Below are 455,470 nucleotides of genomic sequence, written 5' to 3' on the forward strand. Positions count from 1 at the left end.
CGGTAGATCTGTCCAGGCTGCCAATTCTGTGCGGCCTGAGGAGCCCGCACGGTGATGCTGGTTACGTTGCCGCTCAGGTGTTCTACGTGGCTTACCACCGGGCGTAGCCATAAATCCAGATTGGCCGCGAAATCTTGCCAGGCAGCATTTGCTGCTCCTGTTGCATTGGCTGATGCGCCTAAGCGTTCCTGGAACAGCGTTACAATTTCACGCGCGCCACGTTTCCCGGAAGCCATGGCCTTGACTACGCTGCCCTGAAACTGCGGGTGATTGTCGCCGTAGATGCTGATGCGCAGATGATCCTTCTGATAGGAAGTCAGGAACCCGATATCCTCGCTTTTGCAGTTGCCCTGGGCGGCCGTTCTGCGCAAGCTCGTTGCGTTAGCGTCCTGTTGGTATGTCGCAAAATATTTGTCGTCCATCTCGAACACGCCAGGGTGTTCCCGATTGTAAACTGTGTTGGGGCTGCTGCCAGCGGCGATGAACACCGAGCGTGCGGGAAGGGTGATTTGTTCTTCACTGTGGGACCAGCTGCCTGTGGCGTCCTTGACCATGTGCTGAAACAGCATGCCGGTAACGTGGTCTGTGGCATCCAGTATGGCTTCCACAGGATCCAGTCCTTCCGCGTAAAAGATGCCTTCCTGCAAGGCTTTCTCGATTTCCTCGTGATTGCGCAGGTAAGCAGGCGATTCGTTCATCGCCCGGCGGTAAACGACGGTCACACCTCCCCACGCCTGCAGCAACGGTGCAAAATCCGGCACTTCACCAGCCAATGTTGCACGTGCACGCTCCGCTCGTACCAGGTTGCCGTGCGCCAGATATTCGGTGAGGATATCCTGTTCGACAGTGCTGAGGCTGAGTTCCCATTTTCCGGCTGCGGCCAGTAGTTCATAACGTTCCAGCAGTTTTTCAACTTGCATGATGTAGTACGCCTGCACTTCGGTTGCGGTATCGATTGCGCTGAGTCCGCCGCCTATGACCAGCGCCGGCAGCCGTACCTGAAGGTTGGCCAGACTGTCTTTCTTCGAGGCCCCGGTAAGTTGCAGACCCATCAGAAAATCGCTGGCCTGACGGATGCCGTGCGCCAGATTGTTCCTGATCGGAATCACGGTAGGTTTGCCAGCCCCTGTAGCTAGCGCAATGTGCTCGAATCCCAGTGCCCAGGCATCGTCTATGGTCATGGTGCCGCCGAAACGCACGCCGCCGTAAACGCGGAAATATTGATTGCGGGCCAGGGTCAGGTAAACCAGTTTGAGGAAATTCTTGTCCCAGCGTACGGTGATGCCATATTCGGCCACTCCGCCGAATCCGCTCATGACGCGCTCATCCAGCGCCTCATTCAATTCGCCGACATGTTCGATAGGGGTGGGGATTCTATCGCGCGATCCTGTCCAGGCCTCGTCCAGCGGTTCGATTTTCAGGCCGTCGATGGCGACGACGCCAAACCCGGCCTGTAACAGGTGGTATGACAGATTGAACCCTGCCGGCCCGGCACCGACGCACAGAATCCGGGTGCCGTGGTGCGGCAGCGCATATGGGCGGCTCCGGTTGAGCGGATTCCAGCGAGTCAGCAGATAGTATATTTCGAAACCCCAGCTCCAGTTCAGCACATCGGTGAGTATCCGCGTCTCGATTTGCGGGATATCGACCGCATCCTGCTTCTGGTAAATGCAGCCTTTCATGCAGTCGTTGCAGATGCGGTTGCCGGTAGCCGGTACCAGGGGGTTGTCTATCATGATGACTGCCAGTGCACCCAGCGTATAGGCGTCGAGTTTCAGCGTGTGCGCTTCCGAGATGCGTTCTTCCAGCGGACAACCGGTTAGCTCCACGCCCAGCGAATTGGTGCGGAATCCGCCATTTTCCTTGTCCGGGAAACCCTTGGAACAGAAATCGCCTTCGTGGCTATGACAGTAGACGCAGTAATGTACGTGATCCATCGCTTCGCGTAAATTGTAGCGCGGGTCGGTCAGGCCAAAGCCGTCGCGGCGCCTTTGCCGCTCCGGCAGACCGGCCACCCGCCCTGCCGTATCGTCAGCCATGGGCACGGTCGGCACCAGCTGCATATATTCGATTTTGTGCGGCAGCTTGAAACTGACCCAACCGGCGACATGTTGCCTGCCTTCCGCAGTGTTGTATGCGGCATAGGCCCATTCTTCCAGCAGCGCCAGTGTGTCGTCCGCGCCTGATTCAACCGCCAGTACCCAGAGCCGGGCGACGCCCAGCTCGCGGTCGAGTGGATGCTGTGCGCCCAACTTTTGTTCCAGCAGTTCGTTCAGCAGCGCGAAAGGGCGTGTGGGGGCGCGTTTGCGGCGAACACGCGATTTGATGAATTTTTCCTTGAATGCGTGAATCGGCTCATCGAGCAATTGCTGGTGTCTTAATTGATTGCGTGCTGTTTCGACATCGAAGGCGCTGACCAGAAAATCTTCCAGCTGGCGCGCCACTGCGATCAGCAAGTCGGATTCGGCGACGGCATGCAGTTCCGCGCCGTTTCGATAGTCCTGAAATTGTGTGGCCAACGCGGCATCATGGTTGTCCAGGAAACGCATGAACAGCGCATCCAGCACCGGCAAGCGTTCTGCTGCGTATATATCCCCATATTTGAATCCGGGTAATTTCAATTCGAATGCTGTCATCGCTGTCCTCACTTAAATCGATAGCTGTTTACTCGGCATGTCGGCTTATCATTGATTGGCAATCATGACAGGACATGTCATAACAAGTTGCGTATGGCTAAAGCCAGGCATGATGGCCTGGCTTTATATCGGCTCGGTTAGATCAGTTCCGCCACACCTTGCGGGCCTACTTCCATGCCAAATCCACCCATGCCTTCTTTCAGGTCGCCGCCCATGGCCTTGAAACTTTCTTCGCGGATAAGCGCATGCAGCTCTCGTTTCAGCAGAAGAAACTCGTGTGAAGTCATCATTTCCGGGACGCGTGGCCGCGGCAGCGGCACTTCTATCTCGGCCTTGATACGACCGGGTCTGGCCGTCATCACATAGACCTTGTCGGAGAGGAAGATGGATTCGTCGATATCGTGGGTGATGAACAGCACCGAGAGGCGGAAGCGTTGCCACATGTTGGTGAGGATTTGTTGCATGACGACGCGGGTCTGCGCATCCAGTGCGCCGAAAGGCTCGTCCATCAGCAGTACCTGCGGGCTGGTTGCCAGCGCACGCACAATGCCGACGCGCTGCTTCATGCCGCCGGACAGCTGCTCCGGATAGTGGTTTTCGAATGCGAGCAGTCCGGCCAGTCCGAGCAGAGTGCGTGCCGCCGTTTCGCGCTCGCTGCTGCTGCGGCCCTGCATCTTCAGGCCGAACTCCACGTTCTTGCGCACGGTCATCCAGGGAAACAGCGAGTACTGCTGAAAGACCATGCCGCGTTCGGCACCGGGCCCGGATACTTCCTTGCCATCGACCTGTACGCTGCCGCCGGAGCGTTTGACAAATCCGGCCAAGACATTCAGCAGCGTGGATTTGCCGCAGCCGGACGGGCCAAGTATGGAGACGAATTCGCCAGGTTTCACATCTATGCTGACGTCATTGACGGCATCGACCAGATTTGCGCCTTTGCCGAAACGGACGTCGAGATTGCGGATTTCTATGTTGCCCTTGTCTGCTTTCATGCCCTGTTGCTCCCGTTTTGGTTGGCCCATGGCATGATCAGGCGGCCCGCCCAGCGTATTGCCGTGCTGCAAGCCAGCCCGAGGAAACCGATGACGATCATGCCGATGACGATATCCGCATACTGAATCAGCGAATATGCTTCCCAGGTAAAATAGCCAATGCCGAATTGACCGGAAATCATTTCGGCGGCGATTAAGGAAACCCACGCTACGCCCATACCCACCGACAAGCCGTTGAAGATTTGCGGCAGCGTGGCAGGCAGTATTATTTGCCGTAACAGAGCCGGTTCTTTCGCCCCCAGACAGCGTGCGGCGCGTATCAGCACAGGATCGATGCTGGTGACGCCATGCACGGTGCTGAGCAGAATCGGGAAAAACGACCCGAGAAACGTGATGAAGACGATGCTGCCCTCGTTGGTTGGCCATAGCATGATCGCGATGGGTACCCACGCAATGGCCGGAATAGGCCGGAGGATTTCAAGCACGGGAAACATGAGCTGCCGGGCCAGACGATAGCGGCCGATAATCAGTCCTAATGCGATCCCCATTGCCATCGCGACGCTGAAGCCCAGCAGTATCCTGCGCAGACTGATCAGCATGTTGGAGTAGAAGCTGTCGCTTTTGCCTAATCTCAGCAGCTCGCTGAATACGTCCTGAGGGGCGGGAATATTGGTAAAGCGAATATAGAAATCCAGCCGGTATTTCACTGCCAGATACCAGGCTGCAATGAACAGGGCGATGGAAGCCAGCGCCAGCACCGCAGAGCCGAGATTGCGCCGGATAGTACCTGCCGTCTGTCGCCAGACGGCCTGGCCTGGTCCGGTCTGGGGGATTGGCATATCCGGCTGTGTGGCGATGACGCTACCCTGATCATTTGCCGGCATTAGTGCCGGCTCCAGCGTGTTGGCGGCATCATGCGGTGCTTTGCCGTAGTTGCTCAACTCTGCGGTTTGCATCATTATCTCCCTGCGTTAGCTGCCGCGAGTACTTCGGCGTAATCCGCTACCTTGCCGCCATGCGCGGCGGCATAGGCAGTGGCATCCTTTTTCAGCAGGAACGGTACGATGGAGGGATGCTTGGGCTGCTTGGCATCCAGCGCGTAGAACGCCTTGTCGGCAAACAGTTTGATGCCGTATGTTTTGTCGAACAGGTAGGCCACATCAATCTTCTTGCCTTCGGATGCCGCTTTCTTCACCGCAGCCAATGTGCAGTTCGGGGAGCTGTAAGCCGTAATCGCGCCGTTTTCTATCCACACCTCACCGCCTGCTCTGGGATCCTTGATCTGTGTCTTGCACAAGGGATCCATGCCGCCGATTTCATAGCCGGCAAAGCTCGCCTTCTGTTTGTCGTAATCCAGCCCCATCTCCTTGTAAGCTTCGCGGATATAAGTCTCGTTAACCCAGGCGTCAGCGTCAAATTGCTTGACCTTGCCCAGACGTTGCAGCACACCGGTGTCGTATTTGATGGTCTGTATCCATTTCGGCTTGATAGTGGGATCCAGCGTATGGATGCCGCTTGGTCCAAGAAAGATGTAGGCCACTTCTTTTTCTATCTTGGTCCAGTCCTGAATCTTCTCGGCGGCCAGTTTCGGATTGCTGCGTACCCAGTTGTTAGCTTCCAGCAAGGCTTTCAGATAAGCAACGACGACTTCAGGGTATTTGTCCGCAAAATCCTTGCGCACCACGATGCCGTGCATGGTGGGTACCCTGGTCTCGACGCCGTCGAAAATCTTGCGAGCGAAACCCCGATAGGGCAGCAGTTCGGCGAAAGGCACGAAATCCGCGTGTGCATCGATCTTGCCTTCCTGCAGGTTGGTCGTGCCGACTTCAGGACTCTGGCTGGACAGTTGCCAGAAGTCATCTTTCCAGCCGCGGTCTTCCATCGCTTTCAACAACATGCCATGTGCTGCGGAACCGAACGGCACCGATATGTTCTTGCCTTTCAGGTCCGAGAGCTGATAGTAAGGGGAATCCTTGCGCACGACGACGCCATTGCCGGCACCATCCTTGTTGTACGCAATAATGGCAATCAACTCGCTCTTGGTGTCGTTGCTGTTCTGGAAGGTGGCGCCATTCACCAGAAGCGGATAGTCGCCCATCATGCCGATCTGCAGCTTGTTGGCGATCATGCCGTTAGTGACGGGTGGGCCGGAGGTGAAATTCTGCCAATCGACCTGGAACTGTATATCCTTGTATTTACCGGTTTTCGGCAGGTATTTATCCAGCAGTTTCAGTTCCTTGATGACAATGCCGGCGGTGACCGTATTGGTCGTGGTGTTCTGGATGCCAATGCCGAGGTTTACCACTTCAGCATGAGCCTGCAAGCTCAGGAATGCAGATGACACCAATGCCGCAGATGCGAGCAGGGTTCTAAGAAGTGATACCGAAGTTTTGCTTGTTGATAGCCGCGTAGTCACAATTGGTACTCCTTTTAAAAGCATTAAGTGAGTTACAAGTTTTAAATAGTAATTTCCATCCCTGACGGGTATTGTTAATAACAACCTTCTTATTTAATCTTTATCCTCTTGTAACCGTCCATCTGCGTGACCGGTCGCTTCATCTTGCTGCTTATCAGGCTGTCTGCAAATACTGGAATTTTTCCTTCACACTCATCCATTCGTCGGCATCTGCAGGCGCGTCCGATCTGGCGTTGATAATTGGCCATGACTGGCATAGTTCCTGATTCAGGCTGATGTATTTCCCATACTCCGGCGGCAAATTTTCCACTGCGTAAATTGCACCGGCAGGACATTCGTCAACACACAGCGAACAGTCGATGCAGACGTCCGGGTCGATCACCAGGAAATTGGGCCCTTCATGAAAACAATCTACCGGGCACACTTCCACACAGTCGGTGTATTTGCAGCGTATGCAGGATTCAGTAACGATATAAGTCATGGCATTTTCCTTCTTGATAATCCGGGCCGGCGGCCTATTGTGTAATCTGGCTGATGGCCAGTTTGGTCAACTTGCGCACATCGGGATCGGGGTCTTCCAGTGCTTTTTCCAGCGCAGGCAGCGCACTCGGATCGCCGATTTCACCAAGCGCAACAGCGGCTTCCTTGCGCAGGTTGCTGACGCTGTGAAACAGCGCGTCAGCCAGTACCGGCACTGCTGTGCTGCTCTTGAGTTTGCCGAGGCTGCGTGCGGCCTTGATCCTGACCTGCCAGTAGTCGTCGCGCATGGCGTCGATCAGCTGGGGTATGGTCTCGGTTGCCCGCAGTTTGCCTAGCGTCATTACCGCTTCTTCCCTAACTTGCCAGGATGGATCGTTCAAGACTTTGATCAATGCCGGAAAGACTGCTGCAGGCTGCGGCGCAAATCCAAGCGCGCCTACGGCGATACGCCTGACTTCGGCATCGTGATCTTCTGTGGCAACCTGGGTCAGCGGCTCCAGCGCTTGCGGATCGCGCAAGTAGCCAAGCACGCCAACGGCGGCCTGACGCACTTCGGCGTGTGTGTCGGTGATGGCGGCCAGAGCCGGGGCGAGACTGCCTTGCACCCTGAGTTCCCGCAGTGCCCGGAAAATCGCCGCTTTGGCGTGACCGCTGGCGGCTGCAAGCGCGCCAAGCAAGGTTTGCCCAAGGTCGCGGTCTTTCAATTCGCCTAGCGATAATGCTGCAGCAGCGCAAACTTTGGGGTCGCTGTCGGCCAGAATACCGAGCAAAGCTGTCACCACTTCCTCGCTTTCGTATCCTTCCAGCGCGGCTGCAGCTTCGGCGCGTACATTGCCGTCGACATCCTTCAGCGCATCGATGAGCAACGGGACAGCCAGTGCTTCGTCTTCGCTGTCGACGAGATCCATCAGCGCTATGCGTCTGATTTCAGGATCGGTGTCGGTCAATCGCGCATTCAATTGCACGGCTATAGTGTCCTGAGCGGTTATGGTGGTCATGTCTGATTTCCCCGTTTAACGTAACAAATATGGAATGTCCACATGCACCGCGCCGGTCGGGCAGTCCTTTTCGCAGGGCATGCAATACCAGCATTCATCAAATTTCATGTATGCGCTGCCTTTGGCAAGATCAATTGCCAGCACATCGAGCGGACATACGTCCACGCATACCGTGCAGCCCTTATCGGCAATACATTTTTCTTCATCCACTGTGACGGGCACAGTCATACGATTCAGTGCATAGGTCATGACATCTCTCCTTGGATTAAGCAGCCACCGGTTCTTTTGCGATCCGCAGCTTCTGGTAAGCGGTTTTTTCCTCGTCATCCAGAGGCACGATGTAGGGGTCGATAGGCCGGGTGAAGCAGGACATGTTGCCGTTCGCATCCTTTTTGACCTGAACGTGGACGAACCAGTCGGCGTCGTTTTTCTCCGGGTAGTCGACGCGATAGTGGTACAGCCCCCATCGGCTTTCCTTGCGGAACAGCGAGGCTTGCGCAGCCATTTCGGCGCAATCCAGAATGGCGTGTATCTCCATGGCGCGCATTAGCTCGTGCGGATTGCTGGCGCTCAGTCTGGCCAGATCTTCGCGAATCTCTGCGAAACGCCGCAGGCCGAGTTCCATCTTGCGCGTGACTTTGGGTGGCTGCAGATAGTCGTTCACCATCCGCCGCAGCTTGTATTCGACCTGATTGGGCGGGAGTCCATCGGTAACATGCAAAGGCGCCCAGACCCGGTTCCGCTCCTGCTCGACTTGTGCGTTGTCAACTGGCGGCAATGCATGGCTGGCGCAGTATTCCGCCGCGCTTTCGCCAGCCAGTTTGCCATAGACGAATGCGCCCAACATGTAGTTATGCGGCACGCACGCCAGATCGCCGGCAGCGTATAACCCGGGCACGGTGGTTTCTGCGTGCTCATTGACCCAGACGCCGGATGCGCTGTGGCCGCTGCACAATCCGATTTCGGAAATGTGCATTTCCACCATGCCATCCCGATAGTTGAGTCCGCGGCCTTCGTGAAAGCGTCCGCGGCTTGGCCGTTCGTTGGTATGCAGAATTTCTTCGATAGTGGAAATGGTTTCTTCGGCCAGGTGATTCATTTTCAGGAATACCGGGCCATTGCCGCCCTCAAGCTCCTTGTAGAATTCCATCATCATCTGTCCGCTCCAGTAATCGCATTCGATGAAGCGATCGCCGTGCGCATTGGCGGTGTAGCCGCCAAACGGGCCGGTGACATAAGCACAGGATGGGCCGTTATAGTCCTTGATCAGCGGATTGATCTGATAGCACTCGATACCGGAGAGTTCGGCACCGGCGTGATATGCCAGACTGTAACCGTCACCGGCATTGGTGGGATTTTCATACGTGCCGAACAGATAACCGGAAGTTGGCATGCCCAGCCGTCCTGCTGCGCCGGTTGCCAGAATCACGGTCTTGGTGCGGATCACGTAGAAATCGGCAGTGCGGCTGTCCACGGCCATGGCCCCGGCGATGGCGCCGTTTTCATCGAGCAGGAGCCGGGTGGCCATCAGCCGGTTGGATATGTCGACCCGGCGTTTCTTCAGTTGCCGGTACAACACTTTCTTCATGTTGTGTCCTTCCGGCATCGGCAATACATAGGTGCCGATGTGATGGACTTTTTTGACGGCGTAGTCGCCCGTTTCGTCCTTCTCGAACTTCACTCCCCAGCTGTCCAGTTCCTGGATCATCGAAAAGCTGCTGGTGGCATATTGCATCACGGTTTTCTGGTTGACGATGCCATCGTTCGCGACTGTGATTTCCTTGACGTACTGCTCGGGCGTGGCGTGTCCGGGAATGACGGCATTGTTGAGGCCGTCCATGCCCATGGAAATTGCGCCGCTGCGTTTCACGTTGGCCTTTTCCAATACCAGTACACGCAGTGCAGGATTCTTTTCCTTGGCCTTGGCTGCGGCCATCGGCCCGGCGGTACCGCCGCCGATAACCAGTACATCTACTTCCATTTCGATGGTGTTCATCAAGTTTTCTCCTTGTCTCAAATGAATCGAGGTTAAATGCGGCCGCGCTCAACGCGAAGCCGATACTGGAAAGCATCCCCACGGTAGTACAGGTATTCGAAGTCGAGAGGCTGGTTGTCCGTGGTAAAGGTCAGGCGCTCAATGCGCAGAACGGGTGCTCCTTCTTCCAGCTGGATCAGCCTGCCCAGAGACTCGTCTGCTAGCATGGCTTCGATCTGCAGTTCGGCCTGTCCCAGTGAATAGCCGTAGTCATTTTCCAGAATCAGGAAAATGTCGCGATGTGCAAGATCTTCCTTGATCAGGCGTTCGCCTATGGTGCGCGGCAGATAACTGACATCCAGCGAAATTGGTGCGCGATTCAGGTAACGTACCCGGCGGATTTCGGACACCATATCGTTTTCTGCCAAATGCAGCTTCTTGGCCACTATTTTGTCGGCGGGCACGATCTTGAAGCTGACGACCTGAGAGAAGGTTTCGTAGCCCATGGACGCCATGGCCTCGCCAAATCCCTGCAACTTTCCTAGGTTCTGAAATGCCTTGGGTTGCGACACGTAAGTGCCTTTGCCATGAATTTTGAAGATCAGGCCTTCTTTCTGCAGATGTCCCAGCGCTTGCCTGACCGTAATCCGGCTGACGTCAAAGGAGCGTATCAGATCGCTTTCCGAAGGCATTTGCTCATGCGCCTTGTACGTGCCATCGAGAATGCGGGTTCTCAATATCTCCTTGATCTGCGTGTACAGCGGTACAGGTGAAAGAGGCAGTACGGTTTTCTTTTTGGATTCCATTTGGCGTAACTCCAATGCATATGCTTACTTGTTATGACAAGATGCAATAAGCAAGTCGTATGCCAGCAAATAAATCCCCCGGTGTTAATTTTTAACTAATTGATATTTAATAATATATTTAAATTTTTCGGGTATTTGAAAGGGGCGTTTTCAGGCACTGGAATTGTGCATGTCAGACCTGCGGTGCACAAAACAGGAGCTGCAAAACAAATCCGGCAGCAGTCTGAAACGTTACGAATGGATGCACTTCTACCGGTTCTGCAAGTGCATGGTTTTTTGCGGTTTTTTATCTTTGGCAGCCTCATGTCCTATGGCTTCGCTGCATCCAGGCTTGCAATGCTGTCAGGGTATTGTCATAAAAACTGCATTGACAGTAATTGCCTAGGCACCTATATTGTAAATAGTCATTTTATACAGCAAAGCGAATCCCATGAATGACGAACAACATGTGTTTTATTGCGAAGAAAGCTATACCCCCGGCGAGTCGGTAGGCTATTTGCTGCGCGGTGCATGGCAATCGCTGCTCAAGAATATCGATACCGAGATGCAGTTGCTGGATCTGACCGGAATGCAGTGGGGGCCGCTGTTGCTGATAGGCAAGGGCTGTTGCGACACGGTGGCGACGTGTGCACGGGCGAGTTACAGCGATAGCGGAGCGATGACGCGGATGCTGGATCGGCTGGAGGCCAAAGGTCTGCTGTGCCGGGTACGCAGCGTGGCCGACCGGCGCGTAGTGAATCTGGCGCTGACCGATGCCGGACGGGAAGTTACCCGGCAGATACCGGCGCATCTGATCAAGGTTCTCAATCAGCATCTGCAAGGTTTTAGCGAGGATGAATTTGAGCTGTTCAAGAACATGTTGCGGCGTTTTACCGAGAACGGAAATGCCCCTGCGAGTACATCATGAATTTATTGGCCAAGGTGCATAAGCTGTCTGTGATCGGCGTGCTGCTGACAGTGGCGGGCTGCGCGAATTTTTCCGGCATCGAATCGCAATCGACCATGCTGGTGCCGCAGTCGTTGCATGCGAATAACAGTCAGGCTGATGCTGCTGCATTCCCGCAACAGCAATGGTGGCAGACGTTCGGCGACCCGCAACTGAATGCGCTGATCGAACAGGCCATTGCACAGAATCCGAATCTGAAAATCGCGCAAAGCCGTATGCGCGAAGCGCAGGCTGCCATCGCCAGCGCGGACAGCGCGCGTTATCCGCAAGTGAATGCGTCAGCGCAATCGACGCGTGAGCGCTTGAGCGCGAACAGCATTTATCCGCCGCCGCTGGGCGGCAGCACGGTGTCGATGAATTCGGCTACCGTCTCGGCATCATGGCAATTCGACTGGTTCGGCAAGCAGCGCGCTGCATTGGACGCCGCAATCGGCCAGTCGCGCGCTGCACAGGCGGACAGGCAGGCGGCGCAGGTCATGCTGGCGGCCAACGTGGCACAGCAGTATTTCGGTTTGGCGCGTCTGCAGGCGCAGCAGGGTGTCAAGCTGAAATTATTGCAAAACGCTGAACAAAATGCGCAATTGGTTAATCAACGTGTATTGGCCGGACTGGATAGCGCATTGTCGTTGCATCAGGCGCAGGCCGAGGTGCCGCAGTTGCGTCGCGATCTGGCTGCGCTGGACGAGCAGATTGCGCTTGTGCGTTATGCGCTGGCGGTGCTGGTCGGCGCCGAACCGGACGCTGCCGCGCAAGTAACGGCGCATTTGCCGGCAGATATTCAGGTGCAGCCGCCTGAACGCATCCCTGCCGAATTGCTCGGACACCGCGCCGATGTGGTTGCGGCGCGCTGGCGGGTGGAGAGCGAGTTGCAGGGCGTACGCGAGGCGCGGGCGGATTTTTATCCCAATATCAATTTGAGCGCGTTCGCGGGCTTTGAAGCGATCGGTCTCGCGCAATGGTTGCAAGCGGATAGCCGCACGGTCGGTGCCGGACCAGCCATCAGTCTGCCGATATTCGATGCAGGGCGTTTGCGCGGGCAATTGCAGGGGCGCACCGCGCGGGCAGATGCGGCGATAGAAAGCTATAACGCGACGGTGTTGAGCGCGTTGCGCGAGACAGCGGATCAACTGTCGTCATGGAAAATGCTGCAAACCCAGCTGCAGGAACAGAGGGCGGCAATGGCGCAGGTGGATGCGGCCTATGAGCTCGCGCTGGCGCGGTATCGGGACGGATTGACCAATTATCTGACTGTGCTGATCGCGGCAAATGCCGTCATGCAGCAACACAGTACGCTGGTCGATCTGCAAACCCGGCTCTGTGACGTGGATGCAGGGCTGATGCTGGCGCTGGGCGGAGGTTATGTCCCATCGCCAGAGGATATGAAAATTTCGAAAACTGCGATTGAAAATGCAGCCAAGGTAGCGAAATGAGCGAACAAAAATCTCCCCAGTCAGGCGCATCTGCGCCTGCCACTAATTCCGTTGCACGCAAGAAATGGATGCTGGTGCTGACGATGCTGATTTTGGCAGCGGCAGTGGCTTATGCCATCCACTGGTACGTGCATGATCGTAATTTCGAATACAGCGACGATGCCTATGTCGCTGCCGATATCGTGCAGCTTACCCCTCAGGTGGCGGGCACCGTGGTGGCCATCGCAGTCAATGAGACCGACTCTGTGCGGGCCGGAGAAGTGCTGGTGCGGCTGGATGACACCAACGCGCAGGTGGCATTGCGTGAGGCGGAAGCGCAACTCGCGCAGACCGTACGCGAAGTGCGCACGACCTATGCGGCCAACAACAGCCTGACTGCAACGATCGCGCAACATCGGGCCGAGCTGGAACAGGCGCGCGCGGATATGGCGAATGCGCAGGCCGATCTGGCGCGCAGACAGCGTCTGGCCGGAACCGGCGCAGTGTCGCAGGAAGAGCTGCAGCACGCGCAAACCGCTGTCGAAGCCGCGCATAGCCGGGTCGCTGCCGATACTGCCGCAATGACTAACGCCAGGGAGCAGTTGCAGACCAATCAGGCACTGACCGGCGGCACTTCAGTGCGCAATCATCCCAAGGTGCTGGCAGCTGCGGTAAAGGTGCAGCAGGCCTATCTTGATCTGCAGCGCGTGTCGATCCTGGCGCCGGTGGATGGCTATATCGGCAAGCGCAGTGTGCAGCTTGGGCAGCGCGTGGCTATCGGTGCGCCGCTGATGACGATCGTGCCGCTGAATCAGGTCTGGGTCGATGCCAATTACAAGGAAGCGCAGTTGCGGCGTATCCGCATCGGCCAGCCGGTAGCGCTGACGGCGGACGTGTATGGCGACAAGGTCGAATATCATGGCCGTGTCGCAGGCATCGGTTCGGGTACGGGTGCGGCATTCGCATTGTTGCCGGCACAGAATGCGACCGGCAACTGGATCAAGGTGGTGCAGCGTGTGCCGGTGCGGATCGCGCTCGATGCCAAAGAAGTCGTGGTGCACCCGTTGCGTGTGGGCATGTCGATGGAAGCGAGCGTGGATTTATCCCGGCAGGGCGGCCCCGTACTGGCAAATCCTGCATCGCGCGGTATCGCATCGCAAACCGGCGTCTATGCAGGCAATAACCGCGCTGTGGATGTGCTGATTGACAAGATTATCAGCGCGAATCTGGGCGAGCATCCGCAAAAAGTGGTCAAACTCTAGCAGGAACGCGTATGGCTATTCCTCCCCAGTCCATGCCGGCTTCACCGCCGCCGTTGCACGGCTTCATGCTGGTGCTGGCCAGCATGGCGCTGGCACTGGCGACGTTCATGAACGTGCTGGACGTATCGATCGCCAATGTGTCGATACAGGCACTGTCCGGCGACCTCGGCGTGAGCACCAGTCAGGGCACCTGGGTGATTACTTCGTTTGCCGTAGCGAATGCGATCGCGGTACCGCTGACCGGATTTCTCACGCAGCGTTTTGGTGCAGTGCGGCTGTTCGTGTCCAGCATCATATTGTTTGTGATCGCATCCTGGCTGTGCGGCATGTCCACCAGCCTGGGCATGCTCATCGTGTTCCGGGTAATCCAGGGCGCAGTGGCGGGGCCGATGATCCCGTTGTCGCAGTCGTTGCTGCTGTCCAGTTATCCCAAGGAAAAAACCGGTCTGGCATTGACCATCTGGTCGATGACTACGCTGGTGGCGCCGGTAGCCGGGCCGCTGCTGGGCGGATGGATCACCGATAACATTTCCTGGCCGTGGATTTTCTATATCAACATCCCTATCGGTCTGCTCGCGGCAGGCGTTACTTGGGCGTTGTATCGCCATCGGGAGACGCCGCGACGCAAGGTGCCGATCGATTATGTCGGGCTGGGCTTGCTCATTGTCTGGGTAGGCGCGCTGCAAATCCTGCTGGATAAAGGTAATGAGCTGGACTGGTTTAACTCCAGCCAGATCATCGCGCTGGCTATCGTGTCAGCAGTCAGCTTCTGTTTCTTTCTGGTGTGGGAGTTGACTGATGCGCATCCGGTGGTGGATCTGAGTCTGTTCCGCCGGCGTAATTTCTGGTCGGGAACGCTGGCGCTGGCAATCGCTTACGGCGTATTTTTCGGTAATGTGGTGATGTTGCCGCTGTGGTTGCAGCAGGATATGGGCTATACCGCCACACTGGCGGGTGCGGTGCTGGCACCGGTTGGCCTGCTGGCGATCATGCTGTCGCCACTGGTGGGAAAGAATATCGGCAAGTACGATCCGCGCTGGTTCGCGACGCTGGCATTTGTGGTGTTTGCGCTGGTGGTGTGGATGCGTTCGCAGTTTACGGTGCAGACCGATCTCGCCACCATCATGATACCGTCGCTGATCCAGGGTATCGCCATGGCAACGTTCTTCGTGCCGCTGGTGACGCTGATTTTTTCCGGGCTAACGCCGGATAAAATCCCGGCTGCATCGGGTCTGTCGAATTTTGCACGCATCATGGCGGGCGGTTTTGGTGCTTCCATTTTTACCAGTGTCTGGGGTAACCGGACAGCCGCGCATCATGCCGTGCTGGCGGAGCATATCAATTACGCCAGCCCGGCGACCCAGGCCGCGATCAAAACGCTGACGGACACGGGTATGAGCGAACAACAGGCGTTAGCGCGGATTAACGGTCTGATCGAGCAGCAGGCGTCAACTATGGCGGCGGATGATCTGGCGTGGATCTCGGCAATATTGTTCATCGTGCTGATCGTGCTGATCTGGCTGGCACGTCCCATTAAAGCGGCACCCAAAGCGGCAGAATCTGCCGGTGCACATTGATTAAACGGAATATCAAACTAAACTGATCCAACCGGCCTTGTCGGCAATGCCCGGACGCAAATGCGGACGAAATTGCGGCATATTCAGCCAAAATTCATATGCTGTTCATTTATCTGTTTTATCGGATAGTAGAATACATTTTTTGAATTTACCGGAGTGAACTGATGAAAACTAAAGCCGCAATTGCATGGAAAGCCGGTGCGCCGCTGACGATAGAAGAAGTTGATCTCGAAGGACCGAAAGCCGGTGAAGTGCTGGTGGAAATCAAGGCTACCGGCATCTGTCACACTGATTATTACACCTTGTCCGGCGCTGATCCGGAAGGCCTGTTTCCGGCTATCCTCGGCCACGAAGGTGCGGGTGTCGTGGTCGAAGTCGGTCCGGGGGTAAAGTCGCTGAAAAAAGACGACCATGTTATTCCGCTGTATACCCCGGAATGCCGCGAGTGCAAATTCTGCCTGTCGCGCAAGACCAATCTGTGCCAGGCTATCCGCTCTACTCAGGGCCGCGGCCTGATGCCGGACGGCACTTCGCGCTTCTCTATCGACGGCAAGCCGATTTTCCATTACATGGGCACCTCGACCTTCTCCAATTACATCGTGGTACCGGAAATCGCGCTGGCCAAAATCCGCGAAGATGCGCCGTTTGACAAGGCCTGCTACATTGGTTGCGGCGTTACTACCGGTGTCGGCGCAGTGGTGTTCTCTGCCAAAGTGGAAGCCGGTGCTAATGTGGTGGTGTTCGGCCTGGGCGGCATTGGTCTCAACGTGATCCAGGCGGCGAAGATGGTCGGTGCCAACAAGATCATCGGTGTGGATATTAATCCGCGCCGCATCGAAATGGCACGCAAGTTCGGCATGACCGATTTCGTCAATCCGAATGAAATCGCCAATGTCGTTGATCATATCGTGCAGCTGACCGATGGCGGTGCCGATTATTCATTCGAGTGCATCGGCAATATCACTACCATGCGTCAGGCACTGGAATGCTGTCACAAGGGCTGGGGTCAATCGTTCATTATCGGCGTTGCCGCCGCCGGCGAAGAAATCAGCACCCGTCCATTCCAGCTGGTAACCGGTCGCGAATGGAAAGGCTCGGCCTTCGGCGGTGCACGCGGCCGTACCGATGTGCCCAAGATCGTCGACTGGTACATGGACGGCAAACTGAATATCGACGACCTGATCACGCATACCCTGCCGCTGGAGCGTATCAACGAGGGGTTCGACTTGATGAAGAGCGGTGAATCCATCCGTTCCGTGGTGCTGTATTGAGCGGGGGCGTCATGCTGGAACTGATCAGCGAGCATGCGTGTTTCGGCGGCGTACAACGCTTCTATCGCCACGATTCCGTAGCTGTCGGCTTGACGATGCGGTTTTCGGTATTCCTGCCGCCGCAGGCGCAGCAAGGCAAAGTGCCGGCGCTGTTTTATCTGGCGGGGCTGACCTGTAGCGAAGAAACCTTCATGATCAAGGCCGGCGCGCAGCGCGTTGCCGCGCAGCTGGGCATGATGCTGATCGCGCCGGATACCAGCCCGCGCGGTGCCAATGTGGCAGGCGAGACCGACAACTGGGATCTGGGTGTCGGCGCGGGTTTCTATGTCGATGCGACAGCAGCGCCGTGGAACCGGCATTACCGCATGTACAGTTACATACTGGAATTGCATGAGCTGATGGTGCGTGAATTTCCGGTACAGGCTGGCAGCATTGGCATTGCCGGGCATTCGATGGGCGGGCATGGTGCGCTGGTGCTGGCGTTGCGTAATCCGGCACTGTTCAAAACAGTATCGGCATTTGCGCCGGTGTGTGCGCCGAGCCGGTGCCCGTGGGGAGTAAAGGCTTTTTCCGCCTATCTGGGCAGTGAGCAGGCGGACTGGCTGCAGTATGATGCCAGTGCGCTGATGGCAAACAGCAAGACGCCATTTCCTGGTGGTATTCTGATCGATCAGGGTTTAAGCGACAAATTCCTGCTTGATCAGCTGTTCCCTGAAGCATTCGAAGCCGCCTGTCAGCAAGCACAACAACCGCTGGAACTGCGCAGGCACGCTGGTTACGATCACGGCTATTACTTCATTTCCACCTTTGTCGAAACGCATCTGCTGTTTCACTATCGAAAACTGAATGGTGAGGCGCGCTAACAGCCTGATTCTGTAGTTTATGTCGTTGTGGAGAAACGCTCACGGTATACCTTGGGCGTTACCCCTATCTTTTTCTGAAATACCCGCCGCATTTTTTCTTCGGTGCTAAAACCGGTCTGCACCGCGATCACTTTCAGCGGCGAGGTATTTTCCTCCAGCAACCGTCGGGCTGCTTCAAAACGTGCGCCTTCAATAAACTCTGCCGGGCTTTCGCCGGTTTCGCGATGAAACACGCGGGCAAAATTGCGTTCGCTCATCGCCAGGCGGGCTGCCAGTCTGGAGATACCCAGGTCCTCGGCCAGATGTGACATGATCCAGTTTTGCAATTCGCGGATGGTGGGATGGGTGGTCATCTGGCTGGCAAGATGGACGCTGAACTGGGATTGGCCACCCGGCCGTTTCAGATAGATCACCAGGTCGCGCGCCACTTCGAGCGCGATTTCGCGGCCAAAATCCTCTTCCACGATCGCCAGCGCCAGATCCATGCCGGCAGTGACGCCGGCGGAAGTCCAGATATTGCCTTCATGGATGAAGATGGCGTCAGCATCGACTTGTATCCTGGGGTATTTTTTGCGCAGGCGTTCCGCAAAACTCCAGTGGGTGGTGGCGCGGCGTCCATCGAGCGCGCCGCCTTCAGCCAGAAAGAAACTGCCGGTACATAAAGCCGCCAGCTGCTGCATTCTGGATGCTGCCTGTACGACCCAGGCGATGATTTCGGGCGAGTCCTGTAATGCCTGTTCAATATCAGGCGAACCGACGATCAGCGCGAGATCCGGTAATGCGTGCATGCTGATCGTTTTGGTTGCCTGTAACGACATCAGCGTATCGGACGGGATCATGCCGATGCGGGTCGAAGCGATGGTGACTGCATAACCGCCGTTCAGCTTGCGCTGCTGCAAACAGCTGTTGGCGTAGTCGAAAACCTTCAGCGGCCCTATGGCTTCCAGCGCTTTGAAGCCGGGATAGACGATGATGTCGACGGTGCGTAGTCGGCTGGACGGCATGGCGTTGCTCATAGGGCGATGACCGGCGTTGGCAGGGGTTAATCACAGGCAAGGAGTGGGTCGATGTTAGCATCGACAGCGATTTGCTGCCAGACATGCTGCAGCTCATTCGTTGCGACGGTCTCAATAATGAGTACATAAGATTTTTTAATTTGGTGCTTGCATTTAGTTCTTGTTAGAACTATATTTGTACTAACAAGAACTAAATAGGTGATATATGCCATGCCCAACACTCCGGTTTTATCCTTGATTCGCGAACTGGCCAGCTGCTATCAGGCGTTCGAAGCGTATTCATTGCAGCAGATTCGTGGCTTCGGCTTGACTGCATGTCAATTCGACATCATTGCCACACTGGGAAATACGTCTGGTCTGAGTTTCAGTGACCTTGGCAGCAGGACGCTGATTACCAAAGGCACGCTGACTGGCGTGGTGGACAGGCTGACAGAAAAGGATCTGGTGCGACGTATCGCCGACCCTGACGATGGTCGCCGGCAGATTGTGATGCTGACGGAAAAGGGGGAAGCCCTGTTTGCCGATATCTTTCCGCGGCACGTGCAATATCTGAAGGAGGCGCTTGCAACACTGAGCGCAGAAGAAATCAGGCAGACGCAGTTGATGCTGCAACGCCTGGGGGGTGTGTTTACTGATAAAAAGGAGACAGCATGAATACGCGTTATACACATACCGCAATCCTATTGCACTGGCTGATGGCGGCACTGATCGTGGTGAACTTTCCGTTGGGGGTGTACATGAGTGATTTGCCGCTGTCGCCGCATAAATTGCAGCTGTATGCCTATCACAAATGGACCGGAATCGTGGTCTTGACGTTGCTGCTGCTGCGCGTGTTGTGGCGCGTGACGCATCGGCCTCCGGCAATGGTAGCGGGTATGCCGCGCTGGCAGGAATTGAGTGCGCACTGGGTGCATCTGGGATTGTACGGTCTGCTGCTGGCAGTACCGCTGTCAGGCTGGCTGATGAGTTCGGCACTGGGTTTTCAGGTCATGCTGTTCGGCGTGTTGCCGCTGCCGGATCTGATTGCGGCGAACAAGGCGCTCGGCCAGCAGCTGAAAGAAGTGCATGAGATACTTAATTACACTTTGCTGGGATTTGTCATCCTGCATGCGGGTGCTGCGCTGCAACACCATTTTATTCTGCGCGACAGTACGTTGGGTCGCATGTTGCCCTGGATAGGAGAACGCAAATGAAAATAATCGCTGCATTGTTGCTTGCTGCGGCAGCCGGTCAAGTCTCGGCGGCTACTTTCAACACCCCGGTCGCCAATAAAAGCGCCGTGACGTTCGTTTCCAAACAGATGGGGGTCGCGGTCAATGGCGGTTTCGGCAAATTCACCAGCCAGATCAGTTTTGATCCGGCCCGGCCGGAAACAGGCAAGGCGCAGATTGATGTGGTGCTCGCCAGCATCGATACCGGCAGCGGCGAGGCTAATGACGAGATCAAGAGCAAATCCTGGTTCGACGTCAAGGATTATCCAGTAGCGACTTTCGTTTCCAGCAGCCTGAAGATAGTGGGTGGAAACCGTTATCAGGCGACCGGCAAGCTCACCATCAAGGGGCGGACGCGTGATGTGGTCGTGCCGTTCACCGCCACCCCGGCAGGCTTCAATCTGGTGCTGGATGGCGCTATCCCCATCTCGCGCGCGCAATACGGCATAGGCGAAGGTGCCTGGGCCGATCCGTCGGTGGTGGCCGATGAAGTGCAAGTCCGTTTCCATTTCACCCTCGGTGCAGGGAAGTAGCAAGCACTGCCAACTGTTCATTTTTTAATTCAAGGAGCATGACATGAAACACAGTCTCATCGTTTTATCTTTATCCGCAGTGATGGTGAGCAGCGCGTATGCCGCTGCTGACAGTTACACCATAGACCCGCATCATGCGTTTCCGATTTTTGAAGTGAGCCACCTGGGATTCACTACCCAGCGCGGGCGTTTTGACGAGACCAGCGGAAAAGTGACGCTGGATATGGCCGCCAAGACCGGCAGCGTGGATCTGACCATCAATACCAAATCGCTGGATATGGGCTTTCCGCAATGGAACGAGCATGTTTCCGAAGGTTTCTTCCATCCTGAAAAATTCCCTACCATGACCTACAAGTCCACCAAGCTGATCTTCAGCGGTGACAAGGTCGTGGGCGCAGATGGCGAATTTACCTTGCTGGGCGTGACCAAGCCGCTGCATGTCACGGTGAGCGGATTCCGCTGCGCGGTTAACCCGATGAACAAGAAACCGCTGTGCGCGGGCGATGTCAGCGCGATATTCAAGCGTTCCGACTACGGCATGATGACGTACCTGCCGGCTATCGGCGACGACATCAGGATCAATGTGCCGATTGAAGCCTACAAGGATTAATTGCGTCCGGCCTGATCCTTTTGCGCCAGGGGGCCTCATGCACTCTGGCGCAACTCCATGTTAGGATAGCTCATCCTGGTCTTGGGGTGTTCCTATGCGACATAAAAAGCACGCACATAAATCGGGCATGCCGCCTGGCACACTGATATATGCGGCGGATAAACCTGCGCTGCAGGATGCGAAAATCACGCTGTTCGATTTCGATGAGCAGCATGTGACCGAAAGCGTTGTCGACGATATTGCAGCATGCGTATCGTTTGCCAATGCGCAAACGGTGACCTGGATCAATGTCGATGATGTACAGGTACAAGGCGTGCTGGAAGCTTTCGGCAAGGCATTGGGCTTTCATCCGCTGATGCTGGAAGATATTCTGCATACCGATCAACGTCCCAAGTATGAGGATTACGGCGAATACATTTTCCTTGTGCTCAAAATGCTGGATTTTGACGCCGGTAAAAGCGAAATCGTCATCGAACAATTAAGTCTGGTACTGGGCGAAAATTACATCATCTCGTTTCAGGAACGGCCAGGCGACATGTTCGATTCCTTGCGCGAGCGCATACGCAAAAACGCGAGCCGCATCCGCAAATCAAAGGCGGATTACACCGCCTATGCGTTGATGGATTCCGTGGTGGACCGCTATTTCGATGTGCTGGACAAGATCGGCGACCGGATAGAATCGCTGGAATCGCTGCTGGCTAAAAACCCCAGGCCCGACACCTTGCGCAATATTCACAAATTGCGTCAGGAGCTGATCTTTCTGCGCAAATCCGTATGGCCGCTGCGCGACGTGGTCGCCTCCATGCAGCGCGCCGAATCGCCATTGATACATGAAAGCACCGAGCTGTATCTGCGCGACCTGCATGACCATGTGATCCGTGTGACGGACAGCATCGACACTTACCGGGATATGCTGTCGAGCATGCAGGATGTGTACCTGTCCAGTATCAGCAATCGCACCAATGAGATCATGAAAGTGCTCACGCTGTTTTCCAGTATCTTTTTACCGCTCACCTTCATTGTTGGCGTGTTCGGAATGAACTTTCGCAACTTTCCCGAGCTGGACTGGCCGTACGGTTTGCAAGGCACGATGCTGCTGATGGCGGTGATCGGAGTGGGTATGTATCTGTTCTTTAAATCCAGGAAATGGATATAGAAACAGAGAGTATTCGGGTTTATGAATTGGGATTCAAGCTCGAAAAACTGATTTCTATCCAAATATTGACAGTAAATACTGGTTCTTAATATTTTTCTGTTACAAATTGGCAAAAGATTGCTGTAGAATTCATGCCGATGTGTTGAACATCACATAATAAAGGCAAACCTGTGCGAAAGCCAGGGACGCAAAGTTTTCGGTCTAACGGGTATGACCCCAGGATAGCGAGACTGCTGAAGGTGTACCAAGGTACGCCACTTCCGCATTCCCCAATACCTGTTGCTCCCCCCAAAGACCTGATTCAAAGATGTATTGCCTCTGGCTCGCGAGGCGGACGTGCAGTTATTGCACGCTGTATTTTTTAAGAAAAATAATCATGGATGATTTCGCCCTGAATTTTGGGACTGGCATAGGAATCTTTAATAAGCAGAATAAATCGAACATTTAAAAATCGGTTTATTCAATCGATTGTGAAACATGATTTGCTGGATGTAAGGGGGTGACAATGCAAAACAATATATACGCCGATGGCGACTCACAGAATACCGCGGGCTACGAGTTTCTGGCATTTACGCTGAGCAACGAAGAATACGGTATCGATATCCTGAAAGTGCAGGAAATCCGCGGTTATGAAAACCCGACGAGAATTGCCAATGCGCCGGATTTTATCAAAGGTGTCATTAATCTGCGCGGCCTGATCGTCCCGATAGTGGATATGCGCATTAAATTTAATCTGGGTGAGGCCGAATATAATAATTTGACCGTCGTGATCATTTTGAATATCGGCGGCCGTGTTGTCGGGATGGTGGTAGACAGCGTGTCTGACGTCATTACACTCAGCCCCGAACAAATCAAGCCGGCGCCAGCGATGACCAGTGTCCTGGACACCGCCTACTTGACCGGTTTGGGGACGGTGGATGATCGCATGCTGATACTCGTCGACATCGATAAATTGATGTCTGGCAGTGAAATGGGATTGTTGGCCGAGATGGCCGCCGGATAGAAATCAGGTTCGAGCAATTCTGGCAGCTCGATGGTTCAGTGCGACGTGTATGCAAATGCAGCTAATGGTTAGCAAACAGGACGCCATCCTGTTGTATAACAGGTTTAAACAAGGAAGAAAATGTTAAAGAACATCAGAATTAAAACGCTGCTGATAAGCGTAATTGGTTTCCTGTCGCTGCTGCTGATCGCAATCGGCAGTTTTGGGCTATACAATCAGGCCTCTACCAATGAATCCCTGAGAACGGTATATGAAGACCGAACGGTTGCGCTCGGGCAACTGGATAAAGTGGTCAGGGGTCTGATAAGCAGTCGCTTGTCGATTGCCAATGCCATCATCGAACCGGACGAGGCCAATATCCGGAAACGGATTGCCGAGCTGGAGGGATTTATCAATCTGGTTGACAAGAACTGGAGCGCTTATCAGGCGACTTCTCAAACGCCTGACGAGAAGAAATTGGCAGACAAGCTGAATGAAGCGCGCAATAAATTTCTCAGTGAAGGGTTGCAGCCAGCATTGGCGGCTCTCAAGAATAATAATGTAGAAGAAGCAAAACGCCTTACGGTGACGGTATTGCGTCCTGATTTCGAGCCGGTAAGAGAGAACGTCAATAATCTGATCAAGCTCCAGCTCGACATTGCCAAAGCGGAATACGACAAATCGCAGCAGGCTTACAGCATGAGCAAATACATCGCCATCAGCGCCATCGCGCTGGGCGTATTGCTCGCAGCGTTCTTCGGCATGTTCCTGATCCGCGCCATCTCCCGTCCGCTGGAAGAAGCGATACAGGTCGCCAGTAACGTGGCTGCGGGTGACCTGACCCAGCAAATCGAAATTGACTCGGCCAATGAATTCGGCCGGTTATTGCAGGCATTGAAAAACATGAATGCGAGCCTGGTCGATATCGTCGGCGAAGTTCGTAACGGTACCGAATCCATCGCCTCGGCGTCAGGCCAGATCGCCGCCGGCAACCTTGACCTCTCCAATCGCACCGAATCCCAGGCCAGCTCGCTGGAGGAAACTGCCTCGGCGATGGAAGAGCTCACCAGTACCGTCAGACAGAATGCCGACAATGCCCGTCAGGCAAACCAGCTTGCTGAAACCGCTTCCGAAGTGGCCGGCAAGGGCGGTGCCGTAGTGTCCGATGTCGTTAACACCATGAGTGCGATCAACGACTCGGCACGCAAGATCGCCGACATAATCGGCGTTATCGACGGCATCGCCTTCCAGACCAACATCCTCGCGCTCAACGCCGCTGTCGAGGCGGCACGGGCAGGCGAACAGGGACGCGGTTTTGCGGTGGTGGCCACCGAAGTGCGCAGCCTGGCCCAGCGCAGTGCGGCGGCAGCCAAGGAGATCAAGCTGCTGATAGACGATTCGGTGGATAAGGTCGAGCAAGGCAACAAGCAGGCGGCGCAGGCCGGCACGACGATGAGCGAAGTGGTGTCCAGCGTACAGCGTGTGACCGACATCATGAGCGAGATCAGTGCTGCCAGCCGCGAGCAGAGTCAGGGTATCGAGGAAATCAACCAGGCCGTTACCCAGATGGATGAAGCTACCCAGCAGAATGCGGCGCTGGTCGAGGAAGCCGCCGCCGCTGCCAAATCCCTGCAGGATCAGGCAGGGCATCTGGAGGAACTGGTCAACCGGTTCAAATTAAATGATACACAGCACCGCGCTCAACCGCCGCGCGTGCCCATGAAAACGATAGCCGGCGGTCGGCCGGCGGCTTCTGCCCCCAGAACCTCCGGTAAATCGTTGCCCCAAACGCAAAAAATGATTGCAGCAAAAGCAGCCAGTGACGAGGAATGGGAAGAGTTCTAAGCAAAAATGGATTATGTCGATGAAGTGCAATGCCGCTATATGCTCGAAACGTGTCCCGTTTCGGTTCGAATTGTAGCGTATTCCAATCACCGGGTTTTATTTGCCAATCGGCGTTATGTCGAATCGATCAACTTGGCGCGCGACAAGGTGATTGGCATGGATTCAAAACAGTTTTACGTCAACCCGCAGGATTACGAAGATATCCTCCTGCAACTGGAGCAGGGGCTGCCGGTGATTGATCGGCTGGTCGAACTGAAGATTTTCCGTAATCGCCCGGTCTGGGTGCTGGCTTCCTATTTCAGGCTGGAATATCAGAATGAACCGGCGATTCTGGGCTGGTTCTATGAGGTGACCGATCTGAAGGATGCCGAGGATCAAATCCATCAGCTCACATTTTATGATGCGTTGACGCAACTGCCTAACCGTCGTCTGCTGACGGATCGCCTGAGCCAGGTACTTGTAGCGTGCTCGCGCACTGGATCGTATGGCGCAGTGCTGTTTGTCGATCTCGATCATTTTAAAATCTTTAACGATACCAAGGGGCATGTGGTTGGCGACTTGCTGCTTATCGAAGTGGCGAGAAGACTGCAGCTCTGCGTGCGCAAAGGCGATACCGTATCGCGTCTGGGGAGTGATGAGTTTCTGATCGTACTGGAGACGCTCGGCGCCGATGTCGAACAGGCGGCGACAATAGCCGAGATGGTCGCCGAGAAGATACGCTTCGCTCTGGGTGAGCCTTATGTGTTCGATGAGCGTTCATGCTATATCACGTCGAGTATCGGTATCGTCCTGTTTCTTGGGCAACAGGACACCTCCGAGGATTTGCTCAGCTACGCGCATACTGCGATGTATCAGGCCAAAACCTGCGGCCGCAATGCGATCCGTTTTTATGATTCGGCCATGCAGCTGGCTATCGAAGCGCGTGCCGAACTGGTCGATGAATTGCATCTTGCGCTCGAAAAGCAGCAATTCCGTCTGCATTACCAGATTCAGGTCGATAACTTGCGCCGCCCGCTGGGGGCGGAGGTATTGGTGCGGTGGGATCATCCGGAACACGGCCTGGTATCTCCTGCGCAATTCATTCCGCTCGCCGAAGAGACCGGTCTCATCCTGCCATTAGGGCTATGGGTGCTGCGAACAGCCTGCGTGCAACTTGCAGTCTGGCAACGTGGCGAGCTGGCCCGGGATCTGACACTGGCGGTCAATGTCAGCGCAAAGCAGTTTCGCGAGGCTGATTTTGTCGCCCAGGTAGAACGTGTGCTGCAGGAGACGGGTGCCCAACCCTCGCGCCTGAAGCTGGAATTGACCGAAAGTGCAATGCTGGAACAAATAGAAGATACCATCATTAAAATGCGGCAGATAGAAATGCTGGGCGTCAAATTCTCAATGGATGATTTCGGCACCGGTTATTCTTCGCTGCAATACCTGAAGCGTTTGCCGTTGAATCAGATCAAGATTGACCAATCATTTGTTCGCGACATAGTCAGCGATCCCAATGACGCCTCCATCGTGCGTACCATCATCGCAATGGCCAAGGTGCTCGGACTGGATGTGATCGCCGAAGGGGTGGAAAATGATGCGCAATGCAAATTCCTCGAGCTGTCCGGTTGCTATGCTTTCCAAGGATACCTGTTCAGCAAGCCCGTGCCTTTGGATGAGTTTATGCTATCCCTTGGTAATTAGCGCGCAAAACCGGACTGTGTCATTAATCTGTATTTTTTGGCCAGTCGTGGGAAAATAGGTGTTATCCCTTCACATTGAGTCGTCCATGCCGCTTGCCAAACTGCTACCGTCACAGCTCCGTCTGACACTCGATCCCGCATTTCTGGGGTTTGCCAATACCGTAGAGCTGGTTACCGAGGCTTTGCCGTGGATAGGCCAGGAGCGCGCCGAGAAGGCCGCGCATTTCGGGTTGTCACTGGATCAGCCGGGTTATAACTTATTCGTGCTGGGCGAGGTTGGCAGCGGGCGTTCCTCCTTGCTGGAGGCAGCCATGCGTGCGGCGGCGGCCAAGCGCTCGCCGCCGCCGGATTTATGTTATCTGCACCATTTCGATGTGCCGGAAAAACCTATCGCCTTGCGCCTGCCGGCCGGACAGGGGCGGGTGCTGCGCGACATGATGGCGGAGCTGGTAAAGGTGTTGCAGGCAGAGATCCCGCGCCGTCTCGCCGGCCCCGAATTCAAGGCCGAAAGCGAGCGTGTGCAGAAGTCATTCAAGGACGAGGAGGCCGTAGCCTACGCCGAGCTTTCGGCTTTTGCTGCCGCGCGCCGTTTCACGCTGCATCGCGAGGACGAGCGCATGATATTCACCTTGCTTAATGCCGAGGGACGGCCGGTGACCGAAGCGGAAATGCTGGCATTGCCGGCCGAGCGCAAAGCCGGGATCGACCGCGACGAGCAGGCGCTGCGCGTCGAGATTGCGCGCTTTCTGGACAAGGTGCGGCCCAAGGAACGCGCAGGCAAGGAAGCGCTGGGCCAGTTCAAGCGGCATCTGATCAAGCCTTTGCTGGAGCATGAGCTGCAGCAGATACGCGCTGCGATGAAGCAGCAGATCATGGATGCCGGAAAACTGGGGCGTTATCTCGATGCGTTGGCGCAAGATGTGCTCGATCAACTGGAGTTGTATGGATCGGAAGATGTGGCGGTGCAGATCGAGCTGGCTGAAGCGATGGCGGCCTATCGTGTCAATCTGGTGGTGGACAATAGCGAACTGAGTGGCGCGCCTGCTCTGGTGGAAGACAACCCGCTGTTTCGGTCGTTGTTCGGCAGCATTGAATATCAGGTCGAAAATGACGTGCTGATGACGGATTTTTCCCGTATCCGCGCCGGCAGCCTGTTGCGTGCGCACGGCGGATTCCTGTTGCTGCATCTACGCGACCTGTTCGGCGATCCGCTGGTATGGGAAAAACTGCGTCGCTTCCTGCGTAGCGGGCGCTTGCAGATCGAGGAACCGGGCACGCTGTATTCGCCGAATCCGGCAGTGTCGCTGGAGCCTGAGGCGGTCGATGTGGCGGTGAAAATCATCCTGATCGGTACGCGCGAGCATTATTACGAATTGCAGGAAGCCGACCCGGAATTCGGCCGCTATTTTCGCATCAAAGTCGATTTTGCCGAAAGCTTCAAGGCCGGGACGAATACCCATCGCGACAGCGCTATCTTCATCGCGCATGTCTGCCAGCGCTTGGGATTGTCGCACTTTACTGCCGACGCGGTAGCGCGTTTGCTGGAAGAGATGCACCGTGAGGCGGATGACCAGTTGCGGCTGTATGCGGTATTCGCCTATCTGGAACAGCTGGTGACCGAAAGCGCCGCGCTGGCTCAAGGCGACATCGTACAGCGCGCGGATGTGGAGGCGGCGCTGGCAGCGAAAACCTGGCGCCATGACTATCCCGATCAGCGCCTGCACGAATCCATTGCCGAAGGCGAACTGCTGATCGCTGTACAGGGCGAACGGGTCGGACACATCAACGGTCTGACCCAGATCGATCTCGGCGATCATCGTTTCGGTTTGCCTGTCGTCGTGTCTGCGCGGACTTTCCCGGGTGAGGATGGCGTGCTCAACATCGAGCGCGAGGTGGAAATGTCGGGCCCGATCCACGATAAGGGCGTCTTTATTCTGCAGACCTATTTCGCCAGCCTGTTCGCTCATCTCGGGCCGCTGTCGGTGGACGGCGCGCTGGTGTTCGAACAGGAATATCATGGCGTAGAGGGCGACTCCGCATCCTGCGCCGAGCTTTATGCACTGTTATCCAGCCTGTCAGGTTTGCCGGTGCGTCAGGGTATTGCCGTTACCGGCGCACTCAATCAGTTTGGCGAGGTGTTGCCCATAGGCGGCATCAATGAAAAGATCGAAGGCTTTTTCCGTGTCTGCCGCGAGGCCGGGCTGGACGGCAGTCAGGGTGTCATTCTGCCTGCGCGTAACCGTTCGCATCTGATGCTGGGCCAGGAAGTCATCGAAGCGGTTGCGCAGGGCCAGTTCCGTATTCATGTGATCGACCATGTGCTCGACGGGCTGGAGCTGCTAATGGACTGCCCGTCAGGCGAGCTCGATGAAACCGGTATCTACACTAAAAATAGCGTCCTCGGCCGTGCGCAGAAAACCCTGATGCGTTACCACCGCATCTGCAATCCGGAAGATCACCTCAAGACTGAAAGCAAACAGCGTCATGGCGTGCATTGATTGTGTTGGCAGAGTAGTGTTCGCATGAGTGATTTCGCTTTGCGCCTGATCGACTGGCAGCGTCGAGCCGGACGGCATGATTTGCCATGGCAGGACAGTCGTGACCCATACCGGGTATGGCTGTCCGAGATCATGTTGCAGCAGACTCAGGTGATGACGGTGATTCCGTATTACCAGCGTTTCGTCGCGCGTTTTGCCGATGTGGCGAGTCTGGCGGCAGCCGGGCTGGACGAGGTGCTGGCACACTGGAGCGGGCTTGGCTATTACTCGCGGGCGCGCAATCTGCACGCGGCAGCACAAAAGATAATGACGGATTTTGACGGGGATTTTCCGGAAAAAATTGACGAAATCGTGAGCTTGCCAGGTATCGGCCGTTCTACCGCGGCGGCGATCGCGGCATTCTGTTTCAATACCCGTGCGGCGATACTGGACGGCAATGTCAAGCGGGTGCTGGCGCGGCAATTCGGTATCGTGGGTTATCCGGGAGAAAAAGCGATAGAGACGCGTTTGTGGGCATTGGCCGAATCACTGCTGCCGCCCGTCGGTGTCGATATCTATACCCAGGCGCTGATGGACATGGGGGCGACGCTGTGCAGCCGCAGCCGTCCGCGCTGTACGGCTTGCCCGGTAGCGGAGAACTGCGTCGCGCTGGCAACGCGGCAGGTCGCCAGCCTGCCGACGCCCAAACCCAAAAAGACGGTGCCGCACAAAAGCACACGCTTCGTTATCCTGCATCACGCCGGCAGGATATGGCTGCAGCAGCGCCCGCCCAGCGGGCTCTGGGGCGGGTTGTGGAGCTTCCCGGAGCTGGCGATGGACGAAGACGTGCTGGTGGTATGCCGCGACCAGTGGCGCTTGCCGGTGGTGGCTACCCGCGAACTGCCCGGTTTCCGTCATGTGTTCTCCCATTTCAGTTTGCAGATCGCGCCGCAACTGGTGGAGGTAGTGAGCCTGCCATTATCGGTGAATGAAGCCGGCGGCTGCTGGATGCGGCCTGACGAAGCCTTGGCAGCAGGCATTCCCGCACCGGTGCGCAAGGTGCTGACTGCAGTGGGCATGGAGCCGATGTGACGATTCGTCAGGACGTGCGTTAACGGATTTGAAATGGTTTGTAACAGCTTGTAACAGCACTCGCGTCAACACACGCTATACTTCTGCGTTATATGCACTGTGGTTTACGTGCATGAACAGGTTAAAAATATCGAGTAAGCCTCTGTGCCGGCCTCGCCGGTCAGCCCATAATGTTGAGGAGAACTGAATTATGGATAAATCGTTGTTAATTGGACTGGTAACCGGAGCGGTAGCAGTGACTGCCATTGGTGGGGTTGCGGGCTATAAGGTAATGCATCCTGAACCTCAATATGCCGAGGTGATGAATGTGAAACCGGTGACCGAAACCATTCGCACTCCGCATCAGGTATGCAGGGATGAAGCTGTGACGCGGCAGGCCCCGGTGAAGGATGAAAACCGCTTGGCCGGAACCGCTATTGGCGCGGTGTTGGGTGGCGTGCTGGGTAACCAGATCGGTGCCGGTAACGGCAGAACTGTGGCGACCGTGGCAGGTGCGGCGGCCGGTGGTTATGCCGGTAACCGGGTGCAGCAGAACATGCAGGAATCCGACCGGCAGACGGTCATGAAGACGCGCTGCAAAACGGAATATGAAAAACATGAGAAAACCCTCGGTTATGACGTGACCTACCATCTTGGCGACAAGCAAGGCATGGTGCGTATGGATCATGACCCCGGTCAGCGTATTCCGGTAAAAAACGGCCAGCTGATACTGACAGCGCCTGGCCCTGACGCGGCGCCTGCCAATCCGGCCTGAGTCATGCAATCCCCGGCTGATGCGTACGCTGCATCAGCCGGTTCGCACCGCGGTCTGCGGCATTTCTGAATATCCCATCTTCGATATGCGGCTGCGCCGAGCCCGTATAAAATCCCGCAATGACGATGTCGGCTGGTTTTGCAATATACTGTCCTGATAGTTGCCGATTCATGGCTGTAACCGTCCTTTCCATCATTCTTGCGAATAAGTCATGCCTGATTCGATGCTGCCAGCGCTGATAGACACCCACTGCCATCTCGATGCCGGCGAATTCGATGCGGATCGCGACGAGGTCGTGGAAAGAACGGTTGCATCCGGGGTGACGCGGATCATCGTGCCAGCAGTCACTGCAGATAATTTTGCGGCGGTGAATGAGATCTGCGCACGCTACCCGCTGTGCCGTCCGGCATTGGGTTTGCATCCGATCTATGCGCAGCAGCATCAGCAGGATGATCTGTCGCGGCTGCGCGCAGCGGTGGCGGAGACTCATCCGGTCGCCATCGGTGAAATCGGTCTGGATCTGTTTGTTACCGATGTCGATGTGACACGGCAGACCTATTTCTTTGCGGAGCAACTGAAAATCGCGCGCGATTTCGATTTGCCGGTGTTGCTGCACACGCGTCATGCCAATGATGAAATCATGAAACAGTTACGCCGCTTCGATATCCGGCGCGGGATCGCTCATGCCTTCAACGGCAGCATGCAGCAGGCTGAGCGATTCATTCAACAGGGATTCAAGCTGGGTTTTGGCGGCGCGTTCACTTATACTCGCGCATCGAATTTGCGTCGCCTTGCAGCGCAATTGCCGCTGGAAGCGATCGTGCTGGAAACCGATGCGCCGGACATGTCGCCGGTATGGGCACATCGGCAGCGCAACAGCCCGGAATATCTGGCGCAGATCGCCGCTGAATTAGCCGCCTTGCGCGGCGTCGACGTGGCTACGATAGCGCAAGTGACCGGGAACAATGTCCGTGCGATTTTTGGGGAGAGAATATGACTGATTTGACGAGACGCCCGCGCACGCTGGTACCGCCGCCACTGGTTTATGCAGCTGGATTGGGCGCAGGATGGTGGTTGCAGCAAGTATGGCCGCTGGGTTTCGGTGCGTCCTATATGGTGCGGCAAATGGCCTGGGGGGCGCTGGGTTTCGGGCTTGCGCTGATGCTGTGGGCGGTGTGGGTGATATGGCGGCACCATACTACGGTGAATCCGTACAAGGCCGCTTCGACGCTGGTCACGCACGGACCGTTCGCCTATACGCGCAATCCGATCTATGTGGCGGATATGCTGGTGTATTTTGCGGTGACGGTACTGATGGGAAGTGCGTGGCCGCTCTTTCTGCTGCCGATGGTCTGGATAATCATGCGTTACGGAGTGATCGCTCATGAAGAAGCGCATTTGACGGCGAAGTTCGGTCAGGCCTATCTTGATTATTGCGCCCGGGTGCGGCGCTGGATTTAAAGCAAAAACAGGGAGGGGATGGACTCCCTCCCGTGAAGCTTATTTCATGTTTTCGGGACCTTTGGCTTTCAGGCATGAGCTCATGAATTTTTTACGCTCGTCGCCCTTTTTGCCGGTGGCGGCCTTGTTGCAGGCAGTCATCGCATTTTGCGGGGCAGGGACGGCAGGAGCGGCCGCCGCTGCAGCCTCAGGTGCTGCTGCCTCAGGTTTGGCGGACAGGCACGATTTCATAAAGGTTTTGCGTTCGTCGCCTTTCAGCGTTTTGCTGGCAGCTTCCTTGCTGCATGTGCTCATTTTTTCTTGCTGGGTCGTTTTGGCATGAGCGGCAAAGGACGTGACGGAAAACACTGCGGACATGAGTAATGCGGTCAGGATTTTATTCATGAAACCTCCGATTAGTTTAAGTAGTTATGCTGAAGCGGTTGTCCAGCATGCCAAGTATAACGGCTAAGCAAGTTGGTTGGTTGACGGCGAATTGAAAATTAGCAGCTCACAATTAAGGAGTTAAACATGAGTCTGGATGCCGATAAAGTCATCAGGGATACGCAGGACTGGCTGGAAAAGGCCGTGATCGGTTTGAATTTATGCCCTTTCGCCAAGGCGGTGCATGTCAAGCAGCAAATCCGTTATGCGGTCAGTAATGCGACCACAGCCGAAGCGCTGCTGGAAGACTTGCTGGAAGAGCTGTATGTGCTGCACGAGAGCGATCCTGAAGTGATCGACACCACATTGCTGATTCATCCGTACGTGCTGGATGATTTTCTCGATTACAACGATTTCCTGGATGTCGCAGATGCAGCGGCGGCCGAGCCGCAATTTAACGACGATCTGCAAATCGCCAGCTTCCATCCGCAGTTCCAATTCGCCGATACCGGAGCGGATGACATCGAGAACTACACCAACCGATCGCCGTACCCGATGCTGCATCTGTTGCGCGAAGACAGCGTGGAGCGCGCGGTTGCCGCTTTCCCCGAAGCTGAGCAGATCTATGAGAAAAATATGGCTACGCTGCGTGCACTAGGGCACGCAGGCTGGAAACGGCTGATGAGTTCATCCGATTAGTTCGCTCCCAGGATAAAATCGACGCGGCTGCGTTTCAGTTTCTTCTGTTCTTCGGTCTCGGTTTTGGCCGTGGTGATGAAGATGCGCGCGGCATCGATCGCGCCCTGCTGCACCAGATATTCCTTCGCGACCTGCGCGCGCCGCAAGGCGAGATCGCGTAAATCGTCAGGGCTGACCTTGATGTTGGCAAGCATCAGTTTTTCCATCTGCGCGGGCGGGATGTCCTTGTCGATCAGCCCCATCACTTTCGGTTTGTCGGGGATTTTCTCGGCTTTGTAGGCGAGTTTGAGGTAGTTCGCATATTCGTTGGGCTCGATCTTGATGTCATCGACTGACGAGACGGATAAGCCGCTGCGCACTATCTGTTTCAGTTTCTGTACTTTCAGCAGGCGTTCCAGTGCGAGCTGGCGCAAGCCGCTGGCGTCGATATCAGCATCGATCCTGCCTGCGATGTCGAGCTTGAGGCTGGGGCGGTCGGCTAATGCCTTGCCCAGATCCTTCAGTTTGGTCTCGCCGGCCTGGTCGATCACCGCACTACCCGGTGCAAATTCCAGATAGCTCAATTGCGAACTGTCGCCGCCAAAGATGCTGCCTATCAGCGCAAACGGCGAGGTGACGGCCTTGGACAGCAGATTGAGTATGACCTTGATAATCAGGCTGCCGATGCTGAATTGCGGGTCGTCCAGCGAGCCGGCGATAGGCAGGGTTATGTTGATATTGCCGTTGCGGTCCTTGAGCAGTGCCAATGCGAGCGTGACCGGCAATTTGGTCGCGCTGGGGCTTTCGACCCGGTCGCCCAGCGTCAGCTGGTTGAGGAACAGGTGATTTTCCGCGGACAATTTGCGGTTTTCGATGTGGTATTTCACATCAAAGCTCAGTTTGCCTTTCTGGATGCCGTAGCCCGCATATTTGGCGGAATAAGGGGTGAGCGGGGACAGCTCGAAGTCGCTGAGTTTGGCCAGCAAATCCAGATAGAGGTTGCCGGATAGCGGATTGATCTGGCCGTTGATATCCAGTTGCCCCTGATTCTCGACCTTGCCGTTCAGCAGAATGTCGGCCTTGCTGGCCGGGTCGGAAGACAATCCGGTAATGGCGCCATTAAGCCCGGTGAGGTTTGCAGAGTAATTGGGCTGGATGAAATGATCGGTAAAGTTGATGTGACCGTTCTTGAAAACGATCTTGCTGACGGTGACCGGGGATGGCGCCGGGGCATTCCCGGCCTTGGCCGGTGCGGGGATCGGCTGCTTGGGCGCCGGCGCAGCCGCTGCCACAGATGTCGTCGTCGGCGCGCTGTCCTTGAGGATGTTCTGCACATTCAGTCTGCCGTCGGGGTTGATGATCAGCCGCGAATACAACCCGGTCAATATGACATTGCCGATGTTCGCATGCTGCGGTGCTGTGGCCATCCGCAGGCTTTGCAATTCAAGGTTATCCCATTTGAGGAAGTCTTCCGAATCCTGATTGTCGACGCTGGCGAATCCGGTAACCCTGGCGTTGCCGATGTAAGTGACCTTGGCGGGCCGCTTGGGCGCAATGGCCAGTTGCAGTTTGCCCTTGGTCGAAATCGCGCCATCGGTGACAGTGATATTGATCAGATGGGCGAAATAAGGCTGCATCGGCACGATATCCACACCTCTGGCTTCTACGCTGAGCGCAGCGCTAAGCGGGTCCAGTGTCAGTACGCCCTTGCCGGCAAGGCGGCCAGTACGATTGATGAACAAATGCAGATCCACATTGGTTTTGTTGCCCGGACGCGTCGTGAAGTTGTCCGCCGTTAAATTGATGGCGCTGGTTTTGATGACGGCAGGATGCGGCAGACTGGCATCGGTGAAATTGACCGCGTAGTTCTGTAGCGCCAGTTTGTTGACGGCAATGTCCCACGCCAGCGTTTTTTCGGCCGCTTGCTTGCCCTTGGCTGGACCCGCGCTGCCATGGGCAGGCAGCAGTTGCGTGAGATCGATGATGCCATCGCGATTGCGTCTAATGTCCACACTGCCTTGATCGGTACTGATGCTGCCCAGCGTGACGCTGCGTTTGCCGAGGTCAAGCGCGCTGTTGTCGACAGCCAGGTGCGCTATTTTCAGGAAAGCGGATCGGGTTTTGCGCTGTAGCAGTTGCAGATCCGTCAGCTGAGCGCTGAGCTGACCGAGTTGTAACTGCGGTGTGCCGTTGGCAAGGCTGAAGCGGTAATGCGTTGCCGCATTCATGGTGCCCGTAGTGTCGAATAGCACGAGATTGGCGTAATAGGGCGCGTAGTACTGCAGCGGAATGCCATGGAGCGTCAGATCGCCCTCGGCGCTGAACGGCTGTACAGTGAGCTTGCCGCTGTTTTTGAGTGTTGCGTCATTGTCGGTGATCAGGCTGGCTGTTAGCGCAGCGGGATGGTTGGCTGCAGTCGAGAATTGCTTGAGGCTGATATTGATGTCGTGCAGCGTGGTGTCGAATGCCGTTTGCGGTACGGCGTCGCTGAAATGCACGACGCCCTTCGTCAGATTGATGCCATCGGCCTCAAATACGAATGGTTTGGCTGCTGCTTTAGTGACAGGCGGTTTCTTCGCTGGCGCTGCGGATGCCGGCAACAGCTCTGCCAGATTGAGCTTGCCGCTGTGATTGCGTGCCACATTGAGTTCCGGCGCATCGATGGTCAGGCTTTTGAGCTTGATGTGGCCGCCGAAGATGTCGGCGTTATCCACTATGGCGCTGAGCCGGTTCAGACTCAACAGCGTATTGCCGGCCTGCACTACGCGCAATTTGCTCAGACTGGCGCTGCCGCGGATGATGACCGTAGGCTGTTGTTGCGCAGTTTCTGCAAAGGAAACGGTGAGATTGGTATCGAGTTGCGCGCTGGGTACGGAAAAACTGAGTTTTTCCGGCACGTATTCCATGTATTTGGCCAGATCCACGCCGGACAGTTTAAGGTCGATTACGGTTTCGCGACTTGCGGAAAACGGCTGACTGCGCCCGCTCAGAGTTAGTGATGCGCCATTTACCTTGGCTGACAGCAGCGGGGTGACATAGGTATCCGATTTATAAGGCAGGTTGGAGATAAACGGCACGCGCACATTCAGCTCGCTGACGACATGATGGCTCTGTTCCGGCTGGTCGTCGAAATCGATGCGGCCGTTGCTTACCTCGATATTGTTGAGCGAAAACAGTGTCTTGGTATCCGTTGGCTTCAACATGTCAGCGACGATATCGGAAAGGTTGTAAGTGTTGGCCGCCGTTCGCACCATATGCAGGTAAGGCTGGACCAGCTTGAGTTCTTCGATGATGGGTGCGCCCTGGATGAGCGAACGGGCCTGCAGATTGACGTAGAGTTCTCTGGCGGTGAGAAAAGGGGTTTTGCCGTCGGGCTCCAGCATGGCGATCTGTTTGACTCGCGCGGCAAGGATGACCGGGTTGATGCTGATGTCGCCTATGCTGACCTGACGGTGGTATTTGTCTTGCAGCAGTTTTTCCAGCAATGGTTTGGCAGCATAGGGCAGGATGAAGAAGCCTGCCATCCAGAACAGCAGCGTAGCGATAACCAGCCGTAGCGACCACTTCTTTAAACGCGGAGATTGAAGAATAGTTGGTCTTTTCATCGCAATGCTCCAGAAAAAAAGTGGTTGCAACAGGCGGTTCAGGTCGTGGCGTTATCCGATTGGTATAAAAACGCGTCGGCGAAGAATTCGTCTTCCGGCAAACCGTGCGCGATGCATGCATTGCGGGCTGCCTCGACCATGCCCGGTGCGCCGCAGGCATAGACCTGATAGCCGGACAGATTCGGGAAGTCCTGAATTACCGCATCGACTACCAGTCCGCTGCGCCCCGGCCAAGCATCTTCGGCTGCGGGTTGGGAGAGCACCGGGATGAAGGTGAAATTGGGATTCTCCTGCTGCCATTGCGAGGCGAGGTGCGGCATGTACAGATCATGCAACTGGCGTGCACCCCAGTACAGCACCATTTCGCGGTTGGCGTGATGGTACAGCGCGTGTTCGACCATGGCCTTGATCGGCGCAAAACCGGTGCCGCCGGCGATGAAGATGATCGGCTTTTCATTGTCCTCACGCAGGAAGAAGCTGCCGAGCGGGCCTTCGATGCGCAGGATGTCCTTTTCCTTCATGGCGTTGAACACGTGCTCGGTATATTCGCCGCCGGGTACGTAGCGCACATGTAATTGCAGCAAGGCGTCGTCGTGCGGCGCATTGGCCAGCGAGAAGCTGCGGCGCTTGCCGTTTTTCAGCAAAATGTCGATGTACTGCCCGGCGAGAAATTGCATGCGTTCGTTGGCGGGAAGCTTGAGATGCATGCCCATTACGTCGTGGCCGAGCTTTTCCAGCTTGTGCACGCGGCAAGGCAGTGTCTTGATCTGGATATCCTTGGCGGCACCGACTTCGCGGCATTCTATGGTGACGTCGCTGGTAGCGCAGGCCACGCAAAACAGGGCCTTGCCGGCGGCGATGTCGGCATCGGTCAGCGCGCTGGACTGAAACTCGCCGTAGTCGATGTCGCCGCTTAATACCTTGCCTTTGCAACTGCCGCATGCGCCATTGCGGCAACCGTAAGGTAACATGAAGCCTTCGCGCAGGGCTGCGGCGAGTATGGTTTCATGATCTTCGGCAAGCAGGGTATGCCCACTGGGCTGGATGGTGATTTGATGCGACATAAATATCCTTTGAAAAAACGTGTACTGATCGTCGGCTGCGGCGATGTGGGGTTGCGCACGGCGCGTCGGCTATTACCGCATTATCGCGTATTTGGTCTGGTGCGTTCAACTGATGCGGCGGCGCAATTGCGTACCGAGGGCGTCACGCCGGTGCTGGCGGATCTGGACGATATGCGCAGTTTAACGCGAATTGCCGGCATTGCGGACGTCGTGTTGCATTTCGCGCCGACTTCGACCGCAGGCAGTACGGATTTGCGTACCGGTAATTTATTGGCGGCATTGGCTCAGCGGAGTTTGCCGCAGCGGTTGATCTACATCAGTACCAGCGGCGTATATGGCGACTGTGCAGGGGCGTGGATAGATGAAACCCGCTCGGCGAGTCCGGCCACCGAACGAGCCGTCCGACGTCTGGACGCCGAACGGCAGTTGCGCGATTTTGCTCGTCATACCGCTGTGAAAGTGAGCATTTTGCGGGTGCCGGGAATCTATGCCGCATCGCGTTTGCCGCTGGAGCGTATCAGGGCTGCTATGCCGATCTTATGCGCGGCAGACGATGTCTACAGCAATCATATCCATGCCGACGATCTGGCGCGTATCGCCGAACTCGCGATCTATCGCGGCCGCAATGCACGGATCTATCATGCCAGCGATGAAGGCGAGATGAAGATGGGCGCATATTTCCAGTTCATCGCTCAGGCATTCGATTTGCCTGCGCCACCGCAAATCCCGCTGGCGCAAGCTGTGCAAAGCATGAGCGCCGTGCGTTTGTCGTTCATGAATGAATCCCGGCGCTTGTCCAATGCACGCTTGAAGCGGGAGCTGCGCTTGCGCTTGATGTATCCGACAGTGGCTGAGGGTTATGGCGTTTAAAGGGGGCAGGTTATGCGATTATCGACTCGGGCGGGTTCGTGGGTGATTCTTTCGGCATGCATGATGCTGGCTAACGGGAGCTCGGCGGCGCAGTTCCATCAGGTCCAGGATGCGGCCGCGGCAAAGCAGGTGACCATGCTGGCCAATCAGGGCGATGCCGTTGCGCAGAACCGCCTCGGGGAAATGTATGCCAGCGGCCGGAATGTGCAACAGGACAGTGCGCAAGCTGTGGCCTGGTTCCGCAGGTCGGCTGAGCAAGGCAATGCAGATGGCGAATACAATCTCGGGGTGATGTATAAAACTGGCCAGGGCGTGCCGCAGGACTACGCACAGGCAATCATCTGGATTCGACAAGCCGCCGGGCAACGGCATGCTCTGGCGTTAAACAATCTGGGGTGGATGTACGCGCACGGGGAGGGGGTGTCGTATCAGCGCGTGGTGGCGTACGCCTTGTACAGTATTGCTGCCGAAGCGGATGCAGTCGGCGGCGTGTATGCAGTCAAGAACAGGAAAGCTTTGATGCATACCATGGGTAACGGGGAAGTCGCTGCGGCTCAGCGTCTGGTGCTTGAAATGCAAGTACCCGGCAACCTGCTCAAAGCGGTGGATCATTATCTTGCAGCCCAGTTGCCCTTGCCGTAATGCTGTAACCCGGTGGAACAGGATTAAATCGCAAAACACACCAGCCTTGATCAGGCTGATGTGCTTGAGGGCCGAGATAAACCGGAGGAATTAAAACGCGTAACCGATACCGACCTTGACGGTCGTGTATTTGGTCGTGCTGTCCGGCTCACCATAACCGCTGGGTTGCACAGCGCTGGCACCGTAGTCGAACGAAGTGTAATCAACTCTGACATTGCCGTGGATTTCTTTGGTGAACGCGTAATCAGCAGCGGCGCCAACGCGATAAAGCGCTGATGTCCCCAGACCTGCCGAGAACCCTGGAATAGGGCCGGTAGTCGTGACATCGATATTGGAGCCAAATGTATGGCCCAGCAAGACGTTGCCGGATACAACCAGTTTGCTGACCGGGGAATACTGGCCTAATACCCCTATGCCGTAGTAATTGTGTGTGTAGGTTTCGCCGGCGTTCACATCGCGATCCCATTTATGCCGACCTATTTCGCCGTAAGGCGTTACCATGAACTGGTCGTTGATAACGTAACCTTTGCCATAACGGAAGTGGTAATCGGTCAGCGTTGCGCCATCTTCTTGCACTACAGAACCATAAGTACCCCCGATCAGCGATCCGACGTAATTGGTGTGACCGCTGTTACGGCTATATTCAGCCTGGATGTAATCGTTACCCAGCCACAAATCCTGCATCGTCGAGACTGACAATGCAAAACCCGGAACAGATCCCGTTTCCGTATCCAGCGTTGCACCGGCAGCGCCCAATGTGCCATTTCCGGTTTCCGTGTAATCCACATGAGTGGAAATATACTGAACGCCGATCTGGTTATTCGATGCCTTGATATCAGCGGTGCCCGCAAACGCCGTAGTGGAGAGTACGGCACAAGCGAGAGAAAGCAAAGCTTTACTGGTATTCATAATAAATTCCTTTTTAGGCTGAAAATTTAGGCGGATCTTACTGGTAATTCAGTATAAATATATAATTACTTACTTCAATGCAAAAAGCACGGCCAATTCGCCCGCGACACTATAGCGACCGGTTGTGCTGGCGTATGTGCGCCGGCACACAAAGTATTTCGCGACCAGGATCAATCCGCTTCTTGCCAGCTGATTGATCAGTCTATCGCAACACCGCTCGCGCCACTACCCAGCACTGCACTTCAATCGCACCGGCAGCCATGATCGCCCGCGCCAGGCTATCCAGCGTGCCGCCGCTGGTCATGACGTCATCGACGATGGCGATGCGTTTGCCGGTGACGCTGCTGTCGCAGGTGAAGGCGTTGCGGATATTCCTCTGGCGCTCCTTCAGCGGTAATGCGGCTTGTGGCGGGGTGTCGCGGCTACGCTGGCAGGCATGGTCGAGCATGGGCAGTTGCAGTTTCCCGGCGATGGCGCGTGCCAGCTGCTGTGACTGGTTGAAACCGCGTTCCTTTAATCGGTTGCGGTGCAGCGGCATGGCGATGATAGCGTCGGGCAGCGGCTCGGCCGATGCGTCGATGCGCGCCAATAGTGGCGCGATGAGTGTGTCGATGACCGCAAACTGATGGTGGTATTTGAGCGCCCGGACTAACTGGTTCAGCGGAAATGCGTAAGTGTAAGCAGCGATGCTGCAGTGATATGCGGGCCGGTGGGCAAGGCAGGCACCGCATACTTCATCCGACAGGGTCGGGTAAGCGCAAATCGGGCATGCAGGGGCAGGATGCAAAGGCAATTCCGCGATGCATGACGGACACAACGCTGCATGCCCGGCTTCAGCCGTGCACAACAGGCAGTGTTGCGGTAGCAGATTTCGTGCAAAATTTAAGCAGATGTTTAATATTGGATTGTTCAAAATTGACTATCTGGTTAAAATCAAAGAAAATTCAGCCTATTATCAAATTCGGGAGTGGCTAATGGCAACCAAAACGATTACCGGCAAAAGCGCCCTGTTTGCTGCGCGTCTGTTCAATATCGCCAGCATCATCGCTACCTTGATCGCACCGTTACTGATGATCTGGATTGCGGCATCGATATTCGTGTATGCCTCCATTGCGCATCACCCCAATCCACGTACCGTATATTACAACCGTATCTCCGGCTACCGTTTTTACGGCGCTGCGGGGGCAATGGTGGTGTTCGGCCAACCGATTTACGGGTTATTCAATAACTGGCACGGGCTGGTGGCCGCTTGGGCGATCATCGCTGTCGTCGTCGTGCCATTTGGCTTGTGGGACATTATCCGCGCCGGACGTGAAGACTGGCAAGACTTAACCATAGAGGTAGAAAACCAATGAATGATATGACCCAACCTGCAGCGGAAGCGGCAAAATGGCGCGTGGCCGATGTAGAGGCGTTGTTTGCATTGCCGTTCAGCGACCTGATGTTCCGTGCGCAGAGTGTGCATCGCGAGTCGTTTGATCCTAATGTCATACAGTTGTCCACGCTGATGTCTATCAAGACCGGCGGCTGTTCCGAGGATTGCGGCTATTGCCCGCAGGCGGCGCGTTACAGCACCGACGTCGAGGCCGAGTTGCTGCTGGATATTGATACTGTGATGACCGCGGCGCGTGCGGCCAAAGAAGCCGGCGCTACCCGCTTCTGCATGGGTGCTGCCTGGCGCGGTCCCAAGCAGCGCGATCTGGAGCCGGTGCTGGAGATGGTGAAAGGCATCAAGGAATTGGGGCTGGAAGCCTGCGCCACGCTGGGTATGCTCAAGGATGGGCAGGCCGAGCAGCTCAAGGACGCCGGCCTGGATTACTACAATCACAACCTCGACACTGCGCCTGAATTCTACGGCGAGGTGATTACCACCCGTACCTATCAGGACCGGCTGGACACGCTGGAACGCGTGCGCGGTGCCGAGATCAACGTGTGCTGCGGCGGTATCGTCGGCATGGGCGAGTCGCGCACCCAGCGTGCGGGCCTGATCGCGCAGCTAGGCAATCTGAACCCGCAACCCGAGTCGGTGCCGATCAACATGCTGGTGCAGGTGGAAGGCACGCCGTTGCAGGATACCGAAGCGCTGGATCAGCTGGAGTTCGTGCGTACCATCGCGGTGGCGCGCATCGTGCTGGCCAAGAGCTATGTGCGCCTGTCGGCCGGGCGCAGCGCGATGTCTGAAGCCATCCAGGTGCTGTGCTTCCTTGCCGGGGCAAATTCGATATTCTACGGCGAGAAGCTGCTGACTACCGGTAACCCGGATGTGCAGCGTGACCGCGATTTGTTGAGCAAACTGGGCATACAGCCGCAAGGTGCTGCGGCTTGCAATACCTGCGGTTAAGGCAGGTCGATGACGTTTGCGGCACTCACTGAAATACGAGCCGGGCTGACCGCACTTAGCGAACAGGGCCTGTTGCGCCAGCGCCGCATGCTGCAAGGTGCGCAGGCTGTGCGGGTGCAGGTCGATGGCCGCGAGTTGCTATCGTTCTGCAGCAACGATTATCTGGGGCTGGCCAATCACCCTGCGCTGGCTGCTGCAGTGATGCAAGCTTTGCCGGATATGGGCGTCGGCGCCGGGGCTTCGCATCTGATCACCGGACATCATGCCGCGCATCATGCGTTCGAGGCGCGCTTTGCCGAATTCGTCGGCTTGCCCGAGGCATTGCTGTTTTCCACCGGCTATATGGCCAATCTCGCTGTGGTCACGGCGCTGATTGGAAGAGATGGCGAAGTGTTCGGCGACAAGCTCAATCATGCGTCGCTCAACGACGCGGCGTTGCTGTCGCGGGCGAAATTCAGCCGTTATGCCCACAATGATCTGGCGGCATTGGCGCGTCTTATGACAGCGAGTACTGCCCGCCACAAGATGGTGCTGGTCGATGCAGTGTTCAGCATGGACGGCGATGTGGCGGATCTGCCTGCGCTGCTGGCGCTATGCGAGGCACATGATGCCTGGCTGCTGGTCGATGATGCACATGGTTTCGGCGTGCTCGGCACGGGTGGTCGCGGCTCGCTGGCGCATTTCGGCCTGCACTCGCCGCGCATCATCTACATGGCGACGCTGGGCAAGGCGGCGGGCGTGGCTGGCGCAGTGGTCGCGGCGGAATACGACGTCATTATCTGGCTGCTGCAAAAAGCCCGTACTTATATCTACACCACGGCAACCCCGCCCATCCTGTCGGCAGCATTGCTGGCCAGTCTGGAGCTGATTGTCAGTGCCGACGACAGGCGCGCGCACCTGCAACGCCTGATTGCGCAATTGCGTAGTGGCTTGCAGGCGCAAGGCTGGGAATTGCTGGAGAGCGCGACGCCGATACAGCCGGTCATCATCGGCAGTAATGCAGCGACCTTAGCCATTAGCGCTGCTCTGCTGGAGCAGGGCATACTGGTGCCTGCAATCCGCCCCCCTACCGTGCCGGTTGGCAGTGCGCGTTTGCGCATCACCTTGTCGGCAGCGCATACCGACGCCGATGTGGCGCAGCTGTTGCACGCAATGGGTAACGCATGACGCCGCTGGTAATGCTGCACGGCTGGGGCATGCATGGCGGAGTATGGACGGCGACGGCGGAAACACTGGGTGCGCGGGCGCAGCTGGTGGATATGCCTGGCTACGGCGGGCACGCCACGGTAGCGCCGTATACCCTGGAAAATCTGGCTGTCGAGCTTGGGAAAGAATTGCCGCCAATGTTTGATTTGTGTGGCTGGTCGCTGGGCGGGCAAGTGGCAATGACGCTGGCGCGGCTGATGCCGCAGCGGGTGCGACGCCTGGTGCTGGTGGGGGTCAATCCCTGTTTCACCACGCGTCCGGACTGGCAATGCGCGATCGCGCCTGAGGTACTGACGCAATTTGCCGATGAGCTGAGCGTCAATTACGAGGTGACGCTGAAACGTTTTCTGGCGTTGCAGGCGCGCGGCGACGATGCGGCGCGGGCGGTATTGGCGCGTTTGCGCAGTTTATTGTTTGCCCGCGGCAGACCCGATAGCGCGGTATTGCAGGCGGGGCTGACAATTTTGTTGCAAGCCGATTTGCGTGAGCTGGTGCCGCAATTGGTCATGCCGACGCTGGTCGTGCACGGCAGTTTTGATCAGCTGGCGCCGATCTGCGCGGCTGAATGGTTGGCGCAAGCTTTGCCGAACGGCCGATTGCATGCGATCGCGGGTGCTTCGCATGCGCCGTTCCTGTCGCATCGTGCCGAATTCGAAGCGGCGTTAATTGAATTTTTAGATGAAAGATAATCCTGTTATGGCGAATGACGCTTTGGCTGTCGACAAGCATCTGGTGCGCGTTGCCTTTGACCGGGCAGCGCCCACCTATGACGCCCATGCGGTACTGCAACGCGAGATCGCCGACCGCATGCTGGAGCGGCTGGATTACATAAAGCATCAACCCAAGGTGCTGCTGGACGCCGGTGCCGGTACCGGTTACGGCACGCAGCACTTGCGCAGCCGTTATCCGGATGCCGAGGTGGTGGCGCTGGATCTGGCGGAATCCATGCTCAGGATCGCCTGTCCGCCGCAGAGCCTGTGGCAGAAACTGCGCCGCGGCGCCCCGCTGCATGCGGTGTGCGGCGATATCGACCATCTGCCGTTGAAGACTTCCAGCGTGGACATGGTGTGGTCGAGTCTGGCGCTGCAATGGTGCAACGACCTGAACGTGAGCTTTGCCGAACTGTACCGGGTACTGGCACCTGGCGGGCTGCTGATGTTCGCGACCTTCGGCCCGGATACCCTGAAAGAGCTGCGGGCGTCGTTTGCCGAGGTCGATGGCTATACCCATGTCAACCAGTTCGTGGACATGCATGACATCGGCGATGTGCTGGTGAGCGCCGGTTTCAACACCCCGGTGATGGACATGGAATATATCACGCTGACCTATGCCGATCTGAAGACCATGCTGCGCGAACTGAAAGCGATCGGCGCGCACAATGTCACTGCCGGGCGCAATCCGGGGCTGACCAGCCGCGTGCGCTGGCAAAAGCTGGAAGCTGCGTTCGAGCGCAGGCGCAAGGACGGCCGTTTGCCGGCAACGTATGAAGTGATTTACGGCCATGCCTGGGTCAATCAGAAAACCAGAACCGCAGACGGCTACCAGATCGTGCAGATGAATATCCAGCGCCGCCGCACGGAACAAGGGCTGCTGTGAGTCGCGGTTATTTCGTCACCGGCACCGATACCGGGGTGGGCAAGACCCTGGTATCGGCGGCGTTGCTGCATGCGTTTGCCGCACAGGATTTGCGCGTGGTCGGCATGAAGCCGGTGGCAGCCGGTTGCGAGTGGTGTGATGGCGAACCGTACTGGGAAGATGTGGCGCAGTTGCAGGCGGCGAGCAATGTGGATGTCCCGTTGTCGCTGCGCAATCCGTATCGCTTCGACCCGCCGATTGCGCCGCATATCGCTGCCGCGCAAGCCGGAACCGAAATAGAAATTGCCACTCTGCGGCAGGCTTATGCGGATCTGCAAAGCCATGCCGATATGGTGATTGTCGAGGGCGCGGGCGGTTTCTATGTACCGTTGAATGAATCCGAAACCATGGCCGATCTGGCCCGTCAGCTCAATCTGCCGGTGATACTTGTCATCGCCATGCGTCTGGGCTGCATCAATCATGCGTTGCTGACGGCACAGGCGATTGTCGGTCAGGGTTTGACTCTGGCGGGCTGGGTGGCCAATCAGCTCGATCCGCAAATGCAGGTGCTGGCAGACAATCTTTCCAGTCTGCAACAACGGATTTCTGCACCATTGTTGGGCATATTGCCATATCAACATCCTGTTTCTGCTCAACAGGTATCAATGCGTTTACAAATAGGTAAGCTGTCATTATGATGAGCTGACCAACACGCCGACTCGTCTGAAGTCGTTCCCTGATCAAGCCAATAACAGTGGGAGAGTGTCGCGCATCCGTCTTTAATTTCATGTTGTGCCGCATTAGCCGTATTAGCGAACGAATAATGGTTTTATGATCAAACTCTCTATGCGTTTCTGGCAACATCTGGGACTATTGTCACGATTGCTGTTGGCGATCACTTGCGTGATCATCATTACTTCAGTATTGATGGTGGCCGTGCAAATGGCGCAGGAACAGGCTGACGGCAACAGGCGTGCCCATCAGACCGTGCATGAATTGCGTGAGCTGATCGTGCCCGCAGTAGGGGGTCAGGCTATTGTCGGTGATTATTCCGGCATCAGACAGTTATTGCAGAACCAAGTCCGATTACGCCCTGATCTGCTGAAACTGGAATGGCGTTACCGTGGTATGGTGATCAGTGTCGTCGATCCTGCGCCTGTGGTTGCGCGCGCCCCTGACTGGTTCGTGCATTGGGCCAGCATTCCTGCGTTGCGCAGTATGCAGCCGATCACTATTTCCGGGCAGGAATATGGCAGTCTGCGGATCGTCCTTAATCCGGCGCATGAACTGAATTCGATATGGAAAGAGTTCGTGCGACTGGCGCAGTTCGCATTCGTCGCACTGCTATTGATCTGGTTATCCAGCTATTTTATTTTGCGGCGCAATCTGATTGTACTGGACCGTCTGGTGGTGGCGGTGGACGCGATGAAACGCGGCAAGCATGACGTGCAGGTGCGTGAACGCGGAGCCCCGGAATTGCGCGGGCTGGTGCGTGCTTTCAATGACGGCAACAAGCGTCTCGGTCTGTTAATTGCCGAGCTGCACCAGCGCGAGGCGGCACAAGCTGCGCAGTTGGAGCAGATCACCGCGCAAAATTTTGCGTATCAGGAACAGCGTCGCGCAATGGATGCCGCTGCGATCATCGCCGAAACCGATCTTGCCGGCAATATCATGTTTGTAAATGACAAATTTTGCATGGTATCCGGATATACGCCCGATGAGCTGTTCGGGCAGAATCACCGCATGCTGAATTCCGGTATGCATGCGCCGGATTTTTTCGACAAAATGTGGCAGGCCATCGGGCGGGGGAAAATCTGGCACGGAGAGATTTGTAATCGTGCCAGGGATGGGCGTCTGTATTGGGTGTATAGCACTATCGTACCCATTCTGGATGAAGGGACGCATCAGCCCAAGCGCTATCAGGCGATATATTTCGATATCACTGCACGCAAGCAGCTGGAAACCGCGCTGCAGCTGGAAAAGGAGCGTGCCGAAGTGACGCTGGCGTCGATAGGCGACGCGGTCATGACGACTGATATCGAGGGTAAGGTTACCTTCCTCAACGAGATCGCAGAGCGACTCACTGGCTGGTCGGCGAACGAGGCAATCGGCATGGCGATCGAGCAGATTTTCAATATCGTGAACGAGGTCACGCGTCAGCCGGCGGATAACCCGGTGAGAAAAGTGGTGCGGGAAAAACACGTGGTGGGTTTGATGGAGAATCTCGTGCTGATCTCGCGTACGGGAATTGAATACAATATCGAGGATTCTGCTGCGCCGATATGCATGAGTGACGGCAATATGGTGGGGTGCGTGCTGGTTTTCCATGACGTGACTGAAAAACACCGGCTGATGTCGGCCGTACATTGGCAGGCTGGTCATGATGCGTTAACCAATTTGCCCAACCGTACCCTGTTGAATGACCGTTTCGTCCGTGCGCTGGCTAATGCGCGCCGTAACAGTACGCTGACAGCCGTGTGCTTGCTGGACCTGGATGAATTCAAGCCGATTAACGATCTGTTCGGGCATGAAGCGGGCGACGCAGTGCTGGTCGAGGTGGCGCATAGGTTGACCGGCGTGGTACGCGGGGAGGATACCGTAGCCCGTTTGGGAGGTGATGAATTTGTATTGCTGCTGAACGAGTTCGGTGACATGGACGAAGTGGAACTGGCTGTCCACCGGATTTTGACCATGGTGGCTGCACCCTATCGTATCGGCAATGAAGACGTCAAAATCAATGCGAGTATCGGCATGACACTGTACCCGCTCGATGACGCCGATCCCGATACCCTGCTGCGGCACGCCGACCAGGCGATGTATCAGGCCAAGCAGGCCGGGCGCAACCGCTATTATCTGTTCGATCTTGCTTCCAATATGGAAGCGCAAACCAGTCTGCGCAAGATCGAGCGGGTGCGCCAGGCATTGCTCGACGACGAATTCTGTCTGTACTATCAGCCCAAGGTAAACATGCGCAGCGGCAAGGTGGTGGGCATGGAGGCGCTGATACGCTGGCATCATCCAGAACGCGGCATCGTGCCGCCGCTGGAATTTCTGCCTTTGATCGAACAAACCGATTTGATTGTCGAACTCGGCGAATGGGTCATCACCCATGCGCTGCAGCAAGTCGAGGCATGGATGGCGTTGGGCCAGGAATGGACGGTGAGTGTCAATATCGCCGGCTTGCATTTCCAGCGCAGCGATTTTTGCGAACGGCTGAGCGCATTGCTGGCGGCTTATCCGCATGTGCCGTCGAATTTGTTGCAGATAGAAATCCTGGAATCGGCAACGCTGGGCGATCTGGGCTATGCTCATGACATGGTCGTTCGTTGTCGGAAATTGGGCGTGAGTTTTGCTCTGGACGATTTCGGTACGGGTTATTCCTCGCTGACTTATCTCAAGCGCTTGCCCGCCAATGTGCTCAAAATCGATCAGTCTTTTGTGCGTGATATGCTGGTGGATAAAGAAGGCTTGGCGCTGGTCGAGGCGGTCATCAGCCTTGCCAGCGTATTCGGCAGCGAGGTCATTGCCGAGGGAGTGGAAACGGCCGAGCATGGCGTGTTGCTGATGCGCCTGGGGTGTGATCTGGCGCAAGGCTATGGCATCGCGCATCCGATGCCGGCAGCAAAGGTGATGGACTGGGTCCGGCAATACAAACCGGATCCCAGCTGGGCCGTGTGGTCTGATACACATTGGGATTTGTCGGATTTCCCTCTGCTGGTTGCGCAGCATGACCATTTATCCTGGGTGAAAAAGGTAGTGGCATCGGTATTCGATTCGCCGCTTACGCTGCCAAAATCCGAACTGGTCGATCATCACCAGTGTCGCTTTGGCCACTGGTATTATGGTGTAGGCAGGCAGCGCTACGGTCGGTTGCCTGAATTCGCGGCGCTGGAAAAAATACATGCCGAGGTGCATCAGGTCGGCATGGAAATCGTGAGCTTAAATGCGCGCGGTGAAAAAGAGGCCGCAAAGGCGATGAGTGAAAAATTGATGCTACTGAAAGACAAGGTGCTGATATCGCTGGGTAATTTGCAGCGGACGGTAGCGCTTAATCTGCATTGAAGCAGTTCTGTTGGTTTCTTGTTTTATGCGTGGGGCGGTTATTTTACCGGTGTCGGGAAATTGCGGATCAGATCCAGCCTGATGCGTACGCTTTCCCCGGTTTCATTGCGTGCCAGCAGGTATTCGGCCTGATCCTGATCCACAATTTCCAGCGGCCAGACAGACGCCATGTAATTCAACTGACTGGTTTCGTCATGCCAGTGTAAATCCATGGCTTCGTTGCACATTGCAGCAATGGTGAGCCGCTCCAGATAGAAACGCGGTACGGGTTGATAAACACTCGGCATGATTTTGCTATACTCTTGGGTAATTAACGTCTCTTTCGTATTTTCGCATGACTAATATAACTCGTGTCAATTTCATTGCTTTTGTGCTGCTGCTTGGCGGTTGCGCCACCGTGCCGCCCCCGGTGGCCGCTCCCGTGCCCTGTACGCCGGCCCCGCCTGCGCCGACTGCGCCGACTGCCGTTACGCCGCCTCCAGTTCCGGCGGTTACGCCAAATCTGCAGCCTGCGGACTGGAATGCGTTACCTGGCTGGAATGATGATCAGGTATTGGCGGCATGGGACAGCTGGCTGCAGTCCTGTGCAGCATTGAAAGCGAAGCCTGAGTGGCAGGCGGTATGTGCCGCCGCTCAGGATTCGAAACCCGCAACGAATGAAGCGGTGCGAGATTTCTTTCAGAACTGGTTCAATGTGTATCAGTCATTGCAGGCCGATGGCAGTACTGGCGGCCTGATGACGGGCTACTACGAGCCGCTGCTGCATGGCAGCCGTACGCCGTCGGCAGCTTATCCGATTCCGTTATACAAGGCGCCTGCAGACCTGTTAACCATAGACCTGTCTGGTGTATACCCTGAACTCAGAAATCTGCGGCTGCGCGGGCGGCTGGAGGGTAATAAAGTCGTGCCTTATCTGAGTCGTGCCGATATAGATGGCGCAAAAACGCCGCTGGCGGGCGACGAGCTGGTATGGGTGGACAATGCGGTGGAGGCGTTTTTCCTGCAAGTGCAAGGTTCGGGGCGCGTCCAGTTGCCGGATGGCAGCATGATGCGCGTGGGTTACGCTGACCAGAACGGTTATCCCTATCGTTCCATAGGGCGCGTGCTGGCGGATCGCGGTGAGTTGCGTCTGGATCAGACCTCGATGCAAAGTATCAAGGCCTGGGGCGGCAAACATCCGGATAAGCTGCCCGAACTGCTGGAGCAGAATCCCAGCTTCGTGTTTTTCAAGGAATTGCCGAATAGCAATGGCGGTCCCCTGGGAGCATTGGGTGTGCCGATTACTGCTGGCCGCAGTATCGCCGTGGATACTCGTGCCATTCCTTTGGGCGCGCCAGTCTGGCTGGCAACGACCGAGCCGTCGTCAAATGTGCCGATGAATCGTCTGGTATTGGCGCAAGATACGGGCGGCGCCATACGCGGCAATGTGCGCGCGGATTATTTCTGGGGATTTGGCGATGCAGCAGGCAAACAGGCAGGAATGATGAAGCAAAGCGGGCAGATGTGGGTGTTGTTGCCTAAGACGATGGCCGTGCCGGGAACCGTGGCAAGCCGTTGAAGCCGGATTAACCGCTGGGGACGCCAGCGGTTAATTCAACAAGTGCGCTGTTATCAGCGCCCGCCACGCATGGAGTCAAAGAACTCCGCGTTGTTTTTGGTGGCTTTGACTTTGTCGAGCAGGAATTCCATCGCTTCCAGATCATCCATCGGATAGAGTAATTTGCGCAGTACCCAGATTTTCTGCAGGATGTCGGCCTTGATCAGCAATTCTTCACGGCGGGTGCCGGAACGGTTGACGTTGATCGCAGGGTACAGGCGCTTCTCGGCCATGCGGCGATCCAGATGGATCTCCATGTTGCCGGTGCCCTTGAATTCTTCGAAAATCACGTCGTCCATACGGCTGCCGGTTTCTACCAGCGCGGTAGCGATGATGGTCAGCGAACCGCCTTCCTCGATATTGCGGGCGGCGCCGAAGAAGCGCTTGGGACGCTGCAATGCATTGGCATCCACACCGCCGGTCAGCACTTTGCCCGACGATGGGATCACCGTATTGTAGGCGCGTGCCAGACGGGTGATCGAATCCAGCAGAATCACCACGTCTTTCTTGTGTTCTACCAGACGCTTGGCTTTTTCGATGACCATTTCGGCGACCTGCACGTGGCGGGTGGCCGGTTCGTCAAAAGTTGAGGCCACGACTTCACCGCGTACGGAGCGCGTCATTTCGGTAACCTCCTCGGGACGCTCATCGATCAGCAAAACGATCATGATGACGTCGGGGTGGTTGCTGGTGATGGCGTGTGCGATATGCTGCAGCATCACAGTTTTGCCTGATTTCGGGCTGGCTACCAGCAAGCCGCGCTGACCTTTACCGATAGGTGCAATCATGTCGATGATGCGGCCAGTGATGTTTTCTTCAGCGCGGATGTCGCGCTCGAGGAGCAAGGGTTGGGTAGGGTGCAGCGGGGTGAGGTTTTCAAACAGGATCTTGTTTTTGGCATTTTCCGGAGGTTCGCTATTTACTTTATCGACCTTGACCAGAGCAAAGTAACGTTCGCCGTCTTTGGGGATGCGGATCTCACCTTCGATGGAGTCGCCGGTATGCAAGTTGAAACGGCGGATCTGCGAAGGCGAGATGTAAATATCATCCGGACTGGCGAGATAGGATGTGTCCGGTGAACGCAGGAAGCCGAAACCGTCCGGGAGTACCTCCAGCGTGCCTTCGCCATAAATGCTGACACCTTTTTTAGCCTGGTTTTTAAGCAGTGCGAAAATCAGCTCTTGCTTGCGTAATCGGTTGGCACCTTCAATCGAATTGGTCGTCGCCATTTCAACTAGCTGGGTGACGTGAAGTTGTTTCAGGTCAGATAAATGCATGTAGGAAAACTCTAAGCCTAATCACTAGGCAAGTTGAAAACAAATAGGGGAGAGATGCGCCTGATGTCCGAATTTAGATTTTTTGCTGCTATTCGGATAGGCTCAGGCGCAGGATAATGTAATTAAATGTTGCTGTCAACAAAAGCGGTGAGTTGTGATTTTGACAGGGCGCCAACTTTGGTTGCTTCGACGTTGCCGTTCTTGAAAATCATCAGGGTAGGGATGCCGCGGATGCCGAATTTGGGAGGGGTAGACTGGTTTTCATCGATATTGAGTTTGGCGATTTTCAGACGGCCTGCGTATTCTTTTGCAATTTCATCCAGTATCGGGGCAATCATTTTGCAAGGACCACACCAGTCAGCCCAGTAATCCACCAGTACGGGTAAGGTGGATTGCAGCACTTCCTGCTCAAAAGTGTCGTCAGTAACGTAATGAATATGCTCGCTCATGGAATCCTCGCTGAGTTTAATAGGTAAAATATCAGATAAGCACGCGAATGCGTTTTGAAGTATGCGTGTATGCTAACTAAAAAATGGCTAAATGTGAAGCGATGCGCCAAATTTCATTAAAATGTTCCAATGCGGGTTTTTAGGATTCAGTGTAATGGCACAATCTGATTTGATTCAACGTACCCAGGCTGCGGTATGGCACCCCTGTACCCAAATGAAGCAGCAAATCGCAACGCCGCCTCTGGCGATTGCACGGGGGCAGGGCGTGTGGTTATACGACGTGGACGGACATGCTTATATCGATGCGATTTCATCCTGGTGGGTCAATCTGTTCGGCCATGCCAATCCGCACATCAATGCCGCTATCTGCGATCAGCTGAATCAGATCGAACATGTGATGTTGGCTGGCTGCACGCATGCCCCGGTGGTGGCGTTGTCGGAACGGCTGGCGCAATTGACCGGTCTGGGGCATGCATTTTATGGATCGGACGGCGCATCGGCCACCGAAATTGCACTGAAAATGAGTTTCCATTACTGGCGCAATCATGGCCAAGGCGGGAAAACCGAATTCATCAGTCTGAAAAACAGTTATCACGGTGAAACTCTGGGGGCGCTGTCGGTAACGGATGTCGCGATTTTCAAGGATACCTACGCGCCCTTGTTAAGGCAGAGTGCTCAGGTGATGAGTCCCGACTGGCGGCTGGCGGAAGCGGGCGAATCGGCAGAGCGGTACGCTTTGCGTGCTGCTCAGGATCTTGCGGATTATCTGGCTCGACATCACCGGCAGGTGGCCGCGGTCATCGTCGAGCCGCTGGTGCAGGGTGCAGCGGGAATGGCGATGTACCATCCGGCGTATTTAACCCGGATGCGGCAACTGTGCGACGAATTCAAGGTGCATATGATCGCCGATGAAATTGCGGTCGGTTTCGGCCGTACCGGCACCATGTTCGCGTGCGAGCACGCCGCTGTCAGGCCGGATATGATGTGCTTGTCCAAGGGGATTACCGGCGGCTATCTGCCGTTGTCGGCGGTGCTGGTTACCGATGATATTTACAGCGCATTTTACGATGATTCCACCGCACGCGGTTTTTTGCATTCGCATTCCTATACCGGTAATCCGTTGGCATGCCGCGCTGCGCTGGCGACGCTGGATATTTTTGCGCAGGATCAGGTGCTGGCGGCTAATCGCAGCAAGGCAGATTACCTGGACCGGGCGGCGATGCCGCTACGCGAGCATCCGCTGGTAGCCAATTTCCGCCGTACCGGCATGATCTGGGCGTTTGATGTGGTTGGCGCGAAGCCGGATTTTGCTCGCGATTTCTATCTGGCGGCACTGGAGCAGGGATTGTTGCTGCGTCCGATTGGCAATACGGTGTATTTTATGCCGCCCTATGTGATCAGTGAAGCGGAAATCGACCAATTGGTCAACGGCAGCCTGATTGCACTGAACCAGACGACAGTCACAGCCTAGTTATCGCAATTCGGCGCATTCTCATTGCTGCCTCCGCATAAAGGTGGACTGGCAGAACCGGCGATGATGCCTAACCGTGCCTTGATCGAGATTTCAGGCTGATTAAAGCGTCGCGCATAGAATACCGCATTGGCGATGACCTTTTTAACATAGTCGCGGGTTTCGCTGAACGGGATGGTTTCGGCGTAAATCGCGCCTTCCATGGTTTTTTCACCGCGCCAGCGCCGCGCCCGTCCGGGTCCGGCATTATATGCAGCGGTTGCGAGCACGTCCGAGTTATCCAGGCTTTGCTCGATGGTCTTGAGATAGTACATGCCAAATTGCATATTGGTTTCCAGTTGATGCAGGTGTTCGGTCTGGAAATGATGGATGCCGAGCTTGTTGGCGATCCAGCGTGCGGTGGCGGGCATGATCTGCATGATGCCGGCAGCCCCTACCCCTGATCTGGCCTGGCTGACAAAGCGGCTTTCCTGACGCATGAGTCCGTACACCCAGGCTTCATCCAGTCCGTATTCTTTTGCATAGCGACGGGCGGTGTCGCGGTACGGCGCAAGAAAGCGCAGATCGAAGTTGTGCAATTGCTGGGTGCGGTCGGCGGTATTGATGGCGCGATCGAGCCAGTTCTGCTGGCGGGCGAATTCTGCCGCTGCCAGCAGGCGACGGTCGTCGAAGTTGCGGGTCGCCCAATTCCATTCGTTATTGGCTTCGGTGCGGTAGTCAAGCTGGTATAACAGCAGAGCACGCTGGATGGCGGAGATGCGGCCGATGGCGGCAACTTCATCGCCGGCTACGTTGAAATTAATGACAGGGTTGCCTGCTGCCGGACCGAGCTCTTCTTCGGCCAGCAAGCCGTAGAAATTATATTCCCGCGATAGCGGTGCGAGCAGTGTATTGGCCTGGTAGGTTTTGCCTTGGGACTTGTAGGCGCGCGCCAGCCAATAGCGCCAGGCAGCTTCACTGCGGACGTTGTCAGGCATGCCCAGAATGCTGCTCTGGACTTTTGTCCAGTTCCCGGCGAGCAGTGCGGTGCGTGTTTGCCATGCACGCTGTTCGTCATTGAGTTCCTTGTCGTCGGCCTTGTCAAACCAGGTCAGCGCTGCCGGAAGATGCTGGCGGGCGCCGTACAGGGCGATTTGTCCCCAGCCGTAGTGTTGATCGTCGACGGAGAAAGCGGCTTTGATTCTCTCCCATTGTTGGGCCGCAGTGTCGGCATTGTTGCGGGCCAGACGGTTGATGGCGTAGAGCGCCAGTTCGCGTTGCCCGCGCTGACGTAAATCCAGCCGATTGCCATTGAGCAGCGCTTCCGGCGCGGTGCTGGCGATACGCAGTAGCTTGGGATCCAGCTGGGCTGGCTTGGTCAGATAAGCCGAAATCGTCAGCGCCGTGTTGGTATTGTTATTCTCCAGCAACAAGCGGATACGCTGCCAAATGTCGTTCTCGCTGATGTATTGTCTGGCGATCAGTGTGCTGAACAGGTCGTCGCAACTGGTCGGCATTTCCTTGCCGGTGAACCATAATGTCACGCCGTCCTTGAGTGCGAGCAGCTGACCTTGTGCAATTCGCGCCTGCAGCGCATAACACTGCAGGCTCAAGTCCGGGTTGACCGCCAGCGGATATTCATCCAGATAGGTCGTCCAGTCCTGCTGTTGCCCGAGCAGGCGCAACCAGTCGCTACGCAGTTTGTTGGATAACGGGGTGTCGCTGTTACGAGCGATAAAATAGCGTATGTCATCCGGACGTGCGGTTTTGAGTTGTGAGCTGAGCAACCAGTATTGGACATACGGCAGCAATACCGAATTCTGCAAGCGCTGTGCGTAGTCCGGCAGGCGCTGGATCTGCCCGGTACGAAAAGCCTCGCGCGCGGCAACGAAATCATTGCCGTCGTCGGCGCGGGCAAATAAACTGACGGTCAGGATGAAGCAAACAAAAAGAAAACGCATCTAATTTAAAAACAGTCTGTAAGCTACGTTGTCGGTTTCATCCCAATATGGATAGCCGAGACGGTGCAGCGAAGCATGGAAATCGGGTTGTTCCTGCGGTGGCACCTGTATGCCCACCAGTACGCGTCCGTAGTCTGCGCCGTGATTGCGGTAGTGAAACAGGCTGATATTCCAGTTCTGGCTCAGCGCGTTCAGGAAGCGCATCAGTGCGCCCGGACGTTCGGGAAATTCAAAACGATAAATCAGCTCATGTTCGACTTGCGGTGCGTGACCGCCGACCAGATGGCGGACGTGCAGTTTGGCCATTTCATTGTCGGTCAGATCGACGGTGGTCAGCTGGTTGGCTTGCAGCATGGTTACCAGATCGTTTGCTGCCTGACGGTTAGGTACTTGTACGCCGACAAAGACATGAGCATCCTGGTTATCGGCGTAACGGTAGTTGAATTCGGTAATGTTGCGCGTGCCCAGCAGGGTGCAAAATGCCTTGAAACTGCCTGGCGTTTCCGGAATGGTGACCGCGAGTATGGCCTCGCGGCGCTCGCCAAGCTCGGCGCGCTCGGCAATGTAGCGCAGCCGGTCAAAATTCATGTTGGCGCCGCTGGCAATGGCGACGACAGTGCTGTTGGAAATTTGCTCACGCGCGCACCATATCTTGGCGCCGGCAACGGACAGGGCGCCGGACGGCTCCAGGATGGAACGTGTGTCTTCAAATACATCCTTGATTGCCGCGCAGATGGCATCATTGTCGACACGGATGATTTCGTCTACGTACAGGCTCGCCAGGCGGAAGGTCTCTTCGCCTACCTGTTTGACTGCAACGCCATCGGCAAAAATCCCGACTTGCGATAGCAGTACGCGTTGCTGTGCCGACAGCGAGCGCGCCATGGCGTCGGCGTCCTCGGGTTCGACGCCGATCACCTTGATGCCGGGTTTGAGACGCTTGATATATACCGCCATGCCAGCGATCAGGCCGCCGCCGCCAACCGGGATGAACACCGCGTCGATAGGTGCGCCGTGCTGGCGCAGGATTTCCATCGCGACGGTGCCCTGGCCGGCAATGACCGCCGGGTCGTCGTAGGGGTGGACGTAGGTTGCGCCCGATGTCTCCGCCAGATTTCTGGCGTAGGCGTAGGCGTCATCGTAGGTGTCGCCCACCAGGATGGCTTCGGCGCCGCGCGCCTTGACGGCATTGACCTTGATTTGCGGTGTAGGGGTGGGCATGACGATGGTCGCACGACAGCCCAGCTTCTGCGCAGCCAATGCTACACCCTGGGCATGGTTGCCGGCGGACGCGGTAATCACGCCTGCGGCCAATGCATCTGCGGATAGTCCTGCCATCTTGTTATAGGCGCCGCGCAATTTGAAGGAAAATACCGGTTGCAGATCCTCACGCTTCAGATAGATGTTGTTGCCAATACGTGCCGACAGGTTGGGCGCCAGTTCCAGAGGGGATTCAATGGCTACGTCGTAAACGCGTGCGGTCAGAATATCAGCCAGGTAGTCGTGAGAAAGATCGTTATTTGCCATGATGCGGTCTATGTCGAACAGAACCTCAAGATTAACAGACCTTGCGCCATTTGTGAAAATTCTAATTTATGGTTATCCTCTTTGTTTTTGTAATGTGTAAGCGAAGCGGGGATGACAATGACGCAAGATGAATTGAAACAGGCTGTGGCGCGGGCGGCAATCGATTACGTGCCGCAAGGGATTATCGGGGTAGGTACCGGTTCCACGGCTAATTTTTTTATTGATGAGCTGGCTAATGTAAAAGGCCGTTTTGATGGCGCTGTCGCCAGTTCCGAAGCCACCGCGCAACGTTTAAAAGGGCATGGCATTACCGTTTACGAGTTGAATGATGTCGGCGAACTGGAAATATATGTGGATGGCGCAGACGAAATCACCAGGCATATGCACATGATTAAAGGCGGCGGTGGTGCATTGACCCGTGAAAAGATCGTTGCGGCCTGCAGCAAAAAATTCATTTGTTTGGCCGATGCGTCCAAATTGGTCGATGTATTGGGGCGTTTCCCGTTGCCGGTGGAAGTGATACCGATGGCACGCAGCTATGTCGCACGCGAGTTGACCAAATTAGGCGGCCAACCTCGTTTGCGTGAAGGCTTCACGACAGATAACGGGAATGTGATTCTGGATGTGCATGGTCTGAGTATCATGAACCCGGTGGAGCTGGAAACGGCCCTGAATCAGATTGTGGGTGTGGTGACGAACGGACTGTTTGCGCAACGTCCGGCAGATGTGTTGTTGCTGGGTACGGCGGATGGTGTGAAAACCATGCAAGCAGGCGGCTGATTCAGCTGAGTGAGGAATCGGCGTCCTGATCCGGGGAACTGGTGACCGGTACGCTGTAAGCCTCGTTCGCCCATTGCCCTAAATCGATCAGACGGCAGCGTTCTGAACAGAACGGCCGATAGCTGTTGGCCGGTACCCACTCGACAGGGGCTTGGCAAGTCGGGCATTTGACAATGGCGGGCAGTTTCATAAATTGCAGAATGTCAGATTGAATTCAATGTTTTCGGTGCATTGGCTGGGGCGTTCCTGAGTGACGGCCATGAAGCGAATGCTAAGCGCATACTTGTTGGCGCTGGCTTCAGGTACGCAGGGCAGCGCCTGGTTAAGGCTGATTTTGAGCAATTGTGCATTGCGTCCGCCCAGCATCTGCTGATAGGCGCCTTTGATTGCCACGGCTGGCTGTGGCAGACCGCTCTCGCGTAGCAGTTTTAATACCACGCTCAACCCGTGATAGATGGGCAGCATGGGGGTAATCCATGCGTTCAGGTCATCACGGCGTTTTGCGGTCGTGCTGTGCAGCCAATAATGATAGGCGGGCAGGTCGAATCCGCAAGTGCCGCCGGGAATGCCGGCGCGCTGCTTGACGTTTAATAGCCATTCATATTCCTTGAGATGTTGTCCCAGTTTCCCGGCAAGACCGTGGATGGATTTCAAACAGTGATTAATCTCGGTCAGTATCTCACTTAGCTTGTCCTGATCTATTGCGGCATTGCGACGCAATGATTCCAAACTCTGGCGTTGCCGTTCCAGTTCTTGCAGAATGTCGGATTTCAGATCGGCGCGGGCGGCGACTTCGATAATCTCGAAAATGGCGAGCAGAGCGGTATGGTGAGGGAGCGGGTCATCAAGCGTAACGAAATAGAGCGCCTTATGAAACAAGCTCTCGAGTCGAAGTAAGGTGCGCACACGCTCACTGAGTGGGTATTCGTAGTGAATCACAAGTTAGGCTGATTAATTGCAAGCTGAAGATGCATATCGGATTCTGACATGATAAGGTTTAAGTTGGCAAATACTAATGCGTAGCATGAAAACTTTGCGCCTGGGCGAGATAAAGTCGATGTAATTCGGTGACTTGCTGCCGGGTAAATTCGAGCGAGTTTCGATTCAGAATGACATCGTCCGCGAATTGCAGTCTTTGCTGTCGTGTAGTCTGGTTCTGCATGATGCGCTGCACAGCGTCTTCGCTTAAACCGCTGCGCGCAATAGCGCGGCTGATTTGTTGCTGTTCGTCGCAATCCACTACCAGAATACGTTGCACCATATCCAGATAACGTCTGGTTTCGATGAGCAGCGGTACAACCAGCAGAATATAGGTGGCGTCGGGGTGCGATGCGACTGCTGCAGTGACGGCCTGATAGATCAGGGGGTGCAGGATGGCTTCCAGTTGGTGCTTGGCGTCGGTATCGTTAAACACAAGCTTGCGCATACGCGGTCGATCCAGGACGCCGTTCTGGGCAACGTAGTTTTCACCGAATGTCCGGGCGATTTCAGGCATGGCGAGGCCATCGGGCTGCGTGAGCGAGTGGGCTATTTCATCGGTATCGATGATGACAGCGCCGAGTTCGGCGAATATCCGGCTAACCGTGGTTTTGCCGCAGCCTATGCCACCGGTCAAGCCGACAATGAAGCTCATGTCAGCGTCGCTAAATAGCTATGCAGAATATCCTTGCCCCAAAACAAGGCGATGATCCCTCCTCCAGCAAGGTACGGGCCGAAGGGGATAGGTACCGAGCGTCCTTGTTTGGCAAGGATGATGAGGATGATGCCGATTATTGCGCCTACAGCAGAGGATAATAAAATCACCAGCGGTAACATGGCCCAGCCTAACCATGCACCGATTGCTGCCAGCAATTTAAAGTCACCATAACCCATGCCCTCTTTCCCGGTGGCGAGTTTGAATAGCCAATATATTCCCCACAAGCTCAGATAACCCGCGATTGCGCCGATGACGGCCGATTGGAGTGGCACGAACGTGGCTTGCAGGTTGAAAAACAGGCCTGACCATAATAATGGCAGGGTGATGCTGTCGGGCAGTAATTGAGTGTCGAAATCGATGAAGGTAAGTGCGATTAATGCCCAGATGAAAATAATCGCGGCCACGGCGGCGAGACCAAAACCGAAATAACCGGCGGCCGCCGCGGACAATATCCCGGTGATTGCTTCTACCACCGGGTAGCGCGGGCTGATGCGCATACCGCAACCCGCGCATTTGCCTCGCAACCACAGGTAGCTGAGTATCGGAACATTCTCTGTCGCGCTGATCTTGTGTCCGCACGATGTGCATGTGGAACGAGGGGCGGACAAGCTGTATGGGGTTTGCTCCGGCAGGTGTTGGCCGCTGAGTTCGGCGCATTGTTCACGCCACTCGCGCTCCATGATTTTGGGCAGGCGGTAAATGACCACATTGAGAAAACTGCCGACCAGCAGGCCCACTATCCCGCATGCGATAGTGAATAGCCGGGAGTCGGCTTGCATTAAAGCGAGCATATGCTGAAAACCTTTGTAATTAGCCGACCACACTGCCCATTTTGAAGATCGGCAGATACATGGCAATAACCATGCTGCCAATCAGGCCGCCCAGCACTACCATGATGACGGGTTCCATCAGGCTGGAGATTGATGCCACCGCATCATCTACTTCGGCTTCGTAAAAATCGGCAACTTTCCCCAGCATGGAGTCCAGTGCACCGGATTCTTCGCCGATGGCTACCATTTGCTGCACCATGTTGGGGAAAATACCGCTATTTTGCATGGCAATGGTGAGGCTGGTGCCTGTACTGACTTCCGAACGGATTTTTAGCGTGGCGTGGTAATAGACGATATTGCCTGCTGCGCCAGCGACTGAACTGAGCGCTTCTACCAGAGGAACGCCGGCGGCAAACATGGTAGACAAGGTGCGGGTCCAGCGGGCGATGGCTGCTTTTTCCAGGATTAATCCGAAAATCGGCAGTTTGAGCAGCGCGCGATCCATGACTTCCTGCATTTTCCTTGAGCGTTTCCAGGTGTAGAAAAAGAACCAGAACCCGCCACCGATAGAACCGAAGATCAGCCACCAGTAACGGACGAAAAAGTCGGAAATGCTCATCATGATCAGCGTTGGTGCTGGCAAGTCGGCACCAAAGCTGCTGAATAATTCCTTGAAGGCGGGAACTACGAACAGCATGATGATCGCAGTAATGACGAATGCCACAACAATGATGGATATTGGGTAGAACAAAGCCGATTTGATTTTGCCTTTGATAGCGAGGATCTTTTCCTGATAGGTCGCGAGACGATCCAGCACGCCGTCGAGAATACCCGCCTGTTCACCGGCATCGACCAGATTGACATATAAGGTGTCAAAATACAGCGGATATTTGGCAAAGGATTTGCTCAGGCTATTACCGCCTTCGATATTGCTTTTGATGTCGATGAGCAATTTTTGTACTGCCGGATTGGCATGGCCTTTGGCAACAATGTCGAACGCCTGCAATAGCGGTACGCCGGATTTCATCATGGTGGCGAGTTGCCGTGTGAACAGGGCGACATCTTTAGGGGTGATTTTTTTGCCGCCGCCGAATGAGCTCTTTTTCTTGATTTTTTTGACGTTGATGCCTTGGCGGCGTAGCGTGGAGCTGACCACGGCTTCGCCACCGGCGATCATTTCGCCTTGTACTTTTTTGCCGCTCTTGTCCGTGCCTTCCCAGCTAAATGCAATTTCTTTTTGTGCCTTAACGTTTTTTGCGACAGCCATGCTGAGTCTCCGAATTCTATTTCGTTATTGAGTTGCGGCGTGTAAGTACCGGGTTATTCGTTAGTCACCGATTCGACTTCTTCCAGCGAGGTTAGTCCTGAACGGACTTTATCCAGTCCCGAGCGCCTCAGATCCCTGACGCCTTCGCGTCGCGCCTGATCCGCAATGTCGATGGCGTTGCCGTTGCTCATGATGATGCGCGTCATTACGTCTGTGATCGGCATGACCTGATAAATGCCAACTCGCCCCTTGTATCCCGTCCCTTTGCAAATATCACAGCCTGCGGCACGGTATGGCAGCCAGCTGCCGTCCAGTTCCTCTTCACCAAATCCTGCACGCAGCAGCGCGGCTTTGGGGATGTCGGCTGGCTGTTTGCATTTGCATAATCTGCGCGCCAGTCGCTGGGCGGTAATCAGGATAACACTGGATGCTATGTTGAATGGTGCAATCCCCATGTTCATCAGACGCGTCAGCGTTGATGGGGCATCGTTGGTATGTAGCGTCGATAATACCATGTGGCCAGTTTGTGCCGCTTTGATGGCAATCTCGGCGGTTTCCAGATCGCGTATCTCGCCCACCATAATAATGTCCGGATCCTGGCGCAGGAAGGATTTCAGTGCGGCAGAGAACGTGAGTCCGGCTTTGTCGTTGACGTTGACCTGGTTGACGCCGGGCAGGTTGATTTCTGCCGGGTCTTCCGCGGTGGCAATATTGACACCCGGCTGATTAAGTATGTTCAGGCAGGTGTAGAGCGACACGGTTTTGCCGCTACCCGTGGGTCCGGTTACCAGTACCATGCCATAAGGACGCTGCACCGCATTCAGTAACAAGGCCTTCTGATCGGGATCATAGCCCAATGCGTCAATGCCCAGTGTGGCACTGGTGGGATCGAGAATCCGCATGACGATTTTTTCGCCGTACAGGGTGGGCAGGGTGCTTACACGGAAATCGATGGCACGGTTTTTGGACAGTACCAGTTTCATGCGGCCATCCTGCGGCACGCGTTTTTCCGAGATGTCGAGTTTGGAAATGACTTTGATGCGGGAGGATAATTTGTCTTTGATGGCTAACGGGGGTTGCGCAATTTCACGCAGGACGCCGTCCAGTCGATAGCGAATTCGGTAAAATTTTTCATAAGGCTCGAAGTGAATATCCGACACGCCGTCATTGATCGCATCCAGCAATATCTTCTGCAGATAGCGTACGACAGGGGCGTCATCGATGTCCGCCGTCTCGGCTTCATTGGCCTTGGCTTTGGCGATGGCTTCATCATCGGTAAAATCCAGATCAATATCTTCGGCATCCAGGCTGGCCAGCGTGTTGTTTTCGCTTTCGCCAATCTGGGCGACCAGTTTGCCGAGCTTATCATCCTCGACAACGATAATATCGACGGCCAGATTGGTTTGAAACTTGATTTCATCGATGGCTTGCAGATTGGTCGGGTCGGAGACCGCTACCGATAACCGGTTGCCGCGCTGGTACAGTGCCACGACACGCCGGTGCTGAATGAGCTTGGAATCGAGGACCTTTTTAGGGATGACCTCGGGGTCGATTGCATTCAGGTCGAAGTAGGGAAAGCCGAATTGGGTCGCGGCAAATTCCGCCAGTTTCAGCGACTTGATTTTTTTGGTGTTCAGTACCTGGGTAACAAAGCTCTCATTATTACTCTTGGCATGCTTCATCAGGGCCTCGGCTTCCTCCTCGGTAAGCCATTGCTGACTGACCAGAGCGCGTGCGAGACCTGTTAGTAGAATCGGAGATGAAGTGGCTGACATGTTTTAGAATAGTAATTAGGTGATTAAGCTGTGTGGTCACATTCCCATGAATAATGATGCGCTGAGATAAAGTGTTTGTAAACCCGTTACAGCGCTTTTTGTTGCGGGAAAATCCGGGCGGTTTTTACCGCGCGTTCTTGTACCTGAATGATTTCGATGGGGTAGTTTTCTATCTTGAGCGTGGTGCCGGGCTCAGGTATGTCTTCCAGATGTTCCAGTATCAGGCCGTTGATGGTTTTGGGTCCGGATTCGGGGAGGCGCAGCTTTAATTTGCGATTGATTTGACGAATAGGGCTGATGCCTTCTACCAGCCAGCTGCCGTCGGTCTGCGGAATGTAGCCGGTCAGTTGCGGATGGGCTGAATTCCCTAACTCGCCGACAATTTCTTCGAGGATGTCTTCCAGGGATAATAACCCCAGTAACTCGCCGTACTCATCAACGATCAGGCCGATGCTGCGCTGATTTTCCTGAAATTGACGCAGCTGGCTAAACAGTAATGTGCCGGATGGGATGAAATAGGGTGCTTGTGCATTGGCGAGGATGGTTTCGCTGGTTATGTCGTTGTTGCGCAAATCCCGAGCGATATCGCGTAGATGAATGATACCGATGATTTCGTTAAGCTGGTCGCGATATATTGGCAGGCGGGTATGGTGGCTGCTGGTAAGTTGGCGGGTAATGGTTTCTGCGGATTCATCCAGCGCGATGGCCTCGATTTGATGGCGTGGCATCATGACGTCATCTACGGTGATTTTTTCCAGATCCAGCAGATTCAGCAATATGCTTTTGTGGGTGGAGGGCAGCAGTTTCCCCGATTCCAGCACGAGTGAGCGCAGCTCTTCTATGCCCAGAATGTTTTCGGTGCTGTCGACATTGGGGCGCAAGCGCATCAGGCGCAATAATGCCTGTACAAATAAATTCACAAACCAGACCACTGGGTATGCCAATGTCAGTAACGGACGCAGAATGAAGCTGGCCGGAAGGGCGATTTTTTCCGGATAGGCGGCACCGATGACTTTCGGGGTGACTTCGCTGAATACCAGAATAGCAAAGGTAACGATTAGTGTGGCGATGCCGAGTACCCATTCGCTGTTGCCGAATAGCCGTATCGAAATATAGGTGACCAGTGTGGCCGATGCTGCGTTAATGAGATTGTTGCCGAGCAGGATGACACCAAGCAGTTTGTCAGTGCTGGCAAGTAATTCGGCGGTACGTTTCGCTCCGCGGTGTCCGTGGCGTGCCAGATGGCGTAGTCGATAGCGATTGATCGCCATCATGCTGGTTTCGGATGCGGAGAAGAAGGCGGATAGAAGCAGTAAAGCCAGCAGTGCCAACAGGAGCACGCCAATTGAAATATCGTTCAAGCTGGTGTTGAATCGGTAACGGAGAAGTGTCTAGTTTAGAGCTTGTATGCGGCTTGTCAAGCAATGAGCGACGGTGCCTGCACCGTCGCAAATGATGCTTACTTGCCCATGTGTGGCGAGGAAGAATAACGTTCCATCATGGTACGGTCTTTCCATACCTTTTCGTCCAGAACGGCAGATGGGATGCCGTACTGATCTTCTTGCGCAACTGCTTTTTCCATGACGATTTTTGTTACGTCATCATAAGCGATCTTGTACAGGAAACCGCTCTTGTCTGTCATGCGTGCAATCATGGCATTTTCAAACATCTTGTATACGTAGATGTTGGCGGGACGCAGTTTGCCATCCGGTGCGCGCCAAGTGATGGTGTAACGTGTGTTCTCTTTGAAGTTGCTCTTATCCACTGCCATACTCCTATTGTTGCTGAGCATCACGCTCGGTTTTTGAATTCGGGAACGTATCCACTGTATTTAAAGGAAATACAAACTCGCAAAACTTTATCATGGAAACACAGGGGCGTAAACAGCTGAGATGGAGTTGGCATTGGCTTTAATAATATTTATAACCCCATTAAAGATTATAGTTTGCGTTAAGTGGGGCGGTTGAGGGAAAATGCAACGCTCAGGTTATTGTCCACTTTTTAAAAAAGTCGCTATCCCAATGAATGCAATTGTAAAAATCGAAAATCACGACAAGCAGGAAATCAAATTTACTACTTGTTATATGTGCGCCTGCCGCTGTGGCATCAAAGTCACTTTGGAAGAGGATAAGGTCCGGTTTATTCAAGGCAACCGCAATCATCCGACTAATCAGGGGGTGCTATGCGCAAAAGGTTCCGCGGGCATCATGAAACAGTATTCGGCTGCCAAATTACGCAAGCCGCTGATGCGCAAGCCGGGTTCCGAGCGGGGTGATGGCGAATTCGTTGAGATCGAATGGGATCAGGCGCTGGATATGCTGACCGAGCGCTTGTCGGAAATTCGTGCGACCAACCCGTCCAAGCTGGCGTTCTTTACCGGGCGTGATCAGATGCAGGCGTTGACCGGTCTTTGGGCGCAGCAGTTCGGAACCTTGAACTGGGCGGCTCACGGCGGTTTCTGTTCAGTCAATATGGCTGCGGCCGGTCTGTATTCCATCGGTTTCTCGTTCTGGGAATTCGGTGCGCCGGATTGGGATTACGCCAAGTATTTTATTATGTGGGGTGTCGCGGAAGACCACTCATCCAACCCGATCAAGATCGGCCTGGAAAAGCTCAAGCGTCACGGCGGCAAATTCGTCTCGGTGAATCCGGTACGTACCGGCTATTCTGCGATTGCAGATGAATGGATTCCGATCAAGCCGGGCATGGATGGTTTGCTGGCGCTATCGGTTGTGCACGTTCTGCTGTCGCGCGAATTGTTCGACTGGGATTTCCTGATTCGTTATACCAATACAGCCTGGCTGGTGGTTGATACTCCGGGTCAGAAGGGGCATGGCTTGTTCCTGCGCGACGAACAGGGCAATCCGTTGGTGTGGGATATTGAAAAGGAAACGTTCGTCAATGCCTTGGCAAAAGATGTTGCGCCGGCCTTGTTTGGCGATTTCGTTGCGCCGGATGGTCGTCCGGTGAGGACGGTCATGAGCTTGACTGCCGAGCGTTATCTGGATGACTGTTATGCGCCAGAGAACGTGGCGCAGGAATGCGGCGTACCGGCCGAAACCATCGAGCGTATGGCGTTGGAGATGGCGCATGTGGCATTCAAGGAAACGGTCGAGCTGGATATCGAATGGACCGATAGCTGGGGGCGTAAGCACGATAAAGTGATAGGTCGTCCTGTGGCAATGTATGCGATGCGCGGCATTGCGGCGCACTCCAATGGCTTCCATGCCTGTCGTGCGGTGCATTTGATCCAGATGCTGCTGGGTGCGCTGGATGGCCCGGGCAATTTCCGTGCACGAGCGCCTTATCCCAAACCGATCCCGCCGCATCAGCTGCCGGAAAACAATATTGATGTGATTAATGCGCCGAATACGCCGTTATCGCGCACGCCGCTGGGTTTCCCGACGCGGCCTGAGGATTTGGTGATTGATGCCGATGGCAAGCCGTTGCGTATCGACAAGGCGTATTCCTGGGAAATCCCGATCGCTTCGCATGGTTTGATGCATATGGTGATTACCAATGCGACCAATCACGATCCTTACCCGATTGATACGCTGCTGCTGTTTATGTCCAACATGGCTTGGAATTCGACCATGAATACCAGGAATGTGCAGGATATGCTGCGCGAGAAAGATCCTGCCAAGCCTGACCAGCATAAGATCCCGTTCCTGGTGGTGGTGGATGCGTTCCATTCGGAGATGGTTAACTTTGCTGATCTGGTATTGCCTGATACCACTTATCTGGAACGCCACGACACGATTTCGTTGCTGGATCGGCCGATTTCCGAGCCGGATGCAGCGGCAGATGCAATTCGCTATCCGCTGGTCAAGCTGGATCGCGATGTGCGGCCTTGGCAAGAGGTGATGGTGGATCTGGCTTCGCGCCTTAAATTCCCGGCATTTACCAATGCCGATGGCACGCCAAAATTCAAGAACTATCCCGATTTTATCGTGAATTATGAACGCGCGCCAGGAATAGGCTTCCTGTCAGGCTGGCGTGGCAAAAACGGCGAGAAATCGCTAAAAGGCGAGCCGAATCCGAAGCAATGGGAAAAATATATCGAGAACGAGTCGTTCTTTGCGCACCATTGGCCGGATAGCCAGAAATACAACCGGTTCGCCAACAAGGAGTATCTGGATGTTGCGGCAGAGGTCGGTTTTGTCGGCAAATCCGAACCGATCATCATGCAGGTGTACTCCGAGCCTTTGCAAAAATTCCGTTTGGCCGGACAGGGTCTCTACGATGGTCCGCAGCCAACCAGTCCGGTAGATCGCGAACGCCTCGCTACATACTTCGATCCATTGCCAATGTGGTACAAGCCGCTGGAACAGGAAAGAGTTGACGAGAAGGAATATCCGTTCTTTGCGCTGACGCAGCGTCCGATGTTGATGTACCACTCGTGGGATTCGCAAAACGTATGGCTGCGGCAGATTCTGGCGCAAAACTATATGTACATGAATCGCGGCCAGGCTGGTCGTATGGGGCTGCAGGATAATGACTGGATATGGGTGGAATCGCATAACGGCAAGATCCGTTGTCAGTTGCGTACCATGGAAGGCACACAGGAAAATACCATCTGGACCTGGAATGCGATCGGCAAGCAGGGCGGTGCCTGGGGCTTGAAAGCGGATGCATCGGAAGCTAAAAAGGGATTCCTGCTGAATCACCTGATTTCGGAACTGCTGCCGGCCAGGCAGGGTGAGCGCCGCATTACCAACTCTGACCCCGTGACCGGACAGGCCGCCTGGTTCGACTTGCGGGTCAAGGTGTACAAAGCAGCTGAGGGCGAAGAAGGCAGCTGGCCGGAGTTTCCCGCATTGAAACCGCTGCCATGGGATGATGGCGAGCGTCCGGATGTGTTGCGCTACAGTACGCGCACTGACGACTAATGCTGCTTATCACATTGAATTAGGAAGAGATAAATGAGATTAGGTTTAGTGATCGATTTGGACGTATGCGTAGGTTGTCACGCCTGCGCCATTGCTTGCAAAGAGTGGAATGCATCGGGGGCAACAGCACCGCTGACCGACTATCAGCCATACGGTGCCGAGCCGTCGGGTGTGTGGTTTAACCGGATTCGTAGTTATGAAGTGGGCGAATACCCAAATAACAAAACGATAAATTTTCCGATGTCCTGCATGCATTGCGAGGATGCTGACTGTGTAACGGTATGTCCGACGGGTGCTTCCTACAAGCGTGCCGAAGACGGCATTGTGCTGGTTGATCAGACTAAGTGCATGGGTTGCAACTACTGCTCATGGGCATGTCCTTATGGCGCCCGTGAATTGGATCGCGAATCGGGCACGATGAAGAAATGCACGCTCTGCATAGACCGGATTTACGACACCATGATGCCGGTGGAAGAACGGCAGCCTGCCTGTGTGCTTACCTGTCCCGCTCATGCGCGGATGTTTGGCGACATGGATGACGCAAATTCTGCGGTGAGCGTGGTTATACGCGAACGCGGTGGATACCAGTTAATGCCTGAGCTGGGATATAACCCGACCAATCATTATTTGCCTGTGCGTAAAGCCACGCCAATCTCTACCGAAAATCTGGGTAAAGTGGGCTTCAAAGGCCGGCTCAAAGGCATTGTAAACAGAATCGTTAAACGCTAAGTCGTCTCGACTTGTGGGCTATTTAAATATTTAGGGAGTAAGAAATGCATCCCGCATTCTCGGTTATCTTTTTTACAGTAAGTTCTGGCGCGGGTTTCGGCTTGTTCGCATTGTTAGTGCTTGCGGATTTGTTGGGTTTGGGCGGTGGATTGTCGACCGACCAGAAATTGACGGCAGGTGTTATTGCGTTATTTTTGGTGTCGGCCGGGCTGTCGTCGTCCGTGTTTCACTTGGCCAACCCCAAGAATGCTTGGCGCGCTTTCAGTCGTTATCGCACATCCTGGCTGTCGCGGGAAGGCGTGTTTGCGGTCATCTTCTTTCCATTCGCAATAGCGTATCTGGGGCTGACCTGGCTGAACTGGGCGCAGTTCGATGTGTTGAAGATGGGGATGGGTATCATTGCGGCATTGCTTGCTTGGACCACGATATTCAGCACCGGCATGATTTACGCATGTCTGAAAACGATACGCCAGTGGAATTCGCCACTGGTGCCCGCAAATTATCTGGCATTGGGGCACTTCCTCGGGGCGCTGTTATTGCTGGCCGTGGCAAGCGGGGGTGGGGTTGAACTTGGTTCATATGTGTCACTTGCAATGGGGTTGCTGGTGGCCGCCGCCGCACTGAAAGCAATATATTATTTCTGGATCGCCAACCCGGGGGCAACTTCATCAATTCAAACCGCGACGGGTTTTACGCGCGGTACGGTGCGGCTGCTGGATACCGGACATACGCACGGTACGTTCCTTACCCAGGAATTCGGTTTTAAAATTGCACGTCAATTTTCCCTGTTATTGAAGGTTGTCGTATTTGTGGCGGCATTTGCTTTGCCGGCCGTATTGCTGCTTGCAACGCTGCCAACCCAGGATAACCTGTTTGTGGTCGCTGCAGTGGCTATAGTGGGCATAATTGCAGAGCGCTGGCTGTTCTTTGCAGAAGCTCGCCACGTAGTAAATTTGTATCATGGCGCTCAGCGCACTTAAATATATTAGAAAACTATTTGCATCGTTTCATCATTTTGGTATATTAGTAAACTTTGATAAATTTGAGGCAGTTATGTACGGTTTTAAAGAAGTTGATGTGCAGGGTTTGGAGCAGCTCGAAGCAAGCTCGGATTGCATGTTGATTGACGTGCGTACAGACGCAGAAGTGTCTCGGGGCGGTATAGAAGGCGCAGTACATATTCCATTGCATTTGCTGCCTCTTAAAGCTCAGGATTTACCCAATGATCGTCCGGTAGTGTTTTATTGCCAATCGGGCGGGCGTTCGGCGCAAGCTTGTGCATTTGTGGCCTCAAAGGGAATAAGCGAAGTCTATAATTTGCAAGGCGGGATTATGGGTTGGATTCGTGCAGGTAAGCCGTTATCATCCATTTAAAATTTTGACGCGTGCAAAATGAGTTAGGTTTGTTATTTTTTAAACTGAAGGAGACAGAGATGAATTTTGATAAAGAATTAGATGCAAAAGGTTTAAATTGCCCATTACCGATCTTGCGTTGCAAGAAGAGCTTGGCAGATATGGCCGCTGGCCAGGTTCTGAAAATTGTTGCAACAGATCCCGGTGCGATCAAGGATTTCGAAGCTTTTGCCAAACAAACTGGTAATGAATTATTGTCTTCCGCGCAGGCGGGTGGTGAATTCACCTTCTTCATGAAGAAGAAATAATAAAATTTATAGTGTCGCGGAACGCGATGGATGCGTTTGGCAACATGCAATAAGGTATGAGGAGTTAGGCATGGATCAAAAGAAGCTTGCAATCATAGCAACCAAGGGCACATTGGATTGGGCGTACCCACCGTTTATTTTGGCATCTACCGCAGCAGCGTTAGATTATGCGGTGGAGATATTTTTTACGTTCTATGGCTTGCAGTTGGTTCGCAAGGATCTGTCCGTGTTAAAGGTTAGTCCCTTGGGTAACCCCGGAATGCCGATGAAAATGCCGTTTGGTCCTAAATGGTTCCGTGGCATTAACTGGAATGTGCCAAACGCGATACAAGCTCTGGTGCCGGGATATGAGTCCGTGGCGACTGTTCTGATGAAGCAGACAATTGCTAACAATGGTGTGGCCACAATTGCAGACCTGCGCATGATGTGCCAAGAAGCCGATGTGAAATTTCTGGCTTGTCAAATGACGGTGGAGCTATTCGGCTTTGAGCACAGCGACTTTATTGACGGGTTGGAATACGTTGGTGCGGCTTCCTTCTTCTCGTTTGCTGGTGATTCGGATATTTGCTTGTATCTGTAAGATTTTGCAATAAACTGATTATTAGGTAGTGAAGCCGGGGACAAAATTCCCGGCTTGTTGCCGCAACGGTTTGGTAAATCCACCGAGCTGTCAAACAACTGGTTGTGCAGTAGTTGACCGGTTCCTAAATTTAGCCATTTCTAATTAGAAGTGGTATTATTTTCGTCTTGATATTTTAATTGTCTGGGCTACGCTGAATATTCCAGTCTTTAATGTTACGGCATGATTAATCGAGAGGTGCATAATGGCAACTTACGCTGAAATGCGCGAGATTTATGATGATATACGCAGCGATTTTCGTTACGATCATGAATTGAACGGGTGTTTGAATTGTGGTATCTGTACCGCGACCTGCCCGTCGGCGCAATTTTATGACTACAGCCCACGTGAAATTGTCCAGTTGTTATGGACGGAAAACGTTGAGCAAATTTATGATGCGATGCAGGAAAAAATCTGGGCATGCGCTCAGTGCATGACTTGCGCGGCACGCTGCCCGTTTAAGAATTCCCCTGGCGGTCTGGTTATGATCATGCGTGAAGTATCTATCAAGCATGGTATGCAATCGGCAAAGGATGTATTGCGTCCGTTCGGTCGTGTAATGCTGAAGCTGATTACGACCGGTAACCAGTTGTCACCAGACATGATTCAGCCGGATCACTTTCCGGATTGGGGTCCGAATATTCAGAAGGTCGAAGGCGATCTAAAAACTTTGCGTAAGGCAATTCCCGTTCGTACATTGCAAACGACTGACACTGCTTGGGAAGTTTCGTTAAAAACATCGGTAGAGATGTACACCATCTGGGAAATGACAGGTGTGTTGTCTTCTTTGGAAGCGATGGACGAAAACTTATTTGACGTAATCGAAGATTTTATCGACGAAAAGCGCGAAGAGTACGAAGAGTGGCTGGAAGAGCAAGAAGACGACTGATCATTTACGCCGATTCTGTAAGTTAATTTATCAGGAGATCCATCATGAGCAATACTGCCAATGGAAGTGAAAATCAAGGAATTGCTGGGCACGGTTCATTTTTCCAGCAAACCAATCTGTCAGGTGCGGAAGCTGCTAAAGCAACCGAATGGGTGCGTAAGCATGTGGATAAGCGCACGATAGACTTAGGCGAACGGATGGATGACATCCGTGATCATATGTGGGAATTGGAAAAAGATGGGCAAATCATTGTTCATCGTATTACCGACGATCATAAGCCGGTAGACGTACAAACCCTTTTTGGCTGGAACAAGCGCGTTCCAACCACGCAGTTGTGGCATCACAAATCATGCGGTCAGTGTGGAAATATTCCGGGTTATCCAACCTCGATTTTGTGGTTCATGAACAATTTCGGGTACGTGCCAGGTAAGGATTATCTGGATGAAACCGATCAGACGTCATGTACCGCATGGAATTACCATGGCTCTGGCATCGGTAACGTGGAGTCGTTGGCGGCTGTGTTTATGCGCAATTTCCACCAGGCATATATATCGGGTAAGCAGCATGGTTTTGAAGCCGGGCATTTCTATCCATTGGTGCATTGCGGAACTTCCTTCGGTAACTACAAGGAAATTCGCAAATACCTTGTTGAATCGGCCGAACTGCGTGAACGCGTGACCAAGATCCTGGGTAAATTAGGCCGTTTGGTTGATGGAAAGCTGGTGATTCCAGAAGAAATTATCCATTACTCGGAATGGGTGCATGTGGTGCGCAACCGGATTGCTTCCGAATTGCAGACCGTTGATGTGTCAAACATTCGTGTCACCATGCATGCTGCATGTCATTACTACAAAATGGTGCATGAAGATGCGATTTACGATCCGGAAATTCTGGGCGGTAACCGTACTGCAGTAGGTAGCTCGATGGCTTTGGCGCTCGGCGCTCAGGTGATTGATTACTCGACCTGGTACGATTGCTGTGGTTTCGGATTCCGCCATATCATTTCCGAGCGCGAGTTCACTCGTTCATTCACCATGGATCGCAAGATCCGCGTTGTGCGTGAAGAAGCAAATGCCGACGTGATGTTGGGAATTGATACCGGCTGTATTACCACCATGGACAAAAACCAGTGGATCGGTAAAGCGCATGATAATGATTTTGCAGTGCCTATCATGGCTGACGTGCAATTTGCCGCGCTAGCTTGCGGTGCAGATCCATTCAAGATTGTGCAATTGCAATGGCATGCTTCGCCATGTGAAGAATTGGTTGAAAAAATGGGTATTTCCTGGACAGAAGCCAAGAAAACCTTTGAGGCCTATTTGAAAGAAGTGGAAGCAGGTAACATCGAGTATTTATATAACCCTGAGCTGGCATTAGGAGGCCGTCAATAAAATGTCTGATACCGTTTTAGTAGTGGGCGCAGGCCCGACTGGTTTGTCTGCTGCGGCAGGTGTGGCTTCTATCGGCAAAAAAGTAATTTTGGTCGAAAAAGAAGCTGTTCTCGGCGGCGCGCCAATTTTGTCCGGATACGCTAAGTTAGTGCCGTCCGGTGAATGGGCGAAAGACGCGATTGGTCGTATGGTCAAACGTGTTGAAGATAATGCAAACGTGACAATCCATAAATCGACAAAAGTGGTCAAGGTTGAAGGCGAAGCTGGAAACTTTACCGTGACTTTGTCAAATGGACAGTCCGCAAATGTTGGCAGCATCATTCTTGGTACCGGTTTTACCCACTTTGACTCTATTAATAAGCCGGAATGGGGCTTTGGAACTCATGAAGACGTATTGACGACGACTCAAATGGAACAAATGGTGGCGAATGGCAAGATTGCATGCCCTTCTAACGGCCGTGTTCCAGAGCGCGTTGCAATCCTGTTATGTGTGGGTTCGCGTGATCGCCAAATCGGTCGTGAATGGTGTTCCAAGATTTGCTGCACCGTCTCAACCAACCTCGCGATGGAAATCAAAGAGATTTCTCCGACTACTGAAGTATTCATCTATTACATGGATATCCGCACATTCGGTCTTTATGAAGACAAGTTCTACTGGAAATCCCAGGAAGAATTCAAGACCAAATTTGTCAAGGCTCGTATTGCAGAAGTAACCAAATCTGCAGATGGTCGTTTGCTCGTCAAGGGCGAAGACACATTGGTTAAGCGTCCGATTGTTATTCCAATGGATATTGTTGTGCATGCTATTGGTATGGATCCAAGCGAAGAAAATCCAGAGCTTGCCAAGATATTTGGTATCGGACTGGAAAAACATGGCTTCGTAGACAAGGGCGAGCAATACACCAGCACCTTTAGCAGCACACGTCGCGGCATCTATGTCGGTGGCGCGGCACTGGGTCCGGAAGATATCGATACCAGCATTTCGCATGGTCTTGCAATGGCAATGCGCGCTGTGGGTGACATGAATGCTCTGGTTCAAAAAGCAGCCTAATAGTGCGATTACAGAAGGTGAGGCGGATTTAATCATTCCCGCCGAGCTTTCTGTGCCACTTGATGCAAGGCAATTTCAGCAACGATTCTCTGCATTAAGTCATATAGCAGAAGAAGATGCTGGAATTGACGCGTTTTTGGCCAGCTTGGAGGCTAAACATAAACTCTTTTCCAATCTGCTCAATCAGGATGTAATTGAGCAGTTGACCATGGATGGTGTAGAAGCATTGCTGGAAACGGTATTTTCAGCCAGGCGCAGGGTATATCCAGCGTTCAGCGCAATGGGAATTGCCGCAACAACTGATGCGATACGTGAATTGCTTTATGGGAAAAGTGCGTTGCTTGACCGTCTGAACCATTTTTCTGAGATTGTGCAGATAAATGATGCGGCGGATAAGGAAACGAGAAAAATAGCCGCCAAAAACCGTCGTGCTGCTTTTGATTTCGGTGCTGAATTATTGCACTTTAACGACCCGATTAAGTATCCGTTGATGACGCGCTGGGTATGGGATCAAAATACCGTTAGTGGCGCTCTGAGAGAGTTTATACGCGGTAATGATACGTTGCCGGACGTGCCCTTGGGTAACAGTCCGGAAATGTTTGAAGGAGCGCGTACCTGGCTGGCGGCGCAGCTGGCAGAGCAGGGTCTGTACAAGGATGTCCATTATTGGGTTGATTTGGTGCAGGCGCAAGCCTATGCGGAGTATTTTCGATCCATGGCAGAGGGTATGCTCAGTGCAGATTTCGGTCGCGCAAGTGGCCCGGCGGATCATATCAAGAAATTTCTGGGGATTGATTCCCCGGCTAAAGAGGGTTTGTCTAGAGTAAGGCGTGATGTGTCTGCTTGAAATGCGCCTCAGCTTACTAGTGACGGCAAGAATTATTTTGCTTGGTTTTGAAGGAATTTAGGAGAAGCTTCAATGGCAATTCATGAAAAAACACTGATTGACCCGGATCGGCTCATATCTAGCGATACCTTGGTTGTTGATGGCGTTGACGTGTCGGGTCACTGGAATACCATGATACTGCCACGCACACTGAAGGAATACGATGATGGTTTCGAGGCTCACATCAAGCAGTTTGATGGTGCAGAAAACGTTCATCGTTGCTGGCAATGTGGTTCATGCACCAACTCGTGCACCATGTACGCGCAGAATACGGATTTTAATCCACGTTACTGGATTTATCTGACACGCTTGGGTTTGAAGGATGAAATCCTGAAAGACAAGGACATTATCTGGCAATGTGTATCGTGTAATAAATGCACAAACATTTGCCCGAAAGACGTACGTCCTGAAGGTGTAATGAAGGCGCTGGCACACTGGATAGAAGCTGAAGGTTACGGCGAAAAATCGAAATCTTCGATTTTTGATGAGGAGTTCGCTCGCCAGTGTTTGGAGCGTGGTCGTATTGAAGATTCTGAAGTCATGACGAATTTCTATAAGAATACTAATCAGGATATCAAGGAAATGGCCTTGAACGGCTGGTTGGGCATCTTTGTGGCGCGGATGAATAAATGGACCGAATTGCGTAAGGGTAACGTATTCAAATTCCTGACGCGGACCCCGATTATGCATTCCCTACATATGGGTTGGTCGATGATATTTAAGCCAAAAACCAAATCCTGGGGCCGTACTGGTGAAGTCCTGAGTCAATATGTGAAAGAACAGAAGGAGTTAGCACATGGCTAAAGTAGCCTATTATCCAGGTTGCGCACTGGAAGGTTCTGGCGGTCCTTACGATCGTTCCACTCGTGCACTGGTAAAAAGCCTGGGTATGGAGATGGAGACCGTTCATGACTGGAATTGCTGCGGTGCGATGGAGGTGAAAAATATTCATCCAATGCTACAAACCTATATGTCTGCACGCGTGATGGCAATAGCCGGCGAGCAAATGGGTTATGACACCGTGATGGCACCATGCAATGGCTGTTACCACAACCTTAAAAAGACCGAATACGAATTGGCGACATCTAAGGATTCTTTGGATACGCTGCAAGGTTTGGCCAAGAAATCTGATGATCCTGTTTACAAAGGTGACGTGCGTACAGTGCATTTACTGGAGTGGCTCATGGAAGACTTGGGTGCAGACGGTATTAAGCAAAAGATTTCCAAGAGCTTGAACGGAATCAAGATTGCGAACTATTACGGCTGCATGTATACCCGTCCACGTCAAATTTTCCCTGAAAAAGACCAAGGGCCTGGTAGCGAATCAAGCTACAAGCCGCATTTCATGGATGACCTGCTGGGAGCTGCTGGCGCGATAAACGTTGATTTCCCTTTGAAAACGGCGTGTTGTGGTGGTGCTCATACCCTGTCTGACGCGGATACTTCTACTCAGCTAGTATTGAACATTATTCAGGCTGCAGAAGATGCTGGTGCTGAAGTAATCGCTACTGAATGCCCAACCTGCCATTCTGGTCTGGAAATGCATCAAGTGCGAGCTGAAACTGAATTTGGTATTAAAACCAACGTGAAAATCCTTTATTTCACGCAGTTGCTTGGTCTCGCAATGGGTTTGTCTGCTCGGAAACTTGGCGTTCATGAGAACGTTAGTGATTCCCTGGACTTCCTGCATGAAAAAGGCGTGGTTTAAACTTTGCCTGTAGGTGGCGGGCGCTCGAATGAGCGCCCGCTTAAAGGCCGACTAAATAATCTACTAAATTTATGGAATGCAACGGCTGCGAGTTTCGACCAGAGCTCTACTACGATGATCAATATCAAATCTGGGCACGCCGCGAAGAAGACGGAAGTCTTACGGTTGGCATGACGGATATTTCTCAAACTGTTGCAGGTAAAATACTGCATGTGCGTGTCCGCAGGCCAGGTACGCTGCGTCCAGTAGGCAAGCCGGTAGCAACTATCGAAAGCGGCAAATGGGCCGGGCCTGTGCCGAATGTTTTTGATTGTGAAATCGAAGAGGCAAACCATGACGTGCTGGACGATCCTAATTTATTGAATATCGAGCCATATGAAGCATGGATTGCTCGTGTGCGCCCCTCGGGTAGCGTGGAAGAAGCGCTGTCCTGCATGGTGACGGGTGATATTGCGCAGGCTGGTTATTGCGAGCGTACACGCAGGGAAGACATACACTGCGAACGGGGTGCAAGATAATGGCAGATCATCATTATCTGGATAATGAGGAAAAGTCTGTCATCATTGTGATGACTAGCGGGCCATCAACTCCGCATCGCTGCGCTACGCCATTCTACATAGGCGCAATATTGGCTTCCATGGAAGCGGATGTGAGTATATTCTTCACGATGGAAGCAGTGAAATTGGCGCAAAAAGGGATTGCAGAAAACCTTGCGGCGATGGATGGTGGTAAAACGATCATCGAATTCATTCGTGATGCTAAAGCGGCTGGTGTAAAATTATATTTGTGTAAGCCGGCTATGCCAGGCTACCAACTATCTGAATCAGACATTATTGACGAAGTTGATGAAATTGCCAATGCGAGCAAAATGGCTGATTTGATTTTGGCGTGCGATAAATCAATGTTTTTCTGATTTGTCGCACGAATTGTTTCGCATTCTTGCGGATTCCGTTTGCAACAGTTAATTGTTGTTGCAAGCATATGTTTAGTGAAAATTCTGAGGAGAAATGAGTATGGCAACAGTACGTGGTTGCAACCTTCCTGACGACTTGTATTACAACGTCGAAAATAACGTGTGGGCCCGTCGTGAAGCTGATGGTACGCTGACCATTGGCATGACCGCATATGCTTGCTCTTTGGCTGGCGAAATCGTTTCCTATACCCCTAAAAAAGTGGGTAAGGAAATCGAGCAAAATAAATCTGTTTGCACAGTAGAGTCCGGCAAATGGGTTGGTCCAGTCAAGGCACCTGTAACCGGTGAAATCCTTGCAACCAATCCGGATGTGGCTGCAAAGCCAGGTACTATCAATGCTGACTCCTACGGTAGCGGCTGGTTGGTTAAAATGAAGCCAACTAACTGGGACGGCGAATCCGGTTCTCTGATCACCGGCGGTGCAGTTGCTGGCGCATTCGAAACAAAAATGAATGCTGACGGCTTCGGTGGCTGCTAAGCTGTTCGTTTGAAATGATGCAACAGGGGCGATTTATCGCCCCTGTTGTTTTCTAAAAATGCAAAACCTTGTTTAGAATAGGGTTTCGGGTAAAAAGCATGAGTGATTGGTTGGAAGTCGTTGAACGAGTTGAACCGCTGGATGGCATCGAACTGGATGCTATTCTGGTCAACGAAATGCAGAGCAGATTTGCCGGATTGCAAGGCGAGCGTGTTGGTCGCGTGAATTTCTATACGCCTACATTTAAGGCTTTCGCCAGCTCGGAGATTACCGGTTGCGGCAAGAGTGCGTGGCCTGCAATATCGATTACGGGCGGCGATTGCAAATTGCAGTGTGACCACTGCAAGGCAAAAATACTGGAACCGATGATTGCAACGCGTACGCCGGAAGAGTTATGGCGCGTCGTGAACGAACAAATCCATGGCGGGGCGCAGGGTATGCTCCTGACCGGCGGTTCCAATCATCGCAATGAAGTCGAATACGACGACTACTACTCAACCATTCGTAAAATTAAGGATACATTCCCCGATTTTAAAATTGCCATGCACACCGCGCTTGTTGATATGGACATTGCGCGCCGCATGGAAGACAGTGGCATCGATGCCGCCATGATGGATGTGATCGGATCACAAGATACCATCACCCAGGTTTATCATTTGCGTCGCACTGTTGATGATTTTGAAAAAACCCTCGAATACCTCGTTTCGACTAAATTGAAGGTCGTGCCGCACATCGTGCTCGGCTTGCACTATGGCCATTTGCTGGGCGAATGGAATGCGCTTGAAATAATTCAGCGCCATAAGCCGCAAGCAGTCGTGCTCGTGGTGGTGATGCCGTTTTATGCGCCGGAGAACCGCCCGTTCGTCACCCCGGATAGTAAAGAGGTTGGTCGCTTTTTTATGGATGCCCGCGCAGCATTGCCCGACGTCCCTCTACTGCTGGGCTGCGCAAGACCGCCAGGCCGTGTCAAAATGGAAATAGACAGTTATGCAGTAATGGCAGGCTTGAATGGTCTTGCGCATCCGTCGGATGGAATGGTCGAACTGGCTGTACGACTGGAGCGCGATGTGCGCGTCACCCCGGCTTGTTGTTCGATAGCGATTGGCGATGAAGTCATGGCGATCGAAACGGATGAGTCGGGCCTGCAAGTTGATATTCAGCGTGTAATCGAGCATGAACGCACCAAACGCCCCGCTTTCGCAAGCAGCAGCTTGTCTGGAATAAAAGTGGTGACAGCTGGACAGCCGGAGACGGTTGGCGGATGCTGCAGCTAAATGAATCAAACGGCTAATACATGGCGTTTGCTGGATACGGGTATCCGTAGAGCTGCAGAGAATATTGCGATGAATCGTGCTCTGCTGGAGGCGCGTCAGCAAGAGATCGGCCCGAATACCCTGCGTTTTCTGGGTTTTGAACCGAGTGCCTTGCTGGGTTTTCATCAGAGTGCTGTGCAAGAGTTAAACCTTGACTACTGCGAGGCAAACGGTATTGCCATTCAACGGCGCATTACCGGCGGCGGTGCCATTTATTTCGATACGACCCAGTTAGGCTGGGAGCTGTATTTGCATAAACGCGATCTGGGTACTGCCGATATGACGGCGATATCCCGGCGTATTTGTGAAGCCGTGGCCCGCGGTATTTCAACATTGGGTATAACAGCTATGTTCCGCCCGCGAAACGATATCGAGGTTGACGGGCGCAAGATTTCCGGCACCGGCGGAGCGTTTGACGGCGATGCCTTGATGTACCAGGGAACGTTATTGATAGAATTCGATGTTGAGAAAATGTTGCGTGTACTTAATATCCCGGCTGAAAAATTATCGGATAAGGCGATTGCTTCCGCGCGCGACCGCGTAACGAACCTGGCCGACTTGCTGGGCCATATTCCTGCAAGAGAAGACGTGATAAATGCCATCAGTACAGCGCTGGCATGCGAATTTGAAGTGCAATTCGAGCCCGGTCAGCTCAATGCCGCGGAACAGCGTTTGTATAACGATGCGTTAAGCGAAATAGATCACCCGGACTGGGTAAATATGATTACGCATCCGGCACAGGATAGGCCGATTTTCTCGACGACGCGCAAATTTGCCGGAGGCATGTTGCAGGTCAATATTGCCTATGATCGTAATCACCACAGAATCAAGCAAATATGGTTTAGCGGTGATGTTTTTATTAGCCCACGCCGAACCTTGATAGATCTTGAAGCTGCCCTGCGTGATAGCCACGAGGATCATCTGATTAAAATTGTTTACGATTTTTTTCAGCAAAGAACGGTTGATATGCTCACGCTAACACCAGAAGATATCGTCACGGTAATTAAGGAAGCATTGGCTAACGCCGAGGTTGCAGCATGATACACAATGTTGATGTTTTGGTAATCGGACTGGGTCCGGCTGGTGCTGCAGCGGCGGCAGCAGCAGCCCAGGGCGGCCTATCCGTCATTGGTATCGACCGGCGTCATGAAATTGGCATGCCTGTGCAATGCGCTGAATTCATTCCGTTGCCAATGGGTAAATATGCCAAGGCGGACGGTGTGCTCTATCAGCACATCAGAGGCATGAAAAGTTTTTTGCCATCTGGTACTGTGGAGGAAACGGAATTCCCCGGCTTGATGATAAATCGTGCCGCATTTGATCAGGCGCTGGCTAATCAGGCGCGCGCGCACGGTGCCGAGTTGTGGCTGGATAGCCGTTTGGTAAGTCTGGATGCCGGAAACAACATCGTCAAAATCAAGACTGCAGCAGGCGAAGTGTCTGTAACATATAAATTGTTGGTCGCTGCCGATGGACCGCATTCGACAATCGCAGAAGCGCTCGGATTGCCAGACATGGAAGTCGTGACAACACGGCAATATACCGTACCGCTTAAGCGGGAATACGCAGATACAGATATCTGGTTGTCCGCCGATTATCCGGGCGGTTACGCATGGTTGTTCCCAAAGGGAAAGTGGGCCAATCTGGGTTTGGGATTGGATAAGCGTTTTACATCGGATATGAAGGTACCGCTGGATGCACTGCACAAGCAACTGGTAGAGCAAGGCCTGGTGGGTGAAGAAATCATCTACCGTACCGGGGGTGCAATCCCGGTAGGCGGGCTGCGCGAGCACCTTGTCGTCGGTAACGTCATGTTTACCGGAGATGCGGCCGGACTTACCCATCCAATTACCGGCGCGGGAATCGCTGCAGCGGTTATTTCAGGCGAGCGTGCTGGACAGGCGGCAGTGTCATTGCTGGCACAGCACGACGAAGATGCGCTGGCAGATTTCGAAGAAGATGTACGCGATCAATTTGAAGTGGCTGTAAGCCGGGCGGTAGAACGCCGTCGCTGGCTTGACCAGTACTGGAAAACCGAAGCTGCGCAAACGGACAGTTTGCACCGTAAAAGCTGGATAGCTTTCCCCGATTATTTTTTAGCATAACCCATTTTTTAAGGAGATACGCATGAGCGCAGTCTTAGATGAACCCCAAGTGATACAGTTTTACCGCCCTGACTATCATGTCAAAACGCCTGAGATGCGTTCGCCGGAATACGTGCAAATGAGTACTGCGGCTGCCATTACGCTGGGCCTGGTGCCAGGGAACATGCACCGTACCGCTTGCACCAACTGTTTGAACTTGTTGGTTACCTATCCCGAAGGCTGTCGTGCAAACTGTACTTACTGCGGTCTGGCGCGTCACCGTGAAGAAACCCGCGATTACGCCGACCGCAACTTCATTCGCGTAGAGTGGCCGACTGCACGCTTTGACGACGTTATCCAGCGCGTCAAGCTGGGCAACGACAAAGGCCAGTTTCAGCGCATGTGCATTTCCATGATTACCCATCCCAATTCGGATTCAGATACATTCGTGCTGCTGGATAAATGGATGAAAGAACTGTCGCATATCCCGGTGTCCATTCTTTCCAACCCGACCACCATGGAAAAAGAGGATCTGGCGCGCCTGAAACAGATGGGCGCCGACATTTTCACCGTGGCGCTGGATGCAGTGACCCCGGCAATTTTCGAACGCACCCGCGGCAAGACCGTGGATAGCCCGCACCGCTTTGAAAAATACTGGCAAGCCATTGAATGGGCATCCGAGATTTTCGGACCGGAGAAGTTTGGCGCACACCTGATTTGCGGCATGGGCGAAACCGAGCAGGAAATCCTCGAGGTATGCCAGAAGATCAAGGACATGGGCGGCCACAACCACATGTTTGCATTCTTCCCGGAACAAGGCTCAATGATGGAAGACTGGCCTGCATGTGATCGCGGTCAATGGCGTCGCGTGCAATTGGCACGTTTCATCATCGATTATGCCGGCGGTCATATCAGCAAGATGATGTTTGATGCCGAAGGCAAAGTCATCGATTTCGGCGTGGCGGAAGACGAATTGGCTGAACTGGTCAATTCCGGCAAGCCGTTCCAGACTTCCGGCTGCCCAGGCAAGGACGATGAAGAAGTCTCGGCCTGCAACCGTCCATACGGCGATTCCAGCCCAACCGACATCTTCTCCTTTCCGTTCGCCTTGGCTCGCAAGGATGTGGAAAACGTCAAGCGGCAGATGGCGGGTGAAGATATTGGCGCAGGTCTGATTTAAGCTGGAAAAATCTCCGGTCAAGATGGCTGAATACAAACGTAACCAGGCTGTATTCAGTCATTTTGGCTGTAGTGTTGCAGAAATGTAACATAATGTATGTACAGGCCAACAATGGCTTGTTCGTGCAAACGGTAATAATGTACTATTGGAACACAAAATAATGACAGTATTATTTTTGTTCGAAAATGGTTTATAAAAAATTTTTAACTTGGAGATAACACAATGAAATTGAAAAAATTAGTGACGGTTATGGCAGTAGCTGGTATCACTTTGCCAGGTGCTGCGATGGCAACTAACGGTATGTTCTCATCCGGTTACGGTATGGTAGCTAACGGTATGGGCGGCGCAGCCACAGCGATGTCTGAAGATGCCTTCGGCGGTGCTAACAACCCGGCATCCATGGTGTTTGTTGGTGATCGTATCGATTTCGGTGCTTCCTTGTTTAGTCCACGCCGTGAAGCATCAAACGCAGGCGGTGCTTTTGGTAATGTGGTGTCTGAGAGCGATAGTAATTATTTCGCGATACCAGAATTTGGCTACAACAAAATGATGAATCCTAATTTGTCATTGGGCGTTAGCGTATATGGCAATGGCGGTATGAATACAGATTATCCTGCATTAAGCGGGATGGGCACGACTAATATTCTGGGTGGTAGCGGCAGTTTAGGCGTGGATTTGATGCAATTGATAGTTGCACCAACAGCTGCTTTTAAAATTACACCGAACCATTCGATTGGTATTTCACCTCTGTTAGGTTATCAGCGTTTCAAGGCCCAAGGCTTACAAGGCTTTACAGCTATTAGTACAGACCCAACTCACGTAACCAATAATGGTTATGATGATGCATTCGGTGCAGGTGTACGCGTAGGTTACATGGGTAAAATCACTCCTCAATTAACCATTGGTCTGGCATATTCGAGCAAAGTCGATATGCAAAAGATGAAGAAATATGCTGGTCTGTTCGCTGAGCAGGGCAACCTGGATTTGCCAGAGAATTATGACGCTGGTGTAGCATATAAATTCACCCCTGATTTGACCGTTGCTTTGGATTATCAACGTATCAATTACAGCGGTGTTGCCGCAATTGGTAATGCAAGTATTGCGAATTTGGCTAATGGTTTAGGTAGCAATAATGGTTCAGGTTTCGGTTGGCACGATATTGATGTATGGAAACTGGGTGCTGAATACAAATATAACAAGAACTGGATTATGCGTGCAGGCTGGAACCATGGTGACAATCCCGTGCAGTCTGCTGACGTAACCTTTAATATTCTTGCTCCTGGCGTGATTAAAGACCATTTAACGATGGGTACGACTTATACCACTTCCACCGGGGGCGAACTGACTGTAGCTTATACTCACGGCTTTGAAAATTCCGTAAGTGGCCCACGCCCAGCTGCTTTTGGCGGTGGTACCGATACCATCCGCATGCATCAGGATATCCTGGGTATTGCTTACGGCTGGAAAATGTAATATTTGGCGAGAGCTGGCCACAAGCCAGCGCGTAGCTAAAAACCGAGGGTTAACCCCTCGGTTTTTTTATGATGTGGTGATTTTTGCTATACGCTGAGTGAACTGCATATAAAAATGATCCTGTAACAGGGTGATGAATAAATGTCGATGATGGGCAATGTTTGATTCATGGGAACAACTTCCCGACTGGTGGTTCTGGCGCAGACAGCTTATTTCAATGTGCATGCCGGAACCATTACATCACCTATTTAAAATAAGAACATTGTTACACAGCAAGCCTTTTTAAATTATTTTCACTCGGGTATATACAATGAAATTGAATAAATTAATGACTGCCATGGCAGTCACTGGTATGTCTTTGTCTGGTGTTGCGATGGCAACCAATGGCATGTTGGCTTCCGGCTACGGCATGGTGGCGAACGGGATGGGGGGAGCTGCGACTGCGATGTCCGAAGATGCCTTCGGTGGCGCGAATAATCCGGCGTCCATGGCGTTCGTTGGTAACCGTGTCGATTTTGGCGCATCTCTGTTCAGCCCGCGGCGCGAAGCGACTAGCGGCGCATTCCAGACTACCGAACAGAGCGATTCTAATTATTTTGTAGTACCGGAATTTGGCTACAACAGGATGCTCAATCCGGATTTATCATTAGGCGTGACGGTATACGGTAATGGTGGTATGAATGCCAATTATGCGCCGTTGGCCAACGGCTCCAACCTGCTGGGCGGCATAGGACGCTTGGGAGTCGATTTGATGCAACTGGTGATTGCGCCGACTGCAGCATATAAAATTACGCCTAATCACTCGTTCGGTGTCGCGCCCTTGCTGGGGTATCAGCGTTTCAAAGCTGAAGGCTTGCAGGCATTCGGCATCGATACCAATGGCAGCGCTCCGGGAGGCAGCAACCTGGGCTACGACGACGCGTTTGGCGCAGGTCTTCGTATCGGTTATATGGGAAAGATCACTCCCAACCTGACTGTGGGTGCTGCCTATTCGACCAAGGTCGATATGCAGAAATTCAAGAAGTACGCCGGGTTCTTTGCCGAACAGGGTAATCTTGATTTGCCGGAAAATTACGATATCGGACTGGCCTACAAATTTACGCTGGATTTGACTGTGGCGCTGGATTATCAGCGTATTAATTACAGCGGAGTCGCGGCGATAGGCAATCCAAGCAATGCGGGTAATTACGGTGCAAACAATGGTGCAGGCTTTGACTGGCACGATATCGATGTCTGGAAAATGGGCGCCGAGTACAAATACAACAAGAACTGGATCATGCGCGCGGGCTGGAATCACGGGGACAACCCGGTTCAGGCGGCTGATGTGACTTTTAACACAATTGCTCCCGGCGTCATCAAGGATCATCTGACCATGGGTACTACCTATCTGACGGCGACGGGCGGCGAACTCACCGTATCCTATGTGCATGGCTTTGAGAATTCCCTGACCGGCCAGTCGATGTTGAATCCCGGTACAACGGATACCATCCGCATGCATCAGGATATATTGGGCGTAGCCTACGGCTGGAAAATGTAATCGATACAAAGCCTGGGACAGGCATGTTTGCTATTTAAACCGAGGGCTAGCCCTCGGTTTTTTTATGAGCGTGGTAAACTTGTTTTTACGACTGTTAACTGAAACGCATATGAACGAGACCGTTAAAGAACATGTATTGATCGTGGATGACGACGATGGTCTGCGCAGCTTGCTGGAACAATATCTGACCGGCAACGGTTTTGCAGTGAGCCTCGCAGCCAACGGTGCGGTGATGGATGAGTTGTTGCAATCCATACAGCCTGACCTTGTGATCCTGGACTTGATGATGCCGGGCGAGGACGGCCTGTCCATCGCACGGCGTTTACGCGCCAGCACCCATCTGCCCATCATTATGCTTTCCGCTCGCGGCGAAGATATCGATCGCATTGTCGGACTGGAGGTGGGTGCGGATGACTATCTCGCCAAGCCGTTTAATCCGCGCGAATTGCTGGCCCGTATCCGAGCGGTATTAAGGCGCAAGCAGGACACGGCTGCAAGCGAGCAGGTGACTGCGGATAATGTCATGCGTTTTGGCGAATTCGAGCTGGACCTGGATGCGCAACGTCTGATCAAGGCCGGCGTGGAAATAAACCTGACTTCGGCCGAATTCAGTATTCTGCAGATATTTACCAGCCATCCAAATCGGGTGCTGTCCCGCGATCAGCTCATGGATATGCTGAAAGGCTATGATCGCGACCCGTTCGATCGCAGTATCGACGTAAGAGTGACGCGGCTGCGCCGCAAAATCGAGGCGAATCCGGCTGAGCCGGAATATATCCGCACTGTCTGGGGGCAAGGTTATCTGTTCGCGCCCAAAGGGTCGGCCAAGTGAGATTATGGCGGAGTCCGGTAAAGTTGTGGCCGGATTCGTTGTTCGGGCGTACCGCAGCTACGTTGGGGCTGGCATTTCTGCTGTTTCAGACCGCCGCCCTGGCGCTGGTCGCATTCTCGGTGCTTACACCCATGGCGCAACGCTCCGCCGACGATCTGGCAGCGTTGATTGTATTATCCGCGCAGACCTGGGTAGAGTTGCCGCCCGATACCCGGCCGGCATTCGAACGGGAATTGGCCGAACATCATCATCTGCGCATCAGCAAGATCGATAATCCGGCCGACGTGCCTGCAGAACGTTTCCTCAATAGCCGCAATATCGAGGCCGCATTGTCGAGGCGTACGGGCCAGCAGATAAGCCTGGAAGCCGGCGAAAATGGCTGGGTGTGGGCCGACTTGCGCATGGGCGGGCATTTTATCCATATCGGCTTCGAGAAGAACCGTTACAACATACGCTCGCCGTTAGCAGCGGTTGGCTTGGTCAGCCTGGGTGCCTTGCTGACCTGGCTCACTGCGATTATCACGGTGCGTCGCATAACCCGCACCCTCGCGCAGCTTGGCACTGCCGCCGGGCAGGTAGGGCAAGGGCAGATGCCGCAGCCGCTGGCGGAAACAGGCGCTACCGAGCTGGTGACGCTGGCCCGTGCATTTAATCAGATGGCGAATGAAGTGCAGGCGCTGCTGGCCAATCGCACTACCCTGCTGGCGGGTATTTCCCACGATCTGCGTACGCCGATTGCACGCATGCGTCTTGCTGTCGCCATGCTGCCGGCCGATGCCGACCCTGCGCTGATCGCGCAAATCGAACGCGATCTGGAGCAGATGAATCACCTGATAGCCAGTTTCCTGGACATGTCGCGGGGCTTGCAGAGCGAGGCGAAGCAGCGTGTGGATCTGCATGCGCTATTGCATCAGATCGCGGCAGACGCCAGCCGGGCAGGAACGCAAGTGGTTTGCCATCCGACAGGCGTATTTGAAATCGAGATAGCCGCCCAGGCACTGCAACGCATCGTGACCAATCTGGTTGAAAACGCATTGCGTTATGCGCCCGGCAGCCCGGTAGAGGTGACCTGTCAGCCCCGTGGGCAAGGTGCGCTGATACAGGTCATGGATCGCGGTCCGGGTATCCCGGCAGAACAGCTGGAGGCGGTGTTCCGGCCATTCTACCGGCTGGAAACTTCACGCAACCTCAATACGGGCGGCAGCGGCCTGGGGTTGGCCATAGCCCGGCAACTGGCCCAGGCCAATGGCTGGCAACTGAGCCTTGCCCCGAGAGAGGGTGGCGGTCTGATTGCGACGTTGCAGGTCTGATTCAACCCCTTTAACCGGCGTTTCTGGGTTAAAATTACGCTTTTACCGTTTAAGCGCGTGTCATGCTGACTTTTCAAGAGATTATATTAACGCTCCAGCAATTCTGGGCGAAACAGGGTTGCGTCTTGTTGCAGCCTTACGACATGGAAATGGGGGCCGGGACTTTCCATACGGCCACATTTTTGCGTGCACTCGGCCCCGAGCCATGGAAGGCCGCGTTCGTACAACCTTCGCGCCGTCCCAAAGACGGGCGCTACGGGGAAAACCCCAATCGCTTGCAGCATTATTATCAATTCCAAGTGGTATTAAAGCCCAGCCCGGACAATATTCAGGAGCTCTATCTGGACAGCTTGCGTGCTTTGGGCGTGGACCCTGGTGTACACGACATCCGCTTTGTCGAGGATGACTGGGAATCGCCAACGCTGGGTGCATGGGGGCTGGGCTGGGAAGTCTGGCTCAATGGCATGGAAGTCACCCAGTTCACCTATTTCCAGGAAGTCGGCGGCCTGAAATGCAAGCCGGTGTTGGGCGAGATTACCTACGGTCTCGAGCGTCTGGCGATGTATCTGCAAGGCGTGGAAAACGTCTATGATCTGGTATGGACGGAAGGTGTCAGCTACGGCGATGTTTATCACCAGAACGAAGTCGAGCAATCCAAGTACAACTTCGAACATTCCAACACGCACTGGCTGTTCCAGCAGTTCAACGATTACGAGCGCGAAGCGGCACGCCTGATGGATCTGGGGCTGCCATTGCCGGGGTTCGAAATGGTGATGAAATGCTCGCACACCTTTAACCTGCTCGATGCACGCGGTGCGATTTCGGTGACTGAACGCGCTGCCTATATCGCTCGCGTACGCACCTTGTCACGCAAAGTGGCGCAAGCCTATCATGATTCCCGCGAAGCGCTGGGATTCCCCATGCTTGCCAAATCGGGGGAGCCGGCATGAATGCAAACTTGTTGATCGAATTGCAGACCGAGGAATTGCCACCCAAATCCTTGCAGAAGTTATCGGATGCATTCAGCAATGGCATCGCCACCGCGCTCAAGGCCCAGGGTTTTGTCGATGACATCAGCGCCGTGGTTGCTTACGCGACGCCGCGCCGTCTTGCGGTGAGCATACCGCAGGTGGCTGCTATCCAGCCGCCCCGCCAGATCGAACGCAAAGGCCCCGCAGTCGCAGCCGGAATGAAAGACGGCCAGCCTACGCCTGCCCTGGCAGGTTTTGCGCGCTCGTGCGGTGTCGCAGTGAGCGAACTGGCAACGATGCATGATGGCAAGCAGGAATGTTATGTGTACCGCACTACCCAGGCGGGGGAGATGCTTGCGCAACATTTGTCCGGCATGGTTGCCGACGTGCTGAAGAAGCTTCCGGTCGCCAAACTGATGCGCTGGGGCGACAGCGATGTCGAATTCGTGCGTCCCGTGCATGGCCTGATCATGCTGCATGGTACGGATATTGTCGCTGGCGAGTTATTGGGGCTGGTCAGCAGCAACGTTACGCTGGGCCATCGCTTCCTGTCGCAGGGCGAGATTCGCGTTACCCGTGCAGAGGATTATGCGCGGATTTTGCTGCAGCAGGGCCGCATCATGGCAAGTTTCGCGGAACGACGCGAGAGCATACGCCAACAGCTCGCTGCCGCAGCAGGCGACGCGCAAGTGCTGTGGGATGGAGCCTTGCTGGACGAAGTCACTGGCCTGGTCGAGTTCCCCGTGGTGTATGCGGGCTCGTTCAGCGCGGATTTCCTGGCTGTGCCGCAGGCCTGCCTGATCCTGTCGATGAAGCAGCATCAGAAATACTTCCCGCTGGCGGATAAGGAAGGCAATTTGTTGCCGCGTTTCCTGGTCGTGTCCAACCTGCAAACCGATGATCCCGGCCATATTATCCAGGGCAATGAGCGTGTGTTGCGGGCACGGTTGTCGGATGCTCGCTTTTTCTTCGATCAGGATCGCAAAACGCGTCTGGACAGCCGTGTCGAAAAACTGGCGCAGGTGGTGTATCACAACAAGCTGGGTAGCCAGTTGCAGCGTGTGACCCGCATGCAGCATATGGCGGCCAGCATCGCCGCTTTGCTGCATGCGGATACTGCGGCCGCTGCGCGTGCCGCCCTGCTGGCCAAAGCCGATCTGTTGACCGACATGGTTGGTGAATTCCCGGAGCTGCAGGGCATGATGGGTACGCATTATGCATTGCATGACGGCGAGTCCGCCGATGTGGCCGCTGCGATCAGTGCACATTACCAGCCGCGTTTTGCCGGCGATGCCCTGCCGCAAGGCCCGATCGCTGTCAGCGTGGCTCTGGCAGACAAACTCGACACGCTCATCGGCATCTTCGGTATCGGCCTGATCCCGACCGGCGATAAGGATCCATTCGGCTTGCGCCGTGCGGCGCTGGGCGTATTGCGCATACTGACAGAAACCCCGCTGGCATTGTCGTTGCCGGCCTTGCTCGCGCATGCGCAGGCCGCGTTCCCGGCAGGCGTGGTCGCCGATAGCGTCAATCTCGATGTGTACGGCTTCATGCTGGATCGCATGCGGCATTATCTCAAGGAACAGGGTTTCGAACCGGGTGAAATCGAGGCCGTGCTGGCCAACCAGCCGGAACGCATGGATCTGGTGCTGACGCGAATTCATGCAGTGCGCGAATTCCGCAAGCTGCCTGAAGCGGCTGCGCTGGCTGCCGCCAATAAACGTGTGCGCAATATTTTGAAGAAGGTGAACGAATCGCCGGGGGCCGTGAATCCGCAACTGCTCGAAGCCGAGGCCGAACAGGAACTGTTCGAGCGCGTCACCCAGCTGGCACCGCAAGTTACGGCGTTTGTCGGTGCGGGTGATTATACTGCCGCGCTTACCGCGTTGGCCGGCGTGCGTAATGCCGTCGATGCGTTTTTCGATGGCGTGATGGTGATGGCGGACGACATGGCTGTACGCCAGAATCGACTGGCGTTGCTGCACGCACTGGGCGAGATGATGAACCAGGTGGCCGATATTTCCATGTTGTCGGCCTGATTCCGGCAAAAGCTACTGGTCCATGAAAAACACGAAGGCACGAAAAGTATATTGCATCTTTTCGTACCTTCGTGTTTTTGGTGGATGGCGCGTTGACTTAAAGTTTCACCAGCTCGCCCCGGCGCTTATGATGGCGCAATGGACGCTGTGTGCGGGGAAGCTGACACGCATCGCCGCCTGATACTCGGCTAATTGCGTGCGATGCCGCTGGATGAGCTGCTGTGGGTTCTCGGTCTGGTCGGTTTTGTAATCCAGTACCCAGACCTCGGTATCGAACTCGACCAAACGGTCTATGCGGTAGGTGCTGCCATCCTGCCGCAGGTAGCCGAGTTCATTGTACGCACGGCGATATTGTGCGGGGTCGAAAAAACGCTGCAGGTGAGGTTGGTTGACGATCGTCCGAGCGTGGCGGATGGCAGCCGCGAATTGCGCATGCGCGCCGAATTGTATGCGCAGCAGATTTTCGTCATGCATGGCGTCAGGCGGGGTGATGGCTTCCAGCAGCAGGTGCACCAACGTGCCGTAATCTGTAGCGGCGGTATTGCCGGAAGGCGCGTATTCACCCGTCGGGTAGGGCAGATTGATACCTTCAGGTAACGCGATTGTGCCGGTCATGGCGGGCGGGGCTGTATTGACGCTCACATGGCGCCCGGCCAGATCATCACCGTAAATCGCACATTCTTCGCCTTGCCCCAGCGCGGCAAGTATCGTCCGGTGCCAATCATGGGCACCGCCTTTGTTATTCGCCACCCCCGACACTATCAGTGCCTGGCGTGCGCGTGTCATCGCAACATACAGCAGGTTGAAATCTTCGCGTCCGGCGTGCTGCGCTTCCTTATCCAGATAGATTTGCTGATAATCCGCGGTGTGTTCCTGTGTCGTCACCAGGGAGAAATGCGTCGGACGCGGTGCGTCCGGTTCCCAGTCAAGCAGTACGCGATAATTGTCGGCCTTGGGTTTGCGCGCGCCGACATCCAGCAGCCAGACAATAGGTGCTTCCAGTCCTTTTGCGCCGTGTACGGTATGGATGGTCACGGTGTTGCCGGCCTCCAGCGTTTCACCCTCGTCGGGATTCTCTTCGCTGTCCTCGCGCAAGTCGGCTACTTCTTCAAGGAACCGCGGCAGGCTGGGGTAGCGTCCGCCGGAGAGGGTGAGTGTCAATTCGATGAAAACGGTCAGGTTGGCACTGACGTTGTTCTGCAAGGCTGTCGGTACCGCGGCGCGATAGCGGGCCATGAGGTTGGCTTCGAAATAGATGCGGTCCAGCAGGTCGTGTACCGGCAATTGGCCTGCCAGGCTGATCCACTGCTGTAACATGTCGATCGCACGCTGCAGGCTGGCGCCAGGCAGCTCGAGCATCTGCATGGCCGGCCACCAGTGCCTGTTCCCGGTTTGCAACTGCATTGCACGGATGGCTAACAGATCATCGTTACTGCAAGCAAAAATGGGAGCCCGCAAGACGCGGGCGAGCGCCAGATCGGCATTGGGGGTGACCAGGAATTGCAGCAGACTGAGCAAGTCGCCGATTTCCATGCTGTCCAGCAGGCCGCCGCGACGGGTGCTGGTATAGGGAATCTGCGCATGCTTCAACGCGCGTTCATATTTGGCGAGGTGGGTGCGGTTGCGCACCAGTATCATGATGTCGCTGAACTGGGCGGGGCGGGTGCCACCGCGGGCATCGTCAATCACCCAGTATGCGACGATCTCGTTAATACGGGCAGCGAGCTGCCCGGCCTCGATTTCACGGGCATTGTTTTCCGCGTCATCCATCCGTGCTTCGGTCAGCGGATTGCGGTAACCGGTATCTGCGGCCGGTTCGGCTTGAGGTGCCATGGCCAGGCCCAGTACTTCGACACGGCCGGGACGCTCGCGCTCATACACTTCATGCGCGGCGAATAACGGATAGGCATCGGCAAGCAGGGTGAAGGTCGCGTTGAGCGCGGCGATGATCGGCGCCGTACTGCGACGGGTGTGGTTCTGGCTGAGGCAGGCGGCCCCGCGTTCGCTCAAATAGCGTTTGGCGAGATCGAATAGCCGTGCCTCCGCTCCACGGAAGCGGTAAATCGACTGTTTGGGATCGCCCACCAGAAAGATCCGCGGCATCTGCCCGGCCTGATGCGCGGCTTCGAACCATGCCTGCAACACACGCCATTGCACAGGGTTGGTGTCCTGAAACTCATCGAGCAGAATGTGGCTATAGCGGGCATCCAGTTTGAACTGGATGTATTCGGCGTGCTCCGAATCGGATAATAACTGCGCGATCTGCCATTCCACATCGCCGAAGTCGAGGGCGCGCGCTTCGCGTTTGACTGCCTGATAATGTTCGAGTAAAGCGACGCCGAGGCTCAGGGCACGGGCATTGAGATGATAACTGGCTTGCGCCAGGCGCTGCTGGCGCGCGCGGATGAGGCGCTCGCCTACGCGCTGGTGCAGATCGATCAGGGTGTCCTGCGCGGCTGTGCCCAGACGTTTTTCCAGTGCGGTGCTGGCATTGAGGCTGTAAATCCCGCCATCGGCCTTGAGTATCGTCAGGGATAGCTGCTCGAAACGCTGTTCGTCGGACACATCAGCACTTAACGTGTCGATGATGCCGGCAGCGCGTTTCTGTGTGGTGGGTGTATTCAGTCCGAGCAGGCGTGCATATTCCTGCAGATCGGCGAGGAATCCGGCATCGGTGACGAGTTCGGCGGCGATGTCGGCATCGATGGCTACGCCGATTTCGCGTTGCAGATTGGCGAGCGCGTAATGCAGCGGGTCGGCCTGCGTTTCTGTATAAGCCCACCATTCGGTGCGCCTGTGCAGGAAATTCTGCAGCAGCTTGCGCGTGCTGGACAAGCCGAGCTCCGCCAGCAAGTCCTGCATGCCAAGCGCGAGTGGAGTATCCGGGTGCTGTATGATCTGCCGGGTGAGTTGCGCCCAGGCGTGCTGATGCAGCACCACGGTCTGTTCCGCCAGCCCGCGCCCAGCCAGTCCGGTCTCCAGCGGTGCACGCTGGATGACTTCGAGGAACCATGCGTGAAAGGTGCTGATGGTTACGCCGGGTTGTGCAGTCAATACGGTTTCAAACAGCCCGCGGGCCAGAGGCAGTTTGGTATCGAGCTCGTCTTCGGCTACCGCGCGTTCGCGCAGGAACTGGCGCACTGCATCGTCATCGGCGCTGGCGCAGAACCGCAGCCACTCATCCAGCCGGGCACGCATTTCGCGCGCCGCCTTGCGGGTGAAGGTAATGGCCAGAATCCCGGAAGGCGGCACGCCTGCCAATAACAGGCGGACGATACGCGCTACCAGCAGCCAGGTTTTGCCGCTGCCGGCGCAGGCTTCGACAACAACCGAGCGCTCGGGGTCAAGCGCGATCCGGTTGAAATCGTCAGTGGCCATTGGCCATCAATTGCCGGGCTTTGGCGCAGGCGGCACCCTGATCCAGGCGGCATACGGCTTGCAGTGCCGGCATGGCTTCGCTGCGGCGATTGAGGCCGGTAAGCAGCATGCCTTTGCTGAGCTGGGCTTTGACATTATCAGGCGCCAGTTGGACTGCGCGGTCATAATCCTGCAATGCGGCATCGTTATGCGTCAATGCGACCTGGATGGCGCCGCGGGCGACATACAACGGTGCAGCTTGCGGTTGCAGGGCGATGGCGCGGTTCATCAGGGCTAATGCGCTATCGTATTGCGCATCGAGCATCTGCAGCGTGGCAAGCTGCACCAGCGCTTCGACATAATTGGGATTGTAGGTGAGTGCGGTTTGCAGATCGCGCGCCGCTTCGCTGCGCTGACCGTTAATCAGGGATAGATAACCGCGATTGTAATAGGCCGGCGCGAAGCCGGGCGCGAGCTTGATGGCGGCGTTCATGTCCGCCAGCGCCAATTGCGGCTGATGCTGCTGGGCATACAGAATGCCGCGATTGAGCCATGCCTGCGCGTTGCCGGGCGCAAGGCTGATCGCGTAATTGCTGTCCGCCAGTGCGGCGTCGAATTGCCCCAGTGCCGCGTAGCTCAGGCTGCGGTTGAGATAGGTGCTCGCGTTTTCGGGTTGCAGCCGGATGGCCTGATTGTAATCGGCGATGCTGTCCGGAATACGGCCCAGCCTGTAGAACAGGTAACCCCGGTTGAGATAGGCGTCGGCATAATCGGGTTTCAGCGCGATGGTTTTGGCGTACAGGGCCAGTGCCGCATCGGCTTTGCCTTCGTTCATCTCCAGCACTGCCATGTTGAAATTGGCTTCATGCTGGTTCGGGTTGATTGCCAGCGCGGCCAGCAGGTCGCGTTTGGCGGCAGCGAGCTGACCCGTCTGCATCAGTGCATAACCGCGGTTGGTCAGGGGGCGCTCGGCCCAGATCAGCGAGGTGTCGGTGTTCTTGTTGACGGCATCGGTCCACAGTGTCACCGGGTCGGCGAACGTGGCGATACGGCCCCAGGCAAGGAATGCCAGCAAGGCGCATGCCGCGAGCATGGCGAGCTGCTTGCGGTAATTGTCGAGGCTGCCGAATACGCCCGCGATGAGTAGCGGCAAAGTAGCCATCCACAGGTAACTGCGGTACAGCACGAACGGTTCCTGCAGGCGCACGCTGACGAGTTCGGTGAAAAACAGCAGCCACGGCGCGAGCAACGCGAAGCCGATCAGGCCGCGACGGCCGCCCTGACGCAGCAGCCGGAAACCGGCAATCGGATAAATGATGAAGCCGATGAAACCGGCAAACTCCGGCCAGCTCAGAATATGCACGGGAAAATGCTGGCGCAGATCTATTGCCATCCAGCCCGGATTGGGAAGCAGCCATAACAGCAGGTATTTGAAAAACAGGTAGCTTTGCGAGATGACGCTGTACAGATAGACATGCTCGGGCATGACGCCGCCATTGTTTTCCGACATTTGCGCCAGCATGCTTTGGGCATAGATCTCATAAGGAGATCCCAGTACACCTTTGGTGCGCAGCACGATGAATATCCCGACGGCGGCATATCCCAGATACGCGCCCCAGGTCTTGCGGGCGATGTCGCGCAGCGGGGTGCGCAGCAACAGCGAAATCAGCGCGGCGACGGCAGGCAGCATGACGCTGTGTTCCTTGGAAAACACGGCGAGGAAATAGAATGCGACGGCGGTGCCCAGCCATGCCTTGCCGCGTTCGCGGCTGATGCCTTCCAGATAACACAGCAGTGATGCTATACCGAACAGCGTTGCCATGATGATGCTGCGTTCGACCAGATAGGCTACGCCGTACACGGCGACCGGGTGCACGGCAAATGCCAGGGCCAGCAGGAATGCGGTGTAGCCGGCTGATTTGCTATCGGCGGCAACAGATGTGAGCTGAAGCAGGCGCGCAAAAAAGACGAACAGCACCCCGGCTGTGAGTCCGTGCAGCAGGATGTTGCCCCAGCGCAATGCAGGAATATCCATGCCGAATAGCTGGTAAGTCCAGCCGAAACTGGCGTAGGCAAACCAGCGCAGGTCAAAATGGAACAGGGATTCGCCATAATGGCGCAGGTTGATTTCGGTGAAGAACGGACGATCGTCAAACACGAACGGGTAATGCAAGCTGTGCCCGTAGAGCAAAGCGACGGCGCCGCAGAGCAGGAGTATCGACAGGATGCCGAGTCGTACTTGCGGTTTTCCCAGCCAGGCAAAAGCAGATTCGACGGGGCTGGTGGTTTGGTAGGCCGCGAGCGGGTCGTAATGGTCTTGCATCGGGTTCACCTGCTGGTTGTCGGTGCTGTTATTTGATCACGACTTTGGTCGGGCCGTCGATGGCTTCGATCGCAGCTTTGGGGTCGGTACCGCCAACGACTTCACGGATGCCGGGCAGATAACGGTTCAGACATTCGAGTGAAAACACGATCAGCGTCTGTACCATTTTGATGGTGAGTACGCCGTCGCCGATGTCCAGGCTGTTTTTGAAATTCATTTCGCCATCGTTCATGTCGATTTCGAAATTGCCCAGCGGCAATCCGTAATTGGCGCGGGTGAGGAATTCCGTCAGTGCACCGATGCGTTCGATCGGCACCAGCAAATCCTGCGGACGGGTATAGACGAAAATGCGATGCGCTTCTTCGTGGCTGTGAACGAACATGTTGAGCTTGCCGTTTTCGCTGTCGATCGGCAGATTGATGACGGGCAGGTTGGGTACGCGCGTAGCGGGCAGCTGCATGTCATCCAGACAGGCCTGTGCGATGTCGATTAAACTCATTTGTTTTCCTTGGGTTGAATATGGTTGGCGATGCGGACAAAGTCGGCAACGCTCACGGTTTCTGCGCGGCGTTGCGGGTCAATATCCAGGTGTACGAAATCATCGGGCTTTAACACGCCGGCGAGGGTGTTGCGCAATGTCTTGCGGCGTTGCGCAAATGCGGTGGAAACCACATGTGCAAGGGTATCGACGTTGATGGCCTGCATGTCTTCCGGCGGTCGCGGCAGCATGCGCACGATCGCGGAATCCACCTTGGGCGGCGGATCGAATGCAGTGGGTGGCACGTCAAACAGCGATTCCATGTCAAAGCGATACTGCAGCATCACCGACAAACGACCGTAATCGTGGGTATTGGGGTGTGCAGTCATGCGCTCCACGACTTCCTTCTGCAGCATGAAGTGCATGTCGAGGATATTGGGGGCAAATTCGGCAAGATGGAATAGCAACGGCGTTGAAATGTTGTACGGCAGGTTGCCGACGATGCGTAATCGGGTGCCGAGGCTGGCAAAATCGAATGCCAGGGCGTCGCCGGCATGAATGGTGAGTTTGTCGGCAGGGTAGGTGCGTTGCAGCCGCGCAATGATGTCGCGATCCAGTTCCACCACATGAAAGTGGGTTAAATTCGCCATCAGCGGCGTCGTCAGTGCGCCGAGACCGGGGCCGATTTCAACCAGATTGTCGCCGGCCTGCGGGCGGATGGCGCTGACGATCGCGGCAATAATATCGTGGTCGCATAAAAAATGCTGGCCGAAGCGCTTGCGGGGGATATGTTTAGACATGGCTGCGGTTTTGGCTCATTTGTGCGGCCAGTGCAATTGCGGCAGCCAGGCTGCCAGCATGTGCCTTGCCGGTACCGGCGAGATCGAGCGCGGTACCGTGGTCGACGGAAGTGCGGATGATGGGCAGGCCCAGCGTGACGTTGATGCCTTCGCCGAAGCTCGCGTACTTGAGCACCGGCAGACCCTGATCGTGATACATCGTCAGCACGCAATCCGCTTCCGCCAGTCGCGCCGGATTGAATAGCGTATCGGCCGGGAGCGGACCGCTGAGGCGCATGCCCTCGGCTCGCAGCGCGGTTAATACCGGCTCGATGATGCGGATTTCCTCATCGCCGAAATGGCCGGATTCACCGGCATGCGGATTGAGTCCGGCGACCAGGATATGTGGCTGGGCAATATGAAAATGCTGCACCAGATCCCGATGCAGTATGCGCAGTGTCGTGGTCAGGGATTCGGTTGTAATCGCATCGGCGACGGCACGCAATGCCAGGTGCGTGGTGGCGAGTGCGACGCGCATGCCGCCGCCGACCAGCATCATCACTACGTGTGGTGTATGGGTGGCTTCAGCGAGATATTCGGTATGGCCGGTGAAATCGACACCTGCCTGATTGATGACCGCCTTGTGTACCGGAGCGGTGACCATCGCGGCGAATTCGCCGTCGACGCAGCCGGACACAGCGCGGCTGAGCGTGTTCAGCACATAAGCGCCATTGGCTGGATTGAGCACACCCGCCTGCGCAGGCTGGGCCAGCGGCACATGCAGCAGGCTCAGTTCGCCGGCCTCGGTCACGACCCGGTCATTGCCGTAATCGCGGATGCGCAGCGGCAAACCCAGTTGCCGGGCGCGTTCCGTGATCAGGTCGCGATCGGCTATCACCACGATGTGCTGCTGTCGTGGCGCTTGTGCCAGCATTACGCAGAGATCGGGGCCGATGCCGGCCGGTTCGCCGGCAGTGAGACACAGGGTGGAAGTCATGCCTGTCTGGCCCTGCTTATTCTTTGTCGCGATATTCAACGTAGGCGCTGTCGCGGAGCTGGCGCAGCCATTCTTCCTGGGCTTCCTCGATTTTGCGTTCGCGGATGGCCTGGCGGGCAACCAGACGCTGACGTTCCTTGGTGACGTCCTGATCGCGGCGTTCCAGTACCTGAATCAGGTGATAGCCGAATGGCGTATGGATCGGCTGGCTGATTTCGCCTGGCTTGAGCGCGTTCATCGCGCGCTCGAATTCGGGCACGGTTTCACCGGGTGAGAGCCAGCCCAGATCGCCGCCCTTGCTGGCGCTGCCGTCATCGGAATACTGGCGTGCCATGTCTTCAAATTTGGCGCTGCCGTTTTCGATGCGCTCGCGGATCTGGGCAAGACGGTTTTTGGCATCTGCTTCGGACACGATCTCATTGGTTTTGATGAGAATGTGGCGTGCGTGGGTCTGACTGATGATCATGGCTTTGTTCTGCCCGCGTTTATCAATCAGTTTGAGCAGGTGAAAACCGTTATTGCTACGGAGGATATCACTGGTCTCGCCTGGCTTGAGCGTCTGGATCGCCTGGCTGAACAGGGATGGGATCTGCGAACCGCGCCGCCAGCCCATTGCGCCGCCTTCCAGCGCATTGGGAGAATCCGAGTAGCTGGCGGAAACCTGGGCAAAATCAGCGCCGCTGCGGATTTCGTCGAGTGCCTTCTGGGCCTTGGCATGTGCCGCCTGAATCTGTTCGGTAGTGGCGTTCTCAGGGATGCGGATCAGGATGTGGGCGGTATTGTATTCTTCGTCCGCACCCTGTTTGGCCTGAGCCTCGAGATAGGCGTCGATCTCGGCTTCGGTGACGTTGATCTTGTTATCCACTTCGCGCTCGCGCAGGCGGCTGAGGATGATTTCGTTGCGGATGTCGTCGCGGAATTTATCGAAAGCGATACCTTCCTTGCTGATGGCGTCGCGGAATTGTTCCACTGACATCTGATTTTGCGCGGCGATACGTTCGATGGCGCGATCCAGCATCGCAGCATCGACCCGGATGCCGGTCTGTGCCGCAAATTGCAGCTGAATGCGATCGTTGATCATGCGCTCGAGTATCTGTTTTTCCAGAATCTTGCGCGGCGGCAACGGTGTCTTGCGGCTTTCCAGCTGCTGCACGGCGCGTGCGTAACGCTCATCCAGATCATGGCGGGTGATGACATCGTCATTGACTACCGCAACGATATGGTCGAGAGGCTGGATTTGCGACGCAGATGCTGCGGGTGGATTGCTGTTCGTGGGCGACGGCTTGCCCTCCGCTGCAAACAGCAGGTTGGGTAACAGCGCAAATATAACCAGGCAGGATTTAAGGGTTTGTGAGTTCATTGGAGTTGGTGTATCCAGGTACGCTAAGTTTAAGAACATCGAGCGGGTTAGAGCCTAAGCGCCCTAGACCGTTCAATTCCAGTTGGATAAAGAAGGATGTGCTGGTGGTGCTGGCAGCGGTCGCAATGGTCTGGAATACGCCGCGGAGGGCCCAGCATCCGCCGTTATATTCGAGTCCGGCCAGACCTTCCACGATCCGCTTGTCGCGGATCGAGTAGTTATATCGCATCATGCCATACCAGCGTGGTGCGATGGGCCATTGGGTAGAAAGATCGACCTGGTTGATTTGACCAGTGATGGTACGGTAGCTGAAATTAATGACCTTGCCGGGGGCAGGGCGATAGCTGGCGGTATAACTGTTGCGCACCGTCTGATTAAGCTGGGTGTTGTACTGTACGGCAGCCTCGGCGCGCCAGGCCTGATTGATCTGCCCGCCTATCGACGCCAGAATGTCGCTGGAATTGTTGTTGGTCACCGTACCGCCGGGCAGCGTGACCTTCTGCGGAGAGAAATATAATCGTTGTCCGACCGCAACACGCAAGCGCTCCAGGCCGGTTTCGGTGTCCAGCAGGCGCGACGTCATCGCCATGGTCAATTGATTGGCGTCATTGATGCGGTCACTGCCGACAAAGCGATTTTCGGTAAACAGCTGCGCATAGTTCAAATCCATCTCGCCGCTGTCGAAATTGGGCAGCGTGCTCTGGTCCTGATACGGGATGTAAACGTAATACAGCCGCGGTTCCAGGCTTTGCTGGTAGCTGCGGCCAAACGCAGTGATATTGCGGTCGAAATACATGCCGCTGTCCAGGCTCATGATCGGCAGCGTGCGCGAGACGTTGGTGGCCGGCGCGGTCGTCGTCGAGTCCAGCAGATACTGCGTGTAATGCACGCCGATCTTGGGGGTGATGAAACCGAAGTCGTTCAGCAGCGGGATGCTGACGCTCGGATAGGCGACCATGCGGGTGCCGTTGATCAGGGTCGGATGGGAAAAACGTGTGAGTTCGCTGCTGAAGCTGAATTCTGCGCCGTAATCATTGGTGCGTGCGGCTTGCCAGGTGAGTTGTGGCAGGCGGCTGTAAGGCGGCACGATGGGGGCATTCGGATCCTGCAGGGTCTGGTATTGCTGCACCCGTGCCGTTGCCTGCCACCAATCAGCCTGGTAGGTCAGCGCGGCTTCCTGATTCAGGATGGTCAGTGAGGTGGCGCTGATCTGGTTGGACAGTTCGCGGAAATAATTATTGTCCGACACCCCTTGATAGACGAAATGACCGGACCAGCCTGGTGCAAAGCTTTGATCGTGCTGGGCGAAAACACTCCAGCGGTTGGTGTTGGTGAGGCGGTCGGGCAAGAATTCGCCGTTCACGATGCCGCGATAGGTGTCCGACAGGTAACGGAACTCGCCGCCCATTTGCAGTCCGCGCTTGGTCATCAGGCGCGGGGTAATGGTGGCATCGTAGTTGGGCGCGAGATTCCAGTACCATGGCAGCGAGATTTCCGCACCGCTTTTGCTCGTGGTTCCGAATGTGGGCGCCAGCAGCCCGCTTTTACGGCGGTTATCCAGCGGAAAATTTATCCATGGCGTGTATAAGATCGGCGTGCCCTTGAATTCGATGTAGGCACTATGCGCCGTACCTACTTGGCGCGTATTATCTATCTGCAAATCCTTGACGCGCAGATACCAGTCATTATCACCGGCCGGACAAGTGGTGTAACTGGCATGTTTCAGCCGATACTGGTCTTCCCCTTCGAAATCAAGCACGGATGCGTCGCCGCGCGGAGTGAGGCCGCTGCGGCCGAATTTGGTGTCGGCTTCGGCACTGTCGAGGGAAAATACGGGGCTTTCCATGGAGCCGACCTGCGAGCTCATTTGGATGTCGAGCTTGGGGCCGGTAAGGGTCAGGCCTTGCTGCTTCAGGCATACGTTGCCGGTAGCTTCGACCTTGTCGGTCGCTACGGTATAGTGCAGCAGGTCGGCAGTGACGACGCCGGTATTGCGCCGCAACTCGACATTGCCGCTGGCATGCACTTGCTGACTTTGCACCCCGTACATCTGGTCGGCACGGATGAATACTGATGAATCCTGCTCCGATTTGGTCGGCGGTGCGAGATTGGTGGTGCTTTGCAGCAGGATCGCATCATCGCCCACGGCAACGCCGCTGAGTAGCAACAAGGGAGCGGCGAGGTGGCAGGTAAAACGGTGTTTAGGCATTATGTAGGCGGTAAACGAATGATGCTAAAATGGGTTAGTCAAATTGAGTCGTCTTTTAGGAATGTCATGCAGCGTCAACAGCTTATCCAATCTTGGTTAGAAACACTATTTCCCAATTTATCACCCATGCTGACATCGGCTTCGGCGGATGCCAGTTTTCGGCGGTATTTTCGTGCAACCTTGTCCAACGGTGATCATTATATCGTGATGGACGCGCCACCGCAGTATGAAGATTGCCATCCTTTTATTCTTGTCGCGGAATTATTTGCCGCCGCTGGCGTTAATGTACCACGGGTATTGCAACAAGACCTGGCGCAAGGCTTTTTGCTGCTTACCGATCTGGGCGACACCACTTATCTTTCCGCACTCAATACCGTCAATGCGCATCCATTATATATGGATGCGATTGATGCGTTAATTCAAATTCAATCGGCCAGCCGGGCCGGGGTTCTGCCCGAGTATGATGCGACCCTGCTGTCGCGCGAATTGCAGCTGTTTCCGGACTGGTATGTGGTCAGACATCTGGGCGCGACGCTGAGCGACGAGCAGTCAAGACGCTTGCAGACAATATTTACCAGACTGCTGGATAACAATCTGGCGCAGAGCCGCGTGTTCGTGCATCGCGATTATCACAGCCGCAATCTGATGGTGACCGAGCCTAATCCCGGCGTGCTGGATTTTCAGGATGCGGTGTTCGGGCCGATTACCTACGATCTGGTGTCGTTGTTCAGGGACGCGTATATCGAGTGGGACGAGGAAATCGTCATCGACTGGCTGATCCGCTACTGGGAAAAGGCGCGGCGTGCGAATCTGCCGGTCCCTGCCGATTTCGGCGAGTTCTACCGCGATTTCGAGTGGATGGGCATGCAGCGCCATCTCAAGGTGCTCGGCATTTTTGCGCGCCTGTGCCATCGCGATGGCAAGGAGGCCTATCTCGACAACTTGCCGCTGGTGATGAGATATGTACGGCGCACTGCCGAGCGCTATCGCGAATTCGGACCGTTGCTGCAGCTGCTGGATGAACTGCACGGCACCCAAATCGATACGGGATATACGTTTTGAGCATGGAGACTGCCATGATCCTGGCAGCGGGGCGCGGCGAACGCATGCGCCCGCTTACCGATCATATTCCCAAGCCATTGCTGGTGGTCGGCGGCCAGCCGCTGATCGTCTGGCATATCCAGCGCCTGGCCGCGGCAGGATACCGTCGAGTGGTGATCAACCATGCCTATCTGGGCGCGCAGATCGAAGCGTATCTGGGAAATGGCGCTGGATTGGGAGTGGCCATCGCGTATTCGCATGAAGCCGCCGCGCTGGAAACCGCAGGCGGCATTGCCCATGCGTTGCCCCTGCTCGGTGAGGCGCCATTTCTGGTAGTCAATGGCGATATCTGGACGGATTATGATTTCGCCCATTTACGCAGCCGCGGACTGGCGGCCGGGCAAGTGGCGCATCTGGTACTGGTGGATAATCCTGAGCACAACTCGCGTGGCGATTTTGTACTGGCAGATGGACAAGTGCAGAGCGAAGGCTCGCCGCGGCTGACATTCAGCGGCATCGGCTGCTATCATCCGGCGATGTTCGCCGCGTTGCCTGATTCGCAGCCGGCCAAACTGGCGCCGTTGCTGCGCAGCGCCATGCAGCACGGCCAGGTAAGCGGGGAATACCATGCCGGACGCTGGTATGACATCGGCACGCCGGTGCGTCTGCAGGAGCTGGATGCGATGTTGATGGACGATATGCGGGGCGGGATTTGATGGATGCAAATGAGGTACGGCTGGCGGTAACGATAGTCCCGGGCTGGTGAACGAGCTGCGGCAACGCTGGCTGACACTGATGGAGCTTGCAGTATGGGGTGAAGTGAAATCGACGCGCATGGGTGCGACCGCGCGCATGCGCAAGCGCCTGCTGGAAGTAGGCGAAAAATTGCGCTCGCTGGTGGCAGACCGGGCATGGATACCGCATCCGCGCGAGCAGGTGAAGAATGCGCTGGGCTCGGCGTACAGCCTGAAAGACGCGCTGCTGCAGTTCGAGCGCGCCGCGCAGGATGTGGATGGCGGTGCTGATTATGATGACTTTGCAGCGGCGGTGATCGCGCTGCATCAATGCCTGCTGGATCGTTTGCCCGATCTGGAGAATCAATGGGCCGGCTTGCTGGATTCCCAGTATGACGAAGACGAGGACGAACTTGATGATTGATTGCATCCCTTTTGTGCAGCGGCGCGAGCGCCTGATGCAGCAGATCGGTAGCGGGATTGCCGTGCTGGCGACTGCGCCGGAACGGGTGCGCAACAGGGATTCGCATTTCCCTTACCGCTTCGATAGCCACTTCTATTACCTGAGCGGATTCACCGAGCCGGAGGCAGTCATCGTGCTGCTGGCGGCGACCAATCGTGCCATCCTGTTTTGCCGCGACAAGGATATGGAACGCGAAATCTGGGACGGCTTCCGTTACGGGCCGGCCGCGGCAGCGGAGACGTTCGGCTTCGATGAAGCGTATTCCATCAGCGAGCTGGACGAACGCCTGCCGAAACTGATGGCGAACCAGCCCGTCCTGCATTATGCGCTGGGTGCTGACAGCGGCTGGGATCAGCGCGTGCTGGGCTGGTTGAATAGTGTCCGCGAGCAGGCACGCAGCGGCGTCGCGGCACCCGCCGAAATTCGCGATGTGCGCGTGCTGGTTGACGCGATGCGCCTGATCAAGGATGACTTCGAAATCGACCTGATGCGGCGTTCGGCAGCGATTGCCTGCGGTGCTCATCGCCGCGCGATGCTGGCGACCCGGCCGGGCGGTTACGAGTATCAGGTGGAAGCCGAGATACTGCATGAATTTCGCAGTCACGGTGCGCAATCCCCCGCTTACACCTCGATCGTCGCGGCCGGCGCCAATGCCTGCGTGCTGCACTATGTCGACAACAGCGCCAGCCTGCATGGCGGTGACTTGCTGTTGATCGATGCCGGTTGCGAGCTGGACGGCTATGCCTCCGATATCACCCGCACGTTCCCGGTCAATGGCCGGTTCAGCGGCGCACAGCGCGATATCTACGAACTGGTGCTGGCGGCACAGGCGGCCGCGATTGCGACCATCAATCCGCAGTCGCACTGGAACAGCGCGCATGAGGCGGCTTTGCGGGTGCTGGCGCAGGGTATGATCGATTTCGGCTTGTGCCACGGCAGCGTGGACGGCGTACTTGAATCCGGCGATTATCGCCGTTTCTACATGCACCGCACCGGGCACTGGCTGGGGCTGGATGTGCATGATGTCGGCGATTACAAGCAGCACGGCGAATGGCGCGACCTGCAGCCCGGCATGGTGCTGACGGTAGAGCCGGGCTGCTATATCCGCCCGGCCGACGACGTCCCCGAAGCCTACTGGAATATCGGCATCCGCATCGAGGACGACGTGCTGGTGACCGCAGGCGGCGCCGAAGTGCTGACGGCGGCGGCGGCGAAGACCGTGGCAGAGATCGAGACGCTGATGCAACAGCGGCAGACGCCGGAATGGCCGGGCGCACTTTAGGAGCGAATATGCGTGAACACAGTGATATCATAATCGTGGGCGGCGGGCCGGTTGGCGCAACACTGGCGCTCGCGCTGGCCGACAGCCCCTGGCAGGTGCAGGTGCTGGAGGCACGGGCGGATCTGAGCCGGGCGGCGTATAGGCGCACACTGGCATTATCCTACGGCAGTCGCCTGATTCTGGAGCGTCTGGGCATCTGGTCCGGATTGCAGGACGTCACCCCGATCAAGGATATACATGTATCGCAGCGCGGCACTCTGGGCGTGAGCCGGATCCGTGCCAACGAAGAAGGCCTGCCGGCGCTGGGCTATGTGGTGGATTATGCGGAACTCGACAGCGTCTTGCACGAAGCGCTGCGGGCAACCGCCGTAGAGGTAAGTGCCGGTTCGCGGGTTACCGCGATCGCGCATAACACCGGCTATGCGCGAATAGAGCTCGAGCAGGCCGGGGTGAAGCGGCAGCTCACCACGCGACTGGCCGTAGTGGCCGACGGTGGCGGCAACGGTGCCGAGCGGGTGACGCGGGAATACGGCCAGCATGCGTTACTGGCCTCGGTGACGACAGAATTGCCGAATCAGGGTTGCGCCTATGAGCGCTTTACTGCCGATGGCCCTGTCGCGCTGTTGCCGCAAGGTGACGGTTTTGCGCTGGTCTGGACGGCAACGCCGGAGCGCGTTGCCGAGCTGCTGGCGATGCCGGACGACGAATTTCTGCAGGCTTTGTATGCGCATTTCGGCGATCGTGTCGGCCGCTTCCTGACGGTGGCCGGGCGCTCCAGCTTTCCGCTGATACTGCGTTACGCCAAAAAGCTGGTGACAGCCCATCAGGTGATGATCGGCAACGCCGCGCAGACGCTGCATCCGGTAGCGGGGCAGGGATTCAATCTGGGCCTGCGCGATGCGTGGGAGCTGGCGGAGATGGTGCGCGACTGCGGGCGCGAAACGCTGGGCAGCCTCGACATGCTCAAGCGTTATCAGGCCAGCCGCCGGGTGGATACCTCGGCCAGCATCTTTTTCACCGATCTGCTGGTGCGGCTGTTTTCCAATGCGCATCCGGTATTGCAGCATGGGCGCAGCCTGGGGCTGATGGCCCTGCAGTTATTGCCGCCGGCGAAACACATGGTGGCACGACGCATGATATTTGGAGCACGAGGATGACAGCGCAAACTTATGATGTGGTCATCGTCGGTGCAGGCATCGTCGGCGCAGCCTTCGCCGCCGCACTGCGCGACAGCGGGCTGAAACTGGCGCTGGTCGAAGCGCACCCGCCTGCGCCGCCGACCGACGACTGGGATGCGCGGATCTATGCGATCAGCCCCGGCAGCGCAGCGTTCCTGGAAAGCATGGGCGTGTGGCAGACTCTGGATCAGAGCCGCATCGGTCCGGTGTACGGCATGAGCATACGCGGCGATAGCGGGGCCGAACTGGAGTTCGATGCCTATCGTACCGGCGTGCCGCAGCTGGCATGGATTATGGAGAGCGGACGCATCCAGCATGGTTTATGGGCGGCATTGCAGGATCAGGCCAATTTGACCTTGTTCGCCGGCGCATCCTGCGCGGAGCTGGCCTGGTCGGCAAGCGGCGCGCGGCTGGCGCTGGCTGACGGCACGGTACTGCACAGCAAGCTGGTCGTGGCCGCTGATGGCGGTAAATCGTGGGTGCGCGCGCAAGCCGGCATCGACAGCCGCCGCGAGGATTATCTGCAGTCGGGCGTGGTGGCGAATTTTGTAGCCGAGAAAGCGCATCGCGGCATTGCCCGGCAGTGGTTTCGCGAAGAGAACGTACTGGCCTGGTTGCCGCTGCCGCAAAATCACGTTTCCATGGTGTGGTCTACCGATGCCGCGCATACCGAGGCGTTGCTGGCGGCGAGTCCTGAGCAGCTGGCCGACGAGGTGGCGCGCGCAGGCGGGCACGCTTTGGGCAAGCTGCGACAGGTGGGGCGTACCGCGGCTTTCCCGTTGAGCATTAACCGTGTATCGTCGCTGGTACAGCACGGCTTGGCGCTGATCGGCGATGCGGCGCATGGCGTGCACCCGCTGGCGGGGCAGGGCGTGAATCTGGGTTTGCGCGATGCGCGTGAACTGGCGCAGGTGTTGCAGCACCGGGGTGCGGCTGATTGCGGCGATCTGGCCTTGTTGCGGCGCTATGAGCGTGCCCGGCGCGGTGACATCGTTGCGATGCAAACCGTTACCGACAGCTTGCATCATTTGTTCCGTAGCAAGAATCCGCTGTTGATGAAATTGCGTAACGTCGGCATGGACTTTACCAATCAGCTTAACCCGATTAAAGCCTGGCTGATACGTCAGGCGCTGGGATAATTTCTTTTCATTTTTTAAGGATCGAACATGTTTAAACGTAGCATGCTGTCGTTGTTGCTGGTATCCAGTTTATTGGCGTGCAGCGCCAATGCCGATCAGGCAGCGATCAAGAAAAACCTGACAGCGCAGTTTCCCGGCGCGGCGATCACCAGCATAACCAAAACTCCTTATGCCGGTTTGTACGAAGTGCTGATCGATGGACAGATCATCTATACCGATGAAACCGCCGCCTATGTGTTTCTGGGCAGCGTGATCGATACCAAGGCCAGGAAAAACATCACCAATGAGCGTATGGCCAAGCTCAATGAAGTGAAGTTCGACAACCTGCCGTTCGAGAACGCCATCAAATTCGTCAAAGGCAACGGCAGCCGCAAACTGGCGGTGTTCTCCGACCCGGAATGCCCGTTCTGCAAGAAGTTCGAGCAGGAGTTGACCAAGGTCGACAACATCACCGTTTACATTTTCCCGTACCCGATCGCCGGCCTGCATCCGCAGGCAACAGCCGCAGCCAAGGCGATCTGGTGCGCGCCTGATCGTAATGCCGCCTGGCAGGATGCGCTGCTAAAAGGTGTGCTGCCGAAGAATGACGGCAATTGCAAGAATCCGGTGGAAGCCAACGTCGAGCTGGGCAACAAGCTGCACGTTTCCGGCACGCCTACCCTGATTTTTGCCAATGGCCAGCGTGTCCCCGGCATGGTGCCGGCAGACAAGCTGGAAAAAATGTTCAACAGCGTTAAATGATGCCGAGGTGATGATGTGGGATGAGCGTTATGACGTGCCGGAGTTCATCTTCGGCACCGAACCCAATGTGTTCCTGACCCAGCAGGCGTACCGGCTGACGCCGGGGCAGCGCGTACTGGCGGTGGCTGATGGCGAAGGCCGCAATGGGGTCTGGCTGGCGCAGCAGGGTTTGTCGGTATTGTCGGTCGAAGGCTCCGGCGTAGCGCAGGCTAAAGCGAAGAAGCTGGCGCAGGAACGCGGCGTCAGCCTTGATTTTGAGTGCGCCGACTTGCTGCAATGGCAATGGGACGAAGCTCGCTTCGATGCCGTGGTCGCCATCTTTATCCAGTTTGCCGCTCCGGCCGGCCGCAAAATACTGTTTGATGGCATGAAAGCCGCGCTCAAGCCCGGCGGTTTGCTGTTGCTCCAAGGTTATACCCCGCGCCAGCTGGAATTCAAGACTGGAGGACCATCCTCCGCGGAAAACATGTATACCGAAGCCATGCTCAGGGAACTGCTGGCGGGCTGGGAGATAGTGCAGTTGCACGAGCACGACGAGCATATCAGCGAAGGCGCGCACCACCACGGCATGTCAGCCCTGATTGACGTGGTGGCACGCAAACCGGGGTAGCTTTGGTTATCCCTCATAACGACAACGGACGGAGGAGGGAATATGCAGACAGCATCACGTTTAATGGCAGCCATGATGATGGGCGGCTTGCTGGCCAGTCAGGCCGTGTTTGCCCAGCCGCTGCTGGAGGTGCTGGTTCCTGCCTATTTTGATCCGTCCAGCAACCCGGCGGGCTGGAATACGCTGACCACGACCGCGCAGAAAATCCCGTTATCCGTCATCATGAATCCCGCTTCCGGGCCGGGCAGTGCGCAGGATGCGAGCTATGTAACCGCAGTACAGAATATCCGCCTGGCAGGCGGCCACGTGCTCGGTTATGTCGCCACCGGCTACGGCACACGCCCGATGGCAGACGTGATAAACGATATCAATCTGTATATCGCCTGGTATCCGGTCGATGGCATTTTTATCGACGAAATGAGCAGCGATGCCAACACCAGCCATTATTCATATTATCAGTCCATTTATAACCAGATCAAGACCATCAGCTATAGCTATCGGGTGATTGGCAACCCCGGCACCAATACGCAGGAAGCTTACCTCATGCTGCCCACGGCGGATGCGCTGGTGGTGTTTGAAAGCACGGCCAAGAATTACGGCAAATACGTTCCCGGCGCATGGATATTCAATTATAGCCGGCAGTATTTCGGCAATCTGATCTACAGCATGAGCGACAGCAGCCAGATTAGCAGCTATCTGAATCTGGCGCTGAACCGCAATGCCGGGCTGGTGTATTTGACCAACGATGGCGGGCGCAATCCGTGGAATACGCTGCCCGGTTACTGGGATGCCGAGGTGAATTGTATTGCACAGATCAATCAGGGTTCGGGTTGTTGAACAGGCTTGATGAACGCCGCGTTATATTTATGGATGCCCGCGTATGGTTTGATATGAAAAGTAATAAATGCTATTGATAGTAATTCTCATTTAATGTAAAGTCTATTCATCGATATTTTTAACTTTAAGGAAATAGTGATGAATATGCTTAAAACCTTGCTTGTCAGCACCATGGTCAGTCTGGCGGCAACTTCAGTGAGTGCGGCTGAAGTAGTCGTGTACTCTGCCAGAAATGAACAGCTCATTAAACCTTTGTTCGATGCTTACACCAAGGATACGGGTGTGGAGGTGAAGTTTATTACCGATAAAGAAGGTGCTTTGCTCCAGCGTCTCAAGGCGGAAGGTCAGAATACGCCTGCCGACATGCTGATTACCGTGGATGCCGGTAATCTCTGGGAGGCTGCTAAAGAGGGGCTGCTCAAGCCGGTGCAGTCGAAAACATTAAATGCAAATGTGCCAGCTCATTTGCGTGACCCAGGTAATCAATGGTTCGGGTTGTCGGTACGCGCCCGTACTATTTTTTATAACAACCAGAAGGTAAAGCCTGCCGATCTGTCAACGTACGAAGATTTGGGTAACGCTAAGTGGAAGGGCCGTCTGTGCCTGCGGACTTCCAAAAAAGTATACAACCAGTCGCTGGTAGCCATGATGATTGCAGAACATGGCGCAGCTAAAACGGAACAGATCGTCAAATCCTGGGTTGCAAATCTCGCTACAGATCCGTTCCCGGATGATACCAAGATGCTGGAAGCGATTGCCGCGGGTCAGTGTGACGTAGGAATAGCCAATACATATTATTATGGGCGCTTGATGGAGAAAAAAGCGGGCTTGCCGCTGTCTGTATTCTGGCCTAACCAGAAGGCTGGCGGCGTGCATGTGAATGTTTCCGGTGCAGGCATAGTGAAATATGCCAAACATGAAAAAGAAGCGGTAGCGCTGCTGGAGTGGTTGTCTTCACCCAAGGCACAGAATCTGTTTGCCGATGTCAATATGGAATATCCGGTCAATCCAGCCGTCAAAGCTGATCCTGCGGTGGCTGCCTGGGGCAGCTTCAAGCAAAACCCGGTAAACCTTGCAAAAGCAGGTGAGCTGCAGGCTGAAGCGGTTAAATTAATGGATCGCGCCGGATATAGATGAAAGGCAATGGCTGGCGACTGACTGCGACTTTCATCGCAGTTCTGGTTATTATCCCGCTCGTAATCGTACTGGTTTCGCTGTTTAATCCGGAACGAGAAATCTGGCAGCACCTGCTGGAATACGTGCTGCCGGGTCTGTTTGGCAATACCTTGAAGCTGGTGCTGGGAGTGGCAATTGGCGTTACGCTGCTTGGTGTCAGCCTGGCCTGGCTGACTGCCGTGTGCGAATTTCCCGGACGGCGCTTTTTTTCCTGGGCGTTGTTGCTGCCACTGGCCGTGCCGGCCTATGTCACCGCTTTTGTTTACGTCGCTCTGCTCGACTTTGCTGGGCCACTGCAAACTTTGCTGCGTGAATTTGCCGGCGGTCCGGTCGTGTTCCCGCCCATTCGTTCAGCAGGGGGCGTGATCCTGGTAATGGTTCTGGCTCTGTACCCTTATGTTTATCTGCTGGCACGCAATGCCTTCCTTACCCAGGGAAAACAAGCGCTGGAAGTGGCGCAGTCGCTTGGCTACAGCCGGAAATCCGGGTTTTTCAAGGTGGCATTGCCACTGGCACGCCCCTGGATTATTTCAGGTCTGATGCTGGCCTTGATGGAAACGCTGGCGGATTTCGGTACGGTTGCAGTATTCAATTACGACACATTCACCACGGCTATCTACAAAACATGGTTCGGCATGTTTTCGCTGCAAGGCGCATCTCAGCTGGCATCCGTGCTGATAGTGCTGGTGTTCGCCTTAATTGTGGCAGAGCAGATGTCGCGCCGTGGTTTGCGATTTACGCAGGCCGGGCGACATACGCGCATGGATAGAGTCGTTCTGAGCGGGTATAACGCATGGCTGGCCAGCGGTTTTGCTGCCCTGGTTTTGCTGGTGGCATTTATCATACCGGTAATGCAATTGCTGTCCTGGTCGGCAAAAGTTTTTGTGCAGGATTTTGATGCGCGATATGTGGAATTTCTCTGGCACTCATTGTTACTGGGTGGATTGTCCGCGGTGCTGGTTGTTGTGACCGCATTGTTACTGACTTATGCCCAGCGCCAGCATAACGATAGCTGGACGGTCGCCATGGTACGCATCGCAACGCTGGGGTATGCAGTACCCGGCGCTGTTCTGGCCGTGGGTATCGTCATTCCTTTGGCATGGCTCGATCAACAGTTGATCGGCACTGCTAAAAGCTGGTTTGGTATCGACACCGGACTGATTTTGCAAGGCACATTATTGGTCATGCTGCCAGCTTATCTGACGAGATTTCTTGCGGTTGGCTATAATCCGATGGACGCTGCCATGCAGCGCATTACCCGTAACCTGGAAGAGGCGTCGCGCAGTTTGGGTTTTTCAGGGTTGGCCATGTTGCGCCGTGTGCATCTGCCCATGTTGCGCGGTGGTTTGCTGTCGGCTGCCGCTCTGGTATTTGTCGATGTAATGAAGGAAATGCCGATTACCTTGATGACGCGTCCATTCGGCTGGGATACGCTGGCAGTACGCATATTTGAAATGACTTCGGAAGGTGAATGGGAGCGTGCGGCCTTGCCCGCCGTGGCACTGGTGCTTGCCGGATTGCTGCCCATTGCCTTGCTGGTAAAACACTCGGAAAAATCCTGATGACTAGTTCTATACAATGCCCCGTCCCTGTGCCAGGCGTTTATCAGTTGGAAGTACAGGCAATACACCAGGGATATGATGACCAGGCGGTGGTGAAAGGCCTTTCCTTCAAGCTTGCTCAAGGCACTATCGGCTGCCTGCTCGGCCCTTCCGGTTGTGGTAAAACCACTGTGCTGCGCGGCGTCGCTGGCTTCGAGCCGGTTGGCGGCGGGGAGATAATAATTAACGGCGCCAGCGTGAGCCGGTCTGGTTTTATGCTGCCGCCCGAACAAAGACGGGTTGGCATGGTGTTTCAGGACTATGCCTTGTTCCCCCATCTCAACGTGGCTGATAACATAGGCTTTGGTCTGCATGGTATGAGCAGGCGGGAGCGTGTCCAGCGTGTAACAGAGCTGCTCGAGGTCGTGGGCCTGCCGGACAGTGGCCGTAAATTTTCCCATGAATTATCGGGTGGACAGCAGCAGCGTGTTGCCCTGGCCAGAGCCTTGGCCCCATGCCCCGCTCTATTGCTGCTGGATGAGCCCTTCTCCAGTCTGGATGTCGCGCTGCGCGAGCGGCTTGGACAGGAAGTGCGCGACATCCTCAAGCAGCAGAACACCACGGCGCTGATGGTCACGCATGATCAGAATGAGGCGTTTGCTATCGCCGACGAGATCGGCGTAATGAATCATGGGATACTGCAACAATGGGATACTGCTTATAATCTTTATCACCAACCAGCCAGCCGTTTTGTCGCTGATTTTATCGGCGAAGGGGTGCTGATACCAGGTACTGTACGCAATGGTAATCAGGTAGAAACCGTTTTGGGTACCCTGGCAGGGGAAATACCGCCGCAATGCGGTAGTGCATGCAAAGTGGAAGTGCTGTTGCGTCCGGATGATGTTGTGCATGATGATGCAAGTACCATGCAAGCCGAAGTGGTGCACAAAGTGTTTCGCGGTGCAGACATACTCTACACGCTTATGCTTGCAGGAGGGCAGAAGGTATTATCTCTGGTATCCAGTCATCACAATCATGCCTATGGAGAGATGATCGGTATCCGCATCGAGGCTGACCATGTCGTTGTGTTCCCTTGTGCTGCAGCGTGACGCCTGAGCTAAAGCAATCAGCCGAGTCACTTTTCTGATCGCAGGCTGATTGATCATCCCGGTGTGGCTGTCAGCGTTGCGAGCACGATCAACCTTACCGAAATGATCCATTATCGTTCAGTTGCGGATTGCCTTTGCGCTGTCAAAATAGGTATACGGCTTGCCGTGCTGGTACAGCGTATGCGTATTCAGCTCGATCCGATAATGATGCTGACTGCTGTTGATGTCCTTGCCGTCGGGGTCCGTAGGGTAAACGACGATCAGGTCATCGACACGGGAAGACAGCATGACATGCCGGGTCATTTTGGGTTTGTAACCGGCGCCGGTAGTGCGCAAGGCTTCCATCAGCACGCGTCCGTCGTGCCCGTCTCCGGCCAGTTTCAGGCCCATGATGTGTGCGATGGTGGGCGCCACGTCGACGTTGCCGCTAGGCGCGATATCGCGGTAGCTGCGGCGGAAATCCGGGCCGTAAGCGATCAGGGTGTTATGCACGTCGATCGGGCTGAAACTGCCGTGCATGCCGCGATTGTTGCCGGCGCTTTCGTATTCCGTGCCGGGCATGCCCTGGACGACAGCCTTGTCGTTGAAATTGAAGCTCACTACCACGTCAGGATTGCGTCCCTCGGTATTTTCCAGATGCACCAGTTGCAGCGGCAGCGTGCCGGGCAGTTTGCCGTAGCGGCTGTCGACGAAGACTGCACCGTATTCCGGGCGCGACTGCACGAAGCGCACCACTCTGGCGACGGTATCCGCATCGTGGTCGGGCAGATACAGGTAATCGCTGCCGCCGTTGGCGGCGATCACGACAGGGTGCTTGTCCAGCGGCAATGTGGCGGGAACCTTGAAACTGGCCGTGGTGTACTGCTGCCCCGGCTTGCCGCAAACGCTGCCGTCCTTGTCGGTCCGGGTGGCATAGACCGGCACGTTGTCGGCGCGGATGCCGGACATCACCGGATCCAGCAGGCAGCCCTTGCCGTCAAACGCAGTGAAGCCGGCGCGGGTGAGCAGATCGGCCGTGCGCACATCCCCTGAAACCGAATAGGCCAGTTCGCTGGTCTGTCCGGGCTTGCCGTCGGCGATCACGCGCAGCGGGAACCAGGTTGCGTCGCCTGCCACCGTGCTGTGGCCGTGATCGGAAACCACCACGATATCAGTGGTGTTCGCCAGATGCAGTGCCTTGAGCTTTGCCTGCAGCTCGCCCAGCAGCTTGTCCTGCGCGTGCAGCGCATCGCGCGCATTGGCCGTACCGGGGCCGTAATTATGCTGGGTGGAATCCGGGTTGCGCAGCCACACCAGGCTGAGTCCGGGGTTATGGTCAGGCAGGATATGCTCCAGATAAGTGTGCATCATGTAGGCGTTGGCCTTGCTGTAAGGCGAGCCGCTGGCATCGGTAGGGTCGGTGGTGACCTTGTCGTCGAGTTTGCTCACCTTGCCGAACGCGGTCGGGTCGCCGTTATCGTCTTTCAATACCAGTGTGGCATTGCTGTCAGTCAGCGGCGCGGTTTTGGGCAAGGCCACGCCCGCAGCCTGCAGTTCCTGCGCCAGACTCAGTGGCAATACCGTGCGCTCATCCAGCAACAAGCCGCCGCGCTGGAAATCCTGCAGATAGGCCGGGCCGGATTTACCGATGGCGGCAGTCGTGGTGCCATGGGCCTGTGCGGCCTGGAACAGGGTGCCGACCATCAGCAAATGGTCGTTGTAGGAAGCATTCAGTGCATCCAGGATGCCGTAGTCTTCGGTAAATTGCGGCTGCTGGAAATCCACCGGCTTGCCGTGCGAGTTGTTGCCCGTAGTGCTGGCGTGCCATACCGTATTGCCATAGAACCCGGTATGCTCAGGGAAACTGCCGGTCGCAAAGCTGGCCGCATTCATCATGGTAAAGGTTGGGTAGGTCGCGTGATTGGCGGTGAAATTCACCCCCGCCGCGCGCATGCGGTACAGGTTGGGCGTGTCGGCTTTAGTCACAGAATCCGGGCGCAGACCGTCCCATACGAAAATGATGACATGGCGGGAACCGGTGGCAGCTTTGGCGTGGGCAGCGTAGGCGGGTAGCCCTGACAGTAGCAGGCTTGTAGCCATGGCCAAACATATCTGTTTAAGTGCAGGTTTTCTCATGAGAAGCGGGCTCATAGCACGAATTGATGATGGCGTAAGCTTACCTAACGCGAATGACGGGAGTGCGGCAGAATGCTGACGGATTGCTGATGCGTTGTTTTGGATAGTGATTTTGCTGGCTGCGTTATAAGCCTTCGAAAATGCTACGATACTAGACTTGACTCCGTTTGTTCCGATGGGTATTCATGCTCGCGATTTGAGCATTGCCATAAATGCAGCCACATCGTTTCTCACGAGATCATCGAAAGGCCACAGACCTCCGATGACCTCCTCGTGTACCACATTGACAAACTGCTGAAGCGTGGCGAAGTACCGAATGTCTTTGTTTTCCTCGAACTCCCCCAAAGTTGCCCCACAAAGAACGGCGGCAAGGTCGTTGTGAGAAAGCGCCTTGTTTCTAATCGTGCGAAGCCCCTTAGCAAATGCGTTCAACTCTTCCGCTAGCTGGCCAAGCGTTGCGGAAACTGTTGCATTCCAGGCACCGTATTTAACCATGTACTCGATGCCCAAAGTGACTTGGCCGGCGACTACCACCGGATCGTGGAGCTTCGCAATTTGGAGAAGCGTGTATTCATGGCTGATCGTTCGCAACCTTGCGAGTGCCTCAGCCCCCATTGAACTTTGAAGTTCTTTCGCTCTCGGATTGTCGTCGAACATCTCCCGATGATTGAGCCACACTTGGTAAGACCAGTCGCAGAGTTTGCAGAACTCTAGGGTAACGTGAACGGAATGTGCGGTCATGGAGACGCCCTACAAGGTGTTCTCACTGCGCATAACTCATTTGACAGGGCCGGCCGGCGGGGCATCTGGCCTTTCACGCGCCAGCCAGATGCCTATGGACACGAAAGCTAACGCAAAGAGCAAGGAATCAAGATTTACGGGGTTGTTGGCAATGAAGGAATCGAGAAACTGCCCCATCAATGACAAGGAACCAAGGAGGACAAGGACAAAACCTATTCCACGTTTCATTCTCACTGGCTTGCTCTTGGTGGGTCTGGCGGCAAAGAATGCTACTGCTGCCACAAGGACGAGTAGGGGAAGGAATGGAAGAATGGAGTGCATGGCCGGGTACCTTTCAGAATGGCGATAGCGGACTCGTCGTTGTTAGCGACGCTCAACGTTGGACATAAGGTGCGCGCTTTAGCGCGTCCCGCTTGATGGATGGGTTGGGCAGTGAAATAGATGAAAGTAAGTTCTTGGCAGACATGCAATCAACTCATTTACGAATTAACTTTGTAACTTTATTTATTAACACGGACAGTGCCCAAAAAACTGCGGCAAGAAATGTGTTGAATAAGAGTAATGCATATCCACACAAGAAATATAGGGCTGGAATTGGGCCGTATATTGCAAAAAGAATCAGTGCATCCTTGTTCAACTTTTGCTTGTCCATTGCCGACATGGCTCGTAAGACAAAGGGCGCTGTGATAACACCAGATGCCGACCATGCGGCTATCAAAAGTATACTTGTCGTAAAGTTGCTCACAATTGCCGTCCGCTCAAGGCTCAACGTTTAATAGACACCGATTTCGGTGCCTGTTTTATTTAGTAAATCGGTGTATAACAGTGAATTTAGCATTTTACCCCTACTACAAAACCAACATTATTAATTAATTGTCATAATCAATATAATGCACTGTTTATATAATAAAATTTATACTATTTCCCGATAAATACACCGACTCAATAAGCATTTAAACACATAAATAGGCAACGATTATTAGAAAAATAAATACACCTATTAGCGCACCTTTAAAGTTGTTAGTCCAAGTGCGTGAGAGTATTAGGGTAAAACATTAATGCTCGCTTAGTTAAGCTAGTTTAAACGTTTGAATATGTGACCGATAGTGATTTTTTGGGTTTTTAGCCAAACAACCGCGCCAGCTCCACCCCCGGATCATCCGCCCGCATGAACGCTTCGCCCACCAGAAACCCATGCACCTGATGCGCCTGCATCCGCTCGACATCGGCGCGGCTGTGGATGCCGCTTTCGGTGATGACGATGCGGTTGGCGTCGATCTGGTTCAGTAGTTGCAGCGTGGTGTCGAGGCTGGTTTCGAAGGTGCGCAGGTTGCGGTTGTTGATGCCTTGCAGCGGGGTGTCGAGTTGCAGGGCGATATCGAGTTCTTCGCTGCTGTGCGATTCGACGAGGACGGCCATGCCTAATTCATTGGCTATCGCTTCCAGTTCCTGCATCTGCGTCAGGCTGAGGGCGGCGACGATGAGCAGGATGCAGTCGGCGCCCATGGCTCTGGCCTCATACACCTGATATGGGTCGATCATGAAATCCTTGCGCAATACCGGCAGCTCGCAGGCGGCGCGGGCGGCAATCAGATACTTGGCGCTACCCTGAAAATAATCGCGGTCGGTGAGCACTGACAAACACGCTGCACCATGCTGGGCGTAGGTTCTGGCAATTTCAGCCGGCTGAAAATCGGCGCGGAGCAGACCTTTGGAGGGGCTGGCGCGTTTGATTTCGGCGATGACGGCGGGGCGCTGCTGTGCTACGCGCTGGCGGATGGCACCGACAAAGTCGCGCGGCGCGGGCATGGCGATGGCGCGCGTCTTGATTTCGTCTAACGATATCTGGCTTTGCGCGACAGCGATTTCGCGTTGTTTGGTGGCGAGGATTTTATCGAGGATGTCAGACATGTTGGCTGTAATCTATCAGTTGTTCGAGCTTGCGCTGCGCGGCGCCGGAGGTGATTTGCTGCATCGCCAGCGCGACGCCTTCGGCCAGGCTGACGGCGATACCGGCGACGTAGATGGCGGCGCCGGCATTGAGCGCGACGATGTCGCTGGCGGCGCGGTGCCGGTTGGTGATGGCGTCGACCAGCATGGTTTTGGCGGAAGCGGCGCTATCCACTTTCAGGCTGCTGTTGTCGGCGCGGGCGAGGCCGAATTGTTCGGGAGTGATTTCGTATTCGCTGACCTGGCCGTGGTTGAGCTCGGCGACGTAGCTGATGCCGCTCAGACTCAGTTCATCCATGCCGTCTGCGGCGTGCACCACCATGACATGCTCGCTGCCCAGGGTATGCAGCACCTGCGCCAGCTTGGCAGTGAGGTCGCGGGAAAATACGCCCATCACCTGATTGGGGGCGCTGGCGGGGTTGGTCATCGGCCCGAGCAGATTGAACAGGGTGCGTACACCCAGTTCGCGCCGCACCGGTGCGGCGTGTTTCATCGCGCTGTGATGGTTGGGCGCGAACATGAAGCCGATGCCGACTTGTTGTACGCACTGCGCGACCTGTTCCGGGGTGAGGTTGACGTTGACACCCAGTGCTTCGAGCACGTCGGCACTGCCGGAGGTGGACGATACCGAACGGCCACCGTGTTTGGCAACCTTGGCGCCGGCGGCGGCAGCGACGAACGCCGATGCGGTGGAAATGTTGAAGGTGTGTGCGCCGTCGCCGCCGGTGCCGCAGGTGTCGACCAGATTTGCGACGCCGGCTAACGGTACTTTGATCGACAGCGCGCGCATGACTTCAGCAGCGGCGGCGAGTTCGGTGATGGTTTCGCCTTTGCAGCGCAAGGCGACGAGGAAGGCGGCGATCAGCGTGGGTGGCAGTTCGCCACCCATCACTGCGTGCATCAGCGCGAGCATTTGCTCGCGGCTGAGGTCCTGCCGCTCCAGCAATTGATTGAGCAGTTGAGGTGCGTTAATCATGAGCTCGCCTTACGCTTTGATTTTGAGGAAGTTGGCCAGCATTTCATGGCCGTATTCGGTGAGGATGGACTCAGGGTGGAATTGCACGCCCTCGATCGGCAGGGTCTTGTGGCGCACGCCCATGATTTCGCCGTCGTCGGTCCAGGCGGTGATCCCCAGGCAATCCGGCAGACTGCTGCGCTCGATCACCAGCGAGTGATAACGCGTGGCGCGCAGCGGATTGGGCAGGCCGGCGAACACGCCGGTGTCCTTGTGGTGGATCATCGAGGTTTTGCCGTGCATCAGCTGTTGCGCGCGCACGATCTTGCCGCCGAAGGCCTGGCCGATGCTCTGGTGACCCAGGCAGACACCGAGGATAGGCACCTTGCCGGCGAAAGCCTTGATTACCGGCACGGAGATGCCGGCTTCGGTGGGCGTGCACGGGCCGGGGGAAATGACAATGTGGTCGGGTTTGAGCGCGGTGATGGCGTCGAGGTCGATTTCATCGTTGCGGAACACGCGCACCTCTTCGCCCAGCTCGCCGAAATACTGCACCAGGTTGTAGGTGAACGAATCGTAGTTGTCGATCATCAGTAACATATTATTCTCCCGCTCCTTCCAGACCTGCTTGCGCCAGTTCGGCGGCGCGGATCACGGCACGGGCCTTGTTCTGGGTTTCTATCCATTCGTTCTCTGGGATGGAGTCGGCGACGATACCTGCACCAGCCTGGACGTAGAGCATGTTGTCCTTGATCACCGCAGTGCGGATGGCGATGGCCAGATCCATCGCGCCGTTAAAGCTGAGGTAGCCGACTGCGCCCGCATAGATGCCGCGCTTGCTCGGCTCCAGCTCGTCGATGATCTCCATCGCGCGCACTTTGGGGGCGCCGGATACCGTACCGGCGGGGAAGGTGGCGCGCAGCACGTCCATCGCGCTGAGGCCGGGCTTGAGTTTGCCTTCGACGTTGGAGACGATGTGCATGACATGCGAGTAGCGCTCGATCTGCATGTTTTCAGTGACCTTGACGCTACCAGTGATGGCGACGCGTCCGGCGTCGTTGCGGCCGAGGTCGAGCAGTTGCAGGTGCTCGGCGCATTCTTTCGGATCGGCCAGCAGTTCGGTCGCAAGCGCAGCATCGGATTCGCGGCTGGCGCCACGCGGACGGGTTCCGGCGATCGGGCGCACCGTGACCGTGTCGTCTTCCAGACGCACCAGGATTTCCGGGGAAGCGCCGACGACATGGAAGCCACCCATGTCGTAATAGAACATGTACGGCGACGGGTTGAGGCTGCGCAGCGCACGGTACAGGGTCAGGGGGCTGGCGTTGAACGGGCGCGACATCCGCTGGCTCAGCACCACCTGCATGATGTCACCGGCGAGGATGTACTCCTGTGCGCGGCTGACCGCGGCCTTGAAGGCATCTTCGCCAAATTCGGACACGACTTCAGCCGGGGCAATGGCTTCGGTATGTGGCGCGGCCAGCGGTGCGCGCAACTGCGCGGTGAGCTGGTTGAGACGTACATAACCTTTACTGTAGGCATCGGGCTCCAGCGGGTCGACATACACGATCAGGGTCAGCGAGCTGCTCAGGTTGTCGACCACTACCAGTTCTTCGGTGAGCAGCAGCAGACTGTCCGGCGTGTGCAGCGTGTCGTTCTTGTGAGTATCGGCCAGACGCTTTTCGATATAGCGCACCGTATCGTAGCCGAAATAACCCGCGAGACCGCCGTCGAAGCGGGGCAGGCCAGGCAGGTCGGCGGCACGGTAACGCTTGAGCACGGATTCGATAAAGCTTAACGGGTCAGCGCTGTCATGCTGCTCGACTTTGACGCCATCGGTTTCGATGGTGACGACATGGCCGTGCACGCGCAGTACGGTGTGTGCAGGCAGGCCGATGAAGGAATAACGGCCGAACTGCTCGCCACCAACCACGGATTCGAGCAGATACGAATACGGTGCGTTGGCGAGTTTCAGATAGACCGCTAATGGCGTATCCAGATCCGCAGGCAATTCGCGGGTCAACGGAATACGGTTGTAGCCCTGGCGGGCCAGTTCAAAGAATTGCTGTTCAGTCATGATGCATTTACCTTTAGACGATGAGAATGATGGGGACAGTGCGGATTAGCTGCGCCATCGCCACCATCGTGCTGATAGTTTCATCGGGAAGGTAAATGCAAACATGATTAATTGGCCTTGACGACTAATTTTGATGCGTCAAGCAACGTCGGCGTGACCGCATCCAGATCCAGTTCGCTGACCGCACGGCCGCGGTTGTAGCCGTACGGCACGCAGAATACCGGGCAACCGGCGGCACGTGCCGCCTGAGTATCATTCAGCGAATCGCCGATCAGCAGCAATTCCGACGGCTCGATACCAAAGTGCTTGCACGCGTGCAGCAGCGGCATCGGGTCAGGCTTGCGCTTGGGCAACGCGTCACCGGACAGCACCAGCTCGAAGTAATCCAGCAGACCGGTGTCGCGCAACAGGGGGATGGTGTACTTTTCAGCCTTGTTGGTGATGCAGGCGATATGCACGCCCATCGCGCGGAATGCTTCCAGGCCGGCAACCACGCCATCGAACGGGCGCGAATACTTGGAGACATTTTCGCCGTAGTGCTTTTCGTAGATCGGGAATGCGCGGGCAAACAGCTCTGTGTCCGGTTCTGCGTCCATGTCGCCGGTCAAGACGCGTTTGGCCAGGCGTGACACGCCATTGCCGATGTAGGTCTTGATGGTGTCCAGCGGCGGAGCCGGCATGCCGAGCTCGGCCATCATCAGTTCCGCAGCGTAAGCCAGGTCGGGTGCGGTGTTGAGCAAAGTGCCGTCGAGGTCGATCACCACTGCCTTGATTTTAATCGGGAATTCCATCGTTACGCCACCTTTGCCAGTTCTGCGCGCATGGCGGCAACGACGCTGTCGTAGCGGTGCGGGTCGGTATCCTTGCCAGCGCCGTAAATGGCGGAGCCGGCAACGAATACGTCAGCGCCGGCGCGGGCGACTTCGGCGATGTTGTCGACCTTGACGCCGCCGTCAACCTCGAGCCAGATGTCGCGACCGGAAGCGTCGATACGCTGGCGCACTGCACGAATCTTGTTCAGGGTTTCAGGGATGAATTTCTGGCCACCGAAGCCGGGGTTGACTGACATCAGCAGGATCATGTCGAGCTTGTCCATGACGTGATCGAGGTAGTTCAGCGGGGTGGCAGGGTTGAATACCAGACCGGCTTTGCAGCCGGATTCCTTGATCAGCGCCAGCGTGCGGTCGATGTGCTCGGACGCTTCCGGGTGGAAAGTAATCATGTTTGCCCCGGCCTTGGCAAAATCGGGGATAATGCGATCCACCGGCTTGACCATCAAATGCACGTCGATTATCGCATCGGTCACCGGGCGTAACGATTCGCATACCAGCGGACCTATGGTTAAATTAGGAACGTAATGGTTATCCATCACGTCGAAGTGAATGATGTCTGTACCGGAAGCGATCACGTCGGTGACTTCTTGTCCCAATTTGGCGAAGTTTGCAGATAGAATACTTGGTGCGATACGAAACTGTTTGGACATGACGACTCCTTGTAACCCGCTAGATATGAAAGTGTACGATTTTACCTGTAATTGCGCCCTAGTAACAGTATGCGTTTTCTGAAAGATACCCTATGGCCGACATAAGAAAGAACCATATCACTATCGAAGTGCAAACTGCGTTTCTGCCCGAGCAATCCGACCCGGAGCTGGAGCGCTATGTGTTTGCCTATACCATCACCATCACCAATACCGGTACGGTCGCCGCACAGCTGGTGTCGCGCCACTGGATCATCACCGATGCCGAGGAACATGTGCAGGAAGTGCGCGGCCTTGGCGTAGTGGGCGAGCAGCCATTGCTGAAACCGGGCGAATCGTTCGAATACACCAGCGGTACTGCGCTGAATACGCCGGTCGGCACGATGCAGGGCAGCTACCAGATGATCGCCGAAGACGGTGAGCATTTTGATGCGGAGATTGCGCCGTTCGTATTGGCTATGCCCCGGACCCTGCATTGATCGCGTGATTTGCCATGTCGAATCCGGCTGCGTTGCATGAATCCGAGCTGAGTCCGGCTGCCCGCCGGGTGCTGGCAGCGCTGCTGTTTTCGCTGGGATTGCACGCTGCCGTCATCGGTCTGGTGCGGCTGGCGCCGTCGATGCCGCCGGTGCCAAACCTGCCGAATGTTTTGCAGGTCGAATTGCCGCAACGGCCGCAGCCTGTGGTCGCGACCCCTCCCAAGCTGGCGGTGGGCGATGTGGCGGTGATGACGGCGATCACCCAGAGCACCCTGCCGGTCAGGATGTTGCCGCCCAAACCGGATGCGCATGCCCGGGTTATGCAGGTGCAGCCTGTTGTCCCCGCGCCTGAACCGTCGCCCATTTCCGCGCAGCCGTTGACCCCTCCGGCCAACTCCGGTTTGCCGACCGTCAATGTGCCGTTGCTGGCCGACAACACTTATTACACTGCAAAAGAAGTCGATGTGCATCCGCATGCACTGCATCCCATCATGCCGGTTTATCCGCAATCGGCTGCCGACCGGAACATTCAGGGCTGGGTGCTGCTCAAGATCAAGCTAAGCGATACCGGCAAGGTCGAACAAGTCACGGTTGGCGACGCCAGCCCGCCCGGCGTGTTCGATCAGGCGGCGGTGAATGCCTTTATCAGGGCCGGTTTCGCCCCGGCGCAAAAATCCGGGCGTGCTGTGAAGTCGCTGGTGGAGATTAAAGTCTGGTTCAATCTTAATTAAGGTAAAATGGGGTTGAAGCTGATCAGGCAATCGCTGCCTTGAGTAATCAGGGGAGAGGAAAGTCCGGGCTCCATAGAGCAGGATGCCGGTTAACGGCCGGCCGCCGTGAGGCGAGGAACAGGGCCACAGAGACGAGTATGCCGGCTTTCGGGCCGGCGGATGTGAAACGCGGTAACCTCCATCCGGAGCAAGGCCAAATAGGCAGACGATGAAGCGGCTCGCTGAGTCTGCGGGTAGGCTGCTTGAGCGTCTGGGCAACCAGGCGCCTAGAGGAATGATTGCCCACGACAAAACCCGGCTTATCGATCAGCTTCACCCCCAATCCGAGCATTTTCATGAGTAAAGCATTCACCAAGGAAACCGATGGCGATGATGACGACCTGACCCCCGTGTTGGCGTTGCCGCAGGGTGTCAAGAATTACATGACACCGCGCGGTCATGCGTTACTGCAGGCCGAGTTCGATCATTTGTTGCGCACCGAGCGTCCGCAGGTGGTGGAAATCGTGTCCTGGGCGGCATCGAACGGTGACCGTTCCGAGAACGGCGATTATATCTACGGCAAGCGCCGGTTGCGCGAAATCGACCGGCGCTTGCGTTATCTCACCAAACGTCTGGATACCGCCGAGGTCGTTCATCCCGAAACCCGGCAGGATCTGGAGCAGGTGTTCTTCGGCGCCACCGTGACCGTGGCCGATGAATCCGGCGTCGAGCAGACTTATCAGATCGTCGGTGTGGATGAAGCCGATCCGGCGCACGGTCTGATCAACTGGGTATCGCCGCTGGCGCATGCCCTGCTCAAGGCGCGCGAAGGCGATCTGGTGCGCTTCCAGACGCCCGCGGGCATGCGCGAGGTGGAAATCGTCAGCGTGCGTTATCTCTAGCGCAGACCTTGCTTTTGCACTGATGCAGGGCGTGAGCCAGCGCAGTCACGAGTCTCTCCAGGCATTCGGCTCCATCATGCGGATGCCGGTTACGCCCTGTTTTTGTGCAATAAATATCTTCCCTTTGCAGGGTTCGTTCGAGTGATGTGATCGCCCAAAAATCCTGTCTGCCGTCTGGTATGGCAATTGCTTAATGGGGTTTATTTGTATATTTACAGGTGAACCCATGCGATACGTCTTTTTGATTTTGGCTAGCGTCCTGTTGTTGCCCAATCCTGCTTTTGCGGCTGATCTTGCCGGTTTGCAGGCGTCCATGGATACCGTGTGGCTGATTACTGCTGGGGCTTTGGTGTTTTTTATGCAGGCGGGTTTTGCGCTGGTCGAAGGCGGTATGGTGCGTGCCAAAAATAGCGTCAACGTCATCATGAAGAATTATGTGGATGCCTGTTTCGGCGCGATCGCATTCTGGATGGTGGGGTACGGTTTGATGTTTGGCGATAATTTTTCCGGCTGGTTCGGTGAAAGTCATTATCTGCTCGGCAATGCGGCGCATCTGGATTACAGCCTGCTGTTTTTTCAGACCATGTTTGCCGCTACCGCCGCGACGATAGCCAGCGGTGCACTGGCGGAGCGCATCGAATACAAGGCGTATCTGGTGGGTTCGGTGGTGGTGACGGCATTTATTTATCCGGTTTTCGGCAGCTGGGCGTGGGGCAGTCTGTACCATGGCAGCGGCTGGCTCAAGCAAATGGGGTTCGTCGATTTCGCCGGTTCTACCGTGGTGCATTCGATAGGCGGCTGGGTGGCGCTGGCAGGTATCATCGTGCTGGGGCCGCGGCTGGGTAAATTCGGCTCGGAAGGCGAGATCCGCACCATACGCGGCCATAATCTGCCGATGGTGGCCTTGGGCGGCTTTATTTTGTGGCTGGGCTGGTTCGGATTTAACGGCGGTTCGACTGCGGCAGCCAATACCAGCATCGGGCTGATCAATCTGAACACGCATCTGTCCGGCGCAGCGGGTGCGGTTGGTGCGATGCTGGGCATGGTGCTGTTACGGCAGCCGATATTGCTGACCAATACGGTGAATGGCAGCATCGCAGGCCTGGTGGCGATCACTGCCGGTTGCGCAACCATGGAGCCGATGTTCGCCATTGCAACCGGGGCGATTGCCGGAATACTGATGATACTGATGGCGATGTTGCTGGAACAGCTGCATCTGGACGATGTGGTCGGAGCGGTATCGGTACATGCTTTTGGCGGGGCGTGGGGGACGCTGGCGGCAGGGCTGTTCTATGCCGGTGACATGTTCAATGCGGACAGGATCTATGTGCAATTGCTGGGAATAGGTGCGGCGTTTCTGTGGGCGATGCCGGTGTCCTTGCTGATGTATTTTCTGATCGGCAAAGTGATGGGGTTGCGGGCAAGCACGATGAATGAACAGCGCGGCCTCGATTTTACCGAGCATGATGAAATCGGTTATCCCGAATTCCAGAAAGATATCGTGCACCAGACGCAGGGAGGCCACTGATTATGGCGATGTCTGTGTCGGATGCAGAAATAGTGCGTCGCCGCCGTGCGGTTTTTACCGGATTGCGCCCTTATCTGCCGGAGCATCTGCTGTTGCAGGCAGTGACCTGCTGGCAGCAGAAATACGTCAATAAGCCGATGTTTGCGCTGAATAAGTTTCTGTTTGAAATTTGCGATACGCCGGCACTGGCGGAGCAGCGCGCGGATATGCATCGCAGTCTGATGGAAGCGTTATGGGCGGATGAGTCGGCTCTGGCGCCTGACCCGTTGCTCTACCTGGTCGCCGATGATCTGCCGCTGCCGCAATACCAGACGGCATCGATGCGGGCTGACCAGCGTTCCGCGCCAACTCAGTTGTTCGATAATCTGATTACCGAGTTTCTGGAAAGCTTGTCCAGCGTGAAACAGGATGCCGATGTCAGGGCCAGAAATGCGCTGGCGGCCAGCCTGGCGGAGGAAGTGGCGCTTGCTCCTCGTCTGGCTGCACCCATTGCGAACTGGATTCTGGGTGTCCATCCGGTGCTGGAAGACGGCTTGAGTGTGCAGCACATGCAGGCGTTGTTGCATGTGGCCTATGTGCAGGCGTGCGACGCCATCGGCCCGGTGCGGACGGATAACCTGCTGACTGCGGCCATCCATAAGACGGAATCGCTGGCCGTCGCCAAAACATTCGATGTGCGCAAATTTCTATAGGACGCATGCTGTGCGATGCTGAAAGGCTTGAATAAAAGGATGAATAGGTATTAAATTCTGTTACGCATATAATTTCAGTGCAAATATCTTGTATCCGGTAGTGCTGACAGGGAGATGACGAAGATGCTATTGCGTTGGTTGAGTGTAATGGGTTTGATATGGCTCGGATTGTCACAGGCGCAGGCCGAACAGTCCGGCGCCCGGCTTTATGAACGTAACTGCGCGGCTTGTCACGGTGCCGCCGGGACAGGCGGTATCGGCGTGCCGCTGGCACTGCCGTCGTTTCAGGCGAGCATCAGTGACGATTATATCCGCAAGACCATCCGGGTCGGCCGGCCTGGCCGGGTGATGCCTGCATTCCCCAACTTGAGCCCGGATGAAGTCGATGCCATCGTGCATTATGTGCGGGCCTGGAATAAAAAGCCGCCGATCGTGTATTCATCCGCACCGATCAAGGGCGATCCGGCCCATGGCAAGCAGCTGTTCAGCCATTATTGTGCCGCATGTCATGGTGCCAATGCGGAGGGCGGCAAGGGTACTGGCGTCACCTTCTCCCGTCCGCGCGATCTGCCGATTATGGCGCCGGCGTTGCACAACCCGGGGTTTCTCGCTTCCGCTAGCGATGCGATGATCAAGGCGACCCTGATGAACGGAAGAGAAGGAACGCCGATGGTGTCTTTCCTGAAACGCGGGCTGAAGGAAAAGGATATCAATGACCTGGTAAGTTACGTGCGCAGTCTGGAGCGGCAACCGTTGCCGGATAGTGCCAAGGTGCTGCAGGTGGAGAGTCCGGTCATCGTGCGTGACTCGCCTTATGATCTGAAAACGACGGTGGAGAACGTCAAGCAGGCGGTCAGCAATAATAATTTCTTTTACGGCCGGGTGCAGACTCTCGAATACGGGTTTACCTCGCCCGAAAACGAAAATCCGAAGCAGGTGATCGTGTATTTTTGCAATGTCAGCCTGTTGAATCAGGTATTGGCGATCGATCCGCGGGTGGGTATGTTCCTGCCTTGCCGTATCACCATCTTCGAACAGAATGGCAAGGTGAAGGTGATGTCGGTCAATCCGAAAGTCCTGAGTGGTTTGTTCAATAACTCCGAGCTCAATCGTCTGTGCGATCAGATGACGCAGAGCTATACCACCATTATGGAGGAGGCGACATTATGAAGAAGATCGTGCAATGGATAGGGCTGGCGGGTTTGCTGTTGTGTCTGGGTCGGCCGGCTATGGCCGAAGGCTTGCTGATGGCGCGTACCGATAATCAGTTCCCTGAAGCGATGGCGCTGCTGCAAAGCGCCATTTCCAGCCGCGGTTACAAGATCACGCGCTTGCAGGAAGTCAACGAGAATCTGGCGAAGCGTGACTTCAAGAGTGATATGTACCGTGTCGTGTATTTCGGCAAATACGAGGAAGTGAAGTCGGTGACGGCGAATTATCCGGAGTTGATCCCCTTCCTGCCGCTCAATATCACGATATTTGCCGAGGGCGATCAGGCTATTCTGGTTGCCAGTCATCCCAGAATGCTGGAGAGTTTTTTTTCTGATCCAAAACTGAAGCCGTTATTCGAGCGCTGGGAGGCGGATTTGACAGCCATCATGGATGAAGTGCGGGAATCGAAATGATATTGCTGTGATGTAGCTTCACACTAACGGCGGGGTAATGCCCCGCCGTTTCTTTTTGGCAAGTAAGGCCATGCGTCTGTTTCCTGTCTGGAAAGCGGATATGCAAACGCATTTTGCCGTACTGGCCATGCCGATTTTCATAGTCTTCATGATGTACTTTCAGTATGTGAGCTATGTGCTTAATTTTGATTGTTTATTAGCATTTGGTAATGCTTGTAAGTCCTTGTAATATCTAAAAAAACCGCGTTTCTTGCTTGACCCTCCCATTTTTATTATCTATAGTGGTGATAAGTGGTAAAAAGTGGTGAAAAGTGGAGATTTTTCCTTCGCGATTTTGATAAAGGCAAGGCATGTTTCGTGGCGTGACGACACTCAGTTTGGATACCAAAGGGCGGCTAGCCGTGCCGTCGCGGTATCGTGACGTGCTGTCGGCGCAAGGGGACGGGCGTGTCGTCGTCACCGCAGATCCCAGCAAATGCCTGTTGTTGTTCCCGTTGCTGGAGTGGGAGCCGATCGAGAAAAAACTCAATAGTCTATCCAGTTTTAATCCGCAGACCCGAAGTTTGCAGCGTTTGCTGGTAGGTAATGCGGCAGACCTGGAGCTGGATACGACTGGCCGTATCCTGTTGCCGGCCATGCTGCGTGAATTTGCGGCGCTGGAAAAAAGCGTGGTGCTGGTCGGTCAGGGTGCAAAGTTTGAATTATGGAATGAGTCGCGCTGGCAAGAGCAGATGGATCTGGCGTTAACGTTCAAAGATGGCGATATGCCTGATGAACTGGCAGGGTTTTCGTTGTGAGCGAGAGCTTGCAGCATGAGACGGTACTGCTCGAGGCGGCTGTTGCAGCACTGAATATTCAGCCGGATGGCCTCTATATCGACGCGACTTTTGGCCGGGGCGGGCATAGCCGGCACATTCTGGCGCAGTTAAGTGAACGTGGGCGGCTGTTTGCCTTCGATAAGGATCCGATGGCGATAGCGGCCGGGAAGGGGTTGGCCGATACGCGTTTTACCCTGATACACAGCGGCTTTGAGCATGTGGCCGAGGAAATGGCGCAGCGCGGGATCACGCAGGTGAATGGCGTGCTGATGGATTTGGGGGTGTCGTCGCCACAACTGGATGACGCGACAAGGGGGTTCAGTTTCCGTTTCGATGCGCCGCTGGATATGCGGATGGATACTACGCGCGGACAAACGGCGGCGGAATGGCTGGCGCAGGTCGGTGAAACAGAATTAAAAGAGGTCATTAGTCAATATGGTGAAGAGCGGTATGCTAGGGCGATTGCAAGAGCGGTTGTGGCGCAAAGAGCAATTGCGCCGCTCACAACCACAAAACATCTGGCGCAACTCGTCGCGTCCGTCGTCCCTGCCCGTGAGCCTGGGCAGAACCCGGCGACCCGCACCTTTCAGGCTATACGGATTTACCTCAACCGTGAACTTGAGGAGCTGTCGCTAGCATTGCCGCGATGTGCCGCTTTGCTGGTTTCCGGCGGCCGGCTGGTGGTGATCAGTTTCCATTCGCTGGAAGATCGCATCGTCAAGCGGTTCATGCGCGAATGGTCAAGTCCGCCGGTATTGCCGGCACGCTTGCCGATCCGTGCAGCGGATATTCCGGCCGCCAAAATGCGGTTGGTCGGGCGTGCGATCCGGCCTGACGCCGATGAGGTCGCTGCCAATCCGCGGGCGCGCAGTGCAGTGATGCGCGTGATGGAAGCGCTATGAGTCGTGGCCATTTGTTCCTGCTGTTTGTGGTGGTGATGTGTGCGTTGGGTGTGGTGACGAGTCAGCACCGGGCGCGCAAGGCTTTTGTCGAGCTGGAGCAGGCGCAGACCCGCCAGCATCAGCTGGAGGTGGAATGGGGGCAGTTGCAGCTGGAGCAAAGCACCTGGGCGATGCATGCCCGTGTGGAAAAGATTGCGACGGAAAACTTGCAGATGCAGCTGCCTGATCCGGCTCATATGCGGGTCGTTTTCCTCGGGAAAGCGCCTGAGGTGCGGCCGTGAGCCGTATTGCAGCACGTCCGGTCAGCCATTTGCTGGAGTTGCATTTGCAGCAATGGCGGGGACGGCTGGTGTTGGGTCTGATTTTATTGTGGTTGCTGGTATTGGCAGGGCGCGCCGTGTATTTACAGGGTTTACATCATGATTTCTTGCAACGCAAAGGCGACGCGCTAGCCAGTCGCGTGGTCGAGTTGCCTGCGCATCGCGGCATGATTGCCGATCGTAATGGCGAGCCGCTGGCAATCAGCACGCCGGTAGAGTCGTTGTGGGCCAATCCGTCTGCGGTGGAAATCAGCGCCAGCCAATTGAAGAAGCTGGCGTCGGTATTGCAGATGCCGGTATCGGAACTGCAAGCCAAGCTGGCGCAAAAAGACCGCGAATTCATTTACCTGAAGCGCCGTTTGCCGCCTGATCAGGCGGAGTCGGTCGCCAAGCTCGGCATTGCCGGAATGTCCTTGCAGCGCGAATACCGCCGTTACTATCCGGCAGGAGAAGTCGCAGCGCACTTGCTGGGTTTTACCAATATTGATGATAACGGCCAGGAAGGCATGGAATTGGCCTATCAAAGCTGGCTGGCAGGCATCCCGGGAAGCCGGCGCGTGCTGAAAGATCGCAAGGGTAATGTATTTGAGGACGTGGAAGGGATACTGAGTCCCAAGCCCGGGCACGACCTGGTGCTGTCGATAGATATGCGCCTGCAATATCTTGCCTACCGCGAACTGCAGGCAGGCGTGCTGGCCAACAAGGCCAAGGCGGGCGCCATCGTGGTGTTGAATGCGAAGACCGGCGAGATTCTGGCATTGGCCAATGTGCCGTCATTTAATCCGAATAACCGCGAGGGTGTGAAGCCGTGGCAAATGCGTAATCATGCCGTGACTGACGAATATGAGCCTGGCTCAACCTTGAAACCATTTACTGTGGCTGCGGCAATGGATACGGGCAAGTATCGCCCCGACACCCTGATCGATACCGGCAACGGCAGCTTGCAAATGGGTACCAAGACTATCCATGATGCGCATCCGCACGGCATGCTGACAGTCTCGCAAGTGATCCAGAAATCCAGCAACGTCGGCGCATCGAAAATGGCGTTGTCGATGACGCCCGAATACATGTGGACGGCATTGCACAAAGCCGGTTTCGGCACAGTGCCGCAGGTCGGTTTCCCCGGCGCTGCATCGGGCAGCTTGCGTCCCTATCAGCGTTGGCGTCCGATAGAGCAGGCGACCATGTCCTACGGTAACGGCATATCAGTGAGCTTGCTGCAGCTGGCGCGCGCCTATACGGTGTTTACCAATCATGGCGTGATGAAGCCGGTCACCATGCTCAAACAGACCGAACCGAGCACCGCCGGCGTGCGCGTGTTCAGTGCACAAAGTGCCGATGCATTGACCCCGATGCTGGAAAGCGTGATCACACCGGAAGGCACCGCGCCGCAGGCTGCGCTGGAAGGCTACCGCGTGGCAGGTAAAACCGGAACTGCGCACAAACCGGATCGTGGCGGATATTCTTCGGACAAATACATTGCCTCGTTCATCGGTTTTGCGCCGGCCAGTAATCCGCGCCTGATCATTGCGGTGATGATCGATGAGCCTTCAGCCGGACAATATTACGGCGGTACAGTGTCGGCGCCGGTATTCAAAAAAGTCATGGAAAGCGCATTGCGAATGCTGGATGTGGCACCCGACAAGCCCATAGAGCACCAACCGTTGCCCACCACGGTGGTGGGCGAGGATGAGACAACATGAGCCGCACCGCCAATCATAACCATAATGCCGCCGAAATCCTGGCGGCTTTGCTGCGTCAAGGCATCGCGCTAAGCGGATTGACAGCGGACAGCCGGCAGGTCAGACCAGGCATGGCATTTGCCGCATACCCTGGAGAAGCGGGTGATGGTAGGCGTTATATCGCAGCGGCGATTGCCGCGGGCGCTGCGGCGATATTGTGGGAGCAGGCGGGTTTCGTATGGCCTGCGGAATTCGGCCGTGTGCTGAATATCCCGGTAACGGATTTGAAAGACAAAGTCGGTGAAATCGCGGCACAAGTATATGGTGATCCGTCGCGCGATCTATGGGTCATAGGCGTTACCGGAACCAATGGCAAGACCTCGTGCACTCAGTGGCTGGCTCAGGCCTTGTCGGCACTTGCCCGCAAGACGGCCGTCATCGGTACGCTGGGTAACGGCTTTCCACCTGATCTGGACTATACCGGCAATACCACGCCGGATGCGGCAGTGCTGCAAGCGGCATTGGCGGAATATCGTGCAGCAGGTGCGGTCGGGGTGGCGATGGAAGTGTCGTCGCATGGGCTGGATCAGGGCCGGGTCAATGGCGTGCAGTTCGATGTGGCGGTGCTGACCAATCTGACGCGCGACCATCTGGATTATCACGGCGATATGGCGAGTTACGCCGCAGCCAAAGCGCATTTGTTTGCGTGGCCGGATCTGCACTACGCGGTGCTGAATCTCGATGACGAATTCGGTCGCGAGCTGGCGTCGAAACATCAGCATGGCCCGGTGCAGGTGGTCGGTTATGGTTTCGAACGCGGCAACGTACGCGGCAGCCGCCTGCAATTGTCTCCCGCCGGATTGGCAATGACAGTGGAAAGCGATTGGGGTCGTGCCGCACTGCATTCTCCCCTGCTGGGCCGTTTTAACGCGCACAACCTGCTGGCGAGTCTTGCTGCCCTGCTGGTGAGCGGGGTCGGTCTCGACGATGCGGTTGCCGCATTGTCTGCGGTCAGCGCGGTTGCCGGGCGCATGCAGGCGATAGGCGGCAACGGACAGCCGCTGGTGGTGGTTGATTATGCGCATACGCCGGATGCGCTGGAAAAAGTACTGTCGAGTCTGCGTGAGCTGAATCCGGCAGGGCAGGTATGGTGCGTGTTCGGTTGCGGTGGTGAGCGCGATGCCGGCAAGCGTCCGCTGATGGGTACGATCGCCATGCGTCTGGCCGACCGGGCGGTGGTGACTTCGGATAACCCGCGCAGCGAAGATCCGCAAGCGATTATTGCCGCGATACGCGCAGGAATGAATGGAAATGAAATGGTAGCAGCCGATCGGGCGCAGGCCATCGCCGGGGCCATAAAGCAGGCACAGGCAGGCGATGTGGTATTGATAGCCGGCAAAGGGCATGAGGATTATCAGGAAATAGCGGGTGTCAAATACCCATTCAGCGATCTGTCGGTCGCCCGGCAAGCCCTGGAGGTGCGCGCATGAACATGATGACCATCGCCACAGCGGCCCAGGCGCTCGGCGCACAGGTACGCGGTACTGCGACGTTTGCCCGTGTAACGACCGATAGCCGGCAGATACAGCCCGGCGACCTGTTCGTGGCGTTGCGCGGCGAAAAATTCGACGGTCACCAGTTTGCGCAGGCCGCGCTGGATGCCGGTGCCGCCGCCGTGATGCTGGATGAGCAGGGTGCGGCAGATATCTCTCCCGCGCTGGTGGTTGCCGACACACGCCTGGCTTTGGGCTGGCTTGCGGCCTATTGGCGGCGCCAGATGCCGGCACGCATAGTCGGTGTGACCGGCAGCAGCGGCAAGACGTCAGTCAAGGAAATGCTGGCGGCGATATTGCGTGCGGCAGTCGGCGAGGATGCGGTCCTGGCGACGCAGGGCAATTTCAATAACGATATCGGTATGCCATTGACGCTGCTGCGCTTGCGCAGCGGACATCAGTACGGCGTAATCGAGATGGGCATGAATCGGGCGGGCGAGATCGATTATCTGACCCGGCTGGCGCAACCCGATGTGGCCTTGATTAACAATGCGGGTACGGCCCACATCGGCATGCTGGGTTCGGTGGCTGCGATCGCCGCGGCTAAAGGCGAGATACTGGCGGGTCTGCCTGCTCAGGGTATCGTGGTCATCAACGCTGACGATGAGTTCGCACCGTTATGGCGGCAGTCAGCCGGCACGCATACCGTGATGGATTTCGGTTTGCGGCATGCACAGGCAGTACGCGGCAGCTATGTGGCATATGCGGACTATAACGATATGCAGATCAGCGCCCAGAATATGCAATTGGCGGTACGCTTGCCGGTGCCGGGCGAACACAACGTCATGAATGCATTGGCGGCTACGGCGGCCGCATTGGCTTTGGGGATCAGCGGCGCAGCGATTGTGGCCGGACTGCAGGGTTACAAGGGCGTGTATGGCCGCCTGCAACGCAAACAGGCGATTAATGGCGCTGTCCTGATTGACGACAGCTATAACGCCAACCCCGATTCCACCAAGGCAGCCATACAGGTGCTGGCGGCAGCGTCCGGTACTCGTTTGCTGGTGCTGGGCGATATGGGAGAGCTGGGTGCTGATGCAGCGGAGATGCATGCCGAAATCGGCAAGCTGGCCAAGTGCGCCCGGATAGACGGTTTGTTTGCCCTTGGGGAATTGAGCCGGCATGCAGTAGCCGCCTTCGGTAACGGAGCCCGGCATTTTAATAACGCAGAAGAACTGACAGCTACCCTGTTGCCGCAATTGGCAGCCGAGGTGACGGTGTTGGTCAAGGGGTCGCGTTTCATGCAGATGGAACGCGTGGTTAAAGCTTTAGAGGAGGAAGCCTGATGTTGCTATGGCTATTTCAACACCTGGCGTCTGACGTGCGCGCATTCAACGTCTTCAATTACATTACCTTGCGCGCTGTGCTGGCAACGCTGACTTCGCTCACCATCTCGTTCATGGTCGGTCCTTATGTGATACGTAAGCTGACTTCGATGAAAATGGGCCAGTCGGTGCGTGATGACGGTCCGCAAACGCATCTGGTGAAAGCCGGCACGCCAACCATGGGCGGCGCGCTGATCCTGGTATCCATTGCGATCTCCACCTTGTTGTGGGGCGATCTGGAGAACCGCTATGTATGGGTCGTGCTGCTGACCACACTCGGCTTTGGCGTAGTGGGCTGGGTCGATGACTATCGCAAGGTGGTATATCGCAATCCGAAAGGATTGTCGGCAAAAGCCAAATATTTCTGGCAATCGGTGTTCGGCCTCGGCGCTGCATTGTTCATCGCGTATTCCACCGCGCTTCCGGCACAAACCGAGCTGATCGTGCCGTTTTTCAAGCACGTTGCCATTCCGCTGGGCACGATAGGTTTTGTGATACTGACATATTTCGTTATCGTCGGCTCCAGCAACGCCGTCAATCTGACCGATGGTCTGGACGGGCTGGCGATCATGCCCACGGTCATGGTGGCATCTGCGTTGGCAGTATTCGCTTACGTCGCCGGGCATGCGGTGTTTTCTAAATATCTGGGCATCCCGCACATCCCCGGGGCAGGCGAGCTGGTGGTGTTCTGCGCTTCCATCGTCGGCGCCGGTCTGGCATTCCTGTGGTTCAACGCCTATCCGGCGGAAGTGTTCATGGGCGACGTCGGTGCGCTGGCGCTGGGCGCAGCACTGGGTGTGGTGGCGGTGATCGTGCGCCAGGAAATCGTGCTGTTCGTGATGGGCGGGGTATTCGTGGTGGAAACGCTGTCGGTGATGATACAGGTGGCTTCGTTCAAGATGACCGGCAAACGCGTATTCCGCATGGCGCCACTGCATCACCACTACGAATTGAAGGGCTGGAAGGAAACGCAGGTCGTGGTGCGATTCTGGATTATCACCATGATGCTGGTGCTGATTGGTTTATCAACATTGAAAATACGGTAAAGCGATAGCAATGAACTGGTACGGGCAACATATCCTGATTCTTGGACTGGGTAACAGCGGTCTGGCAGCAGCGCGGTGGTTGGCGCGCCGCGGTGCCGATCTGCGCGTCGCCGATACCAGCACTGTCCCCGTCAATTTGCCGCGTTTGCAACAAGCGCTGCCGGAAGTTGCCGTGACTACGGGTGAATTCGTCGAAGCGGATTTTCTGTGGGCCGACCGCATCATCATCAGCCCGGGCGTGCCGTTGGCACATGACCTGATCCAGGCGGCAATGCGCCGTGGCATCGCCGTATGGGGCGACGTGGAATTGTTTGCGCAGGCTTTGCCGCCTATGGTCAGAGTGATTGCGATCACCGGTTCGAACGGCAAGAGCACTGTGACCAGCATGGTGGCCGCCATGTGCAGCGCCGCGGGCAAAAAGACGGTGATGGCAGGCAACATCGGATTGCCGGTGCTGGACGCGCTGGATGATTACCCTGAAACCGAGGTATTCGTGCTGGAATTGTCGAGTTTTCAGCTGGAAACCACCTATACCCTGAATCCGGTCGCCGCTACGGTACTGAATATCAGCGAAGATCATCTCGACCGCTATGCGAGTCTGGATGCCTATGCGGCAACCAAGGCGCGTATTTTCGAAGTTGGTGGCGTGCAGGTGCTCAACCGCGACGATGCGCGCAGCATGGCCATGGCGCGGCAGGATCGCGGCGTACTGACCTTCGGTCTGAATACAAGCGAAAGCGATCAGGATTTTGGCGTATGTGACGGCTATCTGTGTCGCGGCAAACACAAATTGATGCCGGTCAGCGAATTGCCGCTGGCGGGTCTGCATAATGCAGCGAATGCATTGGCGGCACTGGCGTTATGTCAGGCCATGGGATTGCCGGAGGCGCCGTTGCTCGGCGCGCTGCGCCAGTTCAGGGGATTGCCGCATCGTGTGGAGTGGGTGGCGACGGTAGCTGGGATCAGTTTCTACGACGATTCCAAAGGCACCAACGTCGGTGCGACCGAAGCGGCCTTGAAGGGCATGGATAAGCCGGTGGTACTGATCGTCGGCGGCGATGGCAAAGGCCAGGATTTTACGCCATTGGCGGCAGCGGTCAGGCAGTCTGTGCGCGCAGTGATACAGATCGGTCGCGATGGTGATCTGATCGCCGCTGCGATTGCTCCGGCAGAAGTACCCATATTGCGCGCCGAGAGCATGTCGCAGGCAGTGGAGCTGGCCTATGCACAGGCGCAGCCGGGCGATGCGGTGCTGCTGTCGCCAGCTTGCGCCAGTTTCGACATGTTCAAGAATTACGCGCACCGGGCTGAGGTGTTTATTGCAGCGGTGAAGTTGATTGAGCGAGGTGCGGCATGAACGCCCCTGCAAGATCCCGGCGCGATGTGGCGGAATACGATTTCGTGCTGATATGGCTGACGATCGCATTGCTCGCATTCGGACTGGTGATGGTGTATTCGGCGTCGATCGATATTGCCGAGGCAAACCGCGCAACCGGGCATCACTCGACCTTTTTCCTGATGCGTCATGCCATGTTCATCACGATAGGACTGGTCGCAGGTTATGTCACGTTTCTGGTGCCGATACGCGAATGGCAGCGTTTTGCGCCATGGCTGTTCCTGGGCGGGCTGGTATTGCTGGCGGTGGTGCTGATTCCGGGCGTGGGCCGCAACGTCAACGGCAGCCAGCGCTGGTTGCCATTGGGCTTTTTCAATCTGCAGCCGTCAGAACTGATGAAGCTGGCAGTGGTGATTTATGCCGCGGATTACACCGTACGCAAGGCGGCGTTCATGCATAGCTTCAAGCAGGGTTTCCTGCCGATGTTGATCGCGATTCTGTTTACCGGTTTTCTGCTATTGCGCGAGCCGGATTTCGGCGCGTTCGTGGTGATTATCGCGATCGCGATGTCGGCATTGTTTCTGGGCGGGTTGAATCTGCGTATTTTCGCCGGGCTGATCGTGCTGCTGGTGGTGGGTTTCATCGGACTGATCTGGAGTTCGCCTTATCGCCTGCAGCGGATCGTCGGCTTCATGGATCCATGGGCGGATCCGTTCGGCAAGGGCTACCAATTGTCACATGCGCTGATCGCGTTCGGTCGCGGCCAGTGGACCGGGCTGGGATTGGGCGGCAGCGTCGAGAAACTGTTCTATTTGCCGGAAGCGCATACCGATTTCCTGCTGGCGGTCATTGCCGAAGAACTGGGCTTTGTCGGAGTGGCGATCGTGATCGCGCTATTTGCCTGGCTGGTGGTGCGCGCATTCCAGATCGGACGTCAGGCTGCGGTCATGGAACGCCATTTCTGCGCGCTGACCGCGATGGGCATCGGTGTGTGGATAGGCGTGCAAGCCAGTATCAATATCGGCGTGAACGTGGGGCTGTTGCCGACCAAGGGGCTGACCCTGCCGTTCCTGTCATTTGGCGGCAGCGGCATCGTCGCGAACTGCATGGCGATCGCCATATTGCTCCGGGTCGATTACGAAACGCGCAGCCTGAAACGCGGAAAGAAGGGGACCTGATCATGGCGCGCACACTCATGGTCATGGCAGGCGGCACAGGCGGGCATATCTATCCTGGCCTGGCGGTCGCGGCAGCGATGCGCGACCAGGGCTGGCAAGTGGTCTGGCTGGGCACCCGCAACGGTATGGAAGCGCGCATCGTGCCCGAGCATGGCTACCCGATGGCATGGCTGTCGATGGGCGGCATCCGCGGCAACGGTTTGCTGCGTAAATTGCTGTTGCCGGCAATGCTGCTGATCGCTTTTGCACAGGCGCTGAGCGCGTTGCTGCGGCATCGTCCGGATGTGGTGCTGGGCATGGGCGGTTACCCGAGTTTCCCCGGCGGCATGATGGCCGTGCTGTTAGGCAAGCCGCTGGTAATACATGAACAGAATTCGATCGCCGGATTGAGTAACCGGGTGCTGGCCTGTCTGGCGGACAAGGTCGTGGCAGGGTTTCCTGGCGCATTTGCCAACCCGCAGGACAAGCCCATCCCATGCGGTAAAGTTGCGAGTCTGTGGCTGGGTAATCCGGTTCGCGCCAGCATTGCTGCGTTACCCATGAAAGCAACACCCGCACGGACGCGGTTGCGTTTGCTGGTGGTGGGCGGCAGTCTGGGTGCGGCCGCGCTGAATGATACGGTGCCCAAGGCGCTGGCATTGATACCCGAGGCACAGCGCCCCGAAGTCATCCATCAGGCGGGAACCCGGCATGTGGCCGCGCTGCGTGACAATTATGCCGCGGTTGGCGTGGATGCGGATGTGCGCGATTTTATTGCCGACATGGCGGAAGTGTATGCCTGGTGCGACCTGGCGATTACCCGTGCCGGGGCGTTGACGGTGGCGGAGCTGGCGGCGGCCGCTGTACCGTCGGTGCTGGTGCCTTATCCGCATGCAGTGGATGACCATCAAACCACCAATGCGCAATTCCTGGTGGCGGCAGGAGCGGCGCTGCTGATGCCGCAAAGCGGTTTGAGCGCAGAACGGCTGGCGACAGTGTTAATGCAATTGCAGCCCGAACAGCTGGCACGCATGGCGCAGCAGGCCCGGTCCCTGGCCAAGCCCGACGCCACAGCGGCAGTCGCGCAAGTGTGTATGGAGCTAGTTAAATGAAACATAAAGTCAAACAAATACATTTTGTCGGCATCGGCGGTTCGGGCATGAGCGGTATTGCCGAGGTGCTGTCCAATCTCGGTTTTATCGTGACCGGTTCAGATATGGCCGACAATGCTGCAACCCGTCGTTTGAGTAGTCTGGGCATTACTGTGTTTCATGGTCACGATGCCGCCAATGTCGGTGCCGCCGATGCGATCGTGACCTCGACTGCCGTGCAGGCAGATAATCCGGAAGTAATCGCTGCGCGCGAGCTCGCCATTCCGGTGGTACCAAGGGCAATCATGCTGGCGGAGCTGATGCGGTTGCGTCAGGGCATCGCGATAGCCGGAACGCACGGCAAGACCACGACGACATCGCTGGTCGCCAGCATCCTCGCTCAGGCAGGGATGGACCCGACTTTCGTGATCGGCGGCAGGCTGGAAGCCGCCGGTGCCAATGCGCGTCTGGGACAGGGCGAATTCATCGTGGTCGAGGCGGACGAATCGGATGCATCGTTCTTGTACCTGACTCCGGTACTCGCCGTAGTGACCAATATCGATGCCGATCATATGGAAACCTACGGCCATGATTTCGGCCGGCTGAAGCAGGCATTCGTCGATTTTGTCGAGCATATTCCGTTTTACGGCAGAGCCGTGCTTTGCATCGATGACGCCAATGTGCGCGCCATCATGCCGTCGATTACAAAACCGGTCACCGGTTACGGCCTGAGCGAAACAGCTGATATCCGCGCGGTCGATGTGCGTCACGACGGCGGACAAATGCATTTTAGCGTCATCAACGGCGGCGGCCGTCATGTGATGGATGTCACCCTGAATCTGCCCGGCATACACAACGTGCTGAACGCACTTGCTGCGATAGCGATCGGGCTGGAAGTCGGCGCGCCGGAAACGGCCATTGCGCAGGCGCTGGCGGATTTTCGCGGGGTTGGGCGGCGTTTCCAGCGTTACGGCGAAATGGCGCTGTCAAGAGGCGGCACGTTTACCCTGGTGGACGATTACGGCCATCACCCGGTAGAGATGGCAGCTACGCTGGCGGCGGCGCGTGCGGCGTTCCCGGGGCGGCGCCTGGTGCTGGCATTTCAGCCGCATCGTTATACCCGTACCCGCGACGTGTTCGAAGATTTTGTAAAAGTACTGTCCAGCGTGGATGTGCTGTTGCTGGCGGAAGTGTACGCCGCCGGCGAAGCCCCGATTGTGGCGGCAGATGGCCGTGCGCTGGCTCGGGCAATACGGGTGGCAGGCAAGGTTGAGCCGATTTTCGTGGAACAGATTGCGGATATGCCGGACATGGTGCTGGCCAATGTTCAGGACGGGGATGTAGTACTGACGATGGGCGCCGGTTCGATCGGCGCGACGCCGGGACAAATCGCCGAGGTGGCGCGTGTGCGCTGAAATGACATTGGCGCTGCTGGAACAGGCCGGATTGCGCGGCGAATTGCGCCGTAACGAGTCGATGGCCGGGCACGTGAGCTGGCGTGCAGGCGGGGTGGCCGAGCAGGTTTACGTGCCGGTGGATGTAGCCGATATGGCAGCGTATCTGAGCAGCCTGCCGGCGGATATGCCGGTGTATTGCGTAGGGCTGGGCAGTAACCTGCTGGTGCGCGATGGCGGTGTGCGCGGCGCCGTGATTCTGTTGCATGGCGCGCTGCGCGAGATTCGTCTGGAGAGCAGGACGGATACGTCCGCTGTGATTTATGCAGAGGCTGGCGTGGCTGCACCGAAACTGGCGCGGTTTGCTGCGGGACATGATCTGGTAGGCGCCGAGTTCATGGCCGGCATCCCCGGCACCGTTGGCGGTGCGCTGGCGATGAATGCCGGCTGTTATGGCAGCGAAACCTGGCAGATTGCAGTACGGGCGCTGACGATGAACCGGCAAGGACATCTGCGGCAGCGCGAGCGCAGCGAATATGCGCTGGATTACCGGCATGTCGCATTGCTGGAGCAGGCTGAAGAATGGTTTGTCGGCGGCTGGTTTGAATTGCAGACAGGCGATGGTGTGGCATCGAAGCAGGTGATCAAGGAACTGCTGCAACGCCGTATCGCCAGTCAGCCATTGGGTCAGCCCAATGCCGGATCGGTATTCCGTAATCCGGAAGGCGATTACGCAGCGCGTCTGATTGAAAGCTGCGGGTTGAAAGGCAAGCGTATAGGCGGTGCGGAAGTATCGGCCAAACATGCGAATTTTATCGTGAATGCAGGTAATGCAACGGCAGCGGATATAGAAGATTTGATCGATCTCGTAGCAGCGACGGTAGCAGAGCAATGCGGAGTGGTATTGCAACGGGAAGTACGAGTGATAGGCGATAGAGCAAAGGGTAACGCATGAGTCGATTTGGAAAAGTGGGTGTGTTATTGGGCGGGCGCTCGGCTGAACGCGAGGTGTCGCTGAACAGCGGCCATGCGGTGCTGGCCGCGTTGCAACGCCAGGGCGTGGATGCGCATGCCTTCGACCCCGCCGAGCAGGATCTGGCAGCATTGGCAGCGCAGGGTTTTGATCGGGTCATGATCTCGCTGCATGGCCGCTTCGGCGAAGACGGTACCGTACAGGGCGCGCTCGATTTGATGGATATCCCTTATACCGGCAGCGGGGTGATGGCGTCGGCGCTGGCGATGGACAAATGGCGCACCAAATTGTTGTGGCAGGCGGCAGGCGTGCCGACGCCGGATTACGCATTGCTGGATGAGCATACCGATTTTGATGCGGTCGTGGCGCGGCTGGGATTGCCGATCTTCGTGAAACCGGCGCGTGAAGGTTCCAGTATCGGCATGAGCAAAGTGACGCAGGCGGACGAATTGCGCGCAGCGTGGGAAAAGGCGGCGCAGTTCGATGCGCTGGTGCTGGCCGAGCAGTTTATCGAAGGCGGCGAATATACCTGCGCGATCCTCGGTGACAAGGCGTTGCCGATGATACGGCTGGTGCCGAAGAAGGCATTTTACGATTTTGAAGCCAAATACTTGCGCGACGACACGGAATACCGGGTCCCTTGCGGGCTGGCGACGGAGCAGGAGCAGTCGATACAGCGCCTCGCCAAAAAAGCCTTCGATGTGCTGGGCTGTCGCGGCTGGGCGCGGCTGGATGTGATGCTGGATGCAGCGGGCACCCCGTACTTTCTGGAGGCGAATACGTCGCCGGGCATGACCGATCACAGTCTGGTGCCGATGGCGGCGAGGGCGGCAGGGATGACATTCGACGAGCTGGTATTGGCAATATTGGAGCAGGCCCGTGTGGGATGACGAAGCCGCACTGGCCAAACTCACGCGGCTTGCGTTGTGGGGGACTCTGGCGCTGCTGCTGTGGGCGGGGCTGGTCATGGCGTCGCGGCTGGACAGTTTCGACCTGCGCGAGATCGATATCATGGGCGCGCAACATGTTACCGCGGAGCAGGCAAAGCTGGTGGTGCGGGAACGTTTGACCGGCAACTTTTTTTCGGCCGATCTGGATGCGGCGCGGGCGGCTTTCATCAAGTTGCCGTGGGTGCGCGATGCGAGCGTGCGTCGGCAATGGCCGGATGGTCTGGTGGTGAAGCTGGAGGAGCATCAGCCGCTGGCGCGCTGGAATGATGATGCATTGCTGAACAGCTACGGCGAAGTATTCAAGGCTGCATGCGATCTGAATTTGCCGCATCTGAGCGGGCCTGCGGGTAGTGAACATGAAGTCGCGCAGGCATGGATGGAGTTTGGCCGCATTCTGACGCCGCTCAAGGCGCGTCCGGTTGCGGTGACATTGAACGATAGACGGAGTTGGCGGGTGACGCTGGATAACGGCATGAACATCGCGCTTGGCCGGGAACATGTGGCTGAGCGTCTGACACGCTGGGTAAACCTGTATCCGACAGCAATGGCGCAGTTGGGCGTGCCTGTGGCCGAGGTCGATCTGCGTTATCCGAAAGGTTTTGCGGTGCGTTTGCTGGCAACCAAGCCGGGCAACAAGGCACCAGCGGTGCAAGGACAGGGGAAATCAGTATGAGCAGGCAAAGAGATGCACGTGAATTAATCGTAGGTCTGGATATCGGCACCTCCAAGGTCATCGCTATCGTGGCGGAGATACTGCCCGAAGGGCGCATGGAAGTGGTCGGGATGGGCAGCCATCCCTCGCGCGGGTTGAAGAAGGGCGTGGTAGTGAATATCGAATCGACCGTCAACGCGATTCAGCGCGCGCTGGAAGAAGCTGAATTAATGGCGGATTGCAAGATTACCGAAGTCTATACCGGCATCGCCGGCAGCCATATCAAGAGCTTTAACTCGCACGGCATGGTGCCTATCAAGGACAAGGAAGTGACGCAGTTCGATGTCGACAAGGTCATCGAAACCGCGCGTGCGGTCAATATACCGACCGATCAGCAGATTCTGCATATTCTGCCGCAGGAATACCTGGTCGACGGTCAGGAGGATGTGCGCGAGCCGCTGGGCATGAGCGGCGTACGTCTGGAAGTCAAGGTGCATATCGTGACCGGCGCGGTATCGGCGGCACAGAACATCATCAAATGCGTGCGCCGCTGCGGACTGGAGGTGAGCGATCTGGTGCTGCAGCCGCTGGCATCCGCGATGGCAGTACTGACCGAAGACGAAAAGGATCTGGGGGTTGCACTGGTGGATATCGGCGGTGGCACTACCGATATCGCGGTGTTTACCCAGGGCGCGATACGCCATACCGCGGTGATACCTATCGCCGGCGATCAGATCACCAATGATATCGGGCTGGCTTTGCGCACGCCGCTGAAAGATGCCGAAGACATCAAGATCGCTCATGGCTGCGCCTTGCGTCAGCTCGCAGGCGCGCATGACATGCTGGAAGTGCCAGGGGTCGGTGAGCGCGGTGCCCGGCAGATGTCGCGGCAGTTGCTGGCAGAGGTCATCGAGCCGCGGGTGCTGGAGTTGTACGAGATGGTGCAGGCGGAATTGCGTCGCAGCGGATTTGAAGAGCTGATGCGTTCCGGCATCGTGATTACAGGGGGCTCTGCAGCGATGCAGGGCATGGTTGAACTGGGTGAGGAGGTCTTTCATATGCCAGTACGTCTGGGTTTGCCGCAATACGAAGGTGGTTTGTCGGAGGTAATGCATAACGCACGCTACGCCACCGGCGTGGGGTTGTTGCTGGCGGGTCTGGACCAGCAGGATCGACGACAACCGATGAAATTGTCCGGGACGTCGATGCAGCAGGTATTCGAGCGCATGAAAGGTTGGTTCAGGAATTTTTAAACTGGTTGGTTAATTGAGCGCATTTTTTGATTTGTACACGGATAAAGGAGATGAGCATGTTTGAAATTATGGATACGTTGACCCAGGATGCAGTAATTAAAGTTATCGGTGTTGGCGGCTGCGGCGGCAATGCGGTCGATCACATGATCGATTGCGGCGTCGAAGGCGTGGAATTTATCAGCATCAATACCGATGCCCAGGCATTGCAACGCAATAAAGCCAAAGTGCAATTGCAGCTGGGTACTGGCGTTACCCGCGGCCTGGGCGCTGGCGCGAATCCTGAAGTCGGCCGCGAAGCCGCGCTGGAAGACCGTGAGCGCATCGCCGAGCTGATCGATGGTGCCGATATGCTGTTTGTCACCGCGGGCATGGGTGGCGGTACCGGTACCGGCGCAGCGCCGGTCGTGGCCGAAGTCGCCAAGGAAATGGGCATACTCACCGTCGCCGTGGTGACCAAGCCATTCCTGTTCGAAGGCAAGCGTGTACGTTTGGCCAACGCCGGTATCGAGGCGTTATCGCGTCATGTGGATTCGCTGATCGTGATTCCGAACGAGAAGCTGATGCAGGTGCTGGGTGAAGACGTCTCGATGCTCGATGCATTCAAGGCTGCCAACAATGTATTGCACGGCGCGGTTGCCGGTATCGCCGAAGTGATAAATTGCCCAGGCATGGTCAACGTTGACTTCGCTGACGTGAAGACGGTGATGTCGGAAATGGGCATGGCGATGATGGGTTCTGCGGCTGCTGTGGGTGCGGATCGCGCTCGTATCGCTGCGCAACAGGCCGTTGCCAGCCCATTGCTGGAAGACGTGAATCTGGCAGGTGCGCGTGGCGTGCTGGTGAACGTGACGGCTTCCACTTCCTTCAAGATGAAGGAATACTACGAAGTCATGAACACCATCAAGGGCTTTACCGCAGAGGAAGCGACCGTGATCGTGGGTACCGTGATCGACGAGAATATCGGCGACGAATTGCGTGTGACCATCGTTGCCACCGGTCTGGGTAGCCCGATAGCGCGTCAGCAGCCGAAACCGGTGATCGTCAAAACCGGTACCGATGATTATTCAGCTGCGACGGTCGATTATCAAACCGCCGAAGCCGAACCTACGGTATTCCGCAGCAATCGGCGCGAGGCTCAAGTGGAGGCGCTGAAACAGTCCGGTATGGAATATCTGGATATCCCGGCATTTCTGCGCAAACAGGCCGACTAAACGATAGCAAAAGGGGAGTTTTTGGGTTTTAATTGATTCAGGCTATAATGCGCTGAATTAATTGATCCATTACGCACATGATTCAGCAACGTACTATAAAAAATACCATAAGCGCCACAGGCGTGGGGCTGCATACCGGTGCAAAAGTCGGCATGGTGCTGCGCCCCGCTGCGCCGAATACGGGGGTGGTGTTTCGACGTCTGGATCTGGCTGAGCCGGTCGACATCGTCGTGGCGGCGGATCACGTGGGTGATACCCGTTTATGTTCGACGCTGGACAATGGTCTGGCTACCGTCGCTACGGTAGAGCATCTGATGTCGGCACTCGCCGGGCTGGGGGTCGATAATATCTATGTCGATCTCGATGGCCCTGAAGTGCCGATCATGGATGGTTCGGCATCGTCTTTTGTGTTCCTGATCCAGTCAGCCGGTATTGAACCGCAGAACGTGGCGAAGCGTTTCGTCAGGATCAGGAAAACGGTTGAAGTGGTGGAAGGGGACAAGCGCGTGCGCTTCGAACCGTTTGACGGATTCAAGATCGAGTTCACCATCGATTTCAAACATCCGGTATTTGAAAAATCGAGTCAGGTAATCAGCCTGGATTTTGCCAAGACTTCCTATGTAAAAGAAGTCAGCCGTGCCCGTACTTTCGGTTTCATGCAGGAAGTGGAGTGGTTGCGCGCGAATGGACTGGCGCTGGGCGGCAGCCTGGATAATGCGATCGTCATGGACGAATTCCGGGTGTTGAACAGCGATGGCTTGCGTTACGAGGATGAGTTTGTGAAACACAAGGTGCTGGATGCGATTGGCGATCTGTACATTGTCGGGCATCCGATAATAGGCGCTTTCTATGCCTACAAATCCGGTCATGCACTCAATAACCGTCTGCTGCGCACTTTGTTGCAAGACCAGAGCGCATGGGAGTATGTCAGTTTTGACGACGAGAAACTCGCTCCTGCCGGTATCCGCCAGCTGCATCCGCAACTGGCTACCTAGCCTGCGATTCCCATGATCATCATTCGCCTGCTGTTCGTGTTGGCTTGTATTGCGCTTGCACTTTCAGGCGCTTTGTATTTTCTGACCGGCGACAAACGCTATCTGCGTTTTGTCTGGAAGGTGCTCAAGTTCGGGGTGATCCTGATCGTGGTTTTCGGCGCGCTGATTGTTGCAGAACGTCTGGTTTTGATTTGACGGGTGTTATTTGCCCAGATGCTTGCTCAACAGGTTCGCCAGCGCATCCTTTAATTCCCCCGCTTCGAGTTCCGTGTGCAGATTTTTGAGTTCTGTCAGGCCTGCTGTGCTGATGCTGGGCTTATTGGGTTCGCGATAACGGTTGGGAATGGCGTTGGTGCGCACCTTGACCAGGATGGTCTGTCCTAATATGCCTTGTTTTGCCAATGCATTGCTGATGCTGGGGATGAGCTGGCGCAGCTTCGCCGCAGCGGCACCGTGATCGCAGTAAATGCTGACGGTGTCGGCATCGATTTGTCCGATGCGCGATACGCTGGCCAGCCCGCTGGGCACGATGGTGTGCCAGACTTTCTGCAGCCGCAGGATTTCATTGACATGCGTCTGTAACATGCGCAAGCGATTATCCGTACCGATAAAACGATGAGCGCGCTGGGCTTGGGCAGGAAAATTCGTCATCCAGGATACTGTCAATAAAGCGATTCGGAATGATACTGCGAATATGGTAACATGTTCTGATTTTCACGCAACGTAACAAAATATATCCCATTGCCATGATTTCATCTCTGTTGAAAAAAGTATTTGGTAGCCGTAATGACCGTCTGGTTAAGCAGTATGTGGCTAAAGTTCATGCGATCAATGCGTTGGAATCGGGGTTGCAAGCCTTGTCTGATGCTGATTTGCGAGCCAAGACTGATGAATACAAAGCCCGCTTTACAAAAGGTGAAACGCTGGATCAGCTGTTGCCGGAGGCTTTTGCCACAGTGCGCGAAGCAGGGCGGCGTGTACTGGGGTTGCGCCATTACGACGTACAGCTGATAGGCGGCATGGTGCTGCATGACGGCAAGATCGCTGAAATGCGTACCGGTGAGGGCAAGACCCTGATGGCGACCCTGCCGGCTTATCTGAATGCACTGTCCGGCAAAGGCGTGCATATCGTTACCGTCAATGATTATCTGGCGAGCCGCGATGCGGCACAGATGGGTCGGATTCACGGCTTCCTCGGATTGACGGTGGGCGTCAATCTCTCGCAAATGCCGCATGAAGAAAAGCAGGCGGCCTACGGAGCGGATATTACCTACGGCACCAATAACGAATTCGGCTTCGACTATCTGCGCGACAACATGGTGTATCAGACCCATGAAAAAGTGCAGCGCGGGCTGAATTTCGCCATCGTCGATGAAGTGGATTCGATTCTGATCGACGAGGCGCGGACGCCGCTGATCATTTCCGGTCAGGCGGATGACAGTACCGAGTTGTATCTGACAGTCAACAAGGTCATTCCGCATCTTACCCGGCAGGAAAAGGAGGACGGCTCCGGCGATTACTGGGTCGATGAAAAAGCGCATACGGTGCTGCTGTCCGAAGCCGGTCATGAACATGCCGAACAGTTGCTGACCGATGCGGGTTTGTTGCCGGTCGGCTCCAGCCTGTATGAGGCGGCCAATATCGGTCTGATGCATCATGTCTACGCCGGATTGCGCGCGCATGCCTTGTATCATCGCGACCAGCATTATGTGGTGCAGGATAACGAAGTGATCATCGTCGACGAGTTCACCGGCCGTTTGATGTCCGGACGGCGCTGGTCGGAAGGCTTGCATCAGGCGGTGGAAGCCAAGGAAGGCGTGGTGATACAGAAAGAGAACCAGACGCTGGCATCGATCACGTTCCAGAACTATTTCCGCATGTTTACCAAACTGGCAGGCATGACCGGCACGGCAGATACTGAAGCTTACGAATTCCAGCAGATCTACGGCCTGGAAACGGTAGTGATCCCGACGCATCGACCCATGGTGCGGATAGACAAGATGGATCAGGTATTCCGTACCGCACGCGAAAAATACCAGGCCATCATCAACGACATCAGCGATTGCTACCAGCGCGGCCAGCCGGTACTGGTTGGTACGACGTCGATCGAGAATAACGAGTATCTGTCCAGCCTGCTCAAGGCGGCAAAATTGCCGCATGAAGTATTGAATGCCAAGCAGCACGCCCGCGAGGCTGAAATCATCGCGCAAGCGGGTCAGCCCAAGGCGATTACCATTGCAACGAACATGGCCGGTCGCGGTACTGACATCGTGCTGGGCGGTAGCATCGAGCGCGAACTGGATGCGATTCGGCTGGATGAGACATTGTCCGATGCGGAAAAGCTGTCCCGCAGCGATGCGATGAAGACCAAATGGCAAGCTGTGCACGAAACCGTATTGGCGGCAGGCGGTTTGCATATCATTGGCACCGAGCGTCATGAATCGCGGCGCGTGGATAATCAGCTGCGCGGCCGTTCCGGTCGTCAGGGCGATGCCGGTTCCAGCCGTTTCTACCTGTCGCTGGAAGACCCGTTGCTGCGCATTTTTGCGTCCGACCGGGTCGGCGCCATCATGGACAAGCTGAAAATGCCGGAAGGCGAAGCGATTGAACATCCGTGGGTGACGCGCGCAATCGAGAATGCGCAGCGCAAGGTCGAAGCACGCAACTTTGACATGCGCAAGCAACTGCTGGAATACGATGACGTCTCCAACGATCAGCGCAAAGTGATTTATCAGCAGCGCAACGAGTTGCTGGAAACGCAGGACGTGTCGGAAACCATTAACGCCATGCGCGAGGATGTGCTGCGTAGCGTGGTCGGTGAGTATGTCATTCCCGGCAGCATGGCCGAGCAGTGGGATGTGGCCGGGCTGGAGCGGGTTCTGGCAAGCGAATTTCAACTGTCATTGCCTGTGCAGCAATGGCTGGATCAGGATAACGCGCTGGATGAGGCAGGATTGCAGCAGCGCATAGTCGATGCGGCAAATGCGGCTTACGCAGATAAACTGACCGCCGTCGGCGATGCCGGCATGCACCATTTTGAACGCGCGGTCATGCTGCAGAATATTGATACCCACTGGCGCGAGCATTTGGCGGCCCTGGATCATTTGCGCCAGGGCATACATCTGCGCGGTTATGCGCAAAAGAATCCCAAGCAGGAATACAAGCGCGAGGCATTCGATCTGTTCTCGGCGATGCTGGAGACAATCAAGCGCGAAGTCACGCAGATCACGTTGACGGTGCAGATTCATTCCGAAGCCGATATCGAGGCTGTAGAGACGCCAGCATCATTGGCTAACGTCGAATATCATCATGCCGATTATGATGAGGCGTTGGCAGGGGAAGACGAGCCAATCAACGAAAAGGTACCTTCCCAATATGCCAATGTCGGCCGCAATGATCCATGCCCGTGCGGTTCCGGTAAAAAATTCAAGCACTGCCATGGCAAATTGAGCTAATCGCAACCAGGGCGCAGCGCAATTTACTGTAAACACCGATGTGATTGGTCAGCCAGATCAAGCAGTCGGTGTTTTGTTTTTCCTTTCGGTACCTGTCCATGAAACGCATTACCGCATCCCCACGGCTCACTCGTGAATCGACCAAATTGGTCCGGCTTGCGCTGGCTTTGCACACATCGGGCAGCCTGCTGGAAAGCCAGTCATGGCAACAGCAGATCAATAGACTGATCGCGACTTTGTTCCAGAAAAAACAGAACGAAATGCTGGAGCAGTCGCTGGATTATCTGTGGACGGAGAATCCGCCCGCATGCGATGTGCTGGCGCAATTGATCGAAAGCTATGCGGAAAGCATCGTCGATGCGGATGCTGCGGATGCAGTGCTGATCGCGATCCCTTTGCTGGTATGGTCGCGTTACGCCATTCCCACCGGTCAGATCGGCAAGCCGCGCTTGCGGGAATTGCACGAACTGATGATGACGCATGTGCTGGCGGATTCTGCGCGGCTGGCGATTGCCGATGTGTTGTTTAGCCCGGATCAATTGCCGCGCGGATTCACCGAGACCCGGGCGCTGCTGCAGCAACTGGCGCAATGCGCAGCCGATGGACAGGATCTGCATCTGGACAGCTCGGAATTGATCGCCGCAGGAGAATTTGTTGCAGATGTGCGTTATATCTTTGCCGCAGTCGTCGTGGACAAAGGAGCGCCGTTATTCCGCTGGCAGCAGGCCGATATCACTCAGAGTGAAGCGTTGCAGGCCTGGCAGTTGCATACCAAATCCACTTTTGCAGCGATGCTGCCCGGTTGCCATTTTCAAGGGCTATTGCCTAACGCGTTTTTTAGCGCGTGGCGCAAGCTGGAACATGAAGCGCGGGCTTTTTCCCTGCAGGCGGCCATCGCCTATCTGTGCACGATGCTGAATGTTGAACCCGGTGAATTGCGCGCAGTGATTGCGCCATTCTACGATCAGGTGCTGGAAGAGTATCGCATCGGTTTCGGTTTGCTGCGCTCGCCACAGGTGCTGCACGGCGTGGTATGGCCGCTGATCGGCGATGAAAGCGAAGAGAGCGATATTCTCAGTCAAATCGAGCACGAACTGGGCGCGCTGGGCAAGACTGTGGTATTGACGACAGCAATGCCGATGGAATATTGCGATGATTGCGGTACGCCATTGTTTCCGAATGCCGATGCAGAGCTGGTGCATCCGGAAATGCCGGAATCGGACAGCGCATTGCCGCAGTTGCATTGAACCCGCTGGTGTTTACAGCCGGACGCTACGGCCGCCGTCGACGTTAATGACTTGTCCGGTCACATAGTTGGCCTCGGCAACCAGATAATGTACGGCCTTGGCGATGTCGTCCGGATCGCCGGCCTGTTTGAGGATGGTGTGCGAAATAATACGCTGGCGCGATACTTCGTCCAGATCCGGCGCATCTTCCGGCCAGATGATAGGGCCGGGTGCGACAGCATTGACGCGCACTTCGGGCCCCAATTCACGTGCCAGTGAGCGGGTCAGCCCGACCAGCCCGGCTTTGGCGATGCTGTAAATCACGTAATTTTTCATCGGCCGTTCCGCATGAATGTCGGTGATATTGACGATGCAGCCTTGCTGCCGGCGCAATTCGGCAGCGGCAGCCTGAGCCAGAAACAGCGGGGCCTTGAGGTTGGTGCCGATCAAATCCAGCCAGTTGCTTTCGCTGATGGCGCCTATCGGCGAGGCATAAAAACTGGAAGCATTGTTGATGAGTACGTCGAGTTGGCCAAAACTGGAGAGTGTGGTCTGAATCAGATTGGGGAAGCTGTCGCAGTCGAGCAGGTCGGCCTGGATCAGCGTGACGGAGCCTGCGCGGATGGCATTGAGCTCGGTTTGCAGCGCACGCGCTTCGGTCACCGAGGAACGGTAATGCACCATCAGATTGGCGCCGGCCCGATGAAGGCGCCGGCAGATGGCTGCGCCTACGCGTTTTGCGCCTCCGGTGATCAATACTGTTTTGCCTTGCATCATATTTCCTTTATGCTTACGTCATTTTACCATTAGCCAATACGATGTCTCTACCCGCCCCTACCCCTGCTGCGTTAACGATCAGCACGCAGCTTACCCAGCATATTGCGAGTGAAATAGCAGAACATGGCTGGATTTCGTTCGCGCGCTATATGGAGCTTGCGCTCTATGCACCAGGGCTGGGTTATTACAGTGCGGGGGCAGCAAAATTCGGCGCGGCTGGGGATTTTGTAACCGCACCGGAAATCTCGCCGCTGTTTGGACGTAGCCTAGCACAGCAGATCGCTCAGGTGTTGAAGATGACGGGCGGTGATGTACTGGAAGTGGGGGCAGGTAGCGGACGTCTGGCATGCGATGTCATGGCAGAACTGGCGCGTTTGGATAGCATGCCGCAGCGCTATTGCATCCTGGAAGTAAGCGCCGACTTGCGTGAGCGCCAGCAGCGCTTGCTGGCGACCGAGTTGCCCGAGTGGGCGGCGCGCGTAGTGTGGCTGGATCGTTTGCCGAATGCGTTTAACGGCTGCATCATCGGCAATGAGGTACTGGATGCCATGCCGGTCCATGTGCTGCACTGGCATGATGGCGGCATAGCCGAACGTGGCGTGGTCCGGGAGGGCGAGCGATTCGGGTGGGGCGATCGCGTCCTGCCAGCCGGACGCTTGCGCGAGCAGGCAGAAGCGTTGCAGGTGCCTGGCGAGTATATCAGCGAGGTGGGTCTGGCTGCGCAAGGGTTCATCAGCAGCTTGGGCCAATGCCTGACCGCTGGGGCTATTGTCATGATTGACTACGGTTTCGGCGAGAGTGAGTACTACCATCCGCAGCGCGATCAGGGCACCATCATGTGTCATTATCGTCAGCATGCGCATGATGATCCATTCCATTTTCCGGGTTTGCAGGACATCACCGCACATGTCGATTTTACTGCAATGGCGGTGGCCGGCATCGATGCAGGTTTAAGCCTGGCCGGTTATACCAGTCAGGCGCAATTCCTCATCAATTGCGGCATCACTGACCTGCTTGCGCAAACGCCGGCAACCGATGTCGCGGCCTATATTCCTCAAGTCACGGCCGTGCAAAAATTGATGAGCCCTGCGGAAATGGGGGAGCTGTTTAAAGTGATGGCATGGACGCGCGGCCTCGATATACCTCTGCTGGGATTTGCGCAAGGCGATCAGCGCCGGCGTTTGTGAGCACCCACTGCATGCTGTCGCGTTTATTTTATTCGCTGATGCTGGTGCTGGCATTGCCGTACCTGGTGCTGCATCTGCTTTGGCGCGGCTGGCGGCAGCGCGGTTATTGGCGACATTGGGGGGAGCGTTTCGGTTTTTATACCCGGCGCAGCGCCAGACCGGTGATCTGGCTGCATGCGGTGTCCGTGGGCGAGACCCGCGCTGCCGTGCCGCTGGTGCAGTCTTTGCTGGCGCGTTACCCCGGCCACCAGATACTGCTTACCCATACCACTCCTACCGGGCGCGAGACCAGTGAGCAGCTCTTCGGCGATAAGGTATGGCGGGTGTATCTGCCATACGATTATGCTTTTGCGGTACGCCGTTTCGTGCGGCAATTTCGTCCTGTTCTGGGCATGCTGATGGAAACCGAAATCTGGCCGAATCTGATTGCGATCTGCCGCTGCGAAGGGGTGCCGGTCATGCTGGTCAATGCCCGGTTGTCCGAACGTTCGGCGCGACGTTACCGGCGCCTGGCCGGACTGGTGCGATACAGTTTGACTGGCTTGACCGCCATTGCCGCGCAAACGCCGGCAGACGCAGTGCGCTTGCAAGCGCTGGGCGGCCAGCAGATCAAGGTCATGGGCAATCTGAAATTCGACAGTGTGCCGCCGGTGGCGCAATTGCAGCTTGGTCAGCAATGGCGCAGCGCTATCGGCGAACAGCGTCCGGTGTGGCTTGCCGCCAGCACGCGTGAAGGTGAGGAGGCGCTGGTGCTGGATGCGTGGCAGCGGCTCCACGCTGCCGCAGCGTTGCTGATTATCGTGCCGCGGCATCCGCAACGTTTTGACGAAGTGGCCGCCTTGCTGGAAAAGCGCGATATCCGTTATCAGCGACGCAGCAGCGGTCAGCCGGTCGATGCGAGTACGCAAGTATGGCTGGGTGACAGCATGGGCGAGTTGTTCGCCTATTACCGGGCGGCGGATGTGGCTTTGGTTGGCGGCAGCCTGTTGCCGCTGGGTGGCCAGAATCTGATTGAGGCCGCTGCTGTTGGCTGTCCGGTCATCATCGGGCAGCATGTGTGGAATTTTGCCGAAGTTAGCCGTGCCGCCCTTGCCAGCGGCGCGGCGTTACAGGTAAACAGCCCGGAAGCATTGGCGTTGGCTGTCGGGCGACTGCTGAACGACGGCGTGCGACGCGAACAAATGCGCCAGGCGGCACTGGCTTTTGCCCGCAGTCATCAAGGTGCAACCGAACGTTTGCTGACATTGGTGGCCAGTCATCTGGCCGCTTAGTTGACTTCGGCCAGGTCGGCTTCGCGCAGCGTGCCGAGGTCGGCTTTGAGGCGCAGTTTTGCCAGCCAGTAACCATAGCGTGCTGCAGCCAGATCGCGCTGTGCGGCATAGTATTGCTGTTGCGCATTGAGTACATCGATATTGGTGCGTATGCCTACCGTCAGCCCGAGTTTGTTGGACTCAAGCGCTGACAGGCTGGCGTTGACTGCCTGCGTATAAGCCGCTACCTGCGCTGCCTGACTGTTGATGTTGCTGGCGGCCTGCCGGATGTTGAGATCGATCTGGCGGCGGATGACCAGCAGGTTCTGCTGGGCGCGGTCCTTGTTGGCTTCGGCTTCGCGGATGCGTGAACTGACCAGACCGCCTTGGTAGAGCGGCAGGTTGAGAGCAAGCCCGATGCTGGCATTGCGCGTATCGACGAAGGTGTTGCCGAAGAGCTGGTTGGTGTTGTCGGTGTAATTGGCGACGGCGTCCAGTGTAGGCAAGTGACCACTGCGGGCGCGTGCGATCTCCTGCTCTGCAATATTGAAGCTGGCTTGCTCGATCTGGATTTGCGGGTTGTTATCTACGGCATCGGCTATCCAGTTGTTGAGCTGATTCAGCGCTATCGGGTTCAACGGGTAGTGCGTATTGAGTCCGCGAAGTGTGTTCGGCAGTTTGCCCGTCAGAACGGACAAGGCCTGTTGCTTGATGTTGAGATCGTTCTGCGCGGCAATGAGCTGGGCCTGGGTGAGTTCGAAGCGGGCCCGGGCTTCATCGGTGTCGGTAATGGTTGCGGTGCCTGCAGTGAAATTGGCTTTGGCGAGTTCCAGCTGCTGATTGATCGCTGTTTTTTGAGTCTGCAATACATTCAGATTATCTTGCGCCAGCAGCACGTCGAAATACGCGCTGGCAACCCGCAATATCAGCTCTTGCTGTTTGCTGTCGAGTTGCGCGGAGTTGGCGCGGATCAGCTGTTTGGCTTGTTCGTATTGAACCAGACTGGCCTTCCGGTACAGAGGCTGCGTTACATTGACGCCCATGCCGTTGGAGCTGTAGTTTTGTACACCGCCAAACGATGAGTCGGTGCGGTTCTGCTGGACATTGGCATTGAGCTGGATTTGCGGCAGCAGGGCTGAACGTGCTTGCGGCAGTTTTTCCAGACCGGCGCGATAGTTGGCCAAGCTGGCGGCATATTCGGCGTCATGATTCAACGCATCCGCGTAGACGTGGCTTAACTCGCTGGCAAAGCTGGCCGGGTTCCAGACCGCGAGCAACAGCAGCAAAGCGCGAGTTAATTTAGGCATTTGAGGCACCCGGTTAATAGGTCGGCATGTTTTTATCTACTGATTGCGCCCAGGCATCTACGCCGCCCTGCAAATTATAAACATGTTCAAATCCGGAGTATTCCAGGAAACGTGCAATTTGCATGCTGCGTACACCATGATGGCAAATTACAACGATCTCGGTTTGCGCGTCAAGCTTATCCAGCTGGGAGGGTACCGAGTGCATGGGCATCAGTTGCGCGCCGCTGATGTGCGCAATCTGATATTCCCAGGGTTCGCGCACATCGAGCAGCAATGGCGCTACGCGTGAGTCGTCGGCAAGCCATTGCTGCAAATGCTGCGCATTGATGTGTTGCATGCCTTAAAACACAAAGCGCTCGGGCTGCACTGCATTCTTGAGCAGCGGTATATTGGTTTCAAACAGGGTAATCGTGTTATACGCGTCTTCTGCGACACAGGTAATCAGCTGCGCGGTCATTGCCGGCGCATCCCCGGTGATCGCGAACAGGCGCCCGCCAATCTTCAGGTCATGCATGAAAGTTTCCGGCAATACGGGGGTCGAACCGGTGAGCACGATCACATCATACTTGCCATGACGTGACCAGCCCCGGGCTGCATCGCCCACTTCCAGACTGGTATTGGTGTAGCCATGCGCTTGCAGTTTGGCGCTGGCCTGGGTTTTGAATTCAGGAACGATGTCGACGCTGTGCACGTGCTGGCCGAGCTCGGCAAGCAATGCGGTCAGGTAGCCGCTGCCGGTGCCGATTTCCAGAATGATGTCGGATTTTTTGATGGATAGTTCCTGCAGAATGCGTGCCTCGAGTTTCGGTGACATCATGACTTCGCCGTGACCCAGCGGGATCTCCATATCCACGAAGGCCAGAGTGCGATACATCTGCGGGACGAAATCTTCGCGTTTGACCTTGGTTAACAGGTCAAGCACTTGCGGGTTGAGGACATCCCAAGGGCGAATCTGTTGTTCTATCATGTTGAAGCGGGCTTGTTCGATATTCATTTCTACACCTATATCACTAATCTCTTGCGATTATTCCATATTTCCTATAATTTAACACCTCTGCTGGGGGTCTTCATTGTAAAAAATCAATGAAGTGAGATATACCCTTCGAACCTGATACGGGTTATACCGTCGTAGGGAAGCACTCACCTGCTCCTTACGCTTTTCGCTTAAGGAACACACTTATGAATGCCAATCCGGAATTTATTGCCGCCAATGCCCATGTCGATGAGGCTGCGATCCAACCTTTGCCGAATTCCCGCAAGGTCTATGTGCAAGGTTCGCGCCCCGACATTCAGGTACCCATGCGCGAAATCACCCAATCCGACACTTCCGCTTCGTTTGGCGCAGAACCTAATCCGCCTGTTTATGTCTATGACTGTTCAGGTCCTTATTCCGATCCTGCTGCCAGGATTGATATACGCCAGGGGCTGACCGCAGTGCGCGCGGCCTGGATCGAAGAACGCGGCGATACCGAGGCATTGACCGGGCTGAGTTCCGAATATGGCCGCGACCGTTTGCATGATGCGCAGCTACAGGCGATGCGTTTTCCGGGTCTGGCACGTCAGCCGCGTAAAGCCAGGGCGGGGCGAAATGTGACGCAAATGCATTATGCGCGCCAGGGTATCGTTACGCCGGAAATGGAATATGTCGCCATTCGTGAAAACATGCGACGGGAAGAATATCTGGCGTCACTGAAAGCTGCCGGCCCTACCGGTCAGAAGATGTTCGAATTGCTGGGACGCCAGCATCGCGGTCAGGCCTATGGCGCAGCATTGCCGGAGACCATCACCGCCGAATTCGTGCGTGACGAAATCGCGCGGGGCCGTGCGATCATCCCGGCCAATATCAATCATCCGGAAACCGAGCCGATGATCATCGGTCGCAATTTTTTGGTAAAAATCAATGCCAATATCGGTAACTCGGCGCTGGGTTCATCGATCCAGGAAGAAGTGGAAAAAATGACCTGGGCTATCCGCTGGGGCGGTGATACGGTGATGGATTTGTCGACTGGCAAGAATATCCACGAAACCCGTGAATGGATCATCCGCAATTCGCCGGTGCCTATCGGCACTGTACCGATTTATCAGGCGCTGGAAAAGGTCAACGGCAAAGCCGAGGAGCTGACCTGGGAAATGTTCCGCGACACGCTGATCGAGCAGGCTGAACAGGGTGTGGATTATTTCACCATTCATGCCGGTATCCGCTTGGCTCACGTGCCGCTGACTGCGAACCGAATGACCGGCATTGTGTCCCGCGGCGGTTCCATCATGGCAAAATGGTGTCTGGCGCATCATAAGGAAAGCTTCCTGTACACGCATTTTGAAGACATCTGCGAGATCATGAAGAGCTATGACGTCAGTTTCAGTCTGGGTGACGGTTTGCGTCCAGGCTCCATCTATGACGCGAACGACGATGCGCAACTGGCGGAATTGAAAACCCTGGGCGAATTGACTCAGGTGGCATGGAAGCACGACTGCCAGGTGATGATCGAAGGTCCGGGTCATGTGCCGATGCAGTTGATCAAGGAAAACATGGATCTGCAGCTGGACTGGTGCGACGAAGCGCCGTTCTACACACTGGGGCCGCTGACCACGGATATCGCACCGGGCTATGACCATATTACCAGCGCGATTGGCGCGGCGCAGATCGGCTGGTACGGTACGGCGATGCTGTGTTACGTCACGCCCAAAGAGCATCTGGGGTTGCCGGACAAGAATGACGTGAAGGATGGCATCATGGCGTACAAGGTGGCCGCCCATGCCGCCGATCTGGCCAAGGGGCATCCCGGTGCGCAGATTCGCGATAATGCGTTGTCCAAGGCACGTTTCGAGTTCCGCTGGGACGATCAGTTCAATCTCGGCCTGGATCCCGATAAAGCGCGCGAGTTCCATGACGAAACCTTGCCGAAAGACTCTGCCAAGGTCGCGCATTTCTGCTCCATGTGCGGGCCGCATTTCTGTTCGATGAAAATCACGCAGGACGTGCGTGATTATGCGGCACAGCAGGGCTTGTCGGATCAGGATGCCTTGCTGCAGGGTATGGAAGTGAAGGCCGTTGAATTCGTGAAGCAGGGCGCCGAGATTTATCGCAAGGCATAGACAACATTTGGGAATTGTATGCTTCCGCAGTTGTCATGGAAGTGGCAACTGCGTTTTTTTGTGCCTGCGTTACGTAAATCGTTAAGCAGAGTGTCATGCTGCTTTGTTAAGCTGTTTTTATTTTGGGTGATTCGATCATGGATATGGTATTGGCATTAAAAGCATTGATACTCGGGCTGGTTGAAGGTTTGACTGAATTTCTGCCGATTTCGAGTACCGGACATTTGATATTGGCAGGCGATTTGCTGAATTTTAACGATGAGCGCGGCAAGGCTTTTGAAATCATTATTCAGGCGGGAGCGATCCTCGCGGTATGCTGGGAGTATCGCGTCAAGCTGATCGCCGTGACTCGCGGGCTGGGGCAGCCCGATGCCAACCGTTTTGTCCTGAATCTGTTCATTGCTTTCCTGCCTGCAGCAGTGCTCGGTTTGCTGTTCGCGCATAAAATCAAGGAATATCTGTTCCAGCCGGTACCGGTTGCCATGGCCTTTATCATCGGCGGTTTGCTGATTTTATGGGCAGAGAAGCGCCAGCATGTTATCCGGGTGGAAAGTGTCGATGCGATGAACTGGAAAGATGCACTTAAAGTAGGTCTCGCCCAGACGCTGGCGCTGATTCCGGGGACTTCGCGTTCCGGCGCAACTATCATCGGCGGCTTGCTGTTCGGCATGTCGCGGCGTACAGCGACCGAGTTTTCTTTTTTCCTGGCGATTCCGACCCTGCTGGCGGCAACCTTCTATGAAGCATTCAAGCATCGCGATATCTTATTGCGCTCGGAAGGCGATTTGATGTTGTTCGTAATCGGTTTTGTGATGTCGTTCGTGAGCGCGATGTTTGCCATACGTGCATTGCTGCGCTTTATCAGCAACCACGATTTTACGGTGTTTGCATGGTATCGGATCGTGTTTGGCATTGTGGTGCTGGTGACAGCCTATAGCGGCGTGGTGGACTGGTCGGCTAACTGAGTAGGTCTTTTTTCCAAACGACAATGCCCGCGAAAAGCGGGCATTGTCGTTTGCTTCGCCTGGATCAGGCTGCGTAAGCTTTGTCGGTGAGCTCCACGATCTTGGCAAGTACCACATCTTCCTGGAACGGTTTGCCCAAATACGCATTCACCCCGAGATTCATTGCGTGTTCGCGATGCTTGTCTGCGGTGCGCGAAGTGATCATGATGATGGGAATATGCGCCAGTCTGTGATCGGCACGCATTACTTTGGTAAGCTCGAAACCATCCATGCGCGGCATTTCGATGTCGAGCAACATCAGATCAGGCAGGGTATTTTGCAGTATCTGCAAGGCATCCACGCCGTCCTTGGCGGTAATGACTTCGTAGCCTTCGCGGACGAGCATGCGGGTAGTGATTTTGCGCACGGTCAGCGAGTCATCGACTACCATCACGGTTTTCGCTGTGGTCATCTGGTCTACGGCTGCCATTGGCGTACGGCTGATACGTTGCCGTACTTGTGCGCCCTGACGTTGCGCCAGTTGTACCGGATTGAGGATCAGGACGATTTGACCGTTACCCATCACGGTTGCACCGGCGATGCCGAGTACGCCGGCCAGTTGCGGCCCTATGTTTTTAATCACGATCTCACGGTTGCCGGTGAGGTGATCTACCAGTATGGCGACGCGCTGGTTACCGCTCTTCAATAACAGTACAGGACTGTATTGCTGTTGTATTGGCTGCGAGCCGATGTCGCCTAATAGATGCGGCAGATAGAAGAAATCGTAGTGATTGCCTTGCCAGTCAATGCTGCCTTGTCCGAGCAGTTCATCGAGTTGGGTGGTTTTGTATTCCTGCACTTGTTCTACCATGGACGAAGAGATCGCATACAGGCGGTCGCCTACAGTGACCATGACCGTTTGGGTAACTGCCAGCGTAAGCGGCAAATACACGGAGAACTGTACTCCTTTGCCCATTTCCGATGCGATATCAATGCGTCCGCCGAGCTGGCTGATCTCGTTTTTAACCACGTCCATGCCCACGCCGCGGCCGGATAACGTAGTGATGGATTCCGCAGTGGAGAAGCCGCTGGCAAAAATCAATTGCATTAGTTCGTCGGCAGTCAATTCTGCATCGGGCGAGATTAATTCACGACTGATCGCTTTGGCCCGGATAGCCTGCAAATCAAGGCCACGGCCATCGTCGCGCAGTGCGATGACAACCTCGTTACCTTCTTGCCGGGCGTACAGCACGATCTCGCCGTATTCGGACTTTCCTGCTGCCAGCCGCTCGCCAGGCATTTCGATGCCATGAGCAACTGAATTGCGCAGCAGGTGTTCCAGCGGTGCGACCATTTTATCGAGTACGCTACGGTCGAATTCAACGTGTTCCCCAATCAGTTGCAGACTGGCTTTCTTGCCCAGATCCTTGGCAGCAAGGCGAACGGTTCTATGCAGACGGTCGGAAATGCTGGATAAGGGCACCATGCGAATATGCATCAGCGCTTGCTGCAAATCTTTCGCCAGACGGCCTTGCTGGTTGATGGCTGCGTCGGTTTCATTCAATCCGACGGTCAGGTTTTGTTGCACAGTGCCGATGTCATTGACGCTTTCCGCAATCATGCGGGTAAGTTCCTGCAGGCGGGTAAAACGGTCGAATTCGAGCGGATCGAATTCTGCATCTTCATTGCGCATGAGGGACAATGTCGACTGCATCTGACTTTCGGCCTGGATTTCCAGTTCGCGCAATTGCGCGCGCAGGCGGCTGATGTTTTCGTTCAGTTCCAGCGTGCCGGTTTTGATATTGGCTACGCTGCTTTCCAGCCGCGAACGGGCAATATTTATTTCGCCGGCCTCGTTGACCAAACGGTCGACCGTATCGGCGCGCACGCGCAGCGTTTGAGCGTTGGCTTCGGCGTCAACCGAGGCAATCTGATTATTTTGCATCATGACAGCTTGAGGCGCAGTAACCATGCCGTCTTTAGACGCGTGATCTGCGGTTACCGCGGGCGCTTGGTCTGGATTGCGTAATTGTTCGACCGCTATGTTCAGCTGGTCTATCTGAGCCTCAAAACGTTCGAAGTCATGTGCGCCAAAGTTTTGCTTGGTGATGGCATCGATGATTTCTGTTTCCAGCACATGGGTAAGTTCACCCAGACGCATGGCACCTGCCATCCGCGCGCTGCCTTTGAGCGTGTGCAATAGTCGCTGCAGATTGGCTTGTTCTTCGCCTTGGGGCAGCTGTTGCCAATTGCGAATGGACTTTTCGATTGCCGGCATCAGATCAGCGGCTTCTTCGAGGAAGATTGGCAGGAGCTGCTCGTCCACATCGTCCGTAACCGTGATGTGGTGATGCGATGGTTCGTCGCTAGGCAGTAATAATTTTTCCAGAGTCGAGGTGATATGTGGGGATTGCGCTTCGGCCTCCACTGCCCCCACCTCGTCGCGGGCAAGGTCGCTATTGTCGTCAGAAGTCGACTCGGCAACGTCGGATTCACTGGCTAGCAGCGTATCGTCAGATGACGGATGACTGAGTTGCGCCTGGGCTTTGTCGAGCAGGGCGACCAGCTCAGGCGCAGCTTGCGGAGCCTCCTGTTTGCGGATGCTATGGAGCATGCTGGCGATATGCGTGATCGCGAGGTCGGCGGCATTCTCATGGTGGGGGAGCGGTGCAGCGTTGACATGCAGACGATTCAGCCAGCCTTCCAGCGCATGGGCAAGTTCTGCAATGGGCTTGAATCCGGTCAAACCGGCAATGCCCGCCAGGGTGTGGGCAGCCCGCATGAATTCGTAACTGACGGCTTCATGGGGGTGATTTTGCAAGCGGGTAAATTCCTCGCGCAGGGTATGGTAATGCTGATCGGCTTCACGCAGGAAAATATCGAGCAGCATTGGCGAGATCAGGTTGGTGCCAATCGCTATGCGCTCATCTGCCGGTTCATGCGTGAGCGTGTCGTCTGTCGGAGGCAGTATCTGTTCCGTGGCATGAATCGGCTCTGCCGGTTCGGCGGCAATATCGCTGACGTCATCGCTTGCGATTGCGCTGTCAGCGGTATCATGTGACGGATTTTCTCCATCACTGTCGCCGGCCATGGCAGTATCATCGCTTGTGTGGGCTTCTGGGGCGCTTGTGTCGATCGCGGAAACCGGCGTTTCTTCATGGAGCACCGCGATTTCCGGGAGTCCGGAATCCATTGCATCAGGTGCGCTCGGCGTTTCGGCAGCGATTTCTGCAAAATCGGTATCCGTGTGTTCGGTTACCTGCTTGACTGGCGGGGTGTGCGTCATTACCTCTGCATCAGTGGGTTCGGTTTTTGCAGCACTCGGCATTATTTCGACTGCCTGCTCAGCAAGATCAGGGTGGTCGACAGTTTCCGGGGTTAATGATGTGCGCAATTGATCGGCTTGCGTACTCAGGGCTGCATAATCGACGCTTACCGGCTCGCCGGTTTTGAGCGCATCGACCCAGCTGGAGAATAACTGGTGAGCGCGGTTGAGGAATGAAGTTAATTCCGGTGTCGCATTTTTTTCTTCATGCAGCCATTGGTTGAGCAGTTGTTCAACCGACCAGGCTGTTTCGCCGAGTTCATGGAGTTCTACCATGCGGCCGCTACCCTTCAGCGTATGGAAGCTGCGGCGCACAGTACGCAATGATTCGCCATCATGCGGTTGCTGGGCCAGGGTTTGCAATTCATGCTGAATGGTTGACAGCACTTCGGTGGCTTCTTCCAGAAATATTTCCAGCAGCTCTGCGTCGATTTCATGTGCAGCGATTTCAGCCGGTCTGGATTCGTCGTGTCCTTGCGACTCTCCTGCCATATGGCTGGCCAGCTCGTTTAATGCTTGCGCGCTTTGGCCGGCGTTGATCTGTTGCAGGACTTCGGCAGTTTGCAGTTTAAGGGCCTGATCTCCTACCAGTTCGGCATCCTGATTGATTTCGCGCAGGGTTTCAACGAGCTTTTTTTTTGCATCCTCCTCATCAGGATTCTGTTGCCAGGCGTCCAGTTGATGATGCAAGTCAGCCTTGAGTGAATCGAGCTCATCCTCGACTCGTTCTTCATCAGGGTGCGCTGTGACATCATCCGCGATCAGGCCAAACTGTTTGAGGATGGGTTGCAGGATGCTGGCAGCATCCTGGCGCTGATAACGTTGTGCATCGACATACAGGCTAATGCTGCTGATGGCATCGGCAATAACGGGAAATTGCGATTCATCAACGGCAATCGCCGGGTCGCGCAATTGCCGTATTATTTCCTGAGTGCGTTCCAGCACCTGATTCGCAGCATCGAGTTGCATGATGCTGAGTGCGCCGTGAATCTCGGTTAACGGACGATCCAGTTCTGCAATGAGCTGTCTGTTATGGAAGTTGTCGCGGAAGAAATTATCCAGCGCTTCTTCGATTTTCTGCACGTTGATTTGAATTTCCTGAGCGACTTGGGCCATGAGCAGTTTTTCTTGCGCTTGCCGGGAGAATTCATCAAGTAACGGCACTTCCGCAATGTCGGCTATGTCGGTTTCGGCATAGGCTGCTGCACGCAATCGCTGGCTTTGTACTTCCGCCTGGTGAACCAGTTCGCCGCTGATGTTTTCGTAATGCTCCAGATTATTCTGGATGAGCAGCAACGCCGTCGCTACTTCCAGGCTAATGGCTTCATAGCGCTGTTTGGGTAACTGCATGTAATCGCACGCAACGTTGCTGATTTCGGCTACCAGTTGCGAAATCGGGGTATTGTTCAGGGTGTCGGTCAGATCCTTTAACTCGTTCAGCTGAATCTGAAATTGGCTCAAACTGTCCTGATTGCCGGAGACGAATTTGATCCAGGCTTCCTTGGCGCTGCCAACCGTGGCTAACAGTTGTTTGAGAAGCGGGCGCAGCGCACTGATTTCATCAATCGAGCCGGTTTGCTGCGGAATCAGATGCGACAGATTGAAAGTGTTTTTGACTTCGGCAATGTGCTCATTGATGTCACGGCTTTGTGCGACAAAGTACAGCAAATCCCGCAGCAGGCGTTCAGCAATCTTGTGCGATCCTTCGATGTGACGCCGCATTTGCAAATCGATACGCCCGCATAGCTGTTTGACCGCAAAGGTTGGCTCGATGGAATGATTGAGCAGACAATCGACAAACGCGCTGGCACCCCACCAGAAAGTCCGGCTCGCAGGTATGCTCATTCCGGTTTCTATGGCATGTACAGCCGAGCGCATGGTTGTCAGGCCTTGCTCGGTATTTTGTTGGCGCAGGAAATCCAGCAAGCCGCGTTGAAAGGCTGTTCGCGATTTTTTAATCAGCTGTGTCAGTTCTTCCGGGGAGAGATTCTGCTGGTCGACAGTGCGCGGTGCGCGATTAGCCATATCGGGAAAGAACAGGTCGCTGGCCGATGTTTGTGTAATGCCTTGTGCAGTTCTTAATTGCTGATAGATGGGGAGCAGTTGTAATTCAAGGTTGGGTTTGCCGTTGAGCAGTTCATCCAGGTAGTGTTCAATCTCATGGCAGGCATTGCCAACCAGATCAAGCATGGGCCGGTCGATAGCGAGATGGCCTGTTTCAAGTGCGCCCACCAGTTTCTCGATTTCCTGACATACCAAAGTGACGCCTTGTAAACCGACCATTGCGATTGCGCCGGTTACCTGATGCAGGTAGGTGCGCGCCTGGCGCAGTTTGGCGGGATCGTCTTCAGCCAGCTTGTATTGTTCCAAGATTTCGCTGGCTTGTCGCAAGGCGCGATCTATTTCATCTTTGACCCAGCTGAGAGGTCCGATATCGTATTCTGGCGTCAAGCTCATGGTTTTTCCTGTTTAGTTCGCTGAATGCGCTTTAAGCGATTTACTGTACGCTAACGTGTAAAAGGATGTTTTTCAAGATCTGCTATGAAAAACACCCTTTATAAACAACGTTATGCTAATTTGAAACCGGAAATGGATTTTTTCAAATCAGCCGCGAGTGCTGTCAACTCACCAATTGAGGATGCGGTTTGTTGCGTACCGGCGGTGGTCTGCTCGGTAATTTGCTGGATATCCTGCATGGCCTGGGCAACCCTGGTTGCAGCAATGGCCTGGCTGTCCGTCACGGTCGAGATATTTTCGATCAGACTGGCGAGGTTACGTGACACCTGACCGATTTCGTTCAGCGCCTGACCTGCCGCATCGGAAAGTTTGGCACCTTCCACTACCCCCTGGGTACTGGTTTCCATGGCGGACACCGCATCCTGGGTATCGGATTGAATGGTCTTTACAATCGCAGCAATCTGCTTTGTTGCTTGTCCGGAACGTTCAGCAAGGCGTTGCACCTCTTCTGCAACCACGGAGAAACCGCGGCCGGCTTCTCCGGCCGCTGCCGCCTGAATAGCCGCATTAAGCGCCAGCACGTTGGTTTGTTCGGTAATGTCGGAAATCAGTTCCACAATTTCACCGATCTCTTGTGAGGATTCGCCCAGACGTTTAATGCGTTTTGAAGTTTCCTGGATGTTTTCACGGATGCTGTTCATGCCGCTAATGGAGTTTTCTACCGCCTTGGTACCTTTTTCCGCTGATTCCAGAGATTGAGTTGCCACTTGTGCGGATTGAGTCGCGCTAGCCGACACTTCATTAATGGACTGGGAGATACCCAGAATAGCGGCCGATGTTTCTTCGATTTCCTGCGACTGGCGCTGAGCAGCAGCCAGCAGCTCTTCGGAAATGGCTTGGGCTTGCAGCGTAGTGTTGGTCACCTTTTCCGTTGCGCGGTTAATCCCGGATACCAGGCCACGCAATTCGTCGATCGTGAAATTGATCGAGTCGGCAATAGCGCCGGTAATGTCTTCGGTCACAGTGGCGTTGGTGGTGAGGTCGCCGTCAGCCAGATCGCCCAGTTCGTTCAGCAGACGCAAAATGGCTTCCTGGTTGCGCTTGTTCTCGGCTTCGCTCAATTGCACGCGGCGTTTGGACTCATTGATGTTCACAAAACCGAACAGCACCAGACTCGCCAGAGCCATCAAGCCGGATACGACAGCAATCATGTTGCCGATCGAGCCCAGGCTTTCATAGGCCTTGGCTGCGACTTGACTGTCTTTCAGGATTTCGTCACTGGATTTGAAAATGGCCAGACTGGCCTGCTTGGTTTCAACCAGAGGCTGCATATTGCTCAGAATGCTGGTGACCGAGGCTTCGAACGGCTTGAATGCGGCAGTCAGCTCGCCTAATTTGTTGTGGGCATCGGTATCAGACAATGCTGCAATGTGCATACGTTCGCTGCCATCACGCAGGCCACGCAATGTTTCCTGGAACGTTGTCGTGTCTTTCCCCAGCTGGAAAGCCACATCCTGGTCGATCGCGTCAGATGCGGCAAGGGCGTTGGCATTTTTTGCCATGCGCTGGGTCAGCATGACCATCTGGCTGGCGAGCGTGGTTTCACGCTGGCCCAGATTGGCGTCCGTCATGCGGCCAACGAGCTGTTCCGAAATTTCCAGCAAGTCGTTAGTGCTGGAGTTGATGTTTTCAACGCTGCTATGCAATTCGACTAACGCTTTTTCCTGTTTCAGGATCTGATTGATCTGATTTTCAACCGGAGTCCAGTCCTTCTTCAAGTCGGCGAGCAGGGGCTGAATCGATTTGGGTGAGGCGGGCAGGCTGATGCTGCCTTTGGTTATGGCGGTGAAGTCGTCTATGAATTGTTTTTCGCTGTCCTTGAGCTGGGCGAAAGCTTCACGGTTACCTGCGACAGCCTGTTGCGCACCTTTCGCAATCCGCTGTGAAAGCATCTGCATTTCAGTTGCTTTGGTGATGTATTCCGTTTTGTTGCCAACCTGTATGCCGTTATAAACCAGCAGCACACCAGCCAGCACCAGGAAACCCAAGCCCGAGACCATGGTCAGGATATATTGTTTCTCGATCGGCAAATGTCCGATCAATGGTGTTTCAGCGGCGGCGCTGTTGGACATTTTCTTCAGGCCGCTCATGATCAGTGTGGTGTTTTCCTGCTTCGATGCCTCCCTGCCGGATTTTCTGGGTTGGTGTTTCGGATTGATTAAGCTAAGCAGGTTAAAAGCCATCGTGTGTCTCCGCTGAATATTTTATTAGATTGGTTGAATTTGAATTAAATGCCAACGGCAAGGAACTTGGGGTCGGTTACTAAAGCAGCCATATTCAGATTGTGCCAGATATCCCCGTTATCATCGCGATGAGTGCTGGAACACCAGGCTGATTGGTCATTGCCGGTTTCCGCTTGCATCTTGTTGATGTTGCGCAAACCCAGCGCCTGATCAATAAGTAGTGCAGCATTGGTGGCAAAGCGCGGGTGCACAATCAGCAGCCTGTTATCCAGATTGCGCTGGATATTGCTTTGCCCGGCAAAACCCGGCAGATCTATCACGCTAAATAATTTTCCGCGTATATTGGTTACGCCGAGAAACCATGTTTGTGTAAGCGGGACGCTGGCAAATGGGGATGGCGTGATTACTTCGCTTATTTCGGCCAGATCTATCAACCAGTTTTGCGTGCCAACCCGAATTGCAAGCCGGCTGTTGGCGGTTGATTGACTTGTTGCTATTTGCAATCGATCGCTTAGGTCCTGCTGAAACTGTTTGAGACTGACACGTTTTGACATGGTCGTAATTTAGTGAGGTAGGGGGATTTGCTTACAGCGAACGAATTTTTTGCAATAGCGCATTACCATCGACCGGTTTGATGATGTATTCAATCGCGCCTTGACGTAATCCCCAGATTTTGTCGGTTTCCTGATCCTTGGTCGTGCACAGGATGACAGGGATATGTTTCAGTTCTTCGTCCTTCGATAATGCACGTGTTGCCTGGAAGCCGTTAAGGCCGGGCATAACCACATCCATAAGAATCAGATCGGGCATGATTTGCTTGGCTTTTTCCAGCGCTTCGGTACCGTTTTCTGCCAAATTGATCTGATAGCCTTGTTTGCTTAATAGGTCGGCAAGAAAAAAACGTTCGGTAGGGGAATCATCGACGATAAGTATTTTGTGTACTGCCATGGTTTACCTCAGTATTAAATATTCGATTCATTAGTCGTTGGTGCATAACGCTGCACAGCCGTTAATAATGTATCTTTAGTAAAAGGTTTGGTAAGGTATTCGTTGGACCCCACGATGCGGCCGCGGGCCTTGTCAAAGAGGCCGTCCTTGCTGGAAAGCATAATGACCGGCGTGGCTTTGAAACGACTGTTTTTTTTGATGAGAGCGCAAGTTTGATAACCGTCCAGGCGTGGCATCATCACATCTACGAAGATGACATCAGGCTGCCGGTCGGTGATTTTGGCAAGGGCGTCAAAGCCATCCTCGGCGAGGATAATTTCGCAGCCAGCCTGTTGCAGAAATATTTCTGCGCTTCTGCGTATGGTGTTGCTGTCATCGATCACCATTACTTTAACGCCGTTCAGATTTTTAGTGTCGGTCACACTGCCCCCAGTAATGATTTTTCAAATTTCTTGTAATTGGTATGGATGATTAAGTTAGGGCCAGACCCGGTTTCATGATGTTTTTCGATTTTCATCATCTGATTAATCATAATTGCATTTTTAATCTTATTTTGCCATGCTGGCAAGTATTTATTATGAATTTTCCCGGGTCAGAAGGGTTTTATCTAAACGGCTACCATTTCGAAGTCATCTTTACGGGCGCCGCATTCGGGGCAGGTCCAGTTAAGAGGCACATCTTCCCAGCGGGTACCGGCGGGAATGCCATCGGCAGGGCTACCTTGCGATTCGTCGTAAATATAACCGCAGACCACGCACATATAGCAATTGTAGGCTGATTCCATCATTTCTTCGCTTTTCAGTTAAAATACTCATTCTAATCCAGTTATACGCTTTTATGGCGTGGTTTTTTAAAATGACAAATGATCCACCTCCAGTTGTTCTGACTTTTGCCGCATCTGACCCAACCGGCGGTGCAGGGATACAGGCGGACATATTGACACTCACCAGTATGGGATGTCATGCCTTGTCGGTGCTGACGGCGATTACGGTTCAGGATACCGTGGGAGTAGAAGACTATCTGCCGCTAGATGCCGAGTGGATTGCCGATCAGGCACGCTGTGTATTGGAAGATATGCCGGTAGCAGCATTCAAGATCGGCATGCTGGGCAGTATCGAAGCGATAGCGGCGATTGCGGCCATCGTGGCCGATTATCCGGATGTCCCCCTGGTGCTGGATCCGGTGTTGGCATCCGGCCGTGGCGACGAGTTGGCGAATGAGGACATGCGTGCCGCTTTGGTGGATATGCTGATCCCGCAGACCACTATCTTGACGCCGAACAGTGTGGAGGCGCGAAGCCTTGTGCAGGATGACATGGACGGTGCAGACGAGGCGAGCCTGGAAGAATGCGCGCGGCATCTGTTGAGCACCGGATGCGAGTATGTGCTGATTACCGGCACGCATGAGAATACCGTGCAAGTGATCAATACGCTGTATGACAATACGGGAGTGGTACGTTCTGATGCGTGGACACGGCTGCCTGGCAGTTATCATGGTTCCGGCTGCACGCTGGCTTCGGCCATTGCTGCTACGCTTGCGCATACAATGAGTCTGCCTGAAGCGGTGCGCGAAGCGCAGGAATTTACCTACGAGAGTTTGCGTGCAGGATTCAGGCCAGGCATGGGGCAATATATCCCGGATCGATTGTTCTGGGCGCGATCCGGGGATGAGCAATGATTGCCGGCTTGTATGCAATCACACGTGAGACCGACGATACGGGCTATTTGCTGACTTCGGTCGAGGCTGCGTTGCGTGGCGGTGCCGCAGTGGTGCAGTATCGGGACAAGAGTGGCGACATAGCGCGGCAGCATGAGCAGGCGAGCGAATTGCTGATAGTGTGTCGGCGCTATCATGTGCCGCTGATTATTAACGACAGTTTGCGTCTGGCCGATCTGACCGGTGCAGATGGTGTCCATCTCGGACGGGATGACGGTGCCATTCATGAGGCGAGAATTGTGCTTGGCCACGACAAGATCATCGGCGTGTCGTGTTATCAATCACTGGAACTGGCGATGGCGGCGCAGGCGGCTGGTGCCGATTACGTTGCTTTCGGCAGTTTCTTTCCGTCGCCTACCAAGCCGGATGCAGTGCACGCGGAACTGGATTTGCTGCGCGAGGCTGCTCGGATTATCCATTTGCCGATGGTGGCGATAGGCGGCATTACATTGAGCAATGCCACCAGCCTGATTGATGCGGGGGCTGATGCCGTTGCAGTGATCAGCGCCTTGTTCGGCAGCAAGGATATTGAAGATACAGCGCGGCAATTTGCCGATTTGTTTGTGGATGAAACTGAAGACTAGATTATGACCAAAAACCAAATGTTGTTTGAGCGGGCGCTGCGCCATATTCCTGGCGGCGTCAATTCGCCGGTGCGGGCATTTCGTGCCGTGGGCGGAACTCCCTGTTTCTTCGAGCGCGCCAAGGGTGCCCGGGTCTGGGATGCGGACGGACGCGAGTTTATCGACTATGTGGGCTCCTGGGGCCGATGATAGTCGGACATAGTCATCCGGACGTGTTGCAGGCGGTTTGTGATGCTGCGGCCAATGGGTTGAGTTTCGGTGCGCCTACTGCACGCGAAGTCGAAATGGCCGATTTGCTCACCGAGCTGATTCCAAGTATGGATATGGTGCGGCTGACCAGTTCCGGTACCGAGGCGACCATGAGCGCGATACGGCTGGCACGAGGTTATACCGGACGTTCCAAGATCATCAAATTTGAAGGTTGTTATCACGGGCATAGCGATTCGCTGCTGGTGAAGGCCGGGTCAGGCGCTTTGACCTTCGGGCAGCCCAGTTCTGCCGGCGTGCCGCCGGAGCTGGCAGCGTATACGATCGTGCTGGAATACAATGCGCCGCAACCGCTGGTGGATACATTTGCGCAATGGGGCGATCAGATAGCCGCGGTTATTGTAGAACCTGTGGTCGGCAACATGAATCTGATTGCGCCGCGTACCGAATTTCTGCAAACCATGCGCGAGGTATGTACCCGGTATGGTGCCGTACTGATTTTTGACGAGGTAATGACGGGATTCCGTGTTGCGTTGGGCGGGGCGCAGGCTTTGTATGAGATCACACCGGACATTTCGACCTTCGGCAAGGTGATCGGCGGCGGCATGCCGGTGGGTGCATTTGGCGGGCGTCGCGATATCATGGAGCAGCTTGCGCCATTGGGACCGGTTTATCAGGCGGGTACGTTGTCAGGTAATCCGGTAGCGGTTGCTGCCGGTCTGGCGACCTTGAAATTGATACAGGTGCCAGGTTTCCATCAGCGCCTGGATGACACTGCCCGGCAGCTGACCGAAGGATTGGTGGCGATGGCTGGAAAACACGGTATAAGCTTCTCCGCGCAGCATGTCGGCGGTATGTTCGGTTTGTATTTCCGTGCACAGGTGCCGCAGACTTATGATGAAGTCACGGAATGTGACAAAGAGGCGTTCAATCGTTTCTTCCATGCGATGCTGGATGAGGGGATTTATTTCGCGCCATCGGCATTCGAGGCCGGATTCGTATCTGCTGCGCACGGGACGACGGAAATAGAGGCGACGCTGGCAGCCGCAGATCGCGTGTTTGTAAAAATGGCTGCTTGAGTTACTGGCGGAGGTGGGAAACAGAAAGGGCGGACTGGTTAAACCAGTCCGCCCTTTCTGTTTGAGATTATCTGCTGCAGTTAGAGGGTGCCGTAGGAATGCAACCCGGACAGGAACATATTGACGCCGAGGAAAGCGAATACGGTAACGAACAGTCCGACTACTGCCCACCAGGCCAGCAGCGGGCCGCGCAAGCCTTTAACCAGGCGGATATGCAGCCATGCGGCGTAATTCAGCCATACGATCAATGCCCAGGTTTCCTTGGGATCCCAGGACCAGTAGCCGCCCCATGCCTCGGCTGCCCACATGGCGCCCAGAATTGTCGCAAGGGTAAAAAAGCCGAAGCCGACAGCGATGGATTTGTACATGACGTCATCCAGCACTTCCAGCTTGGGTAAACGCGAAGTCAGAATGCCTTTGGATGAGAGCAGGTAAGCGACACCTATCATGGCGGCAAGCGAGAATGAGCCATAGCCGATGAAGTTGGCCGGGACGTGTATTTTCATCCAGTATGACTGCAAGGCTGGCACGAGCGGCTGGATGCTTTGTGCCTGGCGGTCGAATGTGTACCACAGCAAAAAACCTACCGCCGCACTGATTACCGGTAATACGAATGCGCCCATCTGACGATTGGCATAGCGGTTCTCGTAATGCAGGTAGAGTAACGCGGTAATGATCGAGAACAGGATAAACACTTCATACAGGTTGGAGATGGGAATATGGCCCACATCAGGGCTGATCAAATAGGATTCATACCAGCGTACCATGAGACCGACCAGGCCCATGGTCAGTGCGCTCCAGGTCAGCGCTGTACCCACTTTGGCGACGAAGTCGGAGCGGGATGCCAGACTGATCCAGTAGGTGATCGTGGCCAGCACAAAGAGCACGCTCATCCACATGATGGCCGACTGGCTGGCGAGCAGGTATTTAAGGAAGAAAGCCTGCTCTGCGCGGCCAAGATCAGCATGATAATCGGAGATGCCGAACAGGCTGAGCGCAGCAACTACCAGAATCAGGGTGCGTATGGGTTTCCAGAGCCAGCCTAAAATCGAAAAACCCGTAGCCGCACCGAACAGAAAGCCTTTTTCATACACATCCATGTAGTTGCCATATAAGTTGAAGGCATAGATTGCGCCCGACCATAATAGAACGGCAAATAGCCAATCCAGTATGTTGAGTTGTTTGACAAGCGCGGGGCGCGGCATAGTTTGGGTGAGTTGCATTTAAGTTTCCTTTACGATTTCGGCAATATGCTGCTGATGTTGCGTAAATTCATTTTCAAAATCCAGCGTTTTCCGATTGCTGGACATTGCAAATAATACTTGATCTGATTTGATCAGTAACCACAATCTGCGTTCGCGAATAAAGAACATGGCAAACACGCCCAGAATTAACAGCGCGGAGCCGGCATATACGATATTTTTACCCGGCGATCGGGTTAACTGCAGACCGGTTGCTTGGACCTCATCAAAGGTGGCAAGTTGCAAATAAACCGGGGCGCCATAAAAGAAAATATCGCTAAAGCTGTTTAGGCTGTCCCGGATAAACCAGCCGGTTTCGTCATCCTTTTTCGGCGCAGACTGATTTGCTCTCGCTTCGGTGATGCTGTAAGCCTCGAATGCCGACATTTCCAGTATCTTGAGATAGGTTTGCGCCGCCTTGTCGCGTTCAGCAGCCGGGATGCGGCTTTCGATAAAGTCGGACAAGGCTTTGTAGCCGCCCTTGGCAAAGATGTTCAGTACCTTGACCGTGCTGTCTGCCAGTTTGAGCTGGGCATCGGGATTGGCGTCGGGTATCGCGCTTTTGGCAAAGCGCCGCGCGATCTCGGGATAAAGTGTCGCATCCAGCAAAGCACCGCGCAAGCGCATGAATCCTGCCAATGTCCGGTTCGGGTCAAGCGGGAAGCGGATGTAGTGGAAAGGCTCGTTTGGCGCTTCGCGCATTCCTGACATCATGTACCAGCGGCCATCGATCTGAAGAGGCAGCATGTAATTGCTGTATTCCCGCGCCTGTCCGTCCGGGTTGCGGATTTTGTACTGGAAGCTCGGACCTACATTATGCAGATCCTTGTGGTCAGCGACGGCATTGCCGCCAATGACGGCACGAGTATCGCGGGACAGCTCGGTGGTCGGTTCGCCCGTGTTCTCGATGTTGAAGGGGCGGAAATCGGTAAATTCCACTGTGTACTGGGTGCTGTCGGCGGCCAGTCTGGATTCGTCATGAATCGCACCGCTTACCGGGAATGACTCGCCACCGTGGTCGAACAGGTTCCAGCCATCCATGTTCAGGCGGGTGCCGCCATCGCCGAAGCTGGCCTGGTAAATGGCTACGCCATCGTAGATCAGGGGATGGTTGACCGTTACTGTGTGCGTCAATACCGGCTTGCCGGTATCCTTGTCGATGATGACAATGTCGCTGGCAAAGGATTTGGGTTGCCCGGTACTGTAATGTTCGATATGAAATTTGTTAAGTGCGATCTTGAATGGCAGGTCTTGCACCATGTAGCCATCGCCAATATTGAGGAAAACGACATCCGCACTGGTGCCTTCCGGAATTGTGACGTTGCCGCGAAACGACAGGTTGTCGGGAGTCAGGCGACTGATGGCGGGTACTTGGCTTTCCGGTATGTCGCGTGTTTCAATGCGTTTCATGCCAAAAGCCTGTTCCAGTTTAAGCGGAATATTGCTGTCTATCAGGCCGCCGATGCAGATGAATACGATGGCGCTATGGGTAAGGATGTAGCCCAGGCGATTGGTGCTGCCGCGCTTTGCGGCCAGCAGTAAATTCCCGTCGTTTTGTTGCTGTTTGTAATGATAGCCTTGTACATCGAGATATTGCATCAATGCCGATGCCGGATTGCCTGTGCGGGTGAATTCGGCAAAATGCTGGAAATGGCGTAACGATTGCTCATTCGCATGTTCGCGATAACTGCGCATCTCTCGCAGCATGGATGGCAGGTTGCGATAAATGCAAGTACTCGTGGAAAGCACCAGGAAGGTAAGGATGACGACAAACCAGGGGCTGTGATAAACATCGTAGAGCCCCAGCCATTTGAATACGGTAAACCAGTATTGGCCGAATTGGATGATGTAGTTTGCGTACGGTTCGTTCTGCTTGAGTACGGTGCCGATGATGGAAGCAATGGCAAGCAGGCTTAGCAGGCTGATGGCGAAGCGCATTGAGCTAAGCAACTCATAAAACGAGCGGGAAAATGTGGCAGACGATTTGTTCATTTTGGTAGTTGAGTGCATACCCTGAAAAATAAAGGGGTGACAATCGCCACCCCTTTATGGACTGCTAAAATGTCGTCAGGTTCCGACGGCAGGATTAATGCAAGCCTGAGATGTACTCGGCAACAGCTTTCATTTCTTGATCAGTCATTTTTGCTGCGATCATACGCATCATTTTGCCACCGTCGTTAGCGCGGTCGCCCATACGGAAGTTATTTAATTGCGAGTAGATGTATTCTTTATGCTGACTGGCCAGACGCGGGAACTGTACTGGGATGCCGGCACCTGCAGGGCCATGGCATGCTGCACAGGCAGGTACGCCGCTACCGGGGTTGCCGCCTTTGAAAATCTTTTCACCGGCTTCTACCAGAGTTTTATCTTTGGCAGCGCCAGGTTTGGGTGTCTGGCTGGCGAAATAGGCGCCCAGATTTTTCATGTCATCAGGTGTAAGGTTGTTGCTAGTAACAATACCTTGCATGATCGCGTTTTTACGATCGCCTGATTTGAAGTTGGTTAACTGCTTAGTGATATACTCTGCATGCTGGCCAGCAAGATTGGGGTTGGCTGGAGCAGTGCTATTACCATCCGCGCCGTGGCAGGCTGCACAAACCGCAGTCACCAGTTGTTGTGCTTTGGCTGGGTCACCTTTCGCTACCGCTTCATCTGCGTGAGCAGGAGAAAATGCGGTTAAAGCAGCGAGTGCCGCGAACGCCATAGTATTTTTCATCGTGAGCTCCTCTTACCGTAACATGCTAAAAAGTAATTATTTTATCCCTGTTTTATTTTTCACGCTAGCCCGAATCTGATGGGATGTGTTTTTTTGGAACTAAATTTATGAATTTTTTTCAACCGGCTGTGTTTTATACCACAGTGAATCACTTGCGTGACCTGCCTGTGGAGAGTCATGCCGAAGTCGCTTTTGCGGGCCGCTCGAACGCCGGTAAGTCAAGTGCAATCAATACGTTGGCAAACAGGACGCGGCTGGCGTTCGTAAGTAAAACGCCCGGACGGACGCAGCATATTAACTATTTCAGTTTGGGTGGCCAGCGCTACCTGGTGGATTTGCCTGGCTATGGCTATGCCAAAGTACCCGGAGCAATAAAAGATCATTGGCGTGATTTGCTGAGTGATTATTTGACGCAGCGTCCTCAGTTGCGTGGTTTGATCCTGATCATGGATTCGCGTCACCCGCTGACGGAACTGGATCGAAATATGCTGCAATGGTTTCTGCCTACCGGCAAGCCGGTGCATTGCCTGCTGACCAAAAGCGATAAGCTGAACCGCAGTGAATCTGTAGCTGTGTTGCGTCTGGTTAAGCAGGAGCTGGAAAAATTATCGCCTTCATACAGTGCGCAACTATTTTCCAGTTCCAAGAAGCTGGGTATGGCCGAAGTGGAGACAGTGGTGTCGAAATGGTTTGCGCAAGACGAGCAGGCAGAAAAAAACCTCGGTTAAAGGGGAGAATAACCGAGGTCAAAACGTCCCGACTAGCATCAGGACACCCGCTCAGGGAGGAGAAGCGGGAGACAGCAACAAATGCTATCTGGATGGTAAGATGATCGTGTTTTAAGAAAGTTCAATATTTTTTGAGTGGCTGAAAAATTATGAGTAATTTTAATTTGGGTTATCCCCATACCCGTTTGCGTCGGATGCGGCATGATGACTTTTCCAGGCGCTTGATGCAGGAAAATGTCCTGACCGTTAATGATCTTATTTATCCGGTGTTCGTTCTTCCCGGTACCAATCGTAGCGAGGCTGTGGCATCCATGCCGGAAGTGCTGCGTTTGTCGTTGGACCGGTTATTGCCAGTCGCGGCCAGATGCGTGGAATTGGGTATTCCCGCCATGGCAATTTTCCCTGTGATAGATGCTGCGCTGAAATCATTGGATGCCGCTGAAGCTTACAATCCGGATGGTCTGGTTCCGAATACGGTACGAGCCCTGAAGCAGGCCTTCCCGCAGCTCGGCATAATTACTGATATTGCGCTCGACCCTTATACCAGCCATGGCCAGGATGGTTTGATTGATGCGAATGGTTATGTATTGAATGATGAAACCGTGGCTGTGCTGGTGCGTCAGGCGCAAACACACGCTGCTGCCGGCGCCGATGTGGTCGCCCCTTCCGATATGATGGACGGCAGAATCGCTGCGATACGTCATGGTCTGGATGAGCGCGAATTTATTTATACCCGTATTCTGGCTTATTCGGCAAAATATGCATCCGGGTTTTATGGACCGTTCCGCGATGCAGTAGGTTCGGCAGCCAATCTGGGAGTGAGCAGCAAGGAAACCTATCAAATGGATCCTGCGAATAGCGACGAAGCGCTGCGTGAAGTGGCGATGGATCTGCAGGAAGGCGCGGATATGGTCATGGTCAAGCCCGGTATGCCTTATCTGGACATCGTTCGCAGGGTGAAAGACACGTTTGCCGCACCTACTTACGTATATCAGGTGAGTGGTGAGTATGCGATGCTTAAAGCGGCTGCGCAGAATGGCTGGCTGGACGAGAAGAAGTGCGTACTGGAATCGCTGGTTGCATTCAAGCGTGCCGGCGCGGATGGCATTCTTACCTATTTTGCGATGGACGCCGCAGAATGGTTGCGGGATCCGCTATGCTAATCGCCGGTGGCGAGCGCCTGCACCTGGCTGAGTGACGCGCGCTTAAGCGGTTCATTCGCGCTTGCGCGCGGTGCATTGCGTATCCGGCTCGGGCGTGGATGCTAATGTAGATATCGCAGGCCTGGGCATTCAGGATGAAACAGGGGATTTGCTTGCGGTTGCCTTGATGGGTGATTTGACGTTGCCCTTGTTTAAACTGGATGCCTTGATTCAGTAGATACAGCTCGACTTCTTTCTCGTTATCGGTATACAGCTCGATCTGGATATCCGAGTGCTCGTTTGCGGTGCCATTGAGCACCGCACCCGTGAGGTACGGATTGAAATCCCTGAGCATCTCCATGGTTTCAATCGCGATTTCCCTGAGTTGCCGAAGTACTGCCGGATGCGTATCGTGATGAAATAAGGCCAGATAATCTTTCAAGGCGGTTTCGATCTCGATATTGCCAGGCAGATGATGGGCTTCGGCAATGCCCAGTTGGCGCGCCGCCTTGCGTTTGGCCAGTGCAAAGTCCTGTATCCCGTGCTCGTGCATTAATTGTGCCGCCAGTTGGGCGACACGTTCTCTGATCGGGTTGGCTTTCATGATCATCAAATTAAATTAAGGGATTTCCCGCTCCGGTGGTGTCAGGACTGCTGGGATCAGCCGGAGTTTCTCCGCTGTTGTCCGGCGCAGGCGTGCTGACGGCAGGCATCGGTACCGCCTCCTGATAGAAATATTCAGGCGTTCCCTGTTCTCCATCGGGAACAGGCAGTCCGGTCAAAGGATTGATGGGGACGGTAACGACGCCCTTGGGTGCTGTGAAAGGGGCCTGCGGTACGCCTTTCAGTATTTCGCCCATGTATTTCATCCACATTGGCAGCGCGGCTTGCGCGCCTGTTTCGCCTCTGCCGAGAGTGCGCGGCTGATCGAAACCTATCCAGGCAACGGCGACCAGAGAAGGCTGGAAACCCGCAAACCATGCATCGACCTGGTCATTGGTTGTTCCGGTTTTGCCGGCCAAATCGTTGCGGCCCAGCTGCGCCACTTTGGCCGCTGTGCCTCGTCTGACGACATCCTGCATGAGACTGGTAATAATGAATGCATTGCGTGGGTCAATGGCCGGTTTGGCTGCTTCCGGAATCGTCTTCATAATGGTTTTTCCATTTTGGTCAACGATGTGGTCGATTAAATACGGCTTGGTTTGCTGGCCGGCATTGGCAAATACCGCATAAGCCGAAGCCAGTTGAATTGGTGTCACCGACCCTGCGCCGAGCGCCAGCGTCAGATAAGGGGGTTGACGTGAAGCATCGAATCCAAAGCGTTGGACGTAGTCCCGGGCGTAAGCCGGGGTAATGGCTTGCAGAATACGTATGGTCGGCAAATTGAGCGACTTGGTCAATGCCTGTCTGACGCTGACAATGCCGGAGTAATCGCCTTCATAATTCTTGGGTTCCCATAATACGCCGCCGGTTTCTGCGGGGCTGATGGTGATGGGTTCATCTTCTACCAGTGTTGCGGCGGTAAAGCCTTTTTCCAGCGCTGCAGAGTAGATGAATGGCTTGAATGTCGAGCCGGGTTGACGCCATGCTTGCGTGACATGATTGAATTTATTCTTGTTGTAGTCGATTCCGCCCACTAAAGACCTGATGGCGCCTGTTTTGGGATCCAGTGAAACGAAAGCTGCTTCAACTTGCGGCAGTTGGGTAATGCGCCATTTGTCGGTGCCGGCGATTTTTTGCACGCGGATCAATGAGCCCGTGTGCAACGCGAGTTTGTTCTGTGACGGACTGGTCAATAAACGCTGGGCGAATTTCAAGCCGTCCCCGCGTACATCAATCTCGCCAACGTCCTTGACGTATGCATGCACACGCTTGGCATTGGCGGCCAAAACGACGGCAGGAACCAGGTCGTGGACTGGCTGAGTGTCCTGCAAAGCGTTATCCAGATCATTTTGCAGGGATTGCGGGTCGGCAGGCAAGGGAATGTTGCCTTCTGCGCCGCGATATCCATGACGATGGTCATATTCCTCTACCCCCTGCCAAAGAGCGAGGTTGGCGACATCCTGATCACGTTTGCGCAGCGTAGTGTAGACCTTTATCCCATTGGTGTAGATCGCGTCCTGATATCGGTCATACATTGCCTGGCGTATCATTTCTGCAACATAGTCGGCGTCAACTTCATTGCCGGCTTCTTTCGCATTGCGGATTATCAGCGGCTGGCTGATTGCGGCCTGATATTGGGCGTCATCAATATAATGCAGCTCCAGCATGCGGTGCAGCACATAGTGCTGACGAGCCTGTGCTCGAGGTAGATTCACTACCGGGTTATAGCGCGATGGGGCTTTAGGCAATCCTGCCAGCATGGCCGCCTCGGCCAGATTGATCTTTTCCAGCGGTTTGCCGAAGTAAGCCATGGAGGCAGCACCGAAGCCATACGCGCGCTGGCCCAGATAAATCTGGTTGATATACAGCGTGAGAATCTGATCCTTGCTTAAGGTGTGTTCGATTTTGATCGCGAGCAGGGCTTCATTCAATTTGCGCGTAAGCGTTTTCTCGCTCGACAGAAAGAAATTGCGTGCCACCTGCATGGTAATGGTGGATGCGCCTTCTTTTGCACCGCCGGCAGTGAGGTTGCTTAATGCCGCGCGCAATACTCCCATGGTATCGACGCCGCCATGTTGATAGAATCTGTCATCTTCTGCTGCCAGAATGGCATGCTGCAGGACTTTTGGTGTTTTTGCCAAATCGACCACTGCTCGATGCTCGGCACCAAATTCGGCGATCAATGCGCCGTCAGCCGTGTATATCCGCATCGGTATTTTGGGTTGATAGTCGGTGAGCGTATCCAGGCTTGGTAATTTAGGGTAGATTAATGCGACAGTTAATAGCGCTAACGAAACTGCGAGAACAATAAAGCCAACAAGTATGGCTACAATATAACGCCAGTGCGATTTGAGCATGAAGGATAATCCAATTTTAGAACGTTCTGAACGACATTATAGATGCGAAATCCATGCGATTAGCAAAATGATGAATAGTTCGAAATCGTAATAAAAAAATAGTTTACACTCTAGTAAGTTGCTGATAGTCTTTAACGTGAATTGTTGATTTGTTTCCTAACCATTAAATAAAAAAGGGATTTCTGTTGCAGTTCGACTTCCTCAAAATAAAATCCCCACCCATGATAGGCGTCGATATCAGTTCGTCCGCTATCAAAATGGTGGAATTAAGCGATGCTGGTCGCAATCAGCGTTGTATCGAACGATATGTCATCGAGCCTTTATCCAAAGATGCGGTAGTGGAGGGAAACATCGCAAAAATGGACGAGGTGGTGGAAGCGATGAAGCGCGCCTGGGCAAGCATGGGTACGCGTACCCGGCATGTGGCATTGGCTTTGCCGGCTGCGGCGGTGATCACCAAGAAAATCATTTTGCCTGTAACCCTGTCTGAAACGGATATGGAAATCCAGGTTGAGGCGGAAGCCAATCAGGCGATACCGTTTGCGCTGGATGAAGTAAACCTGGATTTCCAGGTGTTGGGGCCGTCCGCTAATTCGCCGGAAGATGTGGAAGTATTGATCGTCGCCAGTCGCAAGGAAAAAGTGGAAGATCGTGTGGCGGTGGCCGAATCGGCCGGATTGAAAGTCCTGGTCATGGATGCGGAATTTAATGCCAGCCAGACCGCTTACGAAGGCATGGCGCACGTGTTGCCGGATGGCGGGGACGGACAATCGGTTGCATTGATAGATATCGGTGCGACAACCATGCATATCATGGTGTTTGTTAACAATGTGATGGTTTACTCGCGCGAGCAATCATTCGGGGGGAACCAGCTGACGCAGGAAATACAGCGTCGATACGGGATGTCCTCCGAAGAAGCAGAAAAGGCAAAACGCAAAGGGAAATTGCCCGAGAATTACGCCCTGGAAGTATTGCAGCCTTTTACCGAGACCCTAGCCCTGGAAATAAGCAGGGCATTGCAGTTGTTTTTCTCCTCAACCTCTTATATCAAAGTTGATCATGTGGTGCTGGCAGGCGGTTGCGCAGTGATTCCCGGATTGGATGAAGCCGTCGCCAATCGCACCGAAGCCAGTACTCTGGTTGCCAATCCATTTGTCGGCATGGTTCTGTCGTCTCGCGTTCTGGCTGCCAAATTGGCCGTCGATGCCCCTGCCCTGATGGTGGCTTGCGGATTAGCAATGCGGAGGTTTGATCCAGCATGATACGTATCAATTTACTTCCTTATCGCGAAATGCAGCGTGCCGCACGCTTGCGGCATTTTACTCTGATGCTGGGTGCAGTTGCTGCATTGGGTCTGGCCATAGTCATATTGGGTTATCTGACCTTGGAGGCGCGGATCGCAAATCAGCAGGCACGGAATGAGTATCTTAAAAGCGAAATTGCCAAGCTGGATAAAGACATTGCCGATATTAAGAAACTTAAAGAGCAGACTCAGGCTTTGCTGGCACGTAAGCAGGTCGTTGAAACTTTGCAGACCAATCGTTCCGAATCGGTTCATTTGCTGGATCAGTTGGTCAGGCAATTGCCTGAGGGCGTTTATCTGAAATCCATCAAGCAGACTGGAAATTCGGTCAATTTGCAAGGCTACGCTCAGTCCAGTGCGCGGGTATCTACGCTGATGCGTAATCTGGATGCTTCACCATGGCTGGATGGTTCGACATTGGTCGAAATCAAGGCGGCGACAGTACAAGGTCTGCGCGCAAATGAATTCAGCTTGAATGTACAGTTGGTGCAACCCGGTACTGAAAACACAGAGACTAATAATAAGCAGGCAGCCGGAGGTAAGTCATGAATTTCAATGATTTAAATAACCTCAATTTGAAAGATCTGGCAAATGCGCCCATGTCGATCAAGACGATTGTCCTGGCTGTTGCGCTAGCCGTGATTGTGTTCTTTGGATACTGGTTTTTATGGAGTGGACAGCTGGATAGTGTGAATGCCGCACAGCAAGAAGAAATGACTTTGCGCGACAGCTTCATGAATAAGAAACGTCAGGCAGTTAATCTGGATATTTACAAGCAACAACTCAACGATATCGACCACTCTTTTGGCGCTTTGCTGAAGCAGCTCCCCAATAAATCCCAAATGGATGCCTTGTTAAGCGACATTAACCAGGCAGGACTGGGGCGTGGATTGCAGTTTGAGTTATTCAGGCCGGGCACCGAGACGCCGAAGGATTTTTATGCTGAATTGCCTATCAGTATTCGTGTAACCGGCGCATATCACGACTTCGGCGCTTTTGCGAGCGACATTTCTCAACTGTCGCGCATAGTTACCCTGCATGACCTGGATATCGGTCCGGATAAGGATGGCAATCTTTACATGAATGCGACAATCAAGACTTATCGCTATCTGGATGAAGACGAACTTGCGGCCCAAAATAAAAGCAATAAAAAGGGGGACGTTAAAAAATGAAACAGCTGATAACTGTTGCTGCGTTATTGAGTTTGGCCGCCTGCTCGGGGAGCGGTCATGATGATTTGACTCAATTCGTGAAGGAATCGGGAGCCAATTTGCGGGGTAAGGTGGAAGCGTTGCCGGAAATGCGGCCTTACCAGCCTTTCGCGTATAACGCTTTTGAATTGCCGGATCCATTCAAGCCGCGCAAATTGAAGCCGAGCGCTGGCGGTGGCGGCGGTGCGCAACCGGATATGACCAGGCCAAAAGAGCCGTTGGAATCCTTTGCGTTGGAAACATTGAAGATGGTCGGTGTTTTGAAACAAAAGAATGCTATCTATGCAGTGATTAAAACACCTGAGAACACTATTTATCGGGTTCGGACAGGCAATTATCTGGGGCAGAATTTTGGCAAGGTGGTTGCGATAACCGATACCGAAGTGAAATTAAAAGAAATTGTGCAAGACAGTACTGGTGATTGGGCGGAGCGCGATAGCACGCTGACGTTGCAAGAACAATAAGGAGTATGACCAAATGAAAACAAAAATCGTGCAAATGAGCCATCGTTTAACAATATATATCGCCATGATGCTGGTCATGCTACTGAATGTACAGCTGGCAAATGCCGAGACAACGAATAGTGTGGACACCGTTGATTTCTCTACATTGGAGGGTGGCAAACTGTTAGTGAAAGTGGGTCTAAAACAGAATCTGCAAAATACGCCAGCGGGCTTTACGGTAAACAATCCCCCGCGTGTGGCGCTCGATCTTGCAAACACGGCTAACGGTTTGGGTAAAAATACGGTTAATGTCAATCAGGGGCCGTTGCGCTCCATTAATGTGGTTCAGGCGGGAGAGCGGACACGTCTGGTACTGAATCTTTCCAAACCGGCGCAATATGAAACCCGAATTGACGGGAATGCACTATTCATTACCTTGCAAGAGTCCGATAGCCAAACTACCAGCAACGTGACCCCACGATTTGCCGAACCGGTTGTGGGTGCGGGCAAGCACACTATAAAAGACATAGATTTCCGTCGCGGGGCAGGTGGTGAAGGCCGTGTGATTGCGACTCTTTCGGACAGTTCGACCGGTATCGACATCCGTAAACAGGGCAACGGTTTGTCAGTCGATTTTATGAGTACCGATATTGCGCGTAATTTGCAGCGGCGCCTTGATGTTACCGATTTCGGTACGCCTGTTCAGTTTGTGGAAACCGAAGGCCGCGGCAATAACGTCAAGATGACGATCACGCCCAAGGGAGAGTACGAATATTCAGCTTATCAGGCTGATAATCAGTTCATTATCGAGGTGCGAGCCAAGGTCGAGGATACTGCAGGCAAGGCTGCGGGCGTTCGGCCAAAATATGTAGGCGAGAAACTTTCGTTGAATTTCCAGAACGTCGAAGTCCGTTCGGTATTGCAGGTGATTGCCGACTTTACCGGCAAGAATATCATTACCAGCGATACGGTAACTGGAAACCTGACTTTGCGTCTTAAGGACGTGCCATGGGATCAGGCGCTTGACATCATCTTGCAGAGCAAAGGTCTGGATAAGCGTGAAAATGGCAATGTGATTTGGGTCGCGCCCAAAGATGAGTTGATCGCCAAAGAAAAGAGTGAACTGGAATCCCGCCAGAGCATGGAAGCCCTGGAGCCATTAGTGGTGCGCCAGTATCAGTTGAATTACAAGAAGGCTGATCAGGCTGCACGTGTCTTGCTGGGATTGCCACCCGCCCCCGGTGATACAGGCGAGGATGTGAGCTGTTCCGCCCAGGCGCAAGGGGTAAAAGCGGACAAGCCGATATTAACTGCGGTTACTCCCACAACGACAGTTGCCAATCCTAATCGCATTTTGTCAGCAAGAGGTAGTGCAACTTCTGAATCGCAAACCAATACGCTGATTGTGAATGACATTCCAAGCAAACAGGCTGAAGTGGCCGAAATGCTGAAGCTGATCGATACACCGGCGAAGCAGGTAATGATAGAAGCGCGTGTGGTGGTTGCCAATGATACTTTCAGTCGCCAATTGGGTGCGCGATTTGGCGTGCAGCAAGGGATACTGGCTGGAAATCGTATCGGCTACGCGAACACTGCAGCCAATGCATCTGCCGCGACAACTTCCGGTGCGGTTGGCACTGCGCCCTTCAACGTTGACTTGCCAGCTGCGAATGTCGGCAATGGCACACCAGGTACTTTGGGCCTCTCATTGTTGAACTTGGGTAGTGGTGCTCTGTTAAGCCTGGAGCTTTCGGCTTTGGAGGCCGATAACCGCGGGAAAATCATTTCCAGTCCGCGGATTATTACTGCAAATCAGAAACCGGCAGTGATTCTGCAGGGTATACAGATTCCTAACGTGACCCCGGGTACTGCTAATTCGCCAGCGACAGTGACATTCAAGGACGCATTCCTGTGCCTGCTGGTTAATCCGCAGATTCTGAATAATGATTCGGTAATTCTGACTGTCGAAGTGCAAAAGGATGCTCAGGGCCAAGCTGTGCAGCTAGGTGGCGGTGGTGTGGCTTATCCGATTGACACCAAGCGGGTGAAGACTCAGATTCGTATTAATAACGGGGAAACTGCAGTATTAGGCGGTATTTATGAACAGCAAACTGTGAATAACGTTTCTAAAATACCGCTTTTGGGTGACATTCCTGTGCTGGGTAATTTATTCAAGACCTCCAACAAGCAGAATAATAAGACCGAATTGTTGGTATTCCTGACGCCACGCATCGTTAAAGAGGATTTGAGCTTTAAATAAATTTTTTGCAGCAAATAAAAAGGCGGGTAATCCCCGCCTTTTTATTTGTTAAGTACAGGGCTTGCGCTACAATCTTCGTATGAACAACCAAAATAACAATATTTATCTTGTTGGCCTGATGGGGTCGGGCAAGACCACTGTCGGTAAATTGCTATCCAAACAGCTGCGCCGTCCATTCTATGATACTGATCATGAGATCGTGCGCCGTACCGGCGTGACTATTCCCATGATATTCGAAGTAGAGGGTGAGGCCGGCTTCCGCAAGCGGGAAGAGCAAATGATTGCCGAACTGACCCGGCTTGATGGAGTGATATTGGCGACAGGCGGTGGGGCGATCATCAGTCCGGCTAATCGCGAGCAATTAAAGCAGCACGGCACAGTGGTTTATTTGCGTGGTACGGTGGATGAGTTGTGGCAGCGTACTCGACATGATCGTAATCGTCCGTTATTGCAAACCCAGGATCCCAAGGCGCGTTTGCGTGAGCTGTATGCGCAGCGGGACCCCTTGTACCGGGAGATAGCCGATGTCATCGTCGATACCGGCCGGCAGAATGTCAATGTGCTGGTACAGCAGCTGGTGCAATATTTAACTGCGAAATCAGTTTCTGCCAAATAAGGCCAGAAACGCGGCGGTCCAAGGGTCATGCACCGATCCTCGCTCGGAAATTCAACCAGCCAGAGCAGCATATGCACCGACTCCGGCTGGTGCACGACTATAACAATACGCGTTCTATGCCGCCGTGATTGGCTTGCTCGATATAATTTTCCATCCAGTTGTCACCTAACAGCTTTTTGGCCATTTCGACCACGATGTAATCCGTAGTAGTGTCAGCATCATTGTCGTAGCGCGCCAGGCCCTGCAGGCAGGAAGGACAGGCGGTTAGTATTTTCACGGGTGTTGCCGCGCCGGAATCGGCACGGATTTCCCCGACGGCTTTGCGGATTTCTTCTTCCTTGCGGAAGCGAACCTGTGTGGAAATGTCTGGGCGGGTGACCGCGAGCGTGCCTGATTCGCCACAGCAGCGGTCGGATAGCGTGACGGGTTCGCCCATGAGCTGATTCACGACTTTCAGCGGTTGATATGTCTTCATGGGAGTATGGCAAGGATCATGATACATATAGCGCGTGCCGGAAACACCATCGAGTTTCAATCCTTTTTCCATCAAATATTCGTGGATGTCAAGCAGACGGCAGCCGGGGAATATTTTCTCGAACTGGTACTTGAGTAATTGATCCATGCAGGTGCCGCACGATACGATTACTGTTTTGATATCCAGATAATTGAGCGTATTGGCAACACGATGGAACAGCACGCGATTTTCTGTGGTGATCGCCTCCCCTTTATCCGCCTGACCGCCAGAAGTTTGCGGATAACCGCAGCACAGATATCCGGGCGGCAGGACGGTTTGCGCACCCAGTTCAAACAGCATGGCCTGTGTTGCCAGCCCTACCTGCGAAAACAGACGTTCCGAACCGCAGCCGGGGAAATAGAATACCGCATCCGAATCCTCGGTGACTTTTGCCGGATTGCGAATGACCGGCACAATCTTGGCATCTTCCAGCCCTAATAAGGCGCGGCTGGTTTTCTTTGGCAGACCGCCGGGCATGGGCTTGTTGATGAAATGAATCACTTGTGCCTTAATCGGTGCTTTGCCTAAAGTGGCCGGCGGATGTGCGGTTTGCGCCTTAATCAGGCCGATTCTTTTACCGAATTGGTAACCCAGACGCTGTGCTTTGTAGCCCCATTCTATCATGATCTTGCGGGTCAGCTTGATCGTAGTCGGATCGGTGGCATTGAGGAAGAACATGCTAGCAGACGTCCCGGGATTGAATTTCTTCTTCCCCTGCTTGCGCAGGAAATTGCGCATCGCAATGGAAACATCGCCAAAATCGATATTCACCGGGCACGGATTGAGACATTTATGGCATACCGTGCAATGATCGGCAACATCGCCGAATTCGTCGAAATGCTTGATCGATATGCCGCGCCGGGTCTGTTCCTCGTACAGGAACGCCTCGATCAGCAACGAGGTGGCCAGAATCTTGTTGCGCGGCGAATAAAGCAAATTTGCACGCGGGATATGGGTATTGCAAACCGGCTTGCATTTGCCGCAACGCAAGCAATCCTTGATCGAGTCGGCGATTTCGCCGATCTCGGATTTTTCCATGATCAGCGATTCGGTTTCCAGCAGCGAAAAGCTCGGGGTATAGGCGTTGCGCAGGTCGGCGCCGGGCAGCAGTTTGCCTTTGTTAAAACGGCCTTCCGGGTCTACCTTGTTTTTATATTGGACAAAACTGTCTATGGCAGCCTCTTCCAGATACTCCATTTTGGTCAGGCCGATGCCATGCTCGCCGGAAATCACGCCACCAAGATCGCCGGCCAGTTGCATGATGCGCGCCACGGCAGCGTTCGCAGTTTGCAGCATGGCATAATCATCGGAATTGACCGGCAGATTGGTATGCACATTGCCATCGCCGGCATGCATGTGTAACGCCACGAATACCCGGCTCTTGCGTATCGCCAGATGAATCTCGTCGCATTTGTCCAGAATAGGCTGGTATTCGCGGCCGACAAAAATCTGATGTATCTCACGGCGTACTTCGCGTTTCCACGATACGCGGATGGTGTGGTCCTGCAACGCATGGAATACGCTTGTGTGGGTATTGGCCCCGATCATTTCGGTGGTGGCGATGCCGAGCTCTGCAGTCGCCGGCGAGTCGTCGAGATGGGCAAGCAGCCACTTCCAGCGCGTGCGTGTCTTGTTCAGCATCTCAAGTGTGCGGGCCCGGCGCTGTTCCGTCATTTGCGGGTCGGCGACGGTATCTTCGTCGCTGAATAACGGTAATTCGCTCTGGAAGAATTCGAGCAGGGCATCAATCAATGCCAGCTTGTTCCGGGTGGACAGCTCGATGTTGATGCGTTCTATGCCATCTGAATAGTCAGCCAGTCGCGGCAGCGGAATGACCACATCCTCATTGATCTTGAAAGCATTGGTGTGAGCGGCAATGGCGGCAGTACGCGCGCGATCCAGCCAGAATTTCCGCCGAGCCTCGACGCTGACAGCCACGAACCCTTCGCCGCCGCGGGCGTTGGCAAGCTGCACAATATGGGCGGCAGCTTCACCGCAAGCGGTTTCACTGTCCGATACGACATCGGCCAGCAATACCATGTTGGGCCGATGATTGCGGTTAGCCTTGGTCGCATAGCCGACAGCCTTGATGTAACGCGCATCCAGATGTTCCAGTCCCGCCAGGATGGCATCGGGATGGGCGTCCAGATAATCCTTGATCTCGACGATGGCAGGCACCGCGTCACGGACCTGGCCAAAGAATTCCAGGCAAACGGTGCGTGTGTGTGCGGGCAGCTTGTGCAGGATGAAGCGGGCCGAGGTGATGATGCCGTCGCAGCCTTCTTTCTGTATGCCAGGAAGGCCGGCCAGAAACTTGTCGGTGACATCCTTGCCCAGGCCGACCTTGCGGAAATGCTGGCCCGGTATCGCGAGTATTTCCGGTTCGGCAACGGGTGTTACGCCATCAATGGCATAACGGCGCACTTCGAAACGTGCCATTTCCGCATCGTGGATCTTGCCGAAATTATGGCCGATGCGGGTAATTTCCAGCCATTCGGCATCGGGCGTCACCATGCGCCAGGACACCAGATTGTCAAGCGCAGTGCCCCACAATACGGCCTTTTTACCACCGGCGTTCATTGCAACATTACCGCCTATGCACGACGCATCTGCCGAGGTGGGATCAACTGCGAATACCAGTCCTGCCGCATCGGCGGCTTCCATTACGCGCCGGGTCACTACCCCTGCGCCGCAATGGATGGTGGCGTAATCGCGGTCAGCTCCGGCCAGACGCAATACTTCCACGCTGGAAAGCGCCTCCAGTTTTTCGGTGTTGATCACAGCCGAGTATTTGTCGAGCGGGATGGCACCGCCGGTATAACCCGTGCCGCCACCACGAGGAATGATGGTCAATCCTAATTCAATGCAGCCTTTTACCAGATGAGCGATTTCGGCTTCGGTATCGGGATTGAGTACGACAAACGGGTATTCGACTCGCCAGTCGGTTGCATCGGTGACGTGGGATACGCGCGCCAGGCCATCGAACTGGATGTTGTCACGGCGGGTATGACGCGCAAGTTTCTTGATGACATCGCGGCGCAATTGCAGCGTGCGCGCAAAGCCGGCCTCGAAATCGACGATGGCCTGCCGCGCGGCGGACAGCACAGGGGCTACCAGCGCATTATCCTGGCGTCTGGATTCGATTTCGTTGAGTCGATGATTGAGGGCTTCGATGAGTGCTGCAAGCCGTTTGGGATTGGCGAGCAAGTCATCTTGCAGGTAGGGGTTGCGTGACACCACCCAGATATCGCCCAGCACCTCGAATAACATGCGCGCTGAACGACCGGTACGGCGTTCGTCGCGGAGCTGATTGAGTATGGTCCATGCGTCATTTCCCAACAGGCGAATGACGATCTCGCGGTCGGAAAACGAAGTGTAGTTATAGGGAATTTCGCGTAAGCGTGGGCTGTTCATGAGCACGAGCGGTGATTACCAAAGTGCTATTTTAACAGCAACTCGCGCGATATATAACCATTTCAATGTGCAGGTTAAATGCGGTACGCCTATGCTTTCAAGCAACAAAAGTAGTTTGATACTGTTTTTGACGAAGCAGGCAGCGGATTTATGCTTCCCCTAATCACAGGGTGCATCGCATGCATTCTTGTTCAACGAGCCCATTTTCTTAAGCCGTCGCGCCATGTGATAAGCCAGCTTATCGGCCGAGGCAGGATTCTGTCCGGTATAAAGCTGGCGGTCGATGACGACATGTTCGGTACCGGGCGCGGCGAAACTCAGTTTGCCGCCCAGAGCAGCCAATTGGTCTGCCAGCAGGTCGGGCAGGCGCTGGCTTAATCCCGCGAGCTGCTCTTCTTCAGGACTGAAACAGGTGAGCTGGTAACCTGCAAACAGCCAGTGGCCTTCATGCTGGGCAGGGATCAGGCCGGCGGGGCCATGGCAGATGGCGCCGATCAGTCCATGATTGGCCAGAGTGCGCTTCACCAGCGTGCCGGCAGCTGCGGAATCAATCAGATCGACCATGGGGCCGTGTCCGCCCGGGAAAAAGACCGCATCGTATTTCACGCCGGTAAGGGCGATGCGTTCCAGCGACAACGGCGTACGCCAGGCGTCGATCTCGTCCAGCTGCTCGCGCAGATTAAGGATGCGTCCCATGTCGTGGCCATGGAATTCGGGGGCAAAGCAGTTTTCATCCAGCATCGCAGGCTTGCCTTTGGGTGTGGCGATGCTGATCTGGTGGCCGTGTTCCAGGAATAAATGGTGCGCAGGGACAAATTCCTGTGCCCAGAAACCGGTGGCCATCATGGTACCGTCATTGAGCGGCAGACTGTCGGCCGCGGTGAGGATGAAAAGAACATGTGCCATAGGTTATTGCTGTAACGCGCCGAATACTGTTTTTAAAAGAGTGCTGCTGTATTTGCTTGCGATGTTGCTGGTGTATTGTACCGGATCGGCGCGCAAGGATTTTTCCTCATTGCCGATCGTCAGATACAGGCCATCGAGCGCTTTTTGGGTAATATAACGCTCTATATTGGCATCCTGCTGATTAACCAGTCCGACCTGGGCGGCTTGCCCTGCCAGCTGGTTATACTGTTGCGCCAATCCGAGTTTTCGGGTGTAACGGCTTACGATGGGCAGGAATGTCTGCTGCAGCCTGGTCTCCGAATTTCGGCGGAAATATTCGGTTCCTGCGGTGTCGCCGCCAGTGAGGATGCCCTTCGCATCGGTCAGCGTCATATTCTTGACAGCATTTATGAGTAAAGTCCTGGCAGCGGGGACTGCCGCTTCCGCGGCGCGGTTCATCGCAACGTTCAGATCGTCAAAGGCCTGGCCCTGCCCCAGCATGCGCATGACGCCTTCCGCTTTCTGCAGGCCCGGCGGCAACGGGATTTTGACTTGCGGATTGTCCAGAAAGCCGCCATTACGGCCAAGCTGGCTGACGGCGTTATTGGCGCCTTGTATCAGCGCCTGTTTTAAACCGGTATTGGCCTGGGCATCGGTGATATTGTCGACGCCGGCTGCCAATGTGGCTGTGCTGATGACAAGTCCGATAAAAAAGATGACAATTGCAGGAATTCGCCGCACTTGATTCGCCGCACATGCAGTGCCGTTTTGCGGAGTGGTGCAAAGCGCAAGGCAAATCCGATTCGGCAGGCCTTTAAGCATATGGAAATTCCTCAAGGATATAAACGAGATGGGTAACAAACAATATCACAAGTTATTCGTATTTGCTGCTCTGGGCATCGTGCTCGCGGTGATGTTGTATCTGGGGCTGACGCAGAAACCTGCGGCACCGGCCTTGACCATGACCGATTTGTCGGGGAAACCGGTCGCTTTGGCGCAATTGCGCGGCAAAACGGTGCTGGTTAATTTTTGGGCGACGAGTTGCCCGGGATGCGTCAAGGAAATGCCGCAATTGGTTGATACCTATACCCGTTACCACGATAAAGGATTCGAGTTGGTGGCCGTATCCATGAGTTACGATCCTGCCGATCATGTGCGGCAGTTCGCGGCTGAACGCGGTCTGCCCTTCCCGGTGGTGATGGATAGCCGGGGCGATATTGCGCATGCGTTCGGCGATGTCAAATTGACACCGACGTCGTTCCTGATCGATGCAGATGGGCATATTGTCGAGCAGACCATAGGCGATCTGGATTTTGTGAAACTGCGGCAATATCTTGACGGCATAGGCAAACACTCATGAGTGCGAATGCGCCGTATGCATGGAAAAGTTATTTTGTCGTGCAGGCCGATTATCAGCAGTGGGCGAATGACAGGCTGTTTGCCGCTTTGGGACGAGTGGATGCCGATTTGCTGACGAGCGCTCAGGGCTTGTATTTCGATAGCATACATCACACCGTCGACCACATATTGCTGGTCAACCGGCTTTGGTTTGCGCGTTTGCGCGGCGAGAGGTTTGTTGCGGATTTCGCCAAAATAACCCACACGGACTGGAATCAGCTGATAGAAGTCACCCAGGCCCAAGCGCGAGAATTACAGCTTTGGCTGGAGCAATGCGATGATGCGTTTTTTGAGCGTCAATTGGCCTATTTCACGACCAAGGGAGAGCCGCAGCAAATGTGGATGCGGGATGTCCTTACCCATATGATGACGCATCAGGTGCATCATCGCGGACAGATTTCGGCGGTCATCACGCGTTTGGGTTATCGCAGTCTGGAAATGGACTATGTCTATTACAAGCGCCAGATGGATGCGTACCGGAGCGAAGTGGCTGCTATTCCTTGAGTAAAGGCGTCACCAGGTTTTCGAGCCGGCCGTAATATACCTGACCGCTGATTTTATGGCGGATCACTCCCTTTTTATCAATGACGAACGACATCGGGACTTTTTTGATCTCGCCGAACGCCTGCTGTGTGGCGGCATCGGCTAGCCCTGCCGGAAAAGTATAAGCCTGCTGTTGCATAAACTGGGCAACCAGTTTCGGGTCGTCTTCAATCGACAGCGCCAAAATTTCGACGCCTTTCGCATGCCAGTCGCGGTAGAATGCCTGCATGCCGGGCATTTCATGGCGGCAATACGGGCACCAGGTCGCCCAGAAATTCACTACCACGACTTTGCCGCGCAAGGAGGCGAGCGGGATCACCCGCCCATCGGTGGTGGTGATCGCCACATTGGCGACGGGGCGATCTTCATCCGATACCCAGGCCGGTGGCCGGAACCAGAAATACACGATCAGAATCAGTAAAATCAGGGTGAATGGGCTGGGAGTGAGTTTCCTGACCCAGGGATGGCTGGCAAATTGTTTAAGCATGTAGGGGTTCAAATGTTGTGGATTAAGGCGTTACATATCATTTTCGTAACCAGCTGGTTCGCCGGGCTGTTCTATTTGCCGCGGTTGTTCGTTAACCACGCCATGGTTAATGACACTGCAACGGTTGCCCAGTTCAAATTGATGGAACGCAAATTGTATCGGTTTATGACGCCGTTAGGGGTGTTGGCATTGGTCTTCGGCACCTGGCTCTGGCTCGGATACGGTTATACAGGCACATGGTTGCATATTAAACTGGCTCTGGTCGGGGGGCTTGTTGTCTATCATTTGTATTGCGGGCATCTGGTAAAAGTGTTCGCAGCAGACGGGAATAAGCGTAGCCACGTGTTTTACCGCTGGTTTAATGAATTGCCGGTATTGGTCTTGTTTGTAGTGGTGTTGTTGGTGGTATTGAAACCGGAGTTTGCATGACAAAAAAATTGGAACAGTTTTTCGCTACCTGCCCGCGCGGGCTTGAAGGTCTGCTTGGCGACGAATTGCGCGAGCAGGGCGCTGAGGCGATTGCGCCGACTTACGGCGGGGTGGCATTTTCGGGTGGATTCGAACTGTGTTACCGGGTGAATCTGTATTCGCGTCTGGCGAGCCGGGTGTTATGGCGGGTAGGCGGCGGCGAATATCGGGACGAGGAGGATATTTACCAGGGCGCATTGTCGTTCGACTGGCCTGCGCTGTTCAGCGTCGAGCGCACGATCGTGGTGAAGATGACGGCGCAGAAATCGCCATTGAAGAGTCTGGAGTTCACGACATTACGCATCAAGGATGCGGTTTGTGACCGTTTTCGCGATGCGACCGGCAAGCGCCCCGATGTGGATATCCGCGAGCCGGATGTGCGCATCCATGCCTTTCTGACGGCGACGACATGTACGCTGTATCTGGATACGTCGGGTGCCTCGCTGTTCAAGCGCGGCCTGCGCAAACAGGCCGGCGCGGCACCGCTGAACGAGAATCTGGCGGCGGGCATGATCAAGCTGTCGGGCTGGCAACCTGGCGTACCGTTTTTTGACCCGATGTGCGGCAGCGGCACCATCCTGATGGAAGCCGCGCAGGTGGCGCTGAATATCGCGCCGGGCAGTCATCGCGATTTCGGCTTCGAAAAATTGACCCGTTTCGACCCCGGGGTATGGCTGCCGATCAAGCAAGCCGCCGTCGATGCGCAATTGCCGGCCACGCCGCAACCGATTTATGGCAGGGACATGTTCGGTGATTCATTGCGCGACGCGCGCGTGAATCTGGAAGCGGCCGGGCTGGGAAATGTGATCGAGCTGAAGCAGGGGAACGTGCTGGAAGTGCCGGCACCGGCTGAATCCGGCATCATTGTGACCAATCCGCCGTATGGCATCCGCATCGGCGAACAGGCTGAGCTGGCTGAATTCTATCCCAGGCTGGGCGACTGGCTGAAACGCAGATGTGCGGGGTGGAATGCCTACATCCTGTCGGCGGACATGAATCTGCCCAAGCTGATACGGCTCAATGCGAGCAAACGCACGCCGTTGTTCAACGGTGCGCTGGAGTGCCGCTTGTTCGAATACAAGATTGTAGCGGGGTCGGCGCGGAAATAAATGAGCGACGCCGCAGCGCCGCAAATTCAATTTCAAACGATATTGAGATTGTTGATCCCGGACATGATGTCGCGGTCCTTGGATTCCTGACCCTGCAATTTGATCTTGAGCCGGAGATCATTGAGCGAGTCGGCATTGCGCAATGCGTCTTCGTAGGTAATCAGGCCGGCTTCGTACAAGTCGAATAACGACTGGTCGAAAGTCTGCATGCCCAGTTCGCGCGACTTGGCCATGATCTCCTTGATTTCGTGTACCTGTCCCTTGAAGATCAGATCGGCGATAAGCGGCGAATTGAGCAGCACTTCGACCGCCGCGATACGGCCGGTCGTGCCCTTGCGCGCAACCAGGCGCTGCGAGATGAAAGCCTTGAGGTTGAGCGACAAATCCATCAGTAATTGCTGACGGCGATCATCCGGGAAGAAATTGATGATACGGTCCAGTGCCTGGTTGGCCGAGTTGGCGTGCAGCGTGGTCAGACACAGGTGCCCGGTTTCTGCGAAAGCAATCGCGTATTCCATGGTTTCGCGGTCGCGTACCTCGCCGATGAGGATGACGTCGGGGGCCTGGCGCAAGGTGTTTTTCAGCGCGGCAAACCAGTTTTCCGTATCGACGCCTACTTCACGCTGAGTGACGATGGATTTTTTGTGTTCGTGTACGTACTCGACCGGATCTTCGATGGTAATGATATGGTCTTGCGCATTCTCGTTGCGATGGCCGACCATGGCTGCCAGCGAAGTGGATTTGCCGGAACCGGTACCGCCGACAAAAATGACCAGACCGCGTTTTACCATGGCGACATCGCGTAATACCGGCGGCAGATTGAGCTGGTCCAGTTTGGGTATCTGGGTAGTGATGGTCCGCATGACGACGCCGATGCGTCCCTGCTGCACGAAGGCGTTGACCCGGAAGCGTCCGATTTCTGCCGGTGAGATGGCGAAGTTGGCTTCGTGATGGGCCTCGAAATCCTTCCATTGCTTCTCGTTCATGATGCTGCGCGCGAGTTCGCGGGTATGCGAAGGCGTCAGCGTCTGATTGGAAACCGGAGCGATTTTGCCGTCGACCTTGATGGCAGGCGGAAACCCGGCAGTGATGAACAGGTCGGATGCGCGTTTACTCAGCATCAGGCGCAGCAGGTCGTGTATGGTATTCAGTGCGTCCATTGGTTTATCCCAGGAACATGTCTTTGTTAGCGGCGCGTGAACGGGCTTCGCCGACGGAAATGACGTTGCGTTTAACCAAATCCTGCAAACATTGATCCAGTGTCTGCATGCCGACATTCTGGCCGGTCTGGATGGAGGAATACATCTGGGCGATCTTGTTTTCGCGGATCAGGTTGCGAATTGCAGGTGTGCCTATCATGATTTCATGAGCGGCCACGCGGCCTGTGCCTTCCTTGTTCTTGAGCAGCGTTTGCGAAATGACCGCACGGATGGATTCGGACAGCATGGAACGCACCATCTCCTTTTCGGCTGCAGGAAAAACGTCCACGATCCGGTCTATGGTCTTGGCTGCCGAGCTGGTGTGCAGGGTGCCGAACACCAGGTGACCGGTCTCCGCCGCGGTAAGGGCAAGGCGGATGGTTTCAAGGTCACGCATTTCGCCGACGAGGATGACGTCCGGATCTTCACGCAGCGCCGAGCGCAGTGCGTTGGCAAACGACAAGGTATGCGGCCCGACTTCGCGCTGGTTGATCACGCATTTTTTGCTTTGATGTACGAATTCGATCGGGTCTTCGACGGTGAGGATGTGGCCATATTCGTTTTCATTGACGTAATCCACCATGGCCGCAAGTGTCGTCGATTTGCCCGAGCCGGTAGGTCCGGTAACGAGTACAATGCCGCGAGGGGTATCGGCGATGTCCTTGAATATCTTGGGCGCATTCAGCTCTTCCAGCGTCAGTACCTTGCTGGGAATGGTACGGAATACCGCGCCTGCGCCGCGATTCTGGTTGAACGCATTGACGCGGAAACGTGCCAGCGTGGGGACCTCGAACGAAAAGTCCACTTCCAGGGTTTCTTCGTATATTTTGCGTTGGCCATCGTTCATAATGTCGTACACCATGTCGTGTACGGTTTGATGATTCATGTCCGGCAGATTGATGCGGCGGATATCGCCGTGGACGCGTATCATCGGCGGCAAGCCGGCCGAGAGATGCAAGTCGGATGCCTTGTTTTTGACTGCGAAAGCCAGCAGTTCGGATATTTCCATTTGTTATAATTCCCCAATTTACTTTCGGCTATTATGGACACAGTGAAAAGCACATTGCAAGCAGTTCAAACACGAATTGCAGCTGCCGCCGAATTGGCAGGTCGTGTGGCGCAGGATGTGACGTTATTGGCGGTGAGTAAAAACTGTACGGCGGATGCGGTGCGTGCGCTGGCAGAGGCCGGACAGAAGGCATTCGGCGAGAGCTACGTGCAGGAAGCGGTGGCTAAAATAGCCGCATTGGCAGATATGCATTTGTGCTGGCATTTTATCGGGCCTATCCAGCGTAACAAGACCGGCCAGATCGCTGCCAGTTTCGACTGGGTACATGGCGTGGATCGTGCGATTATTGCCCAGCGTTTATCGGCGGCGCGTGCGCCCGATCAGGCACCGCTGAATATCTGCTTGCAGGTCAATGTGAGCGGTGAAGCGAGCAAAAGCGGCGTGACGCCGGAACAACTGGTGGAGCTGGTTGCCGAGGTGCGCGATTTGCCGGGATTGCGGTTGCGTGGCTTAATGGCGATTCCCCGTGCAACCGCTGATGTGGCGGAGCAGCGGGCGCAATTTGCGCTGTTGCGCCAGTGCTTTGAGCAAATGAATGCGCAGGGTGCGGGCATGGATACCCTGTCGATGGGCATGTCGGGCGACCTGGAGGCCGCAATTGCTGAAGGGGCTACCATAGTGCGTGTGGGGACGGCCCTGTTTGGAACCAGAATAAGAGGATGAAATTTATGCATATTGCATTTGTTGGTGGCGGCAACATGGCTTCAGCCCTGATTGCAGGCTTGTTGCGCGAAGGCTTCGGCGCCGAGCGTATCACGGTGATTGAGCACAACGTCGATGCGCAGCGTCATCTGCATACCGAATTCCGGGTCAGCGTGAGTAGCGGACTCGATGCAGCTGCTGTAGCCGCTGATGTGGTGGTGCTGGCGGTCAAGCCGCAGCAATTGCAGGCAGTCGCCGAGCAATTGGCGCCTTTGCTGGATCAGCAGCTGGTGGTTTCCATCGCCGCTGGGGTGCGTGCCGGTACCTTGTCCGCATGGCTGGGCAATTATGAACGGGTGGTGCGCACCATGCCGAATACGCCCGCGATGGTAGGCGCCGGAGTGACCGCGCTGTTTGCGCTGCCCGCGGTGACGGCGTTGCAACGCAAGCAGGCCGAAGTGGTGATGGAGGCAGCAGGCAGCGTGCTGTGGCTGGAAGATGAGGTGTTGATGGATGCCGTTACCGCCGTGTCGGGCAGCGGCCCGGCGTATGTGTTCTATTTTATGGAAGCCATGCAACAGGCCGGGATGGATCAGGGGCTGAGCGCAGCTGCCGCGCGCCAATTGACGCTGGAAACGTTTCTGGGGGCGGCCAAGCTGGCTGAAAGCAGCCCCGAGGATGTTGCCCAGCTGCGGGCGCGGGTGACATCCAAAGGTGGTACGACCGAACAGGCCATTTTGAGTATGCAGGCAGCGGGTGTGCAGGCAGCCATCGTCGAGGCGGTTTATGCAGCGGCACGCCGTTCCAAAGAACTGGGGGATGCGCTGGCGTAAATGCCGCGTAACAAATCATGCTGAATCAAGCTTTTGCCTTTATTTTACAAAATGTGACGAACCTGTTCCTGATCGCGCTGTTATTGCGCGTTTATATGCAATGGATGAGAGTGCCGTTTCAAAACCCGTTCGCACAGTTCGTGGTGAAGTTTACTGATTTTGTCGTGCGTCCGTTGCGCCGCGTTATTCCCGGACTGTTTGGATTGGATCTGGCAACCCTGCTGCTTGCGGTGGTCTTGCAGTTTGTCCTGACATTGGTGTTGTACGCGTTGCAGGGGTTTCCCTTTGCGGTTGCAGGGATAGGCGTGCTGTCAGGATTCCTGCTGTTAGCCCTGGTCGATTTGCTGGTGCTGGCATGTTATGTGCTTATGGGTTTGGTATTGGTAACGGCGGTCTTGTCGCTGGTGAACCCGTTTTCGCCATTCATGGTGGTCTTCGATTCGCTGACAGCCCCATTGCTGCGCCCTTTCAGACGTATCGTGCCATTGGTGGGTAACGTCGATTTGTCACCCATGATATTTCTGCTGTTGTGTCAATTTGTTGTCACATTTCCGTTGGCATGGTTGGGTGCCTGGGCGCGGCACTTGCTGTGATTCGTCACCGAAGCGCAGGAATACTTCCGACTGCAGACGGAAATTATATAAATAATAATCAAGGAATTTGGAGCGCTACAAAATGGACAGCAGGCTCGATCAGGGAATAGCGCAGTACCAGCGCCAGCGTGGCGAGATTCTGGCAACTCTGGAATCTTACCGCGCGTGGCTGGAGCGTTATACCGACGTCGAGTCCGGGCAGAGTCTGCGCCTGTATGATCTGGCCGAAAGCCTTAAGCGCGATAAATTATTGCTGGCTTTCGTGGCTGAATTTTCGCGCGGCAAATCCGAGCTGATTAATGCCTTGTTCTTTGCCGATCTGAAACAGCGCTTGCTGCCGTCCGATGTCGGCCGTACCACCATGTGTCCGACCGAATTGTTCTACGACGCCGATAGCGAACCTTACCTGCGCCTGCTGCCGATAGAAACGCGGCTGCGTGATGATTCGATTTCACGCCTGAAGCGTTTGTCCATCGAGTGGAGCAGTATTCGCCTGGATCCCGCCGATCCTCAGCAAATGAGCGCAGCCTTGCGTTCACTGGCTGATGTGAAAAGAGTCGCTGTTGCCGAGGCTCAGGCAATGGGGCTGTGCGATGCCGGCGATATCGTCAAATCCCACGATGGCATGGTTGAAATCCCGGTCTGGCGTTATGCGATGATTAATTTCCCTCATCCGTTGCTGAAAAGCGGTCTGGCGATACTGGATACGCCGGGTTTGAATGCGCTCGGTTCCGAACCGGAATTAACCCTGAATACGATCCCTAACGCGCACGGCGTATTGTTTTTGCTGGCGACAGACACCGGCGTGACGCGTTCCGATCTGGAGATATGGGAAAACAGTGTGCGCCATCATGCCAACCATCACGTGGCGATTCTGAACAAGGTCGATATGTTATGGGATGAGCTCAAATCCGAGGCGGAAATCGAGCAGAGCATACATAAACAGAAGCAGCACACGGCGCAGCAATTGCAGTTGGCGGAAGATCAGGTTTTGGCCTTGTCTGCGCAAAAGGCGTTGCTGGGGAAAATCCGCGGCGATCAGGCCCTGATCCAGCGTTCCGGCATCGGCGCGCTGGAAAGCCTGCTGGCGGACAAGATCATTCCCGACCGTCAGGTGATACTCTACAAGTCGGTATGCAACGAAGTGCAAACGATGGCTGGCGCGTCCCGCCAGAGCGTGAACATGCAGCTCGAAGGCGTGCGCCAGGATCTGGAACAGCTCAGCGCATTCTCGGGCAAGAATTGCGAAATCGTGACTAATTTGCGCGACAAGCTGATCAAGGAAAAGTCGGCATACGATGCCACTACCATGAATTTCAAAATAACCCGCACGCTGATACAGGAACAAGGCCGTTTGCTGCTGGATGCGCTGGCTGAGGAAGTGCTGGATGAAATGCTGGTTGCCGGACGTGCCCGTCTGGAGGATTGCTGGACGACTCCCGGACTGGTGCAGGGAATGAATGATTTGTTTGCACAAATCATTCAGCGTTTCCATGAAGTCGAAGACCGGGCAACCAGAATCGTGGAACTGCTTGACGCCGCTTATCTGCGTTTTCACCAGGAACATGGTTTCCCGCTGTTGAGCCCGCCACAATTGACGATGGATAATTGCCGGCAAAAACTCGCCGTACTCATGTTGCAGGTGGATCAGTTCGGGCATGATCCGGTCAATCTGATCATGGAAAAACGTTTCATGGTCAAAAAGTTCTACCTGAGTCTGGTGGCAGAGGCGCGCGGCATGTTCATGCTCGCCAAAACCGAGGCCGATAGCTGGTTGCGGCGCAGCCTTGACCCTGTGGTCATGCGTATTCGCGATCATAAAAAACAGCTGGAAATCCGTATCGAGAATATCAAGCAAGTGCATGACAATCTGGATAACCTGCAAGCCAGAACGCTTGCATTGAAAAGCCAGCAAGCCACGCTGGAGCAGCAGCAGGCTGAAATTGGCGTGATCCTGCAAGGGTCGGCCTGTCTGTCGGCAACTGTGGCAAGCCAGATTTGAGCCCGGGTGCGCGGATGCATCAGCGCATATCCCGAACCATCCTGCTGGTTGCAGCCATGACTGCAACCGGCGTTACTGCGGCCATGGGGTTCGGAGCGGCTCGGGTCAGATCCGGCTAGGGGCAGCCGCTCGATGTGATGATCCCTGTGTTAAGCGACGATGCAGGTGAGTTGGCCGATAATTGTTTTGTGCTGACACAGCCTGGCCAGGCTGATGACAGTTTGCCTTCGTTAAAGAAAGCCAGGCTGACAGTGAAAAATATGGCGGGCATCCCTTATCTGGCATTGACGACCCAATACGCGGTCAATGACCCTGTGCTCGTATTCGCGATAGAAACACGCTGTTCAGGCCTGGTGCGACGCGAATATACCTTGTTGCTGGATGTGGCAAGCAATGCAAGTAATGCCGCTGTTGTTGTCAGCCCAGTAATCGTCCCGCCAGTGGTAGCCAGACCGCGAGTGGCACAACCTGCTCCCAAAACCGACGCTGAACTGTTCAGCAGCAAGCAGGGCCTTGTGGCCAAGCGCAAACTTCCGGCCTCTGACAGGCATCCTGCGGCTGTGGCGAGACCGGCTGTGATTCAGCCCGCTTTCGCTGTGAACCTGCATCTGAGTACATCTCTGTCCAGTTTGCCCGGGCAGTACCCGTTATCGGCGGAGCAGTTGATTGCGTTGAAGCGCATGCGCGGCATGCTGTCGATAGACGCAGGCAGACCCGCATCGGAAATCGACCGGCTGCGCGATGATCTCGTCGCCAGTCAGCAGCAACTGGCTCAGGCAAAACACGCTTTGGTGCTGTTAAGAGCGCAGACGGTCAAGCCAGCTCAGCCTCAGCCGGCACTCCAGCCGACAGCTGCCAGAAATGCAGCCGCAAGCTGGCGGCGGTCTGGTTGGCTGTGGATCGGTCTGGCATTGCTGGTATTGGTTGCGGGTTATGTGCTGGATCGCCGCCGGAAATTGTCGAATCTGATGTTTACCGTACCATCGCCCGACGATCAGGCCGACAAAGGCCAAATTAAATTGGGTGCCATTGCGCAGGTAGATTCGGCGACGAATGACTTGTGGGCGCATGTGGATGATGTTGCTGCGCCGTCTTCGCAACAGCATCCGGATATCGAGTTCGCGGTAGATAAATTGCCGGGGCATGATCTGCTTGCCCGGCCCGCGGAACGACATAATACGGTGCAGTCAGAGGCGCTGTCGGTCTCCAGTTTGATGCGCGTAACCGAAGAAGCCGAGGTGTTTCTGGGGCTGGGCTATAAGGACAGGGCGATTGCCGTGTTGTCGGAAGATATTGCCGGGCATCCGCGTAATCATCCGGCGGTGTGGTTCATGCTGTTAGGCATCTATCGTGAACTGGGTGACCATGAATCGTTCGATCGGACGGTAGCCGGATTCAAACAGCGCTTTAACCTGATTGTGCCGACCTGGAATTTGATTATGCCGGCAGAGCAAAAGGGGGAGGGTGTGCTGGCAATGACGCACATCATGACCAGAATCATATCCTTGTGGCCTGACCATGAATGCTACGATTATCTGAGCGAGCTGCTCTACGACGACAGGCAGGGGAGCCGCCAGGGATTCAGTCTGGACGTCTATCGCGATATTATCTGGTTGAAGGAAGTTCTGGATATTCTGAGCAAACCGGAAACAAAGATCGCCGAAGAAGTGGCGGCTGAAGATAATCTGGATTGGGATTTTCAATAAGTCCGATCGCTGCCCATGCCAGTCGGACCCGGATCATTTTTCTAGATTAGAATAATATCGTACTGCTCCTGGGTATAAAAAGTCTCGACCTGCAAGGACACGGGCTTGGCGATAAAGTCGCCCAATTGCGCCAGACTCTGCGATTCCTCCTCCAGAAACAAGTCGATTACCAGTTGCGATGCCAGAATGCGGTATTCCTTGGCATTGAACTGACGGGCTTCGCGCACGATTTCCCGCAATATTTCGTAGCATACGGTCTTCGCGGTTTTTACCTGGCCGCGTCCCTGACAGGTAGGGCACGGCTCGCACAGGATATGCGCCAGGCTTTCTCGGGTGCGTTTGCGCGTCATTTCCACCAGGCCTAGCGGAGAGAAGTCGTGTACCGACATGCGGGTATTGTCGCGCGACAGCGCTTTTTTGAATTCCAGAAACACTTCCTGCTGGTGGTCGCGGTTATCCATGTCGATGAAATCGACGATGATCATGCCGCCCAGATTGCGTAACCGCAATTGCCGTGCGATGGCTTGTGCCGCCTCCAGATTGGTTTTGAAAATGGTGTCGTCAAAATTGCGGACACCGACAAAGCCGCCGGTGTTGACGTCAACCGTGGTCAGGGCTTCGGTCTGGTCGATGATCAGATAGCCGCCGGATTTGAGATCGACACGGCGCGCGAGCGCTTTTTCGATTTCCGCTTCGACGGCGTACAGGTCGAACAAGGGGCGTTCCGCAGCGTAATGCTGTAATTTTTCGATTACTCCTTGCGTGTAATTCTGGGCGAACTCAAACATCTTTTGATAGGTTTCGCGCGAATCCACCAGTATCCGGCTGGTTTCATCGTTGGCAAAGTCGCGCAGTACCCGTAATGCCAGATTCAGATCCTGATAGAGCAGGGTTTTCACTGCTGCGACCTTGGCGCGGCTCTGGATGTCTGCCCACAACCGGCGCAGGTAATCCACATCGGCCTGCAGTTCGGCGGTTTGCGCCTGTTCGGCCATGGTGCGGATAATAAAGCCGCCAGGTTCGCCTTCGGGAATGATGAGCTGAAGTTTTTGGCGTAACTGTTCGCGTTCGGCCTCATCCTCGATCTTTTGGGAAATGCCGATGTGCGAGTCTTGCGGCAAATACACCAGGAAGCGGCCCGCAAAGCTGATCTGGGTAGAAAGGCGGGCGCCTTTGGTGCCGATAGGGTCCTTGATGACCTGCACCATGATGCTCTGGCCTTCGAACAGGATGCGTTCGATCGGACGTTCTTCGCCGATGTGCTGGCGTTCTTCCCAGATATCGGCGACATGCAGAAAAGCGGCACGTTCCAGGCCGATATCGATGAACGCGGATTGCATGCCCGGCAATACGCGACACACCTTGCCGAAATAAATATTGCCTACCAGGCCGCGCTGACTGCTGCGTTCTATATGCAGCTCTTGCACTACGCCCAGATGCATGACAGCTACACGGGTTTCCTGCGGAGTGACGTTGATCAGTATTTCTTCGCTCATGATGGGGTATCGGTCAGCTGTGCGGTAGGGGAATTATAGCGGTTTAACAGTTCGGCAGTTTCGAATATCGGCAGACCCATGACGCCGGAATAACTTCCGTTCAGATGACGGACGAAAATCGCGCCGCGGCCTTGTATGGCATAACCGCCAGCCTTGTCCAGCGGTTCGCCGCTGATGGCATACTGTTCGATTTCATGGGAAGACAAATGTTTGAAAGTCACTTCGGAAACGCTGGTAAGCTGATGAACCCGGTTCTGATAGGCCAGCGCAACCGACGTCATCACCTGATGGGTGCGTCCAGACAGTTTGGCTAGCATGGCGACAGCGCGTTCGACGCTGCCGGGTTTGCCGAGGATTTCGTTATCCAGCGTGACCGTGGTATCCGCGCCGAGCACAGGATGGCGCAGGATGCCACGTTGGCAGGCACGTTGCCAGCCCAGCTCGGCTTTGGCCAGCGCGATGCGCGCAACATAATCATGGGGTAATTCGTTTTCCTTCGGCGTTTCATCGACGTCGCAGCGGCCGCTCGTTTCGCGCAGCAGCAATACGTCGTAATTTACCCCCATCTGTGCCAGCAATTCACGGCGGCGGGGGGAACGGGAAGCCAGATAAATGCGGGGCGGGAAATTATTCACGATGGTAGGGATGGTTCTGGGTAATGCTCCAGGCGCGGTACAGCTGTTCTGCGAGCAGTACGCGTACCATGCCGTGCGGGAGGGTGAGCCGGGAAAGTGCGAATAGCTTGTCGCCGCGTTGTTTCACGTCGTCGTGCAAGCCGTCCGCACCGCCAATAATAAAACAGGTATCGCGCCCGGCACCTTGCCATTCGCGTAAATGGCCGGCCAGGGCAAGGGTGGTGAGCTGTTCGCCGCGTTCATCCAGCGCCCACACCGTGGCGTCGCGTGGAATGGCGGCGAGGATGCGGTCGCGTTCGGCGATTTTGATTTGCTCGCCGGTCTTGCCGCTGGCGCGTTTTTCGGGCTTGAGCTCGAGCAGATGGATAGCCGTTTCTCTGGGCATGCGTTTGGCATACTCGTCAAAGCCGGCACTGATCCAGTCCGGCATTTTCTGCCCTACTGCGATGATGTACAGTTTCATGGCACGCTACGATCAATGCTCGGGTTTCAGGCTTCGCTCTGGCGGCGGCTGCGCTGATCGGCGGCGGCGCTCCATAAGGCTTCCAGGTTGTAATACTGGCGCACGGCCGGCTGCATCACGTGCACGATGACGCTGCCGAGGTCGAGCAACACCCATTCACCTGAAGCCAGTCCTTCGATGCCCTGATCGGGTATGCCGGCTTCCTTGAGTTTTTCCTGCACGTTATGGGCAATGGCTTTGGTCTGGCGCGTGGAGTCGGCGCTGGCAATCACCATGCGTTCGAACAGCGAACTTTGTGCCGAAACGTCCAGCACAACGATGTCCTGGCCTTTGATATCTTCAATGGCCTCAACAACGGCGGCGGTAATCTGATCTGTATTCATGCGGTTTCCGGTAAGTAAAGTTGATGGGCGTTAATGTAATCAAGCACCGCATCGGGGAGTAAATAGCGCGGGTTGCGCCCAGCGCGTAAGGTATCACGAATATGCGTGGCTGAAATGTCCAGCGCCGTGATCGGGCGCGTCACGATCAATCCGGCCGGACAGGTATTGAGATCCTCCGGATTGGCCATGCGCGTCTCGATCGCATCACGCAGGATGTCCGCCATGGCGTCTTTCCAGGTGCTTTGCGGGAATCCGGGGCGATGGGCGATGGCGATGTGGGCGAGATCGAACAGTTCCTGCCAGTTATGCCAGCTGGACAGCCCGAGGAAAGCGTCCGCGCCAAGCAGCAAACACAATGGTTGATTACTGCCCAGCTCGGCGCGCAGCGAATGCAGGGTGTCTACCGTATAGGATAAACGCGGCAGCTGGACTTCACGCTGATCGACGACGAAACGCGGATTGTTGGCGGTGGCAATCTTCACCATCGCCAGTCGATGGGGAGCGTCGGTGCGCGGCCGGCTGCGATGCGGCGGCGTACCGGCGGGGACGAAGCGGACATGGTCCAGCTCCAATGCCTCGGCCATTTCTTCGGCCAGGCGCAGATGCCCGAAATGGATCGGGTCGAAGGTGCCGCCGAAGATGCCGATAGGCCGCAAATTACGTGGATTACCCACGTATGTGCCCGTCGCCGAGTACTACCCATTTTTGCGAAGTGAGGCCTTCCAGACCAACCGGGCCGCGGGCATGGATCTTGTCAGTGGAAATGCCGATTTCGGCACCCAAACCATATTCGAAACCGTCGGCGAAACGGGTCGAGGCATTTACCATGACGCTGCTGGAGTCGACCTCGCGCAGGAAGCGGCGCGCGCGCGTGTAATTCTCGGTAACGATGGCATCGGTGTGTTGCGAGCCGTAGTGATTGATGTGGCTGATCGCCGCATCCATGTCGTCGACCACGCGGATGGAAATGATCGGCGCCAGGTACTCGGTGAACCAGTCTTCATCAGTCGCCGGGTTAATGCCATTGAGTATGCTCTGGGTGATGGCGCAGCCGCGCATTTCCACTCCCTTGGCGATATAAATCGCGGCAATCTCGGGCAATACCTGAGCGGCCACGCCTTGCGCTACCAGCAAGGTCTCCGTGGTGTTGCAGGTGCCGTAGCGGCTGGTTTTGGCGTTGTCGGCGATACGCACTGCCTTGGTCAGATCGGCATGATCGTCGATATACACGTGGCACACGCCATGCAAATGCTTGATGACCGGAATACGCGCTTCGTTCATCAGGCGCTCGATCAGGCCTTTGCCGCCACGCGGAACGATGACGTCGACAAATTCGCGCATGGTAATCAGTTCGGCCACCGCGGTGCGATCCGTGGTATTGATGACTTGTACTGCGGTTTCCGGCAGACCGGCTGCAGCGAGTCCTTCGCGCACACAGACTGCAATGGCCTGGTTGCTGTGCAGCGCCTCGGAGCCGCCGCGCAGGATCGCTGCATTGCTGGATTTCAGACACAGCCCGGCGGCATCGGCGGTCACGTTCGGCCGCGCTTCGTAAATAATGCCGATGACGCCCAGCGGTACGCGCATTTTCCCGACCTGGATACCTGACGGGCGATATTTGAGATCGGTGATCTCGCCGACCGGATCTGGCAACGCGGCGATCTGGCGCAGGCCTTCGGCCATGCCGGTGATGGATTTGGCGTTCAACGCCAACCGGTCGAGCAACGCCGCGTCCAGTCCGTTGGCGCGCGCTGCAGCCATGTCCTGGCCATTCGCGGCCTGTAAAATTTCCGTGTCGCGTTCGATAGCGTCAGCGATTGCCAGCAGCGCACGATCCTTGGCAAGTGTGTCAGCGCGTGCCAGGGCGCGGGAAGCCGTGCGTGCTGCTTGCCCAATCTGGTGCATATAGGTTTTAATATCCATCTTTAACCACTGCGTTGAAAATTAAAACTTAATTTTAACCTAAAAATGAAAATATCGAATTTTTTAATCGGTCTCGGTTTGCTGCTGTCCAGCCATGTGCCGGCGCTGGCTGGCGGGCTGGATGACGCCAAACAATTGGCTGACGCCGGTTCGCCGCAATTGGCATTGTTGCAGCTGGATCAGGGGTTGGCACATGCCAGTCAGGATGCGCGTCCGGACTGGCTGCGCTGGCAATGGCAGTTACTGGGGAAAGTCGGCCAGACCGATGATGTGCTCAAACGTGCCGCCGCTTTGCCGGAAGATGCTCCGGATGATGTCAAGCATACGGCTGCGTTACTGGCGGCGCGGGCAGCTATAAAGAAAGGCGATGGCAGTCTGGCGCGAGGCTATCTGGCTAAGCTGCTATGGGTGCTGCCGAGCGACAAGGTCGAGTATCAGGAGTTGCGTAATCTGGCCGTACAAAGTCATCTGCTGCCGCAGCCGGATGGCGAAGCGGCCAGCGTGATGTTGCGCTATCAGCAGGATTTTGGCGTGGATGTGGCATTGCTGCATATCTATGCGCTGGCGATGCTGCAGGCGGGGCGTGCAACCGACGTCAATTGGGTGCGGACGCAATTGGTCAATAATGACCCGATGGCGGCGTTGATCGATGCGGCTGGCGGCCAATTGAGTGACGATGACAGCAAACAGCGTTTGCAGGCGGTACTCGGCAGCGATGCCAGTGCACCGATGCTGTTAGTGGCACGCAAGATCGCGGCACAAATGAACGCCCCCGAGTTGCAGATACAGATCAGCGAGCATTTGCTCAATCTGACTGCCGCGCCTGATGAAGCGAGTGCACCCGCCTTGTGGAAGGCCTATCGCGACCTGACCCAGAGTTTTGGCAATGTCAGGTTGCTGCTGTTTGGTTCCGATGCCGGCTGGGCCGATCTGGCGCGGGAGTCGGCGTCGACCGATCCGGTGATGGCGCGGGCTATCTGGGCGTACCTGGCACGCGATGGCAAAGACCCGGCATTGCGCAGTTCGGCGCAACAGCAATTCCTGGAGCAATTGCTGGCGCAACATCTCGATCGTGCTGCATTGCGTCTGTTCGTATCGGTGTGGCCCGGATTGCCGGCGTCGGCATTCAACGCGACGGTGCGCTATCGTCTGGGCAAGCTGGCGCTGGATGCAGGCGAATTCGAGCTGGCCGCAGGCCTGTGGCATGACCTGGATGCGCCAGCGGAAGGCGTCGATGCGGCGGATTGGCAAGCACGTCGCGCGGCCTTGTACGCACGCCTTCATGACTGGCCATCCGCTGCCAAGGCGGTGTCGGCGTGGCTGACAGGATTGTCGGCAGTGCCGTCCGCTTCCGGCTGGCAGATGCTGGCAGTGGTGCAGCAGTTATCCCGGCAGGCATCTGAGGCAGCGTCGGCACGCGACTTGCTCACACGCTTGTTACCTGTCGTCGAGCCGTTGCAACGGCGTGCCGTGCTGTATCGGCTGGGGCAGCTAGCCGCTGCCGACAAACAGCCGGCAGCGGCCGCACAATGGTATTTGCAGGCGGCGACGGAAATGCCGCAGGCTGATGCCATGACCGTGCAATCCCGCCTCGATGCGGCAGCCAGCCTGGAGCAGGCAGGTTTGCATGAAGATGCCGGCATGCAGTATCAATGGGTGTTGAAAAACAGTACGGACGCGGCACAACAAGCGGCGGCCAGTTATGCGCTCAGCCTCCGCTGAACCGCATTACGATGCGGTGCTTGCTGCGCCGTTTGCGCATCTGGGCGTAATGGCGGATGCGCAAGGAGTGCGGCGGATAGATTTTTTGCCGGCCGATTTCCCGCTTCAGGCAGGCTCGACTCCGCATGTGCAGCGTCTGGTGCAGGGGCTGGCGCACTATTGGCGTGATCCTGTGCAAACATTCGACGTACCTCTGTCGTACCAGGGTAGCGAGCATCAACTGCGGGTGTGGCAGGCGTTGCTCGCCATCCCCGTCGGACAGACACGCAGTTATGGCGATATTGCCAGGGAGATCGGTTCCAGTCCGCGTGCTGTCGGCCAGGCATGCGGCGCCAATCCGCTGCCTATTCTGATCCCGTGCCACCGCGTAGTGGCCAGGGCCGGCCCTGGAGGGTTCATGCACCGCAGGGATGATGCCGCACTGGCCTACAAGGACTGGCTGCTGCGGCATGAGTCCGGCGCCGCCCGCAGATGAATCCGGATACCCGGCAACTCATAGACGGATTTTGTGATCTGGTCTGGCTGGAAGACGGGCTGGCTGCCAATACCATGCAGAGTTATCGCCGCGATCTGATGCAATTGGCCACCTGGCTGGCGGGAAAATCGTTACTTGCGGTGACGCAGACCGACCTGGAAAGCTATCTGCATTATCGTTATGCGCAACGTGCCAGTCCGCGCAGTACCGCACGCCAGCTGTCGGCATTCAAACGCTTTTACCGGCTAGCGCTGCGCGACGGGCGCATTGCGCAAGATCCGACGTTGAAAATCGACACGCCCAAGCTGCCGCGCACACTGCCAAAGTCCATGAGCGAAGCCGAAGTCGAAGCCCTGCTGGCTGCGCCGGTCGGTGAAGAGCCGCTGGCGGTACGGGATCGGGCGATGCTGGAAATTCTTTATGCCAGCGGTTTGCGTGTATCCGAGTTAGTCGGCTTGCACCTGCGCAGCGTGAATATCGATATGGGCGTGGTGCAGGTCATCGGCAAGGGCAGTAAGGAGCGTCTGGTGCCGCTGGGAGAAGTCGCGGTGGATGCGCTGCTGCAGTACATCCGGCACGCGCGGCCGCAGCTGTTGCACGGGCGGGTGAGCGATGCCTTGTTCGTGACCCAGCGCGGGGAAGCGATGACGCGCCAGGCTTTCTGGTATCTGATCAAACGCCGTGCACGGCAGGTAGGATTGACGAAACTGCCGTCGCCGCATGTGATGCGCCATGCCTTTGCGACCCATCTGCTGAATCATGGCGCGGACTTGCGTGTGGTGCAATTGTTGCTGGGGCATGCCGATATCGCTACGACCCAGATCTATACGCATGTCGCCCGTGAACGTCTCAAGCAGCTGCATGCCAGGCATCATCCGCGTGGCTAGGATTGTGCGGCGAAAGCCTTGACCATCAGGCTGATACTGCTGCCAAGCAACAACAAGCCGATCAGCCGCATCATCTGCTCGCGACTCAGGCCAACATGGGCGCGATGTCCCAACGTCAAGCCGAGGGCGACCACGGGCATGGCGGCGAGGTAGGAAAACAGCAGGCGCGTGTCCGAAAACAGGCCAGCGTAGGCAAAACTGCTGATGCGTAATGAGCCTTCAATTAGAATCAATCCGGAAAAAGTGGCGCGCAATGCGGTCTTGTCGCTGATGCGATGTCCCAGATAAATGATGTAAGGCGGGCCGCCGGTGCCGAATAACGAGCCGACTGTGCCGCCGCCCAATCCCGCAGGAATGGCCCATTTGCGCGAGATGGGCTTGTCGCCGTGTAGATTGAACAGCGAGCGAAACCCGAAAATGGCGACGAAAACCGACAGCGTGATGAGCATGGGCTGCATCGGCAGACTCGTCAGCAAGTGAGTGCCGAGCAATATACCGATAATGCTGAACGGAATCAGCGTGCGGATTTCGCGCCAGTTAACCTGACGCAAATTGACTCCGCTCAACATCACCGAGGCGGAAAAATCCAGTAGCAGCATCAGCGGTACGACAAAAGTCAGCGGCAGCCATAACGCCATGATGGGAATGGCGACCAGACCGGAACCGAAACCGGATGTGCCGCGGATGAAATAAGCTGCGAGCAGGATGAGGCCGGAGAGCGCGATGAGTTCCGCGCTCAAGCTTTTTGCCCGCGTTCGATGCAGATGCCCAGCTGTTTGATGCCGCGGACCACGGCCAGTTTGGTCACGCATACCTTGACCCATGGCGAGCCGAATTCGGTCAATATCACTTGTGCCACATGTTCGGCCAGTGCTTCCACCAGATTGAAATTGCGCTGTGCTACGGTATCGCGGATGCGTTGCGCGACATCGGCATAATTGATGGAGTCGGCGACATCGTCGGTTTGGCAGGCACGGCTGTGCGGCAAGCCGATCTCGAGATCGAGCTGTACGGTTTGCGGTACTTTGCGTTCCCACTCGTAAATGCCGATAATCATTTGCAATCTGAAATCACGCAAAAACAGCGTATCCATGAGGTTTTGCCTTAGCATTAAAAGACATCATTTTAACCCTATTAGGATGTTGTGTGATGGCGCAGTTACGCTACGCGGTTACAATGCCGTCTGTTTGCCGCTTTTTAAGAAAGAAACAAAATGTTCGCAATCCCTGAAATCAGGCCCGGTCAATCCATAGAACTGCTCAAGGCTTTGCATATCCTCACGCGGGACGGCAAGCTGAATCAGGATAGCCGACGCAAGCTGAAGCAGGTCTACCACCTGTATCAGTTCATCGAGCCGCTGTTGCAGGAGATAGGCGGGAATGTGCAACTGGTGGATCACGGCGCGGGCAAATCGTATCTGGGTTTTATTCTTTACGACCTGTTCTTCAAGCAGCGCAATGACGCGTCGCACATCTACGGCATCGAAACGCGCGAAGCATTGGTGCAAAGCTCGGTCGAGCTGGCCCAGCAATTGGGTTTTGCCGGCATGTCATTCCTCAACCTGTCGGTGGCGGATTCGATCACATCGGCCCTGTTGCCGGAAAAGATCGATGTTGTCACGGCCTTGCATGCCTGCGATACCGCTACCGATGATGCCATCCGTTTCGGATTGGAGAAGCAAGCCAGGTTCATGGTGCTGGTGCCGTGCTGCCAGGCCGAAGTTGCGGCGGCCCTGCGGCAGGGCAAGGCACAGGCGTTAGCGCGCGGAGCGCTGGCCGAAGTTTGGCGGCATCCGATCCATACCAGGGAATTCGGCAGTCATCTGACCAATGTATTGCGCTGTCTGCAGCTGGAAGCGCATGGCTATCAGGTCACGGTGACAGAGCTGGTGGGGTGGGAGCATTCGATGAAGAATGAGTTAATTGTGGCAAATTATAAAAATTTGCCACGTCGCCGTGCGGCAGAACGTTTGCGTGAGTTGTTGATTATGTTTGGTTTAGAAGAACTTGAGTCGCGATTCTTCATCAGCCCTTTTGACTGAGATGTCAGGAAAGTGTTGACAAGCGGCGCGTAATCATTACAATACGCATCTCATTAACGCGGGAATAGCTCAGCTGGTAGAGCGATACCTTGCCAAGGTATAGGTCGCGAGTTCGAATCTCGTTTCCCGCTCCAGATTATGGAGAAGTCCCGATCGCAAGGGAAGGTCCAAAAGAAAAGGGAAAGCTTGGTGCTTTCCCTTTTTAGTTACTGGGTGTTTTGGTTAATGTTGCGCTGAGCGATTGGCGGGGTGGCAGAGTGGTTATGCAGCGGCCTGCAAAGCCGTGGACGCCGGTTCGATTCCGACCCCCGCCTCCAACCGCCCGGGTGGTGGAATAGGTAGACACAAGGGACTTAAAATCCCTCGCTGAGAAATCGGCGTGCCGGTTCGATTCCGGCTCCGGGCACCAGTTTGGTATCGACGGATTATATTTTTGTCTTGGGTTTTTAGGGCCGCAAGATGTTTATGGGCTTATAGCCCATTTTTTGTTTGTGGAACGCGAATGTCGTTAGAATCGTTAATAGAAGCTACCCTGGCAGGTCTGGGTTATGAACTGGTCGATATGTCGATGTCGGCCAAAAGCGGCCTGCTGCGTGTTTTTATTGACAAGCCGGAAGGTATCACGCTGGATGACTGTACGCTGGTCAGCAATCATTTGAGCAACTGGCTGGTAGTAGAGAATATAGAATACGAGCGATTGGAAGTGTCGTCGCCGGGTATGGACAGACCGCTGAAAAAGCTGGCGGACTATCAGCGTTTCATGGGTGAAAAGGCGCAGGTCAAATTGCGCGTGGCGCTGGCAGGACAGCGCCGTTTTGTCGGCGTGATACATGGCGCGAGCGATACCCAAATTGAATTGGATGTAGATGGGCAGATCATCAAGCTGGATGTTGCCAATATTGATGCCGCACGTTTGGTTCCTAATCTGTAATTGCTAAAAATGGCCGGAGGTTTTCGAGAATGAGCCGCGAGATTTTACTGTTGGTTGATGCATTAGCCAGAGAAAAAAATGTAAACAAGGAAATCGTGTTTGGTGCATTGGAGCAGGCTTTGGCTTCGGCTACCAAAAAACGCTTCCAGGAAGATGCTGATATCCGCGTGGTAATCAATCGTGATACCGGCGATTATCATGCGTTCCGCTGCTGGGAAGTGGTGGCCGATAACGATCACGAGTTTCCGGAAAGCCAGATTGCGTGGACTGACGCGCAGATATCGCACCCTGATTTGCAAATCGGCGACTTTGTCGAAGAGCCGCTGGAAGCTGTCGAGTTTGGCCGCATAGGCGCACAGGCGGCAAAGCAGGTGATCCTGCAGCGCATACGCGATGCCGAGCGTGAGCAGATACTGACCGACTTTCTGGAACGCAAGGAATATCTGGTAACCGGTACTGTCAAACGCATGGAGCGCGGCAGTGCGATCATCGAATCCGGCCGGGTGGAAGGTTTGCTGCCGCGGGACCAGATGATTCCGAAGGAAAATCTGCGAGTAGGCGATCGGGTGCGCGCCTATCTGTTGCGCGTTGAACGCAGCGGTCGCGGCCCACAGCTGATTCTGTCGCGTACCGCGCCGGAATTTATCGCCAAATTGTTCGAACTCGAAGTGCCCGAAATCGAAGAAGGATTGCTGGAAATCAAAGGCGCTGCACGCGACCCCGGCGCGCGCGCTAAAATTGCAGTAAAATCAAACGATCAGCGTCTGGATCCAATCGGTACTTGCGTCGGCATGCGCGGTTCGCGCGTACAGGCCGTTACCGGTGAATTGGCGGGTGAGCGTGTCGATATCATTCTGTGGTCGCCCGAAGCCGCGCAGTTCGTCATTAATGCGCTGGCGCCGGCTGAAGTGAGCAGCATCGTGGTCGACGAAGAAAAGCACAGCATGGATGTGGTACTGGAAGAAGATCAGCTGGCTCAGGCGATCGGCCGCAGCGGGCAGAATGTGCGTCTGGCTTCGGAATTGACGGGGTGGGAACTGAACATCTTGACCGTTGAAGAAGCGCAGAAAAAGAACGAAACTGAAGCCTTGGCGATGCGTGCCTTGTTTGTCGAGAAACTTGACGTCGATGAAGAGATCGCCGACATGCTGGTGCAGGAAGGTTTCAGCAGCGTGGAAGAAGTGGCTTATGTGCCTATCGGCGAAATGCTGGAAATCGAAGGTTTCGATGAAGAGCTGGTCAACGAATTGCGTGCACGTGCCCGCAACGTATTATTGACGGATGCGATTGCCAGCGAAGAAAAAGTGGAAAATGTAACAAACGATCTGGCATCATTAGACGGTATGGATAGTGAAATGCTGCGCTTGCTGGCCGAGCATGGCATTACCAGTTCAGAAGATCTGGCTGAATTGGGCGTGGATGAACTGGTAGAAATGACGGGTGTGGATGCTGAGCGTGCTTCTACACTGATTATGGCGGCGCGTGCGCCGTGGTTTGCCTAAATAAATTAGTAGAGAAAGCCTCGACAGCCCTGATATGAATGTAGAACAATTTGCCCAAGAACTAAAGCTCTCCACCGGATTATTGCTGGAGCAGTTGCGTGCAGCCGGCGTAGAAAAGTCTGCGGCTGTGGATGCTATCACCGAGCAGGATAAAGCGCGCTTGCTGGATTACTTAAGCAAAAAGCACGGCGCTACAGACGTGAAAAGTAAAATCACGCTGACACGCAAAGAAACCTCGGAAATCAAAAAAGCCGACAGCACCGGCAAGGCGCGGACCATTCAGGTCGAAGTGCGTAAAAAACGAGTGCTGGTAAAACGTGAAACCCCGGTGGCCCATGAAGCGGCTGCAGAGGCGGAATCTGAGCCAGTCGACACCGGCTTGTCTGTTGCCCCGGAGGTTGAAATGCATGCACAACCGGTGGAAGAGGCAGTCATTTCCGCTGAATCTGCCGAAGCGGTTATCGAAAAAGCCCCGGCAGAGATTGCAGCCGAAGCCACGCCGGTAGAGGAACAATATGGCGCAGAAGAAGCGCCTGCAGAACATATTACGGAAGAAACGCCTGAAACTGAAGCAGCAACCGCAGCCGAACCGGAAGCGGTTGCTGCAGAGCAACCAGTATTGCAGCGTCGGCGTATCGTAAAACCGGTACTGGATGAGCAGGAATTGGCTCGTCGAGCCGACGAAGCGCGCCGGCATTCGGCATTACACGAACGTCAGGCCGAGGAAATACGCCTGAAGCAGGAACGCGAATCGAAACGCAAGCAAGCGCTGGAAGAACAGGCGCAAGCCGCCGAAGCTGCCAAGACTGTTGCAGCTGCCAAACCGGCTGTAACCGAAGGCACTTTGCACAAGGCGCCAGCGAAACCGGGTGAAAAAGCCAAACCGGTTGATAAAAAGGCCAAACTGGCGCCGGCCAAGACCAAAGATACCGCATGGAATGACATGCAGGCCAAAAAACGCGGCATCAAGTCGCGTGGCGATACCGGTGGGGATGCATGGCGTAATCGCAAAGGTGGCAAGCAGCATAAATCCGAGAGCGAATCGGCAAATTCCTTCAGCGCTCCGACCGAGCCCATAGTCCAGGAAGTGCTGGTGCCGGAAACGATTACCGTCGCCGAGTTGTCGCACAAGATGTCGGTTAAAGCCGCAGAAGTCATCAAGGCACTGATGAAAATGGGCAGCATGGTGACCATTAACCAGGTGCTGGATCAGGAAACTGCGATGATCGTGGTCGAGGAAATGGGGCACATCGCCAAACCGGCACCATTGGATACGCCCGAATCGTTCCTGGAAGAATCTGAAAAGCATGAAGTGGAGTTATTGCCGCGCGCGCCGGTGGTTACCGTTATGGGCCACGTCGATCACGGCAAGACCTCGCTGTTGGACGCGATCCGCCGTGCCCGTGTCGCCAGCGGCGAAGCCGGCGGCATTACCCAGCATATCGGCGCATACCACGTCGAGACCGATCATGGTATGGTGACGTTCCTCGATACCCCGGGTCACGAGGCATTTACCGCGATGCGTGCACGCGGTGCCAAAGTAACCGATCTGGTGGTATTGGTAGTGGCAGCTGACGATGGCGTCATGCCGCAAACGATAGAAGCGATCCATCATGCTAAAGCGGCCAATGTGCCGATGGTGGTTGCAGTGAACAAGATCGACAAGCCTGAAGCCAATGCGGAGCGTATCCGCCAGGAGCTGGTGGCTCAGGGCGTCGTGCCTGAAGACTGGGGTGGCGATACTCAGTTTGTTGAAGTGTCTGCCAAAAAAGGCCTCAATATCGACGGCCTGATCGAAGCGATCCTGTTGCAAGCCGAAGTGCTGGAACTGAAAGCGGCGAAAACCGTTCCGGCCAAGGGTGTGATTATCGAAGCGCGTCTGGATAAGGGCCGCGGCCCGGTAGCAACGCTCCTGGTGCAGTCCGGTACGCTAAAGCGTGGCGATGTGGTGCTGGCCGGTGCGGTATATGGCCGTGTGCGTGCGATGCTGGATGAAGATGGCAAGCCTGTGCTGGAAGCCGGCCCGTCTATTCCTGTGGAAATCCAGGGTTTGTCCGATGTGCCTAAAGCAGGTGAAGACGCGATGGTCTTGCAGGATGAACGCAAGGCGCGCGAAATCGCATTGTTCCGCCAGGGCAAGTTCCGTGATGTGCAACTGGCCAAGCGTCAGGCGGCGAAGCTCGAAAGCATCATGGAGCAAATGGGCGAAGGCGAAGCGAAACGTCTGCCGCTCATTATCAAGGCTGACGTCCAGGGTTCTGCGGAAGCCTTGTCCAGTTCGCTGCAGAAAATCTCGACCAGTGAAGTCAAGGTCGATATCCTGCATAATGCGGTCGGTACCATTTCCGAATCCGACGTCAACCTGGCCATGGCTTCCAAGGCGGTCATCATCGGCTTTAATACCCGTGCCGACGCGGCCGCACGCAAATTGGCCGAGTCGCTGGGCGTGGATATCCGTTACTACAATATCATTTATGAAGTCGTGGATCTGGTCAAGGCAGCATTGTCCGGGATGTTGACCCCGGATCTGAAAGAAAATGTCACCGGTATGGCGGAAGTGCGCGAAGTCTATGTGATTTCCAAAGTCGGTACGGTGTTGGGCTGCCATGTGCTGGACGGCGTTATCAAGCGTGGTCAGCGCGTGCGTGTGCTGCGTAACGACGAAATCATCCATGACGGTGAGCTGGATTCGCTGAAGCGCTTCAAGGACGACGTCAAGGAAGTGAAATTCGGCTACGATTGCGGTTTGTCGATCAAGAACTTCAATGCGCTGGAAGTCGGCGACAAGATTGAAGGTTACGAAGTCGTGCAGGTTGCACGCAGCTTATAATGGCCAAGGATTTTCCGCGTTCACGTCGTGTCGCTGAACAGATTCAGCGCGAGCTGGCTGATATCATACGCAGTGAAATCCATGATCCTCGCGTGGGCATGATTACGATCACCGAGGTGGTGGTCACGCACGATCTGGAACACGCCAAAGTGTATTTCACTGTGTTTGAAAGTCAGGAACGGGCGCAGGCAGCGGCGCGTGCCCTGAATCATGCGGCCGGATTTATCCGCGCACAACTGGGGCCGCGCATGCGTCTGCGCATCGTGCCGCAAATCACTTTTGTGTACGATACTTCGGTCGCGCGCGGTGCTGAACTGTCGCGTCTGATAGATGAAGCAGTTGCTGACGATAACGCTCGTCCCGGCGACGATAACGCGTGATCCAGTGACTCAGGTTAAACGCATTAAACGCCCCATTGACGGGGTTTTATTGCTGAATAAACCGGTCGGTATTACTTCCAATACGGCTTTGCAGATCGCCAAACGTCTGTATCAGGCTGAAAAGGCCGGCCACACCGGTACGCTCGACCCCTTTGCCGATGGTCTGCTGCCCCTGTGTTTCGGTGAGGCCACCAAATTCTCCCAATATCAGCTTGAAGCGGATAAGCGCTATCGTGCAGTCTTGCAGCTCGGGGTAACCACGACTACCGGCGATCCCGAAGGGGAAGTGCTGGAAACCTGCGCAGTGGATGTAATGGCCGATCAGGTTACGCATGTGGTTGCCGGTTTCGTCGGTAATATCATGCAAACTCCACCCATGTATTCTGCATTGAAACATCAAGGCAAGCCCTTGTATGAATATGCACGCGCCGGCATTACCATCGAGCGCCCGGCCCGGCCTGTCCTCATACGCAGCATCGATATCCTGGAATTTGGCGGGAATACGCTGGTCATTGACGTGACTTGCAGTGCGGGAACTTATATTCGCACTTTGGCAGAAGATATTGGTCATATGCTGGGTTGCGGCGCACATTTGACCCGATTGACGCGGCTGGCGAGCGGGGGGTCGATTTGGCCGATGCCGTTACGCTGGCCCAGTTGGAGCAGGACGCTGCTGCACAGCGTGATGCGCGATTACTTCCGGCGGACGGCCTGGTCGGTTATTTGCCGCGACTGGAAATCGACGCAGCGGCTGCAAAATCCCTGTTGCAGGGGCAGCGTCCATACTGCCGGGAAGATATCGTTGAAACAGGACTGATGCGCGTTTATCATCATGGGCTATTTCTGGGATTGGTGAACCTGGAGTCTGATGGCGCGATTGTGCCGCGGCGTTTAATGCGGTTTAAGCCGTTTTGAGGAGCAGGCATGAAATTTTGTTGTGAATGCGGCAGCCCGGTAAATGAAAGTGTGCCGGCTGGAGATAATCGTTTGCGTTTCGTATGCTCGGACTGCAATACCATTCATTATCAGAATCCCAAAATGGTGGTCGGCTGTTTGCCGGAGTGGGGGAACAAGATACTGTTATGCAAACGCGCCATCGAACCGCAGTACGGTAAATGGACATTGCCCGCCGGCTTTATGGAAAACGGTGAGACCACGTTGCAAGGCGCCATGCGTGAAACGCTGGAAGAAGCTGGCGCACGCGTGGAAATCTCGCATTTGTTTACGCTTTATAATTTGCCTTACATCAGTCAGGTATATCTGATGTTCCGCGCCAGGTTGCTGGATCTGGATTTCGCTGCTGGTGAGGAAAGCCTGGAAGTCGCGCTATTCAGCGAAGAGGAAATTCCCTGGGACGAGATCGCTTTCCTGACCATAGAAAAGACGCTGCGGCAATATTTCGAAGATCGCCGCAAGGGCGAGTTCGGATTCCATATCGGCGACGTGGAACGGCGCAACCGCTAAATCATTCAGGTTGGAAGCGCCGTGTCAGTCGGACAAACTGGACGCGTAGCCATTCCGGCTTTTGCTCCAGCAAATTCTGGATACGGATGCGATAGATATAGCTGCCTTCACGCATATCGAAATATTTATGCTGCATCGGCTCGAAACTCACCAGCGTCGAACCGTGTGTCTCGGCGATTCCCGTGAATCCGGATTCAACTGCCGGATCCAGGGCAGGACTCATGCCGGCGGCATCCTGAACAGGGTATAGCCGGACGAGCTGCGGGGCAAATCCCAGGCGTTCCATCCCCAGTGTAATGGTCGAGCTGGCTGATTCTTCCAGCCAGCGTATTGCCGCCAGTGTCTGCACCTGCTTTATGTTTTCGTCGTAGCTGATTAATAGACCATGCGCCCTGATTTCGCGATTGAAGCGGCCGGTAGTTATGCTCAGCCGATAATAGGCTTCGCTGGGATGCCCCGTGGCCTGATAATAGGCGGTAATAGGCGCACCTGTGCCGGGATTGCGTAGTCCATCGGTGATGTTTTTTCTTCCGTAACTGACATTTACTGTGGCCGGCATGTCGAAAACCAGGGTGTCACCCAGCGTTGTATTGCTCGCCAGTTTGCTGTGGATATGTTGCAATAGCGCATCCGGGTTGTCCTCAAATGGTATGCCATACAGCTTGATGAGCCTGGAATGGCCATTGGAATCTGGAGGAATCCCCTGCATAAGGGCAAGCACGCCATTGATTGACCAGTAACGCACGGAGTCCGGCATAACGGTCTGGCCATTGAGTGGCTGCGGCGGCAGGCTGTCCGATAAGGCAACGCAATGGGTGTGCTGACTGGGATCGAGAGTCTTGCTCAGGCTGATGGATTCCCTCCATTTCCACGCCCAGTAGGCGGCAAGTTCGATTTCGTTCGGCGTCAGACCAACGGGGCGCATCAGATGCAGAAGCAGTATGCGTGCATAAGCCTGTTCGCAGCTGCAATAGGCGCTGCCCTTAAGCACCATGCTTTGCGACGCAAAGCCGTGCTGTTCAGCAAGTCTGTAGAGTTTGTGCAACGTATGCCAGATTTGCGGTGTGGGCAACTCATAGCGCAAATAACGCCATTGAATCAGTTTTCCTTGATAATGTAATGCTCGCAGAACCAGGGTTGGCAGCACAGAAGCCAGGGGTTTTTTCTGCAGTAGAACCGAGCTGGTCAAATCGTGGTAAGCCTGGGCAAGTTGCCAATAAAACGCCACGATTTCCTGCCACAGCGACTTGCCTGCATATTTGTAATCGGCGTGATTTTTCAGAAACTGGGTAATGAGACCGTGTTGCAGCTTGGAACCGAAATGTTCTATGGCGGCGAGTATGTGCAAGCGCTGAACGTCGAATGGCGTTTTTGACCGATTGTAGGCGCCCAATAAGGTGACGACGTGCTGGTGTGCTTCGTATTCATGCATTCCCTGCAATTGCTCAACCCATTTATGGGTCGCGCTTAGGCTGTCCAGTGGTGCAATGGCAGCTGGAGCAATTTTTATGCGGAATTTGTCGAATAATTCATTTAGCATTCGCGGTGGCATTGTTTTTTTGCATGTGCTGTCTGAGCACATATCATACCAGCCATGATGGATATGATTTATTGATGTTTCTTGCGATGCGTAGCCCATTTTCCCTTGCGATGCTGACAAAGATGAGTATAAAGTGACGAAATACGCATCATGAATGTGGTAGTGGAATCATTAATTTTGGGTTAAAATGCGCGTCTGTCGTAACAGACATGGAGGTTTGGGTGAGTGGTTTAAACCAGCAGTCTTGAAAACTGCCGAAGGGCAACCTTCCGTGAGTTCGAATCTCACAGCCTCCGCCAGGACTGGTATTTGATCGTTTTCAAACGGTTTCAAACAGTATCAAAAAACTAATTAAACCCGCTATCTGTAAGGATTTGCGGGTTTTTTTACATTCATTCGTTGTCAAATGGTGTCATTGAATCCCACGGCAAATGACGGTATATTTCCATTTGTACCGTCACGGTATAAGGGAATATACCGTCAAATTGAAATATACCGTCATAAAAGGGATATTAATGACACTCACTGCGGTTAAGGTAAGTAAAACTAAGGCAACCGATAAACCGCAGAAATTGAGTGATGGCGGTGGTTTGTATCTACTCATTCATCCGAATGGCGGTAAATACTGGCGACTTGATTACCGTTTTGATGGCAAGCGCAAAACTTTAGCCCTTGGTGTTTACCCTGATGTGGTTTTGGTTGAAGCCAGAGAGCGGCGTGAAGAGGCACGCAAGCAGATAAAAAATGGTGTTGATCCTTGCGGAACCAAGAAAGCCGCCAGGCAAACTACAATAGCGGAAGTTACAAACAGCTTTAAGAGTATCGCGTTGGAGTATCACCCAATCAAAGTGCCAACATGGACGGAAGGTCACGCCAAGCAGTGGTTACTTAATTTAGAGCGCTATGCTTTTCCAAAGCTTGGTGATAGGCCGATCAGTGAGATTGAGCCTCTGGATGTCGTTGCTGTATTGCGCGATTTGGAAGAACGTAAGAATTACGAAACCCGTGACAGGTTAGGGCAATCAATCGGCGCAGTATTCAAGTACGCGATCGCGACAGGGCGAGCTAAATACAATCCTGTTGCAGATATTAGAATCGCGTTGGTCGAGCGCCCAAAGACAATAAATTTTAAATGTATTGCTCCTGCGGAATTGCCCGTTTTCTTGCGTGCGGTTGCGACCTATGAGAGTTTGGACAAAGTATCACCAATTGCAATATCGGCTTTCAAGCTGGTTATGTTGACCGCAACCCGTACCAGTGAAGTGCGCTTTGCCAAATGGTGCGATTTTGACCTTGATGCAGGGTTGTGGGTGATCCCTGAAGAACAGCAGGGGCGCAAAGGCAAGCATGGCAAGCGCAAGGCTCACACCGTACCGCTATCATCTCAAGTTATAGCGATATTGCGCACACTCTTCCCAATTACTGGCGGTGGTGATTTTGTATTTCCGAATCGAAATACGCACGGGAGGGTTATCAGTGAAAATACGATATTGAAAATTATTGAAACCATCGGCTATAAGGGCAGGATGACGGGGCATGGATTTCGAAGTCTAGCGCGTACTATTTTGGGTGAAATGGGATACCGGCGCGAGGTGCTGGAAGCGATGCTATCACATGCGATTGAAAATCAGACTGAGGCGGCTTACGTCCGCACTAACTACCTGGAAGAACGGCGTGGCATTATGCAGAAATGGGCGGACTATTTGGACATGGTTAGATCGAGTGCGGATATTGTGGAATTGAAGCGGGCTTAATGGTTATTTTGAAGTGAATGGCATGTCAATGGCGAAAGCAGAAGCCGCACGCGGAGCGCAACGCAGTGAGCACCGAACGGGTGAGCATTTCGGCGTAGCGCACCATTGATAGGGCAGTAACGGCATAAGCTCAGGCAAGGGGTGGGGTTGGTGTTTACCCCGCCCCATGCCTATCGGCGAGATTGGGGTTTGGGGCAACGCCCCAAGGTCTTTGTTCTTGGTGGTCGGCATTTCTTGGGGGTATAAGATATGCCGACCATGCTTGCTGCTTGGTGGTGGCGTTCTGCGGCCTTTTGCAGTACGTCGCCATATCCATATACCATTCATTAGTTTTGAGTCCAGCGCGGTTAATTACTATACTAATAATATACTAAACAAATCATATATTATTCATATACTAAATCAGTTCACCTGCACAAGAAAAAAGCCCGTCATTTCTGGCGGGCTTAATGCTCTTGAAAACCGCCAATCCATTTTCTGCATAGGGTTGGCGGGTAGATTGTGTATTACAGCAGATTGTTGCTTGAGATGATTGCGCGAATACTTGCAAGATACCGCTCATCCATTGTGTACTGGTCTGGAATACACCCCTTCATTGATTTCGGTGCTGCATCAAGCGCAAAACGTTTCAACTCTCCAGCGGTCAACTGACCAGCGTCTTGAAGATATTCGATCACGCACTCCAAGAAATTTTGCGTAGCATTTATCCAGTGGTTTTCATTCGTATCCTTTAGTGAGTCGGGAACGATTGATTTAACCAGGTCGGCAGTCAAATTCAGTGCGATTTTTTTCTTTGTGATGTAATCGGTAATTGCGTTTTCTATGTTTTCCATTTTGTATATCCTTTAGATGGGTAAGGCAGATTGCCTTACCCTATATGTACAAGCTGCGAAATTTGGCTGTTAATGCGTCACCCGCGCCACGCCTCCCCACATGCCACCGATTACCTGCACACGATCACCGACACGGAAGGTTTCGGCGTCAACAGCTTGGCTAATGGCTCTTAGCTGTCCATTGTCCATGCGTACGGTGATTTCAATCCCGCGCTGATTGCTAATCTGGTGTTCTGCGGCATTGCCCGCTAAACCACCACCAACTGCACCTAGTGCGCTGGCAATGGTTTTGCCGTTACCACTGCCTACCTGAGAGCCTAGCACGCCGCCTAACAGTGCACCCACGCCAGTACCAACACCCGCGCTTGTGGTCGTGCTGGTGTTGATGGTGACATAACGGAAGCTGGTGACAGTGCCAGTCTCCACCTGCTGCGCTTGTCGCGCCTGCTGGCTGTTATAGTCACCGCTGCCTACGGCATTTGTGCCATAAGTGCCTGCGCATCCTGCGGTTAGTGCGGTTGCGGTCAGCAATGCCAAAACCGCGAATGATTTTTTTGTTGGGAACATTTTATTTACCCTCCAGAATTGCACGATGATGTTTTACGCTTACGCATCCATTTTGGTAGCGCTCTTTCTCACACTGCCAAAAATCTGGCAATATGACCGCATCCCCAATTTTCGGCTGAGTGTTTTTCCCCAGCGTCACAAGGACTGCTTGTTCCGTATTGGGTTTAAACACATACGGTACAACATCAACCAATGAATACCCGTCCATTTGATGAATCGCGGTAATCTTCGCCTCTTCTGGCGCGTAGGTGATGTTTGCCTGAAAAGCCTGCCCAGCAACAAAGCCCGCCCCTGCTGCCAGAATAAAGACGGCAAAAAATAGCGCCACTTTTAGACGCGGGTTGGGGGTTTTGGGAGCTGTAGCTGGTGCATCATTATTGTTTTCGTTGCTCATGTTTTTCTACTCCTGAATTAAGATACAAAATAGCCAGGGTGACTGGGTGTTATTTGCTGATTTCTGCGCTATTCTCGCTTCATGCTCAATGCGTTCTGCGCGGCATTTCAATCCTTGAAAGACAAGCTGCTCATCACCGTTCGGGTGGATTAAATACACGCTTGCGAGGTCTTCGGCTTCAATATCAGCTTGGTAAACCACCCGCCCTTTCGGACGGGCGGTAAAGGTCTTTAGCTCACTCATTTCGCCAGCTTGCACACATTGACGTTAGCGAGCTGGTTGCCGTCCTGGTCAACCGTATCGCCCAGCACCCGCAAGCTGACTTTATGGTTGGTGGCGGCATCGTTAACCGTCCATTTCAAGCCTGCGCCATCGCCTTTCATCTGTAGCATAGTCGCCCAGCCAAATGGATTAAGCGTATCAACGGCAAACACTGGAAGCGAGAGCAAGCCCATTGCTGGCGTGTACGCGCTAAGTGTCAAATATGCTGTGGCTGGAATAGGCACATCAGGCACGTTGATGGATTGCGAAGCAGCAAAGTCACGCAAGGTAGTGAAGTCTTCTTTTTTGACTGTGGTGGTCTGACATACCACTGGCGCATTAGCTGCGCCGCCAAGGTCTGCTGCTGTGGGTGGCTCTTGTGCAACCTTTGCAGCTAAAGCCAACGGAAAAAACAACATCAAAAATGGAAAAGCCATGATAAAAGTCCTTTATAAGGTAGCAAGGCAAATCGCCTTACCCTATATGTACGTGATGCGAAATTTGGCGCGAAGAATGGCAAAGTAAAAAACAAGCGGATTGATCAGGCGAAATTTGAGCGATTATTTTTAATCGGTTGATGTTCTGGTATCAGGCAGGCGTAAAAAACCCGCTGGTGAGGCGGGTAAGTGGGTTATAGGCTGTAATCGTTGTCGCGGCTTCTGGCTTTGTCTGCTGTATCAGGTTGCTTTGATTCAGGTGTTGGTTGTGGCTGCGGTGTTGGGATTGGTGTGGCTGCTGTTTTATCTACTCGTACGCCTGCTTGCTCTGCGGCCTTGGTTTTGTCCTGCGTGTATAGCTTGACGTATATCTTAGCGCGGGTGACGTTCACATACGCTTCACGCTGTCCATGCTTGCCCGCTTCTGTATTATGATGAATCCACGTCATTTTTACGCTCTGCCCTTGTGCGGCTTGGCTGGTTGAGGCGTAGGCGTGGTCGATATGCTGGTACTTGCTCATGTCGATGGTTTTGGTCTTGCCGCCTTCCAGCCTGACCGTCAGGCTTGCGCCGTCAATTCGCTCTATGGTCGCGCTTTGCCCATTCTTAACGTCAAAATTACGGTTGTTTTCCGCAAATTTAATCTTGTCGCCTATGCCTAGTTCTCGCTCTTTAGCTTGATAGGCTTGGGCTTGGTGGCGGTCGGGTTGATAAGTCACTGTGTTGCCCCTGCTGGTCATGGCGGTAATTGTGTTGGTGCGCGTATCAGTCTTTAATACTGTTACCAGCTCGCCACGCTCCAAACCTAGATTCTTGTAAGCGTTGCCGAACTTAACAATGTCGCCCTGCTGGTAGTTGACTGCGCGTTTGGCTTGTTCTGCGGTCATGTCTTTGCGCTCCAGCACTTGCACCATGCGGCTATCCTTGATTTCACCAGCGGCTTTTAGGTTCGTGCGAATTTCAGCGTTGATGCTGGCCCGGTCTGTATTGGTCGCTGTTATGACGAGGGTTTCAGCGCGCTCTTTGGGTGAAAGCGCGGCGTAATCTTTGGCAAGGTCTTTGATAACGGCGATATTGTCTTTTTGTGCAGCTTGCTTGATGTCGTCTTTGTAGGTGCGCAGGGTGGATTTTTCACGGTCGGTTAGCTTTTCGCGGCTGGCTTGCTTCGCTTCAAGGCCTGCTATCTTTTGCTGGTATTGGGCTTTAACCTTGGCTTGCTCGCTTTGGACTTCGTGGCAAGGCAGACTTCTGATTGCTTCCGCGTGCTTGTTGTCCAGTATGTGCTTAACCGTTGCCTTTGCGTGGTCGGTTTTTTGGCGGCTAATCTGTTCCAGGTTAGATACAGGCATGTGCTTCTGCGCTTGCTCAAAGGCTGCGCCTGCTTCAACGGATTGGTGCTGGAGCTTGTCACCTAAATAGATTTGCTTTGCGCCTGCGCTGTCTGCTGTGTGTGCTACGCTGGCGAATTCTTTCTGCCCGCTCATGGATGCTTCGTCCATGATACGCAATTCATGCACGGGCTTGATTTCCGCCTGTTGTTTGAGGTCGGTAAGGGCTTGGCTATGGTGCGCACGATTTTCTACCGCAATTTTGATTCGTGCTGCCGTACTCTCTAACGTGCCTGCTTGCTTCCAACCTTCGGCTTTGCTAATTACGCTTTTAGCCAAACGAGCAGCGAAATTGTGAGATTTGATGCTGTCCCTGATTGCACCTGCGGCTTCATTTTTCAAGCTACCGCCCGTTTTAATAACGGTGGTCATGCCCACGATGCCCGCCAGCCCCTTGCTGTTAACAATCTGGTATTTGCTCTGAGTCAAGCCTAGATGGTTGATGTTGTGGCTCGTGGTGCTGTTGCTGGTGGCGTGCAAGGCAAGTGCATGGGTGTTGCCTGCTTTGTCGATGATGTAGGCATTGCCCGCGCTGTCATACTCTTTGACGGCTTCGCCATTGCTCACCTGTTCTTCCAGTTTTGCCAGATTTGGTTTGATGCCTGCCTCAAAGGTTTTGAGGGCTGCGGCGGCGCGTTGCTGGTCACGCTGTGCCTTGGCTTGCGATAGCAGGTAGCTGGCGGTTGTGGTGGTCTGGATGCCGCTTTCCTGCTGCATCTTTTGAGCTTGGTTTGCGCCATTGGAAAAGCCGGTTACTGTCCAGCCTTGGCTTTCTGCGGCTACGCGCACAAATTCTAGCATGGTGGTTTTGCCCGTGCCTGCCAAGCCTTGCACGCCAGCATGTGCATCCTTGCCCGTTAGTATCATGCTGGCGGCTGCCCGCTGTTCTTCCGTGAGGGCAAAGCCTTTGTCACGCTCAAAGTTAGCCAATGCCTTGTCGAATGCCTGCGGCGTCATCACGGCTTGATGCGCGTCTTTGCCAGCCTCAAGGCGTGCGGCCAGGGCTTGTTCTGAGGCCGTCGCTGCAAGGGTGGTTAGCTTGCCGTCGGCACGATGGATCAGCTCGCCGTTGCGCTCTGCCTTGATTATCGCTGCGCGTATCTGGCTATAGGTTGCCCGCCCCTCGCTGAATTTAGCAGCGTTGGCATAAATCTCTTTTTGGCTGAATGCGGCTTCACGTTCTGCAAGGTGCGCAATTGAAGAAGCAACGGCTTCCTTGCCCGCGTTCAGTGTATATGCCTGTGCTTGGCTGATACGGGGTAATGGCTCTTTCAAGTTGATGCTTGTTGCGCGTTCCAGCCATTGCGCCCGCTGTTGCGCGGCGGATTCCGGTGCTGATTTGGCGGCACGGGTCGCCAGACAGGCAACCTCGCGCTGCTTGTTGGTTGCGCGGTCTGGGTCTATGCCTTTGGCTTTAAGATAATCGTCGATTTGCTGGCTGCGGTTGCTGAATTCTGCACGTTGTTCGACTGTGATACCCATTAACTCGGGATTTCCGTACTTGTCGAATTCAATCTGATAGCCGCGCATTTGCAGTTCTGCCGCTAATTCGTTTTTGTAGATTTGGTCGGCGGTTGCGCGGTTATTCAATAAGGCTTCGTTTGATAAGCTGTAAGCCTTGCCGTTGTGGTAGGTGACATTGGCAATGGCAACATGCGTGTGCGTGCTGGGGTCTAGCTCGCGGGTCAGGCTGTGCTCAAATCTGGCATACACAAGATTTTGCGTTTGCACCATTTGCCCGTTGGCGCGGGTTTGTGCGCAGTTTGATTCCAGATAGTTCATGGCCGCGTTTACGGCGGCTTCGTGAGCGGCGCGGATGCCTGTGCTGTCGTATATTTCAGCCGCGATTGAGATGGATTTGGGGGCGCTAAAGGTAAAGTCCATGCCTGCGCGGTGGTCTATCTTGCCTTCTGCATCTATCCTGCCTAGCTGCCGTTCTGCGTTGTTGTTTGCAGGTTCGCGGAATTGACCAGACAGGACTTTATGCAGATCGGCAGCGGAAACGCTGCCGCCAAGTTCATATCCTGCTAAGGCTGCACCTTCGCCGCCCCATGTGCTTCTAACCTGGTCGTCGGCGTAATACTCACCCCGCGCTTTATCTGGTTGTGTGCCATTTTGCTCTTTTGTTAAGTAACCTGCTGCGCCTTTGGCGGATTTGAAGTGGGTGCAACTAATCATGGCTGATTCCTTTCTTATTGGTAGTGAAACTGCATTGGCTTTTAGTGAATGACAGTGAACGCAGCGGGTAGCCAGTCAGAAGGTGAAAACATGATGATTAGACACAAGGCGAAGACAAACAGCGCAAATGCGACAGCTAACACGTTGATGATTGACCAGGCTGTTAGCAGCATTTCTTTTGCTTTGGCGAGGCGTGTAGCTGGCTTGGTTGGGGTTGCTGGTGTGGGTAGGGTTTGCATGGTGCATGTTCCTTTTGGTTATAAGCAAAAGTGCTTAACCTATATGGAACCCATGCGAAATATGGCGGCGTAAGATTGGTGCGACTATCGGGGTATCGGGGCAGCTATCGGATATCATGATTGCATGAACACCTTGGGGCGTCGCCCCAAACCCCAATATTCGCCATATAGGCAAGGGTGCGGGGTTAAACAACAACCCCACACCCTTACCAGAGCTTAGGCCGTTACTGTCCTGTCAATGGTGCGCTACGCCGAAATGCTCACCCGTTCGGTGCTCACTGCGTTGCGCTCCGCGTGCGGCTTCTGCTTTCGCCATTGACATGCCATTCACTTGATAAAGCCGAAAAAATCAGCGATCTTGATGATTGCACCAACAACTAACCCCACAATAATGGCGACGTAAATGATGTCGGTGCAGTTCTGGCAAAACGGACGATCTGGACGCATTTGATTACCTTTTCGAGATTAAAAGCAAAAAATACTTCAGCATGTAAAGCGGGAAAAACGCCAATAATAGCGCGACTCGCAAAGTTAATTTAGCACCGAATTTGACAACAAACAGGGCTGTTTTCTTGTTCGCGCCCCATTCGTTCTTCGCTGGCATGTAATCTGGCATTTCAATTTTGAACATGATGTTTCCTTTCGATTTAGTTAATAATGCGCTGGCTCACAAACCAAACATCCAGCCCATAAATGCGAACCCTGCGACACAGAAAGCCAAGGTTGGTAACATGTGCAATACGCCGTTATCGTAATTTTCCATTTTGCGAACTCCTGATTTGGTTGTTAAGCAAAGGTGCTTACCCTATATGTACGTGATGCGAAATTTGAGCGGTGACAATGCCCGCCATTTTCGGCGGGCATGATGGTCACACTTGCGGGGTATCGTCGTCTTCGGGCAGATCAAAAGGCAGGTATGAATTGCTGATCGGGGCTGGCGCTTCTTCCTGCTGTTGCGCGGGCTGGGCTTGCGGGATGTACGCTACAGGCTCAAAGCGTGGCGCTGGGTCTGGCAATGCGGCGGGTATATCTAGCGAAATTTTGACAATATCGTAAGCGCCGCCTAACACCAGATAGCCCTCACGCTCTGGCAAGTTCTGTATTTGGCTGGGCAATATGGTGCGCTGGCGTTGGATGCTGGTGTTTTCGGATGTTTTGTCCTCAAATTCCAGTCCGGTTGCATGGCTTTTGCCTTCACTCGTGCGCCAAACTTCCTGGTCACCAAGTGTCTTGGACATATATTCTGCGGTTTCACCGTCCATTACCCGCAAAATCAGCCAACTGGATAAACACGATACCAATACGTTAGCCGCCTGATGCCCGTAGTTTTCTCGGAACTGGTCAATGTTCTGTAATCCGATTACCGCACATCCGCCTGATTTTCTGGCTTTCGTCAGGAAGTCAGCAAGCGATCCGATTTTATTGAGGCTGGCGCACTCGTCAATCATTAGCCAGGTGCGGCGGGTTGGATCTGGGTCTTGTGATAATACAACTTTGCTCACAACGTCCAGAATCGCTGAAATGATGGGCTTTAATGATTGCAGCTGGTCGTCGCGGAAGGTTAGAAACGCCCACTGGTTGCCCTCGCTTTCCGCATATCGGCGGAAACTAAAGGCTTCGCGTCCCGCCTTCGGCGGTAGGTAGTTAAAGGGCTGTATTGCACTGGCGGCAATGGCGCGCACACTTCCAAACATCCGTTCATTGCCCTCTGCCATGAGGGGCGCGGCGGGTGTGCCTGCGGCTAATATCCGCAGGTTTTCAATAGTGGATACGCAAACATAATGGAACAGATCGGCGTTGGTGGCGTGTCCTGATTCAAACAGCCTCAGCAAAACGACTGACAGGAAGGTTTGCGCATAGCCACTGAACTGCCCCGCTTCGCCCTGCATATCAGGGATGATGGATTTAGCCATGCTGTCTGCATCCCACGGGTAGCGCATTTCAGCGAATGGTGACCAACTGACTGAACGCGCATCAAACGGATTGAACAGGATAGGGTCAGTTAAGTTGTTAGCGTATCGGCTGTAAAATCCGCCGCCGGAATCCACGCAAATCACTTTTTCTGTTGGATTGGCACGCGCTTTGATTTTGTCCAGCATTTCTATGAAAGCAACGGATTTACCCGTGCCTGTCGCCCCTGCGAACAGAAAATGATAGGGTTCAAGATTGTCTGGAACTGGCACGCCAGCAAGACTTAAATCAGCCGTCACACCTGCTTTGCGCATTTGTTTTATCACTTTGCTATGACTGGAGATTGACGAGCCACGCACATGATTAGGGTCGCTATCTGCCGCATCCAGCCAACTGGCAATATGTTCCTTTATCGCAAATTCCCAAATGCTCATGAAGATAAATACGGCTGCAAAGTAACCAAGCCAGCTGCTAAAAAATGCATTGTGGTTTGCCGGGTTAATGCTGAAAATCAGACTTGCAACTGTCGGGATAATGAATAATTTGAATTTCATATTATCTGCCGAATAGATATAAATCCGTGCGGCGATTAATGACAAAACAGCAATGACAAAAATTATTGTGTAGATGGATTCGAACATTTTATTTGCTCCTTGATTATGCAAAATCGGATTGGTTATTCGCTGATTTCTGATTCGTTTCCTGTGCTGTCACCATCAAAAAAAGTTGATGTTTGATTGATGGCGTCTTGCTTCGCTTTGTCTAAAATCTCTGCGCGTTTATCTGCTGGCGAAAGTTTATAGAGGATGTGAATACTCGTTGCGGCCAGTCTGAAAAGCTCGCGGTTTATTAGCATCTGTGCTTCAAAGTTCTGCATGTTCTGCGCATTTTCTTTTCCGATTTCATAGCGCGTTTTTACGAATGTCGCTAAAGGCAATCCCGCGCTTTTTGCAAGTTCCTGAACTTGTGAAAACTCAATATCTGACACACGGATATAAAGTTGTTTGCTCATTTTTGGCACTCCATTAAGTTTATAAAACGGGTCAGGTTGACCAGTTAATCTATATGTACATGATGCGAAATTTGGCGGATTGTGAGATATACTTTGATTTCAGATGCTTTCGCCTATGTTTACTGACTTGTAGCTTCATTTCGATAGTGCACAAAAGCACTTTTCTAGTTTGGGTGCTTTTGGGCTATGAGCCAGGAGCGGCAAGGGTTTGAACGGTTTGCATACACATGCGTAATGTGTGCCTGCTTCCCTATGGTTTTTAGGGAGGCAGGAAAGTGTAGTGAAACGGAACGACCTTATTTAGGTTTTAATGTTGGTGGCTGATCTGTTTCTTGATGCCGTTAAAAACGCAAACGTGAAAATGATGATAGTGACGAGTGGGTAAATTATGAATATGAGTTGATGCTCAAATTGATAATCCGCGATTAGGTGAAGATTGAAATTTATCAATGTGGCATGTATTGATTCTGGTAAGTGATTAGCCAGCCAAACAGTCAAGTTTGAATCTATCGGCAGATAAAAAAATAACGATGCGGCAAACAAGTCAAAGTTGAAATTATGCTTATAGGCTTCGATCTTAAAACCAATAAATGTACCTGCGCAATATCCGATAAAAATTAGCCAGGCTAAAATTTTAATGTTCAGTTTTAAGTTATTTACGTGATCAACTTTAATCATGATTGATCGCCTTGGGGAAATTGAGAACTAACGTTTTGCGATTCTGCGTTAATTCCGCTTTGATAAGATAACGCAATCTGTTCAAACGCAGTTTTCAGAAAGTCATCTGGAAGATTTAGAATCCCCGCTTTATGCGCAATATTGGCAACTGCGATTTTACGTTTTTCTGATTTTTGGTAATCAGCGATTTTCTGATTTAGCTGATCACGTTTTTTGATGAGTACATTAACGCTCATGGTGATTTTCCTTTCGGGTGAAGTTTGATAATGACAACCAAAAACTTTGGTTAATGCATATGTAACAGATGCGAAATTTTGGGCTGTATGAAAGGGATTGACATCGTGATAACCAGCAAGTGAAAATGTTTTAACGTTGCGTGTGTTGATATTTTTAGGAGTCGAAAAATGGACCAAAATGCTTTTCTAGAGAGGGTGGGCAATGGCGACGATGAGGCAGGAGCGCTTTATTACCACTATCGCAGCCAGGAAGACCATGCATTTTTACAGCAAAAAGCCAGGGAGGTCCGGGAGCGCAAAGAACGCATCCTCGCTAATATGAGCGTTGCTGAACTGGAGCGGCTTGATACTGAAGCAGCCAAGCAAAGACGAGAATCTGAAATTGCTCAAAGCACTTTCAAAAAAAAGTTGGAAGAATTTGTTGGTTTTTTTGTGTTGTTGTTTATCGGCGGTAATATGGCAAACCCAGAAAATCATGTTCCTGGTTACATCCATGCGCTAGGCTGGTTCGTGGTATCCATGCTGGCGTTATCCGTTATTTTGGTTATTAAGAAATTCTTTTCTGGATTTTCAGTCTTCAGCAGAGGAAAAAACAAAAAAGTAGCTGGGATAGAAGGATACATGCAATGAACGCCGAACAAAATGATTTTAAACGGCTGCGTGCCGCTCAGACAGCCATTCTTAAAGGAACTGATGAAGAAGCTGCGCCGTATCTGAAATGGGTGTTTGATGACATCTTTGACGAAGAAAAGGCGCTTGAACAAACCAGCTTTCGGATGACAATGAAGCGCCTGGGGTTGGATTTCGAGAAATTTTTAAACAAGCTGTATGAAAATGCGCGTGTAATGCATTTTTTGATTGGGTAAATAGGGGGGGGTAGGGTGGGGTTATGATAAAAAAACGAATTGCGGTGGTTCTGGTCGCTCTGGGGGCCATTTCTTTGGCTGGTTGCGGAGATAGTAAGCCAAGCGAAAAAGATGGTAAGGAAGGGTTTGATAAGCAATATGCAGTTTCACAGTGCGCAATCATTAAGAGTTTCAAAAAAACTAATGGTGCAAATACTGATTTTATGGGTGCTCCTGCGTATGAAATGTATTATGAAGCTGAATTAAAGCTTAATAAAACATGCTTTGTGAATTATTCTGAACAGGGCAAACATCTTCATAGTAAATTTACAGTTGGCATACCGGACTGGCATGTTAATCTTGCGGAACATCAGGTCTATCATGCAGGTGATACGTTGCTCGTTAGTGACAAGCTATATCTTCACAATACTGAGAATGGGTGGGTACTGCTGGAGTTGTGAGCAATCAGAATTAGGTATCCGGGTTTGATATAGAAGCGATGGTGTCGATGCCATTATCGACACCACTCGCAGAAAGCTGAATCGCAAGAACAGGTTAGTTATTTGTAGTAGTCGCGATCTGATCTGACAGTTCCCCGGTTTGACAGATGCAGCTGTCAGTTCAGATTCAGTTGTTCAATGTGGTGATTTTATCGTGCCATGCCTCCTTTCCGTCAATAAGTGTTTGCGTCGGAGTGCGGCCGCAGCACATCTTGCCCTGATGGGTGCGGTCATTGTTGTAATAAACCAGCCATTCATCCAGATCCGTTTGCAGCTCCGCGATTGACCGGTAAATCTTGCGCCGGAACGCGACCTGATAGAACTCCTGCAGGATGGTCTTGTGGAAGCGTTCACAGATGCCGTTGGTCTGCGGATGATTGGCTTTGGTCCTGGTATGCTCGATGTCATTCAAGGCCAGATAGAGCTGATAGTCATGGGATTCCGGTTTGCCGCAATATTCGGTGCCGCGATCCGTCAGGATGCGTATCATCCCCATGTTCTGCTCGGCGAAGAATGGCAGCACCCGGTCATTAAGCAGATCGGCTGCGGTGATCGGCATTTTGGTCGTGTAGAGTTTGGCCGCTGCCCACTTCGAATAGGTGTCAACGAAGGTCTGCTGGTAAATCCGGCCGACGCCTTTGAGGGTGCCCACATAGAACGTATCCTGGCTGCCGAGATAGCCTGGGTGAGCCGTTTCAATCTCGCCATGCGCCACATCGTCGTCCTGTTTCTTTTCCAGGGCGCCTACTTGCGCTTCGGTCAGCACCTCGCCCGTTTCAGCAACATGCCGTTCCAGTGCAGTCAGGCGCTTCTTGAACGATTCGAGATCACGCCGCAGCCAAACAGAGCGTACACCAGAGGGAGAAACAAAGATGCCGCGTTTGCGCAGCTCATTGGATACGCGCACCTGACCAAATGCCGGTTGTTCCAGGGCGAAGGCGGCAACCGCTAATTCTGTGGCCTCTTCAACCCGGTTCTTGTGGTTCGGCTTTCTGCGATTAGCATCGATCAGGGCGTCGACACCACCGTTTTCCATAGCCGACTGATAACGGTAGAAGGTATCGCGGGAAAAGCCCATCACCTTGCAGGCGCGGGACACATTACCGAGTTCAGCAGCCAGATTCAGCAGGCCAACCTTGTGTTTGATAACGTTTTGGTGAAAACTGTTCATGGGGTTACTCCTTGGCGCTTGCGCGCTTTGTTTGATAAAGATTCGCACCTATATCAAACCGGGTAACCTCACCTTTGGCAAGGCCATACTGTCAGATCAAGTCGGAACTACTACAAGTTATTTTGCTGGGAGCGGAAGTTTCTTAATGCCTAAAATATCAAACATTTCTTTTTTCTTGGCTTCAATTACTGTTGTGTTCGGCTTTTGCTCGATTGTTCCAGCTGGCTTTGGTGGCACGTCTGGCAGTATGTTAGGGTGATTAATCGCATAATTTAAAATATCTTGAATTTTTAAAATCAGGTTTAAACGACCATTCGGAGCGTGCTTTAACTCCCACACATCTATTTTTTTAATGCAGTAATACTCTTCTCTGGTCAGAAGGTATAGTGGGGTGTATGGTGATGTAATCACTTTATATATTTTATTTAGTGCTGCTTCTGCCATTGATTCGTTCACTGGCTGGGTTGCCGTTGATAGTAATGCACCCAAGTCAGGCGGGAACCGCTTGTCTGTTAGCTGGCTTAAGGCCGCGCCCATTCTGCGATTGTCAATAACTCCGGCTTCAGCCATTCCCCGCCCCCACGCTTTTTTCATTTTAGAGATGTCCCAAGATTTTGTTTGTCCTGGCCACCTCAACATAATCTCCTGTAAAATCAAATCAGCGACAGATTCAGCGTCTTTTAAAATTGACGATAGCGCGGATTTATTCTTCTGAGCTGAGTCCGTATACCTCTCGTGCGTAGTCTGCGCTTGATTCGGTTGAATAAGTGTTAAAGTCTTGCTGGTGGTTTGCATTGTGATTTCCTTTGAAATTTGTGGTTTTGGAGGTTAGGAATTTGTACACTACTGTTTGATATGGATATGCCTGCCCTAAAGCTGGCGGCACTTGCGATGCTGCCAGCTCTACTTTTTCCTGCCCGAATTTACTTACCAATCCCTTGATGTTGTCAACGTCTTGCTGGTTTTTAACAAGAATTCCATGCAGTGATTGGTTTTTTTCAGTAGCCGCTTTGCTACTAGAGATATCCTTATTAATAGTATTATTAGTATCTTTACCCGTTTCAAAACCACGCGTGGTTTTTCCGCTCGTGGTTTTTGTACGTATGGTTTTGTCTGTCAATAAAAATAGTGGTTCGTCTGTGAATGTGTTGACCCATTCGATCTTCCCTTCTTCTGTCCGTTTTTTTTCCTGAATAAAAAAACCGTGCTCAATCAGCTCTTTTTTAACCCGCCTCCACTGAGTGTCACTTATACCAACTGATCGCAACATATGGGTTATGTAAAAAACCCAATCCCCCGGCTTTGTTAATGCCCAAATCGTCACGACCCTTGAAGACGTGGACATTTTCCACTCGATGAGGTTGGTCGAGACGCTGACGTTTTCATGTCTCTTTTTGATTGACGCTGTTGTATTTTCCATCGTCACACCATCACACCATCAACCCAAACAAATCGTCACCTGATTTTAAATCTGCGATCTTCGCCTGCATGATTTGCTGAGCACGCCGAACGCTCACACCAAGTCTGTTTGCTAGTTCGCGAGGGTTTGTGATAACACCTGGCGGCAGTTCAACTTGTTCTTCATCAGTGTATTCTTCACGTTCATTGATCAAGTCAAAGCCTTGTTCTTCAATATCTGCAAGGCTTATGGCGTGTCCGTGAACAGGATCAACTGAACACCAAACCCCGTCTATTTTTCTGACCCCGATTTCTTTGGCTAGCTCTGGTAAAGTGAGCCGAAGTTCCTCACAAAGTATCCAAATTGTTGACAAAACATCGTTTTCAGTTGTGAGATTTAATCTTATGAGTTTATTAATAAATGGCGCGTGCATTACGTAAAAAGCCTCGCCACGTGGAGGATATGCTGCCAAGATTGCGCTTGTGGTGATTTTCATGCTGACGCCTCAGTCTCAGTATCGCTTCTTGTCGCAGCAATTTGCGCGGACAGGTAAGCCTCCAGGTCGCTTGCCAGCCAACGGTTTGCCGTACCGATTTTGACTGGCGGTGGGAATTGGTGCGTTTTGACCAACCTATAAAGTTTTGCTTGACTGATTTTTAGTTTTTTAAGAACGTCCTCAGGTTTCAAAAACTCGACGTCTAAAAATTTGCATAAATTCATGATGCGTCCTCACATGTTGAGACGCGAGGTGCTGAATTTGTTTGAAAGTGTGATCAGCGCCAATCGCGCCTAATTAAATCCTAAAAACTAAATGCTTTTTTAAAAGAGATAATTAGGCGTTGGCAGCGGGGGATTGCACCAAGCGGGGTGCAAGGGTGTATGGAAGGTTGATTTCCAGTTTGTTATCTTTGATTGAGTGTGCTTCAAAGAGTTTCGTAAAACTGTTAATTGCTATAGCTAGGAACAATGCAGCGGCGGCGATCAACAACTTCGACAAGTGAACAATCAAGTCCACAAATCGATTAAAAGTAGGCATCAAATATCGTTGATACGCTTCAAGATTCTCGCAGTATTCTTCGTACTCTTCTAAGCTGGTAACGGTAGGCGGCAAGTAATCTGCAAACTCTACAACTCCATACTCAGTGTCAACCAATCGTGCATTTTTTTTCATACCAATCTGAAAATCATCCCAAATTCGTTTGTTCTTTGCAAGATCGTACTCCACAGCCATTTTTCTATGGGTGAGTATGGTTCGAAGTATTGCAAGATGGTTTTTGGTTGACTTATCCATTCGCAAATCTTATCACCTGTGCTCAAAAAGCACAAGCAATTAATGCAATTTAATTCAATTAAATCAGTTGGTTGTGTAATAACCATTTATTCAGCGCCTGATTAGTTTTAAACTAATCCAGCATGGCTATTTTGCCAAGGAAGGAACAAGAGATAAAAACGCCTCACCACTGCTATAATCACAGCAAATCGAACTTGTGGAAGGCTCCTAAACGCACGTTCTTCAGTTACGATTCTTTATCAGAATATATTTTGACGGTATATTTGACGGTACAAAGAAAAAGTGAATTTTTTATCTTATCTAAAACATGTGGTTGTTGAACTTTTCGAATGACACAGCCCGCCATCAAACATAGTCCCCATCATCACGTTGAACACCCCTGAATTTAAACTTGCTGTGACACAGCACCCGCGCGATGCCGTGGGGATGACTTACGTTTATCCCGTGGTTTCGCGCCGCGCCGGCGGCGTCTCGGTGGGTATCAACCTCAACCCCAATAACGCCTGTAACTGGCGTTGTCTGTATTGCCAGGTGCCCGGATTGCAGCGCGGGACCGCGCCTGAAATCGATCTGGCGATGCTGGAACGAGAGCTGACGGAATTCATGCAGCAATTGCTGCATGGCGATTTTATGCAAACCCGTGTACCGGAATCAGCTCGACGCCTGAACGATATCGCGCTGTCGGGCAATGGCGAGCCGACCAGCAGCAAGGTGTTTGCCGAGGTGATCGAGGTGATTGACCGGGTGATGGCCCAATTCGAATTGGTCGGTAAAATCAGGCTGATCCTTATCACCAATGGCAGTCTGATGGATAAAACCCGTGTGCAAGCCGGTTTGCGTAAAATGGCTGCATTGGGCGGCGAAGTATGGTTCAAGGTGGACAGCGCCACGCCCGAAGGTTTGCGGCGCATCAACGATACGGAAATCGCGCCGCAGCGGGTGCTTGCTAACCTGGAAATTGCCGCCAGTCTGTGTCCGACTTGGTTGCAGACTTGCGTGTTCGCATTGGATGGCGCGCCGCCGTCAGCGGCAGAGCAGGCTGCCTATCTTGATTTTGTCCGGCAAGCGATTGCGCGCGGCGTGGCATTGCAAGGGGTATTGCTGTACGGTCTGGCGCGGGATTCGCAGCAGCCTGAAGCGTCGCGGCTGTCGGCCTTGCCCGCAGCCTGGCTGGATGCATTTGCAGCACAAATCGAGGATTGCGGAGTAAAGGTCAGGGTGAGCGTGTGATTTACGGCATAGGCACGGATATAGTCAGTGTTCCGCGTATTGCCGCGATGCTGGCGCGCCATGGTGAGCGCGCTGCGTTACGCCTGCTGGCAGAAGCGGAGCTGGCGGCTTTTGCCGTGCATGGCGATCCTGCACGGCTGCTGGCAAAGCGCTTCGCTGCCAAAGAGGCGTTCGCCAAGGCGGCGGGAACGGGATTGCGCGCGCCCGTTGCTTTTGCCAATATTGCCGTGAAACATAATGCGCTGGGTCAGCCGCAATTTGAATTTGCGCCCCAGTTGCAGGACTGGATGGACGCGCGCGGGATGACGTCCAGCCATTTATCAATTAGCGACGAGGTGGATACTGTGGTGGCATTTGTCATTCTGGAGGGAGCAGCATGAGTCTGGGACCGGTAATGGTCGATGTGCCGGGGCTGGCGCTGACGGATGACGACCGGCGGCGGCTGATGCATCCGCTGGTAGGCGGCGTGATTCTATTCGCGCGCAATTATCAGTCGCCAGGCCAGTTGCTCGCCCTGACCACCGCGATACGTGAACTGCGTACGCCGCATCTGCTGATTGCGGTCGATCACGAAGGTGGCCGGGTACAGCGTTTCCGCGACGGCTTTACCCGGTTGCCTGCAATGCGCGAACTGGGCAAGGTGTGGGAGCACAATCCCGGCCAGGCGAGGCGTCTGGCACAGGATTGCGGTTATGTCTTGGCGGCGGAGTTGCGGGCGCATGGCGTGGATTTGAGCTTTACCCCGGTGCTGGATCTGGATTATGGCGCTTCCGGCGTTATCGGCGACCGGGCCTTCCATGCGCAACCCGAGGTGGTGGCCGAGTTGGCGCATGCCCTGATGCTGGGGCTCAAGGAAGCAGGCATGGGCAGTGTGGGCAAGCATTTCCCCGGTCACGGCTATGTGCGTGCCGATTCCCACCTCGCCGTGCCGGTGGATGAGCGCAGCTTGCATGACATCGAGCAGGCGGACCTGATCCCGTTTGCGCGTCTGATCGCGGACGGCATGACCGGCATCATGCCCGCCCATGTGATTTATCCGGCAGCCGACAGTTTGCCGGCGGGCTTCTCGCCTTTCTGGCTGCAACAGGTCTTGCGCCAGCAATTGGGTTTTGATGGCGTGATCTTCAGCGATGACTTGTCGATGGAAGGCGCCAGCGTCGCAGGCGGCATTGTCGAGCGCGCACAAGCGGCGCTGGATGCCGGCTGCGACATGGTACTGGTTTGCAATAACTGCGCTGCGGCCGATGCCGTGCTGCATGATCTGAAATGGCAAAAGCCGGTGTTGAGCATCGTGCGCATGGCGCGCTTGCATGGCCACCCCCATCCGCTGGGCATGACGGCCTTGCATGAGCAGGCGCGCTATGTGGATGCGGTGCGGGATGTTGCGGCATTAGGCCATGACAGCGGCGATCTGTGGGCGACGGATGCAAGCAATAGCTGCGGTTTGAGCGGCACGACATGAGTGCGCAATTCGATATCAACTGTGTAGCCTGCCCGCGTCTGGCGGGTTTTTTGCAGCAAGTGCGTACTGACTATCCGACTTATTATGCGCGCCCGGTGCCGCCGTTCGGCGATGCGCAACCACGGTTGCTGATAGTGGGGCTGGCGCCCGGCCTCCATGGCGCGAACCGTACCGGACGTCCATTTACCGGCGATCATGCCGGTATCCTGTTATATCAGACGTTGCACCAGTTCGGCTTTGCCAGCCAGCAGCATTCCGTGGGCGCAGACGATGCGCTGGTATTGCACGGATGCCGGATTACCAATGCGGTGAAATGCCTGCCGCCGGCAAACAAGCCGGAGCCGGCCGAAGTGCGGCGCTGCAATCATTTTCTGGCTGCCGAAATCGCGGCGTTGCCGGCGGATACGGCGATACTGGCGCTGGGCAATGTGGCGCACGGCGCTGTGTTGATGGCGTCAGGCCTGCCGGCCAAGGCCCACAAGTTCACCCATGGTGCGGTACATGCGTTGGCGCAAGGGCGGAAACTGTACGACAGCTATCACTGCAGTCGTTACAACACGCAAACGCGGCGGCTGACCACCGAGATGTTTCATGCCGTGTTTGCCCGGATCGTTGCCGATAGCAATTAGCCATGTTTGATAGTGCGCACTTACTTGCAACATTGCCTAACCTGCCCGGCGTCTACCGCATGCTGGGAGAGGATGGCGAGGTTCTGTATGTAGGCAAGGCGCGCGACCTGAAAAAACGCGTTTCCTCGTATTTCCAGAAAAACGACCTGTCGCCCCGCATCCGGCTGATGGTGGGCAGAATCGGTGCGGTCGAAATTACCGTTACCCGTTCCGAATCCGAAGCGCTGGTGCTGGAAAATAATCTCATCAAGGCACTGGCGCCGCGCTATAACATCCTGTTTCGCGACGACAAGTCTTATCCGTATCTGGTTTTGTCCGGGCATCGTTATCCGCGGCTGGCCTATTTCCGCGGTACGCCGCAGCGTCAGGACCAGTGCTTCGGTCCGTTTCCCAATGCGTATGCCGTACGCGAAAGCATTCAGATATTGCAAAAAGTGTTTCGTTTGCGTACCTGCGAGGATAGCGTTTTCAATCACCGTTCGCGTTCCTGCCTGTTGCACCAGATCCAGCGCTGTACGGCGCCATGCGTGGGCATGATCAGTCCGGAAGACTATGCCGCCGACGTACGCAATGCGGGGCTGTTTCTGGCGGGGAAGGCCAATCAGGTATTGCAGGCGATCACGCGGAAAATGCAGCATGCGGCGGAGCGGATGCATTATGAAGAGGCCGCCCTGTATCGCGACCAGATCAAGAGCCTGACTGCGGTGCGGGAAAAGCAGTTCGTCGCCAGTCACAGTCAGGCGGATGCCGACGTCATCGCCGTGGTGGCCGCTCAGGGATTGCTGTGCGTCAATCTGCTGATGATCCGTGGCGGACGGCATTTGGGTGATCGCAGCATCTTCCCGCAAAACGCTCAGGACGTCACGACGCAGGAGGCGCTGACTGCGTTTCTGACCCAGCATTACCTGGACCGGGCCATTCCCCCGCAGATTATCGTCTCCGAAGCCATCGAGCATGAAGCCATTGCCGCCATGCTCAGCGAACAGGCCGGATACAAAGTCATAATCAACGCGAATCCCGGCGCCGAGCGTAAAACCTGGCTGCGCATGACTGTCAATAATGCCGAGCTGGCCATTGCCCGCCAGGTTGCACAGAAATCCACCCAGAATGCACGGCTCGCAGCGCTGCAAAATGCGTTGAACCTGCCGAATCTGCAACGCGTAGAATGTTTCGATATCAGTCATACCATGGGCGAAGCCACGGTGGCGTCGTGCGTGGTGTACGATCAGGAAGCCATGCAGCCAGGGCAATACCGGCGTTACAACATCAGCGGCATTACCCCTGGCGATGACTATGCAGCGATGCGCGATGCGCTGACCCGGCGCTACACCAGAATCCAGCAAACCGAAGCCAGGCGTCCCGGCCTGATATTGATAGACGGCGGCGCAGGTCAGCTCAATATCGCGCAGTCGGTGATGGACGACCTCGGCATCACCGATATCACGCTTATCGGCGTTGCCAAAGGCGTGGAGCGCAAGGCGGGGATGGAACAGCTCATCACCACTGATGGACACGCGACCCGCCTGTCACCTGACGACCCTGCCCTGCATCTGATCCAGCAGATTCGCGATGAAGCTCACCGCTTTGCGATTACTGGGCATCGTGCCCGTCGCGGCAAGGCGCGAACCACCTCCAGTCTCGAAGATATCGCCGGAGTCGGGCCGAAACGCCGGCAGAAACTGCTGGAAACCTTCGGCGGCCTGCGTGAGTTGAAAAATGCGGGCGTAGAAGAGATCGCTCAGGTGGAAGGAATCAGCAAGGTGCTGGCCGAACATATCTACCAGGCATTGCGTTAGCAAAATGTCAGCATCTGCGCAATATGATATCAGGCGCAGTGATCCGGTATCCGTTTGCGTCTTCTAAGGATGGCGGATACCGTATGCCGCCGGGCTTACTCATAATCAGAAAAACCTGTTCCGCATTCACATGATGCCCTATTGAAATCCGGTTTTTTCGCCAAGGGGTTCATAGCGGACGAATGGACGAGGATCAGCCCCGGCAGCAGGACATCGGATTTATCCGCATGGAGTGAATAATGCTGGAAGGGGAGAAAGATGCGGTTATTTAGTTGCCTGCATAACGTATTTTGCGTGACCATGTTTGCGATAGGCATGTTGCTCATGTGGCAACTGGCATACGGCGGACAGCTTTTCGATCGTATCATGGAATACCGGGCGGCGCAGCAGGGGGAAGATAGCGAGGATGGCGAATCCTCCGATTCCGTAGCCTTGCCTGCCGGGGCGCGCCTTATGCGCGACGTGCCCTACGGGAAAAACGCCAGGCAGAGCATAGATATCTATTTGCCACAGCAAGCAGCCGGCGCTCCGGTGATTTTTATGGTGCACGGCGGCGCCTGGCGTGCGGACGACAAGCGCGCGAAAGCGGTTGTCGAAAACAAAATGGCCCGTTGGGTGGCCAAAGGCTTCATCTTTATTTCTGTCAATTATCGCTTGCTGCCCGAAACCGCACCTATGGAGCAGGCTGAAGATATTGCGCTTGCACTTGCTACCGCACAAGCGCAAGCCGCGTCATGGGGCGGAGACCCTGCAAAATTCATTCTGATGGGGCATTCGGCAGGCGCTCATCTCGTCTCCCTGCTTGCGGCGTCTCCGGACAAGGCATACCGATGGGGAGTGAAGCCGTGGCTGGGCACCGTGGCGCTCGATAGCGCAGCGTTCGATGTGGCGGAAATAATGAGTGTCCGGCATGCCCCGCTTTACGACAGCGCGTTCGGCAGTGATGCCGCATACTGGAAAGAGGCGTCGCCGTTTTATGCGCTGTCCGCGGCAGCCGCGCCTATGCTGGCAGTGTGCTCAACACAGCGCGGCGATTCATGTGCACAGGCGGTGCGTTTCGCTGGCAGGGCCCGCTCGCTGAATGTGCAGATTACGGTGCTGCGCCAGGAACTGTCGCATCGTGACATCAATCGGCAGCTGGGGGTCGAGGGCGCCTACACCGATGCGGTCGAAGCATTCATGGCGGGACTCGACGATTCGGTCAGGCGAATGCTGGCAACTCACGCCGGCAACGCGCTCCAGGCATAATCGTCGATCTGACGCAGCGTTTACCTGATGGACTCTATGCTGTGCTGTCTGATTAGTATGCGCGGGGTGATCAGCGCGTAGCCCTGTTGTTGCCAATAGGATAATTCGGCCATGGCTGACGGTACCACCTTGATAAAATCCTGAAAGTCATTGACGCTGTATCCATACTCTTCCGCTGCCAGCGCGCAGACGCGGAAATCCACTCCCAAACTGGCGTAATAGCGCATACGGTCGACTGCGGTCTGGTATTTACTGTAATTTTTCGTCGCGATCGTGGCTATCTCGGTACCGTGAATGACGACCACGATTTTCATGTCTTCCGGCTGGATATTGTACGGCTCTTCCATAAGCGGATTGATTTGCGAGCGCAGCCAGTACAGGGCGCTGTTGATATATTCAGGGTCGTCAAAATAGAAATCGTAGAGCGTCTTCGGCGCTGTGTAAGGCGTGTATTCGAGTTTCCCGGCGGCAATGGCTGTGTTGCAGGCAAGCAGGCCGATTAGAATGGCGGAAATAATGTGACGCATGATGTGGGCCTCCCGGAAGTATTCGTTAGCATGAATGAAGTATAGTCAAGGCGGGCAGAAACGCAGGAATTTATGCATGCGTTTGATTTTTCATGTGGTTTATCCGAGTTTTGCGGCCTGTATGGCTGGCGGGAAGGCTGTTCGTCATGCACCAGGGCCGCTTGCTGTTGTTGTTTTCCGGCACATGGCATGAAGTTATGATGACTTTCTGGGTTAAAATGTGCGCTCACTTTATGTTTATTAATCATCATGCCGCTTAATGCACCGAATTTGTTGACCTGGTTGCGTATTCTGTTAATTCCGCTGGTGGTGGCCGTGTTTTATCTGCCTGAAGGCTGGTTGAATGTTCATCAGGTGAATGTGGCGGCAACGGTGATGTTTGCGGTAGCGGCCGTCACCGACTGGCTGGACGGTTATCTGGCGCGTATCCTGAACCAGACTTCGGCATTCGGAGCGTTTCTGGACCCGGTCGCGGACAAGCTGATGGTGGCTGCCGCATTGATTGTGCTGGTACAGCTGGGGCGTGCGGATGCGCTGATCGCATTGATTATTATCGGGCGCGAGATCACGATTTCGGCATTGCGCGAATGGATGGCGAGTATCGGCGCACGTGCCAGCGTCGCGGTATCGATGATAGGGAAATTCAAAACCGCTGCGCAAATGATAGCGATTTCGTTATTGTTATTTCATGAATCGGTGTGGGGACTGGATATCCAGCAGCTGGGTACCTGGCTGATCTGGCTGGCAGCTGTATTGACACTGTGGTCCATGGTGTATTATCTGCGCCGGGCTATCCCGGAAGTAATTCGCCATCGTTAAGGAATTCATATGCAACCAGCTAATTCAGCTGATGCTGTACATAAGCAAAGTCTGGCAGCGTTATCAGTTGCCGCAATCGGCGTGGTATATGGTGATATCGGTACCAGCCCGCTCTATACCTTAAAGGAAGTATTCAGTCCCGCACATGGCATTGCTACCAGCCATGAAAATGTCCTCGGTATTCTGTCGCTGGTGTTCTGGTCGCTACTCATCGTGGTATCGCTGAAATATGTGGTGTTTATCATGCGCGCGGATAACCGCGGCGAGGGCGGGATCATGGCGCTGATCGCGCTGATGCAGCGCGTGGTCGGTACCGACTCCAGGCTGCGCTGGCCGTTGCTGATGCTGGGGTTGTTTGGCGGCGCGCTATTTTTCGGCGATGGCATCATCACGCCGGCCATTTCGGTATTGTCTGCCGTCGAGGGGCTGGAGATCGCTACTCCCGCTCTCAAGACCTATGTGATCCCGATTTCGCTGGGCGTGCTGGGCGCCCTGTTTTTCATCCAGCGTAAAGGTACGGCCACGGTGGGCATCCTGTTCGGCCCGATCATGATCGTATGGTTTGTAACCCTGGCGGTGCTGGGCGTGATTAAAATAATTGCGTATCCGGCAGTGTTGCATGCGTTGAATCCGGTTTATGCGTTTGAGTTTTTTGCGGAACATCGGCTGCATGGCTTTCTGGCGCTGGGGGCAGTGGTGCTGGCGCTGACTGGTGCAGAAGCGCTGTATGCCGACATGGGGCATTTTGGCAAGCGGCCGATACGCGCAGCCTGGTTCGTGTTTGTGCTGCCGGCGTTGCTGCTGAATTATTTTGGCCAGGGTGCGATGCTGATTCATGACCCCAGTGCTATTACCAATCCGTTCTACAATCTGGCGCCGGACTGGGCGCTGTATCCGATGGTGGGACTGGCGACATTGGCCACTGTGATCGCTTCCCAAGCGGTGATTTCCGGCGTGTTTTCGGTGACACGGCAGGCTACGCAGCTGGGTTTCATGCCGCGCATGGACATCGTGCATACCTCTGCGCGCGAGATCGGGCAGATCTATGTGCCGATGATGAACTGGGCCATGTTGCTGGGTATCGTCGCGCTGATACTTGGATTTCAGACTTCAAGTAATCTGGCGTCGGCTTACGGTATCGCCGTGACCGGCACCATGGCGATCGACACCATACTGGCGTTTGTTGTGGTGCGCGGCATGTGGCGATGGAACTGGCCGGCGACGCTGGCCGGCATGCTGTTCTTCCTTAGTGTGGATCTGGCTTTTTTCAGCGCCAACGCGATCAAGATCTTTCAGGGCGGCTGGTTTCCACTGGCGATAGGCGTGCTGATGTTTACGCTGATGACCACCTGGAAACGGGGACGGCAGATACTGGCCGAGCGCCAGCAGGTGAATTCCATCGCGTTACGGCCTTTCCTGCAAGGCATCGCGGCCCATCCTCCGATTCGTGTGCCCGGTACCGCAGTATTCCTGACCACCAATCTGGAAGGCGTGCCGCATGCCATGCTGCATAATCTGGTACATAACAAAGTCATACACGAGACGGTGATTCTGCTGACAGTGAAAACCCGGGATGTGCCGTGGGTGCCGGATGAAGAGCGTGTCCAGGTCGAAGCGGTGGGGAATGAGTTCTATCTGGTTACGGTATATTACGGCTTCAAGGATGAGCCGGATATTCCGCTGGCGCTGCAGAGCGTGAGAATTCACGATAACGGGTTCAATATGCTGGAAACCTCGTTTTTCCTCAGCCGTGAAACGCTAATTGCGACCAAGGTGCCGGGTATGGCGCTGTGGCGTGAAAAGCTGTTCGTCAACATGGCGCGTAACGGCAGCAGCGCGACAGCGTTCTTCCATATTCCTACGAATCGCGTCATCGAATTGGGCACGCAAGTCGAGTTATAACATGGCCATCAGAACCACGTTAAAAATGGGCGAGCCGCGGCTGTTGCAGCAGGCATTGCCGGTTACCGCGTTTGATACCCCCGAGTTACACGAGCTGATAGCGGATTTGCGCGATACCATGGTCGCATTGAATGGCGCCGGACTGGCTGCGCCGCAAATCGGCGTCAGCCAGCAGGTGGTGATATTCAGTGTCACCGATAATCCGCGTTATCCGGATGCGGAAGCCGTGCCTGAAACCGTGCTTATCAATCCCACGCTTACCCCGTTAAGCGAAACGCAGGACGAGGCCTGGGAAGGCTGCCTATCCGTCCCCGGCATGCGCGGCCTGGTGCCGCGCTACACGCATTTGCGCTATCAGGGTTTTGATCAGTTCGGCAATGCCATCGATCGTACCGTATCGGGTTTTCACGCCCGGGTGGTGCAGCATGAAGTCGATCATCTGTGGGGCATCCTCTATCCGATGCGGATCAGGGATCTGCGCTATTTCGGTTTTACCGAGATATTGTTTCCGCATCTGGGCGCGACGGCGGCCGACGACTAGGGTTTGTCAGGCCGCAACCGGCTTGCTCGCGCAATGTGGGCAGGAAACGCCGACGACATAATCCGGCGAAGCCTGCTCATCCGGGGTGAGCACGGTACGGCAGGCGAAGCAGATGCAGGTGTCGGTAGGCTTGAGGTTGCCGTCCAGCGCGACGCGCTTGTCGAACACGAAGCATTCGCCGTCATAGTGACTGGCACCGCATTCCTCGAAATACTTCAGTATTCCGCCCTGCAATTGATAAACCTGGTTGAACCCTTCGCCTGCCATGAACGGCGCGGCTTTTTCGCAGCGCACGCCGCCGGTGCAGAAAGTGACGATGGGGATGTTGCGGTAGTCCTTGAGTTGCTCGGTTGCTGCCGCAAAATCGCCGAACGTGTTGAGCTGCAGGTTGACGGCGTTTTTGAACGTGCCGACCTGATATTCAAAGTCGTTGCGGGTATCGACGATGATGAACTCGCGGCCTTCGTCGTACCATTTTTTCAATTCTGCCGCCGGCAGTTGCGATGCGGGATGGGCAGTGCGATCGAAATCGGGCTGATGGAAGGTGATGATTTCTTTTTTCAGCTTGACCAGCATGCGGTTGAACGGCACTTCGTCCGACCAGCTGCGTTTGATCTCGATATCGGCAAAACGCGCATCGCCCGTGAGCCAGCCGATGAACGCTTCCAGCTCCGTCTCCTCGCCTGCCAGAAACATGTTGATGCCCTCTGGCGTGAGCAGGATAGTGCCTTTGAGTTTGTGGGCGGCGCTGCGCTGGCGGAATTGTTCGCGCAATTCCGGGAGTTGATCGAGTTCGACGAAACGGTAAGCGGCGATGTTTAATATGCTGGACATGATGTGCGGATGGTGCGGTTTGATTAATCAGCATTATAGCGTATCGGGACGTTAAAGCCGGGTTCCCAGCTTTTTGGCCAATTCCAGCAGCCGTTCGCCATTGTCGAGTCCGTTGATGAAGCGCTGGGGGATGCCGTCCAGCCCGACTTGTGCGCCGACCAGTGCGCCGGTCAGCATGGCGCGCGACATGTTCTGTCCGCCGCCGTTGATGGCGTGCAATACGGCGGATTCGAAGTCGTTGGCAAAGCGCGCCGCCAGATAATAGGCTGCCGGCAACTGGTGGTAAATGGCGCAGGGCATGCCGTACACGATAGCGGCTTTCCAGGCCGGTTCGATGCTGATGCCGGGGTCCAGTGCGGCTAGAGCCATATAGTGCGGCGTCAGCAGCGCATCGGGAGAGGAAAAACGTCCGGCCAGCGGCGGGTCGGGGTCGCCGGGGCGAGGCGCGGAAAAATCACTTTTGGTCACGGCATGGAAGGGCAGCTCGTTGCTGTGCACCAGATGCATGAGTTTGCCCGAGATATCCGGCGTCAGTTTTTCCCCGTTGACGAGCAAGGAGAGAACCGCATTGTAGGCCGTGCTCATAGCGACGATGGCTTCGTCGGCCTGAGTCAGCATGCAGTTGGAACTGACGAACCGTGCAACCAGATGCGGGTGTTTGGCATATCTGACTGCCAGCACGATGGCGCGTTCGGCCGATTCGGTGGTGTCGGCATGGCCGCCGGTTTCGTGCCAGGATTTGTGCTGCTGTATGCGGCGCCGGTAGGCTTCGCGTATGGACTGGTTGGTGTAGCCGCCGGGGCCGCATACCGGAGTGCCGTTCAGTAACGGGAATAATTTTTCGTCCAGGCGGCGGGTGAAATCTTCTTCACTGTATTCGCCATGCTCGACCACAGATTCAAGCAGCATGACCATGATGAGTCCGCTCTGCGACAGTTCCCCGGCACGCATGCCGCCATGATAGCGTTCCGGTTTTGGCGTAGTGTAGCCGGTAATCCAGTCGCCGTAGTCACGCCGCAGCTCGGCAAGATCGTAATACCAGTGGCACCCCAGACCCAGGGCATCGCCGATCAGGGCGCCCATGATGGCGCCGGCAGCTCGATCCATAGCGATCCCCTTTCGGATGTTTGGGTGGCGGTTACGCAAAAATACAAATTTTGACAGCATGCCGGAACATTGAATTCGGCTTTGCCGCCGATGCCCATGTTTAATTGTAGCTATCTTTGCGTGCGCTGCAAGTTGTCGTGACGGGCGCATGCGGGTATGCCTTCCAGGCATGTTTCTGGGTTAAAATATGCCCATGTCCTCTTCTCAATTTATTCATCTGCGGCTCCATTCGGAGTATTCCATCACTGACGGTATCGTGCGCATCGACGACGCGGTAGCGCGTGCAGCGGCCGATGCGATGCCGGCGCTGGCACTGACCGATTTGTCGAATCTGTTCGGTCTGGTGAAGTTTTATCAGGCAGCGCGCGGCAAGGGCGTCAAGCCGATCATGGGTTGCGATGTCTGGGTCAGTAACGATCTGGAGCGAGACCGGCCGAGCCGGTTGCTATTGCTCGCGCAAAATCTCAGCGGCTACCGAACGCTCTCCGAATTGCTGACCCGCGCTTATCGCGAAAATCGTTCGCGCGGGCGTGCCGAATTGCAGTCGGCATGGTTTGATGAGGTGAGCACCGACGGACTGATCGTGCTGTCCGGGGCGCAGGCCGGCGATGTCGGCCGCGCCTTGCAGACAGGAAACGAGGCAGGGGCACGCGCAGCGGCAAGCCGCTGGTCAGCGTTATTTCCCGGACGCTATTACCTCGAGATCCAGCGCACCGGGCAAATCGACGCGGAAAGTTGCCTGCAGATGACATTGCCGCTGGCGGCCGAACTGGGTTTGCCGGTAGTGGCGACGCACCCGATTCAGTTTCTCGACCGCGACGATTACAAAGCCCATGAAGCGCGGGTGTGCATTGCCGAAGGCGCTTTGCTCGGCGACCGGCGCCGGCAGCGCGTCTTTACCGAGGAACAGTATTTCAAAACCCAGGCAGAGATGGCAGAACTGTTCGCCGATCTGCCTGAGGCCTTGGCGAACAGTGTGGAAATCGCCAAACGCTGCTCGCTGAATCTGGAGCTGGGAAAGAGCAAACTGCCGCAATTCCCGACGCCGGACGGCATGACGCTGGATGATTTCCTGCGTCAGCGTTCTGCCGAAGGGCTCGCGGAGCGCATGCAGGTGCTGTACCCGGATGCCGCCGAGCGCGAACGGCGCTACCCGGAATACCGGGAGCGGCTGGAATTCGAGCTGGGCACGATCATCCAGATGGGTTTCCCCGGCTACTTTCTGATCGTGGCCGACTTCATCAACTGGGCCAAGCATAACGGCGTGCCGGTAGGGCCGGGGCGGGGTTCCGGTGCCGGGTCGCTGGTGGCCTATGTGCTGGGCATTACCGACCTGGACCCGTTGCCGTACGATCTGCTGTTCGAGCGTTTTCTGAATCCGGAACGGGTGTCCATGCCCGACTTCGACGTCGATTTCTGCCAGGACGGTCGCGAGCGCGTGATCAATTACGTCAAGGATAAATACGGTCGCGAGGCGGTATCGCAGATCGTGACCTTCGGTACGCTCGGTTCAAAGTCGGTGATCCGCGACGTCGGCCGGGTGCTGGATCTGCCGTATAACCTGTGCGACCAGTTGTCAAAGATGATACCGATAGAAGGCGTGAAGCCCGTATCGCTGCGCAAGGCGCTGGAAATGGAGCCGCAGCTCAAGGAGCGTTACGACAACGAAGAAGATGTGCGCGAGCTGTTCGGGCTGGCGGAAAAGCTCGAAGACCTCACGCGCAACGTCGGCATGCACGCTGGCGGCGTGCTGATCGCGCCGGGCAAGATCACCGATTTCTGTCCGATCTATCTGGCCGAGGGTTCGGATTCGGCTGTGTCGCAGTTCGACAAGGACGACGTGGAAAAAGCCGGGCTGGTAAAGTTCGACTTTCTGGGCTTGCGCACGCTGACCATCCTCGACTGGGCGATGCGTTATGTGGCGATGCTGGCACCGGACGGCAAGGCGCCGTTCAGTCTGGAAACCCTGCCGCTGAACGATCGCGGCAGTTATAGCCTGCTCAAGTCGTGCAAGACCACGGCTGTGTTCCAGCTGGAATCGCGCGGCATGAAAGACCTGATCCGGCGTCTGCAGCCGGACTGCTTCGAAGACGTGGTGGCTCTGGTGGCATTGTTCCGTCCGGGCCCGCTTGAATCCGGCATGGTGGACGACTTCATCAACCGCAAGCACGGCAAGGCCAAGGTCGATTACATGCACCCGATGCTGGAGGCTACGCTGAAGCCGACCTACGGCGTCATCGTGTATCAGGAGCAGGTGATGCAGATCGCGCAGATCATGGGCGGTTATACACTGGGTTCTGCGGACTTGCTGCGTCGCGCGATGGGCAAGAAAAAGGCCGAGGAAATGGCCGAGCACCGTGACATTTTCGTGACCGGTGCGGTGACAAAAGGCGTGGACGCCAAGCAGGCGACGTATATCTTCGACCTGATGGAAAAATTCGCCGGCTACGGTTTCAACAAATCGCACTCCGCCGCGTATGCGCTGGTGGCTTATCATACTGCCTACCTGAAAGCGCACCATCCGGCGGCATTCATGGCTGCTACGCTGTCGGCTGATATGGACGATACCGACAAGGTCAAGAATTTCTATGAAGATGCGCTGGCGAGTGGACTGGAAATCCTGCTGCCGGATATCAACCGTTCCGGTTACCGCTTTGCGCCGGAAAGCGAACGTCAGATACGCTACGGTCTGGGCGCGGTCAAGGGTACCGGCGAGGCGGCGATCAGCGCGATCGTCGCGGCGCGCGAGCAGGATGGGCCGTTCGCCGACCTGTTCGATCTGGCGCAGCGCGTGGACAAGCGCAGCGTCAATCGCCGCACGCTGGAATCGCTGATTCGCGCAGGTGCGTTCGATAGCGTCAACGACCATCGCGCGTCGCTGTTGGCGTCGGTCGGCATGGCGCTGGAACTGGCCGATCAGGCGGCGGCATCAGTGAATCAGGGCGGTCTGTTCGATGATTTCGATAGCCATCCCGATACGCAACCGGCGCTGGTTGACGTGCCGCGCTGGCCGGAAAAGGAAAAACTGCTGCAGGAAAAATCCGCGCTGGGCTTCTATTTCAGCGGGCATCCGTTCAATGCCTACGCCAGCGAGTTGAAATCCCTGCTGAAGACGCGTCTGGACAAGCTCGTGCCCAATCCACAGCCGGTGTTGCTGGCAGGTATCATCGTTTCCATGCGCACGCAAATGACGCGGCGCGGCAAGATGGCGTTCGTGTTGCTGGATGACGGCCTGGCGACGGTAGAGGTGCCGATTTTCAATGAAGTGTTCGAGCGTCACCGGGAGTGGCTCAAGGAAGATCAACTTTTGCTGGTGGAAGGCAAAGTCAGCAAGGACGATTATTCCGGCGGCCTGCGCATCAATGTGGACAAGCTGTTCGACGTGACCAGCGCGCGCACGCGCTATGCCAAGGCGTTGCAATTGACTGTGAGTCAGGCACTCAATGTGTCCCAGCTGCAGGGCTGGCTGCGACCTTACTGCAATGATGAAAATGGCTGTCTGGTGCAATTGCGCTACCGATTGCCGCAGGTGCAGACGGATATGCTGCTGGGCGCGGCCTGGAAAGTGATGCTGCACGACGATTTGCTGGCGGCGTTGCAATCCGGCCTCGGCAGCGCGGCAGTGGCTGTAAGTTATTAGCGGGAAACGTGATGCAGATTGAATTCGACCGTCAGATGCGGTAAAATGACGGAATTCTTGCAGAAGCGGGCGCGGTGCGAACCTTGCCCGCTTCTTTGTATAAGCCTCACACCGGAGTACTCCCTTGTCGCCTGCTCAATCCGCTATCTTGGTGCTTGCTGATGGTTCAGTTTTTCGCGGTGTTGCCATCGGCGCGTTAGGTTCAACAGTTGGCGAGGTGGTGTTTAATACCGCCATGTCGGGCTATCAGGAGATTCTGACCGATCCGTCCTATTCTCGTCAGATCGTCACACTTACTTATCCTCATATTGGTAATACCGGCGTAAATCCAGAAGACGTCGAATCAACGCAAATTCACGCTGCCGGTCTGGTGGTGCGCGACCTGCCATTGTTAGCCAGTAATTTCCGTTCTACCCAGTCGTTGTCTGATTATCTGACAGCGCAAAATGTGGTCGCCATCGCCGATATCGACACCCGCCGCTTGACGCGTCTGCTGCGCGAAACCGGTGCGCAGTCGGGCTGCATCATGGCGGGCGATATCGACGAAGCCGAAGCGCTGCGTCTGGCGTGCGCCTTTCCCGGTTTGGCAGGGATGGATCTGGCCAAAGTGGTGTCGGTAAAATCCGCTTACACCTGGACTGAAGGCGAATGGCGTCTCGGCAAAGGTTTCGTCAGCCCTGAAGCCGCACCGTTCCATGTGGTCGCGTTCGACTACGGGATCAAGATGAACATCCTGCGCATGCTGGCGCAACGCGGCTGCAAGATAACCGTATTGCCGGCGCAGGCAAGTGCCCAGGATGCGCTGGCGCTGAACCCGGACGGCATATTCTTATCCAATGGTCCGGGCGATCCGGAGCCGTGCGATTATGCGATTACGGCCATCCGTGAACTGATCGCTACCGGCATCCCGACTTTCGGTATCTGCCTGGGCCATCAACTGCTGGCATTGGCTTCCGGCGCCAAAACCGTGAAAATGAAATTCGGTCACCATGGCGCCAATCATCCGGTGAAAGACATGGATACCGGCCGCGTGGCGATTACCAGTCAGAATCACGGTTTCGCAGTGGATGCCGATACTTTGCCGGACAATATCCGGGTGACGCACGTGTCGCTGTTTGACGGATCGTTGCAGGGTATCACCCGCACCGATGTGCCGGCGTTCAGCTTTCAGGGGCACCCTGAAGCCAGTCCCGGCCCGCATGACGTGGATTATTTGTTTGATCGGTTTATCGCGCTGATGCAGGCGCGCTAAACGTATTGCCTTGATAACCGGCAGGCTGAGGCGTGCCGGTTTGTGTTGTCAGAAGATGTTTAGATTTGGGGATGCCGTGCAGCAGCAAGGCGGTTCTGATTTTTAGATGTGTTCGTTAATCTTGTCCAAAAAATTATGCCTAAGCGTACAGACCTACATAGCATACTGATTATCGGTGCCGGCCCCATTGTCATCGGCCAGGCATGTGAATTTGACTATTCCGGCGCACAGGCTTGCAAAGCCTTGCGGGAAGAAGGCTATAAAGTCATTCTGGTGAACTCCAATCCGGCGACGATCATGACCGATCCGGAAATGGCCGATGTGACGTATATCGAGCCGATCACCTGGCAGGTGCTGGAAAAAATCATCGAAAAAGAGCGCCCGGATGCGCTTCTGCCCACCATGGGCGGGCAGACTGCGTTGAACTGCGCGCTGGATCTGGCCAAACACGGTGTGCTGGAAAAACACCAGGTCGAAATGATCGGCGCGTCGCGTGAAGCCATCGATATGGCCGAAGACCGCGAAAAATTCAAGCAGGCGATGACGCGTATCGGTCTGGCCTCGCCGCGTTCCTCTATCGCCCACAGCATGGAAGAGGCATTGCAGGTGCAGGCGGTGATGGGTTTTCCTACCATTATCCGGCCATCGTTCACCATGGGCGGCACCGGCGGCGGTATCGCCTATAACAAGGAAGAATTCACCGAGATCTGCGAGCGCGGTCTGGAAGCTTCGCCTACGCACGAGCTGCTGATCGAAGAGTCGCTGATCGGCTGGAAAGAATACGAAATGGAAGTGGTGCGTGACCGCAAGGATAACTGCATCATCGTCTGCTCCATTGAAAACCTTGATCCGATGGGTGTGCATACCGGCGACTCCATCACCGTGGCGCCATCGCAAACCCTGACCGACCGCGAATATCAGATTCTGCGCAATGCTTCGATTGCCGTATTGCGCGAGATCGGCGTGGAAACTGGCGGTTCCAATGTGCAGTTCGGCATCAATCCGGCCGATGGCCGCATGGTGGTGATCGAGATGAATCCGCGCGTGTCGCGCTCCTCGGCGCTGGCATCGAAAGCGACCGGTTTTCCGATTGCCAAAATCGCGGCGAAGCTGGCGATCGGTTATACGCTGGATGAATTGAAAAACGATATTACCGGCGGCGCCACTCCAGCCTCGTTCGAGCCGAGCATCGATTACGTCGTCACCAAGATCCCGCGTTTTGCATTCGAGAAATTTCCGCAAGCGAACGACCGGCTGACTACGCAGATGAAATCGGTGGGTGAGGTAATGGCCATTGGTCGTACTTTCCGCGAATCGTTGCAAAAGGCATTGCGTGGCTTGGAAACCGGTATGGACGGGCTGAATTCGCTGACCGACGATCGCGATGTAATCGAGGCGGAAATCGGCAATCCCGGACCGGAGCGCTTATGGTACGTGGCCGATGCCTTCCGTATCGGCATGAGCATGCAGGAAATTTTCGAGTTCACCAAGATCGATCCGTGGTTTCTGGTGCAGATTCAAGCGCTGGTCGCGGATGAGGCGGCTTTGCAAGGGTGCCAGCTGGCAGATCTGGATGCGGGCGAATTGCGCCGCCTGAAACGTAACGGTTTTGCCGATCGCCGTCTGTCCAGCCTGCTGGGCTGCGACAAACATGCAGTGCGTGCCCGGCGCTGGGAGCTGGGCGTGCATCCGGTTTACAAGCGCGTGGATACCTGTGCTGCCGAGTTTGCGACGCACACTGCATACATGTATTCCACCTACGAGGAAGAGTGCGAATCGCATCCGACTGATCGCAAGAAGATCATGGTGCTGGGCGGTGGCCCTAACCGTATCGGCCAGGGTATCGAATTCGATTACTGCTGTGTGCATGCGGCGCTGGCGATGCGCGAAGACGGCTATGAGACCATCATGGTCAATTGCAATCCGGAAACCGTATCGACCGACTATGACACCTCGGATCGTCTGTATTTTGAATCACTGACGCTGGAAGATGTGCTGGAAATCGTGCGCATCGAGCAGCCGGTGGGTGTGATCGTGCAGTACGGCGGCCAGACTCCGTTAAAACTGGCGCGCGAACTGGAAGCCTTCGGCGCGCCGATTATCGGCACCACGCCGGACATGATCGATTGCGCGGAAGATCGTGAGCGCTTCCAGCAAATGCTGATGGGTCTGGGATTGAAACAGCCGCCTAACCGCACCGCGCGTTCTGCCGAGGAGGCGATCCGGCTGGCAGCGGAAATCGGCTACCCGCTGGTAGTACGGCCATCTTATGTGCTGGGCGGACGGGCGATGGAAATCGTGCGTGCCGAGGAAGATTTGCAGCGCTACATGCGCGAAGCGGTAAAGGTGTCGAACGATTCGCCGGTATTGCTCGATCGTTTTCTTAACGATGCGATCGAGATTGACGTGGACGCGGTTTCCGACGGTACTGATGTCGTTATTGGCGGCATTATGGAGCACATTGAACAGGCTGGCGTGCACTCGGGCGATTCGGCTTGCTCCCTACCGCCTTACAGCCTGTCGGTCGCTATCCAGGATGAAATTCGTCGCCAGACTGTGGCCATGGCGAAGGCATTGAACGTGGTCGGACTGATGAATGTGCAGTTCGCGTTGCAAGGCGAGACTGTCTACGTGCTGGAAGTCAACCCGCGCGCATCGCGTACCGTGCCATTCGTATCCAAAGCCACCGGCGTGCCGCTGGCGAAAGTTGCGGCGCGTTGCATGGCGGGCAGTACATTGCGGGCGCAGGGTGTGACCAAGGAAATCGTGCCGCCTTATTATTCGGTGAAAGAGGCGGTGTTCCCGTTCGCCAAATTCCAGGGGGTCGATACCTTGCTGGGCCCGGAAATGAAATCCACTGGTGAAGTGATGGGTGTAGGCAAGACGTTTGCCGAAGCCTTCGTCAAATCCCAGTTGGCGGCAGGCGTCAAATTGCCGCGTGGCGGTCATGCGTTCATCAGCGTGCGCAACGCAGATAAGCAGAAGGTCGTTGAAATCGGCGCGCGGCTGATCGCATTGGGCTTTGTGCTGCATGCCACGCGCGGTACGGCGGCTGCTTTAAGCGACGGCGGTCTGGAGGTGACTATCGTGAATAAAGTCGCCGAAGGCCGTCCACATATTGTGGATATGATTAAAAACAACGAAATCAGTTTTATCGTCAATGTGGTTGATGACAAGCGAGCCGTGCGCGACTCGGTTGAAATCCGGCGTGCCGCATTGGCACAGAGGGTAACCTATTACACTACGCTGGCCGGTGCGAAGGCTGCCTGCATCGGCATGCAGGCGATGAGTGAATTGAAAGTTTACGATTTACAAGGATTACATGGGCAATTATCTGCCTGAGGATAAGTAACATGAATATGATGACAAAAATTCCATTGACAGTGAAGGGTGCGCAACTGCTGCGCGACGAGTTGCATCACCTGAAAACCGTGGAACGTCCCGCGGTGATTACCGCTATTGCTGAAGCGCGCGCTCAGGGCGACCTTTCGGAGAACGCGGAGTACGATGCCGCGAAGGAAAAACAGGGCTTTATTGAGGGGCGTATTGCCGATTTGGAAGGCAAGCTGTCCTCGGCGCAGATTATCGATCCGTCAGAACTCGAAGCTGAAGGGCGTGTGGTATTCGGCGCGACTGTTGAACTTGAAGAGCTGGAAACTGGCGAAACAGTGACCTACCAGATCGTCGGCGACGATGAAGCCGATATCAAACAGGCGAAAATTTCCATCAGCTCGCCGATCGCGCGTGCACTGATCGGCAAATACGCCGGCGATACGGCGGATGTGCAGGCACCAGGCGGGGTACGTCAATATGAAGTGCTGGATGTGAAGTATATCTGATCATGCCAAAATTCCCAGATGCGCTGGCTAAAATAGCCGTTACTTTGTGGGTGGGTGGTCTGTGGGCCATCGGTTATATCGCCGCGCCGGTGCTGTTCAGCAAATTGGCAGACAAGCAGCTGGCAGGAAATCTGGCCGGCGGCATGTTTACGGTGATAGCTTATGTGGGCATGGCATGCGGCTTGTATTTGCTCGTACACCGTCTGATGCAGTTTGGCGGCGGCGCATTGAAGCAGACGTTTTTCTGGGCTGCGCTGATCATGTTGTTGCTCACGCTGGGGATACATTTCGGCATCCAGCCGATTATGGAGAGTCTGAAAGAACAAGCCATGCCGAAAGCGGTGATGCAAAGCATGTTCAGCGATCGCTTTGCGCGGTGGCATGGCGTTTCCAGTATTGTTTATCTGATTGAAAGCCTGTTGGGTCTGGTGCTGCTGTTCAAGCAATCGGGCAAGTAAGTTATTTAGGCAGGCTAAGCTTTGGTTTTTCGGCCGGGCGATATACCAGCAGCAATTTTCCTATGTGTTGCACGGGGGCAGCCTTGAGATCCGTGCAAATGCGGTCTAGCATGGCTATCCGTGCTTCACGATCATCCCCGAGTACCCGAATTTTAATCAGTTCATGGGCTTTCAGGCTAAGATCGATTTCGCGCATGACCGCATCGGATAGTCCGGCATCACCTATCATTACAACGGGGTGGAGCGAATGGGCTTGGGCGCGCAGGTAGCGACGCTGCACTGCATTGAGAGTGGTCATTGGTACTATCCCTTTAACTAAACCGTTATTTTAGCCGATGAAGCCAAGTAGAACCAGCAAAGCGTGGATGCGCGAACATCTGAATGATCCTTATGTAAAACAAGCCAAGGCCCAAGGTTACCGGTCGCGTGCCGCTTTCAAGCTTGAGGAGATCAACGAGCGCGATCATTTGATCAGGCCGGGAACGTTGCTGGTAGACCTCGGCGCCACGCCGGGCGGTTGGTCGCAATTGGCGATCCGTCATGGGGCGCAGGTGATTGCGCTGGATATCCTGGAAATGGAACCCATTGCGGGAGTGACTTTTATCCAGGGTGATTTCACTGCCGACGAGACCTTGGCTGAATTGGCTCAGGTATTAAATAATCGGCCGGTAGACCTTGTAATATCCGATATGGCGCCCAATATGAGTGGTGTGGCGAGCGTCGATCAGGCGCGCAGCATGTATTTATGCGAGTTGGCGCTGGATTTTGCACGTAATCATTTGAAACCAAATGGTCAGTTTCTTGTCAAGGTATTTCAGGGTGAAGGATTTCAGGAATATCTGAAAAATTTGCGGGAAACATTCGAGCAAGTGCTTAACCGCAAGCCTAAAGCCTCGCGAGATCGAAGCAATGAAGTTTATTTTCTGTGCAAAAATCTGCGTAAAGCGGTTACATAGCCATTAAATTAGAGTTAGAATCAAAAATCGTCGTCTAAAATATTCGTATATGCTCAGGTGGAGCTTGATTAATGAATAATATGTTCAAAAATATTGCTATCTGGTTAGTGGTAGCGCTAGTGCTGATGACGGTGTTTAACCAGTTCAGCAACCGTCAGGTCGCGCAATCCCAAATGGATTATTCTCAATTCATTGAGGAAGTCAAACAGGGCCAGATCGCCAAGGTCGTGGTTGAGAACCACGTCATCAAGGGCGTGAAAAATGACGGCAAGCGTTTTAGTACCTATGCGCCATCAGATCCATGGATGGTGTCGGATTTGCTTAAAAACGGCGTAGCGATCGAAGCCAAGCCCGAAGAAGAACCATCGTTCCTGATGAGCATATTCATTTCCTGGTTCCCGATGTTGCTGCTGATCGGCGTGTGGGTGTTTTTCATGCGGCAAATGCAGGGCGGGGGCAAGGGCGGCGCGTTTTCTTTCGGTAAAAGCAAGGCGCGCATGCTGGACGAGTCCACCAATCAGATTACTTTTGCCGATGTTGCCGGTTGCGATGAAGCCAAGGAAGAAGTGGCGGAACTGGTCGATTTTCTGCGCGATCCGTCGAAATTCCAGAAGCTGGGTGGCCGCGTACCGCGCGGCGTGCTGATGGCAGGTAGCCCGGGTACAGGTAAAACCCTGCTGGCCAAAGCGATTGCTGGCGAAGCCAAAGTGCCATTTTTCAGCATTTCCGGTTCGGATTTCGTGGAAATGTTCGTCGGTGTAGGTGCGGCACGGGTGCGCGACATGTTCGAGCAGGCCAAGAAACATGCGCCATGCATCATCTTTATTGACGAAATCGATGCCGTAGGTCGGCAGCGTGGCGCCGGCATGGGCGGTGGCAATGATGAGCGTGAACAGACGCTGAATCAGTTGCTGGTCGAGATGGACGGTTTTGAAGGTTCGGCCGGGGTAATTGTGATTGCGGCTACCAACCGGCCAGACGTACTGGATCCCGCCTTGTTACGCCCGGGCCGTTTCGACCGTCAGGTGGTAGTGCCATTGCCGGACATCCGCGGTCGCGAGCAGATTTTGCTGGTGCACATGCGCAAGATCCCGAGTGCGCCGGATGTGCGTGCCGATATTCTGGCACGCGGCACGCCCGGTTTCTCGGGTGCGGATTTGGCCAACCTGGTAAATGAAGCCGCGCTGTTTGCTGCGCGCAGCAATAAGCGTCTGGTGGAAATGGATGATTTTGAGCGCGCCAAGGACAAAATCATGATGGGCGCGGAACGTAAAAACATGGTGATGCCGGAAGAAGAGCGGCGCAATACGGCGTACCACGAGTCCGGACACGCGGTAGTCGCCTACCTGCTGGACAAGACCGACCCGGTGCACAAGGTGACGATTATTCCGCGCGGACGGGCTTTGGGTCTGACCATGCAGTTGCCGACAGAAGATCGCTACAGCATGGATCGTTCGCAGTTGCTGCAGAATATTTCGGTGCTGTTTGGCGGCCGTATCGCCGAAGAGGTGTTCATGAATCACATGACCACCGGTGCTTCCAATGACTTTGAGCGTGCTACCGATATGGCGCGACGCATGGTCACGCAGTGGGGTATGTCGCCGGCTCTAGGCCCCATGGTTTACGGTGAGAATGAAGGCGAAGTGTTTCTGGGACGTAGCGTAACCACGCATAAAAACGTTTCCGAGGCGACCATGCAAAAAGTGGATGCCGAGATCCGGCGGATTATCGATGAGCAATATACGCTTGCGCGTAAAATCCTCGAGGATAATCGGGATAAAGTTGAAGCGATGGCCAAAGCCTTGCTGGAATGGGAAACGATCGACTCCGACCAGATCAAGGATATCATGGATGGCCTGGCGCCGCGTCCGCCCAAGCCGGTTGCGACCGGCTCGGTAACGCCGCCCCCACAAGGGGGCGCGCCGACGGCGACCGCAACGCCTACCGTCACGCCAACAGCCGGAGCGTAATAACAATCGTGTGCATGAGCCGGGGGAAACCCCGGCTTTTCTTTTGTGTAGGATAAATAACCAGCGAGTCAGCGTATGCAGGTAACTTGTGGCGACATGCGGCTGGATTTGAGCCGTCCGCGCATAATGGGGATAGTGAACGTCACTCCCGATTCGTTTTCAGATGGAGGCGAGCATGATACGCTGGCAGCGGCGGCGGATCATGCTCGTAAATTAATTGCGGAAGGCGCCGATATCATCGATATCGGCGGTGAATCCACCCGTCCGATGGCAGAAACGGTCAGTGTTGCCGAAGAGCTGGAGCGGGTGATTCCTCTGGTAGAGATATTGCGCGGGTGCGGTGCGATCATTTCCGTCGATACACGCAAGCCCGAAGTGATGCACGCGGCGATTCAGGCTGGCGCGCACATGATTAACGATGTGCAGGCATTGCAAGCCGAGGGCGCGTTGTCTATAGTGGCCCCTGCCGGGGTGGCGGTATGCGTCCTGCATATGCAGGGCGAACCGCAAAACATGCAGCGGCAGGCGAATTATAACGACGTGACAGAAACCGTTTACGAATTTCTGCAGCAGCGTATCGATGCACTACTGGCAGCAGGTGTGGCACGTGAGCGTATTATTATCGACCCGGGCTTCGGCTTCGGCAAGCAGTTGCAACACAATTTGCAATTGTTGAAGCATCTGGCGGTGTTTACCGGGTTGAATTATCCGATCCTGGTCGGGATGTCGCGCAAATCGATGCTGGGTGCGCTTACTGGGCGTGCTGTGGGCGAGCGCGAGGCGGCAGGACTGGCGGCACATTTGTATGCAGTAAATCAGGGCGCGAATATAATCAGAGTGCATGATGTGGCGGCTTGCCGCGATGCATTAACGGTATGGCAAGCAATAAAGGGGACGCAATGAGCAGGCAATATTTTGGTACCGACGGTATTCGCGGCCGGGTAGGCGAAGCGCCGATTACGCCGGATTTTGTGATGCGGCTTGGTTACGCGGCGGGCAAGGTGCTGGCAAGCGATCGTAGCGCCCTGGCCCCCGGGGAAAATCCCGTGGTGCTGATCGGCAAGGACACGCGTATTTCAGGTTATATGCTGGAAGCCGCCTTGCAGGCAGGGTTATGTGCTGCCGGCGTGAATGTGCGACTGGTAGGGCCCATGCCAACGCCCGCCGTGGCTTACTTGACGCGTGCATTGCGATTGCAGGCGGGTGTGGTGATTTCGGCATCGCATAATCCGTTTGAAGATAATGGCATCAAATTCTTTTCCGGCACCGGGCAGAAGCTGGCGGATGCGACCGAGCTGGCGATTGAAGCGCAGCTGTCCTTGCCTATGCAAACCATGGCATCACGCGAATTGGGCCGGGTAAAACGCATAGATGACGCTGCTGCGCGCTATATCGAATTCTGCAAGAGCAGTTTTCCGTTCGACCTTGATTTGCGCGGCTTGCGCATAGTGGTCGATTGCGCACAGGGGGCGACTTATCATGTGGCGCCCCCGGTATTGCACGAGCTGGGTGCGGAAGTGATCCCTATCGGCAATCATCCGGATGGCACCAATATCAATCGCGAATGCGGTGCTACTTATACCTCGACTTTGAGTGCATCAGTGCGTCATCATCGCGCGGATTTCGGGATTGCGCTTGACGGTGACGGCGATCGGGTAATGATGGCAGATAGTGATGGCAAGATATATAACGGTGATCAGCTGATTTATATCATTGCCAAGCATCGGCAGCACATGGGCAAGATGAAGGGCGGTGTGGTTGGTACGCTGATGACGAATCTGGGGATGGAGCATGCGCTGGCACGTCTGGAAATTCCTTTTGCCAGGGCAAAAGTAGGCGACCGGTATGTATTGGAGATGTTGGCCGAGCGCGGTTGGCAGCTCGGCGGAGAAGCTTCCGGGCACATTCTGTGTCTGGAGAAGCATACTACCGGGGATGGCATTATCGCCGCATTGCAAGTGTTGCGCGCCTTGCGTGAAGTCGGGATGTCGCTGGCGCAGTATACGGCAGACATGCAGCAATATCCGCAAACCTTGTTGAACGTGCGCGTAACCGGCAATGTTGATTTGCAGCATGCGGCCATTCAGCAGGCGGTGCAGCAGGCCGAAGCGGCATTGGGCAATACCGGACGTGTAGTATTGCGGGCATCGGGTACTGAACCATTGATACGGGTGATGGTGGAGAGCCAGTGTGCGGATCAATCAAAACATGAAGCGGAGCACATTGCCAAGGCGGTGAGGCATTCGGCTGCATAATCTGGCCCGGCAAGAAACAAAACCGGGGTTGCTGCCAGGGTGCGGAGACTGCTTAATAAAAACGCGATGTCCGGCAAGAAACATCGCGTTTTTATTTGGAGTCGGGGTGTGAAAATTAACCGAATTTTCCGGTAATGTAATCTTCGGTTTCTTTCTTGCTGGGATTGGTGAATACCACGTCGGTTTTGCCAAATTCCACCATCTCGCCCAGATACATGTAGGCCGTAAAATCTGACACGCGGGCCGCCTGCTGCATGCTGTGCGTAACGATGGTGATGGTGTAATCGGTTTTCAGTTCGTGGATGAGTTCCTCAATACGCGCTGTAGAAATCGGGTCTAGTGCCGATGCAGGTTCGTCCAGCAACAAAACCTCGGGTTTGACGGCGATGCCGCGTGCGATGCATAAGCGTTGTTGCTGACCGCCGGACAAGCTGTAGCCGCTCTGGTTGAGTTTGTCTTTTACTTCATTCCACAGCGCGGCTTTTTTCAGTGCCCATTCGACCCGGTCATCCAGTTCCGAACGCGAAGGGCTGTCATACAGCTTGATGCCAAATGCGATATTGTCGTAGATGGACATGGGAAAGGGCGTCGGCTTCTGAAACACCATGCCTACACGTGCGCGGAGCTTATTCAGATCGGTGGATTTGTCGAGGATGTCATGGCCGTCGAGCATGATCTGGCCTTCGGCGCGTTGACCCGGATAAAGGTCATACATGCGATTGAGTGTGCGCAGTAGCGTTGACTTGCCGCAACCGGATGGCCCAATGAAAGCGGTCACATGGTTACTCGGAATATCGAGATTGATATTTTTAAGCGCGTGATGCTTGCCGTAAAAGAAGTTCAGATTACGGAGGCTGATTTTTGCGTTGGTATCCATAGTTTTGCTCATGGTTTTGCGATTTTAGTAGGATGTTTTTTCTTGCCGGAACATGGCACGGGCCAGGATGCTCAGGCCTAACACGGTACAGGTGATCAATAACGCGCCGGCCCAGGCCAGGTCATGCCAGTCATCGTAGGGGCTCATCGCCATCTGGAAGATGACGACGGGCAGGTTGGCTATCGGTGCATTCATGTTCGTACTCCAGAACTGGTTGTTGAGTGCGGTAAACAGCAAGGGGGCCGTTTCGCCGCTGATACGCGCGATGGCCAGCAAAATACCCGTCATCATGCCTGCCTTGGATGCGCGCCAGGTAATCATGGTGACGATCTTCCATTGGGGCGCACCTAATGCGGCCGCCGCTTCCCTCAGGGTGTTTGGCACCAGTTTCAGCATGTTTTCGGTAGTGCGGACCACGACCGGAATTACCAGCAATGCCAGTGCCAATGAGCCGGCCCAGCCAGAGAAATGCTTGCTGGTCATGACGTAGGTCGTATAGACAAACAGACCGATTACGATTGACGGCGCCGACAGTAAAATGTCGTTAATGAAACGGGTGACAGGTGCCAGCCATCCGCGCTGGCCGAATTCTGCCAGATAAGTACCTGCCAGGATGCCGATGGGCGTGCCGATCATTGTGCCTATCATGGACATCAGGAAGCTGCCGGCAATGGCGTTCAGTAACCCACCTTGACTGCCGGGGGGCGGCGTGTTCTTGGTGAACATGTCCATGCTCACGCCATGCAGGCCGTAACTTAAAAGGGTCCATAAAATCCAGCCCAAAGCCATCAGCCCTAGCAGCATGGACATAGCGGCGATAAGCAAATTGAACTGGTTGATCAGGCGGCGACGATTATAAATGGATAACATATTTCCTAGCCCTTTTTGCCTTCCTGTTTGCTCAGCTGGAGCAGCAGTAGCTTGGAGATGGTTAAAACAACGAAGGTGATGAAGAACAGGATCAGACCCAGTTCGATCAGCGAGGAGGTGTACAGGACCCCGTCAGCTTCGGTAAATTCGTTGGCCAGCGCCGACGATATGCTGTTGCCCGGCATCATCAGGGATTTGCTCAACTGGTGTGCGTTACCGATGACAAAGGTTACCGCCATGGTTTCACCTAAGGCACGGCCAAGACCCAGCATGATACTGCCTACTACGCCAATTTTGGTATAGGGCAGAACGACATAGCGCACGACTTCCCATGTGGTGGCACCAAGGCCGTAGGCAGACTCCTTCAATAACGGCGGCACGATTTCAAACACGTCGCGCATTACCGAGGCTATGAACGGGATTACCATGATGGCCAGTATGAGCCCTGCGGTTAACATGCCTATCCCCATCGGGACGCCCTGGAACAAGAAACCGAAAACGGGCAGCGGGCCTAATGTGTCGATTAACCAGGGCTGCACATGTTCTGCGAACATGGGGGCGAATACGAACAGGCCCCACATGCCATAAATGATGCTGGGGATGCCCGCGAGCAGTTCGATAGCGATGCCCAGAGGGCGTTTAAGCCAGTTCGGAGAAAGTTCAGTCAGGAACAGAGCGATGCCGAAGCTGATTGGCACGCCTATCAGCAGTGCGATAATCGAGGTTGCGATAGTGCCGGTTATGGGCACCAGGGCGCCAAATTTGTCTGTTACCGGGTTCCAGTCATCGCTGGTCAGGAATCCGAAGCCGAAGGCCTTGATGGACGGCATGCTGCCGACTATCAGTGAAATAATGATGCTTAACAGTAATGCCAGGACAATAAAAGCAAACAGGCGTGTCGCATTGCGAAACAGCGCGTCTTCTATAATAAAACGTTTGGTACGGCGATCAGATATTGATTTATTCATAGCGTAGTATGCATTGCAAGACTAAGGGGGAGATTGCGCTCCCCCTTAGTCTGGTTTGGTTACAAAAACACAGCCAACTTATGCAAATTTTACCAAACTGCTTTACCGCTAGTATCTTTTATCTCGTTCTTCCAAGATTTGGCAATAAGTTTGACCAGGCTGTCAGGCAGAGGAACATAATCCAGATCAGACGCCATTTTATCGCCGTTTGCGTAAGACCAGTCAAAGAATTTTAAAACTTCTTTGGCATTGGCCGGTTTCTCCTGCGCTTTGTGCATCAGAATGAAGGTGGCGCCAGTGATTGGCCAGCTCATTTTGCCAGGTTCGTCAGTCAGGATTTCGTAGAAGCCGGGAGCGTGCTCCCAGTCTGCGCCAGCAGCTGCGGATTGGAATGTGGTGTCATCAGGGGCTACAAAATGGCCTTCCTTGTTTTGCATCAGGGTGTAGGTCATTTTGTTTTGTTTGGCATAAGCGTATTCAACATAGCCGATGGAGCCCTTGATGCGTTGTACAAAGGAAGCTACGCCTTCGTTACCTTTGCCGCCTACACCGGCTGGCCATGCCACGGAAGTGTCGTTACCCACTTTTTCTTTCCATTCGGGGCTGACTTTGGCCAGGTAGTTGGTGAAAATGAAAGTGGTGCCGGAACCGTCCGAACGATGCACAACTGTGATCGGGGTGGCTGGCAATTTAACGGTCTTGTTTAAAGCTGCAATTGCCGGGTCGTTCCAGGTCAGGATCTTGCCCATATAAATTTCAGCCAGTACTTTACCGGTCAGGTGGATTTGGCCAGGTGCAATGCCTTCCACGTTCATGACTGGAACAACGCCGCCGATAACGGTCGGGAATTGCATTAAGCCGCCTTTTGCCAGCACATCGGCCTTCAAGGGCATGTCGGAAGCGCCGAAATCAACGGTTTTTGCATTGATCTGCTTGATGCCGCCGCCGGAACCGATCGACTGGTAATTCAGGCTAACGCCGGATTTGGCTTTGTAAGCTTCCGCCCATTTGGCATAGATAGGATAAGGGAATGTTGCGCCGGCACCAGTGATTTCGGCGGCTTGGCTATTAGCGGCAAAAGCCCAGCCAGCGCTGAGCAATAATATGGTAGCGAGATTGCGGGTTGTAGTTTGCATGTGCTTTGTATCTCCGTATAGATAAAAATTGAATCAGAACAAAAAGCAATATGGTTAAAGTGTTTGCTGTTTGCTGTTCACATACTACCGGCCCAATATTACATAATTGTGACAAAATGGTTAAGCGTCTTACACGGGCTTGCAAATTTTGTAAGGATTGACCAAACGTGGGTGTTGTGTGTACTATCTAGGGTTTTAGAAGGTGGGGTTGAGCAATGCGGCAAAAGTTAGTCGCCGGTAATTGGAAAATGCACGGCAGCCTGGATGAAAATCAGGCGTTACTCAATGAGTTGCGTATTGCATTGGCTGATATGCGTAATATGGCTTGCGCTGTGTGTGTTCCTTCTCCCTATCTTGCTCAAACTCAAAGCGTGTTGGCCGATTCGCCAATTGGCTGGGGCGCTCAGAACATGAGCGAATATGCCAAAGGCGCTTATACGGGCGAGGTATCGGCATCGATGTTGCTGGATTTCGGATGTCACTATGTGATTATCGGACATTCGGAACGTCGGGCGCTGTATGGCGAAACCGATCAGGTTGTAGCGGCAAAATTTGCGGCGGCAATCAAGGCGGGTCTGACGCCTATCCTGTGTGTCGGCGAAACGCTTGCCGAACGCGAAGCGGATATGGCCGAGTCGGTAATAGCGCGTCAACTCGATGCGGTGCTGGCGGTTTCGGGCATGGCTGGTATGGCGCAGGCCGTGATAGCGTATGAGCCGGTTTGGGCTATAGGCACAGGAAAAACGGCAAGCCCGGCACAGGCGCAAGCCGTGCATGCGTTCATACGGCAGAAACTAGCCGTGCAGGATGCGGATATTGCTGAACGTTTGGTGATTCAGTATGGTGGCAGCGTTAAAGCCGCCAATGCGGCGGAATTGTTTTCTCAACCAGACATTGATGGCGGGTTGATTGGTGGGGCATCGTTAGTGGCGGATGAATTTGTTGCTATTTGCAAAGCTGCGCAATCTTAAGCAATTTGGTTTAAAGGATTAAGATTTGGAAACGATAATTTGGATTTTGCATTTGCTGGCTGCGGTTTCGGTCATTGTGCTGGTGCTTTTGCAGCAGGGCAAGGGCGCCGACATGGGGGCTTCGTTTGGTAGCGGAGCGTCCGGCAGTTTGTTCGGTTCAACCGGATCGGCAAATTTTTTGAGCCGCACGACAGCTGTGCTGGCAGCAACTTTTTTTATGACCAGTTTGGTGCTGACTTATTTTTCAGGCCACCAAACCAAGTCAATTGGCGTCATGCAAGCGCAACAAAAATTGCAGACAGTTAAGCCTGTGGCACCGGCTGGTACAACCATGCCAGCAGCGCCGACAGGCCAAGCAGTTCCAGGTAACGCCGGGTCAAAAGCCGGGGAAATTCCCAAGTAAGCGGGATGTGTTACCGTGGGGCGGATTATCGATCCGTCCTGTCAATCGGCCGACGTGGTGAAATTGGTAGACACGCTATCTTGAGGGGGTAGTGGCGTAAAGCTGTGCGAGTTCGAGTCTCGCCGTCGGCACCATTAGATTTTCGAATAGGCACGACGTTGCTGCTTATCGTAATCAATTGATTGTTATGAATAAATTGGTGTATTCTGGCAATCTTTTTTTAAGCTTGACGCGGTGCTTTTAGGGCAATTAAACTGAGAGGCTGTGTGCCTGTAAATGGCTTGGGGGCGTATCCATGCTTGAAAATTATTTTCCTGTGTTGTTGTTTGTCTTGGTGGGTTTGGCGGTAGGTGTAGGCCCCATGTTGATGGGCTGGTTGCTGGCGCCTAATCACCCCGATAGTGAAAAGCTCTCGCCGTATGAATGCGGTTTCGAAGCCTTTGAGGATGCGCGCATGCGATTTGACGTGCGTTATTATCTGGTTGCCATTCTGTTTATCCTGTTCGATCTGGAAATTGCGTTCCTGTTTCCCTGGGCGATCGTGCTGGAAAAAATCGGTTTGTTCGGCTATTTAGCCATGGTGCTGTTTTTGGCTATTCTCGTGGTCGGTTTTGTTTATGAGTGGATGAAAGGAGCGCTGGAATGGGAATAGAAGGCGTTTTGGAACAGGGCTTCGTAACCACGACAGCGGATAAGTTAATAAACTGGACCCGCACCGGATCGCTGTGGCCCATGACTTTCGGCTTGGCATGCTGTGCTGTGGAAATGATGCAGGCAGGTGCTTCGCGGTATGACCTCGATCGTTTTGGCGTGGTGTTCCGCCCTAGTCCGCGCCAGTCTGACGTGATGATTGTGGCGGGAACGCTATGCAACAAGATGGCACCTGCTCTGCGCAAGGTGTATGACCAGATGGCTGAGCCACGCTGGGTGATTTCCATGGGGTCGTGTGCGAACGGCGGCGGCTATTACCACTATTCCTATTCGGTGGTGCGCGGTTGCGACCGCATTGTGCCGGTTGACATTTATGTGCCCGGTTGCCCGCCCACGGCTGAGGCGCTGCTGTACGGCATTATTCAGTTACAAAACAAGATCAAGCGCACAAATACTATTGCGCGTTAATGATTAAAAGCGAGTTGCTATGAATCCATCATTAGAGAGCCTGTCTGTTTCCTTGCTGACTACGCTGGGTACTAAAATAGTGCGCCAGATAGAGGCGTTGGATGAATTGACAATAGAGGTGCGGGCGGCTGATTTGCGCGATGTGATGCTGGTACTGCGTGACCATGCCGGATTGCGTTTTGAGCAATTAACCGACTTGTGCGGCATGGATTACTCCGATTACCGTGAAGGCGCGTGGGAAGGTGCTCGTTTTGCAGTGGTTTATCACCTGCTGTCGCTGGCCAAGAATCGTCGTCTGCGCATACGCGTGTTTGCGAATGAAGATGAATTTCCAGTGCTCGAAAGCATGGTGGACGTGTGGCCGTCAGCAAACTGGTTTGAGCGTGAAGCGTTTGATTTGTTCGGTATCGTGTTTGACGGACACCCGGATTTGCGCCGCATTCTGACCGACTACGGTTTTGTGGGCTATCCGTTCCGCAAGGATTTCCCGATCTCGGGTAACGTGGAAATGCGTTATGACCCGGATCAGCAGCGTGTCATTTATCAGCCTGTGAGTATCGATCCGCGAGAGATTACGCCGCGCATCGTCCGCGAGGAAAATTATGGAGAGTTTGCATAATGGCTGAAATTCGTAATTACACCATGAACTTCGGGCCGCAGCACCCGGCCGCTCACGGCGTGTTGCGTCTGGTGCTGGAACTGGATGGCGAAGTTATCGAACGGGCGGATCCGCATATTGGTCTGCTGCACCGCGCTACTGAAAAACTGGCAGAAAACAAGACATTCCTGCAGGCGCTGCCTTATATGGATCGACTCGATTATGTGTCGATGATGAGTAATGAGCATGCTTATGTCATGGCCATTGAAAAGCTGATGGGTATAGCGATTCCGGAGCGCGCTCAGTACATACGCGTGCTGTTCGATGAGGTGACACGCATCCTCAATCACCTGTTGTGGCTGGGTGCTCACGCCATTGATATCGGTGCGATGACCGTGTTTCTTTATGCTTTCCGTGAACGTGAAGACTTGATGGACTGCTATGAGGCCGTGTCAGGTGCGCGCATGCATGCTGCCTATTATCGTCCGGGCGGGGTATACCGCGACTTGCCGGATACCATGCCGCAGTACAAAGCCTCCAAAATCCACAATGAGGCTGCCATTCGCGAAATGAACGCGAATCGTCAGGGGTCCTTGCTGGATTTTTTGGAAGATTTTACGCGCCGCTTTGATGTTTATGTCGATGAATATGAAACTCTGCTGACGGATAATCGTATCTGGAAACAGCGTACGGTCGGGATCGGCGTAGTGTCGCCGGAACGTGCTTTGGCGCTGGGCTTTTCCGGGCCCATGTTGCGTGGCTCTGGCATCGAATGGGATTTGCGCAAGAAGCAGCCTTACGAAGTTTATGACCGGCTGGATTTTGATATTCCGGTTGGCGTTAATGGCGATTGCTACGATCGGTATCTGGTGCGGATGGAAGAAATGCGCCAGTCCAACCGTATTATCAAGCAATGCGTGACCTGGCTGCGGCAGAATCCCGGCCCCGTTATTACCGAGAACCATAAGGTAGCGCCGCCTTCGCGAGTTGGCATGAAGCTGGGTATGGAAGACCTTATCCATCACTTCAAGCTGTTTACCGAAGGGATGCATGTGCCGGAAGGCGAAGCTTACGCGGCGGTCGAACATCCCAAAGGCGAGTTCGGCATCTACATGGTGTCAGATGGTGCAAACAAGCCTTATCGTTTAAAAATTCGTGCACCCGGTTATCCGCATTTGGCGGCACTGGATGAAATGGTGCGTGGCCACATGATCGCCGACGTTGTTGCGATCATTGGTACGCAAGATATTGTGTTTGGGGAGATAGACCGATAATGCTGAGCCCAGAATCCCTTGCCCAGATCGATCTTGAGATCGCGAAATACCCGGCTGACCAACGCCAGTCGGCCGTGATGTCGGCTTTGCGTATCGCTCAGGTAGAAAAAGGCTGGCTATCGACGGAAACGATGGACTTCGTCGCCAATTACCTCGGTATGCCGACAATTGCGGTTTATGAAGTGGCGACATTTTATAATATGTACGACACAGCCCCAGTCGGTAAATACAAGGTTACCTTGTGCACCAATATTTCCTGCATGCTGATGGGCGCGCCGGAAATGGCTGAGCATTTAAAGCAGCATCTCGGTTGTGAATTCGGTGAAACCACGGCCGATGGCCGCTTCACTCTGAAAGAGGGTGAATGCATGGGGGCTTGTGGCGATGCGCCATTGTGTCTTATCAATAATCATCGCATGGAAGGTTTTCTCACCCCGGAGAAAATCGATTCGATCCTTGAAGAGCTGAAATAATATGGTCATTAAAGGCGGCGAAGTAATATTTAATACAGCCCATCTTCCTGAATCGTGGAAGCTGGAGACCTATGTGGCGAATGGCGGTTACGCCGCGCTGCGCAAGGTGCTGACGGAAAAAATATCGGCTGAAACCATCATTGCCGAGGTAAAGAAATCCGCATTGCGCGGTCGTGGCGGCGCGGGCTTTCCAACCGGATTAAAATGGAGTTTCATGCCGCGTCATTATCAGGGTGACAAGTATCTGGTGTGCAATTCGGATGAGGGCGAGCCTGGCACCTTCAAGGATCGCGACATCATGCTGCTTAATCCACATGCCCTGATCGAGGGGATGGTCATTGCTGCCTATACCATGGGTGTCAAGCGCGCCTATAACTATATTCATGGTGAAATCTGGCAGACCTATGAGCGCATGGAAGTTGCGCTGGAAGAAGCGCGGGCAGCCGGTTTCCTTGGCGATAACATCCTGGGTACCGATTTCAGTTTCAATCTGTTCAATCATCACGGCTACGGCGCCTATATTTGTGGCGAAGAAACCGCCTTGCTGGAATCGATTGAAGGCAAAAAGGGCCAGCCGCGTTTCAAGCCGCCATTCCCTGCAAGTTTCGGTTTATACGGCAAGCCGACCACCATCAATAATACGGAAACCTTTGCGAGCATTCCTTACATCATTCGTGAGGGCGGACAAAAATTTCTCGAGCTGGGCAAACCCAACAACGGCGGCACCAAGATTTTTTCGGTGTCCGGGCATGTGAACAAGCCGGGTAACTTTGAAGTGCCGATGGGCATGCCTTTCGCGGAATTGCTCGAAATGGCTGGCGGTATTCGTACCGGCCATACTTTTAAAGCCTGTATCCCCGGCGGATCTTCGACCCCCGTGGTACCCGCTGAAATGATGATGGAATGCACGATGGATTATGATTCCATCGCCAAGGCCGGCTCGGCATTAGGTGCAGGCTCGGTCATCATCATGGATGAAACCGTGTGCATGGTAGAGGCGCTGGAACGCTTGTCATACTTCTATTTTGAAGAATCCTGCGGGCAATGCACGCCATGCCGCGAAGGCACCGGCTGGCTGTATCGCGTGATCCATAGAATTGAACACGGCCAGGGCCGTCCTGAAGACCTCGATCTGTTGAATGACGTTGCACACAACATCGGTGGCCGTACCATTTGTGCGCTTGGCGATGCGGCTGCAATGCCGGTCCAGGCGATGCTCAAACATTATCGCCATGAATTCGAGTATCACATCGAGCATGGCAAATGCATGGTTTAGGTGAAGCAAATGCTAGAAATTGAAATTGACGGTAACAAGGTAGCGATACCTGCTGGTGGCACGATCATGGATGCGGCGGCGCAAGTCGGTATATATATCCCGCATTTCTGCTATCACAAAAAACTTTCGATTGCGGCCAATTGCCGCATGTGTCTGGTACAGGTGGAAAAAGCAGCCAAGCCGATGCCGGCATGCGCAACGCCAATCACCGATGGCATGAAGGTTTTCACCAAATCCGATTACGCGGTCAAGGCGCAAAAAGGCGTGATGGAGTTTCTGCTGATCAATCATCCGCTGGATTGCCCGATTTGCGATCAGGGCGGTGAATGCAGCTTGCAGGATCTGGCTGTAGGCTATGGTGGCAGCTCCTCGCGCTATCAGGAAGTCAAGCGCGTCGTTAAAGACAAGGATTTGGGCCCGTTGGTCGCGACTGACATGACGCGTTGCATCCACTGTACGCGGTGCGTGCGTTTCGGCCAGGAAATCGCCGGCATCATGGAAATGGGCCAGGTCGGTCGCGGCGAGCATTCCGAGATCATGCCGTTCATCAACAAAACCATAGATTCGGAGTTGTCCGGCAATATCATCGATTTGTGTCCGGTCGGGGCCCTGACCAGCAAACCTTTTCGCTACACCGCGCGCAGCTGGGAGCTGTCGCGCCGCAAGTCGGTCAGTCCGCATGACGGCCTGGGCAGCAATCTGGCTGTCAATGTGAAGAATAACCAGGTCATGCGCGTATTGCCGCTGGAAAATGAAGCCATTAACGAATGCTGGTTGTCGGATAAGGATCGCTTCTCCTATGAGGGCCTGAATGCCGAACAGCGGTTGACTCGGCCTATGGTCAAGCAGGATGGTAAATGGATGGAGGTCGACTGGCAGGCGGCGCTGGAATACGTGGTCAACGGATTGAAACAGATTCGTGAACTGCATGGTGCCGATAGCATCGGCGCGCTGGCGATTCCACATCAAACCCTGGAAGAGTTGTATCTGCTGCAGAAATTGGTGCGCGGTCTGGGTACCGGCAATGTGGATGCGCGTTTGCGTCAGTCTGATTTCAGTGCGGATGCTGCGCTAACCGGTGCGCCCTGGCTAGGAATGCCGGTTGCCGAGATCGACAAACTGGATCGGGTGCTGCTTGTGGGCAGCACGTTGCGTCAGGATCATCCATTGCTGGCCCATCGTTTGCGCCAGGCGGTGAAGCATGGTGCGCAACTGAGTCTGGTGAATCCGGTCGATGACGACTTGCTGATGAAAGTAGCGAATAAATCGATTGTTGCACCGCAGGCTATGGTCAACGCGCTGATGCAAATCGCAGTGGCCTTGGCGTCGCAAACAGGAAAGGCATTGCCGTCAGCAATTGCAGCGCTCGCTGCAGAAATCAAGGCCGGTCCGGAATGCGAATCCATAGCGGGCAGTCTTGCCAGCGGCGAGCATAAGGTCGTGCTGTTGGGCAATATGGCCCAGCACCATCCGCAATACGCGGATCTGCATGCATTGGCGCAGGTTATCGCAGACCTGTCCGGTGCAGCGTTCGGTTTCCTCGGCGAGGCAGCGAACAGCGTCGGCGCGTACATTGCCGGTGCAGTACCTCGCCATGGCAAAACAGGGCTGAATGCCGAAGCGATGCTGGCGATGCCACGCAAAGCCTATCTGTTGCTGGGGGCGGAACCTGAACTGGATAGCCATAACCCCGCACAAGCCATGCGTGCACTGCAAAATGCAGATATGGTCGTGGCAATGAGCGCATACAAACATGCGGCGATGGATTACGCCGATGTGTTGTTGCCGATCGCGCCGTTCACCGAAACAGCCGGTACCTTTATCAGCACCGAAGGTCGGGTACAGTCCTTTAATGGCGCAGTAAAACCATTGGGCGAGACGCGTCCGGCATGGAAGGTGTTGCGCGTACTGGGCACCATGCTCGGCCTGTCTGGATTCGATTACGATACTGCTGAAGCGGTGCGCCAGTCAGTGCTGCCGAACGGTGATCTGCCTGCAAGCGCGCTCAGTAACCAGCTGTCGGCTATCAAGGTTTCATCCGTCGCAGTGGCAGAAACGGTCATGCGGATTGGTGAAGTTCCGATGTATCAGGCCGATGCGATCGTGCGTCGCGCGGAATCATTGCAGAAAACCCATAATGCCGAAGCGCCTGTAGCGCAAGCTAATTCAGCCATGCTGGCGACACTGGGGATCACCTCTGGCTCAATGGTAACTGTACGGCAAGGCGAGGCCAAAGCCGTGATGCGCGTCCAGGCCAATGATGCTTTGCCCCTGAATTGCGTGCGTGTGGCGGCCAGTCATCCACATACGGCAGGGCTAGGGGCAATGATGGGCGAAATCAGTCTGGAGCGTGCATAACATGGAATACATGCAAAATTTATTCGGCTATGCGTGGCCAGCCGTATGGGCACTCGTCAAGATCATCGCGATTGTCGGGCCGATGATGCTTGCGGTCGCTTATCTTACCTATGCCGAACGTAAAGTGATCGGCTACATGCAGGTACGTTTGGGACCTAATCGGGTTGGTTTCAAGGGTTTGCTGCAGCCGATTGCCGACGGCTTGAAATTACTGATGAAGGAAATCATCATTCCGAGTGGCGCAAACAAGTTCTTGTTCGTGCTGGCTCCGGTACTGACGATTGCGCCGGCATTGGCTGCGTGGGCGGTAGTGCCATTTTCACCGGAACTGGTGCTGGCCAATGTCGACGCCGGATTGCTGTATATTCTCGCCATTACTTCCATGGGCGTTTACGGCGTTATTATCGCCGGCTGGGCATCCAATTCGAAGTATGCATTCCTCGGCAGCCTGCGTTCAGCGGCGCAAATCGTGTCCTATGAAATTGCCATGGGTTTTGCGCTGGTGGGCGTACTGATGGCGTCACAAAGCCTGAATCTGGTTGAAATCGTCAAGGGTCAGACCGGCGGTATTTTCAACTGGTATTGGCTACCGCTATTTCCGATGTTCATCGTGTATCTGATTGCCGGTGTGGCTGAAACCAACCGCGCCCCATTTGACGTGGCCGAGGGCGAATCGGAAATCGTGGCCGGTTTTCACGTTGAGTATTCAGGCATGGCCTTTGCAGTGTTCTTCCTGGCCGAATACGCCAATATGATACTGATCGCGGCATTGACCTCGCTGATGTTCCTCGGCGGCTGGAATCCGCTGTTCAACATTGCGCCGTTCAACTGGATCCCCGGTTTTGTTTGGCTGATGTTCAAGATCGGTTTCGTTCTGTTCCTGTTCTTGTGGTTCCGCGCGACGTTTCCACGCTATCGTTATGACCAGATCATGCGTTTGGGCTGGAAGGTATTTATTCCAATTACCCTGGTCTGGCTCCTCTTTGTTGGCGCGATGATGCAAACCCGTTACGGATACCTGTTCCACTGATGTGGAATGATGGAGTGATTTGATGAACGCTATAAAACACTTTTTCTCTAGCATGCTGCTTACCGAGCTGTTGCGCGGCATGGCGCTCACGGGCGGCATTTGTTTGCGCGGAAAATTACCGTGCAATTTCCGGAAGAAAAAACCCCGCAATCCGTACGGTTTCGCGGCTTGCATGCCTTACGCCGTTATCCGAACGGCGAAGAGCGCTGCATTGCCTGCAAGTTATGCGAAGCAGTTTGTCCGGCTCTGGCGATTACGATTGAATCGGAACAGCGCGACGATGGCAGCCGTCGTACCACCCGTTATGACATCGACCTGACCAAATGCATTTTTTGCGGTTTCTGTGAAGAATCATGTCCGGTGGATTCCATTGTGGAAACCCATATCCTGGAATACCACGGTGAAAAACGCGGTGATTTGAATTACACCAAGGACATGTTGCTGGCGGTGGGCGACAAACACGAAGCTCAGATCGCAGCGGCACGTGCAGCTGACGCTAAATACCGTTAATTTTGCATTAGGCGAATCGATATGAATTTTGAAACCGTAGTGTTTTATTTCTTTGCGGCAATTTTGCTATTTGCGGCTTTCCGTGTCGTCACTACCCGTAACCCGGTTCATGCGGCTTTATTCCTGGTGCTCGCATTCTTTACTTCGGCCGGATTGTGGCTGATGCTGGAGGCGGAGTTCCTTGCAATCGCACTGGTGCTGGTATATGTAGGCGCAGTGATGGTGTTATTCCTGTTTGTGGTGATGATGCTGGATATCAACTTGGACCGTTTGCGCGAAGGTTTCTGGGATTATCTGCCGCTGGCCGGATTCGTCGCCACCATGCTGGTAGTGGAAATGGCCGTGGTACTGGGCAGTCGCAGTTTTGGGCTGAATATCGTACCAGCTCCGGTGCCGCATGCTGCCGGTTACAGCAATACCAAAGAGCTGGGAAGCTTGCTCTACACGGATTATGTGTATCCATTTGAGTTGGCAGCGGTCGTGCTGCTTGTGGCGATCGTCGCTGCGATCGCATTGACCATGCGGCGCCGCAAAAACAGCAAATATCAGGATCCGGCGCAACAGGTCAAGATCAAGCGTGCAGATCGGGTTCGTATGGTTTCCATGCCGTCCGAGCAGCCCTCATCAACCAAGTCTTAAGAGAGGAAGCACCGTGTTGTCACTTTCACATTATTTAATACTGGGTGCGATTTTGTTTGCAATCAGTGTGCTGGGTATATTTTTGAATCGAAAGAATGTGATTATTCTGCTGATGGCAATTGAGCTGATGTTGCTGGCAGTGAATATGAATTTCATCGCTTTCTCACATTATCTGGGTGACACCGCAGGCCAGATTTTCGTATTTTTCATTTTGACAGTGGCAGCGGCAGAATCCGCGATCGGTTTGGCGATTCTGGTGGTGTTGTTCCGTAACTTGCGTACCATACACGTGGACGATTTGGATCATCTGAAAGGCTAATGGTGCGGAACGCATCTGACAGGAATCAACCATGACAGAAATGCAGAAACTTTATCTTTTAGTGCCATTGGCTCCGCTGCTGGGTTCGGCGATCGCCGGTCTGTTCGGGTGGGCAATCGGACGTACTTTGTCACACGTAGTGACGATTGCCGGGGTCGCGATCTCCTGCTGGGCATCCTGGCTGGTTTTTCAGGATGTGCAGGCGGGCCATGTATTCAATGGCACGGTTTATACCTGGCTGACTACGGGCGATATCCGGCTTGAGGTGGGTTTCCTGATCGATTCACTGACCGCAATGATGATGCTGGTTGTGACTTTTGTGTCGCTGATGGTGCATATCTATACTATCGGCTATATGCAGGAAGATCCGGGTTATCAGCGCTTTTTCAGCTACATCTCGCTGTTTACCTTCTCCATGCTGATGCTGGTCATGTCGAATAATTTCATGCAATTGTTCTTCGGTTGGGAGGCTGTGGGTTTGGTGTCATATCTGCTGATCGGATTCTGGTACACCCGCCCGACTGCGACTTATGCCAATCTGAAGGCATTTCTGGTTAACCGCGTGGGTGACTTTGGCTTCCTCCTGGGTATCGGCATGGTGCTGGCTTACTTCGGAACGCTGGATTACGCATCGGTATTTGCCCAGGCTCCGGCAATGGCAAGCCAAACAGTAAGCATCATTCCCGGTCAGGACTGGTCATTAATTACCGTCATCTGCATTTTGCTGTTTATCGGTGCGATGGGCAAGTCCGCTCAATTCCCGTTGCACGTATGGCTGCCGGATTCGATGGAAGGCCCGACACCGATTTCGGCCCTGATCCATGCGGCTACCATGGTGACCGCCGGGATATTCATGGTGGCGCGCATGTCACCTGTATTTGAATTATCGCAAACGGCATTATCGTTTGTGATGGTCATCGGTGCGATCACGGCACTGTTCATGGGTTTTCTCGGTATCATTCAGAACGATATCAAACGGGTGGTGGCCTATTCGACGCTGTCGCAATTGGGCTATATGACCGTGGCTTTAGGTGCTTCTGCCTACTCCGTGGCGGTATTCCATCTGATGACCCATGCGTTCTTCAAGGCGCTGCTGTTTCTGGCTGCAGGCTCGGTCATCATGGGCATGCATCACGACCAGGACATCCGTAACATGGGCGGCTTGCGCAAATACATGCCGATTACCTGGATTACCTCATTAGTGGGCTCGCTGGCGCTGATCGGTACGCCGTTCCTGTCGGGCTTTTACTCCAAGGACAGCATTATTGAAGCAGTGCACGTGGCGATGGAGCATGGCGTGGCCGGCTCCGGTTTTGCCTACTTCGCGGTGGTTGCCGGCGTGTTTGTCACGGCGTTTTATTCATTCCGTATGTATTTCCTGGTGTTCCACGGCAAGGAGCGTTTTGAAACGCACGCGCATCATGACCACCATGACGATGAGCATGGGCACGACGAACATGGGCATCATGGCGGTGTGCCACATGAATCGCCCTGGGTGATTACCGTGCCGCTCATTTTGCTGGCGATTCCTTCCCTGGCTGTGGGCTACTTCGCCATTGAACCGATGCTGTTCGGTGATTTTTTCAAGGGCGCCATCTATATCAATCCTGAATTGCATCCGGCGATGGAAGAACTGAGAAATGAATTCCACGGCGCTTCGGCCATGGCGGTGCACAGCCTGACCAGCTTGCCGCTGTGGTTGGCGATCTCCGGAGTGGCTCTGGCGTGGTTCTTCTATATGAAGCGTCCGGATATTCCTGCTGCGATCAAACAGCGCTTTATCATGATTTACAATATTCTTGATAACAAGTACGGGTTTGACACCTTCAATGAATGGTTTTTTGCAGGCGGAGCACGCGCTTTGGGTGGCATCTTCTGGCGCATAGGCGATGTCAAGATTATTGACGGATTTTTCGTCAACGGTACTGCGCAACTAATCGGCTGGTTCTCCACCGTAATACGTAAATGGCAATCAGGTTATATTTACCACTATGCTTTTGCCATGATCATTGGTGTGTTTGCCTTGGTCACATGGTTCGTGCGTGTGGCGTAAGCCGTTGCAGATAAATATAAACGAATAGGGATTTTATGTTAGCTGGATACCCACTTTTAAGTTTGGCCGTATGGGTGCCGATCATTGCCGGTGTGCTGGTATTGGCAACAGGTTCGGATCGTAATGCAGCCGCCGCGCGATGGATTGCCTTGTTGGGCTCGATTTTGGCATTTGCGGTTACCTTGCCGTTATATACGCGGTTTGATGTACTGACGTCAAACATGCAGTTTGTCGAATTCGCACACTGGATTCCGACTTTTAACATCAATTACCATCTGGGCGTTGATGGTATTTCCATGCCATTTGTGCTGCTGAACAGCTTTACCACCATTTTGGTCGTAATTGCCGGCTGGCAGGTAATACAGAATAAAACGTCTCAATACATGGCCGCGTTTTTAATCATGTCCGGGTTGATTAACGGCGTGTTTGTGGCACTTGATGCGATACTTTTTTATGTGTTCTTTGAAGCGATGCTGATTCCGTTATTCCTGGTGATCGGTGTCTGGGGCGGCCCAAGACGGGTATATGCAGCGATTAAATTCTTTCTTTATACCTTGCTGGGTTCGCTGTTAATGCTGGTGGCTTTCCTGTACTTGTATTTCCAGTCCGGCGGCAGCTTCGAAATCCTTGACTATCACCGTTTGCCATTGGGCATGACGGCGCAGATCTTGCTGTTTGTGGCGTTTTTCATGTCCTTTGCGGTCAAGGTGCCGATGTGGCCGGTGCATACCTGGTTGCCGGATGCGCACGTTGAAGCGCCGACTGGTGGTTCGGTCATATTGGCAGCGATCACCCTGAAAATTGGTGCGTATGGTTTTCTGCGCTTCAATCTGCCCATCGCGCCGGACGCCAGCCACTACATGACCGGGTTCATCATTACCATTTCCCTGATTGCAGTGGTCTACATCGGTCTGGTGGCTTTGGTACAGGGCGACATGAAAAAATTGATCGCTTATTCGTCGATTTCGCATATGGGTTTTGTGACCCTCGGTTTCTTTCTGTTTAACGCGATAGGCATGGAAGGCGCCCTGGTGCAGATGATATCGCATGGTTTCATTTCTGCTGCGATGTTCCTGAGCGTCGGGGTCATGTACGATCGCCTGCATTCACGACAGATTTCTGATTATGGCGGTCTTGCAAACAAAATGCCGATATTCGCTGCATTCCTGATGCTGTTCTCAATGGCAAACTCCGGGTTGCCGGGAACGAGCGGGTTTATCGGCGAATTCATGGTGATCATGGGCGCAATCAAGGTTAATTTCTGGTATGCCTTCCTTGCAGCCACAACCCTGATATTCGGTGCAGCTTATACTCTATGGATGTACAAGCGGGTGATATTCGGCAATGTGACCAATCCGCATGTTGATGAGATGAAGGATATAAGCCCACGTGAGTTTAGCTTTCTTGCGGTGTTGGCGGTACTGGTGCTGGCCATGGGCATATATCCCAAGCCGGTGACGGATGTCATGCATACATCAGTGAATAATCTGCTGGCGCACGTTGCGCAAAGCAAACTGCCTTAAGCTAGAATTACAAAGGAATACGGATGAACTTTGCGTTTACTGATTTGATGCCTCTGCTCCCGGAACTATTTTTATTGGCGGCGGTTTCTTTCATTCTGATACTGGATCTATTTCTCGGTGATGAACGGCGATATGTAACCTACATTCTCAGCCTGGCAGCATTGCTGGGCTGTGGCTGGATAACGTTTTCCACTGCAACTGGCGTGACTGCTTACGCAATGCACGGCATGTTCGTTGATGATCTGCTGGCAGACACACTGAAATTGATGCTGTATTTTACTGTGGCTGTGACACTGGTTTATTCGCGGGAATATATTCGTGAGCGCGGCATGTATCAAGGCGAGTTTTTCGTGCTGGTGCTGTTCGCGACACTCGGCATGATGGTGATGATTTCGGCCAGTCATTTGCTGACGCTGTATATGGGCCTTGAATTGCTGAGCCTGTCCCTATACGCGCTGGTGGCACTGCAGCGCGACTCCGGTGTCGCAACCGAAGCCGCTATGAAATATTTCGTACTGGGTGCGCTGGCTTCCGGCATGCTGCTGTACGGCATGTCCATGCTGTACGGTGCAACGGGCAGTCTGGAAATCGCACGGATTGCCACAGTGCTGCAATCGGATGCCGGCAACAACACGGTGCTGGTATTCGGTCTGGTGTTCATTGTAGCCGGTTTGGCGTTCAAGCTGGGTGTCGCACCGTTCCATATGTGGCTGCCTGATGTCTACCACGGTGCACCGACTGCGGTGACCCTGTTTATTGGTACCGCTTCCAAAATCGCTGCGTTTGCATTCATTCTGCGCATATTGGCGCAAGGGTTGCAAAGCATGTCGCCGGACTGGCAGCAAATGATGGTGATCATGGCGGTATTGTCGATGGCTGTCGGCAATATCACAGCAATTGCGCAGACCAACTTCAAGCGCATGCTGGCATACTCAACTATTTCTCACATGGGCTTCCTGCTGCTCGGTTTGCTGTCTGCCGATATCAATGGCTACAGTTCGGCGATGTTTTACATGCTGACGTATGTATTGATGGGTCTAGGCTCTTTCGGCATGATCATGCTGTTGTCACGTCAAGGTTTCGAGGCGGATTCACTGGAGGATTTGAAAGGCTTGAACCAGCGCAATCCATGGTATGCTTTTGTGATGTTGCTGATCATGTTCTCCTTGGCAGGCATACCGCCGACGATAGGGTTTTATGCCAAACTGGCAGTGCTGCAGGCCGTTATTAACGCAGGCTATACCTGGTTGGCCGTCGTGGCAGTGATGTTCTCGCTGATCGGTGCGTTCTACTATCTGCGTGTAGTACGCTTGATGTATTTCGACAAGCCGATTGATGCGCATCCTATTAAGCCGCATGCTGACGTAAGCGTGTTAATGAGCGCGAACGGTCTGGGCGTGCTGGCATTGGGTATATTGCCCCAACCATTGATGGCCTTGTGTGCCTACGTAATACAACAATCGCTATGAATACAGCCGTTACCGCTTTGTTGTTACTGGCGTTAGTCGCCGCCAATTTGCCGTTCTTCAGCGAACGAATAGCATTCGCCATCGCTCCCAAGTCCGGGCACAAAGCTTTTGCCTGGCGGGTACTGGAGCTGGTGGTGCTGTATTTCGCGGTGGGTTTTGTGGCGCGTCTGCTGGAACAAAAGACGGGAGCGCCACAACAACAGCACTGGGAGTTTTATGCGGTAACAGCAAGCATGTTTATCGTGCTCGCATTTCCAGGTTTCGTGTACCGCTTCTTGTGGCGGCGTTAAATTGTTACTTCAGTATCAGGGAAATACGGTCGGCATAGCACTTACCGTATTTTCTTCTTCAGGCAGGCAAAATAAATCGCCGGATCAAACGCGGTTTGCTGCCGTTGCGCCTGCCAAATCATTTCCGCCAGACAGTCCATGATCTCATGCTGTGCAGTCATTGCATCCTGATGCTTGTGCAGCAGCGCCTGGTAGTGCTTGCGGATACCTGCAGGCTGGTCGATTGAGAGCTGTTCCTGTATGGCCAGATGCATGGACAAATGCAGGAACGGATTGGTTTCCCCCAGCTCCGGTGAGTATTCGCGAGACTCAAAGCGTTCAGGCTGGCTCAGTAATGCGTGATATTCAGGGTGGGCGAGCATGATGTCGATGGCGATCAGTTCGGCGCCGACCAAGGGCAGCTTTTGCTGATGCTTGTGCCAGGTCTCGAAATAAAACTGTCTTGCATCTTCGCGGCTAGGATTAAACATCATAATGAAACAGTCCAAAAACGGTTGAATATTCCAGCAACTGATTGGCGTTATTAAGCCAGCCAATTTCCCCGTTGCCATAGAAGCCTATCATCGGCATGTCCGGATAAAGACGGGTGATTACTTGCAGATCCTTGTCTTCGCCACCATAGAAACTGGGGCCGCGGCCGGATGAACTGGCAACGATGGCAAAATCAGGGCGATGCCCCAGTATTTGTTCGGTACGATCCAGCGTGACGCGCATGCTGCGCTCCGCAGCAAGCGGTTGGCGTAACGCCCAAAACATCATACTGCCCTCGGCCAGGCGTGAAGCCAGGGTAACCGAACGGTCGTCAGGATTGGTGGCAATAACCGGAATCAGCCGGTAACGGCCCTCTGCCAGCGCCGTGTCGGGATCGCCGAAAACCTCGGCTGCCATGATCAGATGTAATGGAATGTGATCGAGCTCCCTGACTTCGAGCGGCAGTTCACGTGCCAGCAAATTCAATGCTGCCTGCCGTCCCAGACTGATTACGTCGAACCCGTTACTGGCGGTGACTACGGTCGGTGCTGTCAATGCTCGTATGCCATGGGAAACGCCGATCTCGCCACTGGCACCCTGAATGTAAAGTTCACAGCGGTTATTCGGATTGATTTTACCGTTGTTCCAGACTTTGAACAGGCCGTGTCCGGTCGCATTGCCAGCGACGCCGCCAAAACGCCGGCCAGGCGCGTTGATCCAGCCGCGGTTAATCGCATTAGGTGCGGTCAGGGCCAATACCAGATCGTCTAATTCGGGAGAGTGTGCCGTGGTCAGGCTCAGGTCGCCGCTGAATATCATGGCCGCTGCCGCGGGGGTATCCAGCACCCAATCCTGTTCGGTAAAGATGCCGGCTGCACTGCAGCCGACTATTTGTATGCACTGGCTCTGCCGAGACGCAGCGAGCAAGGCAGGTTGCGGATCGCGCGCGAAGGCATCGCTCAGGAACAGCAATACGCTATTCGCGTGGGTGACCGCCAAGCGGGACATGGCTTGGGCGACCGCTCTGGCGGCGATGTCAGGGTCGGCAGTTGTGCCTGTGGCAAGACCGGTGGCTATCATCGGTTATTGACGGTTTTATCGGGGTATTTGCACAGATCGGTAATAATGCATTGCGGGCACTCGGGTTTGCGTGCCTTGCAGGTATAACGTCCGTGCAAGATTAGCCAATGATGCGCGTGGAGTAAATATTCTTTCGGGATGGCTTTCATCAATTTGCGTTCGACTTCCAGTACCGTTTTGCCGGGGGCGAGGCCAATGCGATTGGATACGCGGAAAATATGCGTGTCAACAGCCATCACGGCTTCACCAAATGCGGTATTGAGAATGACGTTCGCGGTCTTGCGGCCGACGCCGGGAAGGGCTTCTAGTGCGGTTCGGTCGCGCGGAACTACGCTGTTGTGCTGCTCGATCAGCAGGCGGCAAGTCGCAATCAAATGTCGTGCTTTGCTTTTGTATAAGCCTATGCGCTGAATGTACTCGGCCAGTTTTTCTTCTCCAAGAGCCAGTATCGATTCGGGAGTATTGGCAGTTCGGAACAAGACGTGGGTGGCGAGATTGACGCTTTTGTCGGTGGCTTGAGCGGACAATAGCACCGCTACCAGTAATTCAAATGTGCTGGAATATTCGAGTTCGGTAGCGGGGTGAGGATTGATCGCCGCGAATCTGGCAAAGATCTCGCGGCGCTGGGAAGCATTCAAATTAGAAATGACGGAACCAGCCGATTTCAGGTTGAGGTGCGCGCGGACTCTGTTTGGCCTCTTCTTCCAGGTGATGCAGGAAATTGTGATGGTCTTCATCCAGTTTGTGCATTTCTTCTTCGGACATTTTGCCGAAGATGGAGCCTTTGATAAAGCCGCCCAGATCAACCAGACTGGTAGTCCATGTGCCTTGACGCAGATGGAAGTCCACGTGCGAATGCTGGCCGTAAGGATAATGATTGAACTCCTGGCCTTTCACGGCTTTCAGATCGGGATCGTTCATGACAAAATTCTTCGCCCAGTCGTACCACCATTTATAATATTTTTCCTGCATGGCGGGATTCAGGTTGTAACGCTCATAAAAACCGAATACGCTGACGCGGTTGGTATTGCCGCTGAAAGGGAAGTGTCCTGACATGCCTAACATCCTTTTATATGATGATAAAACCGTCATTTTAACCTGTTTTTTTATGTTTGGTATATGCCAGTGAGGTGCTAGCCATGATTGAGTCAAATCAATATGTTGCGACAGCAACTTTGGGTGGAGGCTGCTTCTGGTGCCTGGAAGCGGTATATGAACAGATGCAGGGTGTGAAAAGCATCGTGTCCGGTTATATGGGCGGTACGTGGCCTGATCCGGCTTATGCGGATGTGTGTACCGGGCAAAGCGGACATGCCGAAGTCGTGCGCATTGAGTTTGACACGCGCGTCGTCGATTTTGCCAGTTTGTTGCGCGTGTTCTTCACGATCCACGATGCCACTACTCTGAATCGTCAGGGCAATGACCACGGCACCCAGTATCGTTCTGTGATTTTTTATCATGATGCGCAACAGTATGCCATCGCTCAACAGATCATCGCCGAATTTCAGGCGCAATTGCCACGTCCGATCGTGACCGAAGTCACGCCCGCCGATCGTTTTTATCCAGCGGAAGCGGAGCATCAGCATTATTTTGCCAGACACCCTGCGCAATCCTATTGCCAGTATGTCGTTGCTCCCAAGGTGGCGAAATTCGAACAGCATTTCCCGCAATGGGTAGAGCGGCGTGCATAGTTTGCCGTACTGGCGTTTGTCAGGTTTTTATTTTTTCTATTTTGCTTTCGTCGGCGCGATGTCCCCCTACTGGGGGCTGTATCTCAAATCCCTGCAGTTCAACGCATGGCAAATCGGTGTGCTGATGTCATTGTTGCAGGTGATGCGGATATTTGCTCCCAATATCTGGGGCTGGTTATCCGATCATACCGGACGGCGTGCAGCGATCGTGCAGGTGGCTGCTGCAGGAAGTTTGATCTGCTTCGCCGGCGTATTCTGGGGTCACAGTTTTGTCTGGCTGTTTGTGGTCATGGCGAGCATGAGCTTTTTCTGGAGCGCTTCATTGCCATTGGTCGAGGCGACCACATTGTCCAGTCTGGGCGAGCATATCCATCGTTACGGGCGCATCAGGCTATGGGGTTCGGTAGGATTTATAGTCACGGTACTGGGCCTGGGATACTGGCTGAATTTCCGGCCGGCCAGCGATTTGCCCTGGGTCGTGTTGGCGCTGATGCTGGGCATAGCCTTGCTGGCACGCTGGATACCGGACGTGAAGAGCACGAGGCCTGCATTGGCTCATGTCGCCATCTGGCAGGTAGTGCGCCAGCCGGAGGTAATGGCTTTGCTTGCTGCCTGCTTTTTGATGGCTGTCGCGCATGGGCCATATTATGCGTTTTATTCCATCTACCTGGTCGAACACGGTTATAACAAAAGCATGGTGGGATGGCTGTGGGCGCTGGGCGTTATCTGTGAAATAGCGGTATTTCTTTGGCTGCCGCGCTGGATACCGAATGTGTCCATGGTCAGGGTGTTGCTGGCCACTTTCGCGATCGCCGTGCTCAGATTCCTGATGATAGCGTGGGGGGTTGAGCATCTGATCTGGATCGTGATCGCCCAGACGCTGCATGCGGCGACCTTCGGTGCTTATCATCTGGCGGCTGTGGCATTGATTCATCGCTACTTCCATGGCCGCAATCAGGCGCGCGGGCAGGGTATTTATAATGGCATGACGTACGGTGCGGGCGGAACGGTGGGCGGCTTGTATGCGGGTGCTATTTGGGATGGCTGGGGCGCAAACTGGGTATTCGCTATCGCGGCCGGTTGCACGCTGCTGGCATTCGTCCTGGTGTTATGGCAGCGAAAACCGATGGAGGCGACAGCGGACTGATTTATCAATTCGCCCCAGTCTGTGTATAATTTCCGGTTCGATTATTTAGATTGGTCAGATTCATGAGTGGGCAAACGCTTTACGATAAACTTTGGCAGTCGCACTTGGTGCATACCGAGGCGGACGGTTCGGCATTGCTGTACATCGACCGCCATCTGGTTCATGAAGTGACCAGTCCGCAAGCCTTCGAGGGGCTGCGCCTGGCCGGACGCAAGCCATGGCGCACAGATGCGGCGGTGGCTGTTCCCGATCATAACGTGCCGACGACACATCGCGCCGAAGGTATCGTCGATCCGGTTTCGCGTCTGCAGGTAGAAACGCTGGACCAGAATTGCGCCGAATTTGGCATCGTTGAATTCAAAATGAATGATGTGCGCCAGGGCATTGTGCATGTGATCGGGCCGGAGCAAGGGCTGACGCTGCCCGGAATGACCGTGGTCTGCGGCGATTCGCATACCAGTACGCATGGCGCATTCGGTGCGCTGGCATTCGGTATCGGTACTTCGGAAGTGGAACACGTGATGGCGACGCAGTGCCTGGTGACCAAAAAATCCAAAGCCATGCGCGTAAACGTCGAAGGCGAACTGGGTAAGGGCGTGACCGCCAAGGATGTGGCGCTGGCCATTATCGGCACCATCGGCACCGCTGGCGGCACCGGGTATGCGATCGAATTTGCCGGTTCGGCCATCCGGGGCTTGTCCATGGAAGGCCGCATGACATTGTGCAATATGGCGATCGAGGCCGGTGCCCGCGCAGGCATGGTGGCAGTGGATGAAAAAACCATCGCCTACGTCAAGGGACGTCCGTCTGCGCCGACCGGCGAAATGTGGGATCAGGCGGTCGCCTGGTGGCGCACACTGGTGTCGGATGACGATGCGGTTTTCGATCGCGAGGTGAATCTGAATGCCGCAGAAATCCTGCCGCAGGTGACATGGGGTACCTCGCCTGAAATGGTGGTGGCGGTAACCGGGCGCGTGCCGAACCCCGCAGATGCCCCCAATGAAGTCAAGCGCCACGACTGGGAGCGAGCGCTCGCTTACATGGGCTTGACTGCCAATACGCCGATTGCGCAGATCGCTGTTGACAAGGTGTTTATCGGTTCGTGTACCAATTCGCGGATTGAAGATTTGCGGGAAGCTGCGGCAGTGATCAAAGGCCGCAAAAAGGCAGCCAATGTCAAATTGGCGATGGTGGTGCCGGGCTCGGGTTTGGTAAAACAGCAGGCGGAACAGGAAGGGCTGGATCAGATATTTCTTGCTGCCGGGTTTGAATGGCGCGATCCGGGCTGCTCGATGTGCCTGGCGATGAATGCCGATCGGCTGGAGCCGGGTGAGCGTTGCGCCTCGACCTCCAATCGCAATTTTGAAGGGCGTCAGGGGCAGGGCGGACGTACTCATCTGGTGAGCCCGACGATGGCTGCTGCCGCTGCGTTGGCAGGGCATTTCGTCGATGTGCGGGAATTTTGAAAGGAACTGACATGCGTACATTGATGATTACTGTACCTGCGTTGGTAATATGGAAAAAGGCAAGCTGATGCGAGCATTTACACTTTTAGATGGATTGGTCGTGCCGCTGGATCGGGCGAACGTCGATACCGATGCGATCATTCCCAAGCAGTTCTTGAAATCCATCAAACGCAGCGGATTCGGCCCGAATCTGTTCGACGAATGGCGTTATCTGGATCACGGCGAACCGGGGCAGGATTGCAGCAATCGGCCGCTCAACCCCGATTTCGTACTGAATCAGCCGCGTTATCAAAACGCGCAAGTGCTGCTGGCACGGGAGAATTTCGGCTGCGGTTCGAGTCGCGAACACGCCCCCTGGGCTCTGGAAGATTACGGTCTGCGGGCGATTATTGCGCCGAGCTTCGCCGATATTTTTTATAACAACTGCTTCAAGAACGGATTGCTGCCTATCGTGCTGGATGCCGCTGCAGTCGATCAGCTGTTCAAGGAAACGGCGGCAGCGGAAGGTTATCGTCTGCATATCGACTTGCCCGAGCAAACCGTGACTACGCCTGCCGGCACGACCTTTAAGTTCGAGGTCGATGCACACCGCAAATATTGCCTGCTGAATGGGCTGGACGATATTGGCTTGACCTTGCAGCACGTCAATGAGATTCGTGCTTATGAAGCGCAGCGCAGAAAATCTGCCCCCTGGTTATTTACCTAAAATTGAAAGATTGAGATGAAGATAGCTGTTTTACCCGGTGACGGGATAGGTCCGGAAGTGACTGAGCAGGCCGTGAAAGTGCTGCGCGCCCTCAATAGCGACGGCATGAAGATAGAGATGGAACACGCCGCAATCGGCGGTGCAGGCTACGATGCTGCCGGTGATCCGCTGCCGGAAGCCACATTGAAATTGGCTCGCGCCGCAGATGCTATTCTGCTGGGCGCGGTAGGTGGCTATCAATACGACAGTTTGCCGCGTCCGATGCGACCAGAGCAAGGTTTGCTGCGCATCCGCAAGGAGCTGAATCTGTTTGCCAATTTGCGTCCGGCTACGCTGTATCCCGAGCTGGCAGATGCGTCGACGCTGAAGCCGGAAGTGGTATCGGGGCTGGATCTGATGATCGTGCGCGAATTGACCGGGGACCTTTATTTCGGCCAGCCGCGCGGTATCCATGTCAATGCGGACGGTGAGCGCGAAGGTTATAACACCATGCGCTATGCCGAATCCGAAGTGCGCCGTGTGGCGCATATCGGTTTCCAGATCGCAATGAAACGCGGCAGGAAATTGTGCTCGGTGGAGAAAGCCAATGTGCTGGAAACCAGCGAGCTGTGGCGCGAAGTCGTCATCGAGACCGCCAAACAATATCCGGAAGTGGCGTTATCGCACATGTACGTGGATAACGCAGCGATGCAGCTGGTGCGTAATCCCAAGCAATTCGATGTGATCCTGACAGGTAATATCTTCGGCGATATTCTGTCGGATGAGGCGTCCATGCTCACAGGCTCCATCGGCATGCTGGGTTCGGCGTCAATGGATGAGAACCGTAAAGGTATGTACGAACCGATTCATGGTTCTGCGCCGGACATCGCAGGCAAAGACATCGCTAATCCGCTGGCGACCATTTTGTCCGCAGCGATGATGATGCGCTATACCTTCGGCCACGATGCCGTAGCCGATCGTATCGAAAATGCGGTGAAAAAGGTCATTGCACAGGGCTTGCGCACTGCGGATATCTATACGCCGGGCACGACCAAGGTCGGTTGCGCTGCAATGGGCGATGCCGTCGTTGCAGCGCTATAAAAAGGGTAGGAAATTATGATGCGAGTGGGTCTGGTTGGTTGGCGCGGCATGGTCGGTTCGGTGCTGATGCAGCGTATGCGCGAAGAGCGTGATTTCGATTTGATCGAACCGGTATTTTTTACCACCTCGCAAGTCGGTGGCAAGGGGCCGGATATCGGCCGCGATATTCCCGCGTTGAAAGACGCACGTAATATCGATGAACTCAAGGCGATGGATGCCATTATTTCTACCCAGGGCGGCGACTATACTACCGAAATCTTCGGACAACTGCGTTCAGCCGGATGGAAGGGCTACTGGATAGACGCAGCATCGACGCTGCGCATGGAAAAGGATAGCGTGATTATCCTCGATCCGGTGAATCAGCACGTGATCAAGGATGCGCTGGTCAAGGGTGGCAAGGACTTCATCGGCGGCAACTGCACGGTGTCGCTGATGCTGATGGCGCTGGGCGGTCTGTTCCGCGAAAACATGGTGGACTGGATCAGTGCAATGACCTATCAGGCCGCGTCCGGCGCAGGCGCACAGAATATGCGCGAACTACTTAACCAGATGGGCGAAGCGCACAAGGTTGCCAAAGGTCTGCTGGATGACCCTGCTTCCGCCATTCTCGACATCGATCGTGAAGTAGCGGGAGTCTTGCGCGACGATGCTTTCCCCACCGCCAATTTTGGTGTGCCACTGGCCGGCAGCCTGATTCCCTGGATCGACAAGGATCTGGGCAACGGTCAAAGCAAGGAAGAGTGGAAAGCGCGTGCCGAAACCAACAAGATATTGGGGCTGGCCGACGGTCAGGTCAATATCGACGGCTTGTGCGTGCGTATCGGCGCGATGCGCTGCCACAGCCAGGCGCTGACCGTGAAACTGATGCAGGATGTGCCGATGGATGAAATCGAGGCCATCATTGCCGCACATAACGACTGGGTCAAAGTGGTGCCTAACCAGCGCGAAGCCAGCATGGCTGATCTGACGCCTACAGCGGTGACCGGCACGCTGACGGTGCCGGTGGGGCGGATGCGCAAACTTTACATGGGCAGCGAGTACCTTTCCGCATTCACCGTCGGCGATCAGCTGCTCTGGGGTGCGGCGGAACCGTTGCGCCGCATGTTGCGTATTCTGGTGGAAGAACAATGACCGGGCTGGTGAATGTCGCCGTGCTGGGGCCAACGACCCTGATCGGCGAAGCAGTGCTGGCGCAGCTGGCTGAACGTGATTTTCCGGTCGGAAAGCTGTACCTGCTCTCGCCGAGCCTTTCGGTAGGCGACGAAGTGCAGTTTAAACAAAAAGATATCACTGTGCTTGATGCCGTAAGCTTCGATTTTAATCAGGTGCAGTTGGCGATCTTCGCTGCGGGGGCAGAAGCGGCTGCTCACTTCGCGCCAATCGCGGTAGCTGCCGGGTGTGTCGTGATCGATACCAGCCCGCAGTTCCGTCAGGAAGAGGATGTGCCGCTGGTGGTGGCGGGGGTGAACAGTGAATGCATCGCGGACTATAAGGCCCGCAGAATCATTGCCTGTCCGAACGCGGCAACCACGCATCTGCTGTTGAGTCTGAAGCCGATTATGGATGCAGCCGGGCTGACGCGAGTGAGTGTCGCCACTTATCAGTCGGTATCCGGTTCGGGCAAGGCCGGGGTAGACGAATTGGCCGACCAATCACGCGCCATTTTTAATCTTACCGAAACCGAGAATATCGTATATCCTAAACGCATTTCCTTTAACATTTTGCCGCAAGTTGGTGATTTGATGGATAATGGTTATAGTGCTGAAGAGATGAAGATGGTGGAGGAAACACGCAAGGTGCTGGCCATGCCGAACTTGGCCATTAACCCGACCGCAGTCAGGGTGCCGGTGTTCTATGGGCACGGTCAGGCAGTGCAGATAGCGACGCAGCGTAAACTCGCGGCGGATGCTGCGGTTGCGATATGGCAAAATGTGAATGGGATATCAGTTGTGGGGTCAGCTGAGGATGCCGAATATCCTACGCCTATTGATACTGCAGGGAATGATGCGATATTGATAGGCCGGGTGCGCGACGCGATTGGTGATGATCTGGGTTTGAATTATTGGTTGGTGGCAGATAATATTCATGCAGGCACCGCATTGAATAGTGTACGTATTGCGGAGAAGTGGGTAGCCGAATTTATTTAGATGTTCATAATTACATGAAATGCCTAACAGGCAATTGAATCAGAGGGGTCGGTACAATGCATAAAAGGAAAATTGTGAGTTGTTTGTCAGCCGCGATGCTGTTACTGGCGCAAACACCCGCTTACAGTGCGGGTTTAGGTAAGCTCTCCATTAATTCGGCATTAGGCCAGCCGCTTAATGCCGAAATAGAAGTCATTGCTGCCGATCCCACTGAATTGAGCCATTTGCAGGCGCGGATGGCCAGCGCCGAAGCTTTTCGTAATGCCAACATAGAAATGAATAACGCCTTATCGGGCGTAAAGTTTGTCGTTGACAAGAAGGCTGACGGACATACAGTACTTAAAGTTACCTCAAATCAGCCTATTAACGATCCTTTTGTCGATATGCTGATTGAACTGGACTGGGGTAGCGGACAAATGGTGCGTGAATATACCCTGCTGCTTGATCCTCCCGGTATGTTCAATAATCAGAGCAGTCGTAATCTGACTGTTACCCCCGCGACCGTTGCTCGGGATGCTTCAGCAACGCCCAAGCCCGCATCTGCTGATACAACCCGCGCTGCGAAACCGGCGTCGCGTGATATGAATGTGAGCCAGGCCAAGCCTGTCGCAAAAAAACCGGCCCCGACCAGCGTCATGCCGAAAGCCGAGAGCGAAACGCCGGCTGCCGGTGCAGTCGGTATGGAGACGGTAGGCCCTATCAAGCGCGGTGCAACTCTGATAGCAATAGCAAAAGAAACCAAACCCGAAGGTGTCAAGCTGGAACAGATGCTGGTGGGTTTATATCGCCAGAATACCCATGCGTTCGCGGGTAATAATATGAACCGGCTGAAAGTCGGACAGATTATTAAAGTGCCGACCAAGGAAGAGGTTTCCGCTATCAGTGAAGCCGAAGCCGTGCGCGAAATCAAATTACAATCTGCGGATTGGCATAACTATCGGCAGAAATTGGCCGGAGAAGTTGCTGCTGCCCCGGCAGTAGCAGAAAAACCGGCGCAGGCCAGCGGTAAAATCACCCCAAAAGTGGAAGACAGGGCTGCTGCAGTTAAACCCGGGCAAGATGTGCTCAAATTATCCAAAGGCGAAGCGCCTGTTACGAATCAAAAATCAGCCAATGGTGTAAAAACCGCTAAACCAACTGCTGCAGAGCAAAAGCAGGCTGCACAGGATGAAGCAGTGGCGAAGCAGAAGGCGCTCAATGAAGCGAACGAGCGTGCCGCTGCCTTGGAAAAGAATATCAAGGATATGCAGCGTCTGGTTGAACTGAAAAATCAGTCCATGGCAGCGTTGCAAAAAAATGCGGAAAAACCTGCGCCTGCCGCACCCATTCCTGTACCGCCGACAGTTAAGCCCGAGGCAGCGCCAGCCAAACCGGCGGAAGCGGTTAAAAAGCCGGTTCCGGTCGCGCAGCCAAAGCCTGCTGCTTCGGTTGCCGATACGGGTAACTGGTACGATGTCATCAATCCATTGTATGCTGGCGCAGCCGCGGTAGGCGTGTTGTTGCTGGCATTGCTGGGTTTTATGACTAAAAGCCGTCGTCGGCGTGAAGGTTTGACTAAATTCGAAAACAGCATCATGACCAATGTCGAAGTCAAGCCTAACACTGTGTATGGCGCGCAAGGCGGTGCATCGGTCAATACCAACAACACTTCGTTCCTGACCGATTTCAGTCAATCGGGTTTAGGCAATCTCGATACGCATGATGTCGATCCAATCGCTGAAGCTGAAGTTTACATGGCTTACGGGCGCGACGCTCAGGCCGAAGAGATTCTAAAAGAAGCCATGGTTAAAGATCCGGTTCGCCACGAAATCAAACTGAAATTGCTCGAGATCTATGCGGCACGTAACAATCTGCCTGCATTTGAATCGATTGCAACCGAATTGTATTCGGCGCTCGGCGGGGAAAATACGCCACTCTGGGAGAAAGCCGCCGAGTTAGGCCGCAAACTGGACCCGAATAATCCGCTGTATGGCGGTCAACCTGGTGCAGCGGTCAAGCATGACGCTGAAGTGCCTGCAGCCGTTGCAGCAGGGGGGGCGGTAGCAGCAGTTGCCCTGGATGAATTTGTTACTGCAGATGAACCTGAAGAAACGGTAACCGCGCAAAATGTGTCCCCGACCTCTGCCGATCAGGATATGGATTTCCCAACTGCGCTGGATTTCGATACCGAACTGATGCCAGCTCCAGCAACGGGGCACGAAGAAGAGACGCCCGTTGATGCAGACATGACCGAGTTGCAGGCTGTTGATACGTTACCTGCCGAGCAGATGGCTGCAGAAGCTAATGAGTCTGAGGAAGACAAAGCAACGGCAGAACCGGTTGCCGATACGTTTGCGGGTTTGGATTTCAGTCTGAATTTCGAGCCGCAGGAAATGCCGGAGGCTGCCGAGCCTGTTGCCGTACCTGAGCCGGTGCATGAAGAGCCGGCGATGCAGGCAGAAACGGTTGTCCATGACGACATGCTGAACTTCGATTTTGATCTGGATAAAACAGATATCGATCAGCATGAGGAATTGGCGCCCATTGCAGAGTTGGCGCCTGCGGTCGAGCCTGCTGATGCGCCAATGAACCTGGATTTCTCTGGTATAAATCTGAATTTTGACGAACCGGCCGATGCTGCGGAAACGACACTCAGTGACGTAGAGCAGGAGGTGAAAACCAAACTGGATTTGGCGCAGGTTTACCAGGAAATGGGTGATCATGAGAATGCGCGTGAAATTCTGCAGGAAGTGATTAAAGAGGGGAATGCTCAGCAGCAGGCGAGCGCCCAGGACTTGTTAAATCAATTGGGTTGATGATAAACGACATATCAACTTCCCGGCGTCCTATCTGTCATCCAGCCACAGCAGTAATGCTGTGGCTGTTTTTTATGGTGTGGATAATGCAGGTGAATACGCCGATATTGGCAGGCATCAGCACGGTGACGGCGTTGGTATTCACTCGGCGTACCCGGCAGCAGTTTGTCCGCTATCTCCGGCGCAGCCGCTGGCTATTGCTGGTCTTGTTGCTGATGCATGCCTACAGCCTGCCCGGCACACCGTTGTGGCCGGCGTTGGGGGCATATAGCCCAAGTCAGATAGGATTAAGCAGCGGTTTGTTGCAGAGCTGGCGGTTGATGCTGGTGCTGGCCATGCTCGCGGTGTTGATGACACGGCTGAGCCGCGAGGCGATCCTGATGGGCATTTATACGCTGATGGCGCCATTGCGATATGTTGGCCTGGAACCCGAACGCATGGCAGTGCGTGTCTGGCTGACTATGCGCTATGCAGAAGCACTGATGGAAGATGCGCGGCGCGTGTCTTTCAGGCAGCGTTTGCAGCAATTATCCAATCCGCCTGCAGCGGGTGACGATATGGTGCAGTCGCTGGAATTGCCGCTGCAGCGGTCAAGTTGGCTTGATTATGCATGCATTGCGAGTGTGGTGGTGCTTGGGATCTGGGTGAGATGAAGCGTATTGCGTTGGGTTTGGAATACAACGGCAGCCAGTTTTGCGGGTGGCAGCATCAGCCGCAAGGCTGTGGCGTGCAAGATGCGCTGGAGCGTGCCCTGTCGCAGATTGCAGGACATGCAGTATCAGTAGTGGCAGCAGGCCGGACTGACACCGGAGTGCATGCGACCGAACAGATCGTGCACTTCGATGTGTCGATAGAGCGTCCGTTAACGGCATGGGTGCGCGGTGCCAATGCGTTTTTGCCTGACGGAGTCGCCGTGCTGTGGGCGCAACTGGTCGGCCCGGATTTTCATGCGCGTTTTAGTGCGATATCGCGCAGCTATCGTTACGATTTGCTGAATCATCCGGTGCGTCCGGCACTCAACGCCGGACAGGTGGGCTGGTATCATGCACCGCTGGATATTGCGCGGATGCAGCAGGCGGCTGCCTTGCTCGTTGGCGAGCATGATTTCAGTGCGTTTCGTGCGGCGGAATGCCAGGCGAGATCACCCGTGCGCGTGCTGCGGCAACTCAATGTATCCGGACAGGGCAATCTCGTCGTATTCGAGCTGACAGCGAATGCTTTTTTGCATCATATGGTGCGCAATATCGTCGGTGCATTGGTGTACGTCGGCCAGGGCAAATATCCGCCGGACTGGATCGCCGATTTGCTGCAGCAGCGCGACCGTACCCGCGCGGCGCCGACTTTTGCAGCCGCCGGTCTGCATCTGTGCCATGTCGAATACGATGCAATGTGGGGTTTGCCCGACAGCCGTGGTGCCTGTCGGCCGATCTCCAGGATTGAGGATAAATGAATGCGAACACGAATTAAAATCTGCGGACTCACCCAGGTCGAAGCCGCCCTGCATGCAGCCTACGCAGGCGCGGATGCCATCGGGCTGGTATTCTATCCGCCCAGTCCGCGTCATGTCGAAATCGCTCAGGCGCGGGAAATCGCGCAGGCCTTGCCCGCGTTTGTGAGCAGCGTGGTGCTATTTGTCGATGCGGATGCCGCCGAAGTGCAGACCGTTATCGAACAAGTGCGTCCCAGCCTGTTGCAATTCCATGGCGACGAATCCCCAGTCTATTGCCGTCAATTCAAGCTGCCTTATATTAAGGCGGTTCGCGTTAGAGCGGGGCTGGATTTGGTACAATACGCAACTCGGTTCGATGATGCCCAAGGTATCCTGCTCGATGCATTTGTGCCGGGTGAAGCGGGCGGTACTGGACACAGTTTCGATTGGGCGCTGATTCCGCCGGTCCTGCCCCTGCCGCTGATACTGTCAGGCGGCCTGGATGCGCAGAATGTCGCTGCGGCGATTCAGCAAACCCGTCCGTGGGCCGTCGATGTGTCGAGCGGTGTGGAAATCAGTAAAGGCATCAAGGATGCGGCGAAAGTCGTGCAATTTATTCAAGAGGTAAGTAATGCATATCGGTGAACTTCCAGATGAGCACGGTCATTTTGGCCCCTATGGCGGTATTTTTGTCGCGGAAACCTTGATTGCGGCATTGGATGAACTGCGTCAGGAATACGAGCTGGCGCGCGAGGATGCGGCGTTCATGGCCGAGTTTCGTCATGAGCTCAAGCACTATGTCGGACGTCCTAGCCCGATCTATCACGCGAAACGCTGGTCGGAACATCTGGGCGGTGCGCAGATTTATCTCAAGCGCGAGGATCTGAACCACACCGGCGCGCATAAAATCAACAATACCATTGGGCAGGCTTTGCTGGCACGGCGCATGGGCAAGAAGCGCGTGATCGCGGAGACAGGTGCCGGGCAGCACGGCGTGGCGTCCGCCACGGTGGCTGCTCGCTACGGCATGGAATGCGTGGTGTACATGGGTGCCGAAGACGTCGCGCGACAGTCGCCTAACGTGTACCGCATGAAGCTGCTGGGTGCGACCGTGGTGCCGGTGTCTTCCGGTTCCAGGACCTTGAAAGACGCACTAAACGAAGCCATGCGCGACTGGGTCACCAACGTCGAATCGACTTTTTACATTCTGGGTACCGCGGCCGGACCGCACCCGTATCCCATGCTGGTGCGCGATTTCCAGTCGGTTATCGGCGAAGAGTGCCTGACGCAGATGCCGGACATGATCGGCCGCCAGCCTGATGCGGTGATTGCCTGTGTCGGCGGCGGCTCCAACGCCATCGGCATTTTCTATCCGTATCTCGAACATAACAACGTACGCCTGATCGGTGTCGAGGCAGGCGGCGAGAGTGTCGCCAGCGGGCGCCATGCAGCGCCGCTGACGGCGGGTACGCCCGGCATATTGCATGGTTTCCGCAGTTACCTGATGCAGGATGAGAACGGCCAGATCATCGAGACGCATTCCATTTCTGCCGGTCTGGATTATCCTGGCGTCGGTCCTGAACATGCCTGGCTGAAAGACAGCGGTCGCGCCGAATATGTTGCCATTAACGACGACGAGGCGATGCGCGCTTTTCATGACTTGTGCCGTTTCGAGGGCATTATCCCGGCACTCGAATCCAGCCATGCGCTGGCACATGCGGCCAAAATCGCGCCTGGCATGAGCAAGGACCGGATACTGCTGGTGAACCTGTCCGGGCGCGGTGATAAGGACATCAACACCGTGGCGAAACTGTCGGGCATCACACTTTAAACAGCGCCGGAAATTTTGTAGAGAGTAAATATGAGCCGTATCAAGCAGACTTTTGCCCAACTCAACGCGCAACACAAGGCAGCGCTGATTCCGTTTATCACCGCAGGGGACCCGGATCCGCAGCTGACGGTGCAAATTCTGCACGGCCTGGCTGCTGCAGGGGCGGATATCATCGAGCTGGGCGTGCCGTTTTCCGACCCGATGGCGGATGGCCCTACCATACAGCGCGCATCGGAACGGGCGCTCAAGCATCATGTCGGTTTGAAGGACGTGCTGGCGATGGTAACCGAGTTTCGAGCCACCAACACCACTACGCCGATCGTGCTGATGGGTTATGCCAATCCAATTGAACATATGGGTTACGCCGTGTTTGCCCAGGCGGCAGCCGCTGCCGGCGTGGACGGCGTGCTGACGGTGGATATTCCGCCGGAAGAAAGTGTGGCGGAGATATTCATGGCCGCCGGCATAGATACGATATTCCTGCTGTCGCCGACCACCCCGGATGCGCGCATCAATCTGGTGGCGAGCAAAGCCAGCGGTTTCGTCTATTATGTATCGCTGAAAGGCGTAACCGGCTCCGCCAATCTGGATCTGGCCGAAGTTGCCGGACATATTCCGGTGATACGCGAGCGCTGCGGGCTGCCGGTCGGCGTGGGTTTCGGTATCCGTGATGCGCAGACTGCAGCAGCCATTGCGAAGTTTGCTGATGCGGTCGTAATCGGTAGCCGGATTGTGGAAGAAATAGAAAACTCGCCGCGCGAACAGGTGGTGGCGAATTTGACGACGTTTGTTGCCGGCGTGCGCGCAGCGATGGATGTGACGGCTTAAGTCAGGTACAACGTACCGTTTTCAAGAATGAAGGAATTGCCATGAGTTGGTTTCAGAAAATATTGCGCCCCAAGATTAATCGCCGTCTGGCGGAAGACCCGAAAAAGGTGATGCCGGAGGGGCTGTGGAGTAAATGCCCATCGTGTGAGACAGTCCTGTATCGCGCCGATCTGGAACGCAATATGGAAGTGTGTCCGAATTGCGCCCATCACCACCGGATTGGTGCGCGTACGCGACTGAATATGCTGCTGGATACCGAAGGCCGGTTTGAAATCGGTGCGGAAGTGACGCCGGTCGATACGTTGAAATTCAAGGACAGCAAAAAATACAGCGATCGTTTGCTCGAAGCGCAACGCGCTACCAGTGAAAAGGATGCGCTTGTCGTCATGAAAGGCAAGGTAGTCAATGTGCCGTTAGTCGTGGCTGCTTTTGAATTCAAATTCATGGGCGGCTCGATGGGGGCGGTGGTAGGCGAGCGTTTTGTGCGCGGCATCGAAGTCTGCCTGCAGGACAAAGTGCCGTTCGTGTGTTATGCCGCCAGTGGCGGTGCCCGGATGCAGGAAGGCTTGTTCTCGCTGATGCAGATGGCAAAAACCAGTGCCGCGCTGACCAAGCTGGCGGAAGCCAAACTGCCCTTTATTTCCGTGCTGACCGACCCGACCATGGGCGGCGTGTCGGCCAGTTTCGCGATGTTGGGTGATGTGATCATTGCCGAACCGCGCGCCTTGATCGGCTTTGCCGGGCCGCGGGTGATCGAGCAGACCGTGCGCGAAACGCTGCCTGAAGGCTTCCAGCGCGCCGAATTCCTGCAAGAACACGGCGCAGTCGATCTGATTATCGACCGGCGTGAAATGCGCGAGCGTTTATCCAGCCTGCTGGCGATGATGCAGCGCAAATCAGCGGTAGCTTGATGAATTTAGCTCAATGGCTGGATTACCTCGAGGGGTTGCATCCGCAAGTCATTGATCTCGGGCTGGAACGGGTTGCGCAAGTCCGCGGGACACTGCTTCCGCTTGTGCGGACCCCGATCATTATCGTCGGTGGTACCAACGGCAAAGGCTCAACCTGCGCCTATCTGGAATCGATGCTGAGTGCCGCAGGCTATCGCGTCGGGCTGTACACGTCGCCGCATCTGCTGCGCTACAACGAAAGAGTGCGCATCGCGCAGACCGAAGTCAGTGACGCCGCGCTGTGTGCAGCATTCGCTGCCATAGAGGCGGCGCGTGGCTCCGTATCGTTGAGCTATTTTGAATTCGGTACGCTGGCAGCGATGTGGCTGTTTGAACAGGCGGCTGTCGATATCGCGATTCTCGAAGTGGGGCTGGGCGGCCGTCTGGATGCTGTCAATGTATTTGATGCCGATTGCGCCGTGATTACCAGTATCGACATCGATCATACCGAATATCTGGGCACCACCCGCGAGCAGATCGCGCGAGAAAAGGCGGGTATTTTCCGTGCCGGGCGTCCGGCAGTCTGTGGCGATGTTGCCCCCCCCTCCGTGTTGCAGGACGAAGCGAGGCGTCTGGGTGCCGACTGGCGGGCAATTGGCGAGGCATTCCAGTTCCGCAAGCAGGTGTCGGGCTGGGATTATCAGGGTGTCCAGCATTATCGGAATTTGCCGCTACCCGTTATGCGCGGCGATTATCAGTTGAATAATGCGGCCACAGCGATTGCCGCTCTGGAAAGTCTGGCGCCTGTTTTTGCGTTGAAGGAGCATGCAGTGCGCGAAGGTTTGCTGCATGCCCGAGTACCTGGGCGATTCCAGATCATGGCTGAAAAGCCGCAGCGTATCCTGGATGTCGCGCATAATCCGCATGGGGCGAGCGCGCTGGCAGCCAATCTGGCGCAGACCCCGGTATCCGGCAAAACTTACGCGGTGTTTGCGATGCTGGCAGACAAGGATATCGCAGGGGTTGTCGCTGCCATGTCCGGTGTGGTCGATGTCTGGTATATCGCCGGGCTGGATGTGCCGCGTGGCGCGCCAGCGGAGATGATACAGAATGCATTGACCGCGGCCGGCATCAGCGAAGTGCTGGCGATGGACAATGTGGAATCCGCCTGGACTTTTGCCTGTGAACAAGCACGGGAAAATGATAGAATATGCGTCTTTGGTTCCTTTTATACCGTCGCCGCCATCCTGCGATTGATAGTCGGCTAATTAGGAAGCTCATGTATGGCCATTCAAGCCACGTCTGAAGAACAGCTGCGATTGAAAAAGCGTGCACGGCAACGTCTGTTGGGTGCAGCGACTTTGTTAATCGGCGCCGCGATCGTCTTGCCGCTGGTGCTCGATCAGGCACCCCGTCCCTTGAATTCCGATATTGCGATCAATATGCCGGGCTTGGCGGCTGCTTCTACTCCTGCGGTTGCAGCGGCACCCGCTGTCCCGGCGGTAGCGGCCGCAATTTCGGTTCCGGCGGTTAATTCCGGGACAGACAAGTCCGAATCGGCAACGAAAGCGGACACAGCCCAGACATCTGCCGACCCCGCGCCTGCCGATGCCGCGCAGCAGAAACAGATCGCCGAAGCCAAACAGACACAGCAACAGGAAGCACAGCGCAAAGCTGACGAAGCCAACGTGGCTTTGGCGGCGGAAAAAGCCAAACAGGCGCAGCAAGTGCAACTGGCGCACGATAAGGAAATGGCACGCCAGTCTGCACTCGCCGCAGAAAAAGCCCAGCAGGCAGCGAAAGCCAAGCAGGCAGCGGCAATCCCGCCCGCATCCCAACCAGTTCCCGCCAAGAGCAATCTTCATACGGATGCGCCTGCCAGCCACTACGTTGTGCAATTGGGCGCGTTCAGCAGCGCCGACAATGTACGGCAGCTTCGCGAGCGCTTGAATGCGGTGGGAGTGACCACATATACAGAAAACCTGCCGAGCGGCGCGACACGGGTGAGGGCCGGTCCCTTTGCCGAACGCGGGCAGGCCGACAAGGTGCTGGCCAGGATCAATGCTGCGGGTGTGCAGGCACAAATCGTGCCGCTGGCGCACAAATAGAGCGAAATCGTGACCGGTTTCGATTTCGTGGTGTCAGGTATCGTGGGATTGTCGATGCTACTCGGCATTATGCGTGGTGGCGTCAAGGAAATATTATCGCTGGCTGCCTGGGTAGTGGCCTTCATCATGGCCAAAACCTTTGCCGATGCAGCGGCAGGCTGGATGCCTGCGATGATCAGCAATCCGGCGTTGCGCTATCTTGGCGGGTTCATTCTGGTGTTCGTCATTGTCATGGCAGTGGCGATGTTATTGAGCCTGTTATTGGCAGAATCGCTCAAGGCAGCTGGCCTGGGCGTCATGGACAGACTGCTGGGGCTGGTATTCGGCGCAGCAAGAGGCATGGTAATCGTGCTTACGCTGGTGCTGCTGGCGGGTTTGACCGCATTGCCGAAAACCGGGTTGTGGCAGCACGCACTGTTCGCGCCTTCTTTGGTCAAGTTGGCAGTCATGGTTAAGCCGTGGTTGCCTGATAGTTTGGTTCAACACATACAATTTTAGGGTCTTCCTATGTGCGGCATAATCGGCATCGTTTCTCATACTCCCGTCAACCAGTTGCTCTACGATGGTCTGCTGGTATTGCAGCATCGCGGACAGGATGCTGCAGGGATAGTCACCGCAGAGGGTAACGTGTTCCATATGCATAAGGCCAACGGCTTGGTGCGCGACGTGTTCCGTACCCGCGATATGCGCAATCTGCTGGGTAATTCCGGCATCGGCCATGTACGCTATCCTACCGCAGGCAATGCCGCTTCAAGTGCCGAAGCACAGCCGTTCTATGTGAATTCGCCTTACGGCGTCGTGCTGGCGCATAACGGCAATCTGACCAATACCGATCAGCTCAAGGAAGATTTGTTCCGGCTGGATTTGCGCCACGTCAACACCAGTTCCGATTCCGAAGTGCTGCTGAATGTGCTGGCGCATGAACTGGTTGAAGTCGGCAATACCGACCGCCTCAGCGTTGACCGCATCTTCAAGGCTGTGAGCGGCGTGCATCGCCGTTGTCGCGGCGCCTATGCCGTGGTGGCGATGATTGCCGGGCATGGCTTGCTGGCGTTCCGTGATCCCTATGGTATCCGCCCATTGATTATCGGCAGCCGTCAGACCGAAATGGGCACCGAATACATGGTAGCGTCCGAAAGCGTGGCGATCGATGCGCTCGATTTCAAGGTGCTGCGCGACGTGGCGCCTGGCGAAGCCATTTATATCGATGCCTTTGGCAAGCTGCACAGCCAGCAATGTGCGGACAATCCGCAATATTTCCCCTGCATCTTCGAATACGTCTATCTGGCGCGCCCGGATTCCGTGATAGACGGTGTTTCGGTCTACGAGACCCGGCTGCGCATGGGCGAGCAACTGGCAGAAAAGATACGCAAGCAATGGGCGCATCTGCGCATTGATGTGGTGATCCCGATCCCCGATACCAGCCGCCCCAGCGCGCTGCAATTAGCCAACGCTTTGGGACTGTCTTACCGCGAAGGTTTCATCAAGAATCGTTATATCGGCCGCACTTTCATCATGCCCGGCCAAGCGATGCGCAAGAAGTCGGTACGCCAGAAACTCAATGCGATCGGCATGGAATTCAAAGACAAGAACGTCCTGCTGGTCGATGACTCCATCGTGCGCGGCACGACCAGCCGCGAGATCGTGCAAATGGCACGGGATGCCGGCGCCAACAAGGTGTTCTTCGCATCGGCTGCGCCGCCGGTGCGGTTTCCTAACGTGTATGGCATCGACATGCCTACGCGCCAGGAATTGCTCGCCACCGGACGCACCGATGAAGAGATCGCGCGCGAGATCGGTGCGGATGCGCTGGTATACCAGGATATCGATGCCCTGATCGAGGCGGTGCGGGAGATCAACCCCGCCCTGCAGCACTTCGATACCTCGTGTTTCAATGGCAAATACGTAACCGGCGATATTACTGCGGAGTACCTCGATCTGATCGAATCCATGCGCTGCGGTTCGGATAAGGGCAGTCAAAGCCCGGACACCTTGCAGCTGGACCTGAATCTGGCTCGGGGCAACTAGGAGTCTGCTGAACTGATTGACGGATAACGAGCCAGCAGTTTAATATGATTACGCGCCGATTTGAAACAGCTTGCGGGCGCATTACAAATACTGCTAAAGCGGCATAACCCGTTTTGGCTGGCATGGTCGAAGCGGGTTTTTTATTAGGAGCAGAAAATGGATAATGAAGATTACGACATAGAAACCCTGGCGGTACGCGCCGGCATCAGCCGCAGCCAGTTCAATGAGCACAGTGAAGCACTGTACCTGACCTCCAGCTTTGTGTTCAACAATGCGGCCGAAGCCGAGGCGCGATTCCGCGGCGACCAGCCGGGCAATATTTACGCGCGCTTTACCAATCCTACCGTCACCATGTTCGAGCAGCGGCTCGCCGCGCTGGAAGGCGCCGAGCGTTGTGTCGCCACCGCTTCCGGCATGTCCGCCATCCTGGCGACGGTAATGGGCTTGCTGTCGGCAGGTGATCATATCATCGCTTCGCGCTCCATCTTCGGTTCGACGGTACAGCTGTTCAATAACATCATCGGGCGTTTTGGCGTGGAGACGACCTTCGTGTCGCCGACCGATATCGGCGAATGGCAGGCAGCGCTGCGTCCCAACACCAAGCTGTTCTTTGTCGAATCGCCGTCCAATCCGTTAACCGAGGTGAGCGACATCAGCGCGCTAGCGGCGCTGGCGCAGCAGTCCGGCGCCAGGCTGGCGGTCGATAACTGTTTCTGCTCGCCGGCGCTGCAGCGGCCATTGGCGCTGGACGCGGATATCGTGATCCATTCCGCGACCAAGTATCTGGACGGACAAGGACGCGTACTCGGCGGCGCAGTGCTGGGCAATCATCAGTTGCTGGAAGGTGTGTACGGCTTCTTGCGCACAGCCGGCCCTACCTTGAGTGCGTTTAACGCCTGGATATTCCTGAAAGGACTGGAGACGCTGAAATTGCGCATGGATGCGCATTCGGCATCGGCGTTGATGCTGGCGCAATGGCTGGAAGCGCATCCGCAGGTCGAGCGCGTGTATTACCCCGGTCTGCCGTCCCATCCGCAGCACGAACTGGCGATGCGCCAGCAGCGTACAGGCGGCGGTATCGTCGCCTTCGAAGTCAGGGGCGGCAAGGATGCGGCATGGCGAGTGGTGGACAGCACCCGCATGATTTCCATCACCGCCAATCTTGGCGATGCCAAAACCACGATCACGCACCCGAGCACGACGACGCATAGCCGTCTGACTGCAGAGCAGCGCGCCAGTGCAGGTATACGCGACGGCCTGCTGAGGGTGGCGGTGGGTTTGGAATCCATCCGCGATATTCAGAACGATCTGGCGCGAGGACTCGATGCGCTATAAAAATTTGGGTCGGGGATTGGCCGGGTTGTGCGCATCGATATGCGCTGTATCGGCATGGGCAGCAGCAGCGACCATGTCGGAACTGAACTATCAGGACGCCGATCCGGGTACGGCCGCATATCGTACGCGGATACTGGTGACCCCGGATTATTTGCGCATGGATACGGGTAACGATAACGGCGATTTCGTACTGCTCGATCGCGCCAGCGGCGAGTTGCTGAACGTGATTCGCAGCGAACAGCGCGCGTACCGCTATGAGAGCAAAATAGTACGGCTGAGCAAGCCGCAGCCCTGGAAAATTACGCAAACGGTCAAGCAGTTGGCGCCGACTACCCGGCGCTTTGCCTGGGCGGTGAATGGCAAGACCTGCGGGCAAGTAACCGCCGCGGCAACCTTGCTGCCGGATACGGTCAAGGCCTTGCAGCAATACTGGAAGGCGCTGGCGCCGAGTCAGGCGCAAACCTGGCAGCGCACACCGCCGGAAATGCGCGATGAATGCGATCTGGCGCGTTATGTACTGGATATCCCGCGCTTGTTTCAGTATGGCTTGCCGCTGGAGGATATCGCCAGTGACGGACGCACCCGTCGCTATGAATCCAACCGGCAGCTACCGATGCAGGCGGATTTGTTTGTCGTGCCCAAATCCTATCAGACAGTCAGGCTGGCGAACTGACAAGTGTGCGCATCGCAGCGCAAATAGCCGCCGTTGTCATACCAGTCAGGCAGTACCCAGCGCTGGCAAGCGCGACCGTCGAGGCTGACGGTGTGTTGCGCCGACCGGTGTGTATGGCCATGGATAAGGCGCGGATAATGATGCTGGCGCAATATCTCACGCACCGCGTCGTCGTTGACGTCCATGATCTCGGTGGACTTTTCCTGTTTATCTGATTCGCTTTGCGCACGTGCCTGTTGTGCCATGCTGATGCGGGCTGCCAGCGGTTGGGCGAGGAACTGGTTTTGCCAGTTCGGATCGTGCACCTGCGTGCGAAAAGCCAGATATTTCACGTCATCGGTACACAGTGTGTCGCCGTGCATCAGCAAGGTAGGGGTACCGTACAGATTAACCAGAGCTGGGTCGGCAAGCAGGGTCGCATGGCAGGCGCTGGCGAAACGTTCCGCGATCAGGAAATCGCGGTTGCCGTGCATGAAATACACGTTTACTCCGCTGTCGGCCAATTGGCGCAGTTCCCGGCATACCTGCTGATTGAGCGGGGCATCCAGCGTGTCGTCGCCCAGCCAGTATTCAAACAGGTCGCCCAGAATATACAGCGCATCGGCATGAATCGCGGTCTGTTGCAGGAAATCGAAAAACAGCCGGCTGATTGCAGGCCGGCTGTCGCTCAGATGCAAATCCGAGATGAACAGGCTGTGTGCGCTGTCTTTGACCGACACTGTTACACCACCTCGGCACGTTCGATGACGACGTCTTCGACAGGCACGTCCTGATGTCCCGCCTTGTTGCCGGTTTTTACTTTCTTGATCTTGTCGACCACATCCATGCCTTCAACGACTTTGCCGAATACGCAGTAGCCGAAGCCTTGCGAAGTAGGCGCGCTGAAATTGAGGAAGCTGTTGTTCTTCACGTTGATGAAGAACTGCGACGAAGCGGAATGCGGATCGGGTGTGCGTGCCATGGCGACGGTGTAGTTGTCGTTGGTGAGACCGTTCGCTGCCTCGTTCTCGATTTGCGCGTTGGTTGGTTTCTGTTTCATGCCAGGTTCGAAACCGCCGCCCTGGATCATGAATCCGTCGATGACGCGGTGGAAAACGGTGTTGTCATAAAAACCGCTGTTCACGTATTCGAGAAAATTGGCGACCGTTTTTGGTGCCTTTTCTGCGTTGAGTTCCAGAGTGATGACGCCGAAGTTGGTGTGAAGTTTGACCATGATATGTAATCCCGTGTGGTTGAAAAAGAAAGGTTAAGCGCCGTTTTCGGCAACGATTTTCCAGATGCCGTTATGTTGCACCCAGTACTGCCGCTTGTGCGTGACATTGCTGAGGTTGTTGCTGCGGTAGCTCTGATCGAAGCTGACCATGTACATGTGTTTCTGCCCCGGATATTCGAATATGCTGACTTTCGACAAATCGACCTTGATCCAGGTTTTGGTCTGATTGACGCGTCGCTTGCCTGCGGCCCATTCATTCAGTCTGGTGCCATTGGCGGTAAAATCGGCAGCGTAATGGCGCAAGTATAACGCGGTATTGCGGCTTTCCCAGTCGCGGCGCCAGGCCTCGACCTGACGCATCAGTGCATCCTTGTCTGGCTCTGCAGTCTGCGGCTGTACCCATTTGATGTGGCCGGTGATCACCACCGGCGTCACGCCTGGCGTCAGGTATTTGCCGAGTTCGTTCAAATCGTTGTTGGTTAGCACCACGCAACCGTCGCTGGCCTTGGGCGGGCGGCTGTAAGTGCTGCTGACCGTGCCGTGCAGCCAGATGCCATGACCCAGATTGCCCTGTTTTTCATCCCAGTCATTGGGGAAATTGAGCGGGAACGCAAAGCTTCCGTACAAGTCGGGCAGCTTGCTGCCTTCCAGTTTCTGGGTGATGTAGTACACGCCGAGCGGCGTCCGCCCGTCACCTTCACGGGTTTTGTCGATGCCGTTTTTGCCGATGGTGACATAAAAATCGGCAACGTTGTTCAGCCTGCCATCCTGATTCTGGAAAACATACAAGCGCGACTTTGACGTGTCAACGACGATGGCTGCCGGAATGCTGGCGTCGAGCTGCAGCAATTGCTCCGGAATCATGCCGACGATCGGGCGATCGATATAGCTGTTCAGGCGTGCGCGTGCTTCGTCACGCAGATCATTGAGCTTGGCGGCAGGTGCATTGACATTGCCTATGGTAGTCAACGGCTGGGCGCGTGCCAGCAACAGATCGCCGTAGATGAGTTGAGCCAGATGGAAATCCGGATGCAGATGAAGCAGGTTCTCGATCTGCCGGAGTGCAACGTCCAGACGGTTCTGCTGGATGGACAGTAGCGTCTGCGCCAGCAGGGAGTCGGTATAGTTTCTCGGTGAAACCACCATGGACCGGGTATGGGAGTCAAACGGCATCCCCGCCATGGCCAGTTTTTCATCGGCTTGCGTCGTTGCGGCACTTACACTGCAAAGCAGGAGCATGGCGACGGTGTATTTACCTAACATGGCTGATACAGCAACGAATTAACGTGACCGCTCCTCGGTAATCAGCCATTTTCCACCAGACTTGGTAAGTTCCAGTATCTTGTGCGCGGTCGTGCTCAGGCGATCGGAGCGATAGCTCTGTTTGAAGGTCACCGTAGCATGATTGCTGTCATCGCTGGCTACACTGATATCGGATAATGCCACTTCGATCTTCTTCGGCGCGGTGATGCGTTGCCGGCGCGTATTCTCCCAGCTGCTGCGCGATTCGCCCTTGGGCGGCTTGAATTTTGGTGAGTAGGCTGCCAGATACGCATCCACATTTCTGCTGGCCCATGCATGGGCCCAGGCCTGTACTGCCTCTTTTGCGCCGCTGTTGTCGACTGGCGCCGGTGTGGGGTCTGATGGCGCCGGCCTGGCTTCGACCGGTTTGGCAACAGCTACGACGGCAGCCGGTTTGACCTTGCTGTTGTTGTTGTCGCTGACTCGGGCGATCGTCGGCGCCCTGCGTCCGCTGAATAATTCCTTGATAAGCGAGAGCTTGGTTTGCGCAGAAGCGTTGTTGTTATCCAGTTGCAGCGCTTTATCGTAAGCGATGGAGGCCATTTTGGCGTAAATGTCACCCAGATTCTCATGGGCAGTGGCATAGCTAGGATGGGTGTGAATCGCCATTTCCAGCGCGTTTTTCGCCTTTTCGTACTGACCCTGTGCGGCATACAGCACAGCCAGGTTATTGTACGGTTCCGGCAGTTCCGGGAAATCTTCGGTCAGGCCGGTAAATACCTTGATGGCTTCGGCGTTCTTGTTCTGTTCGGTGAGTATCAGGCCTTTAAGGAAACGGGCTTGAGCGTCCTGCGGATTTTTGCTGATGTAAGTATTGACCCGGTCAAGGGCGGGAGCATATTGACCTTGTTTGAATAAGTTATTGATTTCTTGAAATTCCGTGTTCGGAGCAGCATAAGCCAGAGCCGCGTAACCGGTGACGACAGCGAATAACAGCGCAAAAAGGGGAGTTCGTTTCATTATGATATACTCGACCGACCACTAATCAGGGGGTTCAATTCTAGCAAGAACTCGCGCTGATTCAAAATATTACCTTTTATTTTTGATCGATTATGCTCACAATTTATAATTCATTAGGGCGTGAAAAACAGCCATTCGTAGCAATTACTCCGGGACGGGTTCGTTTGTATGTTTGCGGCATGACCGTTTACGATTATTGCCATCTTGGGCATGGCCGCGTCATGGTCGTGTTCGACATGATCACGCGCTGGCTGCGGGCTTCCGGCTATGAGGTTGATTATGTACGCAATATTACCGATATCGACGACAAGATCATCAAACGCGCAGCGGAGAATAACGAGCCTGTCAGTGCGTTGACCCAGCGCTTTATCACCGCCATGAACGAAGATGCGGCCGCGCTGGGCGTATTGCCGCCTACCCATGAGCCGCGTGCCACCGATTTCGTCAAGCAGATGCAGGCCATGATCGCCGTGCTGATCGAACGCGGCCTGGCTTATCCGGCGCCCAACGGCGACGTGTATTACGCCGTGCATGAGTTTGCCGGCTACGGCAAACTGTCGGGCAAATCGCTGGATGAGTTAAGGGCGGGCGAGCGGGTCGAGATCGACCAGAACAAGCGCGATCCGCTGGATTTCGTGTTGTGGAAAGCCGCCAAGCCGGGCGAGCCGTCGTGGGAATCGCCGTGGGGTCTCGGGCGGCCGGGCTGGCATATCGAATGTTCGGCGATGGGCGAGCATTATTTGTCCGAGCATTTCGACATCCATGGCGGCGGTCAGGATCTGCAATTCCCTCATCACGAAAACGAGATCGCCCAGTCCGAAGGCGCGCATGGCTGCACGCTGGCGAATTACTGGATACATAACGGCTTTGTGCGCGTGGACAATGAAAAGATGTCCAAATCGCTGGGCAACTTTTTTACCATCCGCGAAGTGTTGACCCGGTACGATGCGGAAACGCTGCGCTTTTTCATCGTGCGCGCGCAATATCGCAGTCCGCTGAATTATTCCGATCACCATCTGGATGATGCCAAACAGGCATTGAACCGGCTCTACACCGCATTGCGCGACGTGCCCGCCGCAGAGGTCGAGATCGAGTGGCAGTCCCCGTATGCCGCACGCTTCAAGGCCGCGATGGACGACGACTTCAATACCCCGGAAGCAATTGCCGTGCTGTTCGATCTCGCCACTGAAACCAACAAGAGTAAGTCGGCGCAGACTGCCGGTTTGCTCAAGGCGCTGGGCGGCGTGCTCGGCTTGCTGCAGAACGACCCTGCCGCCCATTTGCAGGCCCTGACCAGCAGCACCTACAGCGCCGAACAGATCGAGCAGCTCATTGCCGACCGCGCCGCAGCACGCAAGGCGAAGAACTTTGCCGAGGGCGACCGTATCCGCCAGCAGTTGCTGGATGCTGGCATCGTGTTGGAAGACAGCGCGCAGGGCACCATCTGGCGGCGCGATTAAGGACAGGGTGAATATCCAGTGATGTCGCAATTGCATCTTACCGAGCAGATCAAGTTTCTGGTTGGCCTTTTCGCCATCCTCAACCCGCTGGGCGCCATCCCGATTTTTCTGAGCATGGCGGCCGACCGGCGCTCGCAGGAAATGCATCGCACCGCCGCCAAGACTGCGGTCGCAGTGACCGTCATCCTGATTCTGGCGTTATGGGCGGGTGACAGCCTGCTCGGTTTCTTCGGTATCGGCATCCCCGCGTTCCGCATCGCCGGCGGCTTGCTGGTGCTGATGATCGCCGTGGCGATGTTTCACGCCAAAGTCAGCCCGGCGCGGCATACTGATGCCGAGGAGCTCGAAGCCGAATCCAAGGTCGATATCTCCGTCGTGCCGCTGGCGATCCCGCTGCTGGCCGGCCCCGGCGCGATCAGTCTGGTCATCGTCGATGCGCATCAGGCCGCGGGCCTGCTCGACAAGCTGTTTTTCAGCCTGTCGATCACCCTGATCGGCGCGGTGGTGTGGCTGGTGCTGCGTCTGGCCGAGCCTATCGGCGAATATCTGGGCACCGCCGGGCTGAATATCGCCACCCGTGTCATGGGGCTGATCCTCGCCGCAATGGCGGTGCAATTCATGGTCGACGGCCTGGTAGTGCTGCTGCCCGGCCTGGCCCATTGAGCTTATGTCTGAACTGATCGTATCCCCGCACAACACCCACTTCAAGGCACTGAAAAAGCTGGCCGAATCCGCCAGCACCCGGCGCGAACTCCGCCAGACCCTGCTCGATGGCGAACACCTGCTGCTGGCCTATCTCGCCGCCGGTCATGTTCCGCGCCAGATCATCGTCGCCGAATCCGCTCAGCATCATCCGCTGCTGGCGCAACTGCCGCAAGTACCTGTGCTGCGACTGGCAAACGGCCTGTTCAACACACTGTCGCCGGTCAAAACACCGACCGGCCTGATGCTGCTGATCGATATCCCGCCAGTTACAGTGCCGGATCAGCCGCAGTTCATCGTGCTGCTCGAAGCCATCCAGGACCCCGGTAACCTCGGCGCCATGCTGCGTAGCGCCGCCGCAGCCGGGGTAGAGGTCGTGTACCTGTCCACCGGCTGCGCCGACGCATGGTCGCCCAAAGTGCTGCGCGGCGGCATGGGCGCGCACTTCGCCACCCAGATCATCGAGCATTCTGACTTGATAGCCGTGGCGCAAGCTTTCCCCGGCAAAGTCTGCAGCACCGCGCTCAACGCCCCGCAAAGCCTGTTCGCCGCCGACCTCACCGGGCCGATAGCATTTGCCGTCGGCAACGAAGGCACCGGCCTCAGCGCCGAACTGCGCGCCGCCGCGAGCCACGAATTCAGCATCCCTATGCCCGGCAACGTTGAGTCGCTGAATGCGGCAGCGGCGCTGGCGGTGTGTGTGTTTGAGCGGGTAAGGCAGACGACGCTGGGTTGATGGGAGTACCTTGATTTTGGCGCGTTACCGCAATTTCGATTATTGCTTGCCATAGGGGAGAATATGGCGTTTAATTTATTCCAGACGTGATTATTTAGTGCGAATGTTGTCATATTTGGCACGTAATATGTCACGAACATCTAATTTGGACTAGTGGTGTTTTTATCGAGAAAATTAGGATGTGCCAAAATTTTATCATCAATAAATTCAATTAATTGCGAAATAAATCCCAGCTTATACACCTTGAAGGTGCTTTTACCGGCGTTTTTTAGGGTGTCTACTTTACGTTGCACGCAATAGGTGGCTCCGATTTGGCAACCGATGATTTTATACCTAAAGTCGAGGCTATATAAAGGGTTGCCAAATATGGTACGGTGCAAAGCGTTGCACGTACCGGTGTATAACGCGAGCGTTGATGCACACGGTCGATGCAACGCTTTGGTTTATTCATATTGGAGAGGGTGTTTTTTGCCGAAGATGCTTATCAAATACCAGGTTGTTATGTGCCGCCACCTCTCACGTCCAACGGTTCGTCCAAGCACACTCGCCGCCCTATGGGCGTCAAGGTGCTTAACTCAATTACGTTGCACGCAATAGGTGGCTCCGATTTGGCAACCGATGATTTTATACCTAAAGTCGAGGCTATATAAAGGGTTGCCAAATATGGTACGGTGCAAAGCGTTGCACGTACCGGTGTATAACGCGAGCGTTGATGCACACGGTCGATGCAACGCTTTGGTTTATTCATATTGGAGAGGGTGTTTTTTGCCGAAGATGCTTATCAAATACCAGGTTGTTATGTGCCGCCACCTCTCACGTCCAACGGTTCGTCCAAGCACACTCGCCGCCCTATGGGCGTCAAGGTGCTTAACTCAATTACGTTAGGGGTCTCCAATACATGGGAACAGTTCGCATCATCGTTAAAAATATGCAAGCAAGCGATTACTCCAATCTTGGAGTTCCCATTACCTTGCGTCCCGGTGATAATGAAATCGATGTGCTTCATTGGCTTAATCTCCGAAATCATTTGAAAACTCAAATTGAGGGTGGTTTTGTTTCCGTGGATGATGGTGAAGCAGTAGCTATTGAATCGTTTAAACAGGACTGGTTCATCAGGTTTGAGTCGCTTGGCGCTCCCTCTGTTGAGGCCGCCACCGAATCTGGAGAGCTTTCTAAAGGTGCATTGAAACAATTTGCAACCGAGTGGCTTTTGTCAAAAGAAGAATCACGCAAAGATGAGAGCTTGTCTATTTCACGCAAAGCATTGGCAGCCTCAGTAGAGGCTAATTCGCTAGCGGCTGTCGCATCGCGTAAAGCTGAACGAGCAAATAACATTGCGATAATGGCAATTATTTGTAGTGCCGCAGCCGCACTTATTGCCGCTTGGATAACAGTTAAATTCGGTAAGTAATACATGTCACTAACCCCTAACCTTTCAGTCCACGGGACTGCCTTCGGCAGCCCGTGACTTCTACGTTAGGTATTTCTCTCTCAAGGATCATCGCGCAATGCTCAACAAATCATTTTCAATTCGCGCTACATCAGTAGTCCTCTTTGCCCTTGCTTCTTTCGCCGCAGTCGCAAAACCAGTGCTTGTCTATCAATTCGGAAGCAATGGAAAGGTAATTGGCATCAATGCCCTAGTTGGCATCGAGGAGCCAATGGTTGAAATCGGTGACAACTGCGATCAAAGAATTGCTGATCTTGTTGTAGATGACGTTGTTTATGAAAGGTCGAGTGAAACAATCTCTGGCTTTCGTGCCAAGAAGCCAGCACCGAATGAAATAAACGCTCTATTCACTATCGATAGCAAAGCAGTTTATGGTGCATTGCCTAACGCCTCTCGGCGAGACGTACAAAAGATTATTAGCAAAGGCTCACGCCTCATAGTTGTTTATCAGGTGTGTGGCAGTGGTGGATATTTCTCCGTGCGTGACATCTTCAAAAAGGGTGCCGTTAACAACCCATGACATCTCTTACAAGCACTGCTATGCCCCTAACCCGGTGGGCGGAGTAAGCCTGCTGTGTCGCGGAATGGTAATGGGTGCTGTCATCGAAAAATCCACGATTCTGTTGCGGCTCCCATATAGCTCGTGGCTCTACAACATATCGACAGGCGGCAAAACATATGATCGTTAAAGGAGGGGAAACATGGAAGTTTTTTTATTAGCTGTTCTGCTCGGCCTCATTCCAGCGGTAATCGCCAAGGGCAAAGGGCGTTCATTTGGCCTTTGGTGGTTCTATGGTGCTGCGCTGTTTATCGTGGCCTTACCGCACTCGCTCATCATGAAAGCAAATATTCAAGCTATTGAGCATCAGCAACTTTCAGAAGGTATGCAGAAATGCCCGCACTGCGCTGAGTTCATAAAGGCAGATGCCAAGGTGTGTCGGTACTGTGGGCGCGATGTTCAGCCCTCGGTCTAACAATGACATGGTGTTACAACAAGATGTGGGGTTCCAAATGAAAAAGATAGTTACCGTCGTTATGTCGCTACTCTGTTCTAGCGCATTTGCATTTGACATTAATGGGTACTGTCGCCAGGTCGCCGATGCCGTTGGCGGAAGTTACCAAATTGAGGAACAATGCCGCCAACAAGAGCGTCAGGCTCAATCAAGCCTATCTCGGAAGCAAATACCACCCCGAGTCGAAAGCTATTGCAGGGAGGTTGGGCAAGCCGTAGGGGGCAGTTACCAAATCATGGGTACTTGTGTCCAACAGGAACTCGCTGCAAAAGCGCGGCTACGCTGAAACGAGACCTCGTATCATCCCCCTACCTGCCTTCCTGAAGACGAAAGTATTAAACTATCAGTCGTGATTGAGCAGGCTGAGTCGGGAGACATCGGCGAGACTTTAGGTCAGTCCCATCGGGATTAAACCTGTGGGTCAGATAGGTGCCCCGGCTCATTTCACGTTTATCACAAACCGAACGGTAACTTAGGTCGGCTTGGCTACTTGCCAAGTCAGAACCTGCATACGAGGAAGGTTAAAACGATGAATCAGGCCATGCAAGTCATTTCCACCTTTGTGGGTATCGATGTCTCCAAACGTAAACTGGATATTGCCGTACTCTTGAACGGCAAGATTAAATCCAAAGTCGTAGCCAACGATCCATCCGGCTTTGCCCAACTGGATAACTGGCTGCGCGAACGTAATATCAGCCATCATAACGCACACCTCTGCCTTGAAGCGACCGGCTCTTACAGTGAGCAGGCCGCACTGGCCTTGGTCAGCTATGGTTGGATCATCAGTGTCGTTAATCCTGCGCGTATCAAAGGTTTTGCGCAGAGCGATCTGGTGCGCAACAAAACCGACCGGGCCGATGCCGCGCTACTCGCACGGTTCTGTGCGGCCATGCGCCCCAGCGTCTGGATGCCACCCAGCCCCGCCTATCGCCAACTACGTGCCATGGTGGAACGTCTGCAAGCGCTGAAAGACATGCACCAGCAAGAAGCCAACCGATTGGAAGCGCATCACGCCAGTGGGGAAACCACAGTTCTCCCCAATATTGAGAGCCATATTGCCTGGCTAGCCAAAGATGTCAACGCCGATTTAAAATTGATACAGTTTTGTAATGAGCGCCGATTCAAATTTGATACACCCCCATTTAATTTTCCTGGCAATTATTCGGTCGGAGCAGCCGCCCGTTTACCCTTTACCATTCCTGCCGCACGCTGATTTTTGAGGCGGTAGCTCTCGCCGGCAATCGGCACGATACGTGCGTGATGCAGCAGGCGATCAAGCAGCGCAGCGGTCAATGTGGCATCCCCAGCGAAAGTCGCATCCCATAGTCCGAACGGCAGGTTACTGGTAACGATCAAACTGCCTTTTTCGTAGCGTGCCGCGATCACCTGGAAGAACAGGTTGGCCTGCTCGCGAGTCATCGGCAGATACCCGATTTCATCAATGATGAGCAGGCGATGGCTGTTGATGGCCCTATGCATGACGCTTTTGAGCTGATTCTGCATGTGTGCGGTGGTCAGTGTCAGCAGCAGATCAGCCGCAGTGGTAAAGCGCGTCTTGATGCCAGCCTGCGTCGCCCGATAACCCAGCGCCATTGCCAAATGGGTTTTGCCCACGCCCGAGGGGCCGACGAGTACCACATTCTCATTACGCTCTACAAAGCCCAGCCCGGCCAGTTCTTCGATCTGGCTGCGTTTCACGCCTAGTGCAAATTCATAATCGAAGTCATCCAGCGTCTTGATCGCCGGGAAGCCGGCCAGGCGGGTGAGCATGTTCTGCTTTCTCACGTTGCGTCCCGCCGCCTCGGTTTTGAGGAGTCCTTCCAGGAAGTCGCTATAAGCGGTTTCCTGTTGCGCGGCATCCTGCGCGGCGCCTGAGTATGCCTCAGCCACGAACGGCAGATTGAGCAGCTCGCATAGCGTCAACATTCTTTCGTGCTGAAGGTTCATACCGTTACTCCCTGCTCATCGCGGATTTGCTCAAGTAGCCGTTCGTACACCGCCAGTGGGTGTTGCGCAGGCGATGCCTGTGCGATCCGCTCGATGACCACCACCGGTCGTGCTGCCTGCCCGGTAGTCACTATTGGGGTTGCTATCTCACGCTGAGGGCGCGCCGCCCGGATGTCGCCACGCCAGGGGCTGGGTATCGCTTGCAGACATTCTTCCAGTAAACGTTGGGCGGGACGAATTTGTGTCGTGCCATGGATGCGTTCATTGGCGATGTCTTTTAACCAGCGACGGACCTGGGCATTGGCCGTCATTGCATCCAGGGTCAGCCCGGCCTGTTTGAGCTGTGCCACCAGCGGCACGTAAAACGAGCGCCGCAAATAGCCGTTGAAGCGCTCGACCTTGCCCTTGGTCTTGGCCCGATACGGACGGCACAGCTTGATCACGAAGCCACAGTGGTGCGCCTAATCGAGAAACCCGGCGTGGAAGCGATGCGCACCTTCACCCGTAGTATCACGCTCGATCACCACGGTCTTCATGTTGTCGTACAGTATGCGCTTGGTGACGCCGCCAAATGCCTCGAAGGCATGCTGGTGGCACGCGATTAGCGTTTCCACTTTCATGTCGGTGACGAACTCGACAAAGCTCGCCCGGCTGTAGCCCAGCGTCGCGCAGAAGTCGTAGAGCGGGTTTTTACCTTTGCGAAACTCAACCCAATCAACTTGCGTCTGCTCGCCCGGCGCCGTCTCGAACCGAACAACAGAATCGGCCGGCACAGCCGGCTTGAGACCATGCATATACGCGCGTAGCTGGCTGTGGCTGCCGGTATAACCCAGTGCCTTGATCTCGCGCAATAATACCGTTGCCGGTATCCACGCCGGATGGGCTGCTGCCTGGCGTTCCCGCAAGTAGTCATGCAACGGGGACAGCTTTGTTACACCTAATGGGTTGCGCTGGTACCGGGGTTTCATATCCGATTTCAGATGGCTCCGAACGGTGTTCACTGCACACCCAACTTCTTCGGCAATCTTGCGCAAGCTCATGCCATGTTTCCTCAACAATTCAATTTCCACATACACCTCGTCTGTGATCATGGCCGAATCCAAAAATCCGGCCATCTTCTCAAATCGGTGTATCAATTTTCAATCGGCGCTCTGTATCAATTTACATCCGGCAGTGACAAAAGAGATCGCCGAGTTGCAACGTACCATCAACGATCATATCAACGGCCATCCCGAACTGAAGCAGGATGCCGACCTGATTGCCAGTATCCCTGGTATAGGTGAAGTGACGGTGGCCAAGGTGCTGGCGTATGCAGGCGATATCCGACGTTTTGCCAACGGCAAGGCTCTGGCAGCCTTCATCGGTGTATCGCCGCGTCAGCGGCAATCTGGCAGTTCAATCAAGGGGCGCACCATGATTTCCAGAACCGGTCATGCGGATTTAAGAAAGGCCTTGTATATGCCGGGTATGGTGGCGCTACGTCATAACACAGTGCTACAGGCGTTTGGGGAAAGAATGAAGGCCAACGGCTTGGTGCCGAAAGCGGTTATCGGGGCGGCAATGCGCAAACTCGTCCATATCATCTATGGCGTGGTGAAGTCAGGCAGGCCGTTTGATGCCAATTTCGCGAATAGGGGGCTTGCTTTTCAAGACGGTATCTCGTATAGGGGCGGCCCATACCCGCTAAATTGCTTTCCAGGAAGGCCCCGGCGTTTGGGACCGAACTCTGGTTCTTGGCAATCTTCCATTCTTTGCCCTTTCGGGCGTTGCATGTCAGTAGATTCCCCGCTTAATAGCTTGTACAGATTCTCTGCGCCATGTCTCGTTTTTATCCATGCGCTCGAACAGCGCTCTGCCCGCTTCATGCTCGAATTGTTTGATTTGAATGGGTATCACGGATCAGGTCAATGTTGTTCCTTGCCTGTGTGGACAAGGCTCATGCCTGAATTACTGCCCCCGAAAATCTTGTATGGATGGGGAGTCGTATGAGCGAAGTCATGTTTTATATTAAATTTTAATAAAATATTATAGTAAATATATTTAACTTTTATTAAGCAAACATTTCCTCCACAATGGATTCAGCCGTCGGAACCTAGATGACGGTTCCAGCAGAATTTTTCAATTTATAGTACTAAGGAGAGCAAACATGGCCGCAAAAAAGTATGAGGCAGGTGTTAAGGAATATCGACAGACCTACTGGATGCCGGAGTACGCACCTTTGGATTCGGATATCCTGGCCTGCTTCAAGATCACTCCGCAATCGGGCGTAGACCGGGAAGAAGCTGCTGCGGCAGTGGCTGCCGAGTCCTCCACCGGTACCTGGACCACTGTGTGGACCGATCTGTTGACCGATATGGATTATTACAAAGGCCGCGCCTATCGCATAGAAGATGTGCCGGGCGACGACACATGTTTCTACGCTTTCGTTGCTTATCCGATCGATTTGTTCGAAGAAGGCTCCGTTGTGAACGTATTCACCTCGCTGGTGGGTAACGTGTTCGGCTTTAAAGCGATCCGCGCATTGCGTCTGGAAGACGTGCGCTTCCCCTTGCACTATGTGAAGACCTGCGGTGGTCCTCCTCATGGTATCCAGGTCGAGCGCGACAAGATGAACAAATATGGTCGCCCTCTGTTGGGTTGCACCATCAAGCCCAAGCTGGGTCTGTCTGCGAAGAACTACGGTCGCGCTGTTTACGAGTGCTTGCGCGGCGGTCTGGACTTCACCAAGGACGACGAGAACGTCAACAGTCAGCCGTTCATGCGTTGGCGTGACCGTTTCCTGTTTGTGCAGGATGCGACTCTGGCTGCGCAGGCCGAAACCGGCGAGCGTAAAGGACACTACCTTAACGTTACCGCCCCGACCTGCGAAGACATGATCGAGCGTGCCGAATTCGCCAAGGAAATCGGCGCACCGATCATCATGCACGACTACATTACCGGTGGCTTTACCGCTAATACCAGTCTGGCCAACTGGTGCCGCAAGAATGGAATGTTGCTGCACATCCACCGTGCCATGCACGCTGTGCTCGACCGTAACCCGCACCACGGTATCCACTTCCGTGTTCTAACCAAGATTCTGCGCCTGTCTGGCGGTGATCACCTCCACTCCGGTACCGTTGTCGGCAAACTGGAAGGCGACCGCGAAGCAACGCTGGGCTGGATAGACTTGATGCGTGAGTCGTTCATTCCCGAAGACCGCTCGCGCGGCATCATGTTCGATCAGGACTGGGGTTCCATGCCTGGCGTAATGCCTGTCGCATCCGGCGGTATTCACGTTTGGCACATGCCGGCGCTGGTCAACATCTTCGGCGATGATTCCGTTCTGCAGTTTGGTGGCGGCACACTTGGCCATCCTTGGGGTAACGCCGCGGGCGCTGCTGCCAACCGCGTCGCGCTGGAAGCCTGCGTTGAAGCGCGTAATGAAGGTCGCGAGCTGGAACGCGAAGGCAAGGAGATTCTCACCAATGCAGCCAAGGACAGCCCTGAACTCAAAATCGCTATGGAAACCTGGAAAGAGATCAAGTTCGAGTTCGATACCGTGGACAAGCTGGACGTGGTCAACCGCTAATCCCGGGGCGACAGCCCTGGAGGCGTAAACGAAAACCGTAGCGGTGTGCGGGCGAAAAGCCCGTACCGCAAAAACTGAAAGGAATAAGGAAATGGCTGATATTCAAGATTACAACTCGACTCCGAAGTACGAAACCTTCTCGTATCTGCCGGCCATGACGCCGGACAAGATACGCCGGCAGATTGCCTATGTCATTAGTCAGGGCTGGAACCCCGGCATTGAGCACGTTGAGCCGGCACGCGCGAATGCTTACTTCTGGTACATGTGGAAGCTGCCCATGTTCGGTGAGCAGTCGGTAGATACGGTTATCTCTGAACTGGAAGCATGTCACCGTGCGCACCCGAACCATCACGTGCGTCTGATCGGTTACGACAACTACTCCCAAAGTCAGGGTAGCTCCTTCGTGGTGTTCCGCGGGCGCTAAGTAGATTTGCCAGGTAGGTTTGAAACAGACTATCCAGCAGATGACCCTTGCAGCAAGTGACCCGTGCGAGGGTCCGTTGAATATGGAAGGATAAAAACATGAGCGACGCTATGGCAAACAATACGGCAACTCCGCGCTCGGCACGTGCCGCAGCGCTGGAGAGACGTCGTGCGCTGTCCCAGAACGGCCGCGCTGCACTGGGGACGAAAGCATCCCAGCCAGCACGTCCGGCGGCTAGGCCCGCAGTGGCGACAACGGCGGCAACAGCCCCGGAACGGGCAAGTTCGGTGCAGATTGCATCAGCAGCGCCGGCACCAGCGGCTCCGGTAGCAGCAACAGGTTCTGTACCCGCGAGCGCCTCGGGAAAATCGCTCTCAAGAGCGCGGCGCGAGGCGTTATCGCAAGGCGGAAAAACAGCATTAGGGCAAACCAGGACGGCCGCGTCGCGGGCAGCCAGCCCGGCTCCGGCGGCAGTCACGCCTGCGCCAACACAGACGGTTGAATCGTCTGCGGATTGCGGTTGTGGTTGCAAAGGCGGCAAAGATAAGACAGAAGCAGCTGAATACGATCAGGCAATTGAAGCCGTATGTGCGATTGTGGACGACGAGCCGATGGCTGTGTCCGGTCCGATCGCCTCGGCAGTGCGTCAATTGTGCCAGGAGCGCCGGCGTGCGCTCTCCAGTCAAGGCAAGATGGCTGCGAAATTTTCGAAAATGAAGATTGCTGCAACATCCGGTCTGACCGGTCGTGCGGCTGCACAAGCGCGCCGGGCGGAATTGTGCGAGAACGGTCGCGGCAATGATCCGGCATGCCGTCCTACAGGGCGCGTGCGCTCACGGCTGGCTCCGGTCAAAGTCGAGATCGGCACCACATTGAGCGGCACGCCGGTGAGCGGTACCCAGGTCGAGCGCAGCAGCAAGGTTACCGGGGTTGAAACAGGCAGTTGCCGCGCGATTACCGGCACTGAATATATCGGTGCCGAACAGTACAAAACACTGTGCACGTCCACACCGCCAGCCGCGCCTGCCAAGGTAAGTGTCAGCAATACCAGCCGGGGCCAGCGTGTAAGCGGCGTCGATGTTGACCTGAGCGTGAAAATGACAGGCGGTGAATCAGGTGCATGCAAGGTGGTGACAGGTACCGAATATTTGAGCGCAGACAAGTTTGAGTCGTTCTGTGCCGCCAAGCCGGCGCTTGCGCCCGCCAAGGTAGGGCTGGCCGTTACTCGGGCAGGTTTGACTGTGAGCGGTACTGAAGAGACGCGCAGCGTGAAAGTGACGGGCGATGAATCCGGCGCTTGCAACAGCAAGCTCACCGGCAGCCAGTATGCTCAGGATCAGTCTGCAAGCGTGTGTCGTAATGGCAGCGGTGCGCCGCATAAGGTGAGCCTGATGAGCACGGTGATGAACCGCAACGTGACCGGTACCGATGTTGCACCCGGCAGCCAGGTGACTGGCGGTGAGCGTGGTGCTTGTGCAGGCGTGACCGGCACCGAATCCAGTGGCCTTGCCCAGTATCAGGCATGCAACCGTGAGCCAATGCTTGCGCCGGAAAAAGTCGGTGTGATGCGTACCTGGCGCGGACAACAGGTATCCGGTACCGCAGTGGAACACAGCCCTAAAGTGACTGGCGATGAATACGGCAGCTGCCAGCAGATTTCCGGCACCGAATACATAGGCCAGGACCAGTACGTGGCATTTTGTGATGCCGAGCGTCAGGCTGCTTCGCGTGCATTGATAAGCAGTCGTGGCGCACGGGCGGGTCTTGCATTGCGCGGCGATTACGCCGGATCGGGTGGCAAGGTGACCGGTGCGGCACGCGGTGAAAATCAGATGCTGAGCGGTACGCCTTATTCCGGGATGCATCAGCGTGTTTCGCAGCGCGGCGTCAATAACAACCCGCATCCGCTCAGCCGCAGCCCGCTTGATGCACCGCGGGAGGTAGAAATTGCTCCGCAGATGCAAAGGGTACAAGGGGATTTTAGCGTTGCTACTCCGGCTCGCAGTGCGCAGGGCAGTAGCTTGAATCGTATCACTGGCACTGCTTACGGCGCAGTCGGGCGTATCACCGGGCCGATTAATATGGCCGCGGGCCTGGTATCCGGTACACCGGAATTCCGTTATCAGGAAGGTGCGTCACAGGTAGCGATGGAGCCGGTTCCCGCGGTCGATGAGATGCGGAGCCGCTTGACTGGCGACGGTCGCGAAGGCGGTTTTGCAATTACCGGCGCTGCGTGGCGGCGTAATGAAAGTGTGACAGGAACCGAAGGCAGCTCGACGCGCCGCAATCCCACTATCCGTGGTGACCAGCGCAGCGTGATGGTAGGCGCTTCACAGTTGAAAGACCGTGAGCGGCCGGAATTGCCGCTGAGCCGGATCACTGGCAGCAGCGGTAACGATAGCAAAGGTTCTGCCATAACCTACTCTGGCGGCGCACGCGGTTAATGTGAACGCAGTATTTGAGTAAACAGTAACTAATCGGAGAGTGTAATGAATACGAGAAACCGTCCGGGACGCAACATCAGCCCGCAACCGCCAGTAAGTCGTCCGCCCTATGGGCTGGGCACGCCTGCTGGTGCGCTGCAGGTGCGCCCCCGGCCGGCGGTATTCGCGCTCGATGCCGAGGTGATGCCTAACCCGGCTTGCGCTACAGATACTGGACGGCCATGCCGTCACCCGCTGACTAACGAAGCGGAGAATCAGCGTCTGCTAGCACATGAGCTGGCTGTAAAAGGTGCTTTTGATGCCATCGTGCCCGTACTGAAACGCATCGCAGGCCTGCAGCACGAAACTGATTTTTCCGAGCGCGCGCAGACCATTGCGCGTGAACAGCTCGGTTTCGAGTTGCCCGAGCGGATTCTGGCGGATGCCTGGATTGCTGATCTGGATATGCGTGCGTTGTATGGTGCGTGTGTCATGCGCACGTTACGCCTTATGGCAGAGCGGGCGAAAATGAACAACCCGCATCAGGCTACGGACGAAGCCGTCGCGTTCTTTCTCGATAGCGGCTACCACGCGGTGGATATTTCACCCTGTTCGGATGGCCGTCTGAAGGGCCTGGTGCGCTATATCCTGCGTTTGCCGGATGGTGCGGTTCGCAGTCGCAAGGCCTACGCTGGCGCGATGTTCGATGTGGATGCCAACGTAAAACGCTGGATCGAAACCGAGCTGATGCGCTTCCGCGAAGGCCGTCCGGTGACTGCGGATGCGGGTACGCGCTACCTGAAAGTGGCGGTATATCACTGGAGCAGCTCGGACCCGACTCACGAAGGTTGCGCCGCACATTGCAGCAACGTGACGGCGGCTGCGGAGGCCGGACTGAAACGCCTGAGCGAGTTCCGTCAGGCGATAGAAAATAGCTTTTGCTGTGGCGCATCGGTGGATACCTTGTTGATAGGTGTGGATACCGACACCGACGCGATCAAGGTGCACGTCCCCGACGCCGCCGGAGAAATGAGTCTGCACCGGCATGTGGACAACATCGAACTCTACCGCGCCAGCGTGAATGCTGATGCCAGTACCGCACGGCTCAAGGTATACCAGGCGATACAGGCAGCCAGCAGCAGCACTGGCTGGGGTGGGGGACATGGCGAGCCGCATGAAGGCATGCGCCGGCTTATTGCCACGTTACTGATTAACAATCTGTCCCAGATTGAATACGTATGCAGCAACTGGGGCGGGCGTTATGCCGACATTGGCCATGCCGAGCGTTTTATCAGTGTCGGCGAGGGTTTTGAAGAATTTCAGTTGCGCAATCTGGCCTACTTTGCCCACCTGCATACAGTGGAAGAAGGTGCGCCGGATATGGATGTGGGTATTAAAATTTTCAGGAAGCTCAACGCCAGTCATGGCTTGCCGGTGCCGGTGGCGATTCACTTCCGTTATGACAGCCGCGTGCCGGGTTGCCGTGAGCGCACGGTAGAACGTTGTCAGCGCGTCAAGGGCGCAATCGAGGCACGTTACACCGAGCTGGTGCAAAAGGGCCTGCTGGTGTGTGGCATGACGGTACAGGATAAACGTCCGGGTAGCCCGGTTGAGCTGGTTGAAGCGGATGCGACATAAATCGGTTTAGGAGCGGGCGATGAAGATTTGTCAGGTGGAAAAAACGCTGGTTTCGACCAACCGAATTAAGGATCTGGGGCACCGTCCATTGCTGGTGGTGCGGGAAAAGGTAGGCGGTCCGCGTCAGGTTGCAGTGGATGCGGTGGGCTGCATACCCGGTGACTGGGTGATATGCGTGGGTTCCTCTGCTGCGCGCGAAGCTGCGGGCAGCAAAGAGTTTCCCAGTGATTTGACCATCATCGGCATCATTGATCACTGGTCGGAAGGCTGATATGGAAATCATGCGCGTGGTATCAGACCTGGTGGCAACACGGCGTGTACCTGGGCTGCAGAACGCATCGCTGAGGGTGCTGGAAGACACACAGGGCAAGATCAGCGTGGCGTGTGATCCGGTGGGAGTGCCGCCAGGGAAATGGGTAATTACAGTAGGTGGTTCGGCAGCACGCATTGCAACAGGTAACAAGGCGACATTGGTTGATTTGACCATCTGCGGAATTATTGATGCATGGGATACCGGCGACGGCAAATGAGCAAGTTTTTTTAATTTAAAAGGAGTACTTAAAAATGGCAAGCGTAACTGGAATAGCATTAGGGATGATAGAGACACGCGGTCTGGTACCCGCGATTGAAGCGGCAGATGCGATGACCAAGGCGGCGGAAGTGCGTCTGGTAGGTCGTCAGTTTGTCGGCGGCGGCTACGTGACCGTACTGGTTCGCGGCGAAACAGGCGCGGTAAACGCAGCGGTGCGTGCGGGTGCGGATGCGTGCGAGCGTGTGGGTGACGGCCTGGTGGCTGCGCACATCATCGCCCGCGTGCATTCCGAAGTGGAAAACATCCTGCCTCACGTCTCCGAGTAATCGGGCAATAAGCAGGTCTGAAATCAACTGAATCTGAGGAGGGGTATTTAAAATGGCAAACGTAAGCGGAATAGCATTAGGCATGATCGAGACGCGCGGTCTGGTACCCGCGATTGAAGCGGCAGATGCGATGACCAAGGCGGCGGAAGTGCGTCTGGTAGGTCGTCAGTTTGTCGGCGGCGGCTACGTGACCGTACTGGTTCGCGGCGAAACAGGCGCGGTAAACGCAGCGGTGCGTGCGGGTGCGGATGCGTGCGAGCGTGTGGGTGACGGCCTGGTGGCTGCGCACATCATCGCCCGCGTGCATTCCGAAGTGGAAAACATCCTGCCTCACGTCTCCGAATAATCGGGCAATAAGCAGGTCTGAAATCAATTGAATCTGATAAGGAGTATTTAAAAATGGCAAACGTAAGCGGAATAGCATTAGGCATGATCGAGACGCGCGGTCTGGTACCCGCGATTGAAGCAGCAGACGCGATGACCAAGGCGGCGGAAGTGCGTCTGGTAGGTCGTCAGTTTGTCGGCGGCGGCTATGTGACCGTACTGGTTCGCGGCGAAACAGGCGCGGTAAACGCAGCGGTGCGTGCGGGTGCGGATGCGTGTGAGCGTGTGGGTGACGGCCTGGTGGCTGCGCACATCATCGCCCGCGTGCATTCCGAAGTGGAAAACATCCTGCCGAGCACCCCCGATGCCAGTATCACCGGCAATGACGGCAACATCAGCTGAAACTGGCGATTAAGTTGAGTGGAGGTTGTCCATGCAGTCCGACCCACGTTTAAGCGGATATCTGTCACGCGCCCTCAGTCACGAGCTGGGGGCAGTGCAACAGTATTTGATGCAGGCCAAACTTGCCGGCTTGTGGGGAATGACTGACTTGAGCGCGCGTCTGCGTACGGATGTGAACGAAGAGCTGGTGCATGCCGAACGTTTGATGGCCAGGATGCTGGTGCTGGGCATCCCTTCCAATGCCACGCAGCTGCCGCCGGCGCGGACCGGCCGTAGCGTGGAAGAGATGTTGCAGATTGACCGCATGCTGGAAATCGAGGCGATTCGTTTATACGAAGAAGCGGCACATTATTGTGCGCGGATACGTGATAGCGAGACACAGGCGCTGCTCGCGGATATTTTGCAAGACGAGCTGGGCCACCTGGGTGAGCTGGATCGTATGCTGACGGAAATTCATACAGGAGTGATGCGATGAGTGATGCAAAGATTATCAATGCTGACGCTGCGGCGGGTCAGAAGCCGGTTGCGGCCTTGAATCAGCGTTTTGATTTTGCCAGCTATGCTGAGACTCGACGGTTTCTGGATCAGCTAGCGGATTTGTCCAAACGCGAGGATTACTACCCCAATATAAATTTTGGCAAAACCTACGCCAACGTGAGTATTGATGGCGAGGGGCAGGCCGTGTTGCGCGAACGTAACTCCAGTTTTATCAGCGACATGCACGCGCTGGCGTCAGCACTAGCGGACGTTTGATCGCGTCGGCTCAAACAAGCGCTACGCGTCATTACTGGCAGAAAATCAATGGATGGGATGACCATGACCAACCGTATCATTGCAGTGATCAACCAGAAGGGCGGGACCGGTAAAACCACACTGGCACTGAACCTGTCGGCGGGCCTGGCATTGCGCGGTTCTACCCATCTGGTCGATGCCGATCCGCAACGTTCGATCACTCAATGGGTGGCCATGGACGGCGGTAACTCCGGTTTGCCGGAGGTCACCCGGTTGGGCGGCAACCCGACTGCCGTGCTTGCCGATCTGGCACGCAGTCATCGCTATGTGGTGGTGGATTGCCCGCCTACAGTACAGGGTGAAACGGTAGCCGCCATCATGCGCGCGGCGCACCTGGTGTTGATCCCTGTGCTGCCATCGCCGATAGACTTGTGGGCCAGCGTGGATATGGCTGTTGCGGTCAAGGAAGCGCAACGAAACAATTCAAATTTGCGCGCCTGTCTGGTGCTCAATCAGCTCGAATCGCGCAACGCCTTGTCGCGTGACATGCGCGAAGCGGTCGCTGAGTTTGATGTGCCCGTGCTGATTTCCGGCATGCAGCGGCGCGCGGCATATCGTACTGCCGCCGTAGAAGGCATGAGCGTGTACGGTGTGGGTAAACGCGGCCAGCAGGCCGTGGCAGATATTGAAGCAATTATCGAGGAGGTCTTATGTCTGTGAAAAATGTTGGATCAAAACTTGCTCGAGGCGTGCGCCAAGTCAAAGCCCAGCAGAATGGCACGTCGTCCATTGCAGCGGCGGACAATGCCCCGGTTGCAGCGGCCGTCAAGGCGGCGCTGCCCCCTGCCACAGTCAAGCCTGTAGCGGCCAAGCTCGCACCTGCCAAGGCTGGCGAATCGGGCATGCAGCATCCGGATCGCGTCTGGCCGGACTAAGCGCTGGCTCGGCGTAAAACGCCGCCGGTAACGCCGGACAGGTTTGTAGCGTATTTTATTTTGCCGCCGTGATGTGCGGCAGTAGTAGCGTGGCGTCCGGCGTGATGCCTGTCCTGTGCTACCCGTTAAAGGAATAGTCATGAATGACGTGATTAATCAATATCGTATCGAGAAAGAACCTTACTACCGCAATGTGGCCGACGAAGTCGAGCTGTACGAAGCCGCTTACTCAGTGCGTATGCCGATGATGCTGAAAGGCCCCACCGGTTGCGGTAAATCCCGTTTTGTTGAATACATGGCGTGGAAACTCAACAGGCCGTTGATTACCGTGGCGTGTAACGAAGATATGACGGCATCGGATCTGGTTGGCCGCTTTTTGCTGGATGCCAGCGGCACCCGCTGGCAGGATGGCCCTCTGGCCATCGCCGCGCGTCATGGCGCGATTTGCTACCTGGACGAAGTGGTCGAAGCGCGTCAGGACACCACCGTGGTGATCCACCCGCTGACCGATAACCGCCGCGTGCTGCCGCTGGAGAAAAAAGGCGAACTGATCCAGGCGCATCCTGATTTTCAATTGGTGATTTCCTATAATCCTGGCTACCAGTCGTTGATGAAGGACCTGAAACAGTCCACCAAGCAGCGCTTTGGCGCACTGGACTTCAATTACCCGGCGCATGAAATCGAGACCGAGATCGTCGCCCATGAAACCGGTGTGACGGCGGAAGTGGCCGGTAAACTGGTATCCATCGCCGAGCGGGCCCGCAATCTTAAAGGGCACGGCCTTGACGAAGGTATCTCCACCCGCATGCTGATCTACGCAGGCAGCCTCATCGCCAAGAACGTCGATTCCATGGCGGCCTGCCGCATGGCGTTGGTGCGTCCGATCACTGACGACCCCGACATGCGCGATGCGCTTGATGCGGCGGTGAGCACGTTCTTTTAACAGTCGTATCGCGCAGGGTGGATTTAGCCGCAGGCGTCATCCACCGGGTCTGGGCAATAAGTCAGCTGGCGTGCTGCGTCTGGCTCATTACGCCCGGAAGATACCAAGCCACAACCTACCCTCCGGAGCAAGAACATGGCGGTTGAACTCGAAAAGTATCAAGACATATTGGACGAGCTCGGGGAGCACGCGGGCGAAGTGCTGCGCGCTTCCTGGGGCGAAGCTGCGCGGGTGTTCAGTCCGCGTGGGCTTGAGAGCTATTACCTGCAAGGTGCGACCGGGCTGAAATCGCTGGGGCGTGGCACCGATCTTGTGGTGTCGTTTATCCAGAACGCACCTGCCGTCGCGCGCGAACTGGGTGAGGATGCGGTGAGCGACCTGCTCGCCGCGGCAATCAAGATGTATTCCAAGACCAGCGCCACGGTTATCGCTTCGATATTTTCCACCAGCCCGGTAGCGGCTTCGCGTCTGGGCGACGCAGATCTATTCCGGGGCTACCTGCATTTGCTCGATACCCTGCTGGCACAAGCGCCGCGCGGGGTGCGTCCGATGCTGGATCATCTGAGCACGCTGCTGGGCCAGTTGACATTGGGCGGATTGCGGCGCTGGGCGCTGTGGGGCGCGCAGGCGCACAAGACCAATTTCGACGGGCAGCTCAAGTATTTCAGTCTGGAAAGCCCTGAATCCATCGGTGTGCTGCAAAAGGAACGCAAGGGCACCCTGTTCATTGACGTGCAGCGTCGCATCGGCATGTACTTGCGCGCCTTGTGGGGACGCGACTTCTTTATGCGCCCAACCAGCGGCGACTTCGAACAGCGCGAAGGCTACCGCCCCTCGATCGAGGGTTACATCATCCATTTGCCCGATGCTTACGATGATTTTGTGTTTAATTCGCCCTCGGGCGAGGGAATGCGCATCCCCGGCATCGAGCTGTACCGCGCCAGCGCCGCCCACGCGGCTTGCCATCAGGTTTATACCGTTAACCAGTTTGACAGCGCCGGGTTGAACCTGCTGCAGATGGAGCTGATAGGGCTGATCGAGGATGCGCGCGTGGAAGGGCTGGCGCTGGCGCAGTTTCCGGGTCTTCAACAGATATGGATCCCTTTGCATACAGCCACGCCGCAATCCGGCGACACCGCCGCAGCGTTGATGGCGCGGCTGGCGCGTGTACTGTTGGATAAGGATTACCGCGACGATCATCCCTGGGTGACGCTGGGCCGCCGTCTGTTTGACGAGCAGCAGGGTCAGCCTGAACCCACCGTATGGGTGCGTGATATCGGCCTGCGCCTGGCGGATGAAATGCAGGCGCTAGGAGTCAGCTACAGTAAATCGAACGATGTGGTCGATATTCCGTACCGGGATGACAACCGTTACATGTGGGAATTCGAGGATGTCCGCGAAACCGTAGAGGTGATTGCCGGCAGCAATCCCAAGCAAATCCGCAAATACGTCAGCGTGATGGAAATGATCAACGCCATCGATGTACCTGGTGCGGGCGACGACGCCAATGAAATCTGGGTGCTGGCCACCGAGTTTTTTCGTGATGAGGAAACCACCAGCCTGAACGAGCAGGAAGGCCGTGAGCCGCCGCCGGATCCCTACCATTACCCGGAGTGGGATTACCAGATGCAGCTGGACCGCCCGGACTGGTGCACGGTGCTGGAAAAGCGCCCCAAGTCCGGCGACGTGGAAGTCATTGATGACATTGTGGTCAAGCACAAGCCGATCGTGGGCCGGCTCAAGTACCTGATCGAAGCCATGCAGCCGCAGGGCGTGCAGCGCCTGCGCAAGCAGGAGGACGGCGACGAGATCGACCTCAACGCCGCGGTGCGCGCCATGATCGAGATGCGCATGGGCGAGCAGCCCGACCCGCGCATCATGATGCGCAATGTGCGCAAGGTGCGCGATCTGTCGGTGCTACTGCTGATCGACCTGTCTGAATCCACCAATGACACGGTGCTGGGTTCGGATAGCACAGTGCTGCAACTGGCGCGCGAAGCCACGGTGCTGCTGGCCGATGCCCTCAACAAGATCGGCGATCCCTTTGCGATCCACGGTTTCGATTCCAACGGCCGTCACGATGTGGAGTATTTCCGCTACAAGGATTTCGGCATGCCCTACAACGATCAGGCCAAATCCCGCCTGGCAGGCATGAGCGGGCAGCTTTCTACCCGTATGGGTGCTGCGATGCGCCATGCCGGTTCGATCCTGAAGCGCCAGCCCAGCAATAAAAAGTTGCTGCTGGTGATTACCGACGGTGAACCCGCTGACAATGATGTGCGCGATCCTCAATACCTGCGTTTTGACGCCAAAAAAGCGGTGGAAGAATTGACGCGCAATGGCATCGCCACTTATTGCCTGAGTCTTGACCCGCGAGCCGACCAGTACGTGTCGCGTATCTTTGGCGCCAAGAACTACATGGTGGTGGACCACGTGCAAAAACTGCCCGAAAAGTTGCCGCTCCTGTACATGGGACTCACGCGATGAAACAGATGCCGCACAGTTCCGGCAACCGGGTGCGAGTGAAGGTGGCCGCGCGTCGCCCAGGCGTCCCCGCGGTTATTTATCCGGATCATGGCGCCCGCCTGGAATCGGCAGCGCGGGTGATCCGCTCGGATTGCAACGGCGTCACGGTGGACGTCTCTCATTTGCCGTTCGGAGGGAATCTCCATCCCCCGCGCTGTTGCAAGTCGGGCTGTCAGAACTTGGAAGGAGGTAACAGCATGCCCTTGGTGAATATGACAGATATGTTGCACCACGCCTATCATCACGGATACGCGGTGGGCGCGTTCGGCGTGGCTGGCTGGGATATTTTGGAAGGTGTGGTTGCGGCTGCCGAAGGTATGCGCGCTCCGATTATTCTGAGTGTCTCCAAATCTTATCCGGGAACTGACAGCATCGAATCCCTGGCGCGTGCGGTGGTCGAAATGGGGCAGCGCGCCTCGATTCCCGTGGCATTCCAGATCGAGGTGGAAGACAACCCGCAGGCAGCTGCTGCAGCGATCAGCATGGGTTGCGACGGAGTCGTGTTCAACGCTTCCTCACATTCGCTGCCCGATAATGTGAAGCTGACTCAAAAAGTCGTTGAGTTGGCGGCTACCCAGGGTGTTTTGGTGGTCGGGCAAGTGGGTCAGCTAGAGAGCGGGGAGGCCAATGATGCGGCAGAGTCTGTGGTCAACGGTTCGACGTCTCCGTCCGAAGCCAAATATTACGTTGAGCGTACCGGCGTGGGTTGTCTGGCAGTATCGGTCAACCGCATGAATAGCGGTGGTAACAAGTATGACTTTACCCGGCTTTCGAAAATAAATCAGGCCGTGGGTATTCCTCTCGGTATCCACGGCAGTGCGGGTTTCACCGACGACCAGTTGCGGCGCATGATCAGTTTCGGCGCGACTAAAATCAACTACAGCTCGGTGCTGTTCGATGTCGCCGCGCGACGTATCCGGGAGAATGCATTGGCTGGGGTCGAAGGTTATGCCGCTACCATGGAAGGAGTGCGCGCTGCGGTTCGTCTCGAAGTGGAACGCTGCATCAGGGTGTGGGGCGGTGGCGGCCGCGCGGCGGAAGTGCTGTTGCAGTGCCGGCTGCGGAAGCCCACCCCCACCCTCACAAATTTGGTAGGCGACATCGGAGAAGCGGTGACTGGCGGCGCGGCAGGAAGTGTGAAAGCTGTTTTCAGCAAGCCAATTCAATGATGGTTGATATGGTTGGGCAGGACGCTATTCATAGCGCCGCCGAACTGCTCCGCGCTGGCGGCACAGTGGCTTTCCCCACCGAGACGGTTTACGGGCTGGGAGCGGATGCCGCCAACCCGCTGGCGCTGCACCGGGTGTTCGAGGCCAAGGGGCGGCCAGCCGATCACCCGCTCATCGTTCACATTGCCGATGCTTCCAATCTGTCCGAATGGGCACAAGACATACCTGACGCGGCGTGGCGGCTGGCAGCAGCATTCTGGCCGGGGCCACTGACTCTGATCCTGCGCCGCCATGATCAGGTCCTAAACGAGGTCACCGGCGGCCAGGATACCGTGGGCCTGCGTGTGCCCGACCACCCGGTCGCAGCCGCTTTGCTGCATGCGTTTGGAGGCGGGGTTGCGGCCCCCTCGGCCAACCGTTTCGGGCGGGTGAGTCCAACCACGGCGCAACACGTGCGCGACGAGTTGGGTGCCCAGGTCGGCATTGTTCTGGATGGCGGAACATGCCGGGTCGGCGTGGAATCCACCATCGTCAGCCTGGCACACGGCAAGGCGGTGCTGTTACGGCCCGGCGGTCTTTCCGTTGCAGCCATTGAAGACGTGCTTCAGCAGAAAATAACGTCGACTCAGGCGACCGGGCGGGAAGTACGTGCCCCCGGTGCGCTGTCCGCGCACTATGCGCCAGCAACGCCGCTAGAACTGCATCCTGCCGATGCGTTATGGCAGAGGGTGCATCAGCTCTCCGCGCAAGGCCGTAAAGTGATTGTGCTGGGCCTGGGCGACGCGAGTGGGAGCGATATCAGCGGCGGCGGTTTTGCGTACTTTCCCATGCCTGGATTCGCTGACGAATATGCACGTGTGCTCTATGCGACGCTACATCGCTTTGACCGCGCAGGGTTCGACTACCTGCTCGCCGAAGCACCGCCTGATACGCAACCCTGGCTTGCGGTCAGGGATAGGTTGCAACGCGGCGCTCGGGGCGCTTGACGGGTGTTTACACGGATGGCATTGTGACATAAATCGTTATCGTGCTGCGCCGTAAACCAGACGTAACGTCTTGATTCCGGAAGTGTCACGGCGGCATTGCAGTTACTTAAGGATGCGGCTATCAGGCTGGCGTTTTTATCCGATGCAACGCCGAAGATACTTGATGCCGGCATCAAGAACTCCGGATTGGAAGGCGTCTTTGAACATGTGCTTAGCACTGATCAGATAAAAACGTATAAACCCGACCTGCGCGCTTACCGGATGGTGATCGATTCCTCTGGGTTAAAGCGTGAGGAGATTCTATTTGTGCCGTTTGCCGGGTGGGATGCTGCCGCCGGTGCAAAATCGTTCGGCTATACGATTTTCTGGGTCAATCGCCTGAATCTCTCCGCCAAAAAACTCGGCGTTGTCGCCGATGCGGCTGGGCAGAACTTGACCGATTTGGTAACCTTCATGAAAACGTTACGTTGAAATAGGTAACGTGACACTTGAATGTTGCTTGTGGTTTGAGCGGTTACGTCAGCGGTTGCGATAGCCTGCGAGACTTTTACATAAGGTACAGATATGAAAGGCAGTTGTTTGTGTGGCGCCATTGAGTATGAAGTCGATCGATTGGACATGCATATCAGTCATTGCCATTGCCGTACTTGCCGCAAAGCTCATGCAGCCGCGTTTGCGTCGACCGCCGGTGTCATGCGGGAACGTTTTCGCTGGGTCAAAGGCCAGGAAAAACTGGCGGCCTTTGAGTCGTCGCCGGGAAAATTCAGGCATTTCTGTTCCGTTTGCGGCACGCATCTTGTGGCCGAGCGTTCTGCACAGCCACACGTCATTGTGCGCGTGGCAACGCTCGATGAAGATCCGGGCGTCAAGCCTGTGGTGCACATCTGGTGCGCGCATGATGTTCCGTGGTTACAGGACGATAAAGCCATTCCGTACCATCAGGAATGGCAACCTGACCGGTAGTCACATCGCCCGGCCATCATTCCATCAGACCTTGGCTGCCGAAGAGAATCCATGAGCATCGAATACAAAATCAACGCGCCGGTATCGGCGGATCAGTTCATCGGGCTGCTGCGGGAATCGACGCTGGGCGAACGCAGGCCCATCGAAGACCGCGAGTGCATGGAAGGCATGGTTAAGAATAGCAACCTGATGGTGACCGCCTGGCATGGCGCAACCCTGATAGGTATTGCGCGTTCAATGACGGACTTTCATTACGCATGCTACCTTTCCGATCTGGCGGTGCACAGGGAATATCAAAGACGCGGTATCGGCAAAAAACTGCAAGTCATCACCCAAGAGAATCTGGGCCCGAAATGCAAACTGATTCTGGTTGCTGCGCCTGCCGCCAACTCATACTACGAGCATGTCGGGTATACGAATAATCCCCGGTGCTGGGTGCTGGATCGCGGGCAAAGCATCGGCTGATCCTGGTTATTGGCAAGTACAAATGTTGGGCTCAGTCATGATTTATCGAGTTTGCCGTTGTATTCGCGATGCGCCATCAATTCAGCGCGCAGTTTTTGCACTTCTTCGCGCAATTCACGAATGTCGTGATGGAGTTCGCCGCGCATTTTGCGCTCGTCTTCGCCGATAAAAAATGCGGCAATACTCGCGGTGACGACTGACAGCATGGCGAAGCCAAGTACTACCATCGCGGCGGCGAATAAACGTGAGGCATCGGTGGTAGGGACGATATCGCCATAGCCGACGGTGGCGCCGGTGGTGAATGCCAGCCACAAGCCCTGGGAATACGAGTGCACGGTGGGCTCCAGCCAGTAGAAGCCGCCGCCGGAGAGCAGCATGATCACCACCATCCAGCCCAGCAGATAAGGGGTGGCGCCCGGGGTGAACAGATTGCGTATCGAGCCGAGCAGGCGCGCGATCATCAGCGAGACATAGGCCAGCCGGAACAGCCGCGCCAGTGGTAGCCATTCGCCGTCCATGCCGGTCAGGCTGATGGCGGCGCCGAAGATTATCAGCAGGTTCAGCCAGTTATGCAGGATGTAGAGCGATTTCTGCTCGACCATGTGGAGCATCCAGACGAATTCGGCAATGAACGCAATCAGGATGATCAGATCCAGCAATTGCCCGAGGTGGCGGAAAAATCCGCTTTGCTCGCTGACTTCCAGATAAAAGGCTGGCAGCGTCAGCAAGGCGACAGCCACCATCAGCCAGTGCAGGCGCCGTTCCCACAGATAGGCGCTCGGCCGGTCGTGTTCAGGTACGCCGCCTATTCCCATAAAAATCCGAAAATTGCGTGGTGTCGTCATGATGTATCTAGTGCGGATTGAAAATCATTAGTCCTGATGTTCCGGGGCGATGCTTTCGGCGTAATCGTACAATGCCGCGAGTATTTCCTCATCTTTGTCGTCAGCCGTCTCTGCCAGTTCATCGATGGCGTTGAACAGCTGTTCCAGCGTACGCGCATTGCCTGCACCGTCGAACAGGCGGGCGGCACAATGGCCGCGCCAGCGCCGAGCATCCGCTGCGGACAATAATTCAGGGAAGTTACGGGCGCGGTAGCGGAACAGCAGCTCTTCCAGCCGCGGATCGTCGAAGTTCGGGCGCGCCTGCATCAGGCTGTCCGGCGGCAGGCCGCGCAGGCGGGTCAGCGTGCGGCGGTCGTTATTGCCGATAAAGCCGTTGTACAGATCTTCGTCAACGTCCTGCGCGCCATTAGCGGGACGCTGGAATACGTCCGCCCAGATCGCGCTCATGTCCGATGCGAATCCCAGTTGCTGCGCGTATTGCAATGCTTGCGCCATGTCGATCCCCATTTTTCAGCCATTTCGGCGCTTAGCGTCTTCAGCTGGCTGATGACGATGGGGGATTTGTTGAGGTGGATGGTCTTGATCGGCAGGCGGCTGACGCCTTCCGCGAGTTCTTCGGTCTTGCTGAACATGCGAGTGCGGATGGTGGCGGCGTCCAGTGTGAATAATTCGGCGGGATCGAACGCCAGATCCCAGACGATGACTTCGTTCTTGTTGGTCGGGTGCTGCGCCAGCGGCCAGGCCAGCATCACGCAGCCGCGTTCGACCGGGATCATGCCGGAAATGTGCAGGAACGGGCGCGGTGCGTGCAGGCTGATCTGCTCGGCGACAGCATCCTTCTTGTGCAGCTTCAGGCAGAAATCGAACAGGCGCGGCTGCTGCTGGCGGATCAGGCGCGCCAGCGCGATGGTGGCGCGCACATCGGACAGCGCGTCGTGCGCGGCTTCGTGGCTGATGTGGTTGGCGGCGGTGAGGTGTTCGAGGCGGAAGCTGATGCGGCCGTCGCCGTTGGTCGGCCAGTTGATGCCTTCCGGGCGCAATGCGTAGGCGGCGCGCACTACGTCGAGCAGGTCCCAGCGCCCGCAGCCGTTCTGCCATTCGCGGGCATAGGGGTCGATCAGGTTGCGCCACAGCAGGAAGCGGGTGACTTCGTCATCGAAGCGGATGGTGTTGTAGCCGACGCCTATGGTCTCGGGCTGGCTGAATGCCTGCTCGATCCGGCTGGCGAATTCGTGTTCGGGGACGCCGCGTTCCAGGCACAGTTGCGGCGTGATGCCGGTAATCAGGCAGGATTGCGGGTCGGGCAGGTAATCCGGCGCAGGCCGGCAATACAGCATGATCGGTTCGCCGATTTCATTCAGTTCGGCGTCGGTGCGGATCGCGGCGAACTGCGCAGGACGGTCGCTGCGGGTATTGATGCCAAAGGTTTCGTAGTCGTGCCAGAGAAAAGTGTGCATGGGGCAAATATCATGATGAATTGAACGGGATTATTGCGGGTTTGGCCGGGATTGGCAAATTGGCTATGTGGGTACAGCCCCATGCGGTTACAATAAACGCCCCGCTTTCAATACTGCCATCATGTCCGAATCCATACGCCTCGCCAAACGTGTTGCCGAAATGCTGCCCTGCTCGCGCCGCGAAGCCGAGCTCTATATTGAAGGCGGCTGGGTCAAGGTGGACGGTCAAGTGGTCGAGGTCGTCGGCTATCGCGTGCAGCCGCAGCAGCAGGTTGAATTATTGTCCGATGCTGCTCTGGATACGGCCGAGCCGGTGACCATCCTGCTGCACAAGCCGATCGGGGTCGATGCCAGCGTGGATGGCGCCGAAGCCAACCCCTTGCTGCAGTTCATCACCCCGGACAATCGCGCCGCCGACGACAAATCGGAGCTGACATCCCTGCAGCGCCACCTGCGCGATTTGCGCATGCTCATGCCACTGGTCATCAGCGCCAGCGGCCTGCTGGTGTTCAGCCAGGATTGGCGTGTGGTGCGCAAGCTGGTCGAAGACGCCGACAAGGTCGAGCAGGAGTATGTGGTCGAAGTGACGGGCGAGCTGGCGCCCAACGGCCTGGCGCTGCTCAACCATGGCCTGACCTGGAACGGCAAGCCGCTGCCGCCGATCAAGGTGAGCTGGCAGAACGAAACCCGGCTGCGCTTTGCGCTCAAGGGCGTACAGCCCGGGCAGATCAAGGGCATGTGCGAGAAGGTCGGGCTGACGGTGCAGTCCATCAAGCGCATCCGCATCGGGCGCGTGCCCATGGCCGGCTTGCAGCCGGGAAAATGGCGCTATCTGCTGGACAGCGAGCAGTTTTGATTAACAATTCTAGAGCCTAATTAGATTATGCTGAGCTATCGTCACGCCTTTCACGCCGGTAATCATGCCGACGTATTGAAACATTTTGTCGAGCTGCAATTGCTGCAGTACCTCAACCAGAAGGACAAGCCTTACTGGATGATCGATACCCATGCCGGGGCTGGCCTGTATGCGCTGGATCAGGGTTATGCGGTGAAAAATGCCGAATACCTGAGCGGTATCGCGCGTCTGATGCAACGCGAGGATCTGCCGGCGGCGCTGGCGGAATATGTGGAACTGGTGCGTGGATTGAATCCCGACGGCGAGTTCAGGATTTATCCCGGTTCGCCGTGGGTGGCGATGCAGGTGCTGCGTCCGCAGGATCAGCTGCGCTTGTTTGAGCTGCACCCGACCGATAGCAAGTTGCTGCACGAGAATTTTGCCAGTGCCGGGCGCCGTGTCAAGATCGAAGCTGCCGACGGTTTTGCGGGGCTCAAGGCATTGTTGCCGCCCGCACCGCGTCGTGCGCTGGTGCTGATCGACCCGCCTTACGAAGAAAAGCAGGATTACCAGCGCGTGCCGGCTGCGTTGAAAGATGCGCTGAAGCGCTTTGAAACCGGCACCTACGCGGTATGGTATCCGTTGCTGCAACGTCACGAGTCGCAGCATTTCGCCGAGAGCCTCAAGCGGCTGCAGGCAAAAAGCTGGCTGAATGTCAGTCTGACGGTGAATACGCCATCTGCGGATGGCTTCGGCATGCACGGCAGCGGCATGTTCGTGCTCAATCCGCCGTGGACGCTGAAAGCCACGCTGCAAACGGTAATGCCTTATCTGACCAAGGTGCTGGGGCAGGATGCGGGCGTATCATTTACGCTGGAGTCGCAGGAAGCCTGATTAGATTTTCTTTCATCGCCCGCTCCCGCCTTGCGGCAGGTGCGGTCAAAAGCCGGGGAGCCTGACTGCCGGCTGTTTCTTCGCCGACTGTGAGGCGCATCTCAAAATATTTCACGCATCGTGGAATAATGCTGCTTCAAACCCTCTCTTTAGTTCCATGTACATGAAAACAACGACCGATGTTTACCGGGGATAGAGCACGCTTTTCCGAATGGGTCAGGCTGCATCAGTCGTTCCTGTACCGTGCCGCCTGGGCGTTATCGGGTGAGCGCAGTGCAGCGCAGGATCTGGTGCAGGAGACTTTCGCGCTGGCCTGGCGGGCGCGCAGGCAGCTGCGTGACGGGGTGGCGGTGCAGGCGTGGCTGTATCAGATCCTGCGCCGGGAGGCGATGCGGGTCTGGCGCGAGCGTCAGCCATGGGATGCGTGGGACGATGCGCATTGCGAGGGCGTTGCGGGCGGTTTCAATCAGGTGGATTTGCGTATCGATTTGCTGAATGCCTTGCAGGCACTCAACCCGTTGCACAGGGAGATACTGGTGCCGTTTTATCTGGCGGATATGAATTATGAGCAACTGGCGCTGGCACTGGATATTCCGCTTGGCACTGTCATGAGCCGACTGAGCCGCGCACGGCGCGCATTGCGGCAGTTGCTGGAAGAAGAGGGATCGTAATGAGTAATCGATATGAAGATGACGACGCTTTCGATGCGGCCATGCGGCGTACCCTGAACAATTTGCCGACGCCCGAAGGCGAGCTTGCGCATCTGCCGCGGCGCGCGTTCCTGCGCACGGGTGCGGCTGCTGCGGGGCTGGCAGCGCTTGGTGTGGCAGGCTGGATGGGCGTCGCCTATGAGACGACGCCGGCGCTGGTGCGTCTGGCTTTTGCGCATGCGGATGAGGAATCCGGGCTGCGTGGCGTGCTGGTGCCGGATATGGCGACGGTGCAGCTTGCGCTCGGTAAGTCCTTGCCCGGCGTATTGCAGCTTTGCAAGGATTGCGCCGTGGACGGCTATGCCGCATGGCATTTGAATAGCTATCTGGACAATCTGGGGTACGTGCATGTGTTTGCATTCCGCGGGGCTGTGCCGGCGCTGACCGGCCGGGGGCACTGGCTGCGCGGTTATTGGCACGCTCTGGCAGGCGAGCAGGGTGCGCCGTTATTGGTGCTGTCGCACCAGTTGGCGGCGGTGGATGCGGTGGTCCGGCAATTGCGGGCCTGAAGATGTTTTTTGATCGAGAGGAGACATGGCAATGAATAGAAATAAATCCCGAATACTGTTTGGTATCGTGGGTCTGCTGGCGGGTGCATTGGGTGCGGATATGAGTATCGCCGCCGGCACCAGCCCGGAATTGCAACAGGCTCAGGCACTGTTCAAGCCCTTGCCCGCTAATATGGGCACGGCGGAATTCCCGGTCACGCCGGAACGGGTGGCATTGGGGCGAGCGCTGTTTTTCGATCCGCGTCCTTCGCTCGACGGCACGGTGAGTTGCGCACGTTGCCACCAGCCAGCGTTGTACGGCACCGATGCGCTTCCGTTGCCTATCGGTGTGAAAGATCGTGCCAATCCGCGCAATTCGCCAACGGTGCTGAATGCCGCGCAGGAATTTGCAGCGCACTGGCGCGGTGACCGCATCAATGTGGAAGATCAGGCAACCAAGGCGCTGATCGGGCCGCCAAGCTTCGGTCAGCCGGATTTTGCGACCGCGATGGCGAAGATCGAAGCGATTCAAGGCTATCCGGCCATGTTCAAGCAGGCTTTCCCCAACGACAAGAATCCGGTCACGGCAGAAAACTGGGGCAAGGCGATCGGCGCTTATGAACGCACGCTGGTGACTCCTGCGCCGTTCGATGCTTATCTGAAAGGCAACATCAAGGCGCTATCGCCTGCTGCGCTTTCGGGTCTGCAGAAATTCATCTCTACCGGCTGTGCTTCGTGCCATAACGGCGTGGGTGTGGGTGGCGGCATGTATCAGAAATTCGGTCTGGTCGAGGATTACTGGAAGGAGACCGGCAGCAAGAAGATCGATACCGGCAGATTCGATGTGACCAAGAACCCGGCGGACATGTATGTGTTCAAGGTGCCCAGCCTGCGCAACGTGGCGATGACAGCGCCTTATTTCCATGACGGTTCGGTCGCCACATTGCCGGAAGCTGTGCGCGTCATGGGTCAGGTGCAGCTCGGCAAGAAGCTCGACAGCAAGGATATCGAAGAAATCGTGGCTTTTTTGAACAGTCTGACCGGGACCTTGCCGAAGAATTTCTCGACTGTGCCGACTTTGCCGCCGGGTGCGTTTCAGGCTGCGAAATAATCGCTGAGACACCTGCATCATTCGGTTCGTTTGAGCTGAATGATGCAGGTGTTGTGTTTGAAAAGCGGGCCGGTGATGGCGGCTTTTATTGTGCCAGTACCTTGCGCAGCGTGGCTGCCAGCTCCTCGGCGACGAATTTGGCGACGTAGGCATCCGCGCCTACGCTCTTGACGTGGTCCTCGTTGGCGGACCCGGTGAGCGATGAATGGATGACCACCGGAATGGCTTTGAAGCGTGTGTCCTGCTTGATATTGCGGGTGAGCGTGAAACCGTCCATCTCCGGCATTTCCAGATCAGTCAGTACCAGGGCGATCTTGTCGTGTATGGTTTTGCCTTCGGCCTCCGCTGCGCTGGCAAGTGACTGCAACTGATCCCAGGCTTCCCTGCCGGTCTTGGTCATGATGTAAGGCGCGCCCATCGCGTCGAGCCCCTGTTCGATCAAGGCGCGTGCCACGACGGAATCATCGGCAGCGAGAATGACCGTGCCGGGTTTCAGGGTGATTTGCGGGCCCAGGGTGTCGGGATTCACTTCAGCTTCGTCTGACGGCATCATGTTGCGCAATATGCTCTCGACATCCAGCACTTGCACCAGACGGGTGTGGTCGGTGTCGCCGTCCAGCCGGGCAATGCTGGTGACCATGCCGCCCGCTGCACTGGATTCGGCGGAGAGTACCTGGCCCCAGTCCAGCCGGGCGATGTCTTCTACCGATTCCACCGCAAAGGCTTGTGTGCTGCGCGCGAATTCCGTCACCAGTATGATATTCAGACCGGTTTTAGGTGTGCATCCCGCGATGGCGGGCAAGTCGATTACGGAGATGATCTGCCCGCGCAGGTTGACGACGCCCAGCATATTCGGCGGGGCACCTGCAACGCTAGTGATTTCAGGCATCGCGACGATTTCACGGATCTTGAATACATTGATGCCGAACAACTCGGCGCGATCGCTATTGGCGCTGGTGCCCAGGGTGAACAGCAGCAATTCGAATTTGTTGGAGCCGGTCAGATTGGTGCGTTCGTCGATTTCCTGCTGTACGGATTTCATAATTTGATGCCTCGTTTATTCTGGGATAAGTTTGCGATTCAGGCAAAACCATATCCTTGTTCATTTGTTTGCGTTGCCTGGGTAACGGCGTTGGGCATAATGTTGCCGATCTGGAAAAACGCTGCCGGATAATCGCTATTACGGACTCAAACATCGTTGCAGATTTTTTATAAAAGTACAAATTTTTATACTGAGTCAGTGTGCTCGATGAAAACCTCCGGCAAAACCGGAGAGGAGTCGGTTGAGAGTTGATGGCGATTAAGACGTAGGCTATAATGTCTGGCTGTCAGCCCGGTTAGTTCTAGTGGTAAAACAAGGCACTCGTAACGCTTAGTCGTCAGTTCGATTCTGACACCGGGCACCATTGACACGTCTTAAATATTCTTAAGCATTCCTGAAAGGCCCGTAAAACCCAATAAATACAAGGTTTACGGGCTTTTTTTATTCCTAAGCGTTCCTAGTCGCTCTCATAGAATCTTGTTGTATGTGTTGGTTCTTTTGTTGGTTCTTGCTATATTTGTGCTTAATTCACTTAAAAAGAACCAACAAAATTCACGAAAGGCAGGCAAGTTATGGCTTTGACCGAACTTCAAATAAAGAACGTGAAACCAACGGACAGTCAACAAAAGCTATCTGATAGCGGCGGTTTGTATCTGTTGATTAAGCCGGAGCGTGACAATCCAAGCGATGAAAAGAAAAAGCTGGGCGGCGGCAAGGAATGGAAACTGGCCTATCGTTTCGAGGGCAAACAGAAAACGCTGGCACTTGGCACTTATCCAATCGTTACCTTATCCCAAGCCCGCATCAAACGCGACGAAGCCAAGGCGCTGTTAGCCGCTGGCACTGACCCCAGCGAGATCGTCACCAAGAAAGCGAAAAAGTCGGTCGTGGTTGAGGCGCAGATAATCGAAGTGACCAAAACAGAATTGTTGTTTGAATTTGTGGCGATTGAATGGTTTACAAAGTTTTCAGTTGGTAATACCCCTAAGCATGGCAGCAAAATAATGGGCTGGCTCAAAAAGGATGTTTTCCCGTGGATTGGTAAACGTCCAATGAATGAAATAACCCCTTTGGAGTTGCTGGCTGTAATACGGCGTATGGAATCGCGCGGCGTTATTAGTACGGCGCATGACGTTCTAGCATTGTGCGGGCGCATATTTCGCTATGGTGTGGCTACGGGTAAGGCTGAACGTGACCCGGCGGCTGACTTGCGCGGCGCATTAACGCCCATCCAAAGCACGCATTTCGCCTCCATCACTGAACCTAAAGACATAGGCGAGCTACTACGCAAAATTGAAACATACAGAGGCAGCCATGTTACTAGGTGCGCGTTAGCATTAGCCCCGTTGGTATTTGTGCGCCCGGGTGAGCTACGCCATGCTGAATGGTGTGAGATTGATTTTGATGCGGCGCTTTGGACAATCCCGGCGGAAAAGATGAAAGCACGGCGCGAGCATATAGTGCCTTTGGCTACCCAAGCGATTGCGATATTCCGAGAAATGCAGCCACTGACGGGCATGGGTAAGTATGTTTTCGCGGGGGCGCATAATGCAAATAGACCCATGAGCGATGGCGCGATAAATAAGGCTTTGCAGTCGCTGGGCTATGATACACAGAAAGTGCAGACAGGGCACGGTTTTAGATCAATGGCGAGTACGTTATTAAATGAGCAGGGATATAACTTTGATGCGATAGAGGTGCAATTAGCGCATAAGGAAACCAACAAAGTCAGAGCGGCTTATAACAAGGCGCAGTATCTACCAGAGCGAAAAAAGATGATGCAATCGTGGGCTGATTATTTGATTGGGTTGAAAAATGGGGCGGATGTTATAACGATTAAGCGGGCGTAGATGTTATTTAGATAATGAGGCAGGCGATATGCACGTTGAAAAGAAAAAACCTATGACGGCAGCAGAGCGGCAACGTTCCAGTAGGGCTAAACGTAAGCTGGAACTCTTCGAATCTTGCCACCCATTGCAATTGTCCATGTTGCTATCAGCGGAAGCCACTCGAGCGCTAGAGTTGCTCGGGTATGAAATGCGCATGACACAAAAGGGAATTATAGAAGATTTGTTGATTCGCGCAGTGAAAAACAGAAAGTGACATGTCACGTATGTGTTAATGACAACATTAACTATTGATTATATTGATTAAAAAAATATATTTTATTTATTGCAACGGAGTTTGATAATTATTTGAATATAATTATCACAACTGAGGAACGCAGCATATAGTTACGGCATAGCAGGGAAGACGCTATATGTTGATTGTGATTTGGTTATTGGTTCAGGGGTCTTGTTTATGGCGTAAACAAGACCCCTGATTTTTGGAGCAGATACACAATTGCTTGGTCGCATTGTTTTGTGGTTTTACCCACGGGTTGAATCTTATATCTTTAAGATAGAATATGGCAAGTAAATTTATTAACACATTGTTAATTTTTTATTCACAAAATTGCCCCGTAAATAGCGCAATTCACCGCGCTAGGTAAAGCCGCGTATTTGTTCCTGATGTATTAATTTAATCAGGAGTTTCACAACATGGCTTTGCAAATTCAAGATTCACCTAAACAATTAATCCGCCGTAACAAGGTGGAAGAAATAACCTCGTTAAGCCGTTCGCGTATCTATGCGCTGATGGCTGATGATGACTTCCCAAAGCCGGTACGCCTTGGCAGCATGTCAGTTGCTTGGGTACTCGCAGACGTAGAGGAATGGATTAACGCCCGTATTGCTCAAAGCAGGGTGGCGTAACCATGACATACAACGCGAAGCCCAGAAACGACGAAGCCCTGCGGGAACAGGGCGACGAAGGAAAACAAAACAAACTCAATCCGCATGATACCAGCGCAGAGAATCAATGTGCAATAGCTTATGCTGCCTTGCTTACAGGACGTCAATCAACTGCTGACCTACGCCATACGCATGGAATCATGCACCCAGGTGGACGTATCAACGACTTGCGAAACGCTGGCCACAAGATCGACACCGTGCGGGTATCAATCCAAACACCTGACGGCATTACTCACCGCAAAGTAGCAATGTATGTGCTACAGCCTAGGGGTGATGCATGAGCAGAGCCACCAAAAAGAAATTTACGGAAAACACTCAAGGATCGTACAGCGCAATCCCTCATGCGCTGCTTGATAGTGTTGCTTATCAGGGTTGCAGTTTTTCAGCAAAGGCGTTGCTGTTTGAGATCGCCCGGCAGCATAACAGAGCTAAGGCTAACAACGGACACCTGCACTGTGTTTACACTTGGCTAAGCAAGCGCGGATGGCAAAGCAAGGCAACCTCTGCCAAAGCGTTAGCCGAGTTGATAGACCGTAAGCTAATCATCAAAACCAGACAAGGTGGCTTTAATGCTGGCTCATGCAAATATGCACTAAGCTGGCTTGAGATCACCAATTTTATCGGGCTGGATATAACCCGAGCAACCTACCATTACGGCGCATATTTGCTGATGGATGCGTTACCAAAAATTAAAGGGGTAGGTTCAGTTTCTGGGGGAGTGAAGCCTTCCACAAGTACAGATTCTGGGGAGTGAAAAAAGCCGCTTACCCAGAAACTGTACTTGTAGAGGGTGTTTTAGATGGTTGGACTCCCCCAGAAACTGAACACTATGAATATCACCATATACATGCACCTGAAATTAATGCACCGAATGTGGCGCCAACACCGCGTGACCCCCTCGAATTTGCATATTGGGCAGCACAAAACAGCAAATTTACCAGCGCACCATTTATCAAGTCAGCAACGATTGGAGGTATAACTTGGCACTAACGACAATTCTGCATTAGACGCGTCATAGGCGAATAACTAACGCGGCTTGGGTGAATGTATGCCTGAGCCGTTTTAATTTATTATCGGGCGCTATGGCAAGGATTGGCAAACGTTTCAATGTGAACACTTAAACTCAATCATGGCGCGGCTTAGGCTGGCATTGTGAACAAATAACGCAGCACTTTTGAAAACAACGAACTTTTATTATTGGGGTTTAATATCATGGCGAGAGACTGGACACCCGAAGCAAGGGCAAAACAGGCAGAACTAATACGCGGCTGGATGCCTTGGAAATCATCCTCAGGCGCACGCACACCACAAGGTAAGGCAATATCAGCACAGAACCGCGCTAAGTCACTGGAACGTGCTAAACAGCGCATTGCTGATGCCAGGAAAGCATTGCGCGATGCAGAAGCCGAACATACCCGACTAACTGGACGTGATACCGTTTCACCATTCGCACAGTTAGCCGCTGAAATGAATAGGCTGATTAAAATTCGCCGGTGACTAGAACAAGGTGCGAGATTGCACTTTGATTCGGAACGTTTCGCACGCGTGAGGGAGCATTGGATTGAGCAATACACGCGCGCGCGTGAATCTCAGAACGTTCCGCGCGCGAGGGAGCATTGACAAGTCAGCTCATAAATAAGTTACAAAATCAGAGCGTTTCGCGCGCATGCGAGAGCATTACCAAAAGGGAAGTTTTCTGTGATTATTGAAATCACCCCATGAAAGAGCTTTAACGATTATCGAAACAACCCCATAAGTGGGTATTTACGCATTATTGAAATAAACCCCATAAGCGGCTATTTCTATGATTAGCATTTTTGCGAATTCACCCCATGAAAGATGGTAAATTGACGTACTGATTTATTTTTATTCTAGCAGGCGCATTGTGTTGGTTCTTTTTCTAAATACAGAATGAAAGTGTAGTAAAAATACGGGTTGTGGAGCCAGTACGATGCAGACACCGGCACCATTGACACGTCCTGATCATCTCAGGCAAATCTAAACGCCAATATGCCTTTTATGCGCGGCCTGGCTATTTTAGGTAGCCGTCTTGCTTCATTTTGTTTAACAGTATATTGGATGCATAAATACTTATGTGGTTAGTATCAATGTAGAGCCATTTATTGTTCAGACGAGCCAGGCAAATGTCTGAATCACAGAATGTATCCTCCGTATAAAATATTTGCAGAGGCGGATATTTTTCCTTTAATGTGCTTAAATCTTCTTTGTAAGTCCGTTGCTGGATATCGTTTTCTTTTCTGCTGCTATCGCAGTTGTTCGGCGTGACAAAAGGAACGCGTTGAATGCATTGCAGCGGATCGAAGTGCAGCTTGGGGACGTCCTCGACCAAAACCACGTTTTTTCCGAGTGACAGCATTTGCTGGATAAAGAAACCATTGCCAATGATAAACGCTGAATTGGGACTGAGGTTGGCGCCATTGAGTCTGTACGTATTATAGGTATGGTTCGAGTAGTTATATAAATTGGCCATAATCACCGTTTTGATCGATTTGTATTTTTTGGCGATGGACAGGGCTTGCTGAGATACCTCGGTGCAATTGTTTGCAAGCGGAAGCCTGAATGTGGGGGTGTAGCTCAGGTTCGGATACAGAGGGCATGCATGGGCTGCGACCAACATTGAATTCGCAGGAAATTGTTTCGCAAAGATGGCGGAATATAACGCCATCACGTGGCTATCTCCGACAAACAATAGCTGGGGATTTTCTGAGTTTGATAAACAAACTTCTTCTTTTACCGGTTTCTCGTGGTTGAATTTTTCACAACTACCGTCTGATTCCCTGGATTCCTTGAATAATTCCAATGTGGCAGGAATGCCTGATTGTTTATTGATGGGCCGCTCCGGATAGCCTTGATGCATGTACACCATGGCACCTAGCAGGCCGGTAGCCAATAGCAGGAGAAAAAGGATGAGCGCGGTAACAGAAGCGTTTTTCGCGGTACGAATTTTCTTTTCAATAAACCAGTAAGTCAGCCAGGCAAGCACTATCGCGATGATAATGGCGCCAAGCTTTTCATATCTTAAGGCTTCGGCATCGACGATTCTCAAATAAGACAGCAGTGGCCAATGCCACAGGTAAAGCGGATAGCTGATCAGGCCAATCCAGACCATTGGTTTGGTGGATAACAGTTTTTGATTCAGCCAGGCGGCAGGCCCCGCTGAAATGATAAAGAATGCGCCCAGTGTTGGCAGCAGTGCCCACCAGCCCGGAAAATCCCGTCCCTTATTCAGGACGAGCAACCCGGACAGGATAAGCGTAAAGCCAAGCGCTGACTGGGCATTCCTGAATTTATCGATGAGCTGGGGTCGATGTAGATTGGCATAAGCCAGCATCCCGCCTGTCATCAATTCCCAGAATCGGGAAACAGGAAGGTAGAACGCTGCGGTAGGATGGCGCTGCATCAAGTAAATGTTCGCTGCAAAAGAAACAACAGCGATCAGCAGCGTAAGCTTGAGGAAGCTCCATTGGCGTTTCCAGACAAAGGCCAGGAGCAGTGGCCAGAAGATATAGAACTGTTCTTCAATCGCAAGGCTCCATAGATGAAGCAGCGGTTTGGTTTCCGAGGTGTTGTCGAAATATCCGTTTTCTCGCCAGAGAACGAGATTCTCGACAAACCCGACGCCTCCCAGAGTGTGCTTGCCCAACTGGTCAAATTCAATTGCAACAAGAAGAAACCACCCTGCAACCAGACTCGAAAGCAATACCAGTATTAATGCCGGCGCGATCCGCTTGATTCGTCGAATGTAAAATTCAACCAGACTAAAACGATCGCGTTCCAGGCTGGAAAAAATGATGGTTGAAATCAGGAAGCCGGAAATGACAAAGAATATATCTACGCCGATGAATCCGCCGGGCATGATATCCGGGAATGCATGGAATGAAATGACTGAAAGGATAGCTACGGCGCGCAGACCGTCAATGTCGGGGCGGTATTTGGGGTGGGCGAGGTGAGGGTGTTTATGATGCATCGGAATTCGCTATCGCCTTCTTCGGTAAAAGCTTGCGGATAGGGAATGATGCGCAGCGCGATATTTATCGTCCAGGATTCCGTCCCCCCTTGATCGTAAACAGGATTTGTCATGTGAGACAAAGACTGTTTATCTTGTAGGTATTATGCCATGACATTTCGTTTCTGGTCAGGATTTCTGGTTGGATTATGGAAAAGTCTGCCAAGGTCATACCCGACCGGTATTGGTCGGGTATGGTAGGATATCGGATGTGTTTAGGCATTCAACCCTGATGAGGAATGATGATGCGTATTCTGATGATGTTGGCATGGCTGCTGGTATTGGCGGGCTGTGATGCGCATAAGGTGCCGCCGACTCTGCCTAAAGTGGAAGCGTCGCAACCGGCGCAGGACAGGATGTTCGACAGTCAGCGCCATGCGCTGGAACAGGCCGGACAGCTGGATGACAAGATGCAGCGTGATGCGGCGGCACAACGGCAGGCGATAGATCGGCAGGCTCAGTAATGAGGCATGACATGCCGGCTTGTCCGTGTGGCTCGGGTTTGGCGTTGGTAGCATGTTGCGGGCGCTATCTGGCGGGCGAATCGGCGCCAGCTGCAGAAGTCTTGATGCGGTCGCGGTATACGGCGTTCGTCATGCAGGACGAGGCTTATTTATTGGCGACATGGCATCCTTCCACACGCCCCCCACATCTGGGTCTGGCCCAGGAGACGCCGCGCCCGCAATGGCTGGGATTAAAGATTCTGGGCCATCAGTCGCAGGACGCGACGCATGCGACAGTGGAGTTCGTCGCCCGGCAAAAGATCGCCGGACGCGCTTACCGCCTGCATGAGGTGAGCCGCTTCGTGCTGGAATCAGGGCGCTGGTTTTATGTGGACGGTGATGCCGGTTAACGGTCGGAAACAAGCGTGCTTGGGGTATAATTTTATTTTTGATAGTCAGTAGAGGCGATATAAATGAGTTTGAATCAGGTTCCGGCAGGCAAGGATTTACCGAATGATTTTAATGTGGTGATCGAGATTCCGATGAACGGGGCACCCATCAAGTACGAGGTGGATAAGGATAGCGGCGCGATTTTTGTAGACCGTTTCATGTCGACTGCGATGCATTACCCTTGCAACTACGGCTATATTCCGCAAACCTTGTCGGAAGACGGCGATCCGGTCGATGTGCTGGTAATCACGCCATTCCCGCTCATGCCGGGTGTGGTCGTGCGCTGCCGTACCCTGGGCATGCTGAAAATGAGCGATGAAGCCGGCTTTGACGCAAAGCTGGTAGCGGTGCCGGTAGAAAAGCTGAGTGGTTTGTATAAATCGGTAAAATCCGTACATGACCTGCCCACATTGACGCTGGCGCAAATCGCTCATTTTTTCGAACATTACAAAGATTTGGAACCGGGAAAGTGGGTAAAGGTCGAAGACTGGACCGGGGTAGAAGAAGCCAAGGCAGAAATCATGGCAGGTGTGACACGTTACAACACGCCAGCCTGATCGGTGGGTTAAACAACAAAAAAAGACACCGGTATGAGGTGTCTTTTTTGTTTCATGCGAGGTGAACAAATGGATGCGGTAGTGCAGGCGAGAGGTGGCGATACGCCGGAAATGTTTGTGCATGACATGGATGCCACGAGTCTTCGGGCTGCGCAGCAGATGGCCGCGCAGCAGGCCGGTTTATCCGTGTATTTCAGCGATACGATGCATGCGAGCGGAACGAGAGCGCCGGAGATGGCGGTGATCCCGTCAGGATGGTTTGAAATAGGCTCGCCGGAACATGAGCCGGGGCATGACGATAGTGAATCACCGCAACGCTATGTACAGGTTAGCCGGGCGTTTGCGATAGGGCGTTTTACCGTTACCGCGGAGCAGTGGGAGCAATTCGCTGCGGCAACCGGATTCCGTCCCGGGCGGGAGTTGATCTGGCCAAAGGGGCGTGAACCGATCGTCAATGTGCGCACGCCGGATATAGAGCGTTATATCGCCTGGCTCAATGCTGAAACGGGGAAGTTATATCGTTTGCCTACTGAGGCGGAGTGGGAGTATGCGGCACGTGCCGGTACTCATACCGCTTTTCATTTCGGTGATATGACCAGCTGCAAGGAAGTGTTGTTCAAACCGATTTTTCCGATGCCGACCAGGAAAAAGAAATGGTCGTTCATGCCGCAATGCGCTCAGTTGATGTGGGCTATGGAAGTGGGAACCAAGCCTGCCAATTTGTGGGGTTTGCATGATGTGCACGGTAATGTATGGGAAGTGACGGCGACGCCGTGGCAGCCTAATCACCTGAAGACCCCGAGTGACGCGCATCAGGTCGAGTCTCGCGGCAAAAACCAGCGTATCGTGGTCAAGGGCGGCTCATGGTTTGACCCCGCAGTTGCGGCGCGCAGTGCAGCGCGCTGGTCGCGTTTGCGCGATGAGCTGGATGTGAATATGGGATTCAGGCTGGTGCGTGAGATCTAAGCGCTGTAATTTGCATTGAAAGTAAGCTGCAACTCGTTTATAATGCCGCTTCTTTAGGCGCGTAGCTCAGCTGGTTAGAGCACCACCTTGACATGGTGGGGGTCGTTGGTTCGAGTCCAATCGCGCCTACCAACGGATAACTTTGATATTTTGGCTGGATAGAAAGGTAGCGTTATGACACCGCGAACTTGTTTTTATGCTAAGTCCAATAAGGTCGCGTCTATCCCTTGAGTAGGTTTTGATAATTTGTATTGTCTGAAAAAGCGCGGCTAGTCCGCGCTTTTTTATTTTCTATCGGAGAAATCATGCTTCATATCACTTTGCCAGATGGTTCGGTTCGTGAATTCGCCCAGCCGGCTACGGTTGCCGAAGTGGCTGCGTCTATTGGTGCCGGACTGGCAAAGGCAGCACTGGCCGGCCGGGTCGATGGCCATCTGGTCGATACCAGCCATCTGATTACGGCCGATGCGCAACTGGCGATCGTGACCGACAAGGATGCGGACGGCCTGGAAGTGATCCGGCATTCGACAGCGCATTTACTGGCATTTGCCGTGAAATCCCTGTACCCGGATGCGCAAGTGACCATAGGCCCGGTGATTGAAGACGGGTTTTATTACGATTTCTCGTACAAACGTCCCTTTACGCCGGAAGACTTGCTGGCGATCGAGAAAAAAATGGCGGAGCTGGCCAAGCGCGATCTCGCGGTCATCCGTCAGGTCGTGCCGCGCGATGAAGCGGTCGCCTATTTCAAAGGTCTGGGCGAGTATTACAAGGCCGAGCTGATCGAGGCGATCCCGGCTGGTGAAGATGTGTCGCTGTATGCCGAAGGCGAATTTACCGATCTGTGCCGCGGGCCGCATGTGCCTTCGACCGGCAAACTCAAGCATTTCAAGCTGATGAAGCTGGCCGGTGCCTACTGGCGCGGTGATCATCGCAATGAAATGCTGCAGCGCATTTATGGTACTGCATGGGCCAAAAAGGAAGAGCTGGAGGCTTACCTGCATCGCCTGGAAGAGGCCGAGAAGCGCGACCATCGCAAACTGGCCAAGCAGCTCGACTTGTTCCATATGCAGGACGAAGCGCCGGGCATGGTGTTCTGGCATCCCAACGGCTGGGTGATCTGGCAGCAGATCGAGCAATATATGCGCGAGCAGTTTCGTGATTATGGCTATCAGGAAATTCGCACGCCGACGGTGATGGACCGCAATATGTGGGAGAAATCCGGCCACTGGGACAATTACCGCGACAATATGTTCACCACGGCCTCAGAGAATCGTGAGTATGCGGTCAAGCCGATGAATTGCCCCGGCCATGTGCAGGTGTTTAACCATGGTCTGCATAGTTATCGTGATTTGCCGATGCGTCTGGCCGAGTTTGGTTCTTGTCACCGCAATGAGCCGTCTGGTTCGCTGCATGGCTTGATGCGGGTGCGTGGTTTTACTCAGGATGATGCGCATATTTTCTGTACCGAAGCGCAAATCGAATCAGAAGTGGCCGATTTTATCGTGATGCTGCAAAAGGTATACGCGGATTTCGGTTTTGACGAGATGCTGGTCAAGCTGTCCACGCGTCCGGTAAAGCGTGTCGGTTCCGATGAAACCTGGGACAAGGCGGAAGCGGCACTGGCTGCCGCATTGACGCAAAACCGCCTGGATTTTGATTTGCAGCCGGGCGAAGGCGCGTTCTATGGCCCGAAGATCGAGTTTACGCTGAAAGACAGCCTCGGGCGCTTATGGCAGTGCGGTACTATTCAGCTTGATTTCAATCTGCCGGTGCGGCTGGATGCCAAGTATGTAGATGAAGACAATACCCGCAAGCCACCGGTCATGCTGCATCGGGCGATCCTGGGTTCGATGGAGCGTTTCATCGGCATTCTGATCGAGCATCATGCCGGCGTGTTCCCGTTATGGCTGGCGCCTGTGCATATAGTCGTATTGAACATTACCGATAATCAGGCCGAATACGCGCAAAAAATTCATGCTGATTTACGTGCTGCAGGAATTTATGCGACGTTGGACTTGAGAAATGAGAAAATAACCTATAAAATTCGGGAACATAGTTTACAAAAGCTGCCTTATCAGCTCATTGTCGGCGATAAGGAAATGGCCGCAGGTATGGTTACGGTGCGTGCGCGGAACGGCGCAGACCTCGGCCAAATGTCTGTGGATGCGCTTATCGCCAAGTTGAAGTCTGAAATCGCACAGCGCAAACCAAGCGAGGGGTGAGTTTACTCACTCCTCTTGTATTTTGATTTTCAGGAGTTGCGACTATCGCTCAGGATAAAGAAACGCGAATCAACGGCGAAATTACCGGATCAGAGATTCGTTTGATAGGGGTTGACGGCGAGCCGTTAGGTATTTTTACGGCGGCACAAGCGTTAAAGATGGCTGAAGAAGCCGAAGTCGATCTGGTCGAGATCGCACCGCAGGCCAAGCCGCCGGTGTGCCGCTTGATGGATTACGGCAAATTCAAGTACCAGCAGAGCAAACGCCAGCACGAAGCCAAGCTCAAGCAGAAACAGATTCAGGTCAAGGAAATCAAGTTCCGCCCGGGAACGGATGAAGGCGATTACCAGATCAAGCTGCGTAATTTGATCAAGTTTCTGGAAGAAGGCGATAAAGCCAAGGTCACTCTGCGTTTCCGTGGCCGTGAAATGGCGCACCAGGAGATCGGTTTGGCGCAATTGAAGCGCGTGGAAGCCGATTTGGCCGAACATGCCGTTGTCGAGCAGTTCCCGAAAATGGAAGGCCGGCAAATGGTGATGATGTTGGCGCCAAAACGCAAGTAAGCAGAATTTGCAGTGCAGTCGGCTGCAAACGCGCCTGATGCAGCAAGTCAGGTGTTATGAGGTGATGTCCGGGTTCCTAAATGTTTCAAAGTGAGACTGCCCGGCGTCTGCCATTTAGGAGTGAATGTAATGCCAAAGATGAAAACCAAGTCGGGTGCGGCAAAACGCTTCAAAGCGTTGGCCAACGGCGGTGTCAAGCGCGGTCAAGCGTTTAAACGTCATATCCTTACCAAGAAAACCACCAAAAACAAGCGTCAATTGCGTGGCACGCTGATGGTTGATGCAACCAACATGCGTTCTGTGCGCGCCATGTTGCCCTACGCATAAAGGAGAATTTAAATGCCAAGAGTAAAACGTGGTGTCACCGCGCGTGCGCGTCATAAGAAGATTATCGATCAAGCCAAAGGCTATCGTGGTCGTCGCAAGAACGTTTACCGTATCGCCAAACAGGCGGTGATGAAAGCGGGGCAATATGCCTACCGCGATCGTCGTCAGCGTAAGCGTCAATTCCGTTCATTGTGGATTGCGCGTATCAATGCAGCGGCACGTCAGTGCGGCATGCGTTACAGCGTATTCATGAATGGCCTGAAAAAAGCTGAAATCGTGCTGGACCGCAAGGTGCTGGCTGATTTGGCGGTATTTGACAAACCTGCATTTGCGTTATTGGCTGAACAGGCTAAAGCAAAGCTGGTCAGTTAAATCAGCGGGAAGCGAAAAAGGAGGCCGCTGGCCTCCTTTTTTGTTTGCTTGGCATAAGTCAGGAGTGACTTATCTTAAGTGAGGTTTTTAATTTGCCCGTGGCTGTGGGCCGGTTGGCTTGAAAGCCTTGTTAAGATAAATCAGTATTTGGTCTTCAGGGCTATTATGGATATGGAAAATTTAGAGCATATTGTTGCTAGTGCAAAGGCTGAATTTGCTGCTGTGACGCAAGCCGCCGAGCTGGAGCAGATCAAGGCGCGTTATCTGGGCAAAACCGGCTTGATGAACGAGCAAATGAAGCAATTGGGTAAGCTGCCTGCTGAGCAGCGCCCGGCGGTCGGCAGTTTGATCAATCAGGCTAAAGAGCAGATTCAGGCTGCGCTGGAAGCGCGCCGGGCCGACATCAGAGAGGCCGAGCTGGCCTTGAAACTGGCGGCCGAGACGCTGGATGTGACACTGCCCGGGCGTGGCGTGGTGATGGGCGGCTTGCATCCGGTCACGCGGGCGCTGGCGCGTATTGAGGCGATATTCCGTTCTATCGGATTTGAAGTGGCGCAGGGGCCGGAAATCGAGACCGATTTTTATAATTTTACCGCGCTGAATATCCCTGAAAATCACCCTGCCCGTGCGATGCACGATACGTTTTACATAGACGAGCAGCATGTGCTGCGCACCCATACTTCCCCGGTGCAAGTGCATTACATGCAGGATAATGCTCCGCCGCTTAAAATCATTGCGCCCGGCCGTGTGTACCGGGTCGATTCGGATGCCACGCATTCGCCCATGTTCCATCAGGTGGAAGGTTTGTGGGTGGATGAAGATGTGAGCTTTGCCAATTTGAAGGGCGTGGTGCAGGATTTCCTGCAGCGCTTCTTTGAACGTGATGATTTGAAAGTGCGTTTTCGGCCATCGTTCTTCCCCTTTACCGAACCTTCTGCTGAAATGGATATGAGCTGGGGCGATGGCTGGCTGGAAATCGGCGGCTGTGGCATGGTGCACCCAAACGTGCTGGGCCATGTCGACATCGATAGCGAAAAATATCTGGGTTTTGCTTTCGGTCTTGGCGTCGAGCGTCTGGCCATGTTGCGTTACGGAGTGGATGATTTGCGCTTGTTCTTCGCCAACGATTTGCGGTTTTTGAAGCAGTTTAACTAGTTTGGGTAATCATGAAATTTTCTGAATTGTGGTTGCGTAGTTATGTGAATCCGCCTCTGGATAGCGCGGCTTTGTCGCATTTGCTGACAATGGCAGGCCTTGAAGTCGAGGCAATGGAGCCGGTTGCGGCTGATTTTAGCGGCATTGTGGTCGGTCACGTGTTGTCGGTAGCGCCGCATCCCGATGCCGACCGCTTGCGCGTATGCGAGGTCGACGCGGGCACCGGCACCCCTTTGCAAATCGTATGCGGCGCCGCCAATGTTGGTGCGGGCGTGCGTGTGCCGTGCGCGGTGGTGGGCGCAAAGCTGCCGGGATTCGAAATTAAAAAGGCCAAACTGCGCGGTGTAGAATCGCTGGGCATGCTGTGTTCGGCGCGCGAGCTGGGAATGGCTGAAGAGGCCGACGGCTTGCTGTTGCTGCCGCCTGATGCGCCGGTAGGGCAGGATATCCGTGAATATCTGCGGTTGAACGATCATGTCTTTACCTTGAAACTCACCCCTAACCGTAGTGATTGCCTGAGTCTGATGGGGATAGCGCGCGAAGTGGCCGCGCTGACCGGCAGCGAAATGATGGTGCCTGAAGTAACCGCGATTTCAGTTACGACGCAGGCGGTGCCCGAAATCCGGGTGGCGGCTACCGAGGCTTGTCCGCGTTATTGCGGCCAGGTGTTAAGTAATTTGGATCCGAAGGCGGTGACGCCGGAATGGATGATAGAACGCCTGGCGCGGAGCGGTGTACGCAGTCTGGGCGCAATCGTGGATATTACCAATTACGTCATGCTGGAAACCGGACAACCGCTGCATGCATTTGATCTGGCCAAACTGTCCGGCGCGATAGAAGTGCGGATGGCAAATGCCGGCGAGTCGCTGGTCCTGCTTAACGAGCAGCCGGTCAAGCTGGATAGCGATATGCTGGTGATCGGCGATCAGGCCGGTGTGCAGGCGCTGGCCGGTATTATGGGTGGTGCAGCGAGCGCAGTGGGCGCGGACACTACCAGCATATTCCTCGAGTCGGCATTTTTTCATCCCGATTATATCGCTGGCCGTGCACGGCGTTTGGGTTTGACCACCGATGCTTCGCACCGTTTTGAGCGCGGCGTGGATTTTGCCGCAACGCAACATGCTTTATCGCGGGCAGTGCAGCTGATCATCGAAATTTGCGGTGGCAACGCGAGTGCTATGACCGAAGTGGTGCATAAGTTGCCCGAACGGCCGGCGATACGCCTGCGCCCGGCACGCGCCAGCAAGATATTGGGAATCGAGTTCAGTCCTGCAGAGGTAGCTAAATGGTTGCAGCGTTTAGAATTTGCATTTGTCGAGGATGGGGATGGGTTTCGAGTGACGCCGCCCAGTTACCGGTTTGATTTGACCATAGAAGCCGATCTGGTTGAAGAGCTGGCGCGTCTGTACGGATACGACAATATCCCTGCTATTGCGCCTGTGGCCGATTTGGTCATGCTGCCGAGTCCGGAACGACAGCGTCCGGTTGATCGCCTGCGCGATATTCTGGTTGCGCGTGATTATCAGGAAGTGATCACTTACAGCTTCGTCGATGCGGCATGGGAAGCGGCTTTTGCGCCGGGGCTGCAACCGGTTGCCCTGAAGAATCCCATAGCCAGCCAGATGAGCGTCATGCGCTCCACCTTGCTGGGCGGTTTGATCAACGTGTTGAAAACCAATCTCAATCGCCGTCAAACCCGTGTGCGCATTGTCGAGATCGGATGTTGTTTCTTGGCGGCAGATCATGGCTATGACCAGCCGCTGCGTATCGGCGGACTGGCATTCGGCGATGCGATGCCGGAGCAATGGGGCGTATCGGCTCGTGCGGTCGATTATTACGACGTCAAGGCGGATGTGGAGGCCTTGTGTTGGCCGCAAGTTCCGCAATTCGTAGCAGCTGCGCATCCTGCAATGCATCCGGGACAATGTGCTGCCGTGCAGATCGACGGAATTAATATCGGCTGGCTTGGCGCATTGCATCCGGCGTTGATGCAGCAATGGGATTTGGCGTCGGCACCGGTGCTGTTTGAGCTGTCGGTAGCGCCTTTGCTGCGGCAGAATTTGCCGGTGCATGGAGAGATTTCCCGATTTCCGCCGGTGCGTCGCGATCTGGCGGTGATCGTTCAGCAGGAAATGGCAGCGCAAACCTTACTTGATGCCATGCAATCTGCTAGAATAGCAGGTGTGGTCGAGATCGCGCTGTTTGACGTATATCGTGGCAAAGGTATTGATTCTGATAAAAAAAGTCTTGCTTTCCGCGTGCTGATGCAAGACAATCAAAAGACATTTACAGATAGTGAGGTCGATGCGGCAATGTCGCAGCTGACCGAGTTATTACAACAAAAATTTAACGCGCAATTGCGTTCCTGAGGTAGTGATGACCCTGACCAAAGCAGAATTGGCTGACTTATTATTTGAAGAAGTCGGTCTGAATAAACGAGAAGCCAAAGATATGGTGGAAGCGTTTTTTGACGAAATTCGCACCGCGCTGGAAGCGGGTGATATAGTGAAACTATCAGGATTTGGTAATTTTCAGTTGCGCGATAAGCCGCAGCGTCCTGGACGCAACCCTAAGACAGGGGAAGATATGCCCATTAGCGCACGTCGGGTGGTGACTTTTCATCCGAGCAATAAACTCAAGACGCTAGTCGAAGTGACGTATGGCGGATCACCAGCCAACTAGCGAGCTGCCGCCGATTCCGGCTAAGCGCTACTTCACCATAGGTGAAGTTGGCGAGTTATGTGCGGTCAAACCGCACGTATTGCGTTACTGGGAACAGGAATTTTCTCAGCTCAAGCCGGTAAAACGCCGTGGTAACCGCCGTTATTATCAGCATCATGAAGTATTGCTGATACGTCGCATACGGGAACTACTATACGAGCAAGGTTTCACGATCAGCGGCGCGCGTCATCGCCTGGAGGAGAGCGGTGGCGTTTCCATCATCGTAGAACAGGTCGAAGCCGCACCTGCGCCTGTCGATTATGCCGCTTTGCGTCAAGAGATCAGCGAAATTATCCAGGTGCTTAAAATATAGCTTTTGTGCTTTGGCTGGCGCAATGCTTCTGCTATAATTCCCGGCTTCGGGGCGTAGCGCAGCCTGGTAGCGTACATGCATGGGGTGCATGTGGTCGGAGGTTCAAATCCTCTCGCCCCGACCAAACAACTGCTCTGGTCTGATTCAGAATAATTATTAACGGGAATAACGATCATCTTTATATGCGCATTCTATTGAGCAACGATGACGGATATTTTGCCCCCGGTCTGGCTGTTCTAGCCGAAACCTTATCCAGTATTGCAGAAATTACCGTAGTCGCACCAGAACGCGATCGTAGCGGCGCCAGTAACTCCCTGACTTTGGATCGCCCATTAATGCTGCGTCAGGCCGCATCCGGTTTTTATTATGTCAACGGCACGCCGACCGACTGCGTGCATTTGGCGGTGACGGGCATGCTGGATCACCTGCCGGATATGGTGATTTCCGGTATCAATCATGGCGCCAACATGGGGGACGATACCGTGTATTCCGGAACCGTAGCGGCGGCTACGGAAGGTTTCCTGCTGGGCGTGCCCTCAATCGCGGTGTCTCTGGCCAGTTTTGCTGGCGGCAATTATCCTGCGGCCGCGCGCGTGGTGCTGGAACTCGTTGAACGCATGATGTCCAAAGCGATGAAGGCGCCAGTGCTGCTCAATGTGAATGTGCCGGATGTGGCGTACGAAGAGCTGCAGGGTACCCGCGTGACCCGGTTAGGCCGGCGTCATAAAGCCGAACCCGTGCTCAAATCCACAAATCCGCGCGGACAGACGGTGTATTGGGTCGGTGCGGCAGGCGCGGCGCAAGATGCTGGCGAAGGTACGGACTTCGATGCAATTGCGCAACGGTGTGTTTCCGTTACGCCATTGCAGATAGATCTGACGCATTATCAGCAACTGGATTTAATACAGGGATGGCTGGCGTCATGAGTCTGCTTAAGCACCGCGGTATAGGCATGACTTCGGAGCGTACGCGCTCGCGCATGATCGAACGTTTACGCGAGCAGGGCATCAGGGATATGACTGTGCTGGCTGCGATGTCGCTGGTGCCCCGGCATCTGTTTGTCAGTGAAGCGCTGGCGATACGGGCATACGAAGATACGGCGTTGCCGATCGGTTTCGGACAGACGATCTCGCATCCCTATAGTGTTGCCCGCATGGTCGAAATCCTGCGTAATGGCAAGGATATGCAGCGTGTACTGGAGGTCGGCGGCGGATGCGGCTATCAGGCGGCAGTGCTATCCAAACTGGCACGCGAAGTCTATTCGATCGAACGGATTGCGACTCTGCTCGGGCAAGCGCGCCGCACGATACGCGAATTGCGTATCGCCAATATCAAACTGAAACATGGCGATGGTAATGTCGGGCTGAGTGATGTCGCGCCATTCGATGGTATTATTCTGGCGGCGGCTGCACCTGAGCCGCCGCCGGCATTGCTGGCACAGCTGGCGGATGGCGGACGCATGGTGTTGCCGCGAGGGGTGGGCGACAGCCAGCAAATGATGCTGATAGAACGGCGTGCGGACACATATCAGGAAAGCGTATTGGAGATGGTGCATTTCGTGCCGTTACTACCGGGAGTGGCTTGATGAAACGTTGGTGGTGGGTATTTGCTGGTTTGACGTTGGCTGGCTGCAGCACCACTCATGTTGCTCCCGTCGTTGATATGACCGGTACCAGAACAGCCGCAGTAAAACGTAATACCTCCCCGACCTCCGGTAAAGTCCGCGATTGGCGTCCATCGACCCATACCGTGCAAAAAGGCGAAACCTTATACAGCATTGCGTTGGAGTATGGACTGGATTACCGTGATCTGGCAACCTGGAATGGTCTTGAAGATATCAATCGAATACTGGTGGGGCAGACTCTGCGCCTGACCGCACCAGATGCGGGTACAAAGCCGGCGGAAAGCAAAGTTCAGGCAGTAGCGCTTAAACCGCCGGTGATTGCGACGCAGGCGATTACCGAGTCGGTTAATATCAGCCAGCCGCAAGCAATCAAACTGCCTTATTCCCAAGCCGCTTTAACCCAGCTCTCCCGCATTGCAGACAAACCGGTTGCGTTAAAATCCAATTCTGTACAGGCGCCGGTACCTGCTGATGCAGCGGTGAAACCGGCTGGCAACACCGACAAACCTGCTCCTGCCGCAGCCAGAGATTCCGCAGGTAAGGAGGCCGATGATGCTGCGCTGGACTGGTCGTGGCCGGCTAACGGACCGGTTATTACCGAATTCAGCGAGGCAAAATCCAGCAAGGGAATCGACATCGGCGGTAGTCGCGGCCAGCCTGTCTATGCTGCTGCTGCAGGAAAAGTTGTATATAGTGGTTCCGGACTGCGCGGATATGGTAAATTGGTCATCATCAAGCACAACGCGATATATTTATCTGCCTATGCACACAATCAGCAGATTTTGGTAAAAGAGGGACAGGCGATCAGCCGCGGACAGAAAATTGCCGAAATGGGCGATAGTGATGCGGATCGGGTCGAGTTGCATTTTGAAGTTCGGCAAATGGGCAAACCCGTTGACCCACTGAAATATCTTCCTGAGGTTACAAAATGACTGATATGGACGGAAATGACGCAGATGAATCGCCCGTTGCGGCTGAAGAGATACTTCCCGATGTGGAATTGGTCGAATCCCTGTTGCTGGATGATTTGCAAGCCGACGTGACGCAGATGTATCTGCATGATATCGGCCATAACGCATTATTGAGTGCCGATGAAGAACGCCTCCTGACCGAACAGGTCGTGCAGGGAAATTTCGCTTCGCGACAAAAAATGATCGTTTGCAATTTGCGTCTGGTGGTGAATATTGCCAAACATTATAGTCATCGTGGCATGTCTTTGCTGGATTTGATTGAAGAAGGCAACCTGGGCCTGATGCATGCGCTGGAAAAATTCGACCCTTCGCGCGGGTTCCGGTTTTCAACTTATGCGACATGGTGGATACGCCAATCAATCGAGCGCGCCATCATGAATCAATCCCGCACCATCCGTTTGCCGGTGCATATCGTCAAGGCGATCAATGTCATTCTGCGGGCACGCCACCATTTGATGCAGCACGGGGTGAGCGAAGCGAGTGATGAAGACATTGCACATCTGGTCGGGGTGCCGGTTGAGGAAGTGCAACAGATGTTGCGCCTGAACGACAGGCTGCTGTCGCTGGATGCGCCGCTGGATATGGATGCCGATTTGACCATGGGCGAGACCCTGGTCGATGAACATGGCGAGCTGCCTGAACATATGCTGGCTCAGGCAGAGACGTTGAGTTTTATCACCGAATGGCTGAGTCAGCTTAGCGATAAACAGCGCTGGGTGATAGAACGCCGTTTCGGGCTCAATGACCAGGAAGTGCAAACATTGGAACAGCTCGCTAACGATCTCAATATCAGCCGCGAACGGGTACGCCAGATCCAGACTGAAGCGCTGCAATTGTTGCGCAAATTTTTGCGGCGGCTGGGTATGGATAAAGACGCCCTGCTATGACGCCGGTATTGGATTGGCAGGAAATCGACACGGTGCTGCTGGATATGGACGGCACGTTGCTGGATCTGCATTTCGATAATTATTTCTGGCGCCAGCATCTGCCTGCATGTTATGCCCGGCAAAACGGCGTGCCGTTAACAGAAGCAACGACGTATTTAACGCAATTGTTCGCATTGCATCAAGGCAGTCTGCAATGGTATTGCCTGGATTTCTGGCGGCAGGCACTGGATATGGATATCGTCGCGCTTAAACGCGAGGTACAGCACCTGATCGCGGTACGCCATGAGGTTGATGTATTTTTGGCCGCGCTGCGGCAGGCGGGTAAACATATCGTGCTGGTGACCAATGCCCATCCGGATAGTCTGACGCTGAAGATGCAGCGTACGGCATTGACGTCGAATTTTGATCTGATGGTCACTTCACATCAATTGGGCTTGGCAAAGGAACAGCCGGGTTTCTGGGAAGCATTGCAGATGCTCGTGCCATTTCATGCGCAACGTACGGTCTTGTTCGATGACAGCCTGGCGGTTTTGCGCAATGCGCAGGAATACGGTATCCGCTATTTGCGCAGTATCCATCAGCCTGATAGTCAGGCTCCGGCACAGGATGTCGCCGGGTTCGCTGCGGTCGGGCGCTTTGGTGAGGTAATGCCGGTTTAAACGCCGGCAGATTCCGGGCAATCCAGGATGATGCCGACTACCACGCGGCGGCCTTCCGCAACCAGAATGTTGTAGGTACGGCAGGCGGCCTTGGTATCCATGACTTCGAGTCCTACGCCTGCGTTAGTCAGCGCTGCGGAAAGCCGGGGGTGAGGGAATTGCAGGCGCTTGCCGGTGCCCAGCAACGCGATCTCCGGTTGCTGGGCGATGAACGCTTCGAAATGCCGGGTCTGTAATGTACTAAAGTTGCTGACTTGCCAATCCTGCAGAATGGCATCGGGGGTAACCAACAGGCTTGACTGGATGTAGCGTTCGCCATTGATGATGACATAATCATCGCCATATCCGGTGAATAAATTGAGTCCTTCGGGCTGGGTCAGATGAAATTTCAAAACAGTCTCCAATTGCGGCATGAGCGTACAGTCGAGTAAGATTATACATTTTGGCACCTTGACGACCAAGCTTGTCAATCGGGCTCGAGTTTTAGGATAAATATTCGTGATGACGAAAGAGGCGCAAATGTTGCGACCAGTTAAAAAATCGACCAAATTGGATAATGTTTGCTACGACATTCGCGGTCCGGTGCTGGCGCGTGCCAAGCAAATGGAAGACGAAGGACAGCGCATCATCAAACTCAACATCGGCAATCCTGCGCCGTTCGGTTTCGAAGCGCCGGAAGAAATCGTGCAGGACGTGATCGTGAATCTACCCAATGCATCGGGATACACCGATTCCAAAGGTCTGTTTGCGGCGCGCAAGGCAATCATGCATTACACCCAGAGCAAGGGTATTGCCGGTGTGCAGATCGACGATATCATCATCGGCAATGGCGCCTCCGAACTGATTGTGCTGGCGATGCAGGCTTTGCTCAACAGCGGGGACGAGGTTTTGGTACCAGCGCCGGATTATCCGTTATGGACGGCAGCCGTCACGCTGGCGGGCGGGACGCCGCGGCATTATCTGTGCGACGAGAATGCTGACTGGATGCCTGATCTGGACGATATCCGCGCCAAGATCACGCCGAATACACGGGCCATCGTCATCATCAACCCCAATAATCCGACCGGTGCGCTGTATACGCCGGAAATACTGGAAGGGATACTGGCCATTGCGCGGCAATACCAGCTCATCGTCTACGCAGACGAGATTTACGACAAGGTGCTGTATGACGCACACGAGCACGTGTCTATCGCTTCGATGACGGACGATGTGTTGTGCGTGACCTTGAATGGCCTGTCCAAGAATTACCGGGCCTGCGGCTATCGCGCCGGATGGATGGTGATTTCCGGCGATAAGCGCCATGCGCTCGATTACATCGAGGGTCTGAACATGCTGGCGTCGATGCGTCTGTGTTCCAATGTGCCCGGGCAATATGCGATCCAGACCGCGCTGGGCGGCTACCAGAGCATAGTTGATCTGGTAGCGCCGGAAGGGCGGCTGACTCGTCAGCGTAATCTGGCCTGGGAATTGCTGACGGCCATTCCCGGTGTGAGCTGTGTCAAGCCGCAAGCAGCGCTGTACATGTTTCCGCGCCTGGATCCGAAAATGTACCCGATCGAAAACGATCAGAAATTCATTCTCGATTTGCTGGAAGAAGAGCGTGTGCTTATCGTGCAGGGGACCGGATTTAACTGGCCGCAACCCGATCATTTTCGTGTGGTGATCTTGCCGCATGAGGATGAGCTGCGGGAAGCGATAGGACGGATAGCCCGGTATCTGGAACGGTATCGCAAGTTGCACGGTAGCTATGTAGATTAAGTGGAAAACATAATATGAAACCAATGAATGTAGGTTTGTTAGGCTTGGGTACCGTGGGCGGCGGTACGCTGACAGTGCTGCGGCGCAATGCGGCGGAAATCACCCGGCGTGCCGGTCGCGAGATACGGGTGATCATGGCCGCGGTGCGCGACATGGAAAAAGCGCAGGCCTTTGCTGCCCCCGATATGCAATTGACGAATAATCCGTTCGAAGTTGTCGATAACCCCGATATCGATATCGTGGTGGAGATGATAGGCGGCGAAAATCCGGCCAAAGAACTTATCCTGATGGCGATAGAAAACGGCAAGCATGTGGTGACTGCCAACAAGGCGCTGATCGCCAACCACGGCACCGAGATATTTGCTGCAGCACAAAGAAAAGGCGTGATGGTTGCATTCGAAGCTGCCGTAGCTGGCGGCATCCCGATTATCAAGGCGATCCGTGAAGGCTTGACCGCCAATCGCATCGAATGGATAGCCGGCATCATCAACGGCACCACGAACTTTATTCTTACCGAAATGCGCGATAAAGGTGCCGATTTCGGCGATGTGCTGAAAGAAGCGCAGCGTCTGGGATACGCCGAGGCGGATCCGACGTTTGATGTGGAAGGTGTCGATGCCGCACATAAACTCACGATCATGTCGGCAATTGCCTTCGGCATCCCGATGCAGTTCGATCATGCGTACATCGAGGGGATTACCAGGCTCACCGGCGATGATGTCAGATATGCCGAACAGCTGGGTTATCGCATCAAACTGCTGGGCATCACCAAGCGCACGCCACAGGGCATAGAGCTGCGCGTGCACCCGGCATTGATTCCGGCACGGCGGCTGATTGCCAATGTGGATGGTGCCATGAATGCGATCCTGGTCAAGGGCGATGCGGTGGGCGTCACCATGTATTACGGCGCAGGCGCGGGCGCAGAACCTACCGCATCGTCGGTGGTGGCCGATCTGGTCGATGTGACGCGCATGCATACGGCCGATCCGCATAGCCGCGTACCGCATCTCGCATTCCAGCCGGACACCTTGTCGGATGAGCCGATACTGGCGATGGATGAGGTGCGCACCTCGTATTATTTGCGCTTGCGCGCGTTTGACAAACCCGGCGTGTTGGCGGATGTGACTCGCATTCTGGCGGATCTGGATATTTCCATTGATGCGATGATGCAAAAAGAGCCCCAGGAAGGCCAGGAACAGGTCGACATTATTATTCTTACGCATCAGAGCGTGGAGAAAAATGTGAATGCGGCGATGGCAAAAATCGAAGCGTTGCCTGCCATTTCCGGCAAGATCGCGCGCATTCGTCTGGAAGAATTGAATAAGTGATTCACTAAAGGCTAAAGCTATGGTCATGCGTTATATCAGTACCCGCGGCGACTCTCCCGCGCAAACGTTCACGGAGATTCTGCTCGGCGGTTTGGCGCCTGACGGCGGCCTGTATTTGCCGGAAACCTATCCGCAGTTCAGTGCAGAGCAGCTTGAGGCGATGCGCGGGATGGATTATCGTGAATTGGCGTTCGCGGTACTGTCGCGTTTCGCCGATGACATACCTGCGGCAGACCTGCGTGCCATCATCGATAAAACCTACACCCCGGAAGTGTACTGCAATGCCCGCAGCGATGAGACGGCGGCAGATATAACGCCGCTGCATATGCTGGAGCCCGGGCTGCATCTGCTGTGCCTGTCGAATGGCCCGACCCTGGCATTCAAGGACATGGCCATGCAGCTGCTGGGGAATTTGTTCGAGTACGTGCTGGAGCGTGCAGGGCAGGACCTGAATATACTCGGCGCTACCTCGGGCGACACCGGTTCCGCAGCGGAATATGCGATGCGCGGGAAACGCGGTATCCAGGTGTTCATGCTGTCGCCGCATAATAAAATGAGCCGCTTCCAGACGGCGCAGATGTTCTCGCTGCAAGATCGCAATATTCATAACATCGCGATCAATGGCGTGTTCGACGATTGCCAGGACATCGTCAAGGCGGTGTCGAATGACCATGCTTTTAAAGCCAAATACAAGATCGGTGCAGTCAATTCCATCAACTGGGGCCGCGTCGCCGCTCAGGTGGTGTATTACTTCAAAGGCTATTTCGCAGCGACGCACAGCAATGACCAGCAAGTCAGTTTTGCTGTGCCGTCGGGTAACTTCGGCAATGTATGTGCCGGGCATATCGCCCGCATGATGGGTTTGCCGATCAGGCATCTGATCGTGGCGACCAATGAAAACGATGTGCTGGACGAGTTTTTCAAAACCGGCGTGTATCGCCCCAGGGTTTCGGCGCACACTTATCACACCAGCAGCCCGTCCATGGATATTTCCAAGGCATCCAACTTCGAGCGTTTTGCGGCTGATCTGATCGGTCGAGACGGTGCGCAGCTACGGGCGTTGTGGTCAGCGGTGGACCAGGGTGGCAGCTTCGATCTGAATGCCGATGGCGTATTTGCCCGCGTGGCGGATTATGGCATGGTATCCGGGTCGAGCAACCACGCTAATCGCATGGAAACCATCCGTGATACCTGGGAAAAATACGGTGTCATGATTGATACCCATACCGCTGACGGATTAAAAGTTGGCCTGGAGTATTTCGAGCCGGGCGTGCCGATGATAGTATTGGAAACAGCACTGCCAGCCAAGTTCGAAGACGCGATCCACGAGGCGCTGGGACGGGCACCTGAGCGTCCGGCAAGCATGGCAAATATGGAAGATTTGCCGCAACGTTATACCGTAATGGATGCTGATGTTGATGCAGTGAAGCAATTTATCGTGTCGCACTTGAATGATTGAGTAAAAAATGAAACTGATCGCATCCTTGACTAGTCCTTTCGCCCGCAAGGTGCGTATCGTCCTGGCGGAAAAACATATCGAATGCGAATTGCAAATCGATATCCCGTGGGATGCAGATACGCATGTGCCGGAATATAACCCGTTGGGCAAAATCCCCGTTCTATTGCTGGAAGACGGCACGCCCTTGTACGACTCCCGGGTCATTGTCGAGTATCTGGATCATGCTGCACCGGTACATAACGTGCTGCCAAAAGACGCGCGCAGCCATATTGTCGCCAAGCGCTGGGAGGCTCTGGCCGACGGAGTGTGCGAAGCTGCGGCGACGATTTTCCTGGAGAAGAAACGGCCTGAGTCGCAGCAAAACGCTGAGTGGATGTTACGTCAGGAGCAAAAGATATTTCGTGCCTTGGAGACAATCGCCAGCGATTTGGGCGATCATCCCTGGTGCATGGGGGATAACTACAGCCTGGCCGACATTGCAGTAGGCTGTGCCTTGGGATATCTGGAGTTGCGTTTTCCGCATATTCAATGGCGTGAAGCGCACCCCAATCTGGCGCACCTGATGTCCAGGCTCAATGAGCGGGTATCATTCAGCAATACGGCGCCCCCGGTTCAATAAAAAATCCGGTTTTAGTTCTCGACAGGCATCCCGCAGCAATGGGGATGCCTGTTTTATTTGCGCCTCAGCCCGTTGAGACGCCTCCTGATGCAATCGCTTTTTTGTGTTGAATATGCAATTTGGCTGATTAAATCAGGTCCAATCAAGCGTCACGGTTAACTTGCGCTAATGCCCGATTAGGGTGATAGGCGAGGTGGGATTGGTGTATGCTGTTTCTCGTTGAGATCTAATTACGAGGAGACGATAAATGCAAATCGGTTTGTTGGGCCTGGGTAAGATGGGCGCGAATATGGCGCGGAGACTGGCGCGTGGCGGGGCAAACGTTCTGGTGTGGAACCGCAGTCACGAAGTCGCTGAACAATTGGCACAAGCCGAAGCCAATATCTCGGCCTACGACAGTTTGAGCAGCATGGTGGCGCAGATGGCCAGCCCGCGTATCATATGGCTGATGTTGCCGGCCGGTGATGCGACGGAAATGGCCTTGCAACAGCTCGCGGGTTTGTTGGCGCCGGGGGATATCGTTGTGGATGGCGCGAATGCGTTTTACAAGGATAGTCAGCGCCATGCGGTCGAGCTGAAGGAATATGGCTTGCGTTTCATGGATGCAGGCGTATCCGGCGGGATATGGGGGCTGGCGAACGGCTATGCATTGATGATAGGCGGAGAAGCGGATACCGTGGCTCATGTGATTCCTTTCATCAGGATGCTCGCGCCTGGACCGGATACTGGATGGCTGCACTGCGGGCCGGTAGGCAGCGGGCATTTCGTCAAAATGGTGCACAATGGCATCGAATACGGCATGATGCAGGCGCTGGCGGAAGGGTTGTCCCTGCTCAAGGGCAAGCAGGAGTTCGGCATCGATTTGGCTGCAGTGAGCGAGATGTGGCGGCATGGCAGCGTGGTGCGTTCTTGGCTGCTGGATTTGACTGCCGAATTTTTGCAAACCGATCAGACACTAGAGGGAATCGCACCATTTGTCGCCGATTCAGGCGAAGGGCGCTGGACGGTGCTGGAATCCGTTGAGCAAGGTACCCCCGCGCCGGTGATGACACTGGCATTGATGATGCGTTTTGCCAGCCAGGGTAAGCATGAATACACCGACAAGTTGCTGGCGATGATGCGCAAAGGATTCGGCGGACATGGCGTCAAGGAGGGGGTATGAGCGACAAATTGGGCTTTCCTTGTAATTTCGTGATTTTTGGTGCGACCGGGAATCTGGCGACGAAGAAACTCATCCCAGCACTCTATCGCCTCGAAGCTGCCAAGCGCTTGCCCGAGAGCATGAATTTCATCGCTTTCGGACGGCGTGATTGGGATAATGCGGCATGGGGCGATCATGTTAAAACCTTGCTTAAGGAAAAGCTGCAGGATAAGTGTGATGATGATATGTGCGACCAGTTTATTGCCCGTTTCAGCTATGTGCGTGGCGAGTTGCAGGATGTGCAGGCCTATCAGCGGCTGAAGGAGGAGTTAAGCAAGCCGAAAATGGGCGTGTGCTCGAATGTGGTGTTTTATCTGGCCGTCAAGCCGACGGATTTTTCCGGTGTGATCAAAAATCTCGACCAATCGGGATTGTCGCAGCCTCGCGGTCTGCATCGTGTCGTCGTGGAAAAGCCATTCGGCGAGGATATCGAATCGGCACAGGCGTTAAACAAGCTGCTGCACCAGCATTTTGACGAACAGCAGATATTCCGTATCGATCATTATCTCGGCAAGGATACCGTCCAGAATCTGCTGGTGTTCCGGTTTGCCAATACGCTGGTGGAGCCCTTGTGGAACCGTAATTTCATAGATCATGTGCAGATCACAGTGGCGGAAACCATGGGGATAGAAAACCGCGCCGATTACTACGATAAGGCCGGTGCGTTGCGGGATATGCTGCAAAACCACCTGATGCAATTGTTGACGGTGGTGGCGATGGAGCCGCCTCCGGTACTGGAAGCGGATGCGTTGCGCGATGAAAAGGTCAAGGTGTTGCGCTCGATACGTCCCATCAACAAGCGTTCGGTACATGCGCACGCATTCCGCGCCCAGTATGTGCAAGGCACCTCGGACGGTGTCGTTGTGCCCGCTTATCAGATGGAACCCGGAGTTGAACCCAACTCCATGACCGAGACATATATTGCGGCCAAATTCTATATTGATAACTGGCGCTGGCGCGGCGTGCCATTCTATTTGCGCACCGGCAAGCGGCTGGCGGAAGCCAAGTCCATGGTGGCGATTCGTTTCCGGCATCCGCCGCAGCAATTGTTTCGTACCACCCCGCAGGAAATCATTTCGCCCAACTGGATCGTGCTATCCATCCAGCCCGAAGAAAGCATGCACATGGAGGTGCACGTCAAGCAGCCTGGTCTGGATATGGATACGCGGGTGGTATCGCTCGATGCCGGTTATCGGCAGGAAGGCGAAGCGCAACTGGACGCCTATGAGACCTTGTTGCTGGACGTGATTGACGGCGACCGTACCCTGTTCATCCGTTTTGACGAGGTCGAATGGGCGTGGCGCGTAGTGGATCCGATATTAAAAAGCTGGGCTCAGGAACGCGATTTTATTCACACCTATCCGGCGGGCATTTGGGGACCGCTGGAAGCCAACCGGCTATTTGATTCGGAAGACCAGGAATGGCGCAATTATTTGTAAGGAGGGACGGAAAACCCGCCTTCAGGGCTGAGCTTCCGTATTGATTTCCAGTTTGGGGCGACGAGCTATTTTTACCGTGGTAGTCAGTATCTTGTCACGATGCAGCAGAGTAATAGTCGTATTCTGGCCCGGTTTCAATGCGGCAATCTGATTGAGCAGGGCCGCAGAATCAGTAATGACCTGGTTGTCTACGCTGAGGAGCACGTCGCCGGGATGGATGTGGGCGCGATCCGCCGGGCCGCCACGCAGTATTCCCGCAATCAACGCGCCGTTGCCGTTTTTCAGTTTGAAAGACTCCGCCAGTTCTGGTGTCAGATCCTGAACTTCGATTCCCATCCAGCCGCGAATGACCTCGCCGTGCGCAATGATCTGGTCCATGACCTTGGAAACCAGATTCGCCGGAATCGCAAAACCTATCCCCTGGGAACCGCCGGTGCGCGAATAGATGGCGCTATTGATGCCGACCAGATTGCCGTTGGTATCCACCAATGGACCGCCTGAGTTTCCCGGATTGATGGCGGCGTCAGTCTGGATAAAGTCCTCGAAGGTATTGATGCCCAAATGCGAGCGTCCCAATGCGCTGATGATGCCCATGGTAACCGTTTGCCCTACGCCGAATGGATCGCCAATGGCCAGCACCACATCGCCAATACTTGCCTTGTCCGATTGGCTAAAAGTGATGGCGGGTAAATTGGAAGCGTCAATCTTGAGGACGGCCAGGTCTGTCTCAGGGTCGGTACCCACAACCTTGGCTAGCAAGGTGCGGCCATCATGTAACGCGACCTGGATTTCATCGGCAGATTCGACCACATGGTGATTGGTCAGAATATAACCGTTTGTGCTGACGATGACCCCTGAACCCAGATTGCTGACGCGCTGCGTGCGGGATTTGGCTTGCCCATCGAAGAAGGGGTTGAATAAGGGGCTGTTGGAGAGAGGGGGCGCGAGCGTGTGTACGGCTTTGCTGGTGAATACATTGACAACGGAGGGTATCGCCTTGCCGGCAGCATAGCGATAAGAGTTGGGTGCAGCAGCGATGGCGCCGGGGTTGCCGCTGGGAGCCGATGCATTATGCCAGATACGCCATTCTGGTTTGAAGACGGTAATCACCAGCAATATACCGAGCGCGATAGTGGCGCTTTGAGAAAATAATAACCAGAATTTACGCATCTTTGGCTCGATAAAAATAATATTTATTGTGACAAATTATACAGGATATGATCGATGTGAGTCTTCGTCAGTCGTGAGTCAGTAAATAATATGAAAATGGGGGTTTATGTTTTGCCCAAAATTTGGGTAAAATAGAAGAGTTTTTAAGTTTGCGTAACCTAAATAGGGATGAATTATGAGTAATCAGCAAGTGGATCGCAGCAAACGCCGCTTTCTTGTCGCTGCTACCACAGCAATGGGTGGCGTGGCAGGAGTGGCTGTGTTGACGCCTTTTGTGATGAGCATGTTACCTAGCGAACGTGCAAAAGCAGCTGGCGCACCAGTCGAAGTGGATATCAGCAAGGTTGAATCCGGCATGTTGCTTGCCATCGAATGGCAAGGTAAGCCGGTGTGGATCGTAAATCGTACCAAGGAAATGCTCGCAACATTGCCAAAGAACGATAGCAAAGTATTGGATCCGAAATCCGAGCAGCCGCAACAACCCCCTTACTGCCAGAACGAGAACCGTTCTATTAAACCAGCATATCTGGTAGTAGTTGGTATCTGTACCCACTTAGGTTGCTCACCTACATTCCGCCCAGAGTTGGCTCCTCAAGATTTAGGTCCGGATTGGGATGGTGGCTGGTTCTGCCCATGCCACGGTTCCCGTTACGACTTGGCTGCACGTGTTTATAAAGGTGTGCCAGCCCCCCTGAATATGCAAGTCCCACCCCATAAATACCTGACTGCTACGCGTATTTTGGTTGGTGAAGACGCGAAAGGAGCTTAATCAATGAGTGCAATGCAAAAATTGGTGGGTTGGATTGATGACCGCTTCCCTTTGACATCAAACTGGAAAGCGCATTTATCTGAATACTATGCACCAAAAAACTTTAATTTCTGGTATTTCTTTGGTTCGCTCGCTCTTTTGGTGTTAGTGATTCAAATCGTTACCGGTATTTTCCTGACCATGAACTACAAACCTGATGCAGCGCTCGCTTTTGCATCGGTTGAATACATCATGAATGATGTGGAATGGGGCTGGCTGATACGTTACATGCACTCGACTGGTGCTTCCATGTTCTTTGTGGTTGTGTACTTGCACATGTTCCGCGGCTTGATGTATGGCTCGTATCGCAAACCGCGTGAATTGATCTGGGTGTTCGGTATGATGATTTACCTGGCACTGATGGCTGAAGCTTTCATGGGTTATTTGCTGCCATGGGGCCAAATGTCGTTCTGGGGTGCCCAGGTGATTATTTCCCTGTTTGGCGCGATTCCGGTAGTCGGTGACGCCTTGTCATTGTGGATTCGTGGCGACTTCGTTGTGTCCGATGCTACCTTGAACCGTTTTTTCGCATTCCACGTGATTGCATTGCCGCTGGTTCTGGTTGGGCTGGTTGCTGCGCACATCATTGCATTGCATGAAGTCGGTTCCAACAATCCCGAAGGCATCGAGATCAAGAAGCATAAAGATCCTGTTACGCACATCCCATTGGATGGTATCCCTTTCCATCCGTATTACTCGGTGAAAGACATCATGGGCGTGATCGTATTCCTGATGGTGTTTAGCGCGATTGTGTTCTTCGCACCTGAAATGGGTGGCTGGTTCCTCGAGCCGGATAATTTTATCCCTGCAAACCCATTCAAGACGCCTGAGCATATCGTGCCATTATGGTACTTCACTCCGTTCTATGCGATTCTGCGTGCCGTGCCTGATAAATTCCTGGGTGTGGTAGGTATGGGTGCTGGCGTGATGATCATGTTCTTCCTGCCATGGCTGGATCGTTCCAAGGTTAAATCGATTCGTTATCGCGGCACCCTGTATAAATCCATTTTGACACTGTTCGTCATCAGCTTTGTGGGCCTGGGTTATCTGGGTACGCAAGCACCGACACCAGCATTTACCATGATGGCTCGTATATTCAGCGTGATCTATTTCAGCTTCTTTATATTCATGCCGTGGTATACCAAAATCGATAAGACCAAACCAGTGCCAGAAAGGATTCCTGAATAATGAAGAAATTTCTACTTGCGTTGTTATTTGCACCACTGACAGCATTTGCGTCAGAGCATGTGCATCTTGACAAAGCTCCGGTTAATTTAGAGGATTACGCTTCGATTCAACGTGGGGCGAAGCTTTTTACCAACTATTGCCTGAGCTGCCATAGTGCAAACGCGATGCGTTACAAGCGTTTGGAAGATGTCGGTCTGACCGCAGATCAAATTAAAAATAATTTGATGTTCGCAACTGACAAAGTCGGTAACACGATGAGTATCAGCATGAGTCAAGCCGATGCCAAACTGTGGTTTGGCGCGGTGCCGCCTGATCTGTCGGTGATTTCCCGTTCACGTAGTCCGGACTGGCTTTATACCTACTTGCGCAGCTTCTACCGTGACGATACTCGGCCAACCGGCTGGAACAATACGGTGTTTGAAAAAGTAGGTATGCCATTCGTATTGTACGGATTGCAAGGCGAGCAGATTTTTAAGGAGCCCGCAAACGCTGAGCATGATGCACATGCGAAGCCTGAGTTGGAGCTGGTCAAGCCGGGTTCAATGACCCCTGCGGAATACAACGCAGCGGTGGGTGACTTGGTGAACTACTTAACCTGGATGGGCGAACCTGCTAAAATCCAGCGTATGGAAGTGGGTATCCTGGTATTGTTGTTCCTGGGCTTGTTCTTCATATTGGCCTATTACTTAAAACAAGAGTATTGGAAAGATATCCATTAAACGGTTCATTCTTGGCAAGAACTGATTAGTGTGATTTTTTACGGCCGACGGGTACCCGTCGGCCATGTTATTTTAGGGTAATCATTATGATGACGTTGTATTCTGGCAATACTTGCCCATACAGCCAACGCTGCCGTATCGTCCTGTTTGAAAAAGGCATGGATTTTGAAGTGATCGATGTGGACTTGCAAAATAAGCCCGAAGATCTCGCGTTAATGAATCCATACAATCGCGTGCCGGTTCTGGTCGAACGCGATTTGGTGCTTTATGAGGCCAATATCATCAATGAATATATTGATGAGCGCTTCCCGCACCCGCAATTGATGCCCGCGGACCCCGTTATGCGCGCTCGCGCGCGCTTGTTCCTGTTTACATTCGAGCAAGATCTGTTTAGCCATGTTAATGCGATAGAGCACGGCAGCAAGAGTGCGGCTGATAAAGCCCGGATCATGGTGCGTGACAATCTGACCCAAATTGCGCCGATTTTTGCCAAGCAGAAATTCATGCTCAATGACGAGTTTTCAATGCTGGATGTGGCTATCGCCCCATTGCTATGGCGGTTGGAACATTATGATATACAGCTCCCCAAGCAGGCAGTGAATCTGTTGAAATATGCGGAGCGTCTGTTTAGCCGGCCGGCATTTATCGATGCCTTAACGCCTAATGAAAAAGCGATGCGCAAGTAGACCATGCCAGACAAATCCACCAAACCCTACCTGATACGTGCGATTTACGAATGGTGTATGGATAACGGCTATACACCCTATTTATCGGTAGTGGTGGATAGTCATACCCGCGTTCCTCCAGAATATGTCAAGGATGGCGGCATTGTCCTTAATCTGTCGCCCAGCGCAACACACGGCATGCTGATGGATAACGACTGGATACAGTTTTCTGCGCGATTTAATGGTGTTTCACGACAGCTTGAAATACCGATTGCAGCTGTGGCCGGTATTTTTGCGCGTGAAAATGGCGAAGGTTTGGGATTCGAGGTGTCGACCGCGATGCCGGCAGAAAACCCATCACCAGTAAAATCGCCGATATCCGATGATGATAATCCGCCTCCAACTGCACCTGCAGGTAAGCCGAAGCTACAGATAGTAAAGTAGTTAGTAGAATGCATTCATTGGGTTCATCAACCAAACTTCGAGTTTTCTTTTTGACCATTTAATTCAAAAATGGCATAATGGTGAACTATGCCCTCTTAGCTCATCCGGTAGAGCAACGGTTTTGTAAACCGTAGGTGGTCTGTTCGAGTCAGACAGAGGGCACCAAAAATACAGAAGGGGTTAGCTTAACGGCTAACCCCTTTTTGCATTTTTAATCTTTGTTACATTCTTAGCAAGACAATCTCGGATTTTTAGGATAAGATATTACGGATTTTGTCTGTAGTAGTTTTGTCTGCCTTCAATAAACGCTGCGCATTCATGTCATGAAGTGTTAACGGACTATTTACGTGTTCTATTTTGGCGTATTGCTGTATTTTATTTTTTCATGTGGAATCATATGGTTGGTTGTGTTTCCAGTCGGCAGGGAGGCCATCGTAAATGTGATGGTAAATACCAGCCCGCGTCTTATCAGACAATATGGTCAAACGTGTTGTAAAAGATTGGGCAGGGTAAGCAAAAAGGCGAATGTGGCCGAACAATACAGGATTGACGTTAAAGATTTTATCAAGCGGCATCTGCTACTGTTGCTTATTGCGGGGTCGCTGATTGTAATTCCTCCGGTTTTGGTTTTGATACTGACCGGAAAAAATGTGCTGGATGGTTTTGACGATACCTATGCGTATGAAAGAAATGACTAGGTGAAGTCCATGCTTGTGCATTCTAAAAGGGTCGAGGAGCTATTGGTAAGAGGGTGGTGTTGGCTCCGGGGCGTTCCTGTCACTATTCTCGCCGCGACTTCGATATATCCGATGTATAGCTGGGTTGCCGATGTCAGTTGAACAGCCGTTAGTCACGGCGAGTCTCGTTCAGTGGGTAGTTTCCGATTTATCCATGCCAGGCGCAGATTCGTCACTTAAATAAGGGAAGCGCACATGCCCGTAGCGTATTAGTAAAATCGCCAATGCCAGCAACAAGATGGAGCTGGTGACGGCGATCATGCGCCATTCGTCCATCGCTTTCATGTCCAGTATCAGATAGCGGGCAAGGGCGACGATGCCGATATAGAGCGGGAAGCGTACCGGCAGTTTGCCTGATGTGTAGTAGCGCTGAATCATGGCGACCACTTCGAGATACAGGAATAACAACAGCAAATCGGTCAGCATTACAGCTTTGCTGTTCAGCATGTTGATGACTTCGCTGCTCATCGCGAATACGGTGGCAATAGCGATCACCAGCAGGCCGATGTGTTCGATCAGCGACAGGGCGGAATGGTTGAAATGCTGGATTTGTTTTTTCATGGTGTGGCATCATTGCAGGCAATTGATAATGGGATATTTTATACCTAAATCTGCAAGACGCGGACCACAAGTATGCAAGGCTGTGCGTGTGCGGCATAAAAAAAACACCACCTGATACGGCAGGTGGTGTTTAGTACTGCGGTGTTACACTTGCAGTTGCTTAAATACCCAATTGGCTATGCCAGTAGGTTTTGATAGTTTTGACAGTGGTGTCTGGAAGCGGGCCGAAGGCAATGGATTTTGCCAGTTCCTGGCCGTGTTCGAAGCCCCAGGTGAAGAATTTGACTACTTCTTCATTATTTGCCTTGGGTGCGTCCTTTTTCAGGATTTCCCATGTGCAGCCGGAGATAGGCCAGCTGTCAGCGCCAGGCTGGTTGGTGAGGATGACGTAGAAGTCTTCAGCCTTGGTGAAATCGACGTTGGCAGCAGCAGCCTGGAAGCCTTTCAGGCTTGGGCTTACCAGCTTGCCTGCCTGGTTGTACATGCGTACATAATTCAGTTTGCTTTCCAGGATGTAGGCATATTCAACGTAGCCGATGGAGCCAGCGACTTGTTTGACGAGAGCTGCTACGCCGTCATTGCCTTTGCCGCCGATGCCGTTAACCCAGTTGACAGCGGTGTCTACGCCGATTTTCTTTTCCCAGGTCGGGTCGACTTTGGCCAGGTAGCTGGCGAAGGTGAAAGTGGTGCCTGAACCATCAGCGCGATGCACCGGGGTGATAGCCATGTCAGGCAGTTTCAGGCCTTTGTTCAGGCTGGTGATAGCCGGATCATTCCATTTGGTGATTTCGCCCAGATAGATCTTGGCGATAACCGGACCAGTCAGGATTAGTTGGCCCGGTTTGACACCAGGCAGATTGACGATCATGTCTTCACCGGCAATGGCGGTCGGGAACTGGATCAGGTGATTGTCTTGCAGGTCTTTTGGCTTGAGTGGCATATCGCTGGCGCCGAAATTCACGGTGCCGGCCTTGATTTGCTTGATACCGCCACCGGAACCGATAGCCTGATAGTTCATTTTGATACCGGTAGCTTGTTCGTAGGGCTGGCTCCACTTGCTTAACAGGGGGTATACCCATGTGCTGCCTGCGCCGGTGATTTCCGTGGCGTTGGCATAGGCGGCACCGAGGCCGAGGCTAAGTGCTACGGCTGTAGCGCTGAGTGTCTTGATAAAGCGGTTGGTTGACTGCATTTTTACCTCGAATAATTAAAATTAATTGGCCGCAATATGTATTGCAGTGCCGCTATTCTAATCATTAACCCTAAGGCATAAATGAATTTTGAGTTACTTAATTCTGACAAATTGTCAGTTTAAACAATATGTTATATGTAAGCGTTGTGTAAGGTTGGGTGTGTTGTCCTAAATCTGTTGGCCTTTATTTCGTTAACGCCATGAACAGCTTTGGCAATTGCTCGGGTAAGCGTGCGATGTGGTCGATGACGGTGTAATGCTTGCCGAATATATCGCCGACATAGTCGCCGGCTTTGGGGTCGAGCGTGATGCAGTAGGTGTAGATGCCGTCCTGATCCAGTTCGCGTACGGCGATTCTGGCATCTTCGATCAATAAGCGCGGGTCCTTGCTGTCGATATCGGCGGGCTCGCCATCGGTCAATATCAGCAGCAGTTTCTTATCGGCCTGCTGATGGGCGAGGTAATGCCCGGCATGACGGATGGCTGCGCCCATGCGCGTCGAGTAGCCGGCCTGCATGCCTGCGAGTCGCGCCTTGACCGGCGCATCCCAGTGTTCGGAATAGCCTTTGATATGCAAGTAGCGCACTTCATGGCGGGTATTGGAATGGAAGCCGCTGATCGCGAATTTGTCGCCCATCTGTTCGATGGCCCAGCCCAGCAGGGTTACCGCTTCCTGGCTCAGTTCCAGTTTGCTCTGCTGGCAGCCTTCGGGGACATCGGCCAGCGAGGCCGACAAGTCGAGCAGTAACGAGACCGCTATGCTGCGGCCATCATGGCGATGGCTCATGTTGATGCGCGGGTCGGGTACGGCGCCGCTCTTGTAATCGATCAGGGAGCGGATGGCGACATCCAGATCCAGTTCGGCGCCTTCTTCCTGATAGCGTATGCGCACTTTGTTCTGCGGTTTGAGCAGATCGATGATCTTTTTCAGTTGTTTGGCCAGGACGCTGTGTTTGGCCAGAATCCTGTCGATGCCGCTGGCGTCGCCCATCGGGTGCAGATGTTCGTAGACGCTGGCCCAGTCCGGACGGTAATGCTCAGCGCCGTAATCCCATTCCGGGTACAGTCGCGGCGGCAGGCGGTGTTCGGTTTCTTCTGCGGGCGGGGCTTTCTTCGGCTGGACATCGAATTCTTCCTCGTCGCCTTCTTCGATGAATTTCCACATCAGCCGGTTGTCGTCGCGGTAATCGACTACCGTATCTTCGAAATAAATTTTGGCACCAAGATCGCTGCCAATACGGGTTTTGGCGATGTACTGTACACCAAGTGTGACCATATTGGCAGTACTGCTGGTGCCAGCCGCCATTTCAGCGTGAAAGCGGGCGACGAAATCGAGCAGGTCGGCATTGGTGTATCCGTGCTGCGGGTCAAGCAATGCGCGCGACAGCATGTACAGGCGATGGCGTATGCACGAATGGCCTTGCGGACATGCGCCTTCTTTGGGTGTCGGGTGAATTGCAGCCCATAGCTTGCGCAAGCCCGGATAGCGTAGCATCGCAAGGTATTCGACGCGGGAATCTTCGAATACTTCGACCGCCATGCGCTGGAACGGACTCAGGTTGTCGGCGATTACCGGTGTGGTCCATTGCCGGTGAGCGCTGATGTGTGCCAGCAGGGCGCGATAGCGGTCCACGCCACGCACGCCGGGCATGTCATCGTAGACGTCCGGCAGATGCACGCCGAGCGCATCGAAATACGGTACCGGTTTGCGGATCTCGTCGAACGCCAGGGAATAGGGGACGAAATTGGCAGCGGTCTGCCACAGGCCGCGCAAGTACAGATCCAGTTGTCGTTCGCTGTCGGTGAACAAGGTACCGTGCCGCTCGCGTTGCATCACGGCACGGCTATCGGCCGTTTGCAGCAGGAAATATTTGCGCTGGCGGTCGGGGTCGCTGGCGTAGGCTTTGACGCCGTAGTCCACCCAGTTGCGCAGGCCGCCGAACGATAAGGTGCCGAACAGAAACGGCGCGGTCTTGAGGAATTCGATGAGGCAAGCGCTGGGATACATCGAGTCGATGCCATGCACCTTGGGGCTGGTGCGCTCCATGGTTTGCCATGTCAGATGGAAATACTCATTGAGCAATGCACGGCTTTCCAGCGCACGGGCTGCTGCAGCCAGACTTTGCAGAAACGGCGTTATTGCTTTGCTGCTGGGGGTACGGGTCAGTTTCTGGACAAAGGCGATGACATCGGCGATGACATCCTCGCCCAGCAATACGGCGACGTCCGGTATTTCTTCCAGGAACGCCAGCACCGGCTCTTCGCCACGGCCCATTTTGCATAAGCTGCGTGCGCCATCGATATACGCAGTCTGTGCGGCCGGCGTGAGACGCTTCTGCGCATAAGCAAAGCAGTCCGGGAACACGTTTTGCACGTGAGCAAAGCCGCAGGACAAGGCTTTGATTTCTTCTACCAGCGTATCGTTCATGGCAGTCTCGTGGCGTCTGGCAAGGTCACTCAGGCGAATATTGCGTCGATGGCGTGATCCAGCGTGTCGCGGATATCGGCATCGTCGGTGATAGGGCGCACAAGTGCCATGCGGCAAGCGTCGCGCGCTGGGATGCCGCCGTTGATCAGTCTTGCAGCGTAAACCAGCAGGCGGGTGGAGATGCCTTCGTCGAGGCCGTGCCCCTTGAGTTTGCGCGCAGTCTCGGCAATGCGTACCAGGCGGTCGGCGCTGTCCATGTCGATGCCGGCTTCCTTGCTGACAATCGCGGTTTCCACCGAACATAGCGGATAATCGAATTCCATCGCGGCAAAGCGCTGTTTGGTCGATTGTTTGAGATCCTTCATCAGGCTCTGGTAGCCGGGATTGTAGGAAATCACCAGCTGGAAATCGGGGTGAGCGACGACCAGCTCGCCTTTTTTGTCCAGCGGCAAGGTGCGGCGGTGATCGGTCAGCGGGTGGATGACGACGGTGGTATCCTGGCGCGCTTCCACGACTTCATCGAGATAGCAGATCGCGCCGTAACGCGCCGCCAGCGTGAGCGGGCCGTCCACCCAACGCGTGCCGTTGGCGTCGAGCAGGTAGCGCCCGACCAGATCGGAGGCGGTCATGTCTTCGTTGCAGGCGACGGTAATCAGCGGCTTGCTCAGCTTCCATGCCATGTATTCGATAAAGCGGGATTTGCCACAACCGGTAGGGCCTTTGACCATGACAGGCAGACGCGCATTGTAGGCGGCTTCGTACAATGTGATTTCGTTGCGCTGGGCTTGATAGTACGGTTCTTCGGCAATCTGGAACTGGGTGATGTCAAATGATGTGTCGTTCATGGTCGTCTCGTTTGGAAGTTGAGTGCGTATTCCGGCATGTTCTGTAACAAAACACGTTGGAATAAGCGTTAAAAAGCCCCTGTGAAATCCCAGGGGCTTTTAACAACCCGCCGCCAGCGACGGCGGGTTACCTGGGGTACGAATTACTTGTGTACGCCCAGTTTTTCACGCCAGCCTGGGTAGATCTTGTCAGCGTCGCCCGGGAAGGACTCGAATGCGCGGGCAAACTCTTTGTGCTCTTTAGCGTATTCGATAGGGTCAGCGCCGGATTTCCAGCACTCGTACGACTGGCGCAGGGAGATCGCGCCGGCAGCCGGGCTGTCGATATGGCCGTAAGAACCGCCGCCGGAAGTGTTGATCACGTTGCCGTGGCCCAGATTCTCGAAGAAGCCCGGCAAACGCAATGCGTTCATACCGCCAGAGATGATCGGGGTGGTAGGCTTCATGCCGTACCATTTCTGGAAGTAGATCGGGCCTTGCGCTTCATCGCGTTCGATCATGTAAGCGATGTTCTTGTCGGAGTTCTCGCCTTCCATCTTGCCGTAGCCCATGGTGCCGACGTGAATGCCGGAAGCACCTTGCAGACGGGAGATCTTGGCCAGGACAAACGCGGTGTAACCACGTTTGGCAGATGGTGAAGTGATCATGCCGTGACCAGCGCGGTGGTAGTGCAGGTACTGGTTAGGGTACTGACGACGAGCGGTGGTGATCATGCCAGGGCCGCCAACGAAACCGTCAACCAGGAAAGCCAGCTTGTCTGCGTCAGGACCGAATGTTTCCAGGCCGAAATCGGCACGGGCGCACATTTCGTAGTGGTCGTCAGCGGTGATGTTCATGGAGAACAGTTTGGCTTCGCCGGTTTCGTCCTGAGCGCGTTTCATTGCGTCATAGACCAGCGGCAATACTTTTTTCAGCGGGCAGAATGTCTGGTTGCCTTGTGGCTCGTCGTTCTTGATGAAGTCGCCGCCCAGCCAGAATTGGTATGCAGCAGCTGCAAACGGCTCGGGACGCAGACCCAGTTTGGGCTTGATGATGGTACCGGCGATGTAGCCGCCGTTTTCGATCGGGCGGCCGAGGATGCGCCACATGTCGCTGATGTCCTTGGAAGGACCGTCAAACAGCTGGATAGCGCGCTCAGGCACGTAGAAGTCATGAATCTTGGCGTGTTCGATATCGCCCATGCCCTGGTTGTTACCGATGATCAGGGTCAGCACGGAAACGATCATCATGCGGCCGTCGGTAACGTTGCGATCGAACAATTCCATCGGATACGCAATGCGCATATCTTCGGTAGCTTCGTCGATATAGTAAACCAGTGCGTCGACACCTTTGGTGAAGTCGTCGGTGGTCGAAACTTCAACGTTGGTACCGGTGGAGGATTCGGCGGCGAAGTGTGCGGCTGCTTCCAGGTAGCCGTAGCCAGCCTTAGGCTTCATTTTGTAAGCGACAAGTATGTGCTTGCCGTTCTTGATTAAATCTTCTTCTTTCAGACTAAGGTCTGCATAACGTCCGGACTGATCCATTGTTTTCTCCAGTGATTGAGGGTGCTTGCCTAGGCTTTGGGCAATTGTCGCTTGAGCCGATGGTCACCACTATACATCCTGTAATACATAAGATATATTCAATTGTTATTCTTATTGTGATAAGTAAATACTTATATATTTTTGTAAATATGAATTTATATAAATTTTTTATAGAAAATAAAGAAAAATCATTTACTAAAGTTTTTTGAATTGGATGTCAGGTGCGAGGGTGTGCAAGACTGAATTGCAGCCGCGTGCAGGCGAGATGGAGGTCGCCCGGCATGCCGCACAGGGCGGCCGGGGATGAGAGATTGGAAGCTGGCAGAATTATGTAGAGCGGGAAATGACTGACGGCAGACGATTGGGGGATTTGATGCGTAGCTGTTTATTGACATTCATGTGGCCGAATACCACTTCGATATCCGCGACAGCAACATCGAATTCCCCGGCAAGAAAGCGCACCATATGGGCTGTCGCCTTGGCTGCAATAGGGGCCGTGGTGACGCTGACTTTGAGCTGATTGCCCTTGACCTTGCCTATGGCATCCTGTTTGGCGCTCGGTTTGCCGAGTATGTTGAGCACCAGTGTGTCGCCATCCCAGTAAAAAAAAGCATCCGGCGCCGGTTTCGCAGACGTCGATGCGACCGGCGCAGCGGCTTTGGCGCGTGATTTGCCTGCCATGGTGACTTAGGGCCTGTGCTGGCGCATTGGCAAAATTATTCGCTCAAGGTCCTGGGAATGGGGAAAGTGACGTTTTCGGTGATGCCGGATAATTCATTCACATTATCGGCACCGAACTGCCTGAGCTGGGTGATGACTTCCTGTACCAGCACTTCCGGGGCCGATGCGCCGGCCGTTACGCCGATGCTGGTCTTGCCGGTCAGCCAGTTGGCATCAAGCTGGCTGGCGTTATCTACCATGTAAGCCGTCACCCCCAGATTTTGCGCAACTTCGCGCAGGCGGTTGGAGTTCGAACTGTTGGGTGAGCCGACGACAATGACCAGATCGCATTGCTGCGCCAGTGCCTTGACCGCATCCTGGCGGTTCTGCGTAGCGTAGCAGATGTCGTCCTTTTTCGGGCCGATGATATTGGGAAAACGGCTTTTCAGTGCATCGATGACGCGGGCTGCATCATCCACCGAGAGCGTGGTCTGGGTGACGAAGGCCAGTTTGTCCTTATCCGTGACATGGAGCGAGGCCACATCTTCGGGAGTCTCCACCAGATACATGCCGCCTTCGCTTTGCCCCATGGTGCCTTCCACTTCGGGATGGCCCTTGTGGCCGATCATGATGATTTCCATGCCCTTGTCGCGCATGCGGGCAACTTCGAGATGGACTTTGGTGACCAGCGGACAGGTGGCGTCGAATACGGTGAGGCCGCGTGCTTCGGCCTCGCGGCGCACTGCCTGGGATACGCCATGCGCACTGTAAATCAGGGTGTTGCCGGCAGGAACGTCATTGAGGTCTTCGATGAAAATCGCACCCTTGGCTTTCAGATTTTCGACCACGAACTTGTTATGCACGACTTCATGACGCACATAAATCGGCGCGCCGAAACGTTCGAGCGCGCGCTCCACGATTTCAATGGCACGATCGACGCCGGCACAGAAGCCGCGAGGGTTGGCAAGCAGGATATGGGTAGTCATGATGGTCTGTGGATGGTAATGATTTCGACTTCGAATTCTACGGTTTGCCCTGCAAGCAGGTGGTTAAAATCAATGCTGACATCGTGAGGCCTGATTTCGGCAACCCGTCCGCTGAGATGGCTGCCGTCGGGCAGTTCGAACTCGATCATGCTGTCCATTACGGGCGGCTCATCATGAAATTCGTCGATGGGTACATCTTGCACGAGCAGCGGGTCATGCATGCCGAAAGCCTGTTGTGGTTCGAGTATGAATACCTGCCGCGAGTTCACCGGCAGATCGAGCAGCCAGTTTTCCAGTGCAGGTTCCAGTGTGCCGTCGCCTAGCGTGAGCGTGATCGGTGCATCATCGAAACTGCTGTCGATATTGTCGCCTCCGTGGATGCGGATGGCAAAATGCAGGGTAAGGGTATCGCCCGGTTGTACGTGTGTATTCATGCGTGTTTAGGCTGTTTCAAGCTGTCCCAGATTAACAGAATCGCGCCGATGGTGATCGCGGAGTCCGCGACGTTAAATGCCGGCCAGTAATAGGTGCCGAGATGGAATGACAGGAAGTCAACGACATAACCGTGTATCAGTCGATCGACAAGATTGCCCAGAGCGCCGCCGAGAATCAGGCTGAGTGCAAGTCTGGACAGCGCACTGCCATTGCCCTTGCGCAGCAGATAAAGGATAACGATGGAGGCAATGCTGGCAATGCCGATAAAGAATCCGCGCTGCCAGCCGGGCTGACTGGCAAACAGACTGAATGCTGCACCGGTATTGTGGGCGCGCACCAGGTCGAAAAAACCTGTGATTTTAAGCAGGTCGCCCCAGGAAAATACTTGCATGATGATATATTTGCTGAGCTGGTCGAGGGCGATCACTAGTGCAGCGACAATGAGTCCGGCTTTGAATTTAGGCATGATGTCTGCGCTCACCTGTACCGAATAAATTGCTGTGGCAACGTCCGCACAGGCCTGGATGCTCGGCGTGTGTGCCGACATCCTCACGGTAATGCCAGCAACGCTCGCACTTGGCATGGCTGCTGGCGCGGGCGCTGATGCGCGGGGCCGTGTCCGCAGCCAGTTGCAGTTCGGCGGTTGACGTGATCATGGTGAAGCGCAGGTCGTCGCCTAATGTCGCCAGCGCTGCGTAATGCGCTGCGCCCGCATGGATCGTGACTTCGGCTTGCAATGATGATCCGATCTCGCCAGCGCTGCGCAGGGTTTCCAGATGCTTGCGCACATCGGCCAGGGTTTCGCGGATCAGCGACCATTGCTCGGCCAGCGCAGCGGCATGCTCCGGCATCGGTATGTCATGCCATTGATGGAGGAAGACGCTGTCGTTGTTATCCGCTATTAATTGCTGCCACACTTCTTCTGCAGTAAAGCTGAGGAACGGCGCCATCAGCCGGGTCAGGCTGTGGGTGATGTGATACAGCGCATTCTGTGCGGAACGGCGAGCTGCGGAATCGGCGGCAGTGGTGTAGAGCCGGTCCTTGAGAATGTCGAGGTAGAAGCCGCCGAGATCCTCCGAACAGAAATGATGCAGTTTCTGCACGATATGATGGAATTCGTACTGCTGATAGTGTGTCAGTACTTCTTCCTGGAACTGCTGCAGCATGACCATGGCGTACTGGTCGATGGCGAGCCATTGATCAAGGGGCAGCGCCTGTTGCCGGATATCGAAATCGGCCAGATTGGCGAGCAGGAAGCGCAGCGTGTTGCGGATGCGCCGGTAGGATTCCACCACGCGCTTGAGGATTTCGTCGGAAATGGTGAGTTCGCCGGAATAATCGGTGGAGGCCGTCCACAAGCGCAGAATGTCGGCCCCGTAGGTGTCCATGACTTTCTGCGGCGCGACCACGTTACCCTTGGATTTGCTCATCTTGTGGCCGTTTCCGTCGACGACGAAGCCGTGAGTGAGCAGCGCGCGATACGGTGCATGACCGTCGGTGGCGCAGCCGGTGAGCAGGCTGGACTGGAACCAGCCGCGATGCTGGTCGGAGCCTTCCAGATATAAATCGGCGGGATGGGCCAGTTCCGGGCGCAGTTTGAGCACGCAGGCATGGGTGACGCCGGAATCGAACCAGACGTCCAGCGTGTCGGTGATTTTCTTGTAGTGCGCGGTATCGGCACCCAGCAATTCGCTGGCGTCGAGCGAGAACCAGGCTTCGATGCCGATCTTTGCCACTCTTTCGGCGATCGTGGCGATGAATTCAGCGGTGCGCGGATGCAGCTCGCCGCTTTCCTTGTGGATGAATAGCGGCATCGGTACGCCCCAGTTACGCTGGCGCGACACGCACCAGTCCGGGCGGTTCTTCATCATGCCTTCCAGGCGCGCGCGTCCCCATGCCGGGAAAAATTCGGTTTTTTCCACTGCGTGCGTGGCGTGCTTGCGCAGGCTTGCATTACTGGCACCCGTTTTGTCCATGCCGATGAACCATTGATGCGTGGCGCGGAAAATGATCGGCGTTTTGTGGCGCCAGCAGTGCGGGTAGCTGTGTATCAGCTTGGCATTGGCAAGCAATAAATCACTGTCGGTGAGCAGATGAATGACGGTTTTATTGCCTTCCCAGACGGTTTGCCCGCCGATAAACGGTACGCTGTCGAAGAATTTTCCCTCATCGCTCACCGGATTTTCCACCGGCAGGTGGTATTTCAGCCCGACCTGATAGTCGTCCACGCCATGCGCCGGAGCGGTATGCACTAACCCGGTACCGGCTTCCGCGGTGACGTGCTCGCCGCAAATGATCGGCACGAAGCGATCCAGGAACGGATGGCGCAAGCTGACGTGCTCCAGTGCGCTGCCCGGGCACTGGCCGATGACTTCGACCGATTCGAAACCGTAGCGCTTGATGGCGGATTCGGCCAGGTCGCGGGCGAGGATGAGGATGCCTTTGGGGGTAAGGATCAGGTCGTAGATGAATTCGGGATGTACCGATACCGCCTGGTTGGCAGGCAACGTCCACGGCGTGGTCGTCCAGATGACGGCGTAGATCGGTTCGTTGAAATTGGGCAAGCCGAGCTTTGCCGTGAGTTGTGCCGGGTCGGCGACAGCAAATGCGACGTCGATGGCTGCCGAGGTCTTGTCTTCGTATTCGACCTCGGCTTCCGCCAGTGCCGAGCCGCAGTCTACGCACCAGTGCACTGGTTTGGCGCCCTGATACAGATAGCCGTTGGCGAGGATGCGGGCAAGTTCGCGCATGATGCCGGCTTCAAATTCGAAATCCATGGTGTGGTAGGGATGCTCCCAGTCGCCCAGTACACCGAGGCGGATAAAGTCGGCCTTCTGGCGCTCGATCTGGCTGGTGGCATATTCGCGGCACAGCTCGCGGAAACGTGCGGCGGGGATGGCTTTGCCATGCTGTTTCTCTACCTGCAGCTCGATCGGCAGGCCATGGCAATCCCAACCCGGCACATAGGGTGCGTCATAACCCGCCAGGGTTTTGCTCTTGACGATGATGTCCTTGAGGATTTTATTGACCGCGTGGCCGATGTGAATGTCGCCGTTGGCGTAGGGCGGACCGTCATGGAGGATGAATTTCGGGCGGCCTGCCGCCGCTTTGCGGATTTGCTGGTAGCGGTTCAGTTCACGCCATTGTGCCAGCCAGGCTGGTTCGCGCTTGGCAAGATCGCCGCGCATGGGAAACGGGGTGTCGGGGAGATTGAGCGTGTGTTTGTAATCGGACATGGACGTTAAGCGACGGGTAAATGGTTAAAGTAATCATGGGCACATTCGACATCACGCTGAATTTGCCGGATTAATGTGGCGAGATCCGGGTATTTCTCTTCATCGCGTAGTTTAGCAAGAAAATCGACATGAATGATGCGGCCGTATAAATTGTCGTTGAAATTCAGCAAATGGATTTCGAGTATGGGCTGCGCTTCTGTCTTTACGGTGGGACGGACTCCCAGGCTGGCGACGGCGGGCAGCGCCTGCGTGCCAAGGCCGTGCACTTCCACGACAAAAATCCCGGTGAGCGGTAATTTGGGATGTCTGATCGGCAGGTTGGCGGTGGGGAATCCCAGCTCGCGCCCCAGTTTGTCGCCATGCGCCACGCGTCCGCTGATACGGTAAGGGTGGCCGAGGAGTTGTTGCGCCAGTTCGAGCTGGCTGTTGGCAAGCGCATCGCGGACCGCGGTGCTGGATACGCGGAGTCCGTTGACGGTGATGCTAGGCATCGCGCCCAGGTCATAGCCGTATATGGCGCTGTGGTGTTGCAGCAGCGCAAAATCGCCGGCGCGTTTTGCGCCGAAGCGGAAATCGTCGCCGATCAACAGATGCTGCATACCCAGACCGCGTACCAGTATCTGGTCGATAAACTGCTCTGCAGGCATGTGCGCCAGGGCATGGTTGAAACGGCAGATATGAACATGTTCTATGCCGGTGGCTCGCAATCCATCGAGCTTGTCGCGCAGATTGGACAGGCGGGCAGGGGCATTGTCAGGGCTGAAGAATTCCCGCGGGTGCGGCTCAAAGGTGATTGCGCAAGGCGTCAGCCGGCGCGCATGTGCAGTCTCGACCAGCTGCCGTAGCATCGCCTGGTGTCCGAGATGGACGCCGTCAAAATTGCCTATCGTCACCGCACTGGGATAGGCGGCTACAGAGTGGATGCCGTGTGTGATGCGCATAACAGGATTTAAGCCGAAGAATAGCGAATTTTAACGGTTCGCCGGTGCGGGGTCAAAGTATCGCATGGTGTCAGGGCATGCTTCAGCCATCAATCAGGCTGCACGCCGGATGAACTGGCGCGCGCGGATACCGAGCAATCGGAGCGTAACAAAATAGGCGGTTACGCCCAGTAACACCAGTCCGGCCAAATGGATGATGCGTCGGCTGAAATGAGCCTGCAGCCAATCCGCCTCGCTGCCCATGCCCCACCACAGCAGCAGCGCCATGACGGCGGTGGCGCTGCAGATCCTGAACATGAATGCATACCAGCCCGGTTGCGGCTGGAATATGCCCTGGCTGCGCAGCTTCCACAGCAGCAATCCTGCATTCAGGCAGGCACCGAGGCCGATGGCAAGTGCAAGGCCGGCGTGCTGCAGTTTCCATACGAAGAGCAGATTCATCAATTGGGTAGCGGCCAGCGTAATGAGGGCGATCTTGACCGGGGTTTTAATGTTCTGGCGGGCATAAAAGCCGGGTGCCAGTATCTTTACCATGATCAATCCCAGTAATCCCAGGCTATAGGCCATCAATGCCTGACGCGTCATCCATACGTCATGCACGCTGAAATGCCCGTACAGAAACAGCGTGCTGATCAGCGGCAAGGCCAGCACTGCGAGTGCGGCGGCAGCAGGCAAGGCCAGCAGCAAGGTGAGGCGCAGCCCCCAGTCCAGCAATTGCGAATACTGGCTGGGATCGTTGTCGGCGTAATGTTTGGACAGGCTGGGCAGCAGGATGGTGCCGAGCGCTACGCCGAGCATGCCGGTCGGGAATTCCATTAGCCGGTCCGCATAATATAGCCATGACACGCTGCCGGTGGCCAGAAATGAAGCGAAGATGGTGTTGATGAGCAGGGACAGCTGCGCGATGGAAACGCCGAATACCGCCGGACCCATGAGCTTGAGCACGCGCCAGACGCCTTCGTCGTGCCAGCTGAAGCGGAATCGCGGCAATAAACCCAGCCGGTGCAGGAAAGGCAGCTGCAAGGCGAGTTGCAGTATGCCGCCCAGGGCTACGCCCCATGCCAGCGCGATGGCCGGAGGGTCGAAGTGCGGTGCCAGCCACAAGGTCGCTGCTATCATCGCTACGTTCAGCAGTACAGGTGTAAACGCCGGGACGGCGAAGCGACTGTAGGTATTGAGAATGCCGCCGGCGAGCGAAACCAGCGAAATCAGCAGGATGTAGGGGAAGATAATTCGCAGCATGTGTACAGTGACGGCGAATTTATCCGGCGCATCGACGAATCCCGGTGCGCTGATATAGACCACGGCAGGTGCGGCAATCACGCCGATGGCGGTGACGATGAGCAGGGCGATGAAAAGCAGGGTCGCAACGTGGTCGACCAATAACCGTGTGTCGTCATGGCCGCGACGGTTCTTGTATTCGGCGAGTATGGGGACGAATGCCTGGGCAAAGGCGCCCTCGGCAAACAAGCGGCGTAGCAGGTTGGGGATCTTGAAGGCGACAAAGAATGCATCGGTGTAGATGCCGGCGCCAAAGCTGCGTGCGATAATGGCGTCGCGCACAAAGCCAAGGATGCGTGACAATAAAGTCATGCTGCTGACTTTGGCTAGGGCTTGTAACAGATTCATTTATGGTGTGGATGCAAAAGATTGAGGCGCAATAGTAGCGCTAAAGTGAATCCATCGCTAGGCTCCACGCTAAGTATTGGCCGTTTTTCGTACAACGAATAAAGTCCGGCGGGCGCTTAATTTTGGCTTGCTATTGACGCAATAGCCATTTATAATTCAGCGTTTTAAGAAACCCGATACAGGAGCATCACATATGGCAAATAGCGCACAAGCCAGAAAGCGCGCAAGACAAAACGACAAGCAGCGTGCTCACAACGCTGCATTGCGTTCTACTTTGCGTACCGCGATCAAGAAAGTTCAAAAAGCGGTGTTGGCTGGTGATAAGGCTGTTGCGACCAGCACTTTTGGTGTTTCCATGAGTGTGATTGACCGCATCGCTGACAAAAACATCATCCATAAAAACAAAGCTGCTCGCCACAAGAGCCGTTTGTCTGCTGCTGTTAAAGCAATGGCGTAATTTTTTCTGCCTGGCGTGACGCCGGGCCTGGAAGTAAAAAGACCTTATGGCTGAAAAGCGTAAGGTTTTTTTTCGTCTGTATTGCGTGCGCTTTATTGCTGCATCAGGTTGTTCAGGTGTGGACGGCGGTGTTGCTCAGGTTTCTTGCTGGCTGGGGTCGATAATGGTGAGGTCGTTCTCTTTGGCGAAGTTCATCAGGAATCCGAATGCCGCGGGTTGTTCCTGTTGCAATTTTTTGTCGATGATGACGCATTTGATGCCGCCCACCGTTAACGGGCGCACGTAGGGCGAATAGCTCATGCGATGATCTTCCCCGAAAGTGGAAAGCGAACCTGATAAGCGTTCAGCCCAGTCGCTCGGGCGGAAAGTGCGTCCGGAAGAGGTCAGACCCTGAATAAGGATTTCGTTATTGCTTAGCTCAGACATTGTGTGTACTTCACAAAAAACAACATAGTAATAATTTTATCAGACTATCGCTTGCTTGCGGTTAGATGTTTTGCTGTTGGCAGCCTGTGTAGCGGAATGTACTACGCTTTTGCCAACGCTTCATCCGTACTTCGCGGCGCGATTATCACATGAATTGATGGAACAGCAGGGCTAACACCTGCTAGAATATGACTAAACATTTTTTTAGTAAACCATTTGTTCCGATCGGAGAAAACCATGATCCATGAATTGCCAGTATTGCCTTACGCACAGGATGCATTGCAACCGCATATTTCGGCTGAAACTCTGGAATACCACTATGGTAAACATCATCAGGCTTATGTGACCAATCTCAATAACCTGATCAAGGGTACCGAATTCGAGGCGATGAGCCTGGAAGACATCATCCTCAAATCTGCCGGCGGCGTGTTCAATAACGCAGCACAGGTATGGAACCACACCTTTTACTGGAATTGCCTGAGCCCGAATGGCGGCGGTGCGCCGACTGGTGCCTTGGCTGATGCCATCAACGCCAAGTGGGGTTCGTTTGAAGCGTTCAAGGACGCATTCAGCAAAGCTGCTGTCGGTACTTTCGGTTCCGGCTGGGCATGGCTGGTAAAAAACACGGCAGGCGAACTGGAGATCGTTTCTACCAGCAATGCCGCTACCCCGATGACCAACGGCCAGACTGCGCTGATGACCTGCGACGTATGGGAGCATGCCTACTATGTCGACTATCGCAATGCGCGTCCCAAGTATGTAGAGGCGTTCTGGAATCTGGTAAACTGGAAATTCGTTGCTGCTAATTTCGCTGCATAAAACCAGCTGAATCAGCAGGCAAAGGGCGGCGCAAGCCGCCCTCGTGTTTTTAACCTTAATGAATGTAAATCCGTCACCATGTCTTATTTGATGAATACCTATGCACGTCAACCTGTCACTTTTGTGCGCGGTGAAGGCGTGTGGCTATGGGATGATGCCGGCAATCGTTATCTGGACGCGTTGGCTGGTGTTGCAGTCAACGGTTTGGGGCATGCCCATCCCGTTTTGACGCAGGCAGTGTGTGAACAGGCGCGCAATCTGATCCACAGCTCCAATATTTATCAGGTGCAGCGTCAGGAGCAACTTGCAGAGCGCTTATGCCGGTTATCGGGTATGGACAAGGTGTTTTTCTGTAATTCGGGTTGCGAAGCGAACGAAGCTGCGATTAAGCTGGCGCGATTGTACGGCCATGGTAAAGGCATCGCTACACCGACTATTATCGTCATGGAAAAGTCGTTCCATGGCCGCACCATGGCAACTTTGACTGCAACCGGCAGCCGCAAGGTGCAAGCCGGTTTTGAGCCTTTGCTCACCGGATTTGTGCGCGTGCCGTACAACGATATCGACGCCGTGCGCCAGGTTGCCGAGCACAATCATGAAGTTGTGGCCGTGCTGGTCGAGCCGGTCGAGGGTGAAGGCGGTGTCCGGATACCGGATGCAGCTTACCTGAACGATTTGCGGCAAGTGTGTGATGAACACGGCTGGCTGTTGATGCTGGATGAAGTGCAAACCGGCGTGGGGCGGACAGGTACCTGGTTTGCGTTCCAGCATACGTCTATTTATCCCGATGTGATGACGCTGGCCAAAGGCTTGGGTTCCGGCGTTCCTATCGGCGCTTGTGTTGCCCGTGGTGCGGCTGCGGATGTATTCAAGCCTGGCAATCACGGTTCCACATTTGGCGGCAATCCTCTGGCGTGTGCTGCCGGTCTGGCGACATTGCAGGCATTGGAAGACGAAAATCTGCTGGCGAATGCCAACAGCATCGGCGCAGCGCTGGTTGCCGGATTTGAACGTGAGCTGGCGGGTGTCGCGGGTGTGAAAGCGATACGTGGCGTTGGCATGATGATAGGCATAGAGCTTGACCGGCCGTGCGGCGAGCTGGTGAAGATGGCGCTGGCGGCGCATTTGTTGATTAACGTGACGGCGGATAATGTGATTCGTCTGGTGCCGCCACTGATTATGAATGCGGATGAGGCGGCGCAATTGATCAGCGGCTTAAGTCCGATTATTCGCGAATTTCTGACCGGGACCGCCGTATGAAACCTATCAAGCATTTTTTGCAGTTTCAGGATCTGACGCGTGACGAGTATGAGTATATTTTTGCCCGGGCAAAAATCATCAAGGCGCGATTCAAGAATTATCAGACCTACCATCCGCTGCTGGATCGTACTCTGGCGATGATATTCGAGAAACAGTCGACGCGGACCCGCTTGTCGTTTGAGGCAGGAATGCATCAGCTGGGCGGTTCGGCGATTTATCTGAATACCCGCGATACCCAGCTGGGTCGCGGCGAGCCGGTGGAAGATGCGGCTGAAGTCATTTCGCGCATGGTCGATATCGTGATGATACGTACCTTTGAGCAGGACATCATCGAACGTTTTGCCGCGCATTCGCGCGTTCCGGTGATTAACGGCCTGACCAACGAATATCATCCCTGCCAGATCATGGCGGATATCTTTACTTATATAGAGCGCCACGGCTGCATCAAGGGTAAAACCGTGGCCTGGGTAGGCGACTCCAATAATATGTGCAACACCTGGCTGCAAGCCGCGGTGGCGCTGGATTTTAATGTGCATGTGTCGACCCCGCCGGGCTATGAGGTTGAACCTGAGCGCGCCGGTTTATACGATACCAGTCACTATGAAAGCTTTGCCGATCCGATGGAAGCCTGCCGCGGTGCGGATATGGTGACTACCGACGTGTGGACCAGCATGGGTTTCGAAGCCGAAAACGAAGAGCGCAAACGCGATTTTCAGGATTGGCAAGTCGATGCCGAGATGATGCAGGTCGCTGCACCCGATGCCTTGTTCATGCATTGTCTGCCTGCGCATCGTGGCGAAGAGGTCGCCGCCGAAGTCATCGACGGTCCGCAAAGCGTGGTATGGGACGAAGCGGAAAACCGTTTGCATACGCAAAAAGCATTGATGGAATATCTTTTGTTGGGAAAAGTGGAATGAGCGACGTTAAAAAAGTAGTGCTGGCCTATTCGGGCGGCCTGGATACCTCAGTAATCTTGAAATGGCTGCAAGACGAATACCGATGCGAAGTGGTTACCTTCACGGCTGATATCGGCCAGGGCGAAGAACTGGAACCTGCGCGCGAGAAAGCGAAGAAGTTTGGCGTCAAAGAGATTTTTATCGACGATTTGCGCGAAGAGTTTGTGCGCGATTTCGTGTTTCCGATGTTTCGCGCCAACACCGTGTACGAAGGCGAGTATCTGCTGGGCACTTCCATCGCACGTCCGCTGATCGCCAAGCGTCTGATTGAAATCACCAACCTGACCGGCGCGGATGCGATATCGCATGGCGCAACCGGCAAAGGTAATGATCAGGTTCGTTTCGAACTTGGCGCATATGCGCTGAAACCTGACATCAAGATCATTGCGCCATGGCGCGAATGGGATTTGCTGTCGCGTGAAAAACTGCTGGCCTATGCCGAAAAACACGGCATTCCTGTGGAAATGAAGCATAAGCACGGCGGCAGTCCTTACAGCATGGATGCCAATCTGCTGCATATTTCGTATGAAGGCCGCGCGCTGGAAAACCCGGCCATTGAAGCCGAGGCCGACATGTGGCGCTGGACAGTGTCGCCGGAACAGGCGCCGGATGCGGCGGAATATGTCGATCTCGAATACAGGCAAGGCGATATCGTTGCGATTAACGGTGTGGCGATGAGCGCAGCGACTGCATTGACCGAATTGAATCGCCTGGGTGGCAAGCACGGCATCGGTCGCCAGGATCTGGTCGAAAACCGTTACGTAGGCATGAAGTCGCGCGGCTGCTACGAAACCCCGGGCGGCACCATCATGCTCAAAGCTCACCGTGCGATAGAGTCGATCACGCTGGATCGTGAAGTCGCTCACCTCAAGGATGAGCTGATGCCGCGTTATGCCAGCCTGATTTATAACGGCTACTGGTGGAGTCCGGAACGCAAGATGCTGCAAACCATGATCGATGCTTCACAAACGACGGTTAATGGCTGGGTTCGCGTCAAATTGTACAAGGGCAATGTGATGGTAGTGGGGCGCGACTCCAAAACGGATTCGCTGTTTGATCCAACTATTGCGACGTTCGAGGATGATGAAGGCGCGTATAACCAGGCGGATGCCGGCGGCTTCATTAAACTGAACGCATTGCGTTTGCGTATCGCCGCAAAATTAAGAAAATAGGAATAACGATGAATCAATTTGATCAGGTAAGCGTGGTAAAACAGGCCAATATTTATTTCGACGGCAAATGCGTATCGCATACGGTACTATTCGCTGACGGCAGCAAAAAAACCATAGGCGTCATTTTCCCGAGCATACTGGTGTTCAACACCGGCCTGCCGGAAATCATGGAAATCAATAGTGGCATATGCAAAGTAAAGCTGGCAGGGGAATCCGACTGGAAAACCTATCGTGCCGGCGAGCAATTCAACGTGCCGGGTAACAGCAGCTTTGATATTGAAACCGTGGAAACACTGGATTACGTCTGCAATTTTGTCACGGCGGCCTGATCTTAGAGGCGTTATGAAAAAACAACTCAAATTGGCTGTCATGGCAATGCTGATGATCGCGACGGTGGAGAGCCATGCGATGACGGCAGACGAGGCCAAAATGGTCGCAAATGCGGCTGTGCGCGGCAGCGCAAGCTCACAAGTGCTGCTGGCTGTAATGTATCGCCATGGCGATGGCGGTTATGCCAAAAATGATCAGCTGGCTGCGTACTGGTTCGAGCAGGCCGCCCAACAGGGCAATCCTTATGCGCAAATGGCGTTGGGCGATTTGTACGAGCAGGGTGCAGGCGTCAACAAGAACCTGAAGGTTGCCGCCGACTGGCGTGAAAAAGCAGCCAAACGCGGTAATGTGCAGGCCCAGTTAAAACTCGGTCAAATGTATCTGTCCGGCAGTGGGGTGGTCAAGGACCTGAACAAAGCCGAATACTGGCTCAAGCGAGCGGCTATCGAGGGCAATAGCGAAGCGCAATTTGAGTTGGGCAAACTTTATCGGACCGAAGGCTGGAAGAAGCATGATCCGGACCTGGGCAATAGCTGGCTGGCAAAGTCGGCAGCGCAAGGCTACGAAGGCGCTGTTGAATTCGTGCATTTTTTTGAGCATATCGGCCTGCAGTTAAAAGAGGATTTGAGTCAGCGTGCGCCGCAGTTGCACAAACTGGCAGCGGATGGCGACGCAGAAGCGCAATACCAGCTGGCGATGCGCTATGAACACGGCGTCGGGGAGAAGCAGGACTATGCCCAAGCGATGTACTGGTTCAAGCAAGCTGCCAATCAGGGGCATGTAAAGGCGATCAAAAGTCTGATACATATCTACCAGCAAGGTCTGGATGACAATCCTGTCAGCATGGTGCAAGCACAATACTGGCAAAATAAGCTGGATAACCACTAACCTGTATTGATGCCAATGAATAGTACATATTTTTCTGTAAATGCCTCGAATGATTTGCTTAGCCTGCTTTTTTGCGCTGCTCTGCTCGGTCTTTATCATGTTTATCTGGCTTATAAAGTTAAAAAGCGCCCCACTTATACTATACAGGCGGTTAACCGGATTGCACGGACGGCATGGGTAGAAACCATAATGCAGGAGCGACGTGACGTGCTTGCCGTGCAAACGCTACGTAACTCGACCATGGCGGCGACATTTCTCGCCTCCACAGCGGTACTGCTTATCATCGGCGTGCTGACTCTGAGTGGGCAAGGTGCCAATCTGAGTACTACATGGCATGCTCTGAATATGGTGGGAACTACCGAGAGTTCGGTCTGGCTCGCAAAACTGATGCTGTTGTTGAGTGACCTGTTTGTCGCATTCTTCTGTTTTTCAATGTCCATTCGCATGTTTAACCATGTTGGATTCATGATTAACGTGCCTTTGGCGCTCAATCATAAAATGATTTCCGCACAACATGTTGCGTTGCATCTCAATCGGGCAGGCAAGTTTTACAGTATCGGAATGCGGGCATTCTATTTCCTGGTACCGCTGGTATTCTGGCTGTTCGGACCCCATTTCATGGTCGCATCGACTATACTGCTGATTTTCGTATTGTATTTCCTTGATCGTGCGCCCAAAGTGATGTCGGACGATTATTCGGAATGAAAGGATGAGTCGTGCCAAGTTTTGATATTGTGTCTGAAGTGGATAAGCAGGAAGTCAAAAATGCGGTGGAACAAACCAACAAGGAGGTTTCCACCCGTTTCGACTTCAAAGGTTCTGATGCACGTGTCGAACAAGCCGAATATGCGTTAACCGTGTTCGCGGATGACGAGTTCAAGCTCGATCAAGTGCAGGAAGTGCTGAATAACAAGCTTATCAAGCGCAGCATCGATATCAAATGCCTGGATTTCGGTAAAGTCGAAAAAGTGACGGGTAACAAAGTCAAACGTACCGTCACCGTAAAAACCGGCGTGGAAATCGAGCTGGCAAAGAAAATAGTCAAGGAAATTAAAGACAGCAAGCTGAAAGTGCAAGCCAGCATTCAAGGCGACACCGTGCGCGTCACTGGTGGCAAACGTGATCTGCTCCAGGAAGCCATCGCCCTGGTACGCAAGCAGGTTGCTGATTTTCCACTGCAATTCCAAAATTTCCGCGATTAAATTCGACAGTCGGATTGGCACTTTCCTTCCATAGCTGATTGGCTTCTGGTATGCTTGATGCTGGATGTAACCGTTTAGCATAAGGACACGAAATGATTATCCGTGACATTTTGACGATCAAAGAAGGTAATGAAATCTGTGCGATTTCGCCGAATCATACTGTAGCGGATGCTGTTGCGTTAATGGTGAAGCATGACGTAGGTTCACTCGTTGTACGCCAGGATGGCGTCATGGTGGGTTTGCTGACGGAACGCGATGTATTGCGTGGACTCAATCAGCATGGCGGCAATTTCATGACGCAAACCGTCAGTGGCATGATGGTCACTGAGCCGATTATCGGTAACCCTGACGATACTGTGGATTATGTTCGCGGCGTGATGACCGAAAATCGTGTCAGTCACCTTCCGGTGATGGAGGGCGATAATCTGCTGGGCATTATTTCCTTTCACGACGTCGCCCGCGCCTGTCTGAATGCAGCCGATTTCGAGAATCGTCTGTTAAAGCGCTATATCAAACATTGGCCTGAGTAATCCTGTAAAGACAGGATGAGCAGCATATCCGGCTCATCCTGCAATCCCCGCAATACCCTTCACTCCCGTTATTTCCCGATTAAACTTTTCAAGATATCCTGATATGCCGCCAGTCTCGTATCACTGATTTTGCCGGCCTGATGGGCAGTCAGTACCGCACAGCCCGGCTCGTGCGTGTGTTTGCAATTGCTGAACCTGCAATGGCCGATATATGGGCGGAACTCGATGAAAAGCTGGTCGAGTTCGTCCGCCTTGACGTGGTTCAGGCCGAATGCCTGCATGCCCGGTGAATCGATCAGGCGGCTGGTTGCGTCGAGCTGGTACATCTTTGCGCTGGTCGTCGTATGTTTGCCGGAATCCAGCGCAACGGATATGTCACCGGTAACCGAGTCTGCGGCCGGGATAAGCGCATTAATAAGGCTGGATTTCCCCATGCCGGACTGACCGACAAACGCACTGATCTTGCCGCGCAAATAAGGCAGCAATGCAGTGACATCATGATGGGCAGAGACGCGAACGACAGGACAGCCCAATGTGATGTATGCGCTGAGCTGCTGATAGGCCAAATCGGCCAGTTCGCCCAGATCGGATTTATTCAGGCAGATAACCGCCTCGATGCCGGCTGCTTCGGCAGCGATCAAACAGCGATTGACCAGCAGATCGTAATAGCTGGGGACGGGCGCGACGACGATGACGGTCAGATCCACATTGGCGGCGATCAGTTTGCTGCGGTGCGCGACCGAGCGATGCAGCAAGCTGGTTCTGGGCATCACGGTTTCGATGACGCCCTGATTCGGGCTGGTCAGCTTGAGTTTCACCTTGTCGCCACAGGCAACATCGCTTTGTCTGCCGCGGGTGACGCATTCGTACTGAGCATCGCCGGACTCTACCTGATAATGCCGGCCATAGCTGGCGATGACAAGGCCTTCGCGCAGTTCGGTCATGGTTTCAGCGATTTGAGCGTGTAGAGCATTTCCAGTGCAGCTTTCGGACTCAGGGTGTCGGGATCGATGCTGTCCAGCATATCGATCGCGGGGTGCGGTTCGGGTACGGATGCCGCACGGGAGAACAGGTCGGGCTGCTGGTCGCTATGGGTAGCGGCCTGCTCCAGTTCCACGAGCTTGCGCCGTGCCGCTGCGATAATGGGTTGCGGTACGCCGGCCAGCGCTGCGACTTGCAGGCCGTAGCTTTGATTGGCCGGGCCGTCCTTGACGCTATGCAAAAACACGATGCGATCCTTGTGTTCGATGGCTTCGACATGCACGTTGACGATTTGCCGCCAGGTGACGGGTAGCTGGGTCAGTTCGAAATAGTGGGTGGCAAACAGCGTATAGGCGCGGGTTTTTTCGGCTAACTGGCGCGCTACTGCCCATGCCAGTGCCAGACCGTCGAAGGTCGATGTGCCTCGACCGATCTCGTCCAGCAGAACCAGGCTCTGCGCGCTGGCATTATGCAGGATATGCGCGGTTTCCGTCATTTCCACCATGAAGGTGGAGCGTCCGCCCGCCAGATCGTCCGAGCTGCCGATACGGGTGAAAATCTGATCGATGATGCCTATCCGTGCCTGTTTGGCGGGCACCCAGCTGCCGCAACAGGCGAGCAGGGCAATCAGCGCAGTCTGGCGCATATAGGTGGATTTACCGCCCATGTTGGGGCCGGTAATCAGTAGCATTTGCCGGCTGCGCGACAGTTCGGTGTCATTGGGAATGAAATCGCCGATGCGACTTTCCACGACGGGGTGGCGGCCTGCGGTAATGGAGATAACCGCATCGTCTGTCAGTTCAGGCTGGCAGAAATTCAGCGTCTCGGCACGCTCCGCCAGTGCGCAAAGCGCATCGAGCTGGGCAAGGGCGGATGCCAGTTTTTGCAATTGCGGTACAGCCGGCAGCAATGACGACAGCAATTCGTCGTACAGCAGTTTTTCCCTGGCGAGGGCGCGGTCGGCTGCGGACAAGGCTTTGTCTTCGAATGCTTTCAATTCCGGGGTGATAAAGCGTTCGGCATTTTTGAGTGTTTGCCGGCGCCGATAATCTTCCGGCACATTGTCGGCTTGGGCGCGACCGATTTCGATGTAAAAACCGTGTACCCGGTTGTATTCGACCCGGAGCGTCGCGATACCGGTGCGCTCGCGTTCGCGCGCTTCCAGCGCGATGAGGAATTCACCGCTGTTGGTTTGCAAGCCGCGCAGTTCGTCGAGCTGGCTATCGTAGCCATCGGCAATGACACCGCCTTCGCGCAACACGACGGAAGGCTCGGTCCGTATGGCGCGAATGAGCTGCTGGTGTAACGCTTCCTGTGGGGCGCAGGCGGCAGTCAGTTGCCGGATCAGAGGGCTATTGATGCTGCTGAGTGTCTGCTGCAGTTCGGGCAGCCAGCCCAGCGTGTCGCGCAACCCGGATAAGTCGCGGGGGCGCGCGCTCGCCAGGGCGATACGCCCGCCGATGCGCTCGATATCGACACAGCTTTGCAGGCTGCGTTGCAACTGTTCGCGGCCATGCTTGTGTTCAATCAGATCGGCGATGGCGAGCTGGCGCTGACCGAGTATCTCGCGATCGCGCAAGGGATGATGCAGCCAGTGCCGTAGCCGGCGCGTGCCCATGCTGGTGGCACAGGTATTGAGCAAGGACAGCAGGGTAGGTGAGGCTTCGCCGCGCAGGGTTTCGCTGATCTCCAGATTGCGCCGGGTGGCGGCGTCCATCAGCACGAACTCGCTGTCACGCTCGATGATGAGGCCGTTGATATGCGGCAATTGGCCACGTTGCGTGGCTTGCGCATATTGCAGCAATGCACCGGCAGCACTGACCGCCGCATCCATTTGCGCACACCCGTACGCTTGCAAATCGTGCGTGGCAAATTGTTGACAAAGCAGTTCCTGTGCGCGTTTTACGTCGAATTGCCAGACAGGCAGCTCGCGCATGATTTGTGATTCTGTCAGGGCAGGGTACTGCGCTCCTTCAGCAATTAAAATCTCTGCCGCTGCGATGCGTTCCAGCGTTGCGGCTAACTGATTCGGCGCAATCTCGCTGACATGAAATGCGCCGCTGGACAAATTGAGCCAGGCCAGACCCAGTGTGGTATTGGAAACGGTAGCGATGGACAGCAACAGGCTGTCGCGATGATCGTCCAGCAATGCCGCATCAGTCAGCGTGCCGGGCGTGACGATGCGTGCCACGCGGCGTTCGACCGGGCCCTTGCTGGTAGCCGGGTCGCCGATCTGTTCGCAAATCGCTATGGATAAACCGAGCTTGACCAGTTTGGCCAGATATTGCTCGGCAGCATGATAGGGGACCCCGGCCATTTTAATCGGTGTGCCGGCAGTGGCGCCGCGAGTGGTCAGTGTAATCCCCAGCAATTGCGACGCTCGCACCGCGTCATCAAAAAATAGCTCGTAAAAATCCCCCATGCGATAAAACAGCAGCTTGTCGGGATGCTCGGCCTTGATGCGCAAATATTGCTGCATCATCGGGGTATGATTTTTGGCAGAAATATCGTGATCCGGTTTTTCGTTTGTTGAGGATTCTGTTTTTGCGGGTTCGAGCATGTGAGCGGCGTTCGGTTTTCAAGGCTGGATTATCTTCAGATTATGCCGCAAATTTGCGGTTCGCGTAAAACTGGTTGGTATTGGGACAGGAAGTCGATGCGGTGAGCTGGAAAGCAGGCGGACCTATGTGTATGGTTAAAATGTGGTTGCGGATCGAACTGTCATGCTGATTCGATAGACGGCAGAGGGCGGCACTGGCATGGCCATTATCAAATGGCCATGCCAGTGTTGCAGGATAGTTGAATGCTTCTGCCGGGTTTATTGTGCCGCGGGTTCTGCCGGTGCCATAGGAGCCATAGGCATAGGTGCTGGGGTATTTTTATTTGCCTGCAGAGACTCAATTTTCTTATTGAGAATCAGGACCTCCAGTTGGGTAGCGACCACGGTGTTATTGATTCGACTGATGCCAACAAGGGCTATCACGAAGGAGAGTAACGCGATAATAAACGTTACCGCTATCCATAAGCCTTGTCTTTCCGGTTCAATAATGTGCTTTATATCAGACATTTCATACCCCTTTGCATTTAAAGTTAAGAAACAAACTACTTACTACGGCCAACAAACAATATACTGATTCGGTGAAGAATCAATTATTGCTATCTCTCATTGAACGCAAGCCGGATTTTGTCCTGCTTGCCATCAAAAAAGGCGATATTTTCGGCAATGTTCCTGCCTAGAACGAGACGCACATTGATATTTGCGTGCATTCCGTCGTTTTGAACCAGACTGGCTTGTTTAGGCAAGCTTGATTGCAGGCGTTGCGCTTCCAGTTGATGACCATTTCGGTATTGAATCTGGGTAATCTGAACCCTGAATGGCTTCTGGTTGGTCAAACGCTCGGTGACATAACCCTGACCATGCAAAAACTGCTTAACTCTTTTTGCCATGCCGGTGACGCCATTGCCGTTTGCGATCTCGAGTTTGATCGGGCTTGTGCTGCGGGTATCAGCGCTTTGTATCGACATCACATGTTGTTCGTGCAATTCATACACATTCGGCGCGACCTGCACTGCTTTAACCTGACTTTCTACCTGCGGTATCGTAGGGGCGAGCGTCCGATTAATCACTCCACCAGGTAAGGCGAGAGATTGTGGAGCCGATGCCGCAACGGATAGGCCGGAATGGTCTGCTGGTGTTTGTGAGGCATTTCTGCTTGCCGTTTCGGGAGCAGTCAGGACAGTTTCCGTCGCCTTGATTGCCTTGGTGAGCGCAACGATCGAATCGGCATTGTCGCCAGCCTTGGCATATGCCAGACCAAGATTATTGAGCGCACGCTGATTTCCCGGATCCAGTTTCGCAGCTTCCTGCAAAGCGGTGACTGCTTCCTTGTTCTGCCCCTGCAAATAATAGGCATAACCCAGGTTGTTGTAGATATGCGCTGATTTTGGCGATTGCTGTACTGCAACTTTCAGTACTTCGATCGCCTCGGCATATTTGCCCTGCAGGGAGTAAATCACACCCAGTCCATTGCGGGCTTCCACGAAATTGTTATTGGCTGCCAGCGCTTTACGGTATGCCAGGGCGGCTTGCTCATAACGATTCTGCCCCTGGTAATAGCGTCCCAATTGATAATAGGCCCCGGGTTCCTCGGTGGAATTTCTGATGCTGGTGACGGGTTTGATCTGCCAGGCAGCCATACTGGATGATTGATAGCTGGTGCAGCCGCTCAGCAGCGGCAGGCAGCACATCGCAGGTAAAATGATTTGTTTGATACGCATGATCTATCTCCATTCAGGCGTTATTGCTGCCCTGTCAACGTCGGCAGCAGAATACGGTATATGCTGATAAATGCCGGTCCAAGCAGTACGAGCAGCATGGATGGGAAAATACAGAAAATCAGCGGGAATAACAGCTTGAGCGGTATCTTGGCCGCCGCTTCTTCAGCACGCAGGCGGCGCTTGGTACGCAATGTGTCGGAATGCACCCTGAGCGCATCTGCGACACTGGTACCGAAGCGATCCGATTGCACCAGCATCGCTACCAGCATGTCGACTTCTTCTACCCCGGTTCTCAGCGCCAGATTGCGCAATGCTTTTTCTCGGGTGTTGCCTGCCCGCAATTCGAGATTGACCAGATGCAGTTCTTCTCCCATTATCGGACTTTTCAGGCTCATTTCTTCGCCGACGCGCGCCAATGCGGCATCAAGTCCCAAGCCGGCTTCAACGCAGACAGTCATCAAATCAATCGCATCCGGGAAATTGTCGAAGATCTCGCGCTTGCGATTGCGTATGTGCCGCTCCAGGAACGCATTGGGCAGAAAATATCCAAACGCGGCCAGAAATACGATAACGGCAAGCAAGACGTTGGGTTTCAGGGCGGTACCGGCGATGGCGCCATACAGAAAGAACAGGCCAGGAAGCGCAAAGGTTAGAGCCGTCTTCATTGAAAAGAATAGTATCGGGGCGGTAGTGCTGCGATAACCGGCATTCATGAAACGGATACGCAGCTGCGAGTTTTCCCAGCCTTCCTTGGGAAGAGAAAGTTTGGCAAGCGGACCGGTGAGTTTGACAATGGTGCGGATCCAGGTCGATTCTTCGTGCGCGTGGGCTGGAGGACTGGAATCTAGCTGATGCAGCCGTGCATGCAGCAGATTCGGCGAAAACTGGAAGAAAATAGCCATGGCCACGCCGAAAACCGCGACAAAGATGATAATCAGGTAAATGATTTGTATGGAGCTCATGGTGATACCTCTTTATTTATTGTCGAACTTCAAATCCGTATTTTTATCACGCGCCACATCCAGAAAACGCCCAGTACCATCAGGCCCAATGCAACACCGACCAGCTTTATGCCCATCGGGTCGGTCCATAATTGCTTGAGGAATCCGGGGTTAAGGGCATTGATGGCAAACGCCAGAACAAAAGGCAGTGCAGTCAGGATTTTGGCCGATAGCACGCCTTCCGCCGATAGAACCCGAACCGTGCCAAGCAGCTTCAGGCGAGCGCGGATCAACGCGCTGATATTGCCCAGCAGTTCGGCCAGATTGCCGCCGGTCTCACGCTGTATCAGTACTGAGATCACGAAATAACGCAAATCCGTGCTGGGTATGCGGGTAGCCAGGTTGGTCAGGGCATCCTGTATCGAAATGCCGTAGTTGATTTCGTCAAAAACAATATGGAATTCACCTGCAACCGGTTGCGGCATCTCTTCGCCCACCATTTGCAACGCACTGGGGAAAGCATGCCCTGCCAGCATGGCGCGTGCCATCAGATCCAGCGCATCGGGTAATTGCTGTTCTATGGTATCCATGCGTTTGCGTTTGGCATTGACGACATAAAACCACGGTATTATTCCCAGCCCTATCGTTATGGCAACGCTCACCAGAATCGAAAGCCCCAGAAATATTGCAAACAGCGCCCCGCCCAGAGCCATCAGCAAGGAAATGCCGATAAAGCCGGCAACATGCAATTCCAGACCCGATTGCAGCAGCAATCGGTCCAGATGATGTATGCGCGGAATCCGCAGAAGAAGCCGTTCCATCGCAGGTGTTTTGGCGAGCAGGCGCTGCTTGGCGAGCGTGCTGCTTTGGGTCGTAGCGCCGCCCGCAGACATGGCTTGCAGACGACGTGCAATGCGCTTTGCTTCCGGGCCGCTTGCAGCATTCCATGCCAGATACACGCCCTCCAGAAACAGAACGACAGCGAGAAAGCCGAATACCACGAATAAATAATAGAGGTAATCCACGTGGATCTCCTACTCGTATAACTGGGTTGGGTCGAATAGCTCTTCGGGCACTTCAATGCCGCGTGTGCGCAGACGATCGACAAATTTCGGACGGATGCCGGTTGCGCGGAAATGGCCCAATACTGTGCCATCTGGCGCGACGCCAGTCTGTTCGAAGATAAAAATCTCCTGCATGGTGATGATGTCGCTTTCCATGCCGGTGATTTCCTGAATACTGGTTAATTTGCGTTTGCCGTCACTCATCCGCGCCACATGGATGACGGCGGTAAGTGCCGAGCTGATTTGCTGGCGCATGGTTTTAGGTGGCAGGTTGAGCCCGGCCATGCCCGCCATGTTTTCCAACCGGGTCAGTGCATCCCGCGGCGTATTGGCGTGAACCGTCGTCATGGAGCCTTCATGGCCGGTATTCATCGCCTGCAGCATGTCCAGGACTTCGGCACCCCGTACCTCGCCGACGATGATGCGGTCGGGGCGCATGCGCAGGCTGTTTCTTACCAGCATGCGTTGGGTGACTTCACCTTTGCCTTCGATATTGGGCGGGCGGACTTCCAGTCGAACCACGTGCGGCTGTTGCAATTGCAATTCAGCAGCATCCTCGATGGTGACGACCCGTTCAGAGGCGGGAATATAGCCGGAGAGGATATTGAGCAACGTGGTTTTGCCGGTTCCCGTGCCACCGGAAATCAATAAATTCACTTTCGCTTGCACTAATCCTTCAATGACTTGCGCCATCTCCGGCGTTAAGCTTTTCATTTGCAGGAAGTCGTCCATACGCAACGGTATGACTGCAAATCGGCGTATCGACAGTATCGCGCCATCAATCGCCAGAGGCGGAATAATGGCGTTCACCCGTGAGCCGTCGGGAAGCCGCGCGTCAACCATCGGGCTGGATTCGTCCACGCGGCGGCCGACGCCGGAGACGATCTTGTCGATGATCTTGAGCAAGTGGGCTTCATTTTCGAAATGGACGTCGGTTAATTCCAGTTTGCCCTTACGTTCCACATACACCTGACGATAAGTATTGACCAGAATATCCGACACGGTGGGATCCGCCATGAGCGGTTCCAGCGGTCCCAGGCCCAATACTTCGTGCTGAATGTCGCGTACCAGGCTTTTGCGTTCGGCATCGTTGATCGCCAGCGTTTCTTCTGCGAGCAGACGCTCCACCATGGTTTTTAATTCTTCGCGTAATTGCTCCGGCGACATGGTTTCCATCATCGCCAGATCGACACGGTCAAGCAGTTTGCGATGTATGCGTGTTTTCAGCTCGCGGTATGATTTCCGTTCCACGAATCCGGATTGCGGGGTAGCTACCGGAGCTACAGCCGTATCATTTTTTATGTCTTCCAGCCTATCTCGTAGCGACATCATTCGACTCCTTTTTCAAGCTTCATTTTGACTGCGATGATGCTGCAATCTCAGCGTAACGTTTTTGCGCACTGTCCCTCATATGTAGCGATCTGTTCATTATCAATGGTGCAGCAAATGCGACAGCCAGCCGTCATTCTTTGGCTGATGAGTATTGCCCATGGTATAGGCTATTTCCTGCAGGGATTTTGTGACCGGATCGCGCTGAGCGATCTTCATGATCGGTATGCCCTGATTGACTGAGGCGGATACGGCCGCAAAGCTGTTGGGAATGGTTCTGAATACTTTTATTCCCAGTGTCTGTTCAACATCTTCCAACTGGACTTCACCGCCTTTTTCATAGCGATTGACGATCAGATGTATTTTGTCCTTGCCGTAACCCAGCGCCTGGAGTGCATGGAGCAGGCGTTTGGCGTCGCGAATGAATGGCAGCGTTTCCTGCAATACCAGAAAAATCATGTCGGTATGATCCAGCGCCATCACGGTAGACGCATTGAGCGCCCGGCCGATATCCAGAATGACATAGTCGTATTGTGTTCTGGCCAGCTCAAGCAGCGCTTCGATATGCCTGGGCTTGATTTCTATCGCATGCTCGGGGTCCTCGGGGGCCGCCAATACGCCCAGATTCGGTAATACATGCAGCATGGACGAAGCCAGAAATGAGGCATCCAGGCGTGCAATATTGTCGGCTACATCGGCCAGCGTGTTGGTGGGTATCTGATCGGAAATGAACAGCGAAGCATCGCCGAATTGCAGATTAAAATCGAGTAGCGCCACTTTGCTGGATTGTCCTGCTGCCAGAATATAGGCCAGATTGCTGGCGAGAAAAGTCGCGCCGCTGCCGCCTTTGCAGGCAATGAATGCCATGGTTTTGCCGTGTTTGTGATTGGTTATCGCCAGCGTACTTTTTTGCTCAATGTGCGCCACGGTTGCCCGCAGTGTTTCCGGCGCCACAGGTAATGGTAAAACGTCCTTTATCCCGACATGCATCATGTTGATTAGAAACTCGGATGAAGGATCCTTGCACAGCAAAACGATAGCCAGGCCAGGCTGGAGCAGGTTTAATTGTTCCAGCGTTCTGAATTCCTCTGCTCCCGGGCATATGCCGTCAATGATAATCAGGTCGGGAATATCCGCACCATGATCTTCTGCCAGTAACTCCAGGCCGCCATCAAGCAGCGTGATCTGCCGTTGCGGATGCTCCTCCATCAGAATCTGGCGAATGCTGTTCGCATGTGTCTTATTGGCGGAAATAACATTAATTTTCATTTTATAAGCTCTTTTATTCTGATTATAGAGAATAGCCCATACTCTCTGCCGGCATGACTACGGTTGATGCCGGTATCGCAATGTGCAGGAACGAAAACAATCCGATCATGGGCTGGTATAGCACAGGGTGGGTGCACGGCAGCTCGTCTTCCGCGCATACTTCAGCCAGGACGAAACGGATGCAGCTATTGCTTCGGGTGGCGTCCAGGCAGGCCGAGATGTTGTCCTCGGGACTGGTCGGCATTGCACCGGAAGGGATTTCTACCGTCGGTGAACTCAGATAGTGGATGTTGATTTTCGTGCTGGTGATCTCGTTGCCGCCAGGTAATGTCGGGTCGCCGTTGGCACCGGAATGAAAAACAGCATCTTTTTGCATAGTGGTGATCTGCCCGGCAGTAAACAGACTGACGACCGCTTCGCGCGCCGCTGCGCGGGTTACTTCCTGTACCGTATTGCGTACATAGAGAAAGCGTCCGAACTCGATGATGCCCAGCAATAAAGTAAAGAACACGATGGCGATCAGGGCGAACTCCACTGCAGCCACGCCTGACTGCGGTTCTTTCAATCTTGTTATCAGTCTGCTTGCAATCATGATGGCACCGTCCTTATTTCATATAGCGCATTGTTGTATAAGGGGAAAGTGTGCGCGTATAAGAGGTTACCCCGCCTTCCGGCAAGAAGAAGGGAATTAAACCGCCTATGGTGATGTTATAACCGGAAATGGCTACCGTTACGTCCGTGGGCGCTGTACCGTCTGTGCATGCGCTCGGCAGGCAGGTTACCGTCACATTGGCCGTTGTGATCGCAGGCACAAGGGCGGCGGCGTTGGCTTCGGCTATCACCAAGTCCTGCGCTGCGGGAACTCCCGCGCTTGCAATCTGGTCTTTGGATACCGTCGACATATAGCGCGCGCCGTCGCGAGTGGCTTTGTCCAGCGCGTTGTAATACCAGAAAGCCCGGCCGAATTCGATAATCCCCGCAACGATGATGAGCAGGAAGATAATGACGAATGCAAACTCTACGGCAGCTACTCCGCGCTGCGTCAGTTTCAGGCTGTTTCGTATGTCTGAGCGGATGGTATTCATGATTATCTGTAAAGCTTGATATCACTAGGTGGGAACGGTGTTGGCAACAGCCCGCCGAATTCTACGTATATTGCCTTATCGGTAGGCTTGTCCGCCTTTTTCTGCATGAAAAATTTGCCGACACCCATTACCGTGGCCGGTCTGCATACGCCGCCCGCCGTCGAGCAATCGACAATGACTATATTGAGAACACGTCGTCCTGGTTTCCCAGGGTGCGCTGGAGAGGGGGCTTTAAAAAAATTGCCGCTGGTCTGGGCGTAAGGTGAAGTCTCCGGGTAATTCGTGGCATTTTCCTGACCATCAGGCGGTGGGAGCTTATATAGCGTTGGCCATTGTGCAACAGTAGCGCCAGTGGGGCGATAGGCCGACCAGAGCACGCCGTAATTAAAGGGTACAGGAGGAGTGGTAGGCGTAAAAAATGTTGGTCTTCTATTATAAAGCACGGGTCCCCAAGGTTGGCCGCTGTCGGTAAAAGTGATACTTTGCTGTTTAGGATCCGGATCCATCCAATCTTTGGGCGAACCGGCGGGATTACTGTCGTAAATGTATTCTTTAATATTGGTATCGGGAGGAGCAGTACCAGGATCGCATTTGCTTTGAGGAGGGTAGCTGTCAAATCTGGAGTCCAGTGCTGCAAGCTGGGGATCGGATATCCCGGTATTGGTGTTGACTGTCTGACCCACGATAGGCGTGTAACCTATTTTTCCGGTACAGACGTAAGGCAGGGTGTCCGTCGTGTTGGTGGCTGAACAACTGCCTGGCGTTGATGATTCCGGATCAAGCCAGTACATCGTACCCGGTCCGATCGGGTTGGCATCACTGACTTTATAGGATATGCCACGTTCGTACCCCAATTCATTGGTCGTGCCCGGGTCGGGTAATTGGCAGATAGCGATGGGCGTGATATCGACTTCGTATTTCCCAGCAACCGCCAGCCCGTAAGTGGAAGTGTTTTGCGGGCCTGCGGGGATCGCGCGCATAAACCAGGTACGCAGATCGCCGGAAGGAATCATTACTTTCAAAAAGGTTTTGCCGGCGGCCAAGGTATCTGTGGTAATGCTGCTGGCAGGCGACATGCAGCTATCCTGGGGGCAGCTGCCGGCGCTGATATCGCCGATGCCAATCACTACCGGATGGGTAAAATCGAAATTGTTCTGACCTGCGGTCAATATGGCTCTATTCACTGCCTTGGTAATGCCCGCGGCCGTTCCATCCAGCTCCTTGGCACCACTAAGCGCCGCGGCGTCAGCTGCATTTTGCAGTTCGGTTTTTGTGATGTATAAATGCCCCAAATCCAGCACCAGACCAAGCAAGCCTATCAGAACGAACAGGGAAAGCCCGACAATGATAGCCACCGCGCCTTGCTGGCGGTTTCTGAAACCAGTCGTACTGTTCATTTCGGCTCTCCTCGCTCCTCATGCGGCAGACTGCTGGATATCAAGGGGTGGTACCCGTGCTGGTGCTCGTACTTGTGCCTGTGCCGACGCCAATGGCGAATACATTGGGTTGTGCGGGTGGGCGCTCATAGGATTTATGGTAGCGATCTATGCTTGCATTAGCTGCCTGGCCATCTATGCCAGCCACCGGGTCCTTGTTCTGGGAAGCGTCAGGGTTGATGATCTGCTGCGCTTTTGCCGTGTTTAGCGCTTCCCCGAATTTTTCATCCAGGTGTGGCGTTGGCGCTACACAGCCTGCCATTAGCGTAGTGGACACCAGCAAAGCCGCGAGCTTGAAATCGAGTATTGTGTTTTTCATGATGTTCTCTCCTTCTATTTCATTTCAAAGCCGGTGGAACCGCTTTGTGGTGCAGGCGGTGCAACGGTCGTGGCAGGCGCTTTGGTGTCAGCAGGCTTTGCAGCATCGGCAGGTTTGCCTTCCATCTTGCCGCCGAGGAAGAATTCGCTGCGGCTGGGTTCTATGAAATTATCCGTTGGCAGTTTGTAGTCCGGCGGTAACGGCTTGACCAGGTGCGGGGTCACTACGAACATCAGTTCGGTCCGGTCGTTCTGGAATCCGCTGCTGCGGAACAAGGCCCCAAGTATGGGTAATTCGCCCAATCCCGGGAATGCCTTGACGTTCTGGGTGACATTGTTTTTAATCAGGCCGCCGATGGCGAAGCTTTGGCCGTCAAGCAGTTGTACGGTCGTGGAAGCGCGGCGGGTGGTGATGGTGGGGAGTATGCTCGAGGTGTTGCCTGACGTGACTGTCGTGCCGGTCGTCGACAGTTCCGATACTTCGGGTGTTACCCGCAGATTGATACGGCCGCCTTCGAGTACCGTAGGGGTGAATTTCAGGCCTACGCCAAATTCTTTTTCTTCCAGCGTAATCGTGGTACCGCCTACGCCCGTCTGAGGGACCGGGATGAAGATCTTGCCGCCGGCCAGGAATGAACCTTCCTGCCCGCTCATGGCCATGATGGTGGGTTCGGCCAGGATTTTTACCAAATCATTATTTCGTTGGGCATCAAATGCAAGGCTGTTATTCGCATCATGGATGAAATTGACATTCCCTCCCAGCCCGCCGACAAGAAACGAAGAAATAAAGCTGGGGCTCCAGCTTGGCCCAAAGCGTTGTGCATTGTATTCGGCGCCTAATTTATCGACCAGCGTTTTGGATACTTCGGCTACTTTTACTTCCAGCATAACCTGTTGAGGTGATGAGACCTGCAGCAGGTTGACTACTTTCTTGCCGGCATACGCCTCAGCTAATGCCAACGCCCTGTCCACCTTGACGGCATCGGAGACGACACCGGTCAATACCAGCGAATCGGCTGCGGCGTTGACCTTGATGTTTTTCTCTCCGGGCAGTAATTGCTGGAGTTTGCCCTGTAGTCCACCGGCATCCATACCGACGGAGACATCCACTACTGTAGTCTGCCCGTTTTTATTCCACACGATGATGTTGGTCGAGCCAACTGATTTTCCTAGCAGATAGATTTCAGTCGAACTGAGCAGAATCACATCGGCTACAGCAGGATTCCCTACGGAAATCCTGGATGCAGGCGTGGGAAGTCGTAGCAATGTGGATTTGCCTATTGTCGCATTGATCTGAGGCGCCAGTTCGATGGTGCTGCTCACGGGCGGTATTTTACTGGGACCGGACTGCTTTGCAGTCGGTGCGGATTTTGTCGTTTTCTTCGTCGCAGCCATGGCTGTCTGGGTCGATAGCGACAAGGAGAGCAAAATGGCAGTGCTCAGTATCAGCGCATGCCGGTTTGACTGGGAAAGCTGACTATTCTGAATTTCTTGTTGATTCATGATTGAAATCCCCTTCATGTCGTGATGATTCATTGGTTGTCAATCTGTGTGCTGTCCCGAGTGCCGGCCAGTACGAGCAGAAATCCGTAGCGACTAAAATTCATGAGCTGATTCCTGGGTGCCTTTAATGACCTCAACTTTTTCCTTTGGGGCTTTGTGGACTGGCGCACGATAAACAATTACTTTTTTCACCACTTTTTTCTCGACAACTACCGGTTTCGGTGCCGGAGCGGGTGCTGCTTCTGCTTCTGGCTCATTTTGGCGTTGCAGCATGTTGGTCTTGTTGGCGCCCTCCGTCGTTACCTCGCTGCTATCCATCTGATTGCGCAGGACCAGCGACAGGGTGCCGACACTGCGGGCCAAATCGAGTTTTTCGGCTTCTTCGGGTGTGACTTCGAGGGTGACTGCATTGACCACTTTGGGCTTGGTTTCATCACGACTGGCTTCTTGCGCTACCGCCAGCACCAGCATGTGTTCCAGCACGATCTTGGAAATGATCTTGTTTTTGCCTTCGCCCTTGATGTTGTCATCTTCGGTATTTACCATGATGTCAACGTAATTGCCGGGGAGCGCAAATCCCGCTACGCCAATGACATCATTGACGCGAACTGTCATGGCGCGCTTGCCTTCACTGATGACGGCAGACAAGCCGCCTTTCGTGCCCAGCGGGGCAAGCTTGGATTCCAGTATGGGTTCGCCGCGTTGCAGGCTGACTTTTACCACACGGGAATCCAGGGCTTTAGGATCCTGTATGGCGCCTTGCGGGACGCTGCCGTTGGGCCAGTCCAGCAATTTGAGCATCTGGGGAGTGAGTGGCGTGCCCAAATCGATATCATTGGCAGCCACTACGATCTTGGTGGTGGCTACACTGGCCTGTTCTGTCATCCAGCGTGATGCCAGTACCACCGCGCCTAATCCGACAGCGACCGAAACCACGATCATTATTAATGCTCTTGGATTCTTCATCACACATTCCCCTTCATTTATGCATTTTCAAGCAACTGTTAATCGTGTGTGAAATAGTTATTCCACGCCCAATCGAGTAATTCTTCGGATAATCTCGGTTCTATGCCTTCATAACGCGCGATATCTCTCACCTGTTCGAGAATGTCCCTCGGGATGCACGCGAATAGAGGTTTTCCTGTTTTGTAGTGAAGCTCGCGCAACAGGTAGCTAATGCCCGCTTCGTCATAGGGGATTTGCAGTTCGTCACACACCTGGCGTGCAATTGCGCGATATTCGCCTTCATCCAACGGGCCAACGTATATCTTGTAGCCGAGCCGGCGCAGAAACGCATCGTCAGCCAGCTTGCTGGGCGGCATGTTGGTGGAAAACACCACGATCACATCGAATGGGAGAATGAATTTTTTGCCGGTATGCAAGGCCAGATAGTCTACATGCCGGTCAAGCGGGACGATCCAGCGATTCATGATGTCGATTGCCGGCGTCAATTGCCGCCCCAGATCGTCAATGATCAGCAGGCCGTTGTTCGCCTTGACTTGTGGGGGAGCCTGGTAGAATCGGGCGCTTTCGTCAAAGTCCAGATCCAGCATGGATAAGGAAAGCTCACCTCCGGTCTTGATGACGGGGCGATGGCACAAGACCCAGCGGTTATCGCACGACTTTCTGCGATCCAGTTCAAGTACAATGCCTTCGTTTAGCGGCAATGCCGGTGTATGGGTGAGAGGGTCGAATACCTGGATGACTTCATTGTCGACCACGATGGCGTGGGGAATGGCTACCTCATCCGACAGCAAACCCACCAGATGTTCTGCTATGAATGTTTTGCCGCTGCCCGCCGGGCCGTATATGAAAATTGCGCGCCCCGAATTCATGGCTGCGCCGAATTGTTTAAGGATGCCTTGCTTCATGACCAGACCGCTGAATGCCTGCGCCAGTTTCTCGCGGGTCACTCGCATCGTTGCAATCGATTGCTGATGTACCTGGTCGATGTAGGCATTCAGGCTGACGGGAGCTGCACCGGCATACTGGTTTTTTTGCAGGAAGTCCTGCGCACGCAGGCGTCCCAATTCGGTCAGGTTGTAGATGGTCGCGGTTTCGGTTTCACTGCTGCGAGTGACTTCGCACAAGCGTTCGGTGCGCATGAATGCGAGCAAGGGTTCGAGTACGCCGATAGATAGCTTGGAATGCTGGGCCAGATCCATTAGCCGTAACTGACCGCGCAGGAACAGGATTTTGGCGAGCAGTTCTACCAGAAACAGGAAACCGAGTCCCGTCTCTTCAACGGTGTATGGCTGGCGTGGCAACTGTGCTTTACGCCGTTCGATTTCCAGTGCGTCATCTTTTGATTTGCTTACCATCATGTCCGTCCGCTCTTCAGTTGTTGTTATCAGCAAACTTCATTTGCTGCAGATTCTGCAGCTTGATGCAAAAGTGTTTTTCCGTGCCCGCCTTATTCCTTATTCAGTATGTCGCCAAATGAGATAACCCAAAGTACCTGCGGTAATGGCGACTGCGTATGGTAACTTGCCTACCGACACCGGCAAATCATTCATGTTGGGTGTCTGGCCTGCGCTTACTTTCACAACGGCACCAAGTAACATCAGTTTTACGTTCTGTAACAGGCGAGTCACCATTCCCATGCGTATTGCAAAAGCCAGCGCCATTACGCCGCCGGCGAGAAACGTGCTTAATATCGCCATTAACACGTCAGTCGGGCCCAGAAATACGCCAACGACCGCCATCAGTTTTACATCGCCAGCGCCAAGCGTCCGCATCAGATAAAAGGGCAGCAGCACCACCAATCCTATAATGCTGCCTTCCAGTGCGCTGACGACACCTGCCATTCCATTCAGCCATGCGCTCAGGGATACGCCGATTATCCAGCCGGTCAGAATGAGTGCATTCGGAATGCGATGACTGCGCACGTCATGCCATGTGGCTAACGTTAACAAGCTGATCAGCATTCCTATATTTAGCTCATCCATTCGTTTTTTCTTTTATCTTTCATTCAGGCGCAGCTTGACGGGTTTGTGACGCAGCCGGCAACCCTGTCCCACAGTGCCTGAAGCGTATTGCCCAATGCGGCTATCGCCCCAAGAATAACTACTGCAATCAGCGACGCTACAAGCGCATATTCGATTGCCGTCACACCTGACTCGTCCTGTAGCAGAATCCGTAAATCAGATTGGATGCGATGCATAATTAATCCTTCGCATGTTTTTCTGGCGCTTTATTCTTCAATGATCGCTTATGTTGTTTTTTCGACCGTTGCGCAAGACATATCCAGTCTTGTGCAGGTAATCGCAACACTGATTACGCATAGGGTTAACGTATTCGAGCGCCGTTAACCCCACCGTCATCCAATACCGAATGCATTAATTACGTCGTTAGTTTCGAGGCGACAAAATTGAATACATTACTTAAGTTAGTGCCAACTGCTGTGACAGCAGCAATGATGACCACTGCGATCAGCGCTGCAATAAGGCCGTATTCAATAGCCGTTACGCCTTCTTCGTCTTTCCAGAAACGCTGCATCCCGTGAATTAGATTTTGCATGACACCTCTCCTTATTTAATTAAAAAACACGCCCGGCCAACTTACGATACTTTCGGGAGAAAGTATCGTTGGTTTCAATATAGGCTAGATTTCGGAGTTTGCAATTGATAATTGTCAATTTGCAATATTATTCAAGGGGAATATATTCTATCGTGATTTTTGCGATAAGAACCCGTCATTCCCAAGGCAAATTTGTGAGAGTGGGAGAATGGGGCAAACGGATAAGGAGCGCATCAAGTGCCGGCCTTGTGCGTGATGGCAAAGAACGCGCCGATTATCGCGTAATACAAAACCAGTATCAGAAAAGCGGATAGCAGATGTGCGCGTTCCAGTGTCATGGTGTCGGTACCGGCTGCATGTTTTCCTTGCAATATCTTATTGGCAGCAATAAGCAGACAGCCCAGTCCGAGCAGTGCGTAGAAATAGTAGGCAGACAGGGTGAATGCGGTCTGGCTATTTTCTGCTGCAGGGGTGAGTAATTGCGAGAAGCTGCTCGCCAATAACGTCAGTAAAAGGGGGAAGTTGAATTTCCATGTCAACTGGTAAGTATGTGCCAGGCGGAACAGTACGAAAAACGGAAGCAATAATAAGGGAAAATAATACATCCAGCCCAACGGAGAGATAAGTAGGGCGGCGACGAGCGTAAATGAAAAACCGAGGTCGGCACGCACGTCGGGCGCGAGTTGCTGAGTGCGCCGCAACAGCCAGGCTAGCAATATAACCAGCGTTGCCGCCAGCAGGTAGTACAGGGTCTTGCCAAGAAGAGGCGCGTCTATCAGGGGTATGTTCTCTGAACCGCCGAATATGCGGCCGAAAAATCCATAAGCGGACGCATTCCAGTTGGATGACTGCCAGGTGACGCTACCGAGTGCCTGTATGTAATTCTGATAGGAATCCAGCCCGAGTGCCGCCAGACCCAGCAACCCGCTTGCTGCCGCCGTCGCCATGAACCATATTGCTGGCCGCCAGCGGCGTTGCAATAAAAAATAGATCAGGAACAAGCCCATAAACAGTTTAATGGCGAAAGCCAGCCCCAGCAGTATTCCGCTTAAGCGCTCCTGTCCTCGCCGCTCGGCTAGCCAGCCGCCTGCCACCAGCATGAATATCAGCAATGCCGCTTGCCCGATCAGGATATTGGTAAGCGTGGGAAAGTAGGCGAATAGCAGGATGAGCACGATCAACGTGTAATCGGTATCCTGTCTGTTGTCAGCTCGCTGGAGCAGAAGGGCACCAATAACGCCGAAACCCAGCGACAGCAGCGACCATATCGTGAATGCGGCTTGATAGGGCAGCCAGCCGAGAGGTGACAACAGCAATGTAAAGAACGGCGGGTTGAGGTTGGGGTGCAGCGTCAGTCTGCCGGTGTGATGCGTATTGATCAGATTGAAGGCATTGAAAGGTACAGGAGTATAGATGTCCCTGCCTTCCAGCAGGAATTGCAGGGAGGCATAGAATACGGCGAAATCGGAGCGGTAAGTTGAGACGTAATAAATAACCAGCCCATAAATCCCTGCAAGAACAAGCAGCCAGCCAAGCAGACTAATACGAGTTGTCGAAATTTTCATTCTGTCCCCTGGGTGAGTTCACGTTTCTATGGCGGCGTTGCTAACGAATCGAGTATGGCTGCCGTCCGTTTGATTAGTCTAGAATTCGCAGCGTCTCCAGTCAAAATACGGTCCTGGATCAGTTTTGCGCCCCGGTGCAATATCGCTGTGTCCGGTAACGTCGGTGATCGGATAAACGGCTTGGAGTGCGCCGGTAAGCTGCTGTAATTGCCGGTATTGGGCGTCGGTGAAAGGGGTGTTGTCATCCCCCTCCAGTTCGATGCCGACCGAAAAGTCGTTGCAGCGCTCCCAGCCCTGCCAGTTGGATACGCCGGCATGCCAGGCGCGTTTGGTGCAGGGCACGAACTGGATCAGCTCGCCATCGCGGCGAATGAGAAAATGTGCCGAAACGCGTAGCTGGTGGATCTGGGCATAATAAGGATGTGTCTGCGGGTTTAGCCTTCCGCTAAAAAGTTCGATGATGCCGTTGCCGCCGAATTCGCCCGGCGGTAACGAAATATTGTGGATCACAATCAGCCTGACATCGTCAGCGTGTGCGCGCCAATCGCAGTGCGGTGATGCGATAAATCTCGCCGGAGCGGCCACGCCTTGGTTATCGATTTTTATCTTCATGGTTCCTCATGCGCAGGCTGTGCAAGCGCCTCGCGAATCGCATCGGCAAGCAAGGCCGGCGTTGCTTCAGCGTGCAGCGGGGCGTGAAACTTGCCGTTGACGAACAGGAACAGGCTCGGCAAATGGAAAACGTCGTATTCCCGTGCCACTGCCGTGGCCGTCTGTACATCGACTACATGGCAGTGCTGCAATAGCGGGCTGCTGAATGCTTCCAGTAAGCGCAGCCAGACGCGGCAACTGCCGCACCCCGGCGCGCTGAATAAAACCAGGCTCACGCCGTGATTATTTGCCAGTCGCGGATGGAAATCAAATTCGGACAATGGCGTAACTTGCATAGGTTATTTTACCGGGATTGTGTATGGTCCTAGAAAGACACGAAATGCACAAAAAGACTTCACAATTCTTTATGGGCGGCTTTCAATTGCAGACGGATCGGTGTTTTTATCGCGTGACCTTAGCGTGAATAATGTTTTATAACCAGCACACCCATTCATCTTTTTTCGTGTCTTTCGTGGACAAGCCTTACCGGTTATTTAATTAGCGTCAGTACCCGTCCCATTGCTCCTGCTTGCGTATCGAGCCAGTCTCGCGCCTGGCTGGCGATTTTCGCACCATGGGCAGGGTCGTCAATCAGCGTCTTGATATGCGCGAACAATTGCTCGTTATCGCTGCCTGCCAATACTGCACCGGCTTCGATTGCCGCTGCGATCAACGGCAATTCTCTGTGCGCCGGGCCGACCAGCACCGGCTTGCCGTGCAATATCGGCGACAGGATATCCGGTGCATTTTTGGCATCCGCATGCAAGGTGGCGCCTGTCACCACAAAATCCACACAAGCGTAAAACGCCGCTAGCGGGTGCGGTTGTTCAATATAATAGACGCGCGTTTTGATCGGCACGAACGAAGTCGACAAACGCTGATGGCGTATGGTTTGCAAGCGATACTTGATGGATTCGCGATAGACCGGCTCGCAGCGTTCGGGGTCGCGTGGCGCGAGCAGCATCAGCCCCATTTTGTGCCGTATTGCCCGGCTGAACAATGCGTACGCGAGGTCTTCCTCGTTTTCGCCCGTTGCTGCGAAATACCCTAGCCAGCGACCGCTCTCATGCTGTTCCTTGAAGCGCTGGCATAGGCCCGTATCCACGGTTACGGTTGGCAGGCTTTCCAGTCCTGCCAGCGGGTCGCCGGTGACTTCGGCGTTACTCAGCACGCCCGCCTGCGTGGCGGTGACTGCCTGGCAGCCTGCTTCGGTTGCGCCGCTGTCGCGGGCGTTAATCCAGAAGCGGGGACATGCCAGCGCACTGAGCAGCGGCGCATAACGACCAGCCAGGCCGAGTGCAATCACGCGTTGCGGCTGTATTTTATGAAGGCGCGCAATGGCGGCAGCCGAATCTTCCGGCAGTATCGTGTGGGGTAAGGCAGGTGCAGTGACCGGTGTGTCGACCAGGGCAATGGCGATATTGTGAAATTTGGCCTGTAATGCTGCAATGAAAGCATCCGCCCGGGCCAGGGTGGCGGCATCAGTTATCAGCAAGCTGCTATTGACCACGTCTGCGGGTAACTTGTTAAAACCTAAAAAATCAAACAAACCCATGATGTGCCTAGTGAATTGGTGTGGTTAAAAACAGTTAAGCATACCTTAAATGACAAGGCGTACCAACTGCTTTGAGGGAGGGGTTTTTTATATCCGCAGGTGAGCGGGACAGTCCGGGTGCCGGTCTGTCCCGAGGCATTCTCCTGGGTGCGGTCAGCTTTTGAATATCTCGTCCATCGGTACCGGCCTGTGCAGCAGGTAACCCTGTGCATAATCGACGCCGATACTGCGCAAGCAGGCGAGCGTGGCTTCATTTTCCACAAATTCGGCTATGGTTTTAATGCCCATGGCATGGCCGATGCGATGAATGGATTCCACCATGGTGTAATCCACCGGATCATGGGCGATGTCAAGTACCAGCGAGCCATCGATCTTGAGGTAATCCACATGCAGGCTTTTCAGATAACTGTAGGACGACATGCCGCTGCCAAAATCATCCAGGGCGAATTTACAACCCTGTGCCCGGAGCGCGTTGATAAAACGCTGCGCCATCGCCATTTGTGAAATGGCGATGGTTTCGGTCACCTCAAAACACAGGCAGGCCGGATTGATATTTCTGGCATGTATTTCTCCCAGCACAAAATCCAGCAGGCTTTCATCCATGAGCGACTGACCGGAAAGGTTGATGGCATAGAAGGCACGCTGACCACGCAGATCGGATTGCTGAATAAGCTTGAACAGGTTGCTGATAACCCGTTTATCGATTGCCGGCATCACGTTGTAGCGTTCGGCGGGTGGAATAAATACACCTGGCATTACAATATTTCCATCCTCATCCACCATGCGCAGCAGGATTTCGTAATGTACTTCGTCCTTGTGCGGAGCAAGCGGTACAATCTGCTGACAATAAAGTTTCAGGCGATCCTCCTCAATGGCTTGGCGTATGCGCGTTACCCATAGCATTTCGGAATGTTTCTTGGCGATTTCGGCATCTCCGCGCAAGACATGCACCCGGTTGCGGCCTTGCTCTTTTGCCATATGACAAGCTGTATCCGCTGCACTGACCGCAAGTGATGCTGTACCGGTATGACATGTTATCGGCACGACGCCGATACTGGTGCCTACGGTAAACACTTTGTCGTCCCAGATAAAACGGAAGTCGGCGATTGCGGCGCGAATCGCTTCTGCCACGCGCTCGCCCGCATTGAGGTCGCAATTGGCAAGCAATATGCCGAATTCGTCGCCGCCCAGCCGAGCGATAATGTCGCCCTTGCGCACTTTTTGCCCGATCAGCAATGCCATCTGCACCAGCAGCTGATCGCCCGCGATATGGCCGCAGGTATCATTCACTACCTTGAACTGATCCAGATCCATCACCATCAGCACATGTTCGGCATTACGCCGGGTAGCGGATTCGATCAGCAGCTCCAGATCCGTTTCAAACCCGTAACGATTCGCCAGCCTGGTCAAGGGGTCGTGCGTTGCTTGCCAGGCCAGCCGTTGCTGCAGGGTATGCGATTCGGTCATGTCCTGAAATGCCAGTACTGCTCCCATTGTCTCCTTGGCCGGACTCATGATGGGCGAGGCAGTCATGCGGATAGAATAGGTATCGCCATTACGTCCGAGCAGGGTCAGCTGATCGCTTGTCAGTCTGGCGCAATCGCCGGCATGGGTGGCAGCGCGTACATCGATAGGCATCTGGCTGCCGGTCTCGATCAGCCGCAGTATATCGGCCAGGTGTTTGCCTTCGGATTCTTCGGGCTTCATGTTCAGCATGCGGGCCGCAACGGGATTGATATAGGCTACCCTGCACTGCGCATCGGTGGTGATGATGCCGTCGGCGATCGAGAACAAGGTCACTTCGGCCAGATCTTTTTCGGCCTGCAAGCTGTTTTCCATCGTTCGGGTGCGCCGCACTACCAGCAGCGCCACCATGAAACTGGTGGCAACCGTTAACAGGCCGATCAGTGTAATCAATTCCTGGGCGCGCCCGCTTCTGGCGTTGATCTCAAGAATCGCGGTCTGGGTTTCCTTGTCCTGCAGCTGCATCAGTTCCGTATAGGTTTGCATCACCTTGTTCTGAGCCGGGATGGCTTGCTCAAACAATATGGAAGAAGCCTGTTTGATATGCCCTTGCTCGATTTTTTGCAATACCGCATTTTGCGCTTCGCCTGATGCTGTGCGTATATAGAAAAGTGCACGTTGGAACAGCTGTTTTTCTTCGGCGCTGGCGGGCAGTTTTTCATATTCGATTCGTGCGTGAATGAAATTTGTGAGTCCGGTATCAAATTGCTGGCGCTGTTCATCCAGTTGGAAGGCATCTGCTGTTCTGGTCATGGTGAACAACAGCATGGCCCGTTCGCGTGCTATATGGCGTAATTCGTTTACCAGTCTGGATTTTTCCGTCGCTTCGGTAATCAGGCGAGCAGTAACATGGCGATTAACCTGCAATTGATCGATAGTAAAAGCGCCAGCAGTCGCGAGTAACAACAGGACGGCTGCAAACCCCGCACCCACTACATAATGAGAGTGGAAGCCTTTTTTCGCTTGTTTGGCATTCCCAAGCATATGCATCCCCCGGCATTTATAATTTATGGGTTGAGTGTAATGGATTTAAACGCATCTGAACACTCATGCCATCCATTTGTTGACGCACGAAAATTGCTGGAGTACTGTAAAAATGCGATATCTCAGGGATACTTTCAATTCGCCATACTAAGGAGTTGCCATGTTTTACACTCAGGATCTGGTCGATGAAATGAATGCTTTGGTACGTTATGATTTGGGGACTACGCAACAAGGAGTCAAAGTACACAAGACCGCCGATCCGGCAGTGATCGCGGCCACCGTGCGTTTATTTGATAAAGGCCTGGTTACGCAGGTGGATGGCGGATATTTGACGGATTTGGGGAGAGAAGTGGCTGAGCACTGTGGGGGAGTGATTGATTTGGCACTAATAAGATGAACAAAGAAAACGCGCAAAGCCACGCGGTTATTGAATTACACGGAAAACAATGAAAAAAACACAAATCGCAAAAAATGCGCAAAAATAAACAAAAAACGGTTTAATTTGCGTTTTTTTTGGCACTAAAATAGTCGATTAATAATTACACTTTGAAACGTCCGAATTTAAACGGGACTACAATACCGACAATATGAAAAGTTTCAGCTTCAGCTGATGTATATATTTCAGGCTCTCCGCCGACACTTGGATTATCACTCTTCACTATTATCCTGCCATCAAGCCGTTTGTTAATGCGTTTAAACCGCATAAAACCATCCTGAATAAATGCATAGATAGCATCATCAATAAAGATTTTCACAGAAGTATCAATCACAACTTGGTCACCGTGCGATAAGGTTGGATGCATGGAGTCTCCAGATACGTTTGCCAGTTTTATTGATCTGAGATTGCTGCCGACCCTCTCGCGTACCAATCGTGCATCCATATTGACCTTAAAGACTACTCTCTCATCTTCATGATCAACGAACTGACCAGATCCAGCACTGCCCTTTACCAGAGGATAGTAATCAATTTCCATCGTGGCATGTTCAGGTGATTCCAGAGCGCTATTAACACGCTCTTCTTGGGCTTTAACAGCGCGTTGCTTCCCATCTCCTGTCACTAATGGCTCTGACCCGATGCCAGTCGGATACGGTGCTGTGCTAACGTGGAGTTCCTGCATATTAATTGTGTTTTCATGAATTGCATTTTTTGTATGTTGCTGAATTGCATTTTTTTGAATATCTGATAGCCCTGCTTCCATGCTTCTTTCTAACAGAAGTAGTGTTTTGTTAAAAATATTAGGATTTAGTTTAAGAAAATCATGGATAAGCCCTAGCACATTAGCTGGGGGCTGATATTCCGTGCGCATACCGCCTTTCCCACCACTCCCTTCGACAATTCGATGAGGCCATTCTGACTTTTTAGCAAAGGCTCGAGCGGCTTTCTCTGTACGCGGCATCCCTGGTATCACCTTAGCACTACCAAGCGTTGCTAATTGTGATGCTGAAAACCAGATATTGACGACCGTACTCATTATGTATAGTACGGGCGCAAAGTTAGGGCGCAAAAATTAGGTAGGGGCGTATTTAACATATTGAAATAAATATAATTTATAAAATTAACCTAAAAATATAGTACGGGCGCTTGACTTGTTAAAAGTACGGTAGTACAGTTCAGTCATGTCAAAAAAGAAGCCAGCGTTAAACATGCCAAAAAAACCAGACCCTAAGGACTGGACGAGACACGACGTGTTATACGCCGTGCGACGCACAGGAACCACATTACAGCAGCTCTCTATTGAGCTTGGATACCATCGCGGCACCTTAGGTAACGCGCTGCATATTCCCGCACCCAAATACGAGAGACTGATTGCTGAACACCTGGGCTTGCCTGTCCAGGATGTATGGCCCACACGCTACCACCCAGATGGCACACCTAAAAGCGGGCGTGGCGAACGTGGGTTGGGGCGTTACAAACGTAAAACGACTAAGCCGAATAATAGCACTGTCGGTGAAATAGGCAATGTCAAACAGGTAAACAAAGGAGCGACAGATGCGTCGCGTTAAAGATACCGTCACAGGTGATTTATTTATGGTGCCAACGCCCGTCGGCAATGTACCTGGCAGCTTGGCTTGCCGAGTTGAGATCGCACACTGCATGAGCGATGCTCTGATAAGACATGACCGCTACGAAGTGGCTACACAAATCAGCCGACTGACTGGCCGTGAAATCAGCAAGCATATGCTGGATGCCTACACAGCTGAATCACGTGAGACACATATTCCTCCCATTGATATTGCGATTGCATTTGATTTGGCGACAGGTGGCGTAGCGATGCTTAATCTTTATGCTGCCAAGCTCGGTGCACGAGTACTGATCGGTAAAGAATCCTTAGATGCTGAAATCGGCAAACTGGAACGACTTAAAGAAGATGCATCCAAAAAGATCAAAGAACTCAAGCGCGTGATGGGAGAAATAGAATGATCAAGCCATCTATTATCAACACCGACCCGTTAAATCAGTGGCAGCAAGAAATGTTTGATGCATTCAATGCAGCAGCTTCGACAGAAGCATCTGCCAGTCATCACCTGCAGCAGAATTGCGAATTCCAGAGGCTACCTGCCGTAAAGATAGCTGGATCAATTCGCGGTTGGCAACATCTTGCGGGATACTTTCGCTCGTTTTTTCAAAAGATGTGGCGAGGTCTTCATGGCTAATTCCTGTTTGAAGACAAAGCACATTTGCAAGATGAACGGTAGCTGTTTGCATGCCAGCCATCAGGCCAACGATTACTTTAAGTTGATTTTCAGTCATGAGGGTTCCCTTGTGCTAAATGGTTTTGTGTGGAAACAAGACTTTAGCACGGGGATGAACCCTCGCCAATGTAACTGGGGTGCAGCATGAAAACGCACTACTCCTGCGCCGAACTTGCTGCAATGAAGCTGCCAGGGCTACCAACAACAGAAAAAAGATTACGTGATCGAGTAAAGTCTGAAGGCTGGGCATCACGCCAAGTTCCAGGCAAGGGCGGAAAAGGTGGTATGCGTACTGAGTATCAGCCGCCAAAGGCATTGCTTTCATCCATTATTAGCCAGCATATCAAGTCCTCCCCCGTCAGTGCGGTTACCCCCGCGCTGGCTTTGCCCAGTAGTGAAGTGACTGCTGCTGGGCTTTTTTCTTCTGCTGTATTGCCTGTTGCGATACGGTCGCATGAGCTTAAAGACTGGCAGCGTAGCAGTGCCGAAGCCCGTGCCGCGTTGATTGGTGAAGTGCGCCGCCTTGCAGTTCTTGCAGGCACAGAAAAAGCCATTCAAGCAGTGATCGCATTGGCAGCGAATGGCGAGTTGCCAGCCCATCTGCAAGCGATGGTATCGGTCGCCAATGCGAAATCGGGTGTAGATGGTAAGCGCACGCTGTCCAGACGATCACTTTACCGCTGGATGAAAGAGGCTGAACAAGGATTTACAGCGCTGGCACCACTGCAACGCGAAAATTTAAAAGTGCCAGCTTGGGCACCAGCACTGCTTGAATTGTATCAGCGGCCACAAAAGCCAGCGCTTAAATGGGTTATGGAGCAACTGCCCTCTGTATTGCCCAGCCATATAACGCCACCATCCTATTGGGCTGCAAATCGCTTCATCCAAAAAATGAGCAAGGTGGATGTTCAGCAAGGTCGCATGGGCAAGAGAGAAATCAAGAACATCAAGCCATTCGTTCGACGTGATACTGGTGAAATGTGGCCAGCAGACGTATATACCGCCGACGGCCACACATTTGATGCTGAAGTTGCGCATCCTGCGCATGGCAGGCCGTTCCGTCCTGAAATAACGACAGTGCTGGATATTGCAACACGTCGTGTAGTTGGTTGGAGCGTGGACTTGGCAGAATCAACCTGGTCTGTGCTCGATGCGCTGCGTCATGCGTGTATTCAGCATGGCATCCCTGCGATTTTCTACGTTGATAACGGCTCTGGTTTCAAAAATGACGCGATGAGCAATGAATCAACGGGCTTTATGGCGCGGCTGGGTATTGAAATCACACATAGCTTGCCATACAACTCACAGGCGCGCGGTATTGAAGAGCGCTCGCATAAATCATTTTTGGTACGCGCAGCCAAATCACTGCCCACTTATATGGGGGCAGACATGGACAGAGAAGCCAAGCAAAAAGCATTCAAAATAACCCGTGCTGACATCAAAACTGCAGGCGTATCAAAATTACTGATGCCCTGGAATGCCTTTGTGAACTTCATTAGTGAAGAGATTGAAAAAGCCAATAACCGTGAGCATCGCGGCTTGCCAAAAATCAGGGATGCCGCTGGAAAATTACGTCACCAAACACCCAATGAAGCATGGGAATTAGCAGTTAGCGAGGGTTGGAAGCCAACGGAAGTTGAAGCGCATGAACAGCTAGATCTATTCAGGCCGTACAAGCTGGCAAAAGCACTTCGCGGTGAGGTCAGATTGTTTGGGAATACCTATTTTGATGCCGCATTGGCAGATCATCATGGTGACACTGTACGGGTTGGGTATGACATTCTTGACCCGCACCAAGTCTGGGTACGTGATCTTCAAGGGCGGTTAATCTGCGTAGCAGGCTTTGAGGCAAACAAACGCAGCTACTTCCCACAGTCATTCCAGGACAAAGCCAACGAAACACGTGCTAAAGCCAGAATTAAACGCGCGGCCGCACATATTGAAGAGGCTGAGGCAGAGCTTAGCCAGACTTATGACGCATTGCCTTTTATCGAAGCCAATACCTTGCCTAGCATGCCAGTAGTTCTTGCAGAAACAATGCAAATCACTGAGTCAGCTACCCGTCCAAACCTATCTACGATGGGAGATTACACCCTGCTGACATGGCTTGCAGAGCACCCAGAAGACTGGACGGATGGATTTAGAAGCTACTTCAATAAACGTGCTTCCGAAGGTTCGCGCACGATAAACAACGCACTTGATGAATACAACTTATGGGGAGAACTGAATAAAACAGATTTTAGAGTTGCCGTCTGAACTGCAATCCAGACGGCTTTGAGGCAAACGGGGAACAAACCCGTTTTTATAACAGCAGCAAATTGGAGTTTAACACATGAAAAAGCATTTCGTAAAAACCAGCAACTTTCTTAGTTTCATTGACGGGATACAAGCCGTAGAAGCCCGTGGCGCAGCTGAAGCCAGCATGATGCTGGTGTTTGGTAACGCGGGTTACGGTAAGTCGGAAACACTCGACCACTGGGCAACACAGGAAGACGCAATCTACCTGCGTGCAAATGTTGACTGGACACCTAAGTACTTTCTGATTGAGCTGGCGAAATTCTTGCGTACTGATGCGGGTGGCACATCGGAGCAGCTATTTGCTCGTCTTTTAGCACGTATTGCCAGTGAACAAATCCCTATCGTCATTGATGAGGCTGACCACTGCCTGCATAACAATGCTGCTGTGCTTGAGAAGATACGCGACTTTGCTGACCGTACTGAAACCTTGGTAATACTGGCTGGTATGGAAAAAATACAGGGCAAGATCGCCCGCCACCCACAGATCAGCAGCCGTATCGCACGGGCGGTTGAATTCGCCGCATCAGGCTTAGAAGACACCCGCAAGCTTTGCGATGAACTCTGTGAAGTTAAGGTAGATGCCGCCCTGGTCGCTGAAATACAGCGCAGCACTAGCGGCCGCGTGCGTGAAATTCTCAATGCTATCGCCATCGTCGAATCAGCGGGGGTGCGAGCAGGCAAGGCCATCGTGACACTCGAAGATGTCGCAGGCCAAGCCCTTACGCACGATTGGCAGGCGCGCCGTCCGAAACTGGTCAAGCTGGGCGGGGGGCGTTAAACATGGGTTTGATGCAAACACTTTTAACGGTTTTAGTAGCGCGGAGTGACGGCATCTCGCCAGCTGATGCAAGTCGTCTGGTTAAGCGTAGTCGCCAGGCAACACAAAAAGCACTGGCTAGTCTGGCAAAGCGTGAAATAGCCGTGGCCAGTAACGGCGTTTATCGGGTTACAGATAAAGGCGCGCAATTTCATGCAGGTGGTGAGGTTATTAAATCCGGTCCTTGCAAAGCACGCGGTACGCCACGGCTTGTCGCAAACACGCTGCGTGCAAAGGTATGGCGGGCAATCCGTATTAAACGCAAATTCGGACTGGATGACCTGGCGCGTACTGTGCTGGATGGTAGCGAAGCTGCTATTGACCCAGTCAACAATATTAACCGATATGTGACCGCATTGGCGCGGGCGGGTTATTTGCAGGAAATGAAGCGACGTAGCGCCGGTTCTGCACTGACTTCACCAGGCAGCAAGCGCTGGCTGCTGGTGCGGGATACAGGGTTAAAGCCACCTGTGCGCCGCCAAGCTGGCGGGGTTTATGACCAAAATGAATGCCGCATGTATGGTCTGGGAGATAACCATGTGGCTTGACCTATTACAAAAGGCGGTGGCTGCCAGCAATCGTACTCAAGTTGCTGCCACGCTGGGTGTTTCGCGCACCAGTGTATCGCTTTTATTAAGCGGTAAATACGGCGCTGGCACCAGCAAGATGGCTGAGCTTGTCATCCAGACATACACCCGTACCAGCTGTCCATACCTTGGCCGTGACATCCCACAAAGCGAATGTGACAGCCATGCTAACGCAGCTATTCCAACCAGCAGCCCGCGCGCAATGAAGCACTGGCGTGCATGCATAACCTGCCCAACAAAAGGAGCGAATCATGATATCAAATAAAGTATTTAACCTGGTACACACCCAGCAAATCAGTTTGCAGAATGAAGTGATCCGCATCCTGCGCAGCATAGGGCTGCAAGTGATCAGCGTGAGCCAGGACCCTCGGATGACGATAGAAATCGCACCTGTGCGTAATCAATTGCATTACGCAAAGCTCATGTCACACAGCGGCATCGTCTCACGTCGCAGCGGATATAACGTCGAGTTCAGTGCATTGGTTGAACAAGTCCGCGTTATCTGGCGTGAAACGATAGAAAGCGAGGCCGCAGCATGAAAAATGACGGACTTAAATACCGCATGAGCTGCAACAAATTCAAGTGCGCAAGTACGGTCAAGCTCTTCAACAAAAGGTGGCGCTGTGATACCTGCCGCGCGCGCATCGCCCAACAGGCCGCGAAAGCAGTGAGCCAATCAGCAGGAGGCACAGCATGCGCTTAACCTGCCCAGCATGTGGCGCAATAAGCAGCCTCGACGCCATGATAGAGCATCAGGCAGCGCGTGAAGCACTGGCTGCTGCATTGTGCATAGATACGCGCCTCGGCCCTTTGATGATGAAGTACCTTGCCTTGTTCCGCCCTGCGAAAACAGGGCTGTCCATGAGCCGTGTCGCCGTATTGCTAGGCGAGCTGATGCCCATGATCCATGCCGCTAAAATCACCCGTAATGGCACGCTATACGCCGCGCCACGTGAAGCATGGGTCATTGCGCTAGAGGACATACTTGCTCGACGCGATAGCCTCAGCCTGCCGTTAAAGTCGCATGGCTACTTGCTAGGAATACTCGCAAACCAAAACCAGCAAGCCAATGCGCGTGCCGAGAAATCAACCGAGCAGCGACGTGCTGGACAGACGCCAGTTGGCACATCTGCTGCCCATCAGGCATTCAAGCCAGAAGCCCCAGTAGAACGCAACCCGATGGCAGCAGCGAAAGCCATTGCTGATGCCAAAGCCATTATGAAAGGAAATCAGCATGCATAAACACCAGCTCATCAGCATCATGGCAAAGCACGTCGGCGCTGGCAATGGCGTGTCGGTGGAAGCGCTATCGATATTATTAAATTGCTGTGCCCGTAAAGTGCGCAGTGCTATTAGTGACGCACGGATAGAAGGGATCGCCATATGTGGCCATCCGCATACAGGTTACTACATTGCAGAAACAGCAGAAGAGCTGGAGCAAACCTGCCAGTTCCTGCGCTCACGCGCCATGCATAGCCTGCACCTTGAATCCAAGCTACGCAATATCCCGCTAAACGACCTATTGGGTCAGATGCATCTGAGGACGTAATCATGAAAACAGTAATTGAACCTAAATTCAGGTGTGGTGAATGTCATGAGCTACACGATGACGAAGACGAAGCAAGATTTTGTTGTGTCCCAAGCGTAGTGGAAGTTTATATCTGCCCTATATGCCATACCGAATATGACCATGATGAAGAGGCAGCCATCGAATGCTGTGGATTCGATCCGGATGGCCCGCCACCGCCTCCAACCGCAGCCGAGCTTGAGGCAGCAGGACAAGAGAGACTTTTTTAACTGAATTAACAAAGGAGAAACAAATGGCAAAACCAGTAACTAGGCTCAAGACTAAAGCACAAATCTATGTTCCACAAAGCAAAGACGATGCTGCCGCAAACATCAGAAAGATCGGCGATATCCAGCGCGAATCTATACGTACTACTGCTGAGATGAACGATGAGATCGCTGTCATTACACATAAATATCAGCCGCTCCTGGATGCGCTTGGCGAGCAAATTAAAACGCTGCAAGAAGGTGTGCAAGGATATTGTGAAGCACACCGTGATGAACTAACAGATGGCGGCCGCGTTAAAACTGCCAATCTCATCACAGGAGAAGTTCAGTGGCGCCAGAGACCTCCATCAGTATCTGTACGAGGCGCTGATTCTGTTATCGAAATGCTGAAAAGACTAGGGCTTGCTCGTTTTGTACGCACAAAGGAAGAGGTAAATAAAGAAGCGATTCTCAATGATCCAGATGAAGTACGTGGAGTTGCTGGCTTGAATATTGTGACCGGCGTAGAGGATTTTGTAATCACTCCGTTTGAGCAGGAAACAATCGCCTGACTTCAAGTATGGAAAAAGTTTAACCGTAGCACCCACCAACCAAAGGAGTAACAGCATGAGCAAGAACTGATTGACCGCATAACCGAAGAGATGAAGCTGCAGCACAACCGCGCTGTCAACAAGGCTGATGTTTCTGCATTCCTTGAGTCACTGGCAACTGCCAGCACCATTGCGCTGGCCACCGGTGGCGAAGTTATGCTGCCAGACATCTGCAAGATCAGCGTCACCACCCGCGCCGCGCGCACTGGCCGCAACCCTGCCACCGGCGCAGAAGTCGAAATCCCGGCCAAGCGCGTGCCAGCATTCAAAGCGGTAAAGGCCTTGAAGGACGCCGTAGCCTAAACCCTCGCTTCCAGCCCGTTAAACATAGCGGGCTGCTGGAGAAGGTTTAACGAAATAGCAAAAGGATTAGACATGGACTTTACTGAACAGGATTTTTTGAATGATGTGACCGAACACCAAATGATCATCATTCGTGACGATGGCGTAAATCGGCATATTCGTTTCAAACGGCCCAATACATTCTGCATGCACTTTGATCTAATCACTTGGCCAGGGAACCTCTGTTACACGGGTGATATGGGAACCTACGTTTTCAGGCGCCTTGATGATATGTTCGAGTTCTTCCGTACCGACCGCGAGCGCGGCTACATGAACAATGGAAAAACGCTGTCGATCAATCTCGGATACTGGTCTGAGAAGCTAATTGCCATTGATCATGGCGGCGTTACGAGATTTGATCCAGACAAATTTCGCGCTGTTGTCAGCGAATATCGGCTGAGCTGGATGCGCGAACGGAGGATCGATAAAGAATCTCGTCGCGAGTTGTGGGCTGCAGTAGACGATGAGGTTTTAAACCGCGCCGATGATGGGGAGCACGCCGCATTCCAAGCAGCATATGACTTTTGCCACAAGATAGACGGCAAAGAGTTTCAGTTTAGTGACTTTTTTGAGCACAGATTTACTGAATATACGAACTATTTTATTTGGTGTTGCTACGCGCTGGCATGGGGCATTCAGAAATATGACCAAGAGTGCGAAGTATCTAAGGCTAATCATGAATAACACCGCACCTGACATCCGCAAGCGCGAACTTGCCCAGATCCACGTAGCCAAAACGCAGCTCTGTCTTGATGATGAAACCTACCGTGCCATGCTATGGACGGTTGCGCGCGTCAAGAGCGCTGCCGATCTGGACTGGACCGGGCGCAAGCAGGTGCTGGATCACCTCAAGGCCAAAGGGTGGAAGAAAACCACCAAGAGCCGCCCAGCGCCAGCCAAATCCAAAGCGCACCTGGTTGCCAAGGTTCGCGCATTGTTGATCGATGCTGGCAACCGACCCGACACCTACGCTGATGGCATGGCGCGGAGAATGTTTAGCGTAGAGCGGTTTGAGTGGTGCGACTCTCGCCAACTGGTCAAGATCATTGCAGCGCTGGTCATTGATAGCAAACGGAATAGCTGATATGAGCACAACAAATAACGTGATTATTGTCCGCGTTACCTTCGGTGTGGTGATACCAAATGGTCAAGCAACGGAAAAAGAAATAACCGATTGGCTTCGTTTCTATTTGGATGGCAGTGGATCACTCTCAAATGCAAATCCATTTGCCGATCAGGAGCCAGAGGGAGTACCTGGGATGTTTAAATGGGATGTGGTTTGCGCTGGAGTCAGAGACAGGAAAGGAATAACTAAGTGAATACCGCACTGCTTGCCGATGACCTGCCGCCCAGTCTGCGCGATATTGCCGAGCTGATCGGCCTGCCCGGTACACTCAGGCTGGTCGAAACCTATGGAGGCGTTCGGCTATATGTACCGAAAAAGCTGGATGCAGAGCACAAGCTCGCGCAGTTGATTGGCCTGGAGCAAGCAGCCAAGCTGGCAGATACTTATGGAGGAGAGATGCACTTCGATATCCCGCGTGCGGTCGAGGCTACACGAGCCGCCCGTGATCGCTGCATCCGCGCAGATCAGGCCAGTGGCAGTACCCACCGTGAACTGGCGCTGAAATACAGCCTGACAGAGCGGCAGATACGTAATATCCTTGGCGCTGAGGCTGAAAATAGCCAGCAGGAACAGCTTTTCTGAATAAGGAACCATGATGAAATCATTGCTTGTAGGTGGGCCAAAAAATGGAACGGTCTTATATATTAAAGCGGGAATTTCAGTGCTCACCGAGCATGAAGGGAAACGATATGAATACCAGCGAAAGATATTTGCATGGTACGGAGACAAGATAGATGCAGTGTGGCCTGTGTGGCTACATGGAGATGGACCGGATGCTGAAGAAGTGCTATCGATGATCCAGAAAGCGGAGATCGTTCCGATTGGGAAGGCTACTGAATTGGCATCGGACCAGATTGTTATATTAAATATCCCGGCGGCAGTTAGATCGATAGATTTAACTGGGATGGAAAAGTTATTTTAGGATAGTAAGTTTTTAATCAAGGGGAGAGTGTCATGGATTCGGGAACAATAATGCTGGGGGTGTTTTTTGGTAGCTGGATAGGCTGGATGATCTTTTTTGGTCTGCGGAAATCGAGTGGTGTTGTTGTTTTTGGTGGTGGATTTATTGTTGCATGCTTAACTTTGGTAGCAGGGATTTACATATCAAAATATTCTAAACAAGAAAATCAGCCAGATATTGCATCATCTGCTGTTAATCTTAATATCAGTACAGAAGGTGTTTTGGAAAAGGATAAGCCACTTGTTGCGCAAGCAGTAAAAGCTTTTTTTGGTCAGTGTCCTAATGTTGCTACCTTGGCTGGAGATATCAAGGATGCCAAGATTTCATGGGGGTACGCAGATAATACAGGGAGTATTCAGCATGGCTGGCGAAACCCCGTTGAGCTTGTTGTTAAATTTAGCCAAGACCCTCAAGATCAGCGATTAATTGATTGGCGCGCTTTCGGACATACTTGTTACTACACAATGGGTGGTGGTATTGATCCAGGCTGGAATACTGGAAAAGAACCGTGTGCCAATATCTGCGGAGTGACAGCTAATGACAATGGTGAGTTTTTTGCTGAAGTGCCGCAGATGGAATTGCTTGATGATCCAAAAACTCAAGAGTATCAACAGGCTTTGATTAAAGCCAAAACAGAATGGAATGCAGACTTATCTAAGGAAATGGCAAATGCCAAAAAAGGTGATGAAGACTCTATTAGTAATGTCGGATATCTATATGGTCGTGGCACATTAGGCTTCAAGGGCGATAAGTACAATGAGTGCGTTTGGCGTTCAGTTAGTTACCTCACAACAAGATATGAAGTAAGTTCTGACCTAATAAAAAGTGCTACCCAGCGCAAGCAAATGGAAGCTGCTTATATTGAAGGTAAACGGCAAACAGCTAAAGGGGTTTGTAGCCGTAATTTATCGCCAGAGCGTGCATTAATTGCTATTGAAGAAGCTAAAAAAATTGCCGATTCAATTCCAGGAAAACGACCAGCACGCAGACCTGTACTGAATAATGAGATATAGAATTTCAGCCCTTATCCTGCTTGCATTATTAGCCACTGATGCCGCTGCGCGATCTGCAGCAGAAGTCCGGGCATTTAAGCGCATAAATCCCTGCCCGGAGACAGGCGTAACGCGCGGATCGTGTCCAGGTTATGTCGTCGATCACATCATTCCGCTGTGCGCTGGTGGGGAAGATGCACCAGAAAACATGCAGTGGCAGGAGCTGTCCGCATCAAAGGTGAAAGACAAAGAAGAGTGGCGCACATGTCGCTTGCTAAGAAAGCATGCAAGTTGACTAAGCGTTAAACACAGCGTAGATTATTAACCCTCAATGGACGCAAATGCGTCCATTCTCTTTTGCGGAAGCCCTTCCGCCTTAATCAATTATCATGCTGCCGCGACAATGGCACCATGATTACATCACGCAAACTAGACGACTTACAGCTGCCCGTCAAAATCAAGGCGCTTAATCTCATTCACGAGTGCAAGCTGGCCGGTATTGACTTGCTCATTACCTGCACCTACCGCGATTTTGAAGCACAGAATGCGCTTTACGCGCAGGGCCGCACAGTACCTGGTCGCATCGTGACCAATGCTCGCGGCGGGCAATCCTTTCATAATTTCCATATGGCATTCGATGTGGTTCCGCTACGGGCTGGTAAGCCGGTATGGGGGACGACTGGCGCAGATGGCTTGCTCTGGCAAAAGGTCGGCGCGCTCGGCGAGGCGCAAGGTCTGGAATGGGCCGGACGCTGGAAGCGGTTCCGCGAATTGCCTCATTTTCAGCTGACTGGCGGGCTGACACTGGCTGAGGTTAATGCTGGCAAGAAGCTGGAAGGCGCGGCATGAAGTTCTCAGATCTGTTCCGTGATGCCGGTACCGGGATGCTTTCTCACACCAAGCTGTGGGCAAATATTGGCTATGCGACGCTCACCGTTGCCTTCATCAAGGACTCATGGGCTGGCGGCCTAACCGACATGAAGATATTCGCTTATGGCGCAGTGGTCACAGGCAGCGCCGCCGCATCAAAGCTGCTGTCGATGCGTTACGGCATCAAACCCGACACCAAGGATGCTGCCAATGAACCCGGAAACCCTTAAATTAATCGCCTCGGCGGTAGCTGCTGCACTGTTGTTCGGCGCTGGCTATCGCCTTGGCTCACGCCTTGCTCACAATGCCTGCGAAGCTGATAAGGCTGCTGCCCTGCAGCGCTTGATTACCCAGCAGGCTGCCGTGGCCGCTCAGGATAATGAAGTGCTTACTACGCATGAAGTGGCCAACGAGCGCATCCGCGTCGTTTATCGAACCATCACTCAGAAAGCCAATGATTATGCGATCACTCATCATGATGATGCTTGTGGCCTTGATGCTGACGGGCTGCGCCTCTGGAATGCAGCCAATGCCGGTGATACCCCGCCAGCCGCCAGCCAACCTGACTACACCTTGCCCGCCGCTGCCACCACCAAAATCGGGGCAGATAGCGGATCTGCTGACCAACCACGTGGAAACGGCACAGCTGTATTACCAGTGCCGCGAGAATCATCAAGCGCTGGTGGACTGGAGTAAGAACGATGGCAAATAATTTACATGCAGGAGAGCGCTGATGGATGCGTTTGACCGCGCTCAGGCGCTTGAACTGGAAGAGTATGAGCGGCGCCAGCGCGCCGCAATTTTGCCGAATACCCTAACCGAATCGGCGATAGAGTGTGTCGAGTGCGAAACGCCCATCCCTGAAGCGCGTCGCCTGGCTGTGCCGGGCGTTCAGTTATGTATTACATGCCAGACGCGGCTTGAGCTGGTTCGAAAAATAAACGGAGAGAGACATGGCGGCTGACGAACACACATTATTGCTGGGTGAGATCAAGGGCAAGCTGGATCTGGTGATTGCACGCCAAGTTGAGCAAGGCGAAACACTTGATGTGCTGGATGGCCGCATGCGTGCTGTGGAGGTGAAATCTGCCATGCATGGCGGTCTGGCAGGCGGCTTGGTTGCAATTGGAATGACTCTTTTGGTGGAAAAGGCCAAGCGCGTTGTCGGGATGGCATGACCAGTGGCACATAAACCAGAAAAAAAGACCGCAGCACGCGCGGCATTCGTTTACGAGGCGTTAACCCTGGAGGTGATAGCCCAGCGTGTTTGCGCCTCACTTGGCACTGTTTCGCGCTGGAAGCGCGATGCATTGGCTGAAGGCGACGATTGGGATCGGGCGCGCGCTGCTGCGCGATTGTCCGGCCAAGGCGCCGAGGCCGTCACTCAGGCGGTGATGGAAGACTTCGTGCTGCTGTTCCAGAGTACGATGACTGAAGTCAAGGCAGCCACCGATATCAAGCCGATGGCAAAGGCCGAGATCATCAGCCGGTTGTCGGATGCTTATCAAAAGACCATGTCTGCCGTGGCCAAGGGCAATCCCAAGTTGAATAAGCTGGCTGTGGCGATGGAGGTGATGCAGTCGCTGGCTGAGTTTGTGCGCAAGCACTATCCGAAGCATGCCAATGCGTTTGCGGAGATATTGGAGCCATTTGGCGAGGATGTGGCTAAAAACTATGGGTAACACTACCCGCCGTGCCTTCCTCGATGGCATCGCCAGCCTAGCCACAGAGTACCGCCGCCAGATTGAGGCCGAGGTCGATGGCTTCACGCCTGATATGGCCGCACGCCAGGCGCGTCGTGATAAGGCGCATGCCAGCTTTGAATTCTTTGCCCGTACCTATTTCCCGCATTATGTGAAGTATGCGAATGCGGTGCTGCATGATTTCCTTTACCCGCGCTTACAAGAGATTGTGGATAACGGCGTGGGTGACCATGATGCCATTGCCGCCCCACGCGGTAACGCTAAATCCACCATCGTCACGCAGATATTCGTGATCTGGTGCGTGATTACCGGCCGCAAGCATTTCCCTGTGATTATCATGGATGCGCTGGATCAGGCGCTGCCGATGCTGGAGGCCATTAAGGCCGAGCTGGCATTCAACCCGCGCTTGCTGATGGATTACCCGGAGGCAACGGGGCAAGGCCGGGTGTGGCAGGTTGGCACTATCGTCACCGCTAATGATGCCAAGATTCAGGCGTTCGGCTCTGGCAAGCGTATGCGCGGCTTGCGTCATGGCCCGCATCGTCCGGATCTTGCAATCGGTGATGATCTGGAAAACGACGAGAACGTGCGCAGCCCCGAACAGCGTGACAAGCTGGACAGCTGGATCAAGAAAACCGTGCTGTCACTGGGTGCGGCTGACGACTCGATGGACGTCATCATCATTGGCACTATTCTGCATTACGACTCGGTGCTGGCGCGCCTTATCAAGAACCCGCTGTGGAAGTCGCGCAAATTCAAAGCCATCATAGAATGGCCGCACCGCATGGATCTGTGGGACAAGTGGGAAGAGATCCTGCTCAATGACGGTGATGAAGTCGCCAAGCAGTTCTATGCAGAGCGTAAAGCCGAGATGGATTCAGGCGCGATAGTGTCATGGCCAGCCGCCCAGCCGCTTTACACACTGATGGTGAAGCGTGCCCGTGATGGCCGCCAGGCGTTTGACTCCGAACAACAGAATGACCCAGTGAGCGGCGATGATGCGCCGTTTGCCAACTGCATTACTTTCTGGGTAAATCGCCTTAATGAATGGATATTCTATGGCGCGTGCGACCCCTCACTTGGTAAGGCAGGAGGGTCGCGTGACCCATCTGCATTACTGGTAGGCGGATTCAACCGCAGCACGGGTATTCTGGACGTGGTTGAAGCGGCGATCAAGAAACGCCTGCCTGACCGCATCATCGAAGATGTGATTATGCTGCAGGCTGAATACCACTGCTTGGTATGGGTCGTGGAGACGGTGCAGTTCCAGGAGTTCCTGCGCACCGAGCTGGTAAAGCGATCCGCTGCGCGTGGCATCCCGGTACCCGCCCGTGCAGTGACACCACATACCGACAAGATCCTGCGCATTGAGACCTTGCAGCCGCACATGGCCAACGGCCTGATTCGCCTCAACCCAAACCAGCACACGCTGATCGATCAGCTGCGGCACTTCCCTAAAGCCGATCACGATGACGGCCCGGATGCGCTTTATATGCTGTGGGCTGCTGCGCTATCCGGTGGTGGCGCAATCGAATACCAAACACTAGGACGTCGCCGAGAATCGGCGCGCGGCCTGAATGACTTTATGGGAATGTGAAATGGCTGAAGACACTAAATTACCCCTGGATGCGAATAATGAAATCGCCACGGTTGCCAAGGATATTACCTATCTGGCGTTTCAGGGCATTTTGCGTAGCCGCGATGCGACACTGGAGACGCGTGGCGGTAATCGCAGCTATGCGATCTACGATGACATCGAACGTGACTGCCATGCTTACGGTGTGCTGCAGAAGCGCAAGCTGGCTGTGGTGGCGCGGCCCTGGCAGGTTGACCCGGCATCGAATGATACGCTTGACATCAAGGCGGCCGACATGGTTCGGGCACAGTTGTCAGCGATCGGCGTGCCGGCAGCCGATAACCCAGGTGACCAGGTGGTGATGGCCAGCAACTTTGATTTGGTGTGTTTCAACCTGCTGGATTCCATACTCAAGGGCTTTGCTGTTGGCGAGATCATGTGGGATATCGACGGCAAGGAGATCGTCGCGCGCGAGATTCGCCCCAAGGATCAGCGGCGGTTCAACTTCGATACCGACTATAAGCTGCGCCTGAAAACATGGAGCCAGCTGATACCAGGTGAGACAGTGCCGCCGCGCAAGTTCATCGTGCACACCTTCGGCGCGAAGGATGGCTCACCTTATGGCATCGGTGTCGGCTCCAGGCTGTTCTGGCCGACATTCTTCAAGCGCCAGGACATTACGTTCTGGCTGACCTATCTGGACAAGTTCGGTAGCCCTACAGCCGTGGGCAAGTATCCAGGTGGCACACCCGCTGAGCAGCAGAAGGATCTGCTGAATGCATTGGCGGCTATCTCTCAAGACGCTGGCGTGACGGTACCCGATAACATGGTGATCGAGCTGCTGGAGGCTAAGCGCAGCGGCACGGTGACTTACGAACAATTCGCTCGTTACATGGATGAGGAAATGACCTTTGCCGTGCTGGGCGAAGCGCCGACCTCTAAAGGCGGCGGTGGTGCTCAGCAGACCGCTGCGCTGGCGCGTGAGGAGGTGCGGCTGGAGCTGGTGCAGGCGGATGCCGATCTGCTATCGGCCACGCTTAACGCGACCTTGTCGCCCTGGTTAACGGCATACAACGTACCTGGTGCGCGGCCGCCGAAGATATGGCGCCAAGTGCAGGAAGCCGAGGATCTGAAGGCGCGATCGGAGCGGGACAGGAATCTGTTTGTCATCGGATTTCGCCCGACATTAGCTGAGGTAACCAAGACTTACGGCGGCGAGTGGGAGGCGGTACCGCCTGCCGTCGTGCGCAAGACTGATGCGCTGCCGGCAGCATTTGCCGAGGCTGGCGATAACGGGCCATTCACCGATGACTTGCTGGCCAACAGGTTAGCGGTTGAAAGCGCCAAGCCCTGGACTGACACGCTGGTGAAGATTAAATCCATCGTCGACAGCGCTGCCTCACTTGAAGATTTACGTGATGCGTTAATCGGTGCATTCGGTAATCTGCCGCAGGATGAGCTGGTCAAGGTGATGCAGGCGGGTTTCGCCGTTGCAGATCTGGTGGGGATGGCTGATGTCGCTGACGGCCAGTAGTCAATTCAACAAGCCGTTTGCTGAGCAGCTGGCGTTCTTCCGCAAGAAGATCAACCTGCCCAGCGAGCGCTGGGACGATGTCTGGCAGCAAGCGCATGACCGCGCATTCATGGTGGCAGGCGCGCAAAAGGCCGACTTGCTGGATGACTTGCGCAAAGCCGTCGACAGCGCGATCGCAGAAGGCAAAAGCATAGGCTGGTTCCGCAAGAACTTCGACGCCATCGTGGCGAAGCACGGCTGGACAGGCTGGATGGGTGAAGGCTCGAAAGGCGGCCGCGACTGGCGCACGCGCATCATCTACCAGACCAACATGAGTATGAGCTACTCGGCAGGCCGGTGGGCGCAGTTAAGCGACCCTGATCTGATCAAGATGCGGCCATACAAGCGCTACGTGCACGCGGATGGCGTGCGGCACCCGCGCCCACTGCATCAGAGCTGGAACGGCATCACGTTGCCGCATGACGACCCTTTCTGGGACTCGCATTTCGCACCGAACGGCTGGGGCTGCCATTGCCGTATCACGGCTGCATCCGAGCAGGACTATCAGGCTGCCAAAGGCACAGACAAAGCCAGCCGCCCGACTGGCTGGGACACGATCAACCCGAAAACAGGTGCGCCGCTGGGGATCGATGCAGGGTTTGGTTACGCGCCTGGTAAAAGCGGCGACGTCCCCCTGCGCGAGATGGTGTCAAACAAGCTGGTGACGTACCCGCCAGCGATCAGCAAGGCGCTGTCGCATGATGTGAACCGTTATATTAATGCCCATGACCAAGCGGCCGATTACGCTGTGAAAGTGCTGGCTGATCGTTCCAAAACAGAGCCGCTCTGGCTGGGGTTCGTAGAGAATGCAGAGGCAGTGAGCGCTGCGGCCGGCCAAGATGTTAAGGGTTATATGGTGCTGCTGCCGGATGAAGCGCCGCGCCATGCCGAGAGCGTGCACCAGTACGATGGCGGTAATCAACGCCCGCCTATCCCGCAGGATTATGCGCAAGTCTGGAAGGTTCTGGCCGAAGCAGATAGCCTGCGTGCAGGTGATCGATCAGCAACGGGATTAACAACCGTCGTCGCTGTCAAGAAAATCGGGGAAGAGGTATTTCGGTGTGTATTCGATGTGCGGCCAGGTAAGAAGAATCGCGCACTGGCGCTGTTGTCGCTGGTGATCAAGCGGTAAGGCAGATGGTGGCCGATGTCTGATTCCCCGACCATTACGCCCTAAGCGAGTCCATCTATCCGTTAAATATAGTTCAGTTTGTGAAATTGTGCAAACTGGTTTTCTGACTGTTATGTAAATTACATATTGGATACCAAGGAGATAAAGCCATGAGCAACGAAGAATTTAAAATGAACGCGGCTGGCGGGCAGTCCGTGTGGGCTGACACGTGGGGCCTACAGCGCAGGATACGGGCCGTAATGTGGCTCGCCATCAATGGAGCATTTGCCGCGATGCTGTGGTTCGGGTTCGTTGAAGGCGTGGAAGGCGCGCGCAATCTCTCGCTGTTCCTGGTATGGGCGAGCTTCATCATCTCGTGGGGAATGCTGGTGCCGGACATCCAGAAGGAACTCGCAAAGAAAGGCCGCTCGGCCCGAAGGCCATGAACGTGCTGTATGACCTCAGCGTGACATTCTTTCTCGTGTGGTTCGGCGCATGGGTGAGTGCCGTAGCGTATGCGATGCATATCGTGCTGAGCGAAGCGGGATGGGATGCGGCGCTCAAGAGTAGGGACAACGCAAAGGTAAGCGGCGGAGCGTAGCGGAGTCCGCCTTGACCACAGGGTTGGGCGGCATTTACAGGAGAACGACATAGACGGACGAATACTCACCTGCGTTTATTGTGGGCACGAATACCCGCAGGATACCCCGGCATCGGGAAGCGAAGTGCTTACCGAGCACATCAAGGTTTGCCAGCGGCACCCAATGCGGAAGGCCGAGAGCGACATTGCCATGCTGCGGGGCGCGCTGGTCGGTTTGATCGGAGCCGACAGCGAACAAGAACTGCGGCAGATGGAGGCGACCATGCGCGTGCTACCGGCACCGGAAGCCGATAAGGCGGTTTCCATCAATGCGATCCACGCGCTGCTGGCGACCATGCCGCCCAACACGTATTAGGCACCCATCATGATAGAAACCAAATGGAATGATGCAGACGTACTCGCTGCCCTGGAGCGCCTGGCACAAGCGACTGCGCAACCGCGCCCTGCATTGCTGGCCATTGGCGAGAGTCAGGTTGAGTCAACCAAGAAACGTTTCGAAACCAGTACAGCGCCAGACGGATCGCGCTGGGCGCCCAATAGCGAAGCGACCTATCTGGGTATGGTCAATGCATTCGGCAAGGGTAATTTTGGCAAGAACGGACGGATCAATGCACGCGGTGCTACGCGTGTGGCGGGTAAGAAGCCGCTGATCGGCGAGACTCGAATGCTGTCTACCCAGATATTTTATGAAGTCGATCATGATAGCGTACGCTGGGGATCGCCAATGGTTCAGGCGGCCATGCAACATTTCGGCGGTACCAAGAGCAAGTTCCCAAATCTGTGGGGCGATATCCCTGCACGGCCATTCCTGGGCGTATCCGAAAGTGATGCGGTGATGATTGTCGATACGGTCAGCGACTACCTGCGCAAGGTAATTGGCTAAAACGCGATTTAAGCGATTTAAGCCGTTTCATATATACCGTTGTAGCAAAAAATCAGGCGGCAAGATTTTAACGGGGGTTTAACGCCCTACATTCACGCGCATGTATCGCGCCGAGGATGCGTTTTTGGGGAGGAAATGGATTTTGCATTCCCAGCGCATTCTGGTACGCTAAAAAAGACTGATAAAAAACCCGCATTAACGGAACCCGTTCCGCCTTAACCGGCGGCGAAGCCGCCGTCACAATGGCGGCATGAATACATCCAAACCCATCCAGATCTTCCGTCCCGGCACTCATACTGCGATGAGCGGTGCTGTGCTTGGGTTTTCTGAAACCGATCTTGCTGCTTCGGCAGCGGCTTATGATCCGGCTAAGCACGAAGCGCCGCTGGTCGTCGGCCACCCGACGCATGATGGCCCTGCCTACGGCTGGGTGAAGTCACTTGGGTTCGCTGAAGGCGGCCTTGAGGCGCAGCCTGACCAGGTTGACCCCGACTTTGCCGAGATGGTTACTGCTGGCCGCTTCAAGAAGATTTCTGCTAGCTTCTATTCCCCTGATTCCCCAAACAACCCTGTGCCAGGCGTGTACTACTTGCGCCACGTCGGCTTCCTCGGTGCGCAGCCGCCTGCGGTTAAGGGGCTGCGTGCGCCTGAGTTTGCCGACAATGAATCCGGCATTGTCGAATTCGCCGATTGGTCTGACATGCAGAATGCTGGCCTGTGGCGCAATCTGCGTGAGTGGATTATCAGCAAATTCAGTCTGGATGAAGCAGACAAGGTGATCCCCGGCTATACCGTCGCCTCGCTGGAGGATGACGCCCGCAAGGAATCGCCTGACGAACCTACCCCCGCACCCTATTTTACCGAGCAAGCCAACCCCCAAGAGGAGATACACGTGACCCCAGAACAAGCTGCTGCGCTGGAAGCTGAAAACGCGCGTTTGAAAGCCCAGAACGCGGAATTTGCGGCCGCCGATAAGCTGGCCAGAACCGCCGCCATTCACACTGAAAACACCGCCTTTGCCGAAGCGCTGGTATCGGCGGGCAAGCTGCTGCCTGTGAATAAGGATGTAGCGATCGCCACGCTGAATTACTTCGCTGGACAGGATACGCCAGTCGAGTTCGGCGAGGGCGATGCTAAAAAGCCGATGGTCGATGCGTTCAAGGAATTTTTACAAGCGCAGCCAAAAGTAGTGGCGTTTGGTGAGCACGCTGCCGGCGAGATCAAGCAGGTCGATATGGAAGACGCTACGGCGATCAGTGCCAAGGCAGTCGAGTTCATGGAAGCAGAAGCCAAGGCTGGGCGCACTGTCAATATCGCTCAGGCCGTGGCACATGTCACGCAAGTTAACCAATAAAGGAGCAGCACGATGTCGAATGTTTTAACTAAAAATTTCGTGGCCGGGGCGGCGATCCTTGCTGCTACTCAGGTCAAATTCGGCGCGGACGACAATACCGTAGTACCGGCAACTGGCCCGACTGATTTGATTATCGGTGTTACGACTGACATTGCGGCGGCACTGGGTGAGCGTGTTGACGTGCAGATGATCGGTACTGCGTATGTCGTTGCCGGCGCTGCGGCTACGCGCGGCACGCTGGCTACATCGGATGCATCTGGTCGCGCAGTGACTGCGGCCCCTGCAGCGGGGGTGAATAACAACACGGTAGGCCGATTCCTGGAATCGCCCAGTGCTGCAGGCGATATGGTTCGCGTGTTGCTAAACCCCGGATCTGTGCAGGGCTAACCGCCTTCTGGGCTACCCATTTATTTATCAAGGATACGCAATGAAAAACTATTTTATGGAAAACCGTTTCAGCCTGATGATGGTTTTGGGCATTCTCGTGGCTATGGCCTTCGGTGTTATGGCGCCTGATCATGCTGCGATCGCAAGTGTATTTGTGGGTTTGAATACCACGGCATTCCCGGTCAATCCGCAGCTGACGGCTATCGCAATTGGTTATAAAAATCCGGACATCGCCCTGATTGCCGATAAGGCGCTGCCGCGGTTTCCGACTGCGAAAAAATTCAATTTTACGGTTTACAGCGCGGAGCAAGGTTACACCGTTCCGAATACTAATGTTGGGCGTAAATCGGAGCCTAACGTGGTTGATTTCGGTGGTACCGAAATGACTGGTGAGGTGATGGATTATGGTCTCGATGACGTATTGCCGAATGATGATATTCAGGCATTTGAGAGCATGCCTAAACCTGCTACCGGCGGCCCGATTGATCCGCAGTCTTTGTCAGCCATGATGCTGACCGGCCTGATCGAGCTGGATCGTGAAGTGCGCGTCGCAGGTACAGTGTTTAACGCGGCCAACTATGCTGCGGCCAATCAGCAGACGCTGGCTGGCACCAGCCAGTGGAGCGATTACGCCAACTCTAACCCGCTTTCAGCATTGCTCGGCGCACTGGATAGCACGCTGATCCGCCCTAACAAAGTGATTCTTGGACAGCAGGTATGGACGATACTGCGTCAGCATCCGAAGATCGTTAACGCAGTCTTTAAGACGCCGCAAAACTCTGGTTCTGTGCCCAAGGAGGCCTTGGCTGAGTTGCTGGAGGTCGATGAAGTGATCGTCGGCGCAGGATTCATCAACACCGCGCGTAAAGGCCAGGCCCCTAACTATCAGCGCGTATGGGGCAAGCACTGCTCACTGATTTACAGCTCGCTGATGGCGGCTCAGGCGGCGCAGCCTTGCTTCGGCTTCACCGCACAGTGGGGCACGCGGATTGCTGGTGCGGTTCCGGATTCTAAAATTGGGCTGCGCGGTAGTGTGCGTATCCGTGTAGGCGAAAGCGTGAAGGAAGTGATCAGTGCACCTGATGCTGGATACTTCTTCCAGAACGCCGTAGCTTAATCATTAACCTCAGACTGCCTGCCGATTCCAGCAGGCAGTCGTCAAGGAGAGAATCGTGGCAAAACCAAATAAAGGTGTGATGGTGCCGGTGTTGGTAAAGACGCCGGTAACGTATAACGATGAGTCGTTCGCAGCCGGTGATCTGCTGCAGGTCGATGAGATTCACTTGCAGCAGCTGCTGGATGTGGGGGCGGTTGAGCGGGTGAAGGACGCAGATCAAGGCGGCACGTCAGATTCGCAAAGTGAGACTGTGGGCTGATGGATTACGCTACACAAGCCGACATGGTGTCTGTATTCGGTGAGCGTGAGGTGGTCATGCTCACCGACCGCAGCCTGCTTGGCACGATCGATGCGACTGTGCTGGCTGATGCCTTGAGCCTGGCATCGGATGAGATCGATGCTTATCTGGATGGGCGCTATGCGCTGCCGCTGCCGAACGTGCCGCGCCTGCTGACCCGGATCTGCTGTGACATTACCCGCTACCGCCTCTCTGGCGGTGACGCGCAGGAAACCGAGCCGTCGCGCAACCGTTACAAAGACTCGATCAAGATGCTGGAGGCGGTGAAGCGCGGCGATCTGACGCTGGGGCTGGACCCTGCCCAGCAAGAGGTACCGACGCGCGGCGCCGTGCAGATTAATAACGGCACTCGTACATTCAGCCGCGACACGCTGGCGGATTACTGATGATAACCGAGATCGAAGACGCCATCCTCGCTCGTATCGGGACTGCCAACGATGGCAGGTTGGGCTACAAGTTTGCCTCGCTGGCGACTTACGGCGGGGAGTTTGACGAAGATATTAACCAGGTGATACGCCGCTTGCCGGGTTTGTGGTGGTGTATGCGGGTGGTGGCAAGCCAGTGCCTTATGGCACCCAGAAAGCCCGCTGGAAGATGCCTGCGACCTTTGCTGTGCTGGTGGGTGCGCGCAGCGTGCGCGGCGAGGGTTTTAGCCGTCGTGGGCTGGCTGATGCTGCTGGTGCGGTGCTGGAGGTGGGTGCGTACCGGATGCTGGAAGATGCGCGGCGGATGCTGCTGAATCAGGATTTTGGTCTGGCGATCGAGCGGTTTACGCCAGGCGCGGTGAAGACGCTCTACAACGTGCGCATGAACGGGCTGGCGATGTCGGTTTTCTCCCAGGAGTGGCATACGGCATTCATGATCGATCCGGAGCCGACCGACCCAGCCGCACCAGATTGGTTGCGCTTGGGCATAAATTATTACCTGCAGCCGGACGATGGCATCCCTGATGCGTCCGATGTGATTACCTTGGTATAGATAGGAGAAATGACGATGTGGGTTAAAGCAAATGCAGGGCTGAAGGTGCCGATGGAGGGCAAGCCCAATGATTATATTACGGAGGATGTGGCGATTGAAGTCCCTGATAGTGCGTATTACTTGCGTCGCCTTGCTGATGGTGACGTTGTTCTGGCGGATGCGCCCGTCGCACCCAAAGCAAGTACAAGCAAAGGATCTGAATAATGGCTAGCAAGAATATTGCCTTCAGCAGTATCCCGTCGAGCATCCGTAAGCCGGGAAAAT

The 455,470-nt window shown here is 54.5% G+C and carries 460 protein-coding genes, 9 tRNA genes, 1 other RNA gene, 5 pseudogenes and 2 riboswitches (2 of these 477 cut by a window edge); of the genes and pseudogenes, 319 read left to right on the plus strand and 156 right to left on the minus strand.

All coding sequences use genetic code 11. The features are described 5' to 3' along the window. From CAP31_RS01500 to CAP31_RS01540, 9 genes are all read right to left on the minus strand, one after another. Positions 1–2,636 carry the 5' portion of an FAD-dependent oxidoreductase gene (locus CAP31_RS01500; protein ID WP_087445918.1) on the minus strand. 943 nt of this gene lie to the left of the window's left edge, so the window shows 2,636 of its 3,579 coding nt (coding positions 1–2,636); its start codon is at positions 2,634–2,636; its stop codon lies beyond the left edge, outside the window. Between the two features lie 137 nt (positions 2,637–2,773). Continuing rightward, positions 2,774–3,628: an ABC transporter ATP-binding protein gene (locus CAP31_RS01505; RefSeq protein WP_087445919.1), complete on the minus strand. Its 855-nt coding sequence runs from the start codon at positions 3,626–3,628 to the stop codon at positions 2,774–2,776. Next, positions 3,625–4,587, minus strand: coding sequence for an ABC transporter permease (locus tag CAP31_RS01510; protein WP_223247323.1), 963 nt, complete (start codon positions 4,585–4,587; stop codon positions 3,625–3,627). Before CAP31_RS01510 ends, CAP31_RS01505 begins: the two co-directional genes overlap by 4 nt. Then, positions 4,587–6,044 (minus strand): ABC transporter substrate-binding protein, encoded by a 1,458-nt coding sequence (locus CAP31_RS01515; RefSeq protein WP_223247324.1) that lies wholly within the window; start codon positions 6,042–6,044, stop codon positions 4,587–4,589. The genes CAP31_RS01510 and CAP31_RS01515 overlap by 1 nt, the downstream gene beginning before the upstream one ends. Before the next feature lie 154 nt (positions 6,045–6,198). Continuing rightward, positions 6,199–6,525, minus strand: a complete 327-nt coding sequence (fdxA, locus tag CAP31_RS01520; RefSeq protein WP_087445921.1) for a ferredoxin FdxA — start codon at positions 6,523–6,525, stop codon at positions 6,199–6,201. A 34-nt stretch (positions 6,526–6,559) separates the two neighbouring features. Continuing rightward, entirely contained in the window at positions 6,560–7,522 is a 963-nt protein-coding gene (locus CAP31_RS01525; protein WP_087445922.1) for a HEAT repeat domain-containing protein, read from the minus strand. A 15-nt stretch (positions 7,523–7,537) separates the two neighbouring features. After that, the gene (locus CAP31_RS01530; RefSeq protein ID WP_087445923.1) at positions 7,538–7,771 is read right to left on the minus strand and encodes a ferredoxin family protein; all 234 of its coding nucleotides are present in this window, start codon (positions 7,769–7,771) and stop codon (positions 7,538–7,540) included. Positions 7,772–7,787: 16 nt separating this feature from the next. Further along, on the minus strand, positions 7,788–9,518 hold the full coding sequence (locus CAP31_RS01535) for a fumarate reductase/succinate dehydrogenase flavoprotein subunit (protein ID WP_087445924.1): 1,731 nt from the start codon (positions 9,516–9,518) through the stop codon (positions 7,788–7,790). A gap of 32 nt (positions 9,519–9,550) precedes the next feature. Then, positions 9,551–10,303 (minus strand): GntR family transcriptional regulator, encoded by a 753-nt coding sequence (locus CAP31_RS01540; protein ID WP_087445925.1) that lies wholly within the window; start codon positions 10,301–10,303, stop codon positions 9,551–9,553. 430 nt (positions 10,304–10,733) lie between these two features. Here CAP31_RS01540 and CAP31_RS01550 point away from each other — a divergent pair, with 430 nt between their 5' ends. The 6 genes from CAP31_RS01550 to fghA all read left to right on the plus strand — a co-directional run bounded on the left by CAP31_RS01550 (position 10,734) and on the right by fghA (position 17,631). After that, the gene (locus CAP31_RS01550; protein ID WP_087445927.1) at positions 10,734–11,210 is read left to right on the plus strand and encodes a MarR family winged helix-turn-helix transcriptional regulator; all 477 of its coding nucleotides are present in this window, start codon (positions 10,734–10,736) and stop codon (positions 11,208–11,210) included. Continuing rightward, positions 11,207–12,679, plus strand: a complete 1,473-nt coding sequence (locus CAP31_RS01555) for an efflux transporter outer membrane subunit (RefSeq protein WP_087445928.1) — start codon at positions 11,207–11,209, stop codon at positions 12,677–12,679. Before CAP31_RS01550 ends, CAP31_RS01555 begins: the two co-directional genes overlap by 4 nt. Further along, the gene (locus CAP31_RS01560) at positions 12,676–13,920 is read left to right on the plus strand and encodes an HlyD family efflux transporter periplasmic adaptor subunit (protein ID WP_087445929.1); all 1,245 of its coding nucleotides are present in this window, start codon (positions 12,676–12,678) and stop codon (positions 13,918–13,920) included. The genes CAP31_RS01555 and CAP31_RS01560 overlap by 4 nt, the downstream gene beginning before the upstream one ends. Before the next feature lie 11 nt (positions 13,921–13,931). Further along, complete coding sequence (locus CAP31_RS01565) at positions 13,932–15,497, plus strand: DHA2 family efflux MFS transporter permease subunit (protein ID WP_087445930.1); 1,566 nt, start codon at positions 13,932–13,934, stop codon at positions 15,495–15,497. Between the two features lie 164 nt (positions 15,498–15,661). Continuing rightward, positions 15,662–16,768 (plus strand): S-(hydroxymethyl)glutathione dehydrogenase/class III alcohol dehydrogenase, encoded by a 1,107-nt coding sequence (locus tag CAP31_RS01570; protein ID WP_087445931.1) that lies wholly within the window; start codon positions 15,662–15,664, stop codon positions 16,766–16,768. A 14-nt stretch (positions 16,769–16,782) separates the two neighbouring features. Then, positions 16,783–17,631 carry an S-formylglutathione hydrolase gene (gene fghA, locus CAP31_RS01575; RefSeq protein WP_189836664.1) on the plus strand — a complete coding sequence of 283 codons (849 nt, stop codon included), beginning with the start codon at positions 16,783–16,785 and terminating at the stop codon, positions 17,629–17,631. 17 nt (positions 17,632–17,648) lie between these two features. Here fghA and CAP31_RS01580 read toward each other — a convergent pair whose 3' ends face one another. After that, a complete protein-coding gene (locus CAP31_RS01580; RefSeq protein WP_223247325.1) occupies positions 17,649–18,635 on the minus strand; it encodes a GlxA family transcriptional regulator in 987 nt (328 codons plus the stop codon). Positions 18,636–18,857: 222 nt separating this feature from the next. Between CAP31_RS01580 and CAP31_RS01590 the strand changes: the two genes are divergently transcribed. From CAP31_RS01590 to CAP31_RS01640, 11 genes are all read left to right on the plus strand, one after another. Beyond that, a complete protein-coding gene (locus CAP31_RS01590; RefSeq protein ID WP_087445934.1) occupies positions 18,858–19,301 on the plus strand; it encodes a MarR family winged helix-turn-helix transcriptional regulator in 444 nt (147 codons plus the stop codon). Beyond that, complete coding sequence (locus tag CAP31_RS01595; RefSeq protein WP_087445935.1) at positions 19,298–19,840, plus strand: cytochrome b; 543 nt, start codon at positions 19,298–19,300, stop codon at positions 19,838–19,840. Before CAP31_RS01590 ends, CAP31_RS01595 begins: the two co-directional genes overlap by 4 nt. Then, on the plus strand, positions 19,837–20,391 hold the full coding sequence (locus CAP31_RS01600; RefSeq protein WP_087445936.1) for a YceI family protein: 555 nt from the start codon (positions 19,837–19,839) through the stop codon (positions 20,389–20,391). The genes CAP31_RS01595 and CAP31_RS01600 overlap by 4 nt, the downstream gene beginning before the upstream one ends. A gap of 43 nt (positions 20,392–20,434) precedes the next feature. Then, a complete protein-coding gene (locus CAP31_RS01605; protein ID WP_087445937.1) occupies positions 20,435–21,001 on the plus strand; it encodes a YceI family protein in 567 nt (188 codons plus the stop codon). Positions 21,002–21,095: 94 nt separating this feature from the next. Beyond that, positions 21,096–22,157 (plus strand): magnesium/cobalt transporter CorA, encoded by a 1,062-nt coding sequence (gene corA / locus CAP31_RS01610; protein ID WP_087445938.1) that lies wholly within the window; start codon positions 21,096–21,098, stop codon positions 22,155–22,157. Positions 22,158–22,308: 151 nt separating this feature from the next. Then, positions 22,309–22,395, plus strand: a riboswitch (cyclic di-GMP riboswitch). A gap of 267 nt (positions 22,396–22,662) precedes the next feature. Beyond that, positions 22,663–23,160, plus strand: coding sequence for a chemotaxis protein CheW (locus CAP31_RS01615; RefSeq protein ID WP_087445939.1), 498 nt, complete (start codon positions 22,663–22,665; stop codon positions 23,158–23,160). A 120-nt stretch (positions 23,161–23,280) separates the two neighbouring features. After that, on the plus strand, positions 23,281–24,984 hold the full coding sequence (locus CAP31_RS01620; RefSeq protein ID WP_087445940.1) for a methyl-accepting chemotaxis protein: 1,704 nt from the start codon (positions 23,281–23,283) through the stop codon (positions 24,982–24,984). Between the two features lie 6 nt (positions 24,985–24,990). Continuing rightward, entirely contained in the window at positions 24,991–26,667 is a 1,677-nt protein-coding gene (locus CAP31_RS01625; protein WP_087445941.1) for a bifunctional diguanylate cyclase/phosphodiesterase, read from the plus strand. 85 nt (positions 26,668–26,752) lie between these two features. After that, positions 26,753–29,164 carry a Lon protease family protein gene (locus tag CAP31_RS01630; protein ID WP_087445942.1) on the plus strand — a complete coding sequence of 804 codons (2,412 nt, stop codon included), beginning with the start codon at positions 26,753–26,755 and terminating at the stop codon, positions 29,162–29,164. Positions 29,165–29,188: 24 nt separating this feature from the next. Further along, a complete protein-coding gene (gene mutY, locus CAP31_RS01635) occupies positions 29,189–30,235 on the plus strand; it encodes an A/G-specific adenine glycosylase (RefSeq protein ID WP_087445943.1) in 1,047 nt (348 codons plus the stop codon). Positions 30,236–30,425: 190 nt separating this feature from the next. Beyond that, complete coding sequence (locus CAP31_RS01640) at positions 30,426–30,989, plus strand: glycine zipper 2TM domain-containing protein (RefSeq protein WP_087445944.1); 564 nt, start codon at positions 30,426–30,428, stop codon at positions 30,987–30,989. Position 30,990: 1 nt separating this feature from the next. On the opposite strand, the gene CAP31_RS14720 is transcribed toward CAP31_RS01640, so the two are convergent. Then, a complete protein-coding gene (locus CAP31_RS14720; RefSeq protein WP_157662624.1) occupies positions 30,991–31,161 on the minus strand; it encodes a hypothetical protein in 171 nt (56 codons plus the stop codon). A 39-nt stretch (positions 31,162–31,200) separates the two neighbouring features. Here CAP31_RS14720 and CAP31_RS01645 point away from each other — a divergent pair, with 39 nt between their 5' ends. Continuing rightward, the gene (locus CAP31_RS01645) at positions 31,201–31,986 is read left to right on the plus strand and encodes a TatD family hydrolase (protein ID WP_223247326.1); all 786 of its coding nucleotides are present in this window, start codon (positions 31,201–31,203) and stop codon (positions 31,984–31,986) included. After that, entirely contained in the window at positions 31,983–32,450 is a 468-nt protein-coding gene (locus CAP31_RS01650; protein WP_087445945.1) for an isoprenylcysteine carboxylmethyltransferase family protein, read from the plus strand. Before CAP31_RS01645 ends, CAP31_RS01650 begins: the two co-directional genes overlap by 4 nt. Before the next feature lie 39 nt (positions 32,451–32,489). Here CAP31_RS01650 and CAP31_RS01655 read toward each other — a convergent pair whose 3' ends face one another. Continuing rightward, on the minus strand, positions 32,490–32,834 hold the full coding sequence (locus tag CAP31_RS01655) for a PsiF family protein (RefSeq protein ID WP_087445946.1): 345 nt from the start codon (positions 32,832–32,834) through the stop codon (positions 32,490–32,492). 132 nt (positions 32,835–32,966) lie between these two features. Between CAP31_RS01655 and CAP31_RS01660 the strand changes: the two genes are divergently transcribed. Continuing rightward, positions 32,967–33,512, plus strand: coding sequence for a DUF1415 domain-containing protein (locus CAP31_RS01660; RefSeq protein ID WP_223247450.1), 546 nt, complete (start codon positions 32,967–32,969; stop codon positions 33,510–33,512). Here CAP31_RS01660 and CAP31_RS01665 read toward each other — a convergent pair. Both CAP31_RS01665 and CAP31_RS01670 read right to left on the minus strand, forming a co-directional pair. After that, complete coding sequence (locus CAP31_RS01665) at positions 33,509–37,096, minus strand: DUF748 domain-containing protein (protein WP_087445948.1); 3,588 nt, start codon at positions 37,094–37,096, stop codon at positions 33,509–33,511. The two genes, CAP31_RS01660 and CAP31_RS01665, sit on opposite strands and share 4 nt — an antisense overlap. 38 nt (positions 37,097–37,134) lie before the next feature. Beyond that, positions 37,135–38,160, minus strand: coding sequence for a CDP-6-deoxy-delta-3,4-glucoseen reductase (locus tag CAP31_RS01670; RefSeq protein ID WP_087445949.1), 1,026 nt, complete (start codon positions 38,158–38,160; stop codon positions 37,135–37,137). On the opposite strand from CAP31_RS01670, the gene CAP31_RS01675 reads away from it, so the two are divergent. Together CAP31_RS01675 and CAP31_RS01680 are read left to right on the plus strand one after the other, a co-directional pair. Beyond that, complete coding sequence (locus CAP31_RS01675) at positions 38,152–39,030, plus strand: SDR family oxidoreductase (protein WP_087445950.1); 879 nt, start codon at positions 38,152–38,154, stop codon at positions 39,028–39,030. The two genes, CAP31_RS01670 and CAP31_RS01675, sit on opposite strands and share 9 nt — an antisense overlap. 12 nt (positions 39,031–39,042) lie before the next feature. Further along, positions 39,043–39,672, plus strand: coding sequence for a tetratricopeptide repeat protein (locus CAP31_RS01680; protein WP_087445951.1), 630 nt, complete (start codon positions 39,043–39,045; stop codon positions 39,670–39,672). A 90-nt stretch (positions 39,673–39,762) separates the two neighbouring features. Here the strand turns inward: CAP31_RS01680 and CAP31_RS01685 are convergent, their stop codons facing one another. Together CAP31_RS01685 and CAP31_RS01690 are read right to left on the minus strand one after the other, a co-directional pair. After that, a complete protein-coding gene (locus tag CAP31_RS01685) occupies positions 39,763–40,581 on the minus strand; it encodes a hypothetical protein (protein ID WP_087445952.1) in 819 nt (272 codons plus the stop codon). A gap of 202 nt (positions 40,582–40,783) precedes the next feature. Beyond that, positions 40,784–41,494: a ComF family protein gene (locus CAP31_RS01690; protein ID WP_223247327.1), complete on the minus strand. Its 711-nt coding sequence runs from the start codon at positions 41,492–41,494 to the stop codon at positions 40,784–40,786. 61 nt (positions 41,495–41,555) lie between these two features. Here CAP31_RS01690 and CAP31_RS01695 point away from each other — a divergent pair, with 61 nt between their 5' ends. From CAP31_RS01695 to CAP31_RS01725, 7 genes are all read left to right on the plus strand, one after another. Further along, positions 41,556–41,936 carry a hypothetical protein gene (locus CAP31_RS01695; protein WP_087445953.1) on the plus strand — a complete coding sequence of 127 codons (381 nt, stop codon included), beginning with the start codon at positions 41,556–41,558 and terminating at the stop codon, positions 41,934–41,936. Next, complete coding sequence (gene bioB, locus CAP31_RS01700) at positions 41,933–42,922, plus strand: biotin synthase BioB (protein WP_087445954.1); 990 nt, start codon at positions 41,933–41,935, stop codon at positions 42,920–42,922. The genes CAP31_RS01695 and bioB overlap by 4 nt, the downstream gene beginning before the upstream one ends. Before the next feature lie 9 nt (positions 42,923–42,931). After that, entirely contained in the window at positions 42,932–44,089 is a 1,158-nt protein-coding gene (gene bioF / locus CAP31_RS01705) for an 8-amino-7-oxononanoate synthase (RefSeq protein WP_087445955.1), read from the plus strand. Further along, positions 44,086–44,817 carry a pimeloyl-ACP methyl ester esterase BioH gene (bioH, locus tag CAP31_RS01710; protein ID WP_087445956.1) on the plus strand — a complete coding sequence of 244 codons (732 nt, stop codon included), beginning with the start codon at positions 44,086–44,088 and terminating at the stop codon, positions 44,815–44,817. The genes bioF and bioH overlap by 4 nt, the downstream gene beginning before the upstream one ends. Beyond that, positions 44,807–45,724 (plus strand): malonyl-ACP O-methyltransferase BioC, encoded by a 918-nt coding sequence (bioC, locus tag CAP31_RS01715; RefSeq protein ID WP_223247328.1) that lies wholly within the window; start codon positions 44,807–44,809, stop codon positions 45,722–45,724. The genes bioH and bioC overlap by 11 nt, the downstream gene beginning before the upstream one ends. After that, positions 45,721–46,401 carry a dethiobiotin synthase gene (gene bioD / locus CAP31_RS01720; protein ID WP_087445957.1) on the plus strand — a complete coding sequence of 227 codons (681 nt, stop codon included), beginning with the start codon at positions 45,721–45,723 and terminating at the stop codon, positions 46,399–46,401. The genes bioC and bioD overlap by 4 nt, the downstream gene beginning before the upstream one ends. Positions 46,402–46,534: 133 nt before the next feature. Then, the gene (locus tag CAP31_RS01725; protein ID WP_087445958.1) at positions 46,535–49,765 is read left to right on the plus strand and encodes an EAL domain-containing protein; all 3,231 of its coding nucleotides are present in this window, start codon (positions 46,535–46,537) and stop codon (positions 49,763–49,765) included. A gap of 38 nt (positions 49,766–49,803) precedes the next feature. Here the strand turns inward: CAP31_RS01725 and CAP31_RS01730 are convergent, their stop codons facing one another. Beyond that, complete coding sequence (locus CAP31_RS01730) at positions 49,804–50,052, minus strand: hypothetical protein (RefSeq protein ID WP_087445959.1); 249 nt, start codon at positions 50,050–50,052, stop codon at positions 49,804–49,806. A 47-nt stretch (positions 50,053–50,099) separates the two neighbouring features. Between CAP31_RS01730 and CAP31_RS01735 the strand changes: the two genes are divergently transcribed. Continuing rightward, positions 50,100–51,323 carry a murein transglycosylase A gene (locus CAP31_RS01735; RefSeq protein ID WP_087445960.1) on the plus strand — a complete coding sequence of 408 codons (1,224 nt, stop codon included), beginning with the start codon at positions 50,100–50,102 and terminating at the stop codon, positions 51,321–51,323. A 53-nt stretch (positions 51,324–51,376) separates the two neighbouring features. Here the strand turns inward: CAP31_RS01735 and rho are convergent, their stop codons facing one another. Both rho and trxA read right to left on the minus strand, forming a co-directional pair. Then, positions 51,377–52,639, minus strand: a complete 1,263-nt coding sequence (gene rho, locus CAP31_RS01740) for a transcription termination factor Rho (RefSeq protein WP_087445961.1) — start codon at positions 52,637–52,639, stop codon at positions 51,377–51,379. A gap of 122 nt (positions 52,640–52,761) precedes the next feature. Beyond that, a complete protein-coding gene (gene trxA, locus CAP31_RS01745; protein WP_087445962.1) occupies positions 52,762–53,088 on the minus strand; it encodes a thioredoxin TrxA in 327 nt (108 codons plus the stop codon). 154 nt (positions 53,089–53,242) lie between these two features. Here trxA and bioA point away from each other — a divergent pair, with 154 nt between their 5' ends. Further along, on the plus strand, positions 53,243–54,559 hold the full coding sequence (bioA, locus tag CAP31_RS01750; RefSeq protein WP_087445963.1) for an adenosylmethionine--8-amino-7-oxononanoate transaminase: 1,317 nt from the start codon (positions 53,243–53,245) through the stop codon (positions 54,557–54,559). On the opposite strand, the gene CAP31_RS01755 is transcribed toward bioA, so the two are convergent. Beyond that, complete coding sequence (locus CAP31_RS01755; protein WP_087445964.1) at positions 54,556–56,499, minus strand: transglycosylase SLT domain-containing protein; 1,944 nt, start codon at positions 56,497–56,499, stop codon at positions 54,556–54,558. The genes bioA and CAP31_RS01755 overlap by 4 nt on opposite strands. Continuing rightward, the gene (ilvA, locus tag CAP31_RS01760; RefSeq protein WP_087445965.1) at positions 56,500–58,026 is read right to left on the minus strand and encodes a threonine ammonia-lyase, biosynthetic; all 1,527 of its coding nucleotides are present in this window, start codon (positions 58,024–58,026) and stop codon (positions 56,500–56,502) included. A 117-nt stretch (positions 58,027–58,143) separates the two neighbouring features. On the opposite strand from ilvA, the gene rpiA reads away from it, so the two are divergent. Next, positions 58,144–58,806 (plus strand): ribose-5-phosphate isomerase RpiA, encoded by a 663-nt coding sequence (rpiA, locus tag CAP31_RS01765; RefSeq protein WP_189836665.1) that lies wholly within the window; start codon positions 58,144–58,146, stop codon positions 58,804–58,806. 1 nt (position 58,807) lies between these two features. Here the strand turns inward: rpiA and yacG are convergent, their stop codons facing one another. The 8 genes from yacG to CAP31_RS01805 all read right to left on the minus strand — a co-directional run bounded on the left by yacG (position 58,808) and on the right by CAP31_RS01805 (position 66,079). Beyond that, on the minus strand, positions 58,808–58,996 hold the full coding sequence (gene yacG, locus CAP31_RS01770; RefSeq protein WP_087445967.1) for a DNA gyrase inhibitor YacG: 189 nt from the start codon (positions 58,994–58,996) through the stop codon (positions 58,808–58,810). Next, complete coding sequence (gene zapD, locus CAP31_RS01775; protein WP_255377122.1) at positions 58,993–59,712, minus strand: cell division protein ZapD; 720 nt, start codon at positions 59,710–59,712, stop codon at positions 58,993–58,995. Before zapD ends, yacG begins: the two co-directional genes overlap by 4 nt. Before the next feature lie 106 nt (positions 59,713–59,818). Next, positions 59,819–60,439: a dephospho-CoA kinase gene (gene coaE / locus CAP31_RS01780; RefSeq protein WP_087445969.1), complete on the minus strand. Its 621-nt coding sequence runs from the start codon at positions 60,437–60,439 to the stop codon at positions 59,819–59,821. Then, positions 60,436–61,293 carry an A24 family peptidase gene (locus CAP31_RS01785; protein ID WP_087448208.1) on the minus strand — a complete coding sequence of 286 codons (858 nt, stop codon included), beginning with the start codon at positions 61,291–61,293 and terminating at the stop codon, positions 60,436–60,438. The genes coaE and CAP31_RS01785 overlap by 4 nt, the downstream gene beginning before the upstream one ends. 19 nt (positions 61,294–61,312) lie before the next feature. Continuing rightward, positions 61,313–62,539 (minus strand): type II secretion system F family protein, encoded by a 1,227-nt coding sequence (locus tag CAP31_RS01790; protein ID WP_087445970.1) that lies wholly within the window; start codon positions 62,537–62,539, stop codon positions 61,313–61,315. 53 nt (positions 62,540–62,592) lie between these two features. Further along, entirely contained in the window at positions 62,593–64,314 is a 1,722-nt protein-coding gene (gene pilB / locus CAP31_RS01795; RefSeq protein ID WP_087445971.1) for a type IV-A pilus assembly ATPase PilB, read from the minus strand. Between the two features lie 86 nt (positions 64,315–64,400). Further along, positions 64,401–65,675, minus strand: a complete 1,275-nt coding sequence (locus tag CAP31_RS01800) for an HlyC/CorC family transporter (protein ID WP_189836630.1) — start codon at positions 65,673–65,675, stop codon at positions 64,401–64,403. Between the two features lie 98 nt (positions 65,676–65,773). Beyond that, positions 65,774–66,079, minus strand: coding sequence for a hypothetical protein (locus CAP31_RS01805; RefSeq protein WP_087448210.1), 306 nt, complete (start codon positions 66,077–66,079; stop codon positions 65,774–65,776). 256 nt (positions 66,080–66,335) lie between these two features. Between CAP31_RS01805 and CAP31_RS01810 the strand changes: the two genes are divergently transcribed. The 25 genes from CAP31_RS01810 to glyS all read left to right on the plus strand — a co-directional run bounded on the left by CAP31_RS01810 (position 66,336) and on the right by glyS (position 92,327). Further along, complete coding sequence (locus CAP31_RS01810; protein WP_087445972.1) at positions 66,336–69,203, plus strand: molybdopterin oxidoreductase family protein; 2,868 nt, start codon at positions 66,336–66,338, stop codon at positions 69,201–69,203. Positions 69,204–69,236: 33 nt separating this feature from the next. Further along, entirely contained in the window at positions 69,237–69,932 is a 696-nt protein-coding gene (locus CAP31_RS01815) for a 4Fe-4S dicluster domain-containing protein (RefSeq protein ID WP_087445973.1), read from the plus strand. Between the two features lie 44 nt (positions 69,933–69,976). Beyond that, a complete protein-coding gene (locus CAP31_RS01820) occupies positions 69,977–70,912 on the plus strand; it encodes a DmsC/YnfH family molybdoenzyme membrane anchor subunit (RefSeq protein WP_087445974.1) in 936 nt (311 codons plus the stop codon). Beyond that, positions 70,893–71,306: a rhodanese-like domain-containing protein gene (locus CAP31_RS01825; protein ID WP_223247329.1), complete on the plus strand. Its 414-nt coding sequence runs from the start codon at positions 70,893–70,895 to the stop codon at positions 71,304–71,306. The genes CAP31_RS01820 and CAP31_RS01825 overlap by 20 nt, the downstream gene beginning before the upstream one ends. Positions 71,307–71,365: 59 nt before the next feature. After that, positions 71,366–71,593, plus strand: coding sequence for a sulfurtransferase TusA family protein (locus CAP31_RS01830; RefSeq protein ID WP_087445975.1), 228 nt, complete (start codon positions 71,366–71,368; stop codon positions 71,591–71,593). Between the two features lie 70 nt (positions 71,594–71,663). After that, positions 71,664–72,173, plus strand: coding sequence for a DsrE/DsrF/DrsH-like family protein (locus tag CAP31_RS01835; protein ID WP_087445976.1), 510 nt, complete (start codon positions 71,664–71,666; stop codon positions 72,171–72,173). A 244-nt stretch (positions 72,174–72,417) separates the two neighbouring features. After that, positions 72,418–73,101, plus strand: coding sequence for a 4Fe-4S dicluster domain-containing protein (locus tag CAP31_RS01840; RefSeq protein ID WP_223246771.1), 684 nt, complete (start codon positions 72,418–72,420; stop codon positions 73,099–73,101). A 44-nt stretch (positions 73,102–73,145) separates the two neighbouring features. After that, a complete protein-coding gene (locus CAP31_RS01845) occupies positions 73,146–74,492 on the plus strand; it encodes a heterodisulfide reductase-related iron-sulfur binding cluster (protein ID WP_087445977.1) in 1,347 nt (448 codons plus the stop codon). 1 nt (position 74,493) lies between these two features. Continuing rightward, a complete protein-coding gene (locus CAP31_RS01850; protein ID WP_087445978.1) occupies positions 74,494–75,543 on the plus strand; it encodes a CoB--CoM heterodisulfide reductase iron-sulfur subunit A family protein in 1,050 nt (349 codons plus the stop codon). Next, positions 75,518–76,390: a hypothetical protein gene (locus CAP31_RS01855; protein ID WP_087445979.1), complete on the plus strand. Its 873-nt coding sequence runs from the start codon at positions 75,518–75,520 to the stop codon at positions 76,388–76,390. The genes CAP31_RS01850 and CAP31_RS01855 overlap by 26 nt, the downstream gene beginning before the upstream one ends. 72 nt (positions 76,391–76,462) lie before the next feature. Continuing rightward, on the plus strand, positions 76,463–77,233 hold the full coding sequence (locus CAP31_RS01860; protein ID WP_087445980.1) for a 4Fe-4S dicluster domain-containing protein: 771 nt from the start codon (positions 76,463–76,465) through the stop codon (positions 77,231–77,233). After that, positions 77,226–78,137, plus strand: coding sequence for a CoB--CoM heterodisulfide reductase iron-sulfur subunit B family protein (locus CAP31_RS01865; RefSeq protein ID WP_087445981.1), 912 nt, complete (start codon positions 77,226–77,228; stop codon positions 78,135–78,137). Before CAP31_RS01860 ends, CAP31_RS01865 begins: the two co-directional genes overlap by 8 nt. Before the next feature lie 71 nt (positions 78,138–78,208). Further along, positions 78,209–78,655, plus strand: a complete 447-nt coding sequence (locus CAP31_RS01870) for a glycine cleavage system protein H (RefSeq protein ID WP_087445982.1) — start codon at positions 78,209–78,211, stop codon at positions 78,653–78,655. After that, the gene (locus tag CAP31_RS01875; RefSeq protein WP_087445983.1) at positions 78,655–79,050 is read left to right on the plus strand and encodes a DsrE family protein; all 396 of its coding nucleotides are present in this window, start codon (positions 78,655–78,657) and stop codon (positions 79,048–79,050) included. The genes CAP31_RS01870 and CAP31_RS01875 overlap by 1 nt, the downstream gene beginning before the upstream one ends. Before the next feature lie 100 nt (positions 79,051–79,150). Continuing rightward, positions 79,151–79,588, plus strand: a complete 438-nt coding sequence (locus CAP31_RS01880; RefSeq protein WP_087445984.1) for a glycine cleavage system protein H — start codon at positions 79,151–79,153, stop codon at positions 79,586–79,588. Positions 79,589–79,686: 98 nt separating this feature from the next. Continuing rightward, on the plus strand, positions 79,687–80,862 hold the full coding sequence (locus tag CAP31_RS01885) for a radical SAM protein (RefSeq protein ID WP_087445985.1): 1,176 nt from the start codon (positions 79,687–79,689) through the stop codon (positions 80,860–80,862). Then, entirely contained in the window at positions 80,863–81,942 is a 1,080-nt protein-coding gene (locus CAP31_RS01890) for a biotin/lipoate A/B protein ligase family protein (protein ID WP_087445986.1), read from the plus strand. It begins immediately after the preceding gene. After that, positions 81,939–83,006 carry an NAD(P)/FAD-dependent oxidoreductase gene (locus CAP31_RS01895; protein ID WP_087445987.1) on the plus strand — a complete coding sequence of 356 codons (1,068 nt, stop codon included), beginning with the start codon at positions 81,939–81,941 and terminating at the stop codon, positions 83,004–83,006. Before CAP31_RS01890 ends, CAP31_RS01895 begins: the two co-directional genes overlap by 4 nt. Positions 83,007–83,028: 22 nt before the next feature. After that, complete coding sequence (locus tag CAP31_RS01900) at positions 83,029–84,165, plus strand: radical SAM protein (protein WP_087445988.1); 1,137 nt, start codon at positions 83,029–83,031, stop codon at positions 84,163–84,165. 222 nt (positions 84,166–84,387) lie between these two features. Then, positions 84,388–85,638 carry an OmpP1/FadL family transporter gene (locus tag CAP31_RS01905; protein ID WP_087445989.1) on the plus strand — a complete coding sequence of 417 codons (1,251 nt, stop codon included), beginning with the start codon at positions 84,388–84,390 and terminating at the stop codon, positions 85,636–85,638. 328 nt (positions 85,639–85,966) lie between these two features. Further along, entirely contained in the window at positions 85,967–87,175 is a 1,209-nt protein-coding gene (locus tag CAP31_RS01910; RefSeq protein WP_223247330.1) for an OmpP1/FadL family transporter, read from the plus strand. A 109-nt stretch (positions 87,176–87,284) separates the two neighbouring features. After that, a complete protein-coding gene (locus CAP31_RS01915; RefSeq protein WP_087448213.1) occupies positions 87,285–88,007 on the plus strand; it encodes a response regulator in 723 nt (240 codons plus the stop codon). Continuing rightward, on the plus strand, positions 88,004–89,317 hold the full coding sequence (locus tag CAP31_RS01920) for an ATP-binding protein (protein WP_087445991.1): 1,314 nt from the start codon (positions 88,004–88,006) through the stop codon (positions 89,315–89,317). The genes CAP31_RS01915 and CAP31_RS01920 overlap by 4 nt, the downstream gene beginning before the upstream one ends. A gap of 62 nt (positions 89,318–89,379) precedes the next feature. Continuing rightward, positions 89,380–90,267, plus strand: coding sequence for a glycine--tRNA ligase subunit alpha (gene glyQ, locus CAP31_RS01925; protein ID WP_087445992.1), 888 nt, complete (start codon positions 89,380–89,382; stop codon positions 90,265–90,267). After that, the gene (glyS, locus tag CAP31_RS01930; protein WP_087445993.1) at positions 90,264–92,327 is read left to right on the plus strand and encodes a glycine--tRNA ligase subunit beta; all 2,064 of its coding nucleotides are present in this window, start codon (positions 90,264–90,266) and stop codon (positions 92,325–92,327) included. The genes glyQ and glyS overlap by 4 nt, the downstream gene beginning before the upstream one ends. Before the next feature lie 105 nt (positions 92,328–92,432). Here the strand turns inward: glyS and CAP31_RS01935 are convergent, their stop codons facing one another. From CAP31_RS01935 to CAP31_RS01965, 7 genes are read right to left on the minus strand one after another with little or no spacing between them, the layout of a single operon-like run. After that, positions 92,433–95,705 (minus strand): exodeoxyribonuclease V subunit beta, encoded by a 3,273-nt coding sequence (locus CAP31_RS01935; RefSeq protein WP_087445994.1) that lies wholly within the window; start codon positions 95,703–95,705, stop codon positions 92,433–92,435. Then, positions 95,695–98,007 (minus strand): tetratricopeptide repeat protein, encoded by a 2,313-nt coding sequence (locus CAP31_RS01940; protein WP_087445995.1) that lies wholly within the window; start codon positions 98,005–98,007, stop codon positions 95,695–95,697. Before CAP31_RS01940 ends, CAP31_RS01935 begins: the two co-directional genes overlap by 11 nt. 28 nt (positions 98,008–98,035) lie before the next feature. Then, complete coding sequence (locus CAP31_RS01945) at positions 98,036–98,506, minus strand: YbjN domain-containing protein (RefSeq protein ID WP_087445996.1); 471 nt, start codon at positions 98,504–98,506, stop codon at positions 98,036–98,038. Further along, the gene (gene rsmA / locus CAP31_RS01950; protein ID WP_087445997.1) at positions 98,503–99,285 is read right to left on the minus strand and encodes a 16S rRNA (adenine(1518)-N(6)/adenine(1519)-N(6))-dimethyltransferase RsmA; all 783 of its coding nucleotides are present in this window, start codon (positions 99,283–99,285) and stop codon (positions 98,503–98,505) included. The genes CAP31_RS01945 and rsmA overlap by 4 nt, the downstream gene beginning before the upstream one ends. Further along, positions 99,278–100,261 (minus strand): 4-hydroxythreonine-4-phosphate dehydrogenase PdxA, encoded by a 984-nt coding sequence (pdxA, locus tag CAP31_RS01955; RefSeq protein WP_087445998.1) that lies wholly within the window; start codon positions 100,259–100,261, stop codon positions 99,278–99,280. Before pdxA ends, rsmA begins: the two co-directional genes overlap by 8 nt. A 16-nt stretch (positions 100,262–100,277) precedes the next feature. Next, positions 100,278–101,621 (minus strand): peptidylprolyl isomerase, encoded by a 1,344-nt coding sequence (locus tag CAP31_RS01960; RefSeq protein ID WP_087445999.1) that lies wholly within the window; start codon positions 101,619–101,621, stop codon positions 100,278–100,280. Continuing rightward, a complete protein-coding gene (locus CAP31_RS01965) occupies positions 101,602–103,830 on the minus strand; it encodes an LPS-assembly protein LptD (protein WP_087446000.1) in 2,229 nt (742 codons plus the stop codon). The genes CAP31_RS01960 and CAP31_RS01965 overlap by 20 nt, the downstream gene beginning before the upstream one ends. 66 nt (positions 103,831–103,896) lie before the next feature. On the opposite strand from CAP31_RS01965, the gene CAP31_RS01970 reads away from it, so the two are divergent. The 12 genes from CAP31_RS01970 (at position 103,897) to CAP31_RS02025 (ending at position 115,681) form a co-directional block, all read left to right on the plus strand. Then, positions 103,897–104,892 carry an aminoglycoside phosphotransferase family protein gene (locus tag CAP31_RS01970; protein ID WP_087446001.1) on the plus strand — a complete coding sequence of 332 codons (996 nt, stop codon included), beginning with the start codon at positions 103,897–103,899 and terminating at the stop codon, positions 104,890–104,892. Positions 104,893–104,906: 14 nt separating this feature from the next. After that, on the plus strand, positions 104,907–105,587 hold the full coding sequence (murU, locus tag CAP31_RS01975; protein ID WP_087448214.1) for an N-acetylmuramate alpha-1-phosphate uridylyltransferase MurU: 681 nt from the start codon (positions 104,907–104,909) through the stop codon (positions 105,585–105,587). Between the two features lie 46 nt (positions 105,588–105,633). Beyond that, on the plus strand, positions 105,634–106,029 hold the full coding sequence (locus tag CAP31_RS01980) for a hypothetical protein (protein ID WP_223247332.1): 396 nt from the start codon (positions 105,634–105,636) through the stop codon (positions 106,027–106,029). After that, entirely contained in the window at positions 106,022–107,350 is a 1,329-nt protein-coding gene (pepP, locus tag CAP31_RS01985; protein ID WP_087446003.1) for a Xaa-Pro aminopeptidase, read from the plus strand. Before CAP31_RS01980 ends, pepP begins: the two co-directional genes overlap by 8 nt. An 8-nt stretch (positions 107,351–107,358) precedes the next feature. Then, on the plus strand, positions 107,359–108,507 hold the full coding sequence (locus CAP31_RS01990) for an FAD-dependent oxidoreductase (protein ID WP_087448215.1): 1,149 nt from the start codon (positions 107,359–107,361) through the stop codon (positions 108,505–108,507). Then, positions 108,504–109,667 carry a UbiH/UbiF family hydroxylase gene (locus tag CAP31_RS01995; RefSeq protein WP_087446004.1) on the plus strand — a complete coding sequence of 388 codons (1,164 nt, stop codon included), beginning with the start codon at positions 108,504–108,506 and terminating at the stop codon, positions 109,665–109,667. The genes CAP31_RS01990 and CAP31_RS01995 overlap by 4 nt, the downstream gene beginning before the upstream one ends. 27 nt (positions 109,668–109,694) lie before the next feature. Then, a complete protein-coding gene (locus CAP31_RS02000) occupies positions 109,695–110,408 on the plus strand; it encodes a DsbC family protein (RefSeq protein ID WP_087446005.1) in 714 nt (237 codons plus the stop codon). Between the two features lie 10 nt (positions 110,409–110,418). Further along, a complete protein-coding gene (locus CAP31_RS02005) occupies positions 110,419–111,018 on the plus strand; it encodes a cyclopropane-fatty-acyl-phospholipid synthase family protein (RefSeq protein WP_189836631.1) in 600 nt (199 codons plus the stop codon). 42 nt (positions 111,019–111,060) lie between these two features. Beyond that, positions 111,061–111,855, plus strand: coding sequence for a spherulation-specific family 4 protein (locus CAP31_RS02010; RefSeq protein ID WP_087446007.1), 795 nt, complete (start codon positions 111,061–111,063; stop codon positions 111,853–111,855). Between the two features lie 144 nt (positions 111,856–111,999). After that, positions 112,000–112,992 (plus strand): Fe(3+) ABC transporter substrate-binding protein, encoded by a 993-nt coding sequence (locus CAP31_RS02015; RefSeq protein ID WP_087448216.1) that lies wholly within the window; start codon positions 112,000–112,002, stop codon positions 112,990–112,992. After that, entirely contained in the window at positions 112,989–114,593 is a 1,605-nt protein-coding gene (locus CAP31_RS02020; RefSeq protein ID WP_087446008.1) for an iron ABC transporter permease, read from the plus strand. The genes CAP31_RS02015 and CAP31_RS02020 overlap by 4 nt, the downstream gene beginning before the upstream one ends. Continuing rightward, positions 114,593–115,681: an ABC transporter ATP-binding protein gene (locus CAP31_RS02025; RefSeq protein WP_087446009.1), complete on the plus strand. Its 1,089-nt coding sequence runs from the start codon at positions 114,593–114,595 to the stop codon at positions 115,679–115,681. Before CAP31_RS02020 ends, CAP31_RS02025 begins: the two co-directional genes overlap by 1 nt. 117 nt (positions 115,682–115,798) lie before the next feature. On the opposite strand, the gene CAP31_RS02030 is transcribed toward CAP31_RS02025, so the two are convergent. From CAP31_RS02030 to rpe, 9 genes are all read right to left on the minus strand, one after another. Further along, entirely contained in the window at positions 115,799–117,760 is a 1,962-nt protein-coding gene (locus tag CAP31_RS02030) for an alkaline phosphatase family protein (protein ID WP_223247333.1), read from the minus strand. A gap of 219 nt (positions 117,761–117,979) precedes the next feature. Continuing rightward, positions 117,980–118,537 (minus strand): hypothetical protein, encoded by a 558-nt coding sequence (locus CAP31_RS02035; protein ID WP_087446010.1) that lies wholly within the window; start codon positions 118,535–118,537, stop codon positions 117,980–117,982. A 36-nt stretch (positions 118,538–118,573) separates the two neighbouring features. Next, entirely contained in the window at positions 118,574–118,858 is a 285-nt protein-coding gene (locus tag CAP31_RS14725; protein WP_157662625.1) for a hypothetical protein, read from the minus strand. Positions 118,859–119,659: 801 nt separating this feature from the next. Beyond that, positions 119,660–120,448 (minus strand): indole-3-glycerol phosphate synthase TrpC, encoded by a 789-nt coding sequence (trpC, locus tag CAP31_RS02050; RefSeq protein ID WP_087446013.1) that lies wholly within the window; start codon positions 120,446–120,448, stop codon positions 119,660–119,662. After that, the gene (gene trpD, locus CAP31_RS02055) at positions 120,441–121,463 is read right to left on the minus strand and encodes an anthranilate phosphoribosyltransferase (protein ID WP_087446014.1); all 1,023 of its coding nucleotides are present in this window, start codon (positions 121,461–121,463) and stop codon (positions 120,441–120,443) included. The genes trpC and trpD overlap by 8 nt, the downstream gene beginning before the upstream one ends. 9 nt (positions 121,464–121,472) lie before the next feature. Continuing rightward, on the minus strand, positions 121,473–122,042 hold the full coding sequence (locus tag CAP31_RS02060; protein WP_087446015.1) for an aminodeoxychorismate/anthranilate synthase component II: 570 nt from the start codon (positions 122,040–122,042) through the stop codon (positions 121,473–121,475). Position 122,043: 1 nt separating this feature from the next. Continuing rightward, the gene (gene trpE, locus CAP31_RS02065; protein WP_087446016.1) at positions 122,044–123,519 is read right to left on the minus strand and encodes an anthranilate synthase component I; all 1,476 of its coding nucleotides are present in this window, start codon (positions 123,517–123,519) and stop codon (positions 122,044–122,046) included. A gap of 107 nt (positions 123,520–123,626) precedes the next feature. After that, complete coding sequence (locus CAP31_RS02070) at positions 123,627–124,310, minus strand: phosphoglycolate phosphatase (protein WP_087446017.1); 684 nt, start codon at positions 124,308–124,310, stop codon at positions 123,627–123,629. A 2-nt stretch (positions 124,311–124,312) separates the two neighbouring features. After that, positions 124,313–125,002, minus strand: coding sequence for a ribulose-phosphate 3-epimerase (gene rpe, locus CAP31_RS02075; protein ID WP_087446018.1), 690 nt, complete (start codon positions 125,000–125,002; stop codon positions 124,313–124,315). Positions 125,003–125,094: 92 nt separating this feature from the next. On the opposite strand from rpe, the gene apaG reads away from it, so the two are divergent. The 27 genes from apaG (at position 125,095) to CAP31_RS02210 (ending at position 149,788) form a co-directional block, all read left to right on the plus strand. After that, complete coding sequence (apaG, locus tag CAP31_RS02080; protein ID WP_087446019.1) at positions 125,095–125,478, plus strand: Co2+/Mg2+ efflux protein ApaG; 384 nt, start codon at positions 125,095–125,097, stop codon at positions 125,476–125,478. Positions 125,479–125,492: 14 nt separating this feature from the next. Continuing rightward, complete coding sequence (locus CAP31_RS02085) at positions 125,493–126,209, plus strand: energy transducer TonB (protein WP_087446020.1); 717 nt, start codon at positions 125,493–125,495, stop codon at positions 126,207–126,209. Positions 126,210–126,223: 14 nt separating this feature from the next. Further along, positions 126,224–126,527, plus strand: an RNA gene (gene rnpB, locus CAP31_RS02090) — RNase P RNA component class A. A gap of 17 nt (positions 126,528–126,544) precedes the next feature. Beyond that, positions 126,545–127,090 carry a transcription elongation factor GreB gene (gene greB, locus CAP31_RS02095; RefSeq protein ID WP_087446021.1) on the plus strand — a complete coding sequence of 182 codons (546 nt, stop codon included), beginning with the start codon at positions 126,545–126,547 and terminating at the stop codon, positions 127,088–127,090. A 226-nt stretch (positions 127,091–127,316) separates the two neighbouring features. Further along, a complete protein-coding gene (locus CAP31_RS02100; protein ID WP_087446022.1) occupies positions 127,317–128,618 on the plus strand; it encodes an ammonium transporter in 1,302 nt (433 codons plus the stop codon). An 8-nt stretch (positions 128,619–128,626) separates the two neighbouring features. Then, positions 128,627–129,310: a hypothetical protein gene (locus tag CAP31_RS02105; RefSeq protein WP_157662626.1), complete on the plus strand. Its 684-nt coding sequence runs from the start codon at positions 128,627–128,629 to the stop codon at positions 129,308–129,310. A gap of 147 nt (positions 129,311–129,457) precedes the next feature. Further along, positions 129,458–130,480 (plus strand): c-type cytochrome, encoded by a 1,023-nt coding sequence (locus tag CAP31_RS02110; RefSeq protein ID WP_223247334.1) that lies wholly within the window; start codon positions 129,458–129,460, stop codon positions 130,478–130,480. Next, entirely contained in the window at positions 130,477–130,935 is a 459-nt protein-coding gene (locus CAP31_RS02115; protein ID WP_087446025.1) for a DUF302 domain-containing protein, read from the plus strand. The genes CAP31_RS02110 and CAP31_RS02115 overlap by 4 nt, the downstream gene beginning before the upstream one ends. 37 nt (positions 130,936–130,972) lie before the next feature. Beyond that, positions 130,973–131,164, plus strand: coding sequence for a hypothetical protein (locus CAP31_RS02120; protein WP_087446026.1), 192 nt, complete (start codon positions 130,973–130,975; stop codon positions 131,162–131,164). 121 nt (positions 131,165–131,285) lie between these two features. Next, positions 131,286–131,732, plus strand: a complete 447-nt coding sequence (mraZ, locus tag CAP31_RS02125; RefSeq protein WP_087446027.1) for a division/cell wall cluster transcriptional repressor MraZ — start codon at positions 131,286–131,288, stop codon at positions 131,730–131,732. Then, entirely contained in the window at positions 131,729–132,655 is a 927-nt protein-coding gene (gene rsmH / locus CAP31_RS02130) for a 16S rRNA (cytosine(1402)-N(4))-methyltransferase RsmH (RefSeq protein ID WP_087446028.1), read from the plus strand. The genes mraZ and rsmH overlap by 4 nt, the downstream gene beginning before the upstream one ends. Further along, a complete protein-coding gene (ftsL, locus tag CAP31_RS02135) occupies positions 132,652–132,936 on the plus strand; it encodes a cell division protein FtsL (protein ID WP_087446029.1) in 285 nt (94 codons plus the stop codon). Before rsmH ends, ftsL begins: the two co-directional genes overlap by 4 nt. After that, positions 132,933–134,678, plus strand: coding sequence for a penicillin-binding protein 2 (locus CAP31_RS02140; protein WP_223247335.1), 1,746 nt, complete (start codon positions 132,933–132,935; stop codon positions 134,676–134,678). Before ftsL ends, CAP31_RS02140 begins: the two co-directional genes overlap by 4 nt. After that, on the plus strand, positions 134,675–136,147 hold the full coding sequence (locus CAP31_RS02145) for a UDP-N-acetylmuramoyl-L-alanyl-D-glutamate--2,6-diaminopimelate ligase (RefSeq protein ID WP_087446030.1): 1,473 nt from the start codon (positions 134,675–134,677) through the stop codon (positions 136,145–136,147). The genes CAP31_RS02140 and CAP31_RS02145 overlap by 4 nt, the downstream gene beginning before the upstream one ends. Next, positions 136,144–137,496, plus strand: a complete 1,353-nt coding sequence (gene murF, locus CAP31_RS02150; RefSeq protein ID WP_369802427.1) for a UDP-N-acetylmuramoyl-tripeptide--D-alanyl-D-alanine ligase — start codon at positions 136,144–136,146, stop codon at positions 137,494–137,496. Before CAP31_RS02145 ends, murF begins: the two co-directional genes overlap by 4 nt. After that, positions 137,496–138,581, plus strand: a complete 1,086-nt coding sequence (gene mraY, locus CAP31_RS02155) for a phospho-N-acetylmuramoyl-pentapeptide-transferase (RefSeq protein ID WP_087446031.1) — start codon at positions 137,496–137,498, stop codon at positions 138,579–138,581. The genes murF and mraY overlap by 1 nt, the downstream gene beginning before the upstream one ends. A 10-nt stretch (positions 138,582–138,591) precedes the next feature. Further along, on the plus strand, positions 138,592–139,938 hold the full coding sequence (murD, locus tag CAP31_RS02160) for a UDP-N-acetylmuramoyl-L-alanine--D-glutamate ligase (RefSeq protein ID WP_087446032.1): 1,347 nt from the start codon (positions 138,592–138,594) through the stop codon (positions 139,936–139,938). Next, positions 139,935–141,095: a putative lipid II flippase FtsW gene (gene ftsW / locus CAP31_RS02165; RefSeq protein ID WP_087446033.1), complete on the plus strand. Its 1,161-nt coding sequence runs from the start codon at positions 139,935–139,937 to the stop codon at positions 141,093–141,095. The genes murD and ftsW overlap by 4 nt, the downstream gene beginning before the upstream one ends. A gap of 2 nt (positions 141,096–141,097) precedes the next feature. Beyond that, positions 141,098–142,186, plus strand: coding sequence for an undecaprenyldiphospho-muramoylpentapeptide beta-N-acetylglucosaminyltransferase (murG, locus tag CAP31_RS02170; protein ID WP_087446034.1), 1,089 nt, complete (start codon positions 141,098–141,100; stop codon positions 142,184–142,186). Further along, entirely contained in the window at positions 142,183–143,580 is a 1,398-nt protein-coding gene (gene murC / locus CAP31_RS02175) for a UDP-N-acetylmuramate--L-alanine ligase (protein ID WP_087446035.1), read from the plus strand. Before murG ends, murC begins: the two co-directional genes overlap by 4 nt. Position 143,581: 1 nt before the next feature. Continuing rightward, complete coding sequence (gene murB / locus CAP31_RS02180; protein ID WP_087446036.1) at positions 143,582–144,514, plus strand: UDP-N-acetylmuramate dehydrogenase; 933 nt, start codon at positions 143,582–143,584, stop codon at positions 144,512–144,514. Then, positions 144,511–145,422 carry a D-alanine--D-alanine ligase gene (locus tag CAP31_RS02185; RefSeq protein ID WP_087446037.1) on the plus strand — a complete coding sequence of 304 codons (912 nt, stop codon included), beginning with the start codon at positions 144,511–144,513 and terminating at the stop codon, positions 145,420–145,422. Before murB ends, CAP31_RS02185 begins: the two co-directional genes overlap by 4 nt. Continuing rightward, a complete protein-coding gene (locus CAP31_RS02190) occupies positions 145,412–146,155 on the plus strand; it encodes a cell division protein FtsQ/DivIB (RefSeq protein ID WP_087446038.1) in 744 nt (247 codons plus the stop codon). The genes CAP31_RS02185 and CAP31_RS02190 overlap by 11 nt, the downstream gene beginning before the upstream one ends. Further along, positions 146,152–147,387 (plus strand): cell division protein FtsA, encoded by a 1,236-nt coding sequence (ftsA, locus tag CAP31_RS02195; protein WP_087446039.1) that lies wholly within the window; start codon positions 146,152–146,154, stop codon positions 147,385–147,387. Before CAP31_RS02190 ends, ftsA begins: the two co-directional genes overlap by 4 nt. A gap of 56 nt (positions 147,388–147,443) precedes the next feature. Continuing rightward, positions 147,444–148,598, plus strand: a complete 1,155-nt coding sequence (ftsZ, locus tag CAP31_RS02200; RefSeq protein ID WP_087448220.1) for a cell division protein FtsZ — start codon at positions 147,444–147,446, stop codon at positions 148,596–148,598. 77 nt (positions 148,599–148,675) lie between these two features. Continuing rightward, complete coding sequence (gene lpxC / locus CAP31_RS02205) at positions 148,676–149,593, plus strand: UDP-3-O-acyl-N-acetylglucosamine deacetylase (RefSeq protein ID WP_087446040.1); 918 nt, start codon at positions 148,676–148,678, stop codon at positions 149,591–149,593. A gap of 12 nt (positions 149,594–149,605) precedes the next feature. Beyond that, the gene (locus CAP31_RS02210; RefSeq protein ID WP_087446041.1) at positions 149,606–149,788 is read left to right on the plus strand and encodes a hypothetical protein; all 183 of its coding nucleotides are present in this window, start codon (positions 149,606–149,608) and stop codon (positions 149,786–149,788) included. 6 nt (positions 149,789–149,794) lie between these two features. Here CAP31_RS02210 and CAP31_RS02215 read toward each other — a convergent pair whose 3' ends face one another. After that, positions 149,795–150,244, minus strand: a complete 450-nt coding sequence (locus tag CAP31_RS02215; RefSeq protein WP_087446042.1) for a DciA family protein — start codon at positions 150,242–150,244, stop codon at positions 149,795–149,797. Between the two features lie 95 nt (positions 150,245–150,339). Here CAP31_RS02215 and secA point away from each other — a divergent pair, with 95 nt between their 5' ends. Then, positions 150,340–153,048, plus strand: coding sequence for a preprotein translocase subunit SecA (gene secA, locus CAP31_RS02220; RefSeq protein WP_087446043.1), 2,709 nt, complete (start codon positions 150,340–150,342; stop codon positions 153,046–153,048). A gap of 98 nt (positions 153,049–153,146) precedes the next feature. After that, complete coding sequence (locus tag CAP31_RS02225) at positions 153,147–154,295, plus strand: DUF2863 family protein (protein ID WP_087446044.1); 1,149 nt, start codon at positions 153,147–153,149, stop codon at positions 154,293–154,295. 12 nt (positions 154,296–154,307) lie between these two features. On the opposite strand, the gene CAP31_RS02230 is transcribed toward CAP31_RS02225, so the two are convergent. Next, on the minus strand, positions 154,308–155,048 hold the full coding sequence (locus tag CAP31_RS02230; protein WP_087446045.1) for a pteridine reductase: 741 nt from the start codon (positions 155,046–155,048) through the stop codon (positions 154,308–154,310). 44 nt (positions 155,049–155,092) lie between these two features. Between CAP31_RS02230 and CAP31_RS02235 the strand changes: the two genes are divergently transcribed. Both CAP31_RS02235 and waaA read left to right on the plus strand, forming a co-directional pair. Continuing rightward, positions 155,093–156,238: a class I SAM-dependent methyltransferase gene (locus CAP31_RS02235; RefSeq protein ID WP_087446046.1), complete on the plus strand. Its 1,146-nt coding sequence runs from the start codon at positions 155,093–155,095 to the stop codon at positions 156,236–156,238. An 11-nt stretch (positions 156,239–156,249) separates the two neighbouring features. Continuing rightward, positions 156,250–157,509 (plus strand): lipid IV(A) 3-deoxy-D-manno-octulosonic acid transferase, encoded by a 1,260-nt coding sequence (gene waaA / locus CAP31_RS02240; protein ID WP_087446047.1) that lies wholly within the window; start codon positions 156,250–156,252, stop codon positions 157,507–157,509. On the opposite strand, the gene CAP31_RS02245 is transcribed toward waaA, so the two are convergent. The 3 genes from CAP31_RS02245 to CAP31_RS02255 are packed head-to-tail and all read right to left on the minus strand — an operon-like array spanning position 157,506 to position 159,789. Beyond that, a complete protein-coding gene (locus CAP31_RS02245; RefSeq protein ID WP_087446048.1) occupies positions 157,506–158,795 on the minus strand; it encodes a TolC family outer membrane protein in 1,290 nt (429 codons plus the stop codon). The two genes, waaA and CAP31_RS02245, sit on opposite strands and share 4 nt — an antisense overlap. A 13-nt stretch (positions 158,796–158,808) precedes the next feature. Beyond that, positions 158,809–159,132 carry a rhodanese-like domain-containing protein gene (locus tag CAP31_RS02250; protein ID WP_087446049.1) on the minus strand — a complete coding sequence of 108 codons (324 nt, stop codon included), beginning with the start codon at positions 159,130–159,132 and terminating at the stop codon, positions 158,809–158,811. A gap of 3 nt (positions 159,133–159,135) precedes the next feature. Beyond that, on the minus strand, positions 159,136–159,789 hold the full coding sequence (locus CAP31_RS02255; protein ID WP_087446050.1) for a protein-L-isoaspartate O-methyltransferase: 654 nt from the start codon (positions 159,787–159,789) through the stop codon (positions 159,136–159,138). 55 nt (positions 159,790–159,844) lie between these two features. Beyond that, a riboswitch (TPP riboswitch) is annotated at positions 159,845–159,947 on the plus strand. Positions 159,948–159,974: 27 nt separating this feature from the next. Between CAP31_RS02255 and thiC the strand changes: the two genes are divergently transcribed. Continuing rightward, the gene (thiC, locus tag CAP31_RS02260) at positions 159,975–161,891 is read left to right on the plus strand and encodes a phosphomethylpyrimidine synthase ThiC (protein WP_087446051.1); all 1,917 of its coding nucleotides are present in this window, start codon (positions 159,975–159,977) and stop codon (positions 161,889–161,891) included. A 137-nt stretch (positions 161,892–162,028) separates the two neighbouring features. Then, positions 162,029–162,856, plus strand: a complete 828-nt coding sequence (locus CAP31_RS02265) for an undecaprenyl-diphosphate phosphatase (protein WP_087446052.1) — start codon at positions 162,029–162,031, stop codon at positions 162,854–162,856. Between the two features lie 64 nt (positions 162,857–162,920). On the opposite strand, the gene CAP31_RS02270 is transcribed toward CAP31_RS02265, so the two are convergent. The 6 genes from CAP31_RS02270 to CAP31_RS02295 all read right to left on the minus strand — a co-directional run bounded on the left by CAP31_RS02270 (position 162,921) and on the right by CAP31_RS02295 (position 172,568). Further along, entirely contained in the window at positions 162,921–168,617 is a 5,697-nt protein-coding gene (locus CAP31_RS02270; RefSeq protein WP_087446053.1) for an Hpt domain-containing protein, read from the minus strand. 110 nt (positions 168,618–168,727) lie between these two features. Next, entirely contained in the window at positions 168,728–170,860 is a 2,133-nt protein-coding gene (locus tag CAP31_RS02275) for a methyl-accepting chemotaxis protein (RefSeq protein ID WP_087446054.1), read from the minus strand. A gap of 44 nt (positions 170,861–170,904) precedes the next feature. Continuing rightward, the gene (locus CAP31_RS02280) at positions 170,905–171,414 is read right to left on the minus strand and encodes a chemotaxis protein CheW (RefSeq protein ID WP_087446055.1); all 510 of its coding nucleotides are present in this window, start codon (positions 171,412–171,414) and stop codon (positions 170,905–170,907) included. Between the two features lie 31 nt (positions 171,415–171,445). After that, positions 171,446–171,808 carry a PleD family two-component system response regulator gene (locus CAP31_RS02285; protein ID WP_087446056.1) on the minus strand — a complete coding sequence of 121 codons (363 nt, stop codon included), beginning with the start codon at positions 171,806–171,808 and terminating at the stop codon, positions 171,446–171,448. A 14-nt stretch (positions 171,809–171,822) separates the two neighbouring features. Next, a complete protein-coding gene (locus CAP31_RS02290; RefSeq protein ID WP_087448221.1) occupies positions 171,823–172,194 on the minus strand; it encodes a PleD family two-component system response regulator in 372 nt (123 codons plus the stop codon). A 221-nt stretch (positions 172,195–172,415) separates the two neighbouring features. Next, positions 172,416–172,568, minus strand: coding sequence for a rubredoxin (locus tag CAP31_RS02295; RefSeq protein ID WP_369802453.1), 153 nt, complete (start codon positions 172,566–172,568; stop codon positions 172,416–172,418). A gap of 95 nt (positions 172,569–172,663) precedes the next feature. On the opposite strand from CAP31_RS02295, the gene thiD reads away from it, so the two are divergent. From thiD to CAP31_RS02310, 4 genes are read left to right on the plus strand one after another with little or no spacing between them, the layout of a single operon-like run. After that, positions 172,664–173,485 carry a bifunctional hydroxymethylpyrimidine kinase/phosphomethylpyrimidine kinase gene (gene thiD / locus CAP31_RS02300; RefSeq protein ID WP_087446058.1) on the plus strand — a complete coding sequence of 274 codons (822 nt, stop codon included), beginning with the start codon at positions 172,664–172,666 and terminating at the stop codon, positions 173,483–173,485. Next, the gene (gene thiE, locus CAP31_RS02305) at positions 173,482–174,108 is read left to right on the plus strand and encodes a thiamine phosphate synthase (RefSeq protein ID WP_087446059.1); all 627 of its coding nucleotides are present in this window, start codon (positions 173,482–173,484) and stop codon (positions 174,106–174,108) included. Before thiD ends, thiE begins: the two co-directional genes overlap by 4 nt. 3 nt (positions 174,109–174,111) lie before the next feature. Further along, on the plus strand, positions 174,112–174,297 hold the full coding sequence (locus tag CAP31_RS14955) for a hypothetical protein (protein WP_223247336.1): 186 nt from the start codon (positions 174,112–174,114) through the stop codon (positions 174,295–174,297). Further along, positions 174,285–175,394: a glutamate-1-semialdehyde 2,1-aminomutase gene (locus tag CAP31_RS02310; protein WP_255377133.1), complete on the plus strand. Its 1,110-nt coding sequence runs from the start codon at positions 174,285–174,287 to the stop codon at positions 175,392–175,394. The genes CAP31_RS14955 and CAP31_RS02310 overlap by 13 nt, the downstream gene beginning before the upstream one ends. 80 nt (positions 175,395–175,474) lie before the next feature. Here the strand turns inward: CAP31_RS02310 and ccsB are convergent, their stop codons facing one another. From ccsB to CAP31_RS02325, 3 genes are all read right to left on the minus strand, one after another. Then, a complete protein-coding gene (gene ccsB / locus CAP31_RS02315) occupies positions 175,475–176,617 on the minus strand; it encodes a c-type cytochrome biogenesis protein CcsB (RefSeq protein ID WP_087446060.1) in 1,143 nt (380 codons plus the stop codon). After that, complete coding sequence (locus CAP31_RS02320) at positions 176,618–178,627, minus strand: cytochrome c biogenesis protein ResB (protein ID WP_223247337.1); 2,010 nt, start codon at positions 178,625–178,627, stop codon at positions 176,618–176,620. 94 nt (positions 178,628–178,721) lie between these two features. After that, entirely contained in the window at positions 178,722–179,351 is a 630-nt protein-coding gene (locus CAP31_RS02325) for a cytochrome c (protein WP_087446062.1), read from the minus strand. A gap of 107 nt (positions 179,352–179,458) precedes the next feature. Here CAP31_RS02325 and yihA point away from each other — a divergent pair, with 107 nt between their 5' ends. Continuing rightward, positions 179,459–180,079, plus strand: a complete 621-nt coding sequence (gene yihA / locus CAP31_RS02330) for a ribosome biogenesis GTP-binding protein YihA/YsxC (RefSeq protein WP_087446063.1) — start codon at positions 179,459–179,461, stop codon at positions 180,077–180,079. A gap of 149 nt (positions 180,080–180,228) precedes the next feature. Continuing rightward, positions 180,229–181,242 (plus strand): porphobilinogen synthase, encoded by a 1,014-nt coding sequence (gene hemB / locus CAP31_RS02335; protein ID WP_087446064.1) that lies wholly within the window; start codon positions 180,229–180,231, stop codon positions 181,240–181,242. On the opposite strand, the gene CAP31_RS02340 is transcribed toward hemB, so the two are convergent. Then, on the minus strand, positions 181,190–181,825 hold the full coding sequence (locus CAP31_RS02340; protein ID WP_157662628.1) for a hypothetical protein: 636 nt from the start codon (positions 181,823–181,825) through the stop codon (positions 181,190–181,192). The genes hemB and CAP31_RS02340 overlap by 53 nt on opposite strands. A gap of 10 nt (positions 181,826–181,835) precedes the next feature. Beyond that, positions 181,836–184,181, minus strand: coding sequence for a penicillin-binding protein 1A (locus CAP31_RS02345; RefSeq protein WP_087446066.1), 2,346 nt, complete (start codon positions 184,179–184,181; stop codon positions 181,836–181,838). A gap of 185 nt (positions 184,182–184,366) precedes the next feature. Between CAP31_RS02345 and CAP31_RS02350 the strand changes: the two genes are divergently transcribed. From CAP31_RS02350 to aroK, 6 genes are all read left to right on the plus strand, one after another. Then, the gene (locus CAP31_RS02350; RefSeq protein ID WP_223247338.1) at positions 184,367–185,443 is read left to right on the plus strand and encodes a pilus assembly protein PilM; all 1,077 of its coding nucleotides are present in this window, start codon (positions 184,367–184,369) and stop codon (positions 185,441–185,443) included. Next, entirely contained in the window at positions 185,440–186,033 is a 594-nt protein-coding gene (locus CAP31_RS02355) for a PilN domain-containing protein (RefSeq protein ID WP_087446068.1), read from the plus strand. The genes CAP31_RS02350 and CAP31_RS02355 overlap by 4 nt, the downstream gene beginning before the upstream one ends. After that, on the plus strand, positions 186,030–186,656 hold the full coding sequence (locus tag CAP31_RS02360) for a type 4a pilus biogenesis protein PilO (protein ID WP_087446069.1): 627 nt from the start codon (positions 186,030–186,032) through the stop codon (positions 186,654–186,656). The genes CAP31_RS02355 and CAP31_RS02360 overlap by 4 nt, the downstream gene beginning before the upstream one ends. Further along, positions 186,653–187,159 (plus strand): pilus assembly protein PilP, encoded by a 507-nt coding sequence (locus tag CAP31_RS02365; RefSeq protein ID WP_087446070.1) that lies wholly within the window; start codon positions 186,653–186,655, stop codon positions 187,157–187,159. The genes CAP31_RS02360 and CAP31_RS02365 overlap by 4 nt, the downstream gene beginning before the upstream one ends. A gap of 13 nt (positions 187,160–187,172) precedes the next feature. Beyond that, complete coding sequence (pilQ, locus tag CAP31_RS02370) at positions 187,173–189,398, plus strand: type IV pilus secretin family protein (RefSeq protein ID WP_223247339.1); 2,226 nt, start codon at positions 187,173–187,175, stop codon at positions 189,396–189,398. Positions 189,399–189,477: 79 nt separating this feature from the next. Then, positions 189,478–190,014, plus strand: coding sequence for a shikimate kinase AroK (gene aroK, locus CAP31_RS02375; protein ID WP_157662629.1), 537 nt, complete (start codon positions 189,478–189,480; stop codon positions 190,012–190,014). Between the two features lie 97 nt (positions 190,015–190,111). Here aroK and CAP31_RS02380 read toward each other — a convergent pair whose 3' ends face one another. From CAP31_RS02380 to CAP31_RS02390, 3 genes are all read right to left on the minus strand, one after another. Next, positions 190,112–193,942: an FAD/FMN-binding oxidoreductase gene (locus CAP31_RS02380; RefSeq protein ID WP_087446071.1), complete on the minus strand. Its 3,831-nt coding sequence runs from the start codon at positions 193,940–193,942 to the stop codon at positions 190,112–190,114. Between the two features lie 159 nt (positions 193,943–194,101). Beyond that, a complete protein-coding gene (locus CAP31_RS02385; RefSeq protein ID WP_087446072.1) occupies positions 194,102–194,848 on the minus strand; it encodes a type 1 glutamine amidotransferase domain-containing protein in 747 nt (248 codons plus the stop codon). Positions 194,849–194,851: 3 nt separating this feature from the next. Then, the gene (locus CAP31_RS02390; RefSeq protein ID WP_223247340.1) at positions 194,852–195,568 is read right to left on the minus strand and encodes a DUF4197 domain-containing protein; all 717 of its coding nucleotides are present in this window, start codon (positions 195,566–195,568) and stop codon (positions 194,852–194,854) included. Positions 195,569–195,677: 109 nt separating this feature from the next. Here CAP31_RS02390 and CAP31_RS02395 point away from each other — a divergent pair, with 109 nt between their 5' ends. Beyond that, positions 195,678–196,187: a peroxiredoxin gene (locus CAP31_RS02395; protein ID WP_087446074.1), complete on the plus strand. Its 510-nt coding sequence runs from the start codon at positions 195,678–195,680 to the stop codon at positions 196,185–196,187. Beyond that, entirely contained in the window at positions 196,184–196,729 is a 546-nt protein-coding gene (locus CAP31_RS02400; protein ID WP_087446075.1) for a DinB family protein, read from the plus strand. The genes CAP31_RS02395 and CAP31_RS02400 overlap by 4 nt, the downstream gene beginning before the upstream one ends. Here the strand turns inward: CAP31_RS02400 and CAP31_RS02405 are convergent. Beyond that, entirely contained in the window at positions 196,719–197,255 is a 537-nt protein-coding gene (locus CAP31_RS02405; protein WP_087446076.1) for a peroxiredoxin, read from the minus strand. The two genes, CAP31_RS02400 and CAP31_RS02405, sit on opposite strands and share 11 nt — an antisense overlap. 12 nt (positions 197,256–197,267) lie before the next feature. Between CAP31_RS02405 and CAP31_RS02410 the strand changes: the two genes are divergently transcribed. Both CAP31_RS02410 and CAP31_RS02415 read left to right on the plus strand, forming a co-directional pair. Continuing rightward, the gene (locus CAP31_RS02410) at positions 197,268–197,684 is read left to right on the plus strand and encodes a CopD family protein (protein WP_087446077.1); all 417 of its coding nucleotides are present in this window, start codon (positions 197,268–197,270) and stop codon (positions 197,682–197,684) included. Further along, on the plus strand, positions 197,681–198,832 hold the full coding sequence (locus CAP31_RS02415; RefSeq protein ID WP_087446078.1) for a class I SAM-dependent RNA methyltransferase: 1,152 nt from the start codon (positions 197,681–197,683) through the stop codon (positions 198,830–198,832). Before CAP31_RS02410 ends, CAP31_RS02415 begins: the two co-directional genes overlap by 4 nt. A gap of 32 nt (positions 198,833–198,864) precedes the next feature. Here the strand turns inward: CAP31_RS02415 and CAP31_RS02420 are convergent, their stop codons facing one another. Then, a complete protein-coding gene (locus CAP31_RS02420) occupies positions 198,865–199,992 on the minus strand; it encodes a PilT/PilU family type 4a pilus ATPase (RefSeq protein WP_087446079.1) in 1,128 nt (375 codons plus the stop codon). A 4-nt stretch (positions 199,993–199,996) separates the two neighbouring features. Next, complete coding sequence (locus tag CAP31_RS02425) at positions 199,997–201,040, minus strand: type IV pilus twitching motility protein PilT (RefSeq protein ID WP_087446080.1); 1,044 nt, start codon at positions 201,038–201,040, stop codon at positions 199,997–199,999. A gap of 33 nt (positions 201,041–201,073) precedes the next feature. Here CAP31_RS02425 and CAP31_RS02430 point away from each other — a divergent pair, with 33 nt between their 5' ends. The 5 genes from CAP31_RS02430 (at position 201,074) to CAP31_RS02450 (ending at position 206,876) form a co-directional block, all read left to right on the plus strand. After that, the gene (locus CAP31_RS02430; RefSeq protein WP_087446081.1) at positions 201,074–201,763 is read left to right on the plus strand and encodes a YggS family pyridoxal phosphate-dependent enzyme; all 690 of its coding nucleotides are present in this window, start codon (positions 201,074–201,076) and stop codon (positions 201,761–201,763) included. A gap of 5 nt (positions 201,764–201,768) precedes the next feature. After that, a complete protein-coding gene (gene proC, locus CAP31_RS02435) occupies positions 201,769–202,575 on the plus strand; it encodes a pyrroline-5-carboxylate reductase (RefSeq protein ID WP_087448224.1) in 807 nt (268 codons plus the stop codon). 17 nt (positions 202,576–202,592) lie between these two features. Further along, complete coding sequence (locus CAP31_RS02440; RefSeq protein WP_087446082.1) at positions 202,593–203,168, plus strand: YggT family protein; 576 nt, start codon at positions 202,593–202,595, stop codon at positions 203,166–203,168. Between the two features lie 82 nt (positions 203,169–203,250). Further along, positions 203,251–205,170, plus strand: coding sequence for a dynamin family protein (locus CAP31_RS02445; RefSeq protein ID WP_157662630.1), 1,920 nt, complete (start codon positions 203,251–203,253; stop codon positions 205,168–205,170). A gap of 137 nt (positions 205,171–205,307) precedes the next feature. Next, positions 205,308–206,876, plus strand: a complete 1,569-nt coding sequence (locus CAP31_RS02450) for a FimV family protein (protein ID WP_087446084.1) — start codon at positions 205,308–205,310, stop codon at positions 206,874–206,876. A 41-nt stretch (positions 206,877–206,917) separates the two neighbouring features. On the opposite strand, the gene rng is transcribed toward CAP31_RS02450, so the two are convergent. From rng to CAP31_RS02480, 6 genes are read right to left on the minus strand one after another with little or no spacing between them, the layout of a single operon-like run. Beyond that, entirely contained in the window at positions 206,918–208,372 is a 1,455-nt protein-coding gene (gene rng / locus CAP31_RS02455) for a ribonuclease G (RefSeq protein ID WP_087446085.1), read from the minus strand. Beyond that, a complete protein-coding gene (locus CAP31_RS02460) occupies positions 208,369–209,007 on the minus strand; it encodes a nucleoside triphosphate pyrophosphatase (protein ID WP_087446086.1) in 639 nt (212 codons plus the stop codon). Before CAP31_RS02460 ends, rng begins: the two co-directional genes overlap by 4 nt. Further along, on the minus strand, positions 209,000–209,470 hold the full coding sequence (rlmH, locus tag CAP31_RS02465) for a 23S rRNA (pseudouridine(1915)-N(3))-methyltransferase RlmH (RefSeq protein WP_087446087.1): 471 nt from the start codon (positions 209,468–209,470) through the stop codon (positions 209,000–209,002). Before rlmH ends, CAP31_RS02460 begins: the two co-directional genes overlap by 8 nt. Before the next feature lie 26 nt (positions 209,471–209,496). Then, a complete protein-coding gene (rsfS, locus tag CAP31_RS02470; protein WP_087446088.1) occupies positions 209,497–209,853 on the minus strand; it encodes a ribosome silencing factor in 357 nt (118 codons plus the stop codon). Then, positions 209,850–210,527 carry a nicotinate-nucleotide adenylyltransferase gene (gene nadD / locus CAP31_RS02475; RefSeq protein ID WP_223247341.1) on the minus strand — a complete coding sequence of 226 codons (678 nt, stop codon included), beginning with the start codon at positions 210,525–210,527 and terminating at the stop codon, positions 209,850–209,852. The genes rsfS and nadD overlap by 4 nt, the downstream gene beginning before the upstream one ends. Then, positions 210,520–211,776 (minus strand): glutamate-5-semialdehyde dehydrogenase, encoded by a 1,257-nt coding sequence (locus CAP31_RS02480; protein ID WP_087446089.1) that lies wholly within the window; start codon positions 211,774–211,776, stop codon positions 210,520–210,522. The genes nadD and CAP31_RS02480 overlap by 8 nt, the downstream gene beginning before the upstream one ends. Positions 211,777–211,821: 45 nt before the next feature. On the opposite strand from CAP31_RS02480, the gene CAP31_RS02485 reads away from it, so the two are divergent. Genes CAP31_RS02485 through xerD form a run of 3 tightly spaced genes read left to right on the plus strand, consistent with a single transcriptional unit; the run spans position 211,822 to position 214,860 of the window. Next, complete coding sequence (locus tag CAP31_RS02485; protein ID WP_087446090.1) at positions 211,822–213,498, plus strand: hypothetical protein; 1,677 nt, start codon at positions 211,822–211,824, stop codon at positions 213,496–213,498. After that, entirely contained in the window at positions 213,479–213,973 is a 495-nt protein-coding gene (locus CAP31_RS02490; protein ID WP_087446091.1) for a methylated-DNA--[protein]-cysteine S-methyltransferase, read from the plus strand. The genes CAP31_RS02485 and CAP31_RS02490 overlap by 20 nt, the downstream gene beginning before the upstream one ends. Then, complete coding sequence (xerD, locus tag CAP31_RS02495; protein WP_087446092.1) at positions 213,970–214,860, plus strand: site-specific tyrosine recombinase XerD; 891 nt, start codon at positions 213,970–213,972, stop codon at positions 214,858–214,860. Before CAP31_RS02490 ends, xerD begins: the two co-directional genes overlap by 4 nt. On the opposite strand, the gene CAP31_RS02500 is transcribed toward xerD, so the two are convergent. Together CAP31_RS02500 and folB are read right to left on the minus strand one after the other, a co-directional pair. After that, entirely contained in the window at positions 214,857–215,600 is a 744-nt protein-coding gene (locus tag CAP31_RS02500) for a sulfite exporter TauE/SafE family protein (RefSeq protein WP_223247342.1), read from the minus strand. The two genes, xerD and CAP31_RS02500, sit on opposite strands and share 4 nt — an antisense overlap. Then, on the minus strand, positions 215,597–215,953 hold the full coding sequence (gene folB / locus CAP31_RS02505) for a dihydroneopterin aldolase (RefSeq protein WP_087446094.1): 357 nt from the start codon (positions 215,951–215,953) through the stop codon (positions 215,597–215,599). Before folB ends, CAP31_RS02500 begins: the two co-directional genes overlap by 4 nt. A gap of 120 nt (positions 215,954–216,073) precedes the next feature. Here folB and CAP31_RS02510 point away from each other — a divergent pair, with 120 nt between their 5' ends. The 11 genes from CAP31_RS02510 (at position 216,074) to CAP31_RS02555 (ending at position 224,008) form a co-directional block, all read left to right on the plus strand. Further along, on the plus strand, positions 216,074–216,901 hold the full coding sequence (locus tag CAP31_RS02510; RefSeq protein WP_087446095.1) for an SAM-dependent methyltransferase: 828 nt from the start codon (positions 216,074–216,076) through the stop codon (positions 216,899–216,901). Between the two features lie 58 nt (positions 216,902–216,959). Beyond that, a tRNA-Gly gene (locus CAP31_RS02515) sits at positions 216,960–217,035 on the plus strand. A 109-nt stretch (positions 217,036–217,144) separates the two neighbouring features. Further along, positions 217,145–217,218, plus strand: a tRNA-Cys gene (locus CAP31_RS02520). Positions 217,219–217,221: 3 nt separating this feature from the next. After that, positions 217,222–217,310, plus strand: a tRNA-Leu gene (locus tag CAP31_RS02525). Between the two features lie 93 nt (positions 217,311–217,403). Then, positions 217,404–217,832, plus strand: a complete 429-nt coding sequence (gene rimP / locus CAP31_RS02530) for a ribosome maturation factor RimP (RefSeq protein WP_087446096.1) — start codon at positions 217,404–217,406, stop codon at positions 217,830–217,832. A 29-nt stretch (positions 217,833–217,861) separates the two neighbouring features. Next, a complete protein-coding gene (nusA, locus tag CAP31_RS02535; RefSeq protein ID WP_087446097.1) occupies positions 217,862–219,334 on the plus strand; it encodes a transcription termination factor NusA in 1,473 nt (490 codons plus the stop codon). 34 nt (positions 219,335–219,368) lie between these two features. Beyond that, the gene (infB, locus tag CAP31_RS02540) at positions 219,369–222,164 is read left to right on the plus strand and encodes a translation initiation factor IF-2 (RefSeq protein ID WP_087446098.1); all 2,796 of its coding nucleotides are present in this window, start codon (positions 219,369–219,371) and stop codon (positions 222,162–222,164) included. Then, positions 222,164–222,544: a 30S ribosome-binding factor RbfA gene (rbfA, locus tag CAP31_RS02545; RefSeq protein ID WP_087446099.1), complete on the plus strand. Its 381-nt coding sequence runs from the start codon at positions 222,164–222,166 to the stop codon at positions 222,542–222,544. The genes infB and rbfA overlap by 1 nt, the downstream gene beginning before the upstream one ends. A 49-nt stretch (positions 222,545–222,593) precedes the next feature. Beyond that, complete coding sequence (gene truB / locus CAP31_RS02550) at positions 222,594–223,361, plus strand: tRNA pseudouridine(55) synthase TruB (protein WP_369802428.1); 768 nt, start codon at positions 222,594–222,596, stop codon at positions 223,359–223,361. Then, positions 223,310–223,459 carry a tRNA pseudouridine(55) synthase TruB gene (locus CAP31_RS15275; protein ID WP_369802429.1) on the plus strand — a complete coding sequence of 50 codons (150 nt, stop codon included), beginning with the start codon at positions 223,310–223,312 and terminating at the stop codon, positions 223,457–223,459. The genes truB and CAP31_RS15275 overlap by 52 nt, the downstream gene beginning before the upstream one ends. Positions 223,460–223,468: 9 nt before the next feature. Next, positions 223,469–224,008 carry an NUDIX hydrolase gene (locus CAP31_RS02555; RefSeq protein ID WP_087446100.1) on the plus strand — a complete coding sequence of 180 codons (540 nt, stop codon included), beginning with the start codon at positions 223,469–223,471 and terminating at the stop codon, positions 224,006–224,008. Position 224,009: 1 nt separating this feature from the next. Here CAP31_RS02555 and CAP31_RS02560 read toward each other — a convergent pair whose 3' ends face one another. Next, on the minus strand, positions 224,010–225,548 hold the full coding sequence (locus tag CAP31_RS02560) for a hypothetical protein (RefSeq protein WP_087446101.1): 1,539 nt from the start codon (positions 225,546–225,548) through the stop codon (positions 224,010–224,012). 211 nt (positions 225,549–225,759) lie between these two features. Between CAP31_RS02560 and CAP31_RS02565 the strand changes: the two genes are divergently transcribed. Both CAP31_RS02565 and CAP31_RS02570 read left to right on the plus strand, forming a co-directional pair. After that, positions 225,760–225,847, plus strand: a tRNA-Ser gene (locus CAP31_RS02565). A gap of 216 nt (positions 225,848–226,063) precedes the next feature. Next, entirely contained in the window at positions 226,064–227,302 is a 1,239-nt protein-coding gene (locus CAP31_RS02570; RefSeq protein WP_087448226.1) for an integrase arm-type DNA-binding domain-containing protein, read from the plus strand. A gap of 506 nt (positions 227,303–227,808) precedes the next feature. On the opposite strand, the gene CAP31_RS02575 is transcribed toward CAP31_RS02570, so the two are convergent. From CAP31_RS02575 to CAP31_RS02630, 12 genes are all read right to left on the minus strand, one after another. Continuing rightward, complete coding sequence (locus CAP31_RS02575; protein WP_087446102.1) at positions 227,809–228,135, minus strand: hypothetical protein; 327 nt, start codon at positions 228,133–228,135, stop codon at positions 227,809–227,811. Positions 228,136–228,204: 69 nt separating this feature from the next. Beyond that, entirely contained in the window at positions 228,205–228,702 is a 498-nt protein-coding gene (locus tag CAP31_RS02580; RefSeq protein ID WP_087446103.1) for a glycine zipper 2TM domain-containing protein, read from the minus strand. 1 nt (position 228,703) lies between these two features. Beyond that, a complete protein-coding gene (locus CAP31_RS02585; protein ID WP_087446104.1) occupies positions 228,704–229,096 on the minus strand; it encodes a hypothetical protein in 393 nt (130 codons plus the stop codon). Between the two features lie 6 nt (positions 229,097–229,102). Then, entirely contained in the window at positions 229,103–229,339 is a 237-nt protein-coding gene (locus tag CAP31_RS02590) for a hypothetical protein (RefSeq protein WP_087446105.1), read from the minus strand. After that, entirely contained in the window at positions 229,336–229,794 is a 459-nt protein-coding gene (locus tag CAP31_RS02595; RefSeq protein WP_087446106.1) for a hypothetical protein, read from the minus strand. The genes CAP31_RS02590 and CAP31_RS02595 overlap by 4 nt, the downstream gene beginning before the upstream one ends. 194 nt (positions 229,795–229,988) lie before the next feature. Beyond that, positions 229,989–233,360 carry a MobF family relaxase gene (mobF, locus tag CAP31_RS02600; protein ID WP_087446107.1) on the minus strand — a complete coding sequence of 1,124 codons (3,372 nt, stop codon included), beginning with the start codon at positions 233,358–233,360 and terminating at the stop codon, positions 229,989–229,991. Positions 233,361–233,401: 41 nt separating this feature from the next. Next, positions 233,402–233,599 carry a hypothetical protein gene (locus CAP31_RS14730; RefSeq protein ID WP_157662631.1) on the minus strand — a complete coding sequence of 66 codons (198 nt, stop codon included), beginning with the start codon at positions 233,597–233,599 and terminating at the stop codon, positions 233,402–233,404. A 451-nt stretch (positions 233,600–234,050) separates the two neighbouring features. Beyond that, on the minus strand, positions 234,051–234,230 hold the full coding sequence (locus CAP31_RS02610; protein WP_087446109.1) for a hypothetical protein: 180 nt from the start codon (positions 234,228–234,230) through the stop codon (positions 234,051–234,053). Positions 234,231–234,468: 238 nt separating this feature from the next. Continuing rightward, positions 234,469–236,151: a type IV secretion system DNA-binding domain-containing protein gene (locus tag CAP31_RS02615; protein ID WP_087446110.1), complete on the minus strand. Its 1,683-nt coding sequence runs from the start codon at positions 236,149–236,151 to the stop codon at positions 234,469–234,471. 35 nt (positions 236,152–236,186) lie between these two features. Then, positions 236,187–236,522, minus strand: a complete 336-nt coding sequence (locus tag CAP31_RS02620) for a hypothetical protein (protein ID WP_087446111.1) — start codon at positions 236,520–236,522, stop codon at positions 236,187–236,189. 300 nt (positions 236,523–236,822) lie between these two features. After that, a complete protein-coding gene (locus CAP31_RS02625; protein ID WP_087446112.1) occupies positions 236,823–237,200 on the minus strand; it encodes a hypothetical protein in 378 nt (125 codons plus the stop codon). Further along, positions 237,197–237,436, minus strand: coding sequence for a hypothetical protein (locus CAP31_RS02630; RefSeq protein ID WP_087446113.1), 240 nt, complete (start codon positions 237,434–237,436; stop codon positions 237,197–237,199). The genes CAP31_RS02625 and CAP31_RS02630 overlap by 4 nt, the downstream gene beginning before the upstream one ends. 168 nt (positions 237,437–237,604) lie before the next feature. On the opposite strand from CAP31_RS02630, the gene CAP31_RS02635 reads away from it, so the two are divergent. From CAP31_RS02635 to CAP31_RS02645, 3 genes are read left to right on the plus strand one after another with little or no spacing between them, the layout of a single operon-like run. After that, positions 237,605–238,066, plus strand: coding sequence for a hypothetical protein (locus tag CAP31_RS02635; protein ID WP_087446114.1), 462 nt, complete (start codon positions 237,605–237,607; stop codon positions 238,064–238,066). Continuing rightward, on the plus strand, positions 238,063–238,302 hold the full coding sequence (locus CAP31_RS02640; RefSeq protein WP_087446115.1) for a hypothetical protein: 240 nt from the start codon (positions 238,063–238,065) through the stop codon (positions 238,300–238,302). Before CAP31_RS02635 ends, CAP31_RS02640 begins: the two co-directional genes overlap by 4 nt. 23 nt (positions 238,303–238,325) lie before the next feature. Next, a complete protein-coding gene (locus CAP31_RS02645) occupies positions 238,326–238,742 on the plus strand; it encodes a hypothetical protein (protein WP_087446116.1) in 417 nt (138 codons plus the stop codon). A gap of 166 nt (positions 238,743–238,908) precedes the next feature. Here the strand turns inward: CAP31_RS02645 and CAP31_RS02650 are convergent, their stop codons facing one another. The 6 genes from CAP31_RS02650 to CAP31_RS02675 form a co-directional block, all read right to left on the minus strand. Continuing rightward, positions 238,909–239,952: an IS481 family transposase gene (locus CAP31_RS02650; RefSeq protein WP_087446117.1), complete on the minus strand. Its 1,044-nt coding sequence runs from the start codon at positions 239,950–239,952 to the stop codon at positions 238,909–238,911. 117 nt (positions 239,953–240,069) lie between these two features. Then, a complete protein-coding gene (locus CAP31_RS02655; protein WP_157662632.1) occupies positions 240,070–240,747 on the minus strand; it encodes a hypothetical protein in 678 nt (225 codons plus the stop codon). After that, positions 240,656–241,297 (minus strand): hypothetical protein, encoded by a 642-nt coding sequence (locus CAP31_RS02660; protein WP_189836632.1) that lies wholly within the window; start codon positions 241,295–241,297, stop codon positions 240,656–240,658. Before CAP31_RS02660 ends, CAP31_RS02655 begins: the two co-directional genes overlap by 92 nt. A gap of 85 nt (positions 241,298–241,382) precedes the next feature. Next, entirely contained in the window at positions 241,383–241,847 is a 465-nt protein-coding gene (locus CAP31_RS02665) for a hypothetical protein (RefSeq protein ID WP_087446120.1), read from the minus strand. Then, positions 241,844–242,071: an AlpA family transcriptional regulator gene (locus CAP31_RS02670; protein WP_087446121.1), complete on the minus strand. Its 228-nt coding sequence runs from the start codon at positions 242,069–242,071 to the stop codon at positions 241,844–241,846. Before CAP31_RS02670 ends, CAP31_RS02665 begins: the two co-directional genes overlap by 4 nt. Before the next feature lie 112 nt (positions 242,072–242,183). Beyond that, on the minus strand, positions 242,184–242,642 hold the full coding sequence (locus tag CAP31_RS02675; RefSeq protein WP_087446122.1) for a hypothetical protein: 459 nt from the start codon (positions 242,640–242,642) through the stop codon (positions 242,184–242,186). 426 nt (positions 242,643–243,068) lie between these two features. Between CAP31_RS02675 and CAP31_RS02680 the strand changes: the two genes are divergently transcribed. The 6 genes from CAP31_RS02680 to CAP31_RS02705 all read left to right on the plus strand — a co-directional run bounded on the left by CAP31_RS02680 (position 243,069) and on the right by CAP31_RS02705 (position 249,007). Beyond that, positions 243,069–243,872: a radical SAM protein gene (locus tag CAP31_RS02680; protein ID WP_087446123.1), complete on the plus strand. Its 804-nt coding sequence runs from the start codon at positions 243,069–243,071 to the stop codon at positions 243,870–243,872. Then, on the plus strand, positions 243,869–244,252 hold the full coding sequence (gene acpS, locus CAP31_RS02685; RefSeq protein WP_087446124.1) for a holo-ACP synthase: 384 nt from the start codon (positions 243,869–243,871) through the stop codon (positions 244,250–244,252). The genes CAP31_RS02680 and acpS overlap by 4 nt, the downstream gene beginning before the upstream one ends. Then, positions 244,249–245,334 (plus strand): beta-N-acetylhexosaminidase, encoded by a 1,086-nt coding sequence (nagZ, locus tag CAP31_RS02690; protein WP_087446125.1) that lies wholly within the window; start codon positions 244,249–244,251, stop codon positions 245,332–245,334. Before acpS ends, nagZ begins: the two co-directional genes overlap by 4 nt. Beyond that, the gene (locus tag CAP31_RS02695) at positions 245,331–245,963 is read left to right on the plus strand and encodes a uracil-DNA glycosylase (RefSeq protein ID WP_087446126.1); all 633 of its coding nucleotides are present in this window, start codon (positions 245,331–245,333) and stop codon (positions 245,961–245,963) included. Before nagZ ends, CAP31_RS02695 begins: the two co-directional genes overlap by 4 nt. A gap of 2 nt (positions 245,964–245,965) precedes the next feature. Next, a complete protein-coding gene (uvrC, locus tag CAP31_RS02700) occupies positions 245,966–247,759 on the plus strand; it encodes an excinuclease ABC subunit UvrC (protein ID WP_087446127.1) in 1,794 nt (597 codons plus the stop codon). 258 nt (positions 247,760–248,017) lie between these two features. After that, positions 248,018–249,007, plus strand: a complete 990-nt coding sequence (locus CAP31_RS02705; RefSeq protein WP_223247343.1) for an alpha/beta hydrolase — start codon at positions 248,018–248,020, stop codon at positions 249,005–249,007. Positions 249,008–249,027: 20 nt separating this feature from the next. Here the strand turns inward: CAP31_RS02705 and CAP31_RS02710 are convergent, their stop codons facing one another. Continuing rightward, positions 249,028–249,534 (minus strand): DsrE family protein, encoded by a 507-nt coding sequence (locus tag CAP31_RS02710; protein ID WP_087446128.1) that lies wholly within the window; start codon positions 249,532–249,534, stop codon positions 249,028–249,030. A gap of 249 nt (positions 249,535–249,783) precedes the next feature. Between CAP31_RS02710 and pgsA the strand changes: the two genes are divergently transcribed. The 3 genes from pgsA to def are packed head-to-tail and all read left to right on the plus strand — an operon-like array spanning position 249,784 to position 252,796. Beyond that, the gene (gene pgsA / locus CAP31_RS02715) at positions 249,784–250,353 is read left to right on the plus strand and encodes a CDP-diacylglycerol--glycerol-3-phosphate 3-phosphatidyltransferase (RefSeq protein ID WP_087446129.1); all 570 of its coding nucleotides are present in this window, start codon (positions 249,784–249,786) and stop codon (positions 250,351–250,353) included. A 9-nt stretch (positions 250,354–250,362) separates the two neighbouring features. Then, positions 250,363–252,255, plus strand: coding sequence for a potassium transporter Kup (locus CAP31_RS02720; RefSeq protein ID WP_087446130.1), 1,893 nt, complete (start codon positions 250,363–250,365; stop codon positions 252,253–252,255). A gap of 1 nt (position 252,256) precedes the next feature. Further along, complete coding sequence (def, locus tag CAP31_RS02725; RefSeq protein ID WP_087446131.1) at positions 252,257–252,796, plus strand: peptide deformylase; 540 nt, start codon at positions 252,257–252,259, stop codon at positions 252,794–252,796. A 6-nt stretch (positions 252,797–252,802) separates the two neighbouring features. Here def and CAP31_RS02730 read toward each other — a convergent pair whose 3' ends face one another. After that, complete coding sequence (locus tag CAP31_RS02730; protein ID WP_087446132.1) at positions 252,803–253,630, minus strand: sulfurtransferase; 828 nt, start codon at positions 253,628–253,630, stop codon at positions 252,803–252,805. A gap of 51 nt (positions 253,631–253,681) precedes the next feature. Next, positions 253,682–254,737 (minus strand): ADP-ribosylglycohydrolase family protein, encoded by a 1,056-nt coding sequence (locus CAP31_RS02735; RefSeq protein WP_087446133.1) that lies wholly within the window; start codon positions 254,735–254,737, stop codon positions 253,682–253,684. A 193-nt stretch (positions 254,738–254,930) separates the two neighbouring features. Here CAP31_RS02735 and dnaE point away from each other — a divergent pair, with 193 nt between their 5' ends. The 5 genes from dnaE to CAP31_RS02760 all read left to right on the plus strand — a co-directional run bounded on the left by dnaE (position 254,931) and on the right by CAP31_RS02760 (position 263,926). Next, positions 254,931–258,377: a DNA polymerase III subunit alpha gene (gene dnaE / locus CAP31_RS02740; protein ID WP_087448228.1), complete on the plus strand. Its 3,447-nt coding sequence runs from the start codon at positions 254,931–254,933 to the stop codon at positions 258,375–258,377. Positions 258,378–258,501: 124 nt separating this feature from the next. Continuing rightward, a complete protein-coding gene (carA, locus tag CAP31_RS02745) occupies positions 258,502–259,629 on the plus strand; it encodes a glutamine-hydrolyzing carbamoyl-phosphate synthase small subunit (protein ID WP_087446134.1) in 1,128 nt (375 codons plus the stop codon). 135 nt (positions 259,630–259,764) lie between these two features. Next, on the plus strand, positions 259,765–262,971 hold the full coding sequence (carB, locus tag CAP31_RS02750) for a carbamoyl-phosphate synthase large subunit (RefSeq protein ID WP_087446135.1): 3,207 nt from the start codon (positions 259,765–259,767) through the stop codon (positions 262,969–262,971). 20 nt (positions 262,972–262,991) lie between these two features. Beyond that, positions 262,992–263,468 carry a transcription elongation factor GreA gene (gene greA, locus CAP31_RS02755; protein WP_087448229.1) on the plus strand — a complete coding sequence of 159 codons (477 nt, stop codon included), beginning with the start codon at positions 262,992–262,994 and terminating at the stop codon, positions 263,466–263,468. A gap of 2 nt (positions 263,469–263,470) precedes the next feature. Continuing rightward, positions 263,471–263,926, plus strand: a complete 456-nt coding sequence (locus CAP31_RS02760; RefSeq protein ID WP_087446136.1) for a DUF4149 domain-containing protein — start codon at positions 263,471–263,473, stop codon at positions 263,924–263,926. 1 nt (position 263,927) lies between these two features. Here CAP31_RS02760 and yhbY read toward each other — a convergent pair whose 3' ends face one another. Next, positions 263,928–264,224 (minus strand): ribosome assembly RNA-binding protein YhbY, encoded by a 297-nt coding sequence (gene yhbY, locus CAP31_RS02765; protein WP_087446137.1) that lies wholly within the window; start codon positions 264,222–264,224, stop codon positions 263,928–263,930. A 37-nt stretch (positions 264,225–264,261) separates the two neighbouring features. Here yhbY and rlmE point away from each other — a divergent pair, with 37 nt between their 5' ends. The 4 genes from rlmE (at position 264,262) to glmM (ending at position 269,107) form a co-directional block, all read left to right on the plus strand. Continuing rightward, a complete protein-coding gene (gene rlmE, locus CAP31_RS02770; RefSeq protein ID WP_087446138.1) occupies positions 264,262–264,882 on the plus strand; it encodes a 23S rRNA (uridine(2552)-2'-O)-methyltransferase RlmE in 621 nt (206 codons plus the stop codon). A gap of 71 nt (positions 264,883–264,953) precedes the next feature. Next, complete coding sequence (gene ftsH, locus CAP31_RS02775) at positions 264,954–266,852, plus strand: ATP-dependent zinc metalloprotease FtsH (RefSeq protein ID WP_087446139.1); 1,899 nt, start codon at positions 264,954–264,956, stop codon at positions 266,850–266,852. A 75-nt stretch (positions 266,853–266,927) separates the two neighbouring features. Next, positions 266,928–267,755, plus strand: coding sequence for a dihydropteroate synthase (gene folP, locus CAP31_RS02780; RefSeq protein WP_223247344.1), 828 nt, complete (start codon positions 266,928–266,930; stop codon positions 267,753–267,755). After that, entirely contained in the window at positions 267,752–269,107 is a 1,356-nt protein-coding gene (glmM, locus tag CAP31_RS02785) for a phosphoglucosamine mutase (RefSeq protein ID WP_087446140.1), read from the plus strand. The genes folP and glmM overlap by 4 nt, the downstream gene beginning before the upstream one ends. A gap of 115 nt (positions 269,108–269,222) precedes the next feature. Here the strand turns inward: glmM and pstB are convergent, their stop codons facing one another. From pstB to pstS (CAP31_RS02805), 4 genes are all read right to left on the minus strand, one after another. Then, positions 269,223–269,996, minus strand: a complete 774-nt coding sequence (pstB, locus tag CAP31_RS02790) for a phosphate ABC transporter ATP-binding protein PstB (RefSeq protein ID WP_087446141.1) — start codon at positions 269,994–269,996, stop codon at positions 269,223–269,225. A 12-nt stretch (positions 269,997–270,008) separates the two neighbouring features. Further along, positions 270,009–270,854 carry a phosphate ABC transporter permease PstA gene (gene pstA / locus CAP31_RS02795; RefSeq protein WP_087446142.1) on the minus strand — a complete coding sequence of 282 codons (846 nt, stop codon included), beginning with the start codon at positions 270,852–270,854 and terminating at the stop codon, positions 270,009–270,011. Positions 270,855–270,859: 5 nt separating this feature from the next. Then, a complete protein-coding gene (gene pstC, locus CAP31_RS02800) occupies positions 270,860–271,822 on the minus strand; it encodes a phosphate ABC transporter permease subunit PstC (protein WP_087446143.1) in 963 nt (320 codons plus the stop codon). Positions 271,823–271,911: 89 nt separating this feature from the next. Further along, the gene (pstS, locus tag CAP31_RS02805; RefSeq protein ID WP_087446144.1) at positions 271,912–272,958 is read right to left on the minus strand and encodes a phosphate ABC transporter substrate-binding protein PstS; all 1,047 of its coding nucleotides are present in this window, start codon (positions 272,956–272,958) and stop codon (positions 271,912–271,914) included. 215 nt (positions 272,959–273,173) lie between these two features. On the opposite strand from pstS (CAP31_RS02805), the gene tpiA reads away from it, so the two are divergent. From tpiA to CAP31_RS02895, 18 genes and pseudogenes are all read left to right on the plus strand, one after another. Further along, positions 273,174–273,929: a triose-phosphate isomerase gene (gene tpiA / locus CAP31_RS02810; RefSeq protein WP_087446145.1), complete on the plus strand. Its 756-nt coding sequence runs from the start codon at positions 273,174–273,176 to the stop codon at positions 273,927–273,929. A 25-nt stretch (positions 273,930–273,954) separates the two neighbouring features. Further along, positions 273,955–274,332 carry a preprotein translocase subunit SecG gene (gene secG / locus CAP31_RS02815; RefSeq protein ID WP_087446146.1) on the plus strand — a complete coding sequence of 126 codons (378 nt, stop codon included), beginning with the start codon at positions 273,955–273,957 and terminating at the stop codon, positions 274,330–274,332. A gap of 48 nt (positions 274,333–274,380) precedes the next feature. Beyond that, positions 274,381–274,466: transfer RNA gene (locus tag CAP31_RS02820), tRNA-Leu, on the plus strand. A 161-nt stretch (positions 274,467–274,627) separates the two neighbouring features. Beyond that, positions 274,628–274,984, plus strand: coding sequence for an NADH-quinone oxidoreductase subunit A (locus tag CAP31_RS02825; protein ID WP_087446147.1), 357 nt, complete (start codon positions 274,628–274,630; stop codon positions 274,982–274,984). Continuing rightward, positions 274,975–275,451 (plus strand): NADH-quinone oxidoreductase subunit B family protein, encoded by a 477-nt coding sequence (locus CAP31_RS02830; RefSeq protein ID WP_087446148.1) that lies wholly within the window; start codon positions 274,975–274,977, stop codon positions 275,449–275,451. The genes CAP31_RS02825 and CAP31_RS02830 overlap by 10 nt, the downstream gene beginning before the upstream one ends. 19 nt (positions 275,452–275,470) lie before the next feature. Further along, positions 275,471–276,070: an NADH-quinone oxidoreductase subunit C gene (locus CAP31_RS02835; protein WP_087446149.1), complete on the plus strand. Its 600-nt coding sequence runs from the start codon at positions 275,471–275,473 to the stop codon at positions 276,068–276,070. Further along, entirely contained in the window at positions 276,070–277,323 is a 1,254-nt protein-coding gene (locus CAP31_RS02840) for an NADH-quinone oxidoreductase subunit D (protein ID WP_087446150.1), read from the plus strand. Before CAP31_RS02835 ends, CAP31_RS02840 begins: the two co-directional genes overlap by 1 nt. Continuing rightward, the gene (nuoE, locus tag CAP31_RS02845; protein ID WP_087446151.1) at positions 277,323–277,796 is read left to right on the plus strand and encodes an NADH-quinone oxidoreductase subunit NuoE; all 474 of its coding nucleotides are present in this window, start codon (positions 277,323–277,325) and stop codon (positions 277,794–277,796) included. The genes CAP31_RS02840 and nuoE overlap by 1 nt, the downstream gene beginning before the upstream one ends. A gap of 1 nt (position 277,797) precedes the next feature. Continuing rightward, a complete protein-coding gene (nuoF, locus tag CAP31_RS02850; protein WP_087446152.1) occupies positions 277,798–279,072 on the plus strand; it encodes an NADH-quinone oxidoreductase subunit NuoF in 1,275 nt (424 codons plus the stop codon). Positions 279,073–279,081: 9 nt separating this feature from the next. Continuing rightward, complete coding sequence (gene nuoG, locus CAP31_RS02855) at positions 279,082–281,430, plus strand: NADH-quinone oxidoreductase subunit NuoG (RefSeq protein WP_087446153.1); 2,349 nt, start codon at positions 279,082–279,084, stop codon at positions 281,428–281,430. A 1-nt stretch (position 281,431) separates the two neighbouring features. Next, the gene (nuoH, locus tag CAP31_RS02860; RefSeq protein ID WP_087446154.1) at positions 281,432–282,460 is read left to right on the plus strand and encodes an NADH-quinone oxidoreductase subunit NuoH; all 1,029 of its coding nucleotides are present in this window, start codon (positions 281,432–281,434) and stop codon (positions 282,458–282,460) included. Between the two features lie 22 nt (positions 282,461–282,482). Further along, positions 282,483–282,970 (plus strand): annotated as a pseudogene (nuoI, locus tag CAP31_RS02865) (NADH-quinone oxidoreductase subunit NuoI). Positions 282,971–282,991: 21 nt separating this feature from the next. Beyond that, the gene (locus CAP31_RS02870) at positions 282,992–283,609 is read left to right on the plus strand and encodes an NADH-quinone oxidoreductase subunit J (protein ID WP_087446155.1); all 618 of its coding nucleotides are present in this window, start codon (positions 282,992–282,994) and stop codon (positions 283,607–283,609) included. Between the two features lie 13 nt (positions 283,610–283,622). After that, positions 283,623–283,928, plus strand: a complete 306-nt coding sequence (gene nuoK / locus CAP31_RS02875; RefSeq protein WP_087446156.1) for an NADH-quinone oxidoreductase subunit NuoK — start codon at positions 283,623–283,625, stop codon at positions 283,926–283,928. 31 nt (positions 283,929–283,959) lie between these two features. Next, entirely contained in the window at positions 283,960–285,981 is a 2,022-nt protein-coding gene (gene nuoL / locus CAP31_RS02880) for an NADH-quinone oxidoreductase subunit L (protein ID WP_087446157.1), read from the plus strand. Between the two features lie 35 nt (positions 285,982–286,016). Next, a complete protein-coding gene (locus CAP31_RS02885) occupies positions 286,017–287,504 on the plus strand; it encodes an NADH-quinone oxidoreductase subunit M (RefSeq protein WP_087446158.1) in 1,488 nt (495 codons plus the stop codon). 23 nt (positions 287,505–287,527) lie between these two features. Then, positions 287,528–288,973: an NADH-quinone oxidoreductase subunit NuoN gene (gene nuoN, locus CAP31_RS02890; protein ID WP_087446159.1), complete on the plus strand. Its 1,446-nt coding sequence runs from the start codon at positions 287,528–287,530 to the stop codon at positions 288,971–288,973. Then, a complete protein-coding gene (locus CAP31_RS02895) occupies positions 288,970–289,263 on the plus strand; it encodes a DUF2818 family protein (RefSeq protein WP_087446160.1) in 294 nt (97 codons plus the stop codon). The genes nuoN and CAP31_RS02895 overlap by 4 nt, the downstream gene beginning before the upstream one ends. 41 nt (positions 289,264–289,304) lie before the next feature. On the opposite strand, the gene CAP31_RS02900 is transcribed toward CAP31_RS02895, so the two are convergent. Genes CAP31_RS02900 through CAP31_RS02915 form a run of 4 tightly spaced genes read right to left on the minus strand, consistent with a single transcriptional unit; the run spans position 289,305 to position 291,870 of the window. Further along, complete coding sequence (locus CAP31_RS02900) at positions 289,305–289,736, minus strand: DUF1841 family protein (RefSeq protein WP_369802431.1); 432 nt, start codon at positions 289,734–289,736, stop codon at positions 289,305–289,307. Beyond that, positions 289,726–290,814 (minus strand): FIST C-terminal domain-containing protein, encoded by a 1,089-nt coding sequence (locus tag CAP31_RS02905; protein WP_087446161.1) that lies wholly within the window; start codon positions 290,812–290,814, stop codon positions 289,726–289,728. The genes CAP31_RS02900 and CAP31_RS02905 overlap by 11 nt, the downstream gene beginning before the upstream one ends. Continuing rightward, positions 290,811–291,452, minus strand: a complete 642-nt coding sequence (gene nth / locus CAP31_RS02910; protein WP_087446162.1) for an endonuclease III — start codon at positions 291,450–291,452, stop codon at positions 290,811–290,813. The genes CAP31_RS02905 and nth overlap by 4 nt, the downstream gene beginning before the upstream one ends. Position 291,453: 1 nt before the next feature. After that, the gene (locus CAP31_RS02915) at positions 291,454–291,870 is read right to left on the minus strand and encodes a hypothetical protein (protein ID WP_087446163.1); all 417 of its coding nucleotides are present in this window, start codon (positions 291,868–291,870) and stop codon (positions 291,454–291,456) included. Between the two features lie 83 nt (positions 291,871–291,953). Here CAP31_RS02915 and msrA point away from each other — a divergent pair, with 83 nt between their 5' ends. The 20 genes from msrA (at position 291,954) to CAP31_RS03015 (ending at position 312,968) form a co-directional block, all read left to right on the plus strand. Further along, entirely contained in the window at positions 291,954–292,505 is a 552-nt protein-coding gene (msrA, locus tag CAP31_RS02920) for a peptide-methionine (S)-S-oxide reductase MsrA (protein ID WP_087446164.1), read from the plus strand. Next, on the plus strand, positions 292,498–293,652 hold the full coding sequence (locus tag CAP31_RS02925; RefSeq protein ID WP_087446165.1) for an MFS transporter: 1,155 nt from the start codon (positions 292,498–292,500) through the stop codon (positions 293,650–293,652). The genes msrA and CAP31_RS02925 overlap by 8 nt, the downstream gene beginning before the upstream one ends. A 62-nt stretch (positions 293,653–293,714) precedes the next feature. Continuing rightward, a complete protein-coding gene (gene leuC / locus CAP31_RS02930; protein ID WP_087446166.1) occupies positions 293,715–295,118 on the plus strand; it encodes a 3-isopropylmalate dehydratase large subunit in 1,404 nt (467 codons plus the stop codon). 67 nt (positions 295,119–295,185) lie between these two features. Then, complete coding sequence (gene leuD, locus CAP31_RS02935) at positions 295,186–295,824, plus strand: 3-isopropylmalate dehydratase small subunit (RefSeq protein WP_087448232.1); 639 nt, start codon at positions 295,186–295,188, stop codon at positions 295,822–295,824. A gap of 15 nt (positions 295,825–295,839) precedes the next feature. After that, positions 295,840–296,904, plus strand: coding sequence for a 3-isopropylmalate dehydrogenase (gene leuB / locus CAP31_RS02940; protein WP_087446167.1), 1,065 nt, complete (start codon positions 295,840–295,842; stop codon positions 296,902–296,904). A gap of 15 nt (positions 296,905–296,919) precedes the next feature. After that, a complete protein-coding gene (asd, locus tag CAP31_RS02945; protein ID WP_087446168.1) occupies positions 296,920–298,035 on the plus strand; it encodes an aspartate-semialdehyde dehydrogenase in 1,116 nt (371 codons plus the stop codon). After that, a complete protein-coding gene (locus CAP31_RS02950) occupies positions 298,032–299,051 on the plus strand; it encodes an aspartate-semialdehyde dehydrogenase (RefSeq protein ID WP_087446169.1) in 1,020 nt (339 codons plus the stop codon). The genes asd and CAP31_RS02950 overlap by 4 nt, the downstream gene beginning before the upstream one ends. A 74-nt stretch (positions 299,052–299,125) precedes the next feature. Continuing rightward, positions 299,126–301,846, plus strand: a complete 2,721-nt coding sequence (locus CAP31_RS02955) for a FimV/HubP family polar landmark protein (RefSeq protein WP_189836633.1) — start codon at positions 299,126–299,128, stop codon at positions 301,844–301,846. 56 nt (positions 301,847–301,902) lie between these two features. After that, positions 301,903–302,499 (plus strand): CbiQ family ECF transporter T component, encoded by a 597-nt coding sequence (locus CAP31_RS02960; RefSeq protein ID WP_087446171.1) that lies wholly within the window; start codon positions 301,903–301,905, stop codon positions 302,497–302,499. After that, positions 302,496–303,296, plus strand: a complete 801-nt coding sequence (truA, locus tag CAP31_RS02965; protein ID WP_087446172.1) for a tRNA pseudouridine(38-40) synthase TruA — start codon at positions 302,496–302,498, stop codon at positions 303,294–303,296. The genes CAP31_RS02960 and truA overlap by 4 nt, the downstream gene beginning before the upstream one ends. Beyond that, positions 303,297–303,920, plus strand: a complete 624-nt coding sequence (locus CAP31_RS02970) for a phosphoribosylanthranilate isomerase (protein WP_087446173.1) — start codon at positions 303,297–303,299, stop codon at positions 303,918–303,920. It begins immediately after the preceding gene. Beyond that, a complete protein-coding gene (trpB, locus tag CAP31_RS02975; RefSeq protein ID WP_087446174.1) occupies positions 303,907–305,106 on the plus strand; it encodes a tryptophan synthase subunit beta in 1,200 nt (399 codons plus the stop codon). Before CAP31_RS02970 ends, trpB begins: the two co-directional genes overlap by 14 nt. A gap of 30 nt (positions 305,107–305,136) precedes the next feature. Continuing rightward, the gene (gene trpA, locus CAP31_RS02980; RefSeq protein ID WP_087446175.1) at positions 305,137–305,934 is read left to right on the plus strand and encodes a tryptophan synthase subunit alpha; all 798 of its coding nucleotides are present in this window, start codon (positions 305,137–305,139) and stop codon (positions 305,932–305,934) included. A gap of 41 nt (positions 305,935–305,975) precedes the next feature. After that, positions 305,976–306,845 (plus strand): acetyl-CoA carboxylase, carboxyltransferase subunit beta, encoded by an 870-nt coding sequence (gene accD, locus CAP31_RS02985; RefSeq protein ID WP_087446176.1) that lies wholly within the window; start codon positions 305,976–305,978, stop codon positions 306,843–306,845. Next, positions 306,845–308,092 carry a bifunctional tetrahydrofolate synthase/dihydrofolate synthase gene (gene folC / locus CAP31_RS02990; protein ID WP_087446177.1) on the plus strand — a complete coding sequence of 416 codons (1,248 nt, stop codon included), beginning with the start codon at positions 306,845–306,847 and terminating at the stop codon, positions 308,090–308,092. Before accD ends, folC begins: the two co-directional genes overlap by 1 nt. A 15-nt stretch (positions 308,093–308,107) precedes the next feature. After that, positions 308,108–308,932 carry an SPOR domain-containing protein gene (locus CAP31_RS02995; RefSeq protein ID WP_087446178.1) on the plus strand — a complete coding sequence of 275 codons (825 nt, stop codon included), beginning with the start codon at positions 308,108–308,110 and terminating at the stop codon, positions 308,930–308,932. A 9-nt stretch (positions 308,933–308,941) separates the two neighbouring features. Further along, positions 308,942–309,430 (plus strand): CvpA family protein, encoded by a 489-nt coding sequence (locus tag CAP31_RS03000; RefSeq protein WP_087446179.1) that lies wholly within the window; start codon positions 308,942–308,944, stop codon positions 309,428–309,430. A gap of 9 nt (positions 309,431–309,439) precedes the next feature. After that, positions 309,440–310,960 (plus strand): amidophosphoribosyltransferase, encoded by a 1,521-nt coding sequence (gene purF / locus CAP31_RS03005; protein WP_087446180.1) that lies wholly within the window; start codon positions 309,440–309,442, stop codon positions 310,958–310,960. A 156-nt stretch (positions 310,961–311,116) separates the two neighbouring features. Further along, complete coding sequence (locus tag CAP31_RS03010) at positions 311,117–312,295, plus strand: O-succinylhomoserine sulfhydrylase (RefSeq protein ID WP_087446181.1); 1,179 nt, start codon at positions 311,117–311,119, stop codon at positions 312,293–312,295. A 73-nt stretch (positions 312,296–312,368) separates the two neighbouring features. After that, on the plus strand, positions 312,369–312,968 hold the full coding sequence (locus tag CAP31_RS03015) for a hypothetical protein (RefSeq protein ID WP_087446182.1): 600 nt from the start codon (positions 312,369–312,371) through the stop codon (positions 312,966–312,968). On the opposite strand, the gene CAP31_RS03020 is transcribed toward CAP31_RS03015, so the two are convergent. Genes CAP31_RS03020 through CAP31_RS03035 form a run of 4 tightly spaced genes read right to left on the minus strand, consistent with a single transcriptional unit; the run spans position 312,944 to position 316,443 of the window. Next, complete coding sequence (locus CAP31_RS03020; protein ID WP_087446183.1) at positions 312,944–313,687, minus strand: UDP-2,3-diacylglucosamine diphosphatase; 744 nt, start codon at positions 313,685–313,687, stop codon at positions 312,944–312,946. The two genes, CAP31_RS03015 and CAP31_RS03020, sit on opposite strands and share 25 nt — an antisense overlap. A 2-nt stretch (positions 313,688–313,689) precedes the next feature. Further along, positions 313,690–314,181, minus strand: coding sequence for a peptidylprolyl isomerase (locus CAP31_RS03025; RefSeq protein ID WP_087446184.1), 492 nt, complete (start codon positions 314,179–314,181; stop codon positions 313,690–313,692). A 33-nt stretch (positions 314,182–314,214) separates the two neighbouring features. Next, complete coding sequence (locus CAP31_RS03030) at positions 314,215–315,444, minus strand: murein L,D-transpeptidase family protein (RefSeq protein ID WP_087446185.1); 1,230 nt, start codon at positions 315,442–315,444, stop codon at positions 314,215–314,217. Between the two features lie 18 nt (positions 315,445–315,462). Next, positions 315,463–316,443 carry a tetratricopeptide repeat protein gene (locus CAP31_RS03035; protein ID WP_087446186.1) on the minus strand — a complete coding sequence of 327 codons (981 nt, stop codon included), beginning with the start codon at positions 316,441–316,443 and terminating at the stop codon, positions 315,463–315,465. Positions 316,444–316,535: 92 nt separating this feature from the next. Here CAP31_RS03035 and cysS point away from each other — a divergent pair, with 92 nt between their 5' ends. The 7 genes from cysS to CAP31_RS03080 all read left to right on the plus strand — a co-directional run bounded on the left by cysS (position 316,536) and on the right by CAP31_RS03080 (position 323,017). Beyond that, on the plus strand, positions 316,536–317,903 hold the full coding sequence (gene cysS, locus CAP31_RS03040) for a cysteine--tRNA ligase (protein WP_087446187.1): 1,368 nt from the start codon (positions 316,536–316,538) through the stop codon (positions 317,901–317,903). A 21-nt stretch (positions 317,904–317,924) separates the two neighbouring features. Next, a complete protein-coding gene (locus CAP31_RS03045; protein WP_087446188.1) occupies positions 317,925–318,566 on the plus strand; it encodes a MarC family protein in 642 nt (213 codons plus the stop codon). 4 nt (positions 318,567–318,570) lie between these two features. Next, a complete protein-coding gene (locus CAP31_RS03050; protein WP_087446189.1) occupies positions 318,571–319,341 on the plus strand; it encodes an RNA methyltransferase in 771 nt (256 codons plus the stop codon). An 898-nt stretch (positions 319,342–320,239) separates the two neighbouring features. Further along, positions 320,240–320,752: a hypothetical protein gene (locus CAP31_RS03060; protein WP_157662634.1), complete on the plus strand. Its 513-nt coding sequence runs from the start codon at positions 320,240–320,242 to the stop codon at positions 320,750–320,752. Between the two features lie 97 nt (positions 320,753–320,849). After that, the gene (locus CAP31_RS03065; RefSeq protein WP_087446192.1) at positions 320,850–321,311 is read left to right on the plus strand and encodes a hypothetical protein; all 462 of its coding nucleotides are present in this window, start codon (positions 320,850–320,852) and stop codon (positions 321,309–321,311) included. Between the two features lie 181 nt (positions 321,312–321,492). Then, complete coding sequence (locus CAP31_RS03070; RefSeq protein WP_087446193.1) at positions 321,493–321,765, plus strand: zinc ribbon domain-containing protein; 273 nt, start codon at positions 321,493–321,495, stop codon at positions 321,763–321,765. A 568-nt stretch (positions 321,766–322,333) separates the two neighbouring features. Then, on the plus strand, positions 322,334–323,017 hold the full coding sequence (locus CAP31_RS03080; RefSeq protein WP_087446195.1) for a transposase: 684 nt from the start codon (positions 322,334–322,336) through the stop codon (positions 323,015–323,017). Here the strand turns inward: CAP31_RS03080 and istB are convergent. Further along, the gene (istB, locus tag CAP31_RS03085; RefSeq protein ID WP_087446196.1) at positions 322,963–323,751 is read right to left on the minus strand and encodes an IS21-like element helper ATPase IstB; all 789 of its coding nucleotides are present in this window, start codon (positions 323,749–323,751) and stop codon (positions 322,963–322,965) included. The genes CAP31_RS03080 and istB overlap by 55 nt on opposite strands. Next, positions 323,748–324,842 (minus strand): annotated as a pseudogene (istA, locus tag CAP31_RS03090) (IS21 family transposase). Before istA ends, istB begins: the two are co-directional and overlap by 4 nt. Between istA and CAP31_RS03095 the strand changes: the two are divergent. The 21 genes and pseudogenes from CAP31_RS03095 to CAP31_RS03195 all read left to right on the plus strand — a co-directional run bounded on the left by CAP31_RS03095 (position 324,841) and on the right by CAP31_RS03195 (position 342,107). Further along, on the plus strand, positions 324,841–325,740 hold the full coding sequence (locus tag CAP31_RS03095) for a transposase (protein WP_157662635.1): 900 nt from the start codon (positions 324,841–324,843) through the stop codon (positions 325,738–325,740). The pseudogene istA and the gene CAP31_RS03095 overlap by 2 nt on opposite strands. 157 nt (positions 325,741–325,897) lie before the next feature. Beyond that, positions 325,898–327,319 (plus strand): form I ribulose bisphosphate carboxylase large subunit, encoded by a 1,422-nt coding sequence (locus tag CAP31_RS03100; RefSeq protein WP_087446197.1) that lies wholly within the window; start codon positions 325,898–325,900, stop codon positions 327,317–327,319. A gap of 91 nt (positions 327,320–327,410) precedes the next feature. Further along, positions 327,411–327,743, plus strand: coding sequence for a ribulose bisphosphate carboxylase small subunit (locus CAP31_RS03105; RefSeq protein ID WP_087446198.1), 333 nt, complete (start codon positions 327,411–327,413; stop codon positions 327,741–327,743). 98 nt (positions 327,744–327,841) lie between these two features. Beyond that, the gene (locus CAP31_RS03110) at positions 327,842–330,187 is read left to right on the plus strand and encodes a CsoS2 family carboxysome shell protein (protein WP_087446199.1); all 2,346 of its coding nucleotides are present in this window, start codon (positions 327,842–327,844) and stop codon (positions 330,185–330,187) included. A gap of 45 nt (positions 330,188–330,232) precedes the next feature. After that, the gene (locus CAP31_RS03115; protein ID WP_087446200.1) at positions 330,233–331,804 is read left to right on the plus strand and encodes a carboxysome shell carbonic anhydrase; all 1,572 of its coding nucleotides are present in this window, start codon (positions 330,233–330,235) and stop codon (positions 331,802–331,804) included. 19 nt (positions 331,805–331,823) lie between these two features. Then, positions 331,824–332,075, plus strand: coding sequence for a carboxysome peptide A (locus tag CAP31_RS03120; protein WP_087446201.1), 252 nt, complete (start codon positions 331,824–331,826; stop codon positions 332,073–332,075). A 1-nt stretch (position 332,076) separates the two neighbouring features. Continuing rightward, complete coding sequence (locus CAP31_RS03125; protein ID WP_087446202.1) at positions 332,077–332,334, plus strand: carboxysome peptide B; 258 nt, start codon at positions 332,077–332,079, stop codon at positions 332,332–332,334. A gap of 34 nt (positions 332,335–332,368) precedes the next feature. Beyond that, positions 332,369–332,662 carry a BMC domain-containing protein gene (locus CAP31_RS03130; RefSeq protein WP_087446203.1) on the plus strand — a complete coding sequence of 98 codons (294 nt, stop codon included), beginning with the start codon at positions 332,369–332,371 and terminating at the stop codon, positions 332,660–332,662. A 52-nt stretch (positions 332,663–332,714) separates the two neighbouring features. Beyond that, on the plus strand, positions 332,715–333,008 hold the full coding sequence (locus tag CAP31_RS03135; RefSeq protein ID WP_087446204.1) for a BMC domain-containing protein: 294 nt from the start codon (positions 332,715–332,717) through the stop codon (positions 333,006–333,008). Positions 333,009–333,061: 53 nt separating this feature from the next. After that, entirely contained in the window at positions 333,062–333,388 is a 327-nt protein-coding gene (locus tag CAP31_RS03140; RefSeq protein ID WP_087446205.1) for a BMC domain-containing protein, read from the plus strand. Positions 333,389–333,419: 31 nt separating this feature from the next. After that, the gene (locus CAP31_RS03145; RefSeq protein ID WP_087446206.1) at positions 333,420–333,863 is read left to right on the plus strand and encodes a bacterioferritin; all 444 of its coding nucleotides are present in this window, start codon (positions 333,420–333,422) and stop codon (positions 333,861–333,863) included. Beyond that, positions 333,860–334,141 carry a hypothetical protein gene (locus tag CAP31_RS03150; RefSeq protein WP_087446207.1) on the plus strand — a complete coding sequence of 94 codons (282 nt, stop codon included), beginning with the start codon at positions 333,860–333,862 and terminating at the stop codon, positions 334,139–334,141. The genes CAP31_RS03145 and CAP31_RS03150 overlap by 4 nt, the downstream gene beginning before the upstream one ends. Positions 334,142–334,204: 63 nt before the next feature. Then, complete coding sequence (parA, locus tag CAP31_RS03155; protein WP_087448234.1) at positions 334,205–334,840, plus strand: ParA family partition ATPase; 636 nt, start codon at positions 334,205–334,207, stop codon at positions 334,838–334,840. After that, the gene (locus CAP31_RS03160) at positions 334,831–335,055 is read left to right on the plus strand and encodes a hypothetical protein (RefSeq protein WP_087446208.1); all 225 of its coding nucleotides are present in this window, start codon (positions 334,831–334,833) and stop codon (positions 335,053–335,055) included. The genes parA and CAP31_RS03160 overlap by 10 nt, the downstream gene beginning before the upstream one ends. A gap of 139 nt (positions 335,056–335,194) precedes the next feature. Beyond that, positions 335,195–335,998, plus strand: coding sequence for a CbbQ/NirQ/NorQ/GpvN family protein (locus tag CAP31_RS03165; protein ID WP_087446209.1), 804 nt, complete (start codon positions 335,195–335,197; stop codon positions 335,996–335,998). A 135-nt stretch (positions 335,999–336,133) separates the two neighbouring features. Next, the gene (locus CAP31_RS03170) at positions 336,134–338,485 is read left to right on the plus strand and encodes a nitric oxide reductase activation protein NorD (protein WP_087446210.1); all 2,352 of its coding nucleotides are present in this window, start codon (positions 336,134–336,136) and stop codon (positions 338,483–338,485) included. After that, positions 338,482–339,693 (plus strand): class II fructose-bisphosphate aldolase, encoded by a 1,212-nt coding sequence (locus CAP31_RS03175; protein WP_087446211.1) that lies wholly within the window; start codon positions 338,482–338,484, stop codon positions 339,691–339,693. Before CAP31_RS03170 ends, CAP31_RS03175 begins: the two co-directional genes overlap by 4 nt. Continuing rightward, positions 339,690–340,679 (plus strand): L-threonylcarbamoyladenylate synthase, encoded by a 990-nt coding sequence (locus CAP31_RS03180; protein ID WP_223247345.1) that lies wholly within the window; start codon positions 339,690–339,692, stop codon positions 340,677–340,679. The genes CAP31_RS03175 and CAP31_RS03180 overlap by 4 nt, the downstream gene beginning before the upstream one ends. A 93-nt stretch (positions 340,680–340,772) precedes the next feature. Next, positions 340,773–341,150 (plus strand): annotated as a pseudogene (locus tag CAP31_RS03185) (HAD-IA family hydrolase); the annotation flags it as partial. A gap of 93 nt (positions 341,151–341,243) precedes the next feature. Next, positions 341,244–341,642: a GFA family protein gene (locus CAP31_RS03190; RefSeq protein WP_087446213.1), complete on the plus strand. Its 399-nt coding sequence runs from the start codon at positions 341,244–341,246 to the stop codon at positions 341,640–341,642. A gap of 51 nt (positions 341,643–341,693) precedes the next feature. Then, positions 341,694–342,107, plus strand: coding sequence for a GNAT family N-acetyltransferase (locus CAP31_RS03195; RefSeq protein WP_087446214.1), 414 nt, complete (start codon positions 341,694–341,696; stop codon positions 342,105–342,107). Positions 342,108–342,142: 35 nt separating this feature from the next. On the opposite strand, the gene CAP31_RS03200 is transcribed toward CAP31_RS03195, so the two are convergent. Further along, complete coding sequence (locus CAP31_RS03200; protein WP_087446215.1) at positions 342,143–342,952, minus strand: potassium channel family protein; 810 nt, start codon at positions 342,950–342,952, stop codon at positions 342,143–342,145. Between the two features lie 27 nt (positions 342,953–342,979). Continuing rightward, positions 342,980–344,409: pseudogene (sbcB, locus tag CAP31_RS03205) on the minus strand (exodeoxyribonuclease I). Positions 344,410–344,530: 121 nt separating this feature from the next. Here sbcB and CAP31_RS03210 point away from each other — a divergent pair. The 5 genes from CAP31_RS03210 (at position 344,531) to CAP31_RS03230 (ending at position 348,447) form a co-directional block, all read left to right on the plus strand. Then, positions 344,531–345,265 (plus strand): rRNA pseudouridine synthase, encoded by a 735-nt coding sequence (locus CAP31_RS03210; protein ID WP_087448236.1) that lies wholly within the window; start codon positions 344,531–344,533, stop codon positions 345,263–345,265. A 27-nt stretch (positions 345,266–345,292) separates the two neighbouring features. Further along, positions 345,293–346,138 carry a 23S rRNA (adenine(2030)-N(6))-methyltransferase RlmJ gene (locus tag CAP31_RS03215; RefSeq protein ID WP_087446216.1) on the plus strand — a complete coding sequence of 282 codons (846 nt, stop codon included), beginning with the start codon at positions 345,293–345,295 and terminating at the stop codon, positions 346,136–346,138. Positions 346,139–346,317: 179 nt separating this feature from the next. Continuing rightward, positions 346,318–346,809, plus strand: coding sequence for an RNA polymerase sigma factor (locus tag CAP31_RS03220; protein WP_087446217.1), 492 nt, complete (start codon positions 346,318–346,320; stop codon positions 346,807–346,809). Continuing rightward, positions 346,809–347,357: a hypothetical protein gene (locus CAP31_RS03225; RefSeq protein WP_087446218.1), complete on the plus strand. Its 549-nt coding sequence runs from the start codon at positions 346,809–346,811 to the stop codon at positions 347,355–347,357. Before CAP31_RS03220 ends, CAP31_RS03225 begins: the two co-directional genes overlap by 1 nt. Positions 347,358–347,388: 31 nt before the next feature. Beyond that, positions 347,389–348,447: a cytochrome-c peroxidase gene (locus tag CAP31_RS03230; RefSeq protein WP_223247346.1), complete on the plus strand. Its 1,059-nt coding sequence runs from the start codon at positions 347,389–347,391 to the stop codon at positions 348,445–348,447. A gap of 85 nt (positions 348,448–348,532) precedes the next feature. On the opposite strand, the gene CAP31_RS03235 is transcribed toward CAP31_RS03230, so the two are convergent. Next, a complete protein-coding gene (locus CAP31_RS03235; RefSeq protein WP_087446220.1) occupies positions 348,533–349,489 on the minus strand; it encodes a chemotaxis protein in 957 nt (318 codons plus the stop codon). Between the two features lie 289 nt (positions 349,490–349,778). Between CAP31_RS03235 and CAP31_RS03240 the strand changes: the two genes are divergently transcribed. The 7 genes from CAP31_RS03240 (at position 349,779) to CAP31_RS14740 (ending at position 353,778) form a co-directional block, all read left to right on the plus strand. Then, positions 349,779–349,853: transfer RNA gene (locus tag CAP31_RS03240), tRNA-Thr, on the plus strand. A gap of 208 nt (positions 349,854–350,061) precedes the next feature. After that, positions 350,062–351,339: a tyrosine-type recombinase/integrase gene (locus CAP31_RS03245; RefSeq protein WP_087446221.1), complete on the plus strand. Its 1,278-nt coding sequence runs from the start codon at positions 350,062–350,064 to the stop codon at positions 351,337–351,339. Between the two features lie 690 nt (positions 351,340–352,029). Further along, on the plus strand, positions 352,030–352,242 hold the full coding sequence (locus CAP31_RS03255; protein ID WP_087446223.1) for an AlpA family transcriptional regulator: 213 nt from the start codon (positions 352,030–352,032) through the stop codon (positions 352,240–352,242). A gap of 2 nt (positions 352,243–352,244) precedes the next feature. Then, positions 352,245–352,562: a helix-turn-helix domain-containing protein gene (locus CAP31_RS03260; protein ID WP_087446224.1), complete on the plus strand. Its 318-nt coding sequence runs from the start codon at positions 352,245–352,247 to the stop codon at positions 352,560–352,562. Next, positions 352,559–353,035 (plus strand): hypothetical protein, encoded by a 477-nt coding sequence (locus tag CAP31_RS03265; RefSeq protein WP_087446225.1) that lies wholly within the window; start codon positions 352,559–352,561, stop codon positions 353,033–353,035. Before CAP31_RS03260 ends, CAP31_RS03265 begins: the two co-directional genes overlap by 4 nt. Next, positions 353,032–353,271, plus strand: a complete 240-nt coding sequence (locus tag CAP31_RS14735; RefSeq protein WP_157662636.1) for a hypothetical protein — start codon at positions 353,032–353,034, stop codon at positions 353,269–353,271. Before CAP31_RS03265 ends, CAP31_RS14735 begins: the two co-directional genes overlap by 4 nt. Before the next feature lie 222 nt (positions 353,272–353,493). Next, complete coding sequence (locus CAP31_RS14740) at positions 353,494–353,778, plus strand: hypothetical protein (protein WP_157662637.1); 285 nt, start codon at positions 353,494–353,496, stop codon at positions 353,776–353,778. 535 nt (positions 353,779–354,313) lie between these two features. Here the strand turns inward: CAP31_RS14740 and CAP31_RS03270 are convergent. Continuing rightward, a complete protein-coding gene (locus CAP31_RS03270; RefSeq protein WP_087446226.1) occupies positions 354,314–356,269 on the minus strand; it encodes an acyltransferase family protein in 1,956 nt (651 codons plus the stop codon). 278 nt (positions 356,270–356,547) lie between these two features. Between CAP31_RS03270 and CAP31_RS03275 the strand changes: the two genes are divergently transcribed. The 19 genes from CAP31_RS03275 (at position 356,548) to yrfG (ending at position 370,541) form a co-directional block, all read left to right on the plus strand. Next, complete coding sequence (locus CAP31_RS03275) at positions 356,548–356,772, plus strand: hypothetical protein (protein ID WP_087446227.1); 225 nt, start codon at positions 356,548–356,550, stop codon at positions 356,770–356,772. 11 nt (positions 356,773–356,783) lie between these two features. Beyond that, positions 356,784–357,161, plus strand: a complete 378-nt coding sequence (locus tag CAP31_RS03280; protein ID WP_223247347.1) for a YchJ family protein — start codon at positions 356,784–356,786, stop codon at positions 357,159–357,161. A 63-nt stretch (positions 357,162–357,224) separates the two neighbouring features. Further along, positions 357,225–357,758, plus strand: a complete 534-nt coding sequence (ppa, locus tag CAP31_RS03285; protein WP_087446229.1) for an inorganic diphosphatase — start codon at positions 357,225–357,227, stop codon at positions 357,756–357,758. A gap of 54 nt (positions 357,759–357,812) precedes the next feature. Then, positions 357,813–358,724: a formylglycine-generating enzyme family protein gene (locus tag CAP31_RS03290; protein WP_223247348.1), complete on the plus strand. Its 912-nt coding sequence runs from the start codon at positions 357,813–357,815 to the stop codon at positions 358,722–358,724. A 55-nt stretch (positions 358,725–358,779) separates the two neighbouring features. Further along, positions 358,780–358,856, plus strand: a tRNA-Val gene (locus CAP31_RS03295). A 173-nt stretch (positions 358,857–359,029) separates the two neighbouring features. Then, a complete protein-coding gene (gene thrS / locus CAP31_RS03300; RefSeq protein WP_087446230.1) occupies positions 359,030–360,949 on the plus strand; it encodes a threonine--tRNA ligase in 1,920 nt (639 codons plus the stop codon). Between the two features lie 44 nt (positions 360,950–360,993). Further along, positions 360,994–361,512: a translation initiation factor IF-3 gene (infC, locus tag CAP31_RS03305; RefSeq protein ID WP_087446231.1), complete on the plus strand. Its 519-nt coding sequence runs from the start codon at positions 360,994–360,996 to the stop codon at positions 361,510–361,512. A gap of 129 nt (positions 361,513–361,641) precedes the next feature. Further along, positions 361,642–361,839 (plus strand): 50S ribosomal protein L35, encoded by a 198-nt coding sequence (gene rpmI, locus CAP31_RS03310; RefSeq protein ID WP_087446232.1) that lies wholly within the window; start codon positions 361,642–361,644, stop codon positions 361,837–361,839. Positions 361,840–361,851: 12 nt separating this feature from the next. After that, complete coding sequence (rplT, locus tag CAP31_RS03315) at positions 361,852–362,211, plus strand: 50S ribosomal protein L20 (protein ID WP_087446233.1); 360 nt, start codon at positions 361,852–361,854, stop codon at positions 362,209–362,211. Between the two features lie 171 nt (positions 362,212–362,382). Beyond that, positions 362,383–363,366 (plus strand): phenylalanine--tRNA ligase subunit alpha, encoded by a 984-nt coding sequence (gene pheS, locus CAP31_RS03320; protein WP_087448238.1) that lies wholly within the window; start codon positions 362,383–362,385, stop codon positions 363,364–363,366. 11 nt (positions 363,367–363,377) lie between these two features. Then, positions 363,378–365,735, plus strand: a complete 2,358-nt coding sequence (pheT, locus tag CAP31_RS03325) for a phenylalanine--tRNA ligase subunit beta (protein WP_087446234.1) — start codon at positions 363,378–363,380, stop codon at positions 365,733–365,735. Positions 365,736–365,742: 7 nt separating this feature from the next. Continuing rightward, positions 365,743–366,048 (plus strand): integration host factor subunit alpha, encoded by a 306-nt coding sequence (locus CAP31_RS03330; protein WP_087446235.1) that lies wholly within the window; start codon positions 365,743–365,745, stop codon positions 366,046–366,048. After that, positions 366,026–366,400 carry a MerR family transcriptional regulator gene (locus tag CAP31_RS03335; protein ID WP_087446236.1) on the plus strand — a complete coding sequence of 125 codons (375 nt, stop codon included), beginning with the start codon at positions 366,026–366,028 and terminating at the stop codon, positions 366,398–366,400. Before CAP31_RS03330 ends, CAP31_RS03335 begins: the two co-directional genes overlap by 23 nt. Before the next feature lie 47 nt (positions 366,401–366,447). Continuing rightward, positions 366,448–366,524, plus strand: a tRNA-Pro gene (locus CAP31_RS03340). Between the two features lie 58 nt (positions 366,525–366,582). Further along, positions 366,583–367,326 carry a 5'/3'-nucleotidase SurE gene (gene surE / locus CAP31_RS03345; protein ID WP_087446237.1) on the plus strand — a complete coding sequence of 248 codons (744 nt, stop codon included), beginning with the start codon at positions 366,583–366,585 and terminating at the stop codon, positions 367,324–367,326. After that, positions 367,323–367,985: a protein-L-isoaspartate(D-aspartate) O-methyltransferase gene (locus CAP31_RS03350; RefSeq protein WP_223247349.1), complete on the plus strand. Its 663-nt coding sequence runs from the start codon at positions 367,323–367,325 to the stop codon at positions 367,983–367,985. Before surE ends, CAP31_RS03350 begins: the two co-directional genes overlap by 4 nt. Continuing rightward, the gene (locus CAP31_RS03355; protein ID WP_087446239.1) at positions 367,985–368,956 is read left to right on the plus strand and encodes a peptidoglycan DD-metalloendopeptidase family protein; all 972 of its coding nucleotides are present in this window, start codon (positions 367,985–367,987) and stop codon (positions 368,954–368,956) included. Before CAP31_RS03350 ends, CAP31_RS03355 begins: the two co-directional genes overlap by 1 nt. Then, on the plus strand, positions 368,953–369,882 hold the full coding sequence (gene rpoS, locus CAP31_RS03360; protein ID WP_087446240.1) for an RNA polymerase sigma factor RpoS: 930 nt from the start codon (positions 368,953–368,955) through the stop codon (positions 369,880–369,882). Before CAP31_RS03355 ends, rpoS begins: the two co-directional genes overlap by 4 nt. Next, positions 369,879–370,541: a GMP/IMP nucleotidase gene (gene yrfG / locus CAP31_RS03365; RefSeq protein ID WP_087446241.1), complete on the plus strand. Its 663-nt coding sequence runs from the start codon at positions 369,879–369,881 to the stop codon at positions 370,539–370,541. The genes rpoS and yrfG overlap by 4 nt, the downstream gene beginning before the upstream one ends. On the opposite strand, the gene CAP31_RS03370 is transcribed toward yrfG, so the two are convergent. Beyond that, complete coding sequence (locus tag CAP31_RS03370) at positions 370,538–370,933, minus strand: Mth938-like domain-containing protein (protein WP_189836634.1); 396 nt, start codon at positions 370,931–370,933, stop codon at positions 370,538–370,540. The two genes, yrfG and CAP31_RS03370, sit on opposite strands and share 4 nt — an antisense overlap. A gap of 127 nt (positions 370,934–371,060) precedes the next feature. Here CAP31_RS03370 and CAP31_RS03375 point away from each other — a divergent pair, with 127 nt between their 5' ends. The 6 genes from CAP31_RS03375 to zwf all read left to right on the plus strand — a co-directional run bounded on the left by CAP31_RS03375 (position 371,061) and on the right by zwf (position 378,345). Then, on the plus strand, positions 371,061–372,299 hold the full coding sequence (locus CAP31_RS03375) for a pyridoxal phosphate-dependent aminotransferase (protein WP_304442138.1): 1,239 nt from the start codon (positions 371,061–371,063) through the stop codon (positions 372,297–372,299). Between the two features lie 14 nt (positions 372,300–372,313). Next, positions 372,314–373,627, plus strand: coding sequence for a homoserine dehydrogenase (locus CAP31_RS03380; RefSeq protein WP_087446244.1), 1,314 nt, complete (start codon positions 372,314–372,316; stop codon positions 373,625–373,627). Positions 373,628–373,652: 25 nt separating this feature from the next. After that, entirely contained in the window at positions 373,653–375,086 is a 1,434-nt protein-coding gene (thrC, locus tag CAP31_RS03385) for a threonine synthase (RefSeq protein WP_087448239.1), read from the plus strand. A gap of 7 nt (positions 375,087–375,093) precedes the next feature. Continuing rightward, positions 375,094–375,705: a glutathione S-transferase gene (locus CAP31_RS03390; protein ID WP_087446245.1), complete on the plus strand. Its 612-nt coding sequence runs from the start codon at positions 375,094–375,096 to the stop codon at positions 375,703–375,705. A 247-nt stretch (positions 375,706–375,952) separates the two neighbouring features. Next, positions 375,953–376,867: a phosphogluconate dehydrogenase (NAD(+)-dependent, decarboxylating) gene (gene gnd / locus CAP31_RS03395; protein ID WP_087446246.1), complete on the plus strand. Its 915-nt coding sequence runs from the start codon at positions 375,953–375,955 to the stop codon at positions 376,865–376,867. Then, the gene (zwf, locus tag CAP31_RS03400) at positions 376,864–378,345 is read left to right on the plus strand and encodes a glucose-6-phosphate dehydrogenase (RefSeq protein ID WP_087446247.1); all 1,482 of its coding nucleotides are present in this window, start codon (positions 376,864–376,866) and stop codon (positions 378,343–378,345) included. The genes gnd and zwf overlap by 4 nt, the downstream gene beginning before the upstream one ends. Positions 378,346–378,366: 21 nt before the next feature. Here the strand turns inward: zwf and CAP31_RS03405 are convergent, their stop codons facing one another. Then, on the minus strand, positions 378,367–379,515 hold the full coding sequence (locus CAP31_RS03405) for a trypsin-like peptidase domain-containing protein (protein ID WP_087446248.1): 1,149 nt from the start codon (positions 379,513–379,515) through the stop codon (positions 378,367–378,369). A 175-nt stretch (positions 379,516–379,690) separates the two neighbouring features. Here CAP31_RS03405 and petA point away from each other — a divergent pair, with 175 nt between their 5' ends. From petA to CAP31_RS14745, 7 genes are all read left to right on the plus strand, one after another. Continuing rightward, the gene (gene petA / locus CAP31_RS03410) at positions 379,691–380,284 is read left to right on the plus strand and encodes a ubiquinol-cytochrome c reductase iron-sulfur subunit (RefSeq protein WP_087446249.1); all 594 of its coding nucleotides are present in this window, start codon (positions 379,691–379,693) and stop codon (positions 380,282–380,284) included. Between the two features lie 3 nt (positions 380,285–380,287). After that, complete coding sequence (locus CAP31_RS03415; protein WP_087446250.1) at positions 380,288–381,511, plus strand: cytochrome bc complex cytochrome b subunit; 1,224 nt, start codon at positions 380,288–380,290, stop codon at positions 381,509–381,511. Further along, the gene (locus CAP31_RS03420; RefSeq protein WP_087446251.1) at positions 381,511–382,230 is read left to right on the plus strand and encodes a cytochrome c1; all 720 of its coding nucleotides are present in this window, start codon (positions 381,511–381,513) and stop codon (positions 382,228–382,230) included. The genes CAP31_RS03415 and CAP31_RS03420 overlap by 1 nt, the downstream gene beginning before the upstream one ends. A gap of 86 nt (positions 382,231–382,316) precedes the next feature. After that, positions 382,317–382,916, plus strand: a complete 600-nt coding sequence (locus CAP31_RS03425) for a glutathione S-transferase N-terminal domain-containing protein (protein WP_087446252.1) — start codon at positions 382,317–382,319, stop codon at positions 382,914–382,916. 57 nt (positions 382,917–382,973) lie between these two features. Next, positions 382,974–383,339: a ClpXP protease specificity-enhancing factor SspB gene (locus CAP31_RS03430; RefSeq protein WP_369802435.1), complete on the plus strand. Its 366-nt coding sequence runs from the start codon at positions 382,974–382,976 to the stop codon at positions 383,337–383,339. An 89-nt stretch (positions 383,340–383,428) separates the two neighbouring features. Then, positions 383,429–383,504 (plus strand) — tRNA-Thr (locus CAP31_RS03435). A 182-nt stretch (positions 383,505–383,686) separates the two neighbouring features. Continuing rightward, entirely contained in the window at positions 383,687–384,037 is a 351-nt protein-coding gene (locus tag CAP31_RS14745; RefSeq protein WP_157662638.1) for a hypothetical protein, read from the plus strand. A gap of 168 nt (positions 384,038–384,205) precedes the next feature. Here CAP31_RS14745 and CAP31_RS03445 read toward each other — a convergent pair whose 3' ends face one another. The 12 genes from CAP31_RS03445 to murJ form a co-directional block, all read right to left on the minus strand. Next, positions 384,206–384,637 carry a phosphate-starvation-inducible protein PsiE gene (locus CAP31_RS03445; protein ID WP_087446255.1) on the minus strand — a complete coding sequence of 144 codons (432 nt, stop codon included), beginning with the start codon at positions 384,635–384,637 and terminating at the stop codon, positions 384,206–384,208. A gap of 160 nt (positions 384,638–384,797) precedes the next feature. Continuing rightward, positions 384,798–385,829: a phosphate ABC transporter substrate-binding protein PstS gene (gene pstS / locus CAP31_RS03450; RefSeq protein ID WP_087446256.1), complete on the minus strand. Its 1,032-nt coding sequence runs from the start codon at positions 385,827–385,829 to the stop codon at positions 384,798–384,800. Positions 385,830–386,013: 184 nt separating this feature from the next. Then, complete coding sequence (locus tag CAP31_RS03455; RefSeq protein WP_087446257.1) at positions 386,014–388,257, minus strand: nitric oxide reductase activation protein NorD; 2,244 nt, start codon at positions 388,255–388,257, stop codon at positions 386,014–386,016. Positions 388,258–388,286: 29 nt separating this feature from the next. Further along, on the minus strand, positions 388,287–389,102 hold the full coding sequence (locus CAP31_RS03460; protein WP_087446258.1) for a CbbQ/NirQ/NorQ/GpvN family protein: 816 nt from the start codon (positions 389,100–389,102) through the stop codon (positions 388,287–388,289). Positions 389,103–389,245: 143 nt separating this feature from the next. Next, a complete protein-coding gene (locus tag CAP31_RS03465; RefSeq protein WP_087446259.1) occupies positions 389,246–390,625 on the minus strand; it encodes a ribulose-bisphosphate carboxylase in 1,380 nt (459 codons plus the stop codon). 327 nt (positions 390,626–390,952) lie between these two features. Continuing rightward, complete coding sequence (locus CAP31_RS03470; protein ID WP_087446260.1) at positions 390,953–391,306, minus strand: DUF167 family protein; 354 nt, start codon at positions 391,304–391,306, stop codon at positions 390,953–390,955. Positions 391,307–391,341: 35 nt separating this feature from the next. Next, a complete protein-coding gene (gene ispH, locus CAP31_RS03475; RefSeq protein WP_087446261.1) occupies positions 391,342–392,271 on the minus strand; it encodes a 4-hydroxy-3-methylbut-2-enyl diphosphate reductase in 930 nt (309 codons plus the stop codon). Further along, a complete protein-coding gene (locus CAP31_RS03480) occupies positions 392,268–392,705 on the minus strand; it encodes a peptidylprolyl isomerase (protein ID WP_087446262.1) in 438 nt (145 codons plus the stop codon). Before CAP31_RS03480 ends, ispH begins: the two co-directional genes overlap by 4 nt. After that, a complete protein-coding gene (gene lspA, locus CAP31_RS03485) occupies positions 392,702–393,172 on the minus strand; it encodes a signal peptidase II (protein WP_087446263.1) in 471 nt (156 codons plus the stop codon). Before lspA ends, CAP31_RS03480 begins: the two co-directional genes overlap by 4 nt. Continuing rightward, positions 393,165–395,942, minus strand: a complete 2,778-nt coding sequence (gene ileS / locus CAP31_RS03490; RefSeq protein WP_087446264.1) for an isoleucine--tRNA ligase — start codon at positions 395,940–395,942, stop codon at positions 393,165–393,167. The genes lspA and ileS overlap by 8 nt, the downstream gene beginning before the upstream one ends. A gap of 5 nt (positions 395,943–395,947) precedes the next feature. After that, positions 395,948–396,883 carry a bifunctional riboflavin kinase/FAD synthetase gene (locus CAP31_RS03495; RefSeq protein ID WP_087446265.1) on the minus strand — a complete coding sequence of 312 codons (936 nt, stop codon included), beginning with the start codon at positions 396,881–396,883 and terminating at the stop codon, positions 395,948–395,950. Positions 396,884–396,976: 93 nt separating this feature from the next. Beyond that, positions 396,977–398,512, minus strand: coding sequence for a murein biosynthesis integral membrane protein MurJ (murJ, locus tag CAP31_RS03500; RefSeq protein WP_087446266.1), 1,536 nt, complete (start codon positions 398,510–398,512; stop codon positions 396,977–396,979). Between the two features lie 193 nt (positions 398,513–398,705). On the opposite strand from murJ, the gene rpsT reads away from it, so the two are divergent. After that, positions 398,706–398,969, plus strand: a complete 264-nt coding sequence (rpsT, locus tag CAP31_RS03505; protein ID WP_087446267.1) for a 30S ribosomal protein S20 — start codon at positions 398,706–398,708, stop codon at positions 398,967–398,969. 135 nt (positions 398,970–399,104) lie between these two features. On the opposite strand, the gene CAP31_RS03510 is transcribed toward rpsT, so the two are convergent. After that, positions 399,105–399,395 carry a DUF3579 domain-containing protein gene (locus tag CAP31_RS03510; RefSeq protein ID WP_087446268.1) on the minus strand — a complete coding sequence of 97 codons (291 nt, stop codon included), beginning with the start codon at positions 399,393–399,395 and terminating at the stop codon, positions 399,105–399,107. A gap of 237 nt (positions 399,396–399,632) precedes the next feature. Here CAP31_RS03510 and CAP31_RS03515 point away from each other — a divergent pair, with 237 nt between their 5' ends. The 9 genes from CAP31_RS03515 (at position 399,633) to CAP31_RS03555 (ending at position 406,552) form a co-directional block, all read left to right on the plus strand. Continuing rightward, positions 399,633–400,214: a superoxide dismutase gene (locus CAP31_RS03515; RefSeq protein WP_087446269.1), complete on the plus strand. Its 582-nt coding sequence runs from the start codon at positions 399,633–399,635 to the stop codon at positions 400,212–400,214. 78 nt (positions 400,215–400,292) lie between these two features. Next, on the plus strand, positions 400,293–401,474 hold the full coding sequence (locus tag CAP31_RS03520; protein ID WP_087446270.1) for an acetylornithine transaminase: 1,182 nt from the start codon (positions 400,293–400,295) through the stop codon (positions 401,472–401,474). After that, the gene (argF, locus tag CAP31_RS03525; protein WP_087446271.1) at positions 401,471–402,391 is read left to right on the plus strand and encodes an ornithine carbamoyltransferase; all 921 of its coding nucleotides are present in this window, start codon (positions 401,471–401,473) and stop codon (positions 402,389–402,391) included. The genes CAP31_RS03520 and argF overlap by 4 nt, the downstream gene beginning before the upstream one ends. Then, positions 402,388–403,602: an argininosuccinate synthase gene (locus CAP31_RS03530; protein ID WP_087446272.1), complete on the plus strand. Its 1,215-nt coding sequence runs from the start codon at positions 402,388–402,390 to the stop codon at positions 403,600–403,602. The genes argF and CAP31_RS03530 overlap by 4 nt, the downstream gene beginning before the upstream one ends. An 8-nt stretch (positions 403,603–403,610) precedes the next feature. Continuing rightward, positions 403,611–403,931 (plus strand): pyrimidine/purine nucleoside phosphorylase, encoded by a 321-nt coding sequence (locus tag CAP31_RS03535; RefSeq protein ID WP_087446273.1) that lies wholly within the window; start codon positions 403,611–403,613, stop codon positions 403,929–403,931. Positions 403,932–403,944: 13 nt separating this feature from the next. After that, complete coding sequence (locus CAP31_RS03540; protein ID WP_087446274.1) at positions 403,945–404,820, plus strand: tetratricopeptide repeat protein; 876 nt, start codon at positions 403,945–403,947, stop codon at positions 404,818–404,820. Between the two features lie 15 nt (positions 404,821–404,835). Beyond that, positions 404,836–405,525 carry a DUF599 domain-containing protein gene (locus tag CAP31_RS03545; protein ID WP_087446275.1) on the plus strand — a complete coding sequence of 230 codons (690 nt, stop codon included), beginning with the start codon at positions 404,836–404,838 and terminating at the stop codon, positions 405,523–405,525. 11 nt (positions 405,526–405,536) lie between these two features. Next, positions 405,537–406,022 (plus strand): YajQ family cyclic di-GMP-binding protein, encoded by a 486-nt coding sequence (locus CAP31_RS03550; protein ID WP_087446276.1) that lies wholly within the window; start codon positions 405,537–405,539, stop codon positions 406,020–406,022. A gap of 92 nt (positions 406,023–406,114) precedes the next feature. After that, entirely contained in the window at positions 406,115–406,552 is a 438-nt protein-coding gene (locus CAP31_RS03555) for a CBS domain-containing protein (RefSeq protein WP_087446277.1), read from the plus strand. A gap of 68 nt (positions 406,553–406,620) precedes the next feature. Here CAP31_RS03555 and rsgA read toward each other — a convergent pair whose 3' ends face one another. The 23 genes from rsgA to CAP31_RS03670 form a co-directional block, all read right to left on the minus strand. Continuing rightward, positions 406,621–407,496 carry a ribosome small subunit-dependent GTPase A gene (rsgA, locus tag CAP31_RS03560; RefSeq protein ID WP_189836635.1) on the minus strand — a complete coding sequence of 292 codons (876 nt, stop codon included), beginning with the start codon at positions 407,494–407,496 and terminating at the stop codon, positions 406,621–406,623. After that, complete coding sequence (gene mutS / locus CAP31_RS03565) at positions 407,493–410,015, minus strand: DNA mismatch repair protein MutS (RefSeq protein ID WP_087448241.1); 2,523 nt, start codon at positions 410,013–410,015, stop codon at positions 407,493–407,495. Before mutS ends, rsgA begins: the two co-directional genes overlap by 4 nt. 336 nt (positions 410,016–410,351) lie before the next feature. After that, positions 410,352–410,600, minus strand: coding sequence for a hypothetical protein (locus CAP31_RS03570; RefSeq protein WP_087446278.1), 249 nt, complete (start codon positions 410,598–410,600; stop codon positions 410,352–410,354). 89 nt (positions 410,601–410,689) lie between these two features. Continuing rightward, the gene (locus CAP31_RS03575; RefSeq protein WP_087446279.1) at positions 410,690–411,811 is read right to left on the minus strand and encodes a LytR C-terminal domain-containing protein; all 1,122 of its coding nucleotides are present in this window, start codon (positions 411,809–411,811) and stop codon (positions 410,690–410,692) included. A 20-nt stretch (positions 411,812–411,831) separates the two neighbouring features. Beyond that, positions 411,832–412,773, minus strand: coding sequence for a type II secretion system F family protein (locus CAP31_RS03580; protein WP_087446280.1), 942 nt, complete (start codon positions 412,771–412,773; stop codon positions 411,832–411,834). 29 nt (positions 412,774–412,802) lie between these two features. Next, positions 412,803–413,777, minus strand: a complete 975-nt coding sequence (locus tag CAP31_RS03585; RefSeq protein WP_087446281.1) for a type II secretion system F family protein — start codon at positions 413,775–413,777, stop codon at positions 412,803–412,805. A 9-nt stretch (positions 413,778–413,786) separates the two neighbouring features. Continuing rightward, a complete protein-coding gene (locus CAP31_RS03590) occupies positions 413,787–415,148 on the minus strand; it encodes a CpaF family protein (protein WP_223247350.1) in 1,362 nt (453 codons plus the stop codon). Between the two features lie 99 nt (positions 415,149–415,247). Beyond that, a complete protein-coding gene (locus CAP31_RS03595) occupies positions 415,248–416,414 on the minus strand; it encodes an AAA family ATPase (RefSeq protein ID WP_087446283.1) in 1,167 nt (388 codons plus the stop codon). Between the two features lie 22 nt (positions 416,415–416,436). Next, on the minus strand, positions 416,437–417,006 hold the full coding sequence (locus CAP31_RS03600; RefSeq protein WP_087446284.1) for a TadE/TadG family type IV pilus assembly protein: 570 nt from the start codon (positions 417,004–417,006) through the stop codon (positions 416,437–416,439). Positions 417,007–417,019: 13 nt separating this feature from the next. After that, positions 417,020–417,499: a TadE/TadG family type IV pilus assembly protein gene (locus tag CAP31_RS03605; RefSeq protein WP_087446285.1), complete on the minus strand. Its 480-nt coding sequence runs from the start codon at positions 417,497–417,499 to the stop codon at positions 417,020–417,022. Positions 417,500–417,501: 2 nt separating this feature from the next. Next, positions 417,502–418,854, minus strand: coding sequence for a pilus assembly protein TadG-related protein (locus CAP31_RS03610; protein WP_157662639.1), 1,353 nt, complete (start codon positions 418,852–418,854; stop codon positions 417,502–417,504). An 82-nt stretch (positions 418,855–418,936) separates the two neighbouring features. Further along, positions 418,937–419,254 carry a hypothetical protein gene (locus CAP31_RS03615; protein ID WP_087446287.1) on the minus strand — a complete coding sequence of 106 codons (318 nt, stop codon included), beginning with the start codon at positions 419,252–419,254 and terminating at the stop codon, positions 418,937–418,939. 14 nt (positions 419,255–419,268) lie between these two features. Next, positions 419,269–420,756, minus strand: a complete 1,488-nt coding sequence (locus CAP31_RS03620) for a type II and III secretion system protein family protein (RefSeq protein WP_087446288.1) — start codon at positions 420,754–420,756, stop codon at positions 419,269–419,271. Positions 420,757–420,849: 93 nt separating this feature from the next. Then, the gene (cpaB, locus tag CAP31_RS03625; protein ID WP_087446289.1) at positions 420,850–421,722 is read right to left on the minus strand and encodes a Flp pilus assembly protein CpaB; all 873 of its coding nucleotides are present in this window, start codon (positions 421,720–421,722) and stop codon (positions 420,850–420,852) included. A 38-nt stretch (positions 421,723–421,760) separates the two neighbouring features. Next, complete coding sequence (locus tag CAP31_RS03630; RefSeq protein WP_223247351.1) at positions 421,761–423,080, minus strand: ATP-binding protein; 1,320 nt, start codon at positions 423,078–423,080, stop codon at positions 421,761–421,763. Positions 423,081–423,176: 96 nt separating this feature from the next. Continuing rightward, positions 423,177–423,704, minus strand: coding sequence for a prepilin peptidase (locus CAP31_RS03635; RefSeq protein ID WP_087446290.1), 528 nt, complete (start codon positions 423,702–423,704; stop codon positions 423,177–423,179). A 23-nt stretch (positions 423,705–423,727) separates the two neighbouring features. Next, positions 423,728–423,919, minus strand: a complete 192-nt coding sequence (locus CAP31_RS03640) for a Flp family type IVb pilin (protein ID WP_087446291.1) — start codon at positions 423,917–423,919, stop codon at positions 423,728–423,730. A 179-nt stretch (positions 423,920–424,098) separates the two neighbouring features. Continuing rightward, positions 424,099–424,275 carry a Flp family type IVb pilin gene (locus tag CAP31_RS03645; RefSeq protein WP_087446292.1) on the minus strand — a complete coding sequence of 59 codons (177 nt, stop codon included), beginning with the start codon at positions 424,273–424,275 and terminating at the stop codon, positions 424,099–424,101. Between the two features lie 233 nt (positions 424,276–424,508). Beyond that, a complete protein-coding gene (locus tag CAP31_RS03650; protein ID WP_087446293.1) occupies positions 424,509–425,840 on the minus strand; it encodes a glycosyltransferase family 87 protein in 1,332 nt (443 codons plus the stop codon). 78 nt (positions 425,841–425,918) lie between these two features. After that, positions 425,919–426,452, minus strand: coding sequence for a 1,6-anhydro-N-acetylmuramyl-L-alanine amidase AmpD (gene ampD, locus CAP31_RS03655; RefSeq protein WP_087446294.1), 534 nt, complete (start codon positions 426,450–426,452; stop codon positions 425,919–425,921). Further along, a complete protein-coding gene (locus CAP31_RS03660; RefSeq protein WP_087446295.1) occupies positions 426,449–426,787 on the minus strand; it encodes a co-chaperone YbbN in 339 nt (112 codons plus the stop codon). The genes ampD and CAP31_RS03660 overlap by 4 nt, the downstream gene beginning before the upstream one ends. A 194-nt stretch (positions 426,788–426,981) precedes the next feature. Next, positions 426,982–428,046: a hypothetical protein gene (locus CAP31_RS03665; protein ID WP_087446296.1), complete on the minus strand. Its 1,065-nt coding sequence runs from the start codon at positions 428,044–428,046 to the stop codon at positions 426,982–426,984. Between the two features lie 153 nt (positions 428,047–428,199). After that, positions 428,200–430,554 (minus strand): EAL domain-containing protein, encoded by a 2,355-nt coding sequence (locus tag CAP31_RS03670; RefSeq protein ID WP_189836636.1) that lies wholly within the window; start codon positions 430,552–430,554, stop codon positions 428,200–428,202. Positions 430,555–430,714: 160 nt separating this feature from the next. Here CAP31_RS03670 and CAP31_RS03675 point away from each other — a divergent pair, with 160 nt between their 5' ends. After that, positions 430,715–430,951 carry a TIGR02647 family protein gene (locus CAP31_RS03675; protein WP_087446298.1) on the plus strand — a complete coding sequence of 79 codons (237 nt, stop codon included), beginning with the start codon at positions 430,715–430,717 and terminating at the stop codon, positions 430,949–430,951. A gap of 142 nt (positions 430,952–431,093) precedes the next feature. Here CAP31_RS03675 and CAP31_RS03680 read toward each other — a convergent pair whose 3' ends face one another. Continuing rightward, positions 431,094–432,026 carry a LexA family transcriptional regulator gene (locus tag CAP31_RS03680; protein WP_087446299.1) on the minus strand — a complete coding sequence of 311 codons (933 nt, stop codon included), beginning with the start codon at positions 432,024–432,026 and terminating at the stop codon, positions 431,094–431,096. A 145-nt stretch (positions 432,027–432,171) separates the two neighbouring features. On the opposite strand from CAP31_RS03680, the gene CAP31_RS03685 reads away from it, so the two are divergent. Both CAP31_RS03685 and CAP31_RS03690 read left to right on the plus strand, forming a co-directional pair. Further along, positions 432,172–432,558 carry a helix-turn-helix domain-containing protein gene (locus tag CAP31_RS03685; protein ID WP_223247352.1) on the plus strand — a complete coding sequence of 129 codons (387 nt, stop codon included), beginning with the start codon at positions 432,172–432,174 and terminating at the stop codon, positions 432,556–432,558. After that, positions 432,545–432,976 carry a hypothetical protein gene (locus tag CAP31_RS03690; protein ID WP_087446300.1) on the plus strand — a complete coding sequence of 144 codons (432 nt, stop codon included), beginning with the start codon at positions 432,545–432,547 and terminating at the stop codon, positions 432,974–432,976. Before CAP31_RS03685 ends, CAP31_RS03690 begins: the two co-directional genes overlap by 14 nt. 63 nt (positions 432,977–433,039) lie before the next feature. Here CAP31_RS03690 and CAP31_RS14750 read toward each other — a convergent pair whose 3' ends face one another. Continuing rightward, complete coding sequence (locus CAP31_RS14750) at positions 433,040–433,306, minus strand: hypothetical protein (protein WP_157662640.1); 267 nt, start codon at positions 433,304–433,306, stop codon at positions 433,040–433,042. Between the two features lie 86 nt (positions 433,307–433,392). Between CAP31_RS14750 and CAP31_RS03700 the strand changes: the two genes are divergently transcribed. The 36 genes and pseudogenes from CAP31_RS03700 to CAP31_RS03875 all read left to right on the plus strand — a co-directional run. Further along, entirely contained in the window at positions 433,393–435,504 is a 2,112-nt protein-coding gene (locus CAP31_RS03700) for a Mu transposase C-terminal domain-containing protein (RefSeq protein ID WP_087446302.1), read from the plus strand. A 76-nt stretch (positions 435,505–435,580) separates the two neighbouring features. Then, positions 435,581–436,324 carry an AAA family ATPase gene (locus CAP31_RS03705; protein ID WP_087446303.1) on the plus strand — a complete coding sequence of 248 codons (744 nt, stop codon included), beginning with the start codon at positions 435,581–435,583 and terminating at the stop codon, positions 436,322–436,324. An 11-nt stretch (positions 436,325–436,335) separates the two neighbouring features. Beyond that, entirely contained in the window at positions 436,336–436,911 is a 576-nt protein-coding gene (locus CAP31_RS03710; protein WP_157662641.1) for a hypothetical protein, read from the plus strand. Positions 436,912–437,201: 290 nt separating this feature from the next. Next, positions 437,202–437,489, plus strand: coding sequence for a hypothetical protein (locus tag CAP31_RS03720; protein WP_087446305.1), 288 nt, complete (start codon positions 437,202–437,204; stop codon positions 437,487–437,489). A 154-nt stretch (positions 437,490–437,643) separates the two neighbouring features. Continuing rightward, positions 437,644–438,192, plus strand: coding sequence for a hypothetical protein (locus CAP31_RS03725; RefSeq protein WP_157662642.1), 549 nt, complete (start codon positions 437,644–437,646; stop codon positions 438,190–438,192). Beyond that, entirely contained in the window at positions 438,185–438,499 is a 315-nt protein-coding gene (locus tag CAP31_RS03730) for a hypothetical protein (RefSeq protein ID WP_087446307.1), read from the plus strand. The genes CAP31_RS03725 and CAP31_RS03730 overlap by 8 nt, the downstream gene beginning before the upstream one ends. A 2-nt stretch (positions 438,500–438,501) precedes the next feature. Continuing rightward, positions 438,502–438,747 (plus strand): hypothetical protein, encoded by a 246-nt coding sequence (locus CAP31_RS14755; RefSeq protein ID WP_157662643.1) that lies wholly within the window; start codon positions 438,502–438,504, stop codon positions 438,745–438,747. A 23-nt stretch (positions 438,748–438,770) separates the two neighbouring features. Continuing rightward, a complete protein-coding gene (locus tag CAP31_RS03735; RefSeq protein ID WP_087446308.1) occupies positions 438,771–439,295 on the plus strand; it encodes a host-nuclease inhibitor Gam family protein in 525 nt (174 codons plus the stop codon). 69 nt (positions 439,296–439,364) lie between these two features. Continuing rightward, on the plus strand, positions 439,365–439,637 hold the full coding sequence (locus CAP31_RS03740; RefSeq protein WP_223247414.1) for an HU family DNA-binding protein: 273 nt from the start codon (positions 439,365–439,367) through the stop codon (positions 439,635–439,637). A gap of 72 nt (positions 439,638–439,709) precedes the next feature. Next, positions 439,710–440,360, plus strand: coding sequence for a hypothetical protein (locus CAP31_RS03745; RefSeq protein ID WP_087446310.1), 651 nt, complete (start codon positions 439,710–439,712; stop codon positions 440,358–440,360). Then, entirely contained in the window at positions 440,353–440,760 is a 408-nt protein-coding gene (locus tag CAP31_RS03750; protein ID WP_087446311.1) for a gp16 family protein, read from the plus strand. The genes CAP31_RS03745 and CAP31_RS03750 overlap by 8 nt, the downstream gene beginning before the upstream one ends. Before the next feature lies 1 nt (position 440,761). Continuing rightward, positions 440,762–440,995, plus strand: coding sequence for a hypothetical protein (locus CAP31_RS03755; RefSeq protein WP_087446312.1), 234 nt, complete (start codon positions 440,762–440,764; stop codon positions 440,993–440,995). Then, positions 440,992–441,384, plus strand: a complete 393-nt coding sequence (locus CAP31_RS03760) for a Mor transcription activator family protein (RefSeq protein ID WP_087446313.1) — start codon at positions 440,992–440,994, stop codon at positions 441,382–441,384. Before CAP31_RS03755 ends, CAP31_RS03760 begins: the two co-directional genes overlap by 4 nt. 10 nt (positions 441,385–441,394) lie before the next feature. Beyond that, positions 441,395–441,724 carry a hypothetical protein gene (locus CAP31_RS03765; RefSeq protein ID WP_087446314.1) on the plus strand — a complete coding sequence of 110 codons (330 nt, stop codon included), beginning with the start codon at positions 441,395–441,397 and terminating at the stop codon, positions 441,722–441,724. A gap of 32 nt (positions 441,725–441,756) precedes the next feature. Beyond that, positions 441,757–442,776, plus strand: a complete 1,020-nt coding sequence (locus CAP31_RS03770) for a hypothetical protein (RefSeq protein ID WP_087446315.1) — start codon at positions 441,757–441,759, stop codon at positions 442,774–442,776. Between the two features lie 390 nt (positions 442,777–443,166). Continuing rightward, the gene (locus CAP31_RS03780; RefSeq protein WP_087446317.1) at positions 443,167–443,604 is read left to right on the plus strand and encodes a M15 family metallopeptidase; all 438 of its coding nucleotides are present in this window, start codon (positions 443,167–443,169) and stop codon (positions 443,602–443,604) included. Further along, positions 443,601–443,855, plus strand: a complete 255-nt coding sequence (locus tag CAP31_RS03785; protein ID WP_087446318.1) for a hypothetical protein — start codon at positions 443,601–443,603, stop codon at positions 443,853–443,855. The genes CAP31_RS03780 and CAP31_RS03785 overlap by 4 nt, the downstream gene beginning before the upstream one ends. Then, the gene (locus CAP31_RS03790) at positions 443,836–444,321 is read left to right on the plus strand and encodes a hypothetical protein (protein WP_087446319.1); all 486 of its coding nucleotides are present in this window, start codon (positions 443,836–443,838) and stop codon (positions 444,319–444,321) included. Before CAP31_RS03785 ends, CAP31_RS03790 begins: the two co-directional genes overlap by 20 nt. 37 nt (positions 444,322–444,358) lie before the next feature. Beyond that, positions 444,359–444,589, plus strand: a complete 231-nt coding sequence (locus CAP31_RS03795; protein ID WP_087446320.1) for a TraR/DksA C4-type zinc finger protein — start codon at positions 444,359–444,361, stop codon at positions 444,587–444,589. Next, positions 444,579–444,803: a hypothetical protein gene (locus CAP31_RS03800; protein ID WP_087446321.1), complete on the plus strand. Its 225-nt coding sequence runs from the start codon at positions 444,579–444,581 to the stop codon at positions 444,801–444,803. Before CAP31_RS03795 ends, CAP31_RS03800 begins: the two co-directional genes overlap by 11 nt. A gap of 3 nt (positions 444,804–444,806) precedes the next feature. Next, positions 444,807–445,307: a DUF1804 family protein gene (locus CAP31_RS03805; RefSeq protein WP_087446322.1), complete on the plus strand. Its 501-nt coding sequence runs from the start codon at positions 444,807–444,809 to the stop codon at positions 445,305–445,307. Beyond that, a complete protein-coding gene (gene terL / locus CAP31_RS03810) occupies positions 445,300–446,925 on the plus strand; it encodes a phage terminase large subunit (RefSeq protein ID WP_087446323.1) in 1,626 nt (541 codons plus the stop codon). The genes CAP31_RS03805 and terL overlap by 8 nt, the downstream gene beginning before the upstream one ends. 1 nt (position 446,926) lies before the next feature. After that, positions 446,927–448,438 carry a DUF935 domain-containing protein gene (locus CAP31_RS03815; RefSeq protein WP_157662644.1) on the plus strand — a complete coding sequence of 504 codons (1,512 nt, stop codon included), beginning with the start codon at positions 446,927–446,929 and terminating at the stop codon, positions 448,436–448,438. After that, positions 448,419–449,609, plus strand: a complete 1,191-nt coding sequence (locus CAP31_RS03820; protein ID WP_087446325.1) for a phage minor head protein — start codon at positions 448,419–448,421, stop codon at positions 449,607–449,609. The genes CAP31_RS03815 and CAP31_RS03820 overlap by 20 nt, the downstream gene beginning before the upstream one ends. Positions 449,610–449,758: 149 nt before the next feature. Then, on the plus strand, positions 449,759–450,034 hold the full coding sequence (locus CAP31_RS03825; RefSeq protein WP_087446326.1) for a hypothetical protein: 276 nt from the start codon (positions 449,759–449,761) through the stop codon (positions 450,032–450,034). Positions 450,035–450,054: 20 nt separating this feature from the next. Continuing rightward, positions 450,055–450,189 (plus strand): hypothetical protein, encoded by a 135-nt coding sequence (locus CAP31_RS15135; RefSeq protein WP_255377126.1) that lies wholly within the window; start codon positions 450,055–450,057, stop codon positions 450,187–450,189. 124 nt (positions 450,190–450,313) lie between these two features. Beyond that, entirely contained in the window at positions 450,314–450,544 is a 231-nt protein-coding gene (locus tag CAP31_RS03830; RefSeq protein ID WP_157662645.1) for a hypothetical protein, read from the plus strand. A gap of 9 nt (positions 450,545–450,553) precedes the next feature. After that, positions 450,554–451,072 (plus strand): phage virion morphogenesis protein, encoded by a 519-nt coding sequence (locus CAP31_RS03835; RefSeq protein ID WP_087446328.1) that lies wholly within the window; start codon positions 450,554–450,556, stop codon positions 451,070–451,072. Positions 451,073–451,322: 250 nt separating this feature from the next. Next, on the plus strand, positions 451,323–452,426 hold the full coding sequence (locus CAP31_RS03840) for a peptidase (RefSeq protein ID WP_189836637.1): 1,104 nt from the start codon (positions 451,323–451,325) through the stop codon (positions 452,424–452,426). 12 nt (positions 452,427–452,438) lie between these two features. Further along, the gene (locus CAP31_RS03845; RefSeq protein WP_087446329.1) at positions 452,439–452,813 is read left to right on the plus strand and encodes a DUF2190 family protein; all 375 of its coding nucleotides are present in this window, start codon (positions 452,439–452,441) and stop codon (positions 452,811–452,813) included. Between the two features lie 40 nt (positions 452,814–452,853). Then, a complete protein-coding gene (locus CAP31_RS03850) occupies positions 452,854–453,930 on the plus strand; it encodes a phage capsid protein (protein WP_223247353.1) in 1,077 nt (358 codons plus the stop codon). 55 nt (positions 453,931–453,985) lie between these two features. After that, the gene (locus CAP31_RS03855; RefSeq protein ID WP_157662646.1) at positions 453,986–454,189 is read left to right on the plus strand and encodes a hypothetical protein; all 204 of its coding nucleotides are present in this window, start codon (positions 453,986–453,988) and stop codon (positions 454,187–454,189) included. Then, complete coding sequence (locus CAP31_RS03860; RefSeq protein ID WP_087446331.1) at positions 454,189–454,614, plus strand: gp436 family protein; 426 nt, start codon at positions 454,189–454,191, stop codon at positions 454,612–454,614. Before CAP31_RS03855 ends, CAP31_RS03860 begins: the two co-directional genes overlap by 1 nt. Next, positions 454,614–455,206 (plus strand): annotated as a pseudogene (locus CAP31_RS03865) (phage protein Gp37). Before CAP31_RS03860 ends, CAP31_RS03865 begins: the two are co-directional and overlap by 1 nt. Before the next feature lie 9 nt (positions 455,207–455,215). Continuing rightward, positions 455,216–455,410, plus strand: a complete 195-nt coding sequence (locus tag CAP31_RS03870; protein ID WP_087446332.1) for a DUF2635 domain-containing protein — start codon at positions 455,216–455,218, stop codon at positions 455,408–455,410. Then, a protein-coding gene (locus CAP31_RS03875) for a phage tail sheath subtilisin-like domain-containing protein (protein ID WP_087446333.1) crosses the window boundary here: on the plus strand, positions 455,410–455,470 show its start. It continues 1,361 nt past the right edge of the window; 61 of the gene's 1,422 nt are visible here — the first part of the coding sequence; the start codon lies at positions 455,410–455,412; its stop codon lies off the right edge, out of view. The genes CAP31_RS03870 and CAP31_RS03875 overlap by 1 nt, the downstream gene beginning before the upstream one ends.

Origin of the sequence: Sulfuriferula sp. AH1, from assembly GCF_002162035.1 — a bacterium.
Classification (GTDB): Bacteria; Pseudomonadota; Gammaproteobacteria; order Burkholderiales; family Sulfuriferulaceae; genus Sulfuriferula.

What these genes read in the sequence shown, in the direction of transcription:
- glyQ (WP_087445992.1), top strand. Translation starts at nt 89,380, where the DNA reads ATGCTGACTTTTCAAGAGATTATATTAACGCTCCAGCAATTCTGGGCG.
- nuoH (WP_087446154.1), top strand. Translation starts at nt 281,432, where the DNA reads ATGGAATACATGCAAAATTTATTCGGCTATGCGTGGCCAGCCGTATGG.
- CAP31_RS01685 (WP_087445952.1), bottom strand. Translation starts at nt 40,581, where the DNA reads ATGAATACCAGTAAAGCTTTGCTTTCTCTCGCTTGTGCCGTACTCTCC.
- CAP31_RS03380 (WP_087446244.1), top strand. Translation starts at nt 372,314, where the DNA reads ATGAAACCAATGAATGTAGGTTTGTTAGGCTTGGGTACCGTGGGCGGC.
- uvrC (WP_087446127.1), top strand. Translation starts at nt 245,966, where the DNA reads ATGTTTGATAGTGCGCACTTACTTGCAACATTGCCTAACCTGCCCGGC.
- CAP31_RS02735 (WP_087446133.1), bottom strand. Translation starts at nt 254,737, where the DNA reads ATGGATCGAGCTGCCGGCGCCATCATGGGCGCCCTGATCGGCGATGCC.
- CAP31_RS02290 (WP_087448221.1), bottom strand. Translation starts at nt 172,194, where the DNA reads ATGGTGATCGATGACAGCAACACCATACGCAGAAGCGCAGAAATATTT.
- CAP31_RS02580 (WP_087446103.1), bottom strand. Translation starts at nt 228,702, where the DNA reads ATGTTCCCAACAAAAAAATCATTCGCGGTTTTGGCATTGCTGACCGCA.
- CAP31_RS02595 (WP_087446106.1), bottom strand. Translation starts at nt 229,794, where the DNA reads ATGGCTTTTCCATTTTTGATGTTGTTTTTTCCGTTGGCTTTAGCTGCA.
- yrfG (WP_087446241.1), top strand. Translation starts at nt 369,879, where the DNA reads ATGACGCCGGTATTGGATTGGCAGGAAATCGACACGGTGCTGCTGGAT.
- CAP31_RS01905 (WP_087445989.1), top strand. Translation starts at nt 84,388, where the DNA reads ATGAAATTGAAAAAATTAGTGACGGTTATGGCAGTAGCTGGTATCACT.
- CAP31_RS02430 (WP_087446081.1), top strand. Translation starts at nt 201,074, where the DNA reads ATGGACACAGTGAAAAGCACATTGCAAGCAGTTCAAACACGAATTGCA.
- mraY (WP_087446031.1), top strand. Translation starts at nt 137,496, where the DNA reads ATGTTGCTATGGCTATTTCAACACCTGGCGTCTGACGTGCGCGCATTC.
- CAP31_RS01865 (WP_087445981.1), top strand. Translation starts at nt 77,226, where the DNA reads ATGGCTAAAGTAGCCTATTATCCAGGTTGCGCACTGGAAGGTTCTGGC.
- nusA (WP_087446097.1), top strand. Translation starts at nt 217,862, where the DNA reads ATGAGCCGCGAGATTTTACTGTTGGTTGATGCATTAGCCAGAGAAAAA.
- CAP31_RS02365 (WP_087446070.1), top strand. Translation starts at nt 186,653, where the DNA reads ATGAAACAGCTGATAACTGTTGCTGCGTTATTGAGTTTGGCCGCCTGC.
- CAP31_RS03530 (WP_087446272.1), top strand. Translation starts at nt 402,388, where the DNA reads ATGAGCGACGTTAAAAAAGTAGTGCTGGCCTATTCGGGCGGCCTGGAT.
- CAP31_RS02395 (WP_087446074.1), top strand. Translation starts at nt 195,678, where the DNA reads ATGGGTAACAAACAATATCACAAGTTATTCGTATTTGCTGCTCTGGGC.
- CAP31_RS03480 (WP_087446262.1), bottom strand. Translation starts at nt 392,705, where the DNA reads ATGAATACACACGTACAACCGGGCGATACCCTTACCCTGCATTTTGCC.
- CAP31_RS01735 (WP_087445960.1), top strand. Translation starts at nt 50,100, where the DNA reads ATGACTAATATAACTCGTGTCAATTTCATTGCTTTTGTGCTGCTGCTT.
- pstB (WP_087446141.1), bottom strand. Translation starts at nt 269,996, where the DNA reads ATGAGCAAAACTATGGATACCAACGCAAAAATCAGCCTCCGTAATCTG.
- rlmE (WP_087446138.1), top strand. Translation starts at nt 264,262, where the DNA reads ATGAAGCCAAGTAGAACCAGCAAAGCGTGGATGCGCGAACATCTGAAT.
- CAP31_RS02915 (WP_087446163.1), bottom strand. Translation starts at nt 291,870, where the DNA reads ATGTCAGGACACTTCCCTTTCAGCGGCAATACCAACCGCGTCAGCGTA.
- CAP31_RS01560 (WP_087445929.1), top strand. Translation starts at nt 12,676, where the DNA reads ATGAGCGAACAAAAATCTCCCCAGTCAGGCGCATCTGCGCCTGCCACT.
- CAP31_RS01755 (WP_087445964.1), bottom strand. Translation starts at nt 56,499, where the DNA reads ATGCGTTTTCTTTTTGTTTGCTTCATCCTGACCGTCAGTTTATTTGCC.
- pstC (WP_087446143.1), bottom strand. Translation starts at nt 271,822, where the DNA reads ATGAATAAATCAATATCTGATCGCCGTACCAAACGTTTTATTATAGAA.
- CAP31_RS03230 (WP_223247346.1), top strand. Translation starts at nt 347,389, where the DNA reads ATGAATAGAAATAAATCCCGAATACTGTTTGGTATCGTGGGTCTGCTG.
- purF (WP_087446180.1), top strand. Translation starts at nt 309,440, where the DNA reads ATGTGCGGCATAATCGGCATCGTTTCTCATACTCCCGTCAACCAGTTG.
- CAP31_RS03200 (WP_087446215.1), bottom strand. Translation starts at nt 342,952, where the DNA reads ATGACGACACCACGCAATTTTCGGATTTTTATGGGAATAGGCGGCGTA.
- pstS (WP_087446144.1), bottom strand. Translation starts at nt 272,958, where the DNA reads ATGCAAACTACAACCCGCAATCTCGCTACCATATTATTGCTCAGCGCT.
- murC (WP_087446035.1), top strand. Translation starts at nt 142,183, where the DNA reads ATGAAACATAAAGTCAAACAAATACATTTTGTCGGCATCGGCGGTTCG.
- trxA (WP_087445962.1), bottom strand. Translation starts at nt 53,088, where the DNA reads ATGAGCGAGCATATTCATTACGTTACTGACGACACTTTTGAGCAGGAA.
- CAP31_RS03690 (WP_087446300.1), top strand. Translation starts at nt 432,545, where the DNA reads ATGCGTCGCGTTAAAGATACCGTCACAGGTGATTTATTTATGGTGCCA.
- CAP31_RS03745 (WP_087446310.1), top strand. Translation starts at nt 439,710, where the DNA reads ATGGACTTTACTGAACAGGATTTTTTGAATGATGTGACCGAACACCAA.
- CAP31_RS03645 (WP_087446292.1), bottom strand. Translation starts at nt 424,275, where the DNA reads ATGCAAAATCTAATTCACGGGATGCAGCGTTTCTGGAAAGACGAAGAA.
- CAP31_RS03555 (WP_087446277.1), top strand. Translation starts at nt 406,115, where the DNA reads ATGATTATCCGTGACATTTTGACGATCAAAGAAGGTAATGAAATCTGT.
- CAP31_RS01945 (WP_087445996.1), bottom strand. Translation starts at nt 98,506, where the DNA reads ATGAGTTTAATCGACATCGCACAGGCCTGTCTGGATGACATGCAGCTG.
- CAP31_RS02345 (WP_087446066.1), bottom strand. Translation starts at nt 184,181, where the DNA reads ATGCTCAAATCGCACTGGCGTTATATTGTAGCCATACTTGTTGGCTTT.
- CAP31_RS03785 (WP_087446318.1), top strand. Translation starts at nt 443,601, where the DNA reads ATGAAGTTCTCAGATCTGTTCCGTGATGCCGGTACCGGGATGCTTTCT.
- CAP31_RS02340 (WP_157662628.1), bottom strand. Translation starts at nt 181,825, where the DNA reads ATGAAAGCCAACCCGATCAGAGAACGTGTCGCCCAACTGGCGGCACAA.
- CAP31_RS03605 (WP_087446285.1), bottom strand. Translation starts at nt 417,499, where the DNA reads ATGAATACCATCCGCTCAGACATACGAAACAGCCTGAAACTGACGCAG.
- CAP31_RS14750 (WP_157662640.1), bottom strand. Translation starts at nt 433,306, where the DNA reads ATGACTGAAAATCAACTTAAAGTAATCGTTGGCCTGATGGCTGGCATG.
- CAP31_RS01870 (WP_087445982.1), top strand. Translation starts at nt 78,209, where the DNA reads ATGGAATGCAACGGCTGCGAGTTTCGACCAGAGCTCTACTACGATGAT.
- pilQ (WP_223247339.1), top strand. Translation starts at nt 187,173, where the DNA reads ATGAAAACAAAAATCGTGCAAATGAGCCATCGTTTAACAATATATATC.
- lpxC (WP_087446040.1), top strand. Translation starts at nt 148,676, where the DNA reads ATGATTCAGCAACGTACTATAAAAAATACCATAAGCGCCACAGGCGTG.
- CAP31_RS02035 (WP_087446010.1), bottom strand. Translation starts at nt 118,537, where the DNA reads ATGACCGCACATTCCGTTCACGTTACCCTAGAGTTCTGCAAACTCTGC.
- CAP31_RS01910 (WP_223247330.1), top strand. Translation starts at nt 85,967, where the DNA reads ATGACTGCCATGGCAGTCACTGGTATGTCTTTGTCTGGTGTTGCGATG.
- CAP31_RS01970 (WP_087446001.1), top strand. Translation starts at nt 103,897, where the DNA reads ATGCAGCGTCAACAGCTTATCCAATCTTGGTTAGAAACACTATTTCCC.
- CAP31_RS02970 (WP_087446173.1), top strand. Translation starts at nt 303,297, where the DNA reads ATGCGAACACGAATTAAAATCTGCGGACTCACCCAGGTCGAAGCCGCC.
- cpaB (WP_087446289.1), bottom strand. Translation starts at nt 421,722, where the DNA reads ATGAAGAATCCAAGAGCATTAATAATGATCGTGGTTTCGGTCGCTGTC.
- CAP31_RS02625 (WP_087446112.1), bottom strand. Translation starts at nt 237,200, where the DNA reads ATGATTAAAGTTGATCACGTAAATAACTTAAAACTGAACATTAAAATT.
- CAP31_RS03700 (WP_087446302.1), top strand. Translation starts at nt 433,393, where the DNA reads ATGAAAACGCACTACTCCTGCGCCGAACTTGCTGCAATGAAGCTGCCA.
- CAP31_RS03750 (WP_087446311.1), top strand. Translation starts at nt 440,353, where the DNA reads ATGAATAACACCGCACCTGACATCCGCAAGCGCGAACTTGCCCAGATC.
- pilB (WP_087445971.1), bottom strand. Translation starts at nt 64,314, where the DNA reads ATGTCAGCCACTTCATCTCCGATTCTACTAACAGGTCTCGCACGCGCT.
- murD (WP_087446032.1), top strand. Translation starts at nt 138,592, where the DNA reads ATGAACTGGTACGGGCAACATATCCTGATTCTTGGACTGGGTAACAGC.
- CAP31_RS02100 (WP_087446022.1), top strand. Translation starts at nt 127,317, where the DNA reads ATGCGATACGTCTTTTTGATTTTGGCTAGCGTCCTGTTGTTGCCCAAT.
- CAP31_RS03280 (WP_223247347.1), top strand. Translation starts at nt 356,784, where the DNA reads ATGCCGGCTTGTCCGTGTGGCTCGGGTTTGGCGTTGGTAGCATGTTGC.
- CAP31_RS01625 (WP_087445941.1), top strand. Translation starts at nt 24,991, where the DNA reads ATGGATTATGTCGATGAAGTGCAATGCCGCTATATGCTCGAAACGTGT.
- CAP31_RS02575 (WP_087446102.1), bottom strand. Translation starts at nt 228,135, where the DNA reads ATGGAAAACATAGAAAACGCAATTACCGATTACATCACAAAGAAAAAA.
- mutY (WP_087445943.1), top strand. Translation starts at nt 29,189, where the DNA reads ATGAGTGATTTCGCTTTGCGCCTGATCGACTGGCAGCGTCGAGCCGGA.
- mutS (WP_087448241.1), bottom strand. Translation starts at nt 410,015, where the DNA reads ATGATGCAGCAATATTTGCGCATCAAGGCCGAGCATCCCGACAAGCTG.
- CAP31_RS02280 (WP_087446055.1), bottom strand. Translation starts at nt 171,414, where the DNA reads ATGTCAAAACGTGTCAGTCTCAAACAGTTTCAGCAGGACCTAAGCGAT.
- CAP31_RS14755 (WP_157662643.1), top strand. Translation starts at nt 438,502, where the DNA reads ATGAAAACAGTAATTGAACCTAAATTCAGGTGTGGTGAATGTCATGAG.
- ftsW (WP_087446033.1), top strand. Translation starts at nt 139,935, where the DNA reads ATGAACGCCCCTGCAAGATCCCGGCGCGATGTGGCGGAATACGATTTC.
- CAP31_RS03390 (WP_087446245.1), top strand. Translation starts at nt 375,094, where the DNA reads ATGAAACTGATCGCATCCTTGACTAGTCCTTTCGCCCGCAAGGTGCGT.
- def (WP_087446131.1), top strand. Translation starts at nt 252,257, where the DNA reads ATGGCCATCAGAACCACGTTAAAAATGGGCGAGCCGCGGCTGTTGCAG.
- CAP31_RS01570 (WP_087445931.1), top strand. Translation starts at nt 15,662, where the DNA reads ATGAAAACTAAAGCCGCAATTGCATGGAAAGCCGGTGCGCCGCTGACG.
- CAP31_RS02210 (WP_087446041.1), top strand. Translation starts at nt 149,606, where the DNA reads ATGATCATCATTCGCCTGCTGTTCGTGTTGGCTTGTATTGCGCTTGCA.
- CAP31_RS02670 (WP_087446121.1), bottom strand. Translation starts at nt 242,071, where the DNA reads ATGAATTTATGCAAATTTTTAGACGTCGAGTTTTTGAAACCTGAGGAC.
- yihA (WP_087446063.1), top strand. Translation starts at nt 179,459, where the DNA reads ATGAATTTTTTTCAACCGGCTGTGTTTTATACCACAGTGAATCACTTG.
- CAP31_RS03545 (WP_087446275.1), top strand. Translation starts at nt 404,836, where the DNA reads ATGAATAGTACATATTTTTCTGTAAATGCCTCGAATGATTTGCTTAGC.
- pgsA (WP_087446129.1), top strand. Translation starts at nt 249,784, where the DNA reads ATGCCGCTTAATGCACCGAATTTGTTGACCTGGTTGCGTATTCTGTTA.
- CAP31_RS03015 (WP_087446182.1), top strand. Translation starts at nt 312,369, where the DNA reads ATGTCGGAACTGAACTATCAGGACGCCGATCCGGGTACGGCCGCATAT.
- rpoS (WP_087446240.1), top strand. Translation starts at nt 368,953, where the DNA reads ATGACTGATATGGACGGAAATGACGCAGATGAATCGCCCGTTGCGGCT.
- leuD (WP_087448232.1), top strand. Translation starts at nt 295,186, where the DNA reads ATGCGAGCATTTACACTTTTAGATGGATTGGTCGTGCCGCTGGATCGG.
- CAP31_RS03080 (WP_087446195.1), top strand. Translation starts at nt 322,334, where the DNA reads ATGAATCAGGCCATGCAAGTCATTTCCACCTTTGTGGGTATCGATGTC.
- CAP31_RS01960 (WP_087445999.1), bottom strand. Translation starts at nt 101,621, where the DNA reads ATGAACTCACAAACCCTTAAATCCTGCCTGGTTATATTTGCGCTGTTA.
- nuoE (WP_087446151.1), top strand. Translation starts at nt 277,323, where the DNA reads ATGCTGAGCCCAGAATCCCTTGCCCAGATCGATCTTGAGATCGCGAAA.
- CAP31_RS03705 (WP_087446303.1), top strand. Translation starts at nt 435,581, where the DNA reads ATGAAAAAGCATTTCGTAAAAACCAGCAACTTTCTTAGTTTCATTGAC.
- CAP31_RS03575 (WP_087446279.1), bottom strand. Translation starts at nt 411,811, where the DNA reads ATGCGTATCAAACAAATCATTTTACCTGCGATGTGCTGCCTGCCGCTG.
- CAP31_RS03795 (WP_087446320.1), top strand. Translation starts at nt 444,359, where the DNA reads ATGGATGCGTTTGACCGCGCTCAGGCGCTTGAACTGGAAGAGTATGAG.
- CAP31_RS01590 (WP_087445934.1), top strand. Translation starts at nt 18,858, where the DNA reads ATGCCCAACACTCCGGTTTTATCCTTGATTCGCGAACTGGCCAGCTGC.
- CAP31_RS03465 (WP_087446259.1), bottom strand. Translation starts at nt 390,625, where the DNA reads ATGGATCAGTCCGGACGTTATGCAGACCTTAGTCTGAAAGAAGAAGAT.
- greB (WP_087446021.1), top strand. Translation starts at nt 126,545, where the DNA reads ATGAGTAAAGCATTCACCAAGGAAACCGATGGCGATGATGACGACCTG.
- CAP31_RS02720 (WP_087446130.1), top strand. Translation starts at nt 250,363, where the DNA reads ATGCAACCAGCTAATTCAGCTGATGCTGTACATAAGCAAAGTCTGGCA.
- rimP (WP_087446096.1), top strand. Translation starts at nt 217,404, where the DNA reads ATGTCGTTAGAATCGTTAATAGAAGCTACCCTGGCAGGTCTGGGTTAT.
- CAP31_RS02650 (WP_087446117.1), bottom strand. Translation starts at nt 239,952, where the DNA reads ATGAACAGTTTTCACCAAAACGTTATCAAACACAAGGTTGGCCTGCTG.
- CAP31_RS02025 (WP_087446009.1), top strand. Translation starts at nt 114,593, where the DNA reads ATGACTAGTTCTATACAATGCCCCGTCCCTGTGCCAGGCGTTTATCAG.
- CAP31_RS03730 (WP_087446307.1), top strand. Translation starts at nt 438,185, where the DNA reads ATGCATAAACACCAGCTCATCAGCATCATGGCAAAGCACGTCGGCGCT.
- CAP31_RS03375 (WP_304442138.1), top strand. Translation starts at nt 371,061, where the DNA reads ATGTTGCGACCAGTTAAAAAATCGACCAAATTGGATAATGTTTGCTAC.
- pheT (WP_087446234.1), top strand. Translation starts at nt 363,378, where the DNA reads ATGAAATTTTCTGAATTGTGGTTGCGTAGTTATGTGAATCCGCCTCTG.
- folP (WP_223247344.1), top strand. Translation starts at nt 266,928, where the DNA reads ATGCAGGTAACTTGTGGCGACATGCGGCTGGATTTGAGCCGTCCGCGC.
- CAP31_RS03215 (WP_087446216.1), top strand. Translation starts at nt 345,293, where the DNA reads ATGCTGAGCTATCGTCACGCCTTTCACGCCGGTAATCATGCCGACGTA.
- CAP31_RS02415 (WP_087446078.1), top strand. Translation starts at nt 197,681, where the DNA reads ATGACAAAAAAATTGGAACAGTTTTTCGCTACCTGCCCGCGCGGGCTT.
- CAP31_RS02640 (WP_087446115.1), top strand. Translation starts at nt 238,063, where the DNA reads ATGAACGCCGAACAAAATGATTTTAAACGGCTGCGTGCCGCTCAGACA.
- terL (WP_087446323.1), top strand. Translation starts at nt 445,300, where the DNA reads ATGGGTAACACTACCCGCCGTGCCTTCCTCGATGGCATCGCCAGCCTA.
- CAP31_RS02730 (WP_087446132.1), bottom strand. Translation starts at nt 253,630, where the DNA reads ATGTCCAGCATATTAAACATCGCCGCTTACCGTTTCGTCGAACTCGAT.
- ftsH (WP_087446139.1), top strand. Translation starts at nt 264,954, where the DNA reads ATGAATAATATGTTCAAAAATATTGCTATCTGGTTAGTGGTAGCGCTA.
- thrS (WP_087446230.1), top strand. Translation starts at nt 359,030, where the DNA reads ATGCTTCATATCACTTTGCCAGATGGTTCGGTTCGTGAATTCGCCCAG.
- CAP31_RS03415 (WP_087446250.1), top strand. Translation starts at nt 380,288, where the DNA reads ATGAGTGCAATGCAAAAATTGGTGGGTTGGATTGATGACCGCTTCCCT.
- CAP31_RS01555 (WP_087445928.1), top strand. Translation starts at nt 11,207, where the DNA reads ATGAATTTATTGGCCAAGGTGCATAAGCTGTCTGTGATCGGCGTGCTG.
- accD (WP_087446176.1), top strand. Translation starts at nt 305,976, where the DNA reads ATGAGTTGGTTTCAGAAAATATTGCGCCCCAAGATTAATCGCCGTCTG.
- CAP31_RS03580 (WP_087446280.1), bottom strand. Translation starts at nt 412,773, where the DNA reads ATGAGCTCCATACAAATCATTTACCTGATTATCATCTTTGTCGCGGTT.
- fdxA (WP_087445921.1), bottom strand. Translation starts at nt 6,525, where the DNA reads ATGACTTATATCGTTACTGAATCCTGCATACGCTGCAAATACACCGAC.
- rsgA (WP_189836635.1), bottom strand. Translation starts at nt 407,496, where the DNA reads ATGACCGAACTGCGCGAAGGCCTTGTCATCGCCAGCTATGGCCGGCAT.
- yhbY (WP_087446137.1), bottom strand. Translation starts at nt 264,224, where the DNA reads ATGACCACTCTCAATGCAGTGCAGCGTCGCTACCTGCGCGCCCAAGCC.
- CAP31_RS02485 (WP_087446090.1), top strand. Translation starts at nt 211,822, where the DNA reads ATGAAAATATCGAATTTTTTAATCGGTCTCGGTTTGCTGCTGTCCAGC.
- CAP31_RS03350 (WP_223247349.1), top strand. Translation starts at nt 367,323, where the DNA reads ATGAGTCTGCTTAAGCACCGCGGTATAGGCATGACTTCGGAGCGTACG.
- CAP31_RS03635 (WP_087446290.1), bottom strand. Translation starts at nt 423,704, where the DNA reads ATGGATGAGCTAAATATAGGAATGCTGATCAGCTTGTTAACGTTAGCC.
- CAP31_RS03135 (WP_087446204.1), top strand. Translation starts at nt 332,715, where the DNA reads ATGGCAAACGTAAGCGGAATAGCATTAGGCATGATCGAGACGCGCGGT.
- CAP31_RS01835 (WP_087445976.1), top strand. Translation starts at nt 71,664, where the DNA reads ATGGATCAAAAGAAGCTTGCAATCATAGCAACCAAGGGCACATTGGAT.
- rplT (WP_087446233.1), top strand. Translation starts at nt 361,852, where the DNA reads ATGCCAAGAGTAAAACGTGGTGTCACCGCGCGTGCGCGTCATAAGAAG.
- parA (WP_087448234.1), top strand. Translation starts at nt 334,205, where the DNA reads ATGACCAACCGTATCATTGCAGTGATCAACCAGAAGGGCGGGACCGGT.
- CAP31_RS02320 (WP_223247337.1), bottom strand. Translation starts at nt 178,627, where the DNA reads ATGAACAAATCGTCTGCCACATTTTCCCGCTCGTTTTATGAGTTGCTT.
- yacG (WP_087445967.1), bottom strand. Translation starts at nt 58,996, where the DNA reads ATGAAACTGCCCGCCATTGTCAAATGCCCGACTTGCCAAGCCCCTGTC.
- CAP31_RS02840 (WP_087446150.1), top strand. Translation starts at nt 276,070, where the DNA reads ATGGCTGAAATTCGTAATTACACCATGAACTTCGGGCCGCAGCACCCG.
- xerD (WP_087446092.1), top strand. Translation starts at nt 213,970, where the DNA reads ATGAATCCGGATACCCGGCAACTCATAGACGGATTTTGTGATCTGGTC.
- CAP31_RS03445 (WP_087446255.1), bottom strand. Translation starts at nt 384,637, where the DNA reads ATGAAAAAACAAATCCAGCATTTCAACCATTCCGCCCTGTCGCTGATC.
- CAP31_RS03115 (WP_087446200.1), top strand. Translation starts at nt 330,233, where the DNA reads ATGAATACGAGAAACCGTCCGGGACGCAACATCAGCCCGCAACCGCCA.
- CAP31_RS03590 (WP_223247350.1), bottom strand. Translation starts at nt 415,148, where the DNA reads ATGATGTCGCTACGAGATAGGCTGGAAGACATAAAAAATGATACGGCT.
- CAP31_RS03840 (WP_189836637.1), top strand. Translation starts at nt 451,323, where the DNA reads ATGAATACATCCAAACCCATCCAGATCTTCCGTCCCGGCACTCATACT.
- glyS (WP_087445993.1), top strand. Translation starts at nt 90,264, where the DNA reads ATGAATGCAAACTTGTTGATCGAATTGCAGACCGAGGAATTGCCACCC.
- CAP31_RS02275 (WP_087446054.1), bottom strand. Translation starts at nt 170,860, where the DNA reads ATGGCTTTTAACCTGCTTAGCTTAATCAATCCGAAACACCAACCCAGA.
- CAP31_RS02675 (WP_087446122.1), bottom strand. Translation starts at nt 242,642, where the DNA reads ATGGATAAGTCAACCAAAAACCATCTTGCAATACTTCGAACCATACTC.
- CAP31_RS03455 (WP_087446257.1), bottom strand. Translation starts at nt 388,257, where the DNA reads ATGAACGATACGCTGGTAGAAGAAATCAAAGCCTTGTCCTGCGGCTTT.
- CAP31_RS02010 (WP_087446007.1), top strand. Translation starts at nt 111,061, where the DNA reads ATGCAGACAGCATCACGTTTAATGGCAGCCATGATGATGGGCGGCTTG.
- CAP31_RS02610 (WP_087446109.1), bottom strand. Translation starts at nt 234,230, where the DNA reads ATGTTCAAAATTGAAATGCCAGATTACATGCCAGCGAAGAACGAATGG.
- CAP31_RS01530 (WP_087445923.1), bottom strand. Translation starts at nt 7,771, where the DNA reads ATGACCTATGCACTGAATCGTATGACTGTGCCCGTCACAGTGGATGAA.
- CAP31_RS03570 (WP_087446278.1), bottom strand. Translation starts at nt 410,600, where the DNA reads ATGTCTGATATAAAGCACATTATTGAACCGGAAAGACAAGGCTTATGG.
- CAP31_RS01675 (WP_087445950.1), top strand. Translation starts at nt 38,152, where the DNA reads ATGCGACATAAATATCCTTTGAAAAAACGTGTACTGATCGTCGGCTGC.
- CAP31_RS03800 (WP_087446321.1), top strand. Translation starts at nt 444,579, where the DNA reads ATGGCGGCTGACGAACACACATTATTGCTGGGTGAGATCAAGGGCAAG.
- CAP31_RS03060 (WP_157662634.1), top strand. Translation starts at nt 320,240, where the DNA reads ATGGGAACAGTTCGCATCATCGTTAAAAATATGCAAGCAAGCGATTAC.
- CAP31_RS02450 (WP_087446084.1), top strand. Translation starts at nt 205,308, where the DNA reads ATGATCCCTGTGTTAAGCGACGATGCAGGTGAGTTGGCCGATAATTGT.
- CAP31_RS03330 (WP_087446235.1), top strand. Translation starts at nt 365,743, where the DNA reads ATGACCCTGACCAAAGCAGAATTGGCTGACTTATTATTTGAAGAAGTC.
- CAP31_RS02270 (WP_087446053.1), bottom strand. Translation starts at nt 168,617, where the DNA reads ATGAGCTTGACGCCAGAATACGATATCGGACCTCTCAGCTGGGTCAAA.
- surE (WP_087446237.1), top strand. Translation starts at nt 366,583, where the DNA reads ATGCGCATTCTATTGAGCAACGATGACGGATATTTTGCCCCCGGTCTG.
- CAP31_RS01525 (WP_087445922.1), bottom strand. Translation starts at nt 7,522, where the DNA reads ATGACCACCATAACCGCTCAGGACACTATAGCCGTGCAATTGAATGCG.
- CAP31_RS01935 (WP_087445994.1), bottom strand. Translation starts at nt 95,705, where the DNA reads ATGGCCACTGACGATTTCAACCGGATCGCGCTTGACCCCGAGCGCTCG.
- pstS (WP_087446256.1), bottom strand. Translation starts at nt 385,829, where the DNA reads ATGCAGTCAACCAACCGCTTTATCAAGACACTCAGCGCTACAGCCGTA.
- CAP31_RS02585 (WP_087446104.1), bottom strand. Translation starts at nt 229,096, where the DNA reads ATGAGCAACGAAAACAATAATGATGCACCAGCTACAGCTCCCAAAACC.
- asd (WP_087446168.1), top strand. Translation starts at nt 296,920, where the DNA reads ATGATGCGAGTGGGTCTGGTTGGTTGGCGCGGCATGGTCGGTTCGGTG.
- leuC (WP_087446166.1), top strand. Translation starts at nt 293,715, where the DNA reads ATGAGTGGGCAAACGCTTTACGATAAACTTTGGCAGTCGCACTTGGTG.
- CAP31_RS02225 (WP_087446044.1), top strand. Translation starts at nt 153,147, where the DNA reads ATGAAACGCATTACCGCATCCCCACGGCTCACTCGTGAATCGACCAAA.
- CAP31_RS02015 (WP_087448216.1), top strand. Translation starts at nt 112,000, where the DNA reads ATGCTTAAAACCTTGCTTGTCAGCACCATGGTCAGTCTGGCGGCAACT.
- CAP31_RS01990 (WP_087448215.1), top strand. Translation starts at nt 107,359, where the DNA reads ATGCGTGAACACAGTGATATCATAATCGTGGGCGGCGGGCCGGTTGGC.
- CAP31_RS02110 (WP_223247334.1), top strand. Translation starts at nt 129,458, where the DNA reads ATGGGTTTGATATGGCTCGGATTGTCACAGGCGCAGGCCGAACAGTCC.
- CAP31_RS14730 (WP_157662631.1), bottom strand. Translation starts at nt 233,599, where the DNA reads ATGCAAACCCTACCCACACCAGCAACCCCAACCAAGCCAGCTACACGC.
- pstA (WP_087446142.1), bottom strand. Translation starts at nt 270,854, where the DNA reads ATGTTATCCATTTATAATCGTCGCCGCCTGATCAACCAGTTCAATTTG.
- murU (WP_087448214.1), top strand. Translation starts at nt 104,907, where the DNA reads ATGATCCTGGCAGCGGGGCGCGGCGAACGCATGCGCCCGCTTACCGAT.
- CAP31_RS03460 (WP_087446258.1), bottom strand. Translation starts at nt 389,102, where the DNA reads ATGAACGACACATCATTTGACATCACCCAGTTCCAGATTGCCGAAGAA.
- aroK (WP_157662629.1), top strand. Translation starts at nt 189,478, where the DNA reads ATGAACAACCAAAATAACAATATTTATCTTGTTGGCCTGATGGGGTCG.
- msrA (WP_087446164.1), top strand. Translation starts at nt 291,954, where the DNA reads ATGATTGAGTCAAATCAATATGTTGCGACAGCAACTTTGGGTGGAGGC.
- CAP31_RS03765 (WP_087446314.1), top strand. Translation starts at nt 441,395, where the DNA reads ATGATGAAATCATTGCTTGTAGGTGGGCCAAAAAATGGAACGGTCTTA.
- ampD (WP_087446294.1), bottom strand. Translation starts at nt 426,452, where the DNA reads ATGAAGATAAAAATCGATAACCAAGGCGTGGCCGCTCCGGCGAGATTT.
- CAP31_RS03190 (WP_087446213.1), top strand. Translation starts at nt 341,244, where the DNA reads ATGAAAGGCAGTTGTTTGTGTGGCGCCATTGAGTATGAAGTCGATCGA.
- murF (WP_369802427.1), top strand. Translation starts at nt 136,144, where the DNA reads ATGAACATGATGACCATCGCCACAGCGGCCCAGGCGCTCGGCGCACAG.
- CAP31_RS02835 (WP_087446149.1), top strand. Translation starts at nt 275,471, where the DNA reads ATGAATCCATCATTAGAGAGCCTGTCTGTTTCCTTGCTGACTACGCTG.
- murJ (WP_087446266.1), bottom strand. Translation starts at nt 398,512, where the DNA reads ATGAATCTGTTACAAGCCCTAGCCAAAGTCAGCAGCATGACTTTATTG.
- CAP31_RS03850 (WP_223247353.1), top strand. Translation starts at nt 452,854, where the DNA reads ATGAAAAACTATTTTATGGAAAACCGTTTCAGCCTGATGATGGTTTTG.
- CAP31_RS03270 (WP_087446226.1), bottom strand. Translation starts at nt 356,269, where the DNA reads ATGCATCATAAACACCCTCACCTCGCCCACCCCAAATACCGCCCCGAC.
- nuoF (WP_087446152.1), top strand. Translation starts at nt 277,798, where the DNA reads ATGGTCATTAAAGGCGGCGAAGTAATATTTAATACAGCCCATCTTCCT.
- CAP31_RS03100 (WP_087446197.1), top strand. Translation starts at nt 325,898, where the DNA reads ATGGCCGCAAAAAAGTATGAGGCAGGTGTTAAGGAATATCGACAGACC.
- trpA (WP_087446175.1), top strand. Translation starts at nt 305,137, where the DNA reads ATGAGCCGTATCAAGCAGACTTTTGCCCAACTCAACGCGCAACACAAG.
- CAP31_RS02760 (WP_087446136.1), top strand. Translation starts at nt 263,471, where the DNA reads ATGCCAAAATTCCCAGATGCGCTGGCTAAAATAGCCGTTACTTTGTGG.
- CAP31_RS02215 (WP_087446042.1), bottom strand. Translation starts at nt 150,244, where the DNA reads ATGACGAATTTTCCTGCCCAAGCCCAGCGCGCTCATCGTTTTATCGGT.
- CAP31_RS03640 (WP_087446291.1), bottom strand. Translation starts at nt 423,919, where the DNA reads ATGCATCGCATCCAATCTGATTTACGGATTCTGCTACAGGACGAGTCA.
- CAP31_RS01605 (WP_087445937.1), top strand. Translation starts at nt 20,435, where the DNA reads ATGAAACACAGTCTCATCGTTTTATCTTTATCCGCAGTGATGGTGAGC.
- CAP31_RS02660 (WP_189836632.1), bottom strand. Translation starts at nt 241,297, where the DNA reads ATGTCCACGTCTTCAAGGGTCGTGACGATTTGGGCATTAACAAAGCCG.
- CAP31_RS02555 (WP_087446100.1), top strand. Translation starts at nt 223,469, where the DNA reads ATGAAATTTTGTTGTGAATGCGGCAGCCCGGTAAATGAAAGTGTGCCG.
- CAP31_RS02705 (WP_223247343.1), top strand. Translation starts at nt 248,018, where the DNA reads ATGCGGTTATTTAGTTGCCTGCATAACGTATTTTGCGTGACCATGTTT.
- rpmI (WP_087446232.1), top strand. Translation starts at nt 361,642, where the DNA reads ATGCCAAAGATGAAAACCAAGTCGGGTGCGGCAAAACGCTTCAAAGCG.
- CAP31_RS01875 (WP_087445983.1), top strand. Translation starts at nt 78,655, where the DNA reads ATGGCAGATCATCATTATCTGGATAATGAGGAAAAGTCTGTCATCATT.
- CAP31_RS02245 (WP_087446048.1), bottom strand. Translation starts at nt 158,795, where the DNA reads ATGCCTAAATTAACTCGCGCTTTGCTGCTGTTGCTCGCGGTCTGGAAC.
- CAP31_RS02000 (WP_087446005.1), top strand. Translation starts at nt 109,695, where the DNA reads ATGTTTAAACGTAGCATGCTGTCGTTGTTGCTGGTATCCAGTTTATTG.
- CAP31_RS03290 (WP_223247348.1), top strand. Translation starts at nt 357,813, where the DNA reads ATGCGAGGTGAACAAATGGATGCGGTAGTGCAGGCGAGAGGTGGCGAT.
- CAP31_RS03275 (WP_087446227.1), top strand. Translation starts at nt 356,548, where the DNA reads ATGATGATGCGTATTCTGATGATGTTGGCATGGCTGCTGGTATTGGCG.
- CAP31_RS02380 (WP_087446071.1), bottom strand. Translation starts at nt 193,942, where the DNA reads ATGAACAGCCCACGCTTACGCGAAATTCCCTATAACTACACTTCGTTT.
- CAP31_RS02295 (WP_369802453.1), bottom strand. Translation starts at nt 172,568, where the DNA reads ATGTGCGTGGTCTGCGGTTATATTTACGACGAATCGCAAGGTAGCCCT.
- CAP31_RS03660 (WP_087446295.1), bottom strand. Translation starts at nt 426,787, where the DNA reads ATGCAAGTTACGCCATTGTCCGAATTTGATTTCCATCCGCGACTGGCA.
- CAP31_RS03140 (WP_087446205.1), top strand. Translation starts at nt 333,062, where the DNA reads ATGGCAAACGTAAGCGGAATAGCATTAGGCATGATCGAGACGCGCGGT.
- CAP31_RS01680 (WP_087445951.1), top strand. Translation starts at nt 39,043, where the DNA reads ATGCGATTATCGACTCGGGCGGGTTCGTGGGTGATTCTTTCGGCATGC.
- rpsT (WP_087446267.1), top strand. Translation starts at nt 398,706, where the DNA reads ATGGCAAATAGCGCACAAGCCAGAAAGCGCGCAAGACAAAACGACAAG.
- CAP31_RS03770 (WP_087446315.1), top strand. Translation starts at nt 441,757, where the DNA reads ATGGATTCGGGAACAATAATGCTGGGGGTGTTTTTTGGTAGCTGGATA.
- lspA (WP_087446263.1), bottom strand. Translation starts at nt 393,172, where the DNA reads ATGCCTAAATTCAAAGCCGGACTCATTGTCGCTGCACTAGTGATCGCC.
- CAP31_RS02145 (WP_087446030.1), top strand. Translation starts at nt 134,675, where the DNA reads ATGAGCCGCACCGCCAATCATAACCATAATGCCGCCGAAATCCTGGCG.
- CAP31_RS02440 (WP_087446082.1), top strand. Translation starts at nt 202,593, where the DNA reads ATGCTGAATCAAGCTTTTGCCTTTATTTTACAAAATGTGACGAACCTG.
- thiD (WP_087446058.1), top strand. Translation starts at nt 172,664, where the DNA reads ATGACAAATGATCCACCTCCAGTTGTTCTGACTTTTGCCGCATCTGAC.
- CAP31_RS01510 (WP_223247323.1), bottom strand. Translation starts at nt 4,587, where the DNA reads ATGATGCAAACCGCAGAGTTGAGCAACTACGGCAAAGCACCGCATGAT.
- CAP31_RS01820 (WP_087445974.1), top strand. Translation starts at nt 69,977, where the DNA reads ATGCATCCCGCATTCTCGGTTATCTTTTTTACAGTAAGTTCTGGCGCG.
- CAP31_RS14720 (WP_157662624.1), bottom strand. Translation starts at nt 31,161, where the DNA reads ATGAATCGGCAACTATCAGGACAGTATATTGCAAAACCAGCCGACATC.
- leuB (WP_087446167.1), top strand. Translation starts at nt 295,840, where the DNA reads ATGAAGATAGCTGTTTTACCCGGTGACGGGATAGGTCCGGAAGTGACT.
- CAP31_RS03710 (WP_157662641.1), top strand. Translation starts at nt 436,336, where the DNA reads ATGCAAACACTTTTAACGGTTTTAGTAGCGCGGAGTGACGGCATCTCG.
- CAP31_RS01565 (WP_087445930.1), top strand. Translation starts at nt 13,932, where the DNA reads ATGGCTATTCCTCCCCAGTCCATGCCGGCTTCACCGCCGCCGTTGCAC.
- CAP31_RS02425 (WP_087446080.1), bottom strand. Translation starts at nt 201,040, where the DNA reads ATGGAAATATCCGAACTGCTGGCTTTCGCAGTCAAAAACAAGGCATCC.
- CAP31_RS02325 (WP_087446062.1), bottom strand. Translation starts at nt 179,351, where the DNA reads ATGAAAAATACTATGGCGTTCGCGGCACTCGCTGCTTTAACCGCATTT.
- CAP31_RS03510 (WP_087446268.1), bottom strand. Translation starts at nt 399,395, where the DNA reads ATGTCTGAGCTAAGCAATAACGAAATCCTTATTCAGGGTCTGACCTCT.
- CAP31_RS03680 (WP_087446299.1), bottom strand. Translation starts at nt 432,026, where the DNA reads ATGAGTACGGTCGTCAATATCTGGTTTTCAGCATCACAATTAGCAACG.
- CAP31_RS03675 (WP_087446298.1), top strand. Translation starts at nt 430,715, where the DNA reads ATGTTTTACACTCAGGATCTGGTCGATGAAATGAATGCTTTGGTACGT.
- CAP31_RS03165 (WP_087446209.1), top strand. Translation starts at nt 335,195, where the DNA reads ATGAATGACGTGATTAATCAATATCGTATCGAGAAAGAACCTTACTAC.
- trpC (WP_087446013.1), bottom strand. Translation starts at nt 120,448, where the DNA reads ATGTCTGACATCCTCGATAAAATCCTCGCCACCAAACAACGCGAAATC.
- CAP31_RS03095 (WP_157662635.1), top strand. Translation starts at nt 324,841, where the DNA reads ATGGCCGAATCCAAAAATCCGGCCATCTTCTCAAATCGGTGTATCAAT.
- CAP31_RS01940 (WP_087445995.1), bottom strand. Translation starts at nt 98,007, where the DNA reads ATGCAAGACCATTACGACCCGCTCGCGGCCTACCAAACCACCAGCCCC.
- nuoL (WP_087446157.1), top strand. Translation starts at nt 283,960, where the DNA reads ATGACAGAAATGCAGAAACTTTATCTTTTAGTGCCATTGGCTCCGCTG.
- CAP31_RS03355 (WP_087446239.1), top strand. Translation starts at nt 367,985, where the DNA reads ATGAAACGTTGGTGGTGGGTATTTGCTGGTTTGACGTTGGCTGGCTGC.
- rho (WP_087445961.1), bottom strand. Translation starts at nt 52,639, where the DNA reads ATGCATTTATCTGACCTGAAACAACTTCACGTCACCCAGCTAGTTGAA.
- CAP31_RS01840 (WP_223246771.1), top strand. Translation starts at nt 72,418, where the DNA reads ATGGCAACTTACGCTGAAATGCGCGAGATTTATGATGATATACGCAGC.
- CAP31_RS02355 (WP_087446068.1), top strand. Translation starts at nt 185,440, where the DNA reads ATGATACGTATCAATTTACTTCCTTATCGCGAAATGCAGCGTGCCGCA.
- CAP31_RS01670 (WP_087445949.1), bottom strand. Translation starts at nt 38,160, where the DNA reads ATGTCGCATCAAATCACCATCCAGCCCAGTGGGCATACCCTGCTTGCC.
- CAP31_RS14725 (WP_157662625.1), bottom strand. Translation starts at nt 118,858, where the DNA reads ATGCACTCCATTCTTCCATTCCTTCCCCTACTCGTCCTTGTGGCAGCA.
- CAP31_RS03170 (WP_087446210.1), top strand. Translation starts at nt 336,134, where the DNA reads ATGGCGGTTGAACTCGAAAAGTATCAAGACATATTGGACGAGCTCGGG.
- CAP31_RS03540 (WP_087446274.1), top strand. Translation starts at nt 403,945, where the DNA reads ATGAAAAAACAACTCAAATTGGCTGTCATGGCAATGCTGATGATCGCG.
- CAP31_RS02905 (WP_087446161.1), bottom strand. Translation starts at nt 290,814, where the DNA reads ATGATAGCCACCGGTCTTGCCACAGGCACAACTGCCGACCCTGACATC.
- istB (WP_087446196.1), bottom strand. Translation starts at nt 323,751, where the DNA reads ATGAACCTTCAGCACGAAAGAATGTTGACGCTATGCGAGCTGCTCAAT.
- CAP31_RS03815 (WP_157662644.1), top strand. Translation starts at nt 446,927, where the DNA reads ATGGCTGAAGACACTAAATTACCCCTGGATGCGAATAATGAAATCGCC.
- CAP31_RS02265 (WP_087446052.1), top strand. Translation starts at nt 162,029, where the DNA reads ATGGATATGGTATTGGCATTAAAAGCATTGATACTCGGGCTGGTTGAA.
- CAP31_RS02410 (WP_087446077.1), top strand. Translation starts at nt 197,268, where the DNA reads ATGTTGTGGATTAAGGCGTTACATATCATTTTCGTAACCAGCTGGTTC.
- apaG (WP_087446019.1), top strand. Translation starts at nt 125,095, where the DNA reads ATGGCCGACATAAGAAAGAACCATATCACTATCGAAGTGCAAACTGCG.
- CAP31_RS03225 (WP_087446218.1), top strand. Translation starts at nt 346,809, where the DNA reads ATGAGTAATCGATATGAAGATGACGACGCTTTCGATGCGGCCATGCGG.
- CAP31_RS02005 (WP_189836631.1), top strand. Translation starts at nt 110,419, where the DNA reads ATGATGTGGGATGAGCGTTATGACGTGCCGGAGTTCATCTTCGGCACC.
- CAP31_RS02085 (WP_087446020.1), top strand. Translation starts at nt 125,493, where the DNA reads ATGTCGAATCCGGCTGCGTTGCATGAATCCGAGCTGAGTCCGGCTGCC.
- rlmH (WP_087446087.1), bottom strand. Translation starts at nt 209,470, where the DNA reads ATGAAACTGTACATCATCGCAGTAGGGCAGAAAATGCCGGACTGGATC.
- thiE (WP_087446059.1), top strand. Translation starts at nt 173,482, where the DNA reads ATGATTGCCGGCTTGTATGCAATCACACGTGAGACCGACGATACGGGC.
- CAP31_RS01640 (WP_087445944.1), top strand. Translation starts at nt 30,426, where the DNA reads ATGGATAAATCGTTGTTAATTGGACTGGTAACCGGAGCGGTAGCAGTG.
- CAP31_RS03025 (WP_087446184.1), bottom strand. Translation starts at nt 314,181, where the DNA reads ATGGTCAAACTTCACACCAACTTCGGCGTCATCACTCTGGAACTCAAC.
- CAP31_RS01810 (WP_087445972.1), top strand. Translation starts at nt 66,336, where the DNA reads ATGAATGCAATTGTAAAAATCGAAAATCACGACAAGCAGGAAATCAAA.
- CAP31_RS02230 (WP_087446045.1), bottom strand. Translation starts at nt 155,048, where the DNA reads ATGCAAGGCAAAACAGTATTGATCACCGGAGGCGCAAAACGCGTAGGC.
- CAP31_RS02615 (WP_087446110.1), bottom strand. Translation starts at nt 236,151, where the DNA reads ATGTTCGAATCCATCTACACAATAATTTTTGTCATTGCTGTTTTGTCA.
- rpe (WP_087446018.1), bottom strand. Translation starts at nt 125,002, where the DNA reads ATGTCCAAACAGTTTCGTATCGCACCAAGTATTCTATCTGCAAACTTC.
- CAP31_RS02385 (WP_087446072.1), bottom strand. Translation starts at nt 194,848, where the DNA reads ATGGCACATGTTCTTTTCATCCTCACCGCGGCCGACAGTCTGCCGCTC.
- gnd (WP_087446246.1), top strand. Translation starts at nt 375,953, where the DNA reads ATGCAAATCGGTTTGTTGGGCCTGGGTAAGATGGGCGCGAATATGGCG.
- CAP31_RS02060 (WP_087446015.1), bottom strand. Translation starts at nt 122,042, where the DNA reads ATGTTACTGATGATCGACAACTACGATTCGTTCACCTACAACCTGGTG.
- CAP31_RS03110 (WP_087446199.1), top strand. Translation starts at nt 327,842, where the DNA reads ATGAGCGACGCTATGGCAAACAATACGGCAACTCCGCGCTCGGCACGT.
- CAP31_RS03780 (WP_087446317.1), top strand. Translation starts at nt 443,167, where the DNA reads ATGATTACATCACGCAAACTAGACGACTTACAGCTGCCCGTCAAAATC.
- CAP31_RS02255 (WP_087446050.1), bottom strand. Translation starts at nt 159,789, where the DNA reads ATGAATATCGAACAAGCCCGCTTCAACATGATAGAACAACAGATTCGC.
- glmM (WP_087446140.1), top strand. Translation starts at nt 267,752, where the DNA reads ATGAGCAGGCAATATTTTGGTACCGACGGTATTCGCGGCCGGGTAGGC.
- ftsL (WP_087446029.1), top strand. Translation starts at nt 132,652, where the DNA reads ATGAGTCGTGGCCATTTGTTCCTGCTGTTTGTGGTGGTGATGTGTGCG.
- CAP31_RS03420 (WP_087446251.1), top strand. Translation starts at nt 381,511, where the DNA reads ATGAAGAAATTTCTACTTGCGTTGTTATTTGCACCACTGACAGCATTT.
- CAP31_RS02030 (WP_223247333.1), bottom strand. Translation starts at nt 117,760, where the DNA reads ATGGCTACAAGCCTGCTACTGTCAGGGCTACCCGCCTACGCTGCCCAC.
- CAP31_RS02960 (WP_087446171.1), top strand. Translation starts at nt 301,903, where the DNA reads ATGCTGTGGCTGTTTTTTATGGTGTGGATAATGCAGGTGAATACGCCG.
- coaE (WP_087445969.1), bottom strand. Translation starts at nt 60,439, where the DNA reads ATGAGCTTCATTGTCGGCTTGACCGGTGGCATAGGCTGCGGCAAAACC.
- CAP31_RS03130 (WP_087446203.1), top strand. Translation starts at nt 332,369, where the DNA reads ATGGCAAGCGTAACTGGAATAGCATTAGGGATGATAGAGACACGCGGT.
- CAP31_RS02590 (WP_087446105.1), bottom strand. Translation starts at nt 229,339, where the DNA reads ATGAGTGAGCTAAAGACCTTTACCGCCCGTCCGAAAGGGCGGGTGGTT.
- CAP31_RS03735 (WP_087446308.1), top strand. Translation starts at nt 438,771, where the DNA reads ATGGCAAAACCAGTAACTAGGCTCAAGACTAAAGCACAAATCTATGTT.
- mobF (WP_087446107.1), bottom strand. Translation starts at nt 233,360, where the DNA reads ATGATTAGTTGCACCCACTTCAAATCCGCCAAAGGCGCAGCAGGTTAC.
- CAP31_RS01885 (WP_087445985.1), top strand. Translation starts at nt 79,687, where the DNA reads ATGAGTGATTGGTTGGAAGTCGTTGAACGAGTTGAACCGCTGGATGGC.
- nuoG (WP_087446153.1), top strand. Translation starts at nt 279,082, where the DNA reads ATGCTAGAAATTGAAATTGACGGTAACAAGGTAGCGATACCTGCTGGT.
- truA (WP_087446172.1), top strand. Translation starts at nt 302,496, where the DNA reads ATGAAGCGTATTGCGTTGGGTTTGGAATACAACGGCAGCCAGTTTTGC.
- CAP31_RS01845 (WP_087445977.1), top strand. Translation starts at nt 73,146, where the DNA reads ATGAGCAATACTGCCAATGGAAGTGAAAATCAAGGAATTGCTGGGCAC.
- argF (WP_087446271.1), top strand. Translation starts at nt 401,471, where the DNA reads ATGAAACCTATCAAGCATTTTTTGCAGTTTCAGGATCTGACGCGTGAC.
- ccsB (WP_087446060.1), bottom strand. Translation starts at nt 176,617, where the DNA reads ATGCAACTCACCCAAACTATGCCGCGCCCCGCGCTTGTCAAACAACTC.
- cysS (WP_087446187.1), top strand. Translation starts at nt 316,536, where the DNA reads ATGCTCACAATTTATAATTCATTAGGGCGTGAAAAACAGCCATTCGTA.
- CAP31_RS03685 (WP_223247352.1), top strand. Translation starts at nt 432,172, where the DNA reads ATGTCAAAAAAGAAGCCAGCGTTAAACATGCCAAAAAAACCAGACCCT.
- CAP31_RS01880 (WP_087445984.1), top strand. Translation starts at nt 79,151, where the DNA reads ATGGCAACAGTACGTGGTTGCAACCTTCCTGACGACTTGTATTACAAC.
- CAP31_RS03535 (WP_087446273.1), top strand. Translation starts at nt 403,611, where the DNA reads ATGAATCAATTTGATCAGGTAAGCGTGGTAAAACAGGCCAATATTTAT.
- CAP31_RS02420 (WP_087446079.1), bottom strand. Translation starts at nt 199,992, where the DNA reads ATGGACGCACTGAATACCATACACGACCTGCTGCGCCTGATGCTGAGT.
- CAP31_RS01620 (WP_087445940.1), top strand. Translation starts at nt 23,281, where the DNA reads ATGTTAAAGAACATCAGAATTAAAACGCTGCTGATAAGCGTAATTGGT.
- pepP (WP_087446003.1), top strand. Translation starts at nt 106,022, where the DNA reads ATGATTGATTGCATCCCTTTTGTGCAGCGGCGCGAGCGCCTGATGCAG.
- CAP31_RS02900 (WP_369802431.1), bottom strand. Translation starts at nt 289,736, where the DNA reads ATGATGTTTAATCCTAGCCGCGAAGATGCAAGACAGTTTTATTTCGAG.
- CAP31_RS02445 (WP_157662630.1), top strand. Translation starts at nt 203,251, where the DNA reads ATGGACAGCAGGCTCGATCAGGGAATAGCGCAGTACCAGCGCCAGCGT.
- CAP31_RS03405 (WP_087446248.1), bottom strand. Translation starts at nt 379,515, where the DNA reads ATGCGTAAATTCTGGTTATTATTTTCTCAAAGCGCCACTATCGCGCTC.
- CAP31_RS01815 (WP_087445973.1), top strand. Translation starts at nt 69,237, where the DNA reads ATGAGATTAGGTTTAGTGATCGATTTGGACGTATGCGTAGGTTGTCAC.
- CAP31_RS03120 (WP_087446201.1), top strand. Translation starts at nt 331,824, where the DNA reads ATGAAGATTTGTCAGGTGGAAAAAACGCTGGTTTCGACCAACCGAATT.
- bioC (WP_223247328.1), top strand. Translation starts at nt 44,807, where the DNA reads ATGAAAGATAATCCTGTTATGGCGAATGACGCTTTGGCTGTCGACAAG.
- CAP31_RS03235 (WP_087446220.1), bottom strand. Translation starts at nt 349,489, where the DNA reads ATGAAATCCGTACAGCAGGAAATCGACGAACGCACCAATCTGACCGGC.
- CAP31_RS02665 (WP_087446120.1), bottom strand. Translation starts at nt 241,847, where the DNA reads ATGAAAATCACCACAAGCGCAATCTTGGCAGCATATCCTCCACGTGGC.
- CAP31_RS02360 (WP_087446069.1), top strand. Translation starts at nt 186,030, where the DNA reads ATGAATTTCAATGATTTAAATAACCTCAATTTGAAAGATCTGGCAAAT.
- CAP31_RS03620 (WP_087446288.1), bottom strand. Translation starts at nt 420,756, where the DNA reads ATGAATCAACAAGAAATTCAGAATAGTCAGCTTTCCCAGTCAAACCGG.
- trpD (WP_087446014.1), bottom strand. Translation starts at nt 121,463, where the DNA reads ATGATTAACGCACCTCAACTGCTCAATCAATTGCTGGAGCGGCAGGAC.
- thrC (WP_087448239.1), top strand. Translation starts at nt 373,653, where the DNA reads ATGCGTTATATCAGTACCCGCGGCGACTCTCCCGCGCAAACGTTCACG.
- greA (WP_087448229.1), top strand. Translation starts at nt 262,992, where the DNA reads ATGACAAAAATTCCATTGACAGTGAAGGGTGCGCAACTGCTGCGCGAC.
- CAP31_RS02680 (WP_087446123.1), top strand. Translation starts at nt 243,069, where the DNA reads ATGACTTACGTTTATCCCGTGGTTTCGCGCCGCGCCGGCGGCGTCTCG.
- CAP31_RS03245 (WP_087446221.1), top strand. Translation starts at nt 350,062, where the DNA reads ATGGCTTTGACCGAACTTCAAATAAAGAACGTGAAACCAACGGACAGT.
- CAP31_RS03600 (WP_087446284.1), bottom strand. Translation starts at nt 417,006, where the DNA reads ATGATTGCAAGCAGACTGATAACAAGATTGAAAGAACCGCAGTCAGGC.
- CAP31_RS02830 (WP_087446148.1), top strand. Translation starts at nt 274,975, where the DNA reads ATGGGAATAGAAGGCGTTTTGGAACAGGGCTTCGTAACCACGACAGCG.
- murB (WP_087446036.1), top strand. Translation starts at nt 143,582, where the DNA reads ATGACATTGGCGCTGCTGGAACAGGCCGGATTGCGCGGCGAATTGCGC.
- CAP31_RS01915 (WP_087448213.1), top strand. Translation starts at nt 87,285, where the DNA reads ATGAACGAGACCGTTAAAGAACATGTATTGATCGTGGATGACGACGAT.
- bioB (WP_087445954.1), top strand. Translation starts at nt 41,933, where the DNA reads ATGAATGATATGACCCAACCTGCAGCGGAAGCGGCAAAATGGCGCGTG.
- rng (WP_087446085.1), bottom strand. Translation starts at nt 208,372, where the DNA reads ATGAGCGAAGAAATACTGATCAACGTCACTCCGCAGGAAACCCGTGTA.
- CAP31_RS02560 (WP_087446101.1), bottom strand. Translation starts at nt 225,548, where the DNA reads ATGCTAAATGAATTATTCGACAAATTCCGCATAAAAATTGCTCCAGCT.
- trpE (WP_087446016.1), bottom strand. Translation starts at nt 123,519, where the DNA reads ATGACTGAACAGCAATTCTTTGAACTGGCCCGCCAGGGCTACAACCGT.
- CAP31_RS02825 (WP_087446147.1), top strand. Translation starts at nt 274,628, where the DNA reads ATGCTTGAAAATTATTTTCCTGTGTTGTTGTTTGTCTTGGTGGGTTTG.
- CAP31_RS03010 (WP_087446181.1), top strand. Translation starts at nt 311,117, where the DNA reads ATGGATAATGAAGATTACGACATAGAAACCCTGGCGGTACGCGCCGGC.
- CAP31_RS03755 (WP_087446312.1), top strand. Translation starts at nt 440,762, where the DNA reads ATGAGCACAACAAATAACGTGATTATTGTCCGCGTTACCTTCGGTGTG.
- CAP31_RS01825 (WP_223247329.1), top strand. Translation starts at nt 70,893, where the DNA reads ATGGCGCTCAGCGCACTTAAATATATTAGAAAACTATTTGCATCGTTT.
- CAP31_RS03260 (WP_087446224.1), top strand. Translation starts at nt 352,245, where the DNA reads ATGACATACAACGCGAAGCCCAGAAACGACGAAGCCCTGCGGGAACAG.
- CAP31_RS02695 (WP_087446126.1), top strand. Translation starts at nt 245,331, where the DNA reads ATGAGTGCGCAATTCGATATCAACTGTGTAGCCTGCCCGCGTCTGGCG.
- CAP31_RS03255 (WP_087446223.1), top strand. Translation starts at nt 352,030, where the DNA reads ATGGCTTTGCAAATTCAAGATTCACCTAAACAATTAATCCGCCGTAAC.
- rsfS (WP_087446088.1), bottom strand. Translation starts at nt 209,853, where the DNA reads ATGAATACAGATCAGATTACCGCCGCCGTTGTTGAGGCCATTGAAGAT.
- CAP31_RS02710 (WP_087446128.1), bottom strand. Translation starts at nt 249,534, where the DNA reads ATGCGTCACATTATTTCCGCCATTCTAATCGGCCTGCTTGCCTGCAAC.
- mraZ (WP_087446027.1), top strand. Translation starts at nt 131,286, where the DNA reads ATGTTTCGTGGCGTGACGACACTCAGTTTGGATACCAAAGGGCGGCTA.
- CAP31_RS03220 (WP_087446217.1), top strand. Translation starts at nt 346,318, where the DNA reads ATGTTTACCGGGGATAGAGCACGCTTTTCCGAATGGGTCAGGCTGCAT.
- CAP31_RS01995 (WP_087446004.1), top strand. Translation starts at nt 108,504, where the DNA reads ATGACAGCGCAAACTTATGATGTGGTCATCGTCGGTGCAGGCATCGTC.
- CAP31_RS02405 (WP_087446076.1), bottom strand. Translation starts at nt 197,255, where the DNA reads ATGCTTAAACAATTTGCCAGCCATCCCTGGGTCAGGAAACTCACTCCC.
- secA (WP_087446043.1), top strand. Translation starts at nt 150,340, where the DNA reads ATGATTTCATCTCTGTTGAAAAAAGTATTTGGTAGCCGTAATGACCGT.
- folC (WP_087446177.1), top strand. Translation starts at nt 306,845, where the DNA reads ATGAATTTAGCTCAATGGCTGGATTACCTCGAGGGGTTGCATCCGCAA.
- CAP31_RS02870 (WP_087446155.1), top strand. Translation starts at nt 282,992, where the DNA reads ATGAATTTTGAAACCGTAGTGTTTTATTTCTTTGCGGCAATTTTGCTA.
- CAP31_RS02115 (WP_087446025.1), top strand. Translation starts at nt 130,477, where the DNA reads ATGAAGAAGATCGTGCAATGGATAGGGCTGGCGGGTTTGCTGTTGTGT.
- CAP31_RS14740 (WP_157662637.1), top strand. Translation starts at nt 353,494, where the DNA reads ATGGCGAGAGACTGGACACCCGAAGCAAGGGCAAAACAGGCAGAACTA.
- CAP31_RS01725 (WP_087445958.1), top strand. Translation starts at nt 46,535, where the DNA reads ATGATCAAACTCTCTATGCGTTTCTGGCAACATCTGGGACTATTGTCA.
- CAP31_RS03050 (WP_087446189.1), top strand. Translation starts at nt 318,571, where the DNA reads ATGTCTGAACTGATCGTATCCCCGCACAACACCCACTTCAAGGCACTG.
- bioH (WP_087445956.1), top strand. Translation starts at nt 44,086, where the DNA reads ATGACGCCGCTGGTAATGCTGCACGGCTGGGGCATGCATGGCGGAGTA.
- CAP31_RS01855 (WP_087445979.1), top strand. Translation starts at nt 75,518, where the DNA reads ATGCTCTGGTTCAAAAAGCAGCCTAATAGTGCGATTACAGAAGGTGAG.
- CAP31_RS01790 (WP_087445970.1), bottom strand. Translation starts at nt 62,539, where the DNA reads ATGGCTGTCGCAAAAAACGTTAAGGCACAAAAAGAAATTGCATTTAGC.
- CAP31_RS14955 (WP_223247336.1), top strand. Translation starts at nt 174,112, where the DNA reads ATGACCAAAAACCAAATGTTGTTTGAGCGGGCGCTGCGCCATATTCCT.
- CAP31_RS02285 (WP_087446056.1), bottom strand. Translation starts at nt 171,808, where the DNA reads ATGGCAGTACACAAAATACTTATCGTCGATGATTCCCCTACCGAACGT.
- CAP31_RS02070 (WP_087446017.1), bottom strand. Translation starts at nt 124,310, where the DNA reads ATGGAATTCCCGATTAAAATCAAGGCAGTGGTGATCGACCTCGACGGC.
- CAP31_RS02185 (WP_087446037.1), top strand. Translation starts at nt 144,511, where the DNA reads ATGAGTCGATTTGGAAAAGTGGGTGTGTTATTGGGCGGGCGCTCGGCT.
- CAP31_RS01615 (WP_087445939.1), top strand. Translation starts at nt 22,663, where the DNA reads ATGCAAAACAATATATACGCCGATGGCGACTCACAGAATACCGCGGGC.
- CAP31_RS03670 (WP_189836636.1), bottom strand. Translation starts at nt 430,554, where the DNA reads ATGCTTGGGAATGCCAAACAAGCGAAAAAAGGCTTCCACTCTCATTAT.
- CAP31_RS02645 (WP_087446116.1), top strand. Translation starts at nt 238,326, where the DNA reads ATGATAAAAAAACGAATTGCGGTGGTTCTGGTCGCTCTGGGGGCCATT.
- CAP31_RS03265 (WP_087446225.1), top strand. Translation starts at nt 352,559, where the DNA reads ATGAGCAGAGCCACCAAAAAGAAATTTACGGAAAACACTCAAGGATCG.
- ileS (WP_087446264.1), bottom strand. Translation starts at nt 395,942, where the DNA reads ATGTCCGATTACAAACACACGCTCAATCTCCCCGACACCCCGTTTCCC.
- dnaE (WP_087448228.1), top strand. Translation starts at nt 254,931, where the DNA reads ATGTCCTCTTCTCAATTTATTCATCTGCGGCTCCATTCGGAGTATTCC.
- CAP31_RS02020 (WP_087446008.1), top strand. Translation starts at nt 112,989, where the DNA reads ATGAAAGGCAATGGCTGGCGACTGACTGCGACTTTCATCGCAGTTCTG.
- CAP31_RS03125 (WP_087446202.1), top strand. Translation starts at nt 332,077, where the DNA reads ATGGAAATCATGCGCGTGGTATCAGACCTGGTGGCAACACGGCGTGTA.
- CAP31_RS02105 (WP_157662626.1), top strand. Translation starts at nt 128,627, where the DNA reads ATGTCTGTGTCGGATGCAGAAATAGTGCGTCGCCGCCGTGCGGTTTTT.
- rpiA (WP_189836665.1), top strand. Translation starts at nt 58,144, where the DNA reads ATGACGCAAGATGAATTGAAACAGGCTGTGGCGCGGGCGGCAATCGAT.
- CAP31_RS03070 (WP_087446193.1), top strand. Translation starts at nt 321,493, where the DNA reads ATGGAAGTTTTTTTATTAGCTGTTCTGCTCGGCCTCATTCCAGCGGTA.
- CAP31_RS03030 (WP_087446185.1), bottom strand. Translation starts at nt 315,444, where the DNA reads ATGTTAGGTAAATACACCGTCGCCATGCTCCTGCTTTGCAGTGTAAGT.
- CAP31_RS03665 (WP_087446296.1), bottom strand. Translation starts at nt 428,046, where the DNA reads ATGGGTTTGTTTGATTTTTTAGGTTTTAACAAGTTACCCGCAGACGTG.
- CAP31_RS03520 (WP_087446270.1), top strand. Translation starts at nt 400,293, where the DNA reads ATGTCTTATTTGATGAATACCTATGCACGTCAACCTGTCACTTTTGTG.
- CAP31_RS02480 (WP_087446089.1), bottom strand. Translation starts at nt 211,776, where the DNA reads ATGGATATTAAAACCTATATGCACCAGATTGGGCAAGCAGCACGCACG.
- CAP31_RS03835 (WP_087446328.1), top strand. Translation starts at nt 450,554, where the DNA reads ATGATAGAAACCAAATGGAATGATGCAGACGTACTCGCTGCCCTGGAG.
- proC (WP_087448224.1), top strand. Translation starts at nt 201,769, where the DNA reads ATGCATATTGCATTTGTTGGTGGCGGCAACATGGCTTCAGCCCTGATT.
- CAP31_RS01645 (WP_223247326.1), top strand. Translation starts at nt 31,201, where the DNA reads ATGCCTGATTCGATGCTGCCAGCGCTGATAGACACCCACTGCCATCTC.
- tpiA (WP_087446145.1), top strand. Translation starts at nt 273,174, where the DNA reads ATGCGGCAAAAGTTAGTCGCCGGTAATTGGAAAATGCACGGCAGCCTG.
- ilvA (WP_087445965.1), bottom strand. Translation starts at nt 58,026, where the DNA reads ATGGCAAATAACGATCTTTCTCACGACTACCTGGCTGATATTCTGACC.
- CAP31_RS03335 (WP_087446236.1), top strand. Translation starts at nt 366,026, where the DNA reads ATGGCGGATCACCAGCCAACTAGCGAGCTGCCGCCGATTCCGGCTAAG.
- CAP31_RS01540 (WP_087445925.1), bottom strand. Translation starts at nt 10,303, where the DNA reads ATGGAATCCAAAAAGAAAACCGTACTGCCTCTTTCACCTGTACCGCTG.
- CAP31_RS03825 (WP_087446326.1), top strand. Translation starts at nt 449,759, where the DNA reads ATGAGCAACGAAGAATTTAAAATGAACGCGGCTGGCGGGCAGTCCGTG.
- CAP31_RS01900 (WP_087445988.1), top strand. Translation starts at nt 83,029, where the DNA reads ATGAGCGCAGTCTTAGATGAACCCCAAGTGATACAGTTTTACCGCCCT.
- CAP31_RS01550 (WP_087445927.1), top strand. Translation starts at nt 10,734, where the DNA reads ATGAATGACGAACAACATGTGTTTTATTGCGAAGAAAGCTATACCCCC.
- infB (WP_087446098.1), top strand. Translation starts at nt 219,369, where the DNA reads ATGAATGTAGAACAATTTGCCCAAGAACTAAAGCTCTCCACCGGATTA.
- CAP31_RS01630 (WP_087445942.1), top strand. Translation starts at nt 26,753, where the DNA reads ATGCCGCTTGCCAAACTGCTACCGTCACAGCTCCGTCTGACACTCGAT.
- CAP31_RS03145 (WP_087446206.1), top strand. Translation starts at nt 333,420, where the DNA reads ATGCAGTCCGACCCACGTTTAAGCGGATATCTGTCACGCGCCCTCAGT.
- carB (WP_087446135.1), top strand. Translation starts at nt 259,765, where the DNA reads ATGCCTAAGCGTACAGACCTACATAGCATACTGATTATCGGTGCCGGC.
- CAP31_RS01580 (WP_223247325.1), bottom strand. Translation starts at nt 18,635, where the DNA reads ATGCCGTCCAGCCGACTACGCACCGTCGACATCATCGTCTATCCCGGC.
- CAP31_RS01890 (WP_087445986.1), top strand. Translation starts at nt 80,863, where the DNA reads ATGAATCAAACGGCTAATACATGGCGTTTGCTGGATACGGGTATCCGT.
- CAP31_RS03630 (WP_223247351.1), bottom strand. Translation starts at nt 423,080, where the DNA reads ATGATGGTAAGCAAATCAAAAGATGACGCACTGGAAATCGAACGGCGT.
- pheS (WP_087448238.1), top strand. Translation starts at nt 362,383, where the DNA reads ATGGAAAATTTAGAGCATATTGTTGCTAGTGCAAAGGCTGAATTTGCT.
- CAP31_RS03495 (WP_087446265.1), bottom strand. Translation starts at nt 396,883, where the DNA reads ATGCGCATCACACACGGCATCCACTCTGTAGCCGCCTATCCCAGTGCG.
- CAP31_RS02120 (WP_087446026.1), top strand. Translation starts at nt 130,973, where the DNA reads ATGCCCCGCCGTTTCTTTTTGGCAAGTAAGGCCATGCGTCTGTTTCCT.
- CAP31_RS03870 (WP_087446332.1), top strand. Translation starts at nt 455,216, where the DNA reads ATGACGATGTGGGTTAAAGCAAATGCAGGGCTGAAGGTGCCGATGGAG.
- CAP31_RS01895 (WP_087445987.1), top strand. Translation starts at nt 81,939, where the DNA reads ATGATACACAATGTTGATGTTTTGGTAATCGGACTGGGTCCGGCTGGT.
- CAP31_RS01730 (WP_087445959.1), bottom strand. Translation starts at nt 50,052, where the DNA reads ATGCCGAGTGTTTATCAACCCGTACCGCGTTTCTATCTGGAGCGGCTC.
- CAP31_RS02510 (WP_087446095.1), top strand. Translation starts at nt 216,074, where the DNA reads ATGTTCGCAATCCCTGAAATCAGGCCCGGTCAATCCATAGAACTGCTC.
- CAP31_RS01505 (WP_087445919.1), bottom strand. Translation starts at nt 3,628, where the DNA reads ATGAAAGCAGACAAGGGCAACATAGAAATCCGCAATCTCGACGTCCGT.
- CAP31_RS02630 (WP_087446113.1), bottom strand. Translation starts at nt 237,436, where the DNA reads ATGAGCGTTAATGTACTCATCAAAAAACGTGATCAGCTAAATCAGAAA.
- CAP31_RS02895 (WP_087446160.1), top strand. Translation starts at nt 288,970, where the DNA reads ATGAATACAGCCGTTACCGCTTTGTTGTTACTGGCGTTAGTCGCCGCC.
- ppa (WP_087446229.1), top strand. Translation starts at nt 357,225, where the DNA reads ATGAGTTTGAATCAGGTTCCGGCAGGCAAGGATTTACCGAATGATTTT.
- CAP31_RS01785 (WP_087448208.1), bottom strand. Translation starts at nt 61,293, where the DNA reads ATGCTCGCTTTAATGCAAGCCGACTCCCGGCTATTCACTATCGCATGC.
- ftsZ (WP_087448220.1), top strand. Translation starts at nt 147,444, where the DNA reads ATGTTTGAAATTATGGATACGTTGACCCAGGATGCAGTAATTAAAGTT.
- CAP31_RS01655 (WP_087445946.1), bottom strand. Translation starts at nt 32,834, where the DNA reads ATGAATAAAATCCTGACCGCATTACTCATGTCCGCAGTGTTTTCCGTC.
- nagZ (WP_087446125.1), top strand. Translation starts at nt 244,249, where the DNA reads ATGAGTCTGGGACCGGTAATGGTCGATGTGCCGGGGCTGGCGCTGACG.
- CAP31_RS01595 (WP_087445935.1), top strand. Translation starts at nt 19,298, where the DNA reads ATGAATACGCGTTATACACATACCGCAATCCTATTGCACTGGCTGATG.
- CAP31_RS03210 (WP_087448236.1), top strand. Translation starts at nt 344,531, where the DNA reads ATGTCCGAATCCATACGCCTCGCCAAACGTGTTGCCGAAATGCTGCCC.
- CAP31_RS03725 (WP_157662642.1), top strand. Translation starts at nt 437,644, where the DNA reads ATGCGCTTAACCTGCCCAGCATGTGGCGCAATAAGCAGCCTCGACGCC.
- nuoN (WP_087446159.1), top strand. Translation starts at nt 287,528, where the DNA reads ATGAACTTTGCGTTTACTGATTTGATGCCTCTGCTCCCGGAACTATTT.
- CAP31_RS01860 (WP_087445980.1), top strand. Translation starts at nt 76,463, where the DNA reads ATGGCAATTCATGAAAAAACACTGATTGACCCGGATCGGCTCATATCT.
- CAP31_RS01830 (WP_087445975.1), top strand. Translation starts at nt 71,366, where the DNA reads ATGAATTTTGATAAAGAATTAGATGCAAAAGGTTTAAATTGCCCATTA.
- corA (WP_087445938.1), top strand. Translation starts at nt 21,096, where the DNA reads ATGCGACATAAAAAGCACGCACATAAATCGGGCATGCCGCCTGGCACA.
- CAP31_RS01650 (WP_087445945.1), top strand. Translation starts at nt 31,983, where the DNA reads ATGACTGATTTGACGAGACGCCCGCGCACGCTGGTACCGCCGCCACTG.
- CAP31_RS03860 (WP_087446331.1), top strand. Translation starts at nt 454,189, where the DNA reads ATGGATTACGCTACACAAGCCGACATGGTGTCTGTATTCGGTGAGCGT.
- CAP31_RS01850 (WP_087445978.1), top strand. Translation starts at nt 74,494, where the DNA reads ATGTCTGATACCGTTTTAGTAGTGGGCGCAGGCCCGACTGGTTTGTCT.
- CAP31_RS02655 (WP_157662632.1), bottom strand. Translation starts at nt 240,747, where the DNA reads ATGCAAACCACCAGCAAGACTTTAACACTTATTCAACCGAATCAAGCG.
- CAP31_RS03845 (WP_087446329.1), top strand. Translation starts at nt 452,439, where the DNA reads ATGTCGAATGTTTTAACTAAAAATTTCGTGGCCGGGGCGGCGATCCTT.
- CAP31_RS03045 (WP_087446188.1), top strand. Translation starts at nt 317,925, where the DNA reads ATGTCGCAATTGCATCTTACCGAGCAGATCAAGTTTCTGGTTGGCCTT.
- CAP31_RS03650 (WP_087446293.1), bottom strand. Translation starts at nt 425,840, where the DNA reads ATGAAAATTTCGACAACTCGTATTAGTCTGCTTGGCTGGCTGCTTGTT.
- bioF (WP_087445955.1), top strand. Translation starts at nt 42,932, where the DNA reads ATGACGTTTGCGGCACTCACTGAAATACGAGCCGGGCTGACCGCACTT.
- CAP31_RS03035 (WP_087446186.1), bottom strand. Translation starts at nt 316,443, where the DNA reads ATGAAACGAACTCCCCTTTTTGCGCTGTTATTCGCTGTCGTCACCGGT.
- CAP31_RS03430 (WP_369802435.1), top strand. Translation starts at nt 382,974, where the DNA reads ATGGATAACGGCTATACACCCTATTTATCGGTAGTGGTGGATAGTCAT.
- CAP31_RS03470 (WP_087446260.1), bottom strand. Translation starts at nt 391,306, where the DNA reads ATGGCAGGCAAATCACGCGCCAAAGCCGCTGCGCCGGTCGCATCGACG.
- bioA (WP_087445963.1), top strand. Translation starts at nt 53,243, where the DNA reads ATGGCACAATCTGATTTGATTCAACGTACCCAGGCTGCGGTATGGCAC.
- zwf (WP_087446247.1), top strand. Translation starts at nt 376,864, where the DNA reads ATGAGCGACAAATTGGGCTTTCCTTGTAATTTCGTGATTTTTGGTGCG.
- CAP31_RS03160 (WP_087446208.1), top strand. Translation starts at nt 334,831, where the DNA reads ATGTCTGTGAAAAATGTTGGATCAAAACTTGCTCGAGGCGTGCGCCAA.
- CAP31_RS02885 (WP_087446158.1), top strand. Translation starts at nt 286,017, where the DNA reads ATGTTAGCTGGATACCCACTTTTAAGTTTGGCCGTATGGGTGCCGATC.
- CAP31_RS03175 (WP_087446211.1), top strand. Translation starts at nt 338,482, where the DNA reads ATGAAACAGATGCCGCACAGTTCCGGCAACCGGGTGCGAGTGAAGGTG.
- CAP31_RS03150 (WP_087446207.1), top strand. Translation starts at nt 333,860, where the DNA reads ATGAGTGATGCAAAGATTATCAATGCTGACGCTGCGGCGGGTCAGAAG.
- CAP31_RS03515 (WP_087446269.1), top strand. Translation starts at nt 399,633, where the DNA reads ATGATCCATGAATTGCCAGTATTGCCTTACGCACAGGATGCATTGCAA.
- CAP31_RS02250 (WP_087446049.1), bottom strand. Translation starts at nt 159,132, where the DNA reads ATGCAACACATCAATGCGCAGCATTTGCAGCAATGGCTTGCCGACGAC.
- CAP31_RS03595 (WP_087446283.1), bottom strand. Translation starts at nt 416,414, where the DNA reads ATGAAAATTAATGTTATTTCCGCCAATAAGACACATGCGAACAGCATT.
- CAP31_RS02235 (WP_087446046.1), top strand. Translation starts at nt 155,093, where the DNA reads ATGTCTCTACCCGCCCCTACCCCTGCTGCGTTAACGATCAGCACGCAG.
- CAP31_RS03820 (WP_087446325.1), top strand. Translation starts at nt 448,419, where the DNA reads ATGTCGCTGACGGCCAGTAGTCAATTCAACAAGCCGTTTGCTGAGCAG.
- CAP31_RS02620 (WP_087446111.1), bottom strand. Translation starts at nt 236,522, where the DNA reads ATGAGCAAACAACTTTATATCCGTGTGTCAGATATTGAGTTTTCACAA.
- CAP31_RS01695 (WP_087445953.1), top strand. Translation starts at nt 41,556, where the DNA reads ATGGCAACCAAAACGATTACCGGCAAAAGCGCCCTGTTTGCTGCGCGT.
- CAP31_RS03425 (WP_087446252.1), top strand. Translation starts at nt 382,317, where the DNA reads ATGATGACGTTGTATTCTGGCAATACTTGCCCATACAGCCAACGCTGC.
- CAP31_RS02950 (WP_087446169.1), top strand. Translation starts at nt 298,032, where the DNA reads ATGACCGGGCTGGTGAATGTCGCCGTGCTGGGGCCAACGACCCTGATC.
- CAP31_RS01600 (WP_087445936.1), top strand. Translation starts at nt 19,837, where the DNA reads ATGAAAATAATCGCTGCATTGTTGCTTGCTGCGGCAGCCGGTCAAGTC.
- hemB (WP_087446064.1), top strand. Translation starts at nt 180,229, where the DNA reads ATGAGTAATTTTAATTTGGGTTATCCCCATACCCGTTTGCGTCGGATG.
- ispH (WP_087446261.1), bottom strand. Translation starts at nt 392,271, where the DNA reads ATGACTACCCATATCCTGCTTGCCAACCCTCGCGGCTTCTGTGCCGGC.
- CAP31_RS03105 (WP_087446198.1), top strand. Translation starts at nt 327,411, where the DNA reads ATGGCTGATATTCAAGATTACAACTCGACTCCGAAGTACGAAACCTTC.
- CAP31_RS03615 (WP_087446287.1), bottom strand. Translation starts at nt 419,254, where the DNA reads ATGAAAAACACAATACTCGATTTCAAGCTCGCGGCTTTGCTGGTGTCC.
- CAP31_RS01965 (WP_087446000.1), bottom strand. Translation starts at nt 103,830, where the DNA reads ATGCCTAAACACCGTTTTACCTGCCACCTCGCCGCTCCCTTGTTGCTA.
- CAP31_RS02635 (WP_087446114.1), top strand. Translation starts at nt 237,605, where the DNA reads ATGGACCAAAATGCTTTTCTAGAGAGGGTGGGCAATGGCGACGATGAG.
- ftsA (WP_087446039.1), top strand. Translation starts at nt 146,152, where the DNA reads ATGAGCAGGCAAAGAGATGCACGTGAATTAATCGTAGGTCTGGATATC.
- thiC (WP_087446051.1), top strand. Translation starts at nt 159,975, where the DNA reads ATGAATGCCAATCCGGAATTTATTGCCGCCAATGCCCATGTCGATGAG.
- CAP31_RS02400 (WP_087446075.1), top strand. Translation starts at nt 196,184, where the DNA reads ATGAGTGCGAATGCGCCGTATGCATGGAAAAGTTATTTTGTCGTGCAG.
- CAP31_RS03195 (WP_087446214.1), top strand. Translation starts at nt 341,694, where the DNA reads ATGAGCATCGAATACAAAATCAACGCGCCGGTATCGGCGGATCAGTTC.
- CAP31_RS03790 (WP_087446319.1), top strand. Translation starts at nt 443,836, where the DNA reads ATGAACCCGGAAACCCTTAAATTAATCGCCTCGGCGGTAGCTGCTGCA.
- CAP31_RS02995 (WP_087446178.1), top strand. Translation starts at nt 308,108, where the DNA reads ATGGCCATTCAAGCCACGTCTGAAGAACAGCTGCGATTGAAAAAGCGT.
- trpB (WP_087446174.1), top strand. Translation starts at nt 303,907, where the DNA reads ATGCATATCGGTGAACTTCCAGATGAGCACGGTCATTTTGGCCCCTAT.
- CAP31_RS02570 (WP_087448226.1), top strand. Translation starts at nt 226,064, where the DNA reads ATGACACTCACTGCGGTTAAGGTAAGTAAAACTAAGGCAACCGATAAA.
- CAP31_RS03065 (WP_087446192.1), top strand. Translation starts at nt 320,850, where the DNA reads ATGCTCAACAAATCATTTTCAATTCGCGCTACATCAGTAGTCCTCTTT.
- rsmA (WP_087445997.1), bottom strand. Translation starts at nt 99,285, where the DNA reads ATGTCTAAACATATCCCCCGCAAGCGCTTCGGCCAGCATTTTTTATGC.
- folB (WP_087446094.1), bottom strand. Translation starts at nt 215,953, where the DNA reads ATGGATACGCTGTTTTTGCGTGATTTCAGATTGCAAATGATTATCGGC.
- murG (WP_087446034.1), top strand. Translation starts at nt 141,098, where the DNA reads ATGGCGCGCACACTCATGGTCATGGCAGGCGGCACAGGCGGGCATATC.
- rbfA (WP_087446099.1), top strand. Translation starts at nt 222,164, where the DNA reads ATGGCCAAGGATTTTCCGCGTTCACGTCGTGTCGCTGAACAGATTCAG.
- CAP31_RS03180 (WP_223247345.1), top strand. Translation starts at nt 339,690, where the DNA reads ATGATGGTTGATATGGTTGGGCAGGACGCTATTCATAGCGCCGCCGAA.
- pdxA (WP_087445998.1), bottom strand. Translation starts at nt 100,261, where the DNA reads ATGACTTCCACCCTGTGTCTCACTGCCGGCGAACCGGCCGGCATCGGC.
- CAP31_RS02490 (WP_087446091.1), top strand. Translation starts at nt 213,479, where the DNA reads ATGCGCTCAGCCTCCGCTGAACCGCATTACGATGCGGTGCTTGCTGCG.
- CAP31_RS01665 (WP_087445948.1), bottom strand. Translation starts at nt 37,096, where the DNA reads ATGAAAAGACCAACTATTCTTCAATCTCCGCGTTTAAAGAAGTGGTCG.
- CAP31_RS03720 (WP_087446305.1), top strand. Translation starts at nt 437,202, where the DNA reads ATGATATCAAATAAAGTATTTAACCTGGTACACACCCAGCAAATCAGT.
- CAP31_RS01535 (WP_087445924.1), bottom strand. Translation starts at nt 9,518, where the DNA reads ATGAACACCATCGAAATGGAAGTAGATGTACTGGTTATCGGCGGCGGT.
- petA (WP_087446249.1), top strand. Translation starts at nt 379,691, where the DNA reads ATGAGTAATCAGCAAGTGGATCGCAGCAAACGCCGCTTTCTTGTCGCT.
- waaA (WP_087446047.1), top strand. Translation starts at nt 156,250, where the DNA reads ATGCTGTCGCGTTTATTTTATTCGCTGATGCTGGTGCTGGCATTGCCG.